This window comes from Halosimplex carlsbadense 2-9-1, from assembly GCF_000337455.1.
Classification (GTDB): Archaea; Halobacteriota; Halobacteria; order Halobacteriales; family Haloarculaceae; genus Halosimplex; species Halosimplex carlsbadense.
Map to the genome: position 1 here is coordinate 1 of NZ_AOIU01000013.1, position 389,248 is coordinate 389,248.

General features: G+C 68.9%; 376 protein-coding genes, 4 tRNA genes, 1 other RNA gene and 12 pseudogenes. 189 read left to right on the plus strand and 204 right to left on the minus strand.

What is annotated here, in order from left to right:
- Positions 1-657 (minus strand): site-2 protease family protein (locus tag C475_RS05655; protein ID WP_161625173.1); only part of this gene is annotated, 657 nt, incomplete at its 3' end.
- 155 nt (positions 658-812) lie between these two features.
- On the opposite strand from C475_RS05655, the gene C475_RS05660 reads away from it, so the two are divergent.
- On the plus strand, positions 813-1,577 hold the full coding sequence (locus tag C475_RS05660) for a hypothetical protein (RefSeq protein WP_006882824.1): 765 nt from the start codon (positions 813-815) through the stop codon (positions 1,575-1,577).
- A 162-nt stretch (positions 1,578-1,739) separates the two neighbouring features.
- Here C475_RS05660 and C475_RS05665 read toward each other — a convergent pair whose 3' ends face one another.
- Together C475_RS05665 and C475_RS05670 are read right to left on the minus strand one after the other, a co-directional pair.
- Positions 1,740-2,177 (minus strand): transcription elongation factor Spt5, encoded by a 438-nt coding sequence (locus C475_RS05665; protein WP_006882825.1) that lies wholly within the window; start codon positions 2,175-2,177, stop codon positions 1,740-1,742.
- Between the two features lies 1 nt (position 2,178).
- Positions 2,179-2,355 carry a protein translocase SEC61 complex subunit gamma gene (locus C475_RS05670; protein ID WP_006882826.1) on the minus strand — a complete coding sequence of 59 codons (177 nt, stop codon included), beginning with the start codon at positions 2,353-2,355 and terminating at the stop codon, positions 2,179-2,181.
- A gap of 124 nt (positions 2,356-2,479) precedes the next feature.
- Between C475_RS05670 and C475_RS05675 the strand changes: the two genes are divergently transcribed.
- Positions 2,480-4,114 carry a potassium channel family protein gene (locus C475_RS05675; RefSeq protein WP_006882827.1) on the plus strand — a complete coding sequence of 545 codons (1,635 nt, stop codon included), beginning with the start codon at positions 2,480-2,482 and terminating at the stop codon, positions 4,112-4,114.
- Positions 4,115-4,130: 16 nt separating this feature from the next.
- Here the strand turns inward: C475_RS05675 and C475_RS05680 are convergent, their stop codons facing one another.
- From C475_RS05680 to C475_RS05695, 4 genes are all read right to left on the minus strand, one after another.
- Positions 4,131-4,985, minus strand: coding sequence for an MBL fold metallo-hydrolase (locus C475_RS05680; protein WP_006882828.1), 855 nt, complete (start codon positions 4,983-4,985; stop codon positions 4,131-4,133).
- A gap of 248 nt (positions 4,986-5,233) precedes the next feature.
- Positions 5,234-6,406 carry a cell division protein FtsZ gene (gene ftsZ, locus C475_RS05685; protein ID WP_006882829.1) on the minus strand — a complete coding sequence of 391 codons (1,173 nt, stop codon included), beginning with the start codon at positions 6,404-6,406 and terminating at the stop codon, positions 5,234-5,236.
- Between the two features lie 314 nt (positions 6,407-6,720).
- The gene (locus C475_RS05690) at positions 6,721-8,127 is read right to left on the minus strand and encodes a D-aminoacyl-tRNA deacylase (protein WP_006882830.1); all 1,407 of its coding nucleotides are present in this window, start codon (positions 8,125-8,127) and stop codon (positions 6,721-6,723) included.
- Position 8,128: 1 nt separating this feature from the next.
- Positions 8,129-9,514 (minus strand): Na+/Ca2+-exchanging protein, encoded by a 1,386-nt coding sequence (locus C475_RS05695; protein WP_006882831.1) that lies wholly within the window; start codon positions 9,512-9,514, stop codon positions 8,129-8,131.
- 152 nt (positions 9,515-9,666) lie between these two features.
- Between C475_RS05695 and C475_RS05700 the strand changes: the two genes are divergently transcribed.
- From C475_RS05700 to C475_RS05720, 5 genes are all read left to right on the plus strand, one after another.
- On the plus strand, positions 9,667-10,497 hold the full coding sequence (locus C475_RS05700; RefSeq protein WP_006882832.1) for a shikimate dehydrogenase: 831 nt from the start codon (positions 9,667-9,669) through the stop codon (positions 10,495-10,497).
- A 146-nt stretch (positions 10,498-10,643) separates the two neighbouring features.
- Positions 10,644-11,234, plus strand: a complete 591-nt coding sequence (locus C475_RS05705; protein ID WP_006882833.1) for a helix-hairpin-helix domain-containing protein — start codon at positions 10,644-10,646, stop codon at positions 11,232-11,234.
- 57 nt (positions 11,235-11,291) lie between these two features.
- Positions 11,292-12,800: an aminodeoxychorismate synthase, component I gene (pabB, locus tag C475_RS05710; protein WP_049930166.1), complete on the plus strand. Its 1,509-nt coding sequence runs from the start codon at positions 11,292-11,294 to the stop codon at positions 12,798-12,800.
- A complete protein-coding gene (locus C475_RS05715; RefSeq protein WP_006882835.1) occupies positions 12,793-13,530 on the plus strand; it encodes an anthranilate synthase component II in 738 nt (245 codons plus the stop codon). The genes pabB and C475_RS05715 overlap by 8 nt, the downstream gene beginning before the upstream one ends.
- On the plus strand, positions 13,527-14,504 hold the full coding sequence (locus C475_RS05720; RefSeq protein WP_006882836.1) for an aminotransferase class IV: 978 nt from the start codon (positions 13,527-13,529) through the stop codon (positions 14,502-14,504). Before C475_RS05715 ends, C475_RS05720 begins: the two co-directional genes overlap by 4 nt.
- Here C475_RS05720 and C475_RS05725 read toward each other — a convergent pair whose 3' ends face one another.
- Positions 14,505-15,626 carry a saccharopine dehydrogenase family protein gene (locus C475_RS05725; protein WP_006882837.1) on the minus strand — a complete coding sequence of 374 codons (1,122 nt, stop codon included), beginning with the start codon at positions 15,624-15,626 and terminating at the stop codon, positions 14,505-14,507.
- Positions 15,627-15,722: 96 nt separating this feature from the next.
- On the opposite strand from C475_RS05725, the gene C475_RS05730 reads away from it, so the two are divergent.
- Positions 15,723-16,286 carry a class I SAM-dependent methyltransferase gene (locus C475_RS05730; RefSeq protein WP_006882838.1) on the plus strand — a complete coding sequence of 188 codons (564 nt, stop codon included), beginning with the start codon at positions 15,723-15,725 and terminating at the stop codon, positions 16,284-16,286.
- Between the two features lie 24 nt (positions 16,287-16,310).
- Here the strand turns inward: C475_RS05730 and C475_RS05735 are convergent, their stop codons facing one another.
- Positions 16,311-17,141, minus strand: coding sequence for an endonuclease V (locus tag C475_RS05735; RefSeq protein WP_006882839.1), 831 nt, complete (start codon positions 17,139-17,141; stop codon positions 16,311-16,313).
- A gap of 13 nt (positions 17,142-17,154) precedes the next feature.
- Complete coding sequence (locus C475_RS05740) at positions 17,155-18,087, minus strand: rhomboid family intramembrane serine protease (protein ID WP_006882840.1); 933 nt, start codon at positions 18,085-18,087, stop codon at positions 17,155-17,157.
- Positions 18,088-18,284: 197 nt separating this feature from the next.
- Here C475_RS05740 and C475_RS05745 point away from each other — a divergent pair, with 197 nt between their 5' ends.
- The gene (locus C475_RS05745; protein WP_006882841.1) at positions 18,285-18,860 is read left to right on the plus strand and encodes a response regulator; all 576 of its coding nucleotides are present in this window, start codon (positions 18,285-18,287) and stop codon (positions 18,858-18,860) included.
- Between the two features lie 81 nt (positions 18,861-18,941).
- Here the strand turns inward: C475_RS05745 and C475_RS24235 are convergent, their stop codons facing one another.
- From C475_RS24235 to btuC, 3 genes are all read right to left on the minus strand, one after another.
- Positions 18,942-19,769 (minus strand): CAP domain-containing protein, encoded by an 828-nt coding sequence (locus C475_RS24235; RefSeq protein ID WP_006882842.1) that lies wholly within the window; start codon positions 19,767-19,769, stop codon positions 18,942-18,944.
- A gap of 104 nt (positions 19,770-19,873) precedes the next feature.
- Entirely contained in the window at positions 19,874-21,271 is a 1,398-nt protein-coding gene (locus C475_RS05755) for an ATP-binding cassette domain-containing protein (RefSeq protein WP_006882843.1), read from the minus strand.
- Complete coding sequence (gene btuC / locus C475_RS05760; RefSeq protein WP_006882844.1) at positions 21,268-22,371, minus strand: vitamin B12 ABC transporter permease BtuC; 1,104 nt, start codon at positions 22,369-22,371, stop codon at positions 21,268-21,270. The genes C475_RS05755 and btuC overlap by 4 nt, the downstream gene beginning before the upstream one ends.
- Before the next feature lie 64 nt (positions 22,372-22,435).
- Between btuC and C475_RS05765 the strand changes: the two genes are divergently transcribed.
- The 3 genes from C475_RS05765 (at position 22,436) to C475_RS05775 (ending at position 24,628) form a co-directional block, all read left to right on the plus strand.
- Positions 22,436-23,698, plus strand: coding sequence for a PGF-CTERM-anchored ABC transporter substrate-binding protein (locus tag C475_RS05765; protein ID WP_006882845.1), 1,263 nt, complete (start codon positions 22,436-22,438; stop codon positions 23,696-23,698).
- Positions 23,699-24,102: 404 nt separating this feature from the next.
- Positions 24,103-24,381, plus strand: coding sequence for a signal recognition particle subunit SRP19 (srp19, locus tag C475_RS05770; protein WP_006882846.1), 279 nt, complete (start codon positions 24,103-24,105; stop codon positions 24,379-24,381).
- 19 nt (positions 24,382-24,400) lie between these two features.
- Complete coding sequence (locus C475_RS05775; protein ID WP_006882847.1) at positions 24,401-24,628, plus strand: H/ACA ribonucleoprotein complex subunit GAR1; 228 nt, start codon at positions 24,401-24,403, stop codon at positions 24,626-24,628.
- A 119-nt stretch (positions 24,629-24,747) separates the two neighbouring features.
- On the opposite strand, the gene C475_RS05780 is transcribed toward C475_RS05775, so the two are convergent.
- Positions 24,748-25,158: a DUF5518 domain-containing protein gene (locus C475_RS05780; protein WP_006882848.1), complete on the minus strand. Its 411-nt coding sequence runs from the start codon at positions 25,156-25,158 to the stop codon at positions 24,748-24,750.
- A 209-nt stretch (positions 25,159-25,367) separates the two neighbouring features.
- On the opposite strand from C475_RS05780, the gene C475_RS05785 reads away from it, so the two are divergent.
- The 3 genes from C475_RS05785 (at position 25,368) to C475_RS23775 (ending at position 27,769) form a co-directional block, all read left to right on the plus strand.
- Positions 25,368-26,273 (plus strand): phosphatase PAP2 family protein, encoded by a 906-nt coding sequence (locus C475_RS05785; RefSeq protein WP_006882849.1) that lies wholly within the window; start codon positions 25,368-25,370, stop codon positions 26,271-26,273.
- Positions 26,274-26,315: 42 nt separating this feature from the next.
- A complete protein-coding gene (locus C475_RS05790) occupies positions 26,316-27,440 on the plus strand; it encodes a presenilin family intramembrane aspartyl protease PSH (protein WP_006882850.1) in 1,125 nt (374 codons plus the stop codon).
- Positions 27,441-27,598: 158 nt separating this feature from the next.
- Positions 27,599-27,769, plus strand: coding sequence for a hypothetical protein (locus C475_RS23775; RefSeq protein WP_161625174.1), 171 nt, complete (start codon positions 27,599-27,601; stop codon positions 27,767-27,769).
- A 191-nt stretch (positions 27,770-27,960) separates the two neighbouring features.
- On the opposite strand, the gene C475_RS05800 is transcribed toward C475_RS23775, so the two are convergent.
- Both C475_RS05800 and C475_RS05805 read right to left on the minus strand, forming a co-directional pair.
- Entirely contained in the window at positions 27,961-28,962 is a 1,002-nt protein-coding gene (locus C475_RS05800) for an ornithine cyclodeaminase family protein (RefSeq protein WP_006882852.1), read from the minus strand.
- A 105-nt stretch (positions 28,963-29,067) separates the two neighbouring features.
- A complete protein-coding gene (locus C475_RS05805; protein ID WP_006882853.1) occupies positions 29,068-29,286 on the minus strand; it encodes a hypothetical protein in 219 nt (72 codons plus the stop codon).
- Between the two features lie 512 nt (positions 29,287-29,798).
- Between C475_RS05805 and C475_RS24240 the strand changes: the two genes are divergently transcribed.
- Positions 29,799-29,969: a DUF7331 family protein gene (locus C475_RS24240; protein ID WP_006882854.1), complete on the plus strand. Its 171-nt coding sequence runs from the start codon at positions 29,799-29,801 to the stop codon at positions 29,967-29,969.
- Positions 29,970-30,175: 206 nt separating this feature from the next.
- On the opposite strand, the gene C475_RS05810 is transcribed toward C475_RS24240, so the two are convergent.
- Together C475_RS05810 and C475_RS05815 are read right to left on the minus strand one after the other, a co-directional pair.
- Positions 30,176-30,607: a DUF3054 domain-containing protein gene (locus tag C475_RS05810; protein ID WP_006882855.1), complete on the minus strand. Its 432-nt coding sequence runs from the start codon at positions 30,605-30,607 to the stop codon at positions 30,176-30,178.
- Between the two features lie 150 nt (positions 30,608-30,757).
- Positions 30,758-31,321 (minus strand): annotated as a pseudogene (locus C475_RS05815) (class I SAM-dependent methyltransferase); the annotation flags it as partial.
- 131 nt (positions 31,322-31,452) lie between these two features.
- Between C475_RS05815 and C475_RS05820 the strand changes: the two are divergent.
- Entirely contained in the window at positions 31,453-32,085 is a 633-nt protein-coding gene (locus C475_RS05820) for a GNAT family N-acetyltransferase (protein WP_006882857.1), read from the plus strand.
- Positions 32,086-32,109: 24 nt separating this feature from the next.
- On the opposite strand, the gene C475_RS05825 is transcribed toward C475_RS05820, so the two are convergent.
- Positions 32,110-33,072, minus strand: coding sequence for a hypothetical protein (locus C475_RS05825; protein WP_006882858.1), 963 nt, complete (start codon positions 33,070-33,072; stop codon positions 32,110-32,112).
- Positions 33,073-33,215: 143 nt separating this feature from the next.
- Between C475_RS05825 and fen the strand changes: the two genes are divergently transcribed.
- Entirely contained in the window at positions 33,216-34,196 is a 981-nt protein-coding gene (fen, locus tag C475_RS05830; protein ID WP_006882859.1) for a flap endonuclease-1, read from the plus strand.
- 199 nt (positions 34,197-34,395) lie between these two features.
- Complete coding sequence (locus tag C475_RS05835; protein ID WP_006882860.1) at positions 34,396-35,619, plus strand: DUF7282 domain-containing protein; 1,224 nt, start codon at positions 34,396-34,398, stop codon at positions 35,617-35,619.
- 37 nt (positions 35,620-35,656) lie between these two features.
- Here C475_RS05835 and C475_RS05840 read toward each other — a convergent pair whose 3' ends face one another.
- From C475_RS05840 to C475_RS05850, 3 genes are all read right to left on the minus strand, one after another.
- The gene (locus C475_RS05840) at positions 35,657-37,294 is read right to left on the minus strand and encodes a methyl-accepting chemotaxis protein (protein ID WP_006882861.1); all 1,638 of its coding nucleotides are present in this window, start codon (positions 37,292-37,294) and stop codon (positions 35,657-35,659) included.
- Positions 37,295-37,426: 132 nt separating this feature from the next.
- Positions 37,427-39,943: a GAF domain-containing protein gene (locus C475_RS05845; protein WP_006882862.1), complete on the minus strand. Its 2,517-nt coding sequence runs from the start codon at positions 39,941-39,943 to the stop codon at positions 37,427-37,429.
- 116 nt (positions 39,944-40,059) lie between these two features.
- Entirely contained in the window at positions 40,060-40,818 is a 759-nt protein-coding gene (locus tag C475_RS05850) for a hypothetical protein (protein ID WP_006882863.1), read from the minus strand.
- A gap of 189 nt (positions 40,819-41,007) precedes the next feature.
- On the opposite strand from C475_RS05850, the gene C475_RS05855 reads away from it, so the two are divergent.
- Positions 41,008-42,417 (plus strand): class II fumarate hydratase, encoded by a 1,410-nt coding sequence (locus C475_RS05855; RefSeq protein ID WP_006882864.1) that lies wholly within the window; start codon positions 41,008-41,010, stop codon positions 42,415-42,417.
- A 43-nt stretch (positions 42,418-42,460) separates the two neighbouring features.
- On the opposite strand, the gene C475_RS05860 is transcribed toward C475_RS05855, so the two are convergent.
- Positions 42,461-43,339: a hypothetical protein gene (locus tag C475_RS05860; RefSeq protein WP_006882865.1), complete on the minus strand. Its 879-nt coding sequence runs from the start codon at positions 43,337-43,339 to the stop codon at positions 42,461-42,463.
- 106 nt (positions 43,340-43,445) lie between these two features.
- Between C475_RS05860 and gatE the strand changes: the two genes are divergently transcribed.
- Genes gatE through C475_RS05875 form a run of 3 tightly spaced genes read left to right on the plus strand, consistent with a single transcriptional unit; the run spans position 43,446 to position 46,784 of the window.
- Positions 43,446-45,320 carry a Glu-tRNA(Gln) amidotransferase subunit GatE gene (gene gatE / locus C475_RS05865; RefSeq protein ID WP_006882866.1) on the plus strand — a complete coding sequence of 625 codons (1,875 nt, stop codon included), beginning with the start codon at positions 43,446-43,448 and terminating at the stop codon, positions 45,318-45,320.
- A gap of 1 nt (position 45,321) precedes the next feature.
- Positions 45,322-46,317, plus strand: a complete 996-nt coding sequence (locus C475_RS05870) for a hypothetical protein (protein WP_006882867.1) — start codon at positions 45,322-45,324, stop codon at positions 46,315-46,317.
- Positions 46,314-46,784: a hypothetical protein gene (locus tag C475_RS05875; RefSeq protein WP_006882868.1), complete on the plus strand. Its 471-nt coding sequence runs from the start codon at positions 46,314-46,316 to the stop codon at positions 46,782-46,784. The genes C475_RS05870 and C475_RS05875 overlap by 4 nt, the downstream gene beginning before the upstream one ends.
- 15 nt (positions 46,785-46,799) lie before the next feature.
- Here C475_RS05875 and C475_RS05880 read toward each other — a convergent pair whose 3' ends face one another.
- Genes C475_RS05880 through C475_RS05890 form a run of 3 tightly spaced genes read right to left on the minus strand, consistent with a single transcriptional unit; the run spans position 46,800 to position 49,317 of the window.
- Positions 46,800-47,897, minus strand: coding sequence for a cellulase-like family protein (locus tag C475_RS05880; protein ID WP_006882869.1), 1,098 nt, complete (start codon positions 47,895-47,897; stop codon positions 46,800-46,802).
- A 59-nt stretch (positions 47,898-47,956) separates the two neighbouring features.
- The gene (locus tag C475_RS05885) at positions 47,957-48,790 is read right to left on the minus strand and encodes an RNA methyltransferase (protein WP_006882870.1); all 834 of its coding nucleotides are present in this window, start codon (positions 48,788-48,790) and stop codon (positions 47,957-47,959) included.
- Complete coding sequence (locus C475_RS05890; protein WP_006882871.1) at positions 48,787-49,317, minus strand: hypothetical protein; 531 nt, start codon at positions 49,315-49,317, stop codon at positions 48,787-48,789. Before C475_RS05890 ends, C475_RS05885 begins: the two co-directional genes overlap by 4 nt.
- Before the next feature lie 119 nt (positions 49,318-49,436).
- On the opposite strand from C475_RS05890, the gene C475_RS05895 reads away from it, so the two are divergent.
- The 5 genes from C475_RS05895 to C475_RS05915 all read left to right on the plus strand — a co-directional run bounded on the left by C475_RS05895 (position 49,437) and on the right by C475_RS05915 (position 54,560).
- Positions 49,437-49,745, plus strand: coding sequence for a hypothetical protein (locus tag C475_RS05895; RefSeq protein ID WP_006882872.1), 309 nt, complete (start codon positions 49,437-49,439; stop codon positions 49,743-49,745).
- Positions 49,746-49,806: 61 nt separating this feature from the next.
- Positions 49,807-51,000, plus strand: coding sequence for a dihydropteroate synthase (gene folP, locus C475_RS05900; protein ID WP_006882873.1), 1,194 nt, complete (start codon positions 49,807-49,809; stop codon positions 50,998-51,000).
- Between the two features lie 126 nt (positions 51,001-51,126).
- Positions 51,127-51,909, plus strand: a complete 783-nt coding sequence (locus C475_RS05905; RefSeq protein ID WP_006882874.1) for a 6-hydroxymethylpterin diphosphokinase MptE-like protein — start codon at positions 51,127-51,129, stop codon at positions 51,907-51,909.
- A 227-nt stretch (positions 51,910-52,136) separates the two neighbouring features.
- Positions 52,137-53,372 (plus strand): polysaccharide deacetylase family protein, encoded by a 1,236-nt coding sequence (locus C475_RS05910; protein WP_006882875.1) that lies wholly within the window; start codon positions 52,137-52,139, stop codon positions 53,370-53,372.
- Between the two features lie 90 nt (positions 53,373-53,462).
- Complete coding sequence (locus C475_RS05915; RefSeq protein ID WP_006882876.1) at positions 53,463-54,560, plus strand: phosphotransferase family protein; 1,098 nt, start codon at positions 53,463-53,465, stop codon at positions 54,558-54,560.
- 38 nt (positions 54,561-54,598) lie between these two features.
- On the opposite strand, the gene C475_RS05920 is transcribed toward C475_RS05915, so the two are convergent.
- The gene (locus C475_RS05920) at positions 54,599-55,027 is read right to left on the minus strand and encodes a hypothetical protein (protein ID WP_006882877.1); all 429 of its coding nucleotides are present in this window, start codon (positions 55,025-55,027) and stop codon (positions 54,599-54,601) included.
- A 127-nt stretch (positions 55,028-55,154) separates the two neighbouring features.
- Between C475_RS05920 and C475_RS05925 the strand changes: the two genes are divergently transcribed.
- On the plus strand, positions 55,155-56,540 hold the full coding sequence (locus C475_RS05925; RefSeq protein WP_006882878.1) for an FAD-binding oxidoreductase: 1,386 nt from the start codon (positions 55,155-55,157) through the stop codon (positions 56,538-56,540).
- Between the two features lie 31 nt (positions 56,541-56,571).
- On the opposite strand, the gene C475_RS05930 is transcribed toward C475_RS05925, so the two are convergent.
- From C475_RS05930 to C475_RS05955, 6 genes are all read right to left on the minus strand, one after another.
- Complete coding sequence (locus C475_RS05930; RefSeq protein WP_006882879.1) at positions 56,572-57,507, minus strand: archaellin/type IV pilin N-terminal domain-containing protein; 936 nt, start codon at positions 57,505-57,507, stop codon at positions 56,572-56,574.
- Positions 57,508-57,615: 108 nt separating this feature from the next.
- The gene (locus tag C475_RS05935) at positions 57,616-58,629 is read right to left on the minus strand and encodes a TIGR04024 family LLM class F420-dependent oxidoreductase (protein ID WP_006882880.1); all 1,014 of its coding nucleotides are present in this window, start codon (positions 58,627-58,629) and stop codon (positions 57,616-57,618) included.
- Positions 58,630-58,745: 116 nt separating this feature from the next.
- The gene (gene thiC, locus C475_RS05940) at positions 58,746-60,197 is read right to left on the minus strand and encodes a phosphomethylpyrimidine synthase ThiC (RefSeq protein ID WP_049930174.1); all 1,452 of its coding nucleotides are present in this window, start codon (positions 60,195-60,197) and stop codon (positions 58,746-58,748) included.
- Positions 60,198-60,338: 141 nt separating this feature from the next.
- Positions 60,339-60,638: a hypothetical protein gene (locus C475_RS05945; RefSeq protein ID WP_006882882.1), complete on the minus strand. Its 300-nt coding sequence runs from the start codon at positions 60,636-60,638 to the stop codon at positions 60,339-60,341.
- Between the two features lie 121 nt (positions 60,639-60,759).
- Complete coding sequence (locus C475_RS05950) at positions 60,760-61,059, minus strand: hypothetical protein (protein ID WP_006882883.1); 300 nt, start codon at positions 61,057-61,059, stop codon at positions 60,760-60,762.
- Positions 61,056-61,355, minus strand: coding sequence for a hypothetical protein (locus C475_RS05955; RefSeq protein WP_006882884.1), 300 nt, complete (start codon positions 61,353-61,355; stop codon positions 61,056-61,058). The genes C475_RS05950 and C475_RS05955 overlap by 4 nt, the downstream gene beginning before the upstream one ends.
- Positions 61,356-61,726: 371 nt before the next feature.
- On the opposite strand from C475_RS05955, the gene C475_RS05960 reads away from it, so the two are divergent.
- Both C475_RS05960 and C475_RS05965 read left to right on the plus strand, forming a co-directional pair.
- The gene (locus C475_RS05960) at positions 61,727-62,167 is read left to right on the plus strand and encodes a GIY-YIG nuclease family protein (RefSeq protein WP_006882885.1); all 441 of its coding nucleotides are present in this window, start codon (positions 61,727-61,729) and stop codon (positions 62,165-62,167) included.
- Between the two features lie 76 nt (positions 62,168-62,243).
- A complete protein-coding gene (locus C475_RS05965) occupies positions 62,244-64,994 on the plus strand; it encodes a hybrid sensor histidine kinase/response regulator (protein WP_006882886.1) in 2,751 nt (916 codons plus the stop codon).
- Between the two features lie 69 nt (positions 64,995-65,063).
- Here the strand turns inward: C475_RS05965 and C475_RS05970 are convergent, their stop codons facing one another.
- Positions 65,064-65,351: a HalOD1 output domain-containing protein gene (locus C475_RS05970; RefSeq protein ID WP_082223259.1), complete on the minus strand. Its 288-nt coding sequence runs from the start codon at positions 65,349-65,351 to the stop codon at positions 65,064-65,066.
- 166 nt (positions 65,352-65,517) lie between these two features.
- On the minus strand, positions 65,518-65,994 hold the full coding sequence (locus C475_RS05975; RefSeq protein ID WP_006882888.1) for an Lrp/AsnC family transcriptional regulator: 477 nt from the start codon (positions 65,992-65,994) through the stop codon (positions 65,518-65,520).
- 153 nt (positions 65,995-66,147) lie between these two features.
- Here C475_RS05975 and C475_RS05980 point away from each other — a divergent pair, with 153 nt between their 5' ends.
- A complete protein-coding gene (locus tag C475_RS05980; RefSeq protein WP_006882889.1) occupies positions 66,148-68,079 on the plus strand; it encodes a S9 family peptidase in 1,932 nt (643 codons plus the stop codon).
- 24 nt (positions 68,080-68,103) lie between these two features.
- Here the strand turns inward: C475_RS05980 and C475_RS05985 are convergent, their stop codons facing one another.
- From C475_RS05985 to C475_RS05995, 3 genes are all read right to left on the minus strand, one after another.
- A complete protein-coding gene (locus C475_RS05985; RefSeq protein WP_006882890.1) occupies positions 68,104-68,916 on the minus strand; it encodes an aldo/keto reductase in 813 nt (270 codons plus the stop codon).
- A 97-nt stretch (positions 68,917-69,013) separates the two neighbouring features.
- Positions 69,014-69,340 (minus strand): hypothetical protein, encoded by a 327-nt coding sequence (locus tag C475_RS05990; protein WP_006882891.1) that lies wholly within the window; start codon positions 69,338-69,340, stop codon positions 69,014-69,016.
- Positions 69,341-69,399: 59 nt separating this feature from the next.
- A complete protein-coding gene (locus C475_RS05995; protein ID WP_006882892.1) occupies positions 69,400-70,170 on the minus strand; it encodes an RraA family protein in 771 nt (256 codons plus the stop codon).
- A 343-nt stretch (positions 70,171-70,513) separates the two neighbouring features.
- Between C475_RS05995 and C475_RS06000 the strand changes: the two genes are divergently transcribed.
- Positions 70,514-71,125, plus strand: a complete 612-nt coding sequence (locus tag C475_RS06000; RefSeq protein ID WP_006882893.1) for an MBL fold metallo-hydrolase — start codon at positions 70,514-70,516, stop codon at positions 71,123-71,125.
- 102 nt (positions 71,126-71,227) lie between these two features.
- On the opposite strand, the gene C475_RS06005 is transcribed toward C475_RS06000, so the two are convergent.
- Positions 71,228-71,377 (minus strand): 50S ribosomal protein L40e, encoded by a 150-nt coding sequence (locus C475_RS06005; protein ID WP_006882894.1) that lies wholly within the window; start codon positions 71,375-71,377, stop codon positions 71,228-71,230.
- A 129-nt stretch (positions 71,378-71,506) separates the two neighbouring features.
- On the opposite strand from C475_RS06005, the gene C475_RS06010 reads away from it, so the two are divergent.
- Positions 71,507-72,586 (plus strand): enolase-like domain-containing protein, encoded by a 1,080-nt coding sequence (locus tag C475_RS06010; protein ID WP_006882895.1) that lies wholly within the window; start codon positions 71,507-71,509, stop codon positions 72,584-72,586.
- A 45-nt stretch (positions 72,587-72,631) separates the two neighbouring features.
- Here C475_RS06010 and C475_RS06015 read toward each other — a convergent pair whose 3' ends face one another.
- Entirely contained in the window at positions 72,632-73,699 is a 1,068-nt protein-coding gene (locus C475_RS06015) for a TrmB family transcriptional regulator (RefSeq protein ID WP_006882896.1), read from the minus strand.
- A gap of 207 nt (positions 73,700-73,906) precedes the next feature.
- Between C475_RS06015 and C475_RS06020 the strand changes: the two genes are divergently transcribed.
- Together C475_RS06020 and C475_RS22790 are read left to right on the plus strand one after the other, a co-directional pair.
- A complete protein-coding gene (locus C475_RS06020; RefSeq protein ID WP_006882897.1) occupies positions 73,907-75,829 on the plus strand; it encodes a glycoside hydrolase family 9 protein in 1,923 nt (640 codons plus the stop codon).
- A gap of 175 nt (positions 75,830-76,004) precedes the next feature.
- Positions 76,005-76,601 carry a DUF4870 domain-containing protein gene (locus C475_RS22790; RefSeq protein ID WP_006882898.1) on the plus strand — a complete coding sequence of 199 codons (597 nt, stop codon included), beginning with the start codon at positions 76,005-76,007 and terminating at the stop codon, positions 76,599-76,601.
- 78 nt (positions 76,602-76,679) lie between these two features.
- Here C475_RS22790 and C475_RS06030 read toward each other — a convergent pair whose 3' ends face one another.
- Entirely contained in the window at positions 76,680-77,198 is a 519-nt protein-coding gene (locus C475_RS06030; RefSeq protein WP_006882899.1) for a DUF367 family protein, read from the minus strand.
- 131 nt (positions 77,199-77,329) lie between these two features.
- On the opposite strand from C475_RS06030, the gene C475_RS06035 reads away from it, so the two are divergent.
- Positions 77,330-78,790 carry a redoxin domain-containing protein gene (locus C475_RS06035; protein WP_006882900.1) on the plus strand — a complete coding sequence of 487 codons (1,461 nt, stop codon included), beginning with the start codon at positions 77,330-77,332 and terminating at the stop codon, positions 78,788-78,790.
- Positions 78,791-78,838: 48 nt separating this feature from the next.
- Positions 78,839-79,207, plus strand: a complete 369-nt coding sequence (locus tag C475_RS06040; RefSeq protein ID WP_006882901.1) for a nuclear transport factor 2 family protein — start codon at positions 78,839-78,841, stop codon at positions 79,205-79,207.
- A gap of 172 nt (positions 79,208-79,379) precedes the next feature.
- On the opposite strand, the gene serS is transcribed toward C475_RS06040, so the two are convergent.
- A complete protein-coding gene (gene serS / locus C475_RS06045) occupies positions 79,380-80,762 on the minus strand; it encodes a serine--tRNA ligase (RefSeq protein ID WP_006882902.1) in 1,383 nt (460 codons plus the stop codon).
- 504 nt (positions 80,763-81,266) lie between these two features.
- Between serS and C475_RS06050 the strand changes: the two genes are divergently transcribed.
- Positions 81,267-82,118 (plus strand): alpha/beta hydrolase, encoded by an 852-nt coding sequence (locus C475_RS06050; RefSeq protein ID WP_006882903.1) that lies wholly within the window; start codon positions 81,267-81,269, stop codon positions 82,116-82,118.
- Between the two features lie 59 nt (positions 82,119-82,177).
- A complete protein-coding gene (locus tag C475_RS06055; RefSeq protein WP_006882904.1) occupies positions 82,178-83,089 on the plus strand; it encodes an MBL fold metallo-hydrolase in 912 nt (303 codons plus the stop codon).
- A 30-nt stretch (positions 83,090-83,119) separates the two neighbouring features.
- Here C475_RS06055 and C475_RS22795 read toward each other — a convergent pair whose 3' ends face one another.
- The gene (locus C475_RS22795; RefSeq protein WP_006882905.1) at positions 83,120-87,403 is read right to left on the minus strand and encodes a PAS domain S-box protein; all 4,284 of its coding nucleotides are present in this window, start codon (positions 87,401-87,403) and stop codon (positions 83,120-83,122) included.
- 227 nt (positions 87,404-87,630) lie between these two features.
- On the opposite strand from C475_RS22795, the gene C475_RS06065 reads away from it, so the two are divergent.
- The 4 genes from C475_RS06065 to C475_RS06070 all read left to right on the plus strand — a co-directional run bounded on the left by C475_RS06065 (position 87,631) and on the right by C475_RS06070 (position 90,628).
- Positions 87,631-87,954 carry a DUF7344 domain-containing protein gene (locus C475_RS06065; protein WP_006882906.1) on the plus strand — a complete coding sequence of 108 codons (324 nt, stop codon included), beginning with the start codon at positions 87,631-87,633 and terminating at the stop codon, positions 87,952-87,954.
- A 17-nt stretch (positions 87,955-87,971) separates the two neighbouring features.
- Positions 87,972-88,094, plus strand: coding sequence for a hypothetical protein (locus C475_RS25085; RefSeq protein WP_268869902.1), 123 nt, complete (start codon positions 87,972-87,974; stop codon positions 88,092-88,094).
- Complete coding sequence (locus tag C475_RS25090) at positions 88,091-88,222, plus strand: hypothetical protein (RefSeq protein WP_006882907.1); 132 nt, start codon at positions 88,091-88,093, stop codon at positions 88,220-88,222. The genes C475_RS25085 and C475_RS25090 overlap by 4 nt, the downstream gene beginning before the upstream one ends.
- A gap of 231 nt (positions 88,223-88,453) precedes the next feature.
- Complete coding sequence (locus C475_RS06070) at positions 88,454-90,628, plus strand: amino acid permease (RefSeq protein ID WP_006882908.1); 2,175 nt, start codon at positions 88,454-88,456, stop codon at positions 90,626-90,628.
- Positions 90,629-90,728: 100 nt separating this feature from the next.
- Here the strand turns inward: C475_RS06070 and C475_RS06075 are convergent, their stop codons facing one another.
- On the minus strand, positions 90,729-92,567 hold the full coding sequence (locus C475_RS06075; protein ID WP_006882909.1) for a formate/nitrite transporter family protein: 1,839 nt from the start codon (positions 92,565-92,567) through the stop codon (positions 90,729-90,731).
- A 167-nt stretch (positions 92,568-92,734) separates the two neighbouring features.
- Between C475_RS06075 and C475_RS06080 the strand changes: the two genes are divergently transcribed.
- Positions 92,735-94,594 (plus strand): cation:proton antiporter domain-containing protein, encoded by a 1,860-nt coding sequence (locus C475_RS06080; RefSeq protein WP_006882910.1) that lies wholly within the window; start codon positions 92,735-92,737, stop codon positions 94,592-94,594.
- Between the two features lie 16 nt (positions 94,595-94,610).
- Here C475_RS06080 and C475_RS06085 read toward each other — a convergent pair whose 3' ends face one another.
- From C475_RS06085 to C475_RS06095, 3 genes are all read right to left on the minus strand, one after another.
- Entirely contained in the window at positions 94,611-96,242 is a 1,632-nt protein-coding gene (locus C475_RS06085; RefSeq protein ID WP_049930181.1) for a PAS domain-containing protein, read from the minus strand.
- Between the two features lie 332 nt (positions 96,243-96,574).
- A complete protein-coding gene (locus C475_RS06090; protein ID WP_006882912.1) occupies positions 96,575-97,714 on the minus strand; it encodes a thiolase family protein in 1,140 nt (379 codons plus the stop codon).
- A 99-nt stretch (positions 97,715-97,813) separates the two neighbouring features.
- Positions 97,814-98,038, minus strand: a complete 225-nt coding sequence (locus C475_RS06095; protein WP_006882913.1) for a hypothetical protein — start codon at positions 98,036-98,038, stop codon at positions 97,814-97,816.
- Between the two features lie 91 nt (positions 98,039-98,129).
- On the opposite strand from C475_RS06095, the gene C475_RS06100 reads away from it, so the two are divergent.
- Positions 98,130-98,321, plus strand: a complete 192-nt coding sequence (locus C475_RS06100) for a hypothetical protein (protein ID WP_006882914.1) — start codon at positions 98,130-98,132, stop codon at positions 98,319-98,321.
- 85 nt (positions 98,322-98,406) lie between these two features.
- Entirely contained in the window at positions 98,407-99,774 is a 1,368-nt protein-coding gene (locus C475_RS06105) for an ATP-binding protein (protein WP_006882915.1), read from the plus strand.
- A gap of 9 nt (positions 99,775-99,783) precedes the next feature.
- On the opposite strand, the gene C475_RS06110 is transcribed toward C475_RS06105, so the two are convergent.
- Entirely contained in the window at positions 99,784-100,803 is a 1,020-nt protein-coding gene (locus tag C475_RS06110) for an NADP-dependent oxidoreductase (RefSeq protein WP_006882916.1), read from the minus strand.
- 118 nt (positions 100,804-100,921) lie between these two features.
- On the opposite strand from C475_RS06110, the gene C475_RS06115 reads away from it, so the two are divergent.
- The 4 genes from C475_RS06115 (at position 100,922) to C475_RS06130 (ending at position 104,573) form a co-directional block, all read left to right on the plus strand.
- Positions 100,922-101,224 carry a hypothetical protein gene (locus C475_RS06115; RefSeq protein ID WP_006882917.1) on the plus strand — a complete coding sequence of 101 codons (303 nt, stop codon included), beginning with the start codon at positions 100,922-100,924 and terminating at the stop codon, positions 101,222-101,224.
- 134 nt (positions 101,225-101,358) lie between these two features.
- Positions 101,359-101,814: a TRAM domain-containing protein gene (locus C475_RS06120; RefSeq protein WP_006882918.1), complete on the plus strand. Its 456-nt coding sequence runs from the start codon at positions 101,359-101,361 to the stop codon at positions 101,812-101,814.
- A gap of 157 nt (positions 101,815-101,971) precedes the next feature.
- On the plus strand, positions 101,972-103,693 hold the full coding sequence (locus C475_RS06125) for a lipopolysaccharide biosynthesis protein (protein ID WP_006882919.1): 1,722 nt from the start codon (positions 101,972-101,974) through the stop codon (positions 103,691-103,693).
- Positions 103,694-103,787: 94 nt separating this feature from the next.
- Entirely contained in the window at positions 103,788-104,573 is a 786-nt protein-coding gene (locus C475_RS06130; protein ID WP_006882920.1) for an SDR family oxidoreductase, read from the plus strand.
- On the opposite strand, the gene C475_RS06135 is transcribed toward C475_RS06130, so the two are convergent.
- Together C475_RS06135 and C475_RS06140 are read right to left on the minus strand one after the other, a co-directional pair.
- On the minus strand, positions 104,570-105,028 hold the full coding sequence (locus C475_RS06135) for a hypothetical protein (RefSeq protein WP_049930184.1): 459 nt from the start codon (positions 105,026-105,028) through the stop codon (positions 104,570-104,572). The genes C475_RS06130 and C475_RS06135 overlap by 4 nt on opposite strands.
- A 2-nt stretch (positions 105,029-105,030) precedes the next feature.
- A complete protein-coding gene (locus C475_RS06140; RefSeq protein WP_006882922.1) occupies positions 105,031-105,261 on the minus strand; it encodes a hypothetical protein in 231 nt (76 codons plus the stop codon).
- 28 nt (positions 105,262-105,289) lie between these two features.
- Between C475_RS06140 and C475_RS23780 the strand changes: the two genes are divergently transcribed.
- From C475_RS23780 to C475_RS06150, 3 genes are all read left to right on the plus strand, one after another.
- On the plus strand, positions 105,290-105,445 hold the full coding sequence (locus tag C475_RS23780) for a hypothetical protein (protein WP_161625175.1): 156 nt from the start codon (positions 105,290-105,292) through the stop codon (positions 105,443-105,445).
- Between the two features lie 285 nt (positions 105,446-105,730).
- Entirely contained in the window at positions 105,731-106,987 is a 1,257-nt protein-coding gene (locus tag C475_RS06145; RefSeq protein ID WP_006882923.1) for an RNA-guided endonuclease InsQ/TnpB family protein, read from the plus strand.
- Between the two features lie 109 nt (positions 106,988-107,096).
- Entirely contained in the window at positions 107,097-108,221 is a 1,125-nt protein-coding gene (locus C475_RS06150; RefSeq protein ID WP_006882924.1) for a hypothetical protein, read from the plus strand.
- A gap of 15 nt (positions 108,222-108,236) precedes the next feature.
- Here C475_RS06150 and C475_RS06155 read toward each other — a convergent pair whose 3' ends face one another.
- The gene (locus tag C475_RS06155; protein WP_006882925.1) at positions 108,237-109,250 is read right to left on the minus strand and encodes a mannose-1-phosphate guanylyltransferase; all 1,014 of its coding nucleotides are present in this window, start codon (positions 109,248-109,250) and stop codon (positions 108,237-108,239) included.
- A 72-nt stretch (positions 109,251-109,322) separates the two neighbouring features.
- A complete protein-coding gene (locus C475_RS06160; protein ID WP_006882926.1) occupies positions 109,323-110,156 on the minus strand; it encodes an alpha/beta fold hydrolase in 834 nt (277 codons plus the stop codon).
- A 189-nt stretch (positions 110,157-110,345) separates the two neighbouring features.
- On the opposite strand from C475_RS06160, the gene C475_RS06165 reads away from it, so the two are divergent.
- A complete protein-coding gene (locus C475_RS06165) occupies positions 110,346-110,723 on the plus strand; it encodes a hypothetical protein (protein ID WP_006882927.1) in 378 nt (125 codons plus the stop codon).
- On the plus strand, positions 110,716-111,072 hold the full coding sequence (locus C475_RS06170; RefSeq protein ID WP_006882928.1) for a hypothetical protein: 357 nt from the start codon (positions 110,716-110,718) through the stop codon (positions 111,070-111,072). The genes C475_RS06165 and C475_RS06170 overlap by 8 nt, the downstream gene beginning before the upstream one ends.
- A 46-nt stretch (positions 111,073-111,118) precedes the next feature.
- Here C475_RS06170 and C475_RS06175 read toward each other — a convergent pair whose 3' ends face one another.
- From C475_RS06175 to C475_RS06190, 4 genes are all read right to left on the minus strand, one after another.
- Positions 111,119-111,835, minus strand: coding sequence for a helix-turn-helix domain-containing protein (locus C475_RS06175; RefSeq protein WP_006882929.1), 717 nt, complete (start codon positions 111,833-111,835; stop codon positions 111,119-111,121).
- A gap of 60 nt (positions 111,836-111,895) precedes the next feature.
- Positions 111,896-112,177, minus strand: a complete 282-nt coding sequence (locus C475_RS06180; RefSeq protein ID WP_006882930.1) for a DUF7091 family protein — start codon at positions 112,175-112,177, stop codon at positions 111,896-111,898.
- Positions 112,178-112,236: 59 nt separating this feature from the next.
- On the minus strand, positions 112,237-112,941 hold the full coding sequence (locus tag C475_RS06185) for an HAD family hydrolase (protein ID WP_006882931.1): 705 nt from the start codon (positions 112,939-112,941) through the stop codon (positions 112,237-112,239).
- 66 nt (positions 112,942-113,007) lie between these two features.
- Positions 113,008-114,033, minus strand: coding sequence for a Gfo/Idh/MocA family protein (locus C475_RS06190; RefSeq protein ID WP_006882932.1), 1,026 nt, complete (start codon positions 114,031-114,033; stop codon positions 113,008-113,010).
- 389 nt (positions 114,034-114,422) lie between these two features.
- On the opposite strand from C475_RS06190, the gene C475_RS06195 reads away from it, so the two are divergent.
- From C475_RS06195 to C475_RS06205, 3 genes are all read left to right on the plus strand, one after another.
- Complete coding sequence (locus C475_RS06195) at positions 114,423-115,358, plus strand: hypothetical protein (protein ID WP_006882933.1); 936 nt, start codon at positions 114,423-114,425, stop codon at positions 115,356-115,358.
- Complete coding sequence (locus C475_RS06200) at positions 115,359-115,982, plus strand: RPA family protein (protein WP_006882934.1); 624 nt, start codon at positions 115,359-115,361, stop codon at positions 115,980-115,982.
- Between the two features lie 167 nt (positions 115,983-116,149).
- Entirely contained in the window at positions 116,150-116,587 is a 438-nt protein-coding gene (locus C475_RS06205) for a hypothetical protein (RefSeq protein ID WP_006882935.1), read from the plus strand.
- Between the two features lie 70 nt (positions 116,588-116,657).
- Here C475_RS06205 and C475_RS06210 read toward each other — a convergent pair whose 3' ends face one another.
- The 5 genes from C475_RS06210 to C475_RS06230 all read right to left on the minus strand — a co-directional run bounded on the left by C475_RS06210 (position 116,658) and on the right by C475_RS06230 (position 121,162).
- Positions 116,658-117,110: a DUF5814 domain-containing protein gene (locus tag C475_RS06210; RefSeq protein WP_006882936.1), complete on the minus strand. Its 453-nt coding sequence runs from the start codon at positions 117,108-117,110 to the stop codon at positions 116,658-116,660.
- A gap of 104 nt (positions 117,111-117,214) precedes the next feature.
- Positions 117,215-118,159, minus strand: a complete 945-nt coding sequence (locus tag C475_RS06215; RefSeq protein WP_006882937.1) for a pectinesterase family protein — start codon at positions 118,157-118,159, stop codon at positions 117,215-117,217.
- Positions 118,160-118,265: 106 nt separating this feature from the next.
- On the minus strand, positions 118,266-119,114 hold the full coding sequence (locus C475_RS06220; protein WP_006882938.1) for an ABC transporter permease subunit: 849 nt from the start codon (positions 119,112-119,114) through the stop codon (positions 118,266-118,268).
- Complete coding sequence (locus C475_RS06225) at positions 119,111-120,037, minus strand: ABC transporter ATP-binding protein (protein ID WP_006882939.1); 927 nt, start codon at positions 120,035-120,037, stop codon at positions 119,111-119,113. Before C475_RS06225 ends, C475_RS06220 begins: the two co-directional genes overlap by 4 nt.
- Before the next feature lie 174 nt (positions 120,038-120,211).
- Positions 120,212-121,162: an ArsR/SmtB family transcription factor gene (locus C475_RS06230; RefSeq protein WP_006882940.1), complete on the minus strand. Its 951-nt coding sequence runs from the start codon at positions 121,160-121,162 to the stop codon at positions 120,212-120,214.
- 315 nt (positions 121,163-121,477) lie between these two features.
- Between C475_RS06230 and C475_RS06235 the strand changes: the two genes are divergently transcribed.
- The 3 genes from C475_RS06235 (at position 121,478) to C475_RS06240 (ending at position 123,403) form a co-directional block, all read left to right on the plus strand.
- On the plus strand, positions 121,478-122,815 hold the full coding sequence (locus tag C475_RS06235) for an RNase J family beta-CASP ribonuclease (protein ID WP_006882941.1): 1,338 nt from the start codon (positions 121,478-121,480) through the stop codon (positions 122,813-122,815).
- Positions 122,816-123,023: 208 nt separating this feature from the next.
- A complete protein-coding gene (locus C475_RS23785; protein ID WP_161625176.1) occupies positions 123,024-123,185 on the plus strand; it encodes a hypothetical protein in 162 nt (53 codons plus the stop codon).
- Between the two features lie 146 nt (positions 123,186-123,331).
- Positions 123,332-123,403 (plus strand) — tRNA-His (locus C475_RS06240).
- A 64-nt stretch (positions 123,404-123,467) separates the two neighbouring features.
- On the opposite strand, the pseudogene C475_RS24615 reads toward C475_RS06240, so the two are convergent.
- Both C475_RS24615 and C475_RS22245 read right to left on the minus strand, forming a co-directional pair.
- A pseudogene (locus tag C475_RS24615) lies at positions 123,468-123,692 on the minus strand (HNH endonuclease); the annotation flags it as partial.
- Between the two features lie 153 nt (positions 123,693-123,845).
- Positions 123,846-124,802 (minus strand): annotated as a pseudogene (locus C475_RS22245) (IS630 family transposase); the annotation flags it as partial.
- Between the two features lie 397 nt (positions 124,803-125,199).
- On the opposite strand from C475_RS22245, the gene C475_RS06250 reads away from it, so the two are divergent.
- The gene (locus C475_RS06250) at positions 125,200-126,159 is read left to right on the plus strand and encodes a D-2-hydroxyacid dehydrogenase (protein ID WP_049930189.1); all 960 of its coding nucleotides are present in this window, start codon (positions 125,200-125,202) and stop codon (positions 126,157-126,159) included.
- Positions 126,160-126,284: 125 nt separating this feature from the next.
- Here C475_RS06250 and C475_RS06255 read toward each other — a convergent pair whose 3' ends face one another.
- The 3 genes and pseudogenes from C475_RS06255 to C475_RS06265 form a co-directional block, all read right to left on the minus strand.
- Entirely contained in the window at positions 126,285-126,860 is a 576-nt protein-coding gene (locus tag C475_RS06255) for an amidohydrolase family protein (RefSeq protein ID WP_006882945.1), read from the minus strand.
- A gap of 285 nt (positions 126,861-127,145) precedes the next feature.
- Positions 127,146-128,516: an MmgE/PrpD family protein gene (locus C475_RS06260; protein WP_006882946.1), complete on the minus strand. Its 1,371-nt coding sequence runs from the start codon at positions 128,514-128,516 to the stop codon at positions 127,146-127,148.
- A gap of 524 nt (positions 128,517-129,040) precedes the next feature.
- A pseudogene (locus C475_RS06265) lies at positions 129,041-129,897 on the minus strand (ISH6 family transposase); the annotation flags it as partial.
- Between the two features lie 198 nt (positions 129,898-130,095).
- On the opposite strand from C475_RS06265, the gene C475_RS06270 reads away from it, so the two are divergent.
- On the plus strand, positions 130,096-130,887 hold the full coding sequence (locus C475_RS06270) for an SDR family oxidoreductase (protein ID WP_006882948.1): 792 nt from the start codon (positions 130,096-130,098) through the stop codon (positions 130,885-130,887).
- 102 nt (positions 130,888-130,989) lie between these two features.
- Here C475_RS06270 and C475_RS25300 read toward each other — a convergent pair.
- Both C475_RS25300 and C475_RS06275 read right to left on the minus strand, forming a co-directional pair.
- Positions 130,990-131,238: pseudogene (locus C475_RS25300) on the minus strand (SDR family oxidoreductase); the annotation flags it as partial.
- A gap of 17 nt (positions 131,239-131,255) precedes the next feature.
- Positions 131,256-131,609, minus strand: coding sequence for a cupin domain-containing protein (locus tag C475_RS06275; RefSeq protein WP_006882949.1), 354 nt, complete (start codon positions 131,607-131,609; stop codon positions 131,256-131,258).
- Between the two features lie 108 nt (positions 131,610-131,717).
- On the opposite strand from C475_RS06275, the gene C475_RS22255 reads away from it, so the two are divergent.
- From C475_RS22255 to C475_RS06285, 3 genes are read left to right on the plus strand one after another with little or no spacing between them, the layout of a single operon-like run.
- Positions 131,718-132,344: an IS6 family transposase gene (locus tag C475_RS22255; RefSeq protein WP_082223270.1), complete on the plus strand. Its 627-nt coding sequence runs from the start codon at positions 131,718-131,720 to the stop codon at positions 132,342-132,344.
- 57 nt (positions 132,345-132,401) lie between these two features.
- Complete coding sequence (locus C475_RS06280; RefSeq protein ID WP_049930191.1) at positions 132,402-133,670, plus strand: Zn-dependent hydrolase; 1,269 nt, start codon at positions 132,402-132,404, stop codon at positions 133,668-133,670.
- Between the two features lie 60 nt (positions 133,671-133,730).
- On the plus strand, positions 133,731-135,113 hold the full coding sequence (locus tag C475_RS06285; protein WP_049930193.1) for a dihydroorotase: 1,383 nt from the start codon (positions 133,731-133,733) through the stop codon (positions 135,111-135,113).
- Between the two features lie 493 nt (positions 135,114-135,606).
- Here C475_RS06285 and C475_RS06290 read toward each other — a convergent pair whose 3' ends face one another.
- Together C475_RS06290 and C475_RS06295 are read right to left on the minus strand one after the other, a co-directional pair.
- Entirely contained in the window at positions 135,607-136,584 is a 978-nt protein-coding gene (locus tag C475_RS06290; protein WP_049930195.1) for a D-2-hydroxyacid dehydrogenase, read from the minus strand.
- Between the two features lie 214 nt (positions 136,585-136,798).
- The gene (locus C475_RS06295) at positions 136,799-137,245 is read right to left on the minus strand and encodes a Rossmann-fold NAD(P)-binding domain-containing protein (RefSeq protein WP_006882954.1); all 447 of its coding nucleotides are present in this window, start codon (positions 137,243-137,245) and stop codon (positions 136,799-136,801) included.
- A 277-nt stretch (positions 137,246-137,522) separates the two neighbouring features.
- Here C475_RS06295 and C475_RS06300 point away from each other — a divergent pair, with 277 nt between their 5' ends.
- From C475_RS06300 to C475_RS22260, 8 genes and pseudogenes are all read left to right on the plus strand, one after another.
- Positions 137,523-138,443, plus strand: coding sequence for a transporter substrate-binding domain-containing protein (locus C475_RS06300; protein WP_082223261.1), 921 nt, complete (start codon positions 137,523-137,525; stop codon positions 138,441-138,443).
- 26 nt (positions 138,444-138,469) lie between these two features.
- Positions 138,470-139,306, plus strand: a complete 837-nt coding sequence (locus C475_RS06305; RefSeq protein ID WP_006882956.1) for an amino acid ABC transporter permease — start codon at positions 138,470-138,472, stop codon at positions 139,304-139,306.
- Entirely contained in the window at positions 139,299-140,030 is a 732-nt protein-coding gene (locus C475_RS06310) for an amino acid ABC transporter ATP-binding protein (protein ID WP_006882957.1), read from the plus strand. Before C475_RS06305 ends, C475_RS06310 begins: the two co-directional genes overlap by 8 nt.
- A gap of 106 nt (positions 140,031-140,136) precedes the next feature.
- The gene (locus C475_RS06315) at positions 140,137-140,898 is read left to right on the plus strand and encodes an SDR family NAD(P)-dependent oxidoreductase (protein ID WP_006882958.1); all 762 of its coding nucleotides are present in this window, start codon (positions 140,137-140,139) and stop codon (positions 140,896-140,898) included.
- Positions 140,899-140,992: 94 nt separating this feature from the next.
- A complete protein-coding gene (locus C475_RS06320; RefSeq protein WP_006882959.1) occupies positions 140,993-141,769 on the plus strand; it encodes an SDR family NAD(P)-dependent oxidoreductase in 777 nt (258 codons plus the stop codon).
- Between the two features lie 135 nt (positions 141,770-141,904).
- A complete protein-coding gene (locus C475_RS06325) occupies positions 141,905-142,669 on the plus strand; it encodes an IclR family transcriptional regulator (protein WP_006882960.1) in 765 nt (254 codons plus the stop codon).
- Between the two features lie 564 nt (positions 142,670-143,233).
- Positions 143,234-143,641 (plus strand): cytidine/deoxycytidylate deaminase family protein, encoded by a 408-nt coding sequence (locus tag C475_RS06330; protein ID WP_152436339.1) that lies wholly within the window; start codon positions 143,234-143,236, stop codon positions 143,639-143,641.
- Between the two features lie 404 nt (positions 143,642-144,045).
- Positions 144,046-144,970: pseudogene (locus tag C475_RS22260) on the plus strand (IS630 family transposase).
- Between the two features lie 70 nt (positions 144,971-145,040).
- Here the strand turns inward: C475_RS22260 and C475_RS06335 are convergent.
- A complete protein-coding gene (locus tag C475_RS06335; RefSeq protein ID WP_006882962.1) occupies positions 145,041-146,114 on the minus strand; it encodes a hypothetical protein in 1,074 nt (357 codons plus the stop codon).
- A 139-nt stretch (positions 146,115-146,253) separates the two neighbouring features.
- Between C475_RS06335 and C475_RS06340 the strand changes: the two genes are divergently transcribed.
- Positions 146,254-147,003: a glutamine amidotransferase gene (locus C475_RS06340; RefSeq protein WP_006882963.1), complete on the plus strand. Its 750-nt coding sequence runs from the start codon at positions 146,254-146,256 to the stop codon at positions 147,001-147,003.
- Positions 147,004-147,153: 150 nt separating this feature from the next.
- Here C475_RS06340 and C475_RS06345 read toward each other — a convergent pair whose 3' ends face one another.
- Positions 147,154-147,807 carry a trimeric intracellular cation channel family protein gene (locus tag C475_RS06345; protein ID WP_049930201.1) on the minus strand — a complete coding sequence of 218 codons (654 nt, stop codon included), beginning with the start codon at positions 147,805-147,807 and terminating at the stop codon, positions 147,154-147,156.
- A gap of 212 nt (positions 147,808-148,019) precedes the next feature.
- On the opposite strand from C475_RS06345, the gene C475_RS06350 reads away from it, so the two are divergent.
- Positions 148,020-149,294 (plus strand): amidohydrolase, encoded by a 1,275-nt coding sequence (locus C475_RS06350; RefSeq protein ID WP_006882965.1) that lies wholly within the window; start codon positions 148,020-148,022, stop codon positions 149,292-149,294.
- Between the two features lie 55 nt (positions 149,295-149,349).
- Here the strand turns inward: C475_RS06350 and C475_RS06355 are convergent, their stop codons facing one another.
- Positions 149,350-150,132, minus strand: coding sequence for an SDR family NAD(P)-dependent oxidoreductase (locus C475_RS06355; protein WP_006882966.1), 783 nt, complete (start codon positions 150,130-150,132; stop codon positions 149,350-149,352).
- A gap of 183 nt (positions 150,133-150,315) precedes the next feature.
- On the opposite strand from C475_RS06355, the gene C475_RS06360 reads away from it, so the two are divergent.
- Positions 150,316-151,398 carry a phosphotriesterase family protein gene (locus C475_RS06360; RefSeq protein WP_161625177.1) on the plus strand — a complete coding sequence of 361 codons (1,083 nt, stop codon included), beginning with the start codon at positions 150,316-150,318 and terminating at the stop codon, positions 151,396-151,398.
- A 5-nt stretch (positions 151,399-151,403) separates the two neighbouring features.
- On the opposite strand, the gene C475_RS06365 is transcribed toward C475_RS06360, so the two are convergent.
- The 3 genes from C475_RS06365 to C475_RS06375 form a co-directional block, all read right to left on the minus strand.
- Positions 151,404-152,207, minus strand: coding sequence for an ATP-binding cassette domain-containing protein (locus tag C475_RS06365; protein ID WP_006882968.1), 804 nt, complete (start codon positions 152,205-152,207; stop codon positions 151,404-151,406).
- Positions 152,208-152,249: 42 nt separating this feature from the next.
- Complete coding sequence (locus C475_RS06370; RefSeq protein ID WP_082223263.1) at positions 152,250-153,482, minus strand: sugar ABC transporter substrate-binding protein; 1,233 nt, start codon at positions 153,480-153,482, stop codon at positions 152,250-152,252.
- Between the two features lie 381 nt (positions 153,483-153,863).
- On the minus strand, positions 153,864-154,868 hold the full coding sequence (locus tag C475_RS06375) for an ABC transporter permease (RefSeq protein WP_006882970.1): 1,005 nt from the start codon (positions 154,866-154,868) through the stop codon (positions 153,864-153,866).
- A gap of 247 nt (positions 154,869-155,115) precedes the next feature.
- Here C475_RS06375 and C475_RS06380 point away from each other — a divergent pair, with 247 nt between their 5' ends.
- Positions 155,116-155,871 (plus strand): glutamine amidotransferase, encoded by a 756-nt coding sequence (locus C475_RS06380; RefSeq protein WP_006882971.1) that lies wholly within the window; start codon positions 155,116-155,118, stop codon positions 155,869-155,871.
- Between the two features lie 140 nt (positions 155,872-156,011).
- Here the strand turns inward: C475_RS06380 and C475_RS06385 are convergent, their stop codons facing one another.
- Positions 156,012-157,187 carry a mandelate racemase family protein gene (locus C475_RS06385; protein ID WP_049930204.1) on the minus strand — a complete coding sequence of 392 codons (1,176 nt, stop codon included), beginning with the start codon at positions 157,185-157,187 and terminating at the stop codon, positions 156,012-156,014.
- Between the two features lie 451 nt (positions 157,188-157,638).
- On the opposite strand from C475_RS06385, the gene C475_RS06390 reads away from it, so the two are divergent.
- Positions 157,639-158,418 carry an IclR family transcriptional regulator gene (locus tag C475_RS06390; RefSeq protein WP_006882973.1) on the plus strand — a complete coding sequence of 260 codons (780 nt, stop codon included), beginning with the start codon at positions 157,639-157,641 and terminating at the stop codon, positions 158,416-158,418.
- A 281-nt stretch (positions 158,419-158,699) separates the two neighbouring features.
- A pseudogene (locus C475_RS22265) lies at positions 158,700-158,989 on the plus strand (IS6 family transposase); the annotation flags it as partial.
- 87 nt (positions 158,990-159,076) lie between these two features.
- Here the strand turns inward: C475_RS22265 and C475_RS22270 are convergent.
- A pseudogene (locus tag C475_RS22270) lies at positions 159,077-160,058 on the minus strand (IS630 family transposase); the annotation flags it as partial.
- Positions 160,059-160,393: 335 nt separating this feature from the next.
- On the opposite strand from C475_RS22270, the gene C475_RS24860 reads away from it, so the two are divergent.
- Both C475_RS24860 and C475_RS06405 read left to right on the plus strand, forming a co-directional pair.
- Positions 160,394-163,366, plus strand: a complete 2,973-nt coding sequence (locus C475_RS24860) for a PAS domain S-box protein (protein WP_049930206.1) — start codon at positions 160,394-160,396, stop codon at positions 163,364-163,366.
- Between the two features lie 238 nt (positions 163,367-163,604).
- Positions 163,605-164,078, plus strand: a pseudogene (locus tag C475_RS06405) (cytochrome d ubiquinol oxidase subunit II); the annotation flags it as partial.
- Positions 164,079-164,253: 175 nt separating this feature from the next.
- Here the strand turns inward: C475_RS06405 and C475_RS06410 are convergent.
- The 3 genes from C475_RS06410 to C475_RS06420 all read right to left on the minus strand — a co-directional run bounded on the left by C475_RS06410 (position 164,254) and on the right by C475_RS06420 (position 166,012).
- Entirely contained in the window at positions 164,254-164,532 is a 279-nt protein-coding gene (locus C475_RS06410) for a DUF7521 family protein (protein WP_006882977.1), read from the minus strand.
- The gene (locus tag C475_RS06415; protein ID WP_006882978.1) at positions 164,529-164,906 is read right to left on the minus strand and encodes a winged helix-turn-helix domain-containing protein; all 378 of its coding nucleotides are present in this window, start codon (positions 164,904-164,906) and stop codon (positions 164,529-164,531) included. Before C475_RS06415 ends, C475_RS06410 begins: the two co-directional genes overlap by 4 nt.
- A gap of 137 nt (positions 164,907-165,043) precedes the next feature.
- Entirely contained in the window at positions 165,044-166,012 is a 969-nt protein-coding gene (locus tag C475_RS06420; protein ID WP_006882979.1) for a transcription initiation factor IIB, read from the minus strand.
- Between the two features lie 548 nt (positions 166,013-166,560).
- Here C475_RS06420 and C475_RS06425 point away from each other — a divergent pair.
- The 4 genes from C475_RS06425 (at position 166,561) to C475_RS06440 (ending at position 171,512) form a co-directional block, all read left to right on the plus strand.
- Complete coding sequence (locus C475_RS06425; RefSeq protein WP_006882980.1) at positions 166,561-168,939, plus strand: VWA domain-containing protein; 2,379 nt, start codon at positions 166,561-166,563, stop codon at positions 168,937-168,939.
- A gap of 91 nt (positions 168,940-169,030) precedes the next feature.
- On the plus strand, positions 169,031-170,059 hold the full coding sequence (locus C475_RS06430; RefSeq protein ID WP_006882981.1) for an LLM class flavin-dependent oxidoreductase: 1,029 nt from the start codon (positions 169,031-169,033) through the stop codon (positions 170,057-170,059).
- Positions 170,060-170,151: 92 nt separating this feature from the next.
- Positions 170,152-171,021, plus strand: a complete 870-nt coding sequence (locus C475_RS06435) for a VOC family protein (RefSeq protein WP_006882982.1) — start codon at positions 170,152-170,154, stop codon at positions 171,019-171,021.
- A gap of 62 nt (positions 171,022-171,083) precedes the next feature.
- Positions 171,084-171,512 carry a zinc ribbon domain-containing protein gene (locus C475_RS06440; RefSeq protein WP_006882983.1) on the plus strand — a complete coding sequence of 143 codons (429 nt, stop codon included), beginning with the start codon at positions 171,084-171,086 and terminating at the stop codon, positions 171,510-171,512.
- Positions 171,513-171,521: 9 nt separating this feature from the next.
- Here C475_RS06440 and C475_RS06445 read toward each other — a convergent pair whose 3' ends face one another.
- Positions 171,522-172,112: a TetR/AcrR family transcriptional regulator gene (locus C475_RS06445; RefSeq protein WP_006882984.1), complete on the minus strand. Its 591-nt coding sequence runs from the start codon at positions 172,110-172,112 to the stop codon at positions 171,522-171,524.
- A gap of 179 nt (positions 172,113-172,291) precedes the next feature.
- On the opposite strand from C475_RS06445, the gene C475_RS06450 reads away from it, so the two are divergent.
- Genes C475_RS06450 through C475_RS06460 form a run of 3 tightly spaced genes read left to right on the plus strand, consistent with a single transcriptional unit; the run spans position 172,292 to position 175,149 of the window.
- Positions 172,292-172,891, plus strand: a complete 600-nt coding sequence (locus tag C475_RS06450) for a TetR/AcrR family transcriptional regulator (protein WP_006882985.1) — start codon at positions 172,292-172,294, stop codon at positions 172,889-172,891.
- The gene (locus C475_RS06455; RefSeq protein ID WP_006882986.1) at positions 172,891-174,369 is read left to right on the plus strand and encodes an MATE family efflux transporter; all 1,479 of its coding nucleotides are present in this window, start codon (positions 172,891-172,893) and stop codon (positions 174,367-174,369) included. The genes C475_RS06450 and C475_RS06455 overlap by 1 nt, the downstream gene beginning before the upstream one ends.
- A gap of 3 nt (positions 174,370-174,372) precedes the next feature.
- Positions 174,373-175,149, plus strand: a complete 777-nt coding sequence (locus C475_RS06460; protein ID WP_006882987.1) for a hypothetical protein — start codon at positions 174,373-174,375, stop codon at positions 175,147-175,149.
- Between the two features lie 43 nt (positions 175,150-175,192).
- Here C475_RS06460 and C475_RS23795 read toward each other — a convergent pair whose 3' ends face one another.
- Complete coding sequence (locus C475_RS23795) at positions 175,193-175,339, minus strand: DUF7535 family protein (RefSeq protein WP_161625178.1); 147 nt, start codon at positions 175,337-175,339, stop codon at positions 175,193-175,195.
- 336 nt (positions 175,340-175,675) lie between these two features.
- Between C475_RS23795 and C475_RS06465 the strand changes: the two genes are divergently transcribed.
- Positions 175,676-176,932, plus strand: a complete 1,257-nt coding sequence (locus tag C475_RS06465) for a hypothetical protein (protein ID WP_006882988.1) — start codon at positions 175,676-175,678, stop codon at positions 176,930-176,932.
- A 30-nt stretch (positions 176,933-176,962) separates the two neighbouring features.
- Here the strand turns inward: C475_RS06465 and C475_RS06470 are convergent, their stop codons facing one another.
- Together C475_RS06470 and C475_RS06475 are read right to left on the minus strand one after the other, a co-directional pair.
- The gene (locus tag C475_RS06470; protein ID WP_006882989.1) at positions 176,963-178,255 is read right to left on the minus strand and encodes a heptaprenylglyceryl phosphate synthase; all 1,293 of its coding nucleotides are present in this window, start codon (positions 178,253-178,255) and stop codon (positions 176,963-176,965) included.
- A gap of 379 nt (positions 178,256-178,634) precedes the next feature.
- Positions 178,635-178,925, minus strand: coding sequence for a DUF7344 domain-containing protein (locus C475_RS06475; protein WP_449404411.1), 291 nt, complete (start codon positions 178,923-178,925; stop codon positions 178,635-178,637).
- 48 nt (positions 178,926-178,973) lie between these two features.
- Between C475_RS06475 and C475_RS06480 the strand changes: the two genes are divergently transcribed.
- The 3 genes from C475_RS06480 (at position 178,974) to C475_RS06490 (ending at position 182,024) form a co-directional block, all read left to right on the plus strand.
- Positions 178,974-179,435 carry a TRAM domain-containing protein gene (locus tag C475_RS06480; protein ID WP_006882991.1) on the plus strand — a complete coding sequence of 154 codons (462 nt, stop codon included), beginning with the start codon at positions 178,974-178,976 and terminating at the stop codon, positions 179,433-179,435.
- A 77-nt stretch (positions 179,436-179,512) separates the two neighbouring features.
- Positions 179,513-180,775 carry a thermonuclease family protein gene (locus C475_RS06485; RefSeq protein WP_006882992.1) on the plus strand — a complete coding sequence of 421 codons (1,263 nt, stop codon included), beginning with the start codon at positions 179,513-179,515 and terminating at the stop codon, positions 180,773-180,775.
- A 283-nt stretch (positions 180,776-181,058) separates the two neighbouring features.
- Positions 181,059-182,024: an NADPH:quinone reductase gene (locus tag C475_RS06490; RefSeq protein WP_006882993.1), complete on the plus strand. Its 966-nt coding sequence runs from the start codon at positions 181,059-181,061 to the stop codon at positions 182,022-182,024.
- A gap of 54 nt (positions 182,025-182,078) precedes the next feature.
- On the opposite strand, the gene ddh is transcribed toward C475_RS06490, so the two are convergent.
- Positions 182,079-183,035 carry a D-2-hydroxyacid dehydrogenase gene (ddh, locus tag C475_RS06495; protein WP_006882994.1) on the minus strand — a complete coding sequence of 319 codons (957 nt, stop codon included), beginning with the start codon at positions 183,033-183,035 and terminating at the stop codon, positions 182,079-182,081.
- A 72-nt stretch (positions 183,036-183,107) separates the two neighbouring features.
- Positions 183,108-183,956, minus strand: a complete 849-nt coding sequence (locus C475_RS06500) for a universal stress protein (protein WP_006882995.1) — start codon at positions 183,954-183,956, stop codon at positions 183,108-183,110.
- A gap of 267 nt (positions 183,957-184,223) precedes the next feature.
- Here C475_RS06500 and C475_RS06505 point away from each other — a divergent pair, with 267 nt between their 5' ends.
- A complete protein-coding gene (locus C475_RS06505; RefSeq protein ID WP_006882996.1) occupies positions 184,224-184,973 on the plus strand; it encodes an Lrp/AsnC family transcriptional regulator in 750 nt (249 codons plus the stop codon).
- 43 nt (positions 184,974-185,016) lie between these two features.
- Here the strand turns inward: C475_RS06505 and C475_RS06510 are convergent, their stop codons facing one another.
- From C475_RS06510 to C475_RS06520, 3 genes are all read right to left on the minus strand, one after another.
- A complete protein-coding gene (locus tag C475_RS06510; RefSeq protein ID WP_006882997.1) occupies positions 185,017-186,219 on the minus strand; it encodes an MFS transporter in 1,203 nt (400 codons plus the stop codon).
- A gap of 104 nt (positions 186,220-186,323) precedes the next feature.
- On the minus strand, positions 186,324-188,270 hold the full coding sequence (locus C475_RS06515) for a PAS domain S-box protein (RefSeq protein ID WP_006882998.1): 1,947 nt from the start codon (positions 188,268-188,270) through the stop codon (positions 186,324-186,326).
- A gap of 117 nt (positions 188,271-188,387) precedes the next feature.
- Positions 188,388-189,173: a DUF7260 family protein gene (locus tag C475_RS06520; protein ID WP_006882999.1), complete on the minus strand. Its 786-nt coding sequence runs from the start codon at positions 189,171-189,173 to the stop codon at positions 188,388-188,390.
- Between the two features lie 196 nt (positions 189,174-189,369).
- Between C475_RS06520 and C475_RS06525 the strand changes: the two genes are divergently transcribed.
- Complete coding sequence (locus tag C475_RS06525) at positions 189,370-189,951, plus strand: NADPH-dependent FMN reductase (protein WP_006883000.1); 582 nt, start codon at positions 189,370-189,372, stop codon at positions 189,949-189,951.
- A 51-nt stretch (positions 189,952-190,002) separates the two neighbouring features.
- On the opposite strand, the gene C475_RS06530 is transcribed toward C475_RS06525, so the two are convergent.
- The 3 genes from C475_RS06530 to C475_RS06540 form a co-directional block, all read right to left on the minus strand.
- Positions 190,003-190,914, minus strand: a complete 912-nt coding sequence (locus tag C475_RS06530) for a dihydrodipicolinate synthase family protein (protein ID WP_006883001.1) — start codon at positions 190,912-190,914, stop codon at positions 190,003-190,005.
- Between the two features lie 84 nt (positions 190,915-190,998).
- Complete coding sequence (locus C475_RS06535; protein WP_006883002.1) at positions 190,999-191,940, minus strand: carbohydrate kinase family protein; 942 nt, start codon at positions 191,938-191,940, stop codon at positions 190,999-191,001.
- 148 nt (positions 191,941-192,088) lie between these two features.
- Positions 192,089-194,239 (minus strand): periplasmic substrate-binding domain-containing protein, encoded by a 2,151-nt coding sequence (locus C475_RS06540; RefSeq protein WP_006883003.1) that lies wholly within the window; start codon positions 194,237-194,239, stop codon positions 192,089-192,091.
- Positions 194,240-194,769: 530 nt separating this feature from the next.
- Here C475_RS06540 and C475_RS06545 point away from each other — a divergent pair.
- A pseudogene (locus tag C475_RS06545) lies at positions 194,770-194,889 on the plus strand (SDR family NAD(P)-dependent oxidoreductase); the annotation flags it as partial.
- A gap of 38 nt (positions 194,890-194,927) precedes the next feature.
- Here the strand turns inward: C475_RS06545 and C475_RS06550 are convergent.
- A complete protein-coding gene (locus C475_RS06550) occupies positions 194,928-195,626 on the minus strand; it encodes an RNA 2'-phosphotransferase (protein ID WP_006883005.1) in 699 nt (232 codons plus the stop codon).
- A 141-nt stretch (positions 195,627-195,767) separates the two neighbouring features.
- Here C475_RS06550 and C475_RS06555 point away from each other — a divergent pair, with 141 nt between their 5' ends.
- The gene (locus C475_RS06555; RefSeq protein ID WP_006883006.1) at positions 195,768-195,938 is read left to right on the plus strand and encodes a DUF5786 family protein; all 171 of its coding nucleotides are present in this window, start codon (positions 195,768-195,770) and stop codon (positions 195,936-195,938) included.
- Positions 195,939-195,998: 60 nt separating this feature from the next.
- Here C475_RS06555 and C475_RS06560 read toward each other — a convergent pair whose 3' ends face one another.
- Positions 195,999-196,337: a DMT family transporter gene (locus C475_RS06560; protein WP_006883007.1), complete on the minus strand. Its 339-nt coding sequence runs from the start codon at positions 196,335-196,337 to the stop codon at positions 195,999-196,001.
- Between the two features lie 101 nt (positions 196,338-196,438).
- Here C475_RS06560 and C475_RS06565 point away from each other — a divergent pair, with 101 nt between their 5' ends.
- Entirely contained in the window at positions 196,439-197,257 is an 819-nt protein-coding gene (locus C475_RS06565; protein ID WP_006883008.1) for a TrmB family transcriptional regulator, read from the plus strand.
- 106 nt (positions 197,258-197,363) lie between these two features.
- A complete protein-coding gene (locus C475_RS06570; protein ID WP_006883009.1) occupies positions 197,364-198,173 on the plus strand; it encodes a GNAT family N-acetyltransferase in 810 nt (269 codons plus the stop codon).
- Positions 198,174-198,224: 51 nt separating this feature from the next.
- Here the strand turns inward: C475_RS06570 and C475_RS06575 are convergent, their stop codons facing one another.
- Positions 198,225-198,677 (minus strand): hypothetical protein, encoded by a 453-nt coding sequence (locus C475_RS06575; RefSeq protein WP_049930210.1) that lies wholly within the window; start codon positions 198,675-198,677, stop codon positions 198,225-198,227.
- 136 nt (positions 198,678-198,813) lie between these two features.
- Between C475_RS06575 and C475_RS06580 the strand changes: the two genes are divergently transcribed.
- Together C475_RS06580 and C475_RS06585 are read left to right on the plus strand one after the other, a co-directional pair.
- Positions 198,814-199,170 (plus strand): hypothetical protein, encoded by a 357-nt coding sequence (locus C475_RS06580; protein ID WP_006883011.1) that lies wholly within the window; start codon positions 198,814-198,816, stop codon positions 199,168-199,170.
- Positions 199,167-200,876 (plus strand): hypothetical protein, encoded by a 1,710-nt coding sequence (locus C475_RS06585; RefSeq protein WP_006883012.1) that lies wholly within the window; start codon positions 199,167-199,169, stop codon positions 200,874-200,876. The genes C475_RS06580 and C475_RS06585 overlap by 4 nt, the downstream gene beginning before the upstream one ends.
- A 39-nt stretch (positions 200,877-200,915) precedes the next feature.
- On the opposite strand, the gene nadC is transcribed toward C475_RS06585, so the two are convergent.
- From nadC to nadA, 3 genes are read right to left on the minus strand one after another with little or no spacing between them, the layout of a single operon-like run.
- Positions 200,916-201,752 carry a carboxylating nicotinate-nucleotide diphosphorylase gene (nadC, locus tag C475_RS06590; RefSeq protein WP_006883013.1) on the minus strand — a complete coding sequence of 279 codons (837 nt, stop codon included), beginning with the start codon at positions 201,750-201,752 and terminating at the stop codon, positions 200,916-200,918.
- An 18-nt stretch (positions 201,753-201,770) separates the two neighbouring features.
- Positions 201,771-203,324 carry an L-aspartate oxidase gene (locus C475_RS06595; RefSeq protein WP_006883014.1) on the minus strand — a complete coding sequence of 518 codons (1,554 nt, stop codon included), beginning with the start codon at positions 203,322-203,324 and terminating at the stop codon, positions 201,771-201,773.
- Positions 203,325-203,326: 2 nt separating this feature from the next.
- Positions 203,327-204,451: a quinolinate synthase NadA gene (gene nadA, locus C475_RS06600; RefSeq protein ID WP_193366296.1), complete on the minus strand. Its 1,125-nt coding sequence runs from the start codon at positions 204,449-204,451 to the stop codon at positions 203,327-203,329.
- 433 nt (positions 204,452-204,884) lie between these two features.
- Here nadA and C475_RS06605 point away from each other — a divergent pair, with 433 nt between their 5' ends.
- Positions 204,885-205,229, plus strand: coding sequence for a hypothetical protein (locus tag C475_RS06605; RefSeq protein WP_006883016.1), 345 nt, complete (start codon positions 204,885-204,887; stop codon positions 205,227-205,229).
- 4 nt (positions 205,230-205,233) lie between these two features.
- On the opposite strand, the gene C475_RS06610 is transcribed toward C475_RS06605, so the two are convergent.
- Positions 205,234-205,476 (minus strand): ferredoxin, encoded by a 243-nt coding sequence (locus tag C475_RS06610; protein WP_006883017.1) that lies wholly within the window; start codon positions 205,474-205,476, stop codon positions 205,234-205,236.
- A 101-nt stretch (positions 205,477-205,577) separates the two neighbouring features.
- Between C475_RS06610 and C475_RS06615 the strand changes: the two genes are divergently transcribed.
- A complete protein-coding gene (locus C475_RS06615; RefSeq protein ID WP_006883018.1) occupies positions 205,578-206,507 on the plus strand; it encodes an aminoglycoside phosphotransferase family protein in 930 nt (309 codons plus the stop codon).
- A 640-nt stretch (positions 206,508-207,147) separates the two neighbouring features.
- On the opposite strand, the gene C475_RS06620 is transcribed toward C475_RS06615, so the two are convergent.
- Complete coding sequence (locus tag C475_RS06620) at positions 207,148-208,341, minus strand: nicotinate phosphoribosyltransferase (RefSeq protein ID WP_006883019.1); 1,194 nt, start codon at positions 208,339-208,341, stop codon at positions 207,148-207,150.
- A 218-nt stretch (positions 208,342-208,559) separates the two neighbouring features.
- Here C475_RS06620 and C475_RS06625 point away from each other — a divergent pair, with 218 nt between their 5' ends.
- Positions 208,560-209,777, plus strand: coding sequence for a DUF7537 family lipoprotein (locus C475_RS06625; RefSeq protein WP_049930215.1), 1,218 nt, complete (start codon positions 208,560-208,562; stop codon positions 209,775-209,777).
- 118 nt (positions 209,778-209,895) lie between these two features.
- Here the strand turns inward: C475_RS06625 and C475_RS06630 are convergent, their stop codons facing one another.
- Genes C475_RS06630 through C475_RS06635 form a run of 3 tightly spaced genes read right to left on the minus strand, consistent with a single transcriptional unit; the run spans position 209,896 to position 212,845 of the window.
- The gene (locus tag C475_RS06630) at positions 209,896-211,245 is read right to left on the minus strand and encodes an Hvo_1808 family surface protein (protein WP_006883021.1); all 1,350 of its coding nucleotides are present in this window, start codon (positions 211,243-211,245) and stop codon (positions 209,896-209,898) included.
- Between the two features lie 9 nt (positions 211,246-211,254).
- Positions 211,255-211,365 (minus strand): PGF-CTERM sorting domain-containing protein, encoded by a 111-nt coding sequence (locus tag C475_RS23015; protein ID WP_006883022.1) that lies wholly within the window; start codon positions 211,363-211,365, stop codon positions 211,255-211,257.
- Positions 211,358-212,845 (minus strand): Hvo_1808 family surface protein, encoded by a 1,488-nt coding sequence (locus C475_RS06635; protein WP_006883023.1) that lies wholly within the window; start codon positions 212,843-212,845, stop codon positions 211,358-211,360. Before C475_RS06635 ends, C475_RS23015 begins: the two co-directional genes overlap by 8 nt.
- Positions 212,846-212,949: 104 nt before the next feature.
- On the opposite strand from C475_RS06635, the gene rnpB reads away from it, so the two are divergent.
- An RNA gene (rnpB, locus tag C475_RS07510) (RNase P RNA component) lies at positions 212,950-213,378 on the plus strand.
- 59 nt (positions 213,379-213,437) lie between these two features.
- Here the strand turns inward: rnpB and C475_RS06640 are convergent.
- Positions 213,438-214,412, minus strand: a complete 975-nt coding sequence (locus C475_RS06640) for a sugar phosphate nucleotidyltransferase (protein ID WP_006883024.1) — start codon at positions 214,410-214,412, stop codon at positions 213,438-213,440.
- A gap of 131 nt (positions 214,413-214,543) precedes the next feature.
- Here C475_RS06640 and C475_RS06645 point away from each other — a divergent pair, with 131 nt between their 5' ends.
- The gene (locus C475_RS06645) at positions 214,544-214,834 is read left to right on the plus strand and encodes a transcriptional regulator (protein ID WP_006883025.1); all 291 of its coding nucleotides are present in this window, start codon (positions 214,544-214,546) and stop codon (positions 214,832-214,834) included.
- A 35-nt stretch (positions 214,835-214,869) separates the two neighbouring features.
- Here the strand turns inward: C475_RS06645 and C475_RS22800 are convergent, their stop codons facing one another.
- A complete protein-coding gene (locus C475_RS22800; protein WP_006883026.1) occupies positions 214,870-215,475 on the minus strand; it encodes a Rieske (2Fe-2S) protein in 606 nt (201 codons plus the stop codon).
- Positions 215,476-216,051: 576 nt separating this feature from the next.
- On the opposite strand from C475_RS22800, the gene C475_RS06655 reads away from it, so the two are divergent.
- Together C475_RS06655 and C475_RS06660 are read left to right on the plus strand one after the other, a co-directional pair.
- The gene (locus C475_RS06655) at positions 216,052-216,876 is read left to right on the plus strand and encodes an SDR family oxidoreductase (RefSeq protein ID WP_006883027.1); all 825 of its coding nucleotides are present in this window, start codon (positions 216,052-216,054) and stop codon (positions 216,874-216,876) included.
- A gap of 80 nt (positions 216,877-216,956) precedes the next feature.
- The gene (locus C475_RS06660; protein WP_049930218.1) at positions 216,957-217,574 is read left to right on the plus strand and encodes a DJ-1/PfpI family protein; all 618 of its coding nucleotides are present in this window, start codon (positions 216,957-216,959) and stop codon (positions 217,572-217,574) included.
- 9 nt (positions 217,575-217,583) lie between these two features.
- On the opposite strand, the gene C475_RS06665 is transcribed toward C475_RS06660, so the two are convergent.
- The 3 genes from C475_RS06665 to C475_RS06675 all read right to left on the minus strand — a co-directional run bounded on the left by C475_RS06665 (position 217,584) and on the right by C475_RS06675 (position 220,229).
- Positions 217,584-218,654 (minus strand): ArsA family ATPase, encoded by a 1,071-nt coding sequence (locus tag C475_RS06665; protein ID WP_006883029.1) that lies wholly within the window; start codon positions 218,652-218,654, stop codon positions 217,584-217,586.
- Positions 218,655-218,947: 293 nt separating this feature from the next.
- Positions 218,948-219,565, minus strand: a complete 618-nt coding sequence (locus C475_RS06670) for a HalX domain-containing protein (protein WP_006883030.1) — start codon at positions 219,563-219,565, stop codon at positions 218,948-218,950.
- A gap of 58 nt (positions 219,566-219,623) precedes the next feature.
- Entirely contained in the window at positions 219,624-220,229 is a 606-nt protein-coding gene (locus tag C475_RS06675) for a DUF7504 family protein (RefSeq protein WP_006883031.1), read from the minus strand.
- 251 nt (positions 220,230-220,480) lie between these two features.
- Here C475_RS06675 and C475_RS24245 point away from each other — a divergent pair, with 251 nt between their 5' ends.
- Positions 220,481-220,621 (plus strand): DUF7503 family protein, encoded by a 141-nt coding sequence (locus C475_RS24245; protein ID WP_193366297.1) that lies wholly within the window; start codon positions 220,481-220,483, stop codon positions 220,619-220,621.
- 2 nt (positions 220,622-220,623) lie between these two features.
- Here the strand turns inward: C475_RS24245 and C475_RS06680 are convergent, their stop codons facing one another.
- The 4 genes from C475_RS06680 to C475_RS06695 form a co-directional block, all read right to left on the minus strand.
- Positions 220,624-222,744, minus strand: a complete 2,121-nt coding sequence (locus C475_RS06680; protein WP_006883032.1) for a hypothetical protein — start codon at positions 222,742-222,744, stop codon at positions 220,624-220,626.
- 120 nt (positions 222,745-222,864) lie between these two features.
- Positions 222,865-224,076 carry a homoserine O-acetyltransferase MetX gene (metX, locus tag C475_RS06685; RefSeq protein ID WP_006883033.1) on the minus strand — a complete coding sequence of 404 codons (1,212 nt, stop codon included), beginning with the start codon at positions 224,074-224,076 and terminating at the stop codon, positions 222,865-222,867.
- A complete protein-coding gene (locus C475_RS06690; protein WP_006883034.1) occupies positions 224,077-225,420 on the minus strand; it encodes an O-acetylhomoserine aminocarboxypropyltransferase/cysteine synthase family protein in 1,344 nt (447 codons plus the stop codon).
- A 113-nt stretch (positions 225,421-225,533) separates the two neighbouring features.
- Positions 225,534-226,433 (minus strand): TFIIB-type zinc ribbon-containing protein, encoded by a 900-nt coding sequence (locus tag C475_RS06695; RefSeq protein WP_006883035.1) that lies wholly within the window; start codon positions 226,431-226,433, stop codon positions 225,534-225,536.
- A 120-nt stretch (positions 226,434-226,553) separates the two neighbouring features.
- Between C475_RS06695 and C475_RS06700 the strand changes: the two genes are divergently transcribed.
- Positions 226,554-226,751 (plus strand): hypothetical protein, encoded by a 198-nt coding sequence (locus tag C475_RS06700; protein WP_006883036.1) that lies wholly within the window; start codon positions 226,554-226,556, stop codon positions 226,749-226,751.
- Positions 226,752-226,895: 144 nt separating this feature from the next.
- Here C475_RS06700 and C475_RS06705 read toward each other — a convergent pair.
- A tRNA-Asn gene (locus tag C475_RS06705) sits at positions 226,896-226,998 on the minus strand.
- A 136-nt stretch (positions 226,999-227,134) separates the two neighbouring features.
- On the opposite strand from C475_RS06705, the gene C475_RS06710 reads away from it, so the two are divergent.
- Both C475_RS06710 and cca read left to right on the plus strand, forming a co-directional pair.
- Positions 227,135-227,758, plus strand: a complete 624-nt coding sequence (locus C475_RS06710) for an alpha/beta hydrolase (protein WP_006883037.1) — start codon at positions 227,135-227,137, stop codon at positions 227,756-227,758.
- Between the two features lie 81 nt (positions 227,759-227,839).
- Entirely contained in the window at positions 227,840-229,219 is a 1,380-nt protein-coding gene (cca, locus tag C475_RS06715) for a CCA tRNA nucleotidyltransferase (RefSeq protein WP_006883038.1), read from the plus strand.
- Positions 229,220-229,295: 76 nt separating this feature from the next.
- Here the strand turns inward: cca and C475_RS06720 are convergent, their stop codons facing one another.
- From C475_RS06720 to C475_RS06740, 5 genes are all read right to left on the minus strand, one after another.
- On the minus strand, positions 229,296-229,475 hold the full coding sequence (locus C475_RS06720; RefSeq protein ID WP_006883039.1) for a MarR family transcriptional regulator: 180 nt from the start codon (positions 229,473-229,475) through the stop codon (positions 229,296-229,298).
- 280 nt (positions 229,476-229,755) lie between these two features.
- On the minus strand, positions 229,756-230,772 hold the full coding sequence (locus C475_RS06725; RefSeq protein ID WP_006883040.1) for a histone deacetylase family protein: 1,017 nt from the start codon (positions 230,770-230,772) through the stop codon (positions 229,756-229,758).
- A gap of 4 nt (positions 230,773-230,776) precedes the next feature.
- The gene (locus tag C475_RS25235) at positions 230,777-231,214 is read right to left on the minus strand and encodes a histone family protein (protein WP_006883041.1); all 438 of its coding nucleotides are present in this window, start codon (positions 231,212-231,214) and stop codon (positions 230,777-230,779) included.
- 152 nt (positions 231,215-231,366) lie between these two features.
- The gene (locus C475_RS06735; protein WP_006883042.1) at positions 231,367-232,848 is read right to left on the minus strand and encodes a single-stranded DNA binding protein; all 1,482 of its coding nucleotides are present in this window, start codon (positions 232,846-232,848) and stop codon (positions 231,367-231,369) included.
- A gap of 270 nt (positions 232,849-233,118) precedes the next feature.
- The gene (locus C475_RS06740) at positions 233,119-233,775 is read right to left on the minus strand and encodes a RodZ family helix-turn-helix domain-containing protein (protein WP_006883043.1); all 657 of its coding nucleotides are present in this window, start codon (positions 233,773-233,775) and stop codon (positions 233,119-233,121) included.
- A gap of 113 nt (positions 233,776-233,888) precedes the next feature.
- On the opposite strand from C475_RS06740, the gene C475_RS06745 reads away from it, so the two are divergent.
- Positions 233,889-233,961: transfer RNA gene (locus C475_RS06745), tRNA-Arg, on the plus strand.
- Positions 233,962-234,122: 161 nt separating this feature from the next.
- Here the strand turns inward: C475_RS06745 and C475_RS06750 are convergent.
- From C475_RS06750 to C475_RS06760, 3 genes are all read right to left on the minus strand, one after another.
- Positions 234,123-234,836, minus strand: coding sequence for a hypothetical protein (locus C475_RS06750; protein WP_049930223.1), 714 nt, complete (start codon positions 234,834-234,836; stop codon positions 234,123-234,125).
- A 116-nt stretch (positions 234,837-234,952) separates the two neighbouring features.
- The gene (locus C475_RS06755; RefSeq protein WP_006883045.1) at positions 234,953-235,765 is read right to left on the minus strand and encodes a hypothetical protein; all 813 of its coding nucleotides are present in this window, start codon (positions 235,763-235,765) and stop codon (positions 234,953-234,955) included.
- Entirely contained in the window at positions 235,762-236,850 is a 1,089-nt protein-coding gene (locus C475_RS06760) for an ABC transporter ATP-binding protein (protein ID WP_006883046.1), read from the minus strand. The genes C475_RS06755 and C475_RS06760 overlap by 4 nt, the downstream gene beginning before the upstream one ends.
- 108 nt (positions 236,851-236,958) lie before the next feature.
- Between C475_RS06760 and C475_RS06765 the strand changes: the two genes are divergently transcribed.
- The 6 genes from C475_RS06765 to C475_RS06790 all read left to right on the plus strand — a co-directional run bounded on the left by C475_RS06765 (position 236,959) and on the right by C475_RS06790 (position 239,785).
- Positions 236,959-237,306, plus strand: a complete 348-nt coding sequence (locus tag C475_RS06765) for a cupin domain-containing protein (protein WP_006883047.1) — start codon at positions 236,959-236,961, stop codon at positions 237,304-237,306.
- A gap of 77 nt (positions 237,307-237,383) precedes the next feature.
- A complete protein-coding gene (locus C475_RS06770) occupies positions 237,384-237,758 on the plus strand; it encodes a VOC family protein (protein ID WP_006883048.1) in 375 nt (124 codons plus the stop codon).
- Between the two features lie 47 nt (positions 237,759-237,805).
- Positions 237,806-238,294 (plus strand): DUF6653 family protein, encoded by a 489-nt coding sequence (locus C475_RS06775; protein ID WP_006883049.1) that lies wholly within the window; start codon positions 237,806-237,808, stop codon positions 238,292-238,294.
- Positions 238,295-238,362: 68 nt separating this feature from the next.
- Positions 238,363-238,860 (plus strand): DUF6653 family protein, encoded by a 498-nt coding sequence (locus C475_RS06780; RefSeq protein WP_193366298.1) that lies wholly within the window; start codon positions 238,363-238,365, stop codon positions 238,858-238,860.
- A 32-nt stretch (positions 238,861-238,892) separates the two neighbouring features.
- Positions 238,893-239,513, plus strand: a complete 621-nt coding sequence (locus C475_RS06785) for a DUF309 domain-containing protein (RefSeq protein ID WP_006883051.1) — start codon at positions 238,893-238,895, stop codon at positions 239,511-239,513.
- Between the two features lie 65 nt (positions 239,514-239,578).
- A complete protein-coding gene (locus tag C475_RS06790; protein WP_006883052.1) occupies positions 239,579-239,785 on the plus strand; it encodes a YgaP-like transmembrane domain in 207 nt (68 codons plus the stop codon).
- Position 239,786: 1 nt separating this feature from the next.
- Here the strand turns inward: C475_RS06790 and C475_RS06795 are convergent, their stop codons facing one another.
- Both C475_RS06795 and C475_RS06800 read right to left on the minus strand, forming a co-directional pair.
- A complete protein-coding gene (locus tag C475_RS06795) occupies positions 239,787-240,269 on the minus strand; it encodes a hypothetical protein (RefSeq protein ID WP_152436341.1) in 483 nt (160 codons plus the stop codon).
- A 239-nt stretch (positions 240,270-240,508) separates the two neighbouring features.
- Positions 240,509-241,114 carry a PH domain-containing protein gene (locus C475_RS06800; RefSeq protein WP_235728436.1) on the minus strand — a complete coding sequence of 202 codons (606 nt, stop codon included), beginning with the start codon at positions 241,112-241,114 and terminating at the stop codon, positions 240,509-240,511.
- 1,283 nt (positions 241,115-242,397) lie between these two features.
- On the opposite strand from C475_RS06800, the gene C475_RS24250 reads away from it, so the two are divergent.
- Entirely contained in the window at positions 242,398-242,544 is a 147-nt protein-coding gene (locus tag C475_RS24250; protein WP_193366299.1) for a DUF7563 family protein, read from the plus strand.
- Between the two features lie 119 nt (positions 242,545-242,663).
- Here C475_RS24250 and C475_RS24620 read toward each other — a convergent pair whose 3' ends face one another.
- The 5 genes and pseudogenes from C475_RS24620 to C475_RS06820 form a co-directional block, all read right to left on the minus strand.
- Positions 242,664-243,575: a hypothetical protein gene (locus C475_RS24620; RefSeq protein WP_204366147.1), complete on the minus strand. Its 912-nt coding sequence runs from the start codon at positions 243,573-243,575 to the stop codon at positions 242,664-242,666.
- Positions 243,576-243,710: 135 nt separating this feature from the next.
- Positions 243,711-243,842 (minus strand): annotated as a pseudogene (locus C475_RS25305) (NAD(P)-dependent oxidoreductase); the annotation flags it as partial.
- A gap of 232 nt (positions 243,843-244,074) precedes the next feature.
- Positions 244,075-244,920, minus strand: coding sequence for a hypothetical protein (locus C475_RS22285; protein WP_006883059.1), 846 nt, complete (start codon positions 244,918-244,920; stop codon positions 244,075-244,077).
- A 369-nt stretch (positions 244,921-245,289) separates the two neighbouring features.
- A complete protein-coding gene (gene azf / locus C475_RS06815) occupies positions 245,290-246,063 on the minus strand; it encodes an NAD-dependent glucose-6-phosphate dehydrogenase Azf (protein ID WP_006883060.1) in 774 nt (257 codons plus the stop codon).
- Positions 246,064-246,301: 238 nt separating this feature from the next.
- On the minus strand, positions 246,302-247,114 hold the full coding sequence (locus C475_RS06820; RefSeq protein WP_006883061.1) for a DUF7537 family lipoprotein: 813 nt from the start codon (positions 247,112-247,114) through the stop codon (positions 246,302-246,304).
- Positions 247,115-247,302: 188 nt separating this feature from the next.
- On the opposite strand from C475_RS06820, the gene C475_RS06825 reads away from it, so the two are divergent.
- The 3 genes from C475_RS06825 (at position 247,303) to C475_RS06835 (ending at position 249,550) form a co-directional block, all read left to right on the plus strand.
- Positions 247,303-247,656 carry a dihydroneopterin aldolase family protein gene (locus C475_RS06825; RefSeq protein WP_006883062.1) on the plus strand — a complete coding sequence of 118 codons (354 nt, stop codon included), beginning with the start codon at positions 247,303-247,305 and terminating at the stop codon, positions 247,654-247,656.
- 89 nt (positions 247,657-247,745) lie between these two features.
- The gene (locus C475_RS06830; protein WP_006883063.1) at positions 247,746-248,939 is read left to right on the plus strand and encodes a DUF7544 domain-containing protein; all 1,194 of its coding nucleotides are present in this window, start codon (positions 247,746-247,748) and stop codon (positions 248,937-248,939) included.
- A 146-nt stretch (positions 248,940-249,085) separates the two neighbouring features.
- Entirely contained in the window at positions 249,086-249,550 is a 465-nt protein-coding gene (locus C475_RS06835) for a DUF5790 family protein (RefSeq protein WP_006883064.1), read from the plus strand.
- A gap of 47 nt (positions 249,551-249,597) precedes the next feature.
- Here the strand turns inward: C475_RS06835 and C475_RS06840 are convergent, their stop codons facing one another.
- Complete coding sequence (locus tag C475_RS06840; RefSeq protein ID WP_006883066.1) at positions 249,598-250,380, minus strand: creatininase family protein; 783 nt, start codon at positions 250,378-250,380, stop codon at positions 249,598-249,600.
- Between the two features lie 158 nt (positions 250,381-250,538).
- Here C475_RS06840 and C475_RS06845 point away from each other — a divergent pair, with 158 nt between their 5' ends.
- On the plus strand, positions 250,539-251,762 hold the full coding sequence (locus C475_RS06845; RefSeq protein WP_006883068.1) for an MBL fold metallo-hydrolase: 1,224 nt from the start codon (positions 250,539-250,541) through the stop codon (positions 251,760-251,762).
- A gap of 10 nt (positions 251,763-251,772) precedes the next feature.
- Here C475_RS06845 and C475_RS06850 read toward each other — a convergent pair whose 3' ends face one another.
- Positions 251,773-252,063 carry a DUF6432 family protein gene (locus C475_RS06850; protein WP_006883069.1) on the minus strand — a complete coding sequence of 97 codons (291 nt, stop codon included), beginning with the start codon at positions 252,061-252,063 and terminating at the stop codon, positions 251,773-251,775.
- Positions 252,064-252,208: 145 nt separating this feature from the next.
- On the opposite strand from C475_RS06850, the gene C475_RS06855 reads away from it, so the two are divergent.
- The gene (locus tag C475_RS06855; RefSeq protein WP_006883070.1) at positions 252,209-253,402 is read left to right on the plus strand and encodes a DUF7093 family protein; all 1,194 of its coding nucleotides are present in this window, start codon (positions 252,209-252,211) and stop codon (positions 253,400-253,402) included.
- Positions 253,403-253,530: 128 nt separating this feature from the next.
- Positions 253,531-253,923, plus strand: a complete 393-nt coding sequence (locus C475_RS06860) for a DUF5611 family protein (RefSeq protein WP_006883071.1) — start codon at positions 253,531-253,533, stop codon at positions 253,921-253,923.
- Positions 253,924-254,262: 339 nt separating this feature from the next.
- On the opposite strand, the gene C475_RS06865 is transcribed toward C475_RS06860, so the two are convergent.
- Complete coding sequence (locus C475_RS06865) at positions 254,263-254,622, minus strand: cell division protein SepF (RefSeq protein WP_006883072.1); 360 nt, start codon at positions 254,620-254,622, stop codon at positions 254,263-254,265.
- Between the two features lie 197 nt (positions 254,623-254,819).
- Positions 254,820-255,923 carry an ATP-binding protein gene (locus C475_RS06870; protein ID WP_006883073.1) on the minus strand — a complete coding sequence of 368 codons (1,104 nt, stop codon included), beginning with the start codon at positions 255,921-255,923 and terminating at the stop codon, positions 254,820-254,822.
- A 96-nt stretch (positions 255,924-256,019) separates the two neighbouring features.
- Between C475_RS06870 and C475_RS06875 the strand changes: the two genes are divergently transcribed.
- The gene (locus C475_RS06875) at positions 256,020-256,754 is read left to right on the plus strand and encodes a DUF1028 domain-containing protein (protein ID WP_006883074.1); all 735 of its coding nucleotides are present in this window, start codon (positions 256,020-256,022) and stop codon (positions 256,752-256,754) included.
- A gap of 37 nt (positions 256,755-256,791) precedes the next feature.
- On the opposite strand, the gene C475_RS06880 is transcribed toward C475_RS06875, so the two are convergent.
- From C475_RS06880 to C475_RS06900, 5 genes are all read right to left on the minus strand, one after another.
- On the minus strand, positions 256,792-257,286 hold the full coding sequence (locus tag C475_RS06880) for an RNA-binding protein (protein ID WP_006883075.1): 495 nt from the start codon (positions 257,284-257,286) through the stop codon (positions 256,792-256,794).
- Between the two features lie 120 nt (positions 257,287-257,406).
- The gene (locus C475_RS06885) at positions 257,407-257,736 is read right to left on the minus strand and encodes a hypothetical protein (protein WP_006883076.1); all 330 of its coding nucleotides are present in this window, start codon (positions 257,734-257,736) and stop codon (positions 257,407-257,409) included.
- A 102-nt stretch (positions 257,737-257,838) separates the two neighbouring features.
- Positions 257,839-258,114 (minus strand): DUF6684 family protein, encoded by a 276-nt coding sequence (locus tag C475_RS06890; protein WP_006883077.1) that lies wholly within the window; start codon positions 258,112-258,114, stop codon positions 257,839-257,841.
- Between the two features lie 177 nt (positions 258,115-258,291).
- The gene (locus C475_RS06895; RefSeq protein WP_161625180.1) at positions 258,292-258,888 is read right to left on the minus strand and encodes a response regulator; all 597 of its coding nucleotides are present in this window, start codon (positions 258,886-258,888) and stop codon (positions 258,292-258,294) included.
- Between the two features lie 22 nt (positions 258,889-258,910).
- On the minus strand, positions 258,911-259,513 hold the full coding sequence (locus C475_RS06900) for a DUF7504 family protein (RefSeq protein WP_049930227.1): 603 nt from the start codon (positions 259,511-259,513) through the stop codon (positions 258,911-258,913).
- 287 nt (positions 259,514-259,800) lie between these two features.
- Between C475_RS06900 and C475_RS06905 the strand changes: the two genes are divergently transcribed.
- Positions 259,801-259,873 (plus strand) — tRNA-Asp (locus C475_RS06905).
- Between the two features lie 606 nt (positions 259,874-260,479).
- Here the strand turns inward: C475_RS06905 and C475_RS06910 are convergent.
- Positions 260,480-261,481 carry a DUF5784 family protein gene (locus C475_RS06910; RefSeq protein WP_006883080.1) on the minus strand — a complete coding sequence of 334 codons (1,002 nt, stop codon included), beginning with the start codon at positions 261,479-261,481 and terminating at the stop codon, positions 260,480-260,482.
- A gap of 161 nt (positions 261,482-261,642) precedes the next feature.
- Between C475_RS06910 and C475_RS24265 the strand changes: the two genes are divergently transcribed.
- On the plus strand, positions 261,643-261,813 hold the full coding sequence (locus tag C475_RS24265) for a DUF5786 family protein (RefSeq protein WP_235728437.1): 171 nt from the start codon (positions 261,643-261,645) through the stop codon (positions 261,811-261,813).
- Here the strand turns inward: C475_RS24265 and C475_RS06915 are convergent.
- The 4 genes from C475_RS06915 to C475_RS06930 form a co-directional block, all read right to left on the minus strand.
- The gene (locus C475_RS06915; protein ID WP_006883082.1) at positions 261,794-262,555 is read right to left on the minus strand and encodes a DUF7530 family protein; all 762 of its coding nucleotides are present in this window, start codon (positions 262,553-262,555) and stop codon (positions 261,794-261,796) included. The two genes, C475_RS24265 and C475_RS06915, sit on opposite strands and share 20 nt — an antisense overlap.
- Positions 262,555-263,505, minus strand: coding sequence for an NAD(P)H-binding protein (locus C475_RS06920; RefSeq protein WP_006883083.1), 951 nt, complete (start codon positions 263,503-263,505; stop codon positions 262,555-262,557). Before C475_RS06920 ends, C475_RS06915 begins: the two co-directional genes overlap by 1 nt.
- A gap of 83 nt (positions 263,506-263,588) precedes the next feature.
- Positions 263,589-264,452, minus strand: a complete 864-nt coding sequence (locus tag C475_RS06925; protein ID WP_006883084.1) for a YkgJ family cysteine cluster protein — start codon at positions 264,450-264,452, stop codon at positions 263,589-263,591.
- Between the two features lie 79 nt (positions 264,453-264,531).
- Positions 264,532-266,025 (minus strand): sensor histidine kinase, encoded by a 1,494-nt coding sequence (locus C475_RS06930; RefSeq protein WP_006883085.1) that lies wholly within the window; start codon positions 266,023-266,025, stop codon positions 264,532-264,534.
- 192 nt (positions 266,026-266,217) lie between these two features.
- Here C475_RS06930 and C475_RS06935 point away from each other — a divergent pair, with 192 nt between their 5' ends.
- Positions 266,218-266,421: a DUF7561 family protein gene (locus tag C475_RS06935; protein WP_006883086.1), complete on the plus strand. Its 204-nt coding sequence runs from the start codon at positions 266,218-266,220 to the stop codon at positions 266,419-266,421.
- A 33-nt stretch (positions 266,422-266,454) separates the two neighbouring features.
- Here C475_RS06935 and C475_RS06940 read toward each other — a convergent pair whose 3' ends face one another.
- Together C475_RS06940 and C475_RS06945 are read right to left on the minus strand one after the other, a co-directional pair.
- Positions 266,455-267,819, minus strand: a complete 1,365-nt coding sequence (locus C475_RS06940; RefSeq protein WP_006883087.1) for a hypothetical protein — start codon at positions 267,817-267,819, stop codon at positions 266,455-266,457.
- A 76-nt stretch (positions 267,820-267,895) separates the two neighbouring features.
- Positions 267,896-269,251 carry a hypothetical protein gene (locus C475_RS06945; RefSeq protein ID WP_006883088.1) on the minus strand — a complete coding sequence of 452 codons (1,356 nt, stop codon included), beginning with the start codon at positions 269,249-269,251 and terminating at the stop codon, positions 267,896-267,898.
- A gap of 111 nt (positions 269,252-269,362) precedes the next feature.
- Between C475_RS06945 and C475_RS06950 the strand changes: the two genes are divergently transcribed.
- The 4 genes from C475_RS06950 (at position 269,363) to C475_RS06965 (ending at position 274,558) form a co-directional block, all read left to right on the plus strand.
- Positions 269,363-271,216: an ATP-dependent DNA helicase gene (locus C475_RS06950; RefSeq protein ID WP_006883089.1), complete on the plus strand. Its 1,854-nt coding sequence runs from the start codon at positions 269,363-269,365 to the stop codon at positions 271,214-271,216.
- Between the two features lie 135 nt (positions 271,217-271,351).
- On the plus strand, positions 271,352-271,990 hold the full coding sequence (thiE, locus tag C475_RS06955) for a thiamine phosphate synthase (protein WP_006883090.1): 639 nt from the start codon (positions 271,352-271,354) through the stop codon (positions 271,988-271,990).
- A 93-nt stretch (positions 271,991-272,083) separates the two neighbouring features.
- Positions 272,084-273,436 carry an MFS transporter gene (locus C475_RS06960; protein ID WP_006883091.1) on the plus strand — a complete coding sequence of 451 codons (1,353 nt, stop codon included), beginning with the start codon at positions 272,084-272,086 and terminating at the stop codon, positions 273,434-273,436.
- A gap of 102 nt (positions 273,437-273,538) precedes the next feature.
- The gene (locus C475_RS06965) at positions 273,539-274,558 is read left to right on the plus strand and encodes an oxidoreductase (protein ID WP_006883092.1); all 1,020 of its coding nucleotides are present in this window, start codon (positions 273,539-273,541) and stop codon (positions 274,556-274,558) included.
- Positions 274,559-274,579: 21 nt separating this feature from the next.
- On the opposite strand, the gene C475_RS06970 is transcribed toward C475_RS06965, so the two are convergent.
- The 4 genes from C475_RS06970 to C475_RS06985 all read right to left on the minus strand — a co-directional run bounded on the left by C475_RS06970 (position 274,580) and on the right by C475_RS06985 (position 278,133).
- Positions 274,580-276,025 (minus strand): FAD-dependent oxidoreductase, encoded by a 1,446-nt coding sequence (locus tag C475_RS06970; RefSeq protein ID WP_006883093.1) that lies wholly within the window; start codon positions 276,023-276,025, stop codon positions 274,580-274,582.
- 100 nt (positions 276,026-276,125) lie between these two features.
- A complete protein-coding gene (locus C475_RS06975; protein ID WP_006883094.1) occupies positions 276,126-276,938 on the minus strand; it encodes an aldo/keto reductase in 813 nt (270 codons plus the stop codon).
- 96 nt (positions 276,939-277,034) lie between these two features.
- On the minus strand, positions 277,035-277,340 hold the full coding sequence (locus C475_RS06980) for a cupin domain-containing protein (protein ID WP_006883095.1): 306 nt from the start codon (positions 277,338-277,340) through the stop codon (positions 277,035-277,037).
- A gap of 103 nt (positions 277,341-277,443) precedes the next feature.
- Positions 277,444-278,133: a TetR/AcrR family transcriptional regulator gene (locus C475_RS06985; protein WP_006883096.1), complete on the minus strand. Its 690-nt coding sequence runs from the start codon at positions 278,131-278,133 to the stop codon at positions 277,444-277,446.
- Positions 278,134-278,243: 110 nt separating this feature from the next.
- Here C475_RS06985 and C475_RS06990 point away from each other — a divergent pair, with 110 nt between their 5' ends.
- Entirely contained in the window at positions 278,244-280,187 is a 1,944-nt protein-coding gene (locus tag C475_RS06990; protein WP_006883097.1) for an ABC transporter ATP-binding protein, read from the plus strand.
- Between the two features lie 13 nt (positions 280,188-280,200).
- Here C475_RS06990 and C475_RS06995 read toward each other — a convergent pair whose 3' ends face one another.
- Positions 280,201-280,548 carry a hypothetical protein gene (locus C475_RS06995; protein ID WP_006883098.1) on the minus strand — a complete coding sequence of 116 codons (348 nt, stop codon included), beginning with the start codon at positions 280,546-280,548 and terminating at the stop codon, positions 280,201-280,203.
- A 125-nt stretch (positions 280,549-280,673) separates the two neighbouring features.
- On the opposite strand from C475_RS06995, the gene C475_RS07000 reads away from it, so the two are divergent.
- Positions 280,674-282,602, plus strand: coding sequence for an ABC transporter ATP-binding protein (locus tag C475_RS07000; protein ID WP_006883099.1), 1,929 nt, complete (start codon positions 280,674-280,676; stop codon positions 282,600-282,602).
- A gap of 60 nt (positions 282,603-282,662) precedes the next feature.
- On the opposite strand, the gene C475_RS07005 is transcribed toward C475_RS07000, so the two are convergent.
- A complete protein-coding gene (locus C475_RS07005) occupies positions 282,663-284,549 on the minus strand; it encodes a sensor histidine kinase (RefSeq protein WP_049930230.1) in 1,887 nt (628 codons plus the stop codon).
- A 245-nt stretch (positions 284,550-284,794) separates the two neighbouring features.
- Here C475_RS07005 and C475_RS07010 point away from each other — a divergent pair, with 245 nt between their 5' ends.
- Positions 284,795-286,087: an MBL fold metallo-hydrolase gene (locus C475_RS07010; RefSeq protein WP_006883101.1), complete on the plus strand. Its 1,293-nt coding sequence runs from the start codon at positions 284,795-284,797 to the stop codon at positions 286,085-286,087.
- A 39-nt stretch (positions 286,088-286,126) separates the two neighbouring features.
- On the opposite strand, the gene C475_RS07015 is transcribed toward C475_RS07010, so the two are convergent.
- Positions 286,127-287,122 (minus strand): AEC family transporter, encoded by a 996-nt coding sequence (locus C475_RS07015; protein WP_006883102.1) that lies wholly within the window; start codon positions 287,120-287,122, stop codon positions 286,127-286,129.
- 127 nt (positions 287,123-287,249) lie between these two features.
- Here C475_RS07015 and C475_RS07020 point away from each other — a divergent pair, with 127 nt between their 5' ends.
- Together C475_RS07020 and C475_RS07025 are read left to right on the plus strand one after the other, a co-directional pair.
- Complete coding sequence (locus tag C475_RS07020) at positions 287,250-288,692, plus strand: MATE family efflux transporter (protein ID WP_006883103.1); 1,443 nt, start codon at positions 287,250-287,252, stop codon at positions 288,690-288,692.
- 96 nt (positions 288,693-288,788) lie between these two features.
- The gene (locus C475_RS07025) at positions 288,789-289,763 is read left to right on the plus strand and encodes an aldo/keto reductase (protein ID WP_006883104.1); all 975 of its coding nucleotides are present in this window, start codon (positions 288,789-288,791) and stop codon (positions 289,761-289,763) included.
- A 30-nt stretch (positions 289,764-289,793) separates the two neighbouring features.
- Here C475_RS07025 and C475_RS07030 read toward each other — a convergent pair whose 3' ends face one another.
- The 3 genes from C475_RS07030 to C475_RS07040 all read right to left on the minus strand — a co-directional run bounded on the left by C475_RS07030 (position 289,794) and on the right by C475_RS07040 (position 291,976).
- Positions 289,794-290,711: a DUF106 domain-containing protein gene (locus C475_RS07030; RefSeq protein WP_006883105.1), complete on the minus strand. Its 918-nt coding sequence runs from the start codon at positions 290,709-290,711 to the stop codon at positions 289,794-289,796.
- Positions 290,712-290,779: 68 nt separating this feature from the next.
- Positions 290,780-291,010, minus strand: coding sequence for a hypothetical protein (locus C475_RS07035; protein WP_006883106.1), 231 nt, complete (start codon positions 291,008-291,010; stop codon positions 290,780-290,782).
- Between the two features lie 111 nt (positions 291,011-291,121).
- Positions 291,122-291,976, minus strand: a complete 855-nt coding sequence (locus tag C475_RS07040) for a sulfurtransferase (RefSeq protein WP_006883107.1) — start codon at positions 291,974-291,976, stop codon at positions 291,122-291,124.
- 301 nt (positions 291,977-292,277) lie between these two features.
- On the opposite strand from C475_RS07040, the gene C475_RS07045 reads away from it, so the two are divergent.
- Positions 292,278-293,126: a sulfurtransferase gene (locus C475_RS07045; protein ID WP_006883108.1), complete on the plus strand. Its 849-nt coding sequence runs from the start codon at positions 292,278-292,280 to the stop codon at positions 293,124-293,126.
- Positions 293,127-293,138: 12 nt separating this feature from the next.
- Here the strand turns inward: C475_RS07045 and C475_RS07050 are convergent, their stop codons facing one another.
- Positions 293,139-294,284 carry an AI-2E family transporter gene (locus tag C475_RS07050; RefSeq protein WP_006883109.1) on the minus strand — a complete coding sequence of 382 codons (1,146 nt, stop codon included), beginning with the start codon at positions 294,282-294,284 and terminating at the stop codon, positions 293,139-293,141.
- A gap of 109 nt (positions 294,285-294,393) precedes the next feature.
- Entirely contained in the window at positions 294,394-295,074 is a 681-nt protein-coding gene (locus C475_RS07055) for a class I SAM-dependent methyltransferase (protein ID WP_006883110.1), read from the minus strand.
- A gap of 136 nt (positions 295,075-295,210) precedes the next feature.
- On the opposite strand from C475_RS07055, the gene C475_RS07060 reads away from it, so the two are divergent.
- The 3 genes from C475_RS07060 to C475_RS07070 all read left to right on the plus strand — a co-directional run bounded on the left by C475_RS07060 (position 295,211) and on the right by C475_RS07070 (position 297,042).
- Positions 295,211-295,633 (plus strand): hypothetical protein, encoded by a 423-nt coding sequence (locus C475_RS07060; RefSeq protein WP_049930232.1) that lies wholly within the window; start codon positions 295,211-295,213, stop codon positions 295,631-295,633.
- A gap of 303 nt (positions 295,634-295,936) precedes the next feature.
- Complete coding sequence (locus tag C475_RS07065; RefSeq protein WP_006883112.1) at positions 295,937-296,365, plus strand: DUF2391 family protein; 429 nt, start codon at positions 295,937-295,939, stop codon at positions 296,363-296,365.
- Positions 296,366-296,472: 107 nt separating this feature from the next.
- Positions 296,473-297,042, plus strand: a complete 570-nt coding sequence (locus tag C475_RS07070; protein ID WP_049930265.1) for a rhomboid family intramembrane serine protease — start codon at positions 296,473-296,475, stop codon at positions 297,040-297,042.
- A 62-nt stretch (positions 297,043-297,104) separates the two neighbouring features.
- On the opposite strand, the gene C475_RS07075 is transcribed toward C475_RS07070, so the two are convergent.
- The 5 genes from C475_RS07075 to C475_RS07095 are packed head-to-tail and all read right to left on the minus strand — an operon-like array spanning position 297,105 to position 302,011.
- The gene (locus C475_RS07075) at positions 297,105-297,308 is read right to left on the minus strand and encodes a hypothetical protein (RefSeq protein WP_006883114.1); all 204 of its coding nucleotides are present in this window, start codon (positions 297,306-297,308) and stop codon (positions 297,105-297,107) included.
- A complete protein-coding gene (locus C475_RS07080; RefSeq protein ID WP_006883115.1) occupies positions 297,308-298,510 on the minus strand; it encodes an ABC transporter ATP-binding protein in 1,203 nt (400 codons plus the stop codon). Before C475_RS07080 ends, C475_RS07075 begins: the two co-directional genes overlap by 1 nt.
- A 3-nt stretch (positions 298,511-298,513) precedes the next feature.
- Complete coding sequence (locus C475_RS07085; RefSeq protein WP_006883116.1) at positions 298,514-299,461, minus strand: carbohydrate ABC transporter permease; 948 nt, start codon at positions 299,459-299,461, stop codon at positions 298,514-298,516.
- On the minus strand, positions 299,461-300,438 hold the full coding sequence (locus C475_RS07090) for a carbohydrate ABC transporter permease (protein ID WP_006883117.1): 978 nt from the start codon (positions 300,436-300,438) through the stop codon (positions 299,461-299,463). Before C475_RS07090 ends, C475_RS07085 begins: the two co-directional genes overlap by 1 nt.
- A gap of 1 nt (position 300,439) precedes the next feature.
- Positions 300,440-302,011 (minus strand): extracellular solute-binding protein, encoded by a 1,572-nt coding sequence (locus C475_RS07095; RefSeq protein WP_006883118.1) that lies wholly within the window; start codon positions 302,009-302,011, stop codon positions 300,440-300,442.
- Between the two features lie 136 nt (positions 302,012-302,147).
- On the opposite strand from C475_RS07095, the gene C475_RS07100 reads away from it, so the two are divergent.
- The 3 genes from C475_RS07100 (at position 302,148) to C475_RS07110 (ending at position 304,001) form a co-directional block, all read left to right on the plus strand.
- The gene (locus C475_RS07100; RefSeq protein WP_006883119.1) at positions 302,148-302,849 is read left to right on the plus strand and encodes a glycerophosphodiester phosphodiesterase; all 702 of its coding nucleotides are present in this window, start codon (positions 302,148-302,150) and stop codon (positions 302,847-302,849) included.
- An 81-nt stretch (positions 302,850-302,930) separates the two neighbouring features.
- On the plus strand, positions 302,931-303,578 hold the full coding sequence (locus C475_RS07105; protein WP_006883120.1) for a hypothetical protein: 648 nt from the start codon (positions 302,931-302,933) through the stop codon (positions 303,576-303,578).
- A gap of 21 nt (positions 303,579-303,599) precedes the next feature.
- Positions 303,600-304,001, plus strand: a complete 402-nt coding sequence (locus C475_RS07110; protein ID WP_006883121.1) for a hypothetical protein — start codon at positions 303,600-303,602, stop codon at positions 303,999-304,001.
- A 40-nt stretch (positions 304,002-304,041) separates the two neighbouring features.
- On the opposite strand, the gene C475_RS07115 is transcribed toward C475_RS07110, so the two are convergent.
- From C475_RS07115 to C475_RS07135, 5 genes are all read right to left on the minus strand, one after another.
- Positions 304,042-306,486 carry a heavy metal translocating P-type ATPase gene (locus tag C475_RS07115; RefSeq protein ID WP_006883122.1) on the minus strand — a complete coding sequence of 815 codons (2,445 nt, stop codon included), beginning with the start codon at positions 306,484-306,486 and terminating at the stop codon, positions 304,042-304,044.
- A 213-nt stretch (positions 306,487-306,699) separates the two neighbouring features.
- Positions 306,700-307,779, minus strand: a complete 1,080-nt coding sequence (locus C475_RS07120) for a metal ABC transporter permease (protein WP_006883123.1) — start codon at positions 307,777-307,779, stop codon at positions 306,700-306,702.
- On the minus strand, positions 307,776-308,690 hold the full coding sequence (locus C475_RS07125; protein WP_006883124.1) for a metal ABC transporter ATP-binding protein: 915 nt from the start codon (positions 308,688-308,690) through the stop codon (positions 307,776-307,778). Before C475_RS07125 ends, C475_RS07120 begins: the two co-directional genes overlap by 4 nt.
- Positions 308,687-309,781, minus strand: coding sequence for a metal ABC transporter substrate-binding protein (locus tag C475_RS07130; RefSeq protein ID WP_049930236.1), 1,095 nt, complete (start codon positions 309,779-309,781; stop codon positions 308,687-308,689). Before C475_RS07130 ends, C475_RS07125 begins: the two co-directional genes overlap by 4 nt.
- A gap of 213 nt (positions 309,782-309,994) precedes the next feature.
- On the minus strand, positions 309,995-311,122 hold the full coding sequence (locus C475_RS07135; RefSeq protein WP_006883126.1) for an ORC1-type DNA replication protein: 1,128 nt from the start codon (positions 311,120-311,122) through the stop codon (positions 309,995-309,997).
- 346 nt (positions 311,123-311,468) lie between these two features.
- Between C475_RS07135 and C475_RS07140 the strand changes: the two genes are divergently transcribed.
- The 7 genes from C475_RS07140 (at position 311,469) to ligA (ending at position 319,089) form a co-directional block, all read left to right on the plus strand.
- Positions 311,469-311,873, plus strand: coding sequence for an Hsp20/alpha crystallin family protein (locus tag C475_RS07140; protein WP_006883127.1), 405 nt, complete (start codon positions 311,469-311,471; stop codon positions 311,871-311,873).
- Positions 311,874-312,032: 159 nt separating this feature from the next.
- Entirely contained in the window at positions 312,033-312,410 is a 378-nt protein-coding gene (locus tag C475_RS07145; protein WP_006883128.1) for an ArsR/SmtB family transcription factor, read from the plus strand.
- A gap of 95 nt (positions 312,411-312,505) precedes the next feature.
- Positions 312,506-313,618, plus strand: coding sequence for a pyridoxal-phosphate-dependent aminotransferase family protein (locus C475_RS07150; RefSeq protein ID WP_006883129.1), 1,113 nt, complete (start codon positions 312,506-312,508; stop codon positions 313,616-313,618).
- 148 nt (positions 313,619-313,766) lie between these two features.
- Positions 313,767-314,156, plus strand: a complete 390-nt coding sequence (locus C475_RS07155; RefSeq protein ID WP_049930240.1) for a hypothetical protein — start codon at positions 313,767-313,769, stop codon at positions 314,154-314,156.
- Between the two features lie 162 nt (positions 314,157-314,318).
- Entirely contained in the window at positions 314,319-316,607 is a 2,289-nt protein-coding gene (locus tag C475_RS07160; RefSeq protein WP_006883131.1) for a nitric-oxide reductase large subunit, read from the plus strand.
- Between the two features lie 49 nt (positions 316,608-316,656).
- Complete coding sequence (locus C475_RS07165) at positions 316,657-316,917, plus strand: DUF7123 family protein (RefSeq protein WP_006883132.1); 261 nt, start codon at positions 316,657-316,659, stop codon at positions 316,915-316,917.
- A 78-nt stretch (positions 316,918-316,995) separates the two neighbouring features.
- The gene (gene ligA, locus C475_RS07170; RefSeq protein WP_006883133.1) at positions 316,996-319,089 is read left to right on the plus strand and encodes an NAD-dependent DNA ligase LigA; all 2,094 of its coding nucleotides are present in this window, start codon (positions 316,996-316,998) and stop codon (positions 319,087-319,089) included.
- A 21-nt stretch (positions 319,090-319,110) separates the two neighbouring features.
- Here ligA and C475_RS07175 read toward each other — a convergent pair whose 3' ends face one another.
- The 4 genes from C475_RS07175 to C475_RS07190 form a co-directional block, all read right to left on the minus strand.
- Positions 319,111-320,145, minus strand: coding sequence for an ABC transporter permease subunit (locus C475_RS07175; RefSeq protein WP_006883134.1), 1,035 nt, complete (start codon positions 320,143-320,145; stop codon positions 319,111-319,113).
- A complete protein-coding gene (locus C475_RS07180) occupies positions 320,142-321,158 on the minus strand; it encodes an ABC transporter ATP-binding protein (protein WP_006883135.1) in 1,017 nt (338 codons plus the stop codon). The genes C475_RS07175 and C475_RS07180 overlap by 4 nt, the downstream gene beginning before the upstream one ends.
- A gap of 123 nt (positions 321,159-321,281) precedes the next feature.
- A complete protein-coding gene (locus C475_RS07185) occupies positions 321,282-321,545 on the minus strand; it encodes a hypothetical protein (protein WP_006883136.1) in 264 nt (87 codons plus the stop codon).
- Positions 321,546-321,635: 90 nt separating this feature from the next.
- Positions 321,636-322,310, minus strand: a complete 675-nt coding sequence (locus tag C475_RS07190) for a hypothetical protein (RefSeq protein WP_006883137.1) — start codon at positions 322,308-322,310, stop codon at positions 321,636-321,638.
- 119 nt (positions 322,311-322,429) lie between these two features.
- Between C475_RS07190 and C475_RS07195 the strand changes: the two genes are divergently transcribed.
- Positions 322,430-323,176 (plus strand): hypothetical protein, encoded by a 747-nt coding sequence (locus C475_RS07195; protein WP_006883138.1) that lies wholly within the window; start codon positions 322,430-322,432, stop codon positions 323,174-323,176.
- 92 nt (positions 323,177-323,268) lie between these two features.
- Here C475_RS07195 and C475_RS07200 read toward each other — a convergent pair whose 3' ends face one another.
- Entirely contained in the window at positions 323,269-324,252 is a 984-nt protein-coding gene (locus C475_RS07200; protein WP_006883139.1) for an aldo/keto reductase, read from the minus strand.
- Between the two features lie 406 nt (positions 324,253-324,658).
- On the opposite strand from C475_RS07200, the gene C475_RS07205 reads away from it, so the two are divergent.
- The 5 genes from C475_RS07205 (at position 324,659) to C475_RS07220 (ending at position 329,679) form a co-directional block, all read left to right on the plus strand.
- Positions 324,659-326,557 carry an excinuclease ABC subunit C gene (locus tag C475_RS07205; RefSeq protein ID WP_006883140.1) on the plus strand — a complete coding sequence of 633 codons (1,899 nt, stop codon included), beginning with the start codon at positions 324,659-324,661 and terminating at the stop codon, positions 326,555-326,557.
- A gap of 78 nt (positions 326,558-326,635) precedes the next feature.
- Positions 326,636-327,094: a DUF5518 domain-containing protein gene (locus tag C475_RS07210; protein ID WP_006883141.1), complete on the plus strand. Its 459-nt coding sequence runs from the start codon at positions 326,636-326,638 to the stop codon at positions 327,092-327,094.
- A 186-nt stretch (positions 327,095-327,280) separates the two neighbouring features.
- Complete coding sequence (locus C475_RS24270) at positions 327,281-327,430, plus strand: hypothetical protein (protein ID WP_006883142.1); 150 nt, start codon at positions 327,281-327,283, stop codon at positions 327,428-327,430.
- Between the two features lie 57 nt (positions 327,431-327,487).
- Positions 327,488-328,315: a cobalt-precorrin-7 (C(5))-methyltransferase gene (locus C475_RS07215; RefSeq protein ID WP_006883143.1), complete on the plus strand. Its 828-nt coding sequence runs from the start codon at positions 327,488-327,490 to the stop codon at positions 328,313-328,315.
- Positions 328,312-329,679, plus strand: a complete 1,368-nt coding sequence (locus C475_RS07220; RefSeq protein ID WP_006883144.1) for a cobyrinic acid a,c-diamide synthase — start codon at positions 328,312-328,314, stop codon at positions 329,677-329,679. Before C475_RS07215 ends, C475_RS07220 begins: the two co-directional genes overlap by 4 nt.
- Before the next feature lie 223 nt (positions 329,680-329,902).
- Here C475_RS07220 and C475_RS07225 read toward each other — a convergent pair whose 3' ends face one another.
- From C475_RS07225 to C475_RS07235, 3 genes are all read right to left on the minus strand, one after another.
- The gene (locus C475_RS07225) at positions 329,903-330,814 is read right to left on the minus strand and encodes a twin-arginine translocation signal domain-containing protein (RefSeq protein WP_082223266.1); all 912 of its coding nucleotides are present in this window, start codon (positions 330,812-330,814) and stop codon (positions 329,903-329,905) included.
- A gap of 355 nt (positions 330,815-331,169) precedes the next feature.
- Positions 331,170-332,015: an alpha/beta fold hydrolase gene (locus tag C475_RS07230; protein WP_006883146.1), complete on the minus strand. Its 846-nt coding sequence runs from the start codon at positions 332,013-332,015 to the stop codon at positions 331,170-331,172.
- Positions 332,016-332,040: 25 nt separating this feature from the next.
- Positions 332,041-332,985, minus strand: a complete 945-nt coding sequence (locus C475_RS07235) for an alpha/beta fold hydrolase (RefSeq protein WP_006883147.1) — start codon at positions 332,983-332,985, stop codon at positions 332,041-332,043.
- Positions 332,986-333,067: 82 nt separating this feature from the next.
- On the opposite strand from C475_RS07235, the gene C475_RS07240 reads away from it, so the two are divergent.
- Together C475_RS07240 and C475_RS07245 are read left to right on the plus strand one after the other, a co-directional pair.
- The gene (locus C475_RS07240; RefSeq protein ID WP_006883148.1) at positions 333,068-333,712 is read left to right on the plus strand and encodes a helix-turn-helix domain-containing protein; all 645 of its coding nucleotides are present in this window, start codon (positions 333,068-333,070) and stop codon (positions 333,710-333,712) included.
- An 88-nt stretch (positions 333,713-333,800) separates the two neighbouring features.
- Entirely contained in the window at positions 333,801-334,613 is an 813-nt protein-coding gene (locus C475_RS07245) for an MOSC domain-containing protein (RefSeq protein ID WP_006883149.1), read from the plus strand.
- Between the two features lie 143 nt (positions 334,614-334,756).
- Here the strand turns inward: C475_RS07245 and C475_RS07250 are convergent, their stop codons facing one another.
- The 4 genes from C475_RS07250 to uvrB form a co-directional block, all read right to left on the minus strand.
- Positions 334,757-337,507: an outer membrane protein assembly factor BamB family protein gene (locus C475_RS07250; protein ID WP_006883150.1), complete on the minus strand. Its 2,751-nt coding sequence runs from the start codon at positions 337,505-337,507 to the stop codon at positions 334,757-334,759.
- Between the two features lie 160 nt (positions 337,508-337,667).
- Positions 337,668-338,663 (minus strand): ribonucleotide-diphosphate reductase subunit beta, encoded by a 996-nt coding sequence (locus C475_RS07255; protein WP_006883151.1) that lies wholly within the window; start codon positions 338,661-338,663, stop codon positions 337,668-337,670.
- Between the two features lie 37 nt (positions 338,664-338,700).
- On the minus strand, positions 338,701-341,214 hold the full coding sequence (locus C475_RS07260) for a ribonucleoside-diphosphate reductase subunit alpha (RefSeq protein ID WP_006883152.1): 2,514 nt from the start codon (positions 341,212-341,214) through the stop codon (positions 338,701-338,703).
- 253 nt (positions 341,215-341,467) lie between these two features.
- The gene (gene uvrB, locus C475_RS07265) at positions 341,468-343,531 is read right to left on the minus strand and encodes an excinuclease ABC subunit UvrB (RefSeq protein ID WP_006883153.1); all 2,064 of its coding nucleotides are present in this window, start codon (positions 343,529-343,531) and stop codon (positions 341,468-341,470) included.
- Positions 343,532-343,814: 283 nt separating this feature from the next.
- Here uvrB and C475_RS07270 point away from each other — a divergent pair, with 283 nt between their 5' ends.
- Positions 343,815-344,078 (plus strand): hypothetical protein, encoded by a 264-nt coding sequence (locus C475_RS07270; protein ID WP_006883154.1) that lies wholly within the window; start codon positions 343,815-343,817, stop codon positions 344,076-344,078.
- A 49-nt stretch (positions 344,079-344,127) separates the two neighbouring features.
- Here C475_RS07270 and C475_RS07275 read toward each other — a convergent pair whose 3' ends face one another.
- Positions 344,128-345,393, minus strand: coding sequence for a hypothetical protein (locus C475_RS07275; protein ID WP_049930243.1), 1,266 nt, complete (start codon positions 345,391-345,393; stop codon positions 344,128-344,130).
- A 104-nt stretch (positions 345,394-345,497) separates the two neighbouring features.
- Positions 345,498-346,121 carry a hypothetical protein gene (locus C475_RS07280; RefSeq protein ID WP_006883156.1) on the minus strand — a complete coding sequence of 208 codons (624 nt, stop codon included), beginning with the start codon at positions 346,119-346,121 and terminating at the stop codon, positions 345,498-345,500.
- Positions 346,122-346,267: 146 nt separating this feature from the next.
- On the opposite strand from C475_RS07280, the gene C475_RS07285 reads away from it, so the two are divergent.
- Both C475_RS07285 and C475_RS07290 read left to right on the plus strand, forming a co-directional pair.
- Positions 346,268-347,413, plus strand: a complete 1,146-nt coding sequence (locus tag C475_RS07285) for an enolase C-terminal domain-like protein (protein ID WP_006883157.1) — start codon at positions 346,268-346,270, stop codon at positions 347,411-347,413.
- 60 nt (positions 347,414-347,473) lie between these two features.
- Positions 347,474-348,436: a hypothetical protein gene (locus C475_RS07290; RefSeq protein ID WP_006883158.1), complete on the plus strand. Its 963-nt coding sequence runs from the start codon at positions 347,474-347,476 to the stop codon at positions 348,434-348,436.
- Between the two features lie 34 nt (positions 348,437-348,470).
- On the opposite strand, the gene C475_RS07295 is transcribed toward C475_RS07290, so the two are convergent.
- The 3 genes from C475_RS07295 to C475_RS07305 all read right to left on the minus strand — a co-directional run bounded on the left by C475_RS07295 (position 348,471) and on the right by C475_RS07305 (position 350,508).
- Entirely contained in the window at positions 348,471-349,112 is a 642-nt protein-coding gene (locus C475_RS07295) for a ThuA domain-containing protein (protein ID WP_006883159.1), read from the minus strand.
- A gap of 338 nt (positions 349,113-349,450) precedes the next feature.
- Positions 349,451-349,717, minus strand: a complete 267-nt coding sequence (locus C475_RS07300) for a hypothetical protein (protein ID WP_006883160.1) — start codon at positions 349,715-349,717, stop codon at positions 349,451-349,453.
- Between the two features lie 59 nt (positions 349,718-349,776).
- Positions 349,777-350,508, minus strand: a complete 732-nt coding sequence (locus C475_RS07305; protein ID WP_006883161.1) for a diphthine--ammonia ligase — start codon at positions 350,506-350,508, stop codon at positions 349,777-349,779.
- Positions 350,509-350,711: 203 nt separating this feature from the next.
- Between C475_RS07305 and C475_RS07310 the strand changes: the two genes are divergently transcribed.
- Complete coding sequence (locus C475_RS07310) at positions 350,712-351,266, plus strand: CBS domain-containing protein (protein ID WP_006883162.1); 555 nt, start codon at positions 350,712-350,714, stop codon at positions 351,264-351,266.
- 98 nt (positions 351,267-351,364) lie between these two features.
- Here the strand turns inward: C475_RS07310 and C475_RS07315 are convergent, their stop codons facing one another.
- Entirely contained in the window at positions 351,365-352,009 is a 645-nt protein-coding gene (locus tag C475_RS07315; protein WP_006883163.1) for a DUF502 domain-containing protein, read from the minus strand.
- A 111-nt stretch (positions 352,010-352,120) separates the two neighbouring features.
- The gene (locus tag C475_RS07320) at positions 352,121-353,047 is read right to left on the minus strand and encodes a proline dehydrogenase family protein (RefSeq protein ID WP_235728438.1); all 927 of its coding nucleotides are present in this window, start codon (positions 353,045-353,047) and stop codon (positions 352,121-352,123) included.
- A gap of 164 nt (positions 353,048-353,211) precedes the next feature.
- Between C475_RS07320 and C475_RS07325 the strand changes: the two genes are divergently transcribed.
- From C475_RS07325 to C475_RS07335, 3 genes are all read left to right on the plus strand, one after another.
- Positions 353,212-353,757, plus strand: a complete 546-nt coding sequence (locus C475_RS07325; protein ID WP_006883165.1) for a CDP-2,3-bis-(O-geranylgeranyl)-sn-glycerol synthase — start codon at positions 353,212-353,214, stop codon at positions 353,755-353,757.
- Between the two features lie 77 nt (positions 353,758-353,834).
- Positions 353,835-354,407: a cysteine hydrolase family protein gene (locus C475_RS07330; RefSeq protein WP_006883166.1), complete on the plus strand. Its 573-nt coding sequence runs from the start codon at positions 353,835-353,837 to the stop codon at positions 354,405-354,407.
- The gene (locus C475_RS07335; RefSeq protein WP_006883167.1) at positions 354,408-354,917 is read left to right on the plus strand and encodes a GNAT family N-acetyltransferase; all 510 of its coding nucleotides are present in this window, start codon (positions 354,408-354,410) and stop codon (positions 354,915-354,917) included.
- A gap of 20 nt (positions 354,918-354,937) precedes the next feature.
- Here C475_RS07335 and C475_RS07340 read toward each other — a convergent pair whose 3' ends face one another.
- A complete protein-coding gene (locus C475_RS07340) occupies positions 354,938-355,807 on the minus strand; it encodes a hypothetical protein (RefSeq protein WP_006883168.1) in 870 nt (289 codons plus the stop codon).
- A gap of 234 nt (positions 355,808-356,041) precedes the next feature.
- Complete coding sequence (locus tag C475_RS07345; RefSeq protein ID WP_006883169.1) at positions 356,042-356,935, minus strand: hypothetical protein; 894 nt, start codon at positions 356,933-356,935, stop codon at positions 356,042-356,044.
- Between the two features lie 83 nt (positions 356,936-357,018).
- Between C475_RS07345 and C475_RS07350 the strand changes: the two genes are divergently transcribed.
- Positions 357,019-357,717, plus strand: coding sequence for a lipoate--protein ligase family protein (locus C475_RS07350; RefSeq protein WP_006883170.1), 699 nt, complete (start codon positions 357,019-357,021; stop codon positions 357,715-357,717).
- 80 nt (positions 357,718-357,797) lie between these two features.
- Positions 357,798-359,222 (plus strand): dihydroorotase, encoded by a 1,425-nt coding sequence (locus tag C475_RS07355; RefSeq protein WP_006883171.1) that lies wholly within the window; start codon positions 357,798-357,800, stop codon positions 359,220-359,222.
- Between the two features lie 7 nt (positions 359,223-359,229).
- Here the strand turns inward: C475_RS07355 and C475_RS07360 are convergent, their stop codons facing one another.
- Positions 359,230-359,625, minus strand: a complete 396-nt coding sequence (locus C475_RS07360) for a hypothetical protein (RefSeq protein ID WP_006883172.1) — start codon at positions 359,623-359,625, stop codon at positions 359,230-359,232.
- A 177-nt stretch (positions 359,626-359,802) separates the two neighbouring features.
- Here C475_RS07360 and C475_RS07365 point away from each other — a divergent pair, with 177 nt between their 5' ends.
- From C475_RS07365 to C475_RS07375, 3 genes are all read left to right on the plus strand, one after another.
- Positions 359,803-362,541: a dipeptide ABC transporter ATP-binding protein gene (locus C475_RS07365; protein WP_006883173.1), complete on the plus strand. Its 2,739-nt coding sequence runs from the start codon at positions 359,803-359,805 to the stop codon at positions 362,539-362,541.
- A gap of 135 nt (positions 362,542-362,676) precedes the next feature.
- Positions 362,677-364,479 (plus strand): ABC transporter substrate-binding protein, encoded by a 1,803-nt coding sequence (locus tag C475_RS07370; protein ID WP_049930245.1) that lies wholly within the window; start codon positions 362,677-362,679, stop codon positions 364,477-364,479.
- A gap of 21 nt (positions 364,480-364,500) precedes the next feature.
- Entirely contained in the window at positions 364,501-365,544 is a 1,044-nt protein-coding gene (locus C475_RS07375) for an ABC transporter permease (protein WP_006883175.1), read from the plus strand.
- Positions 365,545-365,556: 12 nt separating this feature from the next.
- Here C475_RS07375 and C475_RS07380 read toward each other — a convergent pair whose 3' ends face one another.
- A complete protein-coding gene (locus C475_RS07380; protein ID WP_049930247.1) occupies positions 365,557-366,786 on the minus strand; it encodes an RNA-guided endonuclease InsQ/TnpB family protein in 1,230 nt (409 codons plus the stop codon).
- A gap of 139 nt (positions 366,787-366,925) precedes the next feature.
- Here C475_RS07380 and C475_RS07385 point away from each other — a divergent pair, with 139 nt between their 5' ends.
- The 3 genes from C475_RS07385 (at position 366,926) to C475_RS07395 (ending at position 369,029) form a co-directional block, all read left to right on the plus strand.
- Positions 366,926-367,924 carry an ABC transporter permease gene (locus tag C475_RS07385; protein WP_006883177.1) on the plus strand — a complete coding sequence of 333 codons (999 nt, stop codon included), beginning with the start codon at positions 366,926-366,928 and terminating at the stop codon, positions 367,922-367,924.
- Between the two features lie 80 nt (positions 367,925-368,004).
- Positions 368,005-368,385, plus strand: coding sequence for a DUF7268 family protein (locus C475_RS07390; RefSeq protein ID WP_006883178.1), 381 nt, complete (start codon positions 368,005-368,007; stop codon positions 368,383-368,385).
- Positions 368,386-368,489: 104 nt separating this feature from the next.
- Complete coding sequence (locus C475_RS07395) at positions 368,490-369,029, plus strand: DUF7529 family protein (RefSeq protein ID WP_006883179.1); 540 nt, start codon at positions 368,490-368,492, stop codon at positions 369,027-369,029.
- Between the two features lie 56 nt (positions 369,030-369,085).
- On the opposite strand, the gene C475_RS07400 is transcribed toward C475_RS07395, so the two are convergent.
- Positions 369,086-369,829, minus strand: a complete 744-nt coding sequence (locus tag C475_RS07400) for a DUF5806 family protein (RefSeq protein WP_006883180.1) — start codon at positions 369,827-369,829, stop codon at positions 369,086-369,088.
- A 132-nt stretch (positions 369,830-369,961) separates the two neighbouring features.
- On the opposite strand from C475_RS07400, the gene C475_RS07405 reads away from it, so the two are divergent.
- Entirely contained in the window at positions 369,962-370,393 is a 432-nt protein-coding gene (locus tag C475_RS07405; RefSeq protein ID WP_006883181.1) for a hypothetical protein, read from the plus strand.
- A 4-nt stretch (positions 370,394-370,397) separates the two neighbouring features.
- On the plus strand, positions 370,398-371,102 hold the full coding sequence (locus C475_RS07410; RefSeq protein WP_006883183.1) for a DUF7546 family protein: 705 nt from the start codon (positions 370,398-370,400) through the stop codon (positions 371,100-371,102).
- 33 nt (positions 371,103-371,135) lie between these two features.
- Here C475_RS07410 and C475_RS07415 read toward each other — a convergent pair whose 3' ends face one another.
- The 4 genes from C475_RS07415 to coxB form a co-directional block, all read right to left on the minus strand.
- Positions 371,136-372,317 (minus strand): hypothetical protein, encoded by a 1,182-nt coding sequence (locus C475_RS07415; protein ID WP_006883184.1) that lies wholly within the window; start codon positions 372,315-372,317, stop codon positions 371,136-371,138.
- A 94-nt stretch (positions 372,318-372,411) separates the two neighbouring features.
- Positions 372,412-372,693, minus strand: a complete 282-nt coding sequence (locus tag C475_RS07420; protein WP_006883185.1) for a cytochrome C oxidase subunit IV family protein — start codon at positions 372,691-372,693, stop codon at positions 372,412-372,414.
- Positions 372,694-372,697: 4 nt separating this feature from the next.
- A complete protein-coding gene (locus tag C475_RS07425) occupies positions 372,698-375,241 on the minus strand; it encodes a cbb3-type cytochrome c oxidase subunit I (RefSeq protein ID WP_049930269.1) in 2,544 nt (847 codons plus the stop codon).
- Between the two features lie 35 nt (positions 375,242-375,276).
- Positions 375,277-376,086, minus strand: coding sequence for a cytochrome c oxidase subunit II (gene coxB / locus C475_RS07430; RefSeq protein WP_049930249.1), 810 nt, complete (start codon positions 376,084-376,086; stop codon positions 375,277-375,279).
- A gap of 135 nt (positions 376,087-376,221) precedes the next feature.
- Between coxB and C475_RS07435 the strand changes: the two genes are divergently transcribed.
- From C475_RS07435 to C475_RS07445, 3 genes are all read left to right on the plus strand, one after another.
- Positions 376,222-376,755: a DUF6789 family protein gene (locus C475_RS07435; RefSeq protein ID WP_006883188.1), complete on the plus strand. Its 534-nt coding sequence runs from the start codon at positions 376,222-376,224 to the stop codon at positions 376,753-376,755.
- A 77-nt stretch (positions 376,756-376,832) separates the two neighbouring features.
- Entirely contained in the window at positions 376,833-377,039 is a 207-nt protein-coding gene (locus C475_RS07440) for a hypothetical protein (RefSeq protein WP_006883190.1), read from the plus strand.
- Positions 377,040-377,265: 226 nt separating this feature from the next.
- On the plus strand, positions 377,266-377,844 hold the full coding sequence (locus C475_RS07445) for a DUF7090 family protein (RefSeq protein ID WP_006883191.1): 579 nt from the start codon (positions 377,266-377,268) through the stop codon (positions 377,842-377,844).
- A gap of 53 nt (positions 377,845-377,897) precedes the next feature.
- On the opposite strand, the gene C475_RS07450 is transcribed toward C475_RS07445, so the two are convergent.
- Together C475_RS07450 and C475_RS07455 are read right to left on the minus strand one after the other, a co-directional pair.
- Positions 377,898-379,172 (minus strand): outer membrane protein assembly factor BamB family protein, encoded by a 1,275-nt coding sequence (locus C475_RS07450; protein ID WP_006883192.1) that lies wholly within the window; start codon positions 379,170-379,172, stop codon positions 377,898-377,900.
- A 50-nt stretch (positions 379,173-379,222) separates the two neighbouring features.
- The gene (locus C475_RS07455) at positions 379,223-380,680 is read right to left on the minus strand and encodes an aryl-sulfate sulfotransferase (protein WP_006883193.1); all 1,458 of its coding nucleotides are present in this window, start codon (positions 380,678-380,680) and stop codon (positions 379,223-379,225) included.
- A 328-nt stretch (positions 380,681-381,008) separates the two neighbouring features.
- On the opposite strand from C475_RS07455, the gene C475_RS24275 reads away from it, so the two are divergent.
- Entirely contained in the window at positions 381,009-381,167 is a 159-nt protein-coding gene (locus C475_RS24275) for a DUF7563 family protein (RefSeq protein ID WP_006883194.1), read from the plus strand.
- Positions 381,168-381,304: 137 nt separating this feature from the next.
- Here C475_RS24275 and glmM read toward each other — a convergent pair whose 3' ends face one another.
- Positions 381,305-382,615: a phosphoglucosamine mutase gene (gene glmM, locus C475_RS07460; protein ID WP_006883195.1), complete on the minus strand. Its 1,311-nt coding sequence runs from the start codon at positions 382,613-382,615 to the stop codon at positions 381,305-381,307.
- A gap of 155 nt (positions 382,616-382,770) precedes the next feature.
- The gene (locus C475_RS25105; protein ID WP_006883196.1) at positions 382,771-382,899 is read right to left on the minus strand and encodes a hypothetical protein; all 129 of its coding nucleotides are present in this window, start codon (positions 382,897-382,899) and stop codon (positions 382,771-382,773) included.
- Positions 382,900-383,143: 244 nt separating this feature from the next.
- Here C475_RS25105 and C475_RS24280 point away from each other — a divergent pair, with 244 nt between their 5' ends.
- Entirely contained in the window at positions 383,144-383,320 is a 177-nt protein-coding gene (locus C475_RS24280; RefSeq protein ID WP_006883197.1) for a DUF7501 family protein, read from the plus strand.
- 103 nt (positions 383,321-383,423) lie between these two features.
- Positions 383,424-384,104: a ribose-5-phosphate isomerase RpiA gene (rpiA, locus tag C475_RS07465; RefSeq protein ID WP_006883198.1), complete on the plus strand. Its 681-nt coding sequence runs from the start codon at positions 383,424-383,426 to the stop codon at positions 384,102-384,104.
- A gap of 39 nt (positions 384,105-384,143) precedes the next feature.
- Here rpiA and C475_RS07470 read toward each other — a convergent pair whose 3' ends face one another.
- A complete protein-coding gene (locus tag C475_RS07470; protein ID WP_006883199.1) occupies positions 384,144-384,311 on the minus strand; it encodes a DUF1931 family protein in 168 nt (55 codons plus the stop codon).
- Positions 384,312-384,608: 297 nt separating this feature from the next.
- Here C475_RS07470 and larB point away from each other — a divergent pair, with 297 nt between their 5' ends.
- The 4 genes from larB to C475_RS07485 all read left to right on the plus strand — a co-directional run bounded on the left by larB (position 384,609) and on the right by C475_RS07485 (position 387,522).
- Positions 384,609-385,379 (plus strand): nickel pincer cofactor biosynthesis protein LarB, encoded by a 771-nt coding sequence (larB, locus tag C475_RS07475; protein WP_006883200.1) that lies wholly within the window; start codon positions 384,609-384,611, stop codon positions 385,377-385,379.
- A 124-nt stretch (positions 385,380-385,503) separates the two neighbouring features.
- Positions 385,504-385,653, plus strand: coding sequence for a DUF7563 family protein (locus C475_RS24285; protein WP_006883201.1), 150 nt, complete (start codon positions 385,504-385,506; stop codon positions 385,651-385,653).
- A 15-nt stretch (positions 385,654-385,668) separates the two neighbouring features.
- Positions 385,669-385,992: a GIY-YIG nuclease family protein gene (locus C475_RS07480; RefSeq protein WP_006883202.1), complete on the plus strand. Its 324-nt coding sequence runs from the start codon at positions 385,669-385,671 to the stop codon at positions 385,990-385,992.
- 93 nt (positions 385,993-386,085) lie between these two features.
- Positions 386,086-387,522, plus strand: a complete 1,437-nt coding sequence (locus C475_RS07485) for a phosphohexomutase domain-containing protein (RefSeq protein WP_006883203.1) — start codon at positions 386,086-386,088, stop codon at positions 387,520-387,522.
- 15 nt (positions 387,523-387,537) lie between these two features.
- Here the strand turns inward: C475_RS07485 and C475_RS07490 are convergent, their stop codons facing one another.
- The 4 genes and pseudogenes from C475_RS07490 to C475_RS23805 all read right to left on the minus strand — a co-directional run.
- Positions 387,538-388,008 carry a GNAT family N-acetyltransferase gene (locus C475_RS07490; RefSeq protein WP_006883204.1) on the minus strand — a complete coding sequence of 157 codons (471 nt, stop codon included), beginning with the start codon at positions 388,006-388,008 and terminating at the stop codon, positions 387,538-387,540.
- 25 nt (positions 388,009-388,033) lie between these two features.
- Entirely contained in the window at positions 388,034-388,528 is a 495-nt protein-coding gene (locus C475_RS07495; RefSeq protein ID WP_006883205.1) for a peroxiredoxin family protein, read from the minus strand.
- A gap of 77 nt (positions 388,529-388,605) precedes the next feature.
- The gene (gene samp2 / locus C475_RS07500; protein WP_006883206.1) at positions 388,606-388,806 is read right to left on the minus strand and encodes a ubiquitin-like small modifier protein SAMP2; all 201 of its coding nucleotides are present in this window, start codon (positions 388,804-388,806) and stop codon (positions 388,606-388,608) included.
- 71 nt (positions 388,807-388,877) lie between these two features.
- Positions 388,878-389,248 (minus strand): annotated as a pseudogene (locus C475_RS23805) (hypothetical protein); the annotation flags it as partial.

A 389,248-nucleotide genomic window follows, 5' to 3' on the forward strand; every position in this document is an offset into this window, starting at 1 on the left:
CGCGTAGGCCAGCCCGCCCGCCCCGCTCACGTCGATCGGCGGCAGCGAGACGCCGACGGCCGTCACGGCGACGGTCGCGACCAGCCCCGCCAGCGGCCCGGCGACGCCGATGTCGAACAGCGCCTCCCGGTCGGGGATGTGGTCGCGCATCCGGATGACCGCGCCGAGCGTCCCGAGCGCGGTCGGCACCGGGATGAAATAGGGGAGCGACGCCTCCACGCCGTGGTACCGCGAGGCGAGGTAGTGGCCGAACTCGTGGATCGCCAGCACCGAGAGGACGGCCGCCGCGAACGGCCACGCCGACAGCAGCCGCCCCGGCGCCGCGCCCAGGTAGCCGTACCACCCCGTCCCCGCGAACAGCGTCGTCGCCACCGTCGCGACGAACAGGGCGACGTTCGTCCACGGGACCCCCTCGACCCCCGTCGACCGCTCGGTCGCGACGAGGACGTGCTCGCCGGTCTCGCGGGCCAGCCGAACGCGGTACCCGTGGTCGCGGAACCGCCGCGCGAGCCGCTGCTCGACGGCCTCGCGTGCACCGTCCAGTTCGCCGTAGTAGCGCGCGCCGTCGTCGGTGACCTCCACCTCGTACACGTCGAACGACTCGCCCAGCGACCCCGGCTCGGGCAGGTCCGCCGACGGCGACGTGGGTGCGGACATCATCCCGTCTATGGACGGGACCCGCAAATACCTGACCGAGTCCGAGGTGGTGACACCCCGGGCCGCTCCGCGTCCGGTCCGTCGGCCCCGCACTTGGCCCGTTCACCACGCGCTCGGTCCGACCGTTCATGCCGGTTCGGCCCGTAGGACCACCGATGGCACGCCCACCGACACCGGACGCCGAGCCGGTCCTCGCTGACCTGGTCGACCGGGGGTACGAGACGACCCGGCTCTCGGGCACCGACCAGCCGGCCGCCGTCGCCGCCGGCGGCGACTCGCCGGACGCCGTGACCGACCGCCCGTTCTCGGTCGAACCGCTCGCCGTCGCGACCCCGCTCGACGTCGTCGCGAGGCTGGCCGCGGCCGCCGCCGAGCGACGCGCGACGCTGTTCGTCGCTGACCCCGAGACCGCGGCCGACGCCCGCGCGGTCCTCACCGACCCGTTCCTGCGCCGCCCCGACGCCGAGGGGTCCCGGGCGTTCTACTCGATCCCCGACCGCATCCGCCTGACCGACGACACCTACGCCGCGGTCGCCGCCGACGGCCCGCTCCGCTGGCGCGAGGAGCCCGCGACCCCCGGCGTCACCGGCGACGGCGGCGACGGCCCCCGACTCCTGCTGGAAGCCGACGGCCACCTGCTCGCCGCGCTCCCCTCGGTCGACGGGCTGGCCTGTCCCGGGCCCGACCCCGACGCCTTCCCGTATCGCTACGCCCGGGGGGCCGACAAGCGCGTCCACGTCTCCGACCGCGACGGCGAGGTCGGGACGCTATCGGGGATCACCGCGATGAAATCCGACGGCTACCGCCCCGTCCCGCTCCCGCTCGTCCCCGAACACCACCTCCGCGAGAACGCCCACCTCGCCCGTCGGTGGGCGATCGCCGTCGTCGACGACGGCGAGGTGTCCTACGTCACGGCCTGACCGCGACTCGGGTCGCGGCCGCTCGCTGTGGGTCCCGCGACCACCTTTTTCCGTCTCGGATGCTGCGCGCTGCTCGCACCACCCGCCGCAAAAACGTGGGCGAAAAAGACCGCGACTCACTCCGTTCGTCGCGGTGACATCCCCCGCTTCGCTCGCGGTACGTTACCGCTCTTCGCTATCCAGCACGCGGATCTGGTCGCCGCGGACGGTGACCGGGATCGGGACCGTCGCCTCGTACAGCTCGACGGTGACCTGGTCTTTGCCCTCGTCGATGCGCTGGACTTGGGCCTTCTCGCCCTTGAACGGGCCGGCGATGAGTTCGACGATGTCTCCCTCGGCGATCCCCTCGACGTCGGGCTTGGGCGAGAGGAAGTGTTCGACCTCGGCGATCCCGGACTTGCCGGGGACGACGCCGCGCATGTGTGGGATCTCGTCGGAGATGCGCTCGAAGACCGCGGATTCGTCGGCCTCGACCATGACGTAGGAGGTCAGCGAGTCCGGCGCGAGCGCGGCGTGGATCGACTCTTCCTCGCGGTTCATGATCATGTCCGCGACGGTTCGCTCCTGGCTGGCCGTGGTCTTGACGGCGAAGATACCCATGTCAGGGCACCCCGCCCGGAACGAAGTTCATGACCACGAAGATCAAAAAGCCGAGGATGCCGACGAGGACGATGCCGGCCCCGGCGATCTTCGCGACTTGCGAGAATTCCTCCCAGGACGGCGTGCTGGCCAGCTTCAGCACGCGGACGTAGGAGCTCAGGTCGTAGGGCACGTTCATGCGGAGCGATTGCCGCCCCGACCTTTTCTATCTATTGATGCCGATCGGGTGGGGCGGACCGGCGGACGATCGTTCGGAGCCGCCTCCCAGAACCGTTTTACGCGATAGCGGTAACCAAGCGGGTATGAACACGTGGCAGCGCCGGTCGGTCATCTACACCGGCGTGCTCGCCCTCTCGATGTACGCGTTCGCGGTCGTCTACCAGTACGGGATGGCGACCTTCGAGGGCGACCCCAAGACGTTTCTGGAGGCGTTCCAGTTCGTCGTCGAGACGTTCACCACGACCGGTTACGGCGCCCAGGCGGGGTGGGACGCCACCGCGATGCTCGTCCTCATCATCGTCATGGACATCACCGGGACGGTGATGATCTTCCTCGCGCTCCCGGTGGTAGCGTTCCCCGCCTTCGAGGAGGCGCTGTCGACCACCGTCCCGACCGCCATCGAAAACGGCCACGAGGACCACGTCGTCGTCGCCACCTACACCCCACGCGTCGAGACGCTCATCGGGGAACTCGACTCCCGGGACGTGGACTGGGTCATCGTCGAACCGGACCGCGACCGCGCGACCGACCTCTACGAGGAAGGCTACGACGTGATCCACAACGACCCCGACTCCGCGGACGGCCTCACCGCCGCGAACCTCTCGGACGCTCGCGCGCTCGTGGCCGACGTGTCCGACCAGGTCGACGCCAGCATCGTCCTCACCGCAAAGGAGATCGACGAGGCGGTGCGCGTCGTCAGCGTCGTCGAGGAGCCCGACCGCGCCCGCTACCACGACCTCGCCGGCGCCGACGCGGTGCTCTCCCCGCGACCCCTCCTGGGCGAGAGCCTCGCCCGGAAGGTCACCGCCAGCGTCTCGACCGACCTCGGAAGCAAGGTCGAGGTCGGCGAGGACTTCGACATCGTCGAACTCCCGGTCCACCGCGGTGCGGACGTGGCCGGGCGCACGCTGGCCGAGAGCGGGCTCCGCGAACAGGCCAGCGTCAACGTCATCGGCGCCTGGTTCGACGGCGAGTTCGAGAGCCCGCCCCAGCCCGATTCGGTCATCGAACCCGGGACCGTCCTGCTGATGACCGGCAACGAGGACCAGCTGAAGCGCCTCGCCGACCGCACGCGGTCGGAGGTCCGCCGACACACCTCCGGCGAGACTATCGTCGTCGGCCACGGCGAGGTGGGCCAGACGGTCACGGACATCCTCGAAGACGTGGACCTGCCCTACACCGTCGTCGACCAGGCGGACGGTCCCGGCGTCGACGTGGTCGGCGACGCCACCGACCCCGAGGTGCTGGAGGCCGCGGGCCTCCGGGACGCCCGGTCGGTCATCCTCGCCATCCCCGACGACACCGCCGCCGAGTTCGCCACCCTCGTGGTCCGCGACGAGAGCCGCCGAGTCGAGATCATCGCTCGCGCCGAGGAGGCCGAGGCCGTCCAGAAGATGTACCGCGCCGGCGCGGACTACGTTCTCGCCCTGGGAACCGTGACGGGGCGGATGGTCGCCTCCGAGGTGCTCGGTGACGAGGACGTGATCTCGCTGGACACCCAGGTCGAGGTCGTCCGCACGTGTGCGCCGAGGCTCGTCGGGACCTCGCTCGGGGACGCCGACGTCCGCGCCCGCACCGGCGTCACCGTCGTCGCCGTCGAGCGCAACGGCGACGTGGTGACCGACCTCGGCCCGGACTTTCGCACGCAGACGGGCGACGAGCTCATCGTCGCCGGCCCCGACGAGTCGACCAATCGGTTCACCGAAGTGTTCGGCTGACCGGTCGACCTCGCGCTCACCCGTCGAGATAGGTCGGTACTTCGACGCCGGGTCGGCTCAGCCGGATCCGGTCGCCGACCTCGACCTCCTCGATGACCCGCGGGTACTCGAAGGTCGTCGCGGCCTTCGAGAGCGCGCCGGGGTCTGCCTGGATCGACCGCCAGCGCCGCCAGTGGGTCGGGACGAGCCGCTCGATCCCGACCATGTTCGCCGCGTCGATCACGTCCTGGGCGTCGTTGTACAGCTTCCGGCGGACGACCTCGCCGTCGTCGCCGACGAGCCGCGCGCTCGTTCCGTACGACAGCATCCCCATGTCAACGTCGAACTCCTCGCCGACGGCCTCGAACGCCTCGCACGGGCGGTTGTCGCCGCCGTGGAAGATCGTCCCCTCCTCGTGTTCGAAGACGTACGTGACGCTCCCGTCGGCGTCGGGGTCGCGACCGCCCCGGACGTGGACGGTGAGGTCGCCGACCTCGTAGCTGTCGCCGGGTTCGACGACTTCCTGGCCGTCCTCGGTGATCTCGCTCACGTCGTGGTTCTCGTAACACGCCGCGGGCGCGTGGACGGCGGCGCCGTCGTGGTCGAGCAGCGGGCCGAACGAGGGCGGCCAGAAGTGGTCGCGGTGGTCGTGCGTGCAGAAGACGGCGTCACAGGAATCGGCCCACTCGGGCTCCATCGGCACCGGCGGCATCCGCGCGACGTACTCGCGGTCGCGCTCGGTGCTGAAATAGGGGTCGACGAACAGGGTGGTCTCGGGCGTCCGGATCGCCCACCCGGTCACGCCCAGGAACCACAGCGAGACGCCCTCCACGTCGGCGCCGTTGAACTCCTCGCGGGCCCACCACTCGCCCCAGTCGCTCGTGATCGTCATCGGGTCCTCCGTCGGTTTGTGTCGGTCTCGTTGCTACGAAGCATACGACACCGGTCCCGTGGCGAGTCGGTAAAGCTTCCGACGGCGGAAGCACTCGGAACACGGATGGACGGTTCCCGAATCGCTCGACTCTGGGGGCGCGAGCGGTTCCCGCGGTCGGCCACCGAGCGAGGGACCGACAGACGGCGAGTGGACCCGAAATCGGCGATGCTCGCGAGAGAAAGCAAACGGAACGTCCCGGAATCGAGTTACTCGACGTAGTCGATGTCGTCGCCGAGTTCCTTGGAGGCGCGCTCCTGCTCGGCCTCGCTCTTCCCGTAGATCTGCGGGCTCTCGACGCCGGTGACGACGATCATCGTCTCCATCTTGCCCTCGAACTGGTTGTTGACCGAGGCGCCCCAGATGATGCGGGCGTCGGGGTCGATGCGGTCGTAGATCTCCTCGACGACGCCCTCGGCCTCCTCGATGGACATGTCGGGGCCGCCGACGACGTTGACCAGCGCGGAGTTAGCGCCGTCGAACTCCACGTCCAAAAGCGGCGACCTGAGTGCGGACCGGATCGAGTCCTGGGCCTTGTTCTCGCTGTCGGACTCACCGAGGCCGATCATGGCGACGCCCCCGTTCTCCATGATCGTGCGAACGTCGGCGAAGTCGACGTTGACGAGGCCGGGCTTGGTGATCAGCTCGGTCATGCCCTTGACCGACCGCATGAGGACGCGGTCACAGATCTTGAACGCGTCCTGCAGCGGCATCGACGGCGCGTAGTCGAGCAGGCGGTCGTTCGGCACGACGATGACGGTGTCGCTCACCGCACGGAGCCGTTCGAGACCGGCGTCGGCGTTGGCGCGGCGGCGCTCACCCTCCGCGGTGAACGGGATGGTGACGATGGAGATGGTCAGCGCGCCCTGGTCTTGAGCGGCCTGGGCGACCACGGGGGCCGAGCCGGTACCGGTCCCGCCGCCGAGGCCGGCCGTGACGAACACCATGTCCGAGCCGTCGATTGACTGCTGGATGTCCTCGATGTTCTCCTGGGCGGCCTCCTCGCCGATCTTCGGGACGGACCCGGCACCGCGACCGCCGGTGCGCTTGCGGCCGATGAGGATCTTCGTGTCGGCCTTGACCTCGTCGGCGAGGTGCTGGGCGTCCGTGTTGGCGGCGACGAGCTTCGCCCCGTGGATCCCCTCCTCCATCATCCGGCTGACGGTGTTCCCGCCGGCGCCCCCGCAACCGACGACGGTGATCTTCGTCTCCAGATCTTTGACGACGTCGGCTAGCTCCTCGTCCGACATCTGCCCGGACGTGGACATCTCGTCTGTCCCCGTCGATCCCGCTGATTCCTGGCCCCCCTGCGGTTCTTGCTGGGCCGCTTCCTCCCGGTCCTGCTCGGCCTCGTCGATCGCGTCGTCGATTATAGAGTCCATATTTTAAGTTTCCGTTGCTGGCCAACATTTATTAAGCTTCTCCCGCGCGTCAGACGCCTGACTGACGCTCGGTAGCACGCCCGTACTCCGTCCGTCACCCGTGTAAGCGCCCCTTACTCCCGCCAGCGTCCGTTTCGGCCGATCTCCAGGCGAAACGGGGGCTCGGCGGGGTACGGGCCGGGTGCGTTTCGGGTGCGTTTCGGTTCGTCTCGAATACGTGCCGGATGGGTGCCGGATCGAAACGGGGCGCGGTCGCAGCGGCGGCCGACACGCGGCGCCGGGGTCGGCGCCCGCTCCGCCGAGTCGCCGGTCGCTCACTCCGCCGAGTCGCCGACGGGAAAGCGACGCTCGCGCTCGACGTGGACGACGGCGGGGTCGATCTCGTCGCCGTCGACGGTGACGGGCTCGCCCTCGGCGAGTCTGCCGAGTTTCGGGCCGTCGGAGACGCCGAGCGTGCGGGCGCGGTCGGGGTCGAACGCCGACTCGCTGGCGACGACCGCCCCGTCGGTCCGCTCGACGCGCTCGTACTTCGATTCGAGCACGGCCGCGAGGTCGTCGACGAGCGCGGTCCCGTTTCGGCCGGCGGCGACGAGTGCCCGGCCCTCCGCGCGGGTCCCGCTCTCGCTCGTCTCGAAGGCGACCGTCGCCCGCTCGACCGCCGCCCGGGCGGCCTCGCCGTCGATCCCCTGCGCCTCGGCGAGGAGGTCGTCGGGGAGGGCGAATACGGCGAGGTCGCCACCGTGGGCCGCCGGGGCGCCCTCGTCGTCGGCCGCACGCTCGCCGAAGCGAACGCCGTCGTCGACGCTTCCGAGCCGGTCTTCGACGGTCTCGACGAGTGCCAGCGGGACGCCCGTCGTCTCGCGGACCCACGTCTCGCTCACCGCGCGGTAGCCCAGCTCGTCGACGACGCGCTTGAGGTCGGGCCGGTCGCCCTCGACGACGGCGTAGTCGGCGGCGCTGGCTTCGAACGCACGCCGGATCACCTCGCGGTTCGCCGCCGGGTCGCCCATCGCGTCGAGCCCCCAGCCCGGAGCGACGTGGCCGACCGCCCAGTCGGTCTCGGCGAGGATCCGCTCGAAGCGAGGGGCGTAGTGGCCGCCGCCGAGCCCGACGAGGTGGCGCCGGGTCCCGTTCTCGCCGGGGGCGTCGGGGGCGGTGTCGGCGAGCGTGAGGATAGCCCGCGCGACCGCGCCGGCGGCGTCGGGGTCGTCCCACTGCGGTTCGTCGCTGCCGACCTCGACGAACATGGAGGGGACGCCCACGTCGGTCGGTCCGTGGTGGGTGGCTTCCATGCCGACTTCGTAGCCTTCGGGGGCGTGCTCGCGCAGGGCCGCGAGGACGCGGCGGTGGGCGTTCGGACAGGCGCGGGCGAACGCGCCCGGCTCGCCGCCGTACTCGGCGGGGCCGACGTTGCCGGTGTGGTGGGCGGTCAGCAGCGGCCCGGTCTCGCCGGCGTGGCGGGAGGCGAAGACGAGCAGGTCCGGTTCGGCCCGCCCCTCCTCGCCATCGACGCGTCCGAAGGCGTCGGCGACGCCGTCGAGTTGCAGATGCTGGTCGTCGAACTCGCGGAGCTCGACCCCGTCGGTGCGGTAGACGGTCCCGCCGCCGTCGGCCTCGGGGCGCGAGCTATCGGCGCGTTCGGTCCAGTCGGCGACGGCGCGGAGGCGCTGCCCGATGTGGACGGAGGCGGAGTCGTCCCGGGAGACGACGATCGCGAGCATCTCAGTCGGCGAACTCCTGATGGACGGGGTCGCGGCCGATCGCGGTGCGGCCGGCGTCGGCGGCGAGGCCGATCATCCGGCGCAGCGCCCGCCGCCGCGCGACGAACAGCGCCGTCCCGACGACGGTGTACACCGCCGCGTACAAGAGCAGCAGCTGCTCGCTGTCGACCGGCAACGCGATGGCCTCGCGGATGAGCAGGAACTCGATGATCACCTGCGAGATGAACAGGACGAAGATAGCCAGCGCCTCGCGGACGCTGATCTCGAAGTTGACCAGCACGGCGAGCGCGAAGTAGCTCTGGGCGGCGGTGATCCAGATCTCGGCGGCCTGCTTGCTGTCGAAGGGGAGGACGCCGTACTGACCGTAGGCGAGCGAGAAGACGACCGAGAGCGTTCCGATCAGCAGCGTCCACTGGTTGAGCTTCGAGGAGATCAGCGCGTTGAACCCCGCCGTCGACCGGGCCTTGTTGACGAGGACGACGACGACGATCAGCTCGGGCGACTCGCTGGCCAGCGGCGCGATCCACTGGATCATGAAGAACTCGGGGATGCCGTTCTGGAGACCGATCTCCTCCAGGCCGTGGGCGAACGGTTCGACGGCGGTGAAGATCATCACGCCCGAATAGGCGAACAGGCCGAGGACGACCAGCGGCCGCCACGGCAGCGACCACTGCTGGAAGTAGTGGGGGACCCCGACGTGTTCCTCGCTGGCTTCCACGTCGCCGCGGATGATGATCCCGATGTAGACGACGTAGAGCCCGACCAGCACGAGCGTGTCGATGATGTCGATGCCGCCGCCCAGCGGGACGAGAAAGGCCCAGACGGTCGCCAGGAAGAGGAAGGTGATCTCGGTCGCGATGTCGCGGTCGAGCGTGACGGCGTCTCGCAGGAATCCGCCGCGGTTCGTGACGGCCGAGTCGCCGGTCTTGGCGGCCCGCCAGACGGTGAAGACGGCGATGCCGGCCCAGCCGATGCCGATGAGGATGCGGTTGGCACCGGTCATGTTCGCCACGGCGAGGTTGGCGTCGTGGCAGGCTCGCGCGAGCTCGGTCTGGCCCGCTTCGATGGCGCTCGCCGAGAGGTCCGCGCAGGCCGCGGTCGTCGCGCCGCCCGCCCCCGCGTTCCAGGCGTACAGAGCGTCGACGGCGTACTCGGGGGCGACCGCCAGCACCGCAAGCACGGCGATGGCGAACGCCCGCGGCACGTCTTTCTCGGCGGTTTCGGCACCCCACGCCAGCAGGAAGGAAGCGCCGAGGACGGCGACCCCGCTGACGACGACGGTCGGTACGGTTCCCAGGTTCGCGCCGGTCGCGACCGCGCCGACCCATCCTACCGTCAGGGCGAGCGCGGCGGCGACCTGCGCGAGCGGGTGACTGAGACGGCTCACTGATATCCGTGACGCAACCTCGATTTGAAACAGTTGCGAATCTCTCGCGGGCGGGGCGTCGCCCACGCGAGCCGCGTCCGCACCGACCGCGTCGCCGGTCGGCCGCGGCCCGAGACGGAACACGTTATGTCGGCGGCCCCGCTGGGGCCGGTATGGACGTCTACGGACTCGTCGGCAACCCGGTCGGCCACTCGCTGTCGCCGCCGATGCACGAAGCGGGCTACGAGGCGCTCGGCGTCGACGCCCGCTACGTCACGTTCGAACCGCCGAGAGACGGCGCCGCCGCGGCGGTCGAGGGCGCCGCGGCCCTCGGCGTCGCCGGACTGAACGTCACCATCCCGTTCAAGCAGGACGTGCTGGCGGCCGTCGACCCCGACCCGCTCGCCAGCCGCATCGGCGCCGTCAACACCGTCGACTTCTCCGGGGCGGAGCCGACGGGCCACAACACCGACGCCGTCGGCGCTACGCGGGCGCTCCGGGCCCACGACGTGGCGCTGTCGGGGACCGCGGTCGTCGTCGGCGCCGGCGGCGCGGGCCGGGCGGTCGCGTTCGGCCTCGCAGACGAGGGGATGTCTGTCCGGATCGCCAACCGGACCGAGTCGAAAGCGGGCGCCCTCGCCGCGGACGTGCGCGGCGACGGGAGCGAATCGGCCGACGCGGACGCTGACGCGACGGGCCACGGACTCGACGGCTTGCCCGAGTTACTGGCCGACGCGGACGTGCTGGTCAACGCCACTAGCGTCGGGATGGAGGAAGACGCGACGCCGGTCCCGGCCGACGCGCTCCACGGCGGTCTGGGCGTCCTCGACGCTGTCTACCGGCCGCTGGAGACGCGCCTCCTGCGGGACGCCGCCGACGCCGGGGCGACGACCGTCGACGGCGCCTGGATGCTGCTCTACCAGGGGGTCGAAGCGTTCGAGCGCTGGACCGGTCGCGAGGCGCCGGTCGCCGCGATGAACGAGGCGCTCCGCGACCGGATCTGAGCCGCGGAGGCGCCGGCGGTCTCGACCCAGCGGGCGAGCGGGCGACCGGTGGCCCGGAGCGGGGGCGAGCCGTCGGCGAGTCGCCGGTCCTGTCCGCCGGGAGCGCGCAGAAAGACGTTAAGTGATGGGGTCCGCTATTGCTCCCCATGGGGCTCATCGAGCGTATCAAGTCTGCACTCGGGCTGGGCGCGTCCTCTTCGACTTCTCAGCCCGCGGCGTCCTCCACCGACGGCCCGTCCCCGGGTGAGGATCCCGGGGCGGCCGGTGACGGCGCGTCCGGCGACGGCGTCGACGTGACCGTCGAGCACGAACCCGCGACCGCCAGCGAAGACGCGGTCAAGGGCACCGACACCGCGACTGACAGCGCGTCGACGACCGCGGCCGAACCGACTGACGCCGAGGTCGACACCGACTCCGAAGCGGAGACCGAGACCGACACTGAAACCGATAGCGGGACCGAGACCGACGACGCCGCCGACGCCGCCGACGCGGCCGGAGACGCGGACGACGCGGCGGCCGACGAGGAGCCGTCGGCGGGCGCGCCGACCGACCCGGCGCCGGACGCGGAACTGGAGGATATCAAGGGTATCGGGCCGACGTACGCCGAGCGCCTGCGCGAGGCGGGCGTCGACGGCGTCGGCGCGCTTGCCGAGTCCGACGCCGCGGCGCTCTCCGAAGAGACGGATATCGCCGAGTCGCGCGTCGAGAACTGGGTCGAACAGGCGAAGCTCTACTGACCGCTCCCCTTGCGGGGACCGAAAACCGGTTACCGTCCCCGTGCTTCTCACGACGTAATGACGACGCCAAGGGTCGTGACCGACGGGGCCGCCTTCGAGCGCGCCGCGGCGGACGCGCCTGCCGGCGCCCGCGTCCCCGTCGAGGTTCGGATCCCCGTCGCCGACCCGTTCGACGCCTACCGCCGCGTCCGCGACGGCCCCGGCGGATTCCACCTCGAAACCACCGGCGGCCAGTCCGGCTGGGGCTATTTCGGCGTCGACCCGATCGACCGCGTCACCGTCTCTGCCGACGATGCCGCCGACGCCCCTGTCGGTGAGTCACCGAGCATCGACGCGCTCGTCGACCGGCTCGCTGCCGAGTCGCTGGTCCGCGGCGACTGCGACGTGCCCTACCCCTGTGGCGCCGTCGGCTGGCTCTCCTACGATATCGCACGCGAACTGGAGGACCTCCCCGACGACGCCGACTGCGACCGCGAACTGCCGCGCCTGCAGATCGGCGTCTACGACCGGATGGCCGCCTGGGAGGAGCCACGCGAGGGCGACGAGACGACGCTGCGGATCACGGCCTGTCCGCGGGTCGGCGGTGACGGCGCCGACGCTCTCGGCGACGCCTACGACCGCGGCCGCGAGCGGGCGCTCGAACTCGCTCGCGCGGCGGTCGACGGCGACCCAGCGGTCGGGGACCCGCCGGTCGAGACCGACGAGGCCCGCTTCGAGAGCGACTGCGGCCGGGCGGCGTTCGCCGACCGGGTGCGTCGGGTCAAGGAGTACGTCCGCGACGGCGACACCTTCCAGGCGAACGTCTCCCAGCGACTCACCGCCCCCGCGGCGGTCCACCCCGTCGCCGCGTTCGACGCGCTGCGGACCGTGAACCCGGCGCCGTACTCGGCCCTGCTGGAGTTCCCCGGCGTCGACCTGGTGAGCGCCAGTCCCGAGTTACTGCTCGAGCGCGACGGCGAGCGGCTTCTGACGGAGCCCATCGCCGGCACGCGACCGCGCGGCGAGACGCCCGACGAAGACGACTTTCTGGCCGAGGACCTGACGAGCGACGAGAAGGAACGGGCCGAACACGCGATGCTGGTCGACCTCGAACGCAACGACCTGGGGAAGGTCAGCGAGTACGGCTCCGTCGAAGTCAGCGAGTACCGCCGCGTCGACCGGTACTCGGAGGTGATGCATCTCGTCTCGCTCGTCGAGGGCCGGCTCCGGCCCGAACACGACCTGGGCGACGCCGTCGCGGCGGTGTTCCCCGGCGGTACCATCACCGGCGCGCCCAAGCCGCGGACCATGGAGATCATCGACGAGGTCGAATCGACCCGACGCGGGCCCTACACCGGGGGCGTCGGTGTCTTCGGGTTCGACGGCCGGGCGACGCTGAACATCGTCATCCGGACGCTCGTGCGCTACGGCGAACAGTACCACCTCCGCGTCGGCGCGGGGATCGTCCACGACTCGGAGCCCGACCGTGAGTTCGAGGAGACGCTCGACAAGGGCCGGGCGCTCGTGACCGCCGTCGACGCGGCGCTGGGCGACCGCGCCGCCTTCACCGTGGGGGATCATGACTGAGCCGTCCGCCCCGGGTGTCGGGAGCGTCCCGTCCGTCGACCCCGATACCAGCACCCCCGCCGAGGACGACCGCCTCGCCGCCGACGCCACCGCGGCCGACCGCCGGTCGGACGTGACCGTCCTCGTCGTCGACAACTACGACTCGTTCGCCTACAACCTCGTCCAGTACGTGGGAGAGGTCGTCACGACGACCGACTGGCTTCCCGAGGTGACCGACGGCGAGGTGGTCGTCCGCCGGAACGACGCGGTCGACGTGGCCGGGATCCGCGAGATCGACCCCGACGCCATCGTCGTGTCTCCCGGTCCCGGGACGCCCCGGGAGGCGGGCGTCTCGATGCCGATATTCCGGGAGTTGTCGTATCCGACGCTCGGGGTCTGCCTGGGTCACCAGGCGCTGTGTGCGGTCGCCGGCGCGCCCGTCGGCCACGCCGAGGCGGTCGTCCACGGCAAGCCCTCGACGATCGGCCACGACGGCCGCGGCGTCTTCCGGTCGCTCCCCGACCGCTTCGAGGTCGGCCGCTATCACTCGCTGGCCGTCGAGCGCGAGGACCTGCCCGACAGCCTGGTCGAGACCGCCCACACGGACGACGAAGCCGGCGTCCTCATGGGCGTGCGCCACCGCGAGCGCCCCCACGTCGGCGTCCAGTTCCACCCCGAGAGCATCCTCACCGAACACGGCAAACAGATGGTCGAGACGTTCTGCCGGATGGCCCTGGAGGGGTCGCTGTGAGCGGCGACGAGTCGAGCGACGACTCGGCCCCCCTCACGTACCACGTGAACGGCGACCTCGTTCCCGCCGACGAGGCGACCGTCTCCGTCCGCGACCGGGGGTTCATGTACGGCGACGGCGCCTTCGAGACCCTGCGCGTGTACGGCGGCGCCCCCTTCGAGTGGACGGCCCACCGCGACCGACTCCGGCGGACGGCCGAGACGCTCGGGTTCGCCGACGCCGTGCCCGACGACCTGCGCGAGCGGGTCGACGCGACGCTCGCCGCGAACGATCTCTCGGAGGCGTACTGCAAGGTGTCGGTGACCCGTGGCGTCCAGCCCGGGAAACTCACGCCCGACTCCGACGTGGACCCGACGGTCGTCGTCTACGTCTCGCCGCTGGACCGCGGCGGCGTCGAGGGGTCTCCGGCGTGGAGCGAACCGGCGACCGTCCAGACCGTCCGGACCCGGCGGCCACCGACGGAGTCGCTCCCGGCCGACGCCAAGACGCACAACTACCTCCCCGGGGTCCTCGCTCGCATCGAACTCCGGCGGGCCGCGACCGCGGAGTTCGCCGCCGACGAGGCCGTGATGCGGACGACCGACGACTCCCTCGCCGAAGGCGCGACGAGCAACATCTTCTTCGTCGACGGCGGGACGCTGAAGACGCCCAGCACCGACCTGCCGATCCTCCCCGGCGTGACCCGGTCGGTCGCGATCGAACTGGCCGAGTCCGAGGGGTTCTCCGTTCGGACGGGGTCGTACACGCTCGACGACCTGCGCGACGCCGACGAGGTCTTTCTCACCAACTCCACCTGGGAGATCCGACCGGTCACCAGCGTCGACGGCATCGACGTGAGCGTCGGTCCGATGACCCGGTTGCTCTCGCGGCTGTTCGACGAGCGCGTCGAGCGCGAGCACTACGGCGGGACCGACGACGGTGTCGCCGGGGAGAACGACGACGACGGCCCCGCGAGCGACGAGCCCGCGGAGTGATCAGGCGCGCGTCTCGACCGGTTCGTCGGTCCGTTCGACGCCCTCGATATCGAGGATCAGGTCGGGACCGAAGGCGCCAGCGGGCGTCCGGAACCCCGTTGGCGCGTCGCCGGCGACGACCCGTTCGGCGATTTCGACCGCAGTGAGTTTCGTCAGCCGGTAGGTCTCGGGCGCGACGAGTCGCGAGACCGCCCGTTCGCCGTCGTCGGTTTCGGCCTCGCCCTGCTCGCGGTCCTGCCGCTCGCTTCGAGGCCCATCCAGTCGTCGCGCCTCGCCCCAGACGTAGCTCTCGCCCTCCCGGCGCGTGCGCTCGTCGGGGCCGTCGACGCGCGCGTCGATCAGCGATTCGAGCAGCGACTGGACCGGGCCGGACCCGGCGATCGGACCCAACAGGCCACCGATCCGGGCCGCGCGCTGCGCCCACGACGGCACGGCGGTGTAGACCGCGATGTCGCCGATCCCGGTCGTGTAGTAGGCCGTCGACACGTCGCCCCAGGGGACCGCCATCGCGGCCCGCTCGCCCCGACCGAAGTCGATCCGGCGGGTGCCCTCGCCCATGGGCACCGACTCGATGCGACCGTTCCGGCGGACTGCGCCGCCCCCACCGAGCCCGCGGACGGCCGTCTTCGCAGTGCCCGGGGAGATACCGCCCGACGCCTCGAACCCCAGCGCGAGCCGGTCGGCGTCGGGCAGTCGCTCGGCGAGGTGGGCCGCCAGGCAGTCCGTCGGGACCACGTCGAAGCCGGTGCCCGGAAGGATCGTGATTCCCGCGTCCTCGGCCCGCTCGTCCTCGGCGGCCAGCCGTTCGAACACCTCGATCTCGCCGGTGATGTCGAGGTAGTGCGTACCGGTGCGGAGACAGCCCTCGACCATCGGTTCGGCCGTCTCGGTGAACGGGCCGGCGCAGTTGCAGACCGCCTCGACCTCCTCCAGCGCGAGATCGAGCAGTCGCGGCTCGTCGAGGGCGAACACGCGCTCTTCGCAGCCCTGGCGGATCGCCTGGTTCTCGACCGCGTTGCGGTCGCGGCCGGCGACGACCACGTCGAGGCCGCGGTCGGTCGCCTCCTCGACGATCAACCGCCCGGTGTAGCCGTAGGAGCCGTAGACGAGCAGGTCAGCCATGCCTGCGGGTTCGCCGGAGATCCGGATAAGGCTGGGGGTCGCACGCGGGAGACCGGGCCGCGAGCTATTTGTCCCGGTGGCCGCTACCCCGAAGCGATGGGCCACCACACGTTCCCGGCGGACGACGCCGACCGACTGGAAGACGCCGCGCGCCGGTACCGCAGTTGCTCGGCCGAGGAACTGCTCTGGGCGCTCGACCCCGCTCCCGACGACAGCGTCGTCGACGTGGGCAGCGGCACGGGCTTTTTCACCGACGACGTGGCGCCCCACGCCGGCACGGTGTACGCCCTCGACGTGCAGGCGGCGATGCACGACCGCTACCGCGAGAAGGGCGTCCCGGAGAACGTTGAACTCGTCACCAGCGGCGCCGACGAGCTTCCCTTCGACGAGGACGCGCTGGACGGGGCGTTCGCGACGATGACCTACCACGAACTCCCCGCCGAGACGGTCAGCGAACTCGCTCGCGTCCTCCGGCCCGGCGGCCGCGTCGCGGTCGTCGACTGGACCGCCGAGGGGCCCGGAGAGCGCGGCCCACCGGTCGCCGAACGCTACGACGCCGACCACGCCGCCGACGCGTTCGAGACGGCGGGCTTTTCCGTCGACTTCCGGGCGACCCGCTCGGAGACGTTCCTGCTCGTCGCGACCTCCGACGGGGAGTGAGCGTGCGGGACCGACGGGACTGTTTCAGTCCAGTTCCTCGCGGACCTCGGCCTTGACCTCGTCGGCGTAGCTGTCGGCCAGCCGGGTGGGCTCGGGGAGCTTGTAGCCGTCGGCGCAGGCCAGCGCCACGTCGGCGGCGGTGTCGGCGCTCACGCGGTGGCCGGGGCTGACGATGAGGGGATTGACGTACCGCTCGGAGTTTTCGAACTGTCGGGTCTGGACGGCGTCGCCGATGTGTGTCCCGGGCTCGGCGGTCTCCACGTCCGCGTCGGATTCGATAGCGACGCGGGCACCCGCCGGGAGTTTCCGGTCGAGCGACTCCCGCGGGGTGCCACAGAGCAGGCTCTTGGCGACGCCGACGGTGGGGAGATCGAGCGTGACGCCGACGTGGGTCGCGATGCCGGCCTCCCGGAAGTGGATGCGGCCGCTGCCGTCCACGAGCGCGATGTCGGGCTCCCGCTCCAGCGCGTCGAACGCCGCGAGGATCGCCGTCCCTTCGCGGAAGCTCAGCAGGCCCGGGATGTAGGGGATCGCGGCCGGTTCGACGGCGTACGCGCGCTCGACCACCTCGCCGCCGCGCAGGAGGACGACGGCGCTGACGGCGTGGTCGTCGACGAACGCCTGGTCGACGCCGGCGACCAGCGGCGGGTCGTCCGCCGAGGTGATGTCGCCGTCCACATCGGCGAGACTGGTCTGGTCGGTGTCGGTCGCGACGCCGTCGCCGCAGATTCGGTCCGGATCGAACGGGAGGTCGTCCGCGAAGACGGCGGCGTCGGCGATCTCGCGCTGGAGTGCCTCCATCTCCTCCCGTGAAAGCGAGGCGTCCGGGACGAACTCGGGGCGGGCGACCTGCATCAACGGCCCTCCATCAGAACGGACCGCGGCCGCCGGGGCCGCCTGGGCCACCGGGACCGCGACCGCCGGCACCGAACTGCAGTTGCTCGGGGACGCGGCGGCGTCCCTTGACGTGCTGGCCGTACAGCAGGCCGATCCCGAGCCCGAGGAGGTGGGCGAGCTGTGCGGTGCCGCCGGCGCCGATGCCGGTCGAGAGGATCAGGTAGACGGTGTAGCCGGTGTAGCCGACGGTCAGCAGCCACAGCGGTACCGGGAGCAGGAAGTACAGGTACACCGTGAGGTTGGGGTTGAGGACGGTGAGCACGGCCATGATGGCGAGGGCCGCGCCGCTGGCGCCGATGACGCCGGCGACGCCGGGACCTGGGGCCGGGATCCCGCCGTACTGGTAGATCTGGAAGCCGACCTGGCCGAGACCGGCGAGCGCACCGCTCCCGAGGAAGAGGACCGCGAAATCGCGCGACCCGACGTAGTCCTCGACGATGCGGCCGAAGAAGAATATCACGATGCTGTTGATCGCGATGTGACCGAAGCCGCCGTGGGCGAAGATGGAGGTGAACCACGTCCAGACGTACTCGGGGTGGGCCGGCGAGAGCACGAAGATCGGCTCGACGAGGCCCGGCGCGACGATCCGGACCACGAGCTGCAGGAAGAAGGTGACCCACATGAGCCCGAGGAAAGCGTAGGTCATGTTCCCACGGAAGTAGCCCAGCGGGCCGCCGGGGCCGGTGTCGATCCCGAGGCGGTCGCTCAGACCGCCGCCGCCGGAGTCGTCGGCGACGCTGTCGTCGAAGCCGCTATCGAAGACGCCGCCGGGGTCGTCCCAGCTGTCCAGTCCCGGGCAGCCGTGGTTCTCCGGCAGCCGGTGTTCAGCACAGTAGGTGCCGCCGCAGTGGCGACACTGGTACGGCATGTTTTCCTGCTTGCCGCACTCGTCGCACCTCGACATTACTCGGTCTTGGGAGGGTACCGGCAAAGGGATTGTGTTCGAGTCACCGCATACCGGCGAGCCGCCGAGGTCTGCGGGCGGCGCCGGTCGTCACGAACTCGTTCGTCCCGCACGGACAGTCCGTAGAACGCCTGACAATCGGTGACCGTTGGCCGGCACCCACGCACTTACATAGGATCACCGCATCAGATCATGGCGTGAACGAGACGAGTACCGAGCCGCGGGTCCTCATCGTCGACGACGAGGCGGAGGTCGCCGACGTGTACGCGCTGCGCCTCCGTGACGAGTACGACACCGAGACGGCCTACGGGGGCGAGGAGGCCCTGGATGCCGTCGACGAGTCCGTCGACGTGGTCCTGCTCGACCGTCGCATGCCGCAGATATCGGGCGACGAGGTGCTGTCGACGATCCGCGACCGGGGACTGGACATACGGGTCATCATGATCACCGCAGTCGACCCGGACTTCGACATCGTCGACATGCCCTTCGACGACTACCTCTGCAAGCCCGTCCAGAAGGAGGACCTGGTCGCCGCTATCGAGCAGCAGCTCACCGCCGGCCGCTACGACGACCGCCTCACCGAGTACCTGGAGGTCACCTCCAAGATCGCCCTCCTGGAGGCCGAGAAGACCGACGCCGAACTCGACGGCAGCGAGGAGGTCGCCGAACTGCGCGACCGCGCCGCGTCGATCCAGGCCGAGATGGACGAGGCCCTCGCCGAGTTCGACGACTTCCAGGCCGCGTTCAACGAGATCAGTCGCCACGCCGAGTGAGCGCCGTTTCTCCGGACCGTCCGAGCGTTCGCGACCGACCGGCGACCGCTTCGAGCGCGGACCCGGACCCGCTCGCCCGGTTCAACAGACGTTGGCGGTGACGAACACGTCGTTGCGGCGGGTGATCTCGACGCCGACGCCGACCTCGTCGGCGTTCGGGTAGCTCAGCCGCGGTGGGTACGTCGAGGTGTTCCACCACGAGTCGACGATCGTGTGAGCCACGGCGCTCTCGTCGCCGTTGAACCGGCGCGTCCCGTTGTTGCGGTAGGGCTCGCCGGCGATCGTCCGCCCGACCGCTTCGAGGGCGTTGCCGTTGGCGGTCCGGAGCGTGTTGCCGTCGGGTGACGACCACTTGCAGCGGTCGTAGAGCTCGTGATCGCGGTAGCGCTGGACGCTGCTCACGCCGTCGACCCTGTGGATCGCCTCGCCCTGGTCGGCCATCTGGACGCTGTGGCCCCGGGCCATCTCGGCGAGTCGGTCGACCCCCTGGCCCTCGACGGCCAGCGGATCGAGCCCCGCGCTCGCCCGGCGGTCGTTGATGTACTCGCCGACCAGACGCTCGATCTCCCGCTCGTCGAACGCGTCGGCCGGCAGGTCGGTCAGCGCGGGCGTCGCGGTCGGCGTGGCCGTCGGTGTCGGCGTCGGCGTGAGCGTCGGGTACGGCGTGGGCGTCTCGGTCGGTGTCCCCGCGCCCGCCGCGGTCGCGGTCCCCGCCGCCGTCCCCGTCGCAGTCGGCGCCAGCGTCGGCAAATCGGTCGCGTCGACCGCGGTCGCCGTCGAAGGGTCCCCTGTCACCGGCGCGTTCGGCTGGCTCAAGGCGGCGCCGACGAGCACCGCGACGACGACCAGCGCGACCGCCCCGCCCCCCGCGACCAGCAGCGTCGGCTTGTTCACGTCTACGTCGACCATAGTCGGGAATCTGTACGCCCGCCAATAACTGTTGTGTCCACGAGACGAATGCGAGCGACCGGCCTCCGGCCCGACCCGTGGCGGACGAGCGCGCCGCGTCGGATTCAGTCGTCGGCCGAGGCGGGCCGGTCGAGCGCCCGTCGCACCCCGAGCGCGACCGTCTCCGGCGTCGCCCGCGCGGCGGCGTCGACCGTCGGGCCGTCCCGTTCCGCACGAGATCGGTTCACCGACCTATCGTGCCCGCCGTCGTCCGTGGCCGCGTCGCCGGCGAGTCCGGTCGTCGCGCCCCCGTCGTCGTCAGGGCCGACCCGGACCACCGGTCCCTGATCACGGGCGAGCGCCCGGAGCGAGTCGGGCAGCGGGTCGACGGCGACGACGGCGTCGGCCGTCCGCAGGTGCTCGCGAGCGGCGGCCTCGGTCTCGGCGTCGAGCCCGCCGAAGGGGGGTGCGGTCACCACGTCGGCGGCGAGGTCGCGGGCCGTCTCGGCGGCCGCGTCACCGTCGGGAAGCGCGCCGACGGTCACCGTCGCGCCCGCGGTCACCAGCGTCGAGACGACCCGGGCGGCAGCCCCACCGGTGCCGAGGACGTGGACCCGCAGGTCCAGCTCTCCCGGGTCCGACAGCGGCGTCACGGCCGGCGTTCCCGTCACCGGGTTCGACAGGACGGCGGCGTCGGTGTCGAAGGCGGCGCCCACGGTCTCGGCGGTCAGCACCTCGGCGGGCGGACCGACCGCCAGCAGGTCCCCGTCGGCGAGGACGGCCAGCCGGTCGCAGAAGCGCGCCGCCAGATCCAGGTCGTGGATCGCCGCCAGCGCCGCTTTCCCTTCGGCGTCGACCAGGTCGGCGACGAGTTCGAGCGTCCGGACCTGATGGTTCACGTCGAGGCTCGCCGTCGGCTCGTCGAGGACGAGCGCCGGTGTCTCCTGGGCGAGCGCGCGGGCGAGGACGACGCGCTGGCGCTCGCCGCCGCTGAGGGAGGCGACCGCCCGGTCGCGAAAGCGCGCGGTCTCGGTCCGTTCGAGCGCGCGGTCGACCGCCGCCTCCGCGTCGGGGTCGCCGCTGAACCGCCCGTGGTAGGGCGTCCGCCCCATCTCGACGATGTCCGCGACGGAGAAGTCGAAGGCGACCGTCGTGTCCTGGGGCACCGTCGCGACCAGCCGGCTCGCCGCCCGCGAGGAGAGATCGGCGACCCGCTCGCCGCCGACGCGAACCCGGCCCGACTCGGGTTCGAGAACCCCGTTGATCGCCCCCAACAGGGTGGTCTTGCCGGCGCCGTTGGGCCCGACGAGGCCGACGAACTCGCCGCGCTCGACGGACAGCGACACGTCGGCGAGGACCGACAGGTCGCCGTAGGACAGCGACAGGTCGTCGATCTCGATCAGGGGGCCGTCGGCGGCCGCCGTCCGGCGGCGCTCGGCCGCGGCCGCCCCGTCGCCCCGGTCGCCGTCGCCGACGAGTCCGTCGAGCGCCGCCAGCGCGTCGGCGGCGAGGTCGGGGGTCACAACGAATGCACCTCCCGGGTCCGGAGCAGGTAGAGGAAGAAGGGCGCGCCCAGCGCGGCGGTGACGATGCCGACGGGGACCTCCACGCTCCCCGAGCGGGCGACGGTGTCCGTCGCGACGAGGAAAGCGCCGCCGGCGACGGCGCTCGCCGGGAGCAAGACCCGGTGGTCGGGGCCGACGAGCAGCCGCATGATGTGCGGGACGACGAGGCCGACGAAGCCGATCGAGCCGGCGACCGCGACGGCCGCCGCGGTGGCGACGCTGGAGACCGCCAGCAGGATCCGTTTGGTCCGCTCGACTTCGATACCCAGCGTGTGGGCGTCGGTCTCGCCGAGCAGGAGGACGTTGAGGTCGCGGCCGTAGGCCAGCAGGACGGCGAAACAGAGCGCGGCGACGGGAACGGTCATCGCCACGTCCGTCCAGGCGGCGTTGCGGAGCAGCCCGCCCATCAGCCAGTACAGCGCCTGTTCGAGGCTTTCGCCGGCCCGCAACAGCAGGTAGGAGACGACCGCACCGAGCAGCGTCTGGATCGCGACGCCCGCGAGCAGGAGCGTCGCGGTGGGCGTCCGCCCGCCCTCGGTCGCGACGAGGTAGACGACGAACGCGCTGACGACCGCGCCGACGAACGCGGCCGTCTGGAGGGCGTACGGTCCCGAAAACGAGAGAGCGATGGTCGCGACCGCGCCGACGGCGGCGCCCGAGGAGACGCCGATGATGGAGGGGTCGGCCATCGGGTTGCGGAAGAAGCCCTGCATCACGGTGCCGGCGGCGGCCAGGGCGAACCCGACCGTCGCCGCCAGCGCGATCCGCGGCAGGCGGATCCGCCGGACGATCGTCTCGCTCGTCGAATCGACCGGGAACGAGAAGAGGTACGTGTAGGAGATCTCGGGGACCGGCACCGTCGCAGAGGCGCCGAACAGCGCGACGGCCCCGCTGCCGACGCCGAGGCCCGTGGGCACGCCGACGGCGTTGAGCGCCGCTCTCGCGACCGTCGGTAGGGGGACGCTGACCGGCCCGACGGTGGCGCTGACGAGCGCGACGGCAACCAGCAGGCCGGTCAGCCCCGCCGACCACCCCGCGGTCCGCGTCCGGACTGCCATATCGACATCAAGTCTGGTTGCAGTAGGTAAATATTTATTGCAAAAGGTCGCAGGCCCGGACGCCATGAGAGACGCGACGGCAGTCGTCGGTGCGGCGCTGCTGGTGCTGGCGGCGGTGGGTGCGGTGCCCGCCGCGGCCGGCGCTGGCGCGGCGACGGGTGCATCGGACGTGGGTGCGGCGAGCGCGGGTGCGCTCGCGGACGCCCACTGCACGTATCCGATGACCGTCACCGACGCGACGGACACGGAGGTAACGATCGACGAGGACCCCGAGCGGCTTGCCGCGCTCGCGCCGAGCGCGGCGCAGATCCTCTGGAGCATCGGCGCGCAAAACGAGACCGTCGGGATCCCGATCAACCCCTACACGTCCTACCTCGACGGGCGCGAGGGCAAGACCGACGTAGCGACCAACAGGAGCGCGGTCATCACCGAGGCCGTGGTCGGCGCCCAGCCGGATCTGGTGCTCGCGCCGAACGTCGTCCCCAACGAGACCGTCGAGGCGCTGCGCTCCAGCGGCCTGACGGTCTACAAGTTCGAGGCGGCGTCGGACCTCGAGGACGTGGCCGCCAAGATCGAGCTGTACGGCCAGCTCACCGGCAACTACGACGCGGCGGGGCGGACGAGCGCCGAGATGCAGGGCCAGGTTCAGGCGGTCCGCGACGCCGTGAGCGGTGAGGACCAGCCTCGGGTGTTCTTCTCGCTCGGCAGCGGGTACACCGCCGGCGAGGACACGTTCGTCGGTCAGATCGTCGCCGCGGCGGGCGGCGACAACATCGCCGCCGGCGAGATCAACACCTCCAACGGCTACGGCACGCTCAGCAACGAGATCATCACCGAGAAAGACCCCGAGTGGATCGTCCAGAACGGCCAGTTCGGCTCGGTCCCGAACACCGCGGCGTTCAACGGGACCACTGCGGTCCAGGAGGGCAACGTCGTCCGCGTGAACCGCAACTTCATGACCCAGAACGGGCCGAAGAACGTCGAGGCGCTGAAGACCATCGCCCAGGCGCTCCACCCCGAGGCCTACGAAGCGATCGACTTCTCGGCCGTGGAGACGCCCCAGCCCGCGACGTGTTCGACGCCGACCGCGACGCCGTCCGCTGCCCCGCCGACGGACAGCACGCCCGAGAGCGAGGGTGGGTCGGCCGCGACGGCGACGGCGACGACGATGGACAGCGATGGCACCGCGACGCCGACCGCCGAGTCCGAGAACGGCGCGGGGTCGCCCGTCGGGACGACCACCAGCGGTGACGGCCCCGGCTTCGGCGCTGCGACGGCGCTCGTCGCGCTGCTGGCCGGCGCACTCGTCGCTCGACGCCGTCGATAGCGTTTCGGTTCGACCGCGATTTTTTCGATGTGAGTGTACGGGTGCCGAGACGAATCGTGAGCAACCGCGACCGCAGACCTGTGAAAGCCCCCAGCCGTCTTCGGTCGCCCCTTTCGTTCCCACCCGCACAGACTGATCGACCAGCCGACACGGGTGGGAATGAAAGGGGCCGCTCGCTCGCCGAACCCCGGGGACGCAAGTACCGCAGGGAGTGGAGCGAGCGAGGAGCACAGCGAACCGCGGGAGTCGAACGCGTCGGGGCTTTCACGCTGTTCGCGATGGCGCGGTCCCGTTCACCCGCGGTCAAGTACGCCGCTCCCGGAACCGCTCCAGACGATCGACGTCGTACGTTACGTCGCGCCGACCGGAAAGACCCTTACGTAGCCCGGTTCTCAGGTGCGCGTATGGTCGAGAACGTCATCTGGCCGGCGGCGCTCGACGCCTCCTGCACGCGCAGCGAGGGGCGTCGGGTGGCGAGAGACCTCGCCGTGCCCGAGCCGACGGTCGACGAGATCGCACAGGCCGTCCAGCAGGTGGGTTACGACGCCGTCATCGAGCGGGACATGACCTACCCCCGCGAGTACGAACCCCGCGGGCGCGTCCTCGTCAAGGACGCCGACGACGCGAGCAAGAGCGACCTGCTGGGCGCGGTCGCCGCGTATCTCGGCGTCATCCGGGAGTGACCGCGGTGGAGGATCCACAGTGAAACGCGTCGGCGAGGTCGTCCGGATCGCCCAGCACCTCGCGGTCGTCCGCGCGCCCGACGCCGACCACGTCGACATCGGCACGCCCGTCGTCGACGAGAACCTCGACGACCTGGGTCGCGTCGTCGACGTGTTCGGACCGATCGAACGGCCCTACCTGGCCGTCACGACCGACGACGACGTGCATCTGCCGGCACTCGTCGGCTCGGCGCTGTACGCTCGCTGACCGTACGGTGGACGAACGGACGGGAGGCGGCGAGCGAACGATACGCGGTGAGCGGAGGATAAGCGGCGAGCGATACGTCGCTGGACGGCGGTCGGTTCTTTTCCCGAAAAAGTGGGTGTTCAGGTGCTCGGGGAGGTCATCTCCGCGGGTTCCTCGCGGTTCATCATGCCGCCGATGGCGCCGCCGAGGGTGGCCGGGATCGCCCCGAGAGCGACGAGTACGAGCGCGGCGAGCGCGACGCTGACGGTCGCGAAGACGCCGCCGAGCGAGAGTTCGACGACCGAGACGGCGAGACCGAGCGCGGTCAACGCCGCGATGACCGCGATCGCGCCGATGGTGCCGGCGAGGAAGCCGTTCCAGGCGCCGTCGACGGTCCCGGTGTGAGCGACGTAGCCCGCGAGGAAGCCGCCGACGACCGCGCCGAGGGCGGTCCCGAACACTGCGAGCGGTCCGACGAACGCGCCGACGATGCCCAACACGATGATGGTGAGAAAGCCGATCCCGACGGCGCGCCAGTTAGTTACTACCATAGTGTTTAGCGGTAGGTGCCGTACGGAGATAAGCGAGTATTGGCCGTTACGGTGGGATACGTGCCGATACGCGCACAATCGTGAACGTTTCAGTGCTTTTTGAAGGTCCGAGGAGGACCTACGGGACCGAAATCGCGCTCTGGCGAGCGTCGCGCCCCCTGCGTCTGTCGCCACACGCCTTACACGGCTCCGGCCACAACGGCGGACGGATGCAGCTGTTCCCGAACGGGCGCGGCGTCGGTGTCACGGAGACGCTCCACGGGCTCGCGGAGTGGCCGGTCGTCCTGCTGTTCGGGCTGGTCACCCAGCTCGGCGACGGCTGGTTCCTCTTCGTCCTCGGCGGCGCGCTGTTCGTCGCCGGCGAGGCGTTCCCGCTGGCCGGGGTCGACCGCCGGCGCGCGCTGTTCGTCTTCGGGCTGGCGCTGACCTACGTCGCCGTCATCGGGGCGCTCAAGGGATTTTTCGGGCTCGGCCGACCCCCCGGCGCGACCGAACCGCTGGCGCTGGCGTTGTCGCCGGGGGCGCTGTCGACGCTGCTGGAGAGCGCCACGACGGCCGACGGGCCGGGGTTCCCCAGCGGTCACGCGCTCGGGACGACGATGGTCTGGGGCGGGCTGGCGCTGGTCGTCGACTGGGGGACGAGCCGTCAGCGCTTCGCCGGCGCCGCCGCGGTCGTCGGGCTCGTCTCGCTCTCGCGGCTCGTCCTCGGGGTCCACTACCTCGTCGACGTGGTCGTCGGGACCGCGGTCGGCGCGCTCGTGCTCGGCGCGCTCTACCGGTTCGCCGACGGGGGGACCGAGCCCGGACGGGTCCTGGGTGTCGCCGTCGCCGTGGGGGTCCTCGGCCTCCTCAACGGGCTCACGTTCGACAGCGTGGCTGCGATCGGCGGCGCCGTCGGCGGCTGGGTCGTCTGGCGAGCGGTCGCCGATTCGACGCCCGTCCACCCGACGAGCGGCAGGGAGGTCCTCGCTGGGTTCGGCGTTCTCGCGGGTGCCGGAGTGCTGTTCGCCGCGCTCGAAGCGTACGAGCCGCCGCTGGTGCTGGCGTTCGCCGGGACCGCGGTCGCCGTCGGCGGTGTCGTGGGCGCGCCGCTACTGGGCGAGCGCGCGGTGTGAGCGCAACGTAACCCTCAAACGCGTCGTGTCCGAGGTATCGGCATGGACCAGCGGTCGCGCGCGTACGTCGCTTCGGGGGCTATCGTCGGCATCTTCCTGCTCGTCCAGCTCGGGGCGCTCGCGCTGGTCGGCCCGTTCCAGTCGGCGGGCTACCAGGCCACCGCCGACCCCCAGGACCCGACGAACAGCCTCGTCTACGTCGCCTTCATCCTCGTGATGACCGGGGTGATGCTGGCGATCATCCGCTTCGACGTCGACTGGCTGCTCCGGCTCCTGCTCGTCGGGACCGGCGCGTACGTCGGCCTGTTCGTCTTCCGGGTGCTCGTCCCGCCCGTCTTGACCGTCCCGCTCGGGGGCGTCTCGCTCAACGCCGTCGCCTGGGCCGGGGGGCTCCTGCTTGGCGTCGCGCTGTGGGTCCACCCGGAGTGGTACGTCATCGACGCCGCGGGGGTCGTGATGGGCGCCGGCGCGGCGGCCCTGTTCGGCATCAGCTTCGGCGTCCTCCCGGCGCTCATCCTGCTGACCGTCCTCGCCGTCTACGACGCGATCAGCGTCTACGGCACCGAACACATGCTGACGCTGGCCTCCGGCGTCATGGAACTCAAGGTACCCATCGTCCTCGTCGTCCCGCTGTCGCTGTCCTATTCGTATCTCGACGCCGGGACGCCCGCCGCGGTCGACGACGACGGCGACGCAGAAGACGCGGACGCTCCGGACGACCCGGAACGCACGTCCACCGACGGCGACGCGGTCGGCGCAGACGAGGCCGCGACGCCGGCCGCCAACGGCGGGTCAGTCGGGGAACCGACGGCGGACGCCGACGCGGCTGGGGACGCCGACGACGACTCCGAACTCGACCGCGAGGCGCTGTTCATCGGGCTGGGCGACGCGGTGATCCCGACGGTGTTGGTCGCGAGCGCGGCCTTCTTCGCGCCCGCGACGGTCCCCACCGTCGACCTGCTGGTGGTCTCGGCGGCGCTCCCGGCGCTGACCGCCATGGTCGGGACGACCGCCGGGCTGGTCGTCCTGCTGTGGATGGTCCTCAAGGGCCGCGCCCACGCCGGCCTCCCCCTGCTCAACGGCGGCACTATCGCCGGCTACCTCCTCGGCGCCGTCGCCAGCGGGCTCTCGCTCGCCCAGGCGACCGGGGTCACTCCCTACCTGTGAGGGCTCATCCCGACACTCGAATGGTCGGTTCTATCCGAATAAATGAATCGTTGGCGGAGGGAAGCCGTCGTATTGGGGACGTATATACAGAATATTAGGACGTTCGGTGGCGTATGTCCACAACGCTTTAGGGGGTGTGTGAGAGGATCACAGATAGGATGAGCAAGAGCGAACCGTCGACCTCGGCGACTCCGAAGCGATCGGCCACGCCGCGGCTCAGTTTCCGCGCCGGAAGCGACCGCGGTTGCCCCCACTGCGGCGACGTGGCGCTGGCGTTCGACCCGAGCGCGGACCGCGCCCGCTGCCGGAGTTGCGGCGAGGCGGTCTGACCGGAGACCACCATGAGCATCGGCGACAGATCGCGCGACCGGGTCGGTAATCGTCTGACAGCCCGGAGCGACCGCGCGACACAGGGACCGTGTTCGTACTGTGGGCTCTCGTCGACCGACGGCGGCACGACTGCCCGGCCTGCGGTATCACGGTCGAAGACGGCGACTGACCGGTCGAGCCGTCCGGCGGTTCACTCCTCGAAGGCCCGGCTCGCGGGCAGGAACTCGATCTCCTCCCCCAGTCCGGCGTCGACGGCTCTCTCGTAGAGCATGTGTGCAGCGGCGACCGTCTCGATGGCGGTGCCGCCGCTGTCGAACAGCGTCACTTGGTCGTCGCGAGTCCGGCCCGGTTCGACGCCGGCGACGACCTCTCCGAGTTCGGCGTGGACGTGGTCGTCGCCGATCGCGCCCTCCTCGCGAGCGAGCAGGTAGGCGCCGGCGTCGCGCTCGACGCGCTCGCGCAGGTCCGGGACGTACGTCGACCGCGCCACCGTCTCGCCGTCGACCTCGCGTTTCTCCGGGTCGTACTGTCCCATGCAGGTGACGTGGGCGCCGTCGGCCAGATCGCTCCCCTCGAACACCGGTTCCGAGGCGGTCGTGGCGGTGATCACCACGTCCGCGTCGGCGACCGCGTCTGCGCTGGAGTCGACGGCCCGAACCGTCGGGTCGAGGTCCGCGTCCATCGCACCGGCGAACGACTCTCGGCGCTCGGGCGTCGGCGAGAAGACGCGAACCGTGTCGAAGTCGCGGACGGTGACGGCCGCGCGGATCTGGCCGCGGGCCTGCGAGCCGCTCCCGATCACGGCGAGGTCGGTCACGTCGTCGCGGGCGAGGGCGTCGACACCGACCGCACCGGTCGCGCCCGTCTTGAACGGGTTGAGGCTCGCGCCGTCGAAGACGGCCAGCGGCGCGCCGGTCTCGGCGTCGAACAGCGGGAGGACGAAGTGGGCGTCACCCGACCCGAAGCCGCCGGTGTACATGTACCCGCCCATCGCGCCCGTCTCGGGCAGGATCGCGGTGTAGCCGGTGAGCATCCCCGGCGGGTCGCCGCCGGTGAGTCGCGTGCGCGGACGAGCCGGTGCGCCCTCGCCGCGCTGTCGGTACCCCTCGCGGACCGCCTCGACGTACGCTTCGGGCGTCGCGAGTCCCCGCACGTCGTCGCTGGTCAGGAACAGCGCCGTGCCGTCTGTCATAGCGTCCGATAGGGCCAGCGGCGGCTTAGGGGTGTGGGAACGCGAAGAAGGTGAGAGAACCGAGAGATCGCAAAGCAGACGAGGGGAACGGAGCAGCCCGGACGTTCAGTCGGCGGGCTGGAACCCGTCGTCCGCCGGGGCCGAACGCGGCGCCGAGTCGACGGGACCGTTGACGAACATCGCGTGACCGATGAGGCCGACGGCCACGACGGACGCGATCGGGATGGCCGTCGTGAGCGCGAAGCCGAGGACGCTGAGCAGGGCCGCGATGCCACCGAGCGCGAGCGGGATGAGGCCGAGAACGAGGTCGTAGTATCGAGTCATAATGTATCATGAACTACAGGGTAGTAATACATAAGCGTTCCCCAAAATGAGTCGGTACCATTCTTTATTACCCCTGCATACTTGCTCTGTAGCCACTGAGTAACTAACAGAAAACATCTCCATAACTTATCAATCGGCTTCGGCGGTGCGAACCCCTCGAACGCCGCGAAATCGAGCGCCGCGCAGTCCGGAGTCGGTCCCGAGGCTTCAGGCCACTACAGAGCGAACCGCGACCGACGTCGGGCCGGACGCTCGTGCCGACGGTCGGATCTGCCGGTCGGTCACTGGGCGCCGCCACTGTACACCCGCGCCACCTGCTATCACGATCGAGAATTTCGACGGCGGAAGACGGCCCGGACGATCGTCGGCAAGGCCGAATAAACGTGGTGAATGCGTCGTAGAGCATCTCGTACGGCCATTATCCCGTGTGATACTCTGGCACATGCACTTATGGTCGGGTATCGGCAAGATAGCGATGGAGGTCGAGGCGGCACGCGCCGGCTCACGATACAATGACGCCAGACGCAACGGACGACCCCGACGGACGAACCGGATCGGACGAGGAACGGCGACGCTACGCCGAACTCAACATCGGCGACGAGGAGTTCGTCATCTACGACCGCGAGAACCACCAGGCGTGGCTCCAGTCGACAGTCGCCGTTCCGGTCGAGGAGTCCCAATGACGGCGGATCCCGACGGGGTCGCCCTCGGCGCGGACGTCTCCCTCTGGTATCGGACGACAGACTGACCCCCCACACCCACCCCACCGCAGCGATCCACCCCCTGCGTTCACCTGCCCCTGTGCGGTACTGTCGGGCGCGGTCGTCAACCGCGCCGCTTTCTCTCTTCGTTCCAGCGACGCGACACGCGTCCAGTGACGCGAGCGAGGTCAGCCGTCCGACGCGAGGACGCTCACCGCGATGCGCCACGGAACCAGCAGCGCGAGCGTGACGACGACCGAGACGACGAAGAAGGTGGCCGCGGCCCCGCCCGGGACGACCGCGGTCGCCCGGAGCGCCTGCGCGATCAGCGCCGCGCCGATCCAGGCGGGCACGGTCCGCGCGACCGCTCGTCTCGCGGAGTCGTAGGCGTCGGCCGTGTAGGCCCCGGCGAGCAGGGCGGCGACCGCCCAGCCCGCGGCGAACGTGAGCACCGTGGCCGCGACGCGGCCCGGGTTCGCCGTCGGGTCGATGCTCTCGTGGCCGGCCGTCACGCCCAGCAGGACGAACGCGGCGATACAGGCCAGGTCCCCGAGCGCGACCAGCGCCGTGAACGGCACGGGTTCGACGCGGTGGGCGAGCGCCGTGCGAACGGATGTCATCACTCGAAGGGAGGCGTCGCCGCCCCTTCACTGGTTCGATGGGGCGTCGGCGTGACGACTGTCGTCAGCCGTTCCCTCGGCGTCGCGGGCGCCGTCGGTCGTCCCGTCGGCACTCTCGGCCGGCGCGCCTTCCTCGCCCGTCCCCGCGGGTTTGACGCCCGCGACCGTGTAGCCGAACCCGCGGTCGGGGACCGACGCTCGAAACCCGCCGGCCGCCATGCGGTCGGCCAGCGCGTCGGCGGCGAGAAAGCGCGAGTCGAAGCCGACGAGGCGTTCGGCCGCGACCAGTCCCCGACCCCGGAGCGTCGTCGGGTCGAACTCCCGGATCACGAGCGCGCCACCGGGCCGAAGCGCGCGGTAGGCCGCCGCCACCACGCCGTCGGCGTCGGCCATGTGGTGCAGCGCGTCGACGACGAGGACCGCGTCGATCGATTGGTCGGCGACCGGGAGCCGGGCGGCGTCGCCCTGGACGGTTTCGAGCCCGTGACCGCGGGCCTCCCGGAGCATCCCCCGGGCCGCGTCGAGGACGACCGACTGTGGGACGTCCAGCGCGCGCGAAGCGCGCCCGGTCCCGCCGCCGACATCGAGGACCCGTTCGACCGGTCGCTCGGCCAGGTCCAGCCCCGCCGTCAGCGTCGTCGGGTCGGCCGCGTACATCGCCCGGTCGTACAGGCGCGCGAACCGGTGGAAGACGCCTACGTCACCGAGTGCCATGCCGCCGACTACGGTTTCCTCCGGAATAACGGTGGCCGCGGCGGAGACGGGGGCCACCGGCGGGGACGATGCCCCGAGTCGGCCTCCGCTCACCGCGTCCTACAAGGGGCCGCGTCCGGTAGCCACGCTCGATGGAGTACGTCCTGCTGGGGTGGCCCGAGGCGGGGCCGACGCTGACGCTCGACTGGCAGCGGTTCAGCTACGCCGGCAAGTTCGTGATGTCGAACACGGGGAAGGCGGTCGTCCGGACCGGCGAGGTCGCGGGACCGCCCGTAACCGACGACGGCGACGCCGCCGCCGACGTCGTCGCCGCGGCGGCGTTCAACGAGGACCGCACCGACTCGTCGGTCTGCTGGATCCGCTACATCACCGTCCGCGAGGACCGCCGCGGCGACGGGATCGGTCCGGATCTCGCCGCGTTCGTCGCCGCCCGCGCCCGCGACCGCGGCTACGACCGCGCCCGCATCGCCGTCAACAACCCCTTCGCCTACCAGGCGCTGTACCGCGCCGGATTCGCCTTCACTGGCGAGGAGACCGGCGTCGCCGAACTCGTCCTCGACCGGCCGCTGGGCGAGGGGAGCGGCGCGACCGACGCGGGACGACCGGCCGCCGACCGCTCGCGGTCGACCTACCAGGCCGGCCTCGATATCTATCGCGAGCGCGCCGAGACGGACGACGGTCCGGGGCTCTCGGCGGACGAACGCGAGTTTCTGGTCGAAAAAGGGAACTCGGGTCCGCCCGGCCCCGTCGATCCGCCCGCCTGATGGGTCGCGACTCGACCGTCTGCCTCAGGCCGCGACTTCCTCGTCGTCGACGGGCGACTCGAAGACGCGGGCGCCGCAGTCGTCGCAGGTGACCGCGGCGACGGTCCGGCTGGTACAGCACGATTCGACGGTCTCGGTGCCGAACGACACCGGGCTGTCGCAGTCGGGGCAGGTCTCGAGGAAGATACGCAGGCCGTTGCAGACCTGCCCGCGGTCCCGGGCCGACAGCCCCGCCCAGCCGGGTAGCCGGTCGGCCAACAGCGTCGCCGCCGCGAGGTCCGCGTGGAACGCCGCTTGGGACTCCCAGGAGCCGACCCGCCGGCCGTCGACGCTGACCGCGAAGGCGTTGGCCACCGCTTTCGTCGTTACCTCGCCGTCGTCCAGACCGAACCGGTCGAGCCAGGGGCCCAGGTCGTCGTCGGCCCGGATGGCGTCGATCTCGGCGCGCCACGCCTCCTCGAAGTTGGCGGTCAGACAGCGGTCGTCGCCGCGACACGGCTCGATCGCGCCGGCGCGTTCGAGCAGCGCCTCCGGATCGACCGGTTCGCTCGCCATCCGATTCGTCTCCCCACCGCTCGCGGCCGCCGCGGCGCCCCCCTGGGCAGCGTCGTCGTCGGCCTCCGCGCCAGCGCCGCTCGCGTCCGTCCCCCCGCCCGCACCGTCGCCGACACCCGCCGCGATCCCCTCGGGCGACGCTTCCGGCGTCTTCCCGAAGGCCGCCAGCACCGAGGCCGGCAGGTACCGTTTCGTCAGCGCCGGCGTCCCGGGGACGAGATACCCCCGCAGCCAGATCGCCGCCAGCGAGACGGCGAGGACGCCCGTCGAGACGCCGACGGCGGCCGTCGAGTAACCGGCCGCGACGAACCAGGCCCCCAGCAGCGTCGCCCCCACCGACGCGATCCCGACGTTGAGTACTGTACACGGCAGACAGCGGTTCTCGCCCGTGTACTCCGGGCGGCGCAACCGCGTCACGAGTGACCCCAGCATACCTCCCCGTTCACGCCCGACCGAATTGAATGTGACGGACGACTGAAACCACGTTCGTGGTACATAGCTGATCGGTTCTCGTGCGGTCACGACGCCCTCGCGGGTCGGGGGATTCAAACCGGGGCTGGACCTATCGGTCGGTGATGGGAAACGCAGACCTCCGGGATCTCGCCGCTATCGACGAGGTGCCGTTCGACGACCTGTCGGGGTCGCTCGTCGCCGTCGACGCGCACAACTGGCTCTACCGGTACCTGACGACGACCGTCCGCTGGACGAACGACTCGATATACACGACCGCCGACGGCGAGGAGGTCGCCAACCTCGTCGGCGTCGTCCAGGGGCTCCCGAAGTTCTTCGAACACGACATCACGCCCGTGTTCGTCTTCGACGGGAGCGTCGTCGACCTCAAGGACGACGAGGTCGAGCAACGCCGCGAGGACCGGGAGAAGCGCGAAGAGCAACTCGAGCAGGCCCGCGAGGAGGGCGACGGCGTCGCCGTCGCGCGGCTGGAGTCCCAGACCCAGCGTCTCACCGACACGATCCTCTCGACGACCCGCGAGGTGCTCGAACTGCTCGACGTGCCGGTGATCGAGGCGCCCGCGGAGGGGGAAGCCCAGGCGACGCACATGGCCCGCGAGGGTGCGGTCGACTACGTCGGGACGGAGGACTACGACGCGCTCCTGCTGGGGGCGCCGCTGACGCTGCGCCAGCTCACCAGCAAGGGCGACCCGGAGCTGATGGACTTCGAGGCCACCCTCGACGACCGCGACATCACCTGGGAGCAGCTGGTCGACGCCGCGATCCTCATGGGCACGGACTTCAACGAGGGGATCTCCGGGTACGGACCCAAGACCGCGGTGACGGCCGTCCGCGAACACGGTGACATCTGGGGCGTCTTCGAGGCCGAAGACGTGTACGTCGACAACGCCGACCGGATCCGCGACCTGTTCCTGAACCCCGCCGTCACCGACGACTACGAGTTCGACCGCGAGGTCGAACCGGACCTCGAAGCGGCGCGCGCGTTCGTCTGTGAGGAGTGGGAGGTTGCGGAGGACGAGGTCGAGCGCGGCTTCGAACGCATCGAGCAGTCGGTCGTCCAGACCGGCCTCGACCGCTGGAGCTGACCGCTCGCTACCGGCCCGTTCGGGCCCACGTCGCCGACGCGCACACGCAAGCGAGCCGGCCCGGAAAGCCGCCGTTACTCGCCCGAGAGCGGCCTTACTCGGAGTAGCGGGCGCTACCGAGCGCTACCCCGAGGTTACCGAAAAAACGGTTTGCCGGCTTTATCGGCGGAACTTCCTAACGGTCGATGGAGTCACACCGATGACAGACGAATCCACAGACCGATCAGCGACGGGTGAACCGAGCCGACGAACCTTCCTCAAGAGCGGCGCGCTGGCGACCGGCGCGCTCGCCGTCGGAACCGGCGCGGTCGTCGCCGGACAGAGCGGCGACGACGGCGACGGCGAGGAGAGCCAGGAGACGGGCGGACAGTTCGCGTCCGTACAGTTCGCCAACCAGTCCTCGGACGGGACGACCGTCAGCGTCGACGAGGTGACGCTCTCCGACTCCGGCTACGTCGCCTTCCACGACGTGAGCCTCTTCGAGGGCGACGTGATCGAGAGCGTCGTCGGCGTCTCCGAGTACCTCGAACCGGGCGTCACCTACGGGACCGACGTGACGCTGTTCGACGTGGCCGGCGCCGACTTCGAGACCGAGAGCCTCACCGGGACCGGCGCGCTCGTCGCGATGCCCCACCGCGAGACCGGCGACGACGAGTCCTACGACTTCGTCGATAGCGAGGGCGAGGAGGACGGGCCGTTCGCCGAGGCCGGCCTCCCCGCCGTCGACCTCGCGTTCGTCGACGCCACCGGCGGTGGCGAGGGCACAGCCACGGAGACGCCGGACGGCATGGGAACGGCGACCGCGACGCCCGACGGCACCGGAACCCCGACGGACACACCCGACGGGACGGCGACCGGCACCGAAACCGGGAGCGACGACGCCACGCCGTTCGCGACCGTCGACTTCGAGAATCAGGCGGTGGCGGACGACGCCGTGACCGTCGGCGAGGCGCTGCTCTCGGAGGGCGGGTTCGTCGCGCTCCACGACGCGCGCCTGCTCGGCGGCGAGCTGTTCGAGAGCGTCGTCGGCGTCTCCGAGTACCTCGAACCGGGCGTCCACCGTGCGGTCGAGGTCGCGCTCGACGATCCCTCCGCGATCGCGGAGGTCCCCTTCCCGCCCGCGCCGGCGAAGCCGCTCGTCCCGATGCCCCATCTGGACACCGACGACGACGATTCCTACGACTTCGTCGACAGCGAGGGCGAAGACGACGGGCCCTACACCGCCGAGGGCCAGGCCGTCGTCGACCTCGGGTTCGTGACGACCGAGGACGAGGGCACCGACACGGGGACGGCCGAGGGCGAAGACACCGACACGGGGACGCCCGTAGGGACCGATACGGAGACGGCGACCGAAACCGGAACGCCGGACGGCACGGAGACGGCGACCGAGACGGACGCGGGGACGGCGACCGACATCGCCTGACGGGTGGCCCGGCCGCAAACGCCGCTATCGGTGCCGTCTAGACCGCGTCGGCCTCGTCGATGGTCGCCTCCTCGTCGGCTTCGAGACCGAAGCGGTCGACGAGTCCGTGGACGTCGTCGCTCATCGCGTTGAGGTGTTCGGCGGAGTGGGCGACCTCGTCCATCGCGGTCGTCTGGTCGTCGACTCCGGTCGAGATCTGTTCGACCGAGGCCGCGATTTCCTCGGCCAGGGCCGTGTTGTCCTCGACGATCGCGGTGACCTCCGCGGCGTTTTCCGCCTGCGTCTCGACGGCGTCGGTGATCTCGGTGACGCCCTGGCTGGTGGCCTCGACGTGGTCGCGGATCGCGTCCAGGCGATCCCCGACGGTTTCGACGGCGTCGGCGCCGTCCTCGACGCGACGGTTCGCCTGCCGGACGCTCCCGACCAGTTCGTCGGTCTGTTGCCGGACCTCCTCGATGATCCGCGCGATGTCCTCGGCGGAGTCCTGGGACTGCTCGGCGAGGCTCTTGACCTCCTCGGCGACGACGGCGAACCCCTCGCCGGCCTCCCCGGCGCGGGCCGCCTCGATGTTGGCGTTCAGCGCCAGCATGTTCGTCTGGTCGGCGATTTCGGCGATCATCTCGACGATCTCTCCGACCTCCGTCATCGAGGCCTCCAGCGAGTCGATCCGCCGGGCCACGTCGTCGGTCGCGTCGGTCGCCCCGCGGATCTCGCCGACGGCGCTCTCGACGTCCGCGACGCCCTCGCCGGCCATGTCGGCGGCCTCCGCCGAGCGGTCGTCTATCACGCCGACGGTGGCGGTGATCTGCTGGAACGACGCGGAGAGGTCCTCGACGGTGGCGCTGGCGCGCTCGGAGCGCTCGGCCAGGTCGTCGGCGCCGTCGGCCAGCTCGCCGGTGGAGGCGTCGATCTCCTCGACGGACGCGGTCACCTCCTCCGAGGAAGCCGCCAGCTGGTCGCTGGTCGTCGCCAGGTCGTCGGACTGGGCGGTCAGCGCCTCGACGACCTGACGGATGTTGTACACCGCTCGCCCGAGGTCGCCGTTCATCGCGTCGAACTCCTCGTACACCGCACGGATCGCCTCGAAGTCCTCGTCGGGTTCGGGCACGCTCGGGTCGACGGTGAGGTCCCCCTCGGCGAGGCGAGCGAGCTTGTCCCGGAGGTCGTCGAGCGCGCGCTCCTGGTAGTCCTCCAGTGCCCGCTTGCGGCGCCGTTCACGGCGCCGCTCGGTGATGTCGTCGTAGACGGCCAGCGCACCGACGCGGTCGCCGTCGTCGTCGGTCAGCAGCGTGACCGTCCGGCTCACCGGCGTCTCCTCGCCGTCGACCGTCAGCGTCGCCTCGTCGTCCTGCACGTCCCGGTCCTCGGTGAGCGCTTCGCCGACCGCGTCGGTCACGTCCGCGTCCCACAGCTCGTGGGGATGGGCACCGACCGCCTCGGCCGCCGTCGTCTCGAACAACGCGAGCGCCTGGTCGTTGACGTGCGTGATCGCTCCGTCCGTGTCGACGACGACCGTCGGCTCGGTCAGTCCGTCGAGGATACTCCCGACCAGCGCGGCGGCGTCCGCGCCGGCGTCGTCGCCGACGGCTCCCGACCCGTCGTCGGCCCGGACCGGCTCACCGGGGTCGGTCGACCCGCCGCCCGTCTGCATCCGAGACGCCAGTAGCGAGAACATATCGAAACCATGTGGGTCCTTCCCAAAGTGCGCTCTTCCTAACGGCATTGGGCGCGTTCGAGGGTGGCCCAATACTGATAGGGGCGTCTCGGACGGGGAGATATCACGGCTGAAAACGGCTCGGCCGGGCGGTCACCCCTCGAAGAGCGAGTCGAACAGATTCGCCTGCGCTCGGCGGAGATGTTCGGCGAAGGTGGGCTGGGCGACCGACAGGTCCGCGGCGACTTCCTCGCCGGAGCTGCGGCGGGGCCACTCGAAGAAGCCGGCGTCGTACGCCGCGAGCAGGGCGGCGCGCTGACGGTCGGTGAGCGCGTCCAGCGGGTCGGCTTCGGCGGTCGCCGGGTCCGTCCGCTGTGCGAGAACCGACGCCTCGTGGTCGCCGCCGACTCGCTCGACGAGGTCTCGCACGTCTGTCTCTGGGGGGACGCGGGCCACCAGTCGGGCGTGGCCGTCCGCGAGGGTGAGGCGGACGACCCGGCCGCCGCCGGCGCGAACCGCGTCGGCCGCCGTGCGGTCGACCGTCGTCACCTCGAAGCGCGTCCGGTCGCCGGAAGCGGAGACGACTCGGCCGCTGGCGACGCCGGCGGTGGTTGCGAGCGCGTCGGTCACGGCGTCGGTGTCGGCGGCCGTCTCCGCGTAGAGGAGACAGGCGTCGTCGGCCGCCGGGATGGCGCGGGTGACGGTCACGGCCTCGCCGACCGCGTCGGCGAGCGGCCCGACTGGGTCCGGCCACGGGTCGACGCGGACGACGAGTTCGACCCCGTCGCCGGTGCTGGCCGCCCGGCGGCGCTTGGCGATGCCGGTCGCCTCGGCGACCATGTCCGCGAGTTCGGACAGGACCGTCGCCGTCTCCTCGTCGAAGGTCCCGGGGGCGTCGGCGCAGACCGTGAGCACGCCGTGGGGGATCCCGTCGTGGACGAGCGGGAAGGCGGCGACCGAACGGAAGTCGCGCGACAGCGCCGCCCGTCGCCAGGGCGCTCCGCGGAAGTCGCTTGCGACCCGGTCGACCACCACCGGCTCGTCGGTCCGGGCGGCGCGGCGTGTCGGATCCCCTCCCTCCCCATCGGCCAGGTCTTCGGCCGTCTCAACCGCCTCGAAGTACCCGTCACCCCGACCCGCGGTCGCCCGGGTCGTCAGGTCGCCGTCGGCCCCGTCGCGGGCCGAGAGCGCGACCAGCGAGAACCGGTCGACGGCCGCCAACCGGGCGCAGACGAGGTCGGCCACCTCCGCGGGCGTGTCGACGCCCACCAGCGCGTGTCCGATCCGGCGAACACGCTCGTTGACCTCGTTGAGTCGTTCGAGCCGGCGATGTTGACGGGACAGCTCGGCGTCGCGCGCGGCCAGTTCGCGCTTGCGGTCCACGTTGTTCAGCGCCGCCTCCGCGTTTGCTGCCAGCAGGTCCGCGAGTTCGACCGTCCGGTCGTCGAAGGCGCCGACCGCCGTCGACCCGGCGAGCAGGATACCGTGTTCGCCCAGCGGGACGAACAGCTCCGAGCGGACCGCTGTCTCGGGGTTGTACACCGCTTCGGCGGCGCGCACGTCGTCGAAGACCGCGACCTCGCCGCGCATGAACGCCCGCCAGGCCACACCCTCGCCCGGGCCGAACGTCGGCACCTCGTCGACGACCGCGTCCGCCCCCGCGTTCTGGGCGACCGGTTCGAGGACGTTCGCCGCCTCGTCGAACAGGAACGCGCCGACCACTTCGATGTCGAGCAGGTCCGTCGTCGCCGCGACCACCCGCTCGCAGATGGCTTCCTCGCTCTCCAGTGGGAGCAGCTCCCTGGTCACGTCGTGCAGCGCCGTCAGCGTCTCCTCGTGGTCCCGGTAGTCCGAGACGTCCCGACCGACGCCGGCGAACCCGACCACGTCACCGTCCTCGTCGGTGATCGGCGCGCCGTTGAACTCGTACGGTACCCGCTTCCCGTCGCGGGTAACCAGGTCGGCCTCCACGGCGTCGGGAACCGACTCGCGGTCGACCTCTCTCAGGGACTCGGTGACGCGGTCCCTGTCCTCCGCCGCGACGAAGTCCAGCGGCCCCATCGTCGCGATATCGGCGGGGCCGTAGCCCGTCACCCCTTCCAGGTGGTCGTTCCACTGGACGGGCCGCCCGTCGGCCGAGAACGCGTAGAGCACGTCCGGCACCGTCTGCAGGAGCGTCTCGGTCAGCGCCCGGTCCGACCAGTCGTCGAACTCCTCGAGTTCGCCCGCTACGAGGTCGGCGACCCGTTCGACTACTTCCCGGGCGGTCGCCCGGTCTCTGCCGGCCGCCGCCTCGTCGGTGAAGCAGACGACGCCGAACGGGTCGCCGTCGACCGTCACCCGCCGCCCGGCGAACCAGCCGGCCGACGCGCCGTCTCCCGTCTCCACCGTCGCGTCCGAGTTCCGGACCGCCGTCCCGACGCGTCGGTCCGAGACGGCGAACCCGCTCGACCCGTCCTCGGTCACGGCCGTACGAACGGTCCAGCCGTCGTCGCCGACACGGACGAGCGCGCCGCTCGCACAGTCCAGGGCCGTCCGCCCCAATTCGAGAACCGCCGCCAGCTCGTCGCCGCCGAACCCGTCGTCCGGGTACCGTTCCGCTCGGTTTGGGGGGCGGTCGCACGGGTCCCCGGCCAGTCCGTCTGTCGTGGTTCGTGGGTCCTCTGACATCGATGATCGGGGCGTCGTTCCGTCTGACCGATTCCAAGGAGTACCCCGTCATAAGCGTCCGGGAGGCAGTATCAGCCGAAAGATTCGGGATACGATGCGTGAAAGAATCGTCCGACTCACCCGGGACAGCCGACTCCCCACGTCTGGTCGTCGGGGATCACGGGCACGTCGACCGACAGATCCGAGCCGTGGTCGTCGAACCGCATATCGACGGTCGCGCTCGCGGAGTTCCCGCCCTGGGACACCTCGAACCGGACCGCCGACCGCAGCGGGCGATGAGTCTCGGCGTCGAGCCAGACCCGGACTTCGGCGTTCTCGACGCTCGGGCCGCCAAGCAACGAGCGGTCCCGGCGCTCCTGGTACTTCGTAAGCGCCTCCGTCGTCGGGTGACCGACCAGCAGGACCGCCGCCTCGCCGTCGAGCGTGCGAGTACCGTTGTGGAAGAGCGAGCCCGATTCCAGCAGTGCGAGCTGGCGCGCCGCGGGCGTCGCCATCGTCCAGTCGTCGGTCGTCACGTTCTCGACGCCCCACATGTCCATCCCTATCGGTCCGCCGCACTCCCGGTAGGCGGTCCGGTTTATCAGGTAGGACTCGTACGTCTCGCGGTCGCGGACGCTCGTCGAGTGCATCCGGCGCTCGGCCGTGTCGACAGTGCCGTTCATACCTATCTCGACCCGTTCGGTCTCGCCGTCGGCGGTCGCGACGACGCGCAGGTCGCCGTCGAAGCGGTAGCCGTCGGTGGCGTTGGCCGCGTCGCGGGCGTCGGCGAGCGCCTCGACGGCGCGCTCCTGGCGAGTGTGGTCCGCGCCGAGGACGGAACACCCGGCGAGGAGGACGCAAGCGGCTATCGCGAGGTGGAGGGGGGGCCGGTTCATGTCGACCGGGAATCACCCGGGCGGCAAGTGTCTTGGGGCCACCGGCGTCTCCGCGAGCGTTCGGGACCGCCCGAGCGAGCGTCGCGGTCGGTGTCTGGTGGGGTCGCGGCCAGCGCTCCGGTCGGCGCTTCGCCCGAGCGCGTGGGAGACTTCGGTGGCTTTTACGCCTCTCGAATCGACGCTTCGACCATGTCAGACGAGGAATTCCGCACGGAGGAGGACAGCCTCGGCGAGATGCAGGTTCCCGCGGACGCCTACTGGGGCGCCCAGACCCAGCGCGCCGTCGAGAACTTCCCGATCAGCGAGGAGACCTTCGGGCGCCGGTTCGTCCGCGCGCTCGGCGTCGTCAAGAAGTCCGCGGCGCTGGCCAACGACGACCTCGGGCTCGTCGAGAGCGAGAAAGTCGAGGCCATCGTCGAGGCGGCCGACGAGGTCATCGCCGGCGAACACGACGACCAGTTCCCCGTCGACGTGTTCCAGACCGGCTCGGGCACCTCCTCGAACATGAACGCCAACGAGGTCATCGCCAACCGCGCCTCCGAGATCTACGGCGCCGAGATCGGCTCTCGCACCATCCACCCCAACGACCACGTCAACTACGGCCAGTCGTCCAACGACGTGATCCCCACGGCGATGCACGTCGCCAGCCTCGAAGCCGTCGAGAAGGACGTACTCCCCGCACTGGAGACGCTCGCCGACGCGCTCGGCGAGAAGGAAGACGAGTTCGACGACGTGGTCAAGACCGGCCGCACCCACCTCCAGGACGCGACGCCGATCACCCTCGGCCAGGAGTTCTCGGGCTACCGCACCCAGATCGAGAAGGGCATCGAGCGCGTCGAGAACGTCCGCCCGCACCTCTCGGAACTCGCACTGGGCGGCACCGCCGTCGGGACGGGCCTGAACACCCACCCCGAGTTCCCCGCGAGGGCCGCCGAATACATCAGTGAGGAGACGGGCGTCGAGTTCCGCGAGGCCGACAACCACTTCGAGGCCCAGGCCGCCCACGACGCGATGAGCGAGGCCCACGGCGCGCTACGGACGGTCGCTGGGAGCCTCAACAAGATCGCCAACGACCTGCGCCTGCTCGCCTCCGGTCCGCGCAACGGGCTCGGCGAGATCGACCAGCCCGAAAATCAGCCCGGCTCGTCGATCATGCCCGGCAAGATCAACCCCGTCGTCGCCGAGGCCGTCAACCAGGTCCACAAGCAGGTCGTCGGCAACGACGCCGCCGTCTCCGCGGGCGCCGCCGAGGGCCAGATCGACCTCAATCTCTACAAGCCGGTCCTGGCCAACGACTTCCTGCAGTCGGCGCGGCTGATCGCGAATGGCAGCGAGGCCTTCGCCGAGAAGTTCGTCGCGAAGCTCGAAGCCGACCGCGAGCACTGCGCGGAGCGCGTCCAGCAGTCGATGGCGCTAGCGACGGCGCTCAACCCCGCCATCGGCTACGACAAGGCCAGCAAGGTCGCAAAGCAGGCGATGGCCGAGGGCAAGACCATCAAGGAGGTCGTCGTCGCCGAGGGCTACCTGAGCGAAGAGGAGGCCGACGAGGTGCTCGACCCGGCGAAGATGACCGAGCGTGTGATTCTGGGCGACGAGTAGGGAGGTACGAGCGGAGCGAGCACCTCCGAAATACGAGCGGACATCATCCCGGAGTGCGGGCGGTTGCATTGACCGACGCGGTCGCGCGGTCTTCCCCGTCGACGGCGGCCCGGGCCTCGTCGATCCAGTCGGGCGGGGTGACCGAGACGTTCCCCACCTGACGGTAGGCGTACTCGTACTCGATGCGGGTCGGCGTCCCGCGGCGTTCTGTGGTGTAGCTGACCGAGAGCCGGCGGACGAACCCGTCGGGCGTGACGACGGCGCCGACCGAGTAGTTCGCCGCGTACTCGCCGTCGACGACGCCGCCGCCGTCGCTCTCGACCCAGTACCGGCGCTGGCCGTCGACCTGTCCGACGGAGACGGAGACGTTCCTGAGCGACAGGTACGACTGGACGCGGTTGGCGGCGACGAGCGCGACGATCTGGCTGTCGTTGGTCGCGGGCCGGGCGCGATACAGCGGTCCGTCCACGTCCTGCTCGCGGACGTAGCGGGTGTCGCCGTCCGAGTACCGTTCGAGCGCGGGCTGGTACCCGAGCGTGAGGCCGGTCCAGACGACCCGCCGTGAGCGACTCCAGCGGTAGGTGTCGCCGTCTTCGAGGCGGACTGTGCGGGTTCGGTTGCGCGCCTCGGTCCAGTTGCCGTCGCCGGTCGCGGTCAGCGTCCGCCGGCGCTCGGCCCAGACGTACGAGCGGCCCGTGACCGCCCGGACGTGCGCGGACGCGAGCGCGCTCGGACTGATGGTCCCGCCGGTCGTCACGCCCGGTGGGAGCGGCGAGGGCGCGACCGTGTCGGTCGGGGCGGTCGTGGGTACGGGTGCGGGCGTCAGCGTCTCGACGGGGCCCTCCGAGTCGCCGCCGTCGGCGACGATCGAACAGCCCGCCAGCACGACGAGGCCGACGACGACCAGCGCGCGCCCGTCCATGGGAGCGAGTACGAGCCGGACCGGCAAAACACCTCGGCGGGGTTCGCGACCGCGCCGAGACGGTGAGACGGAGTCCTTTTTGTCCACCCGGTCGCAGACACGCCCAATGAGCGACGCCGACTACGACTACGAGGACCTTGGGCTGGTGGCCGGGCTGGAGATCCACCAGCAGTTGGACACGGCATCGAAGCTGTTCTGCCCGTGTCCGACGGACCTCCGCGAACCCGAGGAAGCCGGTCGGACTTTCACCCGCTATCTCCACCCGACCAAGAGCGAACTCGGCGAGATCGACGACGCGGCGCTGGAGGAGAGCATGGTCGACCGGGAGTTCGAATATCTCTCCTACGACACCACCTGTCTCGTCGAGGAAGACGACGAGCCGCCCCACCGCGTCGACCGGGAGGCGATGGACGTGACCATGGAGATCGCCCAGCTGCTCGACGCCAGCGTCGTCGACCAGGTCCACGTCATGCGGAAGATCGTCGTCGACGGCTCGAACACGACCGGCTTCCAGCGGACGATGCGCGTCGCTGGCGAGGGTGCCATCGAAACGGACGAGGGCCAGGTACGCATCGAGGACCTGATGCTCGAAGAGGAGTCCGCCCAGCGCGTCGCGGAGACCGATTCGGGCGTGCGGTTCTCGCTCGACCGACTCGGCATCCCCCTGGTCGAGATCGGGACGAAGCCGGACATCCGCTCGCCCGAGCAGGCCCGCGACGCCGCCGAGCGCATCGGGATGTTGCTGCGCTCGACCGGCCAGGTCAAGCGCGGCCTGGGGACGATCCGCCAGGACGTGAACGTCTCCATCGCCGAGGGCGCTCGGGTCGAGATCAAGGGCGTCCAGAGCCTCGACGACATCGACGACATCGTCCGCAACGAGGTCCGCCGGCAGGTCGAACTGCTGGACATCGCCGAGGAACTCGGCGAGCGCGACGCCGCGGTGGGCGACCCACAGGACGTGACCGAGGTCTTCGAGGGGACCGACTCGGGCGTCATCGGCGGCGCCCTGTCGAGTGGCGGCAACGTGATGGCCGTCCGTCTGGACGGCTTCGACGGCCTGGTCGGCCGCGAGATCCAGCCGGACCGCCGCCTGGGGACCGAACTCTCGGACCACGCCAAGCGCCACGGCGCCGGCGGCATCTTCCACACCGACGAGCTCCCCGCGTACGGCGTCACCGAGGCCGAGGTCGCCGACTTGCGCGAGGCCGTCGACGCCGGCCCCGAGGACGCGGTCGCGCTGGTCGCCGACGACCCGGAGACGACCGCGCTGGCTATCGAGGCGGTCGTCGAGCGCGCCGAGGCGGCGATGGACGAGGTCCCGGAGGAGACCCGCGACGCCACCGAGGAGGGGACGACCCGCTACCTGCGCCCGCTGCCGGGCGCGGCGCGGATGTACCCCGAGACGGACGTGCCGCCGGTCGAGCCCGACCCCAGCGAAGTCGACCGGCCGGAGCTGCTGACCGAGAAGGTCGAGCGCTACCAGGCCGAGTACGACCTCGGTTCGGGGCTGGCCGAGCAGGTCGCCTACGGCGAGTACATGCCGCTGTTCGAGCGGGTGGTCGGCGAGGGAGTCGACCCGACGCTGGCGGCGGGGACCCTGGAGTCGACGCTGACCGAACTCCGGCGCGACGACGTGGCCGTCTCCCGGCTGACCGACGACCACCTCGCCGACGCGCTCGCGCTGGTCGACGGCGGCGAAGTGCCCCAGGAGGGGCTGGACGACCTGCTGCGGGCGCTGGCGGCCGATCCCGACCTCGCGGCCGAGGCGGCCGTCGAACAGGAGGACCTCGGTGGCGTCGGCGAGGACGAAGTGCGCGAAGCGGTCGTGCGCGTCGTCGAGCGCAACGCCGAGCAGGTGGAAGCGGAGGGCATGGGCGCGTTCTCGGGCCTGATGGGCGAGTGCATGGGCGAACTGCGCGGGAAGGCCGACGGCGACACGGTCAGCAGCGTCCTCCGCGAGGAGATCCAGGAGCGAGCGTAACATGGAGGCGACCCGACGCCGCGGGCTGGCCGCGCTCGTCGCGACGGTCCTGTTAGCCGCGGCGACGCTGGCGCTGGCGTCGGTGCCGCCGCGGCCGCTGGCAAGCGTCGTGACGCTCGTCGGGTCGCTGGGGCTGCGAGTCGCGACCGACTGGCTGGCCGTCGTCGCGCTGCTCGCGCTGGCCGAGCGCGTCGCCACCGGCGACGGGTCGGTGACGCGGGCGAGCGTCCGCCGGCTGACCCTCGCGGTGTTCGTCGGCGCGGCCGCTATCGAAGCGTCGCCGCTCGTGCGACTCGTCGCGGAGGCCGACCCCGTCGCGACGACGGCCCTCGTCGAGGGAGTCGCGGGCGCGGTTCAGAGCGGGCTGTTCGCGGCCGGGCTCGTCGCCGCGACCGCCGCTGGCGGCGCGGCGCTCCGCGATGCGCTCGGGGACGAAGCCCGGGCGGGTCTGCCGATGGCGCCGAGCGAGCGCCGACTCCCCCGGGTCGAACCCGGTGCGATCGTCCGGGTGGCGCAGGTGCTGGGCGTCGTCGCGGCGCTGTGGCTCGGCATCGAACTCGCGACGCGGCTGGCGCTGGGCGCGCCGTACGTCTGGCTGGCGGTCGCCGACGCGGCCGTCGCTGCGCTGGCCGGCGCCGTCGACTACGGCGTGCTGGCGGTCGCGTTCCTCGTCCTCGCCGTCGACGGGGCGGACGTCCGGACGGTCGTCGGGGGGACGGCCGTGGTCTGGCTGGTCCTCGTCGTCGGCGGCATCGCGGTGGCGGTCCTGAGTGCCGGGCTCGGCGTGGCGCTCATCGGCGCGACGGTGACGCCGATGGGCGCCGTCGAGGCCGCCGGGATGGGACTGTGGCCCGCGCCGGACTCGTGGACGCAACTGCTCGCGACCGGCGCGTTCCTCGCCGGCGCGGTCGGCCTCTCGGTCGTCCAGCGGACCGTCCCCGAGTCCGAGCCCGAGTCCGCCAACGCTCGGGTCGACGACTCGGGGACCCCGCGATGAAGTCGACCGCCCACGCCGCGATCTCGCTGGTCGTCGGGCTGGCCGCCGTCGTCGTGGCGCCCCCGCCGATCCCGGCCCCGGCGGTCGTCGGCCTCGCCGTCGCGGTCGGCGTCGGCATCGACTTCGACCACTTCCTGCTCGCGCGGTACAACACCGGCCACTGGGGCGCCGCCAGGCGCTGTCTCCGCGACCCGCGGATCGTCTTCCTCGACCAGGACGCCATCTTCGAGGCCGGCGACGTGGGGTCGCTGAACCGACTGCTCACCCACGTCGTCATCGGCGGGATCGCGGTCCCGCTGGCCTACGCGTGGATCCCTTACGTGGGCGCTATCGTCGCGGTGGCGCTGTACGCGCATCTGCTGGCTGACCTGGTCGCGGCCGCGCGGACGAGCGTCGTCGTCGAGCGCTCGTCGCTCGACGCCGAGCGAAGCGCCGACGGCGGCCGGAGCGAGCGCGGCTCGCGGTGAGTCGGCGGTCGTCCCCTACAGGTCGACGCCGGCCGCTCCGATCGCGTCGGTCCGCTCACGGTGCCACTCGACGTCGGCCCACATCCCTTCGAACTGCGGGCCGCAGAAGTTGCTCGTCGAGATGGCGGTCCAGCGGCCGGTCTCGGCCGCTCGCCGGGTCCCGAACGCACAGACCTCTTTGAGCCACTCCCAGTCGAGGCCGGGCCAGTCCTTGTAGTGGATGAGCGCCCACGACTCCGTCGTCGCGAGCGGGAGGCCGGTCTCGCGGGACCACTCGGCGGCGGCGTCGATGGCGGCGCCGAGTTCCGACTGCCAGTAGTCGGGTTCGTTGCGGTAGCGGCTCTCGGCCTCGTCGACGACCCATTCGTAGTGGTCCGCGCTGTCGAGGTCGCCGCCGTCGCGCTCGAAGTCGTAGTAGTCGGTAGCGTTCATCAGCCAGACGTGCGGTTCGAGGAGATCCATCTCGTCGGCGGGGTCGCGGCCCCAGGTGTCGGGCCCGACCGTCTCGGAGAGGCAGTACTCCTGGTTCGGGTAGGCCTCCCGGACACCGGCGATGGACTCGTTTATCCACCGCCGGCCCGCAGGCGAGTCCCGCGGCGTCCGCGGCTCGTCGGGGTCGTTGAAGTACGGCGCCCACTGGTGGAGCGGGAACTCGTTACAGAGGTCGACCCAGCAGATAGCGTCGAGCAGGCCCGCGTCGGCGATCCGGTCGAGGGTGTCGACCCACACCGACGACAGATCCGCGGGCGTCCGGATGCCCATGCGCGCCCGCGTCTCGTCCGCGCGGAACCACGACGACAGGGCGACCGACACGTCGCGGTCGGCGCAGGCGCCGATAAACTCCGTCAGCGCGGGCGTGACTTCGACCCGACAGGTCGCGGGCGCGCCCCAGTCGCAGGCGTCGAAAGCGGGCGGCAGCGTCCACTCGCGGTCGGGGTCCGTGCCCACGAAGTGCGGGTAGGCGTCGATGCGGACGGCGTCGTAGCCCCGCTCGACGAGTTCGTCGAGCGCTCGGTCCCAGTCCTCGTAGCCGCCGCCCGGGTACCGGCGCTCCAGCCAGGAGAAGTCCCACATCGCTATCGCCAGCGGCGAGTCGCGGTCCGCGAGTGTCATGCGGTCCGGTCGCTCCCGCGGTACTTAGTCGTGGCTGCGAGTCGACCACGTCCGCCCGGTCAGTCTCGCTCGCCGTCGGTGTCATCGGTGTCGTCGCCTTCCAGCCGGTCGACCTTCTGGCCGGCTCGTCGGAAGACTCCCCGGAGCGTCTTCGCCTCGCGGCCGGTGGGGTGGGCGCGACCGACGAACCGCCGCCACAGCCGCCCGGCCTTCGCCCGCTTCTCCTCGGGGTGGTCGATCGCGTCGAGGAACTCGCCGAACTGCTCGTGCAGTCCCTCGACGGCGCGTTCGTCGGCACGCTGGTGGCTCGACTCGGGATGTTGGGTCTCCGCGACGGTCAGGTCTCGGAGTTCGTAGCACACGACGGTCGCCGCCTGGCCGAGGTTGAGGACGGGGTACTCCCCGGAGGCGGGGATCGAACACACCTCGTCGAGGCGGGCGAGTTCCCCGTTGGTGAGTCCGACGCGCTCGCGGCCGAAGACGACGCAGGTGTCGGCGTCGACGCCGCGGAGGCTGTCGGCCAGGTCCGCGGGCGTCCGGAAGGGGTAGCGGGTGTGGCTGCGCTCGTCCTCGTTGGTGACGGCGGTGCAGCCGACGGTGTGGAAGTTCTCGACCAGGTAGTCGAACGAGACCTCCCGAGCGTTCGGCAAGATGTCTTCGCGGGCCTGGCCGGCGAATCCGGCGGCCTCGCTCTCCGGACCGATATCGGGCGGGTCGACGAGGTAGAGGTCCGAGAGCCCGAAGTTCTTCATCGAGCGGGCGATGGTGCCGACGTTGCCGGAGGTCTCCGCGTCGACGACGGCGACCGAGATCCGGGGGCCACCGTCGCGGTCCGGACCGCCGCCGGCCGTTTCGTCGTCGTTCGCCCCGTCGGCCGTGCTGTCGCCGCTCATCCGTCGAAGTCGATGTCCGACAGGTCCATGTCGAGCGCGTCGAGTTCGTCGTCGTCCATCTCCTCGATCTCCTCTTCGAGGCCGGGCAGCTCCTCGTCGGGGTCGGGCGCCTCGGGCACGTCCTCGGGGTCCTCCTCGACGTGTTCGAGTTCGAAGCCGTCGGGGGCGCGGCCGCCGTCGAGGAACCACTGGTGGAACCGGTCTTTCAGCTCGCGCTCGCCGGCGTGGCGCGTGCCGCCCTCCTCCTGAAACCAGTAGACGAAGTCGGCCTCGTGGTCGTCACAGAGGAGGACCTCACCGAGGGCCTCGCCGTAGATGGCCTGTGCGGGGTTGCACCGCTGGATCTCCTCCTCACCGTGGATCAGATAACAGCAGTCGCAGGGCTCGCCCATCATCGCCGAGAGGCGGACGATCCGCTCGCGCGTCTCGGCGTCCATGTTGTCCAGCGGACGGATCGTCCCGTCGGCGGCGAACACCGCCTCCTCGTCGAACCGCCAGCCGCGGAGCCCGATCGAGACCTTTCCCATAGCCGGTCGTAGACGACCGGTCGACAAAAAGCGCCCGTGTTGGCGCCGACGCCCGCCTCGGCCGTCTAGTCACTCGACTGACCCGACTATTTATGATGGTGTGGCACCGACCAACACACATGGTCAGTTTCGTGGCCGTCATCATGTTCGCGGTCCTGGCGGCGATGGCGCTGGGGCTGGTCGCGTTCGTGGGGTCGGTGGCGCTCGGTCGCGTCGCGTCGCTGTCGTCGCGGTCGGAGGCGGCGATGCCGTCGCACTACTCGAGTCTCGTCCACACGACGCCGTCGAAATACCCGGGCTACTGTCCGGAGTGTAAGACGAACAACGACCCGGACTACACCGTCTGCCGGAACTGCTCGTCGAAGCTACCCGAGTCGCGCTACCGGCGGGACACGCGGACGACCAACACGCTCTTCGACGAACAGTAGCGCGGGCGTCGCCTGCGCTCGCACCGTACCGCTTTTGCACCCGTGGTCCTGACCCCCGCGCATGCAAAACGTCGACGCCGCGGGCCTGGGGATCGGGGACGACCATCCGCCGCGAATCATGGGCGTACTCAACGTCAGCGAGGAGTCGCCCTACGACCCGAGCGTCTTCGACGACCCCGGCGAGGCCGCGGGGTACGTCGACGACGAACTGATCGACGAAGGGGCCGACATCGTCGACGTGGGACTGGAGTCGGCCAACAAGAAGTTCGACGTGCTCTCGGCCGCCCAGGAACTCGACCGGCTCGACACCGCGGTCGAGACCCTCGAATCGACATCGGGCGACGCCGTCTGGAGCATCGAGACGCGCTACGCCGAGGTGGCCGAGGCCGCCCTCGACAGGGGCTTCGACATGGTTAACGACATCGCGGGCTTCGCCGACCCGGAGATGCCGGCGGTCTGCCGCGAGTACGACGTGGCCGTCGCCAAGATGGCGAGCCCGCCCGATATCACGAAACCCGGGGCCGTGCGGGCGACGCCGTGGGCCGAGCGCCGCTCGGCCGAATGGGCCGAAGGGGCCGACTACGTCGACCAGGTGTACGAGGCGCTGCAACAGAACGGCCTGACCGACAAGACCATCGTCGACCCCGCCTTCGGCCGGTGGTCCGAGGACCAGACCATCGAGGACGACCGCGACACCTTCCGGCGGCTGCGGGAGTTCCGCGGGCTCGGCGCCCCGACGCTCGTCTCGATCAACCGCAAGACGTTCCTCAGATCGCTGGCCGACCGCTCGACGGAGGGCGCGCTGCCGGTCAGCCTCGCCGCCACGTCGATGGCCGTCGAGCGCGGCGCCCACGTGATCCGTACCCACGACGTGAGCGAGACGCGCGACGCCGCGCTCGTCGGCGACGCGTTCGCCGGAGAGCGAGCCCGGAGCGCCGGTGGCGACGGTGAACTCAGCGCCGAGGAACTCGACGTAACGACGCCGGGAGAGGCCGCGCGCCACTTCGAGCGAGCGGGCGTCGCGGCCGACCCCGCCGCGGCGGTCGGCCGCCTCTACGCCGTCGGGGGCCTCGACGAGTCCGCCCGCGAGGCGCTGCGGTCGGCCGCGGCCGCGACGGACTGCCGGTTCGTCGCCGGCGACGAGGAGGGGTTTTTGTGGGGGTCGGCCGGTGCGCTGGCCGACCTGGCGACCAGAACCGACGTGCCACGGGCGCTCGCCGGGACGCTGCCGGGCGACGGCCAGGGTGACAGGTGAGAAAACTTATACCGGATGCGCCAAAACGGGTTGGTGACGGCCGAAAGGGCACCTGGGTAGGGGTACCTTGTACGTGCCATTTCGGCTAATCCGGTTTATTGGGGCGCAACTCGGGTAGATACGGCTATGGAATTTCACGACTGGGACCCCGTCTACGCCGCTATCCTGGCCGATATGGGGTTCGACCGGGACGGCGACGAACGGGCCCGCGACCTGCTCGTCGATCTCGTCAGCGACGGAACCGCCCGGGGAGAGGACGACCTCGACCGAGGTGCGCCCGCGTCAGACGCCGGTGCCGATCCGTCGGGGAGCGACGGCGACCGCGAGGGACCGCTCGCGGTCGCGGACCTCGATTTCGACGGTGAGACGGTTGCAATCGTCGGCGCGGGGCCGTCGCTCGGCGACGAACTGGACGTCGTCCGGGGGGCCGACAGCGTCGTCGCGGCTTCCGACGCGGCCGCCGCAGTACGCGAGGCCGGCCTGGGCGTCGACTGCATGGTCACCGACCTGGACGAACGGAGCGACGTGGCCCGCGAGCTGACCGTCGAGGGGACGCCCGTCGCGGTCCACGCCCACGGCGACAACCGCCCGGCGCTGCGCGAGCGGGTGCCGCGGCTGGCCGTCGAGTGGGTCCTGCCGACGACGCAGGCCGCGCCCGCCGGGCCCGTTGTCGACACGGGCGGGTTCACCGACGGCGACCGCGCGGCCTTCCTCGCCGACCACTGCGGCGCCGCCCAACTCGTCTTCGCGGGCTGGGACTTCGACGACCCGGACGTGGGTCCGATGAAGGCCCGCAAGCTCGTCTGGGCCGAGCGACTGCTTCGGTGGCTGGAGATTCGCCGTGGCGAACGGTTCGCCGTCCTCGACGGCCGACGCGAGGGCATCGACGAGTCGGCGCTGCCGGTGTGAGTCCGCGCCCGACCGGCGAACGACGACCCGCCGTCCCCGTTCGCCACGCCGGTCGGAGCGCCCGCTCTCACCCCGTCGAGTTCGACTCTCCCGAACGCGACGGGGCAACCCTGGTCGTTCGGGAGACACCGTCCGGCCTTCCGGAACGGATCGCCGCCTCACCGTCGTATTCAGCCGATATGCGGCGGTTCGAAATCCTTAATGATCCCTGCTCCAGTGACAGGGACATGGTTGATTCGGAGGGCGATCGGTCGTGTCGCACCGTCTGTCGTCGCGGGTTCGTCGGTCTCCTCGGGTCGGTGGGGCTCTCGGCGCTGGCCGGCTGTGGGAGCGGTGGCTCGGACGGCACTGCGACGCCAGCGGGCGCGGGTGACGGCGAGACGACAGAGACCGGTGGGTCGACAACCGCCACCCAGCGGCCGGCCACCGAGTCGGCGGAACCGGCGACCGACTCGTCGACCGCGGGACCGGACCCGACGTCGCGACCGGGCGACGCGCTGGCCGGATCGCTGCCGACGCCGGACACGGCGGCGGTCGCGCGGCCCGACGGTGAAGCGGGCGGCCTCGAAGTCCTCGACTGGGCGGGCTTCTCGGGCGCCGTCTCCTACACCTTCGACGACGGCCAACCTTCCCACGCCGAGCACTACGACGCGCTGCAGTCGACGGGCGCCAACATGACGTTCTACCTCTCCGAACAGGTCGACTTCGAGGGGGCCGATGCGACCTGGAAGCGGGCGGCGGCCGACGGCCACGAGATCGGCAACCACACGACGAGCCACCCGTACGCGGACCTCTCCGGGAGTAGCTTCGGCGACCCCCTCGACTCCCCCGCCGCGGAGATCGAGCGCTGTTCGACGTACATCACGGAGGCGACCGCCCAGCCGGACGTGTGGACGATGGCCGCGCCGTTCGGTGACGACGGGTGGGCCGACCACGCGGAATCGGGGGATCTGTTCCTCAACCGCGGCGTCGGCGGCGGGGCGGTCGCGCCCGGCGACGGGGCCGACCCCTACGATTTGCCGTGCTACATGGCCCGGGAGGGAGACACCGCCGAGACGTTCACCGAGCTGATCGACGGCGCGCGCTCCGCGGGCGAGTGGCAGATTCTCCTCTTTCACTCGATCCTGCCGACCGACCAGCAGTGGTACGCGCCGGTCGATATCGACGCGATCACCGACAGCGTCGACCACGCGACCGGGCTGGGCGACGTGTGGGTCGACACGGTCGCGAACATCGGCGCCTACTGGCGCGGCGGGCAGATCCTCTCGGAAGCCGAGCGGACCGAGTCAGGCGGGGAGACGACGTGGAACTGGTCGCTCCCCGACGCGTTCCCCGCCGACCAGCACGTTCGGGTGACCGTCGACGGCGGCACTCTGTTGCAGAACGGCGGAGAGCTGTCGTGGGACCCACACGGCTACTACGAGGTGAGCCTCGACGCCGGGTCGCTCACGCTCGCGCCGTAGCGCGCTCGACCGACCGCGCCGATCCGTGTCGTGTGCTCCCATCCGTCGATCGACCGCAAGCCTTCTGTCGCTCCTCGGACGAGTGACGGTGTGCCTCCCGATCCCGTCTCGCCGACCGACCGAGAGGTGTCCGACGAGGCGGTCCGCGGGATGGTCGCCGCCCTCCGGCCCGACTGGACCGTCGCGTCGATCGAGCGGAGCCCACACGGGACCGACTTCGTGGCGACGCTCGCCGTTCGGACGCCGGACGCCCCCCGGACGGTCGTCCTGAAGGCCACGACCGCCGACCTGGTCGACCCGCCGATCGCTCGGTCGGAGCCGCGGCTGTTCGAACTCGTCGGCCGGGAGACGAGTATCCCGGTCCCGGCGGTCTTCGGCTACTGCGACGACCACGACGACTTTCCGGCCCCGTTCTACCTCGCCGAACACGTCGACGGGACGAACCTGGAGGACGACCCCGAGTCGCTCTCCCCGGCAGCCCGCGAGCGAGTGGTTCGCGACGCCGGCCGGAACCTCGCCGAGTTACACGAGCTGGGGCCGCTGCCGGCGGTGGGGAGCGTCGGCGTCGCCGACGGGGAGCTGACGGTGCTGGACACCGACGAACACCCGCGGGCCGACGACTTCCGCGAGCGACTTCTCGAAGACGCCGAGGGGACGCTCGACCGACTCACCGACGGCGGGTACTTCCCGGAACTGGCCGACGACCCCGAGCGGTTCGCCGACCTCGTTCCGGCCGTCCGCGAGCACCTGCGCGACGTGATCCCAGCCCTCCCCGAACCGGGCCCGCCGACGTACAACCACTGGGACTACCGCTACGGGAACCTCCTGCTCGACCCCGAGACGGGGGAGACGAAGGCGGTGCTCGACTGGGCGAACCTCTCGGCGGCCGACCCCGCCTACAACCTCGCGAAAGTGGAGTTCTCGCTGCTGAAGCCCGTCCGCGACGACTCCGAGCGGGTGGCGACCCTGCGAGACATCTTCCGGTCGGCCTACGCCGAAGGTCGCGAGGACTGGACGTTCGACGAGGCGACGCTGGAGCGGATGGCCGTGTATCGGCTGACCGACCGACTGGACGCGATGGCGTGTCTGGCGCTGTGGTACGAGGACGCGACGCCCGCCGAGCGCGACGAGCGCGCGGCCGAACACCGGGCGTTCCTCGCCGAGCGCGTGCCCGGCGTGGACTGCTGAGCCGGCAAACAGCGAGCGGCGGAGCGGCCCCGCGAACGCTACTCCGAACGGGGCCGTCGCGCCAGGCCGTGGGTTCCATCGGTATCGACGGCCCGACGCGCGGCGAGCCAGACACCGAGCCCGACGACACCGACCAGCGCGGCGTCCGTGGCTGCCTGCGGGAGCGCCTGTTCGACCGGTGTCCTGAACCCGGCCCCGGCCGCCTGTGCCCGGACGTAGTACGCCGGGAACAGCAGCGCGAAGTCGGCGAGGAGGACGACGCCGACGCCGAAGCCCAGCGCCAGCAGCGCGACCGAAGTCGCGACCAGAAGACACTGAGCGGTAACGCCGACGTACCGCGGTATCCCGGGATTCGGCAGTGCTACCCCGGCAAGTGCGGAACACGCGGTGCCGGACAGCAGACCGCCGATCAGCCAGCGTCGGCCGCGAGCGGTCGTGTCTCCGAGAAGCGCTCGGGTCACGTCCATCGTCTCGGACGCCGGTTCGCCCCGTCCACCCGTAACTCTTTGGCGACCGTCCGACCGCTCGCGGACGCGACAGGGCTTACAGACCGGCGCCGACGGAGCTAAGCCCCCGCGGGCCCGCACCTCGGCCATGACCGACCTCGACTTCCTGCGCGACGCCGTCGGCGCCGACCGGGTGTCGACAGACGAGTACGCCCGCGACGAGCACGCCGGCGACTGGGGCACCCACCCCGAGGACGAGGTTCGCCCCGACGCCGTCGTCTGGCCGACGAGCACCGAGGAGGTGTCGGCCGTCCTCGCCGGCGCCCACGAACGGGGGATCCCCGTCACCCCCTACGCCGCGGGCACCGGTCTGGAGGGCAACGCCGTTCCTGCCCACGAAGGCATCAGCATGGATACGACCCGAATGGACGCCGTACTGGACGTTCGGTCCGACGACCTCCAGATCGACGTGGAGCCGGGCGTGCTGGGGACCGCGGTCGACGAGGCCGCCGCCGAGCACGGATTGGCGTTCCCGCCGCTGCCGTCGTCGGGCGACATCTCGACGGTCGGCGGAATGATCGCGACCGACGCCAGCGGGATGCAGGCGGTGAAGTACGGCGTCGTCGCCGACTGGGTGCTCGAACTCGAAGCCGTACTCGCCGACGGCACGGTCGTGACAGCCGGAAGCGAGGCCGTCAAGTCCTCGGCCGGCTACAATCTCAAGGACCTGCTCGTCGGCAGCGAGGGGACGCTGGCCGTGGTCACGCGGGCGACGCTCCAGCTGGCGGGCCGGCCCCAGCAGGTCCGGGGCGGCCGGGCGGTGTTCGAGACGTTCGACGACGCGGCGGGCGCCATCGCCGACGCCGTCCAGTCGGGCGTCGACGTGGCGAAGATCGAGCTGATGGGGTCGTTCGCGGCCGAGGTCGCAAACGAGTACGTCGGCACCGACCTCCCGGACGCGCCGATGGTCTTCGTCGAGTTCCACGCCGACCACGGGATCGACGAGGAGATCGAGTTCTGCCGGACGGTGTTCGCCGACTACGACCCGCTCTCTTTCGAGATCGCCGCCGACGAGGAGATGGCCCAGCTGTGGGAACTCCGCCGCGAGATGGCCTACGCGCTCGACGAGTACCGTGCGGGCCTGCGGCCGCTGCATCCCGGCGACGTGACCGTCCCGATCGGGTCGTTCCCGGAGATCGTCCGCCGCGCCCGCGCCGAGGCCGACGAGCGCGACCTGCCGATGGCCTGCTACGGTCACGCGGGCGACGGCAACCTCCACTACGAGATCCTCGTCGACCCCGACGACGAGGCGATGGTCGAGCGCGGCGAGGCGGCCTACGCGGCGGTCGTCGAGGCGGCCATCGACCTCGGGGGGACGGCGACCGGCGAACACGGTGTCGGCCTCGGCAAGCGGCAGTTCATGGAGCGCGAACACGGCGCGGCGGCGGTCGCGGCGATGCGGTCGATCAAGGACGCGCTGGACCCCGAGGGGGTCCTGAACCCCGGGAAAGTCTTCCCCGACGACCCGGAGTGAGTAGCGGACGCCGCCGTTCGCGACCCGTCGGTCAGGTACAGTCGACGCCGGGGCCGGTGTAGATCTGGCCGGCGGCGGCGTCGTCGGTGCGGAACAGTTCGGTCCCGTCGATCAGGATCTGGTTGTTGTACCCGCCGTCCATCCGGAGGAACTTGAACCGGCTCTCCGAACAGCCGGGCTCGAACAGCATGTACACGTCGTCGGTCGGTTCGACGGCGCCCGGAGTCACTCGTACTTCGTCACCGTCGACCTCGAAGGCGTCTGCCATCTCGGCGCGCTCGTCGTCCGATGGCGGCGAGCGCCAGTCGGTGACGCTCCCGACGTTGTCGGGGAAGACGACGACGTAGACGGGCGACCCGACCCCTTCGAGGGTCCGGTCGTAGCGCTCGACGTACACCCAGGGGTTCGTCGTCGGGAAGTCGGTGTCGCCGACGACGCTGTTCGGGCCGTCGGGGTCGATGGCCAGCGTGAACTCGTAGCCCTCGTCGGCGAGCGGAACCTGTCGGCTCCCCACCTGGGCGTAGGCGAACCGGGCGGCCGAGCCGGAGAAGTCGCACGCCGTCGGCGCCCGCACGTCGTGGTCCTCGATCAGGTACGTGCGGTCGTCGCCCGCGTCGGCGCGTACCCGGACGGTGTCGCCCTCGTTCAGACAGCGCAGCCGCCGCGCCTCCTCGGTGTTCCCCCCGTCCCACGAGTACGCCTCGCGGCCGTTGACGAGGAGCGTGAACGGGACGCCCTCCTCCATGTACTGGGGGTCGACGACGACGGCCCCGTCGTCGCGTTCGATACCGAAATCCGCCCCCGGACGGACCGACTCCTCGCCGTCGCTCGGCAGGAAGGTCAGCGCGCCGACGACGAGCACCATCGACACCACGAGCGTCACCGCGACCAGCAGGACGACCGAGAGCACGGACGTCACGCCGCGCTCCCGGTCCTCTCTCGCCCCGTCCTCCGCGTCTCCGAACATCGCTGCTTGCCCGACCGTTTCTCGCTATCCGTCATAAGCGACAGGTCCCGATTTCGGCGTCTGATACCGACAGCGGGGCGCACGGCGGTGACTTCCTCGGCCAGACACTCACTCCGGCGCCAGTGCCCGCATCGTCGCCGAAATTTCGTCGGGCTCGGCACCCCGTGGGAACGACACCGAAACGGCGTCGACGCCGTCGATCGACTCCCAGTCGGCGTAGCGCTCCCGGCACTCGTCGGGCGTCCCGGCGATCCCCAGGTCGTCGAGCAGTTCGTCCGAGATCGCGGCCAGCGCGGCCTCCTGGTTCCCGTTGGCCCACTCGCTCGCGATCTCGATCGCCTCGTCCTCGTAGCCCTGCCGTTCGAGGGCCTCGCGGTAGAAGGTCCCCATGGCGCCGACGTAGAACGCGAGGTGGTTCCGGGCCAGCTCCCGGGCGCGCTCGCGCTCGTCCAGCGCGATACACGGCAGCGAGAGCGTCACGCGCAACGATTCGGGATCGCGGTCCCCGAGTTCGGCGCCCCGACGGAGGTCCGCCAGCCGGTCGCGCAGGCCCTCCCGCGTCAGCATCAGCGCGTGCCAGCCGTCGGCGAACCGCCCCGCCAGCTCCACGGATTTGGGTCCCATCCCCGCGGCGTCGATCCCCGGAAGCGTATCCGGTGGATCACAGCGGAGACGCAGCCCCGAGAGCTGGAAGATATCGCCGTCGTACTCGACGGGGTCGCCCGAGAGCACGAGACGGACGATATCGATAGTCTCGCGGGTTCGCCGGAGCGGGTTCCCGTACTCGACGCCGTGCCATCCCTCGACGACGGCGGGACCGCTCGGGCCGAGCCCGACGCGCAGGCGCCCGTCGGAGACCTCCTGGAGCGTGGCAGCGGTCTGGCCGATCAGCGCCGGCGACCGCGAGTAGACGTTCGCGATGGAGGTGCCGATCCCGATGTCCTCGGTGCGCTCGGCGATGGCCGTCAGCGTCGTCACGGCGTCGCGACCCCAGGTCTCGGGCACCCAGGCCCGCTCGTAGCCCAGACCCTCGGCCTCGCGGGCGAAGTCGACGAGGGTGTCGATCGAGGGCTGGGCGGCGACCGGCAGGAAGACATCGCGGGTCGGTCCGCCGTCGGTCACTGCGGACCCTCCGTGGTATCAGATCCCATACGATCACTCGGGCGCGGAGGTCCAAATAGACCCGTAGCACTCGCGACAACTAACTCGGTGTTTGAAGTTGTCGGGACCGGTCGTCTTCAGTCGTCAGCGGGTTCCTCGTGGCCGTAGGGGTCGACGAACTTCGGGAGGTCGGGCACGTCCGAGCCGTCGTGGTCGCCGACCGGCGGGCGGTTGACCTCGGCGGCGGGCGAGCCCTCCAGGTCGGTCTCGTCGTCGATGGCCTCCATGGTTCCCTCGCCCTCCTCGGCGGCCTCGCGGGCGTCCTGGTCGATGCGCATCGAGCAGAAGTCGACGCCGCACATCGAGCAGAAGCGCGCTTCCTTGTAGTTGTCGCCGGGGAGCGTCTGGTCGTGGTAGTCGCGGGCGCGCTCGGGGTCGAGCGCGAGTTCGAACTGCCGGCGCCAGTCGAATTCGTAGCGGGCCTCCGAGAGGGCGTCGTCCCAGTCGCGGGCACCGGGGCGGCCGTTCGCCACGTCCGCGGCGTGGGCGGCGATGCGGTAGGCGGCCAGCCCCTCGCGCACGTCCTCGGCGTCGGGCAGCCCGAGGTGTTCCTTGGGTGTGACGTAACAGAGCATCGCCGCGCCCGCGCGGCCGGCCTCGGTCGCGCCGATAGCGCTGGTGATGTGGTCGTAACCCGGCGCTACGTCGGTCACGAGCGGGCCGAGGACGTAAAAGGGCGCGCCGTCGCAGACATCCTGCTGGCGCTCGACGTTGTCGGCCACCTCGTCCATCGGCACGTGGCCCGGCCCCTCGACCATGACCTGGACGCCGTGGTCCCACGCGGTCCGGGTCAGCTCGCCGAGCGTGTCGAGTTCGGCGTATTGGGCCTCGTCGCTGGCGTCCGCGAGGCACCCCGGCCGGAGACCGTCGCCGAGGCTGAAGGTCACGTCGTGTTCGGCGAAGATCTCGCAGATCTCCTCGAACTTGGTGTAGAGGGGGTTCTCCATCCCGTTCTCTTCGATCCACTGGGCGAGGATGGAGCCGCCCCGCGAGACGATGCCGGTCTTGCGGCCGTCGGTCAGCGGGAGGTGCTCCATCCGCACGCCCGCGTGGATGGTCATGTAGTCGACGCCCTGTTCGGCCTGGCTCTCGATCACGTCGAGCAGGAGTTCGTGGGTCAGATCGGCCACGTCGTCGACTCGCGTGACCGCCTCGTAGATGGGCACCGTCCCGACGGGCACCGGCGAGTACTCGACGTTCGCCTCGCGGATCTCGTCGAGGTCGCCGCCGGTCGAGAGATCCATCACCGTGTCGGCGCCGTAGTGGACGGCCGTGTGGAGCTTCTCCAGTTCGTCCTCCAGATCGCTCGTCGTCTCGCTCGCGCCGATGTTGGCGTTGACCTTCGTCCCGAACTCGCGACCGATGATCATGGGATCGAGCGACTTGTGGCCGTGGTTCGACGGGATCACTGCCTGCCCCTCGGCGACCTGCTCGCGGACGAACTCGGGGTCGCGTTGCTCCCGTTCGGCGACCCGCTCCATCGCCGCCGTGACCGTTCCCTCCCTGGCGCGTTGCAGTTGCGTCGACATCGATTACTAGGTTATACCACTGGATTATAAACATTGGTGGTCCGACCGGTTGCGGGTGCGACAGCGGTCGCTACCGGACGGATCGGTCACGAGAAGATGAAGCCGGACGACGCGGTGGGAGTCGGTGCCGATATCGGGCTGCTACCAGTCCCCGATGAGCCTGTTGGGGGTGTCGGAGTCCTGCTTCTCGTCCTCCGAGGGCGGGGAGGCGTCCCGGCTGGCGACGGTCCGGAGGACGAGACAGCCGCCGAGGAAGGCGACGAAGCCGACCGCGCCCCGCCGGATGCCGACGTCCGGCGCCCCCACTACCGGTCCGTCGGCGATCGCGATTTCGAAGGCGACCTCGGCCGTCACGGCGCCACCGACCAGAAGCAGCGCGAGCGCGACGACGGTGCCCACGACGGAGACGAGCCGTTCGTTCGACACGGGTCGGGATACCATATCGATGATTCGACCTGTCGGTTGATAATCTTTTTCACGAGGCGGGGTTCCGGGACGACGAGCGGGAACGACCGGCGAGACAAGCCCGTCGCGCTCGAACTCGGCCACCCCGCCTGGCGAATCACGGACCCCGGGCGCGGGTGGTCCCCGTGGTCGCGTCGCCGTCGTCCGCGGCGGCGTCGGGGTCGTCCCGGCCGCCGCCAGCCGAAAGGAGCGTGTAGCCGGCGACGGCGGCGGCGACCCCGACGGCCCCGTGCCGGACACTCGGCCCGGGGACCCCGAGCGATCGCCCCGAAGCCAGCAGCAGCAGCTCGAGCGCGGTCTCGGTCGCCACTGCGACGCCGCCGACCGTCAGGGCGAGCCCGGCGAGGATCACCAGGAGCGAGACGAGCCGCCGACCCCGGGACGGTGCGCGGCTCACGTGTCGAACTGGTAGGCGTCGGCGGCCCGGGACTCGGACGGCCGAACGTCCGGTTCGTCCGGGTCGGCGTCCGCGTCGAGCGTCCGACCGAGCAGGAGATAGCCCGCGACGCCGAGCGCCAGGCCGACGCCCGCCTGCGGGCCGACGCTGACCGGCGTTTCGAGCGTCCGCCCGGCGGCGAACAGCAGCTGGTAAGCGGTGAGGCCCGCCATCGCGATGCCCAGCCCGAGCAGTCCGTAGCCGAGCAGCGTTCCGCCGACCGACGCGAGCCGCTCGCGGCCGTTCGATCGGTCCATACTGTCGCTTCGAATCGGTCTCTGATTAAAGTTGTCACCCACCGGACCGCTTCGGTTGCGGGACCGGTTCGGGCCGTCGACACCGCACTCGGCCCGGGCGCGAAAACCCTAACCGTGCCGGCGACAACGACCGGATATGAACCCCCTCGAACTGGACCGTCAGCAGATCATGGCGCTCATCATGGTGTTCCTGATGATCGGGTCCGCGGTGGTCTACGTGCTCGCCTACGCGCTCGGGTGACCGCTTCACTGATTCTGACAGTCAGGTCCGGTCGCACCAGCAGTCGGACCGGCGAGCGAGCGTCGCTCCCGGAACGGGTCCCCGCCGGAACCCGCCAGGCACTTGCCGGCGGCCGCCCGAGTGGGCGGCGATGACCGAGGGGACGTACACGCTGGTCGTCGAACTGGCCGAGCCGGCGACGATCGAGGTGGGAGCGCTGGGCGAGGTCGAGTTCGCGGCGGGCGCCTACGCCTACACCGGGAGCGCGTTCGGGCCCGGCGGGTTCGCCCGCGTCGAGCGCCACCGCGAGCTGGCCGCCGGTGAGCGCGACGCCCGCCACTGGCACATCGACTACCTGCTGGGCCACTCCGACGCCGGCGTCGCGGCGGTCGTCCGGACGGCCGACGCCGACGTGGAGTGTGCGGTCAGTCGAACGCTCGCTGAGGGGGACGACATCGAGCGCGTCGCGGGGTTCGGTGCCTCGGACTGCGACTGCGACGCGCATCTAGTTCACGCCGCCGGGGGCGACCGACTCCGGCGGGCCGTCGAGCGCGCTCACGGGGCCGCCGACGCGGCGGGCGGTAACGGGTGACCGACCGGCACGCGAACTGAAAGAACCTCCCAGGCTTATGGTCCGGGTCCCCGAACACCGGGTAGACCGGCCAGCCATGAGCGCGACACCGACGACGATCCGCGTCCTGCACGTCGACGACGACCCGGACCTCTCGGCGCTGGTCGCGTCGGCGCTCGAACGCGAGGACGACCGGTTCGAGGTGGTGACGGCGACGAGCCCGGACGAGGGACTGGAGACGCTCGGCGCCGAGCGCGTCGACTGCGTCGTCAGCGACTACGACATGCCCGGGACGAACGGGATCGAGTTCCTCGAGCGCGTCCGCGCCGACCATCCCGACCTCCCGTTCGTCCTCTACACGGGCAAAGGGAGCGAGGAGGTGGCGAGCGACGCCATCTCCGCGGGGGTGACGGACTACCTGCAGAAAGGGACCGGGACCGACCAGTACGCGCTGCTGGCCAACCGGATCGACAACGCCGTCTCGGCAGCCCGCTCGCGGCGGGCGCTTTCCGATCGCAACCGTCGACTGGAGACGTTGATCAGCAACCTCCCAGGGATCGTCTACCGCTGCGAGAACGACCCCGACTGGCCCATGGAGTTCGTCGCCGGCGAGTGCGAAGAGATCACCGGCTACGACGCCGCGACGCTGGTGTCTGACGATGTGATCTGGGGGGAGGACGTGCTCCACCCCGACGACCGCGACCGGATGTGGGAGGCGACTCAGTCGGCGTTGAACGGCCGAGAGCCCTTCGAAGTCACCTACCGGATCTGGACCGCCGACGGCGAGATCCGGTGGATGTGGGAGCGCGGGCGGGCGATCAGTGGTGACGGCGGCGATATCGAGTGCATCGAGGGGTTCATCACCGACGTGACCGAGCGCAAGGAGCGCGAGCAGACGCTCGAACGCTACCGGAGCATGGTCGACGCGATGCCCCACTCGGCGTGTATCTACGACGCCGACGGCCGCTTCGCCGTCGTCAACGACCACCTCGCGGAGTTCATGGGGACGGCCCCGGAGGAACTGGTGGGGACCAAGAGCGTGCTCGTCGAGGAGATCCGGGCGGAAGCCGACGGTGACCCGTTCCGGGCGCTGGTCGCGGGCGAGCGCCAGACGTTCCGCGGCGAGGTCGAGGCGCGGTTCCCCGGCCACGGACGAGCGATCGTCGACTACCGGCTGGCGCGCCTGGATATCGACGGCGAACTGGACGGCGTCGTCGCTATCGGTCGCGACGTGACCGAACGCCGCGAGCGCGAGCGGGAACTGGAGGCGACCGGCGCCCGCCTGGAGGCGCTGGTGGACAACTCCCCGGACATGATCCACGTGCTCGACCCCGATGGGCGGATCGCCGACGCGAACCCGCGGCTCTGCGACGTGCTGAACCGCGAGCAAGGCGAGTTGCTCGGGACCGCAATCTGGGAGATCGACGAGACGATCGACCCCGAGACGGCGCGGTCGCTGCTCGACCGGATGGCGGTCGGCGAGTCCCGGAAGTTCGACAGTCGCTATCGCCGGGCCGACGGGTCGACGGTTCCCGTGGAGGTCAATCTGGTCCGGGTCGACCTCCGCGGAGCGGACCGGTATCTCGCCATCTCGCGGGACATCACAGAGCGCAAGCGCCGCGAGGACGCGCTGGCGGCGCTCACCGACGCGATCGAGGGGTTCATGGACGCCCCGGACCCGGAGACCGTCGCCGAACACGCCGTCGAAACCGCACGGTCCGTTCTCGGCCGCGACGTCAACGGGGCCTGGCTGGCCGACGACGCGGGCGAGCGGCTCCGCCCGGTCGTCCAGACCGAGGCAGCCACCGCGCTGTTCGACGAGATCCCCGCGTTCGACGGCGAGGGCGGTGGCAGCCTCGCCTGGAAGGCCTTCCAAAGCGGAGACATCATCGTCTGCGAGCACCTGGCCGACGAACCGGACCGCTACAACCCCGACACGCCGCTGTCGAGCGAGATTCTCCTGCCGCTGGGCGAGTACGGCGTCGCGATCGTCGGTTCGACCGACCCGGCCGACTTCGACGAGGTCGACGTGTCGCTGGCACACATCTTCGCCAGCACCGTCGAGGCCGCCCTCGACCGGGCCGCCCGCGAAGCGGAGTCCCACCGCCACCGCCGGGAGCTCGAACGACAGAACGACCGGCTGGACGAGTTCGCCAGCATCGTCTCCCACGACCTGCGCAACCCCCTCCAGGTCGCGACGGCCCGGCTCGATTTCGTCCGCGAGGAGTGCGACAGCGACCACCTCGACGCCGTCGAGCGCGCCCACGACCGCATGGAGGCGCTCATCGAGGACCTGCTCACGCTCGGCCGCGAGGGCAAGGCAGTCCTCGACATCGAGCCCGTCGACCTCGACGCGACAGCCCGCTCGTGCTGGCGGACCCTCCGAACCCCCGAGGCGACCGTCGCCGTCGAGACCGACGCGGCCGTCCGCGCCGACCGGAGCCGCCTCCAGCAGCTGCTGGAGAACTTGCTCGCCAACGCTGTCGAGCACGGCTCGACAAGCCCTCGCTCGCACGCTCGCGAGGACGCCGTGGAACACGGTTCCACGAGCAGTCGGCCACAGGCCGACGACGCCGTCGAGCACGGCTCGACCGGGACCGTGACCGTCCGGGTCGGCCGGCTCGACGACGGGTCGGGCTTTTTCGTCGCCGACGACGGTCCGGGGATCGACGAGGCCGACCGGGACCGCGTCTTCTCCAGCGGCTACTCGACCGCGACGGAGGGGACCGGCTTCGGCCTCTCCATCGTCGAACAGATCGCCGACGCCCACGGCTGGTCGGTCGCCCTCGTCGAGAGCGAGACCGGCGGCGCGCGCTTCGAGATCCGCGGCGTCGAAACCGCGGAGTAGTCCGAACTCACTCCCCCACGCGACGGCGGCGCGGCCGCTCACGGCGGTCGACCCTGAGAGCGCTCGCGGCTATCGCCCGGTCGCCGGCTGGTCGGCCGACTCTCCGGCGGCGTCGCCGGCAGCGGACGGGCCCCCTGTGACGGTCACCGCTCCCGACCCGTCGACGACCACGTCGTAGCCGTAGTACGTGAACTCGACCTCGAGCTCGCTCTCCTGGCGTCCCCCCGCCGTCTCGACGAGGCGTTCCAGCGCGCCGATATCTATCACGTCGTACAGCGGCTCGTCCAGTTGCAGCGGGTCGACGCCTTCCCGCGCCGCGATCTCCGTGCTCACTTTCGTACTCAGCATTTCACCCATCACCGTGCGACCGTCCGGCAGCGACCGGCTTAATCGTGGCGGCGCGTATGCAAGATTCTGTAGGAAGAGCCGATATATCTGCGGAATCCGCAGTTCTCGCCCTCGCCTGACCCGTAGGCTCGACTGGTCGTGTCGCGGACACGTTCGCGCGTCGACCGGAGGGGGCTCAGCCGTCGGACTCCGCATCGGCGCCGAAGTGATCGAACGGCTGGACGTGAGTCGTGTTGACGATGTCGGAGCTGACGATCTCGATCCCCCGCCCGGCGACATCCACGAGGAGGTCGTCGACGGCGGCGGAGTCCGTGGCGACTGCCTCGACGTGGAGGTTCTCGGTCCCGGTCAGTAGCTCCCGAACCCGGACGACGCCCGACAGCTCCAGCAGTTCCGCGGCCAGCGACGACCGGTCGCCGGGTGCCACGCGACAGACGACGAAGACGTGCAACTGGAAGCCCGCCCGTTCGTAATCGATCTCGGGGCGATACCCGCGGATCACGCCGGCCGACTCCAGTCGGTCGATCCGGTTCCTGACCGTACTGGCCGAGACGCCCACCGCTTCCGCCATCTCGGCGGCCGTCGCCTCCCTGGCGTTCTCCTGCAGCGCGTGGAGGATCCCCCGGTCCACGTCGTCGAGGTCGCGAGCCATGCCCGCGGTTGCGGTGCCCACGCGAAAACCGTTGGGCCGGCGACCGCTCGGGGGCGGCGCTCCTCGCGCCCACAGCGACCGGAGACCGCTCGGATTCGCGACTGGACTCCAGTTCTGCGAACACTGAAGTGACGATGGAACGACAGCACACCCATGTCTCCGACAGCCGAGGTCGACGTGCTCGAAGCGCTCGCGGGTCTACCGACGGCCGCCCACCCCACTGCATCGCCCGGTGGCGACGAGATTGCGCTGTACTACGACGCGACCGGTCGCAACGAACTCCACGTGCTGGACACCGAGACGGGCGACCTCGACCAGTGGTCCGACGGGGAGGTGCCGCGGGACGCCCGCTGGTTCCTCAAGTGGGGCGCCGACGGTGACCGCGTGTTCTTCCACCGCGACGAGGACGGCGACGAGCAAAACGACATCTACGCGATCGACCGGGACGGCGCCGTCGAACCGGTCGTCGAGATGGACGGCCAGTGCATGCTCACGAGCGTCGCCGAGGACGGCTCCCGCATCGTCTTCGGCTCCTCCCGGGACGGCCAGATGAACGTCTACGCCCGCGACCTGGCGACCGGCGAGACGACGAAGCTCACCGACTACGACCGCGCCGTGTGGGGCGCCCATCTCTCGCCGGACGGCGAGCGCATCGCCTACGCCACCAACGAGACCGACGACTTCGACAACCAGGACGCCTATATCGCCAGCGTGGAGCAGTGCTCCACGGGAAGCCCGCCACCGGCGGGCGGAGACGGGTCGAACCCCCGCAATCTCGAACTCGGCGAGGTCGGCGCCGAGTGCGGGCCCGCCGACTGGGGCCCCGAGAGCGAGCGCCTGCTCGTCAGCGACAACACGCCCGACCTGGGGCGGGCGGGCGTCTACGACCTCGCGGCCGACGAGGTGACGTGGCTCGGCGACGGGCGCTACGACGAGAGCGCCGTCGCGTTCGTCGACGGCGAGCGGGTGCTGGCGAGTCGCGACCGCGAGGCCGTGACGATGCCCGTCGTCTACGACGTCGACAGCGGCGAGCGCCGCGAACTCGACCTCCCCGAGGGCGTCGCCTCGACCGGGTGGTCCTACACCAGTGCCGACCTCGGCGACGGTCGAGTGCTCGTCGAACACACCACCGCCACCCGCCGTACGGAGCTGCTGGCCTACGACCTCGACGACGACAGTTACGAGACGCTGCTGGCCGCCGACCACGGCCCCTTCGAGCCCGCGGACTTCGCCGACGCCGAGTACCTCACCGTCGACTCCGACGGCGTGCCCGAGACGCCCCAGCGCGCCGTCGAGCACGACCCCTACGACGAACTGGAGATCGGCGCGCTGCTGTACGACTCCGGTGAGCGGCCCTCGCCGCTGATCGTCAACCCCCACGGCGGTCCGATGGCCCGCGACGCGAAGTCGTTCGACATCTACACGCAGGTGCTCGCGATGCGGGGCTACTCCGTCCTGCAGGTCAACTACCGCGGGTCGACCGGCCGGGGCCGCGAGTTCAAAGAGCGCCTGCTCGACGACTGGGGCGGCGCCGAGCAGGGCGACGTGGCGACCGCCGCCGAACGCGTCGTCGCCGACCGCGACTGGATCGACGACGACCGCGTGGTCGTCTTCGGCGGCTCCTACGGCGGCTACTCCGCCTACTGGCAGTCCGTCCAGTACCCCGACCTGTACGACGCGGGGGTCGCCTGGATCGGTCTCTCAGACCTCGAAGACATGTACGAGAACACGATGCCCCACTACAGGACGGAGCTGATGGAGAAGTACCTCGGGACGCCCGACGAGAACCCGGAGCTGTACGAGGAGCGCTCGCCGGTCACCCACGTCGAGAACGTCGACGCGCCGCTTTTGATCGTCCACGGCGTCAACGACCGGCGGGTGCCCGTCTCGCAGGCCCGGATCGTCCGCGAGGCGCTCGAAGACGCCGGCTACGACGAATGCACGGAGGGGGACTTCGAGTACGAGGAACTCGGCGAGGAGGGCCACGCCTCCTCCGACCAGGCACAGAAGCTCCGGCTGTTCCGCCTGCTCGACGACTTCCTCGACCGCCGGGTCGGCGCGCCCGCCGCGGCCGAGGCCGACTGAACGGGGCGAGCGAGGTGGCGCGGATCAGAGCCCGAGCGTCGACCGAATCGCGTCGATCGGGCCGCCGCGTTCGAACAGCCGCCGCATTTCCTCGGCCGTGAGTTCGAAGTCGAAGACATCGACGTTCGACCGGACGTGTTCGGGGTCCGAGGACATCGGGACCGCCGAGACCATCGGCTGCTGGACCAGCCAGCGGAGCGCGACCTGGCTCGCGGTCTTGCCGTAGCGGTCGCCGATCTCGGCGAGGTCGCCGTCGTCGGCCAGCCCGCCCACGTCGAGCGGGCTGTAGGCCGTCAGCATCACGCCCTCCTCGACGCACAGGCCCAGGAGGTCGTCGCGGCGCTCCCGGACGTGGTACTCCACCTGATTCGTGAGGATCGGCGCTTCGGAGGCGTCCATCGCCTCGCGGAGCTGTTCGACGGAGAAGTTCGAGACGCCGACGTGGCGGACCAGCCCGTCCTCGCGGAGGTCGTTCATCGCCCGCAGCGTCTCGGCGTGGGGGACGTCGTCGTTCGGCGAGTGGATCAACAGCAGGTCGACGTAGTCGGTGTCGAGGCGGTCGAGGCTCGCGCGAGTCGACGCGACGGCGTCGTCGTACGCCCGGTTGTCCCCGGCGAGTTTGGTGGTGAGAAACAGGTCCGCACGGTCGACCGCCGAGTCGCGGACCGCCTCGCCGACCGCGGGCTCGCTACCGTATATCTGGGCGGTGTCGACGTGTCGGTAGCCGGCGTCGAGCGCCGCCGAGACGGCGCGGCGGCGCTCCTCGTGGCTGTCCATCCGGGCGGTACCGAATCCCAGGGCCGGCACGTCGACGCCCGCGGTCGTGACGTACTCCATACTCCGATACCGGCCGAAACGGCGAAAAGACTTGGGCAGGGCTTCGCAGGTGGGCTCGCGGGCCGTAGCGTCGGCGCAGTCGCGCGTTGGGAGCCGTTCAGTCCCGACGGTCCCAGTCGGGCGCCGCGGCGAGGGCGTCGCAGGCGACCGCCAGGTCGGTGTCGGCGACGCCGTAGAACAGTTCGCGGCCGACCGGCGTCCGGACGCGGACGACGGCGGTGTGGTCGGTCACGTCGAAGGCGGCCACCGCCCACGGCGCCGAGCGACAGCGCCACTCGCCCGCCAGCGTCGCGTCCGCCCCGGTCGTCACGCGGTCGCCCAGTTCCCAGCTGAGCCGCGTCGTCCGGTCCAGCGAGACGGGGACGGGCCCGAGGATCCCTCCATCTCCGTCGACCGACCCGTCGCGAGCGCTCTGTGTCGACATACCATAGCCCACGACACTCTCCATCAAAAATCATCCGCTTCGCTCGCCCGACGGATCGTTCACAGCACGCCGTACTCCTCGTACACCTCGTCGATCGGCATCCCCTCCTCGATCTTCCGGCGTTCGGTCTGTTCCTCCTCGTGGATCTCCTCGACGCGCAGCAACACCTCGTCGACGACCTCGCGGGGGATCAACTGCGCCCCGTCGAAGTCGGCGAAGACGAAGTCGCCCGGACGGATCGTCACGTAGTGCGAGAGGTGGCCGGGCACGTGGATCGGCTGGTCGACCTCGATGATCTCCCAGCCGCCGTGCCAGTTGGGCGTCGTCCCCCGCGTGTACACCGGGAATTCGTCCATCTCGGCGATGTAGCGCGTGTCCCGGACGTTGCCGGCACAGAGCATCCCGCGAGCGCCGTGGGCCTTCGCCAGCGTGCAGGACATCTCGCCGAAGTGCGCCGGCTGCATGTCCCCGCCCGTGTCGAAACAGAGGACCGTCCCGTCGTCTTTCGCCTCGACGATCCGCATCAGCTCTTTCTGGGGGTGGACGCCGTCGTTCTCCGCCTCCCACTTGTCCTCCAGGTATGCCTCGACCTCGTCGGTCTTCGGGTAGGTGTGCAGTTTCACCGGGAGCGCCCGCCCGGCCAGCGTCTGGCCGCGGTTGACGCCGAAGAAGTCCTGATCGAAGACGAACCGCCGGACGCCGACGTTGTACAGCGCGTCGGCGACGCTGCCGCCGTAGCCCGCCTCCCTGTACCGCTCGACGCGTTCGAGGTCGCTGATGTCGAGGGTGCGCGGCTCCCCGTCCAGGTCGAAGTCGTACTCGGGACCCATGAGTCCGATTCTCACGCGGGCGACGCTTGACTCTGTGGTTGGTCGAAACCCTCTCCGGGGTCCGTGGAGTTGGAGCCGTGACGGCGAACGACGTAAGCACCGCAGGCCGGAGTCCTCGTGAGCGGACCGGGTGAGGGGTCGTCAGAGCTTGCTCTGACGGCGGCCGAGGAGCGCAACGAGGCCCCCGAGCCGACAGTGTCGGGGCTTTCACGCTGTTCGCGGTCGCAGCAGGTTGAGTGGTCCCAATGAGTCAGGCGGTCGCTGTCGTCACGAGCAGACCACAGCGAGCGGAGACTCCTCGAACGACACCACACTAAAGCGGGCAGAACCCGACCACGCACACATGGAAGTCGTCAACGTCACCGCCGACGCCGAGACGTTCACGAGCAACGCCTACCTCGCGCTCGGCGAGTCGCCGACGCTGGTCGACGCGGGGGCGATGCCCGGCGTCGTCGACGTGATCACCGAGTACACCGACGACCTCGACCGCGTCGTGCTCACCCACCAGCACGGCGACCACGTCTCCCAGCTCGACACCGTCTTAGACGCCTTCGACGCCCCGGTGTACGCCTACGCCGACCACCCGCGCCGGACCGACGAACTCGCCGACGGCGACACCGTGACCGTCGGCGACGAGACCTGCGACGTCGTCTACACGCCGGGCCACGCCGACGACCACGTCTCGCTGGTCTCCGACGCCTCGCTGTTCTCGGGCGACGTGGTCGTCCACGACGACGGTGCCTTCGACGACGGGAGCTTCGGCCGCACCGACATGGCCGGCCAGTCCCGCGAGCGGCTCATCGACTCCATCGAGGACCTCCTCGAACGGATGCCCGACGGCGTCGAGCACATGTACAGCGGCCACGGGAGCGTCTTCGAGGGCGACGTGCGTGCGGTCGTCGAGCGGTCGCTCGAACGCGCCGAGCGGCGCGAACCGAAGTACCCCGACGAGTGACGGCGCGGCCGCTCGACGAGCAAGGGGCGAGGACGCGTTCCACCCGAAACGGTGGCGTCGCTGACGCGGCGGAGAACAGAGAGCGAAAGAGAGAGATCCCGATTACGCGTTGCGGCGCTCTTTGCTCTTGCGTCGGAGGTTCTTGTAGCCGCACTTGCGGCAGCTCTCGGCCTCGACGGAGTTGCGGGCGTTGCAGCGCATGCAGATCTGCTTCTCGAGCTCGCGCCGTTCCGCGGGATCGAACTTGGGCATACCGGCCTTTCCTCGCCACCGCGTTTAAACGTTGCTTCTCCGGGCCGACCGTCGAGTATGGCGTTCGCGCCGGTGGCAATCGCCTGCCGGTTGAATCAGCGTTAACCGCCTCCCGCCCGAAGCAGCGGTATGAGCGACCTGTACGAGCGGATAGCGGATCTCCCTCTCGCGGTCGAGGGGTTCGACCTGGACCGCCACGAGATGGACACCTCCGCCGGGTTCACGCGCGTGACGACCGTCGTCGAACTGCACGGTCCCGACGGCGCGGTCGGCCGCGGCGAGGACGTAGCCTACGACACCGAGGACCACGACCGCCTGCGCGACGCCCACGAAGGCGACGACCTCGACTGGGAGTTCGCCGGCGAGTACGCGTTCGACGAGTTCTCGGCGGCGCTGGACGACGCCGACCTGTTCCCGGAGCCGCCCGAGCGCGAGGTGTCGCGCCACTACCGCCGGTGGGCCGTCGAGAGCGCGGCGCTGGATCTCGCCCTGCGGCAGGCCGAGACGACCTTCGCCGACGCGCTCGACCGCAGTTACGACCCCGTCCGGTTCGTCGTCTCGACGCGGCTCGACACGGAGGGCGAGCCCTCGGCCGAGCGGATCCACGAGTGGCTCGACATCGACCCCGAGATGGAGTTCAAGCTCGACCCGACCGACGCGTGGACGGCGGCGCTGATGGACGACCTGGCGGCGACCGACCGCGTGCGCATCCTCGACCTCAAGAGCTACTACGAGGGCACGGAGGTCGACACCGACGCCGACCCCGAGCGCTATCGGCAGGTCGCCGAGGCCTTCCCCGACGCCGTCCTCGAAGACACGAAGTTCACCGACGAGACCCGCGAGGTCCTCGACGGCGTCGCCGACCGGCTCTCCTGGGACTACCCGATCGTCGACGTGGCGAGCGTCGAGGACCTGCCGGTCGAGCCGGCGTGGCTCAACATCAAGCCCTCGCGGTTCGGCACCGTCTCGGACCTGCTCGACACGATCGAGTACTGCCTGGAACGAGATATCACGCTGTACGGCGGCGGCCAGTACGAACTCGGCGTCGGGCGCGAGCACCTCCACGCCGTCGCGTCGACGTTCTACTCCGAGGGACCGAACGACATCGCGCCCAGCGCCTACCACAGCCCCGAACCGCACGCGGACGTGCCCGAGAGTCCGCTGGCCGTGCCCGAGGAGCCAGTCGGGCTGCGCTGGTCGCGGGAGTGAGAACGGGAGGCCGCCGCGACGGTCGCGGGCGGTCCGCTCAGTTGGCTACTCCGAGATCCCTTCGACGCGGACGACTTCGGCCTCCACGTCTTCGGTGACGGCTCCCCAGCCACCGACCTCGATGTCGCCCTCGACCGTGTCGAGGACGATAGAGACCGTCCCGCCGAGTTCGTCGTAGGAGGGGTCGGTGACGGCGCCGTTGTCGGGGCCGAACCGGATGTCGACCAGGTCGCCGCGGACTTCGACGGGGTCGCCGGTGTCGGTGTCCCGGCCGCGGACGGCCACGGCGACCGTAGCCCCGTCGCTCCAGCAGACGGCGGCGTGGCGAACGAACTCCTCGATGCTGATGTAGGCCGTCTCGTCGGGCTCGGCGACGTGGAGGGGCTCGGCGGGGACCCATCCGCAGGTGAGAAACGACCAGTGAAAGAGGAACGTCAGCAGGTCGTCGCCGACCTGGACGCCGTACTCTTCTTCGCCGTGGACGTTCGGCGAGAGGAAGCCCTGCCGGCGGTCGACGACGGTGAGGAACGAGCCGGGCGAGTGGGAGTGGCGGACTTCGGTGATAGGGCTGTCGGCGAGGGTCTCGGCGGATACGTCCGTGTCAGCAACGGGGCCGTTGACGGAGGCGTGGACGACGACGCCACGCTCGGCGGCGGCCTCCAGGGCGGGGCGGAGGTCGGCGAACTGTGCGGCGCTCCCGCCGAACTCGACGGACACCTCGGCGTCCTCGATGGCTGCGCGGGCGTTCTCGACGACCGTCCGCCGACGTTTGACGACGCTGACCCGGTGTTCGCTGGGGTCGGGGCGCTCCCAGCGGTCCTCGATCTCGTCGGCGGCGCTCGCCAGCAGCTCCCCCGTCGAGCGCAGTTCGTCGAGTACGTCGCCGGGTTCGTCGGCACGAGCGTGCAGGCGGTCCCGCTCGACGGTCTCGACGAACCCGCGGTCCTCCAGGGTCCGCACCACGTCGTACACCTGCGAGGTGGGCACGCCGGCCCGCTCGGCCACGTCGACGACCGGCGCCGTCCCTTGGTCCAGCAGTCCGAGGTACACGGCCGCCTGGTACTCCGTCAGGCCCGCGCGCTCCAGCGCCTCGCGGAGTCGATCCGTCTCCATGCCCACCCGTGCTTCCCGCCGGAGTAAAGCGTTGCCCTGGCCGTCCAGGCGCGTCCCCCTACGGTCCCGGAACGAGCGGGGTCGCTTCTCACTCCCTGGTGCGCCCGTCCGGACCCGTCGGACCCTCGCTACACAACAACTCGTTGTAAATTTCTCACCGATCCTGTGGGCAAATTATTAGTCGGTCCTCCGGAAACAGCCCTCGTCATGGCAGACGACGGCGAACGGTGGGCGTCGCGGCGGGCACTGCTCGCCGCAGGCGTGTCGGGTGCGGCCGCGCTCGCGGGCTGTCCCGGCGAGAGCGGGTCGACGGCGACGCCGAGCGGCGCCGACAGTGGCGCGGAGGGCGCCGACGCGTCGACCGGGTCCGGACGCGGCGACAGAGGGGGTACCGGCGCGACGACCGACGCCGCGGAGACGGACGCGTCCGGGACCGATACTGACCCCACGGAGCCGGGGGAGGCCGTTCTCGTCGATCAGGTCGGCTACCGCCCCGACGACCCGAAGACGGCCGTCGTGCGGGCCGACGCGTCGACGTTCGCGGTCACTGACGCCGAGAGCGGCGAGACGGTGGCCAGCGGCGACCTTGCCGGGCCGACTGACGACGATGCCTCGGGCGACACGGTGCGCCACGCGGCGTTCGACGACGTTCGCGATCCGGGGACCTACCGGGTGACGGCCGGCGACGGCGCCGCCGCGTCCCACGAGTTCGATATCGGCGAGGGTGTCTACGGGCGGACGCTGGCGGAGATCTGTCGCCGGTACACGCTCCGCCGGGCGAACACCCGGATCGACGACCCGGTGACCGACCTGGCGTACGAGCCGGGCCACCCCCAGGACCGAGAGGCCCGCATGTACTTCGGCGACTCGTTCCACGACGAGGGCGAGCGGATCGACGCCCGCGGCGGCTGGTACGACGCCGGCGACTACGGAAAGTACGTGACGCCGGGAGCAGTCACGGTCGCACAGTTGCTGCTGGCCTACGAACGGAATCCCGACAGCTTCGACTCGGGGCAGCTCGCGCTCCCCGACGGCGTCTCGACGGCCGAGCGCGAGGCCGGGCTGCCGGACCTGCTCGCGGAGGCGAAGTTCGAGCTCGAATGGCTCGAACGGATGCAGCGGCCGGACGGCGCGGCCTATCACAAGGTCGCCGGCGGGAGCTGGCCGTCGATGGACACCCGACCGAGCGAGGACACCCAGCCCCGGTACGTGTTCGGGCTCTCGACGTACGGGACGGGGATGGTCGCCGCCGTGTCGGCGATGGCCGCCCGCGTCTACCGCGAGTTCGACGCCGACTTCGCCGACCGGATGCTCGCCAACGCCCGCGACGCCTTCTCGTACCTCGAATCCAACCCCGACCCGGTCTTCCGCCGGGACGACGGTCAGAACGACGGCTCCGGCGGCTACGCCAAGGAAACCGACCGGACCGAGCGGTTCTGGGCCGCGGCAGAGCTGCTGAAGACGACCGGCGAGTCCCGGTTCGCCGACTACCTGGAAGACGAACTCGCCGCGCAGTTCGAGGCGACGCCGCCGGCGGTCTCGTGGGCGAACACCCTCCTGCTGGGCCATTGGGCGTACTACACCGCCGACGCGGCCGACCCCGAGCGGCGGTCGGCGGTCGGCGACCGGCTCGTCGCCGACGCCGACCGGCTGGTCGAGCGCGTCCGCTCTGAGGGGTACCGCGTCGCGCTGTCGACCGACCAGTACTACTGGGCGTCGGCGAAACTCGCCGTCGCGCAGGGGGTCAAGCTCCTGCTGGCCGACGAGGTCGAAGCCAGGGAGGCGTACGTCGACGCCGCGCTCGACCAGGTTCACTACGTCCTCGGCCGGACGCCGACCGCCCGCTCGTACGTCACCGGCTCGGGCGAGCGCGCCCCGCAGAACCCCCACAGCCGGACGGTCGAGAGCACCGGAGTCAACGTCCCCGGAAATCTCGTCGGCGGCCCCAACGCCGACGGCGGTGACCCGGCACTCGACGAGTTGATCGCGACCGAGGACCCGCCGCCGGCCAAGTGCTACCTCGACGAGACGGCGTCGTACGCCTCGAACGAGCCCGCCATCGACTACGCCGCGCCGCTGGTCGTCGCGCTGGCACAGTTCACACCGGCGTCGGCCGTCGGCGTCCAGTAGCGCCGTCGGGACCGGCGCTCGCGCCGGTGTAATTCCTCACGAAACGTTCCCGAATTCACTATTCGACAGTGAAAAGTATTACGTGTAGTGCATTCGCCCGTGCTGACATGGTTGGGAACCACCGACCGAGGGAGAGGGGGAATCGACGGGGGCTGCACACCGCTGCGGGGGAACGATGACGGACGACGGGTCCGCCGGATCGAGCGACTCCGACGGTAACGGGCGAGTCGACGGATCGAGCGACGGCCAGTCCGTCGACGGGGAGGCGATCGAGGGACGGTCCACGAGCGGGCAGTCGACCGGTAGCCGGTCCGCGGGGGGTCAGAGCGATGGGCAAGCCAGCGGACAGAGCGGCGGACGGTCCACCGGGCGGGCCGGGAACACCCAGCCGAGCGGCGAGATGACCGGTCCCGCGGCGGGCGGGACGGACCTGGAGCCGAACGTCGCGGCGGCCATCGCGTACCTGTTCGCGCCGCTGACGGGCATCGTCATGCTGCTGGTCGAGGGCGACGACGACTTCGTTCGCTTCCACTCGATCCAGAGCATCGGCTTCGGCGCGGTCGTCATCGGCGTCTGGGTCGCCGTCGGCGTCGTGATGGGGATACTCACGGTGATACCGGTGGTCGGCGACATCTTCGCGTTCCTGGTGTTGCCGCTGAACGCCGTCGTCGGGCTCGGCGCGTTCGCCGTCTGGCTGTTGCTGATCCTCAAGGCCTACCAGGGCGAACGCTACGGCCTGCCCGTCCTCGGCCCGATCGCCGCGTCGAATTGAGCCGGCTACCGGGGCGTCCGGATTCCCGATACCGAACCGCCGAGCGACGGCGCGGCCGGACTGGCGGCCCGACGCGCCCTACGCCTCGCCCTCGTCGGCGAGGTAATCGTCCTGCACGGCGAGGACCTCCGTCGAGTCGAGGCAGTCGGCGTACCGACCCAGCGGTTCCTCGTTGAGTTCGAGGAAGGTGTGGCCCCACGAGAACCGGTCGAGGATCTCCTCGGCCTGCTCGCGCTCGCCGAGGATGCAGAGCGCGCCGGCGAACGCCTCGACGGTGTTCAGCTGGAAGGCCGTCCCGTAGTTGACGGGGTTGCCGGCGACGAGAAAGGGCAGCGAGCGGTGGACTCCCTCCAGGTCGAACGCCTCGCGCTCGGCGGTCTCCCACGAGCAGTCGAGCGCGACGAGACGGTCGCGGCGGCTCCCGGTGCCCTCGCGGTCGGCGGGCGAGAGCGCGCGGTCGGCGAAGGGATTGAGGACGATCCCCGGCGGCGTCGACCGCGTCGAGCGGTGTAACTCGGCGTCGTCGAACTTCGCGAGCCGCCGGGCCGAGCACTTCTCGGGGTCGTCGTCGCCCTCGTAGCGGACGTGTAGCTCCACGACCGAGGGTACTCCCCGCGGTGACAAAAGCCGCTCGGAGCGGATCCGTCCCGAACGGGAGCCGATCCGGCGTATACAGCGCGTGAAAACGCTGGGAAGGTCTAAATACGATAGCTCGGTTGTATGTAGCAATGCTTTCGGAGGGTGCGGCGGCGCCAGCGGTCGACCTGCCGGCATACGTCGACGGCGAGCGCCGGCGCGTGGACCTCGACGACTATCTGGGGGAGGGAATCGTCGTCCTCGCGTTCTATCCAGCGGATTTCAACCCGGCCTGCACGATGCAGGAGTCGGACCTGGGCGACCTGGACCTGTTCACGATGCAGAAGGACGTGTCCGTCTTCGGGGTCTCCCCGGACAGCACCTACAGCCACGAGGCGTTCGCCGAGCGCTACGGGCTACACGTCCCGCTGTTGAGCGACCGCGGGGGCGAAGCCGCCGAGGCCTACGGCGTGACGACCGAGAACGAGGTGGGCGAACGGCTCGTCCGACGGTCGGTCTTCGTCGTCGACCACCGCGGCACCGTCCAGTACGCCCGGGCGGCCGCGGACCTCGAAACGCCGCTCGACGTGGCGCCGGTCAAGGCGGCCGTCGGCGATATCGGCGGCGACGACACCGCGCTGGAGCGCTATCGCGTCGGCCACGACCACTACGCCGAGGGACGCGAGGCGTTCCGGACGGCGATGGCCGACTACGAGGACCGCGAGTGGATGGACGCCCGGAGCGGGTTCGACGACGCCGAACCCGCCTTCTCCGCCGCCGCCGACCACTTCGACACGGCCGTGCGCTTCGCCGAGACGGCGGAGTTCGAGGCGGTCGTCGACCGGACCGAGGAGAAGGCCGACACGCTCGCCCACGCGGCCAGCTGGCTGGCCGACTCCGCCGACGCGCTCGCCAGCGGTCGCGGCAAGCAGGGCGCGCAGTACCGGGAGGACGCCCAGCGCCTGCTCGACGCCGCCACGGACCTCTCGGAGCCGCCCGAGTCCGACGCCTTCCGACTGACCGCCGACGGCGTCGAACTCGGCGACTCGGTCGTCGTCGACCCCGACGAGGAGGAGGGCTACGACTGGCGAGCCGACGACGAAGACTGCGTCGACGCCGGACTGGCCGTCGACGACGCCGACCTGGACGCCGCCGTCGCCGGCGACGGTGACGACTACGAACCGACGGACGAACCCGACACCGTCGAGGGCGACCTGGAGATGGACCTCGACGCCGTCGATGCGGCCGCCGACGGGGACGGCGAGAGTGCCGAGCGCTCAAACGTCGAGGGCGACACCGTCGAGGGCGACCTGGAGATGGACCTCGACGCGGTGGACGAGGCCGACGAGACCGCGAGGGAGGAGTCGGCCGACGGATCCGACGCGGCGACTCCGAGCCGCGAGGGGTCGAGTGACGGTCCCGATACCGAGGCCGAAGCCGAACCGGGTGACGGGCGAGCCGCCGAGGGCGAACGGGCCGGCGGCGACTCGACGGACGCGGACGACGGCGACGAGGCGGGCGTCGAGGAGCTCGACCTTGCGGACCCGACCGAGGGCGACGACGAGGACGACGAGGACGACGAGCGGGCGAACTGGGACATCCCCGGCCGCTGACCCAGTACCGACCGCCGTCCTCTTGTCGCGGCCACGCCAAGCCGGGGTATGACCGACGGCGCCGAGCGAGCGCGGGGGTACTATCGGGCGCTCGACGAGGGCGACTACGACGCGCTCGCGGCCCTGCTGGCCGAGGAGTTCGTCCACGAGCGGCCGGATCGCACCCTGGAGGGGCGCGAGCGCTTCGTGACGTTCATGCGCGAGGAGCGACCGCAGACCGACACCGGCCACCGCGTCGATTCGGTGTTCGGGGGGCGCGCTGATGCGGGAGTACAAGAGGGTGGCGACGAGGCCGGTGAGGGCGTCGCCGTCCAGGGGCGACTGCTCGCCGCCGACGGATCGGTGATCACCGGCTTCGTCGACGTGTTCTCGGTGTCAGCGGCGGGGATCGACCGGATCGAGACGTACACGGACTGACACCGCCGCGCTCCCGGCGGACTTGACACGCTCTCGTGCGCGTTATTCCTTGTCGCCGGCGCCGGCCGCTGGGTGTCGCCGGCGGACTTGACGCGCTCCCGTGGGCGTCACTCCTTGTCGCCGGCGCCGGCCGCTGGGTGTCGCCGGCGGACTTGACGCGCTCCCGTGGGCGTCACTCCTTCTCGCCGGCGCCGACGGCGCTCTCGCCGACGGGCTCGTGGCCGTCGATGACCTCCTGACCGTTCATGTACGGCACCAGCGCCTCGGGGACGGTGACGGTGCCGTCGTCGTTCTGGTAGTACTCCATGATGGCGACCATGACTCGGGGAACGGCGACGCCGCTGCCGTTGAGCGTGTGGAGGTACTCCGCGCTCTCGTGGCGCTCGGGCCGGTAGCGCAGGCCTGCCCGCCGGGCCTGGAAGTCCTCGAAGTTCGAGACGCTGGAGACTTCCAGCCAGCGCCCGCCCACGTCGGGCCCGTCTTCCATGTCGTCGCCGGGCGCCCACACCTCGATGTCGTACTTCTTGGCCTGGGTGAAGCCCATGTCGCCGGTACACATGTCGAGCACGCGGTAGGGCAGCCCGAGCCGCTGGAGCACCGCTTCGGCTTCGCTCAGGAGCCCCTCCATGCGTTCGTAGCTCTCCTCGGGGCGGACGAAGTTGACGAGTTCGACCTTGTTGAACTGGTGGACGCGGACGTACCCGCGCGTTTCGGTGCCGTGTTCGCCCGCTTCGCGGCGGAAGTTCGGCGAGAACGCCTGGTGTTTGAGCGGGAGGTCGTCGTCCAGCAGGATCTCGTCGCGGTACATGTTGGTGACCGGCACCTCCGCGGTGGGGAGCAGCCACAGATCGTCGTCGTCGTAGTCGTCCTCCTGGCGGGCCTCCACGCGGTAGGCGTCCTCGGCGAATTTCGGGAGCTGTCCCGTCCCGCGCATTGACGCGGAGTTGACCGGGATCGGCGGCGCCACCTCGACGTAGTCCTGCTCCTCGTGGACGTCGAGGAAAAACTGGATCAGCGCCCGTTCGAGCTTGGCGCCGTCGCCCTTGACGAACTGGAAGCCCCCGCCCGACACCTTCGCGCCCCGTTCGAAGTCGAGGATGTCCAGCTCCTCTCCCAGGTCGTAGTGGGGGGTCACGTCGTCGGGGTCGACGCGGAGGTCGTCGAACCCCTCGCGGTAGCGCTCGACGTTGTCGCTTTCGTCCTCGCCGGTGGGGACGGAGTCGTGGGGCACGTTCGGGATCGTCAGGAGGCGCTCTTCGAGTTCCGCCTGGAGTTCGTCGGCGCGGTCCTCGACCGTCTGGAGTTCGTCTTTGAGCTCCTGGGAGCGCTCGATGGCTTCCTGGGCCTCCTCGTCTTTGCCCTCCTGTTTGAGGTCGCCGATCGTCGAGGAGACCTCGTTGCGCTCGTGACGGAGGCCGTCGCCGCGGGACTTGAGTTCGCGCCACTCCTCGTCGATCTCGAGGATCTCGTCCAGGTCGACGCCCGTGACGCCCTTGCGCTCGATGGCGTCCCGGACCGCCTCGGGGTTCTCCCGGACGAACTGCCTGCTTAGCATGGTCGGCGGTTCTCCACGGAGGGAAGTAGGCGTGTCGGTCCGATGTGAATCAGTCTCGGTATCGGGTGGCGACATCGTGATTTCGATAAGCGCAACGCGACCGCAGTGAGAGCCGCGCCGCACAACAGCGTGAAAGCCCCGACCCGTTCGACCATCCGGGACTCGCTGCGCGCTTCCCTCGCGCTGCTCGGTCTAGTGCTTGCGTCGCCTCGTACGTCGAACGGGTCGCCCCTTTCATTCCCACCCGTGTCGGCTGATCGGCCAGTCTATGCGGGCGGGAATGAAAGGGGCCGCCGTCTCGGCGAACCCGGACGACGTAAGCACCGCAGGCGAGCGGAGCGAGCCGAGGCGCGCAGCGAGGCCCGGGAGCCGAGACGGCGGGGGCTTTCACGCTGTTCGCAGTGCTGTCGGCGAGTCCGGTCGTAGCGGTTGCGGTCGCGGAGTCACGGACGGTCTCTCCCCGGAGCGATACCCGTTTGTGCGCAGAGACGTATCCACGAACACATGACCGAGCCGTCGACGATCGAACTACCGGACGGCCGAACGCTGTCGTACGCCGAGTACGGCGACGCCGAGGGGAGGCCGGTCTTCGCCTTCCACGGGGTCATCGGGTCGCGGCTGATGTGGTCGCTGTGTGACGAGGACGCCGCCGAGCGCGACGTCCGCCTGATCGCGCCGGACCGGCCGGGCTTCGGCGCGTCGGACTTCCAGCGCGACCGGCGACTGCTCGACTGGCCCGAGGACGTGTGCGTGTTGGCCGACGAACTGGGGATCGACCGCTTCGGGGTGACGGGCTTTTCCGGCGGCGGTCCGCACGCGATGGCCTGCGCCCACACCGTGCCCGAGCGCGTGCGCGGCGTCTCGCTGGTGAGTACGGTGACACCCCCGGGGACCCGGCACCGGGCGGACCCGTTCAACGAGGCGGTGTTGTCGGCGACGCGGTTCGTCCCGGGCTTCTCGCAGACGGCGTTCGCCACGTCGGCGTGGCTGGCCGACAACGCCTGGCCGCAGTTCCGCACGGCCCTGAAAGCGGGCTCGCCGCCCGAGGACCGGGCGGTATTCGACGGCCCGGCGGGCGAGACGCTGTTCGCCGACGGCGCCGAGGCGTTCCGCAACGGCGCCCGGGGGCCGGCCCACGACCTGCCGCTCGTGGGCGACGACTGGGGCTTCGACGTCAGCGAGTGCCGGCACGACGTGGCCCTCTGGCACGGCCGGGCGGACGCGACGGTCGGCCCCGACCTGGCGCGGGCGTTCGGCGACCTGTTGCCCGTCGCGGACCTCTATCTCGGCGACGGCGCCCACTACTCGACGTACGTCGACAACCGCGGCGCGATCCTCGACGCCGCGGCGGGTTGAGGCGTCCGGGTACTCGGACCGACGCCAACCGTTTAGTCCGCGCCGCTCGACCCGGGGATATGGCAATCGGCGACGTGTCCGCGGTGACGGTCGGTGACTGCACGGATCTCTCCTTCGTCGACACGGGGATGTACGACACCGAGGCGTACGGCGCGGTCTACCTGATCGACGACGACCGGCCCGCGCTGGTCGACACCGGCATCGGCACGAACTACGAGCGGGTCCTCGATCTGGTGCGCGAATCTGGCCTCGAACCCGACGACATCGAGGTGATCGCGCTGACGCACGTCCACCTCGACCACGCCGGGGGCGCGGGCGTTCTCGTCGAGGAGTGCCCGAACGCCGAGGTGTACGTCCACCCGACCGGCGCCCCCCACGTCGCCGACCCCGAGCGGCTCTGGGAGGGCACGAAATCGGCTGTCGGCGACCAGATCGCCTTCTACACTGAACCGGAACCGGTTCCCGACGAGCGGATCGTCGAGATCGAGGACGGCGACGCTATCGACCTGGGCGACCACGCGCTGGAAGTCCACCATACGCCGGGCCACGCGCCCCATCAGGTCGTCTTCCACGACCCCGCGAACGACGCCGTCTTCACGGCCGACGCGGCGGGCATCTACGCGCCGAGTACCGACGAGGTCTTCCCGACGAGTCCGCCGCCGAACTTCGACCCCGAGGGCTGTCAGGCCGATATCGACACCTTGCGGGCGATCGACCCCGAGGTGCTGTGTTACGCCCACTTCGGGCCGACCGAGACGGGCGACAAACTCGACCGGTACGCCGAGGTACTCGACTCGTGGGTCGAGGCGGTCGCGAGGGCGCGGGCGGAATCGGGCGACGACGCGGCGGTGGTCGACCCCTTCGTCGCCGAGGCGGACGCCGAGCGGGCGGTGTGGGGCGCCGAGAAGGCCGACGCCGAGGTGGCGATGAACGTCCGGGGGGTGCTGGCGGCGCTGGACCGCGAGGAGTGACGGGGACGGGCGACCGCCGCCGTCTCCCGCTCAGTCCGCGGCGCCCTCGAAGAGGCCGCCGAACACCTTGCCCTCGGCCTTGCGGAGGTGCTGGTGGAAGGTGGGCGGGGAGACCTGTAGCGACTCGGCCACGTCCTCGCCGGAGGCGTCGCGGGGCCACTCGAAGAAGCCGGCGTAGTAGGCCGCCTCCAGCGTGGTCCGCTGGCGGTCGGTGAGCCCCTCCAGCAGCGACCGCGTCGGCCGCGCGCGGGCGTCCCCTTTGGTCACCTGCTGGCGACGGAGCATCGTCGCCTCCGGGTAGGCCTCGGTCACGGCGTCGATCACCTGGCGCACGTCCGTGTTCGGCGAGACGTGCAGCGCCAGCCGGTAGTCGCCGTCCTCGACGACGGCCGTCTCGACCGATCCGCCGAGCGAGGCGACCGCCGACAGGACGGGCGGTTCGACCAGCCGGAGTTCGAACCCGCGCTCGCCGTCGTCGTCGGCGTCCGGGTCCTGGAACGACACGTCGGCCCAGTGGGGGAGGTGGTCGACGAGGTCCCCGAGAGTGCCGACCGCCTCGGGCGAGGTCGTCCCGTGGACGAGGAAGTCGTCGTCGGCCACGGAGACGACGTGGTCGAACGAGAACCGTCCGACCGGCTGCTCGGGGAGGCCCAGCGCCTCGAAGAAGTCCGCGATCTGGAACTCCAGTTCGACCACTTCGTCGGACAGCAGCGCCTGCTTGCGCTCGGCGGCGGCGATGGCGTGACCGACGACCTCGCCGAGCTGGGCCAGGACGGTCCGCTCCTGGGCCTCGAAGGCGCCGGGGCGGCCGGCGTAGACGTTCAGGACGCCGTAGGTCGTCCCCTCGTGGACGATCGGGATCGCCGCCGACGACCGGACGCCGTAGCTGTCGACGCGCTCGCGCCAGGGGTCGTGGGTTTCGTTGGCCTGGATGTCGCGGGTCACCTGCACCTCGCCGGTTTGGAACGCCCGCCCGGTCGGGCCGCCGCTGCGGTCGTCGCCCGGGTCGACGGAGATCGTGATCCCCTCGAGATACCCGTCCGTGCCGGCCTTCGCGCGCGGTTCGACGGTCCGGCTGTCGGTGTCGACCTCGCCGATCCAGGCGAACTTGTAGGTGTCGGCCGCGGCGAGGTACTCGCACACCGAGCGCTCGATCTCCTCGCGGGTGGACTGGGCGATGACGGCGTCGGTGATCCCGTTGACCACCTCGTTGAGGCTGTTGAGCGCGGCGAGTTGCTCGCGCTGGCGGACGAGCCGCGCCTCGTAGCGGTGGCGGTTGATCGCCGTCGCCAGCACCGTCGCCACCGACTGGACGAAGTTCACGTCCTGTTCGGAGGGCGTCGCTGCGTCGGTGTCGTGCGTGCCGAGGATCCCCCACGGCCCGTCTGGCGACCCGATGACGACGCTGATCCCCGACCGCACGTCGTGGTCACGCAGCAGGTCCGGGCCGCTGAACCGCGCTTCCGCCCGCAGGTCCTCGACGACGACCGGGTCGCCCGACCGGAGGGTATAGGCCGCCTGCGAGTCGTCTTCGACCGCCGAGACGGTCGTCTCGCCGGCGATCCCCTCGTCCCACCCGACGCCCTGGCGGAGCAGCAGTTCCTCGCCGGCCTCGTCCAGCTCGAGCACTTTGCAGTAGTCGTTGCCGAGCGTGGTCGCCACCTGCTCGGCCGCCTCGGCCATCAGCGCGTCCAGATCGCGCTCTTCGAGGGCGCGCTGGCCCAGATCCGTGACGACCGCCTGCTGTCGGACGCGCCGCTGGAGCTCGCGCTCGCGTTCGAGGCGCTCGGAGATATCGCGGACGACGCCGCATCGACCGGTGCCGTCGCCGTACGGGAACGGCTCGTAGCGGGTCTCGACCGGGACGACGGTGCCGTCCTTTCGCTGGAGTTCGAACTGGATGGTCGCCGTGTCACGCTCGCCCACCGCGACCGCCTCCGCCCGCTCCTCGACGATGGGAGCGTACTCCTCGTCGTAGATGGCGGTCGCTTCCATCCCAAGCAGTCTCTCGCGCTCGTAGCCGAGCATCTCGCAGAACGCCCCGTTGACGAGGACGAACCGTCCGTCGTCGTCGACGGCGTAGATGCCGTCGTCGACCGTCTCGACGAGCCGCTCGTACTGTTCGAGCTCGCGCTCGCGCTCCCTGCGCTCGGTGACGTCGCGGACGACGGCGATGCGCTCGTGGGCCGCGTCGCCCGCTTCGCCCGGCCGGGCGTCGGCGTCCATCAGCGAGAAGGTCGCCTCGCCGATCCACTCCTCGCCGTCGGCGTCGGTCAGTGTCGCCTCCAGCGTCGCCGTCGCCCGCTCGTCGACCGTGAGGGCGTCCTCGAGTCGTCGGGCCGCGTCGATCGCCCCCTCGTCGACGACCGTCGAGACGTGTTGACCGACCAGCGCCTCGGGGTCGCGACCGACCATCGCGGCGTAAGTCTCGTTGACCTGCGTGAAGTACCCGTCCTCGTCGACGACGTAGATGCCGTCCTCGACGGTCTCGACGATCCGCTCGTAGCGCTCCAGCTCCCGCTCGCGGGCCTTGCGCTCGGTCACGTCCCGGAAGTACACCGAGAGGCCGGTTTCGGAGGGGTAGGCCGACACCTCGAACCAGGCCGACAGCGGCGGAAAGTACGCCTCGAAGGCGACCGACTCGTCGGTCTCGCGGGCGCGCTCGTACTGCCGCTGGAACGCCGTCCCCATCGCCTCCGGGAAGGCGTCCCAGATACTCCGTCCGACGAGTTCGGGCCGGTCACGGCCGAGCAGCCCGGCCGCCCGCTCGTTGGCGTACGTGAACCGCCAGTCGTCGTCGAGCGCGAAGAACCCGTCGTCGACCCGTTCGAGCATGTCGTCGAGTTCGTGTTCCAGGCCCTCGCGCCGCCGTTCGAGGCGCTCGGCCTGCTCTTTGAGCTGGGTCACGTCGTCGGCGGTGACGACGACGCGCTCGACCGCCCCGGTATCGTCGGTCAGCGGGACGGCGCTGATCGAGAGCCACCGCTTCCCGGCGCCGGGGAGGTCGAACCGACCGACCCAGTCTCTGACCGGGTCGCCCGACCGGAGCGCCCGCTCGTGGGGCCGCTCGCCGGGCGGGACCGGATCGCCGTCCTCGTCGAAGACGGTCCCCTCGGGGAGGAGGGTCGAGCCGCCGTCCGACGACTGATCGGTCGAGTCGTCGCTCCCGAGGTACCGTCTGGTTCGGTCGTTCATCCTGACGGCTTCGCCCCCCTCGTCGAGGACCGCGACCCCGACCGGGATGGCGTCGAAGACTCGTTCGAGCAGGTCCCGCTCGCGCTGGAGCTCCCGCTCGAACTCGCGGCGCTCGGTCATGTCGCGGGTGACCTTCGCGAAGCCTTCGAGGTCGCCGTCGTCGTCGTAGATCGCCGTGAGCGTCACGTTCGCCCAGAAGCGGGTCCCGTCGGCGCGGACGCGCCAGCCCTCGTCCTCGATCCAGCCCCGCTCGGCCGCCGCCGCGAGGTTCCGCTCCGGGACGCCCGCCTCGCGGTCGGCCTCGGTGTAAAACGTCGAGAGGTGCTCGCCGACGATCGCGTCGGGGTCGTAGCCTTTCAGGCGCGTCGCGCCGGGGTTCCACGTCCGGACGCGGCCGTCGGTGTCGAGCCGGAAGATCGCGTACTCGTCGACGGCGTCGACGAGCGACTCGAACTGGTCGCGCCGGTCGCGCTGGGTCAGCTCCGCTCGCTTGCGCTCGGTCACGTCCACGTACAGCTCCACCCGACCGCCCGCGTACGCGCCCGACTCGATCGGCCGACTCCGGTGTTCGAGCCACCGCTCGGCCCGGCCGTCGCCGGCCGTGACGCGGCACTCGAAGCGCTGCTCGCCGACCTCGTCGCCGTCGTACGTCGCCAGCACGCGGTCGGCGAACGCCGACGAGTCCGCGACGACCGGCGCGATCCGCTCGTCGAGCAGGGCGCGCTTGTCCCGGCCCAGCGCGGCCGCGCGGTCGACGCCGAAGTAGCGCTCGACGGCGTCGTTGACCCACGCCACCTCGTAGTCGGCGTCGAGGACGAACACGGCCACGTCGACCGTCCGTAGCACGTCCGAGACGAGCGACTCCGCCACCGCCGGCCAGTCCGACCCCTCCACCCGGGCGACGACCGGATCCGGGACCCGCCACCAGACACGAGCGCTCGCCCCCACCTTCTTCGTCCGGAGGTGATCCCCGTCGACCAGGCGGTCCAGCCGGTCGTACGTGCTTCGACGACCCAGCCCGAGGCGGTCGGCGACCTCGCTCGTCGTCCTCGGCTCCCCGTCCCCGTCGAACACCGCGAGTGTCTCTCTGAGGCTCTCCGTCAGCCCGTGCGATTCCATTACGCCCATTCAGGGTCGGCCCCCACTACAACCTTCCGCCGGCGGAGTCAGTAACCGAGCGCGACGGATCAGTATCCGGCACAGGTCCTATCAGTGAACGAAACTACGTGGTCTGTAGAAGTACCAGAACACAGACCATACTGCCGACGCGTCGAACCTAATCACTTCTAGCGATCCCTTACCGGGGTAGGGGTGTTCGGTACTGGTACGACCGACGGAGACCACTAATGTCCCAGACCACATCCCGGACGACGGACGACGGCCGAACCGTGATCGACCTGAGCGCTGACGAGCGCCACGAGCTGCTGGCGGCCCAGCGGCGGCGGGTGGCACTGGCCGTCCTCGCGGAGCGGGCCGCGCCGACCGAACTCGACGACCTCGCGAGGGCGGTGGCGGCGCGCGAGGGCGAGGATCCACCCGCCGAAGCGGTCGAACGGCTCGCCGTCTCGCTGCATCACGTCCACCTCCCGCGGATGGACGAGCTGGGGGTGGTCGACTACGACCCGTCGGCGAACCGCGTCGATACCGTCCGCGCCCTCGCGACGGCGTAGTCGGACTGGCGATTCCCGTGGTCACCGACGACTTCCCCGAGGCGGGGCCCGACAAGGTCCCCGCGGCCGCCGCGGAGCGCGTCCACTTCCCCCGCGGCGGTCGCGGGGATCATCGACTCCCGCAGGTGACCGAGCGATGAAGGCGCTCTGTCCGAACTGCGGGAAGACCGAGAGCGAGCACACCGACAGGCGCCGCGGGACCGAGAGCGCGCTCACGATCGAGTTCTCGTGCCCCGAGTGTGACCACGACTGGACGGTCTCGCTGTAGGCGGTTCCGGGCGTCCTACAGCGGTCACGCCTGTCCGGCGGCGACCCGTACGTTTATCGGGGCAGACACCCACTACCCACGCGAGAACACAGTGATTGTCGCCGCCAGTCCCGACTGGGACGCTTCTCGACCCCGGTGTCGACACCCCGCGTTCGGACGCGTCGGACCGCCGAGTCCGTCGCTCGTGGGCGAACTGCCGCGACGAGGCTGTTCGGGCGGGATCTCAGCGGCATGAAGTCACTCGAACGGGACCTGGGCCTCCCGACGGTCCTCGCTATCAGCATCGGCGCGATGATCGGGAGCGGCATCTTCATCCTCCCTGCGCTCGCGCTGGAGACCGCGGGGCCGTCCGTGATTCTGGCGTACCTGCTCGCGGGCGTACTCGTGCTCCCGGCCGCCCTCTCGAAGTCCGAGATGGCGACGGCGATGCCCGAGGCCGGCGGCACGTACATCTACATCGAGCGCGGGATGGGCCCGCTCCTCGGGACCATCGCCGGCGTCGGGACGTGGTTCTCCCTGGCGTTCAAGGGCGGCCTCGCCCTGGTCGGCGGCGTCCCGTACCTCCTCATCGCTTTCGACCTGCCGGTCAAGCCCGTCGCGCTGGCGCTGGCAGCAGTGCTCATCCTCGTCAACCTCTTCGGGGCGAAACAGACCGGTCGCCTCCAGGTGATAATCGTCGTCGCCATGCTCGCGGCGCTGTCGTGGTTCGTCTTCGGAAGCGCCACGAGCGTCCAGCAGACGAACTTCGAGCCGTTCTTCACCGACGGGGTGGGCGGACTGCTGGCCGCGACCGGGCTCGTGTTCGTCTCCTACGCCGGCGTGACGAAGGTCGCCAGCATCGCCGAAGAGGTCGAGGACCCCGACCGGAACATCCCGCTGGGCATCCTGGGGTCGCTCGGGTTCACGACGGTACTGTACGTGCTGATCGTCGCGATCATGGTCGGCGTCACCGACGCGGGCGTGATCGCCGACTCGAACGTCCCCGTCGCCGACGCCGCCCGGGCGACCGTCGGCACGCTCGGCGTCGGTGCGGTCGTCCTCGCGGCCGTCCTCGCCCTGATCTCGACGGCCAACGCCGGGATCCTCTCCTCGTCGCGCTACCCGTTCGCGATGGCACGCGACGGGCTCGTCCCCGAGTCGCTGGCCGCCGTCAGCGAGCGCTTCGGGACGCCTTCGACTTCGATCACGCTCACCGGCGGGGTCCTGCTCGCGCTGATCGCGTTCGTCCCGATCCGCGATATCGCCAAGCTGGCGAGCGCCTTCCAGATCCTCGTCTTCATCCTGATCAACATCACCATCGTCGCCTTCCGCAAGGGGAAAGCCGACTACGACCCCAGCTTCGAGTCGCCGCTGTACCCCTGGACGCAGGCGTTCGGCGTCCTCGGGGGGCTCGTCCTCATCACGCAGATGGGGGGGACGGCGATCCTAGGCGCGGTCGTCATCACGGTCGGCAGCGTGGCGTGGTACGCTGTCTACGCCCGCCCGCGCATCCAGCGCGAGGGCGCCGCGACGGACGTGGTCCGCCGCCAGGTCGGCAAGAACATCCTCACCGAGACCCAGGACGCCATCGAGGGCGAGACCTACGAGGTACTGGTCGCGCTCACCTCCGAGGTGACCCGCGAACGCGAGGCGGCGCTGTTGCGCATGGCCGCCGACCTCGTCCGTCCCCACGACGGCCGGGTCGTCGTCGTCTGGTTCGAGGAGGTCCCCGACCAGGCGCCTCTGGAGACCGCGACCGAGACCCAATCGCCCGCCGAGGTCCGCTTCGAGGAGCAGACCGACGACCTCGCGGTCGACCTCGACGTCGACGTCGACGTGGGCGAGATCGTCAGCCACGACACCAAACACGCCATCGTCAACTTCGCCGACCACCGCCGCGTCGACACGATCCTCGCCGAACACGAGCGGCTCCGCCTCCGGTCGCGGGTCGTCGGCGACCCCATCGACTGGGTCGTCCGCCACGCCCCCACCGACGTGTTGCTCGTCGACAACAAGGGCTACGACCGGCCCGAACTGATCGAACTCGTCGGCGACGGGGGACCGTTCGACCCCGACCAGGTCGCCGTCACCGAGGCGATCGCCAGCCAGAACGGCAGCGAGGTGTGTCTCGGCTACCCCGGGACCGACGACAGCCCCGAACAGCGCGAGCAGACCATCGAGGAGTACCGCGAGCGGCTGACAGAACTGCTGTCGGTCCCGGTTCGGACGCCTTCCCGGCCGATCAGCGACGGCGGCAGCGACCGGCCGGACCTCCGGATCCGGCGCGGGGCCGACCACCGGCTCCGCGGCGCCGTGTTCGACCGACAGGACGGCGGACCGGTCGAGTGTACCGAGATATCCGTCTACCCCCACGAGTCCCGCCAGCCCGGGATCGTCCGCCGCTTCCTCGAACGCGTCGTGTTCTGAGGGCGCCGGCGAACCGTCGACGCGGCCGCGGACCGCCGCCCCGCGGCCCCACTGCACTGCCCCGCCACCGATTTTCACGTCCCGTTCTGCTCCCGTCGAGTCACTCGGCCCGATGGTCGCTTCCGGTGTCGTCGTGCCGTCGCTCCCGGCGGCCGCGTCCGAACAGCCGTTCGACGAGCGGGCGGTCGCTGGGGCGCTCTGCGAGCAGCACGGAGGCGTCGACGTCCTCGACCACGTCGAGGTGCAGCGAGTCGGTGACGAGCCGCGAGAGCATCCCCTGCTCGGTGGCCCCGAGCAACACCATCGTGTGGTCGGCGCCGGCCGTTTCGATGGCGGTCTCGACGTCGCCGGAGTCGTCGACGATCCGCGCGGCGTCGTCGAAGTCGTGGTCGCTGGCCCAGTAGTCGAGGAACCGCTCGCCGCCCTCGACGGCGTCGGGGCCGTCGACGACGTGCAGCAGCGACACCTCGGCGCCGAGGGTCGACTGGAGCGCGCGAGCGACCTCGGCGCTGAGGTCCGAATCGGGTCCGCCCGCGGTCGGCAGCAACACGCGCGAGCAGTCGAGCCCGCGGTCCTTGACGACGAGGAAGTCACAGGGGAGACGGTTGGTCAGCTCGTCGAGCGGCCGCTCGGCGCGGGCGGCGTTCCACAGGCGGCTCTGGCCCCAGCCTATCGTCACCAAGTCCGGACGGGTGCGTCGCGCCCGGTCGAACACCTCCTCGAACGAGCGCGAGGAGACGATCGTCGAGGTCTCGAACGCCGCGCCCTCGGGCTGGACCCGCTGCTCCAGGTCGTCCATGAGCCGCTCGGACTCGCGGGTGATCCGGGCGCGGTCGCCGTCGTCGAGCGGGCGGTTGGCCGGCGCCTGGACGATGTGGACGGCGTGGACGGTTCCCTTCTCGCGCGCGCTGGCCAGCGCGCAGGCGAACTCGACCAGCCGGGTCTCGGTCCGCGGGTTCGCGATCGGGACGAGGATCCGGTAGGAGTCGGGGTCGCGGACGAACTCCTCCAGCGTGTCGACCAGTGGTACGTAGGACCGCCCGGCGAGGTTGCCCAGCAGCATCTCCCGGACCGACAGCCGACGGACGTTCTCGAACTGCTCGATCTCCAGACGGCGCTCGCTGGTCTGGTAGTAGTTGACGACCGTGACCAGCAGGATGCCGCCCAGCGTGTTGCCCAGCAGGACCGGGAGCACGAACTCCGTCATCCCGGTGACCAGCGCCAGGTCGCCGGCCAGCATCGTGTACACCACCTCGGTAAAGGAGACGACGACGTGGAAGAGGTTGCCCAGCGGGATCGCCAGGAACGCCATGTAGACGACGGCGATCCGTGAGATGGTGTCGCGGGCGGCGAAGTCCATCCAGACGACGCCGGCGACGATCAGCCCGGCGAAGGCGGCCTTGAAAAAGAGGGCGGTGATCGGCGTCTCGATGCCGTTCTGTGCCAACCCGAGCGCGTACTCCGCGGCGGCCGGCTCGAAGACGCCGCCGTAGGCGAGCACGATCGCGCCGACGGCGCCGCCGGCGAAGTTCCCCGCGAGGACGATCAGCCAGTGGCGCACCAGCGCCGGGAGGCTGGCCAGCCGCTCCAGGGTCAGCGCGACCGGCGGGAGCGTGTTCTCGGTGTAGAGCTGGTAGCCGCCGATGATGATGTAGACGAACCCCAGCGGGTAGAGCAACACGGCGAGGACCGGCGACTCGGTCGACGCCGAGAGCGATGCGTACAGCAGGAAGGTGATCGTGATCGCGAACCCGCCGGCCACGCCGCTGAAGAACAGCTCGCGGAATCCGGACGTGATCTCGTGGTCGGCGTCGGCGACGATCCGCTGGAACACCTCGTCAGAGGAGAACCGACCGGGCACGACCTCGCCGGTCTCGGGGACGCTCTCCTCGGACTCCCGCTCGCGGTCCGTCGGTGACTGGACGTCGGCGTCGGCCATCACTCTCACCGCGAGGGCGGAGAGGCAAAGAGGTTGTCTCTCGCGGGGCGGCGACCGCCGAACGGCAGTCTCGGGGGAGTCGACCCGTGACGGACCCGGGCGGTCCGACCGAAACGGTCGCGGTCAGTGACTGTGTTTTTATGTGTGGCAGCGGACAACGGAGACGAATGGCCGAGAGTACGTTGCTCCTGCTGGTCGCCGGTATCATCGCCATCGGGGTGCTGGCACAGATCCTGGCCGACCGCCTCCAGGTGCCGGCCATCGTCTTCTACATCGTCGCCGGGCTGGTGCTGGGCCGGCCGGGGCTGAACATCGTCACCGGGGAGACGTTCGGCGGCGCCCTCTCGACGGTCGTCGGGTTCGCCGTCGCGATCATCGTCTTCGAGGGCGCCTTCCACCTGAAGATAGAGCGCATCAAGGCGGCGCCCCAGGCCGCCCTGCGGCTGGTCACCGTCGGCGCGGTCGTCGCGCTGGCCGGGACCGCCGTGGCGGTACGGCTGGTCTTCGGCGTCTCCTGGAACCTCTCGCTCGTGATCGGCTCGCTGCTGGTCGCGACCGGCCCGACGGTCGTCACGCCGATCCTCAGCATCGTCCCGGTTCGCGACCGGGTGGCGACCGCTCTGGAGTTCGAGGGCATCGTCAACGACGTGACCGCGGCCATCCTCGCCGTCGTCTTCTTCCAGACCGTCCTGCCCGAGACGGCCGGCAACGACATCATCAGGGGGTTCGTCGTCCGGCTCGGGGTCGGGCTGTTGTTCGGCATCGTCGTCGCGGGCGTCGTCTACTACCTGCTGCGGTACGTCGACCTCTCGCCGGGGGACGCGCCGCGTAACGCCCGCCTGCTGGTGCTGGCGGGGGCGCTGGTCGCGTTCGCCGCCGCGAACTTCGAGGCGACCGAGGCCGGCGTCGCCGCGACCGCGACCGCGGGGTTCCTGCTGGGCAACGCCGACGTGCCCTACGAGGCGGAGATCGAGGCGTTCAAGGGCGACTTGACGCTGCTCGTCCTCGCGTTCGTGTTCATCGGGCTCGCGGCGCTGCTCGACCCCGGGGCGCTGGCCGAGGTCGGCCTCGGCGGGCTGGCCGTCGTGGCCGTGATCGCGCTCGTGATCCGGCCGGCGCTCGTGTTCCTGTCGACCGCCGGCGACCGGTTCACTCGACAGGAGCGGACGTTTATGAGCCTGGTCGGCCCGCGGGGGATCATCCCGGCGTCGGTCGCCACCCTGTTCGCCGTCCAGCTCCAGAACGCCAACCTCGTCCGGGAGGCCAACGTCCTGCTGGGGACGGTCTTCCTCGCGATCCTGCTGACGGCCGTCTTCGAGGGCGGCCTCGCGCGCCACCTCGCGCGCTACCTGAACGTCATACCCATGAGAGTCATCATCGTCGGCGGCGGTCGGGTCGGCCGGTCGCTCGCCGAACGGCTGGAGAACCGGGGCGAGAACGTCGTCATCGTCGAGGAGGACGAGTCGGTCGCACAGGCGGCCCGCAACGACGGGTACACCGTGATCATCGGCGACGGCACGGACACGGAGGTCCTCCGGGAAGCGGGCGCGGACAACGCCAAGACGGTCGTCGCCGCCACCGGCGACGACGACGCGAACCTGCTGGTCGCGCAGCTGTCGAGCTCGAAGTTCGACGTCGAGAAGGTCATCGCGCGGGCGAACAACCCCGACAACGTCGACGCCTTCGAGGATCTGGGCGTCCGCACCATCTCCGCGTCGATGGCGACCGCCTGGGCCATCGACAACCAGATCGAGCGGCCGGCCATCGCCCACTGGATGACCGACGTGGGTCGCACCGGCGACGTACAGGAGATCGAGGTCACGAACGAGAAGATCGCGGGCAAGCCGGTCAGCGAAGTCGGCCCGATGCTTCCCGACGCCTGTCTCATCGCGCTGGTCGGCAAGGGCGACTACACCACCGCGGAGGTCCCCGGGCCGGACTACGTCATCGAACTCGGTGACCACGTCACGCTGCTGGGCCAGCGCGAGTCCGTCCGCGAGGGAATGGAACTCGTCAACCCGGACTGAGCGACCCCGCGAGTGCTCACTCCACCGGGACTCGAACGCCGACGTAGCGGCCGCGCTCGCAGTCGGCCAGCAGTTCGCCGCCGAGCCGTTCGGCGCCCCACGAGACCGCCCAGATATCCAGGTCGTTGGCGTGTTCGAGCTGGGTCTCACCGCCGCTGGTGACCGCCGTCGCGTCCTGTTCGAGGAGGAGGCGGTCGTCGCTCTCGGCGGTCACGTCGACGTACCGACCGTCGCGGTCGACGGTCACGGCGACCGGCCCCGTCGCGTTCCCGGTCGCGTACGACAGCAGGTGTTCACAGAGGGACGCGACCAGCTCCGGCGACCGACGGACCTCGGTGTCGTTGTCGGTCGCCACCGACACGTCGCGGCCCTGCTCGGCGAGCACGGCGGCGACGTCGGACGCGAGCGAGCCCACGTCGGCCGTCGCGTCGGTCGCCGGCTCCAGACACATGCTCTCCTCGACGGCGCGGGCCCGCTCGCTCACCTCGACCAGCGAGTCGGCCGTCTCGCGAAGCCGCTCGGCGACTCGTTCGTTGCCGTCCTCCGCCACGACGTCGGCCATCGCGTACACCGCGGTCATATCGTTGCGCACGTTGTGTCGGAGCACCCGCTGGAGGACCTCCAGGCGCTGGCCGCGGATGCGCTCGTCGGTCACGTCCCGCAACGCCACCGCGTAGCCCGCCTCGACGTTCGCGTCGCGATGCACCCGCGAGACCGACACGTCGAAATAGCGCTTCCCGGCCGACCCCTGGAACGGGATCGTCGACTCGGTCGGCAGCCCGCTGGCCCCCAGCAGGTCGGCGTCGACCAGCGCCGACAGCGGCTCGCGAACCACCTCGTCGAGCGACCGCTCGAACAGCTCCCCGGCCGAGGCGTTCATGTCGACGACCCGCGCGTCGCCGTCGACCACCACGACGGCGTCGTTGAGGTTCGAGACGACGGTGTCGCGGCCGATCGCCTCCGCGATCGGAAGCGAGCGGTAGGGCCGCCCGACGGCGACGCCGACCGCGACCGCGGCCAGCACGGCCGCCTGGACGACGACGGCACCCGCCGGCACCGAGATGGCCCCGCCCGTCTCCAGCGTCGAAGTCACCATCGGCGCGGCCGCGAGCGACGCCCCGACGAGCGCCAGCGCGACGCCCCGCGACCGCTGGAAGGAGGCGTACCGGGTCGCGTCCCAGACCAGCAGGATCGACAGGCCGACGAGGAGCCCGAACGAGACGACCGTCGGTATCCCGAGCAGGAGGAGGTACGTGGCGCCGATCCCTTCGAACGTCGGTTCGAGCGGTAACAGCGGCGTCAGTCGCAGAGCGGCACCGACGAGCCCGACCGCGGGCACGACCGCGACCAGCCGCACGAGTACCCTGTTGCCGTTCGCGCGCCCGGTGTACGCGACGACGAACGCCGCCCAGCCGACCGTCCCCCCGAAGACCGCGACCTGCGTCAGCGGATGCAACATCGGCGCGGGCCAGCCAGCGGCGATCACCGCGGCCTCCGCGAGCGAAACCACCGCCAACAACGCGACTATCCCGACCAGCCCGGTCCCACCCGGGCGGTCGCGCGCGCCCCGCAACCGCCACGCGTACCACCCGAACGCGGCGGCCACGGCACCCAGTATCGGCCCTCCCACCAGCGGCGCCGAAAGCACAACGGTACGCCTCACACTACTGACGTAAATATTTTTTCGATACTGAATTAGTGAACCAGTCGCCACGTTTCGCCTCGGACTCGTGCCCGGAGTCTGCGGGAGTGAGCGCCGAGAACGACCGGGGAACCGCGTGCCACTGGCGCGCCAGCGCGCTACGGCAACGAGAACTCGATCGCCGCGCCCTGTCGCGACCACCTTTTTCGAGCCGGGTGTCCTCGCTCACGCCGTTCGCTGCGGGCACCCGGCTCGAAAAACGTGGGCGAAAACACCGGTCGACTCGCTCGCTCCGCTCGCTCGCGACCGGGGAACCGCGCGCCACTGGCGCGCGGACGTCAGGGCCGCGAGAACTCGATCGCCGCTCCCTGGCCGAAGCCGACGCACTCGGTCGCGAGGCCCAGGTCGGCGTCGCGCTTGTTCATCTCGTGGATCAGCGTCACCGGGAGCCGGGCGCCGGAGGCGCCGAGCGGGTGGCCGATGGCGATGGCGCCGCCGTTGACGTTGTAGATGTCGTCGTCGAAGCCGAGTTCGCGCTGGCAGTACAGCGCCTGGCTGGCGAACGCCTCGTTGAGTTCCACCAGGTCGTAGTCGTCGGTGTCGCGGCCGGTCCGCTCGCAGAGCTTGCGGACCGCCGGGACCGGGCCGACGCCCATGATCGTCGGGTCGACGCCCGCGACCATGTGGTCGCCGACCTCGGCCAGCACGTCCAGCCCGTGCTCGTCGGCGAAGGCGCGGGAGGTTATCATCGTCCCAGAGGCGCCGTCGGAGATCTGGGAGGCGTTGCCCGGCGTGATCGTCCCGTCGCTCTTGAAGACGGTCGGCAGGCCCCCGAGCGTCTCCAGGGAGGTGTCCCGGCGGATGCCCTCATCTTCGTCGACGGTCCCTTCGTCGGTCTCGATCGGGACGATCTCGTCGTCGAAGCGCCCGGAGTCGGTCGCGTCGCCCGCCCGCTGGTGGCTACGGAGGGCGAACTCGTCCTGGGCCTCCCGACTCACGTCGTACTCCTCGGCGACCTTCTCGGCGGTCATGCCCATCTGGAGCTCGCCGATGTTGTACAGCTCGGCCAGCCGCGGGTGGACCTTGTGGGTGTTCTGCCCGAGTTCGACGCGGCTCATCGACTCGACGCCGCCGGCGATGACGCAGTCGCGTTGCCCCGCCGCGATGGCGTCGGCGCCGCGCATGATCGCCTCCGCCGAGGAGGCACACCAGCGGTTGATCGTCGCCGCCGGTACCGACTCGCCCAGGTCCGAGAGCAGGGCGACCACGCGGGCCATGTTGTTGCCCTGTTCGTCCCGTTGCTGGGCGCAGCCCCACAGCAGGTCGTCGACCTGCTCGCTCGCCAGCCCCGTGTCGGCGAGCATCTCGTTCACCAGCGGGACCGACAGGTCCTCGCTGCGCACGTCCGCGAAGGCGCCGTCCTCCTTTCCCTGCGGCGTCCGCCGCGCCTGCACGATGACCGGTGTCGCGTCACTCATGGCTTCAGAGTGGGGCCGCGACGTGTTAAGTCCTCACAAACGAGCGACGCGTCGCGCGGAGTTTCTCGGACGCCGAGTCGCGCCGGCGATCCGCGCGCCTCACAGCAGGTCGCCGATACCGAACAGGACGACGGGGGCGACCAGCAGCAGGACGCCGACGATCATCAGGGCCGCCGGGAGCACGAGCAGCCCCATGTCGGTCAGGAGCCACAGACCCAGCCCGCCGAGTATCAGCAGGACCCCGACGAGACCGAGTATCGCCCGGAACACGCCCTCTAGTCCGAAGTCGGCCGCGACTTCCGCAACGTCGAGGACCTCGTCCATGGTTCGTCCGACGTGTCGTTCTCCCGGCGACATAAACGTGACGAGACGTGTCAACGGAAAATCTATCACGGTCGGGAGCGAACGACGGTACATGGGCCGTCAGGGTATCACGTTCGATCTGGGGCTGCTCGCTCTGGGGTCGCTGCTCCTGCTCGGGACCGCCGCGGTCCTGTTCACGGGGAATCTGAACGTCGTGGGGTACGGCGTCCCGCTCGCGTTCGCGGGGCTCGCCGCCGTCTTCCTCGGTGTCACCCGCCTCCAGCGGACGGTCGACGGCGCGTAAGTGCGCCCGGGGCGGCCTCGACGGGACCGCGACGGCCGGGCTAGTTCGCGACACTTATCCGGTCGGGGGACGAATCTCGGTGGGAATGAGCGATCCGGAGCTTGCGGTCGTGGAGTTCGTGCTGACTGTGCAGGCCTACAGCGACAACCGCGACCTCGACGCCGACGATCTGCCGCCCGCCTACCGGGCGGTCTTCTGGAACGACGGGGAGATCGAGCGCCCGCTCTCGGCCACCACGACGACGGCCCGAGAGGCGACCGACGTGGACCGGCCCTGGGAGGCCATCTCGGGGCTGATGTTCACCGACCGGGACGACTTCTCGGGCACGATCACCTTCACCGACGAGGACATGGCCGAGGAGTGGTTCCTCGACCGGGTCGACGCCGACCACCTCAACGACAACCCCGTCCTCGCGGGCGTCTACGAGGACGCGGTCGACGGCGCGGACTACGAGTACGCCCGCGCGGAGAACCGCCCGGTTCGGGCCGACCGGGTCTGGATCGACCAGCTCCTCGAGGAGTACTTCGACGAGGACGACGAGGACGAACAGGAGATGCTCGACCTCGTCGACATCCGCGCCCCCGAGGAGGTCGAGATGAGCATGGACGATCTGGTGCTCACCGCCGACCAGGAGGGAGAGATCCACAAGATCGTCAAGGCCATCGAGCACCGCGACTACCTCGCCCAGATCGGACTGCGGGAGATCGGCAAGCTCCTGTTCGTCGGCCCGCCCGGCACCGGGAAGACGTCCGTGGCGCGAGCGCTCGCCAGCGAGCTCGACCTGCCGTTCGTCGAGGTCAAACTCTCCATGATCACCTCCCAGTACCTCGGCGAGACCGCCAAGAACGTCGAGAAGGTGTTCGAGGTCGCTACCCGGCTCTCGCCGTGTATCCTCTTCATGGACGAGTTCGACTTCGTCGCCAAGACCCGCGCCAGCGACGAGCACGCCGCCATCAAACGCGCGGTCAACACCCTGCTCAAGAGCATCGACGAGGTCAGCCTCATCGAACACGAGGTGTTGCTCATCGGCGCGACGAACCACCCCGACCAGCTCGACGCCGCGGCGTGGCGCCGCTTCGACGAGATCGTCAACTTCCCCAAGCCCGACGACCAGATGCGCGCGGACATCCTGCAGGTCGTCACCCGGGAGATGGAGATCGTCGACTTCGACCCGATGGAAGTCGCCCGCCAGACCGAGGGGCTGACCGGAAGCGACCTCCGGCTCGTGTTGCGCGAAGCCGTACTCGACGCGCTGACCGAGGAGCGCACCACGCTCACTCAGCAGGACCTGATGGACGCCGTCGCGGGCTTCGAGGAGCGGGACAACCTCAAGAACATGGACATGATCGAGGGCGACCACGACGCTCTGGTCGCCGGCGGCGACATCTCCGGGACGAGCGACGCCGCCTCCGACGGCGGTCACGAGCACAGCCACGACCACAACCACGACTAGCGGCGAGCGCTACGCGTCCGGGTCGCTCACCCTCACGAGCTGTTTCCCGATGTTCTCGCCTTCGAACAGCCCGAGGAAGGCCTCGGGCGCCGACTCCAGCCCTTCGGTGACGGTCTCGCGGTACTGCAGGTCGCCCCTCGCGACCCACTCGGCCAGCCGCCCGGTCGCGGCCTCGAATCGCGGCGCGAAGTCGCCGACGAGGAAGCCCTCGACGCGGGCGCGCTTGCTGACGAGCCCGGGGAGCTTGCGCGGGCCGGTCGGGCGCTCGGTGGCGTTGTACAGCGATATCTGGCCGCAGACGGCGACGCGGGCGTCGACGTTCAGCCGGTCGAAGACGGCGTCGGTGATCGGCCCGCCGACGTTGTCGAAGTAGGCGTCGACGCCGTCGGGCGCCGCCTCGTCCAGCGCCGCGCCGTAGTCGTCGGTCGCGCTGTAGTCGATCCCCGCGTCGAAGCCCAGCTCGTCTTCGAGGAAAGCGACTTTCTCCGCCGAGCCCGCGAAGCCGACGACGCGGGCGCCCGCGAGATTCGCGATCTGGCCGGCGACGGAGCCGACCGCGCCCGCGGCGCCCGTGACGACGAACGTGTCGCCGGGGCCGGGCTCGGCCACCTCGCGGACCCCGAAGTAGGCGGTCCGGCCGGGCATCCCGAGGACGCCCAGCGCCGTCGAGACCGGGCCCAGGTCCGGGTCGACTTCCCGGAGCGCGGTCCCGGGCGCGGCGGCGTAGTCGGCCCACCGGAGGTTGCCGGTCACGATATCGCCCGCCTCGAAGCCGGCACCGTTCGATTCGACGACTTCGCCGACGACGCCGCCCTGGAGCGGGTCGCCCACTTCCCAGGGGTCGGCGTAGGACTCGGCGGCGCTCATGCGGCCGCGCATGTACGGGTCGACCGAGAGATAGCGGGTGCGGACGAGCGCCTCGCCCGGGGCGGGTTCGGGTACGTCCGTCTCCACGAGGTCGAACGTGTCGCGGTCCGGTTTCCCCTCGGGTCGCTTCGCCAGACGAAACTGCCTGTTGGTGTCGCGCATGGACACCGATTGGGGCCGACGCCGGAATAGTCCGGGGACTCGGTCTGGCCGGTGTGGGCGAAACGCGACCCGGCGGCCGACCGTCAGCGTTTCCTCCGGACCGGTCGAACGGGGCGACATGTACCTCTCGCCGGCGGTGCGAACGATCCGCGACGACCCGGTCGAAGGGGAGTCGGTGACGCTGTTGCTGGAGGTGGCGGACGACGCGGCGATCGACGAGGTGGCCGCGGCCCTCGAGGCGGCCGGCGCGACCGTCGAGGAGGAACTGCAGTTCCGAACCCTGCAGGCGACCGTCGCTCACGAGCGGGTCGGTGCGGTCTGCGAGGCCGACGGGATCGCCCACGTCGAGACGGGAAACACGCTGGGGCTCGACCCCGACGAGGCCGAGGGTGCGGGTGAAGACGTGCGTCCCGGCGGGTGAGGCGACGACGCTCCCAGCCGCCGCGGACGGGCGCCAGGGGCCCACGAACGACCGTTCGGTCGAACGAAACGGCGATTTCGGGCGCTGGCGCCGAGAGCGCAAGCGTTTACTTCGCCCCAGCGGTACTCAGCGTCATGCCCGACTGTCCACTCGCGGACGAGTGCCCCAGTTTCCAGGAGCGCATCGAGGGGATGGGCTGTACGCACTACGGCGACCGCGGCGGCGCCGAGTGGTGCAATCACTACAACCAGCCGATCGAGGACCTCAAGAGTCAACCCGTCCAGCCCGGCCAGGAGGTCGAGGTGGCCGTCGAGGACATCCACGAGAGCGGCGCCGGCGTCGGCCGGACCGAGGACGGCTTCATCATCATGGTCGACGGCGTCCTGCCGCCGGCCCGCGCGAAGGTGAAGATCACCAAGGTCCGCTCGAACCACGCCCGCGCCGAGGAACTCGAACGCCTCCCCGACGACCCCGACGACGAGGGTGAAGAGGCCGAAGGCGAGGCCGAGGAAGGCGACGACGAGGCCGACGAGGCCGACGGAACCGACCGCGAGCGCCTCGGTAGCCGCGACAACTTCTGGGGCTCGTAGCCCCCACCGCGGCCGGCGCTTCAACCTGGACAGTCGTGACGCCGCTCGTTTCGTTCTCCCCGCTCGCTCCCGCTCGATAGCCGACCTGTCGCCGGTTTCACAGTCGATCTCGCTCGTTTCAGCGGTTTTATCCGGTCGGATCCGCCAACGTAGCGCCGTGGTTCCCGACCCCGCGGTCGCCGACGAGTCCGCCGACGAACCCGTCACTGGCGAGTCCGTTCCGGCGGACAGCGCCGAGGCCGGGGACGAACCGTCCGGCGCCGAGCGGCGCCCGACGGACGCGCCGTCGGCCGATGGACCCGCCGACCCCGTCGAGGCGCGACTCGACGACGCGCTGGAGCGGGTCGCCCACGGCGCGACCGTCTCGGTGCCGAGCATCCTCCTCCAGCGCGGGCTGACCGTCGCCTTTACCGCGGTCCTGACGAACGGCTTCGCGGCGGGCGCCTACGGCGTCTTCGCGGTCGCCCGCCGGCTCCAGCAGTTCCTGCTGCACGTCGCGCTGGGCTTTCGAAGCGGGCTCAGCCGGTTCCTGCCCACCGCCGACTCGCCGGCCGAACGCGATGCGCTCGTCACCGTCGCCGGCCTGCTGCTGGGGACCGTCGCGACCGTCTTCGGCGCCGCGCTGTACCTGAGCGCGCCGCTGGTGACCGCCGTCACCGACCAGCGACCGCTGTTCGGGACCGTGTTGCGCGTGTTCGCCGTCGGCCTGCCCGCGACGGTCTGGCTGTTCACCGCGGCGGAGGTCCTGCGCGGGCTGGAGGAGGTCGGCCCGCTGAACCTCACGCTCCGGGTCGGCTTCCCGGCCGCGCAGCTGGTCGTGGGCGTCGTCGGCACCGTCGTCTACGGCGACCTTGCCGCGGTCGCCGTCGGCGTCGTCGCGGTTTCGGGGCTGACCGGCCTCGTCGCGACCGCGTGGCTCGTCCGCGAGCGCGGGCTCGGGCTGCGATTCCACGGGCGCGACGGCGACGGGGACAACTGCGCCGATACGGCCGCCGATGGCCACGAATCCGACGCCGACGCACTCGACCTGCGGTCGGTGTGGCGCCGGTACGTCCGCTACACGGCCCCGCTGTTCGTCGGCGGGGTCGCGACGACGATACAGCGGCTGGGCTTCTACCCGCTGATCGCCGTGTTCCTGACCGACGTGGCCGGCGGCGTCTTCGCGGTCGGGATGGTCGTCGGGTCGCTGGTGCGGCTGCCGCTGATCGGGCTCAACCAGTTCGTCCCGCCGGTCGCCGCCGCGCTCCACGAGGACGACCATCGCGCCGCGCTCTCGCGGTTCTACCACGTCACCAGCCGGCTCGTCCTCGTCGGCGTCGTCGGCCTCTCCGTGCCCGTGGTCGTCTACCGCGAGACGGTGATGTCGCTGTTCGGCCCCGCCTTCGTGCCCTACGCGCCGCTGCTGGTCGGGTTCGTTCTCGCGCAGTTCGGCGCCTGCGCCGCCGGCAGCGTCGGCATCCTCCTCATGATGACCGACAACCAGCGGCCCTACCTCGCGGTCAACGTCTGTATCACCCTCCTGCTGACCGCCGTCGCCGTGCCGCTGACGATACGGTTCGGCCTCTCGGGGCTCGTGGCGAGCTACGTACTCATGCTGACGCTGAACAACGGACTGGAGGTCGCCGTCCTCTACCACTTCGAGCGGCTCCAGCCGTTTACCCCGCTCCACGGGAAACCGCTCGCAGCGGCGGTGCCGCTGGGCGTCGTCGCCTGGAGCGCGAAGGCCGCGCTCGCGGGGCCGGCGGCGCCCGTCGTCGGCGTAGTCGGTGGACTGGCCGCGTACGCGGCGACCCTTCGATTCCTCGGGTTCACCCCCACCGAGCGGCGACTCGCGGGGACGCTCCGCGACCGGTATCGCGCCGCGCTCTCGCGGGAGTGAGAGACGGGAGCCCCTCCGCGAACCCCGCGCCCGGCCGACAGCCGTCGATCCGAAACCTCCCGGTTCTTTGAGGCACCGGTCCCAGCACTCGCGTATGGATCTGCAACTCGACGGCAGCGCTGCACTGACGACGGCCAGCTCCAGCGGCCTCGGTCTCGCGAGCGCGAAGGCGCTCGCCCGCGAGGGCGCGGACGTGGCCGTCTGCGGGCGCACCGAATCACACCTCGAATCGGCCGAGAGCGAACTGCAGGGGCTCGGCGACGGCGACGTGCTCGCCGTCCAGGTCGACCTGACCGACCGCGCGGAGGTCGAGGCCTACGTCGAACAGGTCGCCGACGAGTTCGGCGGCATCGACCAGGTCGTCATGAGCGCGGGTGGCCCGCCCAGCGGCGCGTTCCTGGAGATGGACGACGACGACTGGTACGGCGCCTACGACACGCTCGTCATGTCCGCCGTCTGGACGACGCGCTTTGCCTACCCCTACCTCGCCGAGTCCGAGCAGGGCTCGATCACGGCGATCACCTCGCGGTCGGTCCGGGAGGTCATCGACGATCTCGTCCTCTCGAACGCGGTCCGGCGGGCGGTCATCGGGATGGTCAAGACCCAGGCGCGGGAGTTCGCCCCCGACGTACGGGTCAACGCCGTCCTGCCGAGCGCCCACGAGACGGCGCGGATGGAGGAGCTCATCTCCGACGCCGTCGAACGCGGCGAGTACGAAGACTACGAGGCGGGTCTGGCCGACTGGGGCGAGGGCGTCCCGCTCGGCCGGATGGGCCAGCCGGGCGAGCTCGGCGACGTGGTGGCCTTTCTCGCCAGTCCGCGGGCGAGCTACGTGAGCGGGGTTGCGCTGCCCATCGACGGCGCGACGATGCGGAGCTAGATCGGGTTCCGGTCCGAAGGCGTCTCACGCTGTCGACCGAGCAGGTAGCCGGTCGCGGTTCCGAGCGGGAGGGCGAGCCAACCGACGTAGAGGAGATTGACGAGTCCGACGAACAGCGCGGCGCCGACTCGCTCGACGGGGCCGGCGGTCCCGCCGAGCGCCTCGCCGAACAGGCTCGCCGCGAGGACGAACCCAGCGGGGCCGAAGACACCTGTGAGCGTGCCGGCGAGCGCGCCGCGGTTTCGGAGTCGCCAGTGCCCGGTTCCTTCGACGACCACGAGCCAGCAGCACGCGCCGACCGCCCCGACGCCGAGCGCGACGACCGCGAGCATGTGACCGTCCCAGGCCGCACCGTCCCAAGGCACGACCGAGAACGCCGCCACCACTCCGGCGCCGACGGCGCCGAACAACAGGCCGGCCAGCGCCGCCCACCGGAGCGACAGCTCGTCAGCCATCGTCACCGCGCGCCCGGCGACCCGCCGCTCTGTCCGTCGGACTTGGCGGTCAGCGACCAGACGAGCAGTCCCAACGAGATCAGCGCGACGAACACGGAGACGACGTAGCCGACCGAGTCGGCGGTCCCGAGTATCGACCCCGGCAGGAACGCCGAGACGACCAGCAGGATCGCCGCCGAGATCGTCCCTGCGAGCGCCAGGATCAGCAGCCAGAAGCGAACCGCGGGGTCCATGTTGCCCGGCGGTTGTCACCCGCGGAATATGAGCGTTCCGGCGAGCGTGGTGAATCCTGTGCCGTTCGAGTTGCTCGTTGAGCAGTTCTTTCTGGTCGATTCGATATGGGAGGAGTTCGATCGAGAGCGACCGCAGTCGACGGTGAGCGATGAAATCTTCAGCCCGCTCGCCCGCTTGAGTTAGGACTGCACTCGACAGCAAGCGATGAACGCCCTCGACCCGCTCGCGGTCGCTGAGCGACATATCCTCGCGGCCGGGGGCCGCTTCGGATAAAGGTCGCTCAGGCGACTACATGAACGCGAGCGTGCCTCGCCCTTTCAGCATTTTCGAGGTGGAGCCTCCGGCCTCAAGGAGCGAGCGAAGTGAGCGAGTAGGCCGGAGAGGAAACCGATATAGTCCCACACAACCAGCACACCTTGGCAGTTTGACTCCCAATCATTTAATAACTGTCAAATACATGCCTGAAATATGGAGGTCCGGCGAACCGCGCCCGTCAAACTCGTCGTTCCTGACGAGCGCCGTGACGACCTCCACGAATCCGCCCGGCAATTCCTTCACTGTGCCAACCGTGCCGCCGAGTTCTGTTGGTCCGACCGTTCTTACACTGAGTGTGTCACGGCCAACACGAGCGCACGAACTGCGCTCTACGCCGATCTCCGCGACGAAACCGACCTCACCGCGAACCTCGTGCAAGAAGCCATCCGCCGCGCCGTCCAAGCAGTCAAAGGCTGTGTTGAACGGTGGAAACAAGGGAAGCGAGTGAGCCAACCGGAATTCACGTCATGGAGTATGCTTTACGACAAGCGGAGCGCGACGTTCTACCGGAACAAAGTCTCACTCTCGACTGTCAACGGGCGCGTCGAGTGTGACTTTGAACTTCCTTCGGACAGCCCCACGCCATACGAGGAGTACGTGCTGTCCAAGGAGTTCGAGTTCCGGGCGAGTACGCTCCAGTACGACGCAGTCGACGACGAGTTCTATTTCCACATCACCACTCGGAAGTACGACTCCGATGGAGACGGTGAGAACGCAGAGGTTTCGGAAGATGCCAAGCACCAAACAGCCCTCGGTATCGACCTCGGCGTCAACAGTCTCGCCGTCTCCTCGACCGGGCGCTTCTGGCAAGGAGACGACTACGACCACTGGTGCCGCGAGTTCGAGAAGCGACGTGGGAAGATGCAACAGCGCGGGACGCAAGCCGCACACAACGCTTTGCTTCGCCTCGGCAAGCGCGAAGAAGCATGGCGCAAACAATACATCCACACCGTCGCCAACGAGATCGTCACGGAGGCTGTCGAACACGGCTGTAACGTAATCGTGTTCGAGGACTTGACCGATATCCGAGAGCGGCTTCCGGAGGCCAAATGGCACCATCTATGGGCGTTTCGACGCCTCTACGAGTATGTCTCCTACAAGGCTCCTGAACGCGGTGTCTCCGTGGAACAAGTCGAGCCGAACTACACGTCCCAACGCTGTTCTCGAACGGACTGTGGGTTCACGCACGACGGCAACCGCCACGGAGACCACTTCGAGTGCCAGATGTGCGGCTACGAAGTGAACGCGGACTACAACGCCACGAAGAACATCGGGATGCGGTACGCTCTGGAACGACAACACAGACTCCGGTCCTCGCCCACGTCGGGGAGCGGAGACGCACCAGTAGACGTGCGTGTGAATGGTGGGACGGTGAACGGCGAGAGTCACCAGCCTATTGCCGGGGGCTGATCGCCGGGAGTCCACATCAAAGCCCCACTCTCAAGGACCGAGGCGCTCCGAGGGAGTTGGGTGGGGTAGTTTACCGAACGGTTTTGGGGACGGCGGTGCCCGCTCCGCTATGACCGACGAGCGAGCGACCGATACGGGCCCGACCGCAGGCACCGACTGGCGGACGGCAGGACCAGAGATCCGCCTGACCGACGCCGACGCGGCCGAACCGCCGCGGGAGACCACACCGGCGGATGCGCAGGCGGGCGCGAACTTCGTCGTGTTCGAGCCTGGGTGGCTGCCCGACGACTGCGCGGTGGGCGAGACGACGATCCGGCCCGAACAGCCGCCAGGGCGGCCCGAGGGGCTGGACGCCGCGGACATCGGACAGACGCCGTACAGCGAGGGGAACCCGTCGGCGGTCCGGACCGTCGTGGCGGGCGAGGACCGCGAGTTGCGGATCAAGCAGTTCTGCTACGACTGGGCGCCGCCGGCCGCCAGCGTCGCGCCGCTGTGGGGTACCGAGGACCCGGCGCCGGTCGAGGCGGGCGACGCCGTCGGCTTCCTCGGGACCGACTACAAGGACAACCGCGGCGCCTGCGTCCAGCGGGCGCGCACGCAGGTCGAGGTGTCCGTGCTGGAGGGGGCGTTCGACGACGACGAACTCGAAGGACTGCTCGACGGGCTAGAGCCGGCAGCGGATCCCCAGTCGACACCCGTCCGACAGGTCCCCTTTCACCGACTGAACTACTGGGCCCGCTACCGGTGCGAGGCGGTGGGAGTCCCACACGGGCTGTGGAGCCACGGGATCGCCCGGCCGTACGACGAGAGCGTGCCGTGTTCGCCGGCCGCGCTCGGTGGAGTGTCTCCGGCGTTGCTCGTGCCGGGCGACGACGGCACCGGCGCGGACTACGCGCTCGACTCGGCCGCGACGTTCCCCGACAGCGGCGCCGTCGAGGCCGTCTATCGCCGCGCGAGCAACGGGAGCGACCACCTGTGGATCACTGCGGCGGCGCCCGACAGCGAACTCGGTCCGGCGGTGCCCCCGGAGCCGGCCGACCAGCCGGCACAGACCCGCGAGACGGTCGAGCTACGCGGTGAGCGCGTCCACTACGCGGCGCTGACGGAGGGGTCGGGCGCGTGGGAAGCGGTCTGGACGGAGGGCGGCGTCACCTACGCCGTCGTCGCGGGCGCGTCGCACCACCTCGACGGCGAGGCGTTCCGGCGGCTGGTCGAGGGGCTGGAGCCGGTCTGACCCGCTACCACGGTCTCAGAACAGGTCGTCCTCTTTCAGCTCGGACACGACCTCGCGGACGCGCTGGGCCTGTCCCTTCGGGACGACGAGCGTGCGGTCGCCGTAGGAAGCCACGACGAGGTCCTCGACGCCGACGACGCTGACGTGACCGTCGGTGGCGACGACGGTGTTCTCCGCGTCGATCGTGAGCGCGTCGCCGAGGACCGCGTTGCCGTCGTCGTCGGCGTCGACGACCCGGGAGACGGCGTCCCAGGCGCCCAGGTCGTCCCACTCGAAGGTCGCCGGGACGAGCGTGGCGTCGTCAGTGGCTTCCATGACGGCGTAGTCGACGCTCACCGGGTCGACGGCGTCGAATCCGCGCTCGGGCTCGCCGTCGTCCAGCGCGTCGACTAGGGGAGCGAGTTCAGTGTCGCCGGCCTCCCGCAGGAAGGCGTCGGGCGTCCAGGCGAACATCCCGGCGTTCCAGTAGTAGCCGTGGTGGCGGTAGCGCATCGCCGCCCCCTGGTCGGGTTTCTCGGTGAACTTCTCGACGGGGTAGTAGGTGCGTCCGTCCGCGGCTTCCGACTCCTCGCCCGGCTTGATGTAGCCGTAGCCGGTCTCCGGGCGAGTCGGTTCGACGCCGACGGTCACCAACGAATCGGTCTCGGCGGCGACGGCGGCGGCGTCTCCCATCGTCCCGGCGAAGTCACCCTCGATATGGTGGTCGCTGGGGAGACAGACCAGCGTGCAGTCGCCCACCTGTTCGCGGACGCGGTGGGCGGCGTAGACGAGTGCCGGGCCGGTATCCTTGGGCTCGGGTTCGGTGAGGACGGCCGCGTTCGGGGCGTGTTCGCGGACCTGGTCGGCGAGGTCTGGGCGAGTGAGGACGTACACTTCGTCGGCGAAGCCGGCGCGGTCGACGGTCTCGGCTAAGAGCGAGCGGTCGCCGGCGAGCGGGAGGAACTGCTTCGGGCGGTCGCTCCGGCTGGCGGGGTAGAGTCGGGTTCCGGTCCCGCCCGCGAGGACGACGGCGACGAGCGTGTCGGTCATGGCCGTGTGGTCGGACGGGTCGGAAAAATAGCCGCCGGTCGCGGCGGATTCGGCGGCGACCGGTCGCGGGGGTCAGCGCACGCCGAGGAAAGCGTGCAGTTCGTCGGCCGTCCGCGCGGGCGCCTCGCTCGGTCCGGAGTGACTGACGCCGTCGAACTCGACGAAGCGACTCGACGGGAGCGCGTCGTGGACGGTCCGAGCGCTCTCACGGAGGAAATCGGGACCGTCGGTCCCCGACAGGACGAGCGTCGGCACGGCCACGTCGAGGCGCTCGGGAACCTCGTAGCGCTCGACGGCGTAGTTCATCCGGATCACTTCCTCGGCGAGTTCGACGCAGTCGGGCCAGACCGGCCACTCGTCGAGCCAGGCGTCCAGGTCGTCGCCCTCGCCGGCGTGGATCACCTGATCGACGTAGAGCTTCATCGCGCCCTCGCGGTCGCCGTCGTCGAGCAGGGCCGCCATTCGGTCGGCCAGATCGGCGTGTTCTCTGAACGATTCCGGGAGGACTGCGGGCTCGTAGGCGACGACGGCCTCGATCTCGGCCGCCTGGTCGTCCGCAGAGAGCGCCCGCGCCGTCTCGATAGCGGTGAGGGCGCCGAAGGAGTGCCCCAGCAGGACGGGCGGGGCGTCGCTCTCGTCGTCGGCGCCGAGGTCGTCGACGAGCGCGCGGACGGACGCGACCTCCCGGCCGAGCACCTCGTCCGGTCCGGTCTCCTCGTGATCGTCGAGGCAGGTACCAAAACCCGGTCGCTGCGGGACGACTGCGGCGAACTCCTCGAAGTGGGGGATCACGGGTTCCCAGTACTGCCGCGGGGCCATCCCGCCGTGGAGGAGGACCAGAGGCTGGCCCTCGCCGCGGCGTTCGTACTCGACGTCGATACCGTCTGCGCTCGTGGTCGTTGGCATGGAACGCTCCGTACTCCGCCGGCGGGGCTACGTTTGACTCTCAGTCGTGCGGCCGCTTTTATATTACGCCGCGATTTCCCCGCCCTCGGCGCCGGGGCCTGCGGACTCTCCTCCTCGAGGGATCCGGTGATATATCCAGTAGATCTGATGGGACGATACGTTCAATACATTCGATACGCTATTTTCAGTATGCCGATCAGCACGGACCGATTCGAACGGCTGGGTGCCGACGGGGATGAAGACGGGCCGACTCCGGGCACGAACGCGTCGGCGATCCTCACGTTCCTCCGGAACAATCCGGACAAGGCGTACACGCAGAGCGAGATCGCGGACGTGACGGACGTGAAAGCGGGATCCGTCGGGCCGACGCTCGTTCGGTTGCGGGATCGGGGGCGCGTCGACCACCGCGGGCACTACTGGCGCGTCAGTGACCACGACCGAAGCGTGGACGCGGCGGCCGGCCAGTCCGCCGATGCGCTCGCGAGTCGCGAAGCCGACGACGAGAGGCCGGAGATGGCGGCCTGGCGGGACCACGCCGTCGATCCCCGCGAGCATCGCGATGAGTGACCGGTTCGCGGCCGGCGACGTGTTCTGGGCGCCGGACCCGTACAACACGGGTGGCGACCCGCGACCGTGGCTGGTGCTGGCCGCCGAATCGATCCCGTACGCAGGCGAAGAGTACGTCTGCGCGGGACTGACGCTGAGCGACCTCCCAGACAACGTCGAGGTCACCGCCGAGGACTGGGTGGTAGGCGCTGACCCCGAGCGAACGTCGTACTGCTCACCGTGGGTCCTGGCGACGGTCAAACACGGCGCGGTCGCGAGCGCGCAGGGGTCCGTGACCGACGCGTTCACCCGCCGGGTGGTCGACCGGAGTGTCGCGTACCTTTCGGGTGACGTGTCCGTTGAGTCCTGAGCGGTGGTGTCGCGGGGCGGATGGCCGTGACGGGACGCGGTCGAGGTCAGCGTGACCACTCGAGGGGTCGCGGACGCGCCTCGACGTGGGTCTCGACGAGGTGGGTCTGCGCGCGGCGGAGTCGCTCGGACAGCGAGGAGGCGGAGATTCCCAGTTCGGCGGCCACGTCTTCGAGCGTCGCGGTCCGCGGGATCTCGAAGTAGCCAAGTCGGTGGGCGGTCCCGATCGCCTCGCGCTGGGCGTCCGTGAGGCCGTCGCCGTCGGTGTCGTCCCCGAACGGCTCGGCGCTCTCGCCGACGCGGGTGAGCTTCCGGAGTCGGAACGAGGTGTTGCGCTGCCAGAACTCGCGAAGCTGGTCGAAGGCGGCCCGGTCGGCGAACCGGCCGGCCTGGAGCCAGCCCGTCGGCCTGGCGCGGATGAACTCGATCTGGACGGGCGTCTCGTAGAGCGCGCGCAGGTCGTCCAGATCGTCGAGGCGGTCGCCGAGCTGTTCGGCCATGCTCGTGCCCGGCGTGATAGTGTAGCGACTCGCGCCGTCCTCGCGGACGACGAGGCGGTACTCGCCGACGAACGCCGTCGACTCGAAGGCAGCCTCGACGGCCGCGGTCGTCTCCGGGTTGGCGGTCACGACCGCGGTAAAGCGCGGCCGCTCGCCCTCGCCGAGACCGATGGAGAGTTCCATTTCGGCGTCGGGCACCGCCGCGGCCACGTCGACCAGCGGGAGGGCGTCACAGCCGAGGTGGTATTCGGCGTGGAGGGCCATAATCGCAGGTCAGTTCGGAGTGTCAAATGCCCGTCGAAAGTCACGCTCCCCGAGTACGACCTACCACGTTTCGATGTCGCCCGAGCGGATGTCCTCGACGCAGCCCTGGCAGTCCTGGGACTGGGGGTCGAAACAGCCCGGTCTGTGTTCGGGGTCGAGTTCGACCGCGCGGCGCTCGGCGTAGCGCCGGCAGACGATCTTCGCGCGGCCGTCCTCGCCGTGGGGCAGGTCCGCCTCGACGGAGCGGCGGGCGTGTCTGTAGGCGCGCTTGGCCTCGCCGATCTGGCGGCCCGCCGACCGGAGCTTCTGCCGGAGAATGCGCTCGATGCGGTCGTCTGCCATCTGGTCGCCGCTTAGGAGGCGTGGCCCTTAGCCCCGTCGGCGTCCGAAGGGGTCGAACGTCAGGCCAAGTCGTCGATCACCGGTTCGACCTCACCGAGCGTCTCGACGATGTCGTCCGGTTCGCGCACATCACCGACGGGCGGCGTCGCGTGGGCCGTGACCTGCACGGTCGTCATCCCGACTTCGGCGGCCCACGTGTCCTCGTCTACCCTGTCGCCGACCATCAGACAGTTCTCACCGCGGAAGCCCGTTCGGTCGAGAAAGATCTCGAACGGTTCGACGGTCGACTTCTCCGCTTCGATCTCGGCGGACGTCAACACGAGGTCGAAGGCGTCCGCGAGACCCGCCGCTGCGAGCCGCCGGTTGGTCATCAGTTTGTTCCCGTTTGTGATAGCGCCGACGAACAGGTCGTGGTCGCGGCAATGGCGTAGGACCGATTCGGCGTCCTCGGACAGCGATTCGGCGTCGAGTCGCGTCTCCCAGAACACCCGATCGAGGGCTTCGATGTCTTCCCGCGGTGCGTCGCGACCCCAGACCTCGAAGAACAGTTCGGTGTAGCGACCGAGTTCGAACCGTCGGTGGTCGCCGTGGTAGCGCTCTGCGAACCGTTCGCCCGTTCGCGCGGTCAGGTCGTCGAAGGTTTCGCGGTCGATTTCGTAGTCACGTTCGCACATCTCCCGATAGCGTGCGTCGACCGCCCGCTCGACCGCATCGTCGCCGTGGAAGAGTGTCCCCCCGAAGTCGAAGACGGCCGCGTCGAGCATCTCGATTCGTACTCTCGACGTGGACGGGAGGCGTAAAAATCTACCGTGGACCTCGCTCGCGCGGCGTCAGTCCGCCTCGACTCGCGGTTCGGTCCGGAGGTCGACCTCGACCCGGCGCCCGCTCCGGGCGGACTCGTAGGCCGCTTCGGTGACGGCGGTGACTTTCAGCGCGTCGCGCGCGGTCGCCGGCGGTTCCGCGCCCTCCCGAATGACGTCGACGAACGCCCGCCCCTTGTCGCGGTACTCACCGTCGTGGTCGGACGCATGCTCGCGATTCTCGCCGTCGACGAACGCGAGGTCGCGCTCGCCCCAGTCGCTCCCGCGGACGCGGAACCCACCGTTCTCGCCCCAGACATCGAGGTGTTCGCGCACGACCGGCGCATCGCCCGAGACGCCGACGCTGGCGACCGCGCCGTTCTCGAAGGCGACGTCGAGTGCGGCCTGCTTGTCCACCCGCTCGGCGTCGTCGTCGAACTGCATCTGCGCGCTCACCGAGACCGGGGAGAGCCCCGTGGTCCACAGGAGGGCGTCGAGGACGTGGCTGCCGGTGTCGTAGAGCTGCCCGCCCCCGGAGAGGTCGGGGTTCGTCCGCCAGGTGCCCCGCTGGTGGGTGATCCAGTCCTGCGTGATCGACGCGCTGAGGAACTGCGGGTCGCCGACCCGTTCGTCGAGCGCCTCGCGAGCCCGCCGGAACGCCGGCGAGAGGTGGCGCTGGTACCCGACCATCAGCGCGGCGTCGCTCGCCTCGCTGCGACGAACGAGATCGCGCGCGTGGTCGAGGTCGACGCACAGCGGTTTCTCACAGAGGGTGTCGATCCCTCGTTCGAGGGCGGCGACGACCTGTTCGTAGTGCAGCGTGTGTGGGGTGGCGATCGCTACCCCGTCGAGATCCGCGCCGTCGAGCATCGCCTCGTGTGACTCGTAGCGATGGCGGTCGGGAACGCCGAACTCCTCGGCGGCGCTCCGTCGATTCTCGTCGCTGACGTCCGCGACCGCGACGACTTCGGCGCCGTCGACCGCCTCGACCTCACGCGCGAGCGGCGTCCCGAGACCGCCTAACCCCGTCACCCCGATCCGGATCGTATCTACCATATCTGTCCCATGTGATCACGTTTCAAGACTCTTTGGTTCCCGAGGGAGGGAGAGATTCGAGTCGATGGACACCGGATACGTTCGGGGTTCCTGTTCGATACGTCGGGCACCACAACGGCCCTGTCGATGGTTCGGCCGCAGTGGTTCGCCCGCGGTGGCCGGCCCCGGTGGCTCGCCGCTCGTCCTGGCGGTTCCGGTCTCGGGGAGGAGTGCGGCGTCACCCGCGGAAAGCGCGCGTTCCCGGTGGTCGTGCGGGTGTCGAGAATGTCGCCATTGGGGCCCCAGAACCGGATTTTCACTTACACTCCGGCGTGCGAGAGTTTATATACGGGGGCGACCAAGAGAAGGATGTCTCCCATCGAAAACAACGCGGAGACAGGAACGACAAGATGACGGATTTGCGTACACAGGCGACAGAGATACACGAACAGTTCGAAGACCAGCTGGAGATTTCCGTCGACGACGTGGAGGAGCGTCTCGACACGCTGGTCAACGAGTACAAGGTCCCCCTCTCGGAGGCCCGCCGGAGCGTCACCAACACCTACCTCGACGAGGCGGGGATGGAGCGCGACGAGCTGGGCGGTGGCGGCTCCGGCAACGACCGGGTTCAGGTCGCCGACGTCGACGCTCCCGAGGAGTGGGTCGACATCAAGGGCGAGGTCACGGAGCTGTGGGAGGCCAACTCCGACGCCGTGGCACAGGTCGGCCTGTTCGGCGACGAGACGGGCACGATCAAGTTCACCAAGTGGTCGAAGTCCGACCTCCCCGAGCTGGAAGAGGGCGCGGTCTACGATCTGCGGAACGTCGTGACCGACGAGTACGAGGGCCGGTTCTCGGTGAAGCTCAACCGGACGACGGTGATCGAGGAGCTCGACGAGGAGATCGAGGTCGGCGACGACGACGTGAGCGTCGAGGGCGCGCTGGTCGACATCCAGTCCGGGTCCGGACTGATCAAGCGCTGCCCCGAGGAGGACTGCACGCGCGTCCTCCAGAACGGTCGCTGTAACGAGCACGGCGAAGTGGAGGGCGAGTTCGACCTCCGCATCAAGGGCGTGCTCGACGACGGCGAGGAGGTCCACGAGATCCTCTTCAATCAGGAGGCGACGGAGAACCTCACGGACATCACGCTGGAGGAGGCCCAGGAGATGGCGATGGACGCGCTGGATACGTCCGTCGTCGCCGACGAGATGCGCGCGGATCTCCTCGGGAAGTACTACCGCGTCACCGGGCCGACGTTCCGTCGGTACGTGCTGGTCGACGAGGTCGAGCGACTCTCCGAGCCGACGGATGCAGAGGCCGTGCTGATCAAAGCGAGGTCGATATAGATGGCGACGACACCCACCCGAGAGGTCGCCCGCCGCGTGTTCGCGGGCGAGTTCAACGACGCGACGTACACGTTCAAGGAGAGCGACGACGAGCGAGCGCCGGTGTATCTGCTGCTCCCCACGGGCGAGCGGGCCAACCGCGTGTTCCTCGTCGGGACGCTCATGGAGACCGAGGACGTGGGCGACGACAGCGAGTACTGGCAGGGGCAGGTCATCGACCCCAACGGCGACCGCTACTACATGTACGCGGGCCAGTACCAGCCCGACGCGGCCTCGATGTTGCGGGAGCTCGAACCGCCGGCGTACATCTCGGTCGTCGGCAAGCCCCGGACCTACGAGACCGACGACGGCGAGGTGAACGTCTCCGTCCGGCCGGAGTCGATCACCGAAGTCGACGCGGCGACCCGGGACCGCTGGGTCGTCGAGACGGCCGAGCGCACGCTCGACCGGATCGCCCGCTACACGGACGAGACAGACGCGGACGGGGAGGCCGCCGTCGACGAGTACGTCGCGATGGCGGCCGAGGAGTACGACCTGCCGATCGAGGACTACCGCCGGCAGGTCGTCGAGGCGCTAGAGAGCCTCGAAGACGAGGAAGCGGTCGCCGCCGAGCCGGACGCCTGAGGCGACGCCAGCGGGTTCGCGTCCGATGCGTTCGAATGTCGGTGCGATCCCCCACGCGTCGAACAGATCGGGCCGTAACGCGTCCGAACCGCTTTCTTTCACCGGCTTGCACGCTCGTGCCAGCGTCTGACAAACGATTAAGTGGGGCGGGAAATGAGTGATGAGTAATGAGTAAGAACAAGACGATCTCCTTTCGCGTGAGCGAGGACAAGTTCGAGACGCTCCGCGAGATTGCCGACGAGCGGGATCTCTCGCTGTCGGCGGTGTTCAGGGACTACGTCGACATGCTCGTCGCACACGACGGGCAGGTGGAGGTGGTCCCCGAACACCAGCTCAACGAGTCCAGCGCCTCGACGAGCGACACGGAGAGCTTCCCGCCGAAGGTCGAGGTGCCCAAGAGTTTCGTCCGCGAGCACGAGCGGCTCGAACTGGAGGCCGAACACCTCCGCGAGCAGCTCGAAGAGCACAAGCGCTACGTGACGAAACTGCGCCAGCAGCTCGACGAGCAGGACAAGGAAGACGTGGTCCAGCTCGAAGACCTCGACGGCAGCGAGGACGACGAGGAAGCCTCCTACCGCCTCGGAAACTTCGAAGAGTCGATCTGACGTCGCCGCTCTCTCTCTGCCCGGCCTCTGTTTTCGCCGCTGGTTCGTCGCTTCGCCACTCGAGCGTCGGCTAGAGGAGCTGTTCGCGCTTCTGCCGGGCGTCGCTGGCGGCGTCGGAGCGGCCGTCCACGTCGGCGAGCGTCTCGACGGCTTCGAGGGTTCGGACGGCGCCGTCGAGGAAGGAGAGCACGTCGCCGGGGTAGGCGTAGAGCATGTAGTCGTCGCCCATCACGTCGACGACGGCGTCGGGACCGAGCCCCTGCGCCCGGAGGTCGAGGAGGTACCGGACGAACTTCTCCTCGGGATGGCCACAGTGGGGGTTGGCCTCGCAGTCGCAGTCCATGAAGTCGGTCGCGAAGTCGAGGACGCGGTCCTGCGTGGCCTCGTCGAGTTTCGCGAGGTTCTCACCCTGGAAGAGGATGTCCAGCGTCGCCCCCTTGAACGCCCCTTTGGGGAAGGAGGTCTCTAGCTGGGAGGCGATCTGCTGGTGGTTCTTGATGTAGATTTTGTCCGTGATGGCCACGGCTACCTGGACGGAGCGGCCCCGAGGGCAAAAGCGTCTCGGACGCTGCCCGCGGGGCGTCGGTCAACGCGGCCCGGAAGTAACGGGCGACGAAACGGACGCTATCACTCGGCAATCAGTCGATACCAGTTCGGCGCGAACCGCTCGTCACTCTCGCGCAGGAGCACGTTGGCCTTCGCGTACGCCTCGGCCTCGGCCGCCGCCAGTTCGCTCGCCCAGTCCACCCGCTCGTCCCCGTCGCGTGCGCCCGGCCCTTCGTTGTCGTACTCGACGTACGTCGCGGTCCTCTCGGTGTCGGGTCGGTCCCAGTTGTGCCACCCCGCCGGGTGGACGTGCTCGCCTAACTGGGACCGGAGGACGGCGACGTGGGCGTGGTCGCGCCACGGCCGACCGAGGTAGACCTCTGAGACGCCCGGGTCGGCGGTCAGGGTGCAGTCCTCGAAGACGTAGCCGAACGGCTCGCGCTCGGGTGTCGAGGCCGCCGTGACGTACGAGTCGGCCTTCGAGTGGATCTCGCAGTCCTCGAAGAACGCCGTAGCGCCGCCGAAGAGGAAGTCGGTCGTCCCTTCGACGTAGCACTCGGAGAAGTACTGGCGCGCTCCCGCGCCGGCGGCGTAGACCGTGTCCTGGTTCCCGAGGAACCGGCAGTGCTCGAAGGACGCCCGGTCGGCCTCGGTGTGCAGCGCGACCGCCTGCCCCGCCTCCGGCCCCGCGGTGTTTTCGACGGTCAGGTTCCGCGCTCGGAAGTCGTCGCCGCAGACCTGCAGCGTGTACGTGAAGAACGTGCTGTTGCGGCCGCGTCCGATCGACTCGAAGTGGTCGTCGTTGGTGATAATCGTGTCCGCGGCGCGCTCGCCGACCAGGTCGACCTTCGGGTTCCACGAGTGGACGGTCACCTTCTCCTCGTAGACGCCCTCGCGGACGAAGATGGAAACCCGCTCGCGGGGGAACGACTTCGCGCCGTCGATGGCCGCCTGGATGCGCTCGTAGTCGCCGTCGCCGTCCGCGTCGACGACGTAGTCGTAGTCCTCGTGGTCGCCTGCACTCATTGACAGTACGACGGCTCCCACCCGTTGTAGACGCTTCGGCTTCACCGAGCGGGACCGTCGTCAGTCCGCGAAGGCCGACGGCCGGGCTATCGCGCGCCAGTCGGACTCACAGGTCGGCGCCACGGAACCGGTAGTAGCCGACCGCGAGCGGGACGACCAGCCAGAACGCGAGGACGACAAAGCCGATCTCGGGGACCGCGTAGAAGGCGTCGACGCCCGCGCCGGCGAACGTCTGGGTCGGGAGCGAGTCGGCCACGTCGGGCAGCAACGAGGTGAGGACGGCGGTGTAGGCCGTCGACGGGGGGACCTGCATCACGAGAAACGTCCACTCGGGCATCTGCTGGGGCAGCGAGAAGCCGTTGGCGACGTAGACGGCGCCGATCGGCACCACGTCCCAGAGGAACTCGAAGACGACGAAGAAGCCGATGGCGAGCGTCGTCGCTCGCGACGTCGACCCGGTCGTCGCCGAGATGCCGACGACGACGGAGACGTACACCGCGGTAAAGAGTAGCGTCGCGAGCAAAAAGAGGAGGACGGTCACCACGTCCAGCGACCCCAGCATGGCGAAGGCGAACCCGAAGCCGACGGCCAACCCGATGGCCAGCGCAAGCGAGAGCACGGCCATCCGGCCGAGGAGTTTGCCGAAGAGCACGTCACGGCGGCGGTGGGGCAGTGCGAGCAGGAGTTTGACGCTCCCGATCTCCCGCTCGCCCGCGATGGCCTTGTAACAGACGACGATGGCCGTCAGCGAGACGAACAGGCTGACGATCCCCGCGGTGAAGAAGACCAGGCCACCGATCGAGGGGTCGGTCCCGGGGCTGACCAGCTGGGGGAACTCGACGTAGGAGTACGTCAGGAGGACCGAGAGGACGACGAAGACGGCGAGCAGTCCCCACAACGCGCGCGACTGGACGGCGTCGCGGAAGTCCTTCTTCGCGACGGCGACGGTGCTCATTGGGGCACCTCCTGTCGCTCGGTCGTGTACTCGGCGAACAGATCCTCCAGCGAGGACTCGTCGATCGAGAAGTCGCGGATCTCGACGCCGCGCTCGTCGAGGGCTTTGAGGACCTCGAACTTCGAGCCGTCGCGAGTCAGCGTCACTTCCAACCGATCGCCGTCGAGCGACGCGCTCGTGACGTAGATGCGGTTGCGGATCGCCTCGGCGTCCGCGGCGTCGGCGCCGCCGGCGTCGATCGTGAGCGTCGTCACCGTCTCGGTCTGGCCGCGCAGGCCGTCGATAGAGTCGACGGCGACGAGGCGGCCGCGGTTGATGATCGCCACGCGGTCGCAGATGGCCTCGACCTGCTCCATGATGTGACTGGAGAAGAACACTGCCGTCCCGCGGTCGTTCTCCGCCTCGATGATCTCCCGCATCTGCCGGGCGCCGTTGGGGTCCAGTCCGGTCGAGGGTTCGTCGAGTATCAGCAGGTCGGGGTCGCCCAGCAGCGCCATCGCGAGGACGAGCCGCTGGCGCATCCCCTTCGAGTAGCCGCCTGCCTTCCGGTCGGCGGCCTCGGCGATCGACACTCGCTCCATGATCGCCTCGATATCGGCCCCGTCGATGTCCTTCGAGTCGACGACGAACTGCAGGTGCTGGCGCCCGGTGAGCCGGTCGTAGACGTGGAACGCGTCCGGGAGGACGCCGATCCGCCGCCGGACAGCCAGACTATCGGCTTGAGCGTCTAATCCCATGACCGTCGCCGACCCAGACGTTGGCCGGACGAAATCCAGTAGCACGTCGATGGTCGTCGACTTCCCCGCGCCGTTCGGACCGAGGAAGCCGAATATCTCGCCCTCTTCCACTTCGAGGTCGAGCCCGTCGACCGCCACTACGTCGCCGTAGCGCTTGGTCAGCCCGTCGAGTTCGATCGCCGCCATCAGTTTTCTCCCTCCTCGTCGCCCGCGCTCGCGTTCGTCCCGTTCACACCGTTACTCCACTACCGGGTACGATAAGTATTATTGAATTATTTACATATAACGGATCGCTTACTCAAACATCTTTGAGCGAGATCGGGCCAGAACGGCGCAGTACGCTGGGAGTATCGGGGGAAGTCAGGACGGCTCGAAGTCGTCGACCGGCGTAACGGCGAACGACTCGTCCATCGCGAGCGTGAGGGTGTCGCCGTCTAGAGCGAGTTCGAAGCGGGCGTCGAGCGGGTCGGTCGCGCGCACGTCGGTCGTCCAGGCTTCGGAGACGAACAGTTCGAACAGCTCCCAGAGCGGCGTGTCGAGCGGGGCGAAGCCGTGGTCGGCCAGGAGAGCGCTCGCTCGCGGGTGAAAGACCGCGGGAACCTCGACCGGGAGATGGATGGTGAAGTCGCAGGTTTCGCACACGGCGGCGAAGGTGTACCCGCCCGCGCCACCGGGCGTCTCGTGACCGTCGTGGGCATCCACCCGGCGTTCGACCCGACCGAAACACTCCGGGCACAGGTCGCCGCGGATCAGGACGTAGGCACTCCAGATCCGGTAGCCGAAGCTCTCGACGATCTCGTCGGGCGAGCGCTCGCTCGCCTGACTGTGGGGGAACGAGTCCGAGAGCATCGTACGCTCGCAGGCGCGACAGCGGACGACGACCCGCTCCTCGCGGAGCACGCCCACCAGATCGCTCGCGCCGCAGCCGACGCAGGCGCCCGCGACCGCGACCGGGTCGAACGAGGGCGTCGTCTCGTACAGTCCCGACCGGACGGCGCGGACGATCTTGTCGCCGGCGTAGGTGAGGCGATACCCGCCGTCGGTCTCGGCGACGAACGGTCCGACAAGCTGCGAGAGGTGATAGGAGAACTGCGACGTGCTCTCGACGGGGACGGCGTCGTACAACTCCGAAAACGACAGTTCGAGGGCGTTCGTCCGCGTCGCGGACTCGCGGTCGCCCAGCGCGAGTAGGATCGCCAGGCGGTGTTCGTTGCCCAGCGCGCGGAGGGCGTCGACCTGTTCGTCCGCTGGACGAGACGTACGGATCACGTCGTCTTTCGTGTCGGCTCCGTCGGCGTCGTCCTGCGACATGGGGTGCTACCGCCGGGGACGCCGCGCGGTCGGTTAAGTGTGCGGGGCGCCCGAGACGACTGTGTTCGGTTACTGCATAACTGATACGATGGGTTTTCGAGTCTCACAACCCAACCCCGTTTCGGGACCTATTTACGGCGCGGTCGCGAGTCCTGACGTAGCCGAAACACGCGTTGTCCCCGGGAAAGCCGTACCACATTGGGTTGCGTATCGCGACCCGTACTGCGTCGCTATCGGCAGTGACTGTGCGGCCTACTCTCCTTCGCTGGCGGACTCTGAGATGGGTTCTGGGATCACTCTGATCGGACCCACACTATGGAAATCGAAATCGCAACTATCGGCGGCTACGAGGAAGTCGGGCGTCAGATGACGGCCGTCCGTGCCGGGGACGACATCGTCGTCTTCGACATGGGCCTCAACCTCTCGAAGGTACTGATCCACGACGACGTCCAGACCGAGCGGATGCACAGCCTCGACCTGATCGACATGGACGCGATCCCCGACGACCGCGTCATGTCCGACATCGACGGGACCGTCCAGGCCATCGTGCCGACCCACGGCCACCTCGACCACATCGGCGCGATCCCCAAGCTGGCTCACCGCTACGACGCGCCGATCGTCGCCTCGCCGTTCACGCTCGCGCTCGTCGAGGAAGAGATCGACGACGAGGGGAAGTTCAACGTCCAGAACGACCTCGTCGAGATGGACGCCGGCGAGACGATGTCCATCGGCGACGAGGTCGACCTGGAGTTCGTCAACGTTACCCACTCGACCATCGACGCGATCAACCCGGTCCTGCACACGCCCGAGGGCGCCATCGTCTACGGCCTCGACAAGCGCATGGACCACACGCCCGTGATCGGCGACCCCATCGACATGGACCGGTTCCGCGAGATCGGCCGCGAAGGGGTGCTGTGTTACATCGAGGACTGCACCAACGCCAACAAGAAGGGGCGGACGCCGAGCGAGGCCGTCGCCCGCAGCGAGTTGCGCGACCTCATGCTGAGCCTCGAACACTACGACGGCGGGATCGTCGCGACGACGTTCGCGAGCCACATCGCGCGGGTCGTGAGCCTCGTCGAGTTCGCGGAGGAGATCGGACGCCAGCCCGTTCTGCTGGGCCGGTCGATGGAGAAGTACTCCGGCACCGCCGAACGCATCGGTGCCGTGGAGTTCCCCGACGACCTGGGGATGTACGGCCACCGCAAGTCCGTCGACCGGACGTTCGAGCGGATCATGAACGAGGGCAAGGAGAACTTCCTGCCCGTCGTGACCGGCCATCAGGGCGAACCGCGAGCGATGCTCACCCGGATGGGCCGCGGCGAGACGCCGTACGAGCTGGACAAGGGCGACAAGGTCATCTTCTCGGCGGGGATCATTCCCGAACCCACGAACGAAGGCCAGCGATACCAGAGCGAGACGCTACTGGGCATGCAAGGCGCCCGCATCTACGACGATGTCCACGTCTCGGGCCACCTCCGCCGTGAAGGCCACTACGAGATGCTCGACGCGATCCAGCCCGAGCACCTCATTCCGGCCCACCAAGACATGGCCGGGTTCTCCGGGTACGTCGACCTCGCGACGAGTCAGGGGTACGAGCTGGACGAGGACCTACACATCACCTCGAACGGGAACACGATTCAGTTAGTCTAGCCACTGGCCGACCCTTCCGTAGGGTATCGCTACGCCGTGATCGGGCTCCTCGAAGGTTCTCGAGCCCGCTCCTGTAGTCAGTATGCACAGGCTGACGACGCTCGCGATCTGCATGGGGGGGCTACACTCATAGCGTCGGTCAGGACGGGGGTGTAACAGACATAGCAACGATCCTTACGCCGCTATAGGTCGTTCCTACAATCGAGAGATGCACGAGACCGACGCCACTCAGACACAGACCGACGCCTCCGAGCAGCGGTACATCACGACCCAGTACGGAGACGGTGGGGAGCAGATGACCCTCGTCCACGACACCGAGAACGACCAGGCCTGGATCCAGTCCGACTACGCCGTCGACGTGGATCGGTAGGCGCTTTCGGCCCTCCAGCAGGCGACCCCTCCACACGGATCTGCAGCTTCGATTCCCGGCCATGACCACAGTTCTCACCCCGACCGGGGAGTCGTAACGTATTTCAATTCTACCCGGCTATCCCGATATGCCTCAGCGGAAGCGTGTCCGGGTTGGGGTAGTGGTTATCCTTCAGCCTTGTGGAGGCTGAGACGCGGGTTCGATTCTCGCACCCGGACTCAGAAATTAAGTCCCTCAGGGGCTTATTCTTCGGTTTTGCTATTCAGGCTATGAGCTGGCATTCTATCCATCCACGGGATCAGTCGATTCGCTGTCGATAAGCGAGCGGAGTCGTTCCTTCGAGATGTTGCCGTGATCGGCTTTCCGATGACAGGAGATACAGAGTGAGATGACGTTGTCGAGGAAGTGGGCATCAGTTTTGGTATAGTCGGCTGAGTCGATGAACCGGCGTACGGGAACGATGTGGTGAACGTCGGGATTGCGGCCGATGTCGTCCGCCGTCGCACCGCAGCGAACGCACTGATGGTCGTCTCGTTGTCGTGCTCGACGCCGAACGTCGTTCCAGCCGGTCCCGTACGATTCGTTCCCGCTGCCCTCCCAGTTCGGATGAACACTATCGGCAAACGTTAGAAATGGCTACTCAGTTTTCGATGGGTCTCAGTCGAGAACAGTGTCGATCGCTACCGTGAGTTCATCATGACTCGAAGAATCAGTGCTCAGAGCGTCTTGGAGTTGTAGCTGGTACCATCCGATAGGGTTGTGATCCAGCGAATGGACAGGAAGCGTGACGAAGCGAGGGTTGTCACGGCCCGCCAAGTCCGCGACAGTCGGCGTCAGAAAGTGCGCCACTTCGTCTAGCAGGATGAGCTTACATTTTTGGTTCTTGTGATTATAATAATGGTTATACATCTCGGATCGCGGTGACGTATTCAACGAACCATGAGAAAGAGCGTTTGCCGTCTTCAGCGATCGCGCCGAGCAGACACGTCCAATCTTGCTGGCCGGAGAGTTCGACGTTCGGCCGCGTGCCGCACGAAAACCACGCGACACGCGGCTCGATCTGGACCGATTTCTCGGTTTGATCGATGTAGGCTATTTTGGCGTCCATCTCCGCTCGCTTTTCTTGAGTTCGTCGTGGAATTCCTCTTCCTGGGACTCTTCGGCTCCGGCGGCTGTGCGTCGTGGTTTTTGATATCTCAATCCGGCTTCTTTCAACAACCGCCGGCAACTCGGGTAGGAGTACTCGGCGCCGTATCGATCTTCGAGAAACTCCTGGACGAGCGCTGGCGTCCACGCCGGCGCGTCGATCCCGACTTCTTCAGGAGGTCCGTGAACGGTTCGTTCGAATTCTTTTTGCTGTGATTCTGAGAGCTTTCGCTTTCTCCCGGATCGATGAGCATCAGACACAGCTTGTGCAAGCGGTTCGTCCGTATCAAGTCGCATCAGCCAGCTGTAGATCGTTCTTCGACCAACGTCGTGCCACTCGGCAAGTTCGGTCTGCGTTACACCATTCCTGTACGCGATCGCCGCTAACAGCCGTTGTGTCGGCTTGTTTTCTTCTACGCTGTCGAGAGCGTCTTGGAGCTCTTCGACGGAGATTTCGTCGAGATGGTCCATTGCATCTAGCAACAATTTTTGAGCGGAAAGTTCTAACGGTTACTATCGTAGGACCTTTCATACGCTCGGCAGCGTGAGCGTGGACGGCACGCGGGTCGTTTGGACGTGACGGCCTCTTGACCGCTTTGCGAGATGCTGGTGGCATTCGTTCGACCGCGTCACGCGTCGTGAAACGAGATGAGCGGTCAGAGAAGCGACGCCATCCCCGAAACCGGAGGAATACGCGATTCATGTATACTGTTCCTACTGTTCGAGGCTGGCGAAAATTACGAGATACTACTGTAATCTAACGCGGTCTGTCCCACGTTGTGCAACAAGGCCCCCAGCGGTGGAGTGCCACCCACTGGGAGCGCATCTGCACCCAAACGATTATTATGTGGCAAAGCGGTGTCCCGGTATGGTCGGAGATGTTGTACTGTATCACGAGTTCCCCCCAGAGACTAGCGCCACCGTGTCGGCGTTCGGTGACCGGGTCGAAACAGCCCTTGACGGAGTGAGACTGGTACGAACCAGTGACTACGCCGACGCGGTCGAGTCGATACGCGACGCCGAGGTGATAGTCGAACACGGGATGTCGAACGACCTGCTCGCCGAGGCGTCCTCGCTGGAGTGGGTCCAGTCGCTGAGCGCGGGCGTCAACCGGTACGACCTGACCCCGCTTGAACGGCGGGACGTACTGTTGACGACCGTCTCGGGCGCCCACGCACAGCCCGCGGCGGAGCACGTGCTCGGACTGTTGTTGTTTTTCGAACGGGGGGTAGACCGGGCGCGTCGACAGCAGCGCGACTCGGTCTGGCGGCGCTTCCCCGCCTCGGAACTAGCCAGCAAGACGGTCGGTATCGTCGGCGTCGGACAGATCGGCGGCCGGGTGGCCGAAGTGGTGTCCGCACTCGGGAGCGAAGTCGTCGGGACGAAACGCGACACCGGCACCTGTCCCGACGCCATCGATGCGGTCTATCCCCCGGACCGACTGCACACGGTCCTCGGGCAGTCCGACTATCTCGTGCTCGCGTGTCCGCTAACCGACGAGACGGAACAACTGATCGGCGAAACCGAACTCTCGTCAATGCACAACGACGCGGTGCTGGTCAACGTCGCGCGCGGAGAGGTCGTCGACCAGGAAGCCCTGGTCTCGGCGCTCAAAGAGGGGTATCTCGGTGGGGCGGCACTCGACGTCACCGCCCCGGAGCCGCTTCCTGGGGAGTCCCCCCTATGGGACATGGACGACGTCGTCATCACGCCCCACATGGCGGGTGGATCGCCCGAGTTCGCCCGCCGCTGTGCGGACGTGTTCGTCTCCAACTTCCAACGGTACCGCGAGGGCGAGTACGACGCGATGCGCAATCGGGTGTTGTAGACGGAAAGCGAGGGGTCGCGTCGCCGCTGGGCGCGGACGCGGGCCCGGCGCGGTCTTCTTACCCGAGCGTCTTGTCGACTCGCGATTCGAGTATTATTTCGAGTCGCTCGGCTACGATCTCCCCCTCACTCGACTGGAGCCACAGCATGTTCAGGCACACCTGCGGGTGGCCGTCGTCGGTTGCGGTCGGCCCTGCGGCCGTCGCCGGCCACGCCTCCTGGTCCGAGACAGTAGCTATGCCTCCCAGTCCGGGAGGGCACGCTCGATGGGTTCGCCGTAGCCGGGGTCACCGACGACGTCGCCGTCGGCCGCGACACACCCGCCACGGAGGTAGTCCGCTCGACGACCCCGGTCACCTCGCGGCCCTCGTAGATCGAGAAGTCGACGACCGAGACGTTGTCGGCGGCCCTGATAGTCTGGGTCGCCTCCGGGTCGAAGACCACGAACTCGACGGCCTCGTGGAGTGTCAGTTCTGGACCGTCCGGCGGCTGTGAGACGAACGTGACGAATTTCGTGACGCCGCCGAGGGCGGCGGCCTCGCTGCCCGTCTCGTAGGTGTCGGTCGGACTTCCCTGGGCGATGTGGACGTGCGGGTCGACGATCCCCGGCATGACCAGTGACCCGTCGACGAGCAGGTCGGCGTCGGCCATCCCGTCGGCCCCCACGAGCGTCCCGTTTCTGACGCCGAAGTCGACCGTCATGGCGCCGCTCCGCCCGCCGAACCACTCGCCGTGACCGATACCGGTCGATGCGTTCGATCCGTGGGACTGTCGGGTTATGTCCGCGACTCGTGATCACCGTTCCAAGGTAATGGGACACAGATCCTGGATTATGGTAGTTTTATGCGGTGATACTGACAGCTACTGGAGATACAGGCGGCCACGGCGCGGCCGGTCAGCGAGACGAGACGCCGGGTCTTCCAGTCATCGGACCGCTCGGGCCGCTACGTCTCGAGTCCACGATTCTTCCGGATCGGTTCGGCGCGGTCACTCCGGCGTCGCGAGCGTTGCGAGCCGCGCCGGTTCGGTCGTGGTCGGTGAACGCGCCGCCGCCCAGAGTTCAGCCGTTCGCTCCGCTCCGAGCGTCGGTTCGACGAGCCAGTCGTATTTCTCCCGCAGGACGCGCTCGGCCGTCCCGTCTTCCGAGACGCGCTCGGCGTCTTTGGGTGCGGTCACCTCCGCCCGGAGCGTCTCGCCGCTGTCCATAGTGACGGCGACCCGTGCACCCCGCTGACCCGGTTCACTGCCGACGACGTCGTCGGTCTCGACCAACTCGACGCACGACGCGAGGTCGAGAACCGCGTCCGTGCGCGCGTCGTCGCTGAACGACGGCTTCGTGGCGTCGCCGTTGGCGAGGACGGTCGCCACGGCGAAGGGGATCGAGAACTTCGACTGTAACACGTTCTCCGGTCGCTCGGGGTCGAGTTTGGCGGCCGCACGGCCAACGCCAACCGTGACGGTCGACACGTCGGCGGTGTCTATCGGGTGTGATGCCTGAAGTTCCAGCACTGCGTCTATCGTCGAGTGGGTCAACCGACACGCGGCGTGGCGCTTGAAGTATCCGCGGGTGATCTCCCAGAGCTCGCCGAGTTCGTCGGTAAGCGGGACGTCGTCGAACGCATCGCTGGCGCGCGCGAGATGTCGTTCGATACCGGATTCCAGCCCGGTGTACCCGACTTCGGCCTGGGTGGCGACTTCGCCTCCCAGCAGGTTGCTCGCTCCGGCGTAGGTGTTGCGGACCGTCCTGCCCTCGACCACGGCGTCGAACTGCGTGTGGAGCGCGCTGTTTGCCCCCATCCGGATCGCCTCCGTGATCCCGTCGGTGCTCAAGCCGCGGTACCGTGCGACGGCGGCGGCCGTCCCAACTGTGCCCCAGACGCCGTGCACGTGGTAGGGGTATCCGTCCTCGGTCTGGCGACCTTTGAGCGGTGTGCAGGCCCGACCGGTGCGAGTGGCGACCTCGTACCCCGCGACGACTGATGTCAGGAACGTCTCGGGGTCCGGTTCGTCGTCGACCTCCGCCTCCGCCAGCACCGCCGGGACGACGTGTACTGCCGGATGTCCCCCGGCGTACGGGTTCCCCTCGTCGATGTCGAGGGAGGTCGCCGCGGTGGCGTTGACCATCGCCGCGTGTCCGGGCGCCGCCGTCCGGCCGGTACCCAGTATCGACGCCTCGCCAGGATTTCGCTCCGCCTCCACCTCGGCGAGCGAAGCGACCTCCGGAAGCGTCGTGCCGCCGACGCTGGCGCCGATCGTGTCCGCGACGACGAGTCCGGCCCTGTCTATCACCCGTTCCGGAAGCGACTCGTACTCCAGGCCGTTGACGAACGTCGCTAGTTGCGATTCGGGGTCACTCATCCGTCCACCCCGACCCGGATCCCGCCGTCTGCCGCTGTCTCCGATCCGGTAGCAGTACTCTCTGGGAAAGTGTCAATAGTCGAAGCTGCATAGTGTGCCGTCCAGTCGTGGAAACCGCGTGGAAGTATATATACATTTCCCGAATCGCCTGTCACTAACACCGGGCGCGTCCCTCGGGGGGCCTGGTGCAGTCGTTGGGGCGTCCCCTGGGAACCGAGAGAGCGTTCGGCCGAGCGGCGCTCCCCGCGGCGACAGCCCGTGGCTACGAGTCGAACCACAGTCCTGCGGCGCGGAGCGCGCGCTCACCGCTCTCGTCGACCAGTCGCCTGGCCGACGCGGGGGACCGTCGCGTACGCCTCCGACTCCAGACCTAATACGTATCCAAGGTGTACGTAGGTCTCAGGTGTACCTTACAGTCTTAGGGATGTAAGGGGTGCCTGTCGCTCGCTCGCGGCGTCGTTGTGTCCCCGGCGCCGGCCACCGAGGCAACCGCTGGCCCGTTCTCAGACGACGGTCAACGCACAGGAGAGGGCGCCGTCGTCCCAGAGGTTGTAGCCTAAGCTCCCACCGACGTGGACGAGATCGAGCTGGTGATCTCGGTTTTCGTCGGTAAAAGCCGTGACGACACCTCATCAACGTCACTGACGACCGTCGCGTCGTCAGTGACTGCGTCGACGTCATCGCGGTCGGCGGCTGTCCTCTCCCAGTCAGCGTTGACCGACAGATCCAGCAGAGAGCGTGACTCTTCAGCGATGTCCTCGCCGAGTGTGGCCTCGACAGAGTGGTACGAGCGGTCGTAGTCCTGGGTGTGACACTTCGTGGCGCCAGCGATGACGGCCTCAGCGTCTGTGTCAGCAACACAGTCAGGGAGGAACTGCTTGAGCTTGCTGCCGTATCCTTTTGTACGGCGGTTGATGGTACTCGGCGACGGCATCTTCAAGAGGATGCCGTCGCCGTGGTCGGCAGCATCACGATAACTGAGTGAGGGAGCGAGATCAACGCTTGTGGCGGCGATATCTTGCTGATAGCGGTTTTGACCGTCGAAGTCGAGCACGTCTTCGACAGGCCGGAAGTAGCTGGATTTGTCCGGAGAAGCGGCGGTATCTTCGACGTAGTGAAGGTCGAATTCGTGTTCACTGGCGGTTGTGACGGCTGTGCAGGTGTCGATACCGGCGCGTCGGAATCGCTGGTCACCGTTACCGTGGGCGTGTTTTTCGCCACAGAGTGCCTCGACGCGAGCCGCGTCGAGGCGCTCGACGATCGACTCGAGCAGTACAGGCTCGATGTTCTGGTCGGTAACGAACTCGGCAAGAGTGGGCGGCGGTACCGTTTCGTCCGCGTCGATGCGAATCGTGAACCGCACGTCCATTGTGGCGCGCATGGGTCGCCTCGTGGCTTGGACACCAGAGGCGGCCCCTTCCTGGGGGGAGTCAGTTGCTACTGCACTCCAGAGGACTTTGCGATACGACCAACAATTTAGTCGACGAAGTCGGCGTTGGAGCGGTCGAACAGTGGTTCGCTCCGTCCGGCGGGTGGAACAAGTAATTACTTGTTTTCGGCGTTCCAACTAGCAGAAGAGATGCAACTCGACATAGCTGGGAATGCCGCATTAGTGACTGCATCGAGCAGCGGACTCGGGAAGGCGTCCGCGACTGCCCTCGCGAAACAAGGAGTCGACGTGGTGATCAACGGCCGGGACGAGGAGCGACTGGCCGACGCGGTCGAGGAGATAGCGGCTGTCGCCGAGGGCCGCGTCGTCGGACAACAGGGCGACCTGACTAGCGAGACGGACATCGACCAACTCGTTGAACGGACGATAGATGAATACGGACAGCTCGACCACCTCGTCACGAGCGCCGGAGGCCCACCGAGCGGACCGTTCGACTCGATGGACGACAGCGACTGGTACGAGGCCGTCGACCTGTTGTTACTGAGCGTCGTTCGTCTGGCTCGGAAGTCGTCCGACTACCTCGCTGCCGGTGACGGTGGCACCATCGTTACGATCACATCCCGCAGCGTCAAGGAGGCTATTGATTCGCTCGTCCTCTCGAATTCGGTTCGAATGGGCGTCATCGGCCTGGAGAAGACGCTCTCAAAGGAGCTCGGTCCTGAAGTCCGGGCGAACGCCGTTCTCCCCGGACCGCACGAGACGAGGCGTATCCAGGACCTCATAGAACAAAGCATCGACCGAGGTGAGTACGAGTCGTACAAAGAGGGGCTCGAGGCACGCAGCGAAGAGATCCCAGTCGGTAGTATCGGCGACCCCGAACAGTTCGGGGAGACCGTCGCCTTCCTCAGTTCACCGCACGCGGCACATATCAACGGGGTCGCGTTGCCGGTTGACGGTGGCGCCGGTGCTTCCAACCTGTAGTGATCCGATCCGAGGCTCGAGTCCACCACCGGCAGGTACCGACATCCGACAGTTCCACCGGGACGCTCGTTCCTGAGACGTCAGGCGATCGGATGACAGTGATCAGGCCGTTGAGCCGCCGCCCACCGGAATGACCTGACCGGTACTGCACGCGCTGTCTGGGGATACCAGGAACTGCACCGTCGAGGTTACGTCCTCAGGCGTCCCGCCGCGAGGCCACGGCGACGCCGCTCGGCACTGACCGATCACGTCCGGGTCGGTCGTGTGCCACTCTTCGTTCTGTTCAGTCCTGACGTAACCAGGTGCGACCGCGTCGACGTTTATTTCGTCTGCCGCGCAATCGATCGCGAGCTGACGAGTGAGTTACCTTACTCGTCGTCGCGGTCGGTCCAGAAGTCGAACGACCGACCGGGGGCGAACACATCGAGTCCAACGGCCATCTCGTCACCAGTATTCTCGACGGCGTGTGTCTCCCAGGACTCGACGTGTGCCGAGTCGTATCGTTCGAGCGTCTCGGAGGACCCGTCCTCCGAGTGGAGCGTGAGCTCCCCTTCGAGAACGAGACACACCTGTTCGTTCTCGTGGTCGTGCATCGGCGAACTGTGTCCCGGAGGCTTCGTGAACCATTCGAACGAGAACTCGTTACTGCCGGCAAGCGCCCGTCGCTCCCAACCTTCGTCCGGTTCGTATGTCTCCGCGTCGCTCTGTCTAACGATGTCCATGCTCAGTATCCGGCAACGGGTAATATAAATCCTTTGTTAGAATCGAGGGTCGTGTCTAGGTAAGCGTGAAAGGTGAGGGGGCGAGATTTGCTGGTGTCCACGCGAACGATCACCAGCCTCAGCGGACACAGAGAGTGGATCGATCTGGATTTTGTGGAGCGCGAGCGGACACCCGAGCCGGCGATGGCGCTCGGTATTCAATCACACGTTGCGGGGCTATCACTGTCGAATCCCATCGAATTACTCGACGCTCTGGGTGTCGATCGAAGCCGCAAAGCGGTCCACGATTGGGTCCAGAAATCCGATTTACAGCCCGAACCCGGCCAGTCTCCGAATCAGATCGCCTTCGACGAAACAGTGATCCGGATCAACGACCAGCAATTCTGGCTGTACGCCGCCGCACACCTCAAAACGAACGACCTGCTTCAGGTTCGGATCTTTTCGACGACCACGACAGAATCCACCGAGATCGTTCTCCGCGAACTACAACGAAAACATGATGTCGAAACTGCCGTCTTTCTCGTCGATGGCGCTCAACACCTCCAAACCGCACTGCAACGAACTGGGCTCCGATTTCAGATGCGTCGCCACGGAAATCGCAACGCGGTCGAACGGATCTTCCGAGAACTGAAACGCCGAACATCGTCGTTCTCGAACTGTTTCAGTCACGTTGAACCGGAAACAGCCGAACTATGGCTCCAAACCTTCGCTCGCTGGCACACTGCCACTAACTAAACACGACCGTTCTCGGCCCACCAGAGTTTACTAGGCCGGGACCCTTTCGAGTCCTGTATGGATGTGAGCAGCGAGCGGCTTCAAGCGGACATCGAGACCAATGCCGAGTTCGGTGCCATCGACACCGACGAGGGGCGGGGGCGGACTGTGCTCACCGGCTCGAGCGCCGACCGTGCAGCCCGTGAGTACTTCGTCGAACGACTGGAAGACGCGGGACTCACGGTTTCGGTCGATGTGATCGGGAACATCGCCGGGCGCTGGGTCCCACCTGAAGCGGATCCCACCGCCGCGCCGGTCGCTGTCGGTAGCCATCTCGACTCCGTCCCACAGGGTGGGATCTTCGACGGGCCGTTGGGCGTGTACGGTGCGCTCGAGGCCGTCAGAGCGCTCCAAGAGAGCGACATCACGCTCGACCGTCCGGTCCTCGTCGTCTCCTGGACCGAGGAAGAGGGAATCAGGTTCGACACCGGACTGCTCGGATCGGCCGTCGCTGCCGGAGTCACGCCGCTGTCAGAGGCCCTCTCGCTGCAGGACGACGACGGGATCACCGTCGAAGCAGCGTTAGAGGACATCGGCTTTCGCGGAGCCGACACGCTGGACCCCGCCGGATGGGACGCCTGGTTCGAGTTACACGTCGAACAGGGACGAGAACTCGAGTCCGCCGGCGCGTCGGTCGGTGTGGTCGAGGCTATCTCCGGGATCACGAACTGCCGGGTGATCGTCTCGGGGGAGGCGAACCACGCCGGGGCGACCCAAATGTACCAGCGCCGCGACGCGCTGGCGGCGGCGAGCCAATTCGTCCTTGACGTCGAGCAGGCCGCCAGGGACGTCGCCAACACGATGAGCGAGAGCGCGGTCGGCACCGTCGGAAACATGGCTGTCTCGCCCAACGCGAACAACGTCGTCCCAGGGGAGGTGACGCTAACGGTCGACGTCCGAGACGTCGACCGTGCGGCGATGGACCGCATCGTCGACAGCGCTAGAGCGAGCGCCGCGCGTATCGAACGGGATCGGCCGGTCGAAACCGAGTTCGACCAGTATCGCCTCACGGAACCGAGCGGGATGGCCGAGCGGTGCGTTTCCGCCGTAGTCGCAGCGGCTGACTCGACGGCCACCGATATGATGCGGATGCACTCCGCGGCGCTGCACGACACTGCGAACCTGGCAGAACAAACCGACACGGTGCTCCTGTTCGCGCCCTCGCGAGACGGCATCTCCCACAATCCGCTGGAGTGGACCGACTGGGTTGACTGTGCGACCGCAACCCGAGTGCTGGCCGGTGCGATAGCGGACGTCGCGGCGGAATCCGCCCACATTCCTGAATAGCCCGAATGTCACGCAATTCTCGGCAGGGGATTTAATTATTTGCAGTGTGAACTGAGAACGATGGCCGTAGATACGATAATATCGGGCGGAACGGTAGTTTCTACAACAGGTATGCGCCGCGCAAGCGTCGCGATCCGGGGCGAGCAAATCGTCGCAGTCGGGCAGGAAGCGGACCTACCGGATGCCGAGCGACGGATAGACGCCTCGGGCAAGGTCGTGATGCCCGGAGTGGTCGACCCACACGTCCACGTCGACGAAGTCCCCGAGAACAGAGCGGGGACGATGCCGGCAGAGACTGCCGCCGCCGCCCTCGGCGGGGTGACGACGTTCATCGACTTCGCGTTCCAGGGCGGTGACCGCCGCATCGCGGACGAGTCGAAGGACCTGCTAGACGGTATCGAACACAAGCGGTCGAAAGCCGACCAGTCATACGTCGATTACGGCCTTCACGGCGTGCTCCACCGCGAGGACCCCGAGACGTTCGAGGAACTAGGGCCGGCGATCGACATGGGCGTCACTTCGTTCAAAATGTTCATGAGCAATTACGAGGTGGGCATCTCGAACGGTTTCATGATCGAGGCGTTCGAGGAACTGGCCGATCACGACGCGGTCGCGGCCATGCACACCGAGGACCCCTCGATCTGTGACGCGCTCACCGCAAAGCTACAGCGTGAGGGGAAAGGGGCGTCGACACACTATCCGGACTCGCGTCCCGACTACTGCGAGGCGATGGCCGCGGAGGACGCGGTCCGGGCGGCGGTCGAACACGGCGTCAAGTACTACGGTGTCCACACCACCTGCCGGGACTCGGCTGAGGTGATCCGGCAGTTCCAGGCGGACCAGTCGACTGTCAGGGCCGAGACGTGCACCCACTACACCGCCCTGGACAGGAGCGCGTACGCGACCAAGGGGAACCTCCCGATAATCGCGCCACCCCTCCGTACCGAAGACGATCAGGACGCGATGTTTGAGTACTTGGACGACGGAACGCTGACCGTCGTCTCCACGGATCACTCCGTATATCACGAGAAGTACAAACACACCGACGACTGGTGGGATGCCCCCTTCGGCGCAAACTCGCTCCAGTACAGCCTCCCCGTGTTCCACGAGGTCGCAGTCAACCAGCGAGACCACTCGCTGCCTTTCCTCGTCCGAGTGCTGTGTACCAACCCGGCACAGACCTTCGGGATGCCACGGAAGGGGACCCTGGAGCCGGGAACCGACGCGGACGTCGTGGTGTTCGACCCCTCGAGTGGCGGAGTAATCTCGGCCGAAGACAACGCGTCGAACTCGACGTTTTCAATCTACGAGGGGATGGACGTCAGCGGGAGCGTCGAGAAGACGTTCGTCCGCGGGGAACTCGTCGTTGACGATGGGAGCGTCGTCGCAGAGACTGGCACTGGGGAATTCGTCGAGCGGGACCTGCCAGACTGGAGTCCGTGACGAACGACGACGCCAAGAACGGGAAGATGAAGGCTGACAGGTCCACCGCGGATCTTACGTTTGTGGACATTCCATCAGGCAGGTAGACCACCCGCGTTGGCTGTCGCGGACTCTTTCCGTGTTGATACGCGGCGGGTCGACCGCGCCTTCCGTCGCCAGTCCCGCCGACGGAGCGCCGAAACGCAGAGCGGCGACACCTCCGTGTTTGGGACTGCTCAGACGACGAGTGCGGACCGGGCGCCACTGGCCAGCGGGAGTGCGGGAGTCAGTCCTCGAGGCCGACCAAGGTCACAAGTACTGTGCCGGGCATCTCTCGATGCACGTCCTCCTAACGCTGTTCGCCGAGCCCGAGGCCAGAACCGGGACAGGCCACGGGCGAGTGGTTCCTGCCGCGCTGATAGCCGGCTACGAGGGTGGCGCCCGGGTCGGCATCGCCTGTGTCTCACTGGCTGACAAGTACCAGAGGAACGGCGTGTGGGGCACCGTCGGCCGTTCAGGCGGTCGGGAGTACCTGGTTGCGCAGCGGCCGGTCGGTGTCGTCCTCTCCGAGGCGTTTGACGTTCTCTGCGAGGATATCGGCCAGTCGTGGCCAGTGATATGTCGTGTGGCCGCCCATGTGGGGCGTGATGAGGACGTTCCCGAAACTCCACAGCGGGTGGTCCTCGGGGAGCGGTTCCGGGTCGGTGACATCGAGTGCCGCCCCACGGAGACAGCCGTCGCGGATAGCCCAGAGGAGCGCGTCTGTGTCGATGATCGCCCCCCTGGCTGTGTTGACCACGACGGCTTCCGGAGGAAGCGTGACCAGTTCCTCCTTACCGACCAGACCACGGGTCTCGTCGGTCAGCGGGCACGCGATCACGAGGTAGTCGGTTTCTGCCAGCGCCGAATGAAACTCTGTTTCGTCGAACCCGATGACTTCATCCGTGGGCCCACCCTTCGAGGGTGTGTAGCGCACACCGATCGTATCGACGCCGAACCCAGCAAGCCGTCTCGTCACTGCCGTGCCGATCGAGCCAAGACCGACGACTGTGACCGTACAGCCGGTCAGTTCGGACGCCTGGTAGTGGCGCCACTCGCGGTTTTGTTTTTGTTTCCACCCTTCGTGCAACCGTCTGGAGAACGCGAGGATGTTCCCCACAGCCTGTTCGGCGATACCCGGAGCGTGGATGCCGGCGGCGTTCGTGACCGTGACCCCGCGCTCTCGCAGCAGTTCCACCGGGAGGTGGTTGATCCCGGAGCTGGCGCACGCGAACAGTTCGAGGCCGTCCGCCTCCGCGGCGAGCGTTTCGTCGATTCCCAAGCCGGTGACGACTGAGGATCGTCTGACTAAGTGGCGCTCTTCCTGTGGGGTTCGAGCGTGCCGAACGTCGTACCCCGGCAGGCGTTCGCGGACCTCCCGTGCGTAGCCCTCGGTCGATAGTCCCTCGGTTCCTTGCCGCAAGACGGTGATGTCTGGTGGTGCGTCTGCCATTGTTGTGTGGTTGCTCGGTTGCACGTGTCGCACGGTGGTGTAGCCGAAACGAATTGTGTCGAGTTAATAATTCTATCGGACGCACCTGGGGGCTACAGCACCCGGAATCCGCATCGCGTCGTACGCGTCTCTGCGGCGCCGCTGGAAGTTGTGGGCGATGGTCTCCGCATAGCGCCGGCCGAATTCGGGTTGTCCCGCCGACAATGTGGGGGTATCACGATGTCGTCCATCCCCCACAACGGTGACCCGGATGGCACTGCTTCGACGCCACAGCCCTGCGCGCTGTTGCTGGACCACCCGCTTCGCGTTCGAAAAACAGTGTCAGTCCGAAGACGTGTTCCGCCTCCGGCGGGTGTGTCCACCGGAGACGGTCCTCAACATCACTTCCCGTCGCTCGAGAGGCGCCCACGTCGTAGCGGTTGACACTGGCGCTCAGCGACTGGACCCACTGGAGCGTTGACCCCTGCTCGAGTAGTTCGTCTAGAAAGTCCTGTTCAACCGCAGTCTCCGCGTTCGGGACAGCCGCGGCCGCGTCATCGTAGTCGCTCGTCTGGACGATGTTGACCTCGGGGTGTCGCTCCCTGATCGAGTCTCCGAATTCGTTGACGGTCACGTCCGTTTCCGGGAGGAACCCACGGTACAGCACGACGTCATGCTCCATAGCTGCACGCCAGGCCGGTCAGTGAACGAGACTTGCGGTAGGTAAGCGAACTTGCACTGTGGGGATAGCACAACGTGAAAGAACAGGGACTCGTGGCGGTAGCGCCACCTGCGCGACAGTCGCCCCATTGTGACTGGTGTGGGTATTTCATTTACAGGCGAATTCGCAGATCGATCGTACAGATTCGCCCAGAAAAAACTGCAATATGCGTCCTAAACGCGCCAGAAACTTCTGTTGCGCCCCAAACTATTATAACGGTGGCTTCTAACGATATACTATGGAGAGGCGTACCATGTTGAAGAGTGGCGCAGCAGTCGTACCGACCCTGCTAGTTTCCGGATGCCTCGGCGGCAACGACGATGGCGGTGGCGATGGTGGTGATGGCGGCGATGGTGGTGACAGCGGGAGCACTGACACCCCCGAGAGCACTGACACCCCCGAGAGCACCCCCACTCCCGGGAGCTCCGAAACCTTCGTTATCGGGTCGGGGATCCCGTACAAGCCCTTCGAGTACAGAAACACGGAGGGCGAGCTGATAGGGTTCGACGTGGAAGTCGTCGACCACGTCTTCGGGGAACTCGGCTGGGACTACGAGTTCCAGAAGATGAGCTTCGACGTCCTGATCCAGGCGCTCAACAACAACCAGATCGACGCGATCATGAGCGCCATGACGATCACCGAGGACCGGAAGGAAAAAGTCGACTACACGTCGCCGTATTTCACGGCGTACCAAACGGTAGTCGTCCTAGAGGACAGTTCGACAGGGAGCCTCGACGACCTGGAAGGACTGACTGTCGGGGTGCAGAAAGGGACGACCGGGATGCTCGCAACAGAACGGGTCAAAGAAGAGGAGTTCGGCGGCAACCTCACCATCGAGCGCTACGACCTCACCCCCGACTCGTTTGACGCGCTGATCAACAACCAGGTTGACGCGGTCGTGACCGATAGTTCCTCGTCGCTCCCGTACGTGAACAACAACGAGAACGTCCGGCTTTTGATGGGGGACGGCGAAGCGGTCGAGCAGGGAGTCGAGGACCCGCCGGATTACCTGACACTGACTGTCGAGGACTACGCGATGGCGTGGCCCAATGGGAGCGACAGGATCGAACCGATGAGCGAAGTCATGGACGAGTTCGTCGGCAGCGAGGAATATCAGGCCATCTACGACAAGTATATGACCGGGTCACCGCCCGAATAATCCGGCGCATACCCCTTCCACCAATCATGTCAAATATTGATACGGACTCGGAGACGCAGGTCTCTCAGAATCGGTCGGGGAACATCCTACTCGTCGACGAGCGCCTGCGGTGGATCGGGCTGGTCCTCTCGCTGATGTTTACGGGGCTAGTGGCGTACATAATGTACCGGATCGTGCTGTTTGTCGACCCGGAACTACTGGTCACGATATTCCCGCGGTTCCTCGAGGCGTTCTGGCTCGTTCTCCGGATCGTCCTCGTTTCCAGCGCCCTGTCGATCATTCTGGGGACGTTCGTCGGTCTCGCCCGAATATCGACACAGCCCATCACCCACTACCTCGCGACCGGATACGTCGAGTTCTTTCGTGGGACTCCGCTGTTGTTCCAGTTGATCGTCCTCTATGTCGGCATCCCGGCGCTGTGGGAGGCGGGACAGTTCCCGTACGGAGACAACTGGCAGATCATCGCTGCAGTCGTCGGCCTCACACTGAACCACGCCGCGTACGTGGGCGAGGCAGTGAAAGGCGGCATCAACGCCATCCCGAACGGCCAGATGGAAGCGGCCCGGTCGCTGGGCCTCTCGTACACCCAGTCGATGTGGAACGTCATACTCCCGCAGGGGTTCCGGAATGCCCTCGCCGCGCTGGGGAACGACCAGGTCATCCTGATCAAAGACACCTCGTTGCTGACCGTCATCGCGGTCCCCGAACTGATTACGGTATACCGGAACGTCAATACGAACCAGTTCGACCCCTGGACCCCGATCCTGTTCGTCTGTCTGGGATACCTGTCCCTGACGATTCCGCTCGGGATGCTCGTGCGGAAACTCGAGCGGATGTCTCAGTGGGGGAACACCGATGGGTAGCGACACCCTGCTGGAGTTCGACGGCATCGACAAGTATTTCGACGACACCAAAGTGTTGCACGACGTGAGTCTGGCAGTCAACGAGGCCGAGGTCGTCGTCATCATCGGTCCGAGCGGTTCCGGCAAGTCCACGCTGTTGCGCTGTGCGAACCGTCTCGAGACGGTCCAGTCCGGCGAGATACGCATCGGTGGCATCCCTATCCAAGACGGGAACGTCGACCACCTCCGCCAACGAATCGGGATGGTGTTCCAGGATTTCAATCTCTTCCCGCACAAAACCGTCGTGGAGAACATCACACTCGCTCCGGCAACAGTCAAAGACATCGACGACCAGGTCGCTCGCGAGCGAGCGATGGACCTACTCGGAGATGTCGGTCTTGAAGACCAAACCGACTCGTATCCCAACCAACTCTCGGGCGGGCAACAACAGCGGGTCGCGATCGCCCGCGCACTGGCAATGGAACCGAGCCTGATGCTGTTCGACGAGGTGACGAGTGCGCTTGACCCGGAACTGGTCGGCGAGGTGCTCACTGTGATGCGGGAGCTCGCTGCCGACGGGATGACGATGGTAATCGTGACCCACCAGATGGGGTTTGCCCGGGATGTCGGCGACCGAATCGTTCTGATGTCCGACGGAGAAATCGCGGAAATCGGCGAGACGGAGTCGTTCTTCACCGACCCCGAAACCGATCGGGCCGAGCAATTCCTCGCCCGGATCCACTGAGTGGGAGTTCCCGTTTCCCGTGACCGGCCTCCGGTGGTGAGAGCGGGACCGGACTGGGGCTTGATATCACTAAACACTTATATCGTTCCTGGATGAACATCGTGGCATGGACCTCGACAACAGGACAGCAGTCGTTACTGGCGCCGCCACTGGTATCGGTCGCGCGATCGCCCTCGAACTTGCAGAGAAAGGCGCGAACGTGGTCGTGGGAGATGTCACCGAGGAACCGACGCTGGAGTGGGAGGGTGACCAGACGACCGTCGAACGCGTCAGAGCGGTCGGTCCGGAGGCACGGTTCGTCGAGACGGACGTCAGCGACTCCGACGACGCGACGGTGCTTGTTGACTCCGCTGCCAGCGAGTTCGGTGGCGTCGACATCCTGGTGAACAATGCGGGCGTCACGACTGACGGCGCCGTCGACGAAACTTCACTTGAGGAGTGGCGACGGGTCCAGTCAGTGAATGTGGACGGCATCTATCACTGTTCGCGAGCCGCGGCCCCGCATCTCCGTGAAAACGACTCGGGGCGCATCATCAACATCGCTTCTCAGCGCGGACTGCTCGGCGGGGCAACCGACCGCAAGGCGGCCTACTGCGCCTCGAAGGGCGCTGCAGTCCAACTATCCCGGCAGATGGCCGTCGACTACGGCCCCGACAGCATCACGGTCAACGCCATCTGCCCCGGCCCCGTTGAGTCGAACATGACCGACCTGGCTGAAGAGGAGACGTTCATCCGCGACAACATCGTTACTCCCTATATCGGGCGCCCCGAGGATATCGGACACGTGGCGGCTTTCCTGGCTTCCGACGAGGCGCGGTACATCACCGGCCACGCTCTTGTCGTCGATGGCGGGTATCTCGTCACGTAGGCACGCCCTCTCAGTCGCCGGTCGCACTGGATGACCATGCAACCGTCCCGCGGGTAACGCCAGGATTTATATGTGATCTGGGAAAAAGGGACGTATGGAGTTCGATATCTCAGGAGACACGGCTATCGTCACCGGTGCCGGTCGGAACATCGGGCAGGCGATCGCCGAACTGTTCGCTGAACAGGGAGCCAACGTTGTCGTCGCGGATATCGACGGTGACAGAGCCCGCGACATAGCGACCGCGATCCGCGAGGACGGCGGTGAGGCTATCGCCGTCGTGGTCGACGTAACCGAGGAGTCTGACGTCGTCGAGTTGATCGAGCGGACCGAATCCGAGTTCGGCGGCGTCGATATCCTGGTCAACAACGCCGCAGTGAAAGAGACCGCGCCGTTTCTCGACCTGTCCGTCGAGACGTTCGACCGCACGCTCGCAGTCAATCTTCGCGGGTACTTCCTCTGTGCCCGGGAGGCCGCCAAATCGATGCGTGATTCCGGTGGGGGCCGGATCGTCAACCTGTCATCGACATCCGGTCACAAGGGCGAACCATACTCGGTTGCGTACGGCACCTCGAAGGCGGGGATCCTCAATTTCACGCGCTCGGCCGCTAGGGCGCTCGCGGAACACGACATCCGCGTGAATACGCTCTCGCCGACCAGGACCGGGGCCGGAACTCTCCCCGACGAGACGGTCCCGACGACGGACCCGGAACGTCTCGACATGCTATCCGATGAGGAGATCCGTGCCCGCACTCCGCTCGGTCGCATCGGAGAACCGATCGACCAAGCACGTGCGGTGCTGTATCTCGCGTCGCCGGCGAGCGCCTTCGTCTCCGGCGTCGAACTCCGAGTCAACGGGGCACGCTCGGCGTAACCGACCGGTTGAGGGGCCTCTCGGAGTGCCCCAACGCCGGGACTACCCGGCCGAATCGGCGCACCGACCGCGAATCTCGTTTTTGGTATCAATAAACACACTTATGCTCCCACGTACAAATATGTTCTACCACTGATGTCGGAAAATGCGAAACATCCGATCAAATCTGTCGGTCGGTCGGTCCGCATTCTCGAGACGCTGAAAGACTCCGACTGGCATGGAGTCACGGAGATATCCAGGAAAGTCGACCTCAATAAAGGGAGCGTCCACCACCACCTGAGCACGCTCAAAGAGAACGGGTTCGTGGTTGAAGAGGACGGGAAGTACAGGCTCGGGATGCGATTCCTCGAGTTTGGGATCCACGCTCGCAACCAGATGAAGCTATACGAGGTTGCCAAACCCAAGATAGACGAACTGGCCGAGGAGACCGGTGAACTGGCGAACCTGATGATCGAGGAGAACGGGCTCGGCGTCTACCTGTACATCGCCGGCGGCGACCAGGCTCTGTCCCTCGACACGAAGGTAGGTACACAGCAGTATCTTCATACGTGTGCTCTTGGCAAAACGATTCTGGCCCACCTCCCGGACCCGGAGGTCGACCGCATTCTCCAAAACCACGGGCTGCCGGAGGAGACACCGAACACCGTCACCGACCGAGAAGACCTGTTCCGAGAGCTTGAACAGGTGCGCGAACGGGGCCTCGCCTTCGACGGGGAGGAGCGGGCCGAAGGGATCCGCTGTGTCGCGGCACCGATCCGGACCAACGATGGTGAGTTACTCGGGGCAGTGAGCGTCTCGGGACCGGCAAGCAGGATGAAACAGCATCGTTTCAAAAACGAGATCGCTGATCTCGTCGAAAATACTGCGACGGTCATCCAGATCAACGCCACGTACGGATGATCAGGCGCTGTCCGGGCTGTTGACTATCACCCGGCCGGCCCATATCAACACTTGGCACTGTGGTCCGGATGCCTCGGATTCTCTGGGGCTTGCCTGCGCGTTTTCTCTTCCCAAACGAAGCAAGAGATTACAATATTAGTTTTGTAATCAAGCGTATTACGAGCATGTTACACCTCCATAATAATAAATTAAGGCTCGCTGCCATGTGGTCCGGCTTTGGTGTCGGCTTTTGGGTCATGATTAGGACCACGGCTGGTGAGATCGAGGTATTCGATACCTGTCAGACGTTACCCGGGCCAACCGGACCGAGGACACTCAACCACATCGAGCCGATACGTATTCGGGCCACGTTGAATGGACGACTGGCCTATCGGCCGTTCGTGTTTGACAATACCAAACTGCCCCCATTTCGTGGGGATTCGGAGTCGCAAGGGGGTGTACTGTCACCAGCTCTCACACTCACGTCATCCAGAGGTCGCGTCAGTTCCGACAGCGCCCGGAAACCACTGTCCGTCAGTGGCTCTTGCCCGTACTTTGATTTGGACGGCTACAGAATACTCACTCGTGGAAACAGAACCTGTAACGGACGACGATAGAGAACTCGTCCGTCTCGCCGAAGAACTGCTAGCTAAGTGCCACGTCCCGGGCCGTCACCGGTGTAGCAGCGCCCTCCGAACGACGTCGGGAGAGGTGTATACGGGTATCAACCTCATCGCTGGCGGACGGGCCGATGTCCACTCCGAACAGGCTGCCTACGCCAACGCGGTGGCGGCAGGTGACGACGACGTTGCGACAAGCGTCGCGGTGATGTATGAGGACGACGACGCGAGTAAACCGATGCAGGTGGAACCCGCCTGTGGCGTCTGTCGGGAGTTCTTCTACACGTTCGCCCCGGAGGTTGACATCATCTTCCCGAGGGATAACGAACTGGAAAAGGCGCCGCTATCGGCGTTACTCCCGGTGAAACAGTAGCCCGGGACGGCGCTGTCCGCGACGCGGCTCTCCCGAACGGACAGCTCCCTCTCGACTCATACCCATAGTATATAACGAACATATGTATAAATATTATTGTATATAGTCAGGAATGAGTATGCCATTGCAGACGGCGAGCGATGTACTAGAGAGATCACGCTATCAAGGAGGTGGGCATTGGTTTTCGTGTGGTCCTCTGATTCGATGAACCGGCGTACGGGAACGATGTGGTGAACGTCGGGATTACGGCCGATGTCATCCGCCGTCGTGCCACAGCGGATACACTGCAAGTCGTCTCGTTGTAGTACTCGGCGCCGAATATCTATTGGAGAACAGTTAGAATTTTCCGCTCAAAAGTTGTGTCGTGATCAACGGAGCATCTCGACGGTTTCTCCGTCGAAGAAATCCAAGGCGCCCTCGACAACGTTGAGAGAAACAAGCCGATACAACGGTTGATAGCGGCGGCTGCGTACAAGAAGGGTGTGACGCAGACCGAGTCTGGCAAGTGGCACGATACTGGTCGGAGAACAATCTACAGTTGGCTGATACGGTTCGGCACAGTCGAACCGCTTGCGCAAGCTACGTCTGATGCTCACTGATCTGGGAGAAAGCAAGATATTTCAGAATCACAGCAAAAAGAGCTCGAACAAACCGTCCACGAGCCTCCTGGGGAGGTTGGGGTCAACGCGCCGACACGGACGCCGGCCCCCGTCGAAGAATGTCTCGAAGACCGATACGGGGTCGAGTACTCCTATCCGAGTTGTAGGCGGCTGTGCCCCGCTGCACAGCCGCCGCAGCCGGTGACGAACAAGAACCGTTCCACGACGAACTCGAAAAAAGCGAGTGGAGATGGACGCCAAACTAATCTGTATCGACCAAATCAAGAAATCTGTGCAGGCCGAACCGCGTGCCGCGTGGTTTCGGCGGGCATTCGCCCGAGCGTCGAACTGTCTGACTGGACGTATCTACTCGGTGTGATTACCGGAGACGGCGAATGCTTCTCTTCCCGTTTTATCGAATACGTCACCGTCGATCACACGATTCGTGACATTTTTATTTTATTAAAAACATTTGGATATGGATAGATCATGTGCTGGATAGAGCGCCGTACTTTCGGGCGTCAGCTGTACGGACTTGGCGACCTGTGACGACTTCGTCTTCCGCACGTTCGCTGGATAGTCATCGGAACACGGTCCAGTCGAAGAACGCTTGTAACAACCGCGTTCAGCGTTTAACGACCGGATCTCTGATTCACTTGCTGAGGCACCCACAGCGATCGACACCGGTCTCGACCGGTTGTTGCTTCCAAGAGTGGGCAATCATTTCTAAATATGCTATAGCAGAAGCAGCTACATATCCACTCTAGTAGTGGATGAATCGGCCTCCCCGCGAGACGGGCTCAGTCGTCTACCGAGGTCTCTCGCGGGCCGAGATACGTCTCTTCGTCCGAGTCCGCGAGGACGACGATCCGATCCACGACGAGACTGGGATCGAGCGCGTCGAGTGCGAACGTCTGGACGCCGGCAGCGGGGATCTCGTGTCGCGTGGTGCCGACTGCAGCGCCCCGGAGGACGTTCTGTTGCCACGTGTGGTTGTGTTCGCCGCCCGCCGGATCGATAGACGTGACGACGCGGTCGTCGCCGATGTCGACGGCGTACCGCAGGTCTCGCTCCTCGGTGAGCGACTGCGTCGGAATGCAGTACACGTCGACTGTCACCGTCCCCGAATCGGGAACGTCGACGTCGAACTCCAGGCGCGGCGCGTCGCCCGTGTCGGGGTCGTAGCTCTCGAAGACTGCCGGCACGACTGCGACCGTCTCTCCAGAGACCTGTCCGGGAACGTCCGCGTCGACCCAGTGCGTACCCTCACCCTCGCGCCGTCGACTGGCGTGTTCGGCCTCCATCGCTGCGACCCCGTCGACGACCGCGAAGTCCCCGCCCGTCTGTCGAGCTGGGGTAGCGACGACGCGCACTTTCTTCTCGTTCCCGCACCCCCAGGGGGATTTGTGACGCAAAATCGTCACGGTGCCGGTCGCACCGCCGTCGGGTACGGCCGCCCAGTCGACGCCGACGCGGAGTCGCGTCTCGTCGGCCAGTGTACCCCCTTCCTCGGACAGTTCGATCCAGTCGTCGCTCGTCTCGACGGTCCACTCTACCGGCTCGGTCCCGCGCGCGAACAGGCCCAGGAATCGGTCGCGGTCCGTCCGCCGGTCGAACGTGGGCAGCGACGGCGGATGGATCGCTCCCTCTTGCACCGGTTCGTGGTGGCCCTCGGGGATCACGCCGAGACCGGGAACGTCGCCGCCCTCGACGGTCGCGGTCCGCAGCTCGTCGAACACGGGAAGGTCGCGCGGGTGATAGGACATCATCTGGTCCCATTTCCCGTCGAGCAGCGTCTCGTTGAAATAGCGGGTCTCTTCGACGATGCGTTCGTGTGCGGCGTCGGCGCGCTCGCCGCAGCTGTCCGCTGTCACGCGACCCTGTCCGGCGTACCGTCGACTCCTGTGAGCGTGGAGGTACTTCGCCGACATGGCGGCGGCTGCCGTCCGAGGTCGCGGGTAATTGAGACTTTCGGCACAAAATATAAATGGTAGTGCTCGGAGGTTCCGGTAGATGGACGTACTGTACATCGGCGATCACAAGCTACAGGCAAACGAATACTACGTCGGTGCCGATTCGTTCAAGATGTTCCACCAGAAGATCCGGGACTACGAGCCGCTCCTCGAGACATTAGAGGGGGCGACGGATCTGTCCGTCGACTTCCTCGACGGCCCGGACACGATGACGGACTTCCCCCGGTCCGTCGAGGAACTGGCCGAGTACGACGCGCTGATCATCAGCGACCTCAGTCGCGGCACGCTCGAGCCACACTTCCACCCCGACAGTATCCCGGGGCCGAACCTCCTGCGGATCGTCCGGGACTTCGTCGCCGACGGCGGCGGCCTCGTGTACTGCGGCGGCTGGATGACGTTCCAGGGATACCAGGGCGTCGGGAACTGGCACGGCACGCCGGTCGCCGACACGTTGCCTGTCGACATTCGGCCGATCTACGACGACCGCGTCGAGCGGCCGGAGGGAGCGTCGGTGACGGTCGAACGGCCGGATCACCCCCTGCTGGACTCCGTTGAAGACGAATCGTTACCGACCATCTACGGGTACAACGAGGTCGCGGGCTTGCGCGACGACGCCACGGAGATCGCGACCGTCGATGGGAACCCGCTCCTGGCCGTCACCGAACACGGAGAGGGGCGCGTCGTCACGTACACGTCGGACCCGGGCATCCAGTGGGGACTGGATCTAGTCGACTGGGACGGCTACGACGAGTTCTGGCTCGACGCCCTCGAGTGGGCGACCCGGCAGTAGCTCGCGGCTCACGCTCGCTACATCGGGATCGACGTGATATTTTCCGCTACGTGGCGGTCCGAAACTCCGGGTCTGACTGTCGGGTAACTCGACTATTGGCCACGTTCAGTGTCGTCGCTCTCGCTGGCGGCCAACGTGTAGCCTCCGCAGTTAGTCCGTGGTTCGGAGACTCTGGGCCGTGGGGACTTCCCATCCGTAGGTTACCGCCAGGATGCGTGTGCCGAACGTAACGGACACACAGAGGACCGCCGAGAGCCCTCCCGGTCCGCCGAGGTGGACGGCGAGCCAGTAGACGAGACCGCCCAGAAACGCACAACTGGCGTAGAAGTCGTCGAGCAGGACGAACGGAGACCGGTCGAGTAACACGTCTGCGAACGCCCCGCCACCGACGGCGTTGATGATCGCGAGCGCGACGACGCCGAAACCGCCGAGCCCCGCAGTCGTCGCGACGATCGCCCCTGCGGTTGCGAACGACGCGAGTCCGACCGCGTCCGCGAGAACCGTCACCGGGTGGTCGTTCGCCGACTCGACGACGGCACTGACGCCGACGGCCGTCACCACGCCGAGCATTCCGACGGCCACCTCGGCCGGGGAACTGAGCGCGAGCGGGACGCGGTTCACCAGCAGGTCGCGTGTCGTCCCACCCGCGAACGCGGTCACGAGACCGACGACGGCGATCCCGAACAGGTCGAACCGTTCGCGGATGGCCTTCCTCGCCCCGACAAAGGCGAACGCTACGAGACCGATCACGTTGATCACAGTGAACGGATCAACGGAAACGCCGGCAGTGTCGAGGACAGTCACGCTGTGGTCACCTGTGAGCGATACGTCGACCCCGGTGGTCCTATATCTACCTGATCGCGCCGTCACACACTGCGTTTGCAGTACACCGACCGGACAGACTCTCTGGGTCTTCCGGTCGCTCTCTCCGAGGGCGGAGATTGACGGTCGGCGACTGCTCACCGGCCCGAGCAAACGATTAAATAACGCGAGACAGTCTACCCGACGTGTCTCCGATGCCGTCCGAAGACCTGCCAGACGCGATCGACCTCCGACGCGAGTTTCACGAGTACCCCGAGCCCTCGTGGTGTGAGTTCCACACGACGAGCCGTCTCGTCGACCTCGTCGAGGCCGTCGGCGTCGACGAGTGCTACGTGGGCGAAGACGCTATCGACCCGGAGAGTCGCCTGGGCGTACCCGAGCAGACAGTGCTCGACGACTGGCACGAGAAGGCCGCCAGACGAGGCGCCCGCGACGACGTCCTCGATGCCGTCGAGGGCGGAGCGACCGGGCTAGTCGCCGTACTGGAGCGAGGTGATGGCCCGGTCGTCGGACTTCGCGTCGACATCGATGCCCTGCCGGTCGCGGAACCGAGCGACGCCGACCACGAGCCCGCTGCGAAGGGATTTCGGTCGGTCGAAGAGGGCATCATGCACGCCTGCGGCCACGACGCTCACATGGCTATCGGGCTCGGGACGCTCGCGGAACTGGCGGACCGGGAGTTCGACGGGACGCTCAAGGTGTTCTTCCAGCCGGCCGAAGAAGTGCTCGGCGGTGGCGAGGCCATGGTCAATGCCGGCCACATCGACGATGTCGACTCACTGTTCGCCGTGCACGTGGGCTTCGGGTACTCGACCGGGACGGTCGTCGCCGGAGCCGAGGAGTTCCTGGCGATCCGGCAACGCCGGGCGACGTTCACGGGCGAGTCCGCACACGCGGGTGCGGCGCCACAGGACGGCCGGAACGCGATGCAAGCAATGGCCACGGCGGTCCAGAACCTCCACGCGATCCCACGACACGCGGACGCGCTCACGCGCGTGAACGTCGGCCGGGCGGAGGCCGGTCGGGCCTCGAACGTCGTCGCCGAGCGAGCGGTGATCGAACTCGAGGCGCGCGCCGGGACCAACCCCGTGCTCGAAGCGGTCGACCGGCGCGTCGACCGCGTCCTCGAACACGCCGCGGGGATGTACGACTGCGAGCTCTCGACGGAGACGATCGGGAGAGCGCCGCGGGTGGACAGCGACCCGGTCCTAGCCTCGACCGTCTGCGAGGCCGCGGCTCCGGTGTCGGGCGTCGAGGAGGTCCGTCGACGGGGCGCGTTCGGAGCGAGCGAGGACGCGACGTACTTCATGGACGCCGTCGCCGCGAACGGCGGGCAGGCGACGTACGTCATCGTCGGGACCGACCATCCGAGTGGCCACCACACGCCCAGGTTCGACGTCGACGAGCCCAGTATCGACATCGGGACCGAGGTGCTCGCTGGCGCTATCGAGGAAGCGCTGTCCACGTGACACCGTTCGCGTCCGGTCCCGCCGGTCTCCCCCCGCCCGCACTCACTGACCGGGTTCAGAACACCTGCCAGCCGCCGTCGACCTGAAGCATCTCCCCCGTCACGTACCCGGCCTGCTCGCTGGCCAGGTAGAGATACGCCGGTGCGAGATCCGCCGGCGTGCCGGCCCGGCCGAGCGGCACCGGTTTGACGAGTTCGTCGTCGGCGATCTTCTCCCTGGCCTCGTCGGCCCACCCGTCGGTCATTTCCGTCGCGATCTGTCCGGGCGCGACGGCGTTGACGCGGATGTCGTGCTCCGCGAGTTCGAGTGCCGACCCGCGCGTGATCATCCGGATCGCGCCCTTCGAGGAGTCGTACTGGACCTGGTCGTACTGGGCGAGGTCCGAGCTGATCGACGCCGTATTGATGACGACGCCGGGGTCGTCGCGGTCTATCATGTCGTTGGCCGCCGCCTGCGTGCCGAAAAAGGTCCCGCGGACGTTGACCGCGTGAATCTTGTCGAACGTCTCCGGGTCGACCTCCCGGATGGACCCGGAGACGATGATCCCGGCGTTGTTGATCATGACGTCGACGCCGCCGAACTCGCGAGCGGCTTCCACGAGCGTCTCTAGCTGGTCGACGTCGGTCACGTCGGTCTGGACGAACTCGGCGTCTCCCCCCTCCTCGCGGACGAGTTCGTGGGTCGGTACGTCGCCGTCTTTGGGGTCCGGCCGGAGGTCGGCGACGATGGTCATCGCGCCGGCCGCTCCGAACTGTCGGGCGATCTCCCGGCCGATGCCGGACGCCGCACCGGTAACGATGACTGTCTCTCCGTCGAACTGTGGGTTGAGCTGCCCCATGGGTGAGAGATGTATCGGGCGTCCCCTTAGCGTTTGTTGCGTGGCCCCGACCGTCGACGGTGTCGGCATCGAGTCGGGCCCGGTTCCACCGCGATGGTGAGGAGCTGCGCGTCGACTGTAGATGGAGTTGCGGGCGGGCGCACCATCAGTACCTTCTTAGAACTGCCTGTCGAAGATGTGACCATGCCATCGGATGCGGGAACAGTCGTAACTGTTACCGGACGTATCGATCCCGACGAGCTGGGCACGGTCATGACCCACGAACACGTGTTTCTGGACATGGTAACCGGGTGGTTCACGAAACCGACGAAGCCCGAAGCCCAGCGGCTCGCGCGCGAGCCGGTCACGCTGGAAAACCTGGGGTACATCCGCACGAATCCGCTGAAGAACAAAGACAACATGCGCCTCGAGTCCACCGAAGAGGCGATCGCGGAACTCGAGCAGTACTACCGCGCCGGGGGGACGACGATAGTCGACGTCACACCCAAAAACGCCGGCGCCGACCCGGATCGCGTCCGGCGGATCGCCCGGGCGACCGGACTGCAGTTCGTCCACGGGACCGCCTACTACACCCGCCCGTCCCACACCGACCACGTGGACGACTCGACCCGCGAGGAACTGGAGGCGGAGTTCGTCTCCGACGTGCGGTCGGGAATCGCGGACACGGACGTTCGAGCCGGGCAGATCGGCGAGATCGGCCTCTCGGGAACCATCCACCCCCAGGAGGAGAAGGTCCTGCGAGCGGGAGCGACCGCGGCCCGTCGGACGGGCGCATCGCTCAACATCCACCCGCCGCTGTTCGGGCCTGAGCCCTCACCGACTGCGGCCCTCGAGGCGCTGGACATCGTCGAAGCGGAGGGGCTCCCGCTCGAGCGGGTCGTCGTTAGCCACATGGACCAGGACCACGACGCCATGCAGGACCTGTCCACCCACCAGCGGATCGCCGACAGGGGGGCGTACCTCGAGTTCGACGAGTGGGACGCCTGGGACATGTACATGGCCGACGACGACCACGCGTACCCGTCCGACGCCACCCGGGTCGACGCGGTCGTCGAGCTGGTCGACGCCGGCTACGCGGACCGGCTCCTGTTCAGTCACGACGTCTGTACGAAGATGCAGCTGACCAAGTACGGCGGGAAAGGCTACGCGTACATCCCGAACGAGGTGCTTCCGTGGCTCCGCGCGGAGGGGGTCTCGGAAGCCGCCATAGAGAAGATCGTCGAGGAGAATCCCAAGCGGGTCCTCAGCTTCGTCGAGGGCGAGTAGCCCTTTCAGTCGGCGCTCGTCGCAGTATCGTTCGTCGCCGCTCGCACCTCGTCGATCTCGTTTCCGGCTACCATCATCTCGACGACCTCGTCCTCGGTCACGTCAGCACTGTCGACCGTCCCGACGCGCTCTCCGTTGTGGAGGATCGTCATCCGGTCCGTGAGCGAGAAGATCTCTTCGAACGAGTGGCTGATCAGCAACACGGAGATTCCCTCGTCGCGAAGCGTTTTGACCAGGTCGATGACGCGCTCGGCGGCGTCGGCCGAGAGCGCCGAGGTTGGTTCGTCCAGGATGATCAGGTCGGGGTCCGTGATCAGGGCGCGACCGATCGCGACCGCCTGTCGCTCGCCGCCCGAGAGGAACTCGACTTTCGAGTCGATCGGGACGTCGAAGTTCAGTCGATCCTGAAGCGTCGTCGCCGCCTCCTCGCGCATCCCCTTCCAGTCGATCACCGGGATCAGTCCGCCCAGCTTCCGAGTTTTCGTGCGACCGAGGAAGATGTTCGCGTCGACCGTCTGCTGGTCGACCAGCGCGAGGTCCTGATACACGGTGGCGATTCCGTGAGCCTGTGCCTCTTTCGGGCTGTCGATGGTGACCTGCTCGCCGTTGATCCGGATCTCGCCCTCGTCGGGCTGATGGATGCCGACGAGCGTCTTGACGAGAGTGGACTTGCCGGCCCCATTGTCCCCGACCAGCCCCATTATCTCGCCGTCACGGATGTCGAGGTCGACGTCGTTCAGCGCCTGGATCCGGCCGAAGCGTTTCCCGATACCGCGCATCTCGACGATCGGTTGGTCGTTGTCAGACATTGTGTGTGAACCGTGTGGTGTGGTTGTGATGCATCGTTCGGTTCAGGCTACGTCGGTGATCCAGTTGCCCCAGAGATAGTCCGCATCGTAGTTGTCCTCGGTGACTCGGATCGAGTTCGTGCGGAACCAGGGAACGTCGTCGACGTCCTCGGTTTCTTGGACCTCTCCCGGCGCCCACGCGTTCTCGGCCCAGATGTTCTTGCCCGTGGCTTCCTGCGCAGCCGACGACTCGAACGACATCGCGTCGCTCTCGACCGTGTCACCGGGGCTCGGCAGGACGCTGTCGTCCTTGCCCGCGTCGAGGTACTCCTTGATGTAGTGAAGGGTGATCGGGCCGTAGAAGTGGACCGGCTGGTCGATGGCGACGTCGACGAACCCGTCGTCGATCGCAGTCAGCGTCGTCGACCCGGCGTCGATCTGCGAGATGATCTTGTGACCGTCCTGACCTTTGGGGGCCTTCATGTCCTGACGATCGAGCGCGTTGAGCGTCCCGTTACCGGTCGTGATGGCGTGGCAGACGAACCCGTCGATGTCGGAGTCGCTCTGGAGGAAGTTCGTCACCTTCGTCGTCGTGTCCTGACGCGTGTTGTTCGTGATGATCTCCCCGGCGATCTCGACGTCGTCGTACTGTTCGAGACCGGCGACCGTCCCCTCGTGACGGGCGACGCCGAGTTTCGCCGACTGCTGGATCATCACCTCGACGAGGCGCCCCTCGGGCGCCCCGTTCTGTTCTTCCAGTTGCGCCACGGCGTTCTCGGCCGCACGTTGGCCCGCCTCGTAGTTACCGAACGCCGTGTAGAGGTTGAGGTCCGAACTCGCGGCGACAGAGTCGACGCTGAACGTGGGGATGCCCTGTTCGGCGGCGTCCTCGACCGGACCCGCCATCGCCTCCGAGTCGAAGGGGTTGACCACGAGGGCGTCGATGTCGCTGTTGATGAGGTTTCGCGCGACGGTCACCTGTCGCGTGGGATCGAGCTCTCCGTCACCGATGTTCAGTTCGACCCCGATCTCGTCGGCGTACCACTCGGAGGCGCGAGCGAGCGCGGTGAACCACGAGTTCTGCAGCCCGCCGATCTGGAACCCGATCGTGTAGTCGCCGTCCCCGCCGGAATCGGTGCTGCCGACAGTCGACCCTGAACCGCCGTCGGAGCTCTGCTCCCCGTCCGTCGGCGTCGAATCCGAGTCACCGCTACAACCAGCCAGTCCGGCCGCTACGATCGTGCCCGCAGTACCCACACCTTTCAGAAAGGTGCGACGCTTGTGACTATCTTCCATACACAGAGCGTAGATACCAGCCAACCATTTAAGCTTTGGGTACGCCGTGTATTACCCAGGAATAGACCTAATATGCGGGCATATGTTTTCAAAACCTTCGATTAAATTGCCATATGTCCCGATATCGCCGGGTTGAGGGCAGGTGGCAGCGGTGTGCGTATCGTCGGCGGTCGGTTGGCGGCGTCCGGGTGGGGGGTCGAATCGGTTCGCGAGTCCGTGGTAGCCCCATCGACAGATTCCCCTTCGAAAGCGACTGTCCGACTGCGGTCGAACTGATCGGCTTCGACCGCCGAGAGCCCGGCGACCGTGCCAGAGGGTCGGTACGACGGAACCGAACAGCGTTTTGCGGTAGAAGAGCCTCCCGCGTTCGGACCGTCCGTCTCAGACCTGAAGCTTCGCTTTACGGTACTTTTCGATCCCGGTGTACAGCAGGATGGCGCCGAGCAGGATGAGCCCGTTCGTCATTCGGATGAGCGTCGGCTGGACCTGCAGCATCACCAGGCCGGCCTCGATGGTGCCGAGCAACAGGACGCCGCCGAGAGCACCGAGGATGTTCCCGCGTCCACCGAAGATACTGATGCCCCCGATGATGGCTGCCGCGAACGCGGGGAACATCTGGTTCTCCCCCAGCGACGGCGTCGCTGCGCCCAGGAAGCCGGTGAACAGCAGGCCGGCGAGGCCACTGAAGATCCCCGAGAGCACGTAGACCGAGAGGATGACTCGCTTAGTGTTGATACCCGCTTCGCGAGAGGCCTGTTCGTTACCGCCGACCGCGTAGATGGAGAGACCGAACGGCTGGTACTTCAGGACGAACCCGATCAGAGCGAACGCGGCGAACAGGATCAAGACGGCGAACGGAACGCCGGGGACGAGGTCGCCGCCCCCCACGAAGAGGTACGACTCCGGGAGTTCGGTGATCGGATACGTGGACGCCGCGATCGTGGCGCCCCGGAAGATGATGAAGAACGCGAGCGTCTGCAGGAAGGGGTTCACTCCGAGATACGCGACGGAGATGCCGTTCATGAGCCCGATGGTTCCGCCGACGAGGAGTATCACGGCGATTCCGACGATCCCGGGCGCACCGGGGAACCACTGCGTCATGAACAGCCCGGTGATCATCGCGGAGAAGCCCGCGATGGACCCGACCGACAGGTCGAAGTGTCCGCTCAACAGACAGATCGACTCGCCGAGCGCCAGCATCCCGAGTGCTGCGCTCGAGAGGAGGAGAAATCGAATGTTCCCCGAAGTGAAAAAGGACTCCGGGAGGAGGAACGCGAAGGCGACGAACGTCGCTATCAGGATGGGCCACACCAGGTTGTCGAGGAAGAGCAGGACCAGGTCGTCGTTGTCTCTGTCTTCGCCGACCACCTTGTCGACGACGGACATTACGAGCCCCCTCCGGGATGACTCGGCTCCACTGGATGCGCTATTGACACTGAGCTGCGATGGCACGTCATGAGTACACTGACGATGCGAACGAAGGGTATAAAAACATTTTCGACATCCGGATGAAAGCTTTCACCACCCGGCCCGGTTCCGGACCTTCGCGTTCGACTCCAGCGTAGCCCCGAGACTCCAGAAAATGGGACCACGGGCCGAAAGAATTAAATTTCCCAGTGCAATCGCCATCTGTATGGGTACAATTAGCGCACTGCTAGTCGGCGAGTCCTGGCAGACGATCGAGTTCCACGTGAAGGGGTTCGACCTGTTCTCCAGTTCGAGTTACACCGAAGCCATCGACTACCTCCAAGCCGCACTGACGTCGGACGGCATCGACACGACGTACCAGCCGTGTCACGTCGCCGCCTCGTCGTTCCCGGAGACGGCTGCGGAGCTGGGGGAGTACGACGTGGTCGTCCTGAGCGATATCGGATACAACACGCTCGCGATCCCCCCAGAGACGTTCGGCGACGGCGCGCGGCGGCCCGACCGGCTCCGGTTGATCGACGAGTTCGTCCGCGACGGTGGCGGGCTGTTGATGATCGGTGGCTACCTCTCCTTCCAGGGGATCAACGGTCGAGCCAACTACGCGGGGACGCCCGTCGAAGACGCCCTCCCAGTCGCTATGCAACGAACCGACGACCGGGTCGAGCGATCCGACGGCGTCTATCCGGAGGTGGTCGACCCCGACCACCCGGTCCTCGCGAACATCCGGGACGACTGGCCGGACTTCCTCGGTTACAATCGGTTCGAAGCCGACGACGACGCTCGTGAACTCGTTCGCATCGAGGAGGACCCGTTCCTGGTGGTCGGCGACCACGGGTCCGGTCGGTCGGCGGCGTTCGCCAGCGACTGCGCGCCACACTGGGGCCCGATGGAGTTCGTCGAGTGGGAGAGTTACCCGACGCTGTGGGCGGATCTCGTCCGCTGGCTCGCTAACGACCGCTGATCGGGCCGTCGGTACCACGGGCGGCTAGTTGACATTCTCCTGTATGCCGAAAGGATAGACGGTTCTCCGGCGGCCCGAAGCGTATAGACAAGGTCGGGAGAGCGGAACTGGTGGCCTGACAGCACCGGGCCCGCTGGCGGTTACTCGTAGACGTGGAGACTACCGGTCTGGTTCTCTTCGATATAGTCCCAGTCGTAGTCGACGCCGAGACCGGGGCCGTCGGGAACCGAGACGGTGCCATCGTCGTCGACGGTATCGATCATGTCGGAGTAGCCACCCTCGTACACCGGCGGCTGGGTGTTCGGACAGTCCGGATGCACGAGTGCGAGCTCGTAGTAGTTCGCGTTTCGAGCGGCGGCGATGCAGTGACGCTGGGCCGGCCCCGGCGCGTGAAACTCGACGTCGATACCGAAGCCTTCGGCGATACGGGCCCGTTTCATCGCACCGGTGATCCCACCGTCGTATTCGGGGTCGGCACGCATGAAGTCCGTCGCCTCGTTGGCGATGAAATCCGTAGCGGGCTCCAGACCCCGGACGTGCTCGGTCTGGAGGATAGGAGTGTCGAGTTGCTGGCGGAGCTTCCGGTGGGCGTGCTGGGAGATGCCGCCGTCGCGGTAGGGGTCCTCGTACCAGAAGAACCCCTGTTCGTCGAGCGCGCGGCCGAGTTTCAGCGCGTCGGCGAACGTCTCCAGTTCGCAGGCCGGGTCGTGCATGAGGTCCATCTCGTCGCCGACCCGTTCGCCGACGGCGTGTACCGCCTCGATCTCGCGGTCGAGGTCTCGCAACTCGTCGCCGCCACCCCAGCCGTGGATCTTGAACCCCCCGTACCCCATCTCCAGACACGCTTCGGCGAAGTCGGCGAACGCCTCCGGCGAGTCGAGACCGCCCTCGTCGTCACCGTGATAGGTCGAGGCGTACGCCGGGATTCGCTCCCGGTACGTGCCGAGCAGTTCGTGGATCGGCGCGTCGTAGTACTTCCCCGCGAAGTCCCAGAGGGCGATGTCGATCGGTCCGATCCCCATCCGGTCGTACTTGCGAAGGGCACGCTTGGCCTCGCTCCAGAGCTTTTCGCGCTTGAGCGGGTTCTTTCCGACCAGATAGTCGGCGAACGTGTTGATCTGCGCCGCGCCCGGCGAGTTCCCACCGACGTACTCGCCGGTGATCCCTTCGTCGGTGTGGATCTTGATCCCGAAGAGCTTCCGTTCCGTCGTCGAACCGGGTTCGTACACGAGGTTGAATCCATTACCGTCGACGCCGACGTCCGGGAGCGGATAACTGAATTCGACACTCTCTATTTTGACGATCTCTGGGCTCACACCACCATTGTCCCAGTAACAGTATATAACTCCTCGGGTTCACTCGACTTCTGACAGAGCGATCTCGTGAGGTATGTAGGGCTCGGGGCCACCGACCGCCTGCGCGTATCGACGCGAGAAACGAGCTACGCCCTACAGCGACAGCCGTACCAAATATTCGGACAGAATCGATAGATGATTGCTAACCACACTCACGATCGTGGAGGGACGGCCCCCTTCAAAACACCCGTACGAGATATCGGGACAGACGTAGTTCGTCATTAGGGGCCGTCTACGTCTTCGACTCGCCCGATCCCGCTTTGCGCAACCAGTCAGACGGAGACGTTGCACCTCAGGTCAGCTACGAGCCGACCCGCAGATGGTCCCGTGCGTACTCTCGAGAGGTACGGAATATCGGAACGGACGTGCCAGCACCCAACATATATATGTCTCCGTCCGAATCCGTGAGGTAATGACTGATGACACCTCGCAGGACGGCGGAACACAGTCTCTCGCGGTCATGAAGCGAGCGTTCGAAATACTGGAACACCTTACCGACGTGGAATCGACGGGTGTAACCGAGCTGGCGAACGAACTGGACATCCCGAAGACCACGGCCCATTCCTACCTCAAGACCCTCGAAAATATGGGGTACGCGATCAACGAAGACGGACGGTACCGACTTTCGCTTCGGATCCTCTGGCACGCGGGGCAACTCCGACACTCGTTCACCCTCTATCAGGTCGGCCGCTCTCAGGTCGACAGGCTCGCCCGTGAGACGGGTGAAGCCGTGAACCTCGGCGTCCCGGAGAGCGGGGAGCGGGTCATCATCTACGGCGCCGAGGGGGAGAACGCGATCTGGGACGACGTGCCGATCGGGTCGCGGACGCCCCTCAATCTCACTGCTATCGGGAAAGCGATCCTGTCACACTGGTCGGAGTCCCGACTCCGGTCGTTCCTGGACGAACAGGCCCTCGGCGAGGCGACGGAACACTCGTTGAGCGACGAGGAACGGGTCGTGGCCGAACTCGAGGAGACCCGTGAACGGGGGTACTCCATCGAAGACGAGGAACACATCGTCGGCGTCCGAGCGTTCGGAATGCCGATCAAACAGAGCGACGGCACCGTCATCGGGGCAATGTCTATCACGGGACCGACGTCTCGATTGTCTCAGACGGAGACGGAGGAACGACTGGTAAACGAACTGCGCGAGACGGTCAATATCATCGAGCTCCGACACGAACAGTACTGACCCCCCGTCCGACTTCGACCGGCGCCGACGCGGTCGAGGCGACCGTCGACGGTTGCCCGACGGTTACGACCCGGATAGAAATTACAGTCATAGTTTCGTTATGACAGGGGATTACACTTGTAATACTGTAATTTACTTGTATGGCAAACGTCCCTGTCCGCACTCGATCAACCGTCTGTCGGGGTAATCGGTCGTATGTAGGTAAGCGTGAACCGTGGGGCGGTGTGGTTTCTTGATGCCGATACCAGAGATCGGGCGCCTCGGAAAAACGTGGAAACTGAATGGATCTGGAGTTTCTGGGGCGCGAGCGGACACCCGAGTCGGCGATAGCACTGGATATTCGATCGCACGTTTCGGGCTCTCGCTATCGAATACCGTCGAACTACTCGACCGACTGGGTGTCGGTCGGAGTCGCAAAGCGGTCCACGATTGGCTTCAGAAAGCCGACCTACAGCCCGAATCCGGTCACCCTCCGAATTAGATCGCGCTCGACAGATCAGTGACCCGGACGCACGACCAGCAATTCTGGTTGTATGCGGGTTCGGACCTACAACCCAACGACCTGCTTCACCGAACGCCGACGGTCGTCCCAGCCGCCCTCGTACGATTCGTTCCCACTGCCCTTCCAGTTCGGATAGCCGCCACCGAAAGCCGTTAGAAATGATTGCTCAACTTGGGGACACTGATCGAGAACAGTCTCGATCGCCGCCGTGAGTTCGTCGAGTGAATCGACGAGCTAGTTTTCAGACCGTCTTACTGTTCTTTTCGACACTTTCAGGTAGGATCGGGCCCCGGTGAGTACGCAGAGAGCGTGACGAAGGAAGACTTCTCATGGAACGACATGTCCGTGACGGCCGGTACCTGGAAATACGACGCAGTATCAAGTAAACGAGAAAATATTTTCTGAACTCAAATCATAATTGGATTCTGAAATGTTTCGCGTAATCGATGGTGGCGTATTCACGAACCGTGGAAGCGTTCGCCGTCTTCGGTGAGTGCGCCGAGAAGACGCGTCCAACAGCGTTGGCGAGATCGTTTGGCGGGGCCCCGTACCACAGGGAACCCAAGCGGTACGCGCCTCGACCTGCGCAGATTTCTCGTTTGATCGATGCGGACTATTTCGGCGTCCACCTCCACTCGCCCCGTTCGAGCGCGTCGTGGAACTGTTTTGGATCAGATCCATCAGCTTCAGCGACGTTGTCGTGATACTTTTGATAGGTCAAGCCAGCTTCCTTCAGCAGCCGCCGACAACTGGGATAGGAGTACTCGACGCCGTAGGTGTCTTCGAGAAACTCCTGGACGAGCGCCGGCGTCCACGCCGGCGCGTCGATCCCGGCTTCTTCGGGCGGTTGATGGACGGTTCGTTCGAACTCTTCCTGCTGAGATTCCGAGAGCTTCCGATTCCTCCCGGATCGATGAGCATCAGAGACGGCTTGCGCAAGTGGTTCGTCCGTATCGAGTCGCATGAGCCAGCTGTAGATCGTTCGTCGCCCGGTGTCGTGCCACTCTGCGAGTTCGGTCTGTGTCACGCCGTTCTTGTACGCGATCGCCGCCAACAACCGCTGTGTCGGCTTGTTTCCATCGACGTTGTCGAGGGCGTCTTGAAGTTCGTCGACGGAAATTTCGTCCAGGTGGTCCATCGATCGCGTCGATACTTTGTGTGCAGAAAATTCTAACGGTATCCGAGGCAGATACAACCGGATTCGGGAGCGTCGAAATATTCCCAGAGCCGAGTCCCTCACAGCAGTGCGTTCACTCGAAGCCACTCGGCCGCACCCGGATCTAAAAAGTAGCCCCTTGGGGAGTCCGTCTTCGGTTCCCCTGTCCGGGCCGAATCCAGGGTCTATCTCTCCCAGAGAGTGGTAGACTCGATATCACAAGCGAGCGGTAGAGCGGGGTAGGCCACGAGGATCCCGGATCTCGACGCTGGGAATTGCCCCAAACACCTTTTTAGTCTCTCGAGAGTGCTCGTACTATGTCTCACTTCGGGGCGTCCCGCGCTGGCGATTCGAAGGACGCCCGGATCCGCGTGCTTCACGTCGACGACGAGCCGGACTTCGCCGATATGGCTGCGACGTTCGTCGAACGCGAGGACGAGCGGTTCGTCGTCGAGACGGCGGCGAGTGCCAGTGAGGGGTTGGAACGACTCGCCGACGAGCCGTTCGACTGTATCGTCTCCGATTACGAGATGCCGGGACGAGACGGGATCGCGCTCCTCGAAGCTATCCGTGCGGAGTACCCGGAACTGCCGTTCATTCTCTACACCGGGAAGGGGAGCGAGGAGGTGGCGAGCGAGGCGATCTCGGCCGGTGTGACCGATTACCTGCAGAAGGCGACCGGCACCAGCCAGTACGCGGTCCTAGCGAATCGCATCGCGAACGCCGTCGAGCAGTATCGGTCGAAGCGCGAACTCGAAGCGAGTCGCGAGCGACTGTCGCTGTTTTTCCACCAGTCACCGCTCGGAGTCATCGAGTGGAACGAGGACGGCGAGGTCGCCCGCGTCAACGAGAAAGCCGAGAAGATCCTCGGGTACGCCGAGGCCGACCTGGTCGGCGACTCCTGGGAGACGATAGTTCCCGAGTCCGACCGCGAACAGGTTGCGGCCGTCGTTTCGAGCCTGTTAGCGGCCGATGACGGCTACCACAGCATCAACGGGAACGTCCGCGAGGACGGCGAGCGGATCGTCTGTGAGTGGCACAACCGAGTCGTCACCGACGACTCCGGAGAGACGGTCGCGATCTTCTCACAGTTCCGGGATATCACGGACCGGAAAGGAGGTCAAGCGGACGGCGAACTCGAGACTCGGGCGATGAACGAAGCACCGGTCGGCATCACGATCGCGGACCCTACCCGTGACGATAACCCGATCGTGTACGCCAACGAGCGGTTCGAACAGCTCACGGGCTACGACGAAGCCGAGGTTCTCGGTCGGAACTGTCGGTTCCTGCAGGGAGCGGACACTGCTGGTGAGCCGGTGGCGGCGATGCGGTCGGCGATCGACGCCGGCGAACCGGTCACTGTCGAACTGCGGAACTATCGAAAGGACGGAACCGAGTTCTGGAATCGCGTCTCGATCGCCCCCGTTCGGTCTGCCGAGGGTACGATCACGAACTACGTCGGGTTTCAGCGGGACGTGACCGCCGAGAACGAACGCGAGCGCCGACTCGAACGGAACGAGCGGCGCTACCGGGCCGTGTTCAACGACCCGAACATCCTCGTCGGGTTACTCGACACCGACGGGACAGTCCTCGATATCAACGACACCGCGATGGAGTACGTGGCTGGCACGCGCGAGTCGGTCACCGGCCAGCCGTTCTGGGCGACGCCGTGGTTCGACCACTCCGAGGCCGTCCAGCGAGACGTCAGAGAATGGGTCGAGCGCGCGGTAGACGGGGAGTACGTCGAGTTCGAGGCGGATCTCGTGCGTTCGAACGGTGTGCCTTACACGGTCGAGGGCGTCTTCAGACCGGTGACGGACGACGACGGCGAGGTCGTCTCGCTGCTCGTCTCCGACCGTGACGTCACGGAACGCAAAGCGCGCGAGCGCGAACTCCAGCAGTACGAGTCGTATCTCGAGGGGTCGTCGGACATCATCACGGTTCTCGACGAGTCCGGCACGGTCACGTACCAGAGTCCCGCGGTCGAGCGGATTCTGGGGTACGACGCGGACGCACTCGTCGGGCAACACGGGTTCGACTACGTCCACCCGGACGACGAGGAGCGGACGTTCGAGGCGTTCGCCGACCTCGTCGCCGAGCCGGAGTCGACGGTGACCGTCGAGTGCCGGTTCAGGACTGCCGACGACGAGTGGCGCTGGCTCGAGATCCGAGGGCGGAATCGGCTCGACCACGACGCGATCGAGGGGGTCGTGACGAACAACCGGGACATCACCGAGCGGATAGCGCGCGAGCGGGAACTCGAAGCGACGAACGCGTTGCTGTCGACGCTCGTTGAGACGCTTCCCGTCGGGATCCTCGTCGAAGACGAGTCACGGAACGTCCTGACGGTCAACGAACGGCTGCTCGAACTGTTCGACGGCCCCACGTTCCCGGAGCCGGTGACCGGGGCAGACTGCGAGCAGCTGGCCGCGGATCTCGGCGAGACGTTCGTCGAATCGGAGCGGTTCGTGGCGCGGATCGCCGACCTCGTGGGCCGACGCGAATCCGTTCGCGACGAAGAGCTGTCGCTGCGGGACGGCCGCACGTTCGCTCGCAGTTACGAGCCGATCGAGCTCACGGACGGCGTCGGCCATCTGTGGGTGTATCGCGACATCACAGACCGGAGAGACCGCGAGCAGGCGCTCACGCGGGAACGAGACCGACTCGACGAGTTCGCCAGCGTCGTCAGTCACGACCTCCGCAACCCGCTGAACGTCGCCCAGGGTCGGCTGGAGTTCGTTCGCGAGGAGTGCGATAGCGACCACATCGAGACGATCGCCACTGCGTTGCATCGGATCGAGCGTATCACTGCGGACGTGCTCTGGCTGGCCCGCGGCGGGCGAGATATCGGGGCACTGCATGCTGTCGTACTCGAAGCCGCCGTCGACGGCTCGTGGGAACTCGTGGCCGACGACGCGGCCCGCGCCGAGTTACGGTACGCGAGCGACGACGGTCCGCTACCGACGATCGAGGCGGACGACGACCGACTGTATCAACTGCTGGAAAACCTCCTCAGAAACGCGCTCGAACACGGCGGCGAGGACGTGGTCGTCACTGTCGGCGCGCTCGAAGACGGCTTCTATATCGAAGACGACGGGCCTGGCATCCCCGAGGCCGAACGTGCGGACGTGTTCGACGCGGGGTACTCGACGAAGGAAGCGGGCACCGGCTTCGGACTGAGCATCGTCGAGCAGATCGCCGACGCACACGGGTGGGAGATACGCGTCACTGAGAGTGTAGAAGGCGGCGCACGCTTCGAGATCACGGGTGTCGAATTCGCCGTGGAGTAGCTCGGTTCTCTCAGGACCGTCCGAGCAATTGTCGTGGAATGCAAAGGAGAGTCGGCGTGCTGTTCGCCGAACTCGCGCTGGAAGTGTCTGTCGTCGCCATCGAAAGCCAGCGCGAGGCGTCGTTGTCAGCTACCCACCTCTCAGAGGGTGACAAAATACACGTCGTCGCGGATACCGACTCCGAGGACTCGGACCGGAGCTCCGCGAACAGCGGGACGACGAACGGTGGCAACGGTACTATGACTACTCGTTCGTCGGTGGGTGCCTTCTCGTACCGCTGCTGTTCGGGACGCTCGCCGGCCGCTGGTTGTTCGACGTGGCGACGCTGTCGCTGCCGGCGCTGCTGACCGGCGTCGGTCTGGTCGCGGTCTCGGTCGTCACGGGCGCGGCGTTCCTAGGGGCAAAGAGCGAGCCGACTGTCGCGTCGGACCTGCGTCGGTACGGGGTCGCCGCGACGCTGGCGTACCTGGCTGTGGTGGTCGGTCTGCTGGGAACCGTCGTGCTGACCGACGCCGGCGGCGCCGCCGACACGATCCGCTCGGTGCCCGCGGCAGCGGTCGTCCTCCTGTCGGTCGTCGCGGGGTTGGGCGGGAGCGCGCTGGCCGGACGCGGCGAGTACCGCGCCTGCTGGCGAGTACGCTGGCGCTTCCAGCGCTGTTGCGTGCTCGTCGCACTTCTGCTGTATCCGATGGCCACCCGCCGTCCGGGCTGACTGTCAGGGCGGCGGTCGTCTCGCCGCTGACGCTGAATCTGGTGACCGTGCTCGGACTTCCCGTCCTCTTGCTGGTGCTGTGGTATTTTAAGCTCCCCTACGGCGTGTTTAGCGCCCCGATCGAACGTGAGGGCTACGGGGAGGACCCACTGGCCGTGAAGGGGTCGATCGGGAATTATCGCTGCATGTACAGCGAGTACATGATGATCGCCAGCCCGACCGCGAGGAAGACGCTGTTGAGGAGGACCCCGGTCTCGAACGGGACGCCGAAGAACTGGTTCGCGGCCCCGGAGACGAGCGCGCCGAGCGTGATCACGCCGAAGCCGGCGCCGAGCGCCCGCAGCGACGGGTCGCCCGCCCGACGGTAGGCGCGATAGGCGATGACCGTGATGGCGCCGCCCAGCAGGAGGACGACGGATTTGACGACGGCGATGGCGACCGCCACCTCGTTCATAGCTCGTCCCCCATCGCGGACCAGATGTCCGCGAGCCGTTCGTCGGCGCTCCGGGAGGGGCGGTCGACGGCGACCGAGAAGGAGTCGTCGTCCTCGATGGCGATCAGCACGTTGTCGAAATCGCGGGCGTACGTCGTCGTCCGCCCGCCTTCCGGATGGATGGTATCGCGCTCGCGGAGGAGAGCCGCCGAACCGAGGCGGTCGAGCTTGCGGTACAGCGTCGATTTCGGGATGTCACAGGCGTCGATGAGTTCGGTCGCGGTCATGGGTTCGGCGGTCTCCTGGAGGATCGCTCGACAGTCGGGATCGTTCAGCGCTTCGAGCACGGCCGTCAGCGAGGTGTCGTCCGGCGCCGGCGCTGACTCCTCCGCCATTAGTAGTAGTTGTGGACGCGATTGGATATGCTATCCGGTTGCATGCGAGTTCGGGTCGCGGGCTCGTCGAGCGCCGTTCGCGGCCGGCCGGTCGAGCGTGCGTCCGCGTCGTCCCGGTCGACCGCGCCGTCGACGACTCATCCCTCGCGGTCGGCGTACACGTCGAGCAGCTCCTGGTATCGGTCGCGGATCGTCACCCGGCTCACGTCCGCGACGTCGCTCACGTCCGCCTGGGTGAGCGATTCGTTCACCAGCGTCGCCGCGGCGTAGACGGCCGCCGCGGCCAGGCCGGCCGGGCTCTTGCCGCTGTGGCGGTTGGCCCGTTTCGCGACCGCGAGCAGCTCGCCGGCTCGCCGTTCGGCCTCGTCGCTGAGGTCGAGGGCGGACGCGAACTGCGGGACGTACTTGGCCGGGTCCTCCGGCTCGATGGCGAGCCCGAGCTCGGTCTTGAGATAGCGATACGCCCGCTCGATGCGTTTCTGGGACACCCGACAGACGTCCGCGAACTCGGTCACCCGTCGGGGCGCCCCGTGCTGTCGCGTGGCCGCGTAGAGGGACGCCGTCGCCATCCCCTCGATGGAGCGGCCGGGGAGCAGTCCCTCCTCGACGGCCCGCCGATAGAGGACGCCGGCGGTTTCGCGAACCGAATCGGGGAGGGCGAGCGCCGAGGCCATGCGGTCGATCTCGCCGAACGCCTGTTTGAGGTTGCGCTCCTGGGCATCTTTCGTCCGGAACCGTTCGTCCCAGGTGCGCAATCGCTCCATCCGCGTCCGTTGGCGGTCCGAGAGGGGCGACCCGTAGGCATCCTCGTTCTGCCAGCCGATGTTCGTGCTGAGCCCCTTGTCGTGCATGAGCTCGGTCATCGGTGCGCCGACCCGGCTCTTCTGCTCCCGGCCGTCGCCGCCGAAGTCGCGCCACTCGGGACCGCGGTCGATCTCGTCGGTCTCGACGACGAGTCCACACGCGTCACAGGTCGCTTCGCCGCTGGCCTCGTCGCGGGTGACCCGCCCGTCGCACTCCGGACACGACGCCTCGGCGGTCGACTCGTCGCGCGCCGCCGAGCGGCGCGTCCGTTCGGGGTCGGACTCGAATCTCGTCTGTGTCATTGTGGGGGACTCCAGGAACGGGACTGCGGTCTGTGTTCCCAGGTACCACCAATATCGGGGGTTTACAAAATGAGGATGCGGCGGCGTCCCAGCGACTGGGACACCACCGGTGTGTTATAGCCCTCGGGCGACGACGCCCCGGGATCGTCGGCTCTCTCGGTGCGGGTTCGCGCCCGTTGACCGCCGCGCCACGGGGCCGGCTTCAGTGGAAACTGATGGACACTCGCCACGAACCGTTCGTTTAGTCGGTAACTATCACCGGTCGAACTGCCGGACGTTGTGGCAACTACTGGTTTCAGGCGGCATGCGGTACCGTGTGGCATGGGTGGATCCTTCGGGTCGAGAACCGAGCATCGGATCCGGACCGAACGCGGAGGGCCGGCGGGCGACGCACGTCGTCGCTCACCGAGACCCTGCGGTCGGTCGGGAGCACGACTCCGGCGACGGGAGGTGTCGGGGCCGTGAGTCGTGGTCGTCCGTTCGGGGGTCGGGAACCCCGGTATCGGCCGTCGGGGCGCGTACTCCGAGCGACGTTCGGTGTCGTACTCGTGGTCGGGAGCGTCGTCGCGCCGGTCGTCGCGACTCCGATAGCCGAGTCGGACGGTGCCGACTCGTCGGGCGGGGAGGCCTTGGGGCCCAACGCAGCGAGCGAGTCCGCGGTCGAACGTTCCGGACCGGCGGGGCACCGCTCGGCTCGCCAGCAGACCGACGACGGGTCGGCCTCGAACGGGAGCCTCGACGTCACGGTCAGGCAGGTCGCTCGCCCGGAGTTCCCCGAGGTCACAGCGTACGTCAGCGTGCGAAACGAAAGCGGCGACCCCGTCACGGGTCTCACCGCCGACGACTTCGATATCGTCGAGGAAGGGACCAACCAGACGGTCGAGTCGGTCGAGCCCGCGACCGAGGTCCGGGGTTCGAACGTCAGCGCGGCGCTGGTGATCGACCGGAGCGGCAGCATGCGCGGGTCGAAGATCCGGGACGCCAGGGCCGCCGCGGGCCAGTTCGTCGACCAACTCGGCGCCGGCGACGAGGGGTTCGCTATCGACTTCGGGAGCCGGGTCGAGTTCACCCAGCGGTGGACGACCGACACTGACCGCCTCGGCAGCGCCATCGACGGGATCGACACCGGTGGGGGGACCGTACTCTGGCGTGCCGCGAGCGAGGGGATCGGAGAGGCGGGGTCGAGAGTCGGCCGGTCGGCCGTGATCGTCCTCACCGACGGGCGAAACACCGACCCGTCGAACGACGTGAGTGGCGCTATCGACGACGCGCGGGCGGCGGGCGTCCCGGTGTACACGATCGGATTGGGGCGAAACGTGAACGAGGGGAGCCTCCGGCGCCTCGCGCTGGAGACCGGCGGGAGCTACTACAGGTCGCCCAACAGCTCCCAGCTCGCGGCGATCTACGCGGACATCAGCGAGAGCCTCACCGCGGAGTACAGGGTCACCTACACGACGACCGACACGGCGACCGACGGGACGAACCGGACGGTCGAGCTGTCCGCGGAGAGCGGCGGCGACGCCGGTTCGGGGACGGGGAGCTATCAGGCGCCGTGCGCGCCGTTGCCCGAGGCCGCCTTCGAGTACGCGCCGGGCGACCCCGTCGCGGGCCAGCCGGTCGAGTTCGACGCGAACGCGAGCGACCCGAACGGCGGCGAGATCGTCGCCTACCGCTGGGACTTCGACAACGACGGCGTCGTCGACGCGGTCGGCCGGAACGTCACCCACAGCTACGCCAACGCCAGCACCTACAGCGTGCGACTCGCCGTCGAGAAGGGCTGTGGGGCCAGCGACGTCGGGACCGAAGCGATCGGGGTCGGGAGTCCCGACCCGATCCGGCCGGAGTCGGTCGACGACTTCGAGGACGGAGACGTCTCGGAGTACGTCCCCCTCGCAGGGTCGACGGACGCCTGGCGGCTGAACACGACTACGACCACCGAGGGGGGCAGTGCGCTGCAGTACGCGGGGAGCGCCGATCCCGCGGAGATCGCGTCGTTCAGCGGCCTCGACACCTATCCCGAGAAGGGGGACGTGCTTCGGTTCGATATCGGAACCTACGGGAGCTGGGACTTCCGAACGTCGTTCCAGTTCGGCCAGCAGCCCGACAGCGGGTTCAACAACCGATACGAGGTCGAACTCGAACCGCAGACGGACACGGTCCGCCTGCAGTACGACCCGCCCAACGAGTCCGACCGGACGCTCGGCGCGACCGACGTCGACCTCCAGCGGAACAGGTTCTACACGGTCGAAGTCGACTGGGCCGCGTCGACCGACGATATCGCTCTCAGAGTTTACGAAGCGCCGATAGCGAACGCGAGCGCGCCGCTCGGAACGATCCGAGCGCCCGAGCCACAGGGAGCACCGACGAGCGGTGGTATCGGCTTCTTCGGTCACGGGGAGGGGGACCGCTGGATCTACGACGACGTTCGCGTACTCGACCCGTCGGAGATCCGTTCCCCGCGGAAGTCGCTGATCGAGATCGTCGCGAGCGAGCAGGGCGAGTACGAGTACGAGATCGTCGTCGACGGCACCGCCGAGAAAGCGAACGCCTCCCGGCGAGTGAAAGCCGAGGCGAACGACGAGATCAGGCGGACCGACGACGGGCGGACGGTCATCGACGGGTTCACCGGCAACGCCGGGTACGGCGACGCCTACAGGTTCGAGGGGACGATCGAGAACTTCACTCGGATCTCGGTGGAGACGAACGTGACGATCCGGATCAACGGCACCGAGGTGTCGGCCGACGACCTCGCGGACGACGGCTCCCGGTCGCTGGATCCTCCCGGAGTTCGGTCGGCCTCGACGGGTGGGACCGCCGGCGGTCCGCCGGCCGTAACGGGTCTGTGGTCGGTCGAGACGGCTGCCGAGACGGCGACCGCGGTACCGATACCCGGGCCGACCCGAATCGAGCGGCCGAGCGGGGCGTAGTGCGCCTCGCCGTCAGCCGACCGGGCGCTGGAATCCGTCCGAGGATCGCCGCGAGCCGAACCGTTTTCCGCCGCCATCCCACAGCGGGGGTATGGACCTCTCCGTCGTCGATCTCTCTCCAGTTCCGGACTCGGGGACCGCGACCGAGGCGTACGCGAACACCGTCGAGGCCGCTCGGCAGGCCGAGCGGCTGGGCTACACGCGGTTCTGGGTGGCCGAACACCACGGCCGCGCCGAGACGCTCGCGGGCACGACGCCCGAGGTGCTCCTGGGCCACCTCGCGGCCGAGACCGACGCCATCCGACTGGGGTCGGGCGCCGTCCTGCTCAACCACTACAGCCCGCTCAAGGTCGCCGAGCAGTTCGGGGCGCTGGACGCGCTCGCGCCTGGGCGCGTGGACGCTGGCCTCGGCCGGGCGAACGGCTCGCCGGCCGTCGACCGGGCGCTCGGGACCGAGCGTCACGTCCAAGACCCCGATGGCGACCACGTCGAGAAGGTCGAAGCGGTCGTTTCGCACCTCTACGACGACTTCCCCGACGACCACCCCTACGGCGACATCGAGATCCCGGGGTCGGCCGAGGGACCGGCCGTCCCGTGGGTGCTCGGGTCGAGCCCGTCGAGCGCGGAGATCGCGGCCGAACTCGGGTTGCCCTACTGCTTCGCGGCGTTCATCCGCCCGCAGTTCGCCACGCACGCCTTCGAGACCTACCGCGAGGCGTTCGAACCCTCGGCGCTCACCGGCGGGATCGACGAACCGCGGGGAATGGTCGCCGTCAACGCGGTCTGCGCCGAGAGCGACGAGGACGCCGCACGACTGCGTGCGGTCACCGAAGCGATCTTCCGCCGGATGCAGCGCGGCGAGACCGGAACGCCTCCGACCGTCGAGGAAGCGATCGACGAACTGGGCGGCGTCCCCGACCCCACGCCGGCGACGCTCGACGACGGCGAGTGGCCGCGGGCGATCTCGGGGAGTCCGGAGACGCTGGCGGGCCTGCTCGAACAGCTTGCCGACCGCGTGGGCGTCGACGAGGTGATGATCCAGCAGTCCGCACCCACGCACGGGGACGCGCTCCGCTCGCACGAGCTGCTCGCCGACGGCGTCGGGCTCTCGGGTCAGTGAGGGCCGGACGCGACGGGAGCGGTCGGTGGTCGACCGCCCGGTTACACCGCTGACACCTGAAATACATGGGTGAGGGTACCGAACCCGTCGCTATGGACGACGCTGCCGAGCGTGACGACCCGGTGATCCCCGAGACGGCTCAGATGGGTCGGACGGCGCTGACCGTCGCGGACCTCGACGAGACGGTCGCGTTCTACCAGGACGCCGTCGGGCTCGCCGTTCGGGCCCGGAGCGAACGGGCGGCGACGCTCGGTGCCGGCGGATCGCCGGTGCTCGAACTGCTGGCGGACGCGGACGCGCCGCCCAGAGGCCGGACGCAGACGGGGCTGTTCCACAACGCGTTCAGGGTCCCTTCGCGCACGGCGCTCGGCGCCGCGCTCGAACGGATCCGCGACCGCGGGGAGCTCGACGGCGCCTCGGACCACTACGTCAGCGAGGCGCTGTACTGCACCGACCCCGAGGGCAACGGCGTCGAGATCTACGCCGATCGGCCGCGCGAGGAGTGGCCCCGCGCCGACGACGAGTCGGTCGAGATCGGGACCGCCCCGCTCGACCTGAACGCCCTCGTCGCCGAGTCGGACGGTGCCGCCGAGGCGCCACCCGAGACGGACCTCGGACACGTCCACCTCGAAGTCTCCTCGCTCGGCCGGGTTCGGGCGTTCTACGCCGACACCCTGGGACTGGGCGTTCGAACGGAGGCGCGGGGAGCGTCGTTCCTCGCGGCGGGCGACTACCACCACCACGTCGGCGTCAACACGTGGAACGGCCGGACCGACTCGCCGGACGGTCGCGGCCTCGCCTGGTTCGAGTTCCTGCTGCCCGACGCCGAGGCGGTCACGACCGCTCGGCGGCGGCTCTCGGCTGCCGACGTTCCGGTGACCGACCGCGAGGGCGGTTTCGAACTCACCGGCCCGGACGGGATCGCCGTCCGGTTTCGGGCTCGGGCGGCCCGGGAGTCGTAGGCCGCCGAGCGCGGTCGCGAACCCCGACAAGGCTTATGACTGACTAACCGGTTAGTAATTGTATGGACGGTTCGATTTCACGAAAGCGGCCGTGGCTCGCCGCGGTGCTCGCGGTGCTCGCGACGGGGCTCGGACATATCTACCTCCGGCGGCTGCGCCGCGCGGCCGGGTGGCTCATCGCCCTGCTGGGCGTGAGTTTCCTGTTCGTCGACGGAGCGGCGCTGACGGCGCTGGTCGACGGGGACCAGGTCGACCTGCTCGCAATCGCGCCCGTCGTCTTCGTCGGTGCCCTGAGCGTGATCGACGCGTATCTGGTCGCGCGGGCGCACAACGCCGTCGCCCGGATCACCGCGACGCCGGACGGACGGGTCACGCACTGTCCGAACTGCGGTCGGGAGCTGGACCCGGGCATCGACTTCTGTCACTGGTGTACGACGGACCTCTCGGGGCTAGAGATCGAGCCGGTCGACGCGGCGGATTCGGACGACTGACTGACCCCGTCAGGTCAGCACCGCATCGACGTACTCCGCGGCGGTCTGTCGGGCGGTTTCGAGCGCTCCGGGTTCGTCGAGGACGACGGCACGGGTCCGGGCGCCGTCGACGATCATCATCAGGCCGCGCGTCACGTGGTCGGCGTCGACGTCGTCGAACTCGCCCTCGTCGATCCCGTGGTTGATTACCGCCTTGATCATGTAGCGGACGTACTCGTCGTTCCCGCGGAAGCGCTCGCGGAAGTCGCCCTTGTACGGGGCCTGCGCCCGCATCTCCAGCATCGCGACCGCCAGGTCGCGATGCTCTTCGGGGGCGAATATCAGCTCGTCGAGGAGCAGGTCGAGCCGCTGGTGGGGGTCGGTCGTCTCGACGTCGCGGATCGTGTCGACGAAGCGTTCGAGCAGGTAGTCGAGAAACGCCACGAGCAGCTCGTCTTTCGTGTCGTAGTGGTAGTGGACCGCGGCGGTCGACTTCCCGTACTCCGCGGCGATCCGCTTGATCGTGAGGTCGGCGTACCCGTGTTCCCGGAGCGCTCGATACGTCGCCCGCATGATCTCCGTTTCCGGCTCCGAGAAGCTCCCCTCCGTTGGATCGGCCATCGGCTATCACTTCCGCGCTCGTCCGGTTAACAGTTGTGACCACTCCGTCAGGAGACGCGCGTAGATACCGGCCGATCGGCGCCACACGAGCACCAAGACCTCCAGTATGGCGCCGTTCTCGCGGCACGTCCGAGTCCGAAAGTTTTTGACTAACTAGTTAGTAAGTTCGGTATCGACCGATGGACGACGACGCAGCGACAGAGATTCTGGCGGCGACGTATCGGGCGCTCTGCGACCGGGGGTACGCCGACGTGACCCTCGGAGATATTGCCGCGGAGGCCGAGACGAGCAAGGGACTGATCCACTACTACTACGACGACAAAGAGACGCTGTTCGCGGCGTTTCTGGACTTCCTCTACGACCGCTACACCGAGCAGGTCGGATCGGTCGCGGGCGAGACCCCGCGCGGGCGACTCGTCGCGCTCTTCGAGACGGTCCTCGCCGACGGGGAGGGAACCGCCGGCGAGCAGTTGCGGACGGCGATGCTGGCGGCGAACGCCCAGGCGCCCTGCGACGACGCGATCCGGACGCGGCTGGCGCGGTTCGACGAGTACCTCCTCGACCGAGTCGAGTCGATCGTCGCCGACGGCGTCGAGGTCGGCGAGTTCGACGACGAGGTCGATCCGGCGGTCGCGGCCGAGTTCCTCGTGACGGCGATCTATGGGGCGCACACGCGGCGAGCGACCGCCGACCGCTCGTCCGACCGACTCGCCGAGACGATGACGCACTTCGCCGAGCGCCACCTGGTCGCCGACGGGCCGACGGAGGTGCCCAGCTGATGGGGCTGCGCAGTCGACTCGACGCCCTGTTCAAGGGGCCCGAGGACTTCGACCTCACGTCGGGCGGGATCGGCAAGCCCCTCTTTTTCCTCGCGATGCCGATCGTCGTGACGAACCTCTTCCAGACGGCGTACAACCTGGCGGACACCTTCTGGCTCGGCCAGTACAGCACGGACGCGCTGGCGGCGATCAGCTTCGCGTTCCCGATGGTGTTCCTGCTCATCTCCTTCGGGACCGGCATCTCCGTCGCCGGGAGCGTCCTCGTCGCGCAGTTCACCGGGGCCGACGAGGCCCGGGAGGCCGAGTACGCCGCCTCCCAGACGGTCACGTTCGCGGCGATCATCTCGGTCGTCCTGGGCGTCGTCGGCTACTTCCTCGTCGAACAGTTCCTCTCGCTGATGGGCGCCTCCCAGGACGTGTTGCCGCTGGCGTCGAGCTACATGGAGGTCATCTCGCTGGGGTTGCTGTTCATGTTCGGCTTCTTCGTGTTCATCGCGCTCATGCGGGGCTACGGCGACACGATCACGCCGATGCTCGTGATGTTCGGGTCGGTCCTCCTCAACATCGTCATCGACCCGTTCCTGATCTTCGGGTGGACCGTCGTCGAATCGGCGCCGCTGGTCGGCACGATCAGTTTCCCGGAACTCGGGATCCAGGGCGCGGCCATCGCGACGGTGTTCTCTCGCGGGCTCGCGCTGGTTGTCGGCCTGGCGATCATGTTCCGCGGCGAGCGGGGCGTCCAGATCCACCTCCGCGACATGGTCCCCGACCTGTCGTATCTCCGCCGGCTCGTCCGGATCGGTCTGCCGGCGTCGGTCGAGGGGATGGGCCGGGCGCTCTCGATGAACCTGCTGCTGTTCGTCGTCGCCACGTTCTCCGACCCCGTCGTCTCCGCGTACGGTATCGGGACGCGGGTCTTCTCGGTCATCGTCCTGCCGGCCATCGCCATCGCCCGCGGCGTCGAGACGATGACCGGCCAGAACGTGGGCGCGGGCAAGTCCGACCGGGCGGAGGCGGCCGCGAACCTCGCCGCGAAAGTGCTGTTCGGTGTCCTCACGCTCGCCGGGGTCGCCGTCTTCCTCGCGCCGGAGCCGATCATCTCGGTGTTCGTCGGGGCCGGACAGGAGAACGCCGACCGGGTCGTCGAGGTCGGCGCGCAGTTCCTCCGCTACGTCGCGCTGACGTTCGGCTTCATCGGGGTCACGCGGGCCTACACCGGGAGTTTCCGCGGCGCCGGGCGGACGCTCACCGCCGCGGCCATCTCCGTCGCGATGCTCGGTGTCGTCCGGTTCCCGATCGCCTGGTTCGCCGCCGGACCGCTCGGCGAGACGGGGATCTGGCTCTCCTTCGCCGTCTCGAACGTCGTCGGCGCGGTCATCGCCGTCCTGTGGTACCGCCGCGGCACCTGGAAGGGCACCGAACTGACCGAGGAGAACGTCGAACCGGCGGTCGCCGAGAGCACGGCGGGTGATGACTGACCCGTGGCGCCGTCTATCCTCCCGCGCTCGGCGATCGACGCGCGGCTCGAATCGGCGCTTCGCGGCGCCGACAGCGGCGGCCTCGCGCTCGCGCGCGAAACGGTCGAAAGCGCCGCGGACCGCTGGTATGGCCAGCTGGTCGCTGGGTCCTACGGGACACTAGCGGATCGGCCGGACACCGATCGAGTCGTCTCCGCCGCGGCGACGGTGGAGCTGATCCGGGGGTACTGCCGACTCCGGAGCGAGCTGCTCGTCCAGCTCACCGACAGTCACCCGCACGCGTTCACCCGCGACGAAGTCGCCGCGCTCCTCGCGGGCGACTACCTCTCCACCGGGGCGTACTCGGTCCTCGAAGCCGCCGATTGTGACTGCTTCGAGACGGTCACCGACGCGCTCGAATCTCTCTCCGGGGCGTTCGCCTCCAGGTACCTCGAGGGGAGCGAGTCCCCTTCGGACCGGATCGCGCTCGTCGAACGGACCGCCGGCCGGATCGGCGAAGCCGCCGGCGTCCTCGGCGCGCGGCTGGCCGACGCGGACGAACGCCAGATCGACGGCCTCGCACGGGCGGGCCGCTGTTTCGCCGCGGCGCGAACGGTTCGACGGGCGCGCGACCGCGAGCCCGGTTCGGCGATGGTAGCCGTCCCCGAACTCCGCACGGAGGGACTCGACGAGCGCGCGACTCGCCGACGGGAAGAGGGGTATCGAGCCCTCGCAGCGCTCCCGTCGAGCGCCGACGCGTCGCCGCTTCGTCGGTTCGGCGACGCCCAGACGGACGAGTGACCGCGAGGGCGCAGTCACCGGAGATCCGACCGGACGGCGGCGTTCAGAGCCGATCGGCCAGCCAGAGAACGATCAACACGGGCGCGACCGGGAGCAACAGCGCGAACAGCGGCACCGCGACCAGATAGCCGATGGTCGCCATCTCGGTGTTCGACGCGTCGTGTCGCGGCGGACTGACTGATCTCGCCATACCCGAACGTAGGCACCCGTCGAACGAAAAGCTAACTGATCAGTTAGCTCGGGCCCGCCTCGAACGGTCGAAGCCATCGGCAGTGGAGAATAGAGAGTGCCCAGACCGCCTTGTACGGTTGTAATCCGGTAGCCGTGAATAAATCGATTCGGTCGTCCCCGCGTCCTGGGACTTACTATTTGATCAGTCCGTTCGCGAATCGACCACTGGCGTCGCCGGTCGGGCGGCCGTGAGCGGGCCGACCGCTGAGGTGACACCACCGTAGCGTGGCCGGCGATTGGTCGCCGCCCGGCGGTTTCAACAGCTATACAAACACCGCAGGGGAACAGACGCGCCATGAGTTCCGGATCGGGCTCGCCCGCGGCCCCGCTCGGCTCGGCCGCGCGGTGGGCGTCGGAGCGGGACCAGCTCCCGCTGTCGCTCCGCGCCGTCGCCCGTTTCTACGCGCGGACGGGCGAACTCGACCTCACGGCGCTTCGGATCAAGTCGTGGGTCGACGACACCCTCGATTCGTTCCTCGACGACGCCTACGGCGCTATCGAGGCCGAACTGGAGAGCGAGCTCGGCTACGACGACATCGACTTTCGCTACGAGACGAAGCTGACGCTGCCCGTCGAGCTGACGCTGGGCTATCTCTACCGCCGCGCGCTCGACGACTGCGACGGCTACAACCCGGTCACCGACGAACCGACGCGGTCGCGTGGGAGACCAGTCCGGTCGCTCGTCGACGGTACCGACCCGGCACGGCGCGAACGGTTGCGCCGCGAGGCGAGCGAGCAGGTCGCGTTCGTCGGTCGCGTCGAGCGGGTCGCGCGCCTCTGCACCGAAGCCCTGCTCGACGGCGACATGCGCGACGCGATCAACGACGCGGAGTACGAGGACTTCGAAACCGACCCGCCGCTCGACGGCGAGGAACGCGAGCGCGCCGCCCGGATCGCCCAGTCGCGGCTCCGCGAGCGCGTCGACGCGCAGATGGCGGGGTTCCCCGACGCGGTCCGCGAGGCCTACGAGTCCGCCGTCGCCGAATCGAACACCCACCAGGACGACGACGAGCACTTCCGCGAGCTGATGGCGCGAGCGCTCGGCGAGGGCGACGAGAGCGGCGCCACCCCGGAAGACGCCGTCGAGCGCATCGAGGCGGAGTACAAGTACGCCGAGTTCGAGGGGACGGCGGGGTCGCTGACCGCCGAGGAGCAGGCCTGGCCCTACTGCAAGACCCAGTACGAGCGGGTCGGGGTCATCTACGAGGGGATGATCGAGATGTTCCGGGCGGCCGACATCGCCATCGAGCCGTCGTTCGAGCACGCGGTCGTCCTGGCTATCATCGGGGCGCAGGTCTGGCTCGACGACGTGGACGACTTCGCGGCCGACCGCGCGGAGACCCAGCTGACCCCGGTCACCGCCGAGTACATCGTCGCCGACGACGACCCGGAGGCCTACGACCGCGTCGTCGAGGTCTCCGCGAGGTACCTCGACCGGGCCATCGAGTACGCCGTCGACTCCGACTCCATCCTGACCGGCATCGCCGCCGAGTACATCTACCTCTCGGGCGACCCCGGCGTCCTCCCCGGGAGCCCGGGCCGGGACGACTAGTCCGTCGCCAGCGGACTGCGTCCGTCGCGTTCACCGAGACACCGAGAGCGTCGAGAGACTCAGGTGGCGGAGCCGCGGCGGGTCGGCGTCGGACAGGGCGGCCGCGACGCGGGCGCAGTAGTCGTCGAGCGGGTCGCCGTCCGCAGCCTCGGGGTCCCCCGCCGAGAGCGCCGCGTCCAGGCGGTCGGCGGCGTCGGCGTCGACGGCCGAGAGGAGCGATCGCGTTCGCTCGACGGAGGGTCTCGATTCGCCGACGACCGCGGGAAGCGCGCCGAAACAGAGCGCGAGGGCGACGAGCAGCGACCGCTCGGCAGCGGCCTCCGGGTCGTCGACTCGGGGCGTCGTCCGGAGGTAGCGGGCCGCGGCCGTCTCGACGGGGTCGACCGCGTCGTCGAACCACGACCGGATCTCGTCGGCCGAGGGGGCGACGCCGAGCGCCTCGACCGCGCGGGCGCAGACCTCGACCTCCTCGTCGGCCACGTCGTGGAAGCAGTCACCGACCACGACCGTGTCGGCCCCCACGGCGAGCATCTCGGCCGTCTTCTCGCGGTCGTCGATCCCGCCGCCGTACCAGACGCGGGCGCCGTCGACCGACTCCGAGACGGCCCGGAGCACGTCCGCCGCCTCGTCGCCGCCGTAGGTGCCCGAATACTCGACGTAGACGATCTCGCTGTCGAGGTGGCGGTCGGCGACCATCGCGCGCTCCCTCGCGGTGGCGGGCGAGAGCACGTCTGACTCGTCGACGCCGCTGCGTCGGGCCGCCGCGCTGTCCGGATTCTGGACGACGTACGCCTCGAAGACGGCCGCCTCCAGCAGCCACGAGGTCGCGAAGTCGACGAGCCGGTCGCCGACCGCCCGGTAGAGCGCAGCGGGCAGCTTCTCGCGGAGGAGCGCGGGGACCATCTCGTCGTGGAGGTAGGCGAGTCCCTCGCCGAGCGTGCCGACGAGCGCCTCGGTCTCGCCGTTGAGCACCTCCGGGAGCGCGAGGAAGGCGGCCAGTTCGCGGGTCTCCTCGGTGACGTGGCGCGCCTCGCTGGGCTCGTGGAAGGCGGGGACCGGCGCCCGGGCCAGCAGGCGGAACGTCTCCTCGGTGTTGTCGGCGGTGACCGCCGTCGACCCGCCGACCGAGACGGCGTCGGTGTTGGCGAGGTAGAGCGGGTAGGCGACCGGCAGCAGCTTCGCCGTCTCCGGGTCGATTTTGGTGACGTGGCGCCAGTCGGCGGGGACCGGGTTGGCGTCGAGCGAACCGAGCGTCTCCGCGCCGATCCCGGCCGCGGCGACGCACCGTCGCAGCGAGTGACCGAGCGACGAACCGAGCGACATACCGACCGGGAGGTCGCTGTCGCAGGTTAAACTCCCGGTTTCGGGGCCCGGGTCCCGAGCGCGGTCCGCGGACCGCGTGGCCGACGGACGACGAGCGCGGCCGGTACGCGCAGTCGGATCCCCGAAGCGGCGACGCCGCCCGCCAGCACAACGGTCCCGAACAGACGGGCGCCGGACGGGAAGCCGAGCCGGTCGGGACAAAACTTATGCCGCGAACGGTCCCAGGCCGAACTGTCCGCACACACGGACACAGAAGCCATCCACTTCGTTCGGGGGCCTCCCCGAACACACCCCACCCACCGTTCGCTGTTTCGCGGCGGACCTCGCCCGGGTCCGTCCGCTTTCGATGTCACCCGACGAGGCGCCGCCTCGGGAGCGGTCAGCCGACCGGTTCGTCGAGCCACGCGACGGCGGTCCGGCCGTCCGCCGTGAGCCGCAGCGAGTCGTCGTCACCCCGGTCGACCAGCCCCGCCTCGGTCAGGACCGGGAGATGACAGTGATTGCGGTCGGTTCCGATCGCGGCGACGCGCGCGTCGCGGTCCGCGTCCGCGGCGGCCGCTCTGTCCGCGATGGCCTCGACGAGGTCGCACAGTGAGAGGCACACCGACGCACGGAGGACGCGGAGCGCGGTCCGTCGCCGACGTGCGGCAGGTCGTATCGCACGGCACACGATAGAACCAAGTGGACCGGACGCCTGCGTGAGAGGTAGACGCTACGAATGGAGATCTCCGATCAGCTTCGCTGTCTGTTTTCCGCCCAGATCGAAGAACAAGACGGGTCCTACGTCGTCGAGGTCCCGAAGCGAGAGGTTCGGACGGGGTCACTCGCGGCCGGCGACACGTATCGCGTCGCGCTGGTTCCGTCACCCGCGAACACGGACGCCGACGGAGGGACGAACGGCGAGGACGCCTCGAGTGCCGAACGCCGGGATCGCTCGAACGGGGATCGGTCGAACGGCGACCGATCGGGCCGGTCGCCGCCGGTCGAGGAGGGGGAAGAACGAACCGTCGAGATCGAGGACATCGGCGAGCAGGGCGACGGGATCACCCGCGTCGAGCGAGGGTTCGTCGTCATCGTCCCCGACACGGACCAGGGCGAGCGCGTCACCGTCGAGATCACGGACGTACGCGAGAACGTCGCCTTCGCGGAAGTCGTCGAACGTCGCAGCTACTACGAATAAGACCGCTCCCCTGTCGAACGGTGACGCACTTCCGTCTCCGGAGTAACTGACAAGTGAGTGTCGTCTGGACGGTACGTATGTCTAGCGACATCGCGGCCGGCGCGACTCAGGAGGTCGAGGTCGTGTCGGTCACGGACGGCGACACGGTCGACGTGCGCTTCGACGACGGCACCGAGGAGGAAGTTCGGCTCGTCGGATTCGATACGCCCGAGACCGCGGAGAACAGGCGCTTCGAGCGCGTCCAGGAGTGGCCGGGAGTGGGCGACCCGGAGACGCTCGTCGCGTACGGGGAGCGCGCGTCCGCGTTCGCCCGGGAGCGGCTGGCTGGCGAGACGGTGACGCTCTCGTTCGACCCGAGCGAGCCGATACGGGGGACCTACGGCCGGCTGCTCGGCTATCTGGAGCACGAGTCCGACGGCGACCGCGTCTTCTACAACCGCGAGATCGTCGCCGCAGGCTACGCGCGGGCGTACCACTCGGGGGTGACGACCCACGACGCGCTGGCGCGAGCCGAGGCCGACGCCCGGGCGGCCGGCCGCGGGCTCTGGGCCGAACACGACCCCGGATCGACGGGGCCGGTCCGGAACGACCCCGTCGAGGAACTGTTCGTGCCGCGGCCGTCGAGCGTGCGGCTGGCCGACGGGCCCCTCGGCGGTGAGCGCGCACCGGTCCGGGCCGAACCGACGGCGACCCAGGAGCCGACCGAATCGAGCGCAGTGATCTACGACGACGACCCGACCCCGCTGGTCGGGGTCGACCGCGAGGCCAGCGTCGGTGTCGTCGGCGGGCTCGTGGTGAACGAGGCCTACGAGGAAGCCGAGGGGTTCGCGGTCGACACGAGCGGCTACGGGACCTTCCCGTTTCTGACGAACCTGCTGGACCTGCTGGCCGACCGCGAGGGCGACGTGTTGATCGACGGCGGCCACGGCGGGTTCGGCGTCGACTACGCGCTGTCGGCGGAGGACGCCGCCTACTACCGGCAGTATCTGGAGGGCCAGGGGCTGGGGCTCGTCCAGCGCAACCGCCTCGGGCCGGACTTTCTCGACCGCGGCCGGGCGCTGGTCGTGACGCCGCCGGTCGGGCCGTTCGGGCCGGACGAACTCGACAGGGTACGGGCGTTCCGCGACGACGGCGGGAGCGTCGTGTTGCTGGGGAGCGGGGCGGCGCCGGCCTACGCGCGAGCGAACCTGAACGAAGTCGCGGCGTCGCTGGGGTCGGACCTGCGGGTCAACGCCGACGAGGTGCGCGACGCCGAGCACGCTCTCGACGGTGACGAGCGACTGGTGACGACGGCGCGGTTCGACCGGTCGCTGCCGCTGTTCGACGCGTTCGGCGGGTGAAAGCGGGAGCGTGGCGAAGCGGGGCGAAGGGTCACCGGTGCGGCGCGGTTCGGAAAGGGTGGGGTCCCGACGCTCCTCCGAGCGCGGGAACGGGTGGGTGTGGACGGAATGGGTTGCGGGTGGGGGGCATCCCCGGTGGGATTGGGCTCGCGGTCACACGAGCCATCTCGTCGTAGGGGCTGGAGACGGAAGTTCGCAGGGCCTCAGAGATTAGGTACTGCCCGGCGGGACCGAACGGTCGGCGCCGGGAGTTAACCGTCGGCGGCGCGTTCCTCCGATCGATATGCGCGCAGTCCGACTGCACGAACACGGTGGCCCCGAGGTCCTCGGGGTCGAGGAGACCGACCGTCCGACCCCCGAGTCGGACGAACTGCTCGTCGAGGTGGCGGCGGCCGGCGTCAACCCCGTCGACACCTACTTCCGGGACGGCTCGTACGAGCCCGTCGGCCGCCCGTTCACGCCGGGGGTCGACTTCGCGGGCGTCGTCGCCGCGACCGGCGACGGGGTCGAGGCGTTCGCCGAGGGCGACCGGGTGTTCGGAACCGGCATCGGCAACGCCGGCCACCAGGGCGCCTACGCCGAGTACGCGACCGTCCCCACCGACCGCGTCGTTCGTCTGCCCGACGGCGGGGACCTGACCGAGGCCGGCGCCGCGGGCGTCGCCGCGGTCACCGCCTGGCGCGCGCTGGTCGACCACGCCGACCTCGACCCGGCCGAACACTGCCTCGTCCACGGCGGTTCGGGCGGCGTCGGCCACGCCGCCGTCCAGATCGCAGACGCCGTCAGCGCCCGCGTGATCACCACCGCCAGCGAGGCGTACCACGACGACCTCGACGAGATGGGCGCCGAGACGGTGCTTGACTACGGCCGCGAGGACCTGGCCGACGCGGTCACCGAGGCCGCCGACAGCGGAGTCGACGCGGTGCTGGACCACCGGCTCGACGACTACTTGCAGTTCGACGCCGACGTGGCCGCCCAGGGCGCCCGCGTCGTCGGGATCGGCGAGAACAGCCCCGACCCGGGATTCACGAACGACGGAGCCGCCCGCTCGAAGGACGTGTCCTACCAGTTCATGTCGATGTTCAACATGCCGGACCTGCGGGTGGGGCTGGCCGGCGTCGCCGACCTGATGGCCCGCGACCGACTCTCGGTCGAGTGCGCCCGCAGCTACGACCTCGACGAGGCCGGCGAGGCCCAGCGCGCGGTCATGGAGGACAGCTTCTTCGGCAAGCTCGTGATCGAGCCCTGACGGCCGGGGACTCTCGGTTCCGCCGGCGGAATGGTACCGCGCCGACCGTCGAGTTCAGACCACGCGGTTGACCGGCTCGTCGCCCTCGGCGACCCGGCGGACGCTCTCTTCGACGATGGCGCCGACGTGGCGGTAGTAGTCGCGGGTGTAGGCCGCACAGTGGGGGGAGACGATCACGTCGTCGAGGTCCCACAGCGGCGAGTCGGCGGGGAGCGGTTCGGTCTCGAACACGTCCAGCGCCCCGCCGGCGATCTCGCCCTCCCGGAGCGCGTCGACCAGCGCCGGCTGGTCGACGACGCCGCCGCGGGCGACGTTGACCAGGTACGCCTCGTCGTCCATCGCGGCGAGCTCCTCGGCCCCGACGAGCCCGCGGGTCGCGTCGGTCAGCGGGACGGCGAGGACGACGAACCGCGCGTCGGCGACGGCGGTCCGGAGTTCGTCGACGGTGAACACCCGGTCGACGCCCGGTTCTGGGAGCGGGTCCCGGCGGACGCCGTCGACGTCGAGGCCGAGGCCGTCGAGTCGGTCGACGATCCCTCGACCGAGGCCGCCGAGACCGACGACACAGGCCCGCTCGCCCGCGACGGTCCAGGCCTCGTCCCAGTCGGGCCGGTCCCACTCGTTGTCGGCCTGGTTCGCGGCGTACTCGTGGACGCGCCGCGCGAGCGCGAGGACGAACCCCGCGACCGTCTCGCCGACGGCGTCGCCGTGGACCCCGGTGCTGTTCGTCAGGACGACGCCCGCCTCGCGGAACCGCTCGCGCGGGAACCGGTCGACCCCGGCCTGGATCGAGTGGACCCACTCCAGGTCGAGGAACGGCTCCCGGTGTTCGAGCGTGACGACAGCGTCGCAGTCGGCCAGCGACTCCGGCGAGCCGTCGACCGCGGTCACGTCGGCGGCCGCCCCCTCGGTCGCGTCCGTGTCCGCCGCGTCGGCGAGTCGGTCGACCAGTCGTTCCGGCGGGAACACCGCCGCGACCGATTCGTCGACGCCGATCCGGTCGAGTCGCATGGGCGCGGGTACGCGACGCTCGTGGGTAACTGTTTCTGCGAACCGCGGTCGGAACCGACCGCCCGGACCGCGCTACCGGATGGGGCCGTCGAACAGCGTCCGCTCGGGGTCGGAGCCGTGGCGGGCCATCACGACCGTGTTGTGAGCGTCCTCGCGCACGTCGGCCGCGGTCGACCCGAAGATGAGCCGGCGGAGCCGTCCGCTGGCCGGAGCGCCGATCACGGTCACGTCGTGGTACTCCGACTCGTCGACGATGGCGCCGGCCACGTCGTCCGCCTCGACGACGCGGGTGTCGACCTCGACGCCGGTCGCGCGCTCGCGGGCCGCTTCGAGGAGGGCGTCGGGGTCGGCGACCGAGTCGTCGGAATCACCGGTCTCGACGTGGACGAGTTCGAGCCACGCGTCGTTGGCGCGGGCGACCGCCGCCGCGGCGTCGACCGCCGCACCGGAGTGGGGACCGTCGGCGACCGGCACGAGGAGCGACGCGACCGACGCCAGCGGCGCCCGGTCGTTGACGACGACGGTGTCGCCGGCTATCCGTCCCGCGAGTTTCGACTCGCGGGGCTCCGTGACCTCGTCGCCGAGGACGACGACCCCGGCGTCGTAGGTGTCGGCGCCCGAAACGATGCCCTCCAGCACGCTCGATCCCGCCAGCGGGACGGCCTGAACGTGTACGTCCAGCGCGCAGTCGGTCTGGGCCCTGAAGACCGTCTTCGCGAGGTCGCGACTCGCGTCGAAAGAGGGCTCGCCGGCCACGTCGTCGAGGGCGCCGACGACCAGTTCGGCGTCGGTGCCCTGCGCGACGCTGGCTCCGATGTGGATCACGGCCTCCGACTCCGACCCGAACACCGGGTAGAGCACGCGCCGAGGCGACGGCTCGCTCGTCTGGCCCCACTCCGCGCTGTCTGGCCGATCGGTCATTGCCTGCCGTTCCAGATAGAGGCATATATCAGTTCTTGTCTAGCTTTCCCGTAATACCTCCCACCGTATCCTACGCCATCGCCAGAAAAGTTGCATTTCGTATATGATCGGCGAACCGATCCGCGGGCGGGGCCGGACGCGGGACCGCGATCGAGACGGCGGTGGTGCGGTGGCTGACGACCGACGGCGGTCCGACCGACGGAGGTCCGACCGACGACGGCCGCGTCGACCCGAAACAGTTTGGGCCGGGCCGCGGTAGGCGACGGTATGGGCTACCGGCTGGACGAGATAGACAAGCGGGTCCTCTATCACCTGGCGCGCGACGCCCGGAACACGTCGGCGCCGGACGTGGCCGACGAGGTCAACGTCTCTCCGGGCACGATCCGCAATCGCATCGCGCAGTTGGAAGACCGGGGGATCATCGAGGGGTACCACGCCGACATCGACTACGAGCGCGCGGAGGGCATGCTGACCAACCGGTTCAAGTGTACGACCGGGGCGGCCGACCGCGGGAAACTCGCAAAGCGGGTGCTGCAGATCCCCGGCGTGGTCAACGTCCGCGAGATCATGACCGGCAGGGACGACCTGGAGGTCGTGGCGGTGGGCCACGACACGGAAGACCTGACCCGCATCGGCGACGCCATCCTCGAACTCGGCGTCGACATCGAGGACCAGGACATCGTCAAGCGCGAGCACTTCAGTCCCTACCGGCCCTACGGCCCGGCAGACACCCGACGGGCGCCCTCGATCACCGACTTCATGAGCCTCACCGGCGACGCCGAGGTCGTCGAGTTGACCGTCGACGAGGACGCGCCGATCACCGGGCGCTCGCTCCGGGCGGCAAACGCCGACGACCTGCTCGACGAGGGCCTGCTCGTCGTCGCCATCGAGCGCGACGGTGAGGTGGTGACCCCCCACGGCGAGACGACCATCGAGGCGGGCGACCTCGTGACCGTCTTCGTCCGGAGCGGCCAGGGCGACCGCCTCGAATCCGCGTTCGCCGCCCGCGAGCGGTGAGCCCCTCGGACGAACCCGCCGGTCGGCCCTGCTTCGCGACCGCTCACGACCCGGTCGGCAGCCGCCCGGCGCGGGCGAGCGCGAACATCCCGACCGCGACGAGTCCGACGACCACGGCGTACCCGCGGAAGACGCCGTCGTAGGGAATTCCGAACTGGTAGAACGCGCCGACGGCGACGCCGCCGGGGGCCTGCATCAGCATCATGACGGCGCTGTAGCCCGAGTAGGCGCTGGCGCGGTTCTCGTCGGGCAGCGAGTCCAGCAGGTAGGCGTCCGCGACCGGGAACAGACCGTGGACGATCAGGCTCATGACGATAGAGACGGCGGCGACGGCGACCCACGAGGAGACGAGCGTGAGCGCGAACAGGGTGAGGACGAATCCGCCGAGGACGCCGAGCAGGACGGGGAGGTAGTCGAAGCGGTCGGCCAGGCGGCCGGCGACGACGAACGACGGGACGCCGGCGGCGAAGGTGATCGTCAGCAGGGTGTTGGCGGGGCCGGCCTCGAAGCCCTTCGCGCCGAGGTAGGTGACGTAGAAGTTGAACACGCCCTGCCAGACGAAGCCGGTGACGCCGACGAAGACGACGCCCGCGGCGACGAGGTGCCACTGGGCGCGGATCCCCGCCAGCAGATCGCGGTCGTCGACGCCGGCGTCGGGGAGGTCGGCACGGCGGACCGCGAGGACGAAGACGGCGGTGACGACGACGGCGAGGACGGCCAGCGCGCGAAAGGAGAGCCGCCAGGAGCCCCTGGCGATGGCGACCGAGACGAGGAACGGAGCGGCGACGGCGGCGATCTGCGAGGACATCCCGCGCAGGCCGACCGCCAGACCCACCCGGTCGGGGTAGAGTTCGCTGACGAGCGGGTTGGCGGCGATGAAGAACACGCCGGAGGCGAGGCCGACCAACAGCGCGCCGGCGACGGTGACGCGAATCGACGGCGAGAACGCCGTGAACGCGGCCGCGGCGGCGAGGAAGACACCCATCCCGGTGAGGACGCGATGGCGCGAGACGACGGTGAGCAGATAGCCCGTCGGCAGCCGCGGGAGCGCGCTCCCGACCCAGACGGCGGTGGCGGCCAGGCCGGCCGTGGCCGGACTGACGCCAGTGCGGATGAAGTAGTCGACCAGCGGCGCGAAGGCGATCCGGCCGAAGTTCACCAGGAAGGAGAACGCGCAGATGGAGACGAACACGCCGGCGCGGCCGCGGGGCTTCGCGGTCGCGCCCGAACCGTCGCTGGTGGTCACGGTCTTCGGTCGCGGCCGCTGTCGGTTTAACCCCCCGCTCGCGGCCAAAGGTTCCCGTTTGCGGTGCGGTGACGAACGGCTCGGGGCCCGACGGTCGGAGCGGCCTATCGGAAGAGGAGCGTCGGCGGTCGGGCGACCTCATCGACCGGGGTCTCCTCGTCGATACCGGGGAGGCGGACGCGCGCGACGGTACCGCCGTCGTCGGCCGGTCCGACCTGGAACGACCCGCCGTAGCGCGTGACGACCCAGTTGACCAGCCACAGCCCCAGCCCGGAGCCGTGTTCGAGCGCCGTCTCCCGACCGTGCTCGACGACCGCCGACTCCATCGCGTCGATCCCCGGCCCGTCGTCGGTGACGGTGAGTTCGACCCAGTCCCCGTCGTCGACGGCGGCGACCTCGACGCGCGGTTCCGACCCCGCGGGGCCGTGTTCGAGCGCGTTCTCGACGAGTTCGGCGAGCGCCCGCCGGAGTTCGATACCCGCGCAGAGGTCCCGGTCGGTCTCGACGGCGGTTTCGACGGTCGCGGGCCGGGATCGGTCGCGGGCGTCGTCGACGGCGCCGGACACGATCTCGGCCGCGTCGAGGCGTTCGTGGACGGGGTCGCGCCGGGCGAGCTCCTCCAGGTCGCGGGCCTTGTCGCTCAGCGCGACCAGTCTCTCGGCGCTGTCCTCGATCCGCGCGCCGAGATCCGCCACGTCGTGCTCGCCCGTCCGGAGCATCTCGCCGAACGCCATGAACGGGGTGATGTCGTTCCCGAGGTTGTGCCTGAGCACGCGGTTGAGCAGCGCCCGGAGCCGTTCGGCGCGCTTGCGCTCGGTAACGTCGTCCTGAAAGCCCAGGAAGTGGGTGACCGTTCCGGCGTCGTTCTCGATGGGGTAGAGCTGGACGCGGTTCCAGAACGGACTCCCGTCGGCACGGTAGTTCACGATCTCCGTCGAGACGGGCTCGTGCGCCTCGATCCCCGCCCTGAGTGTCGCCACGGTCTCGGGGTCGGTGGCCTCGCCCTGAAGGAACCGGCAGTTTCGCCCGAGCAGTTCCTCGGGGTCGTAGCCCGTCACGCGACCGAACCCCTCGTTCACGTAGACGAGCGGGCGCTCGGGGTCGGTGCCGTCGACGAGCGAGATGCCGATCTCGGCCTCGTCCATCGCGCGGTTCTTGATCCGCAGTTCCCGCTCGCGCTCCTTCCGGGCGGACACGTCCCGACCGACGCCCTGGGCGCCGACGACCTCGCCGCCGTCGCGGATCGGCGTCGCGTTCACTTCGAGCGCGACCGTGTTCCCGTCGGTGTCCAGAAACGCGAGTTCCCGCTGTTCGACGGCCTCGCCGTCGAGGACCGACGAGAGCGCCGCCGCCGCACCCTCGACCGAGGACTCGTGGACGTGGTCGGTGATCGCCGCTCCCACGAGCGCGTCGGGGTCGTACCCGAGGACGCGCTCGACCGCGGCCGAGGCGTAGGTGAACGCTCCGGCAGGATCCACCCGGAAGAGGACGTCGAAGCTGTTCTCGGCGATCCCCTCGAACCGCTGTTTCTCCCGGGCCAGCCGGTCGGCGCGGCCGCGCAGCTCCCGCTCGTGGTCACGGCGTTCGATCGACTGCCCGACCAGCTTGGCCAGCAGTTCGACGAACAGCTGTTCGGCCTCCGAAAACGGCACGTCCCGCTCCGGCTCGTCCGCGAAACAGACGGTCCCGTAGACCCCGTCGTCGAGTTCGATTCGCGCCCCGACGTACGTCCCGAACTCGAAGGTCCGCAGCGCCCGCTCGGAGACGAGCGAGGACGACCCCGCGTGCTGGACGGCCAGCGACCCCTCGACCTCGACGGTCCGCCTGCAGTAGGCTCGGTCGAGCGGGCAGGTCTCCCCGGTCCGGATCAGGTCGTGGTCGCCGACGGACTGGACGATCTCCTGAACCCCGTCGTCGACGCGCGTGAGAAACCCGACATCGAGCGAGAGGTAGTCGGTCCCCAGCGCGAGCGCGTCGGCGACCTGTGAATCCAGGTCGTCGGCGCCGGCGAAGGCCTCGTAGAGGGATTCCCGATATCCGCTCGCGTTCATTCCATCCGCTACGACCGACGCCGACTTATCCCCTTTGACGCGAATCTCACCGCTGGATCTGGCGGCGTGCGTACCCGGTTCCGGGTCTCGAACCGGAGATACGGACCCGGCCGAATATCACTGCAGACAGCGCGTCCGGAGGTCACGAACCCGTTCGAGACAGCCGGCGACGGCCGCCAGCGCAGGACACCGCCGCTCGCGGTCGCCGTAGAGGAAGCTGACGAGACTCACCCCGTCGACGCCGGAGAGGGGGACGGCGGGACGCCCGTGGACGAGTCGCTGGCGTTCGTCGGCCAGGTCGGCGCAGGTCGATTCGGCGTCGGCCAGCCCCTCGTCGAGGCGGGTCAGTCGCTCGGAGTCGGCGCCGTCGAGTTCGGCGGCGATCTCGTCGAGTTCCCGCTGGCAGGCCGCGAGGTCGTCGCCGACGGCCGTCAGCGAGTCGCGTTCGCGTTCGAGAGAGCGACGGAACCGCGAGCGTTCGTCGACGGCGCGGTCGGCCGCGGCAGCGAGTGCGCGGTATAACGGCGGCGTCAGCCGCGTGCCGTCGACGACCTGCGCGGCCACGTCGGCGCCCCACTCGGCGGCGACGTTCGCCCGGAGCGTATCGTCGTATTCGGCCTCGAAGTGCGGCACTGCCATCACGGTCTCGCGGTAGGCCGTCCTGACGGTCCGGAGTCCGGCGCCGGCCCGCGGCTCCGACCGCGTCGCGGCGAGCGCGGGACCGCCCCCGCCGAGTCCGGCCGCCATCGCGCTCCCGTCGCTCTCCGCCGGCCGCCACGGCTCGACCTTCGAGAGGCGTGCGCGGAAGCGGTCGAACGCCGCCCGCTCGTCCGTGATGTACTCGATCTCCCGGTCTACGGTCCCGACGGCGTCGGCGATCCGCTCGGGTGGTGTGTCCGTCATGTGTCCAGGCGTAGGGGGATCTGCCCGCCAGCCGGTGTAACCGGTTGCTATGTGGGGCACGTAGGGCTCCCGACGACTATGTAGCAGCGCTGGCGGGGCTGCGTTGTAGCGGTCCCGACGGGACGAGACCTGTCCGCGTCGCTACCAAAACGGCGTTCAGCGAACCTTTATTCGGTCGGTACGTCGATACACGTACATGACCCGCCCCGACGTGGTCGCCGTCTGCGGCAGTCGCCGCGAGGGCAGTTACACCCGCCGGGCCCTCCGGATCGCGCTCGATGCGGCCGCCGAGGCCGGTGCCGACACCGAGTTGCTCGACCTGCGAACGATCGACCTGCCGCCGTTCGATCCCGACGCCGACGAGGGCGAAGCGGTGACCGAGTTCAAGCGGCGCGTCCGCGCGGCCGACGCCGTGATCCTCGGCTCGCCGGTGTATCACGGCTCGTACTCGGCGACGCTGAAGGACGCGCTGGACTACTGCGGCAAAGACGAGTTCACCGACGCGACGGTCGGCCTGCTCGCGACCGCCGGCGGCGGCAGCTACGCGAGCACGTTCGACCACCTCCGCACCGTGGTCCGGTCGGTCCACGGCTGGACGGTCCCCACCCAGGTCGGCATCCGCGGCGCCTACGACAAGTTCGACGGCCCCGACGTGGCCGAACCCGGCCTCGAAGACCGGATCCGACAGCTCGGCCGCGAGGTCGCCGCCAACGCCGACGTCGAGCCCGCGGCCCGCCGCGAACGGGGCGTCGCGGCCGCCGCCGACTGCGACGACTAACTCCGCCGAGCGGCGACCGAACGCGCCGAGCGGCGACCGCGGTCGGGCGCTCTAGATCAGGTCCAGCGTCCGCAGCGTCCGTTCCAGCTGCACTTCCTCCTCCTCGCTCATCCGCTGGAGCGGCCGCCGCATCGGGCCGGGGTCGAAGTCGACCTCGGGGTGGAGGTCGAGCGCGGACTTGACGCCGCCGAGATACGGCCCCTGGTCGATGGCCTTCCACACGTCGAACACGCGGCTCTGCAGTTCGCGGGCGCGGGTTTCGTCCCCGTCGACGTAGGACTCGTAGAGCTCGACGGTCATCTCCGGGAAGACGTTTGAGACGGCGCTCACGAGTCCGGTACAGCCGATCTCCAGTTCGGCGAACAACAGCGAGTCGAGGCCGGCGAGGTAGGTGAGTTCGGGGTGGCGGTCGATGGCCTGGCCGAGCCACGCCACGTCGCCGCTGGAGTCCTTGACGCCGACGATCCCGTCGATGGCCGCCAGCCGGTCCAGCGTGTCCAGGTCGAGCTTGTTGCCCATCCGGGCGGGGAAGTGGTAGATGTACACCGGGATGTCGACGGCGTCGGTGACTTCCTCGTAGTGTTCGACGATCGCGTCGTTGTCGATCGGGTAGTAGTAAGGGATGCCGACGACGACGGCGTCGGCCCCCGCCTCGGCGGCGTCGAGCGAATAGGAGACAGTGTTGCGGGTACTGGGTGCGCTGACACCGGCGATCACGGGCACTTCCTCGCCAACCTCGTCGACGACGCATTCGATGACCGCGGCCCGCTCGTCGGGCTTGAGCATCGGAAACTCCCCGTTGGTCCCCAGCGGAAAGACGCCGTGGACGCCCCGATCGACCACGAACCGCGCGTGAGCGGCCGTCGCCTCCAGCGCCAGCTCCTCTTCGTCGGTGAAGGCGGTGATCGTCGGCGGGATCACCCCGTGTATCGATACGTCGTGTGTCGGGCCTGTGTTCGCCATCTGTCGATCACTGCACGACCCGCGGATATGAAGGTGTCGCCACAGGTCAGTACTGACACCGTTCGAGAACCGCGAGCGAGCGGCTTACACGACGGAATCGGGGTTCGGGAGGTCGGCCATCCCGCCGGCGCGGGCGGTCGAAGCGGCGGCGACGGCGTTCCCGCGTTCGAGGACGCTGCCCAGATCGCGCTCGCCGCCGGCCAGCGCGTCGAGGACGCCGGCGGTGAAGGCGTCGCCGGCGCCGGTGGTATCGACGACGTCGACTGGGTAGCCGCCGTGGGACGCTTCGGCGGGTCCCCAGGGGGCGTCGGCGGTCGCCCGGGCCGCGGCGCCCTCCTCGCCCAGCGTCAGGAAGACGGTGTGGGGGCCGCGCTCGTGGAGTTGCGGTGCGACGGCGTCGATGTCCCCCGTGTCGCCGTCGATCCCGGCCGGGCCCAGGTCCTCCGGGGAGGCCTTGACCGCGTCGACCGCGGGCAGTATCCGGTCGACCTCCGCGGCGAAGTCGGCGTCGCCCCACAGCTCGGGGCGGGCGTTCAGGTCGAAGACGACGCGACAGTCGCGGGCGTTCGCGCGGTCGACGAGGTCGTGGACGGCTCGGCGGGCGGGGTCGCTGGCGAGGGGAACGCTGCCGACGACGACCCACCCGACGGCGTCGAGGGCGTCGTCGGGGACGCGACCGGGTTCGAGGCGGGTGTCGGCGGTGTCGTCGCGGTAGAAGGTGAATCGGGGACCGCTCGTCGAATCGCCGCTGACGAACGCGAGCGTGGTCTTGGCCGACGGGTCGCGTTCAACGAAGCGGCCGGGGACGCCGCGGTCGGCGAGCGTCTCGGCCAGAAAGTCACCGAACGGGTCGCTCCCGACGCGGGTCCAGAACCAGGCGGGGCGGTCGAGCTGGGCGAGCCGGACGGCGACGTTGGCGGGAGCGCCGCCCGGTCGACGGGCGAACGCCTCGGTGCCCGCGAGGGGCGTGTCGCTCTCGGGCAGGAAGTCGACCAGTGTCTCGCCGGCGACGAGCACGTCGGGCATGGCCACGGCTACCGGGCCGACGAGGAAAAATCGCGAGGGTCGACGGCAGATCGGCGCCGTCGCGGTTCGGCGAGGCGGGTCGGTACGCGAGACGGTCAGCGCCGCCGCAGTTCGGCGAATCGGTGCGCGGGGCGGCCCGGGGAGCCCGTCACTCGGGCGGTTCGAACTCGGTGTCGGTGCTGGCCTGCGTGAGGCCGGTCAAGGTGGTACCGATCGGCATGTTGACGTTGCGGGCGTAGTCGAGGGCGCGGGCGCCGTCGCCCGGCCACTCGAAGTCGCGGACGTTGCCCCACGTCCCGGACAGCGACTGGGCGAACACGAAGTCCGGGAGGTAGTAGTTGTAGTACTGCGCGCAGGTGCGGTACAGCTCCAGGACCTCCTCCTGGGACGCGCCGGGCTCGCGGATCGCCTGGACGACCTCGAACATGTCGACCTCGCGGCCGTTCTCGAGGTCGGGGTTGATGCCGGCCTCGTCGGGGGCCTCGATGGAGCCGACCTCCTCGGGTAGCTGGACGTGGACGGGCTTGTTCTGGGTGTCGCGGTCGTCCTCCTCGGTGAGGCGGAAGACGCTGCCGGCGGTGGGACTGCCGCCCAGCAGGGCCTCGCCCCACCAGGCGCCGCGGTCGTTGTACTTGCCGAAGATGGTGGCGGTGTCCGACCAGAACAGCGACGTGTCGTAGTTCAGCCCGCTGCCTTCCGGGTTGAGGCTGTCCGACCAGTTCGAGAAGCCGGGCGTCGAGAAGTTGACGCCGAAGCCCCAGTTGGAGAGGTTCGCCCGGATGGTCTGAGCGGCCTGGACGTAGCTGTTGTTGCCCGACTGGGCCGTGAGGTCGATCGTCGCGGCGTTGCCGTTGGGATCGACCCACTGGCCGCCCTGCTTGCTGTAGCCAGCGTTCTGCATGTACTGGTTCGCCGTCTCGACGTTCCGCTCCCGAGAGTAGGTGTGGAGGCTGTTCAGGAACTCCTCGGAGAAGGTCGCCTCGTTCTCCGAGTCCATCAGGAACGTGTCGTAGGAGGTCGTCTGGCCGGTCTCCTGGCCCCAGCCGTTGGCGACGACGGCGTTCCAGTCGACCGCCTCGACGAGCGCGCGACGCACCCACAGCCGCTGGAGGTGCGGGTTGTGCCAGTTCATCAGCCACTGGGTGCCCAGCGTGGCGTTGAGCCACCGCGTCAGCTCCTGCATGTGGTCGGGGAGCATCTCGCGGGTGAAGTCCGAACTCGGCGTGACGGCGCCGCCGTTGAAGTCGATCGCGCCGTTCGACGCGAGCGTCTGTCGCCGGCTCGCGTCCGCCCAGAAGATCTCGACGTTCTCGACGTTGGTGTGGCCGGCGTTGGGGTGGTCGTCGTCCTTGCGGAGGACCATCGACTCCGAACCAACGTCGTCCATGGTCTCGAGGACGTACATCCCCGACCCCCAGCCCTCGCCCTCCTCGGAGACGATGCGCTGCAGCGAGACGCGGTCGCTCGCCAGGTCGTCGCTGACCGACGAAACCTCGTCGGCCGAGGAGGCGTCCCGGAACTGCTCGACGTAGGCGTCCGTGAAGTCGGTGTGCAGCGGCGGATTGAACAGCAGGCCCTTGGCCTCGGCTTCGAGGATGGGCTTGGCGACGGGGTTGGGCTCCTGTTCGGGGGCGTTCCCCTTGTCGAACCAGCCGTGGCGGGTCCACTGGTCCTCGGCTTCCTCGTTGAACGTGGCGCCCTCGGTGTACTTGTTGCCGTTGAAGAACCAGGCGGTGTGGTTGTGCTGGACCAGCGTCGGCGCGTCGTAGGGGTCGCCGTTCCAGAACGTCGCCCGGTCGTCGAGGTGGTGGCGCCAGTCGTAGGGCTCATCGACGGTCCACTCCTCGATCCACGTCATCAGCTCGACTTCCTCGTGGTCGGGCTTGTGCGGGGTCGGCACCGTCGTTCCGCTGTAGGCGTTAGTCTTGGTGTGGACGTTGTTGAGCCCGTTCAGCTCGGACATCCAGTTGTCGCCGTAGGTGTTGTCCTGGGGCGTCCAGGGGTTCCAGTTGAACACGTCCGGCGAGTTGTTGACCGCCACGCGGACCGTATCGGTGACCGCCTGCCGATCCGTGGCGGTCTCGCTCGCGCCGTCCTCCGATTGCGTCGGCGTCGCGTCGCCACCGTCTCCCCCGGCGTCGGTCTGCGTGTCCGCGTCCCCACCGCCACCGTCGGTCGGCGTGCTCTCGCCGCTCCCACTCGGGCATCCCGCCAGGCCCGCCGCACCCAGGCCCGCGAGTATCTGTGCGTACTGTCGTCGTGACAGGTCCGAGCCACTGCCATTGTGATCTCGTGGCATACCACACAGGTCTAGCGACTCGTATATAATGGTTGTCCACGTTATCGTTACAGATTCCGGCTCGCTAAATCCGAACGCGCCAGAATACGCCGGAAACGTGCTATCGAACCCGTGGAGCGGCACAGTTATATCAAAATATCGCTCTCGATTCTGTTTGACAATAAAGAACACACCACATGACACGAGGCTGACTATCGCGCCGAACGGAACGGGGCGTCGGACCGCAGCGACGGGATGCGCCGGTTTGGACGGGCACCGATAGCGGGACGGCACGGGCTTCGGGTCGACCGGCCGACCGCTCCCCGACGGGTCGAACCGAGGTTCCCCTCCACGGAACGGCCAGGGATGTTTCCAGCATCACTGGAACTGGCTCGGAGACCGAGACGAAGCGTACGTCGGTCTAACGGGGTACGACCGCGTCACATCGGGCAGTAGCGGCTGATTCACCAGTGGTGGATCGTGACGACGTGGCATCGAAGCGGGAGGCTCCGACGGACACGCACCTGCCGGTCCGACCGGAACGGGGTGCTATGGGAACGACCGACTTCGAGTTCGTTGGCGAGACGGCGCTGGTCACCGGCGGGAGTTCGGGTATCGGCCGGGCGCTCGCGTTGGCGTTCGCCGACGCCGGGGCGAGCGTCCTCGTGAGCCCGGGATGAGCCGTTCGGGCGGCCGGTTCCGTCCCGACTCACTCCGACAGCAGCGACAGGAACGCCGGCGGCACGCGCTCGGTCGTATAGGTCGCCCGACCGCGGCGGGTGATCTCGCGGCCCTCGGCGGCCATCCGGGCGGCGTCGACGTCGAACAGGACGGGGTCGGCCGCGTGCCGTGCGCCGACGCGGCGCGCCTCCGCGACGGTGCCCGAGAGGTGGACCAGCTGGCGCGACATCGGTTTCAGCCCCTCCGCGCGGATGGCGTCGACGTTGTCGGGCGCGGTGCCGTGGTAGAGCGTGTCCGGGACCGGACCGTCGTTGGAGTCGAGATCCACGTCCACCGAGTGACCGTAGGCCGCGCGGACGCGGTCGTCCGGCCAGTCTCCGGCGGAACCGCCCGGTTCCGCTCGGTCCGTCCCACCGCCCGCCCGGGACCCGCCGGTGCGCTCGAAGCGGCCGTTCGGGTCGGTCGCGACGACGGCGGCGACGGCCTCGCGGTCCGCCCAGCCGTACTGCCGTTCGGCCGCGGCGACCAAGTCGTCGAAGGCCGTCCAGCCCGCCCCGTCCAGCGCCAGGCCGGCGTCGTCCGGAAAGTGCCGGAGCGCGCCCGACAGGTACTTCGAGAGCCGGCGGCGGCGCTCGCCGTCGAGGACCGGGCGGCCGGCGCCGTCGCAGACCGGACAGCCCTCGGCCTCGAAGTAGCCGTGGTCGTCACAGGTGCGAACGTCGGTCATCGGGCTCGGGTTCGGCGCTCGACGGGAAAACACGTTCGGCGGTGATGCCGGACGGCACCTCGACGTGGGGGCCGCTGGCACGCCCCAGTGGCGTTCACGACCGCACGGTTTTTCACCCCGATCCTACTAGGTGGCTCTACAATGGGCTTTGGGAGCTACGACGAATCCGAACAGGAGAACCAGAGCGGGGACGCCGACTACGACGAGGACGACGCGGTCAACGTCCACGAACACGACCACGAGGGAGAGGTTTCCGTCGAAGGCGCCGACGAGGCCGACGAACTCGTCGACCGGCTGCAGGACATGAAGTAAGGGCGCGAACCGACCCCGTCCGTCCGCGCGGACCGCAGCGACGACCACGCCTCCACCGGTTCAGTGGGCCGGAGCGTACGCGTCCGAGAACGCGCTCAACACGGCGACGCCGGCGACGACGAGGGCCATCCCGGCGACTCCGGCCGCGTCGAGATTTTCTTCGAAGAGGACCACGCCGACCAGCGCCGTCGCCACGATGCCGACACCGGCCCACGTGGCGTAGACGAGGCCGACAGGCAACTCCTCCAGCGTCAGCCCGAGCAGGTAGAACGAGCCGACGTAGCCGACGACGACGACGGCGGTCGGACCCAGCGCCGAGAAGCCGTCGCTGGCTTTCAGCGCGGTCGTCCCGGTCACTTCCGCGGCGATGGCGAGCACGAGCGTCAGGTACGGGCGCATAGGCGGAGCGACCCCCGCGACCGGCAAATCGGTTGTCGAACCCGCCGCCACTTCCTGTCCGTTTCCGAGAACTTTAGTCGGTTCCGCGCCCACCGCCGGGTATGTCGGACTTGGGGGAGCTTGGGCTGTCGAGCTACGAGGAGAAGGGCTACCGGACGCTGCTGTCGCTCGGGTCGGCGACCGCCCAGGAAGTCTCCGAGGCCAGCGGCGTCCCGATGGGTCGGATCTACGACGTGCTGAACGGCCTCGACGCCCGCGACATCGTGACCGCCCAGTCGACCGAGCCGACGCGGTACGCGGCGGTCGACCCGGAGACGGCGGTCGACCGGCTGCTGGCCGAGCGCCGGCGGGAACTGGACGCCCGCGAGGCCCGGTACGAGGAGATCGCCGAAGGGATCGGCCCGGAACTGGCGGCGACGACGCCCGCCGAGAGCCGCTTCTGGACGGCACCGCTGGGCAGCGACGTCGCCGTCTCGTTAGAGCGGGACCTGTTCGCGACCGCGGGGGAGACGATCCGCTCGGCGATGAGCTACCCCTACGCCGCGGCGCCGTGGGACCGCTACGAGCCGGAGGTCGACCCGTTCTACGAGACGGTCGACGACGGCGTCGACGTGCGGATGCTCGGTCACGCGGCGATGCTGGAGGCGGCGCCGCCCGGGGCCCTCGACGACACCGTCGACGCGCCGGCGAACGTCTCCGTGCGCGTCACGACCGATCTGGAGACGACCTTCGACGTGGTCGACGGCAACGAGGTGACCTTCCACGTCCCCCACCCCCTGGAGCGCGGCGAGCGCCTGGGCGTGATCCACGTCCGCGACGAGTCGATGGCCGGCCGGCTGGCCGCGGTGTTCGACCGCGCGTGGGCGGCGGCGACGCCGCTGTCCGCCGTCGTCGAAGACGAGGTACCGCCTGGGGAGTGATGGGGCCCGGTCGGGGAGTGACGGGGCCCCGGTCGGGGAGTGAGGACGGCGCCGCTCCCGGCGGCGGCCCGCACCTACTTACTGCTGGCACGACTAGTCGGTGGTGATGTCGGTTCCGGACGAGATCGACCTCTCTGGCGGCCGCAAGCGCGTCTATCGGTTCGTCGAGCGCCACGGTCCCGTCGAGCCCAGCGCGGTCGCCGAGACCGTCGGCGTCGACCCCGAGTCCTTCCAGCACCACCTCTCGATACTGAAGCGCGACGACCTCGTCGAGGTCGATTCCGAGGGACGACTGCGGGCGCGGCTCCAGTCGGGCGAGGCCGAGGAGTTCGAGGAGGCGGGCGTCGCCTACACCGTCCGCCCCGCACGACCGGCGGACTTCTCGGGCGTCGTCGGCGTCATCCGCGAGGTCACCGAGGACGGACGGTACATCACCGCCGAGACCGTCGCCGAGGAGATCGCCTACGAGGAGACGCTCGCGCGGCGCACGCCGACGGAGTGTCGCGTCGTCTTCGTCGCGACCGTCGCCGAGGAGGTCGTCGGCTGGTGTCACGTCCGCGGCCAGGAGCAGGCCAAACTCCGCGGGACCGCCGAGTGTACCGTCGGCGTGCTAGAGGGGTATCGCCGCCACGGCATCGGCAGCCACCTCCTCCGGCGCGGCGTCGAGTGGGCCGCCTCGCGGGGCTGTCGGAAGGTGTACAACAGCCTGCCGGCCACGAACGCCGCCGCCATCGACTTCCTCGAACGCAACCGCTGGCGGATCGAAGCCGTCCGCGAGGACCACTACGAGATCNGTACAACAGCCTGCCGGCCACGAACGCCGCCGCCATCGACTTCCTCGAACGCAACCGCTGGCGGATCGAAGCCGTCCGCGAGGACCACTACGAGATCGACGGCGAACTGGTCGACGAAGTGATGCTCGCCCGCCGACTCGACGAGTGAGACACCGAACGAAGTCGACCGCCGCTCACTCGTCCCAGTCGTCGCTGGACCACGCGCCCTCGTCGTCCTCGACCGACGACTCGCCGGCCCGCGGGAGGACTCGCGACAGCACCACGTACTCCGCCATCGCCAGCGTGAGCGCGGCCGCGACCGGGAGGAGGACGCTCTCGAAGACGAACAGCAGCGCGAGGACGACGACGCCGCTCCCGCCGAGTGCGTAGCCCGCGGCGCCGGGGTGGAAACTCCGCGCGAGGTTCCGGTGAGCGTCGCGGACGTAGCTCTCGTCGGCCCGCCGGATCGTGTAGGGCACCGTGTAGAAGATACCGACGCCCGAGAGCGCGCCGACGAGGACGCCGACGGCGATCCGGTCGAACAGCAGGATGGTCACGTACGCGAGCATCCCGAAGGTGACGACCCCGGCGGCGCCGCCGACCAGTCCGGGCGATATCGGGATCTCGTCCATCGTCGACTCTGACATGTCAGAATCGTCGCGCCCCTGGGCGATAAACGATGGGGCCGGCGGCCGTCCGTCGCGGTCGCCGGCACCGCGACTCGTCGTTCACTTTCACCGTGGCAGGCCGACATTTAAGTCGACCCCGGATCCGTATCGAACGATGACATTTTGGACACGAGTTACGTTCGATCCCGGCGAACGGTCGGTCGACGAGGTCGAGGGACAGCTCCGGACGGCGCGGGACGACCCGGAGACGGAGCGACGCGACGGGGCGGTGGTCTGGAAAGCCCGGGAGGAAGTCGAGGGCGACACGCTGACGGACCTGGGTGTCGAGGCCGAGCGTGCGCTGGTGATCGACGCCAACGACACGGCGATGGCTGGGGACGGGACCCTCTACGAGTTCGTCGACGGGGCGTACGTGCCCGTCGACGCGATGAACGGCGGGGAGATCTACCTCGGCCGAGACGTGGTCGCCTACGTCCAGCGCGAGCACGGCTTCGTGGGGGTCGAACGATGAGTAACGGGGACTCGATCGACCCGCTCGTCGCGTTCGCCCGCCGGTTCGGGGCACCGGCGGACCGCACGGACGCGGCGGAACTCGTCGAAGCCCTCGGCGAGGGTGAAGCGCCGACGGACGGATTCGCCGACGCGCTGGCGGCGACGGTCGCGGACCTCGACGCCGAGGACGAGAACCGCCGGCGGGCGGCCGCGCGGACGCTCTACGAGGTCGCGGGCGTCGCGCCGGGACCGGTGTGCGAACGGGGCACCGAACTCGTCGCCGCGCTCGACGACCCCGCGGCGCGGCCGTACGTCGCGGGCGCGCTCACGACCGCGCTCGAAGCTCGCGGGAGTCTCGGGACGCTCGTCGAGGACCTCAGCGCCGACGCGGGCGGGCCGTCGCCGTCCGCCGCGGCTGTCCGGTATCTCTCGTGGATCGCCAAGTCGGACGACCGGACGGCGGCGGCCGCCGAGTCGGCGGTCACGGAGGCGCTGACGGCCGACGACCCCGCGGTCCGCGAACACGCGAGTCGCTTCTTCGCGGTCGCCTGGGAGCATCGCGTCGCGGGGCGCGAGGCCGCACCGGCCCTGCTCGACCTCACCGGCGATCCGAACCCGAAGACGCGAGCGCACGCGCTCACCGCGGTCGCCCACCGGGTCTTCGCCGACCGCGACGCCGGGGAGTCACCGCTGGTCGACCCGAGTGGGGTCGTCGCGGCGGCCGACGAGCACCTGGCCGACGAGGACCGCGTCCGGTTCAACGCGGTCGCGGCCCTCTCGGAGTCCCAACACCGCGTCGAGGAGGCGGGAACGCGGTACTGGTCGGACTACGCCGACCCGGAACTGGCGAGCGGCGTCGTCGCGACCCTGGTCGACTGTCTGGCCGAGGAGTCCGAGGCGCTTCGGGAGCGCGTCGCCCGTGTCATCGAGGACGTCGCCGATTCGTCGCCCGAACTGCTCGCCGAGCACGCCGACATGCTCGTCGACTACGGCTGGAACGGGAACCGTCCCGGCTGGGGCCGCGTACGGCGGGCCGTCGTAGACGTGTCGGCGGCCCATCCGGCGGCGTTCGTCCCGTACGCCGCCGAGTTCGTCGACCGAGTCGGGACCGAGCCGGCTCGCGACACGATCCTCGTCACCGGGAACATCGCCCTCGCGGACTCCGAGGCGGTCGCCGAGGCCGTCGAGGTGTTCGTCGACCGGTTTACCGCTCCCGTGAGCCCGACCGACAGGCGGCCCGTCGGCCGGGCGCTCGCGTCGTTCGGCCGGGCCGACTCCGACGCGGTCCCCGACTGGGTCGAACCGCTGGCTACGGCCGCCGAGGCCGACGACCGCGAGCGTCGCCGGCTCGCACGGCGGAACCCGATCCAGGCGATCGCGGCGACGGACCCGGACGCCGCCGGACGGGTCCTGGAGACGGTGTGTTCGCGGGTGGACGAACCGGACCCCGTCGCCCAGCTCGTGGTCCTCTCGGGTGTCGCCGACGTGGCGCCCGACGCGGCCGAACCGGGCGTCGAAACCCTGGCAGCACTCGTCCGGGACGCCGACACGACCGCGGCGGCCAGTGCCGTCGAGACGCTCTACGGACTCGTCGACGCCGACGACGCCGGCGAGCTGCTCGAACCCGCGCGGGACCCGGTCGACCGCCGACGGGACGCGTTCGACGAACGGGTCCGGAGCCGCGCGGACGCTATCGTCGAAGCAGTCGATGAGACCGACCGGTGAACCGGCGAGGACGGAGCACGACGGCACACCCCGGGCCGATCACCCGGTCCGGAAGGAGAGGTCGAGCGTCGGCGCCGAGTGGGTCAGACTCCCCATCGAGATCACGTCGACGCCGGTCGCGGCGTAGCCGGGCACGGTCTCGACGGTGATGCCGCCCGAGGCTTCCGCGAGCACTTCCCGGCCGATCTCGGCGGCGATCTCTCGGAGCAGCTCGACCGCCTCCGCGGTGGTCTCGGGGTCCATGTTGTCCAGCAGGACGATGTCCGCGCCGGCCTCGGCGGCCCGCGGAGCCTGCTCGACCGTCTCGACCTCGACCTCGATCTTGGTCGCGAACGAGGCGCGCTCGCGGAACTGTTCGACCGCCGATTCGAGGCCCATCTCGGCGACGTGGTTGTCCTTGACCATCACCATGTGCGAGAGGTCCAGCCGGTGGGTGTCGCCGCCGCCGGCGACGACCGCTCGCTTCTCGACGCCGCGGAGTCCCGGCGTGGTCTTGCGGGTGCCGGCGATTCGCGGTGCGTCGCCGTCCGGGGCGCCCTCGGCTGCGGCATCGACGGCCCGCCGCGTCTTCGTCGCGATCCCGGAGGCGTGACCGGTGATGTTGACGGCCACGCGCTCGCCGCGCAGGACCTCGCGAGCGGGACCGTCGACTTCGAGGACGGTGTCGCCGGCGTCGATCCGGTCGCCCGCGGACGCGCTGTCGACGACCGCGACGCCGAGGTACTCGAAGACGGCACGGGCGGCCTCCAGACCGGCGACGACGCCGCCCTCCTTGGCGACGAGCCGACCGGTCGTCTCGCCGGGGACCTGATTCGTCACGTCGTGGTGGCCCACGTCTTCGCGGAGCCACTGTTCGATTTTGGAGTCGGGGATCATTGCGGGTCGAACGCCCCCTCAGTCCGCCTGCGTTTTCGCCGGTTCCTCGACGAGGTTGTGCGTCCCCACCGACTCCCCGTTCTCGGCGGCCGCGCGGGTGACGAGCAGCGCCGTCACGGAGGCGTGGCGGAGTTCGTACAGCGACCGCGCGGTGCGCGTGCGGACGTAGGCGTCGACCTCGCCCTTCAGTCGCCGGAGGACGGCCTGGGCCCGGCCCAGGTCGTCGGGACTCCGACGGAGCCCGACGTACTCGTCCATCGTGCGGCGCAGGCGGTGGAACTTCTCGCGGGCGAAGTTGTCGGGCAGCGCGGGGTCGCGGTCGAGCAACTCGGGCGCCTCGACGACCTCGGGGTCGTAGTCGGACGCGTCCTCGCCCGCCCGGAGGCCCCAGACGAGCCCCTCCAGCAGGGACGTGGAGGCCAGCCGATTCGCGCCGTGGACGCCCGTCCGGGAGCACTCCCCGACGGCGTAGAGCCGATCGAGGGAGGTCCGGCCGCGGGTGTCGACGTCGACGCCGCCACAGAGGAAGTGCTCGGCGGGCCCGACCGGGATGCCGGACTCCCAGTCGACGCCCCGCTCGTCGCACTTCGCCGCGAGGCCGGGGAACTCGCCCTCGAAGTCGAGGGGAGACACGTCGAGGACGACCTCACCGGTGGCGTCGATCTCCGTCTGGACGGCCCGGGCGACCACGTCGCGGGGCGCCAGTTCGGCGTCGTCGTGATACTCGGGCATGAACCGCTCGCCCGCCGCGTTCAGGAGGCGGGCGCCCTCGCCGCGGACGGCCTCGCTGACGAGGAAGGGGCCGTCGCCCTCGGCGTCGCTCCCCGGATACACCGTCGGGTGGAACTGGACGTACTCCATGTCCGCCACGTCCGCGCCGGCGAGCGCGGCCATGGCGACACCGTCGCCGGTCGAGCCGTCGGGGTTGGTCGACCGCGAGTACAGGTCGCCGATGCCGCCGGTCGCCAGCACCGTCGCGCCGGCGAAAGTGGGCGTGACCTCGTCCTCGTGTTCCAGCAGCGCGCCGTGGACCCGGCCCTCGTGGGAGACGAGTTCGAGCGCCGCGGTGTCGTCGCGGACGGTCACGTCGTCGTGGTCGTCGAGGTAGTTGAGGAACGGCACGTGGATCGCCTTGCCGGTCGAGGCGTCGACGTGGAGGATGCGCGGCTCGTCGTGGGCGGCCTCGCGACCGAAGTCCCAGTCGTCGCCGTCCGCGGTCTCGGCCCCACCGTTCGTGTCGAAGTCGACGCCGAGCGTGTCGACGAGCACGTCGGAGACGGCGTCGTTGGCCCCGTCGACGAGCACGTCGACGGCGTCGGGGTCGGCCGTGTCGGCGCTGGCGGTCAGGATGTCGTCCTTGAACTGCTCGGGATCGTCGCGGGAGACGGCGATGCCGCCCTGAGCCCACCACGAAGACGCCCCTTCCGGCCGGGTGGCCTTCGTCGCGACGGTCACGTCACACCCCTCCCGGGCCGCACCGAGCGCCGCCGCGAGCCCGGCGATACCCGAACCGACCACGAGCACGTCCGTCGTCCGGTAGTCGTCGTAGTCCTCTAGCTGTTGCTCGCTCATGCTCAGATCTCCAGCATGCGGTCGAGCGCGACCTGCGCGAGTTCCTTCTCCTCGGGCGCGACCTCGATGACGTTGCGCTCGCGGCCCTCGACCAGCTCTTCGAGTACCCACGTCAGGTAGTTGGGGTCGATCTGGCGCATCGCGTTGCAGTCCATGCAGGCGTCGCCACACAGCGGCAGCACCTCCACCTCGGGGTGCCAGCGGTCGAGGTGCTTGGCGAGGTGGATCTCCGTGCCGATGGCCCAGGTATCGCCGGGCTCGGCGTTCTCGACGGTCTCACAGATGGTCGAGGTGGAACCGACTACGTCCGCCGCCTCGACGACCTCGCGGCGACACTCGGGGTGGACGACGACGTTCGCGTCCGGGCGCCGTTCGCGCAGGTCCTCGATGTGGCTCTCGCTGAAGCGCTCGTGGACCTGACAGTAGCCGTCCCAGAGGACGATGTCGTTTGCGACGACCTCGCTGGCCGCTTTGCCCTCGGGGTCCCACGGGTCCCACTCGGCGATCTCGTCCTCCATCCCGAGTCGGTAGGCGGTGTTCTCTCCGAGGTGCTTGTCGGGGAGAAAGAGGACCTTGTCGCCCTTCTCGAAGGCGTACTCGAAGGCCTTGTGGGCGTTCGAGGAGGTACAGACCAGCCCGCCCTGCTCGGCGCAGAAGGCCTTGAGGTCCGCGTAGCTGTTCATGTAGGTGATCGGGATGATCTCCTCGTCGGGCGCGGCGCCGGTGATCTCGGCCCACGCGGCGTCGACCTGCAGCGCTTCGGCCATCCCGGCCATCGGACACGACGCCTCCATGCTCGGGAGGATGACGCTCTGGGAGTCGTCGGTGATGATGTCGGCCGATTCGGCCATGAACGTCACCCCGCCGAAGATGACGTAGTCGGCGTCGGCGTTGGCCGCCTCCTTGCTGAGCTGGTAGGAGTCACCGACGAAGTCGGCGTGTTCGACGATCTCGCGGCGCTGATAGTTGTGGCCGAGGATGACCACGTCGTCGCCGAGTTCCGCCAGCGCGGCCTCGATGCGTTCGGTGCGTTCGGCCTCCTCCAGGTCGCGATAGGCCGGCGGCAGCTGTTCTAAGTTGTCGTACTTGAAGAGACTCAAGTCGGTCTCGAACTGCGCTGTTTCCATTTCCGGCACGGGTGGTCACTTGGGTTGCCGATTCTATGGACTGGCGTATTGAAAAGGTTTTGTCTTCAATACCTCCAACCGGTGGCTCGTTCGGTTGGATCGGCCGGTTCGACGGTGTATCGGAGACAGTTTCCGGGATTGTTAGTTAGTGGTGTTTGTTATCACTACACAATCCCAGGAGCGGTGTGGGCCGAACCGTTCGGCAACACCCCGGTCGTCGTCCCTGACAACGGAGACGTGAGACGGTGGAATTTATACACGGACGGGCAGGTAGTGAGGACCAGTGAACCGTCGCCGGGCGCTGAAAAGTATCGGTGCGGTCGGGAGTCTCGGGCTCGCCGGGTGCTCGTTCCCGCTCGGTCCGGGCGGGGTCGTCCTCGGACGGATTACCGTGATCAATCCCTCGTTCACGCCGAGTACCATTCGACTCGCAGTGGAGGCCGACGAAACCCTCCTCGACCGGCGGATCTCCCTCAGTGCGATCGATGCCGAGGACGGTCGAGCCTGGACGACTATCGCACCGACCTGGTCGGAGGAACGGCCCCAGTACAGTGTCTGGGCGCTATATCTCGATGAGGACGGTGAGCGAGCGTCCACTTCCTGGGAGTACACGTTCACCCGGCAGGACTACAACACGTACTACGAGGACGAGGTCGCAGACCCGGGATGTATCGGTGCCATGGTAAAGGTAGGGGACTCCTCCGATTCGGAGTACGCTCCGATCGAGATTAGTCCGACACGCATGGAGGACCCCTGCGAGGCCTCGGCTTCCGAGTGAACACCTACACGATCTGCTCGCCGTCGTCGTCGTAGACCTCGATGGCGTCGACGGGACAGGCGCGGGCGGCGAACTTCGCGTCGAGTTCGGCGTCTTCGGGAATCTCTCGGACGAACTGGTCTTCCTCCTGTTCCTCGCCGTCGACGAGGATCGCCTTGCCGGCGTCGCTGTCGCGTTCGAAGCCGTCCCACTCGGCGACGCACTGGAACATCCCGATGCAGGTGTCCCGGTCGTACTCGATTCGCATACCGTCGCTTGGCCGGCGACCGGCATAGTGATGGCGGGACGGCGGCGACGGTCCGAGTACCGCCCGTGTCGTTTTCTATCCGGCCGCCCACGTCACGGTCGATGGCCGACGGGTCCCCCACCGAACGCGACGCTCGTCGCGCGATCGCCGAGGCGGTCCCCGACGAGCGGGTCCGCTCGACCGCTCGCATCGACGCGGGGACGAACACCCTCTACCGCGTCGAAACCGACGCGGGCGGGTACGTGGTCAAGTTCAACACGTTCGTCGGACCGGATATCACGGCCGCCGAAGTCGAAGCGTATCGCCTGCTCGCCGACAGCGACGTGCCCGTGCCCCGGGTCGTCGACGCCGTCCTCGACCCCGCCGAGGGCCCGGCGTACTTCGTCACGACGGCGCTTCCCGGCGACCCACCGAGGGACGTGTCGCCCGCGCTCGCCCGACGGATGGGACGGGTTCTCCGTGACTTCTCGTCAGTGTCGGGGGTCGACGCCATCGACGGGTACGGCCGCCTGCAGCACGCGCCCGGGGCGACGCCGCCGCTGGCCGGATCGGCGGACACCTGGCGCGAGTACGTCGAGTGGTACGTCGAGATGCTGCTGTCGAAACCGAGCGACAGGGTGGCCGACCTCGTCGACCCCGTCCGCGGCGTCGTCGACGGCACGCTCGACGCGGTCCCGCGACGCCCCGACCCCGCGGTCGTCCCTGACGACTACCGGCCGGCGAACCTCCACGTCGCCGACGGCGAGATCGTGGGCGTGCTGGACCTCGAACGGGCCGCCCGGGGCGACCTGCGACTCGCGCTGGAAAAGGGCGGATACCTCCTGACCAGGGACGGTCCCGCCGGCGGCGGCGAGCGGCTCCGGGCGGCGCTGTACGAAGGGTTCGGTTCCGACGTGCCTGACGAACTCAGGCGGTGCTACCGGGCAGCGGCCGTCGCGAGCGAGATCCGGGGATTCGACATCTGGTGGGACGACGACGCCGACGAGGCGGCCGAAACTCTCCACGGGATCGTCGACAAGCTGAGTGCCTGACGGAGAGCCGGTGGCGTTCGGTCCGAGTGGGAGTGTATCAGTGGTTTCTGTTGGTTGTGTCGTGGAAGAACGTCAAACGACAGCGACCGCGCTCACCGGAGACAGCAGGCGGTGAAAGCCCTCGGTGCGCTCGCTCACGGGTCGTTTCACTCCCCGTTGGCATGTCGAGGCGCTCGCTTCGCTCGCGCCTCGCACTCGCGGTCGCTGACCGGGATATCCGCGCTCTCGGCACCGCCCGCTCACGGCACAGCCGTTCGCTTCGAGGCGCTACGCGCCTCGCACCGCGCGGATAGTGCCCGCTCAGGCGACTATCGACGCGAGCGCACCTCGCCCGTTCAGTCCGCCGGGAGAGCAAGCTCTCCCGAGCCCGCGCGAACGCTGTCGCGCGGACACCAGGAGCCGCAACCGCCCCGCACAGCACCGCAACCAGCCACACACCTCCCCAACCGATTCGCTCGCCTTCGGCTCGCTCATCCACTGTCAGAGTTCGCTCTGACAAGCCTTCGGTCGCACGCTCCCGAAGACCTCGCACGGAACTGTCGCGCGACGAGACGCGCGACAGCGCGCGCCACGGTGGATTGCTACGTCCATCGCCTGCACTGCCCGAATCGGGACCCGGCCGTCGCGGGATCAGTTCCGGTCAGTCCGCGTCGTCGACGGGCGCCTCGAAGCCGACGGCGTCGGCGTCCTCGGCGGCCCGTTCGGTCGCGGCGTCGAGGTCGAACTCACGGACCACCTCGCCGTCGCGGACGAGCGGCCGGAGAAGCTTCTCGCCGTCGGCGGGCGGGGCGGTCGGCCCGCCCGCAGCGCTCCCGTCGGCCAGCGCGACGTGGTGGCCGCCGTCGTCGGTGCGGTACACGTCCTTTTTTCCGGTAAGCTTCCCGCGCTTGGCCGCGAGGTCGCCCTCGACTTCGACGATGTCCAGGGAGAAGTCCGTCGGGTCGGCGTTGCTGACGTGGCTGCCGACGCCGAAGCCGGCGACGTGCTCACGCAGTTGCCGCAGCTGCCGGGGACCGAGCCCGCCGCTGACGAAGATACCCACGTCGTCGAATCCCTCGGCGTCGAGCGTCCAGCGCACCTCCCTGACGATGTGTTCGAAATCGCCGCGCCGGGACCCAGTGGTGTCGATCCGCACCGATTCGAGTGCGTCGACGGCCTCGGCGGCCCGGACGGACTCGTCGACCTCGTCGCTGTAGGTGTCGACGAGCGCGACGCGCGGCACGTCCGGGCCGGCGGCCTCGTCGAAGGCTCGCCACGCCGCTTCCTGCTCGCCGCGGCCGAAGCAGATGAGCAGCGCGTGAGGCATCGTTCCGCCGGCCTCGCGGCCGAGCACCTCGCCGGCCGCGACGTTCGAGAAGCCGTCGAGCCCGCCCAACAGCGCCGAGCGCTCGACCATCGCACCGATCGAGGGGTGGACGTGTCGCGAGCCGAAACTGAGAACGGTCGAGTCGGGCGCGGCGCGACGGGCTTCGAGCGCGGCGGTCGCGACGCCCGTGGCGTGCGAGAGGAACCCGAGCAGCGCGGTTTCGAGCCGGCAGAACTCCAGGTACGGCCCCTCGATGCGCATGACGGGGCCGCCGTCGAACAGTCGGCCCTCGCGGATGGCGTCCACGTCGACCGCGCGGCCCTCGAACAGGCGGGCGGCGTCCTCGACGCCCGCGAGCAGTTCCCACTCGCCGGTCGCGAACTGGTCGGCGGTCACCTCGGCGACGACGTGGGGGTTGCGGCCGGCGTGTTCCAGCGTCTCGACCGTCCGGTCGAAGTAGGCGTCCGTGGCTCGCCCCTCGGCGATCGCTTCGGCCGGGACGATGTCGAAGGACGACTCGTCGGTCATACCTTCTCTTCCGGGGCGACGGGCAAAAACCGTCCGCGTTCGAGTCGCGGCGCCAACGGCCCGCGGCGGCCGCCGCCCGTCCGAGGACGGAGCCGACACCCTCGGCGACGTTCGGACGTGAGTGTCTGGGACAAACGGTCAGTAGTTGCCGCTTTTCGGCATCAATCCGTGTAACTAGATGCGAGTTTTTATTGAACACTCTGTGAGTGGTGGGGACGATGGGAGACGAGTCGAAGATTTCGAGACGTGCACTGTTGGCGACGAGTATCGCGGCGGGGGCATCGCTGGCCGGCTGTTCCAGTGGGGGCGGGGACCCGACCGACACCCCGGACCCGGCCACCGCCACGGCGACGGCGACGCCGGCACCGACGACCGCGGAGCCGACGGCGACACCCACGCCGACCGAGACGGTGACGGAAACGGCGACACCGACGGAGACGCCGACCCCGGCGGACCCGACGCCGTCGCTCGAGGCGTTCTCGTATCCTGAGGGCGCCGCCCGAGACGGGGTGGACGGGGCGCGTCTCTACCGGTCACACGAGTCGGCACTCACCGACGCCGGGTCGGTGACGCTGACCGGGGAGACCGGGGTCGTCGCCTCGAACTTCGAGGACACGGTTCTCACGACGCGAAAACTCGGCGAGGGCGGTATCGCGGTCACGCGCGAACAGGTCGGCGACAGCATGACGGAATCGCTCTGGTCGCCGTCCGACGAGCGGGCGGCGTACGTCGAGATGGCGTCCGGCTTCAACGAGCGCTACCGGATCGACAACGAGGCGCCCAACCCGAACCGGGCGATCCAGCTGCAGCGGTTCAGGCGGCTGCTCGCGGGCGCCCAGTGGAGCGAGGCGACCGAGGTCGTGGAAGCGGGTGACGGCGGGTACGCCGCCACATACGAATCGACGGGGATCGCCGACGAGCAGTCCCTGCTCCGGGTGCTATTCGGCGACCGGGTCGCGGAGTTCGAGGCGTCGATTGCGGTCGCCGAAGGCGGCTACGTCTCCGAGGTCTCCTACGACATCACCGTCGAGCGCGGCGACAGACGCCGCCGGGAGGAGGCCACCGTGACGCTCGGGGCCATCGGCGAGACGACGGTCGCGGAACCCGACTGGGCCGCGACGGCCCGCGATAAGGGAGTCCAGTTCGAGATGGAACCGACCGACGACGGGACTGCCGTCGAGGTCGAGATGGTCAACGGCGGCGAGGTCCCCGCCGAGGCCCGGGTCTCGCTGTCTGACACGCAGGGGCGCGGCCAGGTGCAGCTCTCGGACTCGCTCACGACCGGCGACCGATTGTTCCTGAGTCTCACCGAGCGGAGCGCCCTGTCGGTCTCGACCGACGGCGCGCCGGGCGACGGACGCCAGCTCGGGGGGTTCGCCAGGGCGACGATCCGATACCGAAACTTCCGGCTTTTCTCCGCCGAGTCGCCGCTCTAGACGCCGTTCGGTGCCCGACGCTCCCGGGAGTCTCGAACGCAGACGGAACGGTCACCGGCGTTCGGGGCGGCTACTCATCGCCGCGGCCGCGGTGGCGCCTCTGAACGGTGGCCCGTGCCTATTCGGGCTGCGAGTGAACGCCACCGAGTGCGTCCACGCTGGGAGCGTTGACGACCCGAACCGTCTCGCCGTTCCGAACGACGCGGAAGGCGTCGGCGAACTCTCCGTCGGGGACGACGTAGACGTTCCCGCGGGGGTTGCGGGCGTCGTGACTCGCCAGCACCTCGCGATAGGCCGAGACGAACTCCTCGGCGTCGCGCTCGGAGTCCCAGACCGTCTCCCAGACGTAGGCGCCGGCCTCCCCGTTCGTGTAGGGGACGACGCTGTCGCCGCCCCAGCCGGCGGATGGCTCGGACTCGTAGCCGTAGCGGTTCTCGGGGTCGACGGCGCCGTTGTGGACGAGCATCGCGTAGACCGATGCCTCGCCGACGGTGTCGGCGACGGGGTCGACGTCGAAGCGGCGCCACTCGCCCGACGAGCGGTCGGCGACGGTCACGTTCACTGGGTCCTCGTCGGGGTATCGCTGCGGGTGGATGAGCTGTTCGGTGCTCTCCGGGCGGGCGTCGTAGAGCTGGTTGACGCCGTCCCACCCGCTCTGGGCGCGCACCTGGTCGACGAACTGCGAGCCCGCGGCGTAGGGCGTGTAGATGGTCAGGAACAGGCCACGGTTGTAGTCGCTGCTCGCGGAGCCGCCGCCCCCGCCGGCGTCGGGCTGGGGAATGCAAGTCCACTCGCCCCCGCAGCGGTTCTCGTAGAGGCGGTCGACGTAGCGGGCGTCGCCCTCGGTGATGCCTCGGTTGGCGAGTTGCCGGTCCTGGGTTTCGCCGTCGGCCCCGAAGCCGAACTGCTGGTCCTGCAGGGCGTGGACGAGTTCGTGAGCCAGCGTCGTCCGGTCGATGGTCGGCGTCGGCGAGTCGCTGACGAGGACGATCGCGTCCTTCCCGGGCGAGTAGTAGCCCTGGACCGACTGGCCCAGGGTTTCCTCGGAGGAGTTGGAGTACGACGAGGACTCGCCGACGATAAAGAGCGACTCCCAGACCTGGTCGTTCCAGCGCGAGTAGGTCGCGTCCCCACCGCCGCCGCTCTGGTTTGCGAGGTACTGCTCGCGGCTGAGCACGTCGACCGGGACGGTCTCGTTGAACTCCAGGTCCCGGATCCGCTCGACGCGGGCCATCGTGCGCGCGACGACGGCCTCGCGCTCGGTGGCGTTGTAGCCGTCGCCGGCCGTCACGTTCACCGGGTCGTCGTACCAGTAGCCGTTCTCCCAGCCGATGCGGTCGCTCGCGGGGTCGCCCTCGGGGTGACCGCCGCTCACCGACTCGAAGGCGGTACAGCCCGCCAGCAACGCGAGGACGGCCACCGCCGCGACGGCGAGACGTAGCCGCGACTCGGGTCCGGGGCCTGCCATCGACCGGGCTCACTCCCTCCGGCCCGCGAGGAGGCCGGCGAGCGCGAGCGCGACCAGCGCGCCGGCGAGCCCGAAGCCGGCACCGTCCCCGGCAGTGGTCTCGGCCTGTCTCTTATACACATCNGTGTATAAGAGACAGCGTCACCGTCGTCCCGGTGTGGTTGACGTAGAGCGCGTCGGCGTAGGGGCCGTCGGGGATCCGGTAGGTGTCGGCGCTGCCGTCGACGGGCTGGGCGCCGTAGTAGTCGATCAGGAGTCCGTATCCCTCGACGAAGTCGGCGGCGTCGCCCTCGGAGTCCCAGACGGTCTTCCAGACGTAGCCCGTCTCGTTGGTCTCGGCGGAGTCGTCGGTGACGTAGGGGTACAGCCGGTCACCGTCCCAGCCGTCCGTGTACTGCGTCGAGTAGTTCAGCGGATCCGTCGAGCCGCCGGTGATGAACGACCGCGGGTTGATGACCGGCGCTGCCTGCCCGCCGGAGTCGTAGTACGGGTAGAACAGCATCGTCGCCAGGCCGGCCTCGCCGAACTGCGCGTAATCGACGGTGCCGTTCTCCAGGTTCGGGACCGTCCAGTCCGCGCCCGAGGTGTCCGTGAAGCTCACGTCGGTCGGTTCGTCCTCCCCGTACTTCTCGGGGTGGATCGTCTGCTCGGTGCTCGCGGGCGGGTTCTCGTAGACCGCGTTGACGCCCTCCCAGCCCTCCGACTCGTAGATGCCCCGGACGAAGGCGGGGCCGTCGCTGTAGGGCTGGTAGGTCACCAGCAACAGCCCCTGGTGGACCGAGGCGCTCCCGTCGCTACCGCCGGGCTGGGTCTCGGGCATCAGACAGTTCCACTCGGCTGCGCAGCGCTGCCTGTACAGCTGGTCGACGAAGTTGCCGTCGCCCTCGATGATGCCGTCCCTGGCGTTGTGGAGTTCCTCGGTGTACTGGTCGTACGCGGAGATGTTGTACCGCTGGTCCTGCAGCGCGTGGAACAGCTCCTGGGAGAGCGTGACCTCGTTCATCTTCGGCGAGGTCTCGTTCTCGGAGACGATGACGATCCGCTCCTCCGTGGGACTGTAGTAGCCCAGCACGGACGAGGCGGTGTTCGACTCCTGGACGGAGATGGCGTCCGTGTCCTCACCGACCATCAGCATCGCCTCCCACTTGACGTTCTGATGGAGGGTTCCGTTCGTCGTCGCGTTGTAACTCGCGTTCGCGGTGAACTGCTCGCGGCTGAGCACGTCGACCGGGACGGTCTCGTTGAACTCCAGCTCGCGGACCTGCTCGACGCGGGCCATAGAGCGGGCGACGACGGCGTCGAGCTCCGTGTCGTTGAGGCCGTCGCTGCGGTCCACGTCGATGGACTCGTTGTACCAGCAGCCGTTCTCCCAGCCCAGCGGGTCGCCGTCGGGGTCGGCGGGCGCATTCCCGTTGGCGACCGGAGCGGCCGCGCAGGCGTCGTCGCTCTGGAGGGCACCCGCAGCCGACGCGGCCGCGGCGTTCGGGGACCGATCCGTCGTCGCTGCGTCGGCCGAGTCGGTAGCAGCCGCGGCGGGGAGGGCGGCCACCGCGGTCAGCACGACGAGCCCGGCGACGACTGCGGAGAGGGCGGAACGCATGCTACCGGAACCATGGGGTGGCGGACATAAAAATCGCCGCACTGTCGCCCGTCGACAGCGGGCGGACCGACGGGCTTAATCGTCGGTGTGCGCTACCCTCGACCGGCAGAGGGAGCCCGGCCTCCGTGCCCCGGTCCGCGTCGACTCCGTCGGCGCGCTACGGGCATGAGGAAAGTCCCCCCACCGTCCGGGCAGGTGACCGGGTGCAAACCCGGAGCGGGCGACCGCTGGCGCTGGAACAGAAACGAGACCCCTTCCCCCGACCGATGACGTGCGCGAACCCCGAGCGAGGCTCCGCCGAAGCGACGGGGAGCTAACCCACGGAGGGTTGCGAGGCGACGCAGTCGCCTCGGGCAGCCGAACGGACCTCGTCCGTGAGGCCGCGCGACGCGCGAGCGCCGCGCCGACGGGGAAGAACGGATGGAACGGCGAATCCTCACCGGTGCAAGTCCGCGCGGAAGGTAGCCCGGACGCGAGCGCGGACGCTCAGCCGAATGCCGGGCCGAACAGAAGGGGGCTTACTCCCCTCAGCCGTCTCACCTCGCCGAGCGACGGCGTTCGTCGGGCCAAACCGGACCCGTGAACGCTGGCGTCAGCGGTCGCCGTCGCCGTTGGTGATCGTGGTGTGGGCGCCGATGAGCGCGCCGGCCAGGTCGAGGTTTTCGAGCGTGGTCTCCCGGTCGATGATCGACTCGCGGATGTCGCAGTCACGGAGGGTCGCCCCGGGGAAGACGATGGAGTTGTCGAGATTCGAGTTCACGACCTCGGCGTCGTCGAGGACGTGGACGTTCTCGCCGAGCGTCGAGTTCTCGACGCTGGCGCCGTCGGCGACGCGGTTGTCGCCGTCGAGGTGGTAGGCGACGGCGGTCAGGTAGCTCTCGGGCGTGCCGATGTCGAACCAGGCCTCGTCGAACGTGTAGGCGTAGACCTCGTCATTGTCGACGAGCCACTGGATGAACCAGCCCGGCTCGTCGGGGTTGTTGCCGTCGTCGAGGTACTCCTCGAAGCGGACCTGGTCGGCCGGGAAGACGTAGCAGGCGATGGAGACGAGCGTGCTCGCCGGGTCCTCGGGCTTCTCCTGGAAGTCGACGACCCGGTCGCCGTCGAGCGTCACGAGCCCGTAGGACTTGGCCTTCTCCCGCGAGCCCACGTCGTAGGCCGCCAGGGTCGTCGCGCCGTTGTCCTCGTAGGCGTCGATGAAGTCGCTCACGTCGAAGCTGATGAGATTGTCGCCGGCGATGACGAACAGATCGTCGTCGATCCCCTCGCGGTCGACCAGCTGGCCGAGTGCGCCGACGACGCCGAACTTCTCGTCCTCGCCGGTCGTGTCCTCGATCGACAGTCGGGGCTTCTCGTAGTCGCGGTCGCCGAGGAACTCCCTGAAGTCCTCGGCGAAGCGCTCGTTCGTGCTGATGTACACGTCGTCGACCCGGCCGTCGGACTCCAGCTCCGAGAGGACCCGGTCGATGACGGTCGTGTTACCGACCGGCAACATCATCTTCGGCCGGTGGCGCGTGATCGGCCAGAGCCGCGTTGCGTAACCACCCGCGAGTACGACAGCGTCCATACTCAGTCCTCCACAGCCTCGCCTGAAGGCCTTTTTCATTGTGACAACGGTTCACAGGACCGCTCCGTCCGGTCCGAGGGGAGGGGCCTTCCTGCCGGAACCGATTTGTGGTCCGTTCACCAAGTGCCGGTATGCGCGAGGCCAGCCGGACGACGCGCCAGCGGATCGCGGACAAACTGCGCGAGGAGCCGACGGCCGCGGGCGCGCTCGCCAACGAGTTCGAGGTCCGAACCACCACCGCCCTCGACCACGTCGAACACATCTCCCAGTCGCTCGAACCGACCGACGAGACGCTACTCGTCGCCCCGCCCACCTGCGAGGACTGCGGGTTCGACGACTTCGACGACCTGGTCAACCGCCCCGCGCGGTGTCCGGAATGCAAGAGCGAGGCCGTCGCCGAACCGACGTTCGTCATCGAGTGAGTCCGGCGGCGTCGGTCCCGGTCGTCCCCCGTCGGCTACAGAATGACGTTCGACGAGGACGACAGGTCGTCGTCGTCGGACTCGACCGGCCCCTCGCCGACGTACTCGAAGTCCTCGTCGGCGAGGTAGACGCCGTCGTCGGCCACTCGCACGTCGATCTCGTTCAGGAACGCGCCCTCGCAGGGGCCGTACGTACACTCGCCGGAGTCCGCGGCGAACAGCGCGCCGTGGTTGACGCAGATCACCTCGCTGTCGCGGACCGGCGCCCCCGAGCCCTTGTCGAGTTTTATATGTGTCATGTGCTGGCAATAGTTGAGCCACCCGACCACCGCCTCGGCGTCGTCGTCCTCGCCGCCCAACTGCAGCAGGATCGCTTCGCGCACGTCGTCATCGTCGTCCTGCATGTCGTCCGGCATCGCGATGCCGTCGTCGTTCGTCGCCGAGGTCTCGCCACCGTCGGTCTCGGTCGCGGGGTCAGTGTCGTCGGCCGCTCGTTCGTCGGCAGCGTCGGCCGTCCGTTCGTCGGATCGCAGGGCGGCGTCGCCGCTGGCGACCGCGTTTTCGTCCACCGAGCGCACGCGAAAGAGGAAGGTGTCGTCCGTCGAGAGATCGCTCACGTCAGCGATCCGCGTCCCGTCCATATCTTCGGGTAGGCCCGTCGCCGCTTGAACGCACCGGTTAGCGTAATCGGATCCGACTCCCCTCACCGGTTCGCCGTAGTCGTCACCGCCACCGCACCCGACGGCAAACGGTGAAAGCCCTCGACCCGCTCGCTTGGAGTCGTTTTGGCCGCACCCGACGGCAAACGGTGAAAGCCCTCGACCCGCTCGCGGTCGCTGACCGGGATATCCGCGCTCTCCGCACGGCCCGCGCGGATAGTGGCCCGCTCACGCGACTGCACGAGCGCGAGCGTGTCTCGCCCTTTCAGTCCGCCAGGACGACGCCGCAACAGCAGACCGCTCCGCACAGCACCGCAAACGGCCACGATCCTCCCCAGCCGATTCGCTCACTCGCTTCGCTTGTTCGCTCATCCACTGTCAGAGCGTGCTCTGACAAGCCCTCGCTCACACGGTTCGCGAGGACCTCGCACGACTTTCGTCGCGCGCACGAGAGCGCGCTCCAGCGCGCGCCGACCGCACGTTCGCTGTGTCCGCAGCATCGATTCCCACCGAGCGAGAGAACCGAGACTTAACTGGGGGGCGTTCGTCGTCGGGAACATGACGAAGACGGCGCTGATAACGGGTTGCTCGTCGGGCATCGGGCGGGCGACGGCCGTCGACTTCCTGCGGCGGGAGTGGACGGTGTACGCGACGGCCCGGGACACCGACGACGTGGCCGACCTCGCCGAGGCCGGCTGCGAGACGGCCGAACTCGACGTGACGAGCGACGCCGACGTCGAGCGGGTCGTCGACCGGATCCTGTCGGAGACGGGTCGCATCGACTGCCTGGTCAACAACGCCGGCTACGCCCAGTACGGGCCGATGGAGGACGTGCCGGTCGACGCCCTGGCCGACCAGTTCGACGTGAACGTCTACGGCCCACACCGGCTCACCCGGGCGGTGCTGCCGAACATGCGCGAGCGCGGGCGAGGGACGGTCGTCAACGTCTCCAGCGTCCAGGGGCGGATCGCGACCGCGGGCTCGGGCGCCTACAGCGGGTCGAAGTTCGCGCTGGAGGCGATGAGCGACGCGCTCCGCGTCGAGGTCGAGGAGTTCGGAATCGACGTGGTGCTGGTCGAACCCGGTCCCGTCGCGACGCAGTTCGGCGACCGGGCCGACTCGCAGGTCGACCGCCTCGACCGCTCGGCGGGCTACGGCGACCTCTACGCGCTGTTCGAGGACACGGACGTACTCGCCAGCGGGAACGACTTCGGCGTCCACCCCTCAGAGGTCGCGGCCGTCATCGCCGACGCGGCTTGCGCCTCCGATCCCGACGCCCGCTACCCCGTCGGCACGCTCGCGACCGCGATGATCGCGACGCGCCATCTCCCCGACGGCCTGCGCGACGCCGGCTACCGGCTCGTCCGCTGGGTGCTGTCCTGACGACGGCGCGGACCGACCCCGACCGCCCGGCGGTCGCGCCGGCCGGTAGTTTTTCGACTCGCTCGCGGGTAGTGTCGCCGATGACTGACACCGACTCGCTCGCGATCCTCGTCTTCGATGGCTTCGAGGAACTCGACGCTATCGGCCCGTACGAGGTGTTCCAGGGGGCGCGGGCCGCCGGCGCCGACTGGACGGTGGAGCTGCTCGCCACGGCGGAGACCGACCTCGTCTCGGCCGCCTACGACCTCCGCGTCGAACCGGAGGGCGCCCTCTCGGCCGCCGCCGACCTCGACTACCTCGTCGTCCCCGGCGGCGGCTGGAACGACGGCGGCGAGAGCGCGGGCGCCCGCGCACTCGCCCGCGACGAAGGGGTCCTCGACGTGATCCGGGCGCTTCACGAAGGCGGGGCGACGCTTCTCTCGGTCTGTACCGGCGCGATGGTTCTGGAAGCCGCGGGACTGCTCGACGGTCGTCCCGCGGTCACCCACCGGAGCGCCCTCGAAGAGCTGCGCGAGGCCGACGCGGAGGTTGTCGACGCGCGCGTCGTCGACGACGGCGACGTGATCACCGCCGGCGGTATCACGGCCGGTATCGACGCGGCGCTGTGGCTGGTCGAACGCGAGTGGGGCAGCGATATCGCGACCACCGTCGCCGAGACGATGGAGTACGAGCGCAGCACGGACGTGTACCGGAGCTGAGGCGGGTCGCTACTCCTCCAGGCACGCGGCGACGACCCGGAGCGTCCGCTCGCCCTGGACCTCCTCGGCGAACAGCGGCACCCGCCGCACGTCGTGGCCCTGAAACACCTCCTGGGAGCGCGAGAGCGCGTCGCGCTGCACGTCCCAGCGGCGCTGGCAGAACTCGCAGTCGTCCAGATCCGGCGAGACGAACCAGTCGGCGTCCACGTCGGCCACGTCCGCCAGATCCTGCATCACCCGATTGACGACGACCGTCCCGACCGGTACGTCGAACTCGTCGAGCCGACCGAGCAGTCGCTCCGATTCCAGCACCGACAGCTCCTCGGGCACCATCACGACGCGGAAGTCCGTTTGGGTCGGGTCCTGCAGCACGTCCCGGAGCTGTTCGATCCGGTCACTCAGAACTCGGAGGTCGTCCAGGCCCTCCTCGGGGTCGACGTCCTCGTCGTCGTCGCCGAACATCCCGCCGAGGTTCTCCATCATCCCGCCCATCCGCTCGCGCATGGCGAGGACCTTCCCGAGCATCGAGTCCATCACGTCCGGGAGTTCGAGCAGCCGCAGGGTGTGCCCAGTCGGCGCGGTGTCGACGATGACGCGGTCGAACCGCGGGTCGTCCATGTAGCGGATGAGCAGCCTGATCGCGGCGGCCTCGTCGGCGCCGGGCATCGACCCGCCGAGCGGGTCGACCATCTCCTCGCCGGCGCCGCCGAGCATCTCGCCGAGGCCGCCCATCGCGCCGCCCGCACCGCCGAGACCGCCGCCGCCCTCGGCGAACGGGCCGTCCTCCAGCGCGGCCTCGGGGTCGATCTCCGCGGCGTAGAGCGGGATGTCGTCGCGTACCCGCGCGGGTTCGGCCGGAATCTCGGTCTCCAGCGTGTCCGAGAGCGAATGTGCCGGGTCGGTGGAGACGACGAGCGTCGCGGTGCCGTCGCGGGCGCTCGCCAGCGCCGTCGCCGCGGCCATCGTCGTCTTTCCCACGCCGCCCTTGCCCCCGTAGAGGACGTACTCCGGCGCGTCGACCCCCGACGGGACCGCCTCGTCGTCGATGTCCTCGACCGCCTCCACGTCGATCTCGCTCATACGTTCGTGTGTGCCGGGCGGGCGGATGTATCCGTCGGACCTTCCTGCCCGGGCGTCCGTCGACCGCGCCTCGACAGACGAGCGTTCGAGACAGGTCCCGTAGCTAGCGGTGCGGTCGTCGTGTGCTGTCTCCTGCGGTCAGGTCGATTCGGAGCGAGCGCGGCGGGGGTCGCCCGTCACCTGCCCGCACCGTCGAGTGCGGTCGCTGTCGTTCGACTCCAGTCCGTGACTTGTTCACCCGAAACGACTGCAAGCGCGCCGTAACCGCGACCGATCCGACGCGGACCGCTAGCTCACGTCTCGTCGCTTTCGGCGGGCTCGCCCGGGTCGTCGCCGGCCCGCTCGTTCCGGGCGTCGAGACCGCGTTCGTCGGGTGCGAGCGCAGCGTCGAACGCCGAGGTGTCGTCCAGTCCGTCGAACATCTCCCCGAGGTCGCGCCGCAGTCGGTCGAGCTGCCGGTCTAGCCGGTCGAATGCGCTCTCGTCGCCTTCGTCGTCGGCCAGCGTCGCTCGGCGTTCGGCGAGGTCGTAGAACTCCTCCAGCCGCGCTCTGTAGCGCGCGCGGGCGGCGAGCCACTGGACCGTCTCGCGGACGGCCACCGGCTCCCGCCCGACGACGGCGTCGACGGCCGTGTCGGTGCCGGCGGCCGTTCGCTCCGGTTCGGGCGCCGAAACCCCGACCTGGCAGTCGAACTCGCGCGCTCGAATGTCGGTCAGGAGCGCGTCGAGCGGTCCGTCGACCAGTTCGACGTCGACGAGCACCACGTCGACTTCGGCGTCGAGACTCTCGCGGAGGGCCTCGGCGCTGTAGGCGGTCCGGACGGTGCCGTCGTCGCGAAGCGCGCTCGCCAGCGCGTCGGTAGCCGCGGGTTCGGCACCGGCGACGACGACGAGGTGCCGTTCCGAGGCCATATCCGGCGGGAAGGACGGAAGGTATAAAGAGCCACTCCTTTCCCGTCCCCCGGTTTCGTCAGGGACCGGCCGCCGCCGAACGGCCGCTGTCGGTGTCCACGACCGCGTCGCAGACGATCCGGAAGGTCTCGACGGTCTCGTCGTCGTGGGCCTCGGGGTCGAGGTGGAACACGACGATGCCGTCGACGCGGCGAGCCACTTCGCCGAGCGTGTAGACGAACTTGAACGCGGTCGATTCGTCGACGTGTCCGAGCACCCCGGTCAGCGAGTGGACCGCGACGCCGACGCGCTCGCCCGCGTCGTCGGCCCGCTGGAGCACGTCGCTGATCCGGCGGCCGAGAGCCTCCATGTCCGTCGGATCGACGACTCGCTCGACCGGAACGGTGTCGTGGGCGTCGCCAGCCCCGGCGGCCGACCGCGTCGGCCGGTCTACGTCCACGCACGCGGCGAGGGGCGGTCCGGTGTCGGCCTCGCGTTCCCACAGTGCGAGCCACTCCGCCGCCGGCAGGGAGATCGTGACCGGGACCGCCCGGTCGATCCGGTCGCCGAGCCGGTCGAGGACGGTCACACAGGCGTCGGCCGAGCGGTCGTACGCGTCGGACGCCAGCAACAGCACCGTCGTCGCGTCGCCGATATCCGCCGCTCCCCGGATGCGGACGGTCACGACCCTCGCCTCCCGAGCGGACGGATACGCATCACTTCGTATCGATCAGGCGGGCCCACACGACTATGAGTGTTGTCGTTCCCTGACATCCCCGCCGCAACCTGCGAATTCCCCGATGTATTGCTGGTACTGACGCTCTCGTTGAACTATCGTTTGCTAATCTCTCTCGAAGATACTGATAATACAATGGTTAATTTATCCCGAACTTTTAGATAAATTCAATCACAAACGCGATGAATAAACACTTGGCTATGAGCCAAGAATCAACGCGACTCCGCGAATTCCTCGAAGAGAACCCCAAATGGATCGGCGTCATGTTCAGCGCGCTGCTGCTGCTCTCGCAAGCCGGGAGTGCCGCCGCGGCAAATGGCGGTACCATGACCGGCCCCTAGATTCAGAGTTTCGTAACGTCCATACTCCATCGGAGCGAGCCGTCGATTTCCACCGGAACGTCCTGTTTGTGAAGGAACTCGATAGTGGCGGGTTGATCTAGTACGTACGACCCCATCAGTCCGGAGTTGAGACAGAACGACTGTATCCCGTCGATCTGTGGGATAAACATGGATCCCAGAGGCGTCGACAGGGTTGGATAGCCGTACAGATTCACCTCGTAGCTCCCGGATTCGGTATCTTCGACCACTGCTTTATTCGGAGTCCCTGACCGATTTTCGACGATCGAAGCGCTGGCGTCGCCGACGACGAGGTAATGATGACCGATCTGTTCGTACTCCTTGATGATCGAGACCGTCGCGGCGAGCGAGAAGCCCTGGTTGAGCAGTTTCGCGGCGGTCCGCCCGACAGAGGTGGCCGCTTCGTTGACGATGTCGGTCACGGTGGCGATCCCGGCCATCGCACCGGCGTCGACGAGCCCGCGGCCCTGTTCGTAGGAGTCGCAGGCGTTGAGCAGGAACGCGCTGACGTTGACCTCAGAGAGGTGGCGGGTGTCAAGGTAGCCGTCGGCACAGCGGATCCCCTCCTGGTCGACGTGGCCGATGTAGTGGAGGAAGTCGATGTCCGACCGCAGGAGTTCGCGCATCTCCATCGCGGTCAGTTGCTCGTGGGCTTCGATCCCGAACTCGATCCAGTCGCGGGTGCCGTAGATCTCGGAGACGACGTTCTCGTCGGTCATCTCCTGGTCGTTGCAGACGACGGCGACCTGGATCTGGGGGTCCGTCGTCGGCTCGAACTCCAGGCGCCGATAGTAGGCGTCGAGGGTCATCTTGCTCGCGCCGACCGGAAGCCCGTCGCCGACGTAGGCCTGTTCGATACTGTCGGCGGGTTCGGGGCGGAAGATATCCGGGGTCGAGGTCGACGGCGACGACTCAGAGCGGGTCTGCGCTCGAGTACTCCGCCGGAGCGCCTCGGGATTGTTCCTGAAGAACGACTCGACCTGGTCGGTGAGGTCCTCCAGCGCCTCGTCGCGGGTCTCCTGAGAGCGGGGACACCGGACGAGGGCCAGTTCGTTCGCGAGGAACGGGAGCGCACTGACGTTCGCGGCGTCGGGCTGTACGTCGGCGGTGAGCTTCCACTTGGGCACGGCCTCGGCGACCGCGTCGAACGGCACGTCTAGATACGTCCGCAACTGCTCGGACAGGGGCAGTTCGTAGACGTCCGCGAAGTCCAGATCGACTGCCGATTCGACCTCGGACCGCTCGCGGAGGTCGACCTCGTAGTACCCCTCAGTGCGCGTGACGCAGTCCATGAGGAACACGTGTTTCAGCACGCGCTCGACTTCGGCCTCGAAGCCGTCGTCGCCGTCGAGCGGGAACGACCAGTCTTCGCCGGCGATCCGCGGCGAGGGACCGGCTTCGATCCGGGCACCCGTGTAGTACGCGAGCGGCACGACGGGGTAGATGTACTCCTCTATCGGCGGCACCTCGATGCCGACGCCCGTCTCCGGTGGCGTGATCGAGTCCGGAACGTCCAGCCGATCACCGACCTCCACGAGCGGCGGATGCCCGCGAAGCGACGGAAACGACCGCTCACAAGAGGTCGTCTTCAACGCCGATCCGAGCGTCGAGAGCGCACGCATCAGGTCCTCCGGCTTCTCGGTCGTCGTGACGGTCGCCGCGGGCTGTTCGTGGACCGAGCGGGCCCCGACGTGAATCCGGTCAGTCCCGGTGACCCCGATCCGGACGGCGTCCTCCATCGAAGTGACCTCGATGCCGCCCTCGATGGCGAACTGGAGTTTCACCTGCGTCGTCGCGAGTTCGACGTTGTACCTCCCGGGCGGGACACTGACCGATTCCCGGTCGTTGACTTCCGCGACGGTGTTGCCCGCTTCGTCGCGGATCCAGAGCGGGACGAAGTAGGGCGTCTCGACGGCCGTGGTCCGCACCGTCGCACCGGCATCGGCGGGGAAGTAGAAGCTGTCGGGGTCGCAGTCGTCGATATCGGGCTCGTCGGGCGTCAGCAGTGAAAACTGGGTCTCCTGGATCGGGTCGACAACCTGGATACCGTCGCGACTCGGATGCGGGCGGATCTGCGGTCGAGTGGCGTCCAGGTCGACGTTCATGTGTTGGGAGGGTTCCGTTGGCTCTCACGGTGTCGCAAGGGGACCCACACCCAGCCCGTGCGAGCGAGTACGCGTGAGGACGCGGTGAGGAGAAAAAAGCCTGTTGGCCCCGAAGATATCTCAATCGGAGAATAAACTGGTGTGTACGGGCGCGAAGGAGGGGTCGTCGTCCTCGGGTGGCTCGTCGGTGTCGGTGACGGCCGTCCCGTCGACGCCGTCGGCGAGGAAGTCCGAGAGCGGCGGGCCGACGCTCTCCGGTTCGACGAGGAACGCGTCGTGGCCGTGGTCGGATTCGACGAGGTGGTGGGCGGCGGCCACGTCCGCCCCGCGCAGCGCCTCGGCCAACTCCTCGGCCTGCGTGGCGGTGAAATGCCAGTCGGCGGTAAAGGACATCACGAGTGCCTCGCCGTCGAAGGCGGCCAGGGCGTCCTCGTCGGACTCGAAGCCCGCGGCGAGGTCGTAGTTGTCCATCGCGCGGGTGAGATAGAGATAGGAGTTGGCGTCGAAGCGCTCGACGAACGACTCGGCGTTGTAATCGAGATACGACTCCACGTCGCGGTAGGGGAAGAAGCCGGCGGCGGGGTCGGTCGGGAACGACCGGGCGGCGTCGCGGCCGGCCGCGCGGCGGCCGAACTTCTGTTCCATCGAGGCCTTCGAGAGGTACATCACGTGGCCGATCTGCCGGGCGAGCGCGAGCCCGTCGGTCGGCTTCGGACCGTCGCCGTAGTAGTCGCCGCGCTGCCAGTCGTCGTCGGTCGTGATGGCGCGGCGGGCGATGGCGTCCATGGCGAGACACTGCACGTCGAGCCGAGCGGCGGCGGCGATGGGCGCGATCCGCTCGACGTGGTCGGGGTGCTGTTTCGCCCATTCGATGACGTTCATCCCGCCGACGCTCCCGCCGACGACGGCGTGGAGGTGCGGGATCCCGAGTTCGTCGAGCAGCCGGCGCTGGGCCTCGGTCCAGTCGGTGACCGTGACGGCGGGGAAGTCCGTGCCGTAGGGCTCGCCCGTCTCGGGATTGACGCTCTCGGGGCCGGTCGTGCCGTAGCAGGAACCGGGGACGTTGGCACAGAGGACGTAGTATTCGCGGGTGTCGATAGCCTTGCCGGGGCCGACGATGTCGTCCCACCAGGCCCGCGCCTGGCCGTCGGTCTGGTCGTCGGGATGGCGGCCGGCGACGTGGGCGCTCCCGGTCAGGGCGTGACACACGAGGACGGCGTTGTCGCCCGTGAACTCGCCGTAGGCCTCGTATGCGACTGCCAGTTCGGGGATCGAGCGGCCGCACTCGAACTCGAACTCGCCCAGCGAGACGGTGTCGCGTTCGACTTCCATCTACGAGCCACCCGCGTTCGTCGTTCCGTCGCTGCTCCCCGCACTGTCGCCCGCCGCGGCGTTCGCGCGCTCGATGGCGCCGTCGAGGTCGGCGAGCACGTCCGCGGCGTCCTCGATGCCGACCGACAGCCGCACCAGATCGGGCGTGACGCCGCTGGCGCGCTGTTCCTCGGCCGTGAGCTGGGCGTGGGTCGTACTGGCGGGGTGGATGACGAGCGTCTTCGCGTCGCCGATGTTGGCGAGGAACTGCGCCAGATCCGTCTCCTCGCAGAAGCGCTTGCCCGCCTCGAACCCCTCAGTGAGGCCGAAGGCGATCATCCCGCCGTAGCCCCCCTCCAGGTACTCGCTGGCGTGGTCGTGGGTCTCGTGGGAGTCGAGACCGGGGTAGGTGACCCATTCGACGCCGTCGTGGGCGGCGAGAAAGTCGGCCACTGCGGCCGCGTTCTCGCAGTGGCGCTCCATCCGGAGTTCGAGGGTCTCGGTGCCCTGGAGCGTGGCCCAGGCGTCGAAGGGTTTCTGGCCGTCGCCCAGCGAGCGGACGGCGCGCTGACGGGCGGCCATCGCGAACGCCTGGTCGCCGAAGCGGTCGGCGAAGGTGACGCCGTCGAAGGCGTCGTTGGGCGCGCCGAGTTCGGGGAACTTCTCGGGGTACTCCGTCCAGGGGAACGAGCCGCCGTCGACGAGAACGCCGCCGACGGTGGTGCCCGAGCCGTGGATCCACTTGGTGGTGGACTCCCAGACGATGTCCGCGCCGTGGTCGAGCGGATTGCAGAGCGCGGGGGTGCCGAAGGTGTTGTCGACGAAGACGGGGACGCCCCGTTCGTGGGCGACCTCGGCGATGGCCTCCATCGGTGGCGTCACCAGCGAGGGGTTGCCGATGGTCTCGTAGTGAACGTAGGCGGTGCGGTCGTCGATGGCCTCGGCGTAGGCCTCCGGGTCCAGGGTGTCGACGAAGCGGGTCTCGATCCCGCGGCGGCTCCCCATATTGGAGAGATAGGAGTGGGTGCCACCGTAGATAGAAGAGGCGGTGACGACGTTGTCGCCCGCGCGGGCGAGGATCGAAGTCGCTGCGTCGAGGGCGGCCATCCCCGAGCCCGTAGCGACGGCCGCGGTCCCGTTCTCCAGGGCGGCGAGCCGGCGTTCGAGCGTCGAGACGGTCGGGTTGTCGAACCGCGAGTAGACGTTGCCCCCGTCGTCCAGCGCGTACCGGTCGGCCGCCGTGTCGGCGTCGTCGAACACGTACGAGGTCGTCTGATAGATCGGCGGGGCGCGAGCCCCTGTCGCAGGGTCCACGTCCTGGCCGGCGTGGACGCACCGCGTCCCGAAGGCGTACGGATCGGTCATGTGTGTCGTGCATATATCTACAAACATCTATAACCACGAGTTACGGCAAATATCTCAGCGTCTGGGATTCTCACGCACGAACACACCGGAGAGGTGCGGACCGGAATCCGCGGTCACGCTCGCTCGGTGTCGCGGACGGTCAGCGAGCGGTCGACGGTGACGTCGAGGCGCTCGTCGCCGGCTCGGAGCGGGAGGGTCACGCGTAGCGGGTCGCGCCCCTCCACGGCGATGTCGTCGGGGTCGCAGACGTCGACAGTCCACAGCGAGTCGGTCAGCAGATCGGGCGCGTTGGCGGCCACGAACGGGAATACGTCGGGGTGGTAGATCAGGACTTCGGGGAGGTCGGTACAGAAGAAGTTCTTGCAATAGGAGCAGTGGTGGACGACCGCCGGCCCGGGCATCGCCTGTTCGAGCTCGCTCGATTTCTCGTCGTCGGGCACCACGTCGTGGTACATCTCGCTCGCGCAGGTGGGACACACGTCGCTGGCAACGGTCAGCAGGTCCCGGCGAGCGTAGACGTTGGCCGCCGACAGCACGGCGTCGGGGTCGTTCGACCGGATCGCGCCCGGCGGGAGGTGGTACTTGAACGCGAGCGCCCCACAGTCCGGACAGCGGACGACGAGCATGCTGTTGCGGTAGGTCGCTTCGAGTTCCGCGTCGCACTCGGGGCAGTCGGCGTCGACGGGGAACGGCTCGACGGTCGTCCGGTCGGTGAAGCTGTCGGCCTTGATCGCCTGATAGAGGATGACGCCGGGGTACAGCAGGCCGTATCCCTCGCCTTCCTCCCGGACGAACACGTCGAGCAGCTCCTGGAGGTGGTAGTTGAACCGGCCGCTGTCGGACACGTCACAGCGCCGGCGCAGCTCCTCGAAGGGCAGCGGGCGGGGCTGGCTCCCCTCCTTGGCGTCGCCGAGTTCCAGCAGGATGGACACCCGGAGTTCGTTGCCCAGCAGCGAGAACGCCTCGGCGGGCGGGACCGACCGCCGCTCGGAGACCTGGAAAGCGTCGGTCATCGGCCCGCAACTCGCGCGCCCAGCCTTTTAGCCCTGTCTCTCGGTTCTGGGTCGCGGCCCGCCGGGCGTCGACGCCCGTCGACCCGAAAGCACTTGCTTCACCGATGGTTTCTCAGTGACATGAGCCGCTTCGGCGACTTCGTCGCGATCTGGTTCGGGACGCTCTTTACCCTGAAATTCGTCGTTCTGCCCGTTCTGGGGACGCCGCTGGGATTGTACACCGGGACGGCCTTTTCAGTCTTCGCCGGTCTCGTGCTCGCGGTCGTGCTGGTCTTCTACCGGGACGTGTCGCTGCCGACGGTCGTCGGAGCGGAGTAGTGCCGGTCGGTCGGCGACACCGAGCGAACCGGCGAGCGTTCGCGCTGTCGGTCGCGTACCCTTCGAGAGGCAGCGATTTCGGGGAGAAGGGACGCCGTCGTCAGAGCAAGCTCTGACGGGCCGTGAATTTTCTCCGAAAATTCACGCCACCGCCAGGACTCGAACCTGGGACAACCTCGTGTCTGCGGCACGCAGGTCACCTGCGCACCCTAACAGCGAGGTGCTCTACCAACTGAGCTACGGCGGCACGCATGCATCCATAGCCGGAGTTGTTGTATAGGGATTTCGTTTTGCCCTCGCCACGACATGGAGTCACGTACGGCGATTCGACCTGGAACTGTCACGCACCCATCTTTTAGTCCGGATCCATCGAATCCCGTCTCATGGTCACCGAGTCCGTGACGCTCGACGTCGACGGCGACTCTTACCCCGGACGCGTAAACGAACCGGACGCACCGACGGGCGCCGGCGTGCTCGTCCTCCCCGGCCTGAATCACGGCCCGTTCGGCGACGTGTTCGACCAGTTCGCGGCCGCCGCCGCGGACGACGGCTTTCGAGTCGCGCGGTTCGAGACGTGGGGCGGGCCGGACGACCTCGACGGGAAGACCGAAGCGGAGATGCAGCGGGAACTGACGGCCGGCGTCGAGTTCCTCCGCGACCGGGACTGCGAACCGGTTGCGGTCGTCGCGAAGAGCTTCGGCGGACGGCTCGCGCTCACGCACCTCCCGACCGAACGGGTTGACCGTCTCGTCCTCTGGGCGCCCGCGATCTTCGCCGGTGAACGCGAGGATCGCCCGTCGATCACTGCCGACGAACTCGTAGGCGTCGATACGCCGACGCGGATCCTCCAGGGCGACGCCGACGAGGGACTGCCAGTCGAGAACGCCCGCGCGCTCGCCGACCACCTGTCCGACGCGGAGGCCGTCGTGCTCCCGGGTGAGGACCACTCGTTTCAGCGCGACCGCGAGCGGATCGTCGCCGAGACGCTCGACTTCCTGTCGAGGTGACCGTGCCACCCCTGGCCCGCGCGTCAACGCCGGTCACGACACATCGGACCGGTTTTCACCGGGCCAGCACAACGCCGAGCCATGAGCGACGAGTTCGACGCGGTCGTCGAGCGGGTGCGAGAGCGCGTCACGCCCGACGACGACGAGCGCGAGCGGCTCGGCCGGGCCGTCGCGGAACTCCGCGAGCGTACGCGCGAGGCCCTCGCCGACCTGCCGGTCGACGCCGAGATCGTTCAGGTCGGCTCGACGGCGCGGGACACCTGGCTGGCGGGCGACCGCGACGTGGATCTCTTCGTCTCGTTCCCGACGAGCGTCGCCCGTGAGGATCTGGAGTCCTACGGCCTCGATATCGGCCACGCGGTCCTGCCCGACGGCCACGAGGAGTTCGCCGAACACCCCTACGTCAAGGGAACCTACGAGGGATTCGACGTGGATCTGGTACCCTGCTACGCGGTCGCCGACGCGACGCGGATCCAGTCGGCCGTCGACCGCACGCCTTTCCACACCGAGTACCTCGCCGAGCGCATCGACGCCGACCTCGCCGGCGAGGTTCGGGTCGCAAAGCAGTTCCTCACCGGGATCGGCGTCTACGGGAGCGACCTCCGGACGCGGGGCTTTTCCGGGTTCCTGACCGAACTGCTCGTCCACGAGTACGGCGGCTTCCGGCCGCTCGTCGAGACCGCCGCCGCCGAGTGGCACCCGCCCGTGGAGTTCGACCCCGAGGGCCACGCCGCCGAGACATTCGACGACCCGCTGGTCGTCATCGACCCGACCGACCCCGAGCGCAACGTCGCCGCGGTCTGTAGCGCGGAGGCGGTCGCACGACTCCAGCACTACGCCCGCGACCTCGTCGCCGACCCCAGAGAGGACCTGTTCGTCCCCCACGAACCCGAGCCGATCGACGCCGACGCGGTCGTCGCGGCGTTCGAGCGCCGCGCCACGACGCCCGTCGCCGTCCGCTTCGACGCGCCCGACATCGTCGACGACCAGCTCTATCCGCAACTCGACCGCTCGCTGGCGGGGCTCGTCGGCGAACTCGACCGTCGCGGGTTCGACGTGTTGCGGTCGGCCGCATGGGCCGACGAGACGGTCGCCCTGTTCGCCGAACTCGAAGTCGCCGAGCGACCGGCGGTCGAGCGCCACGAGGGGCCGCCGGTCGGCGTCCGCGACCACGCGGAGGGGTTTTTCCAGGCCTACGCCGACGAGGACGCCGCTCCCGACGACGGACCGGGCACCTACGGGCCGTTCCTCGACGGCGACCGCTACGTCGTCGAGCGGCCCCGCGAGTTCGAGACGTCGGTCGGACTGCTCGAAAGCGACGCGGTCTTCGACGTGGCGCTGGGCGCGCAGGTCGAGACGGCCATGAACGAGGAGTACGCGGTCCTGTCCGGCGAGGAGGTCGGTGTGCTCGCCGACGAGTTCGGCGTCGAACTGGCGCGGTATCTCGACCCGCGGCCGTGAACGGGGCCGCTATCGCGGCCGCTATCGGTCCGAGCAGCCGATAAAACACTCGACACGGCCGACCCCGCGGGCGAGGTCACTCGGTGTCGATGGCGTAGAGTCGCTGGCGGGCGTCCGCCGGGTAGATCCGTTCCTCGACGATGTCGGCGTCCGTCAGGTCCGACAGCGCGCTGCGCACGCTACGCTGGGAGAGCCGCGTCTCCTCGGCGAGCGTCTTCTGGGTCAGTGGGCCTTCGTACTCGAGGACCGTGTACACGAACTTCGCGCTCGGTGTCAGATCGTCGAGTTGCGATTCCCAGTTACGATACGATTGTTCCGTACAACAGCACACGGGGAAAGGTCACCAACAGCACGGTTCCGCACGCTCCCATGTATAGATTTCCGCGGCACGTTGATGTGTATCCCGATACCCATCAGATCACGGACTGATACTCGAACCCCGGCGACCGCTCCGGATCGTGAACATCGGTGGATAACGCAGCTCCTCGGTAGCAGCGCTCGCGGGGCGCCTCCTCGATCGGGGGCCGGGAGAGCGGTCACTCGTCGGCGAGGTCGAACCTCTGGCCGCGCACGTCGTCGATGACCTGGCGCGCGGCGTCCTGCACGTCCCCGTCGGGCTCGCCGGGAGTGTAGCCGTCGAACACCTCGTGGACGGTACGGACGCTCTCGGTCAGCGTATCGAGGCCGTAGCCGCCTTCGAGGACGAACCCGAGGCCGGCGCCGATGCGGTCGGCGAACGCGTCGACACGCTGTGCGAGCAGGCCGTAGCCCTCGGTGGAGACTCGCATGCGCGAGATGGGGTCGTGTTCGTGGGCGTCGAAGCCCGCGGAGACGAGGACCAGGTCGGGGTCGAACGCCTCGAAGGCGGGGACGATCAGGTCGTCGACGGCGGCGAGGTAGCCGCTGGTGGTCGTCCCGGGGGGGAACGGGACGTTCATCGTCGTCCCGCGGGCGTCGCCGGTCCCGATCTCCGTCGCGTCGCCGGTCCCGGGGTAGATGCCGTCCTCGTGGATCGAGACGAAGAACACGTCCTCGCGGTCGTCGAAGATGTCCTGGGTGCCGTTGCCGTGGTGGACGTCCCAGTCGAGGATGGCGACGCGGTCGGCACCGCCGTCGTCGATGGCGTGCTGGGCGGCGACGGCGACGTGGTTGAAGAAACAAAAGCCCATGGCGTCGTCGTAGACGGCATGGTGGCCCGGCGGGCGCCCGAGCGCGAAGGTAGTATCGCGGCCGTTCGACCCGTCGAGCGCCTCGTCGGCGACCCAGTTCGCCATCCCCGACGCGGCCAGCGCGGCGTCCCAGGTGGCCTCGACGGCGACGGTGTCGGCGTCCCAGTCGCCGCCCCCGTCGGCGCAGAAGTCTTCGACCGACTGCACGTAGTCGGCGTCGTGGACGGCGGCGACTTGCTCGACGGTCGCGTCCTCGGGGGAGACGTACCTGACGCCGTGACACTCCGAGAGGCCCTGGCGGATGGCCCGCAGGCGGTCGGGACTCTCGGGGTGGCGCTTGCCCGTGTCGTGTTCGAGACAGGCCTCCCGGTAGCCGAAGTTCATGCGGTCACTCGTAGTACTGGCTCAGTCGAAAGTAGGCCTCGACATCGTCGGCTTTGACGGTCCGCCGGTCGGCGTGGCGTGCCAGGTCCGCGGCGGCCGCGGCCACGCGGTCGGCGTACGACTCCAGTTCCCCCGCCAGCGCGAGGCGGGCGTCCATGGAGACGCGGTAGTCGTCGATGTCGAGGCGAGCGATGCGGTCGACCGGCGCGATCGGCAGTTCCAGATCGTCCTTGTCCTCGGTGGCTTCGGTGCCGAAATCCGACGCCATCAGCGTCTTCCGCCCGTCCGCGGTCGCCACGTCCGCCGCGTCGACCGCCCGCTCGGCGCCGCGCTCCTGGATGCGGCGGGCGAGTTCCTCGGCGGCCTCGGCGCTGACGCGCAAACTCCCGGCGTTGCGCCGGATGATCGTGTCGACCGGCGCGAACGGTAGCTCGACGCTCATAGAACACAAGCGGGCCGTTCCGGCCTTAAGCGTTTCCGAAACCCGCTCTGGGCCCTCGACGGTCGACACGAGGCCCCGGCCCACCGTCGTCCCGCGGTCGCTTCGACCGCAGTCGGTAGACCGTGACCGGCCGATAGCGACCGTCTATCCGGTCAGAACACGTCGTCGGCGTCGAGGCGGTCGTCGGCCATCGCGCCGCGGGCGGTCACTTCCTGCCCGAGCGTCAGCGCCGCGTCGGTGTCGACCTGCATCGTCTCCTGGCCGTCGTCGAGGATCACCGGGTCGCCGGTCTGGACGACCGTTCCCGTGAACTCCACCTCCTCCGCCGCGGCCGCTGCGGCCCCGCCGTCGGCGCTTCCGCCGGCCGACGCCGTTCCGTCGGACCCGCCGTCGTCGCTCGCACCCGAATCGGCGCCGTCACCGTCTCCAGTGAACGCACCGAGGCCGGCGTCCGAACCGCCGCTCCCGCCGGCGCTCGAATTCGGTCCGGACCCGCCGGGGGAGGGCGCGGCCGAGCCCGCACCGGTGTTCTCGTCGAGGACCACCACCGTCGACTGCCAGCCCGCCGACGCCTCGAGGTCGTCCTGCCAGCCGTCCTGGATCTCGGCGTCGGCGACGAACACCTCGTCGCCCGGCGCGATCTCCTTGTCGGCCTTCTCGCCCCACAGCGCCACCCGGATGTCGTCGGTGTCGTCCTGCACGCGGATGTTCCGGACCTGCCCCTCCGAGCCGTCGTCGCGGTCGAAGGTGCGCTTGGGGTCGGCCGAGCGGACCACGCCGGCGAGGTCGACCACCTGGTCCATCTCCACGGCACCGATAGCGTCGGCCTCCGGCGTGAACTCGACGGTCTCGTCGATCTCGTCGATGGCGCCGTGGTCGCCGACGTGCAACTCGAGGTCGCCCTCCCGCTCGCGGACGTAGCCGTCGACGATCTCCACGGCGGTCCCCGGGTCGAGTTCCGTCGCGCGGTCGGCGCGGTCGTCCCACATCGTCACGCGCACGCGACCGGTCTCGTCGCCCAGCAGCAGGTTCGACACCTTCCCTTCCGACCCGTCGTCGCGGTCGAAGGTGCGGATCGAGTCGGTCTCCAGGACGATCCCGCGGACGTTCACGTCCGATTGCCCCATCGTCAGCGCGTCGACGGTCGATCCCTCGCCCAGCTCCACGTCGATCTCGGCGTCGTCGTCGGGCTCGGCTTTGTCGACGGAGACCTCGAGGCCGTTGTAGCCGTCCTTCGGCCGGCCGGCGATCCGGAGGACCTGGCCCTCTTCGAGTTGGCCCTCGACCACGGACTCGGCCTGCTGGTCCCAGAAGGCCAGCCGGACGGTGCCGGTCTCGTCGGCCGCCTCGACGTTGGCGACGCGGCCGTCCTCGTCCTCGCCGTCCCGTTCGAACGTGCGCAGGTCGCCGATCGAGACCACTTTGGCGAGGAACTTCACCTCCTCCATGCCCGGTTCGATGTCCGCGACGGTGTCGACCTCCCCTTCGTTGAGCTCGTGGGCGAGCAGCATCGCCGCCGTCTCCTCGTCCGCGAGCCCACCCATCTGCTCGACCTTCTGTTCGACGGCCTCGCGGAACTCCTCCTCGGAGACGTCCGTATCGAGATCCGCGTAGACCTCATCGATCGCTCCCATTAGTATAGCCGTTGGCATGGTTGCGCTCCGCTTAAGCGTTGTCGTTGGGCCGCTACCCCGCTCGTGTCGCTCGATTTCGCCGCGGGCGCGACCGTCGCCCTCACCGCCGCTGGGGCCGATTCGACCGCCGCTGTCGCGTTCATAGCCCGGACTGGTCGGGGCCTCCGATATAAAATTCCGGAGGGGGTGTCGGATCGTGTTCGGTCGAGGTGTGGGAGACGCGCGTTCGTCACACGCCGTCGCTCGCGGTCGCGCCCACCCCGGCCGCGGTCACCGAGTCGCCGACGTGACTCGCGTGTCCTCGCCGCCGTGAGCGTGGACGACGACGACTTCGCGAGGGAGAGCGCTGTCGAGCGCAACGGTCGCCTCGTAGTCGATCTCGGTGATACACTGTCCACAGGCCGTGTCCGTGCCGCTCTCGGATTCGGATCCGACGGCGACGGTGAGCGCCCCATCGTCGAGACGCACGTACGAGAGCACGGCAGTGTGACAGGTGTCGATTCCCCAGGTCGTCCCGGTGACCGTCACCGTTCCGCCGTTCTCGTCGAAGGCGACCGAGGCGTCGTCGGTCTCGGTCCCGCATCCCCTATCGGTGACCGCGAGCGACGAGTCCGCCACGCCGCTGGGCGTCGCCGACGGTTCGCTGTCAGGCGTCTCGCTCGCGGTATCTACGGGGGATTCGCTCGGGGTGGCGCTCGGGCCGTCGGTTCCATCGGGGTCGGGTTCGGTGACCGTGTCGTCGGTCCGGTCGGTCGCCGTCGACCGGTCGGTGTTCGCGGGGCCGTCGGACGGCGTATCCGTCGGTTCGTCGGTGTCGTCGGATCCGCCGGTGTCGGTCGGCTGGCCACCCGATCCGTCGGACAGACAGCCGGTCAGGGCGAGCGTGCCCGCGGCGCCGAGGCCGCGGAGGAGGGTGCGTCGCTGCACGACCTGACAGACGACCGTCCTGATAAAGGGCCTTGCCGACGTTCAAGCGATCCTTTGACACTGCCCGGACGGATCGTAACCCCTTTACAATCAACCACGGTACGTAGAAGTGAGTCCGGGTAGGGTAGTGGACTATCCTCTTGGCTTGCGGAGCCAGGGACCGGAGTTCGAATCTCCGCTCGGACGTTCACTTCGTTCACGACCGGCGAGCCCCAGCGCTCGCACCGCTCGCGCTGGACTCCGCTCGGACGTCTTCTTTCCGACGCAACTCGGCGAGTACCGCGTAGCGTGTGCTCGCCCCGGCGAGTGTTTTCAGGGCCGCTTCGACGGGAGCCGCCCGCGAGACCTCAGAGGAACTCGTCGACCAGCCATCCGCCGGCGGCACCGAGCCCGGCGTTGATCGCCAGCGCGATCAGCTCCGCGACGACGATGATGCCGACGAGAACGACGGCGCCCGCGAGCTGACCGATCGCGTCGGCGCCGGCGAGGAGCCCGCCCGCGACGGCAACGAGCAGGGGGACCGACAGCACCCACCCGACCAGTCCGGCCACGGCGCCGATACGCAGGCCGGAGTCACCGTAGAGATACGCCGCGGCGCCGCCGCCCGCGACGGCCGCGCCGGGGATGAACGAGACCAGCGCCGTCACCGCTGCACCGTAGATCGCACAGGCGCGGAACGTCGCGGTCGTGCCGCCCTCGAGAGCGACCCGACGGCGGGTGCGCCGACGCGCGACGACGAACGCCGCGGCGACGGCGACCAGCACGAGGCCGGTCACGGCGAGCCCGGCCGCGAACCAGTCGACGAACGGAACCCCGGCGGTGACGGCCTCCGCGGGCGTCAGTCCGTTCACCTCCACCTCCTCGCTCATGATGATGTCGGTGAGCAGCGCCCGGTCGACGCGGGCGTACATCACGGCGCCCACCCCCGTCAGCGCGAGTCCGATCAGTCCGGTCACGATGCCCAACAGCCAGTCGACCGCCGCCGGCACGGGGTCGCGTCCGTCCGTCGATCCCTCGGTCATCGGTCGACCGGCGTCGTGCGCGGTATCTACGTCCGTCATATCTGCACCGAGGAGCCCCGACCACGTATATCCACAAGCCGCGCTTCCGGACCGGAAGCCCGGCGGATCGTTTAAGTAACTGCACGGAGCGGACCGCGAATTCGCGGGCTTCGGGGTCAGTAGTCGCCGAGGACGCCGAGCTTGCGGGCGCGGCGGGTCGCGACCTCGAAGACGACGTAGCCGCCGCCGAGGTAGACAGCGGCGACGCCGACGAGGACGGCGAGGTCGAAGGGGGCGAACTCCCAGAGGCGGGTCCCGTCGATCATCGCCCGCTGGAGGAGCGCGCTGCCCTGGGCCAGCGGGAGCACGCGCACCCATCCGAGGTCGAAGGCGGGCGCGGAGATCAGCACGATGAACCCGAACTGGAGGAGGTTCAACCAGTTGCCGATCTGCTTGTAGAGGACGGTGATCCCGCCGGCGGCGAAGCCGAGGCCGAGCACGGAGACGATGCTGAGCCCGGCGACGACGACCACGGTGAGCACAGGCACCTGGAGCGCGGTATCCGTGATCGCGAGCATCACCGCCAGGACGAGCGCGGAGGTGAGGAAGGTGCGGACGAGCTTCGCGACGCCCTTCAGCAGCGCGACGGGCGCGAAGCCGAAGGGAGTCATGACGTGGCGTTCCAGCGTGCCCCACTGGACTTCGCTGCCGATGTCGTTGGAGATTGAGGAGTAGGCGCCGACCGAGAGCGTCCAGAGGAAGTAGCCGACGACGATCCCCTCCAGCGAGTCGGTGAGGGCCTGCCCGGCGACCATCTCCCCGCCGTAGAACAGCACGCCGAAGAAAAACAGCGAGATGACGATGCCGCCCACTGCGTTGGCGGGGTACCTGACGAAGATCAGGTACTCGCGGTAGAGCACCTGCTTCGCGAGGTCGGCGTACGTCGCACGCCGGGGCGTGACGCCCGCGTCGAGGCTGGCGTCGCTCATCGGCGGTCTCCCGAGCCCGTGATGTCGACGAAGACGTCCTCCAGGTCCGGCTCGACGGTTCGGACCCGGTCGAGGGTCACGTCGTGCGCGCGGAGCGTCGCCATCAGGGCGTAGAACCCCTCGCTGTCGACGGTCACCTCGATGCGCGCGCCGGGGTCGCGGCGTTCGATCGCGGCGACGGCGAACCGGTCGCGCAGCGTCGCGAGCAGGTCGTCGTCGAAATCCGCGCTGGTGATGTGGATCTCGTGCGCATCGCTCCCGCCGAGCAACGCTTCGACCGTGTCGTCGGCGATCACTCGCCCCTCGGACATGATGACGACGCGGTCGCAGACCGTCTCGACCACGTCCATGTTGTGGCTGGAGAGGACGACCGTCAAGCCCTCGTCGGCTGCGAGGCGGCGCAGTTCTGTCTGGAGGGTGCGCGCGCTCTCGACGTCGAGGCCGAGCGTCGGCTCGTCGAGAAAGACCACGTCCGCGCCGCCGGCGAGGACGCTCGCCAGCGACACCTTCTGTTTCATCCCCCGCGAGAGGTCCCGTACCGCCACGTCGGCGTGGTCCGACAGATCGAGCCGTTCGAGCAGTCGGTCGTGGCGGGCTTGCACGGAGTCGGGGTCGACGCCGCTGATCGTCGCGAAGTAGCGCAGGTTCTCCCGGACGGTCAGCCGCCAGTAGTCGTTGCGCGCGCCCTCCAGCAGCGCGTCGACCCGCGAGTACGCCGCCCGCGGGCGCTCGCGGGCGTCGATGCCGTCGATGTGGACCGCCCCCTCGTCGGGCAGGACCATCCCGAGGATCGACTTGACGAGCGTCGTCTTACCGGCGCCGTTCGGGCCGAGCAGGCCGACGATGGCGCCGCGCTCGATTGAGAGCGACACGTCGTCGACAGCGGTCGTCGCTTCGGGTCCGCTCCCGAATCGCTTGCTGAGTCCCTCGACGGTGACGACCGCGTCGGCGGGCCGGGCGGCCCCCGTGGCGTCGTCGTCTGCGACCCCGTCGCGGTCCGTCGACCGCTCGGCGGCTGTCGTCCCCTGTGACCCGGTTTCGGCGCGGTACTGCGCCGTCGACTCCGGGTCCGCTCTGCCTGTCATCGCCGGTCGTAGGGCCCCGACCGTCAAAAGGGGTCCGCGAGCCGCGGTCCGCGACCGGGCCGAGGGGGTCGCCCTCAGAGATATGTCCCGAGCGCCCGACGCACCGGTATGAAGCGAGTCAGTTTCGACGACGCCGAGACGTACGAACCCGACGAGGGGTGGCGCCGCGCCGCGCTGGCGGGCGACGACGACGTGAGCCTGGAGTACTTCGAGAAGCCGCCGGGCCACACTTCGCCGATGCACGACCACGAGAACGGGCAGGTGTGTCTCGTCCTCGACGGCGAACTGACGGTTCACACCGACGAGGACAGCGAGCGCCTCGAACGGCACGACTCCGTCTGGCTCGACCCCTGGGAGTCCCACCGCGTCGAAAACGAGAGCGGGGAGCCGGCCGTCGGCCTCGACATCTTCGTCCCCGGCCGCTCCTTCGACTTCTGGACCGACCGGGAGGAGTGAGCGGCGGAACCGGCTCGCGGCTGCGGGCGCGAGCCGTCGCGGTGCGTTTATGTCGCGACTCTGTGACCAGTCATCCGATGACACTCCGACACACGTCCATCCGCGTCGCGGACATCGAAGCGACCGTCGACTTCTACGCCGACCTCGTGGACTACGAAGTCCTGCGGGAGTTCGAAACCGACGACGGAACCCGGAACGTCTTCGTCGGCGACCCAGCCGACGAGGACACCGACGACCCCGCCGCGCTCCAGCTGGTCGAGGCCGACGGCCCCGTCGACACCGGCGACTTCGAACACGTCGCGGTCACGGTCGACGACGTGGACGCCGCGCTCGAAGGGCTCGACGACGGCCGCATCGACGACGGCCCGATCACGATGGCGGAGTTCGACTCCCGCGTCGCCTTCATCACCGGCCCGGAGGGCTGGGGCGTCGAACTGGTCGAGGACCTGTAACCGACACCGTCGAGGACGTTTTTGCCCCCTGCAGTCGAAGCCACCGCATGGGCGAACTCGACCACACGGACGACTCCGTCCGAGCGCGCGCGAAGCACGCCTTCTGGGAACGCCACGCGAACCCGTGGAGCGGATGGACACGGACCGTGACGCTCCCGGTGTTGCTGTACGCAGTGGTCCACCGCCGCTGGCGACTGCTCGCGGCGACGGTCGCGTTCACGCTCGCTAACCCGATCCTGTTCTCCCCGCCCGACGACGCCGACGCCTGGATGACGAAGGTGGTGCTGGCCGAGCGCCACTGGCGCGAGCGCGGCGACGAGCTGGGCGCGCTCCAGTTGCTCAACGTCGGGAACGGACTGGCGACCCTGTACGCCGTCTACGCCGCCTATCGTCGCGACGTGGGTGGTGCCACCGTCGCTGGCGCGCTCGCGATGACGCTGAAGTTCGCGTTCGTCGCCGCGCTGGTCCGGCGCTACGAGGACGAGATCGAGTGGCCGACGACGCCGCCCCACGCGCCCGACTCGGTCGCGGAGTGACCGCGACCCGGGCGCCATCCGCCGGATCGGACCCCACGCTTATTGCCGTCTGTTACCAAGTCTCTGGCGTGTCGACCACAGTGCCATCGGAACGACTCGCAGAGTTCCTCTGGGAACGGCACGCCAACCCCTGGAGCGGGTGGACGCGCGTGTTCGCGTTCCCGGTGCTGGTGTACGCCGTCCTGACGCGGCGCAAGCGCCTGCTGGTCGCGGCGGTCGCGGCCATCGCCGTCAACCCGGTCGTCCTCCCTCAGCCCGACGACGCCCAGGCCTGGACCAGTGACGTGATCCAGGCCGAGCGCTACTGGGTCGACCACGGGAACCAGGGCACGCTCCTCCGGTCGCTCGACGCCGCGACGCTGCCGGTGACCGTCGGCGCCCTGTACGCCGCCTACCGCCGCAAGCCGCGGTCGGCCGCCGTGCTGACCGCGCTCTCGATGGCGCTGAAGTTCGCGTTCGTCAACGCGCTCGTCCGTCACTACGAGGCCGCGACCGACGACGGCGCCGATACGACCCAAGTCGGGCCGTCGGCCGACGCGGCCCCCACCGACGACGACGGCCCGTAGGTGTTTTCGCCCCGGCGACCCCACTCGTCGTCATGGACGCGCAGCTTCGGGCGGGCGTCGCCGTCTACAACGCCGGTCACTATCACGCCGCGCACGACGCCTGGGAACAGCGGTGGCTCGCGCTCGACGACGGTGACGACGAGCGGTTTCTCCACGGGCTCATCCAGTTCACCGCCGCTATCTATCACGCCCGGAATCGCAACTGGTCGGGCGCGACCGGGCTCGCCGAGAGCGGCGGCGAGTACCTCGCCGACCTCCCCGCCGACTACCGCGGCGTGAACGTCGAGACGGTCCGCGAGTCCCTCACCGCGCTCGAACGAGACCCCGAGCGGGTCGAGCGGGCGCCCGCGCCTGCGCTCACCTACGAGGGAAACTCGCTCGCGCTCGCGGACCTGGACTTCGACGCGAGCGCCGTCGCCGCCGCGGTGCTCGCCGAAGACCTGGGCTACGACGAGGGCGTGATCGAGCGGGCCGTCGAGTACGCCCGCGCGGACCTCGATTCGGGCGACGAGGGCAGCCAGTTCGTCACGTTCGTTCTCGACTTCGTCCGCGACCCCGACAGCCGGCCGATCGTCGCCCAGCGACTGTCCGAACACGTCGACCGGCGGGAACACCGCGAGGCCGACGTGGACGGACTGTTCGAGGAGCGGTGAGCGGCCACGGTGGTCGGTGTGCCATCGTCGATGGGCTTGTGTCGGTGGCGGCCTAACGGTCGCGCATGGAATCCAACGTCGGTGGTCGCGACCGCTTCGCCCGTGGTATCGTCGCGGTACTACTGACCCTCGTCGCGGTGAAGGCGCTGGCCAGCGGCAAGCGCTCGCGGGGCCTCCTGCTCGGCGTCGCCGCGCTCGGGCTGGGCTTCAACACCGTGACCTGCTTCTGCGGGGTCAACCAGGCACTCGGTATCGATACGACGAGCGAGTGAGCTAGCGGAACCGCGCGACGACGGGTATCGGCCCCGGATCGTCGGTCTGTCGCCGACCCAGGAGATAGCCCGTCAGGGCCCCGAACGGCAGGAAGAAAATACCGATAAAGACCATCCCGACCGTCCCGGTGAGGAGCGCGAGTCCCAATGCTTCCAGTATGATCGTCCTTGATAGCGACAGCGCACTCCGTTGATCGATGAGAACTACGACTGGGATTAGGAGCGTGAGCGCAGCCCAGATCGTGAGCGCGCCCGCGATAGCACCGCGAACCGGGATCGGCCAGCGGTCGAACCGAGTGACGACCTGCGACCAGCCCACCGCACCGACGAGCGCGGTGAGGACAGTCGCGGCGACGATGACGGTCGCATATAACTGCTGATCGGGGTTCGGCACCGTCAGTACCTTGCTGACGGCCCAGAGTGAAGAGACGACCGCGCCGAGCGTCCCGAACGCGACGCCCGCTGCCCGTGCGTCGTCGGCCACAGCGTTCATCGGTTGGATATGATGGCTCTACATAAAGACTCTACCGACGACATCCGACGACGGGACAGAATCGACGAGCGAGAACGGCCGGCACTCCGCGAAACGCTCGCTCGCGTCGTCCGTCCGACACCACCGACCGCGGCCTGACGACGATCGAACTCCGACGCCGCGGGCTGAATCGGGCGCTCGGTATCGATACGACCGCGGAGTAGCGTTCCCAGGCTACCGCGGAACACCTGCTACTCCGTGACCAGATCTCTGATCTCGTCCGCGAACTCCTCCGGCCGCTGGATGTTTCGCATCTGTACTTCGAGGGATCGGCCCTGCCCCGATGCGACGAGTACGTTCCCGAGCCCGGCCACCGTTTCGAGAAACGACTTCCGTTCCTGAACGCCGCGGATCTTGGTACGAGGAACCTCCTGACGCACCAGTGATAGAAATCTATACTCCTTCAGGACTCGCTCCGTCGTCACGTAGTACGTCGTCAGCGTGTTGGTCCAGTAGGTGTACACCCCGACCGAAAAGAGATAGAGCCCGATAATCAGGGTGAACGTCGGGTACAGGTACGGGACGTACGTGAAATACAGCAAGTATACGGTCACGATCAGCAACGGCAATCCGAGTCCGATCTTGGCAGTAGCGACTCGCTGGGTCGGGTGTCGCTTGGCCACGATCGCCTCGTCGCCGTTAGTCCGCAGTTCGCCCGGCGAGATGAGGTGGACGTACACGCCGACGGTGATGATGAACAGACCGAAAGCCGCGAACGGAAGGCCGACTACGGGCGGATACTGTTCCTGCCCGAGATACAACCAGGCCCCGGCACCGACGAACGGCAGGCCGAACACCGCACTCCAGAGAGCGGGTAGTCCGCGCGCCATCTCAGTACCCTCGAATCATCTGATGGACGATCCCGGCAACCGAGAGAGCGAACCCCCCGACGGTGAGGAAGAACGGGTCCTCGAGTGGCCCCAAATTCGTCGCTCCTTCGCCGTTCGTGACGAACCCCCGAGTCCGATCGGTCGATACCGGCGTACCGGTAGCCGTGGCCGTCGCTGGCCGTCCGTTACCGGTAGTGGCCGTCTCGGGCGCGTTCGTCGTCGCTGTTGCCGTCTCGGTCGGCGCGGCAGTTGCANGGTAGCCGTCTCCGTGGGCGTGAGAGTCGGTGTTTCGGCCGGTACGGGGGTGGCCGTTTCGTCTCGGTGGGACTCGGAGACGGTCGCGCCCTCTCCGACCTGAAACACTATCGTCTTGGGCCCGTCCACCAGAACGCGTTTCTCCATCGTGAATGAGCCGCTGTCGTCGATCGGAATCGAGATCTCTGCATTGACGCTCTCGGCGAGTTCGATCCCGCTCGCGACCGCTCGCTCGATGTAGGCCCAGCCGTCACCGCGAGTGTAAAACGAAGACGTCCCGGTACCGGACCCGCGGTGACGAGCAGTACATTCTGCGCCCGCAACGGGCTCGCCGTTCGAATCGAGCGCTCTGTACTGCACAAGATGCCCTTTCGGAACGCTGAGGTCGCCGAGGTCCGTATCGCCGCCGGACGTCGTTTCGTGTCCGAACCCGTAGACGTGCGGCACACCGTTCTTTACCGGGTCTATGAACGTACTCCGATTGCCTTTGTACATCACGAGATCGGTCTCGGAGTTCGAGGCCACTTCCGCGCTAAAACGACCGTCTTCGTCGGTGTACGTGTCAAAATCCGATCTCCCGTAACCTCTGATAATCCGTTCCGCGATCGGGTCACCATCGTGGGCGACTAGCCGGCCGGTAAGTGTGACCGCACCGTTCGCGACGCCGGTAGCATGGAATCCGCCGGCACAGGCGATACCCGCAGTTCCCACGGAACGGAGGAAGCCCCGCCGACCCACGTCTGACATGCCAGATACATTCGGATTATGTGCAATAAAACCAGCTACACGATAGGACAGACCACGTCGACTCCCCCTATCTGGCTGCGCTCGATCCGTTTCCGAGAACTATCAGATCTCGCCTGGGCCAGAAGATAGACGCTCCGAGACGTGCCCGCCGTGACCTGTTTCTGCGGGCTGAACCGGGCGCTCGGTATCGACACGACGAACGAATGAGCGAAAACAAGCGTTATCCGTCTGTTCGCACACGTATCGGTGTGCCCACTTGCCGGAACTGCGACGCCGTCGTGACGAAATCGTACGTGCGAGTGTTCGCGCCGAACGGGATGGAGCGACCCCGCGTCTGCCCGAACTGCGAGGACAAGACCCGCGACAAGGGCGACGTGCGAACCAAACGCAACTGAACGCCGGTCCCGCGGTCGTCGACCGCGACCGGCGTCGGGAGTCTTCTCGGTCCGCGTAGCCCTCGGTCTCCCGGCTTCGGGAGTTCGCTGCGAACGCGGTAGGCCTCGCCGCCGAGCCGTCAGGACCGCCGCGTGGCTGCGACCGCCGCGAGCAGGAGCGCCGCGACCGTCACGCCGAGACCGAGGCCGGCTCCGGACCCGCTGGCCGTCGTGTCTATCAGGTCGCTCTTCTCCTGCACGTCTGGGTCGTTCGGCGCGTAGTCCTCCGAATCGATCACGCCGTCGCCGTCGCTGTCCTGGATGTCGTCACCGCCGCTCGCAGCCGTCGGTGCGACTGTCGCATCTCCGGTGGCACCCTCGTCAGTGACCGTCTCGGTCGCGGTGGGCGTCTCGGTCGCGGTTGGCGTGGGCGTCGGAGTCGGCGTCGCGGTCGGCGTCGGCGTGGGCGTCGGAGTCGCAGTGGGCGTCGGCGTGGGCGTCGGAGTCGGCGTCGCCGTGGGCGTCGGCGTCGAGCCGTCGGGCGCGGGGTACCACTGGTGTTCGTTGTTCTGACTGATCGTGAAACTCCAGTTGTACTCGCCCTGGAATCCGCCGTCCTCGAACAGGCGGAGACAGACGCTGTCGTCGTCTTCCGCGTACATCTTGAACGAGGCGTTCTCGGTCGGATCCGAACGGGTGTAGTAATCCGCATCGTCCCGGTACTCTTCGATGTTGTGTAGTTCAGTCACCGAGGCATCCGGGGGGAAATCGAACGTGAGCCGCCGTTCTTCGTCCCCGACGTTCTGGTGAAAGACAGTCACCGCGAAGTAGTCGCCTTTCTCGGCCTGGAAGTTGAGCGCGTCCGAGTCGTCCGGTGAATTTATTTCGTCACCGACACCGACCGCGTTCGCATCGTACTGCTGTTCCAACTCCTCGATGCTATACGGCGTGTAGTCGCAGCTGTCCGAAATCCCGTCCTCGTCCGCCTGCACCGCCGCCGGCGTGCAGGCGACCAATAGTACCAACAAGACGACAGGCCAGAGTCCCTTCATTCGCTTTGACCATTCAAATCCGGGATGTAAAGGCTTCCGAAACAATCACTTTTCTCTCATACTCGCGACGACGGTGTGCGTTCGTCCGGTTCGACGCCCGAGAAGCGAACGGGGGTCGGCCGGAAACGGTGGTCGCTACGCCTCGCGCTCGTAGTCGGCGACGTGCTCGTCGGCGTCCCACTCGGCGGAGTTGTCCTGGGGGTCGTAGCCCAGCGCTTCTTTCGCGCGCTCCAGCGAGTAGTACTTCCTGTCGTTGTCGGAGACACCGACAGACTCGCTCCGCTCGTCTGTCGAGCCCTCGCTCGCTTCGCTCGCGAGGATGCCGTAGACGGTCTCGAAGCCGATCGCCAAGGAAAGAGGTGGAATTACTCCACGTCGGCGACGCGTTCATTGACGTCCCACTCGGCGGAACTGTCCTGTGGGCCGTAGCCCAGCACCTCGCGGGCGACCTTTAGTGAGTAATACTTTCGCATGAAGCCATACAGATATTCAGTCAACGCTAATAGATTGTTTTGTAGATTCCATCATCTGGTTGGTATAGGTACCCATCCATCATCAATTCTTTAAGAACGTTTTTAATTCTATTTTCACTCATGCCCTGATTTTTTGCAATCGGAATTATGTCATCTTTTGGAACAGGTTCTTGATTTTCATTCTGGACATCTTTAATAATACTGAACAGTAAACGTTCCTCAGGAGTTAATGATTCTATCTGGGATTCCTGAGAAGACGAGATTCTATTGCCACTTCCTGGCATAGATTTAAAATCCAAGTCCATCATCCCACTCTCTAACTTTTCCATTCTGTTGTCCAGTCTATACATAGTCTGCAATATCTCAGCAAGATTCTGATCTGCTGGATCTGCGCTTTCACGCAAAGACTGCATTTCCGCTGACTCAGAAATCGGGTTATCAAACTCTGTGTCTTCGTCTTCTATTGACTCTAAATGTCCACGGATTTGTTCTCTCGTTTGATCGGCTTCGTCTACTTTCAATCCGTATTGAATGGTTCGTAAGTCAGATATGTCGAACGGGATCGATTCTGTTGATTTAATGAGTTGGATATACGGTTCGCCAGTTGCATGTCTCACCGCCAATTCGTAGAAGACATTTGGATTATGCCCTGTCAAGTCTGCTACTACCAGTTCACTACCAACTGTCTTTTGAATTACTTGACTTGTAATGCTACCCGGTTGGTCCATTTGATCTGCTCTCGTTACGGAATATCCGTAGTCAGACACAGCCTCCTTTACGATATATTCCATTACTTTATTTGAGCGCTTGCGGACTTCGCTTCCCTCATCGCCGATAGGTGCAATAAAGAAGCACTCTTTGTTCTCGTTCATAATTGATTAGAACTCTGTAGCTTAATGTTTAAATTTGATTCATCCTCCACCACTCGAATCCGGGATTATCCAAAGAGTGGTCGGAAATAACAAATTAATGTCAATAAAATCGCCTTTGCATTCATCATTCTATGTTCTTCAGTATCATTTTTGAATCAGTTACTTCATCAGATTGGATAATGACTTCTGAACTACCGCAAGAACAACGACCCTCCAGCCCCGATACGAGTGAACCGCCAGATGGCGACCACCCACCGGCACGCCATGTATAACTACGAAAGCAGGGTGTCATCAGAGTGGGCTGTAGACGGGGTTATTCGGCACCGTTTTGCGCCTGTAGGAAAATAGAAATCCCTTCGTTTAGGCACTCTACCGCTCGTAGTCGGCGACGTGCTCGTCGGCGTCCCACTCGGCGGAGTTGTCCTGGGGGTCGTAGCCCAGCGCTTCCTTAGCACGCTCCAGCGAGTAGTACTTCCTGTCGTTGTCGGAGATGCCGTAGACGATCTCGAAGTCGTAGTCGGCTTCGAGCGCACAGCGGTGGATGCGGGCGCAGTCGGGGTAGGAGAGCCACATGGCCTGGCCGCGCTCGTAGTCGATCGGGGGGTGACCGCGGGTGAGGTTGCCGATGCGGACGTTGCACACCGAGATGCCGTGTTCGTCGTGGTAGTACCGACCCAGCACCTCGCCGGCGGCCTTGGAGACGCCGTAGTGGTTGCCGGGGCGGGGGAACTCCGTGCCGTCGAGTCGGTAGTCGTCGCCTTCGCGGTACATCTCGGGGGTGCGCTCGTCGGTCTCGTAGGCGCCGACGGCGTGGTTCGAGGAGGCGAAGACGAACTTCTCGACGCCGGCTTCGACGGCGGCCTCGTACATTTTCTCGGTGCCGTCGATGTTGTTCGACAGCACGGAGGGCCACGGCGCGCTCGGCCGCGGGTCGCCGGCGAGGTGGATGACTGCTCCCACGCCGTCCATCGCCTCGGCCACTATCTCCTCGTCGGTCACGTCCCCGATGCGGTACTCGTGGTCGGGCTCCTCGTCCGGCGGGCTGTGGAGGAGCAGTTGCCACTCGTACTCGTCGGCGAGTCCCTCCAGCACGGCCTGCCCGACGCGGCCCCCTGCACCTGTGAGTAAGACCGGCTCGTCCATTCAGGTGTATCCTTGCGACCGGTCAGTAAGTAAGATGCGGATCCGATCCCATCTTTTTCGGGGCGGGGTTTCCTCGCGAGCCTTTGGCTCGCTGCGGGGAACCCCGTCCGCAAAAATATAGGTGAAAAAGCGCGGCTCGCTCGCTTCGCTCACTCGCCGCGAAGAACCGCGCGCCACTGGCGCGCGGATTCGATGGAGGGTGTGGACCGAGCAGCCCGGTCGCTATCGAACCGAGCCGTCACGACCCTGCCGTCACGTTCGCGGCCCAGCCCGGTCGCTCGACGTCGGTGCTCCCCACGTCGGAGAGGGTGTAAGACTTCGTGACTCGCCGGGTGGCGTACTCGGTCCAGACGAAGTCGTACTCGTAGTGGCGGATGACGCCGTCTTCGTCGATCAGGATCGTCGCCGAGAACTCCTCGAACCACGAACTCACGTTCTCGCCGCTCGCCCACGAGTCGGCCAGCGCGTCGAGGCCGGCGGCCTCGTACCGCATCACCGGACGGCCCCGGAACGTCTCGACGCCCTCGCGCTCGAAGGTGGCGTCGATCGCGGCGAAATCGTGTTGGTTCCCGGTGGCGTTGTTGAAGAAGCCACGCCAGAGATACTCCTCGTTCGATTCGTTGAACACCGCGAAGCCGAAGGCGGGCCGTACGGTCGTCTCGCCGTCTTCCCGCCACATCTCGTAGGTCGTGTTCCCGTTCGAATAGTACGTCACGTTACCGCCCAGGAAGTACCCATTGCCACGTGCGAGGTACTGTGAGTCGTTGGGGTCGACGAAGTAGCTGAACGTGCTGTTCTCGTACGTGTAGTTCCTCTCGGACGGGCGGAGCACACGATCCTTCTGGGTCCGGTCGGTCGAGAGCGTGAAACTCGTGTTCCCCATCGCGGCCGCGTGTCGTTCGAACACCGACTGGTCGATGGCCGACGCGTTCGGGAACTCGTCGGGGGAGACGTCGGGCGCCGGTTCCGTTCCACCGGCGCCCGGAAGTCCGGCACATCCCGCGACGAGGAGGAGGGCGACGACGATCGCTGGGAGGGGGGACGCTCGCATGGGTGAAGGTTCAGTCCACTGACGGTTAAGTCGAGGGGTGACTCCGTCGACCGGACAGCGTGCGATACCGCCCTCCCGCGGTGCTATGTCTCCCGGACGAACCGGTCCCGAACCGATTGCGTGTCTGTGAGCCGGACCTGTCGCCGCGTGGTCGATAGCCATTACTCCCACGGGACCGAGCGTCCGGTATGGACGCCACGGACGCCCAGACCGCTTGCTTCGAGGCGGGTATCAAGTTCGGGACGCTGTACCACCAGTTCGCGGGGACGCCGGTCAGTCCGGACAGCGCCGACAGCCTCGCCCGCGCGATGGAGGAGGCAATCGAGAACCAGCCCTACTGCGAGTCGGTCACCGTCGACGTGCTGGTCGAGGAACTCGAAGCCGAGCTGGCCGACTCGGCGGCCGACTACACGGAGCTGACCGGCCGGTTCGTCGAGGTCGAGATGACGATCGACTACGAGGGAACGGAGGTCCGGACCCGGATGGATATGCAGGACGGCTATCCGTTGATGCGCGTCGAAGACGTCTCCCCTGACGCCTGACCGTCGGACTCCCCGGGAGTGGTTTCGGGGACGGCGACGCGTCGAATCGACCACGGGAGATATGTGACTGGGCTGAGAACCGGCTCGGTATGTCTCTCGCCGCCCTGGACGACATCACGGACGCCATCGAGGCGACCAAGCGGTTCCTCACACCGGTCGACCGCGTGCGGTGGTTTCGGCTCGCGGTGGTGATGTTCTTCGTCGGCGGCGCCGGGCTCTCCGCCCCCGGTGCGCCCACCGCGGGGTTCGGTGGCGATACCGACCCCGCCGACCCGGCACCCGGCGCTCCCGGCGGACCGGACATCACGCCCGAGATAACGCCCGAACTGGTAGTGCTGATACTGGGGATCGCCGCTCTCGGACTCGCCGCCTTCCTGCTGTACTCGGTGGTCGGCGCGACGATGGAGTTCGCCTTCGTCGCCGCGCTGCGCGACGAGGAGGTCAGGTTGCGCCGCTCGGTCGCCCGGTACTGGCGGCGCGGGCTCCGGCTGTTCGGCTTCCGGCTGGCGGTCTGGGTGATTGGGATCGCGGCGGCCGCGGCGATACTGCTGGGGACGGGTGCGGTGCTCGGCGGGTGGCCGCCGACCGTCTGGAGCGACGGGACGATCCTGACCGTGGTGGTCCTCGCGATCCCGGTGTTGGGCCTCGGCGTCCTGATCCTCGGGACGCTGCTGGGCTTTACCACCGTCTTCGTCGTCCCGGTGATGCTCGCGGAGGACCGGGGCGTCCTCTCGGCCTGGCGGCGCTTCTGGGGGACGCTGACCGCCGAGCCCCTGGAGTTCCTCGCGTACCTCGTCCTCTCCTTCCTCCTCGGTATCGGCGTCTCGATAGCCGTCGGTTTCCTGCTCGTGTTGTTGCTGATCGCGCTGGCCGTCCCGTTCCTGATCGTCGGCGCGCCCATCGGGGTCGCCCTCGTAGCGGCGGGCAGCGGGACCGCGGTCGGGGGGTTGATACTCGTCCTCGTGTTGCTCTACGGGCTGCTCGTCCTCGTCGGCGCGCTGCTGATCCAGGTCCCGTTCCAGACGTTCCTGCGCTACTACGCGCTGTTCGTCCTCGGCGACGTCGAACCCGACTTCGACGTGATTCCCGACGCCCGCGCGGCCGTCCGCACCGACGGCGGCGATGGCGGAGACGACCACGGCGGACCCGCGGGCGTCGCAGCGGGCGACGACGGACGGGACCGACCGGGCGACGGCGACGCGGACTCGAACGGCGGCGAAACGGGCGCCGACGACTGGAACGTCGACCGCGAGGGCCGGGACGGTGACGACGACCAGTGGTAGCGTCGCCCGCTTCGCCGCGATCGATACCGGCGGATCGTAACTGAACGGCCGGGTCGGCGTGCTGGCGTCGTTCGTCCGCTGTATCCGCGATCTTCACTTTCAGTTCCAGGCGTGTTTTTAAACCGGACGGGGCCGAAGGGAGAGACATGAGTCAAGCGACCTTCGACGACGACCTGTTCGAGGACGCGGCCAGCGAGATGCGCGAGGACGTGGAAGCGAGCCTCGACGAGGCCCGCGCGGCGCTCCCCGAGGCCGACGCGATCTGGGACGTGGAGGCCGACAACACGCTCGGCGTGCTCAACGCGCTCCGGTCGGCGCTGGACGTCGAGGACGCCGAGGACCACCTCGTCGACGCCAAGAAGTGGTACACGATGGGCGAGCGCGCCGACGCCTTCGAGGACGCCGACGACCTCGCCGAGGAGATCGAGGCGGTCGGGGACCTGATCGAGGACGTGACCGAGGCCCACGAGGAGGTCAGCGACCTGGCGAGCACCGTCCCCCAGCTCCGCAGCGCATTGGAGGAGTTCGAGGCCGACGACGAGGCCGAGGGAAGTGACGAGGGAGAGTCCGAGGCCGACGCCGACGCGGACGCCGAGGAAGCCGAGGCCTGAGGCGCGTCGCGTCCCCTGTCGCCGTGGTTCCCGGTCGTCACTCCCGATCAGCGCCGCTCGGGTCGCGACACGTCACGGGCCGCGACTTCGTCGAGTAGCGCCGCCAGTTTCTCCGCCGCGCGCTCGCGCAGCCACTCGCCGAGCGCCTCGCTCCCGTCGCGGGGGTCGCCGACCGTTCCGTTCTCCGAGAACTCCGCCGAGTCGTACGCGAGGTTCGCGCCGCCCACCCACTCGCCCCAGCCGTCGGCGGCGCCCGCCGCGGCGTCGTCGAGGCGCTCCTCGCGGATCAGGTCGGGACTCACCGCGCGCACGAGGGCGGTTTCGACGGGGCCACCGTGACCCATCCTGATCGCGTCGATGTCGACGGGCGGCGCGTCGGGGTCGCCGGTCCAGTCCCGGTCGAGGTCGACGGCGTCGAACCAGGTCAAGGGGACGGCGTAGGCGTCGTCGTGGCGCGTGATCCGTCCGCAGACCTCCCGAAGCGGCGCGACGTTGCCGCCGTGGCCGTTGACGACGACGACGCGGTCCCAGCCGTGGTGGGCCAGACTGGCGACCGTCTCGCGGACGTAGTCGCGAAAGGTGTCCTCGCTCACCCAGAGCGTCCCCGCGAACTGGCGGTGTTCCTCGGCGACGCCGACCGGGACCGTCGGCGCGACGACGACCTCGCCGTGGTACGCCTCGACACCGGCGTCGGCCACGGCCTCGGCGGTCAGCGCGTCCGTCCCCAGGGGCGCGTGCGGGCCGTGCTGTTCGGTGCTGCCGACCGGCAGGACGGCCAGGTCCGTCTCGACGGCGTCGGCCTCGGGCCACGTCGATGTCGAGAGATGCATACCGGTCGCTCGCGACGCCGACGGTTAAGCGATACGGCCGCGTGACCGCCGTGGTCGGCCGACTGGGGGCGCAGGGTTCGGTGGCGCGTCGTCGCGACCCGCGGCCCGCGTCGTCGGGCGGCCACGAACTTATTTCGCCAGCGCCCCTAGCCGACGCCATGGCAGACGACACGGGTGAGACCGACCCGTCGGCCCTCCAGGCGCGGATCGACGCTGGGGCGTCCGTCCGCGTGCTCGACGTCCGCGACCGCGACGAGGTCGAGCAGTGGCGCCTCTCCGGTCCGAACGTCGCCCTCACGCAGAAGCCGTACAACCGTTTCCTCCAGGCCAAGATCACGGACGACCTGGCGAGCTTCCTCGGCGACGTCGACGGCGAGGGGCCGATCACCGTCGTCTGCGCCCGTGGCGAGGCCAGCGCCGAGGTCGCGCGGGCGCTGTCCGACGCCGGCTTCGAAGCGCGAAATCTGGCCGGCGGAATGGAAGCGTGGGCGCGACTGCTGCTCGCCGCCGAGGTCGAGGGGGTACTCCCCGACGCGCCCGACGCGACGCTCGTCCAGTACCGACGGCCCTCCAGCGGCTGTCTGGGGTATCTGCTCGTCGCCGACGACGAGGCGGCAGTCGTCGACCCGCTACGGGCGTTCACCGACCGGTACGTCGCCGACGCGGCGGACCGGGGCGCAGAGATAACGACCGTCGTCGACACGCACGTCCACGCCGACCACGTCAGCGGCCTGCGGGCGCTGGCCGACGCGACGGGTGCGACGCCGGTGCTGCCCGCGGGGGCCGTCGAACGCGGTGTGGCCTACGACGTGGAGACGGTGACCGATGGCGAGCCCATCACGGGAGGCGAGGCCGCCCTGACGGCCGTTCACGCGCCGGGCCACACCACCGGCATGACGGCCTTCGCGGTCGGCGACGCCCTATTGACCGGCGACAGCCTCTTCGCCGACGGCGCGGTCGGCAAAGCCGACCGCGGCGGATCGAGGCGGCGGAGCCGCCTCGCAGGCGTCGCTCGCCCGGACCTGGAGGAGGGCGCCGCCGAGGCGCCCGCGTTCGCCCGCGAACTCTATCGGACGCTCACCGAGCGCTTCGCCCGCTTCCCCGACGAGACGGTCGTCGCGCCGGGCCACCACGGCGAGAACGCCGTCCCCGGCGACGACGGTGCGTTCACGGCGCGGCTGGGTGAGTGCCGAGAGTTGCCGGTGTTCGAGCTGAGCGAGGCCGCGTTCGTCGAGCGGATCACCGAGCGGACGCCGCCGCGGCCGGCCAACCACGCCGAGATACTCGCCGTCAACCTCGGCCGGGAGTCCGCCGACGACGAGGCGGCGTTCGGACTCGAACTCGGGCCGAACAACTGCGCGGCCGCGCCGGCCGACGACTGAGACCGACGGCTCAGAACGGGAGTTTCTCGCGGATCTGACCGATGAACGAGTCGTCGTCGGGGTCGACGGGACCGACGACGCCGTCCTCGGGGACGATGAGTGTCCGGTGGTCCTCCTGGTGGGCCTCGATGAGTCCGTCCTCCTTCAGCTCGGCCAGCGCGGCCTCCAGGGCGTCGATGTCGACCTCGACTCGTGACCGGAGCTCGAAGACGGTCATTCCCTCCTCGCGCCGGTCGGCCAGCGCGTCCAGGACCGCGACCTCGACCTCGTCGCGGTCGCGGTACTCCGGTTTCGCCTGCATACCAGTCCCTTCGGCTGGCCGGGTCTTACGTGTATCCCCCGAGACGGCGGTCGCGACGCCGCCGCTCGGGCGTGTCGGACCGCACGACTGCTCGGCGTTCGGACAAACAGCACGCTTATGGTTCGGAGGGGTCGAACACGTGGTAATGAGTATCAAGTGTTCGCTCCTGGGACACAGCTTCGGCGAGACGACCGTCGAGCGGGAGCGCGAGGAACAGGGGACGGAAGTCGTCATCACCATCACCGAGATGGAGACCTGTTCCCGGTGCGGCGAGACCCGCGTGGTCTCGGAGAACAAGGAAGTGACGACCCTCGAAACGCCCGAGGGCGGCGCCGACGAGTTCGAGGCCACGCCGGGTGAGGGTGCCGACGACACCGCCGACGTGGTCGACGCTGGGGAGGCCACCGACGGTGCGGAGTCGACCGGGGCGGGGGACCCGGCCGCGAGCGGTGACGAGGTCGGCGCCGACGACGGGGGAGCCGGCGGGAACGACGCCACGGACGCGGTCATCCTCGACGACGACGCCACCGACGAGTCGTCCGCCCAGGCCGAGGCCCGCGGGGCCGAGACGACCATCCCCGACGCCGAGGACGGCGTCGCCGCCGAGGCCGAAGTCGACGCCGACGAGGACGACGCGGTCATCATCGGCGACGCCGAGGGCGACGACCGCGACCCCGGCGAGTGGCCCGACGAGGAGGACGAGGCCGAGGCCGACCACTCCGCCGGTGACGAGGGGGACGACGGCGACGACGGCGACGCGCCCGCCGACGGTGACGTGACCGCCGACGAGCCGGCGTCGGACACCGAAGGCGAGAGCCGCGAGCCCGGGGAGTGGCCCGACGAACCGTCCGACCCGGCGGAACGCGCCGGCGAGACCGCCGAGGTCGAGATCCTCGGCGGCAGCGACGACGGCGACACCGGGACCGACCCGGACGAATCGGCCTCCGAGGACGGGGCCGGCGGTCCCGACCTCGCCGACGCGACGGCCTCCGGAGGCCCTGCGACCGGCGAGAGCGACGGAGCGAGCGGTGACGTGGCGAGCGACGACGGCGCAGCCGGCGCCTGGCCCGAAGAGGAGGACCCTTCGGCCGGCGCCGAGTCGATGGGCGATTGGCCCGAGGAGACCAAGCGCGACCGGCCGACGGATCCGGGCGCCGCCGGGCCGTCGCTCGACGGCGAGGAGACCCCGTCGATCACCGTCCCCGAAGGGACGTTCAAGTGCTCGGAGTGCGACTTCTCTACGGAGGCCGACGCCACCTCGTTGCGCGCCGGCGACTTCTGCCCCGAGTGTCGACGCGGGACGCTCCTCGAGCACGCTGACACCGTCGCCGAGGAGTGATCGGGGCGCCGGTCGCGGCGCTCGCTGTGGCGACCGCCACGCGGAGCTACGGTTTCGTCCGGCGATAGGCGGGGCGCCGGCTCCGCGCGCTCGAAAAAGGTAAGAACGGTGCTCGCAAAGGGTCGGCCATGCGGGAGTACAAGATGCGCCGGGGAGAGCACCTCGAAGAGCGTATCGAAGACATGGAGGCGACGATCGAGGACTACTTCGGACCCATCTCGACCACCGAGGAATTCAAGGGGAGTGACCTGCACGTGGTCGAGGACCCCGACAATCCGGTGTTCACGCGCATCACGGCGGGGACGGTCGAGTACAGCGGGAAGAAAGACAAGCTTGCGGTCGACTTCGAGGAGCGGCCCGCCGAGGAGGTCATCGCGGCGGGCGAGGCCGACGCCGCGGCCGACGCCGTCGACGCCAAAAACGATTTCCTCCTCGAAGCGACCGGCCGCGACGCCAAGAGCCGACGCGACTCGATGAAACGCTCCGTCGAGGACAGCCCCGACGAGGCCGACGAAGTCTGATTCGTTCTCACCGTTGCGAACGCACGCGGCAAGGCTAAATACGGCTGTGACGTAGTGTCACACATCGCCCGCCCGGAGGCGAGCACGAAGTATCCCGGCCTGAGCCGCCGGAACTGTGGCCATGGGTAGGGCCACTCCACAGTTCCTGTCCGAACCACCTCACACGAGGCGGTCACAATCGGAATCCGGCGGTTCCGGTAAATGCTTTCTGGCACCTGACAGCACCGAGAGAGAAATCCCCGTCGACCGGCGGGCCGTCCCCAGCGACCCGTCGGTCGCGAACGCGGTGGCCGGCGCGGGGTCCGCGGGAACCGAGCGGTCGACGACTCCGGCGGCGAGTTACTGGCCCAGCGGGTCGCGGTTGATGGCGACGCCGTGGGGCGTGATGATGAGCTGGTCGTCGCCCTTCTGAGCGATATCGCCGCCGACTTCGTTGGCGACCTGCTTGAGCTCGTCCGTGATGTGCTCCATCGTCCGGTCCTGTGTCGTGTGGCGCGTGATGTCGGCGATCACCACGTCGCCGTCGTAGACGGCGTCTTTGATGTCGATAACGTCCTGTTTGTCGCCGATCTTCGCGATCCGGACCTGTCGGGAGGCCGCTGTCGCCCCCGCGTCGACGCCGTCGCTCTCGATCTCGACGTAGTCCTCTTTGTGCCGGCTACCTCCGGACTCCCCGAGGATCTTACTCATAAGTCCCATACACTCTCTCCCGGTCGCTGTCCGTTTGTATTTTACGTCAGACATCCCTCACCGACCGGACACTCGTCGGACGCGGCCCCGTAGGGGGCGCCACCGCCGGGCCGCCCCGAGTCGGCTCGGGCCGCCTCGGGCTACCGCGGACCGCCCTGGGCCGCCCCGGACCGGATCGCAGGCGGGGCGTTCCGGACGGGAGGCGCTCAGTCGTCGTCGCCAGCCGAGCGGTCGTCGACCGTCACGTCGCCGGCGCTGGGGCTGTCCCCGCCGTGGGGCGTCTCGCGCCGGCGGACGGTCGCCGAGTGGACCGTCTCCGTCGCGTCGTCGATGACGATCACTTCCCCCGGACTCGCGGGTAGCCGCTCGGTCAGCGACTCCCCCATGTACGTCGGCTGGGCGGCCTCCAGGGCCGCCAGGTCCGCTTCGGAGGTGAGCCGGTGGGAGAAGACGATATCCGACTGGGAGACGGCGACCTCCGAGACGGCGCTGGGGCGCTGGGTGGCCAGCACGAGGCTCACGCCGGGTGCGCGTCCGCGCGTGAGGATGGTTTCGAGCGCCGCCTCGCCGACGCCCCCGAAGAACGTGTGGGCCTCGTCGACGAGGAACCACGGGAGCCGCGGAATCTCCCCGTCGACCCGGGCGCGATACAGCGCCTCGCCGATGCCCCGAACGACGGCGTTCATCGGCGCCGAGTCCAGCCCCGACACGTCGACGACCGTCACCGCGCCGCTGCCCAGTTCCCGGGCGTCCATCCCCTCGGGGTCGAAGACGCCCCACGAGTCGGCCAGGTCGAGGTGGTTGACCGCCGCGCGCCTGTCGACGCCCGGCGCGTCGGTCGCCTCGATAGCGTCCCGCATGTCCGGGAGCGTCGACTCGTTCCGGGCGGCTCGCCAGACCAGCGCGCCCGCCCCGCTCTCGGGCGACAGATCCAGCAGCGCGCACCACGACCGGGGGTCGAGCGTCGTCGCCGCGATCCGCGGGTCGTCGATCACCTCGGCGGGGACGGGGTCGCCCTCGGCGGGCTCGCCCAGGGTCGGGAACACGCCCATGGGGTCGGCGACGACGGGCGCGACCCCGTCGGCCCGCGCGAGCGCCTCGGCGAGGACGCCCAGCGTGTAGGACTTCCCGTACCCGCGCTTGCCGACGATCAGCGTCGCGTGCGGGCCGTCGAGGTCGACGTGCAGCGGCGCGCCACTGGAGCCGTCCCGCGCCCGGTAGGTACCGAGGCGGCCCGTCGGCGAACCGCCCGTGCCCGGCGGCGCCTCGCCGGTCTCACCTCGCGTTCCGCGTCCGATGACGAACGTCACGGGAGCGGGTGGTCGCGGGATCGCACTTGAACGTTCGGCCGACGCCGACCGCGTTCGCCCCGAACACTGACGGTCGCAGCACCCTACGTCGGGAGCGTGACCTTCAGTATCTGCGTTCGCGAATCCTACACGGACGAGACGGGCGACGAGCAGACCCGGTACGGCGTCGCGGTGACGACCCGACTGGCCGGCGTCGGGACACTGTGTCCGTTCGCCAGCGAGTCGGGCGCCGTCGCCACCCAGAGCCTGGTCAACGTCGACCTCGGTCGGAAGGGGATCGAGTACCTGGACGACGGGCTGGCAGTCGGGGACGCGCTCGACGCGCTGCTCAATGCCGACGACGGCCGCGCCGAGCGCCAGCTCCACGGCGTCGGCGCCGAGGGCGAGTTCGCCTTCTCCGGCGAGGAGTGTCGCCCCTGGTACGGCGATATCGTGGGGGACAACTACACCGTCGCGGGGAACCTGCTGACCGGCGGCGACGTGGTCGAAGCCGTCGCCGAGACGTACGAGGAGGGCGCCGCCGAGGACCCGGACGACCCCGATTCGGACCCGGAGACGCCGCTGGCCGAGCGGCTGGTCGACGCGCTCGCGGCGGGCCACGAGCTCGGCGGTGACAAGCGCGAGGACCTGCACGTCCAGAGCGCGGCGCTGCTGGTCCGTTCGACCGAGGACCGGGAGATGACGCCCTACTACGACGACCTGCGCGTCGACGCCACCGAAACTCCTATCGAGGACCTCCGAGAGACGTACGAACTCGCCGCCGAGGGCTACGAGATGGCGATGGAGCGCTACGAGGAGGCGTACGCCGACGACGAAGCGGCCGGCGAGTGAACCGCGGGCGCGACGACAGCCGACGGTCGCTCGCGGTTCAGACCGCGAACTCGAACAGGTCGTCGCCCACGTGGTGGATCGACTCGACGACCTTGCCGGAGTCGCCGACCATGTCGTCGCCGCTCGTCTTCGCGCGGCCGACGGCGAGGAACTTGCCGTGGCTCTCCTCGGCGATAGCGACGAGGTCGCCGCTCTCGATGGAGTCGTCGGCCTCGACGATGCCGGGGCGCATCACGTCGGCGCCGTCGGAGACGAACGAGACGGCGCCGGCGTCGACCGTGACGACGTTGCGCTGGGGCGGGAAGGCGTTGGCGCCCTGCACGGTCAGGAACGGTTCGTCCTCACCGGCGGCGTCCTCGATGTAGAGCACGAGCGGGTCGCCGTCGACGAGGACGACGTTCCAGTCGCTGTCCTCGAACTCGACTTTCTCGTAGCTGTCGGCGTCGATTTCGACGCCGAGGGTGGCCGCGACGGCGTCCTCGATGTCGGCGATCGCGTCCGCGCGCAGATGGTGGCGCGACTTCACGTCCATGCCTCGATGTGGGCCGGCTGACGGGATAAATCGACCGCTCCGCGACGCCGCCCTCGACCGGGCGGGCTCCGGTCTACGGACGGTGGGGACCGAGCGTCTCGGAGCGCGACCCCGAGTGGGTCACGGGTCGGTCGGGCGGTCGCGGTGGTCGTCCACGGCGTCGTGGTGGGCGCGGTCGCGGCCGGCGGGTCCCCGGCGGCCGCGGTCCCGGCTCTCCTCGCCGGGGCTGTGGCGGCGCCCGACGAGCAGGGCCGCGGCGTGGAGCGTCCAGAAGCCGAGGAGGGCGGGCGCGGTGTCGGCTGTGACCCCGTACACCGCGAGGATCGGGAGATAGACACAGGGGAGGGCGACGCCGGCCCAGAAGGCCAGCCGCTCGGCGATCGCGGCGGCGTCGGCGGCCAGGCGGCGGAGACGACGGCGAAAGGCGAGGGTGGCGGGCGGTGCGCTCATCCGTACTCCCCCTTCGACGGCCGCCACCCAAAAGTCGGCGAACGCTCAAACCGGGCTTTGAGTCTCCGTGCGAACGGTCGACACCCGGTCGATTGCGGCCGCTCAGCCATCGGCGACCTCCGTCTCGGCCTCGGCCGCTTCCCGCGAGGTGCCAGCGCGTTCGTCGCGCTGGATGACCCGTCCGCTGACGTAGGTCAGAACCGTCAGGAGGGCCAGCGGGACGACCGTGAGTACGTGCGCCCAGAAGACGAACCACAGGTCCCAGCCCCACGGGTTGTAGACCCAGAACATGATGTCGAGGACGGCCAGGATCCCGATGGGAATGAAGTTGACAGTCAGATCGAGCCACGTCTCCTCTGTGAGTTGTAGGACGCTCATGGGTCGTCCGGCACTGGTCGCGCCGTGTCACTGATAGGTACGGACGGTGAATAGCGGTCCGGCTTGCGATGCAAGGGCCAGCGCATCGACCGCGGAGTCGTCCGATGGGTCCGGAAGACATGACGCCCAGGAACGGGCCCCAGTCGGGGCGGGAGGTTGGGAGTCGCCCCCGGCCGGTCAGGGGTCGGCGTCGAGTTCGCGGAGGGCGGCGTCGTAGGCTTCCGGGCCGTCGAGCGACCGGAAGACGTCGTCGAGGCGGTCGTCGAGCTCGGCCAGCCGCCGGTCGAGGCGTTCGCGGTTCTCTCCGCTCGCGTTCGCGCGTTCCTGAGCGACCCCGAAGAACTCTTCGAGGGTCGTCCGATAGGTCGCCCGTCGGCTGAGTCGCTCGACGGTCTCCGTGAGGCGGTCGTCGTTGACGGGTTTGAGGAGGTAGTCGTCGAACGCGGTCGACTCGACGTCGACGGGTTCGTCGGCGAGCGCGGCGACCTGGCAGTCGGCGTCGTCGGTCCGGACCCGGTCGACGACCCGCTGTGCCGACAGTCCGGGGAGCGTCGCGTCGAGCAGGGCGACGCTCACGTCGGGGTCGAGGCTCGCCAGCGCGTCGGCGCTGTCGTAGGCCGACCGGACGGTGAACCGCTCTCTGAGTACGGCGGCCAGCTCGTCGGTGACGGCCGGGTCGCGGTCGGCGACGAGGACCACCCGTTCGTCGAGGCCACCGCCCTGCGAGCGGTCTCGCGTCGTGGACTCACCGTCGGCCGTTTCGTCTGGATTCATCGGTTCTGGGTGGTCGGGCCGGTCACTCGCCGGCGACATTGGCCGTCCGGAGGTCGACGACGCTGTCGAACAGCACCTCGAACGTCTCGATCGTCTCGGGGTCGTGTACGTCCGGGTTCATGTGGTAGTGAGCCACCACGCCGGCGCGCTCGACCGTACTCGTCAGCACTTCGAGGAACTTGAACACCGCTCGCTCCTCGGCGCGCTGGAGCAGGTCCGACACCGAGTGGACACAGAGGGTCGTCTCGCCCTCGGAGACGAGCGCCGCGAGGTGACGGTCGATCACGTCGCCCAGTCCGACCAGGTCGGTCTCCGGATCGACCGATTCGACGACCGCGTTAGGGGGGCCGTCGGTCCCGGACGGGGTCGCGGCGGTCGACCGAGCGGCCGCCTCCACGTCGATGACCGTCGCGTCCCCGGGTCGCCCGTCCTCGTGGTCGGTCCAGACGTCGAGCCGCTCGGCCGGCGACTCCATACAGGTGACCAACAGCGCGCGGTCGCGCTCGCCGGGACCGTGCAGCAACTCCCCGCAGACCTCGTCCTCGTGACTGCCGACCGACGGCGCCAGCAACAACACGTTCAACGGCGTCTCTGTACTCCCACTGTCGTCCGGATTCGTACTCATGGCGATATCCCCGGAGTTTCCGTCCACGTAACTCCGCTACCTCGTCTAACCGTGTTCGGCATGCAAGTAAGTTCCGCTGGAGTTATCAGTACTGAGATGTAGTCTGTCTGTGTAGTTTCACACAGTTGATTTTTGCATCGTCGTGCCCGAAGTATCACCGTCGAAGACAGGATATCGAGTTGGTAGATTTGAGAACGGTACGTCGTCGGTCGCGGGGTGGCTTGTCGTGGCACGGAGGGTTCGTTTGGAAAGTCTTAAATTCACCTCCGGCAAAGCGATGAATGCGTGCCCGGGTGGTGTAGTGGCCCATCATACGACCCTGTCACGGTCGTGACGCGGGTTCAAATCCCGCCTCGGGCGCTTCTCTCGAACTCGAACCGCGAGCGACCAGCTTGCTGTGTCGCGAGCAACCGAGTTCGAGGAACGCCGTCGTGGATTTGAACCCTATCAGTCGCGCGTAGCGAGCGGAGCGAGCGAGCACGTCTGATTTCGGTTCAAATCCCGCCTCGGACATCCTCTGTAGCCATCGATTCCCAGCGGTTGCACCGTCGGTGAGCGATAACAGCCCTCGGCCCGTTCGCTAGCTTGAGCGATCGTCGTCGGGAACGACAGGCGATGAAAGCCCTCGACGCGCTCGCTAGCAGTTGTAACTCGGGCCAACGGCAAGCGATGAAAGCCCTCGACGCGCTCGCGGTCGCTGAGCGGGATATCCGCACTCGGACAACCGCACCGCGCCGCACTCGCGCGGATAGTGCCCGCTCAGGCGACTGAACTGCACGCGAGCGCGCCTCGCCCTTTCAGTCCACCAGGACCGCAACAGCACCGCAGACAGCCACATGCCTCCCCAACCGATTGCGCTCCGCGCGCCTTCGGCGTGCGGTGCTCATCCCTCGCACGGCTATTTCGAGCGGCCCGCCAAGAGGCGGGCACGCTCGACAGCGCGCGCCAGTGCAGAAAGCCGCTCACTCACACCCACTCGATAGCGGCGTCGAGGTCCAGCGGCACGTCGCCGTGGCGGTAGCCCTCGCAGCGGCCGTCGGGGCGGTAGCGGAAGACGACGGTGGGCCGGTAGCCGACGGAGGGGCGTTCGGCGCGGATGGGGTTCCACTCGTCGTCGCGGAAGGAGGTGCAGTCGACGAAGAGGACGGCGTCGTCGTGGATGGCGAGCTGGTCGCGGGTCTTCGAGTCGACGGTGCGTCGCAGGGCGGCGATGGCGGTGCCGGCGGGGCGGTTGCGGGGGGCCATCGGTCGGGTAACTTCGACGAGGCGTTCGCCACCTGGCGTCTCGACGGCGAAATCGAGCGCGTGGCCCGAGTCCTGTTCGGACTCGGGGACGAAGGGGATCGCGGCGTCGGCGAGGAGTTTGGCGGCGTCGAACTCGCCCATGGTGGCGCGCATGCGGCCGAACTCGTTGCGCTCGCTGGTGCCGAGCTTGGCGGCCATCGTGTAGCGGTGGTCGTCGAGGACGCCGGTCTTGAGCAGGCGCTCGTAGAATTCGAGGCCCTCCTCGCGGGTGGCGTCGGGGAAGCCCGCGGCGTCGCGGTCGAAGAAGGCGCGGGTCGTCTCGCGACCGTCCTTCGAGAAGAGGACGGGGAGGAAGAACCACGCGACGTACTCGTAGGCGGCGAGCCAGGGGGCCTGCCGCTGCAGGTCGTAGGTGAGTTCGCGCTGGGCCCAGCGGGCCACCTCGAAGGGGGCCTCGTCGAAGGTCTCCTTGTCGGTGCGCCACAGCGTCTCGGGGGTCTCGGTGTTGCCGAGCCAGTAGGCGCCGTCGTCGCTCCAGGCGAACAGGGCGAGGTCGCCGTTGTCCATCTCGAGCCGGCGGGCGCGATACCCGCGCGGACCGTCGATCTTCGGCGTCGTCAGTCGCGCGCCGAAGCGGTCGTCCAGCGGGGCGAGCAGGTCGCGTCTGACCCGCTCCTCGTCCCAGCGCTGCGTCGACCGCCGAAAGCGAACCGGTCCGGCCATATCGAGGGAGAGGCTGCCAGCGGTATACACTGTTCGGACTCGCCGCCCGGCCGCCCCGCGGCGTCGCGGACCGTACCGGGCGACTCGGCGCCGCTCGGCGCAGAATCGCACCGACCGTTACATTGATAGGTACCAGCTTACAAGTATGGGTGTGATACACAATGTCGATGGGTGCATACGACGAAGTGGAGCATGAGCGGCGCGAGCGCAAGAACAGCGAAGTCGAAGTGAGCGACGACGACCGGCGGACGGAGTACCGCGGGAAGGTCGAGCACGACAGCGAGGAGTCGGCGGAGGAGCTGCTCGACCAGTTCAAGGAAATAAACTCGTAACCGCGTCGGTTCCTTCTGTGCGGCTGTAGAGGACGGCCAGCGACAGCGAGTTGACGGTCACGACCGCGACGACGTGACCGACGACCGCGAACAGCAAGATCGTGTGGTCCAGCAGGAACGGGACCAGCAGCAACTGGAGGACGCCGAAGCCCATCGTCTCCAGGTCGGCGCGGGCGAGCGTGCGCGTCTGTTCGGGGGAGAACCGGAACCGGGCCGACCGCCACAGCGCCGCGACGCTGGCCCACCAGCCGGTGCCGATCCGGTAGCACACGTCCCAGAGGACCAGGAGGGTGAGATACGTCGCCAGCAGCGGCGGCTCGGGACCGAGCAGGTCGCTCACGAGCGGCCGAGCCGAGCGCGGGTCGACGACGAACAGGTAGGTCAGCAGGGCCACGAACGCCAGCACGCCGAGGACGACCTCGATGCTAGAGCCGAACAGCAGCCTGCGGTAGGGTTCGGGCGGGTCGGCACGGCGGACGTGTTTGCTGATCCGCAGCATCTCGACGCTGCCGGCGGTGGCGACGACGACCGCGGCGGTCCCCGCCAAGACGCCGTCGAGGAGGCCGTAGTACCAGCCCAGCACGACCACGCCCACCTCGAACAGCGAGAACTGGATCGCCAGCGCCAGCCGCTCGGAGATGTGGATCCCCGGAAGGGCGCTGAAGATGCTCTCGTACACCCACGTCTCGCCGTACTCGGGGATCAGCGAGTCGTCCTCGCCCGGCGCCGTTTCGGCGCCCATCAGTCCTGCCTCCCGGGTTCGCCGGCGGTCCTGCCGGGGGCGCGGGGAGACTCGGCGCTCGGCGTCTCCGGTGCGAGCGCCTTCTCGACGGCGTCGTCGAACGGCGTGAGGTCGACCGGGACGTGGTCGCGGATAGCGTCGTCCATGACGATGACCGGGTTCTTCAGCCCGAGGATGAGCGGCCGGGCGACGCCGCTGGGGACGTCGGTCACGAATCCGACCCAGTAGGAGGAGAGGTTCGGCGTGAGGACGGGCACCGAGAGGACCAGCGGCCGGCGCCGACCCATCGCCTCCGCGGTGCGGCCGAGCATCTCGCGGTAGGTCAGGATGTCGGGCCCGCCGATGCCGTAGGTCCCGCCGGCCGTCCCGGGCGCGTCGAGGACCCCGACGAGGTAGGCCACCACGTCGTCGATGGCGATGGGCTGGCATTCGTTGCTGACCCACTGCGGCGTGACCATCAGCGGCAGGCGGCTGACGAGCTGGCGGACCATCCGGAAGCTCGCGCTGCCGTCGCCGACGATGACCGCCGCCCGGAGCGTCGTCAGGTCGTAGTCGCCGCCGGCCAGCACCTGTTCGACCTCCCGCCGGGAGCGCAGGTGCGGCGAGAGGTCGTCGCCGTCCTCGCCGAGACCGCCGAGGTAGACTACGCGCCTGACCCCCGCCAGGCTGGCGGCGTTCCTGAAGTGGGTCGCCGCCCGGCGGTCGCGCTCCTCGAAGTCGTCGCCGGCTCGCATCGAGTGGACGAGGTAGTAGGCGGCGTCGATGCCCTCGAACGGCGGGTCCAGGGTCCCTGGTTCGAGCAGGTCGCCCTGGACCACCTCGACGCCGGGCGGCGGGTCGTAGGCAGCGGGGTCCCGGACCAGCGCCCGCACCTCGTGGCCGGCGTCGGTGAGCGCCGGCACGAGCCGGCCTCCGACGAATCCCGTCGCCCCCGTGACGAGTACGTGCATACCCGGACCACGGACTGTATCCCCTTAACCACCCGAGCCCGGCGGGCCGTCGTTCGCCTCCACTTCCGGTCGCGGCTCCCCGCTCAGTCGTCCCACCCCGGCGTCGCCGGCGCACCCCGTTCGCCTTCGACGGCCCGGGCGGTCGCGGGGTCGGGGTCGTCGGTTCCGGCGCGGTCGGTCCACTCGGCGGCGGCGCCGTCGACCCACGACGCCGAGTCGAGCGCCCGCTCGCGGGCTCGCTCGTAGCGTTCGTCGCTGACGGCGAGGGTCCCCGGCGTCGAAGCGGCGGCGACGGCGACGAACTCCGCGTGGTCGGCCCGCGTCGCCTCACCCCCGGCGAGCCGCTCGACCGCGCCCGCGACCCGCTCGGCGTCGGGGTGTGCGAACACCCGCGCGCCCACCGCTCCCGGGCCCAGGACCGGGTCGGCGTCGGCGGGCGGGTCGTCGTCGAGCAGTCGTTCGCCGCCGTGGGCCCGCTCGACGCGCTCGCACTCCGTCTCGGCGTCGAGTGCGAGGTTGTCGCCGGGGTAGGTCGAACAGGTTTCGGGGTACAGGTCGTGCCCGTGGATGCGACACTGGAGCGCCTCCGGGTCGAGGAAGGTACAGGACGGGAGCCAGCGGGGCTCGGCGTCGAAGGGCGCGACCGGCTTGGGAACTTTCCGCAGGCCGACGAGGAAGGCGGGACGACCCCGGATAGCCGCGACCTCGACGCCGCCGACGGTGACGCTCGGGCCGTCGTCGATGCGGAACAGGCGGGCGACCAGCGCGCCCGCGAGCCCCTCGTCCAGGAACGTCCGCACCTCGTCGCTCGACACCGGCGCGAGGTTGTCGATATCGTCGAGCGGCCGATACCGACCGCGGCGTTCGTGGCCGTGGTCGGCGTCGTCGGGCGCCAGCGCCCGCCAGTCGAGACAGCAGCCGGCACACCCCTCGCAGTTCACCTCCATGGTCGCGTTTGGGCGCCGACGGGCAAAAGGCCGCGCCCGGCGTCGACCGGCGGGCGGGTAGCGGTGGGCATCGCTCGTGTCAGTCGTCGCCCGTGCCGGCCCGCTCGTCCGTCGCTCCGTCGTCGGTCGCCCCGTCGTCGGCGCCCTCGCCGAGGCCGCCGCCGGTCACGTCGCCGAACTCGAAGCGCGCACCGCCCGATTCGCTCTCTGTCACGTCGGTCTCCCAGCCGTGGGCCTCGGCGATCGTTCGGACGATACTCAGGCCCAGCCCCGTCCCGTCGTCGTCGGTCGAGTACCCCGCGTCGAAGACGCTGTCCCGGTGGGCCTCGGGGACACCCGCGCCGTCGTCGGCGACGAAAAATCCCTGCCGCTCACCGAGGTCGCCGACCGTGATCGTCACGTCCTCACCGCCGTGCTCGACGGCGTTGCAGACGACGTTTTCGAGCAGTTGCTGGAGACGGCTGGCGTCGGCCAACAGCGTCGCGTCGGTCTCGACGGTCAGCGTCGCGTCCCCGGTCTCGACGACGGTCCAGGCTCGGCGGGCAACGTCCCCCAGATCGACCGGTTCCGGGTCGCTCACCGCTTCGCCCTCGCGGGCGAGCGTCAGCACGTCCTCGATGAGAGCGTCGATCCGGTGGAGCGACCGCTCGATCGCCTCGAAGTGCTCGTCGTCGCCGTCGGCGCGGGCGAACTCCAGCCGACCCAGCGCGACCTCCAGCGGGTTGCGCACGTCGTGAGAGACGACGCTGGCGAACCGTTGGAGCCGCTCGTTCTGGCGTTCGAGCTGGTTCTCGTATCGTTTGCGCTCGGTGATGTCCCGGGTCACGCCGACGACGCCGAGCACCGCCCCGTGCTCGTCGCGCCAGGGCGCCTTCGAGGTGGTGACGTAGCTCTCCTCCAGGTTATCGCCGTGGGCGTGCTCCACTCGGCCGTCGACGGACTCGCCCGTCTCGACGACGTGGCGGTCGTCCGCGACCGCGTCTTCCGACAGATCCGGTGGGTAGAGGTCGAAGTCCGTCTTCCCGACGAGGTCCTCGGGCGCGTGGTGGCGCTTCCCGTCGGGGGCCTCCAGATACGGGGGACCGGTGAGTCGCGCCATTTCGTCGCTGACTCGGACGTGTCGGCTCCGGCGGTCCTTGAAGTACACCGACAGGGGGACGTTCTCCAGCAGCGAGGCGAGCATCGTCGACTCGAGACGGGTCTCGCGACGGCGTTCGATCAGCGAGCGCAGGTTCGCGAGCAGTTCGACGCGGTCGGTGTCGGCGTCGACCTGCAGATAGCTCTCGACGCCCAGGTCGGTCGCGGTCGCGAGCGACAGCGCGTCGCCGACCGAGAGGGCGACGACGGGGAGCGACGCCGAGTGGTCGCGGACCGCTTCGACCGCGGCCCGCCCGTCGAACGACCCGTCGCAGTCACAGACGACCGCGTCGATGCCGCCCTCGGCGAGTCGCTCCGCTACGTCGCTCCCGGGAGTCGCCCCGCGGACCGTGAGGCCGTCGCCGGACTCGGCCCAGGCGTCGGCGACCGCCGCCGCGTCCGAGCCGACGTACAGCGCGACCGGTAGATCGTACATGTGAACTTTCGATTCGATATAGCGTTGCCCCGTCCCCGGGATAAGTGGGCGGGATCGTATACCATGGTAGCGTCCCCCTCCGGGCACGTACCGGCGATCCCGGACGGTCCCGATCGACGCGCCAGCGCCGGCGTCTCGGTCCGCCAGCGAACGGCCCGCGTCGCTTTTGCCGGTGGCCTCCCTACGGCGGGTATGACGACCCGGCCGTGCGACGGCTGCGGCGAGGACGTGAGCATCGCCGGCGGCATCGCGAACATCTGGACACAGGAGAGCCGCACGACCGACGGGCTGGCGCTCGAACTGGCCGACGGCTCCGACCACTTCCTCTGTTACGGCTGCATCGAACGGCTCCCCGACGAGCGCGAACCGACGGCCGACGACGTGGCCGACCTCTAGAGCGGCAGCCGCCGTCGCGAGCCGACGCGACCGTCAGGCGTCCGGTCCCTCGTGCGTCGCGAGCGTCGCCGACCGGTCGGCGCCCGGCGGCCGCCAGACGACGGCTATCTCGTAGTCGCTGGCGACGCCGACCTCGACGGTGGTTCCGGCGGTGATCGACTCCCCCTCGCTGTCGACCGACTCCTGCCAGACCCCGGCGCCGGTCTGGTCGACGCCGTCGACCTCGGCGAAGCCGCTCCCGCGGATCTGGACCGCCTCGCGCGGCACGCTATCGCCGCCTTCGTGGGTGATCGTGAGCACGCCGACGCCGGCGCCCTCTCCCACGTAGGCGAAGTCGAACGAGACGGTCGGCGGGCCGCCCGAGGCGGAGTCCCGTTCGATCGCCGGTCCCGGGAACTCGCCGGGGAATCCGGTGACGTCGCCGGTCGGGACCGTCGCCGTCGCGATGACGGCCCGGTCGTCGGTCCGGAGGGTCGGCTCGCCGCCCAGGAACGCGTCCGCCCCGTCCACCCAGTCGGCCATCCCCGAGCGGTTCGTCGCCCCTTCGGTGAACAGCGCGGCGGCGCGGACGCGCGTCTCGCCTTCGGCGACGTGATAGCCCGTCCCCTCGCCGAGTCCCTGCTCGAACGTCTCGCCGGTGCCGTGCGTACGACCTTCGAGGACGTGCGCGCTCCCGATCGCGTCGAGGAGCCGTCGGGAGTCGGGGACGGCGTCGACGTACCGGTCGGCGTTGCCCGTCCGCGCGTCGACGATGGCCTCGACGGCGGGTCGCTTGTCGGTTGTGTCCCCGCTGGAGACGGCCCCGACGGTGACCAGCATGCCGTCCCGGACCGCCGCGGCCCGTGCGTCGGGCGGGCTGAAAAAGCGGAACCCGCGGTAGGCGTCCCCCGCTTCGAAGCCGTACTGGCGAAGTCCGTCCTCGACGGCCGTCCGGTCGAAGTCGCCGAGCAACACCGACGCCGACCGGGCGAACCGAAAGAGCGCCCGCTGCTCGCCGAAGGTCCCGACGCCCGGGATCGGGTACTGTCCCTGGAACTGTCCCAACGCGCCCTCGCCGAGCGCGCCCTCGAACTCGCCCAGCGCACGCGGTGCCACCCCGAGGAAGGCGTACCCCGAGTCCCCGGTCTGGTCGAGCAACGCCGGGTCCGGCATCCACCGCGTCAGCGTACCCACTGGCGTCTCCGGCCGCGTCGGTGCCGGCGTCGCCGTCGGCGTTTCGGTGGGCGTGGGCTCGCCGTCACCGCCGTCGCCACCGTTCCCGTCGCTTCCGTCCTCGGACTCGTCGGGCGCCTCGGTCGGCGTCCCGCCACCACCGATGCCGAGACAGCCCGACAGCGCCGACAGCGCCGCGATTGTCGCTCCCCCTCGCTTCAATGTGTCGCGTCGCGTTTCCCGCATCGCCCCCGTGTTTCCCGACTGCGTGCAAAATGATTGCGGATCTGGTGATGACGATGTCAGATCCCGCGCGGGCAGATCAGGCGTCCGGTCCGGACCCCTGGTTGAGCGTCGCCGACGTGTCGCCGTCGTTCGCCTCCCAGACGACGGCGACTTCGTAGTCGCTCGCGACGCCGACGGTCACGTAGTCGCCGGCGACGACCGCCTCGTCGTCGCCGCTGGCGGTCCCCTGCCACTGGCCCGCGGCGGTCTGGTCGACTCCCTCGACGTCGGCGAAGCCGGTCCCACGGACGGACAGCTCGGCCCTCGGGATCGAGTCGCCGCCTTCGTGAGTGATCTCCAGAGTCCCGACGCCGTCGCCGGTCGCCTCGTACTCGAAGCCGAAGATGGCCTCGGGCGTCCGGGCCTCGGTCCGTCGGGAGCCGGCGGGCGACCCGGTCCGGAACGTCTCGATCTCCGCGGTGCGAACCGTCGCCGCCGCGGTCGCGACGCGCCCGTCGACGGCCGTCTCGGCCGACTGGCCGTAGAACACGTCGGCGTCGGCCGCCCAGTCGGCCAGCGCGCCCTCGTCGACCTCGCCCTCGGGGAAGACCGCGGGCGTCCGGACGCGGGTCTCGCGCTCGCCGATCTCGATCCCGACACCGCCCGCGACCGCGTCGGCCAGTCCGTCGCCGGCCGAGTGGGTCCGGCCCCTGAGGAGGTGCGCCGAGCCGAGCGCCGCCGTCAGGCGCTCGCAGTCTGCGACGGCGTCGACGTACCGCGGCCCGGCGCCGGCCTTCGCGTCGACGACCGCCTGAACGGCCGATCGGCCCGCCTCGGTCCCACCGGCGCCGAGCGCGAGGACGAGCGCAGACTCGCCCAGCGCCGCCGCGCCGCGGTCGCCGGTGAACACCGCGAACCTCTCCCTGGTCGCGGCCTCGGTGAGTCCCCGACCGCGCAGGTCCCCGGCGGTCGCCTCGCGGTCGAAGTCGGCCTCGAAGACGAGGACGCCGGGCGGGATCTGGTGGAACGCCGCGGCGTCGGCGTAACTGTCTATACCCGGCACCGCCGGGTCGCCGCGCAGCCCCTCGGTCGCCCCGTCGCCGAGGTCGGATTCACGGTCGAGGATGTCCCGGGGCGCGAACGACGTGAATCGGTACCCTTCGCGGTCGAAGGCGGCCGGCGCCGGCAGCCACTCGGCGAAGTCGGCGTTGCCGAGCGCGTCGGGGACCGGCGTCGCCGTCGCGGTCTCGGTCGCCGTCGGCGCATCGGTCGGCGTCGGACTCGCAGTCCCGGTCGCGGTCGGCGTCGCGGCGTCCGTCGCCGCGTCGGTATCGGTCCCGGCGGCTCCGGGCCCGTCGGTCGCGGTCGAGCCGTCGCTCAGACAGCCGGCCGTCGCGCCGGCGAGGAGGGCAACGGCGCTCCGTCGGAGGAAGCTACGTCGCGGGGATGGCATCGTCCGTCGCGTTTCCGTCCCGTCGATAAATACTTGCTGTCCACCGTGACCGCGGCGTCGGGGGCCGGGCCTTCCGGCAGGTTTACGCTCCCGGCACCGGTCTGATCTGCCGTGCAACCCGGTCGGATCTTCGACGAGTTCCCGGCGCCCGCCTACCGCGGCGCCCAGGAACGGGCGCTCGCGGACATCCGCGACGCCTTCGCGGCGGACAACGACGTGGTCCTCGTGCGCGCCCCGACCGGCAGCGGCAAGTCACTCCTGGCCCGCGCCATCGCCGGCTGCGCCAGGACCGCCGGCGAGAGCGAGGCCGGCGAGGTCATCGACGCCTACTACACCACCCCGCAGGTCTCCCAGCTCGACGATGTGGCCGGCGACGACCTGCTGACCGACCTCAAAGTCATCCGCGGGAAGAACAACTACGACTGCATCCTCCCCGGCGAGACCGACACCCCCGTCGACCAGGCGCCCTGCGCCCGCGAGCGGATGTTCGACTGCCAGGTCCAACATCGCTGTCCGTACTTCTCCGACCGCGCCATCGCCGCGAACAACCGCATCGCCGCGATGACGCTCGCCTACTTCATGCAGACCGCCGGCTCGGACGTGTTCGGCCAGCGCGACGTGCTCGTCGTCGACGAGGCCCACGGCCTGGGCAACTGGGCCGAGATGTACGCCACCATCGACCTCGGCCCCGACACCGTCCCGATCTGGGACGCCTGCGAACCCCCCGAAGTCGACGGGCTGGACGACGCCGTCAGCTACGCCGACACCCTCCACACCATGGCCGGCCGGCGACTGACCGAGGTGCGCCAGCAGGCCGAACTCGACCCCGAGGAGGCCGCCGAGCGCGACAAGCTCGTGCAGTTGCAGTCGGACCTGTCGTGGTTCGCCGAGGACTACCGCGACGAGGACAGCGGGACGACCTGGGTCGTCGACCAGAACGGCGGCGAGGGGAGTCGCGTGACGATCAAGCCGATGGCCCCCGAGAAGTACCTCAAACACACCGTCTGGGACCGGGCCCAGAACTTCGCGCTGCTGTCGGCGACGATCCTCAACAAGGACGCCTTCTGCGCCAACGTCGGCCTCGCGCCCGACCGCGTCGAACTCGTCGAGGTGCCCCACACCTTCCCCGTCGAGAACCGCCCGCTGTACGACGTGACCCAGGGGAAGATGACCTACGAGGCCCGCGACGAGACGATCCCCCGGGTCGCCGAGACGCTCGTTCGCATCATGGCCGCCCACCCCGACGAGAAGGGGCTGGTCCACTGTCACTCCTACGCCATCCAGGACCAGTTGCTCGACCACCTCCGCGAGTTCGGCGTCGAATCGCGCGTGCGCACGCACGACTCCGAGGACCGCGACGCCCAGCTGTCGACGTGGAAGCGCGTCGACGACCCCGACGTGTTCCTCTCGGTGAAGATGGAGGAAGCCCTCGATCTGGAGGGGGACCTCTGTCGCTGGCAACTGCTGTGCAAGGCGCCCTATCCGAACACCCGCGACTCCCGGGTCGCGGCGCGACTGGAAGACGACCAGTGGGGCTGGTACTACCGGACCGCCCTGCGGACCGTCATCCAGGCCTGCGGCCGCCCGGTCCGAGCGCCCGACGACTACGGCGCGACGTACCTCGCTGACTCGTCGCTGCTGGACCTGTTCGAACGGGCCCGCGTCGACATGCCCGGCTGGTTCGCCGAGCAGGTCGACCGGATGAGCCAGCCGGACCTCCCCGCCGCGGACGCGACGGCCGCGACCGGGTCGGGGTCCGCGAGCGCCTCCGGTCGCTCCCGGTCGACGGGATCCAGCGCAGGCGACTCCGGTGGCGCCTCGTCGGGCTCGTCCGGTGCGTCGGCGTCGGGCTCCGGATCGGGGTCGAGCGGCGACGACGACGGCGGCAACTCGCGGAGCGGCCGCCGCTCCCGCCGTTCGAAATCGAAGTCCAATCCCATCGCCGACGTGTGGGACACGGAGTAACCGCGGCGGCGAAGCTACCGCGGGTCGCTCGTCGAGTCGTTCCGAGCCAGCCGCCCCGTTCGTCCCCATCCGCCGACCTGTCGGACCGGAAGACGGTTCGAAAGTAACACGTAGGTGGGCTCGAAGTCGTCGCCAATGACAGACTGGGGCGTGTATCTCGTCACGCAGGAGAGTCTCTCGGAGGATCGAACGACGCTGTCGGTGGTCGAGGCGGCCATCGCCGGCGGCGTCGACGTGGTGCAGCTCCGGGAGAAAGACCGGAGCGCGCGCGAGCGCTATCACGTGGGCCGGAAGCTCCGAGCGCTCACCCGCGAGGCGGGCGTCACGTTCGTCGTCAACGACCGGGTCGACCTGGCCGAGGCGGTCGACGCCGACGGGGTCCACCTCGGTGACGACGACCTGCCCGTCTCGGTCGCCCGCGACCAGCTGGGTCCCGACGCCGTGATCGGCCGGTCCGTGTCGTTCGTCGACGACGCCCGCCGCGCCGAGGAGGCCGGCGCCGACTACCTCGGCGTCGGCGCCGTCTACGCCACGGGCTCGAAGAACGACATCGACGACGACGAGTACGAGATCGGCCCCGAACGCGTCGGCGAGATCGCCGCCGCCGTGGACATCCCGGTGGTCGGGATCGGCGGCGTCACCGCCGACAACGCCGCGCCGATCGTCGAGGCGGGCGCCGACGGCGTCGCCGTCATCACCGCGATCACCGGCGCCGAGGACCCCGAAGCGGCCGCTCGCGGCCTCGCCGAGACGGTCGACGCCGCGCGGCGGTGAGCGACCGACCGTCCCGAGCGGCCGGCGGTCGGCTCGCTCCGACGGTCCGCCGACGGCCCTAGCTATTCCTCGGCGGGAGCCGAACGGGCTGGCGTGCAGGACCCTCGCGCGGTCGGCTCGTCGCTCGGCGGACGGCGGCGGCCGCTCCTCGCCATCCTCGCTATCGTCTTCGTCGATCTCCTGGGGTTCGGGATCGTCATCCCGATCCTCCCGTTCTACGTCCGCGATCTCGGCGGGACGGACGTGGTCTACGGCCTGCTGGCGGCGTCGTACTCGCTGATGCAGTTCGTCTTCGCGCCGCTACTGGGCCAGCTGTCGGACGCCCGCGGCCGGCGGCCGGTCCTCATGCTCTCGCTTTCGGCCAACACCGTCGCCTGGGTCGTCTTCGGGCTCGGCGGCGAGGTCGAGGCGGTCGCCGGGACGACCGCGGCGCTGGCGACGCTGTTTCTCGCGCGGATGCTCGCCGGCGCGATGGGCGGCAACATCGCCACCGCACAGGCGTACATCGCCGACGTGACGCCCGCCGAGCGCCGCGCCGGCGCGCTCGGACTGGTCGGCGCGGCGTTCGGTCTGGGGTTCGTCTTCGGGCCGGCGCTGGGGTCGGTCCTGGCGAGCGACGGCGTCGTCGCCGCGGGCACCGCGGTCTTCCCCGATTTCGTGCCGGCGACGCGCTTCTCGCTGCCGAGCTTCGGCGCCGCGGTCCTGAGCTTCGTCGCCTTCCTCGGGACGTGGGCGTTCCTGCCCGAGCCCGACCGACACGCGGGAACCGGCGGGCGCCCGCGGATCGTCGGCCAGTTCGTCGACGCCTTCCGCGACGCCACGCTGGCTCCATTGGTCGGCGCTTTCCTCGTCGCCTCGGTCGCCTTCTCGGGCATCCAGGTGGCGTTCATCCCGTTCGTCGCGGACGTGTACGGCTACGACGCCTCCCAGGCCGGACTCTTGCTCACCTACGTCGGCGCGCTCGCGGTGGTCAACCAGGGTGTTCTGGTCGGTCGGCTCTCCCGGGTCGTCCCCGCCCGACGGCTCGCCGTCGCCGGCGCCGCTCTGCTCGTCGTCGCGCTCGCGGCGTTCCCGTTCTCCCCGGAGATCGGCCGGGCGCTGTTGGGCGAGCGGGCGATACTCGGGTTCGGCCCGCGGGTGATCGCGCTGCTGGGCGCGCTGACGCTGCTGTCGCTCGGCAACAGCCTGTTGAACGTCTCGCTGACGACGCTGGTGTCGCTGGCGGCCAGCGCCGACCGGCAGGGCGGCGCCTTCGGCGTCACACAGGGCGCGGGGAGCCTCGGCCGGACCGTCGGCCCGCCGATCATGACGGCGCTGTACGCCGTCGTCGTCTACTGGTCGCCGTTCGTCCTCGGCGCCGTCCTGACGCTCGGGATCGTCGCCGTGTTGACGACCGTCCGAGTCGTCGGCGACCCGGCGGAGGCGTCGGTCGAGCGCACCGACTGACCGGCGCGAGCGGGCGAGGGCGGCGTCGACACCCGTCCGTTCGCAGTGGTTCCCCCACTCGTTTGGCGCCGGGCTTGAGTAGGAGGGGCTCGAACGGAGGGTATGAGCAACTGGACCGCCGACGACGTGCCGGACCTGTCGGGGCAGACGATCGTCGTCACCGGAGCCAACAGCGGCCTCGGCTTCGAGGCGACCCGCGTGTTCGTCCGGAAGGGCGCGACCGTCGTGATGGCCTGCCGAAGCACCGACCGCGGCGAGCGAGCGGCCACGGAGATCCGCCAGCTGGAGGGGTTCCCGACAGACGAGTCCGTCCTCGACGTGCGCGAGTGCGACCTGGGCGACCTCGCGTCGGTCGAGTCGTTCGCAGACGACCTGCTGGCCGACTACGAGGGGATTCACGTCCTCTGCAACAACGCCGGCGTGATGGCGATCCCCCGCTCGGAGACCGCCGACGGCTTCGAGACGCAGTTCGGCGTCAACCATCTCGGCCACTTCGCGCTGACCGGCCACCTCCTCGACAGGATCGTCGCCACACCGGGCGAGACGCGCGTCGTCAGCCACTCCAGCGGCGCCCACCAGGGCGGCGAGATCGACTTCGACGACCTCCACCACGAGGACTCGTACGGCAAGTGGGAGGCCTACGGCCAGTCGAAGCTGGCGAACCTGCTGTTCGCCTACGAACTCCAGCGCAGGCTCTCGGCGGCGGGTATCGACGACACCGTCTCGGCGGCGTGTCACCCGGGTTACGCCGACACCTCGCTGCAGGCGCGCGGTCCGAAGGAGGAGGGGTCGACCGTGAAACTGTACGCGATGCGAGCGGCCAACGCCGTCCTCGGCCAGTCCGCCGAGATGGGCGCGCTCCCGCTCGTCCACGCCGCCACCGCCCCCGGCGTCGACGGCGGGTCCTACATCGGCCCCGGCGGTCTGTTCGACATGCGCGGGTACCCCGAGCCACAGCGCTCGAACGACCGCTCCTACGACGAGGACATCGCCGACCGACTGTGGACCGTCTCCGAAGACCTGACCGGCGTCACCTACGACTTCGACGCGCTCGCGGACGCAGGGACGGCCGGCGAGGCGGGTGACGAGACGGGCGACGAGGCCGCCAGCGCCGCGGACTGATCCACCCGGGCGGGTCGACAGTCACCCCTCGGACGGTTCGAGCGAGCCGTTCAGCACCTTCGCCGCCGTCAGGACGGGGTCCCAGACTGGCGAGAACGGCGGCGCGTAGGCCAGGTCGAGGTTCTCGACGTCAGAGACGGTCATATCGGCCTCCAGGGCGGTGGCGACGGTGTCGATCCGGACGGCCGCGCGGTCGGTACCGACGATGGACCCGCCCAGCAGCCGCCCCGTCTCGCGGTCGGCAGTCAGCGAGACGACCGTCTCGGCGGCGCCCGGGTAGTAGCCCGACCGCGACGCGGTGGTGACCGTCTCGCTCACGGGGTCGAAGCCGGCCGCCCTGGCCCGCTCGTGGTCGACGATCCCGGCCCGGCCGCACTCCTGAGCGAACGCCTTGACGACGGCCGTGCCCGCGATGTCGCCGGTCGGTTTCGGGTCGCCGGCGACCGTCTGCCCGATCGCGCGCCCGGCGCGGTTGGCGGTCAGGCCGAGCGGGACCCAGTCGAAGTCGCCGGTGACGGCGTGGCGCGCCTCCGCGCAGTCGCCCGCGGCGTAGACGCTCTCGACCGACGTGCGGCCGTAGTCGTCGACCGCGACCGCGCCCGAGTCGCCGAGGTCGACCGGCGTGTCCGCGAGGAGGGCGACGTTCGGTTCGATCCCGACGCCGACCAGCGCCAGGTCGACGTCGAGGGCGCTCGCGCCGGCGCACTCCAACCGTTCGACGCGGTCGTCGCCGACCAGTCGCTCGACGGTCTCGCCGAGGTGCAACTCGACGCCCCTATCGCGCAGTTCCGTCCCGACGCGCTCGCCGACGGCCTCGCCGAAGGGGCCGAGGAGCCGCTCGCCGCGCTGGAAGACGTGTACGTCGAGCCCGTGGGCGGTGAACGCCTCGGCCATCTCGACGCCGACGTAGCCCCCGCCCACGACGGCGACTGTCTCCGGCGGCGCCCAGTCGGCGTAGGGTTCGATCACGGTCGGGTCGAGGAACTCCCCGCCGCCCAGCGATTCGACGGTCGCCTCGCCGGCGGGTTCGAGCGCCGCCCGAATCGCGGCCGCGTCGTCCATCCCGTGCAGCGAGAACGCGCCGGACAGGTCGCTCCCGTCGATCGGCGCGGTCAGCGCGTGGGCGCCCGTCGCGACGAGCAGGTCGCCGTAGGGCTGTTCGTGGCGGTCGCCGTCGGGGCCGCGGACGGTCACCGTCCGCTCGTCGGTGTCGATCCCGGTCACCTCGTGTTCGCGCCGGAGGTCGATCCCCCGGTCGGCGGCGTCCGCCGGCGAGAGCGACAGGAGGTCCGTCAGGTCCGCGACCTCGCCTTTCACGTAGTAGGGCGTCCCGCAGTGGGCGTAGGAGACCCACGGTCCCTTCTCGAAGACGACCACCTCGCGGTCGGGGGCCTCGCGTTTGCACTTGCTCGCGGCGCTCAGCCCGGCGGCGTCGCCGCCGACGACGACGAACGGCTCTGCTGTCATGGCTCCGAGAAGGGGGCGCGCCGACGTAGTGGTTCGGGCCGGTGGAGCCGACCGCGCACGACCGTCGGGAACCGCCGTTGACGGGCGGTCGACCGCTGGCCTACCAGTTCCAGGGGCCGTGGTCGGCGTCGATCTCCCGGTGGCGCTCGTCGATCGAGTCGATCAACTCGATATCTTCGTCGTCGAGTTCCAGCTCGCGGGCGGCGAGGTTCTGTTCCATGTGCTCGCGACTGCTGGCCTTCGGGATGGCGGCGACGTTGTCGTGGCTGGTCACCCACGCGAGCGACACCTGCGCCGGCGTCGCGTCGTGTTTCTCCGCGACCTCCCGAACCGCCGGCACGTCCAGCGCCGCGCCCTTCCCCAGCGGCGAGTAGGCCACCAGCCAGTGGTCGTGTTCCTGGGCGTACGCGACCAGTTCCTCCTGGGGGAGCAGCGGGTGCATCTCGACCTGGTGGGCAAAGAGCGGGGCCTCGAGCACCTCGCGGGCCTCGTCCAGGAGTTCGGGGGTGAAGTTCGACAGCCCGACGTTCCGGGTCTTCCCGGCCTCGTAGGCGGCGTCGAACGCGGGCAACACGTCCTCGTGGTCGTAGACCCCGGAGGGCCAGTGGACGTACAGCAGGTCGACGGCGTCGACGCCGAGCCGGTCGAGACAGCCGTCGATAGCCGCGGGCACCTGCTCGGGTTCCGGCGGCACGTCGTGGTGGACGGTCTTCGTCGAGAGCCACAGGTCGTCGCGATCCACGTCGCTATCGGCGATCCCCTCGCCGACGTACCGCTCGTTCTCGTAGACCTGTGCGGTGTCGACGTGGCGAAAGCCCACGTCGAGGGCGGTTCGGACGTTCTCGCGCCACTGCTCGCGGTCGTCGTCGGAGTAGGTTCCCAACCCGAGCCGCGGGAGGTCGTCGACTGGCATGTGTCCCACGTCGGGCCGTCGGCGCTTGACCCTGCTGGTCGCGGAAGTCCGGGCACCGCGGCGGGGCGGCGTGGCCGGGGCGCCCTCGCGGTTGCGTCAGTAGATCGGCGGCACGTAGAGGTTCAGCGTCTCCAGGGGCTCGTCGCCGTCGTTCTCGATCTCGTGGGTCTCACCGGCCTCGATAACGAGGAGGTCGCCCGCCGCGAATCGCACGTCCTCCCCGTCGACGGTCGCGCGACCCGACCCGGAGGTGACGTAGAGCCACTGGTCGCTGTCGGCGTGGAGATTGTCGGGACCGCCGGTCGACTGGCCGGGCGAGAGCGTCATCTGGGCGGCCTGGGCGTCGTCGGTCGTCTGGCGCACGTCGAAAAAGCCCTCGAAGTCGAGACTGGCGCGTCTCATGGCCGGCCGTTCGCGGCCCCGACCGTTAGGTCTCGCGGTAGGCGGTGGTCGCGTCGGGTAGCGAGGCGACGCCGTCGCCTCGGAAAGTGAGTCGGTCGCGGGCTCAGGTCGCGGTCTCGCCGCCGTCGTTTCCGTCGTCCCCGTCGTCTTTCGGGAACCCGGCGTCCTCGACGTTGAACTCGGCGACCGAACGGTCGTCGACGAGGAGGTCGTCGACGACGAACTCGGCGATCCGGTCGCGCATCCGGCGGCTGGCGTGCCGGGCGCCCAGCGTCACCTGATACATCCGGGCGCCCACGAGCGCGGTGTAGATGGTCTCGCCCACCTCATCGGGGTCGACCGGGTGGAAGACGCCGGCGTCGACGCCGTCGGCGATGATCTCGGCGACGGTGTCGATGTTCGTCTGGTAATGGGTCGACAGTTTCTCGCGGAACTGCTCGTTGTGGACGGCCTGGACGCGCAGTTCGAGCAGGGCGAGGGCGAACGTCTCGCGCTCCTCCTCGCCGGGCTCGATGACGAAGCCGTCGATATACTCCTCCAGGCGCTCCAGGGGGTCCTCCGTGGCGGACTCGGCGAGGCGCGCGCCGACCCAGCCGACGGTGTTGTCGACGAACGCGAGCATCAGCTCCTCTTTCGTGTCGTAGTGGTAGTGCAACAGCGAGCGGCTCTTGTCGAACTCGTCTGCGATGTCCTGCATCGTGAGGTGGGCGTAGCCGTGCTTGCACAGCGCGTGGTAGGTCGCACCCATTATCTCGCGGTGCGTGTCACCCTCCACGTCCACCTCGGAAGCCATATCCACGTGTTGCCGGCCGCGGGCAAAAACCTTCCGCGCCGCTGGAGGGTTCGCTCACTTGCACTAACAGGAGAGTCAGTCTTATGCCTCCGAGGCCGATACGGTGGGGCATGCCACCGGGCGGGCCCGACGACGACGAGTTCGAGGAGTTACGCGCCGAGGAGTCGAACGCGATGGTGCGGCTGTTCGGCGAGTACGGTCGCGGCCAGCGCGCCCGGTTCGCCGTCGGCGGGCTCGCCAGCGTGTTCTCGACGCTGATGGAACTCGTCCCCGCGTTCCTGCTCGGCGTCGCCATCGACTCCTTTCTCACCGCCGACCGGCCGTTTCGACTGCCGTTCGTCCCCGACGGCTGGCTCCCGACGGCGCCCGTCGAGCAGTTCGTCTTCCTCATCGCCCTGCTCGCGGGCTCGCACGTCCTCGGCGCGGCGCTGGGCTGGCTCAACTCTTGGGCCTGGAACGGCTTCGCCCAGCACTTCCAACACGAGATGCGCGTCGACGCCTACGACGCGATGCAACGGCGGGAGCTGTCCTTTTTCGACGACAAGCAGACCGGCGAAGTGATGTCCATCCTCAACAACGACGTCAACCAGCTGGAGGGCTTTCTCACCAACAGCCTCAACCAGGGCATCGGCATCGTCTTCCGCGTCGGCGGGATGGGCCTCGCGATGCTGTTGATCAACTGGCGGCTCGGGATCGTCCCCACGGTCATCATCCCGGCGCTGGGCTACGCGAGCTACGTCTTCGTCAACCGCATCCACCCGAAGTACCAGGAGGTGCGCTCGTCGGTGGGCAAACTCAACTCCCAACTGGAGAACAACCTCGGCGGCATCGAGGTCGTGAAATCCTACACCACCGAGCGCTTCGAGACCGACCGCGTCGAGGAGTCTTCCCGTGAGTACCTCGACGCCCAGTGGGACGCTATCACCACGCGGATCGCCTTCTGGCCGACGCTGCGGCTGGTGACCGCCGCCGGCTACACCGCCACGTTCCTCGTCGGCGGCTACTGGGTAATGGTCAACCGCGGCCTGATCGCCGACCCGCTGCCCTTCTTCAACGGCCCGCTCACCGCGGGGACCCTGGTCATCTTCCTCTCCTATTCCCGGCGGTTCGTCTACCCGATGCGCCAGTTCGGCCAGATCATCAACGACTACCAGTACGCCGAGGCAGCCGGCGAGCGGGTCGTCGGCCTGCTCGACACGCCCTCCGGCGTCACGGACCGGCCCGACGCGGTCGAACTCGACGCGGTCGAGGGACGCGTCGAGTACGACGACGTGGGCTTCGCCTACGACACCGACGACGGCGAGGAGCAGGTCCTCGACGGCGTCTCCTTCGACGTCGAGCCCGGCGAGATGGTCGGGCTCGTCGGCCCCACGGGCGCGGGCAAGACGACGCTGATGAAACTGCTCCTGCGACTGTACGACGTGGACGAGGGGCGCGTCCGGATCGACGGCCGGGACGTGCGCGACGTGACGCTGCGCAGCCTACGCCAGTCGGTGGGGTACGTGAGTCAGGAACCGTATCTCTTCTACGGCACCGTCCGGGAGAACATCGCCTACGGCATCCCCGACGCCGACGACGAGGACATCGAGGCCGCCGCGAGAGTCGCCGGCGCCCACGAGTTCGTCGCGGACCTGAAAGACGGCTACGATACGAAGGTCGGCGAGCGCGGCGTGAAGCTGTCGGGCGGCCAGCGCCAGCGCGTCTCGATCGCTCGCGCGGTGCTGAAAGACCCGGACATCCTCGTCCTCGACGAGGCGACCAGTCACGTCGACAACGAGACCGAGGCGGTCATTCAAAATAGCCTCGACGACCTCATCGAGGACCGCACCGCCTTCGCCATCGCCCACCGGCTCTCGACGGTGCGCCACGCGGACACGATACTGGTCATGGACGACGGCGAACTGGTCGAACAGGGCAGCCACGACGACCTGCTCGCCGAGGACGGCCTTTACGCGACGCTGTGGCGCGTGCAGGTCGGCGAGATCGACGCCCTGCCCCAGGAGTTCCTCGACCGCGCGGCCGGCCACTCCGTACAGCCCGGCGACCTGGACTGAGCGGTTCGCGGGGTCACGACAGGACGGCGAGGACGCCCAGCGCGACGAGCGCGTCGAGGCCGAGTCCCGCCAGGAAGAAGCCGACGGCGTACCGCCCCGGGAACGCGAGCGCGCGCTCGCTCTCGAACGGGCCGTCGGCGACGAACCGCGACTCGACGCTGTCGCCGGCGGCCTCGACGGCGTGGTCGGCGTCGGCCGCGAGTACCAGCCCGCCGACCAGCGTCGGCACCAGCAGGATCATCGTGAGCAACTGCGGCGGAAACTCGACCCACAACGCCGCGCCGAACAGGACGGCGACGACCGCCCCCGCCGCGGCCACGGCGTACCGGAGGACGTACCGCAGAAGCTCGCCCATCGCCATACTGTCGGATATTCGTGTATTCGATATAAGTATTCGGTCGATCGGCCGAACGGCGACGCAGGTTACCCACACCCGTGACTAACACGAGAGTTAGTTATTTAAGCAGTCAGTCGTTATGCGGTGCTATGTCATGGGGTTTCTCCGGTGGGAACGACGACGCCGACGCGTTCGAGGACCTCCGGGATGCTGCCGAGCGGCCGATGTGGCAGATATTCACGGAGTACGGGCGCGGCTACACGGGCGAGTTCGCGCTCGGTGCGGTCGCGAGCGTCATCGCTCGCTTCCTCGAGTTGATCCCGGCGCTCGTCCTCGGGGTCGCCATCGACTCGCTGTTCGCGGGCGACCAGGCGTTCCGGTTGCCGCTGGTCCCGGCGTCGGTGATCCCGTCGACGACCGAGGGGCAGTTCTGGTTCGCCGTGGGACTGGTCGCGGGCATCTACGTCCTGACGGCGACGCTGAACTGGGTGAACTCCTGGGCGTGGAACCGCTTCGCCCAGCACCTCCAGCACGAGGTGCGCGTCGACACCTACGACGTGGTCCAGCGACTGGACATGAGCTTCTTCGACTCGAAACAGACCGGGGAGATCATGTCCATCCTCAACAACGACGTCAACCAGCTGGAGAGCTTCCTCACGAACGATCTGAACTCCGGCATCCGCATCGGGGTGCTCGTCGTCGGCACCGGCGCGCTGATGGTCTGGCTCAACGCCCAGCTGGCCGTCGTCGCGCTGCTGTCGATCCCGGTCCTCGCCGTCGCGAGTTACGTCTTCGTCCAGCGGATCGGGCCGAAGTACGGCCGCGTCCGGGGGTCGGTCGGCGCGCTCAACTCCCGCCTGGAGAACAACATCGGCGGCATCGAAGTCGTCAAGTCCTACGGCCGCGAGGGCTTCGAACGCGACCGCGTCGAATCGGCGTCGGAGGACTACCTCGACGCCAACTGGGACGCTATCTCGACGCGGATCAAGTTCTTCCCCTCCCTGCGGATCATCACGGGCTTCGGCTACGTGGTCACCTTCCTCGTCGGCGGCTACTGGCTACTGTTCGGCGCGCCCGGTCCCTTCTCGGGCACGCTCCAGCTCGGGACGCTCACCACGATGCTGCTGTGGTCGCGGCGGTTCCTCTGGCCGATGCGCCAGTTCGGGAACGTCGTCAACAACTACCGCTACGCCTTCGCCGCCGCCGAGCGGGTCGTCGGCCTGATGAACGACCCCGGGACCATCCACGAGGACGACGACGCGATCGACCTCGACGGCGTCGACGGGCTCGTCGAGTACGAGGACGTGCGCTTTCGCTACCCCGAGGCCGAGGAGAACTCCGTCGAGGACGTGAGCTTCACCGCCGAACCCGGCGACTTCGTCGGCCTCGTCGGGCCGACGGGGGCGGGCAAGACGACCCTCCTCAAACTGCTGATGCGCCTCTACGACCCACACGAGGGGACCATTAGCATCGACGGGGTGGACGTGCGGGACCTGTCGCTGTCGAGCCTGCGGAGTCACATCGGCTACGTCAGCCAGGAGCCGTACCTGTTCCACGGCACGATCGAGGAGAACGTCGCCTACGGCCTGGAGGCGACCGACGACGAGATCGTCGAAGCGCTGGGAATGGCCGGCGCGATGGAGTTCGTCGCCGACCTGCCCGACGGTATCGAGACGACCGTCGGCGAGCGCGGGGTGAAGCTGTCGGGCGGTCAGCGCCAGCGCATCGCCATCGCCCGGGCCATCCTCGAAGACCCCGAGATCCTCGTCCTCGACGAGGCGACCAGCCACGTCGACAACGAGACCGAAGTCCTGATCCAGCAGTCGCTGGAGAACCTGACGGCCGAGCGGACGACCTTCGCCATCGCTCACCGGCTCTCGACCGTCAGGGACGCCGATACGATCCTCGTCATGGACGACGGCCACGTCGTCGAACAGGGCGCCCACGAGGAGCTGCTCGAACGGGACGGACTGTACGCCAACCTCTGGAGCGTCCAGGTCGGCGAGGTCGACGCGCTCCCCGAGGAGTTCGTCGAGCGGACCGCCGAGCGCGAGCGCGCCAGCCTGGACGACGACTGAGCGGCGCCGGTCGACGGGACCGACCGCGGCCGGACCGACCCTCCGCCGAGCCGATGTCGGTCAGTCGTCGACCGCGCTGACGACGACCTCGCCGCCGTCACTGGCGATCGGCGTCTCGACCGTCTCGACGCCGGAGAAGACGACTTTCGCGCCGCCGTCGTCGCTGTCGGCCATCTCGACCGACCAGCCGTGGGCGCGGGCGATAGCCTCGACGATCGCGAGTCCGAGTCCGGTCCCGTCGTCGTCGGTCGTGTAGGCGTACTCGAACACCTGCTCGCGCTCGTCCGCCGGGACGCCGGGACCGTCGTCGGCGACGGCGAACCCGTCGTCGTGGCGCTCGACGGTGACGGTCACCGAGGGACCGCCGTGGTCCACGGCGTCCTGCTGAGCCTGCGAAGCAGGGCTCGTCGAGCCGTGCTCGACGGCGTTGCGGTAGCAGTTCTCGAAGACCGACTGCAGCCGCGTCGCGTCGGCGTAGATCCGGACCCCAGCGTCGGGGTCCACGTCCAGCTCGGCGTCGCCGGTGTCGACGGTTCCCCAGGCGTCGCGGGCGACGGTCGACAGGTCGACCCGCTCCAACTCGTCGATGGCCTGGCCCTCGCGGGCGAGCGTGAGGGTGTCGTCGATAATCCCCTCGATCCGGTCGAGAGCGTCGCCGGCGGTTTCGAGGTGTTCGTCGTCGTGGCGCTCGCGCGCGAGTTCGACCCGTCCGTAGGCGACGTTCAGGGGGTTGCGCAGGTCGTGGCTGAGGGTGCTCGCGAACTGCTCCAGCTGGGTCGTCTGCTGTTCGAGGTCGCGGACCTGCTGGCGCCGCGCGGTCACGTCCCGCAACACCAGCGTGTACCCCGCGACCGACCCCCGCACTTCCAGCGGCGAGACGGTCACGTCGTACTCCCGGACCTCGCCGTCCTCGAACCGCGTGAACGCCGAGACGAACGGCGAGTCACCGGTTTCGTTCGAGGTGAGCACCTCGGCCGACTCGCTGGGCGGCCCCGGGCCACTCGCCGCGGTCACAGCCGTCGGGTCCTCGACAGTCGCGCCGTCGAGCGCCGCGTCTTCGCTCCCGGCGCCGTCGCGGTCGTCGACCGGACGGAGCTCCGGGACGGCCCGCTCGACGGGGTCGCCCTCGTGGTCGGGGATGGCCGGGAACGTCCCGGCCGCCGCCGCGTTGTAGTCGAGCAGGCGCCGGTCGCGGTCGACGACCACGACGGCGTCGTCGAGCACTTCCAGCACGGACTCGCGAGCCAGCGGCGCCAGGTCGAACAGCTGGTGTCTGAAGACTGCCCAGGCGACGACGCCGAGGATCAGCGGCGACCCGACCACGAGCGCGCCCGTCAGCGGGCCGGGGATGGCGCCGCCGAACCACAGCGTGAAGATGGCGAGCGTCGGGAGGTAGCCGGCCAGCAGCGCGGCGGTCTGCTTGCGCCCGACGTTCGGCCCGGCCAGGAGGTGCGCGCCCAGCAGCGCGACCGTCACGTAGTACAGTAGCGACCCCGGGAGCAACAGCGCGACCGCGATCGCGGTCCCCTCGCCCTGGATGTACGGGAACGGCGACGCGACCACCGTGTACCCGCTCCAGACCAGGTCGTGCATCGGATTGGTTATCTCCAGTACCCCGACCACGACGTGCCACCCGACCAGGGCATAGACGACCGACCGCGGGATCCGACGGAGGTACCCGGTGTACTCCGTGACGAGCAGGAACCACAGCAGCGGGAGAAGGCCCGTGACGGCGGCCTCGAAGTTGAACGCCGCGATCATCCACGTTCGCGACGGCGCCAGCAACTCCCCGGTCACCAGCAGCCCCGACACCGCGTAGACGGCGACGATCCCGACGAACAGCCGCCCCTGCAGATTCAGCTCCTCGTCCCACAGCCAGACCGCGACCCACGCGGCGATCGCCGTCGAGAGGGCCACTGCCCCGACGTAGACAGTCTCCGAAACCACGATACCATATCTGATAGGCGTACTGACTAAAGAATTCTCGCCACGGAATCAATTTTGAAACTGTCAGGTCCGGCTCGGAGAAGAAAACGAAATATAGGGCCGGTATAGGGCTTCAAAACAAATTTCGAAACTCCAAATAGAGTCTCGATGATGATATCGACCGTAGCGCGGCGGTGACCGGACCGACGCCGCGAGGCGTCTGTGAACCGACGAACCCAAGCAGTCGGGGGCGATAGCGACGGCCGATGAACGTCCGGTTCCTGGGCGGCGCCCGCGAGGTCGGTCGTAGCGCGGTCCTCATCGACGACCGGCTCCTGCTGGATTACGGGCTGTTGACCGGCAACCCGCCCCGGTTTCCGGTCGACTCGGTCGACCCCGAGGCGGTCGTCGTCTCCCACGGTCACCTCGACCACGTCGGCGCGGTGCCGTCGCTGTGCTCGGGCGACCGCCGGCCGCCGATCCACTGGACGCCCCCGACGCGCGAACTCGCCCTCACGCTCGCTCGCGACACCCTGAAGCTGCACGGCGGCACCTACGACTGCCCGTTCACCGAGACCGAGGTCCGCCGGGTCACGCAGGTCTCCGAGACCCACGGCTACCGGGAGTCCTTCGAGGCGGCCGGCTACGAGGTCACCTTCTACGAGGCCGGCCACATCCCCGGCAGCGCGCACGTCCTCGTCGACGACGGCGACACCCGACTGCTGTACACAGCCGACTTTCACACCGGCGACCACCGCGGGAGCGACGCTCCCGCGAGCCGCACGAATCGGGCCGGTGAGCCGATTCGTGGACAACGGCTCGTCGCCGGCACCACCGCCCGGCCCGACGCCGACGCCGTCGTCTGCGAGTCGACCTACTCCGACGTGACCCACGAGGACCGGGGAGCCATCGAGGAGCGGTTCGCCGAGAGCCTCCGCACCACGATATGGCAGGGTGGCACGGTCGTCGTCCCGGCGTTCGCCATCGGCCGCACCCAGGAGGTCCTCCTGATCTGCGAGGCCCACGACATCGACTGCTACGTCGACGGGATGGGCAAGCGCGTGACGGAGATGCTCCGGCGCCACCCCGAGTTCGTTCGCGACGCCGACGCGCTGGGCCGGGCCAAATCCAACGCCAGATTCGTCGACGGTCGCGACGGCCAGCGCCGACGGATCGCCGAGGACAACACCGTCATCGTCACCACCAGCGGGATGCTCTCGGGCGGCCCGGCGATGACGTACATCCCCGCGATCCGCGGGTCCCCGACCAACAAGGTCGCGATGACTGGCTACCAGGTCGAGGGGACGCCCGGCCGGGACCTGCTCGACACCGGTAGCGCGGAGATCGACGGCCGACGGATGCCCGTCGCCGCGCAGGTCGAGTCCTACGACTTCTCCGCCCACGCCGACCGCGAGGGGATCCTGGCGTTCCTCGACGACTACCGCGACGCCGAGGTCCTCGTCAACCACGGCGACCGTTGCGAGGCCTTCGCCGAGGAACTCCGCGCGGACGGCTTCGCGGCGACGGCGCCCGCGGTCGGCGACGCCGTCGACGTGTAGCCGGTCCGGCCACCGGCGTCGAACGCCGCCGATCGCCGCTCACCCGAGCACGCCCAGCTCCGCGAGCAACACCAGTCCGGTGACCACGGGGAGACTCCCGAGTATCGTGAGGAAGACGACCGTTCCGACGTAGTCGGCGGTCGATACCGCCGACCCGTCGGCAGTCGGGTCGCTCGCTCCGTCGTCCCCGAACTCGATCGAGAGGACGAGCGGGATGACCGCGGAGGGACCGGCCGCGAGGACGACGAACGCGGCGGTCACCGTCGGGTCGCCGATGTCGACGAGCGCCGCGACCCCGACGGCGACGACGGGCGCGACGAGCAGCTTCAGTCCGACGGTCGGCAGCGTCTCGCGGACGGTCGCCGCGAGGTCCATCGACTCGACCTGCAGGCCGAGGACGACGAGGAAGACGGGGATCGACGCGTCGCCGACCAGCCGGAGGGTGTCCATCGCGGTGCCGTCCTCGGGCGGGACGACGCCGAGCGCGACCGCGGCGCCCGCCGCGGCCAGCGCCCAGACGACCGGCTGGCGGGCCACGCGGCCGAGCGCCGCCCGGTCGGTCCCCGACTCCCCACGCGAGAGGAGATAGACGCCGACGGTGTACAACAGCAGGTTCTGGACGAGGACGAACAGCACGGCGGTCGACCGGCCGGCGGCGCCGAACGCGAAGGTGGCGACCGGGATGCCGAAGTTGCCGGTGTTGGGGAAGGCCGCGGCCATCGCGGCGCCGGTGACGACCGTGCCCTCTCGACCGCGCGCCCGGCTCACCGCCCACGAGAGCGTGCCGACGACGGCGGTGAACCCGACCATCGCGCCGACGGCCGCGGCGGCGGTCCCGAGCCCGGTTTCGAGCGTGACGAGCGTCTCGAACACCAGCGCGGGCAGGAGAACGTAGACGGTGACCGTGCTCAGCGGCTCGGTGTCGACCTCGCGGACGCGACCGAGCAGGTAGCCGGCGAGGGCGATCGACAGCGGCGGCGCCACCGACGAGAGGAACACCGACGGGATCGACCCGAGCGCGTCGAGTGTCTGCACGACGGTATCTGTCCGGGGATCGATATCGCCGCCGATAATGCTGTCGACTCGTCGCCCGAGGGCGTCGGTTTCGGCGGACCGTTCCCGTTTCTAAACCGTTTTCACGGTAGAGCGTAGACGGGTCTCCGTGTCCTGGTCCCGGTACAACCCCGTCCGCGCGCTCCTCCTCTGGGTGGGGTCGATCGTCGCTCGCGCCGGTATCATCGACCGCGAGCGCGTCGAGCGGGCGACCGACCTCGCCTGGCCGCGCATCGTCACCGGCCTCGCGCGGATGTCCCGCTCGACGGCCGACGTGGCGATGGTCGGCATCGCGCTGGGCCCGACCGCCATCGCCGGCGTCGGGTACGCCAGCCCCTTCTGGGGGTTGTCGTTCGCCCTGGGCGGCGGCGTCGCCGGCGGGACCATCGGTCTCGTCTCCCAGCGCTTCGGCGCCGACGCCCACGAGGAACTCGCCCTCTCGGTGAAGGCCAGCGCGCTGCTCACGGTCGCGATCACCGTCCCGCTGATCGCCGTCTACTGGTTCCTCGCCGAGCCGCTGATCGCTCTGATCGGCTCCGGCGACGCCGCGGTGGCCTTCGGCGCCGACTACCTCGCCGTCGTCGCCTTCGGCGTCCCGTTCGCGGCGCTGAACCTCATCGGCAGTCGCACGCTCGTCGGCGCCGACGACGCCTGGACGCCGATGATCCTCCGCGGCGGCGGCGCCGCGCTGAACATCCTCGTCAACGCCGTCCTCATCTTCGGTCTCGGCTGGGGCGTCGTCGGCGCCGCCGTCGGCACCGCGCTCTCGAACGTCGTCGTCGCGGTCGCGTTCGCGGTCGGCCTCGCTCGCGGCGGCCTCCCCGGCATCGGCGAATTCCCCGTGCAGATCCCGCTCTCGGGCCCCCACTTCGACCGGTCGCTGTTCGGCGACCTCGCCGAGATGGCGACGCCGTTGATCGGGACCAACCTCGCCCGCAGCGGCGGCCAGTTCCCCAAACTGTACATCGTCGGCCTGTTCGGCCCGAACGTCGTCGCCGCCTACGTCGTCGCGATGCGGGTCCGCGCGCTGATGGACACGCCCAACTGGGGGTTCAGCATGGCGTCGTCCAGCCTCGTCGGCCAGGCGCTCGGCCAGGACGACGAGGACGACGCCGGCGTGTGGGCCCACGACATCATCCGCTTCTCGCTGGCGTGTTACGCCGTCATCGCCGTCGGCGTGTTCGTCCTCGCCCGCCCCATCGGCCGCGTGTTCGTCGACGACCCCTCGATCCTCCCGACCGTCGTCACCTTCATCCGCGTCGCCTGCTTCGGAGTGCTGTTCAGCGGCGTCTACGGCGGCTCGACCGGCCCGCTGCGCGCCAGCGGCGACACGCGCTGGCCGTTCTACGCCCAGTTGACCGGGCTCTACCTGTTCACGCTCCCGATCGCCTACGTCGGCGTCGCCGTCCCCGAGATCGGACAGACAGCGCTGTACGCCGCCATCCTCGCCGAGATGGCCGTCCCCGCCATCATCGCCTACTACCGCTATCGCTCCGGGACGTGGAAGGTGGTCAGCCGCGACTACCGCCCCGACGCCGCCGCGAGTGACTGACCGCTGTCGGCGGCTTCGCCCACGACCCTACGGTCGGTCCCGGAACGCTGGACCGCGAGGGGCAGGCTTTTGCGTAGTTACTCCCGAGGGCCACCCATGGAGTACACGACACTCGGATCGACCGGGATGGAGGTCTCGCAGATCTGTCTCGGCTGCATGAGCTTCGGCAGCGAGGAGCCGTGGATGCTGGACGAGGAGGAGGGCCGGGAGGTCATCGAACGCGCCATCGACCTGGGCGTCAACTTCTTCGACACCGCCAACGCCTACTCCGACGGCGAGAGCGAGGAGATCCTCGGCGACGTGCTCGCCGACTACGACCGCGACGAGCAGGTCGTCGCCACCAAGGTCCGGTTCCCCGTCGGCGAGGACACGCCCAACGCCTCGGGCCTCTCGCGGAAGACCATCGAGCAGGAACTCGATGACTCCCTGGAGCGGCTCGGCCTCGACACCATCGACCTCTACCAGACCCACCGCGTCGACCCGAACACGCCCCCCGAGACCACGCTCGAAGCGCTCGACGACGCGCGCCGACGCGGGAAGATCCGCCACGCCGGTACCTCCTCGATGTGGACCCACGACCTCGTGGAGCAACTGCGGACGAGCGAGCGCGAGGACCTCATCGGCTACGAGACGATGCAGAACCACTACCACGTCGCCTACCGGGAGGAGGAGCGCGACATGCTACCGCTCTGTGACAAAGACGACATCGGCGTCATCCCGTGGGGCCCGCTCGGCCAGGGCTTCCTCGCCCGCCCGTTCGACGAACTCGAACGCACCAACCGCGGCGCCCCCGAGAACTTCCACAACCCCACGCCCGAGTACGAGCGCGGCGGCGGCAAGGAGATCAACGAGCGCGTGCAAGAGTTGGCCGCCGACCACGGCGTGACGATGGCCCAGATCGCCCTGGCCTGGCAGTACCAGAACGAGTACGTCGACGCCCCCATCGTCGGCACCACGAGCGTCGAACATCTGGAGGAAGCCGTCGAGGCGCTGGAGATCGACCTCTCGGCCTCGGACGTGGCGTATCTGGAGGAACCGTACGAACCGCAGCCGATCATCGGTCACGAGTAGCGACGGCCCGACGGAGACCGCGCTTGCCGTTCAGAATGCCGACCGGTAGTCCGCGACCGCCGGACCCACTTTCTTCGCGACGCGCTTGCCCGCGACGTTCGAGACGATCGACCAGGCGATGTACCAGACCGTCCAGACCTGCAGCGGGCCGACCAGCTTGGCCGTCCAGACGACGCGGCCGGCGATCGGCAACACCTGCGCGGCGGGCGTGATCGCCGCCACGGGGTTGACGGTCAGCCAGGTGATCCAGAGGAAGACGGGGATCGTCACCAGCATCGCGTAGACCATCGGGCGGACCATCCGCTTCATCGCTCCCAGCTGCTCCATCATCAGCTCCTGCTGGCGCGACTGCAGCCGTTCGACGGCCTCGTCGTCGCCGCGCTCGCGGGCCGCGTCGAGGCGCTCTTTGACCGTCTCCAGGCGTTCCTGTGCCGCTTCCTGCGGATTCCCGTCCATCAGCCGACGGCGCAGCGTCGTCGAGACGACCGTCGTCGCGAGCGCGAGCAGCGCGACCGTCGCGCCGAACGGCAGCGCGGCCTCGACCGGGCCGAGGAAGATGTCGGCGGTACTCCCGATCGTGTCGCGGGCCACCGGTATCTGGTAGCTGGCCATCAGCCCCAGCGCGGCGACGCCGGCGAGTTTGTCGGCGGCCGACCAGCGGCCGGCGTCGGCGTCGTCGTCGGTCTCGGCGTCGCCCGCGAACTCGGCGTCGTCGCGCTCACCCACGGCCGCGCGGACGGCGTCGGGGTCCTCGACGACGAACCCGGCGTCGGTGGCGACCAGCAGTTCGGATTCGAGCAGGCGCCCCCACTGTTCGGCGGGGACGGCGCCGCTCACGTCCGGCCAGGAGACGGTGCCGTCGCCCGATTCGGCGCGGTCGAGGACGACGGCGGCGGCGTCGGCGAGCGCGTCGTCGCCGTCGAGTCGCTCGCGGAGGGTCTCGTCCATACGGATACCTGTCAGCGCGCCTTTGTCAATCTTGCTCTCGGGCTGTCAGGATGCGTCGGGACGGGCGCTCACGCCTCGTCGTCGCCGCTCAGTTCCCGTATCACGACCAGCGCGAGCGCGCCGACGACGAACGCGAGCGTCCCCATCGCCAGGGCGGAGACGGCCGTCAGCAGGAGCGACGACCCCTCGGACAGCGTGATCGCGCCGGGGCCGAGCAGCACGGCGACGACGGCCGCGACGGCGAGCAGTCCGGCGGTCTCCTCGCGGGTCAGCGGCTCGCGGAAGGCCGACAGTTCCATGGCTCGGCGTTCGCCGGGCGGGCTGAAAACGATTGGGACCGGGACGGGCCGCGGCGAACGGACCCGCGGCTATCCGTTCCGGCGTCGAAAAAATCGGAGTCGCGAAAGACCTTACTCGCCCTTCTCGATGGGGGCGCCCACGAGGTTGCCCCACTCCGTCCAGGAGCCGTCGTAGTTGATGGCGTCGTCGTAGCCGACGAGTTCGTGCAGGGCGAACCAGGCGACCGACGAGCGCTCGCCGATACGGCAGTAGGCGACGACGGTGCCGTCGCCCTCGATGCCTTCCTCGGCGTACAGGTCTTCGATCTCCTCGGCGGTCTTGAAGGTGCCGTCGTCGTTGGTGACGGCGGCCCAGGAGACGTTGCTGGCGCCGGGGATGTGGCCGCCGCGCTGGGCGGTCTCCTGCAGGCCCGGGGGCGCGAGGACCTCGCCGGAGAACTCCTCGGGCGAGCGGACGTCGACGAGCGGCAGGCCCTTGTCGACGGCGTTCTCGACGTCGTCGCGGTAGGCGCGGATGGACTCGCGCGGGCCGGAGGCCTCGTACTCGACTTCGGAGAAGTCCGGCTCCTCGTCGGTGAGCGGGTAGTCGTTCTCGACCCAGTAGTCGCGGCCGCCGTCGAGCAGCTTCACGTCGTCGTGGCCGTAGTACTTGAACTGCCAGTAGGTGTAGGCCGCGAACCAGTTGGCGTTGTCACCGTAGAGGACGACCGTCGTGTCCTCGCTGATGCCGTGGGAACCCAGCAGCGCCTCGAAGTCCTCCTTCTCGAGGATGTCGCGCTCGACCTGGTCCTGGAGGTCTGTCTCCCAGTTCCAGCCGACCGCGCCCGGCGCGTGGCTCTCGTCGTACAGCTCCGTGTCCACGTCGACCTCGACCAGCCGATAGTCGTCGTCGTCGCTCTCGAAGTGCTCGAGGTGGTCTTCGACCCAGTCCGCCGAGACGAGTACGTCTTTCGCGTAGTCGCTCATGTTCATCGAACCTTTGGTCTACCGACTATATACCTCTAGGACCTTCGGCATGTCCCGCCCCTTGACGACCATAGCGGAGATTGTTGCCGGCTCGTTCCGTGTCTATGGTTCTCACGGCCTCTCTCTTCGGCTCTCGTCGCCCGGGATCGGACCGGGGGACGGGTCGGGCCGGCGGTCGCGGCGGCCCGCGACCGGACGGTTTATACCCAGTACGATGCCCGCACGCGCCGGACAAAATTGCCTCTACCTCCGACCGGGTCGGAAGGACATCTTGAAGCGTCCGCTCGCCCGAACCCGGGACATGAGCGACATCGTCGTCCCGGCCGAGTGGGTGGCCGACCGACTCGACGAGGTCCGGATCGTCGACACCCGCGACGCCTGGGAGTTCGACGGCATCGGCCACATTCCGGGTGCGGTCAACGTCCCGTTCGACTCGTTTCGCGCCGACGAACACGCCGCCGAAGACGACACCGAGAGCGAACCAGGCGGACCGGAGGGCGACGCCGGCGGGGCGACGACCGGCCAGGGGATGCTCCCCGGCGCCGAGGTTTTCACCGAGATCATGTCCGAGGCGGGGATCACCGCCGACGACCGGATCGTCGCCTACGACGACACCCACGGCGTCTTCGCCGCGCGCTTCCTCGTGACCGCGGGGCTGTACGGTCACGACCCCGAGCGGCTCCACCTGCTCGACGGCGACTTCTCCGCGTGGCGACTCGACCACGAGACCGCGAGCGAGGTCGCCGACTTCGACCGGTCGGAGTACGTCGTCGACCCGCCAGCGGAGACGCCGCTGGTCGGGATCGACGCGGTCGCGGCGGCCACCGACGACCCCGATACCGTCGTCGTCGACACTCGCGAGGGCTGGGAGTTCGAGGAGGGCCACATCCCCGGCGCGGTCCGCCTGGACTGGCGCGAACTCGTCGACGACGAGACGCGCGGGCTGAGGCCCCGCGAGGAGATCGAGTCGATCCTCGACGAGCGGGGGATCGCTCCCGACAAGCGGGTCCTGCTGTACTGCAACACCGCCCGCCGGATCAGCCACACCTACACCGTCCTCCGTCACCTGGGCTACCCCGATCTCGCCTTCTACGAGGGGAGTCTCACCGAGTGGAAGGCCGACGGACGAAACCTGGAGACGGGGGCGTAGCCGGGGGGCGACTCAGTCGTCGGTGGCGGGGTCGCCCGGCGACTCCTCGGAGCGGTCGTCGCCGGACGGGTCCGCCGCGCCGTCGGCGGCCAGGTCGTCGCTGAGGCGTCCGTTCCGACCACCGGGTCGGTCGCCGTCGGCGAGGGCGGCGGCCTCGTCGAAGGTCTGCTGGACGGTCGTGCGCTCGTCGGTGACCAGTTCGACCACTTCGACGAGCAGCGCGACGACCAGCGGGCCCGCGATGACGCCGACGACGCCCAGACTCAGCGTGCCGCCGGTGAACCCGACGAAGTAGAGGCTCGCGGGCATCCCGGTCGTCAGCGAGGCCAGCCGCGGGCGGATCAGCGCGTCGGGCAGGAAGCCGATGAGGACCAGCCCCGTGCTCGCGACGAGCAGGGCGGCCGTGACCTCGCCCGCCAGCGCCTGGCCGACCGCCACGGCGGCGATGAGTATGCTCGGTCCGAGGACGGGGATGAACTGCAACAGTCCGGAAAACACCGACAGCGTGAACGCGCTGTCGTAGCCCAGCAGCGAGAAGACGACGTACGCCACCGTGAACGTCCCCAGCGCCGTCGCGGCCTGCAGGACGTACAGCGCGTACAGCGTGTCGCGCACGCAGCGGTGCAGCGCGAGCACCACGTCGTGGTACTCCCCGGGAACCAGCCGGAGCGCCGCTTGATGGACGCTCCCGGGCCGCAGCAGGAGTCCGTACACGAGGAAGACGAACAGGAACGCCTTCAGTGCGAGGACGGGCGCCGCCCCCGCGATATCGAAGCCCAGGTCGACGACCGCGGCCCGCGCCCGCACGATCAGCGCGCTCACGTCGATCACGAACGACATCCCGAACACCGTGATCGGCTGCTCGGCCGGGATCGACCGCAGGAACGAAAGCAGGAGCGCCTGGCGGCCGTACAGCGCGTAGACGATCGGCCCGACGATGAGCGCGACGAACAGGAACCCCACCGTCGTCGCCGCCGCCGCGGCGATCCGCCGGTGGACGCCCCGCGCGACTAACCCCCGACGGACGGGATAGAGCACGTACGCCACCGTGATGGCGAAAAACACCGTCCCGACGACCCGCGAGAGGATCACCAGGGTCAGGATCGCCGTCCCGACGAACAGCCCACCGAGTACCTGCTGTCGCCGGGTCAGCGCCATACTCCCCCCTGAACGCGAAGCCTACAAAACGTTTGGCACGAGCGGCGGTGACGGCGGCGCTCGCGGCCGACCTCGTCGAGCGATCCCGGCGGGCGGCGGTTCCCTGCCCTCACGGGACGACGCCGACGGTCAGCAGTGTGCCGTGCTCGCGGTAGCGCTCGACCATCGCCTCGCGGGTCTCGAAGTCCTCTGTCGGGAACTCCCCCGCCGGCGGGATCGTCGTCTCGGTGTCGGGGATCCGGTCCTGGCCGGCGACGTGCAGGCCCGCGTCGCGGAAGTGCTCGCGGTACTCGGCTTCCGTCCAGCGGATCATCGGCACCTCGACCAGCTCGTCCCACTCGTGGGTGTGGACGCTCTCTTCCCAGTAGTTGACCGCGCAGTAGAACGTCCCGCCCGGCCGGATCACTCGGCGCAGTTCGTCCAGCACGGCGTCGGGGTCGCGGGCGTAGAAGAACGCCTCCATCGACCAGCAGTGGTCGATGCTGTCGCGCTCGAGCGGCAGGTGCTCGAAGTCGCCGTTCAGGAAGCCCGACCGGCGGTCGGCGGTGTACTCGCGGGCGTTGCGGGCCATCCGCGGCGCGGCGTCGATGCCGTAGGACCGGGACGCGTCCTTCGTCTCCCGGAGCGCGCGCCCGGCGTAGCCGCTCCCCGACCCCAGGTCGAGGACGGTGTCGCCCGCTTCGACCGGCATCCGCGCCAGGGCGTGTTTGGCGGTGTGCCAGTGGCGCTGTTCCATGCCCTCGTCGCGGCCGTCGCGGGCCCACTCGTCGAACTCCTCGCTGACGCTCATGAGTGGGCGGTGGGCGCCCGCGAGCAAAACGGTTCTGTGTCGCCGTCGAATCGGTGCCCATCGACGTGGGAAGCGCCGCTCGCGGGAGGTGGCCACGACGGTAAAGCCTATCAGAAGTCTGCGCGTACTGTCAGCAGTGCAACCTCTCACGTTCGCTCCGGTGGGGCTGCTCTTCGCCGTCGTTGGCGTCTTCACGAGCCTGCTCTTCCTCGGAAGTGCCGCAGTCCTGGCGTACTGGGTCTACCGAGACGCGTCAGCACGGGACGCGAACGGCCCGCTCTGGTGGACGTTCCTGGCTTTCTCCGGGGTCGGTCTGGTCTGGTATCTCGCCGTTCGGGGCGAACGGGACCCGCGACACGGTCCCCCCTCCCGTCGTGAGCGCCTCGCGGGGACGTGGACGATGGCGATGGCCCTCACGTTGGTCGCCGTCACCGTCGCGACACCGCCGGACCCGTTCACGAAACTGGTCTACCTCCCGCAGGTGTTCGCTGTGGCGTTCGTGGTCGTGTATGTGTGGCGGGTACGGTCCCGTCCGGCGGCGGTCGGGAGCGGAGACTGAGTACCCCGTCGCTGTCTCCGGAAGTATCGGCGTCTTACCGATATCAGAAGTTCCGATCGGTCCTGGCACGAACCCCTCGTCGCGACGTACACGGCGGCGGCCGCCGTCGGCGTCCTCGGCGCCGCCGTCCTCGCCCCGCCGGACCCGCTCACGCAGGTCGCCTACGTCCCGCCCTCGTTTGCGGTCGCGTTCGTCGGAACGCACCTGTGGCTCACGCGGCGTCGGTCCGCTGGGTCCCGGGTCGAGGCCTGACCCGGACCGCCGTCCGCCAGCGTTTTGCCCGGCCCCCGGAATAGAGCGTGCATGGCACGAGCCCCCCGGTACAAACTCGCCGACACCGCCCAGCAGGTCGTCGGGGGGTTCCTGCTCGCCGGACCGTTCGTCGTCACCGAGGAGGTGTGGACGCTCGCGACCCGGATGACTTGGTTCCACGCCGGCGTGACTGTCGCCATCGTCTTCGCCATCGGCTACGGCGCCCTCTACGAGGCCGACGACGACCGCGACCCCGACCGCGAGGCCGAGGTCGCCGGCGTCCCCCTCCGGTTCGTCTCGCTCATGTTCGTCTCCTTCGGCTCCGTTGCCATCCTGGCGCTGACGCTGACCGCCCCGACGACGTTCCTCACCGACCCCGACCTCACGACGGTCGAGCGCGCCGGCATCACCGCCCGAGCCGTCAGCGTCGGTGCCATCTTCAGCGTCGTCGGCGCCGCGACCGCCGACTCCGTCTTCTGAGCGGCGGTCCGGAGCGCGTACCGGGTCGCCGCTTTCGCTCCGCCCACCCGTATCTACCGTCCCCAGGCGGCCGATCCTTCTTGTAGTCGGTGGCCCAACTCACGGTCGTGTCCCGGAGCCCGACCCTGACACTGGTCGTCGCCTTCGTCGTCGTCTTCGCCCTCCAGCGCGTCGTGGCGTTGCTGCAGATCCCGCTCACCTTCGCGCTCGCGCCGCCGGTCGGCGCCCGGCCGTGGACGCTCGTCACCAGCGTCTACGCCCACCTCTCGGTCGGTCACCTCCTCGCCAACGTCGCCGTCCTCCTGCTGGTCGGACTGTACCTCGAACGCCAGACCTCCCGGCTGCGATTCCACGCCTTCTTCCTCCTCACCGGCGCGCTCTCCGGACTCGCCGAGGTGTGGGCCAGCGGGCTGTTGGGCCCCGGCGTCGCGGTGCTGGGCGCCAGCGGCGGTATCGCCGGGCTGGTCGGGTACGTGCTGGCGGGCAACCGCATGAGCGACACGCTGCTGGACCGCACGCCGCTGTCCCCCCGAGCGCAACTCGGCGTGTTCGTCGTCGTCGCCGGCGCCGTCACCGTCGTCACCGCCGGCCCCGGCGTCGCGCTGATCGCCCACTTCGCCGGGCTGCTGATCGGGCTGGCCGCGGGGCGACTGCACCTGTTGCGGCCGTCGAGATAATGCCGTGTCGCTCGTGAGTCAGGTCAGGTGTGACCGGGCGTAGCCGCGAACAGGTGCCCGCCTCAGTACAGCTGCTTCTCCTGCTCCTCGCGCTCGCTCTCGCGTTCCTGCTCCGCTTTCTTCTCCCGGCGGCGGGCGATCCACCCGCGGACCCCCGGAAGATAGGTCCGCCGCACGTCGCGGGCGAACGCCCAGATACCGTAGACCCAGAAGAAAAAGAGCAGGGTCCCCATGCCGAAGTAGAGCCAGGTGGCGGTCGAGACCATCAGGTCTCCTCCCGGGCGCCGGGGTGGCCACCGCCCATCGCCTCCGAGCGGAGGATGTCGTGACAGACGGCGTCGCCGGTCCCGGTGTCGAAGACGTGGATCTTCCGGCGGTCGAGGACGACCTCGATGTCCTCGTCGCCGGCCAGGTCGCTGTCCGGTTCGACGCTCATCAGCAGTTCGTCGCTCCCGCGAGCGGAGGCGGCTTCGGTGGTCGCGGCCTCGGAGTCGCTGGCATCCTCGCCGCGGAGGACGAGGTAGACGAAGATCTCGTCGCCCATCGGTTCGAGCACGTCCGTCCGGGCGCGGATGGGACGGGTCGGGTTGGCGAGTTCGCCCGCCTTCTCCGCCGGATACACGTCCTCGGGGCGGACGCCGACGGTCACGTCGTCGCCCGGGGCGAGTTCGGGTACCTGTCCGGGGTCGAACGCCACGTCGAAGCCCGGGGTCACGATCTCGCCGGACTCGACGGTCCCCTCGACGAAGTTCATCGAGGGCGAGCCGATGAAGCCGGCGACGAACAGGTTGGCCGGCTGATCGTAGCAGACCAGCGGCGGGGCGATCTGCTGGAGATGGCCCTCGTTCATGACGGCGATGCGGTCGGACATCGTCATCGCCTCGGCCTGGTCGTGGGTGACGTAGATGATGGTCGTGTCCAGCTCCTTGTGGAGGCGTTGGAGCTCCGTGCGCATGTGGACCCGGAGCTTGGCGTCGAGGTTCGCCAGCGGCTCGTCCATGAGGAAGACGGCGGGCTCGCGGACGATGGCGCGGCCGATGGCGACGCGCTGGCGCTGGCCGCCGGAGAGCTCGTCGGGCATCCGGTCGACGAGGGCCTCGATCTGGAGGATCTCGGCGGCGCGCTCGACGCGGCGGTCGATCTCGGCCTTGTCGAAGTCGCGCAGCCGGAGCCCGAAGCTCATGTTGTCGTGGACGTCCATGTGGGGAAACAGCGCGATGTTCTGGAACACCATCGCGATGTCGCGGTCTTTGGGCGGACGGGTGGTCACGTCCTCGCCGGCGATGGTGATGGTCCCCTCGCTGGGGATGGTGAGGCCGGCCATGGTCTCCAGGGTGGTCGACTTGCCACAGCCCGACGGGCCGACGAGCGTGACGAACTCGCCGTCGGCGATGTCGAGGTTCATGTCGTCGACCGCCGTGACGTCCGCGTAGCGTTTCGTGACGTGTTCGAGTGTTACGTTTCCCATGAGTTACTCCTTGAGTGCTCCGGCAGTCAGCCCGCTGACGATGCGCTCCTGGGCGATCACGACGAGGATCACCACGGGGAGGACGCCGACGATGCTCGCCGCCGCCATCAGGTTGTAAAAGGCCTGGTACTGGCCCTGGTAGTTGACGACGCCCCAGACGATGGGCGCCCAGTTCTGGGCCTGGCCGTCGGTCATCAGGAAGGAGATGAAGAACTCGTTGTAGACGCCGATGAACGTGAGCACGCCCGCGGTCGCGACCCCCGGCGCGGACAGGGGGATGATGACACGGAAGAGCGCGCCGATCCGGGTGGCGCCCTCGACGCGAGCGGCGTCCTCCAGCCCGTCGGGGATCTGGCTGTAGAAGGTGGTGAGGATGAAAATGGAGAGCGGCAAGAAGAGCGCGCTGAACGGCGTCACCATCGCGCCGGGGGTGTTGAACCAGTTGGGGCTCTCGATGGTCCCGACGGCGGGGAGCGTGAGGATCTCGACGTTGCCCGTGAAGAACTGGAACAGCGGGATGATGAACGCGGCCGGCGGGAAGTACGAGATAGCGAGCAACACGAGCAACAGCGCGGTCTTGCCGCGGAACTGCAGGCGGCCGAAGGCGTAGCCGGCGAAGCTCGCCACCAGCAGGACGATGACCGTCGTCGTCAGCGCGATGACGATGCTGTTGAACATGTAGACGTGAAACGGCAGCCGCTGGAACATCTCCACGAAGGAGGCTGGGTTGAACCCGTTGGGCAGCAGGCCGACGTCGGTCATCCGGTCGCCGGGCGTCAGCGCCAGCACCAGCAGCCAGTAGAACGGGAAGAGGGTGGTCACGAGGAAGAAGGCGGTGACGACGTAGAAGAGGAACTGGTAGGCGTCGCCGGGGTTGCGGATCGCCTCCTGCGCGCGCTGGGCGATCGGCCCGTCGTCGCTCTCGCCCCCCTCGACGGGCTGAGAGGCCATCAGGCGCCCACCTCCAGGTCGGCGAACTTGACGATGTACACCAGCGCGACCAGCGCGACGATGCCGGCGGTGATGAACGCGACGGCGGCGGAGGTGGCGTACCGGCCCGCGCGGAAGGTCGAGACGACCATGCAGGTCAGTGACGGCAGGGTCGAACAGCCGCCGGTCGTCTCGATGATACCGTAGACGCGCATCGACTGGATCGTCCGGAAGAGCAGGGCGACCAGCAGCGCGGGGAGGACGAGCGGGAAGGTGATGTAGCGGAACTGCTGGACCTTCGAGGCGCCGGCGACCTTCGCAACGTCGTAGAGGCTGCGGTCGACGCTCTGGAGGCCGGCGAGGATGAGCAGCGCCATGAACGCCGAGGTCTTCCACACGTCGGCGACGATGACGATGATCAGCGTGTCGGTCGTGTTGATCAGCGGGTTCTGTGAGAACACGCCCAGGCCCTGCATCACGTCGGTCCCGACGCCGATCCCCGGCTGGAAGAACAGCCAGAAGATGAGCCCCTGGATGGCGATGGGCACGGCCCACGGGATGAGGATCGCGACGCGGACCCACCGGCGCCCGCGGAAGCTCTGGTCGAGGACGAGCGCCTGGCCGAAGCCGATGATCGTCTCCAGCGTGACCGCGATGGCGACGTAGATGAGCGTCACCGTCAGCGCGCTCTGGAACGGCTGGCCGAAGTCGAGGAACGGGCTGCCGAGAACGGCGTTGCGCTCGCCGGTCAGCAGCTCGGCGTAGTTCTCGAACGCGACGAACTCGCCGACGTACTCCGCCGAAAAGAGGGCGTCGGCGCGCAGCGACATCTCGAAGGTACTCGCCAGCGGCCACAGCGCCATCGTCGAGACGAGCAGCAGCGTCGGGACCAGGAGGACGTACGCGAACCCCTGTTCGGAGAGCTGTTCCGTCCAGTTTGCCGGCGCGACCGCCGCCGACCGCACGCGTCCGCGGCCGTGTTCGTCGCTGGTCGCCATCTTAGACGCTCTGTTCGATCTCTTCGAGGCTCCCTGCGAGCGCGCTCATCGCCTCCTCGGGGGCCTGTTGCTGGGCGATCACACCGTTGACGCGGCTGGCGATCTGCGAGGACTGGTCGGGCCAGACGACGGTCACGGGCCGCGGGATGGCGTTCTCGCCGGCCACCTGTAGCGTCTCCAGATGCGGCCCCCACGGGTCCACGTCGCCGACGTTCTCGGGGTCGAACAGCCGCTGGTCGCCGGTCAGGTAGCCCAGCTCGCTGAACTGGAACGTGCGGAAGCTCTGCTCCATCGTCGCCTCGATGACCTGCACCGCCGCGTCGACGTTCTGGGAGTTGGGGTTGACGGTGAGGTGCCACCCGCCCAGCGCCGAGGCGGTGCCGCCGATCCCCTCGTACTCCGACTCGTCCTGGCTCACCGCGTAGGGGATCGGCATCGTCCCGAGGTCGTCGGGCGACAGGTCGCCGGACTCCTCGAAGGCGGTCGCCGCCTCGAAGATGCCGCTGGGCCAGTAGCGCAGCGCGACGGCGTTACCGTTGGTGAACGGCTCCAGCGACGGGCCCTCGGTCCACTCCAGCACCGCGTTGGGCGAGATCTGCTGGTAGCCGTCGAGGGCCTGCTCGTCGTCCGAGCCGTGGATGAGCGTCCGGACCATCCGTAGCGCCTGGTAGACGGGCTCCTCGTCGACCGTGACCGGCCGGTCGCCGACGGGACCGAACAGGGTGTCCCGACCGCCGAAGTAAGCGCCGCCCCAGGTCGTCATGAACTCGTTGAACGTACAGCAGGAGAGCCCGACGTAGTCGGTCCCCTGCCAGTTGAACCCGTACTCCACGTCGGCGTTACCGTGGGTCTCGGCGATGACTTCCGAGAACCGCTGCCAGGTCATCGGCTCGGTCGCCCAGCTCTCACCCTCGGGATCGAAGCCCGCGTCGGTCACCAGGTCCTTGCGGTACTGGATCGTCGGGAAACCGACCTGCCAGGGGACGCCGTACAGTTCGCCCCGCGGGCCGCCGCCCATCCCGGTTCCGGTGTCCGTGTCTCCCCCGCCACCGCCGACCGCCTGGGCCGGCGCGCGGGCGCTCTCCAGCGGCGCCTCGAAGTAGTGCTCGTCGAGCATCGAGAGCGCGTCGTCGGAGAGGCGCTCGCTCAGGTTGACGAGCTGGTCCCGGACGACGAAGGGGATCGTCCACCCGCTGTCCATCCGGAACACGTCCGGCGTCTCGCGGCCGGCGTTGAGCCAGCTGCGATACTGGGCCTCGACGTCGCCGGAGATCTCCGAGGTCGAGAGGAAGCTCACCTCGATGTCCTCGGAGAGACCGGCGTCGTATAGCGCCTGCCTGGTGTCTTCCGCGCGGTCGGTGACGTTCGACGGCATCGCCATCTCGACGGTCCCGCCACCGCCACCATCACCGCCGGTCCCGTCTCCGGTCCCGGTACCTGCACCGGGCCCCGCGCCGTCCTGGCAGCCGGCGAGCCCGACCGCCCCGGCCACCCCGACGGCCTTGACGAATCGCCGCCGCGAACTCGACGCTCCGGGCCCACTCTCCGCTCCCGACGATGAGTCGTTGGACATATCTTTGACGATCGATGCTGCCAGACTAAGGTATAGTCCGGCATCGGCTGACACGCTCGGAATAACCGCGGGTTACCGCTGCCACCCCTGTCGAAACGGTCGCCGCCGACTTGATGACGGCCGCCCGACATAGCGTATGGAACTCGTCGGCCACCGCGGCTGTCCCGACCACGGGCCGGAGAACTCCGCCCGGGCGGTCGCGGCGGCCGCGGAGCGACTGCCCGCCGTCGAAGTCGACCTCCGGCGCTGCGGGTCGGGCGATCTCGTCGCCGTCCACGACGAGCGCGTCGACGGCGTCACTGACGGGACCGGCCGCGTCGCCGACCTCGACCTGACGGCGCTACGCGAGTTGCGCGTCGACGGGTCTGACGAGCCCGTCGCCACGTTCACCGAGATCGTCGACGCCGTCCCGGCCGGAACGACGCTCCACGTGGAACTCAAAGAGCCCGGTCTCTGGCGGGACGTGCGAGCGGTGCTGGAGCGGGAGACGGCACCGGCCGTCCGCATCTCGTCGTTCTCGGCGCCGGCGCTGGCCGAGATCGCCCGGTCGGAGTGGGTCCCGGAGACGGGTCTGCTGTTCGGCGACCATCCGACGGCGAACCTCGACCTCGCGGCCGCGCTGGACTGTGCGAACGTCCACCCGCCCGCGCGGTTGTGTCTCGAACCCGGCGGTCGCGCCCTCGTCGACCGAGCCCACGACGCGGGGTTCGGCGTCTACGCCTGGGGGCTCGAAGCGGCGACCGACGACCGGGCGGACCGGACCGCCCCTGTCCGGGCGCTGGCCGACCGCGGCGTCGACGGCGTCACGACCGACACCTGGGACCTCCCGCAGCCGTAGCGGCCGCTTACGCCCCGTAACTGTCGCTTAGCGATCGAAACCGACGACATCCTCAAGCCGCCGACCGTTCAACCGCGGGCCATGCGACGGCCCACGGAAGCCTCCTCACAGGTGCGAGCCGCGCCCGCGGACTCGGCGTCCGGAGCGACCGGAACGGACGAAGCGGGAAACGACCGCCCGAGGTCGGCGACGCTCGCCGACGCGACGACGGCCGACGCCGAAGCGGTCCTGGCCGACCTGGTCGAGGCGGGCGCCGTCGACGCGACCGGCGACGACGCCCGACCTACCGACGGGTTCGACGAACGCCGCCGGGCGGAGATCGAGCGCCTCCGGGCGCTCTCACTCGAGGACCTCGCGGCCGCGACGCTCGCGATGGCGCCCACTGCGACGAGCGCCGAGCCGGTCACCGAGGGCGACCGCGCGTTCGTCGTCTGCTCGGACGGCTCCGGCGAGCCCGCGGGCGAAGTGTGGATCCGTCGACCGGTCGCGGTGGCGGAGACCGCCGCCGCGCTCGCGCTGGCCGAGGCGACCGACCTCCCCGCCGACCGCCGCGCCGTCGCCGCGCACGGCCTGTCGGTCTTCCTCGACGACTGCCCGGGCTGTGGAACCGCACTCGAAACGCGGAAAGCCGGCGGCTGCTGCGGCCCGCCGCGGACCGACGCCGACGGCCACCCGCTCCGAGCGCTCGTCTGTCCGGACTGCCGGACGCAGTTCGTCGCTTTCGAGTAGCCGCGACGCCACCCGTCGGGCATGGCCCGCTATCTCCTCGCGACCGCGTCGGTCCACACGACCGCCGCGGCCGCCGACTACCTCGCCGACCGCCTCACCGCCGACGACGAGGTGCTCGTGGTGACCGTCGACGAACCCGACCTCGACAGCCGGGACGCCGGCGACGCCGCCAACGTCGCCCGGTCGCGCCTGTTGCCGGCGACCGTCGAGGTGCTGGAGCGGGCGGGCGAGCCCGCCGCGGAGATCCGGTCCGTCCTCGCCGAGCGCGCGGTCGACGCGCTCCTCCTCGGGCCGCGCCGGGGCGATCCGGACGCCGGCGGCGAGGGCGGCGAATCCGGCGCGGACGCGCCCGGCTCGACGGTTCGGTCGCTGCTCGGCGACGTGACCGTGCCGGTGGTGATCGTCCCGACGCCCGAGCTGTGAGGGCCGTCCCGGTGGCCGAACCGTGAGCGACGCGTGGCCGTCAGTTGCCGGCCGACTCGGCGCCGTCGGCTCGCACCCGCGAGAGGCGCATGGCGTTGCCGGTGACGGCGGTGGTCATGCCGGCGTCGCCGACGAGGACGGCGACCCAGATGGGGACGGCGTAGAAGGGGACGGCGAGCGCGAGGCCGGCCTTGACGAGCAGGCTCGCGCCGATGTTCTGGCGGATGACGCCGTTGGCGTCGCCGGCGAGTTCGTAGAGGTAGGGCAGTCGCGAGAGGTCGTCGCCCATCAGCGCCACGTCGGCGGTCTCCAGGGCCGTGTCGGTGCCGGCGGCGCCCATCGCGACGCCGACCGTGGCCGTCGCCATCGCGGGCGCGTCGTTGATGCCGTCGCCGACCATCGCCACACCGCCGTCGAACTCCGCGACGAGGTCCTCGACCGCTGCGACCTTCTCGTCGGGGAGGAGTTCGGCGCGATAGTCGTCGACGCCCACCTCCTCGGCGATGGCCCTCGCGGTGCGTTCGTTGTCGCCGGTGAGCATCACGGTCCTCTCGACGCCCAGGTCGCGCAGACGCTCGACGGCCCGTTTCGCCTCGGGCCGGACCTCGTCGGCGACGGCGATCAGACCCTCGATCTCGTCCTCGGTCCCGACCAGGACGACGGTTTTGCCCTCCGACTGGAGGTCGGGCACCGCGTCGGCCAGCAGGTCGAGACAGTCGTTGCGCTCGCAGATGTCCCGGCTCGTCTGCGTGACCACGCCGCCGTCGGTCGCCGCGTGGACGTGCGAGAGGTCGAACCCCAGATCGGCGAACAGCCCGGGTTTGCCCGCGTAGTGGGGCGTCCCGTCGAGTTCGGCGCGGACGCCCTTGCCCGTGATGCTCTCGAAGTCCGCGACGCTCCGGTCGTCCACGTCGCGCTCCTCGGCGCGGTCGACGATGGCCTCGCCGATCGGGTGTTCGCTGCGCGTCTCGAGGCCGCGGGCGCACCGCAGCACGCCTTCCTCGTCGTTGCCGTTGAGCGGGACCACGTCCGTGACCGTCAGCTCGCCCTTCGTGAGCGTCCCGGTCTTGTCGAAGGCGACGGCGTCGACCGCGCCCATCGCTTCGAGGTGGGACCCGCCCTTGACGAGCACGCCGTTTTTCGCGGCGCTCGTCACGCCGGAGACGACCGAGACCGGCGTCGAGATGACGAACGCGCAGGGGCAGGCCAGCACCAGCAGCGTCAGACCGTCGACCACGGCCTCGGGCCAGGTCGTGTTCAACAGGAACGGCCCGCCGACGGTGAGCAGGACGGCGAACGCGACGACGACAGGAGTGTAGTAAGCGGCGAAGCGCTCGACGAACTGCTCGCGCTCGGTCTTGTTCGACTGGGCGTCCTCGATCATCGCGACGACGCGCGAGAGCGTGTCGTCGCCGGCCGCCGAGGTGACCCGGACCTCCAGGTAGCCCTGTTCGTTGATCGTCCCCGCGTAGACCTCGTCGCCGGTCGTCTTGTCGACGGGCACCGATTCGCCGGTGATCGGCGCCTGGTTGACGGCGCTGTCGCCGTCGACGACCTCGCCGTCCATCGGGATCTTCTCGCCCGGCTTCACGACCACCACGTCGCCGACCGACACGTCCTCGACCGGGACCGTCTCCGTCCCGTCGCCGCGCACGACCGTCGCCTCGTCGGGCGACAGATCCATCAGCTCCTGCAGCGAGTCCCGCGCCCGGTCCATCGAGGCGCGTTCGAGCAGCTCGGCGAAGCTAAAGAGCGTCGCCAGCGTCGCGGCCTCGAAGTACAGCGCCTCGCCGAACGCCAGGCTCGCCGCCAGCGCGCCGACGATGGCCACCGTCATCAGGAAGTCGATGTCGAGGTTCAGGTGCTTCGCCGAGTAGTAGCCGTTGCGGACGATGGTCTTCCCGCCGACGGCGACGGCGACCAGGAAGAGCATCGAGGAGACGAACAGCGGCTCCCCGAGGACGGTCGCGACTCGCAGGTTCGCGCCCGGCAGGCCGAACTTGAAGGCCAGCCCCGCCGCGAGGAAGACCCCGCTGATAGCCGTCTCGACGGCCCGGGAACTGCGCCAGACGCCCTCGGCAGCGTCGCCGTCGCGATCGTGCCCGTGGCCCTGGTCGCCCCCGCCGGTCCCGTCGCTCTCGACGGCGGTCACCTCGTAGCCCGCGCCCTCGATGGCGCCGACCACGTCGGTCTCGCTCGTCGCGTCGGCGTCGTACGTCACGCGGACGCGACCGGTCGTCGGCTGGGTCTCGTAGGCGGTCACACCGCTGACCCGGTCGAGCCCGCTCTCGACTTTCCCGGCACAGGAGGCACAGTCCATGTCCGGCACCGAGAGCCGCGCCTCGGCGCTCTCGCCGGCCGCGACGGCCGGGTCCGTGCGCTCGCGGTCGTGTCCGGACTCGCGGCCACCGCAGTCGTCGTCACACCCGGAGGCGTCCCCCGGTGGTGGGTCGCCCTCGTCGTGGTCGCTGTCGGATGGGTCCATTAGTGAATCGTATCCGTCCCAAATTTATTAAGTTAGCTGCTAACTTTCGATTCTCGTTAGCCAGAATTATTAATATAATTCGATTTTGTTAATAAAAAGTCGCCGTCGTCCCGTTCGGCTCCCCCTCGGGGCTATCTCTCGGTCTCGCCGGTCGCGCTCGGCCGCTGTTCGGGGCTCGCCGGTCTCAGCGAGAGTCCTGTGGTTGCGTCCCTGTCACTCCGCTCCGGGACCGACATCGGCGCCATCGGCGTCGATGTTCCCCATATCGGGTGCAGTCTGCTCGCCGCGGGCGGACTGGATCTTGCCGACTGCGACGGCGCAGACGTAGATTCCCACGGCGAAGAGGACGATGACCCCGCCGGCCGTGACGCCGCCGTAGTAGGCGGCGGCGATGCCGAGCAACACCGCGAGTTCCGCGAGGACGACCGAGACCACGAGCGATTCGGAGAAACTCCGGGACACCTGGGTCGCGCCCGCGACCGGCACCACGAGCATCGCCGCGACGAGGATGACACCCATGATCTGCATCGCACCGACGACGACCATCGCCGTCAGCATCACCATCACCCGGTTGTACCAGTTGACGGAGATGCCGGAGACCGCGGCCGCCGTCTCGTCGAAGGTGACGTACAGCAGCTGGTTGCGCGTCAGCGCCACCGTCCCGACGATGACGGCGAACAGCACCAGGAGGATCGCCGCGCTCCCCGGCGACACCGTCGAGAGGTTACCGAAGAGGAACTGATTGACGCCGACGGCCAGCCCGCCCGCATTCAGACTGATGAGCGTCGTCCCCAGCGCGAACCCCGTCGAGAGGACGATGGCCATCGAGACGTCGTTGTACGCGTCGGTCGTCTCCGAGATGAGCTCGATGAACAGCGCGGCGATCATCGCCACGACGACCGCCGTGAGGTAGGGCGACACCCCCAGGTCGAGGACGGCGTTCAGGAACAGCCCGACCGCCACGCCGGCGAAGCCGGTGTGAGCCAGCGCGTCGCCGATGAGCGCGAGCTGTCGGTGGACGAGGAAGGTGCCGATGAGCGGCGCCATCACGCCGACGCAGAGCCCCACGAGTATCGCTCGGTGCATGAACCGGTAGCGCGGGTTCAGCATCTCCAGGCCCGTGAAGTAGTAGATCCACTCCATCAGCCAGTACCACTGCTCCAGGACCCAGTGAGGGGCGCCGAAGACGAGGTCGCCGACGGCGCCGAGGGCACCCTGCAGCGGGAGGGCCATCGACGGGTCCACGCCGGCGAGGACGGTCGTCAGGAGCGTTGCCACCACGCCCGCGCTCATCGGTCTACCCCCGCGAGTGACCGCGCACCGGCCCCGAACGCCCGGGCCAGCGCGTCGCTGTCGACGAACTCGTCGGTCGGCCCGTCGAAGTACACTTCGCGGTTCAGGCAGACGACGCGGTCGGCCTGTTCGACGACCGCCCCGAGGTCGTGCTCGATGAGGAGGACGGTGATCCCCCCGGCGTTCAGCTCTCCCAGCAGGTCGTAGAAGGCCTCGACCGACTCGGCGTCGACGCCGACGGTCGGCTCGTCCAGGACGAGCAGGTCGGCCTCGCCGGCGAGCGCCCGCGCGATGAACGCGCGCTGGCGCTGCCCGCCCGAGAGCTGGGTGATCCGGCGGTCGGCGAACGCGCTCATCCCGACGGTCGCGAGCGCGTCGTCGACGATGGCCCAGTCCTCGGCCGCCAGCCGTCCGGAGACGGCGTTCGCGGCTCGCCGGACCGTCTCCACCGGGTCCTCGCGCAGGGCCGCGGCGACGGTCCGGTCGTCGGCCGACAGCCGATCGAACCCGACGTGGGGGTATCGACCCATCTTCACCACCTCGCGGACGGTGATGGGCATCTCCTTCGCGGCGCTGGCGTGCTGGGCGACGTAGCCGAGCCGTTCGCCGTCGTCGAAGCGGTCGGCGCGCTCGCCGAACAGACGGGCCCGTCCCGCGTCGGGTTCGAGCAGCCCCAGCATCAGTTGCATCAGCGTCGACTTGCCCGACCCGTTCGGCCCCACGACGGCGATGTACTCCCCCGGGTCGACGGCCAGCGAGACGCCCTCGACGACGGGCGTCGCCGTGTAGCCGAAGGCGACATCGCGGAGGTCGATAACCGGCTCGCCCGTCGGGGTCTCCGCGTTCGTCGCGGCGGTCGGTCGCTCGTCGGTTCTCTCCGCGGTCGCCGAGTCGGTGTCCTGTGAGCTCATATCGGTTCGAAGTTTCGCCACTGTTCGAGCCACGCCGCCGACGGCGCCGCGTCTTCGGGCGCCTCGTTGCCGAGGACGATGTCGAGCGTCGGCATGTTGATGTTGTACGCGATCTCCTCGTAGCCCCAGTCCTCCGCGACCCACTCCTCGCGGACGCCGGCGTACGGCGTCACGGGGAAGTACGCCTCCACGGCCGTCTCGCGGACGAGCTGCTGGGCCGGGCGCTGGGACTCGAAGACGCCGTTGGCGATGTAGCGGATGTCGTTCTCGCGGATGACCCGTTCGGCCTCGCGGATGTCGGCCGGCTTGACGTCGCCGCTGGCCGCGAGGCTTGTCACGAGCGGTCGCATCTGCACGCCGTAGCGCGCTCCGATGTACTGGAAGGCGTTGTGGGCGGCCAGCTGGACGATGTCGCGGTCGGCCCGGTCGAAGATGGCCTCGTAGTCCGCGTCGATAGCGTCGAGGACCTCGGAGGTGTACGTCTCGGCGTTCTCGCGGAAGGCGTCGGCGTACTCCGGGGCGATCTCGGCGAACCCCTCGGCGATGTTGTCGACGGACTGCTTCGCCCGCTGTGGGTCCAGCCAGAAGTGCGGGTCTTTCCCGCGCTGGGCCCCGACGCCCTCCTCCTCGCGGTCGAGCGAGGCGGCGAGGTCGACCAGTTCGATCCCCTCCCGGACGTTGATCAGCGCCGTGTCCACGTCGTCGCCTTCGATGGTTTCGATAGCCCGGTCGGCCCAGGGCTGGAACTCCTCGCCGACGTGGACGAACGCGTCCGCCTCGATGATGCGCTGTGTGATACTGGCGTTTGGCTCCCACCCGTGGCCGTGCAGCCCCGTCGGAACGAGGTTCTCCACCGTCAGCGGTGTCCCGTCGGCGATCTTCCGGCCGAAGTCGAAGAAGCTGAAGAAGGAGGCCACGGCGACCGGCCCGTCACCGCCGCTGTCACTACCGCTATCGCCGTCACTCCCGGCTTCCACCGGCGCGCTCGGCAGCGCCGTGCAGCCGGCGGCCCCCGCCAGCACCGCCGCGCCGCCGGCGCGGAGCGCGTCCCGTCGCGTCACTGTCCGTTCGTCGTCTGTATCGAATGGCATAGCTTAACACCAAATCCAAAGATTAGATTTGTCTAATCCCTAGTTGAACGATAGTGTGTTTATAGGTTTTGGTCGGAGAAATTACTGTTGACGAGGACGCTGTGGCGAGGACGGACCGGTGTCCGTCCGCTCGAATCGTCGAACCGGTGTCTCGGTCGGTACCACCGGTCGGAGAACGCCGCTGGGGGGTCGATCCGGGGCCGTCGGCCCCCACTACAGCCGTTCGAGGACGGCGTCGGCGTCGTAGTTGAGCGTCAGCTCCCGCGAACGACCGCGACCCTCCACGTCGGCGTAGCTGGCGGTGATGATCCCCAGCTGGTCGAGCTTGTTGGTCACCTCGGAGTAGCGGGTGTAGCCCAGCCCCGTCTCGTCGTTGAACACGTCGTAGATGTCGCCGGCGCGCTTGCCGTCGTGTTCGGCGATCACCTCCAGCAGGGCGCTCTCGGCCTCCGAGAGTTCCTGCAGCCGCCGCGAGAGGTGGACGTACTTGGACTTGTCGTAGGCCTTCTCGACGTCTTGCATCTCGATGGCCTTGCTCGCGCGCATCTCGGCGTTGAGCCCCGCCCGGCGCATCAGGTCGATCCCGACCCGCAGGTCACCCCCTTGCTCCTCGGTACACTCGGCGACCCGGTCGAGGACCGGCGCGTCCATCACGCCCTCGTGGAACCCGCGGTCGACCCGCTCTTCGAGGATGTCGACGATCTCCGTCTGGTCGTACTTCGGGAAGTAGACGTCCTCCGGGCGGAAGACGCTCTGGACGCGCGTGTCCAGGGCGTCGATCACGTCCAGATCGAGGTCCGAGGAGATGCAGACGACGCCGATCTTCGCGCCGCCCTGCTCCTCGTGCGCCCGAAGGAGCGAATAGAGGGTATCGGATGCCTCGTCCTCGTAGAAGAGGTAGTTCACGTCGTCGAGCGCGACGGCCAGGACGCGGTCGTCGGCGACCAGCTGGTCGGTGATCTGCGAGAACAGCTTCTTGAACGAGATGCCCGACGAGGGGGGCTCGTAGTCGAACACGCCCTCGAACAGCCGCGAGAACACCGAGTACCGCGTCGAGTTGACCTGGCAGTTCACGCGCACCGTCTTCACGTCGGTCTGGGCGCGGAGTTCGCCGAACAGCTTCTGGACGGCGGTGGTCTTGCCGGTCCCGGGCGGCCCGCGCGCGACGACGTTCAGCGGCCGCGAACCCCGAACCGCGGGCCGGAGCGCGTACTTCAGCGTCTCCATCTGCGTGTCGCGGTGGAGAAACGTCTCCGGCAGGTAGTCGATCTCGAAGACGTGTTCGTCGCGGAACACCGACTCGTCCCACGACAGCATCCCCTCCTCGGGGTCCTCCGTCATTACTTTCACCACGCTCCCCGCGCCACTTAACCGTTTGCCAGTCGGAGCAAAAGTGGAACGCAACCGCCAGCAGACGGTATGTTTCCGCGCTCGACAGGTCGAAATCTGGTCGGCGTCCCGCGGAATCGCGCCCGGCGCGCCGGAAGTGAAGCGGGCGTCGGACGGGTCGGCGGCCGGTGTCGCGCAGCGATCGCGAGGGCGTTCACCGCTCACCGTCGAGTGCGGTGGCTCTCGCACGACTTCGTTTCGCAACCCCATCAGAAACAACTGCTACACCCATATCGCCGCGCGCGGACACGGATCCGCGAGCCGAAAGCTTTTGCCGCCGATTCACATACTCCCTTTCATGCGACGCGACGACCGCGACGACCCCTTCGACGAGTTCTTCCGGGAGATAGAGCGGATGATGAACGACGTGATGGACGACGCCCGCGCCCGCGGCGGTGCCGGCGCCGGCGGGCCCGCCGCCTCGGAGCCCTCGGGTGCGGACGTACACCTCGACGTCTACGAGGAAGACGACTCCCTGCGGGTCGTCGCGGACATCCCCGGCGTCGACAAGCGCGACATCGACCTGCGCTGTGACGGCGAAGTGCTCACCCTCGACGCGGCCGGCGACGCCCGCGAGTACCACGAGCGGGTCCGTCTGCCCGCCCGCGTCGACGAACACTCCGCCTCGGCGTCGTACAACAACGGCATCCTCGAGGTGACGTTCGACCGCGCCGACGACTCCGCGAACATCGACTTGTCCTGAGCGGCCCCGGTCGTCGCCGCCGCCCTCGCGGCGGTAGTCGCTCGTTTTTCTTCGCCGGTCCGTACGCCCGCGAGCCCGCGATTCTCCCGCGACAGACATCCGCGCCGCCGGTCGCCCCTCGCCACAAAGTACAGGAGCGAGCCGTCCGGATCGCCGCCGATGACCTCTCCGGTTGACGACCCGGCCGAGGCCTTCGACGTGCTGGGCGACGAGACGCGACTCTCGATCCTGCGGGCGCTGGCCGACGCCGAGGAGCCGCTGTCGTTCACTCGCCTGCGCGAACGGTGCGGCGTCGCCGACTCCGGCCGGTTCAGCTACCACCTGCGCCGGCTCTGCGAGTACTTCGTCCGCGAGACGGAGGGGGGATACGAACTCGGACACGCGGGCGGTCGCGTGATCGCGGCGACGGGCGACCCCACGGGCACCCAGTCGGAGTCGAGTGATGGCGCCGAGTCCGAGGTGTGCCCGGTCTGCGGCGACGAGGAGTGCGGGAAGCTGTTCCACGTCCACCTCTCGCCGCCGTGGCGCGGGGAGTGACGCCGACTGTGTCGACCGTGTCACCGCTGTCTCCCCGGCATCAAAACTACCATACCCTCCCGCTCCGACCGTTCCGATAACAGACGGTGGTTTCCGTGTCCAAGAAACAGGAATACACAGGCGACTACGACGACAAGACGCTGTACATCCCCGGCCCGACCGAAGTCCGCGAGGACGTCATCGACGAGATGGCCCAGCCGATGTTCGGCCACCGGATGGACCGGATGACCGACCTCTACACGACCATCGTCGAGGACACCAAGGAGTTCCTCGGCACCGACAACGAGGTCGTCATCCTCACCGCCTCCGGGACCGAGTTCTGGGAGGCCTCGACGCTCAACCTCGTCGACGAGAACATCCTCGTCCCGACCTGCGGCAGCTTCAGCGAGCGCCACGCCAACGTCGCCGAGCGCCTCGGCAAGGACGTCGATCGCCTCGAATACGACTGGGGCCAGGCGATCAAGCCCGAGGACATCCGCGCCGAGTTGGAGGACAGCGACAAACACTACGACGTGGTCGCCACCGTCATGAACGAGTCCTCGACGGGCGTCCGCAACCCCATCGAGGTGATCGGTGACGTGGTCGCCGACTACCCGGACACCTACTTCGTCGTCGACGCCGTCTCCGCGCTGGGCGGCGACTACGTCGACATCGACGAACACGACATCGACGTGATCTTCGCCTCGACCCAGAAGGCGTTCGCGATGCCCCCGGGTCTGGCGGTCTGCGTGGTCAGCGACGACGCCTACGACCGCGAACTGGAGAAGGGGTCGGCGTCGTGGTACGGCGGCTTCCAGCGCACGCTCGACTACTACGACCGGAAGGGCCAGACCCACTCGACGCCCGCCATCCCGGTCATGCTCGCCTACCGCAAGCAGATGAAGTACATGCTCGAAGAGGGCCACCAGGGCCGCGACCAGCGCCACCGGGAGATGACCGAGTACGTCCACGACTGGGCCCGCGAGCACTTCGACCTGTTCGCCGAGGAGGGCTATCGCTCCCAGACCGTCTCGTGCATCGAGAACACCCAGGACATCGACGTGGCCGCGACCATCGAACAGGTCTCCGAGGAGTACGACTTCGTGTTCTCCAACGGCTACGGTTCGCAACTGGGCGAGAAAACGTTCCGCATCGGCCACATGGGCGAGCACGACCTCGAAAGCATTCAGGAACTCACCGACGCCATCGAAGACGTGGCCGGGCTGTAAGTCCGGTACCGCACCTCGACGGGTCTCGTCGGTCGCACACAGCGGTCGGTGTCCAGGCGACGGGAACCGGATTCGCCACCGCTCCGACCGGCTCCAACCCCGTAAACACCAGCAGTTTCTTGTACGTTGTAAAACACTATCGGGCATAATGAATGTGGGACCGAAGCAGATCGTCGGCGAGGAACTCTGGCGGAGCGTCGTCTGGAGCGCGATCGGTCTGCTCGGCTGGTCACTGATCATCTCGTCGACCGACCGGCTCGACGCAAGCGCGATCACCGTCCTCGGACTGCCGGTGGCCACCTGGTCTGTCCTGACGCTCTCGATGATCGGGATCCGGCTGGCGACGGGGATGGAACTCAAGGTCGAGACCGAGAGCGGGCGGTACCTGATGTGGTTCGTCGGGCTCGTCGTCGGCGCGTTCGTCGTCCTGTGGCTGATCCTCGTCCAGTCACAGCCGTGGACCCTGATCGCGGTGTACGCCGCAGGGTCCGTCCTCGGGACGCTCGTCTGGCGAGGCTATATCGAGCGGGCGACGTGACCGGACGGCTCGCCGAGACGGGAGCGCCGGACGTCCGGACCACCGGTCCCGCCGACGGTCGCCAGGACGGGACTCCGATACCCGGACGAACACGTTCGCGTCGCTTATCGACCAGCGAGAGTCGGGGAGAGGCACCTAAGGGAGCGGATCGGACCGCCGCACATGGAACTCAAGCGTTCGACGATCGCGAAGCTACTGGCGGCGGCCTTCGTGTTCAACCTGGTGGTGATGGCCGGCGGCGCCTGGCTGGCCTATCAGGAGGCGCCGCCGATCCCCGAGGACGTCGTCGGTCCCGACGGCGAGACGGTGATGACGGGCACCGATATCCGCGAGGGCAAGAAGGCCTTCCAGCGCGACGGGCTGATGAACCACGGGTCGATCCTGGGTAACGGGGCCTACTACGGCGCCGACTACACCGCCGACACGCTCGACCTGAAAGTCGAGCACATGCGCGAGTTCTACGCCCGCGACCGCTACGGGAGCGAGTACGGCGTTCTCGACTCCGCCGAACAGGCCGCGGTCGGCGACGTGGTGCAGTCGGACCTCGACGAGGGCTACGAGGGCGGCGCGATCCAGTACTCCGCCGCCGAGGTGTACGCCCACGAGCAGACCAAGGAAGAATACGTCGAGCGCTACCACGAGGGCGACCACGCCCGCGGCGTCCCGGCGAACATGATCGACGACGAGACCGAGGCCCGACAGTTCGCCGACTTCGCGCTGTGGACGGCGTGGTTCTCCCACACCGACCGGCCGGCCGGTGACCACTCCTACACGAACGACTGGCCCTACCAGCCCGCCGCCGGCAACGACGCCACCGCCGCCGCGATGACCTGGAGCGTCGTCGCCATGGTCCTGCTCGTCGGCGGCGCCGGCGCCGGCATCTGGCTCTACAAGTCCGTCGAACTCCCCGAACCCTCCGCCGAGGGGATCTCCGTCCCCGACCCCGGCGACGTGAGCGTCTTCCCCAGCCAGCGAGCCGCGCTCCGCTTTATTCCGGTCGCCGCCGGGCTCTTCTTGGCGCAAGTCCTCCTCGGCGGGCTCCTCGCGCACTTCTACATCGAACGCGCCGGCTTCTTCGGGATCGAGGAGATCTTCGGCGTCCACATCCTCCAGTTGCTCCCGTTCGCGCTGGCGAAGACCTGGCACATCGACCTGGGGATCCTCTGGATCGCCGCGACGTGGCTCGGCGCCGGGCTGTTCCTCCCGCCGCTGCTGACCGGTCACGAGCCGAAGCGGCAGTCGACGTTCGTCAACGGCCTGCTCGGCGCGGTCGTCGTCGTCACCGTCGGCGGTATGGCGGGCATCTGGCTGGGCGCGCAGGGCTATCTCGACGGCGCGCTGTGGTGGCTGATCGGCAACGAGGGCCTGGAGTACCTCGAAGTCGGCAAGGTCTGGCAGGTCGGCCTGCTCGTCGGCTTCCTCACGTGGGCCGCCCTGTCGATCCGCGGACTCAAGCCCATGCTCGACCGCGAACCCGTCTACGGGCTCGCGCACATGATCCTCTACGCCGGCGGCTCCATCGCCCTGCTGTTCACTGCGGGTTTCCTCTTCACCCCCGAGACCAACATCGCCGTCACGGAGTTCTGGCGCTGGTGGGTCGTCCACATGTGGGTCGAGGGGGCCTTCGAGTTCTTCATCGTCGCCATCATCGGGCTCACCCTGGTGTCGATGAACCTGCTCACCCGCCGCAGCGCCGAGAAGGCCGTCATGCTCCAGGCGCTGTTGGTGATGTCCACCGGCGTCATCGGCGTCTCCCATCACTACTGGTGGATCGGCATGCCTGACCTGTGGGTGCCCATCGGCAGCGTCTTCTCGACGCTGGAGCTGATCCCGCTGGTCTTCATCCTCTACGAGGCGCTCGGCCAGTACCGCGCGATGGCCGGCGCCGGCGAGACGTTCCCGTACAAACTGCCGTTCATGTTCATCGTCGCGAGCGGCGTCTGGAACTTCGTCGGCGCCGGCGTGCTGGGCTTTTTCATCAACCTCCCGCTGATCAACTACTACGAGCACGGCACCTACCTCACGGTCGGCCACGCCCACGCGGCGATGTTCGGGGCCTTCGGCTTCCTCGCGCTGGGGATGGTCACCTACATGCTCCGGATCGCCATCCGGCCCGAGCGGTGGGACGGCTCCTGGCTGCGCGGCGCGTTCTGGCTGTGGAACGTCGGGCTCGCGCTGATGGTGTTCGTCTCCGTCCTGCCCGTCGGCTTCCTCCAGCTGGAGGCCATCTTCACCGGCAGCTACGACGCCGGGCGGAGTCTCGCCTTCTACAACCGACCCATCGTCCAGAACCTGTTCTGGGCGCGCCTCCCCGGCGACACCATGATCATCGCCGGGACGGCGCTCTACGCCGCCGACCTCGTCCGCAAGCGGTTCGTCCTCCGGTCGACCGCCGACGACCCCGACGTCGACGACATGGCTGTCGCCGAGGGCGTGTTGAGCGACGATTGACGGCGGAATACGGCGCATAACGATGTGGTGGCGCGCCGTTCGCTCGGCCATGCCCACGCCAGCCCGCCGGGACCGGTCGCTCACGCGACCCTCGCTGTCGGAGACCCAGTCGCGACTCCTCTCGTATCTGTGCGACCGGGTCGACGGGACCGCCTATCTGAAGGCCAAACACGTCGCCGACGAACTCGACCTGTCCAGCAAGGAGGTCGGGATCAACATGGGAATCCTCGCCGACCGCACCGACGAGGTGACCATCGAACAGTGGGGTCGCTCGTCGAGCACGACCTGGAAAGTGGACGCCGGGGACTGACCGCGTTCGGGACCTAACTCGCGGAGCGGCGGCCTCGTACCGACGGTTCAAAGAGGGTGCCGGCGCGAAGGTCGGCCAATGAGCGACGACGCGGCCGACGCACCGGCGGACAACTCCTATCTCGCCGAGCCGCCGACCGACTTCGACCCGGTCGAGGAACTGACCGAGGCCGACGCCGAGGCCCAGGCCGAGGCCCTCCGCGAGGCGGTCCGCTATCACGACCAGCGCTACTACGTCGAGAACGACCCGGAGATCGACGACCGAACGTACGACGCCCTCTTTTCGCGACTGCGGGACCTCGAAGAGGCGTTCGGCATCCAGACGGCCGACAGCCCGACCCGGCGGGTCGGCGGCGCGCCCCGCGACGAACTCCCGGACGTGGAACACGTCGCGCCGATGCGGTCGATCGACCAGGGCGGCGAGGCCGAGGAGGTCCGCGAGTTCGACCGTCGCGTGGGCGAGGGGCTCGACTCGGCGGACTGGGACGGGGAGATCGAGTACTACTGCGAGCCGAAGTTCGACGGCCTGTCGGTCGAGGTGGTCTACGAGGACGGCGTCTTCGAGCGCGCCGCGACGCGGGGCGACGGCACGGTCGGCGACGACGTGACCGAGAACGTCCGGACCATCCCCAGCGTCCCCCAGCGCCTGCGCGGCGACTACCCCGAGTTCCTCGCCGTCCGCGGCGAGGTGTACATGCCCAAGCCCGCCTTCCAGGCGTACAACCGCGAGTTGGTCGAACGGGGCGACGACCCCTTCGCCAACCCCCGTAACGCCGCCGCCGGGACGCTCCGCCAACTGGACCCCTCCGTGACGGCCGAACGGCCGCTCTCCGTGTTCTTCTTCGACGTGCTCGACGGGTGGGAGTTCGACACCCGCTGGGAGATGCACGAGACCTTCCCCGAGTGGGGCCTGCGCGTCTGCGACCGGACCCAGGTCGTAGGTGATATCGAGGCCGCCGTCGACTACCGCGACGCCCGGCTGGACGAACGGGACGACCTCGACTACGAGATCGACGGCGTCGTGATCTCCGTGAACGACACCGACGCCTGCGACGAACTGGGCACCACCTCGCGGGCGCCCCGCTGGGCGTTCGCCTACAAGTTCCCCGCCCGCAGCGAGCACACGACGGTCCGCGACGTGGTCGTCCAGGTCGGCCGGACCGGCCGGCTGACCCCCGTGGCGCTGATGGACCCCGTCGAGGTCGGCGGCGTCACCGTCTCGCGGGCCTCGCTGCACAACCCCGCCGAGATCGAGCGACTGGGCGTCGACGTGGGCGACGAGGTGCGCGTCCGCCGCGCGGGCGACGTGATCCCAGAGGTGGCGGAAGTCACGGAGGCCGACGGCGACGGCCACTTCGAGTTCCCCGCGACGTGTCCCGTCTGCGGGAGCGCCGTCGAGCGCGACGGTCCGATGGCCTTCTGTTCGGGCGGGCTGGGCTGTCGCGCCCAGCGCGAGCGGTCCGTCCAGCACTACGCCTCCCGCAAGGGCCTCGATGTCGAGGGCGTCGGCGAAGAGCGCGTCCAGCAGCTGCTCGACGCCGACCTCGTCGACGACGTGGCCGACCTCTACGAACTGACCGTCGACGACCTGACCGACCTGGAGGGGTGGGGCGAGAAGAGCGCCGAGAATCTGCTCGCCGAACTCGACGACGCCCGCGAGCCGCCGCTGGCGGATTTCCTCACCGCCATCGGCATCCCCGAGGTCGGCGAGACCGTCGCCGCCTCGCTGGCCCGCCACTTCGGCACGTTCGACGCCGTCCGCGAGGCCGACGAGGACGACCTGCAGGCCGTCGCGGACGTGGGCCCGACCGTCGCCCACGAAATTCGGGACTTCTTCGACAGCGAGGCCAACCGCGACGTGCTCGACCGTCTGCTCGCCCACGTCGACCCACGGGAAGCGGAGACGACGACCGGCGACGCCCTCGACGGGCTGACCTTCGTCTTCACCGGCTCGCTCGACGGCTACACCCGCAGCGATGCCCAGGATCTGGTCGAGCGAGCCGGGGGTTCCGCGACCAGCAGCGTCTCCAGCAACACCGACTTCCTCGTGACCGGATCGAACCCCGGCCAGACCAAGCGCGACGACGCCGACGACAACGACGTGCCGATCCTCGACGGCGTCGAGGCGTTCGAGTCGAAACTACGTGAGTACGGCGTCGATGTCGAGGATTGAGGCCAGTCGAGGCCCCGGTGGCTACAGGTCCACGCGGTCGAAGGTGTAGTAGCTGATCGCGGCGGCCAGTCCGATCCAGACGAGGAAGCTCGCGAACACGGCCGGGTCCGAGAAGTAGAACGGGAGGCCGGAGCCACCGGTCTGGCAGACGGTCTGGTTGCCGAACATCGTCTGGCGGACCTGCGGGTTGCCGCCGAGCACGTCGCCGCAGATGGTCCCCATAGCTTCCTGGCCCTGCTGGAACATGCCGTAGCGGGCGGTCGTCGCGGCGCCCGCGCCCTCGCCGAGCATCGAGTTAGTCAACGTCTTGTACGCCTGGGTCGGGCTCAGCAGCTTGACGAACAGGACGATCTGCCAGCGCAGCGCGCCCTCGATCCCGGCAAACTGGGCCAGCACGTCGCCGATCGAGTTCGCGAGGGCGTTCCAGCCGAACGAGAGGTAGAAGTAGACGATGCCGGCGCCGGCCAGCGACCGGAGGTTCGTCGACATCGCGCCGGAGATGCTGACGACGACGGCAGTGAACACCACGGTGAAGGCGACGGTGTACAGGACGAACCAGGCGAAGACGCCGGCCTTGAACGTGAACGGCGAGACGGCGAAAAACAGGCCCGTCAGGCCGAGCGCCGCGAGCAGCGGGACGCCGACGACGGCGCTGCGACCCACGACTTTCCCGACGATCACGTCGCGGCGGGAGAACGGTAGCGACAGGAGGACCTTCAGCGACCCGCTGGTGCGCTCGTCGGAGACGGCCGCGTAGGCCGCGAAGACGACGACGATGGGCACCAGCAGCGTGACGATGTCCAGGTACGGCCGGGAGATCGCCACCTGCAGCCCGAACTCCTGCAGGCGCCGCGGCACCTGCTGGGCGTTGCGGAGCGTCCACCAGTTGCGCGCGGCCGGGATGACGAACAGCGCCGTGAACAGGAAGGATAGGACCCACAGCCCCTTCGACCGGATGGCGTCGCGGAACTCCTTCTTGGCGACCGGGTACCAGTCGAAGGCGTCCCGGAGTGCGCCGTCGAGACCGCTGCCGTCGCTTCCGGTGTCTGCGCTCATCGGTCCGCACCTCCCTCAGCGTCGTCGGCCCCGGTATTCTCCTCGTCGTCGTTCACTTCCGCATCGCTTGCCCCGCCGGCGGTCGCCGCCGGGGTGGCGTCGGTCGCAGCGTCGGTGTAGGCGGCGAACAGGTCCTCCAGCGACGCCTCCTCGGTCTCGAAGTCGTCGACCGCGATCCCGGCGTCCTCGATGGCCGTGAGGACGGTCATCTTCGCGTCGCTGTCCACGGTGACGACGAGGTCGTCCCCTTCGACCGTGGCGTGCTCGACGGCGTCGACCTCGCGGGCGGCGTCGGCGGCCGCCTCGGCCTCGCCGGGGTCGACGCTGACGACCAGGCGGGTCCCGGTGTCGGTCGCTTCGCGCAGCCCCTCGACGGTGTCGACGGCGATCACTTCGCCGTCCTGGAGGATGGCGACGCGGTCGCAGACGGACTCGACCTGCCCGAGGATGTGCGACGAGAAGAAGACGGTCGCGCCGCGCTCGTTCTCCTCGCGGACGATCTGGCGCATCAGGCGCGCGCCGTTGGGGTCCAGTCCGCTGGAGGGCTCGTCGAGGATCAGGAGATCGGGTTCGCCGACGAGCGCCATCCCCAGCGCGAGCCGCTGGGCCATCCCCCGGGAGTAGCCCTCGACTTTCCGGTCCAGATCCTCGGAGTCGAGGCCGACGCGGTCGGCGATGGCCTCGGGGTCGGGGTCGGCCCGCTTGGCCTCGCCGACGAACTCGATGTGGTGGCGCCCGGTCAGCCGGTCGTACAGGTCGTAGCCCTCCGGGAGCACCCCGAGTCGCTCCCGAATGGCCTCCGACTCCTCGCGGGCGTCCATGCCCAACACGTCGGCGGAGCCAGCGGTCGGGCGGACGAAATCGAGGAGGATGTCGATCGTCGTCGTCTTGCCGGCGCCGTTGGGCCCCAGAAACCCGAACACGTCCCCGTCCTCGACGGTCATGTCGACCCCCCGCAAGGCGGTGACGTCGTCGAAGCGTTTCGTCACGCCGTCGAGTTCGATCGCTGGCATGGCCGGGCCTTTCGCGCCCTCCGATTTAGGTTTTCATACATCCGAAACCCACCTTTCGGGCGCTCCGTGCGAGCGTCAGCGCCGCGGACGGCGAGCGTCGCGAGCCGACGCCGACGGCCGGGATCAGACCTCGTCGTCGGGGTCGTGGGAGTCGGCCATCGACTGGGCCTGGGTCGCGTAGCGCTCGCGCTCGTCGTCGGCCGTCGGCTCCAGTTTCTCGGGGTCGACGTCGACGGCGGCCGTCGTGGGTTTGCGCGAGAGCAACTGGAAGGACAGCTGTTTGGTGAGGTGGCGCTCCCCGTCGGGGGTGGCGTACACCAGCGTGACGAGGTTCTCGTCGCGGGAGATCCGGTCGACCAGCCAGCACCTGACCGTGTCGTCGCTCATACCTCCCCGTGGGGCGCGCGCGGGTTTGTAGCCAGCGGATCCGACAGTCGCGGACGGTCGCGTCTCCCGGACGCGTTCGGCCCGCCGCGCTCACGTGGACGACCGCGAGCGGAACCAGGCCGGGGCCGTCCGCTCGGCGCACTCGCGGCGCGCGACCGCGACGCCGGCGACGTGTTCGACCAGTAACGCGACGACGAGCACGACGAGCCCGAGAGTTTCGGGCGCGAGACTGGCACTCCCAGGGAGGTCGGCCAGCGGTCCGGCGCTCGCGAATCCCGCCTCCAGGGCGAGCCAGGCGGTCGCCCCGGCGGCGGTGACGAGGCTGTAGCCGACGGTGCTGGGATCGACGAGTCGCGACCCAAGCGGCGCCCCGCGGAGGGCGTCGACCTCGGCGGTGTGCTGGGCCGCGAGCGCGACGGCGAGGGCGACGCCGCCGACCAACGCGCCGCGCGGGTCGCCGAGGGCGGCGACGACGGCCAGCCACCCCGTCCAGACTGCGGTCTCGCTGAGGGCGACGCCGAGCGTCCGCCCCAGCGGGAACCCGACCGCGGATCCGTTGACTGCCAGGTCGACCAGGAACTGGCCGACGAGGAAGGCGGCGGCGAGCACGACCACGCCGACGGCTGCTTCCCGAGACGCGGGGCTCGCGTCGGCGAGCAGCGCCAGCCACACCGACAGCGCCGCCGCCTCGACGCCGGTGACCGCGACGACCAGCGCCCAGCGACAGGCCATCGCGACCGCCCCTCGCCGGAAGGCGTCGAGCATGCGTCGCGCTCGCGCGCTCGTCCACGTAGTTATGCAGTGCCTGCCGCGGGAAATCCGCGCTTATCAGTCGCGAGACTCCGGGCCACAGTTTCAAGACCCACCGCGAGACAGGGGGAGATATGTCCCGACTCCGCGGACTGCTCGATAGCGTCCGGGGGACGGGTGGGCGCGCGTGGGCCGGGTCGGTCGAGGACCTGTGCTTCGACGGCGAGTCGGTTCGCGAGCGGGTCGAACTGGGCGAAGGCACTCGGGTCGTCGTCACCACCCACCGCCTGCTGGCGTTCACGCCCGACCGCGACGGGGAGAACTACCGCGCCGTCGAGCTGCCGAACGTCGCCGCCGTACGCGCCGGCCACGAGGGCGAGACCACCCTCCTCCGGCAGGGCACCCGGCTCGCCGTCTACGGGCTCGCCCTGCTCGCAGTGGGCGTCTTCGTCGACTTCGGGTCGTTCGTCCCGACCGACGCCTTCGCGGGGGCCGGCGCCGGCCGGCTCGGGATGGGCGGACTGCTCTCGATCCTCCAGCGGTTCCTCTCGCTGATCGCCCGCATCGACGAGTTCGCGCGGCTGATCGGCGCCTTCCTCGTGCTGTTCGCCGTCTTCGTCTTCGCCGTCTACCTGCTGACCCGCGACCGCGTGCTCGAAGTCGGCGTCGCCGGCGACGCCGACCCGATCCGCGTCCCGGCCGACGACGACACGATCGACGGCGCGGTCGCCGACCTCGAAGTCGTCCTGTTCGACGGGTCGCCGGACGACAGTGGCGGGCCCGGCTCCGACGGGACGGCCCCCGACGAGCGGGGCGGCGCACCGTCGGGCGCGACCGGCGGATCCGACTGTGACAGTGCGGACCCGCTCGGCGGTCGGTGAGTCCCGACGGTCCGGAGCGAGGACGGAGACCACCGGCGACCGGGCGTCCGCCGCGCGGGTCGTGACCGGTGGGGTCACGGACCGGCGTGGGATCAGTGCCCGGTGACGCCGACGGGTTCGTTCGGTGCTTCGAGGTACTCCAGATCGGACTCCGAGAGGTCGACCTCGACGGCTTCGACCGCGTCTTCGAGGTGCTCGACGCTGGAGACGCCGAGGATCGGCGCGTCGACGGCGGGCTGGTGGCACAGCCACGACAGCGCGATCTGGGCCATCGAGACGCCTTTCTCCGCCGCGAGTTCCTCGCACCGCTCGTTGACCGTGACGCCGCCGCCGGCGCGGTAGTGCTCGTCGATCCGCTCGCCCCGCTCGTCGGCGTCGTTCGCACCGCGTTCGGTGGACTCGAACTCGTCGTCCGGCCGCGCGAGGTAGCCCCGGGCCAGCGGACTCCACGGGATGGCGCCCACCCCCTTCTCCTCGCATAGCGGGAGCATCTCCCGTTCCTCCTCGCGGTAGACGAGGTTGTAGTGGTTCTGCATCGTCTCGAAGCGGTCGAGGCCCAGCCGGTCGCTGGCGTGTAGCGCTTCGGCGAACTGGTAGGCCCACATCGAGGAGGCACCCAGGTACCGGACCTTCTCGCGGCGCACCGCGTCGTCCAGCGTTCGAAGCGTGGTCTCGATCGGGGTGTCCGGGTCCCACCGGTGGATCTGGTAGAGGTCGGCCGTGTCGACGCCCAGCCGGTCGAGCGAGGCGTCGAGTTCCTGCTCGATGGTCTTCCGGGAGAGGCCCGCGGCGTTGCGGTGGTCGTCGGCGCCGGGGAACCGGACCTTCGTGGCGATCACCTGCTCGTCGCGGTCGTGCTCGGCGAGGGCGTCGCCGAGGATCGACTCGGACTCGCCGGCGTTGTACACGTTCGCCGTGTCGAAGAAGTTCACGCCGAGTTCGACCGCGCGGTCGACGATCTCCGTCGCCGTCTCGCGGTCGACGTTCCAGCCCTCACCCGACTCGCTGAAGCTCATACAGCCGAGACAGATCCGACTGACCGAGGTCCCCGTGCTACCGAGTGTCGTGTACTCCATGCGGACCGCACGGCCGGCGGCCGCAAGTGCCTGTGGGAACCGGCGGGTCGCTCCCCGTCGCCCTGCTGGCCGCATCGCTCACCGAAACAGCCGCTTCGCTCCGCTTCCGAGCCTGTGCTCAGTTCGTTCGCGAACGAATCGACAGACTCCGCCCTCTCCGAGCAAGCGTTGTCGAACAGAGCGAAGGAATCGGCCGAAAAACCAGCCGAATTCCCGCTCTGAATTGGTCCCCGCTGACGCTTCGGCCCTCCAAGACGAAGCGTCACCTCTAGGTTCGACGGTTATGGGGCTTAAATCTGGTGCATAGGCGAGCCCGCTATCGCAACGATACCGTCACGCTCTACACCGAGTACGCACCGGCCCGCGGACGCAGGGTTCAAATCCACCGAGTCGCTACCGGCGAGCGATGGATCCCGACGCGGTCCGGGGCCGAGCCGGCGACCTGCCCGCCGAGCCCGGCGTCTACCAGTTCCTCGCCCGCGAGTCGCGTGGCCGAGCAAAGCGAGGCCACGGAACTGGCGAGCGGAGCCCGAACGACGGCGACGACGCCAGTCCCGACGGTGAGAGCCGGATGGGCGGTTTCACCTCCTCCGACACCGATCTCGCCGAGACCGACTCGTACGAACGGGTGCTCTACGTCGGGAAGGCGGTCGACCTCCGGAGCCGCGTCCGGTCGTACGCCGACCCCAGGAGCGAGCGCATCCGGCGGATGGTCGCCGAGGCCGAGTCCGTCGAGGTGGCGGTCACCGACACGGAGACCCAGGCACTGCTGCTGGAAGCGAACCTGATCAAGCGCCACCGCCCGCGCTACAACGTCCGGCTGAAAGACGACAAGTCCTACCCGCTGGTCCAGCTGACTGCCCACGAGTTCCCCCGAATCGAGATCACCCGCGACCCCGCGCCAGGCGCGACCGTCTTCGGCCCGTTCACCGACAAGGGCCGCCTGGAGACCGTCGTCAAGGCCGTCCGAGAGACCTACGGTCTGCGGGGCTGTTCGGACCACAAGTTCGCCAACCGCGACCGGCCGTGTCTCGACCACGACATCGGCCTCTGTTCGGGACCCTGTGTCCCCGAGACCGACGTGGACGCCGAGGGGTATCTGGGCGACGCCGAGGCGGTCGAGCGCTTCTTCGAGGGCGAGACGGGCGCGCTGGCCGACCCGATCCGACGGGAGATGGAAGCGGCGGCGGGCGACCGGGAGTTCGAGCGGGCGGCGAACCTCCGCGACCGACTCGACGCCGTCGAGGTGATCCACGGCGAGGCGGGCGACGCCGTCGCCAGCGAGGGCCGCCACGAGGAGTCCGACCGCGAGCGCGCGGTGGACGTGCTCGGCGTCGCCGTCGAGGGCGAACGGGCGACCGTCGCGCGGCTCCACAGCGAGGACGGCAAGCTCGTCGACCGCGAGCGCCACACGCTCGACGCGCCCGAGGGCGAACGCGCGGGCGCGGTGCTCGCCGCGTTCGTCGCCCAGTTCTACGCCGAGCGCGAGTTGCCCGACGCCGTCCTCTGCTCGGACCACCCCGACGACGCGGATCTGGAGGCGTGGCTGGAGCGGGAAGGCGTCGCCCTGCGAGTGCCCGGCGCCGGCCGCGAGGCGACGCTGGTGGACCTGGCGCTGAAGAACGCCCGCCGCCGGGACCGTCGGGACGACGAGGGGCGCGCACTCGCGGACGCGCTCGGCCTCGACTCGCGAGTCGAGCGGGTCGAAGCCTTCGACGTGAGCCACGCCCAGGGGAAATCCGCGGTCGGCAGCGACGTGACCTTCGTCGACGGCGAGCCCGCAAAGGCCGACTACCGCCGGAAGAAACTCGACGACGAGAACGACGACTACGCGAACATGCGGTCGCTGGTTCGGTGGCGCGCCGACCGCGCCGTCGAGGGGCGCGACGAGCGGCCCGACCCCGACCTGCTGCTCATCGACGGCGGCGAGGGCCAACTCGGCGCGGCGCGGGACGCCCTGGCCGCCGCGGGCTGGGACGTGCCGGCGGTCGCCCTCGCCAAAGACGAGGAGCTCGTGGTGACCCCGACGAGCGTGTACGACTGGCCCGACGACGCCGGGCATCTGCACCTCCTCCAGCGCGCCCGCGACGAGGCCCACCGCTTCGCCGTCCAGTACCACCAGACCCTGCGGGACGACGTGTCCACGGTGCTGGACGACATCGACGGGGTCGGCCCCGAGACGCGAAAGCGACTCCTCCGGCGGTTCGGCAGCGTCGAGAACGTCCGCTCTGCGTCGCGAGACGAACTGGAGCGCGTCGACGGCGTCGGGGCCAAGACCGCCGGTACGCTCGCCGAGCGGCTGTGAGCGTGGGTCGACGGATCCGCACCCGTCGAGCGGCGCGTGATTTATGCCGGCGCGCGCAGTAGTGTCAACCGATAGTGCATGTCCCGAACTGGTCCCGGTTCCGGCCGCCCGCCCGGTTCGCTCTCGCGGACCTGGCAGTACGCCCTCGTCGGCGGTGTGGTGTCGATGCCGCTCACACTCGCCGCCTACTGGAGTTCCGTGGCGAGCGACTCCTTCTCGTTCAACATGGTCGTCGTCGGCGGACTGGTCGCCGGCTTCCTCGCCCGCCGCTACTCGGCCGACGTGAGCGCTGCGAGTCTCAGGGCCGGCCTGATCGGCGGCCTCGCCGGCTACGTCTGGATCGCCCCCGCGATACGCACCAGCGCCGAGAGCTTCGCCGAAGCGTGGTCGTTCGCTCCCGCGGAGACGCTGCTGTTCGTCGTCTTCAGCGCCGCCGTCATCGGTATCCCCGCGGTCCCGGGTCTCGTCGGCGGCCTCGTCGGTTCCTGGATCTGCGGGAAAACCGGCCAGCAACGGGCTGTCCCCGCGAGTAGCTGACGGGAGACCGTGTCCGGGTCGTCCGGTTGTCGGTTCCTCCTCGACCGCGTCGGCGTCGCCACGGTGTCCCTTCCACCGTTCGACGGCCGCGCTACCTAGGTTGCCGCAGACTCCGGATCGACCGGTAGGTTCGCGCTACGCTCGAAACCGGCGGGTAACTATCGGCGCGGGCGCCGACGGCCGTCCATGGCGTACCGAACGACCATCGGCTGGTCGCTCATCAGCTCCGGCATCGTCACGCTCCTGCTCGAATATCTGCCGTATCCTTCCCTCTACTGGGGGATCGGCCTGCTGGTCCTGGGGACTCTCGTCTTCTTCACGCGGCGGATCTACTGACTGTGCCGTCGGACCGTCCGAAACGGTCAACGGTCCGCCCCTCGTGGACCCGATATCGTGACGGACACATCCTCGACCGACGACGACCGTCCGCCCGAGGCCGTCGCCGCTGCGGCGCCCGAACCGCCGGACGCGGCGGCCGATCGGACCGAGGCCGCGGAGCCGGTCCACGCCGTCGGTATCGGCCCCGGAAACCCGGAGTACCTCTCCCCGCGCGCGGAGCGAGCGATCTGGGAGGCCGACGCCGTCGTGGGCTTCGAGACGGTGGTCGACCACGTCCGCGACCGGATCGAGGGGACGGCCCTCGCCTGCGGCTACGACGACCAGAGCGAGACGTTGCGGGCGTTCGGCGACCGGGTCGCCGACGGCGCCGCGGGGACGGCGGTCCTGATGGGCGACCCCAACTTCTCGGGCTACCAGTTCCTCGGCCGGATCGAACGGGCCGTCGACCCCCCCGTCCGCGTGGTGCCCGGGATCTCCGCGCTTCAGGTCGCCGCGAGTCGCGCTCGGACGCCGATGGAGGCGTCGACTTTCGTCACCCTCCACAAGCGCGGCGACCTGGCTGCCGACCGCGAGCGACTGCGGGCCGCCGTCGGTGACCGCCACCTGCTGGTGCTCCCGCGTCCCTACGACCTGATGCCCGGCGACGTGGCCGCCGACCTGTGCGACGCCGGGGCCGATGAGTCGCTGACCGCGATCGTTTACGAGCGACTCACCTACGACGACGAGACGGTAACCCCGACGACGCTGGGCGACCTGGCGACCCGCGCCGGTGGGAACGGGCCGGACGACACGCCGTTCTCGGATCTGTCCGTACTGGTCGTCCGGGCGGCGGACGGGCCGACCGACGCCGGAGAGGCGGAACCGACCGGGGGCGACGGATGAAGGGGTTCGTCCTCGCCGGGACGAGTTCAGGCGTCGGCAAGACCGTCGCGACCCTCGCGACGATTCGGGCCCTCGACCGCGAGGGCGTGTCCGTCCGGCCCGCCAAGGCGGGTCCCGACTTCATCGACCCGAGCCACCACGAGCGCGTCGCGGGTCGCCCTTCGCGGACGCTCGACCGCTGGCTCCAGGGCGAGGACGGCCTGCGGCGCAACTACCGGCGCGGCGAGGGCACGGACGGCCACGGCCCGTCCGCTCGGGGGACGAGGTCCCCCGCAATCTGCGTCGTCGAGGGCGTCATGGGGCTGTACGACGGCGACGCCTCCTCGACGGCCATGGTCGCCGAGACGCTCGACCTCCCGGTCGTCCTGGTCGTCGACGCCAGCGCCGGGATGGAGAGCGTCGCCGCCACCGCCGTCGGCTTCCGCGAGTACGCGGCCCACGCCGGCCGCGACATCGACGTGGCGGGCGTGATCGCCCAGCGCGCCCACGGCGGCCGCCACGCCGACGGGATCCGCGAGGCGCTGCCCGACGGCCTGACCTACTTCGGTCGGACCTCGCCCGACGACGCCCTCGAAATTCCGGATCGCCACCTCGGCCTCCACATGGGCGAGGAATCGCCGCTCGGCGAGGACGCGCTCGATGCCGCCGCCGAGCACCTCAGGGTCGACCGCCTCCGAGCGGTGGCCCGAGAGCCGCCCCGTCCCGAAGCGTCCGGCGGTGTGAGGGGTCCCAGCGGCCCGCGTAGCGGGGACGCGGCCGGCCCCCGCGTCGCCGTCGCGCGCGACGACGCCTTCTGTTTCGTCTACCCGGCGACGCTCGAACGGATCCGCGAGCGGGGCGAACTGGTCCCGTTCGCGCCCGCCGACGGCGAGGACCTGCCCGACTGCGACGGCGTGTACCTGCCCGGCGGCTACCCCGAGCGCTTCGCCGCCGACCTCGCTGACGGTCCCGCGCTCGATACGCTGGCTGACCGCGCCGCCGACGGCCTCCCCGTCCTCGGCGAGTGCGGCGGGCTGATGGCGCTCTCCGAGTCGCTGACGACGACCGACGGCGACACCTACGAGATGGCCGGCGTCCTGCCCGCCGACGTGGCGATGCACGACCGATATCAGGCGCTCGACCACGTTGAAGTACGCGCCCGGGGGGACACCCTCACCGCGTCGGCCGGCGGGACCCTCCGCGGCCACGAGTTCCACTACTCGACGGCCGATACCGCCAGCGACGCCCGCTTCGCCTTCGACGTGGAACGCGGCGAGGGTATCGCCGACGGCCGCGACGGCCTCACCGAGTACCGCACGCTCGGGACCTACTGCCACTGTCACCCCGAGAGCGGCGCTCTCGACGCGTTTCTGGACACGCTGTAGCCGCTTCCCGCCACGTTTCATTCGTCACGGCCAGTCACGGAACCCGATCTAGGCACTACGGAACTGTCCGGCTCCACGGACGGAACGCCGACTCGGTGGGAAGGTGGGCTGCTACCGGTGCGGACGTTCCTCGGAGGAAACCCGCCGGACGAGAACCACGATGGCGCTCCGAGGCCTCTTTCGGGGTGGCCGTGGCGAGCCCGGATTACCGAACGGGTCCGCGTCAGTCCGGGTTCCAGGTTTGCTTCATGACTTCGAGCGTGCAGTCCGAGATCTGCTGACTCTGGGTACCGTCCCAGCTGTCGTAGCGCGATTTCGAGCACTCCCCTTTGCCGGCGAGGTTCGCCTCGTCTCCGCAGGGATAGGTGTCGTCACCTTCGTAGAACGTCATCATCGGCGTTGCCGACCCGTCACTGCGGATCTTCCCCAGCGCATGCTCTTCGTGCCGGTTCGCGATCCCATCGATCTCCGGAACCAGAATCGGGTTCATCAACGCGTGACCGATCTCTTGGATCGCCGCGTTCTTGATCCGTTCCAAGTCACCGTCATTGGCGTACTCACCGTAGCCACCCTCAGTACCGACGTACGCGAACGCAGGACCGTGTTCGTAAGCGTGTCTATCTTTATCCGTCCCTACCACGTTCGCAAAATCACTGGTGGAGGTCACGAACAAGTGAACATCGGCTGTCAGCACGTTATCCCCGATCTGATCACCGCCGCTCGGATCATTCGCTTTGTCTGTTTTGAGCGCCTCCACGGCGTTCATTAACCAACTCTCATCGCAAGGAGAGCTTTCGCTGTTGGATTCGATATCGCATTCATCAGTACCTGCACCAGAATCACAGTACTCTTTATCGTGATACCGTTCGTACAGCGTTTGCTGCGGGACTCTGGCCGCGTACCCGTCGATGACGCCGTTGCTGTCCAGATAGCTCAGAAACTCTTCGACTGCCTGTCGAATAGGCCAGATATCGAACGGGGAGACGTCTCTGCGATTCCAGACGGTGATATCCATCCTCGGCGCCGACGACGCCGAACTGGGAACGGCCGTACCGGTCCCGGCCGCCAACACTGCACCGGTCGCTCCGACTCGTTTCAAGACACTTCTTCTACTGATGTCATCATCGTCTGACATTACACTCCCAAGACAAGCTACTGGTAAATAAATCTTGATAAAATTTAGATACTACATCTCCAAACGACATTCAAATTGTCATTTTTGGCGATCACTGGCAGTAGAGGCCTTCGGAGAACAGACGCCACAGAATCACTATCTCGTCTGGTGCTGTCTTCTGCTTCGGTTCACAACCAATTCGGTCATCGCCGATCGACAAATGATCTCGGGGAAAACCATGCTACTCTCCGGAGCTCCGTCGGTCGCACGCAGTTGTTTCCTATCGCGGAATATGATTTATGCGGAGTCGAAGTGACTCCTCACGTTCGCACCCAGATCCACCCGGAGACGAGACGGAGCCGTACGGGCCGTTCCGTCACAGAAACGTTTCGAGCTGTTCGACCACGGTGTCCGGTCGCTCGCGGGGCGCCCAGTGGGCGCAGTCCTCCAGCAGTCGAAACTCCCCCTCTGGAAGTCGGGCCGCCGCCCGTTCGCTCCAGCGGTGGGGGAACACCTCGTCGTACTCGCCGTGGAGCAACAGCGTCGGAACGTCGAGGTCGTCCAGTCGCTCGGTGAAGTCGGTCCGGTAGCCCTCGGGGCCGACTTCCGCGGCGCGGAAGCGCCGGTAGGCCTTGCCGACGCCGGGGCGCTTGGCCTCCGCCCAGACGGCGTCGACCGCGTCGGCCGAGAGGCGGTCGGTGTCGTGGACGATGTTCCCCAGACTGGCCTTCGTGAACCCGCGGCTCCGCCGCATGAGCGCGATGGCGAGCCTGTTGGTCGCCCCCTGTTTCGACAGCAGCCGGGTGAACTCGCCGTTGGCGAGTTCCGTCCCGAGCCCGTAGCTGTCGAGCAGGACGAGCCGGTCGACGCGCTCGGGCGACCGGAGTGCGAGTCCCAGCGCGGCGCCGCCGCCCATCGAGATGCCGGCGACGGCGGGACGGTCGAGGCCGATCGTCTCGACGAACTCGGCGACCACGTCGACGTGGGTGTCGAGCGAGTAGGTCACGTCGGGCTTGGCGCTGCGGCCGTACCCCAGCAGGTCGGGGGCGACGACGCGGCACTGTCGGGCGAGCGGCTCGATGACTGCCCCCCAGCTCACGCCCGCGGCGTCGACGATCCCGCCGTGCAACAGCACGAGCGGCGGATTCGCCGGGTCGCCGGCGGCCAGGAAGTGGATCCGGTGACCGTCGACGACGGCCGTCTCGTGACTCGCGTCGACCATACCCTCCGGTGGTCCGCCGGGCCAATCAATCCCGGGGCGCGGTATCGAGCGCGCGCGACCGAGCGTCCAGCAGCGTCGTCAGGTGGTCGCCGTCGAAGGCGGTCAGACCGGCGTCGGGCAACCGGTCGCGCAGGCGCTCGGCGTCTTCCACCGGCACGTTCGCGTCGTCGCCGCCGTGCCACAGGTCGACCGGCACCGTCACCTCCGCCGGCGAGACGCCCCAGCCGTCGCGGACCCAGGCGAGTTCGGTGACCGGGCCGTTACGCGATCGGTCGAGGGCTTCGAGGAAGTCCGAACCGACGATTTCGGCTACTTCGACCGGTACATCGCCGGGGTCGTCGGTGTACTGTGCGAGAACCGCCGACGGTCCGACCCGCTCGGCCAGTCGGACCTGCCCTCGGAGGGCCGCCCCGAGGAGTCGCGGCGTGGTCGCCGCCAGTCGGCCCAGGACGCGCTGGAGTCGCGGCGTCGCCGCGGCGACCGACGGCGGCACGGCCCCGGAGACGAGGTCGATCCGGTCGACCAGGTCCGGTCGGGCGGCCCCGAGCGCGAGCGCGTCGGCCGCGCCGCCGGAGAACGCGACGACGCGCGTCTCCTCGACCCCGGCGTCCGCGAGGAGGGGTTCGACCCAGGCGGCCGCGTCGCCCGGTCTGCGCCCCGACCAGTCGGTCGACCGGCCGAACCCCGGCCGGTCCGGCGCGATCACCCGAACGTCGGCCTCCCGAGCGGCCGAATGGAGCAGTGCGCCCAGCCGTCGCGAGCCCGGCGTCCCGTGGAGGAAGACGGCCGGATCGCCGTCGGCCGTCCCGTACTCGACGTAGGCCAGCCGCCGCCCGGCCGCCCCGTATTCGACCGTTCGCGGGCCCTCGTCCGCGTCTACCGTCGCCGGCGCGGCGCGAGTGCCGCCGGTTTCAGGCGTCGCGGTGTCGGTCCCGTCGGTACGCTCCGGGGCGGGCGACGAGTGGTTCATCGATCGATCGTAGTCGCGCCGGTCCCTCGGTCGTTGTCCCGGATCAGTGCGGTCTTTTATACAGGGTCCCGAGTGGCGATCGATGCGGCAGGTCACCTTCGAGACGACGTACCCGCCCGAGGCGGCTCACCCGCTCCACCGACAACTGATGGGTGACGGACCGGTGTCGCGGGCGGACGTGCTGATCTGGGGCCCGACGGCGGACGTGACCACCCTCACCTGGTTCGACGGGGAGCCGGCGGCGGTGAACGCGGCGCTCGGTGCGATCGACTCGGCGACGGGGACGCAACTGGTCGCCGCCGACGATGGAACCTACGCGTTCGTCCGCCAGTCCGCGTACGAACTCCCGGACGCCGCGCTAGAGGCGGTCGCCGACGCCCGGGCCGCCTTCGTGCCGCCGATCTCGTTCCGGGCGTCGGGCGTCGCGCGGTTCGACGCGGTCGGCGAACCCGAGGCCCTCGCCGAGTTCTACGGCGACCTGAACGGGGCCTTCGATACCGCAGTCGTGCGAGTTCGCGAGTTCCGCCGCTGGTCCGAGCCCGCGGGGGTGACCGACCGCCAGCGGGAGGCGCTGGAGGCCGCCGTCGCCGTCGGCTACTACGACGTGGACCGGTCGGGCTCGGTCGCCGACGTCGCGGCGGAGCTGGACTGCGCACCCAGTACGGCGGGCGAACTCCTGCGGCGGGCCGAGTCGGCGGTCCTGACGGCGTTCGTCGGCGAGTCGTGACCGCCCTGACATACCGCTTCGGGCGTCGGCCGCCGGCAGGCGTCGCGCCAACCGCAACCTGAAGGGGCGGGCGCCGCCAACGTGAGGTATGCCAACGCTCTCGGAGATCCGGGTCTACCCCGTCAAGTCGCTCGACCCCGAACCCGTCGAATCGGTCCGGCTGACCGATTCGGGCGCCATCGCGCCCGACCGCCGATACGCGCTGTTCGACGCCGACGGCGACTACGTCAACGGGAAAAACGAGCGCCGGATCCACCGGGTCCGCTCCGAGTACGACTTCGAGCGCGACGAACTCCGCCTGCGCGAGCGGGGGAGCGACGAGTGGGCACAGTTCGACCCCGAGGACGACCGCGGGGGGCTCGAAGCGTGGTTCGAGGACTGCTTCGGCTACGACGTGACCGTCCGACGCGACGACGAGCAGGGCTACCCTGACGACACGTCGGCGGGCGGGCCGACGCTCGTCTCGACGGGGACGCTCGAAGCCGTCGCAGGGTGGTTCGACGGCGAGTCCGGTCGCCCGTCTGTCGACGCCGCAGAACTCCGGCGGCGTTTCCGCCCGAACCTCGTCGTCGACGCGCCCGCTTTCTGGGAGGACCGGCTGTACGCCGACCGGGAGTCGACAGTTCCCTTCTCGGTCGGCGGTGTCGAGTTCGCCGGCGTCAACCCCTGTCAGCGCTGCGTAGTCCCGACTCGCGACCCCGAGACCGGCGAGCCCGACGACGGCTTCCGCGAGCGGTTGATCGAGCGCCGCCGAGCGACCCTGCCCGAGTGGGTCGACCGCGACTGGTACGACCACTTCTACCGCCTGATGGTCAACACCCGCGTCCCCGGCGCCCCCGCGACGCTCTCGGTCGATGATTCGGTCGCCTGCGACCGCGAACCGACCGCTGACGCGGTCTGAATCCGAACGTCTCGCTCTGCCCTCGACCCCCATCCGCCCCGTTTCGCACGCCGCGATAAATCGCTATTCGCGATATGGAACTGGTTCAGTGACGGGATAGCAGGGGCTCGGGGCCGGCGAGCGGTGAGAAATTCCTCGTCGAGTCAGTTATCGTCGTCGTCGAGACCGCCGCCCCAGTTCAGGGCGTCGGCCTGTTTGCCGCCGGTGCCGCCGGTGCCGCCGGTGCCGCCGTTGCCGCCACCGCCGAAGCGCTTGACCGCGGCGCCGAGCGCGGCGACCGCGGCGACGGCTCCCGCGCCGGCGTAGGGGAGCCAGTCGGGTTCGATATCGAGTCCGTCCAGCGGGCCGCCGCTACCACCGCCACCGCCGCTACCGGCACCGGCCCCGGCGGTCGTCGTGGGCGTCGGCGCGTCGGTCGGCGTCGCGGTCGGCTCGGTCGTACCGCCGGCCGTCGTCGTGGGCGTCGGCGTTCCGGTCGGAGTGGTGCCGGCGGGTGCCTCGGTCGGCGTCGCCGTCGGTGTCTCGGTCGGCGTCCCAGCGGGCGTGTCCGTCTGCGTGGCAGTCGGCGTCGAGGTGTCGTTCGGGGTGGCCGTCGGCGTCGAGGTGTCGTTCGGGGTGGCCGTCGGCGTCGAGGTGTCGTTCGGGGTGGCCGTCGGCGTCGAGGTGTCGCTCGGTGTGGCCGTCGGCGTGGGCGTCTGAACGGTGTTGGGAGGGTCGAGCGCGGCGATCTCGGCGCTGGCGACGTAGACGGTGTCGTTGCCGAAGGCGGCGGTCGTCCGCAGCGGCGCGGCGGTATCGTAGGCCCACCGCTCGCTCCCGTCGGCCGCGTCGAAGGCGTAGACACTCTCGTTCTCGCTGCCGACCGTCACGAGGTCGCCGGCGACGCCGGGTCTGGCGCGGATCGCTCCGCCGGCCTCGGCCCGCCATCGGCGGTTGCCCTCCAGGTCGAAGGCGTAGAGTGACCCGCCGACCGTCCCGACGTAGACGGTGTCACCGGCGACGGTCGGCGCCGCCCTGACCGCTCCGTCGAGGTCCGTCGACCAGCGCTCGGTCGCCTTGTTTCCGCTCTCGACGTTCAGCGCGTGGAAGCGGCCGTCGCGGTCGCCGACATAGACGGTGTCGGCGGTGGCCGCCGGGGCGGCGATGGTCGTGCCCACGCGGAAGCCCCACAGCTCCTCGCCGCTCGCGGCGTCGAACGCCGAGACGACGCCGCTGGGCGAACTCGCGTAGATGCGGTCGCCGCCCACGGCCGGGCTGGTTCCGCCACTGTCCACGTTACCGACCCATCGCTCGCTCCCCTCCGCGCGGTCGATCCCGTACAGTCGCCCGCCGGAATCCATGGCGACGACCAGATCCGACCAGCGGACCGGTGGCGCAGGGAACGGTTCACTCCCGTCGTCGTCGGGCGCGAAGGTCCATCGTTCGGTCCCGTCGGCGGCTTCCAGGGCGCGGACGGTGCCGTCGCCGGCCCCGAGATAGACGCCGTCGCCGTCGGCGACCGGGCCGGTCAGGTCGGCGTCGGTCTCGTACCGCCACCGCTCGCCGCTCTCGGTCGGGTCGAGCGCGTAACAGACCTGCGCGTCGTCGACGGTGTAGAGCGCGTCGTCCGTCAGCGCGGGCGATCCCGCCGCGGTGCCGTCGGTCTCGTAGGTCCACCGGGTCGTCACCGCGTCGAACGACCCGCGGTCGAGCGCGTTCTCCGAGCCGGTCTCGACGGCGACGTAGAGGCCGCCGACGACCGCGACCAGCCCGTCGACCACCGAGATCGAGGGGTCGTTGACGGGCAGGTCCGCACGCCAGGCCTCGTCGCCGTCGGCCCGGGAGCGGGCGTAGACGATGTCCTCCTCGGTGGCGATGTAGACGGCGTCGTCGGTGACGATCGGCTTGCGACTCGCCGACGATCCCAGGTCCACCGACCAGCGCTCGCTCCCGCGGGTCGTGTTCAGCGCGTGGAGCGTCCCGTCGGCCGTCGGTACGAAGAGAGTGTTAGACGTGACGGCGGGCCCGCCGACGACCGCGCTGTTCAGGTTCACCCGCCACCGTACCCTCCCGTCGGTCCTGTCGAGCGCGTACATCGTCCCGTCGTCGTCACCGATGTACACCCGGTCGCCGCTGACGACCGGCACCACGTCCTCGGTTCGCGCGTCGGCGTCGAACTGCCAGCGCGCTCTCCCGTCGACCGGATCGCGGGCGAAGACGGTCCCGGCGGCGTTGGCGACGAAGACGCGATCCTTCCCGCGAGCGGGAGCCGCGATCGAGTCGCCGGCGTCGAACGACCAGCGCTCGGCCCCGCCGTCGCGGCTCAGCGAGTAGGCGGTCCCCGCGTCCGTGCCGACGAGGACGCGCGAGTCGGTCACGGTGACCGGCGCCGAGACGACGCCGTCGAGTTCGCTGCGCCAGTACCGGGCCTGCGAGGCGGTCCGGACGGCCAGCACCGCCGCGCCGTCGTCCATGAAGGCGGTGCCGTCGGAGACGGCGGCCGCGGCCGGAGCGTCGCCGTCGCCGTCGGTCCTGTAGCGCCACCGGGTCTCCCCGGTGGCGCGGTCGAGCGCGTAGAGACTCCCGTCGGAACTCCGAACGTACGCGTTGATGTCGTCGAACGTCGGTTCGCCGGTCGCGTCGATCGCCCTGTCCCACCGGACTCCGATACCGTTGCTCGGTGCGTTCGCACCGCTGTATCCGGTGTTTCCGTCGTCGAAGGCGAACATGGGCCACGTCTCGGAGGCGGCCGCGTCCGCCGCGCGGTCCGCGGGGGCGCGGTCGGCTGGCAACTGTTCGCCGGCGACGGCGGAGAGGGTCGAACCAGCCACGCCGGCCGCGGTCAGGCCGGCGAGGAAGCGCCGCCGCGTCGGCGCGGGGCGTGTCGTGTCTGAGTGCGGGGTGGTATCGTCCATCCAGCGGACCTCTGCTGGGGAGTCGTCCGGCCCCGTCAAATATCTTGTCGCATGACGCTTGCGAGCGCAGGCGACCGAACGACCCTGGGCCGGGAGGCCCCCTCGCCCGTCGACTGTCGACGCCGGTCGGACAGCTTCGCCCGTCGACTGTCGACGCTCGTCACCACTCCAGTTGCCCGCCGCTCTGATACTCGGTGACCTGCGTCTCGAAGAAGTTCTTCTCCTTGTTGAGGTCGGCGGCCTCGGACATCCAGTCGAACGGGTTCGCGGTCCCGTACTGCTCCGGCAGGTCGAGCTGTGAACACCGCCGGTCGGCGACGTACTCGACGTACTCGGCGAACTGTTCCGGTCCCATCCCCAGGATCTCCTCGGGGCAGGCCTCGCGAGCGTAGCGCCGCTCCAGGTCGACGGCCTCGCGGATCAGCTCGACGACCTCCGCCTCGAAGTCGTCGGTCCAGGCGTCGGTCTCGGTCCGAACCTGGTCGATCAGGTCGACGCCGAACCCCAGGTGCAGCGACTCGTCGCGCATGATGTACTCGAACTGCTGGCCGATGCCCGTCAGCTTGTTCTGTCGTTTCAGCCCGAGCATCATCGCGAAGCCGGCGTAGAAGAAGATGCCCTCCATGATCACGTAGAAGCCGATCAGGTCCCGGAGGAACGCGCGCACGTCCGCCTCGTCGTCGATGGTGAACTCGGGGTCGTCGACGACGCGGGTCAGGTCGACGACGAAGTCGTCTTTGGCCTCGATCGCCGGGATGCGGTCGTACATCCCGTAGAGGTACTCCGGATCGAACCCCAGCGAGTCACAACAGTAGATGAACGTGTCCGTGTGGACGGCCTCCTCGTAGGCCTGCCGGAGGAGATACTGGCGACACTCCGGGGCGGTGACGTAGTCGTACACCGCGAGGACGATGTTGTTGGCCGTCAGCGACTCCGCCGTCGAGAAGAAGCCGAGGTTCCACTCGACGAGGTCCCGCTCGGCCTCGGTGAGCGTGCCGTCCTCGTACTGTTTGACGTCCTCGCCCATGGGGATCTCCTCGGGCGTCCAGTTGTTGGCGACGCCCGACTGGTAGTACTCGCGGGCCCACTCGTAGTCCATCGGCAGGATCTTGTTCGGGTCGTGCGTGTCGTCGTCCGTCGTGTAGGTTATCGGCATCGTGTGTTGCTCCTGATGGTCGTTCGCGGGTCGGTACTCACTGGCAGGCGTCGCAGGTCGGGTCCTCGACGCTCGGCAGGTCGCCGCCGTCGCGGTCCCCCTCGGCGTCTGCGGACTCGCCGCTCGCGCCCCCGTCGCCGTCCGCCACGTCGCCGCCGCGCTCTTTGGTCTGGGTGCGGCCGTACTCGCTCATGTCCAGCGTGGACTTCTCGAACTGGCTGGCGCCCAGCGTCCGCAGGTAGTAGGTCGTCTTCAGGCCCAGATCCCAGGCGGTCTCGTACACGTCCGCGAGGAGACTCCCGTCCGTTTCGGGGAAGAAGACGTTGTGGCTCTGGCTCTGGTCGATCCAGACGCCCCTGGCCGCCGAGAGGCGGAGCTGGTGGCGCGGGTCGACCTCGAAAGCGGTCCGATAGAGCTCGCGCAGCTCCTCTGGGATCTCGCCGATCTCCTGGACGGAGCCGTCGTGGAACTTGATCCGGTCGCGGACCTCGTCGGTCCACAGGTCTCGCCCTTCGAGGTCGGCGACCAGGTCGTCGTTGACGACCGTGAAGTCGCCGCTCATGTTGGACTTGACGTAGAGGTTCGAATAGAGCGGCTCGATGGAGGCGGAGGTCCCGGCGATGGTCGAGATCGTTGCGGTCGGCGCGACGGCCATCGTGTTCGAGTTGCGCATCCCGTGTTCGGCGACGTGCTCCCGGACGTGCTCCCAGTCGAGGCGTTCCTCGGCGGTCACGCCGACTTCTCGGCCGCGCTCGTCTTCGAGGAGGTCGACGGTGTCCTGCGGGAGCAGGCCGCGGTCCCACTTCGAGCCCTCGTAGCTGTCGTAGGTGCCCCGTTCGGCGGCGAGTTTCGAGGAGGTCAGGACGGCGTTGTAGGCGACGAACTCCGTGACCTCGTCGGCGAAGTCGACGGCCTCCTCGCCGTTCATCGGGATCCGCTGGTCGATCAGCGCTTCGTGGAAGCCCATCATCCCGAGGCCGATGGGCCGGTGGGTCATGTTCGACTCCTCCGAGCGGTCCGTCGGGTAGAAGTTCAGGTCGACGACGTTGTCGAGCATCCGCATCGCCGTCTCGACGGTGGCTTCGAGCTTCTCGCGCTGGATGCCGTCCTCGTCGACGTGCTCCGAGAGGTTGACCGAGCCGAGGTTACAGACCGCGGTCTCGTCGGTCGAGGTGTTGAGCGTGATCTCCGTACAGAGGTTCGACGAGCGGATCGTACCGGCGTGGTCCTGGGGCGAGCGGACGTTGCAGGCGTCCTTGAACGTGATCCAGGGGTGGCCGGTCTCGAACAGCCGGGTGAGGGTGTCGCGCCACAGGTCCGCGGCGTCGACGCGCTCGTACTGCCGTAGTTCGCCCGCCTCGGCCTTCCGCTCGTACTCGCGGTACAGCTGCTCGAACTCCTCGCCGTAGGCCTCGTGGAGGTCCGGGACCTCGTCGGGCGAGAAGAGCGTCCACTGCTCGTCCGCCCGCACGCGCTTCATGAACAGGTCCGGCACCCACGCGGCGGTGTTCATGTCGTGGGTGCGCCGGCGCTCGTCGCCGGTGTTGCGCTTCAGGTCGAGGAAGTCTGGGTAGTCGAGGTGCCACGGCTCCATGTAGGCGCAGGCGGCGCCGCGGCGTTTGCCCGAGCGATTGATCGCGGCGGTCACGTCGTTGGAGATCTTGAGGAAGGGCACAGTACCGGTCGATTCGACGCCGGTCGACTCGATGAGCGAGCCAGACGCCCGCACGGGCGTCCAGTCGGTGCCCAGGCCGCCGGACCACTTCGAGAGCTTGGCGTGGGATTTGTAGGCGTCGAAAATGCCCTCCAGGTCGTCCGGGACGGTCGTGACGTAACAGGAGGCGAGCTGGGGGTGCGTGGTGCCCGCGTGGAACAGGGTCGGCGAGGAGTGGACGAACCGTAGCGTCGACAGCAGTTCGTAGAACTCTTTCGCGTACGCGGCGCGGTCGTCGACGGGCTCGCGCAGGGCGATCCCCATCGCGACGCGCATCCAGAACGCCTGGGGAAGTTCCAGCGGGTCGCCGTCGGCGTCAAGGAAGTACCGCTGGGCGAGCGTGTCGACGGCGATGTGGTCGAAACGCTCGTCGCGCTCGGGTCGGATCGCCGCGGCCATCTCGTCCAGGTCGTAGGTCAGGAGCCGCTCGTCGACGATATCGGCGCGGACTCCCCGTTCGATCCCATCGACGAACGACTCGCGGTAGGCGTCGGCGTAGTCGTCGTCGAGGTCGGCGTCGTCGGTGACGCGGCCGTCCTCGTCGGCGGGCAGCGCCCAACTGTCGCCGGGCGGGTTCTCGCCGGTGACCGCCCGGAAGTGTTTCCGGCGGGCGACGCGGGCGGCCGCGTCGTCGTAGGCGGGGTGGCGCTCGATGCGGGCGGTCAGCTCTCCGACGATGCCCTCGTCGCGCTCGTCGGCGTCGACGCCGTCGTACAGCGACCGCTCGACCGATTCGACGAGGTCGTCGACGGTTTCGTCGCCGATGATGTCTTCGTGGCCTGTGCGTGCGCGCTCCAGAACGGAGCGGATCGTCGACTGCGCTGTCAGCGTACTCATGGTAGTGTCGCCACTGTTCGGTGGCAAAGCGGCACACGCGGCCGCCCGGCTACCCGGGCGATCCCGCCCGAAATCGCCGAATACGGCCGCTCGCGGTGCGTTCTATCCTGTCTGACGCGTCCCGAATAAAGGTTTCCAACACCGCTTGCACTAAGACAATTTCAGTTGTATATGGTGCAACGAGGGGCGTCCGGTGTGGAACGACGGCGGTGGAGAACGGTACCGGGCGGCACTGGGAGCGAGGCGCCGGCCCCTAGAACTCGTCGACGGGTTCGGGGACGACGCCCTCCTCGTCCGCCCCGCCGGCCAGGTCGTACTCCTCGCGGAGTTCGTGGATGCGGTCGCGGATGTCGGCGGCGAGTTCGAACTCCAGGTTGTCTGCGGCGTCCTCCATGCGCTCCTGCAGCCGTTCGATGGCGCGGGCGGCCTCCTCGTCGTCGTCGGGGGCGAGCGAGGAGGCACCGTCGGTGTCGGTCTTCGACCCGGGCAGCGAGGACTCGCCGATCTCCTTGTCGATGGTCGTCGGGGTGAACCCGTGCGTCTCGTTGTACTCCTCCTGGATCTCCCGGCGGCGATTGGTCTCGGCGATGGCCGACTCCATCGCGTCGCTGGGGTCGTCGGCGTACAGCACCACCTCGCCGTTGACGTTCCGCGCTGCCCGGCCCATCGTCTGGACCAAGGTCGTCTCCGAGCGGAGAAAGCCCTCCTGGTCGGCGTCGAGGATGGCGACCAGCGACACCTCCGGGATGTCCAGTCCCTCCCGGAGGAGGTTGATCCCGACGAGCACGTCGATGTCGCCCAGCCGGAGCGACCGGATGAGTTCGTGTCGTTCGAGGGTGTCCGTCTCGTCGTGCATGTACTCGACGGCGACGCCGGCCTCTTCGAGGTACTCGGTGAGGTCCTCGGCCATCCGCTTGGTGAGGGTGGTCACGAGGACGCGTTCCTCCCGCTCGACCCGGTCGTCGATCCGGTCGAGCAGGTCGTCGATCTGGCCCTCCGCCGGCGACACCTCGACGGCGGGGTCGACCAGATGGGTGGGCCGGACGATCTGTTCGACGATCTGCTCGCTTCGGTCGCGCTCGTAGTCGGCGGGCGTCGCGCTCACGTAGAGGGTGTTGTCGGTCTTCTCCTCGAACTCCTCGAAGGTGAGCGGGCGGTTGTCGTAGGCCGTCGGGAGCCGGAATCCGTTGTCGATCAGCGACTCCTTGCGGGAGCGGTCACCGGCGAACTGGCCCTTGATCTGGGGGATCGTCTGGTGGGACTCGTCGATGACCGTGAGGAAGTCCTCGGGGAAGTAGTCCAGTAGGGTGTACGGCGCGTCGCCGCTCTCCCGTTCAGAGAGGTGGACGGAGTAGTTCTCGATGCCCGAGCAGTAGCCCGTCTCGCGCATCATCTCCAGGTCGAAGGTGGTCCGCTCGTCGATGCGCTGGGCGGCGACGTGGTTCCCGTTGCGCTCGAAGTACCGGACTCGCTCCTCTTTGAGGTCCTCGATCTCCGCGATGGCGCGCTGGAGACGCTGTTCGGGGATCGAGTAGTGTTCCGCGGGGTGGATCAACACGGCGGGCTCGCTCGACTGCACCTCGCCCTCCAGCGGGTCGACTTTCAGCATGCGGTCGATCTCGTCGCCCCAGAACTCGACTCGGACGGCGTAGCGGCCGTACATCGGGTAGATTTCGAGCGTGTCGCCCCGCACCCGGAAGGTGCCCTGCGTGAAGTCCACGTCGTTGCGCTCGTAGTTCAGGTCGACGAGGCGCTTGAGGACTTCGTCGCGGTCGATCGACTGGCCGACTTCGAGTTCGAGGCTCATGTCGACGTAGTTCTGCGGGTCGCCGAGGCCGTAGATGGCCGACACCGAGGCGACGACGATCACGTCGTCGCGGGTCAGCAGCGAGCGCGTGGCGGAGTGGCGCAGGCGGTCGATCTCGTCGTTGATCGAGGCGTCTTTCTCGATGTACTTGTCCGTCTGCTCGACGTAGGCCTCGGGCTGGTAGTAGTCGTAGTACGAGACGAAGTACTCGACGGCGTTGTCGGGAAAGAGTTCGCGGAACTCCTCGTAGAGCTGGGCGGCCAGCGTCTTGTTGTGGGCGATGACCAGCGTCGGCATCTGGGTTTCCTCGACGACCCAGGAGACGGTGTTGGTCTTGCCCGACCCCGTCACGCCGAGCAGCGTCTGTTCGGCCATCCCCTCGTCGAACCCCGCGGCGAGCTGCTCGATCGCCTCGGGCTGGTCGCCCGCCGGCTCGAACGGCGCGTCGACGCGGAACTCGCTCTCGGCGTCCGGCCTGTCCGGCGACAGGGGCCCCTCGGTGTCGCTCATTACTCGGGGATAGGGTCGGACGGACTTGAGAAGCGTGGTCCGACCGAAGGGAGGACCACGGAGAAGCGAGCGGGGAACGAAGTGACCCGCGAGCAGCGCGGTCCGAACGAGGCGAGGCGCGACCAGTGCGGGACCCGAGGTCCCGCATACCATGCGAACGGGCGCGTAGCGCCCGTGAACGGACGGAGGGACCACGAAAACGCGACCGGCAACCCCGCCGGTCCCGCCCCGGCGGCGAACGCCGGCCGCAGGTTCAACGGCGTCGGGTTCGTAGCGCGCGGACATGCAGGTGTACTGCACGGACGGGACGGTCGTCGACTGCGCCAGGTACGAGGTCAACGAGTACGGACTGGTCCTCTACGGGACGGAAAATCAGCAGGAACGGGAACGGTACGACACGACCGACTCCCAGCAGGTCGGATTCGTGCCCCACGACCGGCTGTGGTACGTGCTGCCCGAGGGGGTGACACCGCAAGCGGGACTGTCGGCACCCGGGCAGGGCCAGTCGGGTGCGGGGACGCGACCGCAACCCCAGCCGCGGGGGTGAGACACCGGGGGTGCCACGGCGGTGCGGTCGATGGGGTCGCACGGTCGTCCTACGGCCGGAATCCCTGTCGCTCGATCTCGTCGGCCAGCGGGCCCGGGAGGTACTCGTCCTCGCCGGGGGTGATCTCCGGGGTGAGCCAGCCGCCCTTGCAGTAGTGGTGGGCGTCGTGCTGGCAGGCCCCCGGTGCGTCGATGCGGCCGACGACGTTGTGGAGCAGTTCGTGGACGACGACGTGGCGCTGGGTCGGGTCCGCGGCCCCCGCGTCGACCAGCGTGAAGCGCCCGCCGACCGAACCGTAGCCGACCGCGTCGTCGGCGAAGTGGGTCAGGACGACCTGGTGGTACGCGCCGGCGCGCGGCCCCAGCCGGTCGCGGTAGTGGTCGGCCTTGATCGTCCGGAAGTTCTCGCCCGTGAAGACGGCGGTCCCGTTGATCCGCCCGCCCCCGCGCACGTGAACGTCGATGCCGGTCTCCGTCCGCGCCCGGACCGGCATCTCCGCGAACTCGGACTCGACGTAGTCGTAGAACGCGGGCGAGGGGGCCTCGACGCCGCGGGCGTAGTCGACCTGGACGTACAGGTCCATCGCCAGGGGGTCGCTCCCGGGGAGAGCCGCGCCCGACGGCGTCTCCCCGCGGTGTTCCCAGCCGTCGAGGAGCCTGTCACCGTCCGTGTCGGCGACCGTGGGGTCGGTGCCGAGTTCGACCTCGCGCCGGTCGCCGAGGCCGTCGCCGTCGGTGTCGGGGTCGAAGGGGTCGGTGCCGAGTTCGAGTTCGCGTTCGTCGGTGAGGCCGTCGGCGTCGGCGTCGACCGACCGCGGGCTCGTGCCCCGTTCGAGTTCCCTGGCGTCCGAGACGCCGTCGCCGTCGGTGTCGGGGTTCAGCGGGTCGGTACCGAGATCGATCTCGCGGCCGTCCGCGAGGCCGTCGGCGTCGGTGTCGGGATCGAAGGGGTCGGTGCCGAGTTCGAGTTCGCGCTCGTCGGCGAGGCCGTCGCCGTCGGAGTCCAGGGCGTCGGCGGTGTCGTTCTCGGCGGCGGGCTGACCGCTCTCCGAGCCGGAGTCGCTCTCGCCGGCCGCGTTCGACCCGCTCGCCCCGTCGCTCTCGTTAGCGATCTCGCCGGCCGAGGGGACGAGCTGTTCGAGCTTCTCGAGAAGCACGCCGCTCGCGTCCCCGCCCCCGAGCGGGGACGGCTCGCCCGTCTCGCCCGTCGGCGTCGCCGCAGGTCCGTCGCGAGCGTCGGCTGACTTGGCCCCAAGCGCGCTGACGCCCGCGACGAGTATCATGCCCAGCAACGCCATCGCCAGGACCCGTCGCACACACCTCCTGTGAACTCCCCCCGTGAAAATAGTTGTTCATACGACGTGAACGCACAGCACGAGCGTTCACCGCCGAGCGCCGGAGCTGCGCGGGGCCGGTGGAACTAACAGACCGGCTTCGGGTTGACGCCCAGCGCTTCGAGCGTCTCGAAGTAGGCTTCGTAGTCGGCCTCGACGGCGCCGGCGGCGGCGGCGACCGCGTCGTCCCAGTCGTCCGCGCTCTCGCAGGCGTCGGCGAGCAGGTCGCTCGCGCGCTCGACGTACTCGTCGTAGTCGTCGCCGAACGCGCGGAACGTGCTCGCGGTGCGAGGGCTGGCCTGGCCGACGAAGTAGCCGACGACCTGGTCGGCGTTGTTGCCCGCCGCGAGCGCCCAGCCGACGAACGCGCCCAGTCGCTCGGCGGTCCCGGAGACGCCCCCGAGGTGGGTGACGACCGCCGGTTGCTCGCCGGGGTCGTACTCGCCGCGCTCGTCGGCGGCCGCCTCGGCGTGGTCGCGCTCGGTCGCCGCGGCATCGGCGAACAGCTCGCTCACCTCGCCCGACTCCTCGTCGGCCCAGCCGTCGAAGTTTTCGGCGGCGAAATGCGCACGGTCGGCCACGGCCCCCAGCACCGCGTCGTCGTCCATCTCGCCCTCGGTGTCGGCGTACAGCGCCTTCGACGAGCCGAGCCGCGACAGCGGCGTCGCCGCCTCGTCGCGAACTGACTCGACGAACTCCTGTGAATCCATGTCGGAAGCGTCGGCCGGCGGCGGCTTGTAACCATCGTCTCCCGAGCGAACGGGGGTTCAGTGGCTGCGTTCGCCCGCCCACCGCGCGTCCCGGAACGGCTCGCCGAGAGGCGTCTCTTCATGGCGGGACCGACCGATCCGCCGGTATGGAGATCAGACACGTCGACGCCGTGCTGACGCGACCGGGACGCAACTACGTCCTCGTGCGCGTCGAGACGGCCGACGGACTCGTCGGCTGGGGCGACGCCACGCTCAACGGCCGCGAGAAGGCCGTCGAGGCCGCGCTCGACCACCACGTCGCGCCCGAGCTGGAAGGCCGCGACGCCACACGCGTCGAAGACGTCTGGCAGTACCTCTTCCGGGGGACCTACTGGCGCGGCGGGCCGGTCCTCAACAGCGCGCTCTCGGGCGTCGACATGGCCCTGTGGGACCTGAAAGGGAAAGCGGCCGGCGCGCCCGTCTATGACCTGCTCGGCGGTCGGACCCGCGAGTACGCGACCGCCTACACGCACTGCGGGGACGACGACGTCGACGCTATCGTCGCCAACTGCGAGGCCGCGGCCGAGCGCGGGTTCGACCACGTCCGGGTCAACGTCGGCGACCCGGCGGGCGAGTACCTGAACCTCGACCGCGTCATCGACGGTGTCGGCGAGGTGCGCGAGCGACTCGGCCCCGCTCCGGAGCTGATCGTCGATATCCACGGTCGGGCGACCCCCCGGGAGGCCAGACGAGTCGCTACCGGGCTCGAATCGGCCGACCTGTACTTCCTCGAAGACCCGCTTCGGCCGGAGAACCGCGACGCGTTCGAGCGGTTGCGGGCGGCGACGACCGCGCCGCTGGCGATGGGGGAGCTGTTCACGAACCCCTGGGAGATGCGCCCGCTGATCGAGGACGAACTGGTCGACTTCCTGCGGGTCGACCTCTCGCACGTCGGCGGGATCACGGCCGCGCGGAAGCTCGCGGCCGTCGCCGAACACCACTACGTCGAGACGGCCTTCCACGGGCCACCGGACCTCTCGCCGGTGGGTCAGGCCGCCAGCGTCCACGTCGACCTCGCCGTCCCGAACTTCGGCGTCCAGGAGTTCACCGACCACGCGGCGGTCTACGGCGCCCCCATCGACGACGTGTTTTCCGGCGGCGCGACGCTCGAGGAGTCCGTCGGCGGGCTCGACGTCCCCGACGAACCGGGGCTGGGTATCGACGTCGACCGCGAGGCCGCGCTGTCCTACGAGTACGAGCGCAGCCACCTCCCGACCGTCCGGCGCGAGGACGGCAGCGTCGCCGACTGGTGACCGGCGGACGGCCGCTCGCGGACCCGAAAACACTTGTCCCGGACTCGCCGATATCCGACGATGACCTCCCTCCCCCGTCGCGAGTTCCTCGCAGCCGCCGGCGCGGCCGCCGGCACCGCCCTGTCGGGCTGTGCCGCCGTCGAGGGGCTCTCCGGCGAACAGCAGCTGACCTACACGCTCGACGCCGACCGGGTCGGCACGTCACTGGCGCCCCTGGCGCTGTGGGAACCGCCCGAGGAGCCGCGGTCGTGGACCGCCGACTACGCGGCGAACGTCGAGGCCGCGGTCGCGGGCGAGCGGCCGACCACCCACGGCTATCGGCCCGTCCCCGACGGCGAGTACGTCGAGCGCGACGGGACGTACTACCGACTGTCGGTCGTGACGACCGGCCTCGAACGGATCGAGCGGCCGGTCCTCCGGCTGAAGTGGGTCGGACGGCTCGACGAACTGGAAGATCCGCCGGAGCGCGTGCGGTTCCCGGCGCTCACGCGGTTGGACCAGCGCGCGGTCAAGATCGCGTACGTCGCCGCGCGCCACCGCCAGATGGGCGGGACCGCTCCCGGCGGCGTGGTCGAAGCGGGCGGCTACGTCTACCGCCGGGGGTACGAAGGGTCCCAGAGCGGGCTGGCGCCGGACCCGCTGCACGACCACGTCGAGTACAACGGGACCGTCCTCGAAGTCTCCGTCGAGCGCCGAACGTTCGCCGAGCCGGCCAGAACCGGCGTCGCGACCCCGGTCGCCGACTCCGAGGCCGGATTCGAGCGCGCGCTCGACGGCGAGATGGTCGACGCGCGGCTCGACCCCGAGACCCTCTCGGAGGACCAGCGCCTGATGCTGTCCCGCGACAGCTACGAGGAGACGACGCCGCTCTCGGAGGGGTATCGCGAGTTGCTCGCGGATCTGGGGTTGAGCGATCTGCTGAACGTCGGTACCGAGGCCGATTCTCGCGCCGAGAACGGGCTGTATCTCGCGCTCGGCGAGGAGTACTACCGCTACGGGCTGTACGTCAATCCGGCGGACTGATAGCCGGAGCGGGGTCGGACGGCCTCGTCGCCGCTCAGCTCGCGTCCGCCCAGTCGACGGCGTTGCGCAACAGCGTCACGAACGAGTCGTCTGCGAGCGCGTCGTCGGTGTGTCCCAGCGAGATGTACGCGACCCGACCCGCGTCCTCGTTGGTCCAGACGACGGGGTACTCCTTGAGGTCGGGGTGGTCCATCGTCGCGAGCACGGTCACGTCGTCGTCCACCTCGACCTGGTACGGTTCGTCGAAGACGGTGAAGTCCTTGACGCCGTCGGTGACGGCGTGTTCGCCGACGATGTCGACGCCGAACTCCGACTGCTCGGGGTGGGTGAGGAAGTGACCGCCGATCAACTCGCGCAGTTCCGGGAACGGCTCCTCGCGGGGGTCGAGCAGCTCGTCGGGGTCGTCGGCCGCGGTCGAGGTGAGGTCGGAGGCGCAGTGGACGCCGACGTAGCCGCCGCCCGACTCGACGTGCCCGACCAGCGCGTCGCGCTGGTCGTCGGTGAGCGTCGAGTCGGTGAGGTAGTCGACGAGCACGTCGTACTCGCCGGTCAGCGCGTCGCGGTCGGTCGTGATCGTCACGTCGTACCCCTCCAGCGCGGCCGCGAAGGCGTCGCGCTTCTCGTCGATAGCGTGGAACGGGAAGGTGTTTTCCCCGAGCACGAGCACGCGTGTCATGTCCGCCCCGTCGGCCCTCCATCGGTTAGCTCCACCGGTCCCGGAAGCGGTGTACGGTTTCGCCGTCGGATCCCCCCCCGGCCGCCGAGTGGGGGGCGTTCGCACTGGTCGTATGCCTCGTCAACACATACCGGGTAAACAATTATTAACGTCCGGTGCGATAGTGCTCGTATGGCAACACGCCAGTCCACGTCGGACGCGACTCCGATATACCACACGTGCAGCTGTGGGAAACAGTTCGGAACCACAGAGGACCTCCTCGAGCACGCACGAGAGTCGCACGGACTGAGCGTATTCTAGACCCTCGCGCCGGCCCGGGCTGGACCGGCGCGCGAGGGTCAGTACACCCGCACCTGAAACTGTTCGTAGCCGCCGTGAGACAGTTCTAGCGACCCGATCCACCAGTTCCATCGCTCGACCAGCGAGTGGTCCGCCGGCGCGTCGGCGAGGTTCTCGAGCACCGCGTCGACGGTGAGTTCGAACCCCAGGTCCTCGGCGATTCGCCCCGAGTCCGCCAGGTCCCGCGCCTGCCGGGCGACCACCCGCCGCGCGTCCGCGTCACCCTCGAAGCGTTCGAGTTCCGACTCCAGTCGCTCCCGGTTCACACGGGTCCGATCGGCGCCAAGACCCTTGAATGACCGTCATCGCCTGCGGCGCCGAACGGTCACGCCAACCGCGCATCTTCGATCCGCAGCGTTCCGCGGGTCCCGTCCCACTCGGTCTCGTGGTCCAGTTCGATCGCCCGTTCCATGTGCGGTCCGTCGGTCACCAGCGTCTCGAACTCGCCGCCCTCGCCGAGGATATGGACGCCGTACCTCTCGTTGAGGGCTTCGAGTTCGTCGAGAGCGTCGGCGTCGAGGCGGCGTCCGAGCCAGGACTCGTCGAGGCCGCCGGCGGCGACGCGGATGATCCGGATCTCGAACCCCGCCGCCAGCATCTCGTCGGCGAGCTCCCGTGGGTCCCGTTGCCACAGCGGCGCGAACACCTCGGCGTCGAGCCGGTCGGCCATCGCCTCGATCCGGGTGGTCTGATACTCGCTCTCGACCGCGCCGGCGGTAACGCCCGCGAGCCCGCCCGGGAGTTCGTCGGCGAGGTCACGCAGTGCGGCCTCCAGCGGTTCGAGTTCAGCGTCGCCCTGCGCACCCGAGTCCACCGTCTCGCTCGCGGCGAAGTCGTCGGGTTCGACCTCGACCAGCGGGATCCCGATGCTCTCGGCGGCCAGGCTCGCCAGCCGCGTCGCCGGCACGTGGTACATGTAGGAGTCGCCCTCCGGGTGGACGGTCACGAGCCGCTCGACCGGGAGCCCGCGTTCGAGCGCCCGATACAGCGCCCACGAAGAGTCCTTCCCGCCCGAGAAGAGCGACACCCAGCCGCCCCCGTCCGCGTCCTCTGTCATACCCCCGATTGGGCCCCGTACGCACTTACAGACTCCGGAACCGACACCCCGCTCGCCCGACGAGCGACTCCGAGCGAGCGTGGTCGCCGTCCCTCGATGTCCGCCCGCTTCACCCGGAAACGGCCGGTCGGCGGTCGGATCCGGCCGAATTCCACCGTGCGCGCCGGCGTAGGTTTTTTATATTACCTCTGGTTATCGAGGGTATGGAATTACCGACGCCGGCGGACTTGCGGGAGCGGCGGAACGACTTGGGGTTGACGCAGAGCGACCTGGCCGACAGGGCGGACGTATCCCAGCCGCTGATCGCGCGGATCGAGGGCGGGGACGTGGACCCGCGGCTGTCGACGCTGCGGCGGATCGTCAACGCCCTGCAGGAGGCCGAGGGGGCCATTCTGCGCGCGGAGGACCTGATGACCTCGCCGATCGTGAGCGTCAGGCCCGACGACTCGGTCCACGAGACCCAGGAACTGATGGACGAACCGGGGTTCTCGCAGGTGCCGGTCGTCCGCGACGGCACGCCCCTGGGACTGATCAGCCACTCGGACATCCGCCAGCGCTCGGACGACTCGGAGGCCGACAACGTCGGCGACTACCCCGTCGACGAGGTCAAACGCGAGTCCATCGCGACCGTCGAGCCCGACGCGACCATCGACGAGATCAACGATTACCTCAACCACAACGACGCCGTCCTCGTCGTCGAAGACGGCGAGACCGTCGGGATCATCACCGAAGCCGACATCGCCGCCCACCTCAGCTGAACCCCCACCGCACGGCCCGACCCCGCTTCCACTCACGCCGTCGTCCGTTCGGCCGCCGCTCCGCCGGTTCGGTCGCCGCTTTCCCCCGCGAGCGGTTCCTACGTCTCGTCGTCACCGTCACCGTCCGCAGCGACGTCGACGGGGATCGAGGTCTGCTCGGCCTCGCCGAACCCGGCGCTGAGGACGCGCGTCAGCGCCTCTTCGACGCGTTCGTCGGTCTCTTCGTAGGAGTCGGGGTCGACCTCGACGACGAAGCCCGTGGTGATGTTCGGCGCGGTCGGGAGAAAGAGCACGTCGCGGCCGTCCTCGGTGGATTTGCCGGTCTTGAACGCGGTCATCCGCATCCCCTGCCAGGTCTCGATCTTGACCGGTTCCTGAAGCTCGTCGGCGCCGGAGACGACCGTCTCGACCGCCATCTTCGAGGCGTTGTAGACGACGCGGAGCCCGGGGAGCTGGTTCATGACGCGGTCGATCCCGCTCTCGATGACGTCGCCAAAGGTGGTCCGCATCAGATAGCCCAGCGAGAAGACGACCAGGACGAAGATGACGAGCGTCAGAAGGACCCGAAGCGGACTGCCGACATCCACGTCGCCGGTCCCGACCGTGACGTTGTGGCTGTCGACCGGCAACGGGAGCCCCGCCAGCGCAGTGTAGATCCAGACGATGATGTATGCCGTCACCAGCAACGGCACGAGGATCACCAGCCCGCTGGCGAAATCGCGCTTCCAGGATGCCGAACTCATCTGCGGATATCTGCCCGCCGGAACGTAGTAAGCGTGTCCCTTCAGGACGCGGACAGGAACGGTAGACGGTGACACCACCCGGCGGTGCCCCTCCGCAGACGGCGCCGACGCTCACCCGGCCACGACCGCCCGCAGCGCGAACGCGAGGTTCTCCTTCCGTTCGAGCACTCGCCGGTAGAAGTACGACACCCACTTCGAGCCGTNCCCGGCCACGACCGCCCGCAGCGCGAACGCGAGGTTCTCCTTCCGTTCGAGCACTCGCCGGTAGAAGTACGACACCCACTTCGAGCCGTAGGGGGCGTACTGCCACACCTCACAGCCCTCGGCCAGTTCGGTCTGGGCGTCTTCGCGGACGCCCATCAGCATCTGCACCTCGTAGGGGGTCCCGTGTTCCTCGTGCAACTCCTCGGCCAGCGCGATCATCGCCGGGTCGTGACTCCCCACGGCGACCCCGTCGTCGAACGCCTCGAACATGTACCGGAGACAGTCCCGATACGACTCGTTCACCCGCGATTTCTCCCGGTAGGCCACCTCGGCGGGCGGGTCGTAGGCGCCTTTCACCAGCCGGACCTTCCCCGGCAGGTCGGCCAGGCGTTCGAGGTCCTCGCGCGTGCGTCTGAGATTCGCCTGGACGCAGACGCCGACGGCGCCGTCGGTCCCCTGCGCGTGGTGCTCGAACGCGTCGAGCGTCGCGTCGGTGGTCGTGTGGTCCTCCATGTCGATCCAGACGAACTCCCCGTGTTCGTCCGCCCGCTCGGCGACTCGGGCGAGGTTCTCCCGGAAGACCGCTTCGCCCACGTCGAGGCCGAGCTGTGAGGGCTTGACCGAAATGCAGGCTCGCAGGTCCGTCCGCGCCAGGTCGTCGATGAGGTCGCAGTAGGTCTCGGCGTCCGCGTCGGCCGGTTCGCGCTCGGCGTAGTGCTCGCCGAGCAAATTCAGGATCACCCCGACCCCGCGGTCGTTGGTCTCGCGGGCGTGTTCCAGCGCGACCGGGGCCGTCTCACCGGCGACGAAGCGACTCGCTATCGGCGGAAGCATGCTAGTACGTATCGCCGACAGTGTGAAAGGGATATCGGCGTCGCGTCCGGCGACGACGGCGGCGCCGGCGGCGGTGCCGGATCGGGCGCGGACGCCGAGCGCCGGAAAGCCACCGGCGGGGCGAACCACGACGACTTAAGAACCACGGGGCTGTCGGCGTCGGTATGGACCTGGTCACGGTGGTGACGACGGCGCTGTGGGCGATGTTGCCCGCGTACGTGCCGAACAACGCGGCGGTGCTGGCCGGCGGCGGCCGCCCCATCGACGGCGGGCGCACCTGGGGCGGCCGGCGCGTCCTCGGCGACGGGAAGACCTGGCGCGGCACTGGCGCCGGGACCGCCGCCGGCGTCGCGCTCGCGCTCGTTCTGAACGCCGCGTCGGGGCCGGTCGCGGACCTGCTCGGGGTCCCCGCGGTGGAGTTCCCGCTCGCGGCCGCCGTGGGGCTGGCGCTGGGCGCGATGGTCGGCGACATCGGCGCCTCGTTCGTCAAACGGCGCAGCGGCCGCGAGCGCGGCGCCCCGTTCCCCGGCCTCGACCAGCTCGACTTCGTCGTCGGCGCGCTCGCGTTCGCCGCCGTCCTCGACTTCGAGTGGGTGACCGCGACGTTCACGGCCCCGGTACTGGCGACGGTCCTGATCGTCACCCCGCTGTTGCACGTCGTCACCAACGGTATCGCCTACCTCATCGGCGCGAAAGACGAGCCCTGGTAGCTCCTCGGGGTACCAGCCGCCTCCCGCTCGGATCCGTCCCAGCAGGGCTTTTGCTTCGGCCGCCCCTACGGCCGGCCATGCAACTCGACGCCGACAGCGCGGCGGTCGTCGCGGTGGACATGCAGAACGGCTTCTGCCATCCGGACGGCAGCCTCCACGCGCCGGGCAGCGAGGACGCCATCGAACCGGTTGGCGAGGCGGTGTCGGCGGCCCGTCAAGCGGGCGCCGAGGTCGTCTGGACCCGCGACGTACACCCCCCCGAGCAGTTCGAAGACGCCCACTACTACGACGAGTTCGACCGCTGGGGCGAGCACGTCGTCGAAGGCTCGTGGGAGGCGGAGGTCGTCGACGGGCTCGAACCCCGCGACGACGACCTCGTCGTCGTGAAACACACCTACGACGCCTTCTACGAGACGCAACTGGAGGGGTGGCTGGACGCCCACGGGATCGACGACCTGGTGATCTGCGGGACGCTCGCGAACGTCTGCGTGTTGCACACGGCCTCCAGCGCGGGCCTGCGCGACTACCGGCCGGTGCTGGTCGAGGACGCCGTCGGCCACATCGAGGAGGACCACCGCGAGTACGCGCTGGAACACGCCGACTTCCTGTTCGGCGAGGTGACGCCGCTCGACGGGATCGAGTTCGTCTGAATGGCCTCCGACACCGATCCCGGACGACTCCGCCGGTACGAGCCTCGGGACCGCGACGCCGTCTGGGACCTCCACCGGAGCGCGCTTCGCGATGCGGGTTCGAACCCCGAAGACGTGCCGGACAACGACGATATCCGCGATATCGAGGCGAACTACCTCGACACGGGTGGGGAGTTCCTCGTCGTGGAATCCGACGGGGAAGTCGTCGCGATGGGCGGTCTCGCCGTCGAGGACGAGGAGCTCCCGGCAGGTGCCGGCGAACTCCTGCGGATCGCGGTCCACGTCGACCACCAACGCGAGGGACACGGCGACCGCGTCGTCGCCGGTCTGGAGGACGCGGCCCGCGAGCGCGGCCTCGACCGCGTGTTCCTCTGGACGGCCCAGCGCCAGCGGTCGGCCGTCCGGTTCTACCGATCGCGGGGCTACGAGGGCACCGACCACCGGACCGAGGGCGAGTACGAACTGCTCCGCTTCGAGAAGGCGGTCGACGGGTCCCCACCCGTCCGCTGACGTCTCTGCCCGGCAGTCCGTTAGAACCAGACCACTCGCCACTCCCCGTATTCGGGTGCGACAAGCCACCGCTGTTCGAACGTCTCGATGCCCAGCTGGTCGTCGCTCAACGACGTCGCGACGACCGCGTTCTCCCCTGCGATGTCCTCGATCGCGTCCCTCGACGTCCAGCTGACGAACGAGGTGAACTCACTCGCGATCGCTGCGGACTCGACGTCCTCGGTGACGACTTCGGTCCGGTCGAGTTCTTGCCGTCTGAGACCGCGGAAGTACCAGGGCGTGTACTCGGCGACGTTCACCAGCGGGGAGGCGCTGTGCGAGAGGTCCGCGACGGGCTCATCGAGCGCTTCGAACGTCTCGGCCAGCGCGACCTGACGGAAAAACTCCCGGACTGCGGCCTCGGGACTGTCCCGCTCGCCGAACCAGACCAGCCGCCACTCGCCGTCCTCCGGCGCGACGAGCCATTCCTTCGCGAACGTCCTACCGACGACCTCGTCCGTTTCGAGCGCGACTGCGACGACCGCGTTGTCCTCGGCGATCGTCTTGACCGCCTCGTCGCTCACCGACCCGGCGAAGAAGTCCGACACCTCCCGAACCGCCTGCGCGTCGATGTCCTCCGCGACGACCTCGATCTCGGCGACTTCCTGGTTCAAGGCCCCGTCGAGGGTCCGCGGTATGTCCTCCGCGGCCTTCGGGAGGGGCGAGGCGCTGTGTGCGAGTTCCGGGACCGACGACGCGAACGCACGCGCGGTTTCGGCCGCGGCCGCGCGGCGGTAGTACTCCTTGACGACAGTTTTCGGACCGTTCGAGACGTGGGAGGCGAAGTCGCGAGCGGCCGCGAACGCGAGGACCGACGCACCGCTTGCTGAGAGGAACGTTCTCCGTTCCATACGCCGAGTCGAAGACCTGTCGAATAAAGTTACTTTTCCGACTTCGGCGCTGCTTTCGGCCCCACTCTCACCCAAATTCCGCGAGGGACGGACGGACATTCTGGCGAGTTCCGGAGAGCTACCGTGCGGGCCGGCCCGGCAACGGGGTGCAGGGTAGCGACGGCTGTGGCAGCCGAACCGGGGTCGTCGCATCCGGGACCGACCCCCCACGCGACCACCCTGACGGAGACCCAGTCACGACCGGATATCGACGCGAACGTCGGTCCCGACAGGGAGACCGATCGACTCGCCGACGAGCTTGACACCGACGTGGTCGCGACCGAGCGCGAGCGCGATCCCCCGAATCGGATCGCCGTTGGCCAGCACGGTCGGAGCGGTCCAGTTGACGGTCCGTCCGTCCGCACGGCCGACGCGCTCGCCGCAGAGGAACACGTCGCGCTCGTCGTCGGGCGACTCCGCCCTCAGGAGGCCGCCGCCGTCGTAGTGCGGGAGGCCGCCGTCGAGGACGCCCAGCGGCTCGCCGTCGGCGTCGGTCGCGGCGAGCCCGGCGAATCGCTCGCCCGGTGCCGAATGCGCAGGCGTATCGAGGACGGCGTAGGTATCGCCCGCGGCGACGACGGTGCCGGTGCCGTCCCAGTCGAGGGCGTCCACGGGGACGGAGTGGTCGAGTTCGAGCGGCAGCGAGCCCGCGGCGCGGTGGTGGTTCGCACCGCGCTCGCGGAACCCGAGGTGGAGGTGGTTGGCGACCCAGGGGGCGAAGAAGCCGGCGCGGACGAGCCTGCCCAGCGAGTCCCCCACGGCGACGCGGTCGCCCGCCGAAACGCCGGGCTCGACGTGCAGCACCCGTGCGACGTGCTCGCCCGTGTCGAGGAGAATCAGGTGGTCGTCGTCGGCGGCGTAGGGCTGCGAGGGCGCCCGGACCGTCCGGGTCTCGACGACTTCGCCGGCGACGGGCGAGGGCGCGTCGATCCGGGGGCCGTCCTCGGGGTTCGGCCGGAGCGTGTCGCCGTCGACGTCGCCCGGATAGAGGTCGACCGCACAGCCGCGGTCGTGGGCGTCGAAGGGGGAGTTGTAGAGGGAGAACCGTCGGAACGGGGCGAGCGCGTCGGCTGACAGCGTGACGGTCATCGGCGGAGGTTAGGAGAGAAGACACATGACGCTCTCGCTCCGTCGACCGCCGCGGTTTTCTCGCTCGCGCCCGAGACGAAACTATGCGCGTCTATCGCGGCCGGGCCGACGCCGTCGACGCCGACCGCGCGGTCTCGGAGCGGCTGGTCGAGCGCGTCGCCGCCGACCGCGAGCCCGCGGTGCGGGTCTGGCGACCCCACCGACAGGTCGCCTTCGGCCGCCGCGACGCCCGCGCCGAGCGGTACGACGAGGCCCGCGCAGTCGCCGGGGAGCGCGGCTTCCCGACGGTCGAGCGCGACGTGGGCGGTCGCGCAGTCGCCTACTCCGGGTCGACGGTCGCCTTCGCGCGCGTGACGCCGGTCGAGGACCCACGGTCGGGACTGACCGAGCGCTACGACGCGGCGACGGCCGACCTGCTCGACGCCCTGAAATCGCTGGATGTCGACGCCCGCGAGGGCGAGCCGGCCGAGTCGTTCTGCCCGGGCACCCACTCGGTCCAGGCCGACTGTGACGGGCGCGCGCGGAAACTCGCGGGCCTGGCCCAGCGGGTGCGCGCCGACGCGGCCGTCGTCGCGGGCGTGCTCCTCGTCCGCGACCACGCCGAGATCGCGGCTGTTCTCGCTCCGGTCTACGAAGCGCTGGACGTGCCGTTCGACCCGGAGACCGTCGGGAGCGTGGCCGGTGCCGGGGGCGAGGGCGAGCCGGACGCGGTCGTCGAAGCGGTCGAGCGGGCGCTGGTCGAAGGGGAGCCGGCCTCCGCGTCGATAGAACGGGCCGGCTAAGCTCCGCTTACCGCCGAACACGTGGCATCGAGTCTGCAGAAAACCAGTGAACTTAGGGTACCGGGCGTTTGAGGTGGGGTATGCTGTTCCGGAACGCGACGCTCGCGGACGGCCGCCGGCGGGACGTCCGCGTGTCGGGCGAGTCTGTCGCCGCGGTCGGGGAGGATCTGGGCCTCGGGGAGGACGAGCGGACGGTCGACGCGACCGGCAAGCGCCTGCTCCCGGGGATGATCGACGCGCACGTCCACTTCCGCGAGCCCGGCGACTCGCACAAGGAGGACTGGACGACGGGCTCGACCAGCGCCGCCGCCGGCGGCGTGACCACCGTCGTCGACCAGCCCAACACCTCGCCGCCGACCGTCGACGGCGCCGCCTTCGACGAGAAGGCGACCCTCGCCGCCGAGTCGCTCGTCGACTTCGGCCTCAACGGCGGCGTCACCGCCGACTGGGACCCCGACTCGCTGCTCGACCGCGACGTCTTCGCCCTGGGAGAGGTGTTCCTGGCGGACTCCACTGGCAACATGGGTATCGAGGAACCGCTCTTTCTCGACGCTCTCGCGGAGGCCGACGCCCGCGACGTGACCGTCACCGTCCACGCAGAGGACGCCAGCCTGTTCAACGTCTCCGCACAGGAGCGCGACGACGCCGACGCCTGGAGCGCCTACCGCACCGCCCGCGCCGAGGCCGCCGCCGTCGCCCGCGCCTGCGAAGTCGCCGCCGAGCGCGACACGACTATCCACGTCGCTCACACGTCCACACCGAGGGGTATCGACATCGCCGCCGACGCGGGCATGACCTGCGAGGTCACGCCCCACCACATGTACCTCTCGCGCAACGACCTACGCGAACTGGGCACACACGGCCGGATGAACCCGCCGCTGCGCCGCGAGAAGCGCCGCCAGCGCGTCTACGACCGCGTCGTCGACGGCACCGTCGACATGGTCGCCACCGACCACGCCCCCCACACCGCCGACGAGAAAGACGCCGAGATCTGGGACGCACCCTCCGGCGTTCCGGGCGTCGAGACGGCGCTGCCGCTGCTTCTGGCCGACGCCCGCACGGGCGACCTGACCTACGAGCGCGTCCGCGACCTCACCGCCGCCAACCCCGCCGAGGTGTTCGCCCTCCCGAACAAAGGCCGCGTGGCGGAGGGCATGGACGCAGACCTCGTCCTCGTCGACCCCGGGAAGACCCACCCGGTCCGCGCCGACCGCCTGCACACCAAGTGCGACTGGACGCCCTTCGAGGGCCGCGAGGCCGTGTTCCCTCAGCTCACGCTCGTCCGCGGAACGGTCGTCTACGAGCGCGACTCCGACGGCCGGCCCGGCGGGGAGAGCGAGAGCTTCGGCGACGCCGTCGGACGGAACGTCCGCACCGCTGCAGAAAACGCCGGCGACGGCCGCGAACGCGAGTCCGACCGGCTCACCCGCGGCGAGGAGACCGAGTCCATCGCCGACCTCGCCGCCGAGGTCGTCGAGGAGCGCCCCGGCGACGACGGCCACTGAGCGCGACTCAGACCGTTCGTTCCTCCGCAGCGTCGCGTCGCGACTTCGGCACCGGTCGAACGATACCGTAGACGAACCGATAGGACAGCAGTCCGACACCCATCCCCGCGAGCGCGGCGCTCACGACCGTCAACACGACCAGTTCCGTCGCGACGACGACGAGTCCGACCGCGACCGTGGCGGCGACGACGCAGACGATGGCCGCGGCGTACCGCCGCCAGTCGTCCCAGCCGAACAGGTCGTGTTCGTCGACGTACGCGACGGCGACTGTCACGACCGCCGCCACGAGCGCGAGCCACCACGCCTCTCGCAGGCCCGCGACGCCGACGTTCAGGGCACCGAGGGCGATCCAGAGCGCCCCCATACCGCATTCGAGGAGGACCACGCGTCGGGCGGCGTCCATACCCGGCGATCGGTTCGGGCGGGTGAAAAACGTTCAGCAGTGCATCGCGTCGGCGTCGCCCACCGCGTTCGCCCGGTCCGCCGCCGTCTCTTTCCGTCCCGTCACACCAGCTCTCACCGGCGTCCTCCCCCGGTAACCGTGTTATAACTTTTAGACTGATCGACCAAGGGTGTTCGAATGAGCGACCTCCTCTCGATAGACGGGCTGCGGACGCACTTCGACACCGACCGCGGGGTGGTCAAAGCGGTCGACGGGATCGACCTGACCGTCGCCAGCGGCGAGACGGTCGGACTCGTCGGCGAGTCGGGGTCGGGCAAGTCCGTGACCGCGCTCTCGACGATGGACCTGATCGAGGACCCCGGCCGTATCGCCGGCGGAACCGTCCGGTTCGGTGCGGTCGACGCCGTCCGACGACTCGCTCGTCGCTATTCGAGCGGCGTCGCCGTCGAGTCCGACGCGAGCGGTGCGAGGCCGGCCGGCAGGCACTCCAGCGGCACGTTCCTCCACCTGACGGACGCGACGGTCGACCGCGGCGCGCTCGCCCCGACCGTCGACGTGGACCGCTCGCTCGACGACACCACACTCGCTCGCCACCTCGTCCGCGAGGCGCCCGAGCGTGCGCTCCCGGAATCGGGCGACGGCTGGGTTTCGGTCGCCGACGGCTACGTCGACCTGACGGCGGCGCCGGAGTCGGCCATGCGCGACATTCGCGGCGGGGACATGGGGATGATCTTCCAGGACCCGATGACGTCGCTCAACCCCGCGATCACCGTCGGCGAACAGATCGCGGAGAGCCTGCGACTCCACCGGTACGGTCGCAAGCGCTCGGATTCGTGGGTCAACGGCGTCCGCGAGGTCCTCCCGCGGATCGGCGGCGACGTGGACGAGCAGGTGCTCGCGGACACCATCGACATGCTCGACCAGGTCGGCATCCCCGAACCGGCCTCGCGCGTCGACGACTACCCCCACGAGTTCTCCGGTGGGATGCGCCAGCGCGTCCTCGTGGCGATCGCCCTGGCCTGTCGCCCGCAACTCCTCATCGCCGACGAACCGACGACGGCGCTCGACGTGACCATCCAGGCGCAGATCCTCGACCTGATCGACGGCCTCCAGCGAGCCCTCGGGATGGCCGTCCTGTTCATCACTCACGACCTCGGTGTCGTCGCGGAGGTCTGCGACCGCGTCGCCGTCATGTACGCCGGCGAGATCGTCGAGGAGGGGCCCGTCGACGAGATATTCGAGACCCCCTCGCACCCGTACACGTACGCGCTCCTGGAGTCGATCCCCCGCGAGGACACGGGCCGTCTCACCCCGATCGAAGGGTCGGTTCCCAGCCTCGTCGACATGCCCGACGGGTGCCACTTCGCGCCGCGGTGTCCGTGGGTCCAGCCGGAGTGCCGCCACGGAGAGATACCGTACCTCCAGCACGGCCCGGACCAGACCGACCACCGGGCGAAGTGTATCCTCGAATCGTTCGACACGAGCGAGTACGGCGGGGAGACCGCCGGCGTCTCGGCGACGGCGTCCACGCGGACCGACCGCCGACTGCTGTCTGTCGAGGGGCTCGCGAAGCACTTCTCGCAGGCCGACGACCTGCTCGACGAGTATCTGGGCCGCGAGCACGCGAGGATCCGCGCCGTCGACGGCGTCTCCTTCGACGTGTACGAGGGCGAGACGCTCGGACTGGTCGGCGAGTCCGGGTGTGGGAAGTCGACGACGGGCCGGACGCTCCTGCGGCTGCTCGAACCGACCGACGGCCGGGTCGTCTTCGCGGGCGAGGACCTCGCCGACCTGGACAAGTCCGGCTTACGGCGCAAGCGCCGCGATATGCAGATGATATTTCAGGACCCGCTGTCGAGTCTCGACCCGCGGATGACGGTCGGGAAGACCATCGCCGAACCCCTGACGATCCACGACCTCCCCGAGCCCGAGCCAGACGGCTCGCGTCGCGAACAGCGGCGCGACCGCGTGCTAGAACTCATGGACGCGGTCGGACTCGACCCCGACCAGTTCGACCGCTACCCGCACGAACTCTCCGGCGGCCAGCGACAGCGGGTGGGCATCGCCCGCGCGCTCGCCGTCGACCCGGACTTCATCGTCTGCGACGAACCGGTCAGCGCGCTCGACGTATCGGTGCAGGCACAGATCATCAACCTGCTGGAGGACCTCCAGGGGGAGTTCGGGTTGACCTACCTGTTCATCGCCCACGATCTCTCCGTCGTCCGGCACATCTGCGACCGGGTCGCCGTGATGTACCTCGGCGAGATCGTCGAGATCGCCGAGACGGACGAGCTGTTCGCGGACCCGAAACACCCCTACACGCGGTCACTCCTGTCGGCGATCCCCGAACCGGACCCGTCGACCACGGCGGACCGCATCCTCCTGCAAGGCGACGTGCCCGACCCCGCGGACCCGCCGTCGGGGTGTCGATTTCGGACCCGCTGTCCGGAGATCATCCCGTCCGACGATATCGAGATCGACCAGGCGTCCTACCGCGAGGTGATGGACTACCGCCAGCGGGTCGCAGAGCGGTCGATCAACGTCGACGCGATGTGGAAGACCGCCGCCGCGGACGCTCGCGCCACGACCGACGGCGGGACTCCCGGCACCGACACCGGGGCTGGCAGCCCGCGATCGGGGGACGATCCGGCGGTCGCCGACCGGCCGGCATCCCTGTCGGCCTTCGTCGAGACGATGTTCGAGGCGACGTTCGAGACCGACCTCACCGGGCGAAACCGCGCCGTCGTCGCGGCGTCGTTCGAGCACCTGGCCGCCGAGGAGTGGGCGGCCGCCGAGCGCGTCCTCCGCAGCCGCTTCGAGAGCGTCTGTGAGCGACGCCATCCGGTGCTCCAGACCGACAGCCACCCTGCCGCGTGCCACTGGTACGACCAGCCCGGCGACGAAGCCGGTCGCTGAAACCGACGTGAGCCGCTCCCCGCGTACTCCTCTCGCAGTCTCGTCCAGTAACCGATCGTTACTCAGTGTAGCGTTTGTGTACCTGTGTGTGGAGCATCGTGGGGAAGTATAACCCTTCTGGGAGCAGTTGTGATCATGTCTCCGGAAAGATCCATCGACAGGCGGAAGTTCCTGACGCTGGCCGGGTCGACGGCGGCGACGGTAACAGTCGCGGGCTGTGGTGGCGGTGGCGATGGCGCACAGACGACCGAGCCCGGTGACGGCGCCGACGGCGGTGATGGTGACGGAGGTGACGGCGGCGACGGTACTGACGACGGTGACGGCGACACGGAACAGACGGAGCCCGACGATGGCGGGGGTGGAGACGTGAGCGGGACGCTGGTGTACGCCCGCGGGGACCATCCCGAGAACTACGACCCCCAACAGACGACCAGCGGCGAGGTGGCGAAGGTCACGAACCAGGTCTTCGACACGCTGATCCAGTTCGCACCGGGGAGCGGGGGGCAACTCGAAGACGCGCTGGCGACGGACTACTCGCTCGACGGCACGACCGCGACCCTCGAACTCCGCGAAGGGGTCACGTTCCACAACGGCGAGGAGTTCACCGCGAGTGACTTCAAGGCGACCTACCAGCGGTTCACGCAGTCGGACTACGATTACTATCTCGGCGACGAGAACCGGTCGGGGTACGGGCCGTTCACGCTGGGCAACTGGATCGAGAGCGTCGACGACAGCGAGGACTACTCGCTGACGATCGAACTCCAGCAGCAGTACGCGCCGTTCCTGCGCAACCTCGCGATGTTCGCGGCGGCCGTCCTCTCGAAGGCGCAGATCGAGGAGATGGGTGCCAGCGGCGACGATCAGGTCTCGCTCGGAACCCAACCGGTCGGCACCGGGCCGTTCGCTTTCGACCAGCTCGACAACCCCAACAGCCGCATCCGGCTGACGGCCAACGAGGAGTTCTGGGGCGACGGTCCCAACGTCGCGAACGTCGTCTTCAAGACCATCCAGGAGAACAGCACCCGCGTCCAGGACGTCATAAACGGTGACTCGCACGTCACCGACAACCTGGACTCCGACGGGTTCCAGCGGGCCGACAGTAGCGGTTCGGCGACGCTGCTCCGGAAGAACGGTATCAACGTCGGGTACATGGCGTTCAACATGGCCCGCCGCGAGGAGTTCCGCGACCGCCGCGTCAGGCGGGCCGTGTCTCACGCCGTCAACACCGAGGCGATCGTCGACCAGATCTACCAGGGCTTCGCCACGCAGGCCGACCAGCCGCTCCCGCCGGACGTGCTGGGTCACAACGACGACCTCGAACCGTATCCGCAGGACAAGGACCAGGCCCAGTCGCTCCTCGAAGAAGCGGGCTACGGCGACGGCTTCGAGTTCGAACTCGCGACGTTCTCGAACCCGCGGGGGTACAACCCGAGTCCGATCCAGACCGCGAACCAGGTCAAGTCCGACCTGGAGGACATCGGGCTGTCGGTGAACATCAACCAGTTCTCGACGTTCAGCCCGTACCTCGACTACACTGACCAGGGCAGACACGACGCCTGCTTCCTCGGGTGGTACACCGACAACGCCGACCCCGACAACTTCCTCTACGTCCTGTTGGACCCGAAGGTCTCGATGGACGCCGTCCCCGACGGGCAGGACTGGGTGAGCTTCGACACCGAGGGGTACAGCACCCTCAACGTCTCCGCGTGGGCCAACACCGACTACATGGAGATCGTCCGCGAGGCCCAGCAGACCTACGACGAGGGCGAGCGCGAGTCGATGTACGTGGAGGCCAACCGGATCGCTCACGACGAGGCACCGTGGGTGTTCGTCGACTACGCCGAGACGCTGCGAGCGATCAACGAGGCCGTCGTCGAGGACTCCTACACCGTCAGCTCGGTCGGCGGCCCCTACCTCAACACGGTCGAGATCCAGTAGGGCTCCCCTCGCACTCCAGCCATGGCCTCGCTCAGGTTCGTCGTCAAGCGGCTCCTCCTGCTCGTCCCGGTGCTGTTCGGAGTGGCGACGCTCGTCTTCGCCATCCTCCACCTCGCACCGGGCGACCCGGCGCGGATCATCGCCGGGCAACGGGCCTCGACGGAGCAGGTGAACCAGGTCCGCCGAGAGCTCGGCCTGACGCGGCCGCTGTACGTGCAGTACGTCGACTTCCTCACGGACGCGGCCCGCTTCGACTTCGGGGAGTCCTACAGCATCAGCCAGGGCGCGCCGGTCCGCTCGGTCATCGCCGACCGGTTGCCGGTCACGCTCGAACTCGCGGTGTACGGGCAACTGGCGGGCATCTTCATCGGCATCCCCCTCGGCGTCCTCTCGGCGGTCAAACAGGACTCCGCGACCGACCACCTCACGCGCGTCGGTGCGCTGTCGGGCATCTCGATCCCCATCTTCTGGTCCGGACCGCTGTTGATCCTCCTGTTCGCCACGTACCTCGGCGTCCTCCCGACCAGCGGTCGGATCGAGTCGACGCTGTTCCTCCCGGACCACTGGACGCTCCTGGGGCGACAGCTACCGCTGACCGGGATGATAACCGTCGACACGCTCCTGCTCGGGCGGTTCGACGCGTTCGTCTCGGCGGCGCGGCACCTGCTGATGCCGGCGCTGGTCATCGGCATCTACTCGACCGCGCTCATCTCCCGGATGATGCGCTCGTCGATGCTCGAAGTCGTCCGGCAAGACTACATGCGAACTGCGCGCGCGAAGGGCCAGGGCGCGAAGATCACCGTGATGAAACACGGGTTCCGGAACGCGCTCATCCCCGTCGTCACCATCATCGGCATCCAGTTCGGGACGCTGCTCGGCGGGGCGGTCCTCACCGAGACCGTCTTCGGGATCAACGGGATGGGGCTGACCATCGTCCGCGCCATCGGGTCGTCGGACTACCCGGTCGTCCAGGGGACCGTCCTCACCTTCGCGCTCCTGTTCACGCTCGTCACGCTCGTCGTCGACATCACCTACGGCTACCTCGACCCACGGATCCAGCAGTAAGCTAACCCACGGCTAAAGCCGTGGGCTTTCACCATGGACTCCCGCTCTAACCGAATCCGGTACGGGAACTACCCCGTTCGCGTTCAGCATCCCGGTGTTCAAGCGCACGCCTACGGGTGCGCCTCCCTCGCTCCCAGTCTGGTCGCGAAGGAGTTTCAGACCGATGTTCTTGGCAGCGTTGTAGTCAGCGTGGTTCTCGTACCCACAGTCCTGGCAGCAGAACAGCTCCTGGGACGGCCGGTTCTGCTCGTGTGTGAACCCACACGTCGAGCACCGCTGGCTTGTGTAGTTCGGGCTCACCTGCTCGACAGAGATACCCCGCTCCTCGGCCTTGTAGGAGACGTAGTCGTAGAGCCGTCGGAACGCCCACTCGTGGAACCGACGAAGGTTTGTCATCCGTTCTCGGATACCCGTCAGGTTCTCAAATGCGATGTGCGAGCAGTTGGTCTCGACAGCTTCCTCAACGATCTCGTTCGCGACACAGTGGAGGTGTTGTCCGAACCGACCAGCCTCTTTTCGACCAACACTCTGGATGTTCTCGTGTGCCCAACGCGTCCCACACTTCTGGAGGGACTGCCGGCGCTCGACGTACTCCTGTCGCCAGTGGTTGAGTTCGTCAGCAGACCAGAACTGCCCCGTCGACGTGACGGCGAGGTTCTCGATCCCGAGGTCGACCCCAAGAACCGTTCCGTTCTCGGGTCGGTTGGGAACGTCCACGTTCGCCTTTGTTCGGACGTGGAGGTAGAACGAACCGTTGCGATAGTGGAGTGTTGCGCCGGTCGTCTCCCACTCATCGGAACGCAGGTACTCCGAGTGGGGCGTGTCACGGTTCTCGTCGGGGAAGACGTACTCGACGGTGACGCGCCCATCGACAGTCGCCAGCGTCGCGTGGTCGTTGTGAAAGGTCGCATTGCGTTGGTTGTACTCGCAAAACGGCGTCGTGAACGTGGGCAGGGTGGCGGACTCACCCTTAGACCACTTTGCGACAACGCTCTTGAGTGCGTCCACGGCACGATCGCGAGCCGACTGAACGTGGTTGCTATGCAACTCAGTTCGGTCGCGTACATCGGCGTACGTCTCCTCGTGGAGTGCCGACTTGCGCGTTTCGACCCATTCACCGTCGTAGGCTGCGTCGACAACGTAGTTTGCAGCGTGGAGAAACTGATGGATCGTCTCACGAAGAAGGTCCGCGTCGCCACCGACCACGTTGAGTTTCACGGGGACAGTTCGACGGACCTCCATACAACATCACAATAAATATCATGTACTTAAGGATTAATATACTGTGGGGGAGTCAGAATACCACAGCACGGTGGTTGTATCGTCAAGTGAACGCGCTTCCTCCCACCCCTATACGGGTGGGTTTCGGCGCTGTACAATTATGAGCGCCGACACACCGACAGACTCCGAGTCCGACGCCGCCTCGCCACCGGCCGCAGACGCCGACGGTGCGGTCGACCGGCGACAGACGCGCGGGTTCGTCGGTCGACTGCGCGCCTCGCCGTTCCTCTCGGACCTGCTGTCGAACCGGCTCGCAGTGGTCGGACTGGCGATAATCGTCGGGATGGTCGCCGTCGCGCTGTACGCCCGGTTCGGCTACGACCTGAGCGCGCTCACCCAGTCCAGGCTCGGGACCGAAGTCGCCGACCGGACGCCGCCGGGCTGGCTCGGGCCGGCCGCCTGGAACCAGCACCTCTTCGGGACCGACTCCGCGGCCCGCGACATCTACAAGCGGTGTCTGTACGGGGCCTGGCTGGCGCTGAAGTTCGGGACGATCACCGTCAGCGTCTCGACGGTGCTGGGCGTCTCGCTCGGTATCGTCGCCGCGTACTACGGCGACGTGACGGACAACGTCGTCATGCGGACGATGGACGTGCTACTGGCGTTCCCGTCGCTGCTCCTCGCGCTCGCCCTCGTGGCTATCTTCCCGCGCGAACTCGGGCTCTGGCGGGCGGTCGCCGCGCTGACGCTCGTGTACACGCCGCGGTTCGCACGGGTCGTCCGCGGGGCCGCGCTCACAGTGTTAGAAGATGAGTACGTCGACGCGACGGTGGCGCTCGGGGCGGCCGACCCCCGGGTCCTCGCCCGTCACGTCCTGCCGAACACGCTCGCGCCAGTCACCGTCCAGTCGACGCTGAACTTCGGGCTCGCGATCATCGACCTCGCGGCGTTGTCGTTCCTCGGCTTCGGCGCGCAGGCCGGGACGCCCTCGTGGGGACTGATGCTCTCCCGGGGCGTCGACAACGGCCTGCTCACGGGGAAGTGGTGGCTCTCGTTTTTCCCCGGACTGCTCCTCGCGGTCACCGTCCTCGGGTTCAACCTGCTCGGCGACGGGATGCGAGACGCGCTGGACCCGCGCATGCGGGAGGCCGTCGACTGATGGCCCGAACCGACGCCGCTCCCGGAACCGGCCCCGGGGCTGCCAGCGGTGGTAGGCACCGGGTCGCCGACGGCGGACCCGTGGACGGCACCGACGGTCGGTCCGTAGACGGCAGCGACGACCTGTGGCGCTGGGTCCGTCCGCGAGCGCGCCTCGTCGCCACTGCGGCCGCCGTCGGAGTCGTCGCCGGGTCGGCCGCGATGAGTGTGCTCACGGTGTGGAGCGGCGACGCCCGCGCCAGCGAGGCGACGGCGTTCGCGCTCGGCGCGCTCGGTCTGGGATTCGGCGTGCTCGGCTGGTCCGGCTCCGTCCTCGCCGGTCGCTCGATCGAGGCCGCACAACGGACCCTCGACACCGGGAGCGACTGGACGGAGGCGGACTCGCGGCGAGCGATGGCCCGCATCGCCGGCTTCGGTGCCGGCGTCATGGTCGGCGTCTCGGTGGTCGCGGCGGCGGTCTGAGCGAGCGACGGGCCGGTCGCCCCGGACCCGACGACCGGTAGACGCCGCATACCGCGTCGAACGGTCGTGCGCTCTTTTGCGACGAGCGACTGACCGATCGAGACATGCGCGACAAGGGGCCGGCCGACCCGGCGGAGAACCCCTTCCATCGGGTGACGGCGGACTGGAGAGCGGTCGTCGAGGACATGCACGCGACGGCGTCGGACTACCGCGAGGCGGGCTGGACCGCCGTCACCGTCCACCCCGGCGACGTGACCGTCCTGACCGGCGAGCCGCGGACCGCGGCCGAACAGACCGGCGAGTCCGAGCCCGAACCGCGCCGACTCGGGTTCGACGTTGTCGTCCCCGGCGACGAGTTCGAGGCGTTCCAGGCGGCGATGGCGGACCGATCCATCGAGGAGTGCACCGTCTTCGCGGCGACCGGCTCGGGCGTCGTCTACCTCGTCGTCGCCCTCGAAGCGGCAGACCGGGAGACCGTCGGCATCGTGCCGCTCTACTACGACGAGTCCGACCGGGAGGCGCTCGTCGACGCCGCTCGCGAGTACGGACTGTACACGCACGTCAGGCCGCTCCAGGACGATACCGTCGTCACCGTCGAACACGAGGCGTTCGACCCGTTCTTCCCCGAGGTCGATTCCGCCTGAGGGTCCGCGGTCGAGCAGGTCCGGGTGTCACACCGAGGATTCGTCCGCGCCGTCCATCAGTCGTCGTCGACGGCGTCGGCGGCGGTGGCCTCGAAGTGGTGGCCGCAGTCGGGACACTCCACCTCGTCGTGGCGCAGCGCCGCGGAGTGTTCGCGCACCTCGCGCATCACCTCGGAGATCTCGTCCTCGGCCGCCAGCTCCTCCTCGACGGAGAGTTCGACGCCCTCGACTTCCAGTAGGAACTTCGCGACCTCCGTGGCCTCGTACATCACGTCGTCCAGCTCCTCGGCGGTGAAGAAGTCACACATCGCCCCGTACAGGAAGGTCGCGCCGGCCTTGCGGACCTTCTCCTCGAAGGACGCGCGGGCCTGATTGACCGCCTGGGGGGTGTAGGTGTCGGTCATAAAGGGGACGAGTTCGGGGAGGTTCTCGCCGATCTTCGTCATCTCGACGCCGGTCTCGGTGCGGAAGTCCGCGCAGAGCCGCGCGATGGCCCACTCGCGGGCGGTGATGTAGGTGCGCTCGCGGAGGAAGTCGTTGGCGCGGTCGTAGGTGCCGCCGTCGATCTTCTTGAAGCGGTCGTACTTGGCCACGTCCGGCGGCAGATCCGGATCGGGTGCGCCGCCGGCAGGGTCCGCCGCGTCGGTGCCGACCGGGGTGTCCGCCGACTCGGCGTCGTCGGCCCCTGTGCCGTCGTCGGCCGGCTGTGCATCGGTCGTCTGTTCCGGCGGTTCGGCGTCCCCCTCGGTCGACCCCACGTCGTCCGCGTCGCCCTCGCCCGCTTCGGGTCCGTCGGTCATGGTCCCTTCTGTGTCGGCGCCCCGAAAAAGGGTGTCGGCGTCGCCGCCGCGCGGTGGAACCGGCGTTCCTCTCGGTTTGATTAAAAGAATAATTATAAACGCTGGATGGAAAGTGTCGTGTAGTAACGTACCATGGCAAACACGACCTACCTCGCGAGTACGGTACTGATGGGGCTGCTCGGGGTCGGGGTCGTCCTGTTCGTCCTCCGGTCGCGCCGGTGGCGTCACTACGTCCCGCGAGTCGCCGCCGAGGTCGCCGCCGGCGAGCGACCGGCCTCGGGGCTGGCCGAGATCGCCGGGCGGACGAGCACGTGGACGGTCGCCTACATCGCGCTCGTGCTCGGGTTCATGTTCGGCGCGATGGCCTACGCCGGCGGGGCGATCACCGGGCCGGTCGTCATCGGCGCGGTCGTCGCGCTGGTCGCCGCCTTCCTCGTCGCGGGCGTCTACGTCGCGATGCGAGACAACGGGCGCCCGAGCGCGCAGGCGGCCGCCGGCAGCGCAGTCGCGACCGGGCTGCTCGCCGTCGTCGCGATCACCGTCCTGCTCGTCACGACCGGGTGACCGGATGGCCCACTCGGCTCACCGGACCGCACGCACCTGGCCGGCCGGCGCGGGGCTGCTGGCCGCCGCGGTCGCGCTCGAACTCGTCCTCGTCGTCGGCTACTTCCTCGCGACGCCGGGGACCGTCACCGTCCCGCGCTACGTCCTCTACCCGTTCGTCTGGATCAACGCCGTCCTCGTCGCCGCCTACCGCACGCCGATCCCGTCGGCCCCGCCGCGTCGGCACCTCCTCGCCGGCGCGCTCGCCGCCGGCTACTTCCTGTTGCTCGCCAACTGGGCCGGTCTGGTGGGGCTGACCGTCGGCGGCCACCACCCCATCCCCGACGGGATCCTCGGAGTGAGCGTCGGCGCCGGCTCGCCCGGCTGGGGGCGGGTCCGCCTGATCACCCGGGCGTTCTACGTTTCGTTCGTCCCCTACCGCGTGATCGGCTACCTGGGACTCACCTATCTCGTCTACGCCGCTCTCGTCGACGCCAGCGGCGTCGTCGCCTCCGGAACCCTGGGGTTCGTCTCCTGTCTCAGCTGTTCGTTCCCCATCTTCGCCTCGGCTCTCACGGGCGTCCTCGGCGGCTGGGTCACGCTGATGTCGACCGCCATCGCCTACTCCGTGGACATCTCGACGGTCGCCTTCCTCGCGTCGGTCGCGCTGCTGTACTGGCGACCGGGGTTCCCGTCGCTGGGGAACGGGCGCGACGACACGGCGGAGTGACCGGGCGGGCGGCCGGCGACAGGCGGCCGCCCCTCAGGGTCCGGAGGGAACGCTCGGCGGCTCACAGGTCGACGCACTCGTCTGCCCGTCGACGAGGATGGCCGTCCGGAACGAGCAGTCGTAGCCGACCGGCGAGTCGCGCGGCAGGCGGATCTCGCCGCCGGTGGCCGGGTTCTCGAAGACCACCTGAAACTGCGCGTTGACCGCCGTCGCCTCCGCGCCGGGGCCGGCCTCGGCGCTGACGTGGCTGGTGAACCAGTCGTCGACCCGCTCGTTGTCCATCGTCACGCGGTAGGTGACTTCCTCGGTTTCGCCCGGTGCGATGACGGCGTCGGGGCCGAGGCTCTCCGCCGAGAGGTCGCCGCTCTCGGCCTCGAACGTGCGCACGTCGTTCATGTCGACGCTGACGCCGACGCCGTCCGGCGACGACGGGACGGGCACGTCGCCGGGATTGTGAACGAGCATGTGGAAGACCACGGTCGTCTCCGACTCGGAGACCTCGCCCCAGGTGGCCCAGCCGCGGCGGACCTCGTAGCCGACCGTGACACCGTCGCTGCCGCCCAGCGGGCTCTCGTCGAGGAGGTCGTCGCCGGTCTCGCCGGCACCCACCGACCGCGTGTAGGTGCCGGCCGTCTCGTTGACCGCGGCCGACATGGCGTCGACGACCGGCGTCGACTCGTTCAGCATCGTCCGCTGGCGGCGCACGTCGTGGCTCGCGCCGACGAACGTGTTCACCCGCAGCGTCGCGTTCGCGTCGAGGGTGACCGTCTCGTTGGCACGGACGTAGGCGACCCACCAGTCGGCCAGGCGGTCGTTGATCAGGTCCGTGCGCAGCTCGGTCGTGCTATTGCCTCTCGGTATCCGGATGTCGGACTTGCTCCCTTCGGCCAGGAGCACGTCGTTGAGGACGATGTCGTACTCTGCGCTGACGGACTCGCCCAGCGAGACGCCGACGGGATTGGGCTTGCTCACCCAGACCGTCGTGACTATCTCGGTCCGCTCGTCGGTGACCTCGCCCCAGTCGCCAGGGTCTTCGAGCCCGACCGCGGGCACACCGAGGATTCCGAGCAGGTACAGCACGACCAACAGACCGACCAGTCCCCCGAGCGCGACACCGACCCGACGGGGCCAGGTGGCGACCAGCGCTGCGAGCCGCGACCCCGAGCCGCCGTCCGCGCTCCCCGCCCCCGGATCCGCCGAGCCAGCCTCTGACATGACTGGACGGACAGACTGCGTCGAGCGGATAAACGCTGGCGATCGGAGCCGGGCGGGTTCGGACGGCGGTGCATACGATCGAAAACAGCCCGACCTACAGGATCGAGTAGGCCGCGGCAGTCGTCAGCGCGAGCGCGGCGAACAGCCCGCCGAGGAACAGGTAGGTGACCGACCGGGGCTCCCACCGGAGGTGCATGTAGTAGGTCGCGACGAACGCCGCCTTGACGAACGACAGGACGAGGATGAGCCCGAACGCCGTCCAGTAGGTCCCGGGGGCGTCGAAGTCGACCATGCCCGTCCGCTCGACGACCGCCTGCGTCGTCGACAGGGCCATCAGTACGACGAATATTCCGGTGTACAGTTTGAGTCGTGCCATTGTTTTACAGGATGTAGAACAGCGGGAACAGGAACAGCCAGACGATGTCGACGAAGTGCCAGTACAGCCCGAAGTACTCGATGCCGGAGTCGTCGTCGAGGTACGCGCCCCGCCAGGCCTTCGGGATCATGTACAGCAGCATGATCAGGCCGACGATGACGTGGGCGCCGTGCAGTCCCGTCGTGAGGTAGAACGTCGAGGAGGCGACGTTCGTCCCGACGTTCCAGCCGTTCGGGAACGCCTCCGTCGAGATGTGAAACAGGTGCTGCCACTCCAGACCCTTGTTGATCAGGAAGCCGACGCCCAGTAGCCACGTCAGCGAGAGGCTGGCGACGACGCCCCGACTGGAGTTCCTGTGGGCCGCGACCAGCGAGAGGACGACCGCGAAACTGCTCGCCAGCAGCAGGTACGTGTTGACGAGGCCGGGGAACGTGACGTGGGCCTCGGGGATGAACTCGTGGTGCCAGTGGATCCAGCCGTTGGCGACCCGGAGGAACAGGTACGAGCCGATGAACCCGCCAAAGAGGACCACGTCGGACGCGAGGAACGTCCACATCCCGAGTTTCATGTTCTCGACGCCGCCGAACGGCCACTGCTCGGCGACCGTGGGCTCGGGCACGTAGAACGGTTCGTTTGCGAGGCCGACGAACCCGACGGCGCTCAGGACGGCGCCGACCGCGGCCAGCCCGAGGTACGCGCCGCCGCTCTGGATCCCCGAGACGCCGAGAAAGGTGAGGAAACCGGCGAAGCAGACGACGAACGGCCAGAAGCTCGCGTGGTCGGCGTGGCGCTCGCCGCCGTGAGCGGTCCCCGTGCCGGCCGCGGCCGGCGTCGCCGTTCCGGACCCGCCGACCAGGCCGGTCCCGCCGGCGGTCGCGCCCTCAGCGCGGACGCTCCCGCGGTCGGTAGTCGTCCCCCCGTCGGTCGACGCGGTACCACCGTCCGTCGAGGGTGCGCCGGTCGGCTCGTCGTCGCCGCTCCCGTCGGCGGTCAGTTCGGGCTCGTCGCGGAAGGAGAGCGTTCCACCGGTGTAGCTCGGTTTCCCGGGGAAGTTCTCCAGCGGCGGCGGCGAGGAGACCGCCCACTCGGCGGTGGTGGAGTACTCCCAGGGGTTGTCGCCGACCTCCTCGCCGACGGCGATGCTCTTGAACAGGTTGTAGAACATGACGAGGAAGGAGGCGCCGAGGATGAACCCGCCGATCGAGGCGATCTGGTGCCAACTGGTGAGGCCGGGCGCGTAGTCGAACACCCGCCGCGGGGTCTCCCAGGCGACGAACAGCGGGAAGTACAGCAGGTTGAAGCCGACGAAGTACGTGACGAAGTGGACCTTGCCGAGGAACTCGTCGTACATCCGGCCGGTCATCTTCGGGAACCAGTAGTAGATGCCCGCAAAGAGGCCGGTCGCGCCCCCGACCATCACGTAGTGAAAGTGCGCGACGACCCAGTAGGTGCCCCGGAACTCGTAGTCGAGTACGACCGCGCCGAGGAAGACGCCGGTGATCCCGCCGATGATGAAGAGGATCAGGGCACCGAGCGAGAAGAGGAACGGCGTCGTGAATCGAATGCGGCCCTTGATCATCGTGTAGATCAGCGAGAAGACCATCAGGTCGAAGGGGAGCGAGATGCCGATGGTCGTGACCATGAACAGGGTCTTGATCTCCAGGTTGATCCCGGTGAGGAACATGTGGTGCATCCAGACGACGAAGCTCTGCAGGGCGACGAGCACCATCGCGAGGACGAACCACTTGCGGCCGACGATGCGCTGGCCGGTGAACGTCTGGAAGCACTCGGCCATGATCCCCAGCGCGGGGAAGAAGACGATGTACACCTCGGGGTGGCCGAAGAACCAGAACAGGTGGGTCCACAGCAGGGTCCCGCCCTCCGCCGAGAAGTAGGTCACGCCGAAGAGGTGTTCGGCGGCGAGGATCATCAGCGCCGCCAGCAGCGCCGCGAAGGCGAACAGCATCATCCACACCGTCAGCAGGATCGACATCGAGAATATCGGCAGGTCGCGCATCCGCAGCCCCTCGGCGCGCATGCGGTACATCGTCGTCAGGAAGTTGACCGAGCCCATCGTCACCGCGGCGATGAACATGATCAGCGCCAGGACGACGGTCGTGCCGCCGATGTTCGGCATGTAGGTGGGGAGGTTGAGCGGCGCGTACATCGTCCAGCCGCCGTCGAACGTGCCGCCCTGGAAGAACGACGCGACGAACAGCAGGCCCGAAAAGAGGTACGCCCAGTAGCTCATCGCGTTCAGCCGCGGGAAGGCGAGGTCGTCGGCGCCGATCTGTAGCGGGACGAGATAGTTCGCGAACCCGAATGCGAAGGGAGAGATGAACCAGAAGACCATCAGCAGGCCGTGGGCGGAGACGGCCTGGTTGTAGGCGCCGGCGCTGAGAATCCCCGCGCCGGGGCTCCACAGCTGGACGCGCATCAGCATCGCGAGCACGCCCCCGAGGACGAGGAAAAAGAGGGCGGTGATCGTGTACAGGATGCCGATGTCCTTGTGGTTGGTCGTGACGAACCAGCGCTTGACCGAACTCATCGGCGGGAACTCGTGGCCGCCGGCCTCACTGTGGCTCACGGCACACCTCCCGCGCGAGCGGGGACGAGGGCGCCCGGCGCCGAAACGGCCGCTTCGGTTCCGTTACCGGCCGTCGAATCGGACGCGCTGGCGTTCGCCGGCTCGGTGGCCGCGTACCACTCCTCGAAGGCCGACCCGTTCATCACGACCACGTCGGCGGTCATGCCTGAGTGGCCCTCGCCGCAGATCTCGTAGCAGTTGGCCTGGTAGGTGCCGGGCTCGTCGGCGACGAACCACGCGTTCGTGGTCTGGCCGGGGATCGCGTCGGCCTTCGCTCGAAGCTCCGGTATGCCGAAGTTGTGGAACACGTCCTGTGACGTCACCGAGAGGTTTATCACCGTGTCTGCGGGGACCCGGAGCGTGCTCGCCTGGGCGCCGTTGGGATAGGTGAACTGCCAGCCGAACCGGAACCCGTCGACCTCTACCGTCATCACGTCACCCCCGTTCTGCTGAACTTCCGTCGGCTTGCCCTCGACGTACAACAGCGACGCGTACGTCCAGATCACGAGCGAGAGGACGATGAACGCGCTGATGCCGAACGACAGGAACAACTTCTTGCCCTTGCCCCCGCCTTCCGGCAGTTCCCCCACCTCGGGCCTGTCCACGTCGGGCGCGGGGTCCTCGTCCTCGCGGTAGCGGTACTTGTAGGCGTTGTACAGCGTGTACGAGATGACGACGACCCCGACCAGCGTCCCCAGTCCGAGAAAGGCGACGAAGATGCTGTTGAACACCTCCGCCGGCGCCCGGATCCCGCTGGTCCCCGCCAGGACGGTGTCGCCGACCACTGCGCCACCAACATCTACCATATTCGATCACCAACGATCCACCCGGCCTTATTGCTTGTGGCGTGTTGACACTCCGCTTTTTCAGCTGGACGAACTGGTTCGGTCCATGCTATATTCGCCGCCGGGTTTTTGCCCGTCGGGTTGGTACGTGATCTCATGGCAGACACACGCGAGCTGGAAGAACAGGGGATCGAGGGGGAGGAGTTCGAGGATCCGACGGTGGTCGACGACGACTTCGACCGACTGTTCGGGATCGTCGCGGACGGTGTCGTCGGGGCGGCCGGGGGGCTCGTCGGGACGACGCTGATGACGGTCGTCCTGCTCATCGGCGAGAGCTTCGACGTGTTCACGCGGGCGTCGTTCGCGACGGTCACCGAGATGGTCGGTCTGGAGGGGCTGTTGCCGCCGGTCACCGCCGGGTACGTCATCTTCGTCCTCGCCGGGATGTTCCCGTGGCCGTTGCTGTTCGCCTCGCTCAAGGACTACCTGCCCGGCGGTCGGGACCCCGTCCACGGCATCTACTTCGGGACGGCGCTGTGGACCGGGTTCGTCTTCGCGTTCTACGACGGCTACGCCGGCCTCGCGCTGGTCGGCTATCTCGCCGTCACGCTCGTCGCCCACTGGGTCTACGGGATCGGCCTCGGCGCCGTCTTCGAGTACCTCTCGACCCGACCCGACACGCTGGTGTAAGTGCTAACTGACAGGACCGGCGCGGACGCGTCGGCCGCGAAACCGCCGCTTTTGACCCCCGGGACCGTAGCACCGGCATGGACAGGGATCAGATCCTCGAACTCGTCGCGCACTACCTCGTCATCGTCGTCATCGTCACGATCATCCTCGGCGTCGTCCGCGCCGCCGTCGGCGAACTCGGGTTCTGGCTGGAACTCGCCGTCGTCGTCGTCATCGTCATGCTGTATCGCCCGGTCGTCAAAGCCATCGGCATGGAGCCGAGCGCCTGGCAACGCGGCGACTGAACGAGTCGGGTCGGCACTGACAGCCCTCGACCCGCTGGCGGTCGCTGTCACTCGCGCGGACACCAGAACGCCCCGCACCGCAACAGCACCGTAACCGCCCCACACAGCACAGCACCGTCCCGCACGGCGCCGCAATCGCACCGCAATGCCGACCGCCGCGGCCCCGGCTGGAGAACAGATGGGGCGGAAGGCCACGCTTAAGACGATTCCAGCCACTTCCCTGTACATGGATTACCAGCTCGCCATCGAGAACACGCCGGACACGGTACCCGGCGGGACGGGCATCCTCCTGCTGCATCCGAGTACGGGCGAGACCGACCGCATCGACACGGAGTTTCTCAGCACCGACACCGACGAGATGCTGGTCATCTCGACGCGGACCACCGCGCGAGAAGTGCGCCAGAAGCTCGAACACTACGAGGTCGACGAGGACCGCGCGACGATCCTCGACGCGCTGTCGGTCGAACGGGGCTACACCCGCCGCCAGTCCGAGAACGTCAAGTACGTCTCCGCGCCGGACGACCTCGACGGCATCGTCGACGAGACGCGCGTGTTCCTCGAATCGACCGAGGGCAAGCGCCGGGTCAGCCTCGACTCGGTGACGGAGATGGTGTACTACTCCGACGCCGAACGGGCCGCCGAGGCCGTCGACGCCATCCTCGAACTGCTGGCGGAACACGACGCAGTCGGCCTGTTCCATCTGGCGAAGGGCGTCCACGACGACGACGAACTGGAGGACTTCCGCGCGCGGTTCGACGGCGTCGTCGACCTCTCCGAGGACGGCTCGGTCGAGGCCGACTTCTGAGGGGCGGCGCCACTGCGTACCGCTCTGCGCGGTTTCGGACCGTGCTCCGGGCCTCAGCCGGTTCCGAAGCGGTGGAGCGTCCCGTATTCGGTCGCGACGAAGACGGACCCGGCGGCGACGGTCCCGCCGGTCGGCTCCGCGTCGAGGGCCCGCCGCGATCGCTCGGTCCCGTCGGCGAGCGCGACGGCCGCGAGCGCGTCCGTGTCCTCGTCGGCCACCGGGCCGGCCGCGAACACCGTGTCGCCGGCGCAGGCGAGTACGTTCTGCCCGCTGACGGGGACACTCCACAGCCGGTCGCCGGACGACGCGCCGAACGCCGTCACTCGCTCGTACGCCCCCGCGACGACCGTGTCTCCGGTGACGGCGAGTGACTCCGCGCCGACGGGGCCGTCCCGGTCGCGGGTTGTCCACTCGACCTCGCCGTCGTCCGCGTCGAGGGCGCTGACCTCGCTGCCGTCGGTCAGGTAGACGGTTCCGCCGCGGACCGCGAGGTCCGCGACCGGCCCGCCCGTCGGATAGACCCATTCCACCGCGCCCGCGTCCGGGTCGAGGGCCAGAACCCACCCGAGGTTCGTGTAGTCGCTGTTCGACCCCGCCGCGCCGACGTACGCGCGACCGTCGGCCACCGCGACACACCGGACCGCAGTACCCGGGTCCGAGAGCGCGAGTCGAACGCCGAGTTCGCCCGACTCGGCGTCTACCGCGAGCGCGGTCGGGTCGAACTCGTGGCCGGTGAAGACGGTGTCGCCCGCGATCACCGGGGAAGCCGACACCGAGGCGGGGAGCGTCCGGCGCCATCTGCGCTCGCTGTCGGAGAGGCCCACCGCGCTGAGGTGCGAGCCGGTCCCGTCGTTCTCCCAGGGAGCGAACCCGGCCCCGTCGTCGATCGCGGGCGTCACGTGGCTGATATCGTCGTGCGTCACGGACCATCGCTCCGTGCCGTCCGCCGGGTCGAACGCGGACAGCGCCGCGTCGTGGCGGGTGGTCACCACGAGGAGCGTCCCGTCGGCGACGACCGGCGTTGTCGGGCTGTTCTGACCGGTCGATTCCGACCACGTCCGTTCGAGCGGAACCCGTTCGGGCGCGTTCTCGGCCGGCGCCGCTGCGGTCCCGGCGGGGTCGTAGCCGGCCATCGGCCACGAGCCGGGCGCCGGTCGCTCGTCGGAGTCGGCGGTCACGTCGGCCGGACCGTCCTCGACGGTCCACTCGATGGATTCCGGCGTCCGCGGCCGGCGCTCGTCGTCGGTGAATCCGAAGTCCGTCACGCACCCGCCGACGAGCGCGCTCCCGAAGACGGCGAGCGCGCGGCGTCGTCCGACGTTCTTCACGGAAGACACTTCCGACGCGTCGGTAAATACTTTCAGGAGCCGCGGCGCCGTCAGTCGTCCGATCGACTCGACTCGCCGGCTGACGGGCGCAGGCGGTCGTAGCCGGCGCGGAGGCGGCCCCCGATCCAGCGCCGGTGATACACCGCCTCGCCGCCGGCCCAGCCGAGCGTGACGACCGCGGCGCCGAGCAGGGCGACGAACGCCCAGGGGTCCATCCAGACGGGCCGGACCCAGGGGGCGATGTGCGCCCACCGTTCGGCGAACCAGTCGACCTGCGCCGAGACGAGCGTGCCGTCGAACGTGGTGTGGAGCCACGAGGCGAAGGTCGCCCGCTCGGTCGCACCGGGGGTGAGCGCGGCGCTGCCGTTCAGGCCGTAGGCGCCGCTTGCGTTCTGGTCGGTGATCGCGGGGCCGCCGGGTTCGTCGCCCAGGTAGACGCGTTCGGCCTCGTAGGTGCCCCACGGGGCGTAGTACTCCCAGACGACCTCGCCCTCGGGCGTGACCTCCATGACGCGGTGGTTGAGCGAGTCGGTGACGAGCGTGTTACCGTTCGGAAGCCGGTCGGCGTCGCGGGGCCAGTTGAGGTTGCCGTCGGCGCCGAGGTTCCAGGTGCGGTTCCAGGTGGCGTTGCGCCCCTCGCCGCCCGCGTGCTCGTACTCGACGACGCGGTCGTTCTCGCTGTCGGCGACGAGGATCGTCGGGGTGCCGTCCTCGCTCTCGAGGTAGTTAGGGTTGTGCTGCTCGTAGATGACGCTGTGGTCGCCCGGCGTGCCCAGCGACAGGTCGACCTCCTTGGTCGAGCGGTTGATGACGACGACCTCGTCCATGTTGCGCGGCGAGGCCATGTACCGGCCGTCGTCGAGTTTGTCGATGTCGTTGACGTGGGTCCAGTCGCCGGTGTAGCCGCCGTTGCCGCCGCTGGTGTCACCGCGGTCGTAGATGCGCTCGAAGCGGTACTCCCAGACCGTCTCGTCGGTCGTCCGGTTGTAGACGAAGATGCGGTCGTCGTTGGTCTCGGTCGTCTCGTTGTAGTTGCGCATGTTGGCGACGAGCAACTCGTCGCCGTTGATCAGGTCCACGTCGTGGGTGTCGTCGGCGTCGAGGCGTTCGGTCCAGACGCGGCTGTTACTGGCGGGGTCGTACTTGAAGACGGTCGTCCCGCCGCGGGTGACGCCGGTGACCAGCAGGGTGCCGTCGTCGAGCGGGTCCACGTCGTAGAACCACGTCACGTCGTCCTGGGGCTCGTAGTTCCACTCCAGATCGCCCTCGGGCCCGACGCCGACGAGTCGCGCGGGCTTCTTGGAGCTGTTCTGGCCGCGGCCCTTGAACCCCTGAACGGCGATGACCGTGGTGCCGTTCGCGGGCTCGTCGATGGCGCCCTGCTGGAGTTCGACCGGTTCGTGCGTGAGCGCGGAGACCCCCGACGGGATCAGCAGTATCGCGACGAGGGCGACTACGCAGAGGCGGGCGACCAGCGGGCGAGTGAGTTCGAGTGAGTCCAGATCCATGCGACGACCCCCGGAGATGCCGTCCGGTTGTCGGGTCTCACCCGCCTCTCGGTAATAACCGTACCGCTCTGGTGCGGTCGCACGCGATCGGGTCCCGATAGCCCCGACTGCGAGTCGCACGAGCGGGTTCCGACGGTGAATCGTGTTCTTCGATCCGACACTATCGTTCTGTAAATAAATGATGCGTTCTGTATGTCTGGATCAGAGATCCCGCCAGGCTCGCCGCGTGGATTCGATTCTGACGCCGTCACGCCGGGATTCGGCGGGGTGTGCGTGCTACTACCAAATCACCAACCATTAAGGTCCAGTACTCGAAGGGATATACCGTATGCCGGAATGCCAGAACTGCGGTTCCTTCGTTACCGCAGACTACGCACGGGTGTTCACGCCCAACGGTGTCGAGTCGCCGCGCGTCTGTCCTCAGTGCGAGGACAAGATCCGCGACGGGGCCGACGTCCGCGAGGCGCGCTCGACCCGCCGCGGCTAGGGTCCTGCATCGTCGTGAACTATCGGGGGGAGGCGGCCTGGCGGGTTCGGGGGGACCCGCCCGGGACGCTGCCAGGACGCTTCTCCTGTCTCTGATTCCCTGTCGAGCGACTGCCCAGAACGCCTGGCGCGGGCCGGTCAGGCCTCGACGGCGTCGACCAGCAGGTTTCGCGCCTCGGCGAAGACCGCCTCGGCGCGGTCGGCGTCGCGGGCCTCGGCGGTGATCCGAACGATCGGCTGGGTGCCGCTGGCCCGGAGGAGGAACCACGCGTCGCCCAGGTCGACGCGGACGCCGTCCAACGTGGTCACCTCGTCGTACTCCGCGAGGACGCGCTCGCTGACCCGTTCCATCACCGCGTCCTTCTCGTCGGTCTCGACGGCGTCCCGGCGGATCGGGTAGGTCTCGACCGCGGCGAGCCGGTCGGCCAGCGGCCGCTCGGCCGCGAGGGCGGCGACCTTGCAGGCCGCGAGCGGGCCGTCGGGACAGAGCGTCTCCGCGGGCCAGATCCAGGCGCCGCTGGGTTCACCGCCGAAAGCCACGCCCGGCTCGCTGGCCCGTTCGGCGACGTACACGTCGCCCACCCGCGTGCGCTCGACGGACACGTCGATCTCGGCGAGGTGGTCGTCGACCGCGAGGCTGGTGTCGACGGGGGCGGCGACGCGCTCGCCGGGGCTCGCCGCTTCGCGAGCCAGCAGCGCGAGGGTCACGTCGCCCGAGAGGTAGGTGCCGTCCGCGGCGACGCAGCGCATCCGGTCGGCGTCGCCGTCGTGGGCGATCCCCAGATCGGCGTCGCTTTCGGCGACGAGCGTCGCGAGGGACTCGCAGTTCTCGGCGGTCGGCTCGCTGGGTCGGCCCGGAAAGGAACCGTCGGGCTGGGCGTTGAGCGTCTCGACTTCGCAACCGAGTCGCTGGAGCGCGTCGACGGCGACGCCACCCGCACCGTTACCGAGGTCGACGACGACCGAGAGCGGGCCGTCGATCCTCACGGCGTCGACGAGGGCGTCGACGTGGCGCTCGGCGGCGTCACGCCGGACGCGGTCGCCGAGGTCGTCCCACGGGCGGAGGTCAGTGACGTCCTCACGGACGCGCTCGGTGATCGTGTCCTGGAGGGGGCCGTCGAACGCCTGCCCCGAGGGCTGCCAGAGTTTAATACCGTTGTCGGGCGCGGGGTTGTGCGAGGCGGTGACGGAGACGCCGGCGTCGGCGTCCTCCGCGGCGACGCTCCGGGCGACCGTCGGCGTCGCGGCCAGACCGAGGTCGACCACGTCGGTCCCCGACTCCCTGAGCCCGGCGGTGAAGGCGTCGACGAGCAGGCGGCCGCTCTCGCGAGCGTCGCGGCCGACGACGACGCGGTCGGCATCGACCCCCACCGCACGCGCCACCGAGAGCGCGAGCTCGGCAGTCACGTCTTCGCCGACGGGTCCCCGGATGCCGCTGGTTCCGAACATACTCCACCGTCGTGCGGTCGGACCAAAAAGATCGGCCGTCGACGCGAGCGGATCACCGTCGCTGCGGTGTGGTCGACGGGAGAAGGGTGGATGCCTGACAGTATCCAGTGACTCGCCGCGCGGGCGGGTGGCTGTGCGTCTTCGACGTGTCCCGGTCAGTCGGCGCCGTGGCGCGGCGCGTGACCGCAGTCGCCGCACTCCCAGGACTGGTGTTCGAACGTGATCCGACCGTCGCAATCGGGACACCGATACGCCCCGACGGCTGTGTGCTGCTGCGTCGCCATTACCGGAGTACAGACGATTCTCCGGTATAAACGTTCCTATTATTCTGAATTGAGAATATAAGGTCTCGGTTCCGGTGTTTTGTGGCCCTCTGTCACGTCTTTGTGAACTGTTCACGCAGGCCTGGGACTCGAATCCGAGATAATCGTTTCTGGTCGAGAAAATATAAGGGAAATATATTAGCACACACCTGACCTAGAGTGTTTGCCGACAATCTTTATATCGATCGTGGCGGTCGGTCGAGATATGGCAGCGACAGATTCCTGGAACGATCCCGAGCGGTGCCCGTTCTGCGGCGAGGCGCTCGCGTCGCCGGGTGCGGGGTTCGTCGACCACACGGCGGAGAACCCGGACTGCGCGACGAAGTTCGAGACCTGGCGCGACCGGGTCGACGGCGACGTGCGCGGCGGCTGGGGCGGGTGAGCGCGGCCGGCGGGTCGGTCGCGGTGCGTCGCCGGGCGCCGGCCGGCCGGTGGTCGACCCGCGGTCGGTAGCGTTTTTGCGTGCCACGGGCGATGGGTCGGGTATGAACCAGAGCGAGCGCGAGGCGGCCAAGCGCCGCGCGGGCGAGCGCGCGGTCGAAGCGGTCGAAGACGGGACGGTCGTCGGTCTCGGGAGCGGTAGCACGGCGGCCCACGCCATCAGAGCGCTCGGCCGCGAGGTCGACGCGGGCCTCGACGTCGAGGGCGTTCCCACGTCCTTTCAGGCCCGAGAGATCGCCGTCGACGCCGGGATCCCGTTGACGACGCTCGACGAGGCCGACGTGACCCTGGCGATCGACGGCGCCGACCAGATCGCCGGCCGGGACCTCCTCAAGGGCGGCGGTGGCGCCCACGCCCGCGAGAAGATCGTCGACGCGGCCGCCGACCGGTTGCTCGTCGTCGCCGATCCCACCAAAGAGGTCGACGTGCTCGACGACCCGGTGCCGGTCGAAGTGCTGCCGGACGCGCGGACGCCCGTCGCCGACGCGGTCCGGCGACTCGGCGGCCGACCGGAACTCAGACGAGCGGACCGCAAGAGCGGCCCCGTCGTCTCGGACAACGGCAACCTGATCCTCGACTGCGAGTTCGGTGCGATGCCCGCCCCGACCGGACTGGCGGCGGACCTGTCGGCCCTGCCGGGCGTCGTAGAGCACGGGCTGTTCGTCGACTTCGCCGACGAAGTGTGTCTCGGGACGGAGTCTGACGTGACGGTCTTCGAGCCGTGACGTCGCTCCCCCCCGAAAAAATTCGTTGTTCCGTCGACCTTACAGGTCGCGCGGCTGAACCGTCTTCCGGTCGTTGGCCTCGGCGCGTCGCTGCGCTTCGTCGAGGAGCTCCTCTACTTCCTCGTCGAGGGCGTCGTAAAAGTCGCGGGAGACGTTCATGTCTTCGAGCGCTTCCTTGACCGAGTTCTTGACAATGAGGTCTGCCATACAAGTCACGTGAACAGATGGATGGCTTATAAACCTTATCAATTATGCGCAGTCTCGCCGGCTTTGTCGGGGGTCTGAGCGCCGCTCCGGCCCGGTCGGGGCCTGCGAGCGACGGGAGTTTAAGTATCTTTTGGGAGCGGTGCCGTCTGACCGCGTGGAAATCGGCCCGTTCGGAGGTGTGGGGCCGCTCGCGCGCGCTTCGGCGTGGTTGAGAGGTCGGTGTCAGCGGTACCAGCGGAGCGGGCGGCCACGGCCGAAAAGAGGGACGGTCAAGTGGGTCGAACGTTCAGGGGGTGTATGCGCGAACTACTCGAAGCGGTCGCGGCGGGGGACGTTTCGCCCGCCGAGGCCGAGGCGGAACTCGCGGGGTACGCCACCGGCGATGCCGGGCGGTTCGACGCGGCCCGGACGACCCGGAGCGGCGTCCCCGAGGCGGTGCTGGCGGCGGGCAAGACGCCGTCGGAGGTGGCGGCGCTGGCCTCGACGTCCGTCGAGACGACCGGCCGAGCGGTCGTGACGCGGGCCGACGACGCCGTCGAGGACGCCGTCCGCGACGTGCTGGCCGCCGACCACCCGGACGCGACCGTCGACGCCGACGGCCGCTCCGGCGTCGTCGTCGCGACGACGCCCGGTTTCGAGCGACCGGACCTGGACGCAGCCGTCGGGGTCGTGACGGCGGGGACCTCCGACGCGGTCCCCGCGGGGGAGGCCGCCGCCATCGCCCGCGAGATGGGTGCGACGGTCGAACGGGTCGACGACGTGGGGGTCGCGTCCCTCGCGCGCGTGGTGGACTCGCTCGAACTCCTGCGCCACCAGGACGTACTCGTCGTCGCCGCCGGCCGTGAGGGCGCGCTCCCGACGGTCCTGGCGGGGCTGGTCGACGTGCCGATCATCGGGCTCCCGGTCTCCACGGGGTACGGCCACGCCGGCGAGGGCGAGGCCGCGCTCTCGGGGATGATCCAGTCGTGTACGGCCCTCTCGGTCGTCAACGTCGACGCCGGCTTCACGGCGGGCGCGCAGGCCGGCCTGATCGCACGGCGGATCGACGCCGCGCGGGCCGGCCGGTGAGCCGAAGACGGCCGTTCTGGCGCTTCTCACCCGGTTACACGGGTGACACCAAACAGCGTTGGTACACCCGTTATATCCGGGGCGCGCCAAGGTACTGGTACCGGTTGACAGCCGGGACAAACGCATGCCAACGTGTAATCACTGCGGTGCGCACGTCTCCGACCAGTTCGCTCGCGTCTTCGCCGACGAGACCGGAGCGGTTCACGCCTGTCCGAGCTGCTCGGCGAACGCGGGAATCGCCGAGGTCGCGAGAGAGCGCGCCCCCGAAGCGTAGTCCCCGCATAGCCCTATGACCGACCCGCGGACCGCCGATCCCGACCATTTCGTCTACCTTCTGCGCTGTGCCGACGATACCTTCTACACCGGGTACACCACCGACGTAGCGCGCCGCGTCCGCGAACACGACGAGGGCGCGGGCGCCAAGTACACCCGCGGCCGGACGCCGGTCGAACTCCTTCACGTCGAGGGGTTCGATTCGAAGTCCGCCGCGATGTCCCGCGAGTACGAGATCAAGGACGGGTCGCGGGCCGCCAAAGAGCGCCTCGTCGCCGAGGGGGGCGTCCCCGAGTCGGTCGACCTGCCTGCCCCTCTACTGGCCGACGACGCCCGGTGAGCCTCCGCCGAGAGGCCGCCCACACCTGCCGCGACACGCGTGGTAGCACGCCACGCACACACCTTTTTCCGCCAGGGAGCGGTGCCTACGGGCATGAACGCTGACGCAGACGCCGACGCCATCGAGTTCGGCACGGACGGCTGGCGCGCCACGCTCGACGAGTTCACCGAGCCGCGCGTCCGCATGGTCGGCCAGGCGGTCGCGACGCACTTGCGAGAGGAGTCCGACGACTCAGACGCCGAGGGCGGAGTCGGCACCGTCGCCGTCGGCTACGACGCCCGCGAGACGTCCCGCGGGTTCGCCGAGGAGCTCGCCCGGGTCCTCGCCGCCAACGGCTTCGACGTGCTCGTCCCGCCCCGCGACCTGCCGACGCCGGCCGTCGCCTGGACCGTCCGCGAGCGCGACCTCGCGGGCGGCCTGATGGTCACCGCCTCCCACAACCCCCCCGAGTACAACGGCGTGAAGTTCCTCCCGGCCGGCGGCGCGCCCGCCCTCCCAGCCGTCACCGACTCGCTCGCCGACCGGCTCGCCGAGCCCGACCCGCTCCCCGACGAGCAGTGGGGGGACGTCGAAGAGGTCGACCTCGTGGGGCCGTACACCGACCGCGTGTTCGACGCCGTCGGCGCCGACCTGTCGGGGCTGTCGGTCGTCTACGACGCGATGCACGGCAGCGGCCGCGGCGTCACCGACGACCTCCTCGACCGGGCCGGCGCCGACGTGGACCGCATCCGCTGCGACCGCGACCCGGAGTTCGGCGGCGACTCGCCCGAGCCCACCGCCGCCCTCCTCGGCGACCTCGCCGACCGCGTCGCCGAGTCGGACGCGGACCTGGGGATCGCCAACGACGGCGACGCCGACCGGATCGCCGTCGTCACGCCCGACCGGGGGGTTCTCGATCCCAACTTCTTCTTCGCAGCGACCTACGAGGCGCTGCTCGACGGCGAGTTCTGGGACTCGTCGGCCGAAACGAGCGGCGACGTGGTCCGGACCGTTTCGACCAGTAGCATCGTCGACCGCGTCGCCGAGGACCACGGTCAGGCGGTCCACGAGACGGCGGTCGGGTTCAAGTGGGTCGCACAGGCAATGGCCGACCACGACGCGCTGCTGGGCGGCGAGGAGAGCGGCGGGTTCGGTATCACGACCCACCTCCGCAACAAGGACGGCGTCGCCGTCGCCGTCCTCGCCGCGGCCATCGTCGCCGCCGAACCCTACGACGACCGCGTGGACGCCCTGCTGGACCGCCACGGCGACATCGTCCAGGACCGGGTCAGCGTCGACTGCCCCGACGAGCGCAAGGAGCCGGTGCTCTCGGATCTGGAGGACGCCCTGCCCGACGAACTCGCCGGCTCCGAGGTGGAGAACGTGTCGACGGTCGACGGCTTCAAAGTCTTCCTCGCCGACGACACCTGGCTGCTGATGCGCCCGAGCGGGACGGAACCGAAGCTCCGGGTCTACGCCGAAGGCGGCTCGCAGGAGCGGGTCGACGAACTGCTAGTGGCCGGCCGCGAACTGGTCGAGCCGCTGGTCTGAACGGCGGGCGCTCTCTCACTCGTCGTCCCGCGGCGTCGCGTCGCGGGACACGCCCCAGTAGCGGTCGCGTTCCGCATCCTCGATAGGTTCGATTTCGAACCCCAGCGACGCGTAGAACGGGCGGACGCCCGCGTCGAACTCGGCGGCCAGTCGGTCGTCCCGCTCGGCGGCCGCCGCGACCAGCGCCCGGCCGATCCCCTGGCCGCGACGGCGCCGCCGAACCGCGATGGCATCGATTTCGGTGGTCTCGGGGCCGTCGCTGTCTCCTTCGGACGCTTCGTCGGGTTCGACTAGCACGAGCGCACCGAGGACCGTCCCGCCGTCGGCTCCACCCTCGGTTTCCCCTCGAACCGCGACGAACGCGTCGCCCCTGGCGACGCTCGCGCGGACGCGGTCTGCCCCGGTTTCGAGTGCAGCGGCGTCGAGGACGCCGAGGATGCCGGTCACGTCGGCGGCCGTCGCCGGGCGGACGGTCACGTCGCGCATCGCTCGCTCGGGGCGCCCATCGCGTTCACTCCCGGACGCTATCCAGTCCTTCGAGGACGGTCGTCATCGAGGGGTGGTCCCAGGTGGACTTGCCGCGGTAGGTCCAGACGATCTCGGGCTCGGCGCCGCGCGTGTCGACGATAGCGACCGCGGGCAGGCGCCCGAATATCGGGAGTTCCGCGAACATCGGGAGGCGGACGGGCTGGTCGTAGTCGGCCCCGGCGGTCCCCTCGGGGTCGACCAGCAGCGGGTGGGGGAGGTCGAACTGCTCCTGCCACCACTCGGCCCCTTCGCGCCCGATCGGGAGGACGGAGACGGCGACGGCGTCGCGAGCGCGCAGGGCGGCGTAGCGGTCGCCGGCCTTCTTGGCCTGGGCGCGGCAGTCGTGGCACGCGTCGTCGTGGTGAAAGAGGAGGACGACGAACGACTCGTTCCGCGCCAGCGTCGCCAGCGAACAGGGGTCCGGTCCCGGTCCGACGTTGGGCAACTCGAACGCCGGCGCGGGCTCTGTGCCACTCATCGCTTCTCGATACTCGTCGCGTCCTCAAGAACACTGCGTAAGCGGACGAGGACGGGTCGCGCCCGTCGCTCCCGGGATCATCCGCCCTTTACGAGCCGCAACACCTCGACCCGCTCGGCCTCGACGGGGGCGTCCTCGGGGACGGGGCGGCCGTCGACGAGGACGGACACCTCGTGGGCGCCGTAGGGCAGCGGGTCGAGCAGGTCGGCGTAGGTGGCCCCGTCGTCGACTTCGACCTCGCGGGTGTCCTCGCCGGCGACGGCGACGGTGACGCGCATACCGGCCGATCCGTCCGCGCGGGCTTGAGCGTGTCGTCCGAGGACCGCTCGGTCCGCGATGCGGAGTCAGATCAGTCGGCGGGTTCGGCCTCGGTGTCGTCCGCTTCGGGCGCACGGGGCGCCCGCTCGCGGCGGTCGCGGCGGTCGCGGTAGCCGTCGACGAGGACGGCGACCAGCGCGCCGAACCCGAGCAGGAAGACGACGAAGCGGGTGAGCGCGCCGAGGACCGGGACGAGTCGCAGGACCGCGACCGCGAGGACGCCGACGAGCAGGGCGGCCCAGCGGTTCTCGATATCGGCCAACGAGAGCAGCCACGTCCCGAGGATGAACCGGCCGTAGATGGTGCCCAGCCAGACGAGCAGGCCGAACGCGACGCTCCCGGCGAACGCCAGTGGGATGCCGACGATGGTGATCGCGACCACCACGAGGACGATCGGAACGG

Excerpts from the sequence above, each read along its gene's own strand:
- C475_RS06550 (WP_006883005.1), bottom strand. The coding sequence starts at position 195,626 with ATGACCGACGTTCGCACCTGTGACGACCACGGCTACTTCGAGGCCGAG.
- C475_RS06235 (WP_006882941.1), top strand. The coding sequence starts at position 121,478 with ATGGAAATCGAAATCGCAACTATCGGCGGCTACGAGGAAGTCGGGCGT.
- C475_RS06165 (WP_006882927.1), top strand. The coding sequence starts at position 110,346 with ATGCCGATCAGCACGGACCGATTCGAACGGCTGGGTGCCGACGGGGAT.
- C475_RS06500 (WP_006882995.1), bottom strand. The coding sequence starts at position 183,956 with ATGACCGATCGGCCAGACAGCGCGGAGTGGGGCCAGACGAGCGAGCCG.
- C475_RS05725 (WP_006882837.1), bottom strand. The coding sequence starts at position 15,626 with ATGGCTGACCTGCTCGTCTACGGCTCCTACGGCTACACCGGGCGGTTG.
- C475_RS05880 (WP_006882869.1), bottom strand. The coding sequence starts at position 47,897 with ATGACACTCGCGGACCGCGACTCGCCGCTGGCGATAGCGATGTGGGAC.
- C475_RS06670 (WP_006883030.1), bottom strand. The coding sequence starts at position 219,565 with ATGGCCTCGGAACGGCACCTCGTCGTCGTCGCCGGTGCCGAACCCGCG.
- C475_RS06660 (WP_049930218.1), top strand. The coding sequence starts at position 216,957 with ATGACTGACACCGACTCGCTCGCGATCCTCGTCTTCGATGGCTTCGAG.
- C475_RS07080 (WP_006883115.1), bottom strand. The coding sequence starts at position 298,510 with ATGGGAAACGTAACACTCGAACACGTCACGAAACGCTACGCGGACGTC.
- C475_RS06560 (WP_006883007.1), bottom strand. The coding sequence starts at position 196,337 with ATGCGCCCGTACCTGACGCTCGTGCTCGCCATCGCCGCGGAAGTGACC.
- coxB (WP_049930249.1), bottom strand. The coding sequence starts at position 376,086 with ATGGTAGATGTTGGTGGCGCAGTGGTCGGCGACACCGTCCTGGCGGGG.
- C475_RS06435 (WP_006882982.1), top strand. The coding sequence starts at position 170,152 with ATGGACGACGCTGCCGAGCGTGACGACCCGGTGATCCCCGAGACGGCT.
- C475_RS06195 (WP_006882933.1), top strand. The coding sequence starts at position 114,423 with ATGACGGATTTGCGTACACAGGCGACAGAGATACACGAACAGTTCGAA.
- C475_RS06185 (WP_006882931.1), bottom strand. The coding sequence starts at position 112,941 with ATGCTCGACGCGGCCGTCTTCGACTTCGGGGGGACACTCTTCCACGGC.
- C475_RS06710 (WP_006883037.1), top strand. The coding sequence starts at position 227,135 with ATGGTCACCGAGTCCGTGACGCTCGACGTCGACGGCGACTCTTACCCC.
- uvrB (WP_006883153.1), bottom strand. The coding sequence starts at position 343,531 with ATGAGCGACACCGAGGGGCCCCTGTCGCCGGACAGGCCGGACGCCGAG.
- C475_RS06130 (WP_006882920.1), top strand. The coding sequence starts at position 103,788 with ATGGATCTGCAACTCGACGGCAGCGCTGCACTGACGACGGCCAGCTCC.
- C475_RS06270 (WP_006882948.1), top strand. The coding sequence starts at position 130,096 with ATGCAACTCGACATAGCTGGGAATGCCGCATTAGTGACTGCATCGAGC.
- C475_RS06505 (WP_006882996.1), top strand. The coding sequence starts at position 184,224 with ATGGGCTACCGGCTGGACGAGATAGACAAGCGGGTCCTCTATCACCTG.
- C475_RS06455 (WP_006882986.1), top strand. The coding sequence starts at position 172,891 with ATGGGGCTGCGCAGTCGACTCGACGCCCTGTTCAAGGGGCCCGAGGAC.
- C475_RS07235 (WP_006883147.1), bottom strand. The coding sequence starts at position 332,985 with ATGAACCACTCGTCGCCCGCCCCGGAGCGTACCGACGGGACCGACACC.
- C475_RS06105 (WP_006882915.1), top strand. The coding sequence starts at position 98,407 with ATGAGCGATCCGGAGCTTGCGGTCGTGGAGTTCGTGCTGACTGTGCAG.
- C475_RS06845 (WP_006883068.1), top strand. The coding sequence starts at position 250,539 with ATGGCAGACGACACGGGTGAGACCGACCCGTCGGCCCTCCAGGCGCGG.
- C475_RS07210 (WP_006883141.1), top strand. The coding sequence starts at position 326,636 with ATGTCCCGAACTGGTCCCGGTTCCGGCCGCCCGCCCGGTTCGCTCTCG.
- C475_RS06035 (WP_006882900.1), top strand. The coding sequence starts at position 77,330 with ATGCTTTCGGAGGGTGCGGCGGCGCCAGCGGTCGACCTGCCGGCATAC.
- C475_RS05675 (WP_006882827.1), top strand. The coding sequence starts at position 2,480 with ATGAACACGTGGCAGCGCCGGTCGGTCATCTACACCGGCGTGCTCGCC.
- C475_RS06975 (WP_006883094.1), bottom strand. The coding sequence starts at position 276,938 with ATGCCAGTCGACGACCTCCCGCGGCTCGGGTTGGGAACCTACTCCGAC.
- C475_RS05855 (WP_006882864.1), top strand. The coding sequence starts at position 41,008 with ATGTCAGACGAGGAATTCCGCACGGAGGAGGACAGCCTCGGCGAGATG.
- C475_RS06785 (WP_006883051.1), top strand. The coding sequence starts at position 238,893 with ATGGACGCGCAGCTTCGGGCGGGCGTCGCCGTCTACAACGCCGGTCAC.
- C475_RS07050 (WP_006883109.1), bottom strand. The coding sequence starts at position 294,284 with ATGGCGCTGACCCGGCGACAGCAGGTACTCGGTGGGCTGTTCGTCGGG.
- C475_RS05845 (WP_006882862.1), bottom strand. The coding sequence starts at position 39,943 with ATGTCAGAGGACCCACGAACCACGACAGACGGACTGGCCGGGGACCCG.
- C475_RS05805 (WP_006882853.1), bottom strand. The coding sequence starts at position 29,286 with ATGACTCGATACTACGACCTCGTTCTCGGCCTCATCCCGCTCGCGCTC.
- C475_RS06055 (WP_006882904.1), top strand. The coding sequence starts at position 82,178 with ATGGCAATCGGCGACGTGTCCGCGGTGACGGTCGGTGACTGCACGGAT.
- C475_RS05970 (WP_082223259.1), bottom strand. The coding sequence starts at position 65,351 with ATGGGTGAAATGCTGAGTACGAAAGTGAGCACGGAGATCGCGGCGCGG.
- C475_RS05920 (WP_006882877.1), bottom strand. The coding sequence starts at position 55,027 with ATGGACGTGACCCGAGCGCTTCTCGGAGACACGACCGCTCGCGGCCGA.
- C475_RS07480 (WP_006883202.1), top strand. The coding sequence starts at position 385,669 with ATGACCGACCCGCGGACCGCCGATCCCGACCATTTCGTCTACCTTCTG.
- C475_RS06275 (WP_006882949.1), bottom strand. The coding sequence starts at position 131,609 with ATGGACATCGTTAGACAGAGCGACGCGGAGACATACGAACCGGACGAA.
- C475_RS07310 (WP_006883162.1), top strand. The coding sequence starts at position 350,712 with ATGGAATTACCGACGCCGGCGGACTTGCGGGAGCGGCGGAACGACTTG.
- C475_RS06350 (WP_006882965.1), top strand. The coding sequence starts at position 148,020 with ATGCCGTCCGAAGACCTGCCAGACGCGATCGACCTCCGACGCGAGTTT.
- C475_RS06120 (WP_006882918.1), top strand. The coding sequence starts at position 101,359 with ATGCCCGACTGTCCACTCGCGGACGAGTGCCCCAGTTTCCAGGAGCGC.
- C475_RS06445 (WP_006882984.1), bottom strand. The coding sequence starts at position 172,112 with ATGGCCGATCCAACGGAGGGGAGCTTCTCGGAGCCGGAAACGGAGATC.
- C475_RS06290 (WP_049930195.1), bottom strand. The coding sequence starts at position 136,584 with ATGGCAGACGCACCACCAGACATCACCGTCTTGCGGCAAGGAACCGAG.
- C475_RS06100 (WP_006882914.1), top strand. The coding sequence starts at position 98,130 with ATGGGCCGTCAGGGTATCACGTTCGATCTGGGGCTGCTCGCTCTGGGG.
- C475_RS06755 (WP_006883045.1), bottom strand. The coding sequence starts at position 235,765 with ATGAGCGACGCCAGCCTCGACGCGGGCGTCACGCCCCGGCGTGCGACG.
- C475_RS07355 (WP_006883171.1), top strand. The coding sequence starts at position 357,798 with ATGCTGTTCCGGAACGCGACGCTCGCGGACGGCCGCCGGCGGGACGTC.
- C475_RS06935 (WP_006883086.1), top strand. The coding sequence starts at position 266,218 with ATGACGACCCGGCCGTGCGACGGCTGCGGCGAGGACGTGAGCATCGCC.
- C475_RS07400 (WP_006883180.1), bottom strand. The coding sequence starts at position 369,829 with ATGACCGACGGACCCGAAGCGGGCGAGGGCGACGCGGACGACGTGGGG.
- C475_RS24245 (WP_193366297.1), top strand. The coding sequence starts at position 220,481 with ATGAGCCAAGAATCAACGCGACTCCGCGAATTCCTCGAAGAGAACCCC.
- C475_RS05955 (WP_006882884.1), bottom strand. The coding sequence starts at position 61,355 with ATGGACCGATCGAACGGCCGCGAGCGGCTCGCGTCGGTCGGCGGAACG.
- C475_RS06315 (WP_006882958.1), top strand. The coding sequence starts at position 140,137 with ATGGACCTCGACAACAGGACAGCAGTCGTTACTGGCGCCGCCACTGGT.
- C475_RS07255 (WP_006883151.1), bottom strand. The coding sequence starts at position 338,663 with ATGCCGATAACCTACACGACGGACGACGACACGCACGACCCGAACAAG.
- C475_RS06750 (WP_049930223.1), bottom strand. The coding sequence starts at position 234,836 with ATGACGGACGTAGATACCGCGCACGACGCCGGTCGACCGATGACCGAG.
- C475_RS06205 (WP_006882935.1), top strand. The coding sequence starts at position 116,150 with ATGAGTAAGAACAAGACGATCTCCTTTCGCGTGAGCGAGGACAAGTTC.
- C475_RS06620 (WP_006883019.1), bottom strand. The coding sequence starts at position 208,341 with ATGACCGACGAGTCGTCCTTCGACATCGTCCCGGCCGAAGCGATCGCC.
- C475_RS06200 (WP_006882934.1), top strand. The coding sequence starts at position 115,359 with ATGGCGACGACACCCACCCGAGAGGTCGCCCGCCGCGTGTTCGCGGGC.
- C475_RS07435 (WP_006883188.1), top strand. The coding sequence starts at position 376,222 with ATGGCAGACACACGCGAGCTGGAAGAACAGGGGATCGAGGGGGAGGAG.
- C475_RS07360 (WP_006883172.1), bottom strand. The coding sequence starts at position 359,625 with ATGGACGCCGCCCGACGCGTGGTCCTCCTCGAATGCGGTATGGGGGCG.
- C475_RS06110 (WP_006882916.1), bottom strand. The coding sequence starts at position 100,803 with ATGCGCGACACCAACAGGCAGTTTCGTCTGGCGAAGCGACCCGAGGGG.
- C475_RS07085 (WP_006883116.1), bottom strand. The coding sequence starts at position 299,461 with ATGGCCTCTCAGCCCGTCGAGGGGGGCGAGAGCGACGACGGGCCGATC.
- C475_RS05890 (WP_006882871.1), bottom strand. The coding sequence starts at position 49,317 with ATGGGAAAGGTCTCGATCGGGCTCCGCGGCTGGCGGTTCGACGAGGAG.
- ddh (WP_006882994.1), bottom strand. The coding sequence starts at position 183,035 with ATGCGACTCGACCGGATCGGCGTCGACGAATCGGTCGCGGCGGTGTTC.
- C475_RS07190 (WP_006883137.1), bottom strand. The coding sequence starts at position 322,310 with ATGCTCGACGCCTTCCGGCGAGGGGCGGTCGCGATGGCCTGTCGCTGG.
- C475_RS06530 (WP_006883001.1), bottom strand. The coding sequence starts at position 190,914 with ATGGCGAACACAGGCCCGACACACGACGTATCGATACACGGGGTGATC.
- C475_RS05875 (WP_006882868.1), top strand. The coding sequence starts at position 46,314 with ATGAAGTCGACCGCCCACGCCGCGATCTCGCTGGTCGTCGGGCTGGCC.
- C475_RS05985 (WP_006882890.1), bottom strand. The coding sequence starts at position 68,916 with ATGGAGTACGTCACGACCGCGGGCGTCGACGTGCCGGCCCTGGGATTC.
- C475_RS06295 (WP_006882954.1), bottom strand. The coding sequence starts at position 137,245 with ATGGAGCATGACGTCGTGCTGTACCGTGGGTTCCTCCCGGAAACGGAC.
- C475_RS05765 (WP_006882845.1), top strand. The coding sequence starts at position 22,436 with ATGAGAGACGCGACGGCAGTCGTCGGTGCGGCGCTGCTGGTGCTGGCG.
- C475_RS07385 (WP_006883177.1), top strand. The coding sequence starts at position 366,926 with ATGAGCGCCGACACACCGACAGACTCCGAGTCCGACGCCGCCTCGCCA.
- C475_RS07410 (WP_006883183.1), top strand. The coding sequence starts at position 370,398 with ATGGCCCACTCGGCTCACCGGACCGCACGCACCTGGCCGGCCGGCGCG.
- C475_RS06825 (WP_006883062.1), top strand. The coding sequence starts at position 247,303 with ATGGACGCCACGGACGCCCAGACCGCTTGCTTCGAGGCGGGTATCAAG.
- C475_RS06655 (WP_006883027.1), top strand. The coding sequence starts at position 216,052 with ATGACGAAGACGGCGCTGATAACGGGTTGCTCGTCGGGCATCGGGCGG.
- C475_RS06020 (WP_006882897.1), top strand. The coding sequence starts at position 73,907 with ATGGCAGACGACGGCGAACGGTGGGCGTCGCGGCGGGCACTGCTCGCC.
- C475_RS06775 (WP_006883049.1), top strand. The coding sequence starts at position 237,806 with ATGGGCGAACTCGACCACACGGACGACTCCGTCCGAGCGCGCGCGAAG.
- C475_RS06480 (WP_006882991.1), top strand. The coding sequence starts at position 178,974 with ATGGAGATCTCCGATCAGCTTCGCTGTCTGTTTTCCGCCCAGATCGAA.
- C475_RS07290 (WP_006883158.1), top strand. The coding sequence starts at position 347,474 with ATGACCTCCCTCCCCCGTCGCGAGTTCCTCGCAGCCGCCGGCGCGGCC.
- C475_RS07225 (WP_082223266.1), bottom strand. The coding sequence starts at position 330,814 with ATGTCAGACGATGATGACATCAGTAGAAGAAGTGTCTTGAAACGAGTC.
- C475_RS06890 (WP_006883077.1), bottom strand. The coding sequence starts at position 258,114 with ATGAGCGTCCTACAACTCACAGAGGAGACGTGGCTCGATCTGACTGTC.
- thiC (WP_049930174.1), bottom strand. The coding sequence starts at position 60,197 with ATGTCGACGCAACTGCAACGCGCCAGGGAGGGAACGGTCACGGCGGCG.
- C475_RS06850 (WP_006883069.1), bottom strand. The coding sequence starts at position 252,063 with ATGCAGGCGAAACCGGAGTACCGCGACCGCGACGAGGTCGAGGTCGCG.
- C475_RS07340 (WP_006883168.1), bottom strand. The coding sequence starts at position 355,807 with ATGGAACGGAGAACGTTCCTCTCAGCAAGCGGTGCGTCGGTCCTCGCG.
- C475_RS07455 (WP_006883193.1), bottom strand. The coding sequence starts at position 380,680 with ATGGATCTGGACTCACTCGAACTCACTCGCCCGCTGGTCGCCCGCCTC.
- C475_RS07370 (WP_049930245.1), top strand. The coding sequence starts at position 362,677 with ATGTCTCCGGAAAGATCCATCGACAGGCGGAAGTTCCTGACGCTGGCC.
- C475_RS06925 (WP_006883084.1), bottom strand. The coding sequence starts at position 264,452 with ATGGAGGTGAACTGCGAGGGGTGTGCCGGCTGCTGTCTCGACTGGCGG.
- C475_RS07180 (WP_006883135.1), bottom strand. The coding sequence starts at position 321,158 with ATGCCAGCGATCGAACTCGACGGCGTGACGAAACGCTTCGACGACGTC.
- C475_RS07200 (WP_006883139.1), bottom strand. The coding sequence starts at position 324,252 with ATGGAGTACACGACACTCGGTAGCACGGGGACCTCGGTCAGTCGGATC.
- C475_RS06115 (WP_006882917.1), top strand. The coding sequence starts at position 100,922 with ATGTACCTCTCGCCGGCGGTGCGAACGATCCGCGACGACCCGGTCGAA.
- C475_RS06940 (WP_006883087.1), bottom strand. The coding sequence starts at position 267,819 with ATGCGGGAAACGCGACGCGACACATTGAAGCGAGGGGGAGCGACAATC.
- C475_RS23795 (WP_161625178.1), bottom strand. The coding sequence starts at position 175,339 with ATGGCGAGATCAGTCAGTCCGCCGCGACACGACGCGTCGAACACCGAG.
- C475_RS06230 (WP_006882940.1), bottom strand. The coding sequence starts at position 121,162 with ATGTCGCAGGACGACGCCGACGGAGCCGACACGAAAGACGACGTGATC.
- glmM (WP_006883195.1), bottom strand. The coding sequence starts at position 382,615 with ATGTTCGGAACCAGCGGCATCCGGGGACCCGTCGGCGAAGACGTGACT.
- C475_RS07155 (WP_049930240.1), top strand. The coding sequence starts at position 313,767 with ATGAATGTGGGACCGAAGCAGATCGTCGGCGAGGAACTCTGGCGGAGC.
- C475_RS06630 (WP_006883021.1), bottom strand. The coding sequence starts at position 211,245 with ATGGCAGGCCCCGGACCCGAGTCGCGGCTACGTCTCGCCGTCGCGGCG.
- C475_RS07315 (WP_006883163.1), bottom strand. The coding sequence starts at position 352,009 with ATGAGTTCGGCATCCTGGAAGCGCGATTTCGCCAGCGGGCTGGTGATC.
- C475_RS06010 (WP_006882895.1), top strand. The coding sequence starts at position 71,507 with ATGAGCGACCTGTACGAGCGGATAGCGGATCTCCCTCTCGCGGTCGAG.
- C475_RS06470 (WP_006882989.1), bottom strand. The coding sequence starts at position 178,255 with ATGTCGCTCGGTTCGTCGCTCGGTCACTCGCTGCGACGGTGCGTCGCC.
- C475_RS07205 (WP_006883140.1), top strand. The coding sequence starts at position 324,659 with ATGGATCCCGACGCGGTCCGGGGCCGAGCCGGCGACCTGCCCGCCGAG.
- C475_RS06420 (WP_006882979.1), bottom strand. The coding sequence starts at position 166,012 with ATGACACAGACGAGATTCGAGTCCGACCCCGAACGGACGCGCCGCTCG.
- C475_RS06895 (WP_161625180.1), bottom strand. The coding sequence starts at position 258,888 with ATGAATCCAGACGAAACGGCCGACGGTGAGTCCACGACGCGAGACCGC.
- azf (WP_006883060.1), bottom strand. The coding sequence starts at position 246,063 with ATGGACGAGCCGGTCTTACTCACAGGTGCAGGGGGCCGCGTCGGGCAG.
- C475_RS06430 (WP_006882981.1), top strand. The coding sequence starts at position 169,031 with ATGGACCTCTCCGTCGTCGATCTCTCTCCAGTTCCGGACTCGGGGACC.
- C475_RS07000 (WP_006883099.1), top strand. The coding sequence starts at position 280,674 with ATGTCATGGGGTTTCTCCGGTGGGAACGACGACGCCGACGCGTTCGAG.
- C475_RS24240 (WP_006882854.1), top strand. The coding sequence starts at position 29,799 with ATGACGCCAGACGCAACGGACGACCCCGACGGACGAACCGGATCGGAC.
- C475_RS06575 (WP_049930210.1), bottom strand. The coding sequence starts at position 198,677 with ATGTCAGAGTCGACGATGGACGAGATCCCGATATCGCCCGGACTGGTC.
- C475_RS06145 (WP_006882923.1), top strand. The coding sequence starts at position 105,731 with ATGGAGGTCCGGCGAACCGCGCCCGTCAAACTCGTCGTTCCTGACGAG.
- folP (WP_006882873.1), top strand. The coding sequence starts at position 49,807 with ATGCAAAACGTCGACGCCGCGGGCCTGGGGATCGGGGACGACCATCCG.
- C475_RS06900 (WP_049930227.1), bottom strand. The coding sequence starts at position 259,513 with ATGAGTACGAATCCGGACGACAGTGGGAGTACAGAGACGCCGTTGAAC.
- C475_RS25235 (WP_006883041.1), bottom strand. The coding sequence starts at position 231,214 with ATGAGCGTCGAGCTACCGTTCGCGCCGGTCGACACGATCATCCGGCGC.
- C475_RS07030 (WP_006883105.1), bottom strand. The coding sequence starts at position 290,711 with ATGGACGAGACCCTCCGCGAGCGACTCGACGGCGACGACGCGCTCGCC.
- C475_RS05740 (WP_006882840.1), bottom strand. The coding sequence starts at position 18,087 with ATGTCGAGGTGCGACGAGTGCGGCAAGCAGGAAAACATGCCGTACCAG.
- C475_RS07490 (WP_006883204.1), bottom strand. The coding sequence starts at position 388,008 with ATGCGCGACGTGACCGTCCGCCCGGCGACGGCCGCCGACGTGACCGGC.
- C475_RS06095 (WP_006882913.1), bottom strand. The coding sequence starts at position 98,038 with ATGGACGAGGTCCTCGACGTTGCGGAAGTCGCGGCCGACTTCGGACTA.
- C475_RS07100 (WP_006883119.1), top strand. The coding sequence starts at position 302,148 with ATGGAACTCGTCGGCCACCGCGGCTGTCCCGACCACGGGCCGGAGAAC.
- C475_RS07115 (WP_006883122.1), bottom strand. The coding sequence starts at position 306,486 with ATGGACCCATCCGACAGCGACCACGACGAGGGCGACCCACCACCGGGG.
- C475_RS07440 (WP_006883190.1), top strand. The coding sequence starts at position 376,833 with ATGGACAGGGATCAGATCCTCGAACTCGTCGCGCACTACCTCGTCATC.
- C475_RS06300 (WP_082223261.1), top strand. The coding sequence starts at position 137,523 with ATGGAGAGGCGTACCATGTTGAAGAGTGGCGCAGCAGTCGTACCGACC.
- C475_RS06255 (WP_006882945.1), bottom strand. The coding sequence starts at position 126,860 with ATGACGGTCGACTTCGGCGTCAGAAACGGGACGCTCGTGGGGGCCGAC.
- C475_RS06410 (WP_006882977.1), bottom strand. The coding sequence starts at position 164,532 with ATGAACGAGGTGGCGGTCGCCATCGCCGTCGTCAAATCCGTCGTCCTC.
- C475_RS06390 (WP_006882973.1), top strand. The coding sequence starts at position 157,639 with ATGACTGATGACACCTCGCAGGACGGCGGAACACAGTCTCTCGCGGTC.
- C475_RS05850 (WP_006882863.1), bottom strand. The coding sequence starts at position 40,818 with ATGAACCGGCCCCCCCTCCACCTCGCGATAGCCGCTTGCGTCCTCCTC.
- C475_RS06555 (WP_006883006.1), top strand. The coding sequence starts at position 195,768 with ATGGGCTTTGGGAGCTACGACGAATCCGAACAGGAGAACCAGAGCGGG.
- C475_RS07120 (WP_006883123.1), bottom strand. The coding sequence starts at position 307,779 with ATGAGCGCGGGCGTGGTGGCAACGCTCCTGACGACCGTCCTCGCCGGC.
- C475_RS24275 (WP_006883194.1), top strand. The coding sequence starts at position 381,009 with ATGCCGGAATGCCAGAACTGCGGTTCCTTCGTTACCGCAGACTACGCA.
- C475_RS06490 (WP_006882993.1), top strand. The coding sequence starts at position 181,059 with ATGCGCGCAGTCCGACTGCACGAACACGGTGGCCCCGAGGTCCTCGGG.
- C475_RS06065 (WP_006882906.1), top strand. The coding sequence starts at position 87,631 with ATGTCCCAGACCACATCCCGGACGACGGACGACGGCCGAACCGTGATC.
- C475_RS07140 (WP_006883127.1), top strand. The coding sequence starts at position 311,469 with ATGCGACGCGACGACCGCGACGACCCCTTCGACGAGTTCTTCCGGGAG.
- fen (WP_006882859.1), top strand. The coding sequence starts at position 33,216 with ATGGGAAACGCAGACCTCCGGGATCTCGCCGCTATCGACGAGGTGCCG.
- C475_RS07065 (WP_006883112.1), top strand. The coding sequence starts at position 295,937 with ATGGCACGAGCCCCCCGGTACAAACTCGCCGACACCGCCCAGCAGGTC.
- C475_RS06990 (WP_006883097.1), top strand. The coding sequence starts at position 278,244 with ATGCCACCGGGCGGGCCCGACGACGACGAGTTCGAGGAGTTACGCGCC.
- C475_RS07325 (WP_006883165.1), top strand. The coding sequence starts at position 353,212 with ATGGACCTGGTCACGGTGGTGACGACGGCGCTGTGGGCGATGTTGCCC.
- C475_RS07445 (WP_006883191.1), top strand. The coding sequence starts at position 377,266 with ATGGATTACCAGCTCGCCATCGAGAACACGCCGGACACGGTACCCGGC.
- C475_RS22790 (WP_006882898.1), top strand. The coding sequence starts at position 76,005 with ATGACGGACGACGGGTCCGCCGGATCGAGCGACTCCGACGGTAACGGG.
- C475_RS05870 (WP_006882867.1), top strand. The coding sequence starts at position 45,322 with ATGGAGGCGACCCGACGCCGCGGGCTGGCCGCGCTCGTCGCGACGGTC.
- C475_RS07250 (WP_006883150.1), bottom strand. The coding sequence starts at position 337,507 with ATGGACGATACCACCCCGCACTCAGACACGACACGCCCCGCGCCGACG.
- C475_RS06305 (WP_006882956.1), top strand. The coding sequence starts at position 138,470 with ATGTCAAATATTGATACGGACTCGGAGACGCAGGTCTCTCAGAATCGG.
- C475_RS06250 (WP_049930189.1), top strand. The coding sequence starts at position 125,200 with ATGGTCGGAGATGTTGTACTGTATCACGAGTTCCCCCCAGAGACTAGC.
- C475_RS05700 (WP_006882832.1), top strand. The coding sequence starts at position 9,667 with ATGGACGTCTACGGACTCGTCGGCAACCCGGTCGGCCACTCGCTGTCG.
- C475_RS05680 (WP_006882828.1), bottom strand. The coding sequence starts at position 4,985 with ATGACGATCACGAGCGACTGGGGCGAGTGGTGGGCCCGCGAGGAGTTC.
- serS (WP_006882902.1), bottom strand. The coding sequence starts at position 80,762 with ATGCTAAGCAGGCAGTTCGTCCGGGAGAACCCCGAGGCGGTCCGGGAC.
- C475_RS06945 (WP_006883088.1), bottom strand. The coding sequence starts at position 269,251 with ATGCCATCCCCGCGACGTAGCTTCCTCCGACGGAGCGCCGTTGCCCTC.
- C475_RS06880 (WP_006883075.1), bottom strand. The coding sequence starts at position 257,286 with ATGGACGTGAAGTCGCGCCACCATCTGCGCGCGGACGCGATCGCCGAC.
- C475_RS05835 (WP_006882860.1), top strand. The coding sequence starts at position 34,396 with ATGACAGACGAATCCACAGACCGATCAGCGACGGGTGAACCGAGCCGA.
- C475_RS06735 (WP_006883042.1), bottom strand. The coding sequence starts at position 232,848 with ATGGGAGCGATCGATGAGGTCTACGCGGATCTCGATACGGACGTCTCC.
- ligA (WP_006883133.1), top strand. The coding sequence starts at position 316,996 with ATGAGCGACGACGCGGCCGACGCACCGGCGGACAACTCCTATCTCGCC.
- C475_RS06180 (WP_006882930.1), bottom strand. The coding sequence starts at position 112,177 with ATGGCAGACGACCGCATCGAGCGCATTCTCCGGCAGAAGCTCCGGTCG.
- C475_RS06770 (WP_006883048.1), top strand. The coding sequence starts at position 237,384 with ATGACACTCCGACACACGTCCATCCGCGTCGCGGACATCGAAGCGACC.
- C475_RS05790 (WP_006882850.1), top strand. The coding sequence starts at position 26,316 with ATGGACCAGCGGTCGCGCGCGTACGTCGCTTCGGGGGCTATCGTCGGC.
- C475_RS07145 (WP_006883128.1), top strand. The coding sequence starts at position 312,033 with ATGACCTCTCCGGTTGACGACCCGGCCGAGGCCTTCGACGTGCTGGGC.
- srp19 (WP_006882846.1), top strand. The coding sequence starts at position 24,103 with ATGGTCGAGAACGTCATCTGGCCGGCGGCGCTCGACGCCTCCTGCACG.
- samp2 (WP_006883206.1), bottom strand. The coding sequence starts at position 388,806 with ATGCGCGTCACCGTCGCCGTCGCCGGCGAGGACACCCGCGAGGTCGAA.
- C475_RS07280 (WP_006883156.1), bottom strand. The coding sequence starts at position 346,121 with ATGGATTCACAGGAGTTCGTCGAGTCAGTTCGCGACGAGGCGGCGACG.
- C475_RS07135 (WP_006883126.1), bottom strand. The coding sequence starts at position 311,122 with ATGACGGAGGACCCCGAGGAGGGGATGCTGTCGTGGGACGAGTCGGTG.
- C475_RS25105 (WP_006883196.1), bottom strand. The coding sequence starts at position 382,899 with ATGGCGACGCAGCAGCACACAGCCGTCGGGGCGTATCGGTGTCCCGAT.
- C475_RS06680 (WP_006883032.1), bottom strand. The coding sequence starts at position 222,744 with ATGAACGTCGACCTGGACGCCACTCGACCGCAGATCCGCCCGCATCCG.
- C475_RS05705 (WP_006882833.1), top strand. The coding sequence starts at position 10,644 with ATGGGGCTCATCGAGCGTATCAAGTCTGCACTCGGGCTGGGCGCGTCC.
- C475_RS06450 (WP_006882985.1), top strand. The coding sequence starts at position 172,292 with ATGGACGACGACGCAGCGACAGAGATTCTGGCGGCGACGTATCGGGCG.
- C475_RS07130 (WP_049930236.1), bottom strand. The coding sequence starts at position 309,781 with ATGCCATTCGATACAGACGACGAACGGACAGTGACGCGACGGGACGCG.
- C475_RS07125 (WP_006883124.1), bottom strand. The coding sequence starts at position 308,690 with ATGAGCTCACAGGACACCGACTCGGCGACCGCGGAGAGAACCGACGAG.
- C475_RS24265 (WP_235728437.1), top strand. The coding sequence starts at position 261,643 with ATGTCGATGGGTGCATACGACGAAGTGGAGCATGAGCGGCGCGAGCGC.
- C475_RS07230 (WP_006883146.1), bottom strand. The coding sequence starts at position 332,015 with ATGGTCGACGCGAGTCACGAGACGGCCGTCGTCGACGGTCACCGGATC.
- C475_RS05825 (WP_006882858.1), bottom strand. The coding sequence starts at position 33,072 with ATGCTGGGGTCACTCGTGACGCGGTTGCGCCGCCCGGAGTACACGGGC.
- C475_RS06615 (WP_006883018.1), top strand. The coding sequence starts at position 205,578 with ATGGCCGACGGGTCCCCCACCGAACGCGACGCTCGTCGCGCGATCGCC.
- C475_RS06355 (WP_006882966.1), bottom strand. The coding sequence starts at position 150,132 with ATGGGGCAGCTCAACCCACAGTTCGACGGAGAGACAGTCATCGTTACC.
- C475_RS07245 (WP_006883149.1), top strand. The coding sequence starts at position 333,801 with ATGCCAACGCTCTCGGAGATCCGGGTCTACCCCGTCAAGTCGCTCGAC.
- C475_RS06175 (WP_006882929.1), bottom strand. The coding sequence starts at position 111,835 with ATGGCCCTCCACGCCGAATACCACCTCGGCTGTGACGCCCTCCCGCTG.
- C475_RS07035 (WP_006883106.1), bottom strand. The coding sequence starts at position 291,010 with ATGGAACTGTCGGCCTTCCGCGAGCCGCTGACCCGCGAGGAGACCGCC.
- C475_RS06645 (WP_006883025.1), top strand. The coding sequence starts at position 214,544 with ATGCGCGAGGCCAGCCGGACGACGCGCCAGCGGATCGCGGACAAACTG.
- C475_RS06360 (WP_161625177.1), top strand. The coding sequence starts at position 150,316 with ATGCCATCGGATGCGGGAACAGTCGTAACTGTTACCGGACGTATCGAT.
- rpiA (WP_006883198.1), top strand. The coding sequence starts at position 383,424 with ATGAACCAGAGCGAGCGCGAGGCGGCCAAGCGCCGCGCGGGCGAGCGC.
- C475_RS07395 (WP_006883179.1), top strand. The coding sequence starts at position 368,490 with ATGCGCGACAAGGGGCCGGCCGACCCGGCGGAGAACCCCTTCCATCGG.
- C475_RS06855 (WP_006883070.1), top strand. The coding sequence starts at position 252,209 with ATGAGTATCAAGTGTTCGCTCCTGGGACACAGCTTCGGCGAGACGACC.
- C475_RS07345 (WP_006883169.1), bottom strand. The coding sequence starts at position 356,935 with ATGACCGTCACGCTGTCAGCCGACGCGCTCGCCCCGTTCCGACGGTTC.
- C475_RS06980 (WP_006883095.1), bottom strand. The coding sequence starts at position 277,340 with ATGAGACGCGCCAGTCTCGACTTCGAGGGCTTTTTCGACGTGCGCCAG.
- C475_RS23780 (WP_161625175.1), top strand. The coding sequence starts at position 105,290 with ATGAGCGTTCCGGCGAGCGTGGTGAATCCTGTGCCGTTCGAGTTGCTC.
- pabB (WP_049930166.1), top strand. The coding sequence starts at position 11,292 with ATGACGACGCCAAGGGTCGTGACCGACGGGGCCGCCTTCGAGCGCGCC.
- C475_RS06415 (WP_006882978.1), bottom strand. The coding sequence starts at position 164,906 with ATGGCGGAGGAGTCAGCGCCGGCGCCGGACGACACCTCGCTGACGGCC.
- C475_RS05660 (WP_006882824.1), top strand. The coding sequence starts at position 813 with ATGGCACGCCCACCGACACCGGACGCCGAGCCGGTCCTCGCTGACCTG.
- C475_RS05840 (WP_006882861.1), bottom strand. The coding sequence starts at position 37,294 with ATGTTCTCGCTACTGGCGTCTCGGATGCAGACGGGCGGCGGGTCGACC.
- C475_RS06040 (WP_006882901.1), top strand. The coding sequence starts at position 78,839 with ATGACCGACGGCGCCGAGCGAGCGCGGGGGTACTATCGGGCGCTCGAC.
- C475_RS06625 (WP_049930215.1), top strand. The coding sequence starts at position 208,560 with ATGGGAGACGAGTCGAAGATTTCGAGACGTGCACTGTTGGCGACGAGT.
- C475_RS07165 (WP_006883132.1), top strand. The coding sequence starts at position 316,657 with ATGCCCACGCCAGCCCGCCGGGACCGGTCGCTCACGCGACCCTCGCTG.
- C475_RS06525 (WP_006883000.1), top strand. The coding sequence starts at position 189,370 with ATGACCCGCCCCGACGTGGTCGCCGTCTGCGGCAGTCGCCGCGAGGGC.
- C475_RS06665 (WP_006883029.1), bottom strand. The coding sequence starts at position 218,654 with ATGAGCGAGATCGACGTGGAGGCGGTCGAGGACATCGACGACGAGGCG.
- C475_RS07330 (WP_006883166.1), top strand. The coding sequence starts at position 353,835 with ATGCAACTCGACGCCGACAGCGCGGCGGTCGTCGCGGTGGACATGCAG.
- C475_RS07270 (WP_006883154.1), top strand. The coding sequence starts at position 343,815 with ATGCAGGTGTACTGCACGGACGGGACGGTCGTCGACTGCGCCAGGTAC.
- C475_RS06050 (WP_006882903.1), top strand. The coding sequence starts at position 81,267 with ATGACCGAGCCGTCGACGATCGAACTACCGGACGGCCGAACGCTGTCG.
- C475_RS07305 (WP_006883161.1), bottom strand. The coding sequence starts at position 350,508 with ATGACAGAGGACGCGGACGGGGGCGGCTGGGTGTCGCTCTTCTCGGGC.
- C475_RS07025 (WP_006883104.1), top strand. The coding sequence starts at position 288,789 with ATGGAGTACACGACACTCGGATCGACCGGGATGGAGGTCTCGCAGATC.
- C475_RS06985 (WP_006883096.1), bottom strand. The coding sequence starts at position 278,133 with ATGGCTTCCGAGGTGGACGTGGAGGGTGACACGCACCGCGAGATAATG.
- C475_RS06725 (WP_006883040.1), bottom strand. The coding sequence starts at position 230,772 with ATGAACTTCGGCTACCGGGAGGCCTGTCTCGAACACGACACGGGCAAG.
- C475_RS05980 (WP_006882889.1), top strand. The coding sequence starts at position 66,148 with ATGTCTCCGACAGCCGAGGTCGACGTGCTCGAAGCGCTCGCGGGTCTA.
- C475_RS06005 (WP_006882894.1), bottom strand. The coding sequence starts at position 71,377 with ATGCCCAAGTTCGATCCCGCGGAACGGCGCGAGCTCGAGAAGCAGATC.
- C475_RS24270 (WP_006883142.1), top strand. The coding sequence starts at position 327,281 with ATGGCGTACCGAACGACCATCGGCTGGTCGCTCATCAGCTCCGGCATC.
- C475_RS05715 (WP_006882835.1), top strand. The coding sequence starts at position 12,793 with ATGACTGAGCCGTCCGCCCCGGGTGTCGGGAGCGTCCCGTCCGTCGAC.
- C475_RS23775 (WP_161625174.1), top strand. The coding sequence starts at position 27,599 with ATGAGCAAGAGCGAACCGTCGACCTCGGCGACTCCGAAGCGATCGGCC.
- C475_RS06915 (WP_006883082.1), bottom strand. The coding sequence starts at position 262,555 with ATGGGCGCCGAAACGGCGCCGGGCGAGGACGACTCGCTGATCCCCGAG.
- metX (WP_006883033.1), bottom strand. The coding sequence starts at position 224,076 with ATGGAAGTCGAACGCGACACCGTCTCGCTGGGCGAGTTCGAGTTCGAG.
- cca (WP_006883038.1), top strand. The coding sequence starts at position 227,840 with ATGAGCGACGAGTTCGACGCGGTCGTCGAGCGGGTGCGAGAGCGCGTC.
- nadC (WP_006883013.1), bottom strand. The coding sequence starts at position 201,752 with ATGATCCCCGACTCCAAAATCGAACAGTGGCTCCGCGAAGACGTGGGC.
- C475_RS06325 (WP_006882960.1), top strand. The coding sequence starts at position 141,905 with ATGTCGGAAAATGCGAAACATCCGATCAAATCTGTCGGTCGGTCGGTC.
- C475_RS06595 (WP_006883014.1), bottom strand. The coding sequence starts at position 203,324 with ATGAGCGAGCAACAGCTAGAGGACTACGACGACTACCGGACGACGGAC.
- gatE (WP_006882866.1), top strand. The coding sequence starts at position 43,446 with ATGAGCGACGCCGACTACGACTACGAGGACCTTGGGCTGGTGGCCGGG.
- C475_RS07380 (WP_049930247.1), bottom strand. The coding sequence starts at position 366,786 with ATGGAGGTCCGTCGAACTGTCCCCGTGAAACTCAACGTGGTCGGTGGC.
- C475_RS06000 (WP_006882893.1), top strand. The coding sequence starts at position 70,514 with ATGGAAGTCGTCAACGTCACCGCCGACGCCGAGACGTTCACGAGCAAC.
- C475_RS06150 (WP_006882924.1), top strand. The coding sequence starts at position 107,097 with ATGACCGACGAGCGAGCGACCGATACGGGCCCGACCGCAGGCACCGAC.
- C475_RS05930 (WP_006882879.1), bottom strand. The coding sequence starts at position 57,507 with ATGTTCGGAGACGCGGAGGACGGGGCGAGAGAGGACCGGGAGCGCGGC.
- C475_RS06695 (WP_006883035.1), bottom strand. The coding sequence starts at position 226,433 with ATGACCGACGCTTTCCAGGTCTCCGAGCGGCGGTCGGTCCCGCCCGCC.
- C475_RS06540 (WP_006883003.1), bottom strand. The coding sequence starts at position 194,239 with ATGCCACGAGATCACAATGGCAGTGGCTCGGACCTGTCACGACGACAG.
- C475_RS06565 (WP_006883008.1), top strand. The coding sequence starts at position 196,439 with ATGTCGGACTTGGGGGAGCTTGGGCTGTCGAGCTACGAGGAGAAGGGC.
- C475_RS07350 (WP_006883170.1), top strand. The coding sequence starts at position 357,019 with ATGCGCGTCTATCGCGGCCGGGCCGACGCCGTCGACGCCGACCGCGCG.
- C475_RS06135 (WP_049930184.1), bottom strand. The coding sequence starts at position 105,028 with ATGGCTGACGAGCTGTCGCTCCGGTGGGCGGCGCTGGCCGGCCTGTTG.
- C475_RS06225 (WP_006882939.1), bottom strand. The coding sequence starts at position 120,037 with ATGGCGGCGATCGAACTCGACGGGCTGACCAAGCGCTACGGCGACGTA.
- C475_RS07470 (WP_006883199.1), bottom strand. The coding sequence starts at position 384,311 with ATGGCAGACCTCATTGTCAAGAACTCGGTCAAGGAAGCGCTCGAAGAC.
- C475_RS07485 (WP_006883203.1), top strand. The coding sequence starts at position 386,086 with ATGAACGCTGACGCAGACGCCGACGCCATCGAGTTCGGCACGGACGGC.
- C475_RS06700 (WP_006883036.1), top strand. The coding sequence starts at position 226,554 with ATGAGCCGCTTCGGCGACTTCGTCGCGATCTGGTTCGGGACGCTCTTT.
- btuC (WP_006882844.1), bottom strand. The coding sequence starts at position 22,371 with ATGGCAGTCCGGACGCGGACCGCGGGGTGGTCGGCGGGGCTGACCGGC.
- C475_RS06515 (WP_006882998.1), bottom strand. The coding sequence starts at position 188,270 with ATGAACGCGAGCGGATATCGGGAATCCCTCTACGAGGCCTTCGCCGGC.
- C475_RS06090 (WP_006882912.1), bottom strand. The coding sequence starts at position 97,714 with ATGAGTGACGCGACACCGGTCATCGTGCAGGCGCGGCGGACGCCGCAG.
- C475_RS05665 (WP_006882825.1), bottom strand. The coding sequence starts at position 2,177 with ATGGGTATCTTCGCCGTCAAGACCACGGCCAGCCAGGAGCGAACCGTC.
- C475_RS06365 (WP_006882968.1), bottom strand. The coding sequence starts at position 152,207 with ATGTCTGACAACGACCAACCGATCGTCGAGATGCGCGGTATCGGGAAA.
- C475_RS07040 (WP_006883107.1), bottom strand. The coding sequence starts at position 291,976 with ATGAGCGACTACGCGAAAGACGTACTCGTCTCGGCGGACTGGGTCGAA.
- C475_RS25090 (WP_006882907.1), top strand. The coding sequence starts at position 88,091 with ATGAAGGCGCTCTGTCCGAACTGCGGGAAGACCGAGAGCGAGCACACC.
- C475_RS24235 (WP_006882842.1), bottom strand. The coding sequence starts at position 19,769 with ATGGTCGACGTAGACGTGAACAAGCCGACGCTGCTGGTCGCGGGGGGC.
- C475_RS06640 (WP_006883024.1), bottom strand. The coding sequence starts at position 214,412 with ATGGACGCTGTCGTACTCGCGGGTGGTTACGCAACGCGGCTCTGGCCG.
- C475_RS07375 (WP_006883175.1), top strand. The coding sequence starts at position 364,501 with ATGGCCTCGCTCAGGTTCGTCGTCAAGCGGCTCCTCCTGCTCGTCCCG.
- C475_RS05800 (WP_006882852.1), bottom strand. The coding sequence starts at position 28,962 with ATGACAGACGGCACGGCGCTGTTCCTGACCAGCGACGACGTGCGGGGA.
- C475_RS07295 (WP_006883159.1), bottom strand. The coding sequence starts at position 349,112 with ATGACACGCGTGCTCGTGCTCGGGGAAAACACCTTCCCGTTCCACGCT.
- C475_RS07110 (WP_006883121.1), top strand. The coding sequence starts at position 303,600 with ATGGCCCGCTATCTCCTCGCGACCGCGTCGGTCCACACGACCGCCGCG.
- C475_RS06465 (WP_006882988.1), top strand. The coding sequence starts at position 175,676 with ATGAGTTCCGGATCGGGCTCGCCCGCGGCCCCGCTCGGCTCGGCCGCG.
- C475_RS05735 (WP_006882839.1), bottom strand. The coding sequence starts at position 17,141 with ATGCAGGTCGCCCGCCCCGAGTTCGTCCCGGACGCCTCGCTTTCACGG.
- C475_RS07260 (WP_006883152.1), bottom strand. The coding sequence starts at position 341,214 with ATGAGTACGCTGACAGCGCAGTCGACGATCCGCTCCGTTCTGGAGCGC.
- C475_RS05885 (WP_006882870.1), bottom strand. The coding sequence starts at position 48,790 with ATGAGCGGCGACAGCACGGCCGACGGGGCGAACGACGACGAAACGGCC.
- C475_RS05995 (WP_006882892.1), bottom strand. The coding sequence starts at position 70,170 with ATGGGTCCCGAGTACGACTTCGACCTGGACGGGGAGCCGCGCACCCTC.
- C475_RS06215 (WP_006882937.1), bottom strand. The coding sequence starts at position 118,159 with ATGAGTGCAGGCGACCACGAGGACTACGACTACGTCGTCGACGCGGAC.
- C475_RS07285 (WP_006883157.1), top strand. The coding sequence starts at position 346,268 with ATGGAGATCAGACACGTCGACGCCGTGCTGACGCGACCGGGACGCAAC.
- C475_RS05785 (WP_006882849.1), top strand. The coding sequence starts at position 25,368 with ATGCAGCTGTTCCCGAACGGGCGCGGCGTCGGTGTCACGGAGACGCTC.
- C475_RS07365 (WP_006883173.1), top strand. The coding sequence starts at position 359,803 with ATGAGCGACCTCCTCTCGATAGACGGGCTGCGGACGCACTTCGACACC.
- C475_RS06820 (WP_006883061.1), bottom strand. The coding sequence starts at position 247,114 with ATGCGAGCGTCCCCCCTCCCAGCGATCGTCGTCGCCCTCCTCCTCGTC.
- C475_RS06340 (WP_006882963.1), top strand. The coding sequence starts at position 146,254 with ATGGACGTACTGTACATCGGCGATCACAAGCTACAGGCAAACGAATAC.
- C475_RS06830 (WP_006883063.1), top strand. The coding sequence starts at position 247,746 with ATGTCTCTCGCCGCCCTGGACGACATCACGGACGCCATCGAGGCGACC.
- C475_RS06260 (WP_006882946.1), bottom strand. The coding sequence starts at position 128,516 with ATGAGTGACCCCGAATCGCAACTAGCGACGTTCGTCAACGGCCTGGAG.
- C475_RS22800 (WP_006883026.1), bottom strand. The coding sequence starts at position 215,475 with ATGGACGGGACGCGGATCGCTGACGTGAGCGATCTCTCGACGGACGAC.
- C475_RS06760 (WP_006883046.1), bottom strand. The coding sequence starts at position 236,850 with ATGACAGGCAGAGCGGACCCGGAGTCGACGGCGCAGTACCGCGCCGAA.
- C475_RS07495 (WP_006883205.1), bottom strand. The coding sequence starts at position 388,528 with ATGAGTGGCACAGAGCCCGCGCCGGCGTTCGAGTTGCCCAACGTCGGA.
- C475_RS06015 (WP_006882896.1), bottom strand. The coding sequence starts at position 73,699 with ATGGAGACGGATCGACTCCGCGAGGCGCTGGAGCGCGCGGGCCTGACG.
- C475_RS06585 (WP_006883012.1), top strand. The coding sequence starts at position 199,167 with ATGAGTAACGGGGACTCGATCGACCCGCTCGTCGCGTTCGCCCGCCGG.
- C475_RS05960 (WP_006882885.1), top strand. The coding sequence starts at position 61,727 with ATGACCGAGGGGACGTACACGCTGGTCGTCGAACTGGCCGAGCCGGCG.
- C475_RS05860 (WP_006882865.1), bottom strand. The coding sequence starts at position 43,339 with ATGGACGGGCGCGCGCTGGTCGTCGTCGGCCTCGTCGTGCTGGCGGGC.
- C475_RS06285 (WP_049930193.1), top strand. The coding sequence starts at position 133,731 with ATGGCCGTAGATACGATAATATCGGGCGGAACGGTAGTTTCTACAACA.
- C475_RS06320 (WP_006882959.1), top strand. The coding sequence starts at position 140,993 with ATGGAGTTCGATATCTCAGGAGACACGGCTATCGTCACCGGTGCCGGT.
- C475_RS07240 (WP_006883148.1), top strand. The coding sequence starts at position 333,068 with ATGCGGCAGGTCACCTTCGAGACGACGTACCCGCCCGAGGCGGCTCAC.
- C475_RS06765 (WP_006883047.1), top strand. The coding sequence starts at position 236,959 with ATGAAGCGAGTCAGTTTCGACGACGCCGAGACGTACGAACCCGACGAG.
- C475_RS07095 (WP_006883118.1), bottom strand. The coding sequence starts at position 302,011 with ATGTCCAACGACTCATCGTCGGGAGCGGAGAGTGGGCCCGGAGCGTCG.
- C475_RS06075 (WP_006882909.1), bottom strand. The coding sequence starts at position 92,567 with ATGGCCGACGCCGACGTCCAGTCACCGACGGACCGCGAGCGGGAGTCC.
- C475_RS24620 (WP_204366147.1), bottom strand. The coding sequence starts at position 243,575 with ATGAAGGGACTCTGGCCTGTCGTCTTGTTGGTACTATTGGTCGCCTGC.
- C475_RS06535 (WP_006883002.1), bottom strand. The coding sequence starts at position 191,940 with ATGCCCGACGTGCTCGTCGCCGGCGAGACACTGGTCGACTTCCTGCCC.
- C475_RS07090 (WP_006883117.1), bottom strand. The coding sequence starts at position 300,438 with ATGGCGACCAGCGACGAACACGGCCGCGGACGCGTGCGGTCGGCGGCG.
- C475_RS05910 (WP_006882875.1), top strand. The coding sequence starts at position 52,137 with ATGGTTGATTCGGAGGGCGATCGGTCGTGTCGCACCGTCTGTCGTCGC.
- C475_RS24860 (WP_049930206.1), top strand. The coding sequence starts at position 160,394 with ATGTCTCACTTCGGGGCGTCCCGCGCTGGCGATTCGAAGGACGCCCGG.
- C475_RS06380 (WP_006882971.1), top strand. The coding sequence starts at position 155,116 with ATGGGTACAATTAGCGCACTGCTAGTCGGCGAGTCCTGGCAGACGATC.
- C475_RS06690 (WP_006883034.1), bottom strand. The coding sequence starts at position 225,420 with ATGACCGATCCGTACGCCTTCGGGACGCGGTGCGTCCACGCCGGCCAG.
- C475_RS06995 (WP_006883098.1), bottom strand. The coding sequence starts at position 280,548 with ATGGCGATGGGCGAGCTTCTGCGGTACGTCCTCCGGTACGCCGTGGCC.
- C475_RS06190 (WP_006882932.1), bottom strand. The coding sequence starts at position 114,033 with ATGGTAGATACGATCCGGATCGGGGTGACGGGGTTAGGCGGTCTCGGG.
- C475_RS07195 (WP_006883138.1), top strand. The coding sequence starts at position 322,430 with ATGTCCCGACTCCGCGGACTGCTCGATAGCGTCCGGGGGACGGGTGGG.
- C475_RS06865 (WP_006883072.1), bottom strand. The coding sequence starts at position 254,622 with ATGGGACTTATGAGTAAGATCCTCGGGGAGTCCGGAGGTAGCCGGCAC.
- C475_RS06070 (WP_006882908.1), top strand. The coding sequence starts at position 88,454 with ATGAAGTCACTCGAACGGGACCTGGGCCTCCCGACGGTCCTCGCTATC.
- C475_RS05945 (WP_006882882.1), bottom strand. The coding sequence starts at position 60,638 with ATGGTATCCCGACCCGTGTCGAACGAACGGCTCGTCTCCGTCGTGGGC.
- C475_RS06790 (WP_006883052.1), top strand. The coding sequence starts at position 239,579 with ATGGAATCCAACGTCGGTGGTCGCGACCGCTTCGCCCGTGGTATCGTC.
- C475_RS05810 (WP_006882855.1), bottom strand. The coding sequence starts at position 30,607 with ATGACATCCGTTCGCACGGCGCTCGCCCACCGCGTCGAACCCGTGCCG.
- C475_RS06920 (WP_006883083.1), bottom strand. The coding sequence starts at position 263,505 with ATGCACGTACTCGTCACGGGGGCGACGGGATTCGTCGGAGGCCGGCTC.
- C475_RS05780 (WP_006882848.1), bottom strand. The coding sequence starts at position 25,158 with ATGGTAGTAACTAACTGGCGCGCCGTCGGGATCGGCTTTCTCACCATC.
- C475_RS07335 (WP_006883167.1), top strand. The coding sequence starts at position 354,408 with ATGGCCTCCGACACCGATCCCGGACGACTCCGCCGGTACGAGCCTCGG.
- C475_RS06155 (WP_006882925.1), bottom strand. The coding sequence starts at position 109,250 with ATGACCGACACGCTCGTCGCCGTCGTCCTCGCGGGCGGGACCGGAACC.
- C475_RS05730 (WP_006882838.1), top strand. The coding sequence starts at position 15,723 with ATGGGCCACCACACGTTCCCGGCGGACGACGCCGACCGACTGGAAGAC.
- C475_RS06965 (WP_006883092.1), top strand. The coding sequence starts at position 273,539 with ATGAGCAACTGGACCGCCGACGACGTGCCGGACCTGTCGGGGCAGACG.
- C475_RS05925 (WP_006882878.1), top strand. The coding sequence starts at position 55,155 with ATGACCGACCTCGACTTCCTGCGCGACGCCGTCGGCGCCGACCGGGTG.
- C475_RS06280 (WP_049930191.1), top strand. The coding sequence starts at position 132,402 with ATGGATGTGAGCAGCGAGCGGCTTCAAGCGGACATCGAGACCAATGCC.
- C475_RS07160 (WP_006883131.1), top strand. The coding sequence starts at position 314,319 with ATGGAACTCAAGCGTTCGACGATCGCGAAGCTACTGGCGGCGGCCTTC.
- C475_RS06930 (WP_006883085.1), bottom strand. The coding sequence starts at position 266,025 with ATGTACGATCTACCGGTCGCGCTGTACGTCGGCTCGGACGCGGCGGCG.
- C475_RS06370 (WP_082223263.1), bottom strand. The coding sequence starts at position 153,482 with ATGGAAGATAGTCACAAGCGTCGCACCTTTCTGAAAGGTGTGGGTACT.
- C475_RS07055 (WP_006883110.1), bottom strand. The coding sequence starts at position 295,074 with ATGAGCGTCAGCGAGGAGTTCGACGAGTGGGCCCGCGACGGCCGCGAC.
- C475_RS07420 (WP_006883185.1), bottom strand. The coding sequence starts at position 372,693 with ATGGCACGACTCAAACTGTACACCGGAATATTCGTCGTACTGATGGCC.
- C475_RS06485 (WP_006882992.1), top strand. The coding sequence starts at position 179,513 with ATGTCTAGCGACATCGCGGCCGGCGCGACTCAGGAGGTCGAGGTCGTG.
- C475_RS06885 (WP_006883076.1), bottom strand. The coding sequence starts at position 257,736 with ATGAGCGCACCGCCCGCCACCCTCGCCTTTCGCCGTCGTCTCCGCCGC.
- C475_RS06520 (WP_006882999.1), bottom strand. The coding sequence starts at position 189,173 with ATGACGGACACACCACCCGAGCGGATCGCCGACGCCGTCGGGACCGTA.
- C475_RS07220 (WP_006883144.1), top strand. The coding sequence starts at position 328,312 with ATGAAGGGGTTCGTCCTCGCCGGGACGAGTTCAGGCGTCGGCAAGACC.
- C475_RS07415 (WP_006883184.1), bottom strand. The coding sequence starts at position 372,317 with ATGTCAGAGGCTGGCTCGGCGGATCCGGGGGCGGGGAGCGCGGACGGC.
- C475_RS05895 (WP_006882872.1), top strand. The coding sequence starts at position 49,437 with ATGGTCAGTTTCGTGGCCGTCATCATGTTCGCGGTCCTGGCGGCGATG.
- C475_RS05975 (WP_006882888.1), bottom strand. The coding sequence starts at position 65,994 with ATGGCTCGCGACCTCGACGACGTGGACCGGGGGATCCTCCACGCGCTG.
- C475_RS07185 (WP_006883136.1), bottom strand. The coding sequence starts at position 321,545 with ATGAGCGACGACACGGTCAGGTGCTGGCTGGTCGACCGGATCTCCCGC.
- C475_RS06910 (WP_006883080.1), bottom strand. The coding sequence starts at position 261,481 with ATGGCCGGACCGGTTCGCTTTCGGCGGTCGACGCAGCGCTGGGACGAG.
- C475_RS05905 (WP_006882874.1), top strand. The coding sequence starts at position 51,127 with ATGGAATTTCACGACTGGGACCCCGTCTACGCCGCTATCCTGGCCGAT.
- C475_RS06220 (WP_006882938.1), bottom strand. The coding sequence starts at position 119,114 with ATGAGCACCGTCGCCGTCGCGAAGAAGGACTTCCGCGACGCCGTCCAG.
- C475_RS07075 (WP_006883114.1), bottom strand. The coding sequence starts at position 297,308 with ATGGTCTCGACCGCCACCTGGCTCTACTTCGGCATGGGGACCCTGCTC.
- ftsZ (WP_006882829.1), bottom strand. The coding sequence starts at position 6,406 with ATGGACTCTATAATCGACGACGCGATCGACGAGGCCGAGCAGGACCGG.
- C475_RS06860 (WP_006883071.1), top strand. The coding sequence starts at position 253,531 with ATGCGGGAGTACAAGATGCGCCGGGGAGAGCACCTCGAAGAGCGTATC.
- C475_RS05990 (WP_006882891.1), bottom strand. The coding sequence starts at position 69,340 with ATGTCGACACAGAGCGCTCGCGACGGGTCGGTCGACGGAGATGGAGGG.
- thiE (WP_006883090.1), top strand. The coding sequence starts at position 271,352 with ATGACAGACTGGGGCGTGTATCTCGTCACGCAGGAGAGTCTCTCGGAG.
- C475_RS06310 (WP_006882957.1), top strand. The coding sequence starts at position 139,299 with ATGGGTAGCGACACCCTGCTGGAGTTCGACGGCATCGACAAGTATTTC.
- C475_RS05820 (WP_006882857.1), top strand. The coding sequence starts at position 31,453 with ATGGAGTACGTCCTGCTGGGGTGGCCCGAGGCGGGGCCGACGCTGACG.
- C475_RS07425 (WP_049930269.1), bottom strand. The coding sequence starts at position 375,241 with ATGAGTTCGGTCAAGCGCTGGTTCGTCACGACCAACCACAAGGACATC.
- C475_RS06080 (WP_006882910.1), top strand. The coding sequence starts at position 92,735 with ATGGCCGAGAGTACGTTGCTCCTGCTGGTCGCCGGTATCATCGCCATC.
- C475_RS06610 (WP_006883017.1), bottom strand. The coding sequence starts at position 205,476 with ATGCGAATCGAGTACGACCGGGACACCTGCATCGGGATGTTCCAGTGC.
- C475_RS06160 (WP_006882926.1), bottom strand. The coding sequence starts at position 110,156 with ATGCCAACGACCACGAGCGCAGACGGTATCGACGTCGAGTACGAACGC.
- C475_RS05690 (WP_006882830.1), bottom strand. The coding sequence starts at position 8,127 with ATGCTCGCGATCGTCGTCTCCCGGGACGACTCCGCCTCCGTCCACATC.
- C475_RS06840 (WP_006883066.1), bottom strand. The coding sequence starts at position 250,380 with ATGCATCTCTCGACATCGACGTGGCCCGAGGCCGACGCCGTCGAGACG.
- nadA (WP_193366296.1), bottom strand. The coding sequence starts at position 204,451 with ATGGAAACAGCGCAGTTCGAGACCGACTTGAGTCTCTTCAAGTACGAC.
- C475_RS24285 (WP_006883201.1), top strand. The coding sequence starts at position 385,504 with ATGCCAACGTGTAATCACTGCGGTGCGCACGTCTCCGACCAGTTCGCT.
- C475_RS07175 (WP_006883134.1), bottom strand. The coding sequence starts at position 320,145 with ATGAGCGCAGACACCGGAAGCGACGGCAGCGGTCTCGACGGCGCACTC.
- C475_RS07405 (WP_006883181.1), top strand. The coding sequence starts at position 369,962 with ATGGCAAACACGACCTACCTCGCGAGTACGGTACTGATGGGGCTGCTC.
- larB (WP_006883200.1), top strand. The coding sequence starts at position 384,609 with ATGCGCGAACTACTCGAAGCGGTCGCGGCGGGGGACGTTTCGCCCGCC.
- C475_RS24280 (WP_006883197.1), top strand. The coding sequence starts at position 383,144 with ATGGCAGCGACAGATTCCTGGAACGATCCCGAGCGGTGCCCGTTCTGC.
- C475_RS23785 (WP_161625176.1), top strand. The coding sequence starts at position 123,024 with ATGCACGAGACCGACGCCACTCAGACACAGACCGACGCCTCCGAGCAG.
- C475_RS06440 (WP_006882983.1), top strand. The coding sequence starts at position 171,084 with ATGGACGGTTCGATTTCACGAAAGCGGCCGTGGCTCGCCGCGGTGCTC.
- C475_RS06970 (WP_006883093.1), bottom strand. The coding sequence starts at position 276,025 with ATGACAGCAGAGCCGTTCGTCGTCGTCGGCGGCGACGCCGCCGGGCTG.
- C475_RS05965 (WP_006882886.1), top strand. The coding sequence starts at position 62,244 with ATGAGCGCGACACCGACGACGATCCGCGTCCTGCACGTCGACGACGAC.
- C475_RS22795 (WP_006882905.1), bottom strand. The coding sequence starts at position 87,403 with ATGGAATCGCACGGGCTGACGGAGAGCCTCAGAGAGACACTCGCGGTG.
- C475_RS06140 (WP_006882922.1), bottom strand. The coding sequence starts at position 105,261 with ATGGACCCCGCGGTTCGCTTCTGGCTGCTGATCCTGGCGCTCGCAGGG.
- C475_RS22285 (WP_006883059.1), bottom strand. The coding sequence starts at position 244,920 with ATGAACGAGAACAAAGAGTGCTTCTTTATTGCACCTATCGGCGATGAG.
- C475_RS06170 (WP_006882928.1), top strand. The coding sequence starts at position 110,716 with ATGAGTGACCGGTTCGCGGCCGGCGACGTGTTCTGGGCGCCGGACCCG.
- C475_RS06835 (WP_006883064.1), top strand. The coding sequence starts at position 249,086 with ATGAGTCAAGCGACCTTCGACGACGACCTGTTCGAGGACGCGGCCAGC.
- C475_RS07045 (WP_006883108.1), top strand. The coding sequence starts at position 292,278 with ATGAGCGACATCGTCGTCCCGGCCGAGTGGGTGGCCGACCGACTCGAC.
- C475_RS06580 (WP_006883011.1), top strand. The coding sequence starts at position 198,814 with ATGACATTTTGGACACGAGTTACGTTCGATCCCGGCGAACGGTCGGTC.
- C475_RS07010 (WP_006883101.1), top strand. The coding sequence starts at position 284,795 with ATGAACGTCCGGTTCCTGGGCGGCGCCCGCGAGGTCGGTCGTAGCGCG.
- C475_RS07105 (WP_006883120.1), top strand. The coding sequence starts at position 302,931 with ATGCGACGGCCCACGGAAGCCTCCTCACAGGTGCGAGCCGCGCCCGCG.
- C475_RS06375 (WP_006882970.1), bottom strand. The coding sequence starts at position 154,868 with ATGTCCGTCGTCGACAAGGTGGTCGGCGAAGACAGAGACAACGACGAC.
- C475_RS05670 (WP_006882826.1), bottom strand. The coding sequence starts at position 2,355 with ATGAACGTGCCCTACGACCTGAGCTCCTACGTCCGCGTGCTGAAGCTG.